This window comes from Rhodobacteraceae bacterium S2214, from assembly GCA_025141675.1.
Classification (GTDB): Bacteria; Pseudomonadota; Alphaproteobacteria; order Rhodobacterales; family Rhodobacteraceae; genus Yoonia.
The window spans coordinates 895344-1356716 of sequence record CP081161.1; the positions used below are offsets into that span (position 1 = coordinate 895344).

At 55.2% G+C, this 461373-nt stretch carries 465 protein-coding genes, 2 tRNA genes and 2 pseudogenes (2 of these 469 running past the window's edge); 275 read left to right on the top strand and 194 right to left on the bottom strand.

All coding sequences use genetic code 11. The annotated features are described in order from the left end of the window. The 3 genes in view from K3729_04365 to selD are tightly spaced (at most 25 nt apart) and all read left to right on the top strand, a layout consistent with a single transcriptional unit that may run on beyond the window. Window positions 1–270, top strand: the end of a protein-coding gene (locus K3729_04365) for an iron ABC transporter permease (protein UWR00020.1). Its footprint begins 765 nt before the window's first position; only the last 270 of its 1035 coding nucleotides appear in the window; its start codon lies beyond the left edge, outside the window; the stop codon is at window positions 268–270. Continuing rightward, window positions 263–808 carry a pyridoxamine 5'-phosphate oxidase family protein gene (locus K3729_04370; GenBank protein UWR00021.1) on the top strand — a complete coding sequence of 182 codons (546 nt, stop codon included), beginning with the start codon at window positions 263–265 and terminating at the stop codon, window positions 806–808. Before K3729_04365 ends, K3729_04370 begins: the two co-directional genes overlap by 8 nt. Window positions 809–833: 25 nt before the next feature. Next, window positions 834–3002 (top strand): selenide, water dikinase SelD, encoded by a 2169-nt coding sequence (gene selD, locus K3729_04375; GenBank protein ID UWR00022.1) that lies wholly within the window; start codon window positions 834–836, stop codon window positions 3000–3002. On the opposite strand, the gene mnmH is transcribed toward selD, so the two are convergent. The 4 genes from mnmH to K3729_04395 form a co-directional block, all read right to left on the bottom strand. Beyond that, on the bottom strand, window positions 2986–4041 hold the full coding sequence (gene mnmH, locus K3729_04380) for a tRNA 2-selenouridine(34) synthase MnmH (protein ID UWR00023.1): 1056 nt from the start codon (window positions 4039–4041) through the stop codon (window positions 2986–2988). The two genes, selD and mnmH, sit on opposite strands and share 17 nt — an antisense overlap. 7 nt (window positions 4042–4048) lie before the next feature. Continuing rightward, complete coding sequence (locus tag K3729_04385) at window positions 4049–4837, bottom strand: serine/threonine protein phosphatase (GenBank protein UWR00024.1); 789 nt, start codon at window positions 4835–4837, stop codon at window positions 4049–4051. Between the two features lie 117 nt (window positions 4838–4954). Then, window positions 4955–6550 carry a phosphoglycerate dehydrogenase gene (serA, locus tag K3729_04390; GenBank protein UWR00025.1) on the bottom strand — a complete coding sequence of 532 codons (1596 nt, stop codon included), beginning with the start codon at window positions 6548–6550 and terminating at the stop codon, window positions 4955–4957. A 75-nt stretch (window positions 6551–6625) separates the two neighbouring features. Further along, the gene (locus tag K3729_04395) at window positions 6626–7765 is read right to left on the bottom strand and encodes a phosphoserine transaminase (protein UWR00026.1); all 1140 of its coding nucleotides are present in this window, start codon (window positions 7763–7765) and stop codon (window positions 6626–6628) included. A gap of 247 nt (window positions 7766–8012) precedes the next feature. Between K3729_04395 and serB the strand changes: the two genes are divergently transcribed. From serB to K3729_04410, 3 genes are read left to right on the top strand one after another with little or no spacing between them, the layout of a single operon-like run. Continuing rightward, window positions 8013–8888: a phosphoserine phosphatase SerB gene (serB, locus tag K3729_04400; protein ID UWR00027.1), complete on the top strand. Its 876-nt coding sequence runs from the start codon at window positions 8013–8015 to the stop codon at window positions 8886–8888. Then, window positions 8885–10021 carry a PLP-dependent transferase gene (locus K3729_04405; GenBank protein UWR00028.1) on the top strand — a complete coding sequence of 379 codons (1137 nt, stop codon included), beginning with the start codon at window positions 8885–8887 and terminating at the stop codon, window positions 10019–10021. Before serB ends, K3729_04405 begins: the two co-directional genes overlap by 4 nt. After that, entirely contained in the window at window positions 10022–10777 is a 756-nt protein-coding gene (locus tag K3729_04410) for a TSUP family transporter (GenBank protein UWR00029.1), read from the top strand. It begins immediately after the preceding gene. Between the two features lie 123 nt (window positions 10778–10900). Here the strand turns inward: K3729_04410 and K3729_04415 are convergent, their stop codons facing one another. After that, the gene (locus K3729_04415) at window positions 10901–11587 is read right to left on the bottom strand and encodes a response regulator transcription factor (protein UWR00030.1); all 687 of its coding nucleotides are present in this window, start codon (window positions 11585–11587) and stop codon (window positions 10901–10903) included. 216 nt (window positions 11588–11803) lie between these two features. On the opposite strand from K3729_04415, the gene ribA reads away from it, so the two are divergent. The 4 genes from ribA (at window position 11804) to K3729_04435 (ending at window position 14850) form a co-directional block, all read left to right on the top strand. Continuing rightward, entirely contained in the window at window positions 11804–12832 is a 1029-nt protein-coding gene (ribA, locus tag K3729_04420) for a GTP cyclohydrolase II (GenBank protein ID UWR00943.1), read from the top strand. Window positions 12833–12886: 54 nt separating this feature from the next. Next, on the top strand, window positions 12887–13381 hold the full coding sequence (locus K3729_04425; GenBank protein UWR00031.1) for a L,D-transpeptidase family protein: 495 nt from the start codon (window positions 12887–12889) through the stop codon (window positions 13379–13381). Between the two features lie 72 nt (window positions 13382–13453). After that, window positions 13454–13936, top strand: coding sequence for an RNA pyrophosphohydrolase (locus tag K3729_04430; GenBank protein UWR00944.1), 483 nt, complete (start codon window positions 13454–13456; stop codon window positions 13934–13936). A gap of 53 nt (window positions 13937–13989) precedes the next feature. Beyond that, window positions 13990–14850 (top strand): class I SAM-dependent methyltransferase, encoded by an 861-nt coding sequence (locus tag K3729_04435; GenBank protein UWR00032.1) that lies wholly within the window; start codon window positions 13990–13992, stop codon window positions 14848–14850. On the opposite strand, the gene K3729_04440 is transcribed toward K3729_04435, so the two are convergent. After that, a complete protein-coding gene (locus K3729_04440; protein UWR00033.1) occupies window positions 14825–15544 on the bottom strand; it encodes a YafY family transcriptional regulator in 720 nt (239 codons plus the stop codon). The genes K3729_04435 and K3729_04440 overlap by 26 nt on opposite strands. Window positions 15545–15623: 79 nt before the next feature. Here K3729_04440 and K3729_04445 point away from each other — a divergent pair, with 79 nt between their 5' ends. Continuing rightward, entirely contained in the window at window positions 15624–16316 is a 693-nt protein-coding gene (locus K3729_04445; GenBank protein ID UWR00034.1) for a glutathione S-transferase family protein, read from the top strand. Window positions 16317–16357: 41 nt separating this feature from the next. Then, the gene (locus tag K3729_04450) at window positions 16358–16711 is read left to right on the top strand and encodes a DUF1801 domain-containing protein (GenBank protein UWR00945.1); all 354 of its coding nucleotides are present in this window, start codon (window positions 16358–16360) and stop codon (window positions 16709–16711) included. Here K3729_04450 and rnr read toward each other — a convergent pair whose 3' ends face one another. The 4 genes from rnr to K3729_04470 all read right to left on the bottom strand — a co-directional run bounded on the left by rnr (window position 16712) and on the right by K3729_04470 (window position 21018). Further along, window positions 16712–18958: a ribonuclease R gene (gene rnr / locus K3729_04455; GenBank protein UWR00035.1), complete on the bottom strand. Its 2247-nt coding sequence runs from the start codon at window positions 18956–18958 to the stop codon at window positions 16712–16714. Window positions 18959–19119: 161 nt separating this feature from the next. Further along, the gene (locus K3729_04460; protein ID UWR00036.1) at window positions 19120–19533 is read right to left on the bottom strand and encodes a GNAT family N-acetyltransferase; all 414 of its coding nucleotides are present in this window, start codon (window positions 19531–19533) and stop codon (window positions 19120–19122) included. Then, window positions 19530–20672 (bottom strand): succinyl-diaminopimelate desuccinylase, encoded by a 1143-nt coding sequence (gene dapE, locus K3729_04465; GenBank protein ID UWR00037.1) that lies wholly within the window; start codon window positions 20670–20672, stop codon window positions 19530–19532. Before dapE ends, K3729_04460 begins: the two co-directional genes overlap by 4 nt. Further along, window positions 20662–21018: a hypothetical protein gene (locus tag K3729_04470; GenBank protein ID UWR00038.1), complete on the bottom strand. Its 357-nt coding sequence runs from the start codon at window positions 21016–21018 to the stop codon at window positions 20662–20664. Before K3729_04470 ends, dapE begins: the two co-directional genes overlap by 11 nt. Window positions 21019–21178: 160 nt before the next feature. Here K3729_04470 and K3729_04475 point away from each other — a divergent pair, with 160 nt between their 5' ends. Continuing rightward, window positions 21179–22222, top strand: coding sequence for a transporter substrate-binding domain-containing protein (locus tag K3729_04475; protein UWR00039.1), 1044 nt, complete (start codon window positions 21179–21181; stop codon window positions 22220–22222). A 76-nt stretch (window positions 22223–22298) separates the two neighbouring features. Here K3729_04475 and dapD read toward each other — a convergent pair whose 3' ends face one another. The 3 genes from dapD to K3729_04490 all read right to left on the bottom strand — a co-directional run bounded on the left by dapD (window position 22299) and on the right by K3729_04490 (window position 24262). Then, the gene (gene dapD, locus K3729_04480) at window positions 22299–23126 is read right to left on the bottom strand and encodes a 2,3,4,5-tetrahydropyridine-2,6-dicarboxylate N-succinyltransferase (GenBank protein UWR00040.1); all 828 of its coding nucleotides are present in this window, start codon (window positions 23124–23126) and stop codon (window positions 22299–22301) included. 66 nt (window positions 23127–23192) lie between these two features. Beyond that, the gene (locus tag K3729_04485; protein UWR00041.1) at window positions 23193–23645 is read right to left on the bottom strand and encodes a hypothetical protein; all 453 of its coding nucleotides are present in this window, start codon (window positions 23643–23645) and stop codon (window positions 23193–23195) included. A 68-nt stretch (window positions 23646–23713) separates the two neighbouring features. After that, window positions 23714–24262: a thioredoxin family protein gene (locus K3729_04490; protein ID UWR00946.1), complete on the bottom strand. Its 549-nt coding sequence runs from the start codon at window positions 24260–24262 to the stop codon at window positions 23714–23716. 120 nt (window positions 24263–24382) lie between these two features. Here K3729_04490 and K3729_04495 point away from each other — a divergent pair, with 120 nt between their 5' ends. Together K3729_04495 and K3729_04500 are read left to right on the top strand one after the other, a co-directional pair. Beyond that, window positions 24383–25225, top strand: a complete 843-nt coding sequence (locus K3729_04495) for an LOG family protein (protein ID UWR00042.1) — start codon at window positions 24383–24385, stop codon at window positions 25223–25225. Window positions 25226–25311: 86 nt separating this feature from the next. Continuing rightward, complete coding sequence (locus K3729_04500; protein UWR00043.1) at window positions 25312–26031, top strand: hypothetical protein; 720 nt, start codon at window positions 25312–25314, stop codon at window positions 26029–26031. On the opposite strand, the gene K3729_04505 is transcribed toward K3729_04500, so the two are convergent. Both K3729_04505 and K3729_04510 read right to left on the bottom strand, forming a co-directional pair. Then, on the bottom strand, window positions 26028–26939 hold the full coding sequence (locus K3729_04505; GenBank protein UWR00044.1) for a nucleoside hydrolase: 912 nt from the start codon (window positions 26937–26939) through the stop codon (window positions 26028–26030). The genes K3729_04500 and K3729_04505 overlap by 4 nt on opposite strands. Before the next feature lie 72 nt (window positions 26940–27011). Further along, window positions 27012–28019, bottom strand: coding sequence for a LacI family transcriptional regulator (locus tag K3729_04510; protein UWR00947.1), 1008 nt, complete (start codon window positions 28017–28019; stop codon window positions 27012–27014). A gap of 224 nt (window positions 28020–28243) precedes the next feature. Here K3729_04510 and K3729_04515 point away from each other — a divergent pair, with 224 nt between their 5' ends. The 7 genes from K3729_04515 to K3729_04545 all read left to right on the top strand — a co-directional run bounded on the left by K3729_04515 (window position 28244) and on the right by K3729_04545 (window position 36726). Beyond that, window positions 28244–29470, top strand: coding sequence for an ABC transporter substrate-binding protein (locus K3729_04515; protein UWR00045.1), 1227 nt, complete (start codon window positions 28244–28246; stop codon window positions 29468–29470). Window positions 29471–29564: 94 nt separating this feature from the next. Continuing rightward, complete coding sequence (locus K3729_04520; protein ID UWR00046.1) at window positions 29565–30482, top strand: sugar ABC transporter permease; 918 nt, start codon at window positions 29565–29567, stop codon at window positions 30480–30482. Window position 30483: 1 nt separating this feature from the next. Beyond that, window positions 30484–31380, top strand: a complete 897-nt coding sequence (locus K3729_04525; protein UWR00948.1) for a carbohydrate ABC transporter permease — start codon at window positions 30484–30486, stop codon at window positions 31378–31380. 4 nt (window positions 31381–31384) lie between these two features. Further along, complete coding sequence (locus tag K3729_04530; protein UWR00047.1) at window positions 31385–32464, top strand: ABC transporter ATP-binding protein; 1080 nt, start codon at window positions 31385–31387, stop codon at window positions 32462–32464. 1 nt (window position 32465) lies between these two features. Beyond that, window positions 32466–34832, top strand: a complete 2367-nt coding sequence (locus K3729_04535) for a glycoside hydrolase family 2 protein (GenBank protein UWR00048.1) — start codon at window positions 32466–32468, stop codon at window positions 34830–34832. Between the two features lie 10 nt (window positions 34833–34842). Next, window positions 34843–35589 (top strand): sugar phosphate isomerase/epimerase, encoded by a 747-nt coding sequence (locus tag K3729_04540; GenBank protein UWR00049.1) that lies wholly within the window; start codon window positions 34843–34845, stop codon window positions 35587–35589. A 12-nt stretch (window positions 35590–35601) separates the two neighbouring features. Beyond that, window positions 35602–36726, top strand: coding sequence for a Gfo/Idh/MocA family oxidoreductase (locus K3729_04545; GenBank protein ID UWR00050.1), 1125 nt, complete (start codon window positions 35602–35604; stop codon window positions 36724–36726). On the opposite strand, the gene K3729_04550 is transcribed toward K3729_04545, so the two are convergent. The 3 genes from K3729_04550 to K3729_04560 form a co-directional block, all read right to left on the bottom strand. Next, window positions 36723–36941: a DUF2945 domain-containing protein gene (locus K3729_04550; protein UWR00051.1), complete on the bottom strand. Its 219-nt coding sequence runs from the start codon at window positions 36939–36941 to the stop codon at window positions 36723–36725. The genes K3729_04545 and K3729_04550 overlap by 4 nt on opposite strands. Before the next feature lie 40 nt (window positions 36942–36981). Beyond that, window positions 36982–38166, bottom strand: coding sequence for a 23S rRNA (adenine(2503)-C(2))-methyltransferase RlmN (gene rlmN, locus K3729_04555; GenBank protein ID UWR00052.1), 1185 nt, complete (start codon window positions 38164–38166; stop codon window positions 36982–36984). A gap of 139 nt (window positions 38167–38305) precedes the next feature. Next, window positions 38306–38830 carry a hypothetical protein gene (locus tag K3729_04560; GenBank protein UWR00949.1) on the bottom strand — a complete coding sequence of 175 codons (525 nt, stop codon included), beginning with the start codon at window positions 38828–38830 and terminating at the stop codon, window positions 38306–38308. 185 nt (window positions 38831–39015) lie between these two features. On the opposite strand from K3729_04560, the gene K3729_04565 reads away from it, so the two are divergent. Both K3729_04565 and K3729_04570 read left to right on the top strand, forming a co-directional pair. After that, window positions 39016–40011 carry an asparaginase gene (locus tag K3729_04565; GenBank protein UWR00053.1) on the top strand — a complete coding sequence of 332 codons (996 nt, stop codon included), beginning with the start codon at window positions 39016–39018 and terminating at the stop codon, window positions 40009–40011. Window positions 40012–40021: 10 nt separating this feature from the next. Next, window positions 40022–40810, top strand: coding sequence for an exodeoxyribonuclease III (locus K3729_04570; protein ID UWR00054.1), 789 nt, complete (start codon window positions 40022–40024; stop codon window positions 40808–40810). Here the strand turns inward: K3729_04570 and K3729_04575 are convergent. After that, entirely contained in the window at window positions 40805–41446 is a 642-nt protein-coding gene (locus K3729_04575; protein ID UWR00055.1) for a lipolytic enzyme, G-D-S-L, read from the bottom strand. The two genes, K3729_04570 and K3729_04575, sit on opposite strands and share 6 nt — an antisense overlap. Window positions 41447–41550: 104 nt before the next feature. On the opposite strand from K3729_04575, the gene K3729_04580 reads away from it, so the two are divergent. The 4 genes from K3729_04580 to K3729_04595 all read left to right on the top strand — a co-directional run bounded on the left by K3729_04580 (window position 41551) and on the right by K3729_04595 (window position 43700). Beyond that, window positions 41551–42465: a co-chaperone YbbN gene (locus tag K3729_04580; protein UWR00056.1), complete on the top strand. Its 915-nt coding sequence runs from the start codon at window positions 41551–41553 to the stop codon at window positions 42463–42465. Between the two features lie 24 nt (window positions 42466–42489). Next, window positions 42490–43131 (top strand): LON peptidase substrate-binding domain-containing protein, encoded by a 642-nt coding sequence (locus K3729_04585; GenBank protein ID UWR00950.1) that lies wholly within the window; start codon window positions 42490–42492, stop codon window positions 43129–43131. Next, complete coding sequence (locus tag K3729_04590; protein UWR00057.1) at window positions 43128–43307, top strand: Trm112 family protein; 180 nt, start codon at window positions 43128–43130, stop codon at window positions 43305–43307. Before K3729_04585 ends, K3729_04590 begins: the two co-directional genes overlap by 4 nt. 69 nt (window positions 43308–43376) lie before the next feature. Continuing rightward, window positions 43377–43700, top strand: coding sequence for a hypothetical protein (locus K3729_04595; protein UWR00058.1), 324 nt, complete (start codon window positions 43377–43379; stop codon window positions 43698–43700). On the opposite strand, the gene K3729_04600 is transcribed toward K3729_04595, so the two are convergent. Continuing rightward, window positions 43697–44944 carry a UbiH/UbiF/VisC/COQ6 family ubiquinone biosynthesis hydroxylase gene (locus K3729_04600; GenBank protein ID UWR00059.1) on the bottom strand — a complete coding sequence of 416 codons (1248 nt, stop codon included), beginning with the start codon at window positions 44942–44944 and terminating at the stop codon, window positions 43697–43699. The two genes, K3729_04595 and K3729_04600, sit on opposite strands and share 4 nt — an antisense overlap. Before the next feature lie 46 nt (window positions 44945–44990). Here K3729_04600 and K3729_04605 point away from each other — a divergent pair, with 46 nt between their 5' ends. The 4 genes from K3729_04605 to K3729_04620 all read left to right on the top strand — a co-directional run bounded on the left by K3729_04605 (window position 44991) and on the right by K3729_04620 (window position 51459). Next, window positions 44991–46349, top strand: a complete 1359-nt coding sequence (locus tag K3729_04605) for an amidase (GenBank protein ID UWR00060.1) — start codon at window positions 44991–44993, stop codon at window positions 46347–46349. Between the two features lie 100 nt (window positions 46350–46449). After that, on the top strand, window positions 46450–47628 hold the full coding sequence (locus K3729_04610) for an aminotransferase class I/II-fold pyridoxal phosphate-dependent enzyme (GenBank protein UWR00061.1): 1179 nt from the start codon (window positions 46450–46452) through the stop codon (window positions 47626–47628). Between the two features lie 10 nt (window positions 47629–47638). After that, window positions 47639–50665, top strand: coding sequence for a DNA translocase FtsK 4TM domain-containing protein (locus K3729_04615; GenBank protein UWR00062.1), 3027 nt, complete (start codon window positions 47639–47641; stop codon window positions 50663–50665). 179 nt (window positions 50666–50844) lie between these two features. Beyond that, window positions 50845–51459 (top strand): outer membrane lipoprotein carrier protein LolA, encoded by a 615-nt coding sequence (locus tag K3729_04620; protein UWR00063.1) that lies wholly within the window; start codon window positions 50845–50847, stop codon window positions 51457–51459. Between the two features lie 50 nt (window positions 51460–51509). Here K3729_04620 and K3729_04625 read toward each other — a convergent pair whose 3' ends face one another. Then, window positions 51510–52094, bottom strand: a complete 585-nt coding sequence (locus tag K3729_04625) for a lytic transglycosylase (GenBank protein ID UWR00064.1) — start codon at window positions 52092–52094, stop codon at window positions 51510–51512. 75 nt (window positions 52095–52169) lie between these two features. After that, complete coding sequence (locus K3729_04630) at window positions 52170–53051, bottom strand: AEC family transporter (GenBank protein UWR00065.1); 882 nt, start codon at window positions 53049–53051, stop codon at window positions 52170–52172. Between the two features lie 82 nt (window positions 53052–53133). On the opposite strand from K3729_04630, the gene hspQ reads away from it, so the two are divergent. Together hspQ and K3729_04640 are read left to right on the top strand one after the other, a co-directional pair. Further along, window positions 53134–53460 (top strand): heat shock protein HspQ, encoded by a 327-nt coding sequence (hspQ, locus tag K3729_04635; GenBank protein ID UWR00066.1) that lies wholly within the window; start codon window positions 53134–53136, stop codon window positions 53458–53460. A gap of 330 nt (window positions 53461–53790) precedes the next feature. Further along, window positions 53791–54315: a hypothetical protein gene (locus K3729_04640; GenBank protein UWR00067.1), complete on the top strand. Its 525-nt coding sequence runs from the start codon at window positions 53791–53793 to the stop codon at window positions 54313–54315. On the opposite strand, the gene K3729_04645 is transcribed toward K3729_04640, so the two are convergent. Then, window positions 54316–55893 (bottom strand): gamma-glutamyltransferase family protein, encoded by a 1578-nt coding sequence (locus tag K3729_04645; GenBank protein UWR00951.1) that lies wholly within the window; start codon window positions 55891–55893, stop codon window positions 54316–54318. Between the two features lie 123 nt (window positions 55894–56016). Here K3729_04645 and K3729_04650 point away from each other — a divergent pair, with 123 nt between their 5' ends. The 8 genes from K3729_04650 to K3729_04685 all read left to right on the top strand — a co-directional run bounded on the left by K3729_04650 (window position 56017) and on the right by K3729_04685 (window position 65753). Beyond that, window positions 56017–57177, top strand: coding sequence for an acetyl-CoA C-acyltransferase (locus K3729_04650; GenBank protein UWR00068.1), 1161 nt, complete (start codon window positions 56017–56019; stop codon window positions 57175–57177). Between the two features lie 100 nt (window positions 57178–57277). Then, window positions 57278–57730 (top strand): GAF domain-containing protein, encoded by a 453-nt coding sequence (locus tag K3729_04655; protein UWR00069.1) that lies wholly within the window; start codon window positions 57278–57280, stop codon window positions 57728–57730. Between the two features lie 102 nt (window positions 57731–57832). Next, entirely contained in the window at window positions 57833–58402 is a 570-nt protein-coding gene (locus tag K3729_04660; GenBank protein UWR00070.1) for a helix-turn-helix domain-containing protein, read from the top strand. Between the two features lie 12 nt (window positions 58403–58414). Further along, window positions 58415–58798, top strand: a complete 384-nt coding sequence (locus tag K3729_04665) for a GFA family protein (protein ID UWR00071.1) — start codon at window positions 58415–58417, stop codon at window positions 58796–58798. Window positions 58799–58807: 9 nt separating this feature from the next. After that, on the top strand, window positions 58808–61258 hold the full coding sequence (locus K3729_04670; GenBank protein UWR00072.1) for an FAD-dependent oxidoreductase: 2451 nt from the start codon (window positions 58808–58810) through the stop codon (window positions 61256–61258). A 71-nt stretch (window positions 61259–61329) separates the two neighbouring features. After that, the gene (locus K3729_04675; GenBank protein UWR00073.1) at window positions 61330–62217 is read left to right on the top strand and encodes a homocysteine S-methyltransferase family protein; all 888 of its coding nucleotides are present in this window, start codon (window positions 61330–61332) and stop codon (window positions 62215–62217) included. Between the two features lie 3 nt (window positions 62218–62220). Then, a complete protein-coding gene (locus tag K3729_04680) occupies window positions 62221–63192 on the top strand; it encodes a helix-turn-helix domain-containing protein (protein ID UWR00074.1) in 972 nt (323 codons plus the stop codon). A gap of 110 nt (window positions 63193–63302) precedes the next feature. Further along, window positions 63303–65753, top strand: a complete 2451-nt coding sequence (locus tag K3729_04685; GenBank protein UWR00075.1) for an FAD-dependent oxidoreductase — start codon at window positions 63303–63305, stop codon at window positions 65751–65753. A 12-nt stretch (window positions 65754–65765) separates the two neighbouring features. Here K3729_04685 and K3729_04690 read toward each other — a convergent pair whose 3' ends face one another. The 7 genes from K3729_04690 to K3729_04720 all read right to left on the bottom strand — a co-directional run bounded on the left by K3729_04690 (window position 65766) and on the right by K3729_04720 (window position 72819). Continuing rightward, on the bottom strand, window positions 65766–66845 hold the full coding sequence (locus K3729_04690; protein ID UWR00076.1) for a hypothetical protein: 1080 nt from the start codon (window positions 66843–66845) through the stop codon (window positions 65766–65768). Between the two features lie 312 nt (window positions 66846–67157). Then, window positions 67158–68498, bottom strand: a complete 1341-nt coding sequence (locus tag K3729_04695) for a S41 family peptidase (protein UWR00077.1) — start codon at window positions 68496–68498, stop codon at window positions 67158–67160. Between the two features lie 20 nt (window positions 68499–68518). After that, window positions 68519–69631 carry a peptidoglycan DD-metalloendopeptidase family protein gene (locus K3729_04700; protein ID UWR00078.1) on the bottom strand — a complete coding sequence of 371 codons (1113 nt, stop codon included), beginning with the start codon at window positions 69629–69631 and terminating at the stop codon, window positions 68519–68521. Continuing rightward, window positions 69628–71145, bottom strand: a complete 1518-nt coding sequence (gene gpmI / locus K3729_04705; GenBank protein ID UWR00079.1) for a 2,3-bisphosphoglycerate-independent phosphoglycerate mutase — start codon at window positions 71143–71145, stop codon at window positions 69628–69630. The genes K3729_04700 and gpmI overlap by 4 nt, the downstream gene beginning before the upstream one ends. A 102-nt stretch (window positions 71146–71247) precedes the next feature. Further along, the gene (gene rlmH / locus K3729_04710) at window positions 71248–71718 is read right to left on the bottom strand and encodes a 23S rRNA (pseudouridine(1915)-N(3))-methyltransferase RlmH (GenBank protein ID UWR00080.1); all 471 of its coding nucleotides are present in this window, start codon (window positions 71716–71718) and stop codon (window positions 71248–71250) included. Next, the gene (gene rsfS, locus K3729_04715) at window positions 71718–72092 is read right to left on the bottom strand and encodes a ribosome silencing factor (GenBank protein UWR00081.1); all 375 of its coding nucleotides are present in this window, start codon (window positions 72090–72092) and stop codon (window positions 71718–71720) included. The genes rlmH and rsfS overlap by 1 nt, the downstream gene beginning before the upstream one ends. 160 nt (window positions 72093–72252) lie before the next feature. Continuing rightward, the gene (locus tag K3729_04720; protein ID UWR00082.1) at window positions 72253–72819 is read right to left on the bottom strand and encodes a hypothetical protein; all 567 of its coding nucleotides are present in this window, start codon (window positions 72817–72819) and stop codon (window positions 72253–72255) included. Window positions 72820–72889: 70 nt separating this feature from the next. Here K3729_04720 and K3729_04725 point away from each other — a divergent pair, with 70 nt between their 5' ends. Beyond that, window positions 72890–73423 (top strand): hypothetical protein, encoded by a 534-nt coding sequence (locus tag K3729_04725; protein ID UWR00083.1) that lies wholly within the window; start codon window positions 72890–72892, stop codon window positions 73421–73423. After that, on the top strand, window positions 73423–73641 hold the full coding sequence (locus K3729_04730) for a helix-turn-helix transcriptional regulator (protein ID UWR00084.1): 219 nt from the start codon (window positions 73423–73425) through the stop codon (window positions 73639–73641). The genes K3729_04725 and K3729_04730 overlap by 1 nt, the downstream gene beginning before the upstream one ends. Here K3729_04730 and K3729_04735 read toward each other — a convergent pair. Continuing rightward, a complete protein-coding gene (locus K3729_04735) occupies window positions 73638–75023 on the bottom strand; it encodes a mechanosensitive ion channel (protein UWR00085.1) in 1386 nt (461 codons plus the stop codon). The genes K3729_04730 and K3729_04735 overlap by 4 nt on opposite strands. Window positions 75024–75159: 136 nt before the next feature. Between K3729_04735 and K3729_04740 the strand changes: the two genes are divergently transcribed. The 8 genes from K3729_04740 to K3729_04775 all read left to right on the top strand — a co-directional run bounded on the left by K3729_04740 (window position 75160) and on the right by K3729_04775 (window position 82735). Beyond that, window positions 75160–76536, top strand: a complete 1377-nt coding sequence (locus tag K3729_04740) for a hypothetical protein (GenBank protein ID UWR00086.1) — start codon at window positions 75160–75162, stop codon at window positions 76534–76536. Between the two features lie 251 nt (window positions 76537–76787). Continuing rightward, window positions 76788–78194, top strand: a complete 1407-nt coding sequence (leuC, locus tag K3729_04745) for a 3-isopropylmalate dehydratase large subunit (protein UWR00087.1) — start codon at window positions 76788–76790, stop codon at window positions 78192–78194. 9 nt (window positions 78195–78203) lie between these two features. Continuing rightward, window positions 78204–78716, top strand: coding sequence for a hypothetical protein (locus K3729_04750; GenBank protein UWR00088.1), 513 nt, complete (start codon window positions 78204–78206; stop codon window positions 78714–78716). Then, entirely contained in the window at window positions 78703–79173 is a 471-nt protein-coding gene (locus K3729_04755; protein UWR00089.1) for a hypothetical protein, read from the top strand. The genes K3729_04750 and K3729_04755 overlap by 14 nt, the downstream gene beginning before the upstream one ends. Further along, a complete protein-coding gene (locus K3729_04760; protein UWR00090.1) occupies window positions 79170–79634 on the top strand; it encodes a hypothetical protein in 465 nt (154 codons plus the stop codon). Before K3729_04755 ends, K3729_04760 begins: the two co-directional genes overlap by 4 nt. 48 nt (window positions 79635–79682) lie before the next feature. Further along, window positions 79683–80288, top strand: a complete 606-nt coding sequence (gene leuD, locus K3729_04765; GenBank protein UWR00091.1) for a 3-isopropylmalate dehydratase small subunit — start codon at window positions 79683–79685, stop codon at window positions 80286–80288. Between the two features lie 603 nt (window positions 80289–80891). Then, window positions 80892–81737 carry a hypothetical protein gene (locus tag K3729_04770; protein ID UWR00952.1) on the top strand — a complete coding sequence of 282 codons (846 nt, stop codon included), beginning with the start codon at window positions 80892–80894 and terminating at the stop codon, window positions 81735–81737. A gap of 92 nt (window positions 81738–81829) precedes the next feature. Beyond that, window positions 81830–82735, top strand: coding sequence for an endonuclease/exonuclease/phosphatase family protein (locus tag K3729_04775; GenBank protein ID UWR01121.1), 906 nt, complete (start codon window positions 81830–81832; stop codon window positions 82733–82735). Here K3729_04775 and K3729_04780 read toward each other — a convergent pair. After that, a complete protein-coding gene (locus K3729_04780; protein UWR00092.1) occupies window positions 82658–83566 on the bottom strand; it encodes an epimerase in 909 nt (302 codons plus the stop codon). The two genes, K3729_04775 and K3729_04780, sit on opposite strands and share 78 nt — an antisense overlap. A 99-nt stretch (window positions 83567–83665) precedes the next feature. Here K3729_04780 and K3729_04785 point away from each other — a divergent pair, with 99 nt between their 5' ends. The 3 genes from K3729_04785 to K3729_04795 all read left to right on the top strand — a co-directional run bounded on the left by K3729_04785 (window position 83666) and on the right by K3729_04795 (window position 86805). After that, window positions 83666–84562 (top strand): LysR family transcriptional regulator, encoded by an 897-nt coding sequence (locus K3729_04785; protein ID UWR00093.1) that lies wholly within the window; start codon window positions 83666–83668, stop codon window positions 84560–84562. A gap of 59 nt (window positions 84563–84621) precedes the next feature. Continuing rightward, window positions 84622–85725 carry a 3-isopropylmalate dehydrogenase gene (gene leuB / locus K3729_04790; GenBank protein UWR00094.1) on the top strand — a complete coding sequence of 368 codons (1104 nt, stop codon included), beginning with the start codon at window positions 84622–84624 and terminating at the stop codon, window positions 85723–85725. 120 nt (window positions 85726–85845) lie between these two features. Further along, window positions 85846–86805 carry a DMT family transporter gene (locus K3729_04795; GenBank protein UWR00095.1) on the top strand — a complete coding sequence of 320 codons (960 nt, stop codon included), beginning with the start codon at window positions 85846–85848 and terminating at the stop codon, window positions 86803–86805. A gap of 31 nt (window positions 86806–86836) precedes the next feature. Here the strand turns inward: K3729_04795 and K3729_04800 are convergent, their stop codons facing one another. Both K3729_04800 and K3729_04805 read right to left on the bottom strand, forming a co-directional pair. Next, on the bottom strand, window positions 86837–87829 hold the full coding sequence (locus K3729_04800) for an NAD(P)H-quinone oxidoreductase (GenBank protein ID UWR00096.1): 993 nt from the start codon (window positions 87827–87829) through the stop codon (window positions 86837–86839). 12 nt (window positions 87830–87841) lie between these two features. Beyond that, the gene (locus tag K3729_04805; GenBank protein UWR00097.1) at window positions 87842–88543 is read right to left on the bottom strand and encodes a COQ9 family protein; all 702 of its coding nucleotides are present in this window, start codon (window positions 88541–88543) and stop codon (window positions 87842–87844) included. Between the two features lie 103 nt (window positions 88544–88646). Between K3729_04805 and rpsU the strand changes: the two genes are divergently transcribed. Together rpsU and K3729_04815 are read left to right on the top strand one after the other, a co-directional pair. After that, complete coding sequence (rpsU, locus tag K3729_04810; protein ID UWR00098.1) at window positions 88647–88853, top strand: 30S ribosomal protein S21; 207 nt, start codon at window positions 88647–88649, stop codon at window positions 88851–88853. Window positions 88854–88939: 86 nt separating this feature from the next. Further along, on the top strand, window positions 88940–89818 hold the full coding sequence (locus K3729_04815) for an alpha/beta hydrolase (protein ID UWR00099.1): 879 nt from the start codon (window positions 88940–88942) through the stop codon (window positions 89816–89818). Window positions 89819–89899: 81 nt separating this feature from the next. On the opposite strand, the gene rnhA is transcribed toward K3729_04815, so the two are convergent. From rnhA to K3729_04840, 5 genes are all read right to left on the bottom strand, one after another. Then, window positions 89900–90352 (bottom strand): ribonuclease HI, encoded by a 453-nt coding sequence (rnhA, locus tag K3729_04820; protein UWR00100.1) that lies wholly within the window; start codon window positions 90350–90352, stop codon window positions 89900–89902. A gap of 1 nt (window position 90353) precedes the next feature. Beyond that, window positions 90354–90947: a class I SAM-dependent methyltransferase gene (locus K3729_04825; GenBank protein UWR00101.1), complete on the bottom strand. Its 594-nt coding sequence runs from the start codon at window positions 90945–90947 to the stop codon at window positions 90354–90356. After that, window positions 90947–91405: a DUF3429 domain-containing protein gene (locus K3729_04830; protein ID UWR00102.1), complete on the bottom strand. Its 459-nt coding sequence runs from the start codon at window positions 91403–91405 to the stop codon at window positions 90947–90949. The genes K3729_04825 and K3729_04830 overlap by 1 nt, the downstream gene beginning before the upstream one ends. Window positions 91406–91519: 114 nt before the next feature. Further along, window positions 91520–92470 carry a 4-hydroxy-3-methylbut-2-enyl diphosphate reductase gene (gene ispH / locus K3729_04835; GenBank protein UWR00103.1) on the bottom strand — a complete coding sequence of 317 codons (951 nt, stop codon included), beginning with the start codon at window positions 92468–92470 and terminating at the stop codon, window positions 91520–91522. 191 nt (window positions 92471–92661) lie between these two features. After that, window positions 92662–93234: an NYN domain-containing protein gene (locus tag K3729_04840; protein UWR00104.1), complete on the bottom strand. Its 573-nt coding sequence runs from the start codon at window positions 93232–93234 to the stop codon at window positions 92662–92664. A 92-nt stretch (window positions 93235–93326) separates the two neighbouring features. On the opposite strand from K3729_04840, the gene folK reads away from it, so the two are divergent. From folK to recO, 13 genes are all read left to right on the top strand, one after another. Beyond that, complete coding sequence (gene folK / locus K3729_04845) at window positions 93327–93926, top strand: 2-amino-4-hydroxy-6-hydroxymethyldihydropteridine diphosphokinase (GenBank protein UWR00105.1); 600 nt, start codon at window positions 93327–93329, stop codon at window positions 93924–93926. A gap of 77 nt (window positions 93927–94003) precedes the next feature. Then, window positions 94004–94357: a DNA-directed RNA polymerase subunit omega gene (gene rpoZ, locus K3729_04850; GenBank protein ID UWR00106.1), complete on the top strand. Its 354-nt coding sequence runs from the start codon at window positions 94004–94006 to the stop codon at window positions 94355–94357. Window positions 94358–94390: 33 nt separating this feature from the next. Beyond that, window positions 94391–96529 carry a bifunctional (p)ppGpp synthetase/guanosine-3',5'-bis(diphosphate) 3'-pyrophosphohydrolase gene (locus K3729_04855; protein UWR00107.1) on the top strand — a complete coding sequence of 713 codons (2139 nt, stop codon included), beginning with the start codon at window positions 94391–94393 and terminating at the stop codon, window positions 96527–96529. Window positions 96530–96541: 12 nt separating this feature from the next. After that, on the top strand, window positions 96542–97198 hold the full coding sequence (locus K3729_04860) for a DUF2062 domain-containing protein (GenBank protein ID UWR00108.1): 657 nt from the start codon (window positions 96542–96544) through the stop codon (window positions 97196–97198). Window positions 97199–97231: 33 nt separating this feature from the next. Next, entirely contained in the window at window positions 97232–97984 is a 753-nt protein-coding gene (locus tag K3729_04865) for a pyridoxine 5'-phosphate synthase (protein ID UWR00109.1), read from the top strand. Next, entirely contained in the window at window positions 97981–98289 is a 309-nt protein-coding gene (locus tag K3729_04870) for a Dabb family protein (protein UWR00110.1), read from the top strand. Before K3729_04865 ends, K3729_04870 begins: the two co-directional genes overlap by 4 nt. Before the next feature lie 32 nt (window positions 98290–98321). After that, window positions 98322–98780, top strand: a complete 459-nt coding sequence (locus K3729_04875) for a hypothetical protein (GenBank protein ID UWR00111.1) — start codon at window positions 98322–98324, stop codon at window positions 98778–98780. Then, window positions 98777–99175, top strand: coding sequence for a holo-ACP synthase (gene acpS, locus K3729_04880; GenBank protein ID UWR00112.1), 399 nt, complete (start codon window positions 98777–98779; stop codon window positions 99173–99175). Before K3729_04875 ends, acpS begins: the two co-directional genes overlap by 4 nt. A gap of 96 nt (window positions 99176–99271) precedes the next feature. Next, window positions 99272–100108, top strand: a complete 837-nt coding sequence (lepB, locus tag K3729_04885) for a signal peptidase I (GenBank protein ID UWR00113.1) — start codon at window positions 99272–99274, stop codon at window positions 100106–100108. Continuing rightward, window positions 100105–100785, top strand: coding sequence for a ribonuclease III (rnc, locus tag K3729_04890; protein ID UWR00114.1), 681 nt, complete (start codon window positions 100105–100107; stop codon window positions 100783–100785). The genes lepB and rnc overlap by 4 nt, the downstream gene beginning before the upstream one ends. Then, the gene (era, locus tag K3729_04895; GenBank protein ID UWR00115.1) at window positions 100782–101705 is read left to right on the top strand and encodes a GTPase Era; all 924 of its coding nucleotides are present in this window, start codon (window positions 100782–100784) and stop codon (window positions 101703–101705) included. The genes rnc and era overlap by 4 nt, the downstream gene beginning before the upstream one ends. Further along, window positions 101702–102028: a DUF1491 family protein gene (locus K3729_04900; GenBank protein ID UWR00116.1), complete on the top strand. Its 327-nt coding sequence runs from the start codon at window positions 101702–101704 to the stop codon at window positions 102026–102028. The genes era and K3729_04900 overlap by 4 nt, the downstream gene beginning before the upstream one ends. Window positions 102029–102097: 69 nt before the next feature. Further along, window positions 102098–102829, top strand: coding sequence for a DNA repair protein RecO (recO, locus tag K3729_04905; GenBank protein ID UWR00117.1), 732 nt, complete (start codon window positions 102098–102100; stop codon window positions 102827–102829). On the opposite strand, the gene K3729_04910 is transcribed toward recO, so the two are convergent. The 5 genes from K3729_04910 to K3729_04930 form a co-directional block, all read right to left on the bottom strand. Then, a complete protein-coding gene (locus K3729_04910) occupies window positions 102817–103200 on the bottom strand; it encodes an META domain-containing protein (protein UWR00118.1) in 384 nt (127 codons plus the stop codon). The two genes, recO and K3729_04910, sit on opposite strands and share 13 nt — an antisense overlap. A 52-nt stretch (window positions 103201–103252) precedes the next feature. Further along, window positions 103253–104941 (bottom strand): acyl-CoA dehydrogenase family protein, encoded by a 1689-nt coding sequence (locus tag K3729_04915; protein ID UWR00119.1) that lies wholly within the window; start codon window positions 104939–104941, stop codon window positions 103253–103255. Between the two features lie 127 nt (window positions 104942–105068). Then, window positions 105069–105608: a DUF3859 domain-containing protein gene (locus tag K3729_04920; GenBank protein ID UWR00120.1), complete on the bottom strand. Its 540-nt coding sequence runs from the start codon at window positions 105606–105608 to the stop codon at window positions 105069–105071. A 48-nt stretch (window positions 105609–105656) separates the two neighbouring features. After that, window positions 105657–106442 carry an aminoglycoside phosphotransferase family protein gene (locus K3729_04925; GenBank protein UWR00121.1) on the bottom strand — a complete coding sequence of 262 codons (786 nt, stop codon included), beginning with the start codon at window positions 106440–106442 and terminating at the stop codon, window positions 105657–105659. Window positions 106443–106535: 93 nt separating this feature from the next. Continuing rightward, a complete protein-coding gene (locus tag K3729_04930; GenBank protein ID UWR00122.1) occupies window positions 106536–108134 on the bottom strand; it encodes a phosphoenolpyruvate carboxykinase in 1599 nt (532 codons plus the stop codon). A gap of 311 nt (window positions 108135–108445) precedes the next feature. Here K3729_04930 and K3729_04935 point away from each other — a divergent pair, with 311 nt between their 5' ends. The 7 genes from K3729_04935 (at window position 108446) to K3729_04965 (ending at window position 113825) form a co-directional block, all read left to right on the top strand. Beyond that, the gene (locus tag K3729_04935; GenBank protein UWR00123.1) at window positions 108446–109147 is read left to right on the top strand and encodes a response regulator transcription factor; all 702 of its coding nucleotides are present in this window, start codon (window positions 108446–108448) and stop codon (window positions 109145–109147) included. Between the two features lie 11 nt (window positions 109148–109158). Next, a complete protein-coding gene (locus K3729_04940; GenBank protein ID UWR00124.1) occupies window positions 109159–110901 on the top strand; it encodes a sensor histidine kinase in 1743 nt (580 codons plus the stop codon). A gap of 14 nt (window positions 110902–110915) precedes the next feature. Continuing rightward, window positions 110916–111335, top strand: a complete 420-nt coding sequence (locus K3729_04945) for an HPr kinase/phosphatase C-terminal domain-containing protein (protein UWR00125.1) — start codon at window positions 110916–110918, stop codon at window positions 111333–111335. Then, window positions 111332–112255, top strand: coding sequence for an RNase adapter RapZ (gene rapZ / locus K3729_04950; GenBank protein UWR00126.1), 924 nt, complete (start codon window positions 111332–111334; stop codon window positions 112253–112255). The genes K3729_04945 and rapZ overlap by 4 nt, the downstream gene beginning before the upstream one ends. Next, a complete protein-coding gene (locus tag K3729_04955) occupies window positions 112252–112644 on the top strand; it encodes a PTS fructose transporter subunit IIA (GenBank protein ID UWR00127.1) in 393 nt (130 codons plus the stop codon). The genes rapZ and K3729_04955 overlap by 4 nt, the downstream gene beginning before the upstream one ends. Before the next feature lie 2 nt (window positions 112645–112646). Then, a complete protein-coding gene (locus K3729_04960; protein ID UWR00128.1) occupies window positions 112647–112916 on the top strand; it encodes an HPr family phosphocarrier protein in 270 nt (89 codons plus the stop codon). A gap of 168 nt (window positions 112917–113084) precedes the next feature. After that, window positions 113085–113825, top strand: a complete 741-nt coding sequence (locus K3729_04965) for a lysophospholipid acyltransferase family protein (GenBank protein ID UWR00953.1) — start codon at window positions 113085–113087, stop codon at window positions 113823–113825. 5 nt (window positions 113826–113830) lie between these two features. Here K3729_04965 and K3729_04970 read toward each other — a convergent pair whose 3' ends face one another. After that, complete coding sequence (locus K3729_04970; protein ID UWR00129.1) at window positions 113831–114706, bottom strand: 3-hydroxybutyryl-CoA dehydrogenase; 876 nt, start codon at window positions 114704–114706, stop codon at window positions 113831–113833. Between the two features lie 160 nt (window positions 114707–114866). Between K3729_04970 and K3729_04975 the strand changes: the two genes are divergently transcribed. After that, window positions 114867–115721, top strand: a complete 855-nt coding sequence (locus tag K3729_04975) for a DUF6473 family protein (protein UWR00130.1) — start codon at window positions 114867–114869, stop codon at window positions 115719–115721. Window positions 115722–115775: 54 nt separating this feature from the next. Here K3729_04975 and K3729_04980 read toward each other — a convergent pair whose 3' ends face one another. From K3729_04980 to K3729_05005, 6 genes are all read right to left on the bottom strand, one after another. Continuing rightward, window positions 115776–116705, bottom strand: coding sequence for an FAD-binding protein (locus K3729_04980; GenBank protein ID UWR00131.1), 930 nt, complete (start codon window positions 116703–116705; stop codon window positions 115776–115778). A gap of 1 nt (window position 116706) precedes the next feature. Further along, window positions 116707–117465: an electron transfer flavoprotein subunit beta/FixA family protein gene (locus K3729_04985; GenBank protein UWR00132.1), complete on the bottom strand. Its 759-nt coding sequence runs from the start codon at window positions 117463–117465 to the stop codon at window positions 116707–116709. A 192-nt stretch (window positions 117466–117657) separates the two neighbouring features. Further along, window positions 117658–118230 carry a cob(I)yrinic acid a,c-diamide adenosyltransferase gene (locus K3729_04990; GenBank protein ID UWR00133.1) on the bottom strand — a complete coding sequence of 191 codons (573 nt, stop codon included), beginning with the start codon at window positions 118228–118230 and terminating at the stop codon, window positions 117658–117660. Between the two features lie 3 nt (window positions 118231–118233). Then, window positions 118234–118440, bottom strand: a complete 207-nt coding sequence (locus tag K3729_04995) for a twin transmembrane helix small protein (protein UWR00134.1) — start codon at window positions 118438–118440, stop codon at window positions 118234–118236. A gap of 71 nt (window positions 118441–118511) precedes the next feature. Continuing rightward, on the bottom strand, window positions 118512–119339 hold the full coding sequence (locus K3729_05000; protein ID UWR00135.1) for an SDR family NAD(P)-dependent oxidoreductase: 828 nt from the start codon (window positions 119337–119339) through the stop codon (window positions 118512–118514). Window positions 119340–119384: 45 nt separating this feature from the next. Then, on the bottom strand, window positions 119385–119909 hold the full coding sequence (locus K3729_05005; GenBank protein ID UWR00136.1) for an SH3 domain-containing protein: 525 nt from the start codon (window positions 119907–119909) through the stop codon (window positions 119385–119387). Between the two features lie 139 nt (window positions 119910–120048). Between K3729_05005 and K3729_05010 the strand changes: the two genes are divergently transcribed. Further along, window positions 120049–122367 carry a DNA topoisomerase IV subunit A gene (locus tag K3729_05010; GenBank protein ID UWR00137.1) on the top strand — a complete coding sequence of 773 codons (2319 nt, stop codon included), beginning with the start codon at window positions 120049–120051 and terminating at the stop codon, window positions 122365–122367. Window positions 122368–122468: 101 nt separating this feature from the next. Beyond that, entirely contained in the window at window positions 122469–124364 is a 1896-nt protein-coding gene (locus K3729_05015) for a PhoX family phosphatase (protein UWR00138.1), read from the top strand. Window positions 124365–124402: 38 nt separating this feature from the next. On the opposite strand, the gene K3729_05020 is transcribed toward K3729_05015, so the two are convergent. From K3729_05020 to K3729_05030, 3 genes are read right to left on the bottom strand one after another with little or no spacing between them, the layout of a single operon-like run. Continuing rightward, window positions 124403–124774 carry a VOC family protein gene (locus K3729_05020; protein UWR00139.1) on the bottom strand — a complete coding sequence of 124 codons (372 nt, stop codon included), beginning with the start codon at window positions 124772–124774 and terminating at the stop codon, window positions 124403–124405. A gap of 50 nt (window positions 124775–124824) precedes the next feature. After that, complete coding sequence (locus K3729_05025; GenBank protein ID UWR00140.1) at window positions 124825–126057, bottom strand: sigma-70 family RNA polymerase sigma factor; 1233 nt, start codon at window positions 126055–126057, stop codon at window positions 124825–124827. A 6-nt stretch (window positions 126058–126063) separates the two neighbouring features. After that, window positions 126064–126414 carry a YciI family protein gene (locus K3729_05030; GenBank protein UWR00141.1) on the bottom strand — a complete coding sequence of 117 codons (351 nt, stop codon included), beginning with the start codon at window positions 126412–126414 and terminating at the stop codon, window positions 126064–126066. A gap of 210 nt (window positions 126415–126624) precedes the next feature. Between K3729_05030 and tuf (K3729_05035) the strand changes: the two genes are divergently transcribed. The 4 genes from tuf (K3729_05035) (at window position 126625) to K3729_05050 (ending at window position 129847) form a co-directional block, all read left to right on the top strand. Then, window positions 126625–127800, top strand: coding sequence for an elongation factor Tu (tuf, locus tag K3729_05035; GenBank protein ID UWR00142.1), 1176 nt, complete (start codon window positions 126625–126627; stop codon window positions 127798–127800). Between the two features lie 123 nt (window positions 127801–127923). Beyond that, the gene (locus K3729_05040; protein UWR00143.1) at window positions 127924–128172 is read left to right on the top strand and encodes a hypothetical protein; all 249 of its coding nucleotides are present in this window, start codon (window positions 127924–127926) and stop codon (window positions 128170–128172) included. Window positions 128173–128288: 116 nt separating this feature from the next. Further along, the gene (locus tag K3729_05045) at window positions 128289–128945 is read left to right on the top strand and encodes a DUF1007 family protein (protein UWR00144.1); all 657 of its coding nucleotides are present in this window, start codon (window positions 128289–128291) and stop codon (window positions 128943–128945) included. Continuing rightward, complete coding sequence (locus tag K3729_05050) at window positions 128927–129847, top strand: hypothetical protein (protein ID UWR00145.1); 921 nt, start codon at window positions 128927–128929, stop codon at window positions 129845–129847. Before K3729_05045 ends, K3729_05050 begins: the two co-directional genes overlap by 19 nt. 75 nt (window positions 129848–129922) lie before the next feature. Here K3729_05050 and K3729_05055 read toward each other — a convergent pair whose 3' ends face one another. Then, on the bottom strand, window positions 129923–130417 hold the full coding sequence (locus tag K3729_05055; GenBank protein UWR00146.1) for a ferritin-like domain-containing protein: 495 nt from the start codon (window positions 130415–130417) through the stop codon (window positions 129923–129925). A gap of 117 nt (window positions 130418–130534) precedes the next feature. Between K3729_05055 and K3729_05060 the strand changes: the two genes are divergently transcribed. Continuing rightward, on the top strand, window positions 130535–131173 hold the full coding sequence (locus tag K3729_05060; GenBank protein UWR00147.1) for a CatB-related O-acetyltransferase: 639 nt from the start codon (window positions 130535–130537) through the stop codon (window positions 131171–131173). Here K3729_05060 and K3729_05065 read toward each other — a convergent pair. Next, complete coding sequence (locus K3729_05065) at window positions 131150–131842, bottom strand: DUF374 domain-containing protein (protein ID UWR00148.1); 693 nt, start codon at window positions 131840–131842, stop codon at window positions 131150–131152. The two genes, K3729_05060 and K3729_05065, sit on opposite strands and share 24 nt — an antisense overlap. A gap of 112 nt (window positions 131843–131954) precedes the next feature. Here K3729_05065 and K3729_05070 point away from each other — a divergent pair. From K3729_05070 to nusG, 4 genes are all read left to right on the top strand, one after another. After that, window positions 131955–132030, top strand: a tRNA-Trp gene (locus K3729_05070). 42 nt (window positions 132031–132072) lie between these two features. Continuing rightward, window positions 132073–132960, top strand: a complete 888-nt coding sequence (locus K3729_05075) for a hypothetical protein (GenBank protein UWR00149.1) — start codon at window positions 132073–132075, stop codon at window positions 132958–132960. 89 nt (window positions 132961–133049) lie between these two features. After that, a complete protein-coding gene (gene secE / locus K3729_05080; GenBank protein UWR00150.1) occupies window positions 133050–133244 on the top strand; it encodes a preprotein translocase subunit SecE in 195 nt (64 codons plus the stop codon). A 284-nt stretch (window positions 133245–133528) separates the two neighbouring features. Next, window positions 133529–134062, top strand: coding sequence for a transcription termination/antitermination protein NusG (nusG, locus tag K3729_05085; GenBank protein UWR00151.1), 534 nt, complete (start codon window positions 133529–133531; stop codon window positions 134060–134062). Between the two features lie 21 nt (window positions 134063–134083). Here nusG and K3729_05090 read toward each other — a convergent pair whose 3' ends face one another. Further along, a complete protein-coding gene (locus tag K3729_05090) occupies window positions 134084–134650 on the bottom strand; it encodes a hypothetical protein (GenBank protein ID UWR00152.1) in 567 nt (188 codons plus the stop codon). 10 nt (window positions 134651–134660) lie between these two features. Continuing rightward, entirely contained in the window at window positions 134661–135161 is a 501-nt protein-coding gene (locus tag K3729_05095) for a cytochrome b/b6 domain-containing protein (protein UWR00153.1), read from the bottom strand. Between the two features lie 296 nt (window positions 135162–135457). Here K3729_05095 and rplK point away from each other — a divergent pair, with 296 nt between their 5' ends. The 11 genes from rplK to K3729_05150 all read left to right on the top strand — a co-directional run bounded on the left by rplK (window position 135458) and on the right by K3729_05150 (window position 152076). Next, window positions 135458–135883, top strand: a complete 426-nt coding sequence (gene rplK, locus K3729_05100; GenBank protein ID UWR00154.1) for a 50S ribosomal protein L11 — start codon at window positions 135458–135460, stop codon at window positions 135881–135883. Beyond that, entirely contained in the window at window positions 135883–136581 is a 699-nt protein-coding gene (gene rplA / locus K3729_05105) for a 50S ribosomal protein L1 (protein ID UWR00155.1), read from the top strand. Before rplK ends, rplA begins: the two co-directional genes overlap by 1 nt. Window positions 136582–136812: 231 nt before the next feature. Beyond that, window positions 136813–138144, top strand: coding sequence for a hypothetical protein (locus K3729_05110; GenBank protein UWR00156.1), 1332 nt, complete (start codon window positions 136813–136815; stop codon window positions 138142–138144). Window positions 138145–138255: 111 nt separating this feature from the next. Next, window positions 138256–138642, top strand: a complete 387-nt coding sequence (locus K3729_05115) for a hypothetical protein (protein UWR00157.1) — start codon at window positions 138256–138258, stop codon at window positions 138640–138642. A gap of 309 nt (window positions 138643–138951) precedes the next feature. Next, on the top strand, window positions 138952–139464 hold the full coding sequence (gene rplJ, locus K3729_05120; protein ID UWR00158.1) for a 50S ribosomal protein L10: 513 nt from the start codon (window positions 138952–138954) through the stop codon (window positions 139462–139464). A 69-nt stretch (window positions 139465–139533) separates the two neighbouring features. Further along, window positions 139534–139908 (top strand): 50S ribosomal protein L7/L12, encoded by a 375-nt coding sequence (rplL, locus tag K3729_05125; GenBank protein ID UWR00159.1) that lies wholly within the window; start codon window positions 139534–139536, stop codon window positions 139906–139908. Between the two features lie 201 nt (window positions 139909–140109). Continuing rightward, entirely contained in the window at window positions 140110–140964 is an 855-nt protein-coding gene (locus tag K3729_05130) for a DUF4394 domain-containing protein (GenBank protein UWR00160.1), read from the top strand. A gap of 486 nt (window positions 140965–141450) precedes the next feature. Continuing rightward, complete coding sequence (gene rpoB / locus K3729_05135) at window positions 141451–145590, top strand: DNA-directed RNA polymerase subunit beta (protein UWR00161.1); 4140 nt, start codon at window positions 141451–141453, stop codon at window positions 145588–145590. Window positions 145591–145643: 53 nt separating this feature from the next. Next, window positions 145644–149900: a DNA-directed RNA polymerase subunit beta' gene (gene rpoC / locus K3729_05140; GenBank protein UWR00162.1), complete on the top strand. Its 4257-nt coding sequence runs from the start codon at window positions 145644–145646 to the stop codon at window positions 149898–149900. Window positions 149901–150146: 246 nt separating this feature from the next. After that, window positions 150147–151133, top strand: coding sequence for a fatty acid desaturase (locus tag K3729_05145; protein UWR00163.1), 987 nt, complete (start codon window positions 150147–150149; stop codon window positions 151131–151133). 37 nt (window positions 151134–151170) lie between these two features. Further along, window positions 151171–152076 carry a DMT family transporter gene (locus K3729_05150; GenBank protein UWR00164.1) on the top strand — a complete coding sequence of 302 codons (906 nt, stop codon included), beginning with the start codon at window positions 151171–151173 and terminating at the stop codon, window positions 152074–152076. 1 nt (window position 152077) lies between these two features. On the opposite strand, the gene K3729_05155 is transcribed toward K3729_05150, so the two are convergent. Both K3729_05155 and K3729_05160 read right to left on the bottom strand, forming a co-directional pair. Further along, entirely contained in the window at window positions 152078–152704 is a 627-nt protein-coding gene (locus tag K3729_05155; GenBank protein UWR00165.1) for a hypothetical protein, read from the bottom strand. 127 nt (window positions 152705–152831) lie between these two features. Further along, entirely contained in the window at window positions 152832–153509 is a 678-nt protein-coding gene (locus K3729_05160; GenBank protein UWR00166.1) for a hypothetical protein, read from the bottom strand. 392 nt (window positions 153510–153901) lie between these two features. Here K3729_05160 and rpsL point away from each other — a divergent pair, with 392 nt between their 5' ends. From rpsL to tuf (K3729_05180), 4 genes are all read left to right on the top strand, one after another. Continuing rightward, a complete protein-coding gene (rpsL, locus tag K3729_05165) occupies window positions 153902–154273 on the top strand; it encodes a 30S ribosomal protein S12 (GenBank protein ID UWR00167.1) in 372 nt (123 codons plus the stop codon). Between the two features lie 96 nt (window positions 154274–154369). Next, a complete protein-coding gene (gene rpsG / locus K3729_05170) occupies window positions 154370–154840 on the top strand; it encodes a 30S ribosomal protein S7 (GenBank protein UWR00168.1) in 471 nt (156 codons plus the stop codon). Between the two features lie 15 nt (window positions 154841–154855). Then, window positions 154856–156973 (top strand): elongation factor G, encoded by a 2118-nt coding sequence (gene fusA / locus K3729_05175; GenBank protein ID UWR00169.1) that lies wholly within the window; start codon window positions 154856–154858, stop codon window positions 156971–156973. A gap of 80 nt (window positions 156974–157053) precedes the next feature. Continuing rightward, entirely contained in the window at window positions 157054–158229 is a 1176-nt protein-coding gene (gene tuf, locus K3729_05180) for an elongation factor Tu (protein UWR00170.1), read from the top strand. Between the two features lie 150 nt (window positions 158230–158379). Here the strand turns inward: tuf (K3729_05180) and K3729_05185 are convergent, their stop codons facing one another. Continuing rightward, a complete protein-coding gene (locus K3729_05185; protein UWR00171.1) occupies window positions 158380–160614 on the bottom strand; it encodes a HAMP domain-containing protein in 2235 nt (744 codons plus the stop codon). A gap of 241 nt (window positions 160615–160855) precedes the next feature. On the opposite strand from K3729_05185, the gene rpsJ reads away from it, so the two are divergent. Genes rpsJ through K3729_05205 form a run of 4 tightly spaced genes read left to right on the top strand, consistent with a single transcriptional unit; the run spans window position 160856 to window position 162815 of the window. Continuing rightward, window positions 160856–161170 carry a 30S ribosomal protein S10 gene (gene rpsJ / locus K3729_05190; GenBank protein UWR00172.1) on the top strand — a complete coding sequence of 105 codons (315 nt, stop codon included), beginning with the start codon at window positions 160856–160858 and terminating at the stop codon, window positions 161168–161170. Window positions 161171–161183: 13 nt separating this feature from the next. Beyond that, on the top strand, window positions 161184–161912 hold the full coding sequence (gene rplC, locus K3729_05195; GenBank protein ID UWR00173.1) for a 50S ribosomal protein L3: 729 nt from the start codon (window positions 161184–161186) through the stop codon (window positions 161910–161912). After that, window positions 161902–162522: a 50S ribosomal protein L4 gene (gene rplD, locus K3729_05200; GenBank protein ID UWR00174.1), complete on the top strand. Its 621-nt coding sequence runs from the start codon at window positions 161902–161904 to the stop codon at window positions 162520–162522. Before rplC ends, rplD begins: the two co-directional genes overlap by 11 nt. Beyond that, window positions 162519–162815 carry a 50S ribosomal protein L23 gene (locus tag K3729_05205; GenBank protein UWR00175.1) on the top strand — a complete coding sequence of 99 codons (297 nt, stop codon included), beginning with the start codon at window positions 162519–162521 and terminating at the stop codon, window positions 162813–162815. The genes rplD and K3729_05205 overlap by 4 nt, the downstream gene beginning before the upstream one ends. A 479-nt stretch (window positions 162816–163294) precedes the next feature. Here K3729_05205 and K3729_05210 read toward each other — a convergent pair whose 3' ends face one another. Together K3729_05210 and K3729_05215 are read right to left on the bottom strand one after the other, a co-directional pair. Further along, window positions 163295–163498, bottom strand: a complete 204-nt coding sequence (locus tag K3729_05210) for a hypothetical protein (protein ID UWR00176.1) — start codon at window positions 163496–163498, stop codon at window positions 163295–163297. Between the two features lie 236 nt (window positions 163499–163734). After that, entirely contained in the window at window positions 163735–164457 is a 723-nt protein-coding gene (locus K3729_05215; GenBank protein ID UWR00177.1) for a sel1 repeat family protein, read from the bottom strand. 204 nt (window positions 164458–164661) lie between these two features. Between K3729_05215 and rplB the strand changes: the two genes are divergently transcribed. The 9 genes from rplB (at window position 164662) to K3729_05260 (ending at window position 171036) form a co-directional block, all read left to right on the top strand. Then, the gene (rplB, locus tag K3729_05220) at window positions 164662–165504 is read left to right on the top strand and encodes a 50S ribosomal protein L2 (protein ID UWR00178.1); all 843 of its coding nucleotides are present in this window, start codon (window positions 164662–164664) and stop codon (window positions 165502–165504) included. 2 nt (window positions 165505–165506) lie between these two features. Continuing rightward, window positions 165507–165785 (top strand): 30S ribosomal protein S19, encoded by a 279-nt coding sequence (gene rpsS / locus K3729_05225; protein ID UWR00179.1) that lies wholly within the window; start codon window positions 165507–165509, stop codon window positions 165783–165785. Window positions 165786–165788: 3 nt separating this feature from the next. Then, window positions 165789–166169 (top strand): 50S ribosomal protein L22, encoded by a 381-nt coding sequence (rplV, locus tag K3729_05230; protein ID UWR00180.1) that lies wholly within the window; start codon window positions 165789–165791, stop codon window positions 166167–166169. Then, window positions 166169–166873 (top strand): 30S ribosomal protein S3, encoded by a 705-nt coding sequence (gene rpsC / locus K3729_05235; protein UWR00181.1) that lies wholly within the window; start codon window positions 166169–166171, stop codon window positions 166871–166873. Before rplV ends, rpsC begins: the two co-directional genes overlap by 1 nt. A 13-nt stretch (window positions 166874–166886) precedes the next feature. Then, window positions 166887–167300: a 50S ribosomal protein L16 gene (rplP, locus tag K3729_05240; protein UWR00182.1), complete on the top strand. Its 414-nt coding sequence runs from the start codon at window positions 166887–166889 to the stop codon at window positions 167298–167300. Window positions 167301–167949: 649 nt separating this feature from the next. After that, a complete protein-coding gene (locus tag K3729_05245; GenBank protein UWR00183.1) occupies window positions 167950–169362 on the top strand; it encodes a glycosyltransferase family 61 protein in 1413 nt (470 codons plus the stop codon). A 142-nt stretch (window positions 169363–169504) separates the two neighbouring features. After that, entirely contained in the window at window positions 169505–170281 is a 777-nt protein-coding gene (locus K3729_05250; GenBank protein UWR00184.1) for a hypothetical protein, read from the top strand. 78 nt (window positions 170282–170359) lie between these two features. Beyond that, window positions 170360–170536, top strand: coding sequence for a hypothetical protein (locus K3729_05255; GenBank protein ID UWR00185.1), 177 nt, complete (start codon window positions 170360–170362; stop codon window positions 170534–170536). Between the two features lie 89 nt (window positions 170537–170625). Beyond that, on the top strand, window positions 170626–171036 hold the full coding sequence (locus K3729_05260) for a hypothetical protein (protein ID UWR00186.1): 411 nt from the start codon (window positions 170626–170628) through the stop codon (window positions 171034–171036). On the opposite strand, the gene K3729_05265 is transcribed toward K3729_05260, so the two are convergent. After that, complete coding sequence (locus tag K3729_05265) at window positions 171017–171634, bottom strand: hypothetical protein (protein ID UWR00187.1); 618 nt, start codon at window positions 171632–171634, stop codon at window positions 171017–171019. The two genes, K3729_05260 and K3729_05265, sit on opposite strands and share 20 nt — an antisense overlap. Window positions 171635–171895: 261 nt before the next feature. On the opposite strand from K3729_05265, the gene rpmC reads away from it, so the two are divergent. The 13 genes from rpmC (at window position 171896) to K3729_05330 (ending at window position 177969) form a co-directional block, all read left to right on the top strand. Further along, complete coding sequence (gene rpmC, locus K3729_05270; protein ID UWR00188.1) at window positions 171896–172102, top strand: 50S ribosomal protein L29; 207 nt, start codon at window positions 171896–171898, stop codon at window positions 172100–172102. A gap of 3 nt (window positions 172103–172105) precedes the next feature. Next, entirely contained in the window at window positions 172106–172336 is a 231-nt protein-coding gene (gene rpsQ, locus K3729_05275) for a 30S ribosomal protein S17 (protein ID UWR00189.1), read from the top strand. 80 nt (window positions 172337–172416) lie between these two features. Further along, window positions 172417–172785, top strand: coding sequence for a 50S ribosomal protein L14 (gene rplN / locus K3729_05280; protein UWR00190.1), 369 nt, complete (start codon window positions 172417–172419; stop codon window positions 172783–172785). Window positions 172786–172787: 2 nt separating this feature from the next. Continuing rightward, complete coding sequence (gene rplX / locus K3729_05285; protein UWR00191.1) at window positions 172788–173093, top strand: 50S ribosomal protein L24; 306 nt, start codon at window positions 172788–172790, stop codon at window positions 173091–173093. Further along, window positions 173093–173656, top strand: a complete 564-nt coding sequence (rplE, locus tag K3729_05290; GenBank protein UWR00192.1) for a 50S ribosomal protein L5 — start codon at window positions 173093–173095, stop codon at window positions 173654–173656. Before rplX ends, rplE begins: the two co-directional genes overlap by 1 nt. 20 nt (window positions 173657–173676) lie before the next feature. Further along, the gene (gene rpsN / locus K3729_05295) at window positions 173677–173982 is read left to right on the top strand and encodes a 30S ribosomal protein S14 (GenBank protein ID UWR00193.1); all 306 of its coding nucleotides are present in this window, start codon (window positions 173677–173679) and stop codon (window positions 173980–173982) included. A gap of 13 nt (window positions 173983–173995) precedes the next feature. Next, window positions 173996–174388 carry a 30S ribosomal protein S8 gene (gene rpsH / locus K3729_05300; protein ID UWR00194.1) on the top strand — a complete coding sequence of 131 codons (393 nt, stop codon included), beginning with the start codon at window positions 173996–173998 and terminating at the stop codon, window positions 174386–174388. A 10-nt stretch (window positions 174389–174398) separates the two neighbouring features. Then, window positions 174399–174932 (top strand): 50S ribosomal protein L6, encoded by a 534-nt coding sequence (gene rplF, locus K3729_05305; GenBank protein UWR00195.1) that lies wholly within the window; start codon window positions 174399–174401, stop codon window positions 174930–174932. An 11-nt stretch (window positions 174933–174943) separates the two neighbouring features. Further along, complete coding sequence (gene rplR / locus K3729_05310; GenBank protein ID UWR00196.1) at window positions 174944–175309, top strand: 50S ribosomal protein L18; 366 nt, start codon at window positions 174944–174946, stop codon at window positions 175307–175309. A 119-nt stretch (window positions 175310–175428) separates the two neighbouring features. Beyond that, window positions 175429–176013 carry a 30S ribosomal protein S5 gene (rpsE, locus tag K3729_05315; GenBank protein ID UWR00197.1) on the top strand — a complete coding sequence of 195 codons (585 nt, stop codon included), beginning with the start codon at window positions 175429–175431 and terminating at the stop codon, window positions 176011–176013. A 3-nt stretch (window positions 176014–176016) separates the two neighbouring features. Further along, window positions 176017–176205, top strand: coding sequence for a 50S ribosomal protein L30 (gene rpmD, locus K3729_05320; protein UWR00198.1), 189 nt, complete (start codon window positions 176017–176019; stop codon window positions 176203–176205). 304 nt (window positions 176206–176509) lie between these two features. Beyond that, window positions 176510–176857, top strand: coding sequence for a Dabb family protein (locus tag K3729_05325; GenBank protein ID UWR00199.1), 348 nt, complete (start codon window positions 176510–176512; stop codon window positions 176855–176857). Then, window positions 176854–177969, top strand: coding sequence for an aminodeoxychorismate synthase component I (locus K3729_05330; protein ID UWR00200.1), 1116 nt, complete (start codon window positions 176854–176856; stop codon window positions 177967–177969). The genes K3729_05325 and K3729_05330 overlap by 4 nt, the downstream gene beginning before the upstream one ends. Window positions 177970–178182: 213 nt before the next feature. On the opposite strand, the gene K3729_05335 is transcribed toward K3729_05330, so the two are convergent. After that, window positions 178183–178806: a PEP-CTERM sorting domain-containing protein gene (locus K3729_05335; GenBank protein ID UWR00201.1), complete on the bottom strand. Its 624-nt coding sequence runs from the start codon at window positions 178804–178806 to the stop codon at window positions 178183–178185. 218 nt (window positions 178807–179024) lie between these two features. After that, complete coding sequence (locus K3729_05340; GenBank protein ID UWR00202.1) at window positions 179025–179999, bottom strand: YHYH protein; 975 nt, start codon at window positions 179997–179999, stop codon at window positions 179025–179027. Window positions 180000–180297: 298 nt separating this feature from the next. Between K3729_05340 and rplO the strand changes: the two genes are divergently transcribed. The 17 genes from rplO to K3729_05425 all read left to right on the top strand — a co-directional run bounded on the left by rplO (window position 180298) and on the right by K3729_05425 (window position 194687). Then, entirely contained in the window at window positions 180298–180780 is a 483-nt protein-coding gene (gene rplO / locus K3729_05345) for a 50S ribosomal protein L15 (protein UWR00203.1), read from the top strand. 104 nt (window positions 180781–180884) lie between these two features. Further along, window positions 180885–182246, top strand: a complete 1362-nt coding sequence (gene secY, locus K3729_05350) for a preprotein translocase subunit SecY (protein ID UWR00204.1) — start codon at window positions 180885–180887, stop codon at window positions 182244–182246. Next, window positions 182243–182821: an adenylate kinase gene (locus K3729_05355; protein ID UWR00205.1), complete on the top strand. Its 579-nt coding sequence runs from the start codon at window positions 182243–182245 to the stop codon at window positions 182819–182821. Before secY ends, K3729_05355 begins: the two co-directional genes overlap by 4 nt. Next, on the top strand, window positions 182822–183064 hold the full coding sequence (locus tag K3729_05360; protein UWR00206.1) for a hypothetical protein: 243 nt from the start codon (window positions 182822–182824) through the stop codon (window positions 183062–183064). Window positions 183065–183269: 205 nt separating this feature from the next. After that, window positions 183270–183638: a 30S ribosomal protein S13 gene (gene rpsM / locus K3729_05365; protein UWR00207.1), complete on the top strand. Its 369-nt coding sequence runs from the start codon at window positions 183270–183272 to the stop codon at window positions 183636–183638. A gap of 15 nt (window positions 183639–183653) precedes the next feature. Further along, window positions 183654–184043 carry a 30S ribosomal protein S11 gene (gene rpsK / locus K3729_05370; protein UWR00208.1) on the top strand — a complete coding sequence of 130 codons (390 nt, stop codon included), beginning with the start codon at window positions 183654–183656 and terminating at the stop codon, window positions 184041–184043. Between the two features lie 109 nt (window positions 184044–184152). Next, a complete protein-coding gene (locus tag K3729_05375; GenBank protein UWR00209.1) occupies window positions 184153–185169 on the top strand; it encodes a DNA-directed RNA polymerase subunit alpha in 1017 nt (338 codons plus the stop codon). A 139-nt stretch (window positions 185170–185308) separates the two neighbouring features. Beyond that, complete coding sequence (rplQ, locus tag K3729_05380; GenBank protein ID UWR00210.1) at window positions 185309–185722, top strand: 50S ribosomal protein L17; 414 nt, start codon at window positions 185309–185311, stop codon at window positions 185720–185722. A 90-nt stretch (window positions 185723–185812) separates the two neighbouring features. Further along, window positions 185813–187123, top strand: coding sequence for a replication-associated recombination protein A (locus K3729_05385; protein UWR00211.1), 1311 nt, complete (start codon window positions 185813–185815; stop codon window positions 187121–187123). After that, the gene (gene crcB, locus K3729_05390) at window positions 187120–187470 is read left to right on the top strand and encodes a fluoride efflux transporter CrcB (GenBank protein ID UWR00212.1); all 351 of its coding nucleotides are present in this window, start codon (window positions 187120–187122) and stop codon (window positions 187468–187470) included. Before K3729_05385 ends, crcB begins: the two co-directional genes overlap by 4 nt. After that, complete coding sequence (locus K3729_05395) at window positions 187467–188519, top strand: RluA family pseudouridine synthase (protein UWR00213.1); 1053 nt, start codon at window positions 187467–187469, stop codon at window positions 188517–188519. The genes crcB and K3729_05395 overlap by 4 nt, the downstream gene beginning before the upstream one ends. Further along, a complete protein-coding gene (locus K3729_05400) occupies window positions 188512–189189 on the top strand; it encodes an HAD-IA family hydrolase (protein ID UWR00214.1) in 678 nt (225 codons plus the stop codon). Before K3729_05395 ends, K3729_05400 begins: the two co-directional genes overlap by 8 nt. Further along, window positions 189186–189896: an ATPase gene (locus K3729_05405; GenBank protein UWR00215.1), complete on the top strand. Its 711-nt coding sequence runs from the start codon at window positions 189186–189188 to the stop codon at window positions 189894–189896. The genes K3729_05400 and K3729_05405 overlap by 4 nt, the downstream gene beginning before the upstream one ends. 223 nt (window positions 189897–190119) lie before the next feature. Further along, on the top strand, window positions 190120–191139 hold the full coding sequence (locus K3729_05410; protein UWR00216.1) for an amino acid ABC transporter substrate-binding protein: 1020 nt from the start codon (window positions 190120–190122) through the stop codon (window positions 191137–191139). Window positions 191140–191287: 148 nt separating this feature from the next. Then, complete coding sequence (locus tag K3729_05415) at window positions 191288–192565, top strand: ABC transporter permease subunit (protein ID UWR00217.1); 1278 nt, start codon at window positions 191288–191290, stop codon at window positions 192563–192565. 1 nt (window position 192566) lies between these two features. Next, window positions 192567–193883 carry an amino acid ABC transporter permease gene (locus K3729_05420; GenBank protein UWR00218.1) on the top strand — a complete coding sequence of 439 codons (1317 nt, stop codon included), beginning with the start codon at window positions 192567–192569 and terminating at the stop codon, window positions 193881–193883. 54 nt (window positions 193884–193937) lie between these two features. Next, the gene (locus K3729_05425; protein ID UWR00954.1) at window positions 193938–194687 is read left to right on the top strand and encodes an amino acid ABC transporter ATP-binding protein; all 750 of its coding nucleotides are present in this window, start codon (window positions 193938–193940) and stop codon (window positions 194685–194687) included. A gap of 66 nt (window positions 194688–194753) precedes the next feature. On the opposite strand, the gene K3729_05430 is transcribed toward K3729_05425, so the two are convergent. From K3729_05430 to ttcA, 8 genes are all read right to left on the bottom strand, one after another. Continuing rightward, window positions 194754–195248 carry a histidine phosphatase family protein gene (locus tag K3729_05430; protein ID UWR00219.1) on the bottom strand — a complete coding sequence of 165 codons (495 nt, stop codon included), beginning with the start codon at window positions 195246–195248 and terminating at the stop codon, window positions 194754–194756. Next, the gene (locus tag K3729_05435) at window positions 195245–195889 is read right to left on the bottom strand and encodes a ferredoxin (GenBank protein ID UWR00220.1); all 645 of its coding nucleotides are present in this window, start codon (window positions 195887–195889) and stop codon (window positions 195245–195247) included. Before K3729_05435 ends, K3729_05430 begins: the two co-directional genes overlap by 4 nt. 46 nt (window positions 195890–195935) lie before the next feature. Continuing rightward, window positions 195936–196439, bottom strand: a complete 504-nt coding sequence (locus K3729_05440) for a hypothetical protein (GenBank protein UWR00221.1) — start codon at window positions 196437–196439, stop codon at window positions 195936–195938. A 63-nt stretch (window positions 196440–196502) separates the two neighbouring features. Then, window positions 196503–197369, bottom strand: coding sequence for an acetylglutamate kinase (gene argB, locus K3729_05445; GenBank protein UWR00222.1), 867 nt, complete (start codon window positions 197367–197369; stop codon window positions 196503–196505). A gap of 1 nt (window position 197370) precedes the next feature. Further along, window positions 197371–198018: a ribosome biogenesis GTP-binding protein YihA/YsxC gene (yihA, locus tag K3729_05450; protein UWR00223.1), complete on the bottom strand. Its 648-nt coding sequence runs from the start codon at window positions 198016–198018 to the stop codon at window positions 197371–197373. A 64-nt stretch (window positions 198019–198082) separates the two neighbouring features. Then, complete coding sequence (gene yidC / locus K3729_05455; GenBank protein ID UWR00224.1) at window positions 198083–199909, bottom strand: membrane protein insertase YidC; 1827 nt, start codon at window positions 199907–199909, stop codon at window positions 198083–198085. Window positions 199910–200064: 155 nt separating this feature from the next. Next, complete coding sequence (locus K3729_05460; GenBank protein UWR00225.1) at window positions 200065–201441, bottom strand: GGDEF domain-containing phosphodiesterase; 1377 nt, start codon at window positions 201439–201441, stop codon at window positions 200065–200067. Window positions 201442–201513: 72 nt separating this feature from the next. Then, window positions 201514–202368, bottom strand: a complete 855-nt coding sequence (gene ttcA, locus K3729_05465; GenBank protein ID UWR00226.1) for a tRNA 2-thiocytidine(32) synthetase TtcA — start codon at window positions 202366–202368, stop codon at window positions 201514–201516. Between the two features lie 99 nt (window positions 202369–202467). On the opposite strand from ttcA, the gene K3729_05470 reads away from it, so the two are divergent. Beyond that, window positions 202468–203007: a DUF3833 domain-containing protein gene (locus K3729_05470; protein UWR00227.1), complete on the top strand. Its 540-nt coding sequence runs from the start codon at window positions 202468–202470 to the stop codon at window positions 203005–203007. Here K3729_05470 and yidD read toward each other — a convergent pair. The 3 genes from yidD to rpmH are packed head-to-tail and all read right to left on the bottom strand — an operon-like array spanning window position 203004 to window position 203796. Continuing rightward, window positions 203004–203225: a membrane protein insertion efficiency factor YidD gene (gene yidD / locus K3729_05475; protein UWR00228.1), complete on the bottom strand. Its 222-nt coding sequence runs from the start codon at window positions 203223–203225 to the stop codon at window positions 203004–203006. The genes K3729_05470 and yidD overlap by 4 nt on opposite strands. After that, entirely contained in the window at window positions 203222–203617 is a 396-nt protein-coding gene (gene rnpA / locus K3729_05480) for a ribonuclease P protein component (protein ID UWR00229.1), read from the bottom strand. Before rnpA ends, yidD begins: the two co-directional genes overlap by 4 nt. Window positions 203618–203661: 44 nt before the next feature. Further along, window positions 203662–203796 carry a 50S ribosomal protein L34 gene (gene rpmH / locus K3729_05485; GenBank protein ID UWR00230.1) on the bottom strand — a complete coding sequence of 45 codons (135 nt, stop codon included), beginning with the start codon at window positions 203794–203796 and terminating at the stop codon, window positions 203662–203664. A gap of 336 nt (window positions 203797–204132) precedes the next feature. Here rpmH and K3729_05490 point away from each other — a divergent pair, with 336 nt between their 5' ends. The 4 genes from K3729_05490 to K3729_05505 all read left to right on the top strand — a co-directional run bounded on the left by K3729_05490 (window position 204133) and on the right by K3729_05505 (window position 207863). Then, complete coding sequence (locus K3729_05490) at window positions 204133–204858, top strand: TVP38/TMEM64 family protein (GenBank protein ID UWR00955.1); 726 nt, start codon at window positions 204133–204135, stop codon at window positions 204856–204858. Window positions 204859–204861: 3 nt separating this feature from the next. Further along, a complete protein-coding gene (locus K3729_05495; GenBank protein ID UWR00231.1) occupies window positions 204862–206280 on the top strand; it encodes an FAD-dependent oxidoreductase in 1419 nt (472 codons plus the stop codon). 21 nt (window positions 206281–206301) lie between these two features. After that, entirely contained in the window at window positions 206302–207726 is a 1425-nt protein-coding gene (locus K3729_05500; GenBank protein ID UWR00232.1) for a HAMP domain-containing histidine kinase, read from the top strand. A gap of 60 nt (window positions 207727–207786) precedes the next feature. Further along, window positions 207787–207863 (top strand) — tRNA-Arg (locus tag K3729_05505). Window positions 207864–208561: 698 nt separating this feature from the next. Here K3729_05505 and K3729_05510 read toward each other — a convergent pair. After that, window positions 208562–209011, bottom strand: coding sequence for a helix-turn-helix domain-containing protein (locus tag K3729_05510; GenBank protein UWR00233.1), 450 nt, complete (start codon window positions 209009–209011; stop codon window positions 208562–208564). Between the two features lie 136 nt (window positions 209012–209147). Between K3729_05510 and K3729_05515 the strand changes: the two genes are divergently transcribed. The 9 genes from K3729_05515 (at window position 209148) to K3729_05555 (ending at window position 221932) form a co-directional block, all read left to right on the top strand. After that, window positions 209148–209834 (top strand): YqiJ family protein, encoded by a 687-nt coding sequence (locus K3729_05515; GenBank protein UWR00234.1) that lies wholly within the window; start codon window positions 209148–209150, stop codon window positions 209832–209834. A gap of 42 nt (window positions 209835–209876) precedes the next feature. Next, window positions 209877–211535, top strand: a complete 1659-nt coding sequence (locus tag K3729_05520; protein ID UWR00235.1) for a flotillin — start codon at window positions 209877–209879, stop codon at window positions 211533–211535. Between the two features lie 289 nt (window positions 211536–211824). After that, window positions 211825–212490, top strand: a complete 666-nt coding sequence (locus K3729_05525; GenBank protein UWR00956.1) for a TrkA family potassium uptake protein — start codon at window positions 211825–211827, stop codon at window positions 212488–212490. Window positions 212491–212540: 50 nt separating this feature from the next. After that, complete coding sequence (locus K3729_05530; GenBank protein UWR00957.1) at window positions 212541–213836, top strand: Ktr system potassium transporter B; 1296 nt, start codon at window positions 212541–212543, stop codon at window positions 213834–213836. A 392-nt stretch (window positions 213837–214228) separates the two neighbouring features. Then, complete coding sequence (locus K3729_05535) at window positions 214229–214450, top strand: helix-turn-helix domain-containing protein (GenBank protein UWR00236.1); 222 nt, start codon at window positions 214229–214231, stop codon at window positions 214448–214450. Between the two features lie 213 nt (window positions 214451–214663). Next, a complete protein-coding gene (locus tag K3729_05540) occupies window positions 214664–215350 on the top strand; it encodes a hypothetical protein (GenBank protein UWR00237.1) in 687 nt (228 codons plus the stop codon). Beyond that, entirely contained in the window at window positions 215347–217566 is a 2220-nt protein-coding gene (locus K3729_05545) for a transposase family protein (GenBank protein ID UWR00238.1), read from the top strand. The genes K3729_05540 and K3729_05545 overlap by 4 nt, the downstream gene beginning before the upstream one ends. A gap of 935 nt (window positions 217567–218501) precedes the next feature. Continuing rightward, window positions 218502–220409: a TniQ family protein gene (locus tag K3729_05550; GenBank protein ID UWR00239.1), complete on the top strand. Its 1908-nt coding sequence runs from the start codon at window positions 218502–218504 to the stop codon at window positions 220407–220409. Window positions 220410–221446: 1037 nt separating this feature from the next. Continuing rightward, on the top strand, window positions 221447–221932 hold the full coding sequence (locus K3729_05555) for a cold shock domain-containing protein (GenBank protein ID UWR00240.1): 486 nt from the start codon (window positions 221447–221449) through the stop codon (window positions 221930–221932). 536 nt (window positions 221933–222468) lie between these two features. Here K3729_05555 and K3729_05560 read toward each other — a convergent pair. Further along, window positions 222469–222882 (bottom strand): helix-turn-helix domain-containing protein, encoded by a 414-nt coding sequence (locus tag K3729_05560; GenBank protein UWR00241.1) that lies wholly within the window; start codon window positions 222880–222882, stop codon window positions 222469–222471. 425 nt (window positions 222883–223307) lie between these two features. Between K3729_05560 and merF (K3729_05565) the strand changes: the two genes are divergently transcribed. Further along, on the top strand, window positions 223308–223517 hold the full coding sequence (gene merF / locus K3729_05565; protein UWR00958.1) for a mercury resistance system transport protein MerF: 210 nt from the start codon (window positions 223308–223310) through the stop codon (window positions 223515–223517). A 215-nt stretch (window positions 223518–223732) separates the two neighbouring features. Here the strand turns inward: merF (K3729_05565) and K3729_05570 are convergent, their stop codons facing one another. Then, window positions 223733–224134 (bottom strand): hypothetical protein, encoded by a 402-nt coding sequence (locus tag K3729_05570; GenBank protein UWR00242.1) that lies wholly within the window; start codon window positions 224132–224134, stop codon window positions 223733–223735. Between the two features lie 106 nt (window positions 224135–224240). Next, complete coding sequence (locus K3729_05575) at window positions 224241–224657, bottom strand: helix-turn-helix domain-containing protein (GenBank protein ID UWR00243.1); 417 nt, start codon at window positions 224655–224657, stop codon at window positions 224241–224243. A gap of 74 nt (window positions 224658–224731) precedes the next feature. Between K3729_05575 and K3729_05580 the strand changes: the two genes are divergently transcribed. Beyond that, window positions 224732–225367, top strand: a complete 636-nt coding sequence (locus K3729_05580) for a cation diffusion facilitator family transporter (GenBank protein UWR00244.1) — start codon at window positions 224732–224734, stop codon at window positions 225365–225367. Between the two features lie 8 nt (window positions 225368–225375). Then, the gene (locus K3729_05585; protein ID UWR00245.1) at window positions 225376–225915 is read left to right on the top strand and encodes an isoprenylcysteine carboxylmethyltransferase family protein; all 540 of its coding nucleotides are present in this window, start codon (window positions 225376–225378) and stop codon (window positions 225913–225915) included. Window positions 225916–225975: 60 nt separating this feature from the next. Here K3729_05585 and K3729_05590 read toward each other — a convergent pair whose 3' ends face one another. Then, window positions 225976–226392: a GFA family protein gene (locus K3729_05590; protein ID UWR00246.1), complete on the bottom strand. Its 417-nt coding sequence runs from the start codon at window positions 226390–226392 to the stop codon at window positions 225976–225978. 126 nt (window positions 226393–226518) lie between these two features. Further along, window positions 226519–227061 (bottom strand): Crp/Fnr family transcriptional regulator, encoded by a 543-nt coding sequence (locus tag K3729_05595; protein UWR00247.1) that lies wholly within the window; start codon window positions 227059–227061, stop codon window positions 226519–226521. Between the two features lie 77 nt (window positions 227062–227138). On the opposite strand from K3729_05595, the gene K3729_05600 reads away from it, so the two are divergent. The 6 genes from K3729_05600 (at window position 227139) to K3729_05625 (ending at window position 230357) form a co-directional block, all read left to right on the top strand. After that, entirely contained in the window at window positions 227139–227735 is a 597-nt protein-coding gene (locus tag K3729_05600; GenBank protein ID UWR00248.1) for a hypothetical protein, read from the top strand. Window positions 227736–227799: 64 nt separating this feature from the next. After that, window positions 227800–228135, top strand: coding sequence for a hypothetical protein (locus K3729_05605; GenBank protein UWR00249.1), 336 nt, complete (start codon window positions 227800–227802; stop codon window positions 228133–228135). Between the two features lie 58 nt (window positions 228136–228193). Further along, the gene (locus tag K3729_05610; GenBank protein UWR00250.1) at window positions 228194–228661 is read left to right on the top strand and encodes a CopG family transcriptional regulator; all 468 of its coding nucleotides are present in this window, start codon (window positions 228194–228196) and stop codon (window positions 228659–228661) included. Then, window positions 228661–229125: a cytochrome c gene (locus K3729_05615; GenBank protein UWR00251.1), complete on the top strand. Its 465-nt coding sequence runs from the start codon at window positions 228661–228663 to the stop codon at window positions 229123–229125. Before K3729_05610 ends, K3729_05615 begins: the two co-directional genes overlap by 1 nt. A gap of 12 nt (window positions 229126–229137) precedes the next feature. Continuing rightward, window positions 229138–229482 (top strand): copper resistance protein CopC, encoded by a 345-nt coding sequence (locus K3729_05620; GenBank protein UWR00252.1) that lies wholly within the window; start codon window positions 229138–229140, stop codon window positions 229480–229482. After that, a complete protein-coding gene (locus tag K3729_05625) occupies window positions 229479–230357 on the top strand; it encodes a CopD family protein (GenBank protein ID UWR00253.1) in 879 nt (292 codons plus the stop codon). Before K3729_05620 ends, K3729_05625 begins: the two co-directional genes overlap by 4 nt. 4 nt (window positions 230358–230361) lie before the next feature. Here the strand turns inward: K3729_05625 and K3729_05630 are convergent, their stop codons facing one another. Further along, window positions 230362–230634, bottom strand: a complete 273-nt coding sequence (locus K3729_05630) for a metal-sensitive transcriptional regulator (GenBank protein UWR00254.1) — start codon at window positions 230632–230634, stop codon at window positions 230362–230364. A gap of 216 nt (window positions 230635–230850) precedes the next feature. Between K3729_05630 and K3729_05635 the strand changes: the two genes are divergently transcribed. Further along, window positions 230851–231552, top strand: coding sequence for a glutaredoxin (locus K3729_05635; GenBank protein ID UWR00959.1), 702 nt, complete (start codon window positions 230851–230853; stop codon window positions 231550–231552). Window positions 231553–233551: 1999 nt separating this feature from the next. On the opposite strand, the gene K3729_05640 is transcribed toward K3729_05635, so the two are convergent. Beyond that, window positions 233552–234586, bottom strand: a complete 1035-nt coding sequence (locus K3729_05640) for an alpha/beta hydrolase (protein ID UWR00255.1) — start codon at window positions 234584–234586, stop codon at window positions 233552–233554. 118 nt (window positions 234587–234704) lie between these two features. Then, complete coding sequence (locus K3729_05645) at window positions 234705–235910, bottom strand: AraC family transcriptional regulator (protein ID UWR00256.1); 1206 nt, start codon at window positions 235908–235910, stop codon at window positions 234705–234707. 145 nt (window positions 235911–236055) lie between these two features. On the opposite strand from K3729_05645, the gene K3729_05650 reads away from it, so the two are divergent. Beyond that, entirely contained in the window at window positions 236056–236778 is a 723-nt protein-coding gene (locus K3729_05650; protein UWR00257.1) for a MipA/OmpV family protein, read from the top strand. A 103-nt stretch (window positions 236779–236881) separates the two neighbouring features. On the opposite strand, the gene K3729_05655 is transcribed toward K3729_05650, so the two are convergent. Together K3729_05655 and K3729_05660 are read right to left on the bottom strand one after the other, a co-directional pair. Continuing rightward, window positions 236882–238120 (bottom strand): L-rhamnose isomerase, encoded by a 1239-nt coding sequence (locus K3729_05655; protein UWR00258.1) that lies wholly within the window; start codon window positions 238118–238120, stop codon window positions 236882–236884. A 26-nt stretch (window positions 238121–238146) separates the two neighbouring features. Further along, window positions 238147–240249, bottom strand: coding sequence for a bifunctional rhamnulose-1-phosphate aldolase/short-chain dehydrogenase (locus K3729_05660; GenBank protein UWR00259.1), 2103 nt, complete (start codon window positions 240247–240249; stop codon window positions 238147–238149). A 186-nt stretch (window positions 240250–240435) separates the two neighbouring features. On the opposite strand from K3729_05660, the gene K3729_05665 reads away from it, so the two are divergent. The 8 genes from K3729_05665 to K3729_05700 all read left to right on the top strand — a co-directional run bounded on the left by K3729_05665 (window position 240436) and on the right by K3729_05700 (window position 248134). Then, on the top strand, window positions 240436–241239 hold the full coding sequence (locus K3729_05665) for a DeoR/GlpR family DNA-binding transcription regulator (GenBank protein UWR00260.1): 804 nt from the start codon (window positions 240436–240438) through the stop codon (window positions 241237–241239). A gap of 34 nt (window positions 241240–241273) precedes the next feature. Beyond that, on the top strand, window positions 241274–242269 hold the full coding sequence (rhaS, locus tag K3729_05670) for a rhamnose ABC transporter substrate-binding protein (protein ID UWR00261.1): 996 nt from the start codon (window positions 241274–241276) through the stop codon (window positions 242267–242269). 73 nt (window positions 242270–242342) lie between these two features. Continuing rightward, entirely contained in the window at window positions 242343–243881 is a 1539-nt protein-coding gene (locus K3729_05675) for a sugar ABC transporter ATP-binding protein (GenBank protein ID UWR00262.1), read from the top strand. Beyond that, window positions 243878–244858: an ABC transporter permease gene (locus K3729_05680; GenBank protein ID UWR00263.1), complete on the top strand. Its 981-nt coding sequence runs from the start codon at window positions 243878–243880 to the stop codon at window positions 244856–244858. The genes K3729_05675 and K3729_05680 overlap by 4 nt, the downstream gene beginning before the upstream one ends. After that, window positions 244855–245856 (top strand): ABC transporter permease, encoded by a 1002-nt coding sequence (locus K3729_05685; GenBank protein UWR00264.1) that lies wholly within the window; start codon window positions 244855–244857, stop codon window positions 245854–245856. The genes K3729_05680 and K3729_05685 overlap by 4 nt, the downstream gene beginning before the upstream one ends. Continuing rightward, the gene (locus tag K3729_05690) at window positions 245853–246170 is read left to right on the top strand and encodes an L-rhamnose mutarotase (protein ID UWR00265.1); all 318 of its coding nucleotides are present in this window, start codon (window positions 245853–245855) and stop codon (window positions 246168–246170) included. Before K3729_05685 ends, K3729_05690 begins: the two co-directional genes overlap by 4 nt. After that, complete coding sequence (locus K3729_05695) at window positions 246167–247558, top strand: FGGY-family carbohydrate kinase (protein ID UWR00266.1); 1392 nt, start codon at window positions 246167–246169, stop codon at window positions 247556–247558. Before K3729_05690 ends, K3729_05695 begins: the two co-directional genes overlap by 4 nt. 357 nt (window positions 247559–247915) lie before the next feature. Continuing rightward, complete coding sequence (locus tag K3729_05700; protein UWR00267.1) at window positions 247916–248134, top strand: hypothetical protein; 219 nt, start codon at window positions 247916–247918, stop codon at window positions 248132–248134. A 326-nt stretch (window positions 248135–248460) separates the two neighbouring features. Here the strand turns inward: K3729_05700 and K3729_05705 are convergent, their stop codons facing one another. Further along, window positions 248461–249642 carry an MFS transporter gene (locus K3729_05705; GenBank protein ID UWR00268.1) on the bottom strand — a complete coding sequence of 394 codons (1182 nt, stop codon included), beginning with the start codon at window positions 249640–249642 and terminating at the stop codon, window positions 248461–248463. Between the two features lie 84 nt (window positions 249643–249726). Between K3729_05705 and K3729_05710 the strand changes: the two genes are divergently transcribed. Next, the gene (locus K3729_05710) at window positions 249727–250623 is read left to right on the top strand and encodes a LysR family transcriptional regulator (protein ID UWR00269.1); all 897 of its coding nucleotides are present in this window, start codon (window positions 249727–249729) and stop codon (window positions 250621–250623) included. A 270-nt stretch (window positions 250624–250893) separates the two neighbouring features. Here the strand turns inward: K3729_05710 and K3729_05715 are convergent, their stop codons facing one another. After that, the gene (locus K3729_05715; GenBank protein ID UWR00270.1) at window positions 250894–251424 is read right to left on the bottom strand and encodes a hypothetical protein; all 531 of its coding nucleotides are present in this window, start codon (window positions 251422–251424) and stop codon (window positions 250894–250896) included. 350 nt (window positions 251425–251774) lie between these two features. On the opposite strand from K3729_05715, the gene K3729_05720 reads away from it, so the two are divergent. From K3729_05720 to K3729_05745, 6 genes are all read left to right on the top strand, one after another. Further along, window positions 251775–252074 carry a helix-turn-helix domain-containing protein gene (locus tag K3729_05720; protein UWR00271.1) on the top strand — a complete coding sequence of 100 codons (300 nt, stop codon included), beginning with the start codon at window positions 251775–251777 and terminating at the stop codon, window positions 252072–252074. Between the two features lie 194 nt (window positions 252075–252268). Continuing rightward, complete coding sequence (locus tag K3729_05725; protein ID UWR00272.1) at window positions 252269–252784, top strand: Tn7 transposase TnsA N-terminal domain-containing protein; 516 nt, start codon at window positions 252269–252271, stop codon at window positions 252782–252784. 7 nt (window positions 252785–252791) lie between these two features. Continuing rightward, on the top strand, window positions 252792–253070 hold the full coding sequence (locus K3729_05730) for a hypothetical protein (protein ID UWR00273.1): 279 nt from the start codon (window positions 252792–252794) through the stop codon (window positions 253068–253070). After that, entirely contained in the window at window positions 253067–255220 is a 2154-nt protein-coding gene (locus K3729_05735) for a Mu transposase C-terminal domain-containing protein (protein ID UWR00274.1), read from the top strand. Before K3729_05730 ends, K3729_05735 begins: the two co-directional genes overlap by 4 nt. Beyond that, complete coding sequence (locus K3729_05740) at window positions 255183–256178, top strand: ATP-binding protein (protein ID UWR00275.1); 996 nt, start codon at window positions 255183–255185, stop codon at window positions 256176–256178. Before K3729_05735 ends, K3729_05740 begins: the two co-directional genes overlap by 38 nt. 56 nt (window positions 256179–256234) lie before the next feature. Then, window positions 256235–258049 carry a TniQ family protein gene (locus K3729_05745; protein UWR00276.1) on the top strand — a complete coding sequence of 605 codons (1815 nt, stop codon included), beginning with the start codon at window positions 256235–256237 and terminating at the stop codon, window positions 258047–258049. Window positions 258050–258483: 434 nt separating this feature from the next. Here K3729_05745 and K3729_05750 read toward each other — a convergent pair whose 3' ends face one another. The 9 genes from K3729_05750 to merF (K3729_05790) form a co-directional block, all read right to left on the bottom strand. After that, on the bottom strand, window positions 258484–258765 hold the full coding sequence (locus K3729_05750) for a hypothetical protein (GenBank protein ID UWR00277.1): 282 nt from the start codon (window positions 258763–258765) through the stop codon (window positions 258484–258486). 50 nt (window positions 258766–258815) lie between these two features. Next, window positions 258816–259022, bottom strand: coding sequence for a hypothetical protein (locus K3729_05755; GenBank protein UWR00278.1), 207 nt, complete (start codon window positions 259020–259022; stop codon window positions 258816–258818). 50 nt (window positions 259023–259072) lie between these two features. Then, window positions 259073–260194, bottom strand: coding sequence for an alanine racemase (locus tag K3729_05760; GenBank protein UWR00279.1), 1122 nt, complete (start codon window positions 260192–260194; stop codon window positions 259073–259075). After that, the gene (locus K3729_05765) at window positions 260191–261390 is read right to left on the bottom strand and encodes a DUF1611 domain-containing protein (protein UWR00280.1); all 1200 of its coding nucleotides are present in this window, start codon (window positions 261388–261390) and stop codon (window positions 260191–260193) included. Before K3729_05765 ends, K3729_05760 begins: the two co-directional genes overlap by 4 nt. Window positions 261391–261472: 82 nt before the next feature. Continuing rightward, entirely contained in the window at window positions 261473–261727 is a 255-nt protein-coding gene (locus K3729_05770) for a hypothetical protein (protein ID UWR00281.1), read from the bottom strand. Next, on the bottom strand, window positions 261717–262070 hold the full coding sequence (locus K3729_05775) for a hypothetical protein (GenBank protein UWR00282.1): 354 nt from the start codon (window positions 262068–262070) through the stop codon (window positions 261717–261719). Before K3729_05775 ends, K3729_05770 begins: the two co-directional genes overlap by 11 nt. A gap of 2 nt (window positions 262071–262072) precedes the next feature. Then, window positions 262073–262378, bottom strand: coding sequence for a hypothetical protein (locus K3729_05780; GenBank protein UWR00283.1), 306 nt, complete (start codon window positions 262376–262378; stop codon window positions 262073–262075). Window positions 262379–262652: 274 nt separating this feature from the next. After that, a complete protein-coding gene (locus K3729_05785) occupies window positions 262653–263285 on the bottom strand; it encodes a tyrosine-type recombinase/integrase (protein UWR00284.1) in 633 nt (210 codons plus the stop codon). Window positions 263286–263660: 375 nt separating this feature from the next. Next, on the bottom strand, window positions 263661–263870 hold the full coding sequence (merF, locus tag K3729_05790; GenBank protein UWR00285.1) for a mercury resistance system transport protein MerF: 210 nt from the start codon (window positions 263868–263870) through the stop codon (window positions 263661–263663). Window positions 263871–264169: 299 nt separating this feature from the next. On the opposite strand from merF (K3729_05790), the gene K3729_05795 reads away from it, so the two are divergent. Together K3729_05795 and K3729_05800 are read left to right on the top strand one after the other, a co-directional pair. Next, entirely contained in the window at window positions 264170–264469 is a 300-nt protein-coding gene (locus K3729_05795; GenBank protein UWR00286.1) for a metalloregulator ArsR/SmtB family transcription factor, read from the top strand. Between the two features lie 2 nt (window positions 264470–264471). Beyond that, window positions 264472–265692 (top strand): NADH:flavin oxidoreductase/NADH oxidase family protein, encoded by a 1221-nt coding sequence (locus tag K3729_05800; protein ID UWR00287.1) that lies wholly within the window; start codon window positions 264472–264474, stop codon window positions 265690–265692. On the opposite strand, the gene K3729_05805 is transcribed toward K3729_05800, so the two are convergent. Next, window positions 265679–265933 carry a hypothetical protein gene (locus K3729_05805; protein ID UWR00288.1) on the bottom strand — a complete coding sequence of 85 codons (255 nt, stop codon included), beginning with the start codon at window positions 265931–265933 and terminating at the stop codon, window positions 265679–265681. The two genes, K3729_05800 and K3729_05805, sit on opposite strands and share 14 nt — an antisense overlap. A gap of 617 nt (window positions 265934–266550) precedes the next feature. Between K3729_05805 and K3729_05810 the strand changes: the two genes are divergently transcribed. Then, window positions 266551–266745 carry a hypothetical protein gene (locus K3729_05810; GenBank protein UWR00289.1) on the top strand — a complete coding sequence of 65 codons (195 nt, stop codon included), beginning with the start codon at window positions 266551–266553 and terminating at the stop codon, window positions 266743–266745. Window positions 266746–266878: 133 nt separating this feature from the next. On the opposite strand, the gene K3729_05815 is transcribed toward K3729_05810, so the two are convergent. The 3 genes from K3729_05815 to K3729_05825 all read right to left on the bottom strand — a co-directional run bounded on the left by K3729_05815 (window position 266879) and on the right by K3729_05825 (window position 270095). After that, window positions 266879–267610 (bottom strand): proteasome-type protease, encoded by a 732-nt coding sequence (locus K3729_05815; GenBank protein UWR00290.1) that lies wholly within the window; start codon window positions 267608–267610, stop codon window positions 266879–266881. A 102-nt stretch (window positions 267611–267712) separates the two neighbouring features. Next, on the bottom strand, window positions 267713–268684 hold the full coding sequence (locus tag K3729_05820; GenBank protein UWR00291.1) for an alpha-E domain-containing protein: 972 nt from the start codon (window positions 268682–268684) through the stop codon (window positions 267713–267715). Continuing rightward, entirely contained in the window at window positions 268677–270095 is a 1419-nt protein-coding gene (locus K3729_05825) for a circularly permuted type 2 ATP-grasp protein (GenBank protein ID UWR00292.1), read from the bottom strand. The genes K3729_05820 and K3729_05825 overlap by 8 nt, the downstream gene beginning before the upstream one ends. Before the next feature lie 136 nt (window positions 270096–270231). Here K3729_05825 and K3729_05830 point away from each other — a divergent pair, with 136 nt between their 5' ends. Further along, window positions 270232–273603 carry a transglutaminase family protein gene (locus K3729_05830; GenBank protein ID UWR00293.1) on the top strand — a complete coding sequence of 1124 codons (3372 nt, stop codon included), beginning with the start codon at window positions 270232–270234 and terminating at the stop codon, window positions 273601–273603. A gap of 237 nt (window positions 273604–273840) precedes the next feature. Here K3729_05830 and K3729_05835 read toward each other — a convergent pair. After that, a pseudogene (locus tag K3729_05835) lies at window positions 273841–274110 on the bottom strand (isocitrate lyase/phosphoenolpyruvate mutase family protein). Continuing rightward, a complete protein-coding gene (locus K3729_05840) occupies window positions 274107–275180 on the bottom strand; it encodes a trifunctional transcriptional activator/DNA repair protein Ada/methylated-DNA--[protein]-cysteine S-methyltransferase (GenBank protein UWR00294.1) in 1074 nt (357 codons plus the stop codon). The pseudogene K3729_05835 and the gene K3729_05840 overlap by 4 nt, the downstream one beginning before the upstream one ends. A gap of 278 nt (window positions 275181–275458) precedes the next feature. Here K3729_05840 and K3729_05845 point away from each other — a divergent pair, with 278 nt between their 5' ends. Beyond that, window positions 275459–275662, top strand: a complete 204-nt coding sequence (locus K3729_05845) for a dodecin family protein (GenBank protein UWR00295.1) — start codon at window positions 275459–275461, stop codon at window positions 275660–275662. A 208-nt stretch (window positions 275663–275870) separates the two neighbouring features. Here K3729_05845 and K3729_05850 read toward each other — a convergent pair whose 3' ends face one another. The 8 genes from K3729_05850 to pcaC form a co-directional block, all read right to left on the bottom strand. Continuing rightward, window positions 275871–277286 (bottom strand): type IV pili methyl-accepting chemotaxis transducer N-terminal domain-containing protein, encoded by a 1416-nt coding sequence (locus K3729_05850; protein UWR00296.1) that lies wholly within the window; start codon window positions 277284–277286, stop codon window positions 275871–275873. Window positions 277287–277412: 126 nt separating this feature from the next. Continuing rightward, window positions 277413–279002, bottom strand: coding sequence for a phosphate ABC transporter substrate-binding/OmpA family protein (locus tag K3729_05855; GenBank protein ID UWR00297.1), 1590 nt, complete (start codon window positions 279000–279002; stop codon window positions 277413–277415). Window positions 279003–279701: 699 nt separating this feature from the next. Continuing rightward, window positions 279702–280760 carry a 3-carboxy-cis,cis-muconate cycloisomerase gene (locus tag K3729_05860; protein ID UWR00298.1) on the bottom strand — a complete coding sequence of 353 codons (1059 nt, stop codon included), beginning with the start codon at window positions 280758–280760 and terminating at the stop codon, window positions 279702–279704. Further along, on the bottom strand, window positions 280757–281542 hold the full coding sequence (gene pcaD, locus K3729_05865; GenBank protein ID UWR00299.1) for a 3-oxoadipate enol-lactonase: 786 nt from the start codon (window positions 281540–281542) through the stop codon (window positions 280757–280759). The genes K3729_05860 and pcaD overlap by 4 nt, the downstream gene beginning before the upstream one ends. After that, complete coding sequence (locus tag K3729_05870; protein UWR00300.1) at window positions 281542–282390, bottom strand: 3-keto-5-aminohexanoate cleavage protein; 849 nt, start codon at window positions 282388–282390, stop codon at window positions 281542–281544. The genes pcaD and K3729_05870 overlap by 1 nt, the downstream gene beginning before the upstream one ends. Before the next feature lie 10 nt (window positions 282391–282400). Further along, window positions 282401–283021 carry a protocatechuate 3,4-dioxygenase subunit alpha gene (pcaG, locus tag K3729_05875; protein UWR00301.1) on the bottom strand — a complete coding sequence of 207 codons (621 nt, stop codon included), beginning with the start codon at window positions 283019–283021 and terminating at the stop codon, window positions 282401–282403. A 1-nt stretch (window position 283022) separates the two neighbouring features. Next, window positions 283023–283751, bottom strand: a complete 729-nt coding sequence (pcaH, locus tag K3729_05880) for a protocatechuate 3,4-dioxygenase subunit beta (protein ID UWR00302.1) — start codon at window positions 283749–283751, stop codon at window positions 283023–283025. Continuing rightward, the gene (gene pcaC / locus K3729_05885) at window positions 283748–284134 is read right to left on the bottom strand and encodes a 4-carboxymuconolactone decarboxylase (GenBank protein ID UWR00303.1); all 387 of its coding nucleotides are present in this window, start codon (window positions 284132–284134) and stop codon (window positions 283748–283750) included. Before pcaC ends, pcaH begins: the two co-directional genes overlap by 4 nt. 71 nt (window positions 284135–284205) lie before the next feature. On the opposite strand from pcaC, the gene K3729_05890 reads away from it, so the two are divergent. Then, on the top strand, window positions 284206–285153 hold the full coding sequence (locus tag K3729_05890) for a LysR family transcriptional regulator (GenBank protein ID UWR00304.1): 948 nt from the start codon (window positions 284206–284208) through the stop codon (window positions 285151–285153). Here the strand turns inward: K3729_05890 and K3729_05895 are convergent. Next, complete coding sequence (locus K3729_05895; GenBank protein UWR00305.1) at window positions 285147–286034, bottom strand: LysR family transcriptional regulator; 888 nt, start codon at window positions 286032–286034, stop codon at window positions 285147–285149. The two genes, K3729_05890 and K3729_05895, sit on opposite strands and share 7 nt — an antisense overlap. Before the next feature lie 260 nt (window positions 286035–286294). Here K3729_05895 and K3729_05900 point away from each other — a divergent pair, with 260 nt between their 5' ends. The 3 genes and pseudogenes from K3729_05900 to K3729_05910 all read left to right on the top strand — a co-directional run bounded on the left by K3729_05900 (window position 286295) and on the right by K3729_05910 (window position 289583). Further along, complete coding sequence (locus K3729_05900) at window positions 286295–287062, top strand: nuclear transport factor 2 family protein (GenBank protein ID UWR00306.1); 768 nt, start codon at window positions 286295–286297, stop codon at window positions 287060–287062. A gap of 87 nt (window positions 287063–287149) precedes the next feature. Continuing rightward, window positions 287150–288689 (top strand): annotated as a pseudogene (locus K3729_05905) (CDGSH iron-sulfur domain-containing protein). Between the two features lie 81 nt (window positions 288690–288770). Then, window positions 288771–289583, top strand: a complete 813-nt coding sequence (locus K3729_05910; GenBank protein ID UWR00307.1) for a siderophore-interacting protein — start codon at window positions 288771–288773, stop codon at window positions 289581–289583. 130 nt (window positions 289584–289713) lie between these two features. On the opposite strand, the gene K3729_05915 is transcribed toward K3729_05910, so the two are convergent. From K3729_05915 to K3729_05955, 9 genes are read right to left on the bottom strand one after another with little or no spacing between them, the layout of a single operon-like run. Further along, window positions 289714–289872: a hypothetical protein gene (locus K3729_05915; protein ID UWR00308.1), complete on the bottom strand. Its 159-nt coding sequence runs from the start codon at window positions 289870–289872 to the stop codon at window positions 289714–289716. A gap of 17 nt (window positions 289873–289889) precedes the next feature. Then, window positions 289890–291071 (bottom strand): OsmC family protein, encoded by a 1182-nt coding sequence (locus K3729_05920; protein UWR00309.1) that lies wholly within the window; start codon window positions 291069–291071, stop codon window positions 289890–289892. A gap of 26 nt (window positions 291072–291097) precedes the next feature. Then, on the bottom strand, window positions 291098–291850 hold the full coding sequence (locus K3729_05925) for an SDR family oxidoreductase (protein ID UWR00310.1): 753 nt from the start codon (window positions 291848–291850) through the stop codon (window positions 291098–291100). A 15-nt stretch (window positions 291851–291865) separates the two neighbouring features. Beyond that, on the bottom strand, window positions 291866–292702 hold the full coding sequence (locus tag K3729_05930; protein ID UWR00311.1) for a glutathione S-transferase family protein: 837 nt from the start codon (window positions 292700–292702) through the stop codon (window positions 291866–291868). Further along, complete coding sequence (locus K3729_05935) at window positions 292681–294120, bottom strand: aldehyde dehydrogenase family protein (protein ID UWR00312.1); 1440 nt, start codon at window positions 294118–294120, stop codon at window positions 292681–292683. The genes K3729_05930 and K3729_05935 overlap by 22 nt, the downstream gene beginning before the upstream one ends. Window positions 294121–294135: 15 nt before the next feature. After that, a complete protein-coding gene (locus tag K3729_05940) occupies window positions 294136–295497 on the bottom strand; it encodes a TRAP transporter large permease (GenBank protein ID UWR00313.1) in 1362 nt (453 codons plus the stop codon). Continuing rightward, window positions 295494–296033 (bottom strand): TRAP transporter small permease, encoded by a 540-nt coding sequence (locus K3729_05945; GenBank protein ID UWR00314.1) that lies wholly within the window; start codon window positions 296031–296033, stop codon window positions 295494–295496. The genes K3729_05940 and K3729_05945 overlap by 4 nt, the downstream gene beginning before the upstream one ends. A 54-nt stretch (window positions 296034–296087) precedes the next feature. Next, the gene (locus K3729_05950) at window positions 296088–297107 is read right to left on the bottom strand and encodes a TRAP transporter substrate-binding protein (protein ID UWR00315.1); all 1020 of its coding nucleotides are present in this window, start codon (window positions 297105–297107) and stop codon (window positions 296088–296090) included. An 11-nt stretch (window positions 297108–297118) separates the two neighbouring features. Beyond that, window positions 297119–298129 carry a TRAP transporter substrate-binding protein gene (locus K3729_05955; protein ID UWR00316.1) on the bottom strand — a complete coding sequence of 337 codons (1011 nt, stop codon included), beginning with the start codon at window positions 298127–298129 and terminating at the stop codon, window positions 297119–297121. Between the two features lie 205 nt (window positions 298130–298334). On the opposite strand from K3729_05955, the gene K3729_05960 reads away from it, so the two are divergent. Next, window positions 298335–299093 (top strand): GntR family transcriptional regulator, encoded by a 759-nt coding sequence (locus tag K3729_05960; protein ID UWR00317.1) that lies wholly within the window; start codon window positions 298335–298337, stop codon window positions 299091–299093. A 38-nt stretch (window positions 299094–299131) separates the two neighbouring features. On the opposite strand, the gene K3729_05965 is transcribed toward K3729_05960, so the two are convergent. From K3729_05965 to K3729_05980, 4 genes are all read right to left on the bottom strand, one after another. Further along, complete coding sequence (locus tag K3729_05965) at window positions 299132–300013, bottom strand: MBL fold metallo-hydrolase (GenBank protein UWR00318.1); 882 nt, start codon at window positions 300011–300013, stop codon at window positions 299132–299134. 262 nt (window positions 300014–300275) lie between these two features. Further along, on the bottom strand, window positions 300276–302249 hold the full coding sequence (locus K3729_05970; GenBank protein UWR00319.1) for a pyridoxamine 5'-phosphate oxidase family protein: 1974 nt from the start codon (window positions 302247–302249) through the stop codon (window positions 300276–300278). A 69-nt stretch (window positions 302250–302318) separates the two neighbouring features. Then, window positions 302319–302795, bottom strand: coding sequence for a nuclear transport factor 2 family protein (locus K3729_05975; protein ID UWR00320.1), 477 nt, complete (start codon window positions 302793–302795; stop codon window positions 302319–302321). 2 nt (window positions 302796–302797) lie between these two features. Beyond that, on the bottom strand, window positions 302798–303430 hold the full coding sequence (locus K3729_05980) for a glutathione S-transferase (GenBank protein UWR00321.1): 633 nt from the start codon (window positions 303428–303430) through the stop codon (window positions 302798–302800). Between the two features lie 107 nt (window positions 303431–303537). Here K3729_05980 and K3729_05985 point away from each other — a divergent pair, with 107 nt between their 5' ends. Continuing rightward, entirely contained in the window at window positions 303538–304437 is a 900-nt protein-coding gene (locus K3729_05985) for a LysR family transcriptional regulator (GenBank protein ID UWR00322.1), read from the top strand. A gap of 87 nt (window positions 304438–304524) precedes the next feature. On the opposite strand, the gene K3729_05990 is transcribed toward K3729_05985, so the two are convergent. From K3729_05990 to K3729_06000, 3 genes are all read right to left on the bottom strand, one after another. Continuing rightward, the gene (locus K3729_05990; protein UWR00323.1) at window positions 304525–306528 is read right to left on the bottom strand and encodes a Hint domain-containing protein; all 2004 of its coding nucleotides are present in this window, start codon (window positions 306526–306528) and stop codon (window positions 304525–304527) included. Between the two features lie 386 nt (window positions 306529–306914). Then, window positions 306915–307745 (bottom strand): MipA/OmpV family protein, encoded by an 831-nt coding sequence (locus tag K3729_05995; GenBank protein UWR00324.1) that lies wholly within the window; start codon window positions 307743–307745, stop codon window positions 306915–306917. Between the two features lie 92 nt (window positions 307746–307837). After that, window positions 307838–308533, bottom strand: a complete 696-nt coding sequence (locus tag K3729_06000) for a hypothetical protein (protein ID UWR00325.1) — start codon at window positions 308531–308533, stop codon at window positions 307838–307840. Window positions 308534–308705: 172 nt separating this feature from the next. Between K3729_06000 and K3729_06005 the strand changes: the two genes are divergently transcribed. Continuing rightward, complete coding sequence (locus tag K3729_06005) at window positions 308706–309857, top strand: AraC family transcriptional regulator (GenBank protein ID UWR00326.1); 1152 nt, start codon at window positions 308706–308708, stop codon at window positions 309855–309857. Window positions 309858–309935: 78 nt separating this feature from the next. Here the strand turns inward: K3729_06005 and K3729_06010 are convergent, their stop codons facing one another. Next, on the bottom strand, window positions 309936–310373 hold the full coding sequence (locus K3729_06010; GenBank protein UWR00327.1) for a MarR family winged helix-turn-helix transcriptional regulator: 438 nt from the start codon (window positions 310371–310373) through the stop codon (window positions 309936–309938). A 73-nt stretch (window positions 310374–310446) separates the two neighbouring features. Here K3729_06010 and hmgA point away from each other — a divergent pair, with 73 nt between their 5' ends. From hmgA to K3729_06040, 6 genes are read left to right on the top strand one after another with little or no spacing between them, the layout of a single operon-like run. Then, on the top strand, window positions 310447–311808 hold the full coding sequence (gene hmgA / locus K3729_06015) for a homogentisate 1,2-dioxygenase (GenBank protein UWR00328.1): 1362 nt from the start codon (window positions 310447–310449) through the stop codon (window positions 311806–311808). Next, window positions 311805–312446, top strand: coding sequence for a maleylacetoacetate isomerase (maiA, locus tag K3729_06020; protein ID UWR00329.1), 642 nt, complete (start codon window positions 311805–311807; stop codon window positions 312444–312446). Before hmgA ends, maiA begins: the two co-directional genes overlap by 4 nt. Continuing rightward, entirely contained in the window at window positions 312443–313690 is a 1248-nt protein-coding gene (gene fahA / locus K3729_06025; GenBank protein UWR00330.1) for a fumarylacetoacetase, read from the top strand. The genes maiA and fahA overlap by 4 nt, the downstream gene beginning before the upstream one ends. 11 nt (window positions 313691–313701) lie before the next feature. Next, the gene (locus tag K3729_06030) at window positions 313702–314652 is read left to right on the top strand and encodes an MBL fold metallo-hydrolase (GenBank protein ID UWR00331.1); all 951 of its coding nucleotides are present in this window, start codon (window positions 313702–313704) and stop codon (window positions 314650–314652) included. A gap of 5 nt (window positions 314653–314657) precedes the next feature. After that, window positions 314658–316286 (top strand): FAD-dependent oxidoreductase, encoded by a 1629-nt coding sequence (locus K3729_06035; protein ID UWR00332.1) that lies wholly within the window; start codon window positions 314658–314660, stop codon window positions 316284–316286. Continuing rightward, window positions 316283–316477 (top strand): DUF2783 domain-containing protein, encoded by a 195-nt coding sequence (locus K3729_06040; protein ID UWR00333.1) that lies wholly within the window; start codon window positions 316283–316285, stop codon window positions 316475–316477. The genes K3729_06035 and K3729_06040 overlap by 4 nt, the downstream gene beginning before the upstream one ends. A gap of 81 nt (window positions 316478–316558) precedes the next feature. On the opposite strand, the gene K3729_06045 is transcribed toward K3729_06040, so the two are convergent. Then, window positions 316559–319606: an efflux RND transporter permease subunit gene (locus K3729_06045; GenBank protein UWR00334.1), complete on the bottom strand. Its 3048-nt coding sequence runs from the start codon at window positions 319604–319606 to the stop codon at window positions 316559–316561. A gap of 9 nt (window positions 319607–319615) precedes the next feature. Then, window positions 319616–320653 carry an efflux RND transporter periplasmic adaptor subunit gene (locus tag K3729_06050; GenBank protein UWR00960.1) on the bottom strand — a complete coding sequence of 346 codons (1038 nt, stop codon included), beginning with the start codon at window positions 320651–320653 and terminating at the stop codon, window positions 319616–319618. 140 nt (window positions 320654–320793) lie between these two features. On the opposite strand from K3729_06050, the gene K3729_06055 reads away from it, so the two are divergent. Both K3729_06055 and K3729_06060 read left to right on the top strand, forming a co-directional pair. Beyond that, window positions 320794–321813: an AraC family transcriptional regulator gene (locus tag K3729_06055; GenBank protein ID UWR00335.1), complete on the top strand. Its 1020-nt coding sequence runs from the start codon at window positions 320794–320796 to the stop codon at window positions 321811–321813. 196 nt (window positions 321814–322009) lie between these two features. Beyond that, window positions 322010–322654 (top strand): DsbA family oxidoreductase, encoded by a 645-nt coding sequence (locus K3729_06060; GenBank protein ID UWR00336.1) that lies wholly within the window; start codon window positions 322010–322012, stop codon window positions 322652–322654. Window positions 322655–322720: 66 nt separating this feature from the next. On the opposite strand, the gene K3729_06065 is transcribed toward K3729_06060, so the two are convergent. Then, a complete protein-coding gene (locus tag K3729_06065) occupies window positions 322721–323734 on the bottom strand; it encodes a zinc-binding alcohol dehydrogenase family protein (GenBank protein UWR00337.1) in 1014 nt (337 codons plus the stop codon). 106 nt (window positions 323735–323840) lie between these two features. Beyond that, window positions 323841–324131 (bottom strand): antibiotic biosynthesis monooxygenase, encoded by a 291-nt coding sequence (locus K3729_06070; GenBank protein UWR00338.1) that lies wholly within the window; start codon window positions 324129–324131, stop codon window positions 323841–323843. A gap of 104 nt (window positions 324132–324235) precedes the next feature. Between K3729_06070 and K3729_06075 the strand changes: the two genes are divergently transcribed. After that, window positions 324236–325126: a LysR family transcriptional regulator gene (locus tag K3729_06075; GenBank protein UWR00339.1), complete on the top strand. Its 891-nt coding sequence runs from the start codon at window positions 324236–324238 to the stop codon at window positions 325124–325126. 93 nt (window positions 325127–325219) lie between these two features. Here the strand turns inward: K3729_06075 and K3729_06080 are convergent, their stop codons facing one another. The 4 genes from K3729_06080 to K3729_06095 all read right to left on the bottom strand — a co-directional run bounded on the left by K3729_06080 (window position 325220) and on the right by K3729_06095 (window position 332421). Then, window positions 325220–328345, bottom strand: a complete 3126-nt coding sequence (locus tag K3729_06080) for an efflux RND transporter permease subunit (GenBank protein UWR00340.1) — start codon at window positions 328343–328345, stop codon at window positions 325220–325222. Next, on the bottom strand, window positions 328342–329586 hold the full coding sequence (locus K3729_06085; protein UWR00341.1) for an efflux RND transporter periplasmic adaptor subunit: 1245 nt from the start codon (window positions 329584–329586) through the stop codon (window positions 328342–328344). Before K3729_06085 ends, K3729_06080 begins: the two co-directional genes overlap by 4 nt. Before the next feature lie 240 nt (window positions 329587–329826). Further along, on the bottom strand, window positions 329827–330636 hold the full coding sequence (gene dmdD, locus K3729_06090) for a methylthioacryloyl-CoA hydratase (protein UWR00342.1): 810 nt from the start codon (window positions 330634–330636) through the stop codon (window positions 329827–329829). Between the two features lie 21 nt (window positions 330637–330657). After that, complete coding sequence (locus K3729_06095; GenBank protein UWR00343.1) at window positions 330658–332421, bottom strand: acyl-CoA dehydrogenase; 1764 nt, start codon at window positions 332419–332421, stop codon at window positions 330658–330660. A 111-nt stretch (window positions 332422–332532) separates the two neighbouring features. Here K3729_06095 and K3729_06100 point away from each other — a divergent pair, with 111 nt between their 5' ends. Further along, the gene (locus tag K3729_06100; protein ID UWR00344.1) at window positions 332533–333546 is read left to right on the top strand and encodes an AraC family transcriptional regulator; all 1014 of its coding nucleotides are present in this window, start codon (window positions 332533–332535) and stop codon (window positions 333544–333546) included. Window positions 333547–333575: 29 nt separating this feature from the next. On the opposite strand, the gene ugpC is transcribed toward K3729_06100, so the two are convergent. From ugpC to K3729_06135, 7 genes are all read right to left on the bottom strand, one after another. Next, window positions 333576–334628, bottom strand: coding sequence for a sn-glycerol-3-phosphate ABC transporter ATP-binding protein UgpC (ugpC, locus tag K3729_06105; GenBank protein ID UWR00345.1), 1053 nt, complete (start codon window positions 334626–334628; stop codon window positions 333576–333578). 25 nt (window positions 334629–334653) lie between these two features. Beyond that, window positions 334654–335931, bottom strand: coding sequence for a hypothetical protein (locus K3729_06110; GenBank protein UWR00346.1), 1278 nt, complete (start codon window positions 335929–335931; stop codon window positions 334654–334656). Between the two features lie 3 nt (window positions 335932–335934). Continuing rightward, window positions 335935–337167 (bottom strand): carbohydrate ABC transporter permease, encoded by a 1233-nt coding sequence (locus K3729_06115; protein UWR00347.1) that lies wholly within the window; start codon window positions 337165–337167, stop codon window positions 335935–335937. Next, window positions 337164–338447 (bottom strand): sugar ABC transporter permease, encoded by a 1284-nt coding sequence (locus K3729_06120; protein ID UWR00961.1) that lies wholly within the window; start codon window positions 338445–338447, stop codon window positions 337164–337166. Before K3729_06120 ends, K3729_06115 begins: the two co-directional genes overlap by 4 nt. 76 nt (window positions 338448–338523) lie before the next feature. Next, window positions 338524–339873, bottom strand: coding sequence for an extracellular solute-binding protein (locus K3729_06125; protein ID UWR00348.1), 1350 nt, complete (start codon window positions 339871–339873; stop codon window positions 338524–338526). Next, on the bottom strand, window positions 339870–340940 hold the full coding sequence (locus tag K3729_06130) for a LacI family DNA-binding transcriptional regulator (GenBank protein UWR00349.1): 1071 nt from the start codon (window positions 340938–340940) through the stop codon (window positions 339870–339872). The genes K3729_06125 and K3729_06130 overlap by 4 nt, the downstream gene beginning before the upstream one ends. Before the next feature lie 115 nt (window positions 340941–341055). Further along, on the bottom strand, window positions 341056–341889 hold the full coding sequence (locus K3729_06135) for a LysR family transcriptional regulator (protein ID UWR00350.1): 834 nt from the start codon (window positions 341887–341889) through the stop codon (window positions 341056–341058). A gap of 90 nt (window positions 341890–341979) precedes the next feature. Between K3729_06135 and K3729_06140 the strand changes: the two genes are divergently transcribed. The 5 genes from K3729_06140 (at window position 341980) to K3729_06160 (ending at window position 346047) form a co-directional block, all read left to right on the top strand. Then, window positions 341980–342393, top strand: a complete 414-nt coding sequence (locus K3729_06140) for a VOC family protein (GenBank protein ID UWR00351.1) — start codon at window positions 341980–341982, stop codon at window positions 342391–342393. Next, on the top strand, window positions 342390–343331 hold the full coding sequence (locus K3729_06145) for a glyoxylate/hydroxypyruvate reductase A (GenBank protein UWR00352.1): 942 nt from the start codon (window positions 342390–342392) through the stop codon (window positions 343329–343331). Before K3729_06140 ends, K3729_06145 begins: the two co-directional genes overlap by 4 nt. A 108-nt stretch (window positions 343332–343439) precedes the next feature. Next, window positions 343440–344816, top strand: coding sequence for an NAD-dependent succinate-semialdehyde dehydrogenase (locus K3729_06150; GenBank protein UWR00353.1), 1377 nt, complete (start codon window positions 343440–343442; stop codon window positions 344814–344816). Next, window positions 344813–345427, top strand: a complete 615-nt coding sequence (locus K3729_06155; GenBank protein UWR00354.1) for a glutathione S-transferase — start codon at window positions 344813–344815, stop codon at window positions 345425–345427. The genes K3729_06150 and K3729_06155 overlap by 4 nt, the downstream gene beginning before the upstream one ends. 17 nt (window positions 345428–345444) lie before the next feature. Then, a complete protein-coding gene (locus tag K3729_06160) occupies window positions 345445–346047 on the top strand; it encodes an SDR family oxidoreductase (protein ID UWR00355.1) in 603 nt (200 codons plus the stop codon). A gap of 219 nt (window positions 346048–346266) precedes the next feature. On the opposite strand, the gene pobA is transcribed toward K3729_06160, so the two are convergent. Beyond that, window positions 346267–347436, bottom strand: coding sequence for a 4-hydroxybenzoate 3-monooxygenase (pobA, locus tag K3729_06165; protein ID UWR00356.1), 1170 nt, complete (start codon window positions 347434–347436; stop codon window positions 346267–346269). Window positions 347437–347522: 86 nt separating this feature from the next. Here pobA and pcaQ point away from each other — a divergent pair, with 86 nt between their 5' ends. The 3 genes from pcaQ to K3729_06180 all read left to right on the top strand — a co-directional run bounded on the left by pcaQ (window position 347523) and on the right by K3729_06180 (window position 350259). Next, the gene (gene pcaQ, locus K3729_06170; GenBank protein UWR00357.1) at window positions 347523–348470 is read left to right on the top strand and encodes a pca operon transcription factor PcaQ; all 948 of its coding nucleotides are present in this window, start codon (window positions 347523–347525) and stop codon (window positions 348468–348470) included. Window positions 348471–348640: 170 nt separating this feature from the next. Next, window positions 348641–349282, top strand: a complete 642-nt coding sequence (locus K3729_06175; GenBank protein ID UWR00358.1) for a PEBP family protein — start codon at window positions 348641–348643, stop codon at window positions 349280–349282. Between the two features lie 23 nt (window positions 349283–349305). Continuing rightward, window positions 349306–350259, top strand: coding sequence for a YHYH protein (locus K3729_06180; protein ID UWR00359.1), 954 nt, complete (start codon window positions 349306–349308; stop codon window positions 350257–350259). A gap of 30 nt (window positions 350260–350289) precedes the next feature. On the opposite strand, the gene K3729_06185 is transcribed toward K3729_06180, so the two are convergent. The 3 genes from K3729_06185 to K3729_06195 all read right to left on the bottom strand — a co-directional run bounded on the left by K3729_06185 (window position 350290) and on the right by K3729_06195 (window position 353533). After that, window positions 350290–351645 (bottom strand): DUF3179 domain-containing protein, encoded by a 1356-nt coding sequence (locus K3729_06185; protein UWR00360.1) that lies wholly within the window; start codon window positions 351643–351645, stop codon window positions 350290–350292. A gap of 163 nt (window positions 351646–351808) precedes the next feature. Continuing rightward, window positions 351809–352810, bottom strand: a complete 1002-nt coding sequence (locus K3729_06190) for an NAD(P)-dependent alcohol dehydrogenase (protein ID UWR00361.1) — start codon at window positions 352808–352810, stop codon at window positions 351809–351811. A gap of 12 nt (window positions 352811–352822) precedes the next feature. Continuing rightward, complete coding sequence (locus K3729_06195; protein ID UWR00362.1) at window positions 352823–353533, bottom strand: DUF4386 domain-containing protein; 711 nt, start codon at window positions 353531–353533, stop codon at window positions 352823–352825. A gap of 110 nt (window positions 353534–353643) precedes the next feature. Here K3729_06195 and K3729_06200 point away from each other — a divergent pair, with 110 nt between their 5' ends. Both K3729_06200 and K3729_06205 read left to right on the top strand, forming a co-directional pair. Next, window positions 353644–354543 (top strand): LysR family transcriptional regulator, encoded by a 900-nt coding sequence (locus K3729_06200; GenBank protein UWR00363.1) that lies wholly within the window; start codon window positions 353644–353646, stop codon window positions 354541–354543. Window positions 354544–354752: 209 nt separating this feature from the next. Beyond that, window positions 354753–355712, top strand: a complete 960-nt coding sequence (locus K3729_06205) for a DNA topoisomerase IB (protein ID UWR00364.1) — start codon at window positions 354753–354755, stop codon at window positions 355710–355712. A 15-nt stretch (window positions 355713–355727) separates the two neighbouring features. Here K3729_06205 and K3729_06210 read toward each other — a convergent pair whose 3' ends face one another. Genes K3729_06210 through K3729_06240 form a run of 7 tightly spaced genes read right to left on the bottom strand, consistent with a single transcriptional unit; the run spans window position 355728 to window position 361635 of the window. Further along, on the bottom strand, window positions 355728–356594 hold the full coding sequence (locus K3729_06210) for a hydroxyquinol 1,2-dioxygenase (protein UWR00365.1): 867 nt from the start codon (window positions 356592–356594) through the stop codon (window positions 355728–355730). Window positions 356595–356606: 12 nt separating this feature from the next. Next, entirely contained in the window at window positions 356607–357911 is a 1305-nt protein-coding gene (locus tag K3729_06215) for a TRAP transporter large permease subunit (GenBank protein UWR00366.1), read from the bottom strand. Then, window positions 357908–358477, bottom strand: a complete 570-nt coding sequence (locus tag K3729_06220; GenBank protein ID UWR00367.1) for a TRAP transporter small permease — start codon at window positions 358475–358477, stop codon at window positions 357908–357910. The genes K3729_06215 and K3729_06220 overlap by 4 nt, the downstream gene beginning before the upstream one ends. Window positions 358478–358507: 30 nt before the next feature. Beyond that, window positions 358508–359581, bottom strand: coding sequence for a C4-dicarboxylate TRAP transporter substrate-binding protein (locus K3729_06225; protein UWR00368.1), 1074 nt, complete (start codon window positions 359579–359581; stop codon window positions 358508–358510). Between the two features lie 41 nt (window positions 359582–359622). Next, on the bottom strand, window positions 359623–360081 hold the full coding sequence (locus K3729_06230) for an OsmC family protein (protein UWR00369.1): 459 nt from the start codon (window positions 360079–360081) through the stop codon (window positions 359623–359625). Window positions 360082–360091: 10 nt separating this feature from the next. Next, on the bottom strand, window positions 360092–360757 hold the full coding sequence (locus K3729_06235) for a malonic semialdehyde reductase (protein ID UWR00370.1): 666 nt from the start codon (window positions 360755–360757) through the stop codon (window positions 360092–360094). Next, window positions 360754–361635: a fumarylacetoacetate hydrolase family protein gene (locus K3729_06240; protein ID UWR00371.1), complete on the bottom strand. Its 882-nt coding sequence runs from the start codon at window positions 361633–361635 to the stop codon at window positions 360754–360756. The genes K3729_06235 and K3729_06240 overlap by 4 nt, the downstream gene beginning before the upstream one ends. An 88-nt stretch (window positions 361636–361723) precedes the next feature. Between K3729_06240 and K3729_06245 the strand changes: the two genes are divergently transcribed. The 4 genes from K3729_06245 to K3729_06260 all read left to right on the top strand — a co-directional run bounded on the left by K3729_06245 (window position 361724) and on the right by K3729_06260 (window position 365646). Next, complete coding sequence (locus K3729_06245; protein ID UWR00372.1) at window positions 361724–362110, top strand: YciI family protein; 387 nt, start codon at window positions 361724–361726, stop codon at window positions 362108–362110. 12 nt (window positions 362111–362122) lie between these two features. Next, the gene (locus tag K3729_06250) at window positions 362123–362785 is read left to right on the top strand and encodes a GntR family transcriptional regulator (GenBank protein ID UWR00373.1); all 663 of its coding nucleotides are present in this window, start codon (window positions 362123–362125) and stop codon (window positions 362783–362785) included. A 75-nt stretch (window positions 362786–362860) separates the two neighbouring features. After that, window positions 362861–364159, top strand: coding sequence for a malonyl-CoA decarboxylase (locus K3729_06255; protein ID UWR00374.1), 1299 nt, complete (start codon window positions 362861–362863; stop codon window positions 364157–364159). Next, complete coding sequence (locus K3729_06260) at window positions 364156–365646, top strand: malonyl-CoA synthase (protein ID UWR00375.1); 1491 nt, start codon at window positions 364156–364158, stop codon at window positions 365644–365646. The genes K3729_06255 and K3729_06260 overlap by 4 nt, the downstream gene beginning before the upstream one ends. Before the next feature lie 30 nt (window positions 365647–365676). On the opposite strand, the gene K3729_06265 is transcribed toward K3729_06260, so the two are convergent. Next, complete coding sequence (locus tag K3729_06265) at window positions 365677–366591, bottom strand: endonuclease/exonuclease/phosphatase family protein (GenBank protein UWR00376.1); 915 nt, start codon at window positions 366589–366591, stop codon at window positions 365677–365679. 156 nt (window positions 366592–366747) lie between these two features. Here K3729_06265 and K3729_06270 point away from each other — a divergent pair, with 156 nt between their 5' ends. The 5 genes from K3729_06270 (at window position 366748) to K3729_06290 (ending at window position 371013) form a co-directional block, all read left to right on the top strand. Continuing rightward, window positions 366748–368109 (top strand): ferric reductase-like transmembrane domain-containing protein, encoded by a 1362-nt coding sequence (locus tag K3729_06270; GenBank protein UWR00377.1) that lies wholly within the window; start codon window positions 366748–366750, stop codon window positions 368107–368109. Window positions 368110–368138: 29 nt separating this feature from the next. Next, a complete protein-coding gene (locus K3729_06275) occupies window positions 368139–368822 on the top strand; it encodes a response regulator transcription factor (GenBank protein ID UWR00378.1) in 684 nt (227 codons plus the stop codon). Then, window positions 368791–370116: a HAMP domain-containing histidine kinase gene (locus K3729_06280; protein ID UWR00379.1), complete on the top strand. Its 1326-nt coding sequence runs from the start codon at window positions 368791–368793 to the stop codon at window positions 370114–370116. Before K3729_06275 ends, K3729_06280 begins: the two co-directional genes overlap by 32 nt. A gap of 89 nt (window positions 370117–370205) precedes the next feature. Next, a complete protein-coding gene (locus K3729_06285; protein UWR00380.1) occupies window positions 370206–370445 on the top strand; it encodes a hypothetical protein in 240 nt (79 codons plus the stop codon). Between the two features lie 28 nt (window positions 370446–370473). After that, on the top strand, window positions 370474–371013 hold the full coding sequence (locus tag K3729_06290) for a hypothetical protein (protein UWR00381.1): 540 nt from the start codon (window positions 370474–370476) through the stop codon (window positions 371011–371013). 270 nt (window positions 371014–371283) lie between these two features. On the opposite strand, the gene K3729_06295 is transcribed toward K3729_06290, so the two are convergent. After that, window positions 371284–371496 carry a hypothetical protein gene (locus K3729_06295; protein ID UWR00382.1) on the bottom strand — a complete coding sequence of 71 codons (213 nt, stop codon included), beginning with the start codon at window positions 371494–371496 and terminating at the stop codon, window positions 371284–371286. 284 nt (window positions 371497–371780) lie between these two features. On the opposite strand from K3729_06295, the gene K3729_06300 reads away from it, so the two are divergent. Next, window positions 371781–374348 (top strand): GAF domain-containing protein, encoded by a 2568-nt coding sequence (locus tag K3729_06300; GenBank protein UWR00383.1) that lies wholly within the window; start codon window positions 371781–371783, stop codon window positions 374346–374348. Window positions 374349–374374: 26 nt separating this feature from the next. Here the strand turns inward: K3729_06300 and K3729_06305 are convergent, their stop codons facing one another. The 12 genes from K3729_06305 to K3729_06360 form a co-directional block, all read right to left on the bottom strand. Then, complete coding sequence (locus K3729_06305) at window positions 374375–375508, bottom strand: MFS transporter (GenBank protein UWR00384.1); 1134 nt, start codon at window positions 375506–375508, stop codon at window positions 374375–374377. Window positions 375509–375540: 32 nt separating this feature from the next. Then, window positions 375541–376296, bottom strand: a complete 756-nt coding sequence (locus K3729_06310; GenBank protein UWR00385.1) for a DeoR/GlpR family DNA-binding transcription regulator — start codon at window positions 376294–376296, stop codon at window positions 375541–375543. A 41-nt stretch (window positions 376297–376337) separates the two neighbouring features. Further along, window positions 376338–377744: a siroheme synthase CysG gene (gene cysG, locus K3729_06315; GenBank protein UWR00386.1), complete on the bottom strand. Its 1407-nt coding sequence runs from the start codon at window positions 377742–377744 to the stop codon at window positions 376338–376340. Then, the gene (locus K3729_06320; GenBank protein UWR00387.1) at window positions 377741–378664 is read right to left on the bottom strand and encodes a glycosyl transferase family 3; all 924 of its coding nucleotides are present in this window, start codon (window positions 378662–378664) and stop codon (window positions 377741–377743) included. The genes cysG and K3729_06320 overlap by 4 nt, the downstream gene beginning before the upstream one ends. Then, the gene (locus K3729_06325; protein UWR00388.1) at window positions 378661–381237 is read right to left on the bottom strand and encodes a nitrate reductase; all 2577 of its coding nucleotides are present in this window, start codon (window positions 381235–381237) and stop codon (window positions 378661–378663) included. The genes K3729_06320 and K3729_06325 overlap by 4 nt, the downstream gene beginning before the upstream one ends. After that, complete coding sequence (gene nirD / locus K3729_06330; GenBank protein ID UWR00389.1) at window positions 381234–381575, bottom strand: nitrite reductase small subunit NirD; 342 nt, start codon at window positions 381573–381575, stop codon at window positions 381234–381236. The genes K3729_06325 and nirD overlap by 4 nt, the downstream gene beginning before the upstream one ends. Further along, window positions 381572–384004 (bottom strand): nitrite reductase large subunit NirB, encoded by a 2433-nt coding sequence (gene nirB / locus K3729_06335; GenBank protein ID UWR00390.1) that lies wholly within the window; start codon window positions 384002–384004, stop codon window positions 381572–381574. Before nirB ends, nirD begins: the two co-directional genes overlap by 4 nt. 5 nt (window positions 384005–384009) lie before the next feature. Then, window positions 384010–385686, bottom strand: coding sequence for a nitrate ABC transporter ATP-binding protein (locus K3729_06340; protein ID UWR00391.1), 1677 nt, complete (start codon window positions 385684–385686; stop codon window positions 384010–384012). A gap of 5 nt (window positions 385687–385691) precedes the next feature. Then, window positions 385692–386765, bottom strand: a complete 1074-nt coding sequence (locus K3729_06345) for an ABC transporter permease (GenBank protein ID UWR00392.1) — start codon at window positions 386763–386765, stop codon at window positions 385692–385694. A gap of 107 nt (window positions 386766–386872) precedes the next feature. Further along, a complete protein-coding gene (locus K3729_06350) occupies window positions 386873–388246 on the bottom strand; it encodes an ABC transporter substrate-binding protein (GenBank protein UWR00393.1) in 1374 nt (457 codons plus the stop codon). A 260-nt stretch (window positions 388247–388506) separates the two neighbouring features. Next, complete coding sequence (locus tag K3729_06355; protein ID UWR00394.1) at window positions 388507–389640, bottom strand: ABC transporter substrate-binding protein; 1134 nt, start codon at window positions 389638–389640, stop codon at window positions 388507–388509. Continuing rightward, the gene (locus tag K3729_06360) at window positions 389637–390221 is read right to left on the bottom strand and encodes an ANTAR domain-containing protein (protein ID UWR00395.1); all 585 of its coding nucleotides are present in this window, start codon (window positions 390219–390221) and stop codon (window positions 389637–389639) included. The genes K3729_06355 and K3729_06360 overlap by 4 nt, the downstream gene beginning before the upstream one ends. A 222-nt stretch (window positions 390222–390443) precedes the next feature. On the opposite strand from K3729_06360, the gene K3729_06365 reads away from it, so the two are divergent. Then, window positions 390444–391208: an SDR family oxidoreductase gene (locus K3729_06365; GenBank protein UWR00396.1), complete on the top strand. Its 765-nt coding sequence runs from the start codon at window positions 390444–390446 to the stop codon at window positions 391206–391208. Here the strand turns inward: K3729_06365 and K3729_06370 are convergent. The 3 genes from K3729_06370 to K3729_06380 form a co-directional block, all read right to left on the bottom strand. Beyond that, a complete protein-coding gene (locus tag K3729_06370) occupies window positions 391186–394095 on the bottom strand; it encodes an AMP-binding protein (GenBank protein UWR00397.1) in 2910 nt (969 codons plus the stop codon). The genes K3729_06365 and K3729_06370 overlap by 23 nt on opposite strands. Window positions 394096–394163: 68 nt before the next feature. Beyond that, the gene (cueR, locus tag K3729_06375; protein ID UWR00398.1) at window positions 394164–394556 is read right to left on the bottom strand and encodes a Cu(I)-responsive transcriptional regulator; all 393 of its coding nucleotides are present in this window, start codon (window positions 394554–394556) and stop codon (window positions 394164–394166) included. Then, the gene (locus K3729_06380; GenBank protein UWR00399.1) at window positions 394553–397003 is read right to left on the bottom strand and encodes a heavy metal translocating P-type ATPase; all 2451 of its coding nucleotides are present in this window, start codon (window positions 397001–397003) and stop codon (window positions 394553–394555) included. Before K3729_06380 ends, cueR begins: the two co-directional genes overlap by 4 nt. Window positions 397004–397245: 242 nt before the next feature. Between K3729_06380 and K3729_06385 the strand changes: the two genes are divergently transcribed. Beyond that, entirely contained in the window at window positions 397246–398385 is a 1140-nt protein-coding gene (locus K3729_06385) for a Gfo/Idh/MocA family oxidoreductase (protein ID UWR00400.1), read from the top strand. An 11-nt stretch (window positions 398386–398396) separates the two neighbouring features. Continuing rightward, window positions 398397–399623 carry a D-galactonate dehydratase family protein gene (locus tag K3729_06390; GenBank protein UWR00401.1) on the top strand — a complete coding sequence of 409 codons (1227 nt, stop codon included), beginning with the start codon at window positions 398397–398399 and terminating at the stop codon, window positions 399621–399623. 7 nt (window positions 399624–399630) lie between these two features. Here K3729_06390 and K3729_06395 read toward each other — a convergent pair whose 3' ends face one another. Then, entirely contained in the window at window positions 399631–400266 is a 636-nt protein-coding gene (locus tag K3729_06395) for a FadR family transcriptional regulator (GenBank protein UWR00962.1), read from the bottom strand. 312 nt (window positions 400267–400578) lie between these two features. Between K3729_06395 and K3729_06400 the strand changes: the two genes are divergently transcribed. The 4 genes from K3729_06400 (at window position 400579) to K3729_06415 (ending at window position 404609) form a co-directional block, all read left to right on the top strand. Then, window positions 400579–401550 carry a TRAP transporter substrate-binding protein gene (locus K3729_06400; GenBank protein UWR00963.1) on the top strand — a complete coding sequence of 324 codons (972 nt, stop codon included), beginning with the start codon at window positions 400579–400581 and terminating at the stop codon, window positions 401548–401550. Window positions 401551–401623: 73 nt separating this feature from the next. Beyond that, window positions 401624–402118 (top strand): TRAP transporter small permease, encoded by a 495-nt coding sequence (locus tag K3729_06405; protein UWR00402.1) that lies wholly within the window; start codon window positions 401624–401626, stop codon window positions 402116–402118. Beyond that, complete coding sequence (locus K3729_06410) at window positions 402115–403425, top strand: TRAP transporter large permease (protein ID UWR00403.1); 1311 nt, start codon at window positions 402115–402117, stop codon at window positions 403423–403425. Before K3729_06405 ends, K3729_06410 begins: the two co-directional genes overlap by 4 nt. Window positions 403426–403433: 8 nt before the next feature. Next, on the top strand, window positions 403434–404609 hold the full coding sequence (locus tag K3729_06415; protein UWR00404.1) for an AGE family epimerase/isomerase: 1176 nt from the start codon (window positions 403434–403436) through the stop codon (window positions 404607–404609). A 45-nt stretch (window positions 404610–404654) separates the two neighbouring features. Here the strand turns inward: K3729_06415 and K3729_06420 are convergent, their stop codons facing one another. After that, window positions 404655–405260, bottom strand: a complete 606-nt coding sequence (locus tag K3729_06420) for a response regulator transcription factor (GenBank protein ID UWR00405.1) — start codon at window positions 405258–405260, stop codon at window positions 404655–404657. Between the two features lie 308 nt (window positions 405261–405568). On the opposite strand from K3729_06420, the gene K3729_06425 reads away from it, so the two are divergent. Next, a complete protein-coding gene (locus K3729_06425; GenBank protein ID UWR00406.1) occupies window positions 405569–406048 on the top strand; it encodes a molybdopterin-dependent oxidoreductase in 480 nt (159 codons plus the stop codon). A gap of 107 nt (window positions 406049–406155) precedes the next feature. Further along, window positions 406156–408642 carry a response regulator gene (locus K3729_06430; protein UWR00407.1) on the top strand — a complete coding sequence of 829 codons (2487 nt, stop codon included), beginning with the start codon at window positions 406156–406158 and terminating at the stop codon, window positions 408640–408642. Here the strand turns inward: K3729_06430 and K3729_06435 are convergent. After that, window positions 408639–409670 (bottom strand): L-idonate 5-dehydrogenase, encoded by a 1032-nt coding sequence (locus tag K3729_06435; GenBank protein UWR00408.1) that lies wholly within the window; start codon window positions 409668–409670, stop codon window positions 408639–408641. The genes K3729_06430 and K3729_06435 overlap by 4 nt on opposite strands. 103 nt (window positions 409671–409773) lie before the next feature. Between K3729_06435 and K3729_06440 the strand changes: the two genes are divergently transcribed. From K3729_06440 to K3729_06455, 4 genes are read left to right on the top strand one after another with little or no spacing between them, the layout of a single operon-like run. Beyond that, on the top strand, window positions 409774–410541 hold the full coding sequence (locus K3729_06440; GenBank protein ID UWR00409.1) for an SDR family oxidoreductase: 768 nt from the start codon (window positions 409774–409776) through the stop codon (window positions 410539–410541). Continuing rightward, on the top strand, window positions 410541–411038 hold the full coding sequence (locus K3729_06445) for a gluconokinase (protein UWR00410.1): 498 nt from the start codon (window positions 410541–410543) through the stop codon (window positions 411036–411038). Before K3729_06440 ends, K3729_06445 begins: the two co-directional genes overlap by 1 nt. Beyond that, on the top strand, window positions 411035–411919 hold the full coding sequence (locus K3729_06450) for an NAD(P)-dependent oxidoreductase (GenBank protein UWR00411.1): 885 nt from the start codon (window positions 411035–411037) through the stop codon (window positions 411917–411919). The genes K3729_06445 and K3729_06450 overlap by 4 nt, the downstream gene beginning before the upstream one ends. A 5-nt stretch (window positions 411920–411924) precedes the next feature. Continuing rightward, a complete protein-coding gene (locus K3729_06455; GenBank protein ID UWR00412.1) occupies window positions 411925–412938 on the top strand; it encodes a LacI family DNA-binding transcriptional regulator in 1014 nt (337 codons plus the stop codon). A 62-nt stretch (window positions 412939–413000) separates the two neighbouring features. Here the strand turns inward: K3729_06455 and K3729_06460 are convergent, their stop codons facing one another. Then, a complete protein-coding gene (locus K3729_06460; GenBank protein ID UWR00413.1) occupies window positions 413001–413738 on the bottom strand; it encodes a Bax inhibitor-1/YccA family protein in 738 nt (245 codons plus the stop codon). 189 nt (window positions 413739–413927) lie between these two features. Then, the gene (locus tag K3729_06465) at window positions 413928–414887 is read right to left on the bottom strand and encodes an NADPH:quinone oxidoreductase family protein (GenBank protein UWR00414.1); all 960 of its coding nucleotides are present in this window, start codon (window positions 414885–414887) and stop codon (window positions 413928–413930) included. A gap of 285 nt (window positions 414888–415172) precedes the next feature. Here K3729_06465 and K3729_06470 point away from each other — a divergent pair, with 285 nt between their 5' ends. From K3729_06470 to K3729_06485, 4 genes are all read left to right on the top strand, one after another. Beyond that, entirely contained in the window at window positions 415173–415547 is a 375-nt protein-coding gene (locus K3729_06470; protein ID UWR00415.1) for a helix-turn-helix transcriptional regulator, read from the top strand. Window positions 415548–415620: 73 nt separating this feature from the next. After that, the gene (hisN, locus tag K3729_06475; protein UWR00964.1) at window positions 415621–416424 is read left to right on the top strand and encodes a histidinol-phosphatase; all 804 of its coding nucleotides are present in this window, start codon (window positions 415621–415623) and stop codon (window positions 416422–416424) included. Then, a complete protein-coding gene (locus tag K3729_06480; GenBank protein UWR00416.1) occupies window positions 416417–417757 on the top strand; it encodes an 8-oxoguanine deaminase in 1341 nt (446 codons plus the stop codon). Before hisN ends, K3729_06480 begins: the two co-directional genes overlap by 8 nt. A 16-nt stretch (window positions 417758–417773) precedes the next feature. Beyond that, window positions 417774–418265, top strand: a complete 492-nt coding sequence (locus tag K3729_06485) for a CAP domain-containing protein (protein ID UWR00417.1) — start codon at window positions 417774–417776, stop codon at window positions 418263–418265. On the opposite strand, the gene guaD is transcribed toward K3729_06485, so the two are convergent. Continuing rightward, on the bottom strand, window positions 418262–419551 hold the full coding sequence (guaD, locus tag K3729_06490; GenBank protein UWR00418.1) for a guanine deaminase: 1290 nt from the start codon (window positions 419549–419551) through the stop codon (window positions 418262–418264). The genes K3729_06485 and guaD overlap by 4 nt on opposite strands. A gap of 99 nt (window positions 419552–419650) precedes the next feature. Between guaD and mgtE the strand changes: the two genes are divergently transcribed. The 10 genes from mgtE to betA all read left to right on the top strand — a co-directional run bounded on the left by mgtE (window position 419651) and on the right by betA (window position 431534). Further along, window positions 419651–421036 (top strand): magnesium transporter, encoded by a 1386-nt coding sequence (gene mgtE, locus K3729_06495; protein UWR00419.1) that lies wholly within the window; start codon window positions 419651–419653, stop codon window positions 421034–421036. Next, complete coding sequence (locus K3729_06500; GenBank protein UWR00420.1) at window positions 421036–421587, top strand: 5-formyltetrahydrofolate cyclo-ligase; 552 nt, start codon at window positions 421036–421038, stop codon at window positions 421585–421587. The genes mgtE and K3729_06500 overlap by 1 nt, the downstream gene beginning before the upstream one ends. Before the next feature lie 76 nt (window positions 421588–421663). Then, window positions 421664–422479 (top strand): TIGR00282 family metallophosphoesterase, encoded by an 816-nt coding sequence (locus K3729_06505; protein ID UWR00421.1) that lies wholly within the window; start codon window positions 421664–421666, stop codon window positions 422477–422479. A 59-nt stretch (window positions 422480–422538) separates the two neighbouring features. After that, a complete protein-coding gene (locus K3729_06510) occupies window positions 422539–424320 on the top strand; it encodes an SLC13 family permease (GenBank protein ID UWR00422.1) in 1782 nt (593 codons plus the stop codon). 145 nt (window positions 424321–424465) lie between these two features. After that, a complete protein-coding gene (locus K3729_06515) occupies window positions 424466–425215 on the top strand; it encodes a YebC/PmpR family DNA-binding transcriptional regulator (GenBank protein UWR00423.1) in 750 nt (249 codons plus the stop codon). A 126-nt stretch (window positions 425216–425341) separates the two neighbouring features. Beyond that, window positions 425342–426199, top strand: coding sequence for a DMT family transporter (locus K3729_06520; GenBank protein ID UWR00965.1), 858 nt, complete (start codon window positions 425342–425344; stop codon window positions 426197–426199). A 105-nt stretch (window positions 426200–426304) separates the two neighbouring features. After that, window positions 426305–426874, top strand: a complete 570-nt coding sequence (betI, locus tag K3729_06525; protein UWR00424.1) for a transcriptional regulator BetI — start codon at window positions 426305–426307, stop codon at window positions 426872–426874. Next, a complete protein-coding gene (betC, locus tag K3729_06530) occupies window positions 426871–428379 on the top strand; it encodes a choline-sulfatase (protein ID UWR00425.1) in 1509 nt (502 codons plus the stop codon). The genes betI and betC overlap by 4 nt, the downstream gene beginning before the upstream one ends. 45 nt (window positions 428380–428424) lie before the next feature. Next, the gene (betB, locus tag K3729_06535) at window positions 428425–429876 is read left to right on the top strand and encodes a betaine-aldehyde dehydrogenase (GenBank protein ID UWR00426.1); all 1452 of its coding nucleotides are present in this window, start codon (window positions 428425–428427) and stop codon (window positions 429874–429876) included. Beyond that, window positions 429876–431534, top strand: coding sequence for a choline dehydrogenase (gene betA, locus K3729_06540; protein ID UWR00427.1), 1659 nt, complete (start codon window positions 429876–429878; stop codon window positions 431532–431534). Before betB ends, betA begins: the two co-directional genes overlap by 1 nt. Here the strand turns inward: betA and K3729_06545 are convergent. Together K3729_06545 and K3729_06550 are read right to left on the bottom strand one after the other, a co-directional pair. Beyond that, window positions 431531–432931, bottom strand: a complete 1401-nt coding sequence (locus tag K3729_06545) for a short-chain fatty acyl-CoA regulator family protein (GenBank protein ID UWR00428.1) — start codon at window positions 432929–432931, stop codon at window positions 431531–431533. The genes betA and K3729_06545 overlap by 4 nt on opposite strands. A 57-nt stretch (window positions 432932–432988) precedes the next feature. Beyond that, window positions 432989–434203, bottom strand: coding sequence for a multidrug effflux MFS transporter (locus tag K3729_06550; protein UWR00429.1), 1215 nt, complete (start codon window positions 434201–434203; stop codon window positions 432989–432991). A 200-nt stretch (window positions 434204–434403) separates the two neighbouring features. On the opposite strand from K3729_06550, the gene K3729_06555 reads away from it, so the two are divergent. The 5 genes from K3729_06555 to K3729_06575 all read left to right on the top strand — a co-directional run bounded on the left by K3729_06555 (window position 434404) and on the right by K3729_06575 (window position 439693). Further along, window positions 434404–435933 carry an acyl-CoA carboxylase subunit beta gene (locus tag K3729_06555; GenBank protein UWR00430.1) on the top strand — a complete coding sequence of 510 codons (1530 nt, stop codon included), beginning with the start codon at window positions 434404–434406 and terminating at the stop codon, window positions 435931–435933. Window positions 435934–436005: 72 nt separating this feature from the next. Continuing rightward, a complete protein-coding gene (locus tag K3729_06560) occupies window positions 436006–436392 on the top strand; it encodes an acetolactate synthase (protein ID UWR00431.1) in 387 nt (128 codons plus the stop codon). A gap of 325 nt (window positions 436393–436717) precedes the next feature. Next, entirely contained in the window at window positions 436718–437068 is a 351-nt protein-coding gene (locus tag K3729_06565; GenBank protein ID UWR00432.1) for a hypothetical protein, read from the top strand. 325 nt (window positions 437069–437393) lie between these two features. Next, window positions 437394–437603, top strand: a complete 210-nt coding sequence (locus K3729_06570; protein UWR00433.1) for a hypothetical protein — start codon at window positions 437394–437396, stop codon at window positions 437601–437603. Window positions 437604–437695: 92 nt separating this feature from the next. Then, complete coding sequence (locus tag K3729_06575) at window positions 437696–439693, top strand: acetyl/propionyl/methylcrotonyl-CoA carboxylase subunit alpha (GenBank protein ID UWR00434.1); 1998 nt, start codon at window positions 437696–437698, stop codon at window positions 439691–439693. Window positions 439694–439706: 13 nt separating this feature from the next. On the opposite strand, the gene K3729_06580 is transcribed toward K3729_06575, so the two are convergent. Then, window positions 439707–440168 (bottom strand): DUF4174 domain-containing protein, encoded by a 462-nt coding sequence (locus tag K3729_06580; GenBank protein UWR00435.1) that lies wholly within the window; start codon window positions 440166–440168, stop codon window positions 439707–439709. A 74-nt stretch (window positions 440169–440242) separates the two neighbouring features. Between K3729_06580 and scpA the strand changes: the two genes are divergently transcribed. The 6 genes from scpA to K3729_06610 are packed head-to-tail and all read left to right on the top strand — an operon-like array spanning window position 440243 to window position 445605. Next, the gene (scpA, locus tag K3729_06585; GenBank protein ID UWR00436.1) at window positions 440243–442369 is read left to right on the top strand and encodes a methylmalonyl-CoA mutase; all 2127 of its coding nucleotides are present in this window, start codon (window positions 440243–440245) and stop codon (window positions 442367–442369) included. After that, a complete protein-coding gene (locus K3729_06590; GenBank protein UWR00437.1) occupies window positions 442370–442966 on the top strand; it encodes a VOC family protein in 597 nt (198 codons plus the stop codon). It begins immediately after the preceding gene. Next, window positions 442963–443439 (top strand): GNAT family N-acetyltransferase, encoded by a 477-nt coding sequence (locus K3729_06595; GenBank protein UWR00438.1) that lies wholly within the window; start codon window positions 442963–442965, stop codon window positions 443437–443439. The genes K3729_06590 and K3729_06595 overlap by 4 nt, the downstream gene beginning before the upstream one ends. 31 nt (window positions 443440–443470) lie before the next feature. After that, on the top strand, window positions 443471–444175 hold the full coding sequence (locus K3729_06600; protein ID UWR00439.1) for a molecular chaperone DjiA: 705 nt from the start codon (window positions 443471–443473) through the stop codon (window positions 444173–444175). 8 nt (window positions 444176–444183) lie between these two features. Then, a complete protein-coding gene (locus tag K3729_06605) occupies window positions 444184–445194 on the top strand; it encodes an endonuclease (GenBank protein ID UWR00966.1) in 1011 nt (336 codons plus the stop codon). Between the two features lie 36 nt (window positions 445195–445230). After that, complete coding sequence (locus K3729_06610; protein UWR00440.1) at window positions 445231–445605, top strand: hypothetical protein; 375 nt, start codon at window positions 445231–445233, stop codon at window positions 445603–445605. 4 nt (window positions 445606–445609) lie between these two features. Here the strand turns inward: K3729_06610 and K3729_06615 are convergent, their stop codons facing one another. The 5 genes from K3729_06615 to K3729_06635 all read right to left on the bottom strand — a co-directional run bounded on the left by K3729_06615 (window position 445610) and on the right by K3729_06635 (window position 451835). After that, window positions 445610–447160 (bottom strand): Ppx/GppA family phosphatase, encoded by a 1551-nt coding sequence (locus K3729_06615; protein UWR00441.1) that lies wholly within the window; start codon window positions 447158–447160, stop codon window positions 445610–445612. 68 nt (window positions 447161–447228) lie between these two features. Continuing rightward, complete coding sequence (locus K3729_06620) at window positions 447229–449406, bottom strand: RNA degradosome polyphosphate kinase (GenBank protein ID UWR00442.1); 2178 nt, start codon at window positions 449404–449406, stop codon at window positions 447229–447231. Window positions 449407–449467: 61 nt separating this feature from the next. Then, window positions 449468–450136, bottom strand: coding sequence for a chromosomal replication initiator DnaA (locus K3729_06625; protein UWR00443.1), 669 nt, complete (start codon window positions 450134–450136; stop codon window positions 449468–449470). Between the two features lie 3 nt (window positions 450137–450139). Further along, a complete protein-coding gene (locus K3729_06630) occupies window positions 450140–451198 on the bottom strand; it encodes an AI-2E family transporter (protein UWR00444.1) in 1059 nt (352 codons plus the stop codon). A 121-nt stretch (window positions 451199–451319) separates the two neighbouring features. After that, window positions 451320–451835 carry a fasciclin domain-containing protein gene (locus tag K3729_06635; GenBank protein UWR00445.1) on the bottom strand — a complete coding sequence of 172 codons (516 nt, stop codon included), beginning with the start codon at window positions 451833–451835 and terminating at the stop codon, window positions 451320–451322. Between the two features lie 214 nt (window positions 451836–452049). On the opposite strand from K3729_06635, the gene K3729_06640 reads away from it, so the two are divergent. Further along, window positions 452050–453387, top strand: coding sequence for a proline--tRNA ligase (locus K3729_06640; GenBank protein UWR00446.1), 1338 nt, complete (start codon window positions 452050–452052; stop codon window positions 453385–453387). On the opposite strand, the gene K3729_06645 is transcribed toward K3729_06640, so the two are convergent. The 4 genes from K3729_06645 to K3729_06660 are packed head-to-tail and all read right to left on the bottom strand — an operon-like array spanning window position 453384 to window position 455327. Then, a complete protein-coding gene (locus K3729_06645; protein ID UWR00447.1) occupies window positions 453384–453998 on the bottom strand; it encodes a class I SAM-dependent methyltransferase in 615 nt (204 codons plus the stop codon). The two genes, K3729_06640 and K3729_06645, sit on opposite strands and share 4 nt — an antisense overlap. Continuing rightward, the gene (locus K3729_06650) at window positions 453995–454639 is read right to left on the bottom strand and encodes a DUF2306 domain-containing protein (protein ID UWR00448.1); all 645 of its coding nucleotides are present in this window, start codon (window positions 454637–454639) and stop codon (window positions 453995–453997) included. Before K3729_06650 ends, K3729_06645 begins: the two co-directional genes overlap by 4 nt. A gap of 22 nt (window positions 454640–454661) precedes the next feature. Beyond that, window positions 454662–454874: a helix-turn-helix transcriptional regulator gene (locus tag K3729_06655; protein ID UWR00449.1), complete on the bottom strand. Its 213-nt coding sequence runs from the start codon at window positions 454872–454874 to the stop codon at window positions 454662–454664. Between the two features lie 3 nt (window positions 454875–454877). Beyond that, window positions 454878–455327 carry a hypothetical protein gene (locus tag K3729_06660; protein ID UWR00450.1) on the bottom strand — a complete coding sequence of 150 codons (450 nt, stop codon included), beginning with the start codon at window positions 455325–455327 and terminating at the stop codon, window positions 454878–454880. 173 nt (window positions 455328–455500) lie between these two features. Here K3729_06660 and K3729_06665 point away from each other — a divergent pair, with 173 nt between their 5' ends. Beyond that, window positions 455501–456094: a DUF2937 family protein gene (locus tag K3729_06665; protein ID UWR00451.1), complete on the top strand. Its 594-nt coding sequence runs from the start codon at window positions 455501–455503 to the stop codon at window positions 456092–456094. Continuing rightward, a complete protein-coding gene (locus K3729_06670; protein UWR00452.1) occupies window positions 456091–456798 on the top strand; it encodes a ThuA domain-containing protein in 708 nt (235 codons plus the stop codon). Before K3729_06665 ends, K3729_06670 begins: the two co-directional genes overlap by 4 nt. A gap of 36 nt (window positions 456799–456834) precedes the next feature. On the opposite strand, the gene K3729_06675 is transcribed toward K3729_06670, so the two are convergent. Further along, window positions 456835–457233: a hypothetical protein gene (locus K3729_06675; GenBank protein UWR00453.1), complete on the bottom strand. Its 399-nt coding sequence runs from the start codon at window positions 457231–457233 to the stop codon at window positions 456835–456837. Window positions 457234–457307: 74 nt separating this feature from the next. Between K3729_06675 and K3729_06680 the strand changes: the two genes are divergently transcribed. Genes K3729_06680 through K3729_06695 form a run of 4 tightly spaced genes read left to right on the top strand, consistent with a single transcriptional unit; the run spans window position 457308 to window position 460683 of the window. Further along, window positions 457308–457670 (top strand): MerR family transcriptional regulator, encoded by a 363-nt coding sequence (locus K3729_06680; protein ID UWR00454.1) that lies wholly within the window; start codon window positions 457308–457310, stop codon window positions 457668–457670. A 51-nt stretch (window positions 457671–457721) separates the two neighbouring features. Further along, on the top strand, window positions 457722–459011 hold the full coding sequence (locus K3729_06685; protein ID UWR00455.1) for an ABC transporter permease: 1290 nt from the start codon (window positions 457722–457724) through the stop codon (window positions 459009–459011). Next, window positions 459004–459684 (top strand): ABC transporter ATP-binding protein, encoded by a 681-nt coding sequence (locus tag K3729_06690; protein UWR00456.1) that lies wholly within the window; start codon window positions 459004–459006, stop codon window positions 459682–459684. The genes K3729_06685 and K3729_06690 overlap by 8 nt, the downstream gene beginning before the upstream one ends. A gap of 24 nt (window positions 459685–459708) precedes the next feature. Beyond that, the gene (locus K3729_06695) at window positions 459709–460683 is read left to right on the top strand and encodes an Ldh family oxidoreductase (protein UWR00457.1); all 975 of its coding nucleotides are present in this window, start codon (window positions 459709–459711) and stop codon (window positions 460681–460683) included. Here the strand turns inward: K3729_06695 and K3729_06700 are convergent. Then, entirely contained in the window at window positions 460680–461114 is a 435-nt protein-coding gene (locus K3729_06700) for a DMT family transporter (protein ID UWR00458.1), read from the bottom strand. The genes K3729_06695 and K3729_06700 overlap by 4 nt on opposite strands. A gap of 108 nt (window positions 461115–461222) precedes the next feature. Between K3729_06700 and K3729_06705 the strand changes: the two genes are divergently transcribed. Next, a protein-coding gene (locus K3729_06705; GenBank protein UWR00459.1) for a cytochrome c crosses the window boundary here: on the top strand, window positions 461223–461373 show its 5' end (the start). It continues 245 nt past the right edge of the window; the window shows 151 of its 396 coding nt (coding positions 1–151); the start codon lies at window positions 461223–461225; the stop codon falls past the right edge of the window.

Sequence of the window (461373 nt, forward strand, 5' to 3'; positions counted from 1 at the left end):
TCGGCCACTTGGATCGACAGCGATGGGACGACAACCGCCTACCCAGACGGTGCGTTTCAGGCCGAACCGCTGGCTATGTCCGATACCAGCGGCGCAACTGTTCCGACGACATGGCGGGTCCAATTGGCCGACAAGGGCGTCGATGCAACGGTGACGGCCATCAACACAGACGCATGGATGACAACATCAGTGCCCTATTGGGAAGGACCGGTGCGGATCACAGGTAGCCACACAGGTCGCGGATATTTGGAGATGACAGGCTATGAATAACTGGTGGGAAACGCTCGACGGGACACAGGCGCAGGTATGGGATCGGCTGACGCAAGGGGCGGCTGAGCGGGCGCATGTGGCATTAGGGACCGTCAGCATCGACGGCCAGCCAGAGGTGCGGACCGTGGTGCTGCGTGACGTCGATCCGAAAACACGCAACTTGGAACTCTACACCGATCTGCAGTCCGACAAAATCACCAGCCTGCGTAACAATCCAAAGGCGGCGATCCACCTTTGGGATGCTGACCTCGCGCTGCAAATCCGCGTGCAAGCTGACGTCGCGATATTAACCGGTGATGCGGTCATGGACCGTTGGAACGCCGTGCCGGATCATTCCAAAAACAGCTATGGGATCACGCCGGCACCCGGCCAGCCAATCCCCGAAAGCACCGCCTACACAAAGAAACCCGATCCCGCCGTCTTTGCCGTCCTATCCTGTCAGGCGACCCATATTGACACGGTATATCTCGGTGACATCCATCGGCGTGCGGCTTTCTCACAGGTCGGTGACTGGACCGGAAAGTGGCTAGCGCCGTAACAATCGCGCCGCTATCAAACGAGGCATGAATACACAGCTCCCCCAAACCCGTGATCTTGTTCTTGTTGGCGGTGGTCACACCCATGCGCTTGTGCTGCGATCATGGGCGATGAAACCGCTACCCGGCGTGCGCCTGACGGTCATCAATCCGGGACCAACGGCACCCTATTCGGGCATGCTGCCGGGGTTCGTTGCAGGGCATTACACGCGGGACGAACTGGACATCGATCTGGTGCAGCTTGGCCGCTTTGCGAGCGCACGGGTCATTCTTGGGGCGGTTGATCATATCGACGTGGCAGCCAAAACCATCAGCGTGCCGGGGCGTCCACCGATTGCCTATGACGTGACCGCCGTTGATGTGGGGATCACATCGACAATGCCGTCGCTGAAAGGCTTCACGGAAAATGCCATTCCAGCCAAGCCTTTGGGCAAATTCGCAAGCCGCTGGGACGCCTTCCGTGCAACGGCAAAGAACCCGCATATCGCGATCATCGGTGGCGGCGTTGCAGGAGCAGAGCTTGCCATGGCGATGGCGCATGCCCTACGCCGCGACGGGTCCGATGCCGCCGTGGTCCAGCTTGTGGATCGGGGCCGCGTCCTGAAAGATCTAGGGTCCGTGGCCAAAGGTAAAGTGCTCGCCGCGCTGGAAACTCAAGGCGTCACGCTCATTGAAAACGCAGACGTTGCTGAAATCGCGGCGCACGGCGTGATCCTGACGGACGGCACGCTGATCAAATCCGACTTCACCACCGGTGCGGCGGGCGCAAAACCGCATGACTGGGTGGCGGGGCTTGATCTGGACATCCACGAAGGCTTCATCACCGTCAACGACAAGCTGCAATCTAGCAATCCGGATGTTTTTGCGGTCGGCGATTGTGCGCACCTTAGCTTCGATCCGCGTCCAAAGGCGGGCGTCTATGCTGTCCGCGAAGCGCCGGTTTTATTCGATAACCTTCAGGCCCATTTGTCTGGGCGTGATCTGCGGGCGTATAAGCCGCAAAAGGATTACCTAAAACTGATCTCGCTTGGCGGGAAATCAGCGCTCGCTGAAAAGTTCGGAACGGCACGGCAGGGGCCGTTGTTGTGGAAGCTCAAGAACCACATCGACCGAACCTTTATGAACCAGTTCGACGGGCTCAGCCCGATGGCCTTGCCTGATCTGCCGGAAACGATCGCGCTGGGCGTGCGTGAAACGCTTGGTGACAAACCCATGTGTGGCGGATGCGGGTCAAAGGTCGGGCGCGGGGCGTTGCGGAACGTGCTGTCTCACCTGCCACACACGCAAAGGAACGACATCCAATCCGTCGCGGGTGATGATGCTGCAATCGTGCAAACGGGTGGCGCGACCCAAGTCATATCGACGGACCACCTGCGTGCCATGATCGACGATCCGGTCATGATGACGCGTATCGCAGCCGTTCACGCGCTGGGCGATATCTGGGCGATGGGGGCGCAGCCACAAGCCGCGACCGCAACGATCATCCTACCGCGCACGTCAGAGATATTGCAGGAACGCGCCTTGGCCGAAATCATGGCCACAGCGCATGATGTTTTCGCCGATGCAGGTGCCGCTATCGTCGGCGGACACACGTCGCAAGGTGACGCGCTGACTATTGGTTTCACGGTCACGGGGCTGGTGGACGGACAGCCGATCACGCTGAAAGGTGCCAAAAAGGGCGACGCGCTGATCATAACAAAACCCATCGGGTCCGGCGTGATCATGGCGGCAGAAATGCAATGCAAAGCGGCAGGCGCAGACGTCGCAGCCGCATTGCACCAGATGGTGCAAGGGCAGGCGGACGCGGCGGCGGTGTTAAAAGACGCGCATGCGATGACCGACGTCACAGGCTTCGGGCTTGCGGGGCATTTGGCGGGTATCTGCGAGGCGTCTGGCGTCGGTGCAGAAGTCACCTTAACGGACGTGCCGTTGATGCAGGGCGCGCGCACATTGGCAGAAGCTGGGCAGCAGTCCTCATTGTTCGATTCCAACAAGGCGGGTGTGGCAGGCGTTGAATGCACGAACTCCGCGCTGTCAGACCTGATGTTCGACCCGCAAACCGCAGGTGGATTGCTCGCCGCTGTTGACCCGTCACAAGCCGCTGATGTCATCGCAAAGTTGAAACAGGCCGGATATCCAGCCGCGCAGATCGGGACGATCACGGATCAGGTCGGGCGGATCATTCTGCGCGATTAATCAACGCGGAGATTTGATCTGCGGTGCGCCGCAACCCGTCGGAATCAAGCGTTTCGGCGGTGATCTGCCCCAGCAATTGGTGCTCTTGCAATCCACGTGCCTTGTCATAGGCGGGGTCGTAATGCGTTTCCATCAGCGACGCCGCGAAGTTTTGGAGATCACCAGACACCAGTGCCGCCTGCCAAGCATCCACAACAGCGTGGCCCCGAATATAGCGCATCGGTTGCAGGCGCTCAGACAGCGCAGTCAGATCCGTCGATACATCCGCGTATGCCTTGGCCAAGTAGGCAGCACGCGTCGCAACTGAGGCTGCGATCATCACACGCGGGGCGGCGCACATGGCTGACCAAACCGACGGGGGCAGGTTAATCCGACCAATCTTGCTGCTTTCTGCCTCGATCACGACGGGCATTGATGGATCACAGGCGATAAACGCCTGCGCAAGTGCCGTTTCAAACGCTTTCTGGGCTGGTTGCGGGGCGTCAGTACCCCCCAATAGCGACCCGCGATGGGCGGCAAGGGATTCCAGATCAATCGTCTGGATACCGCGGTCCCTAAGATGCCCGAGCACAGCCGTTTTGCCGGTGCCGGTGTTCCCGTCCATCAGAACAATCCGGTGCGGCAACGGCGCCTCATACAGATAGTCATGCACCAACCGGCGGTAGCTTTGATAACCACCTGCAATCGTTTCAGCGCGCCACCCGATTTGCTGTAAGATCGACGCAAACGACCCTGACCGTTGACCGCCCCGCCAGCAATAGACCAACGGCTGCCAACCACCGTCGTGATCGCGCAAAGGTCCGTCCAAATGATCGGCAACATTACGGGCCACCATCGCAGCCCCACGTTTGCGGGCGCGAAAGGCACTGTCACGGACATACATCGTGCCAATTTCGGCACGTTGATCGTTGCTGAGGGCGGGCAGATTGATCGCACCGGGGACGCGATCTTGCGCAAATTCCGCAGGTGAACGGACATCAATAATCGTGTCCGCGTTATGGTCTGCAATATCGTGAAGGGTCGCGAATTTGACGGGCATGGTGGCCTTAATCGGCTGGGATCAATGGCACCCTGCCAGTCTCGGTCAAGATATAACAGTCCCGACCGACAAACACGGCGGGGATCAACGGGCGGCCATAACCGGCACCTGCGTCCAGATCGACGCGATTGCCGAAATGGGTCGGTGCCTCTAGCGCTGTGTGGCCGTGCACGACAAGTTTGCCGTGATCGGTTTTATCGTCCAAGAACCCTTCGCGTATCCAAAGCAGATCTTCGGGGTCTTGGTCGGCTAGTGCGACGCCCGGCATGATGCCTGCGTGCACGAAAAGCAGATCGTCCGTTTCAATGGTCAGCGGCAACGCATTGATGAAATCAATATGGGCCTGCGGAACAGCCTTTGCTGCGGCCTGCTGTACCTGATCAGGTGTCAACGCACCAGCATCGGTTTGATAGTGCAGCAGTATTTCCTGTTCGCCACGGGTATGCGCCGCGAAAATGGCTTCGCCTTTAACGCCGTAGGACGCGATCGTATTGGTCCCGCCCAGACGTGGGTTCAGCCAGTTGATGCCTGAGGCGACACGCGGATCGTGCTGTTTGCCCATCGTGACGAAGTTGGCGAAGAATCGGTCGTGATTGCCCATGATGAAGCGCCAGTTTTTACCAGCCTTCTGACCCGCAATCAGACGGTCAATCACTGCGCAAGAATTCAGGCCACGATCGGTATAATCACCCAAGAACACGATTTCCGCGTCCGGACCGCCATCCTGTTCAATAAGGTCAAGCGCATGGTCGAGCATTTCGATCTGACCGTGAATGTCACCAATTGCGTAGATCATAAGGTGTGTCCTGAAATTGTAAGTTACACGCGCGGATAGTGCGGGAGCCTCCGGCGGGGATTTGGAAGACGTCAAAGAAGCAAAAGGGCCGCTCAATCAATGAGCGGCCCGCTTGGCTTACACCTCGAATTTGAGGGTTTTGATTTTCTGGAACAGGCCGGTATCTGCTAACGCCTTCAGCGCATCGGCTGGCACAGGTTCATCGACGTAAAGCATCGCAATGGCCTGCTCTTTCGCGGCGGACCGGCCAAGAGTAAAGTTCGCGATGTTGACGTCATGCGCACCAAGCGTTTGACCCAAGGACCCGATGATGCCCGGTACGTCTTTGTTGGTCGTGTAGAGCATATGTTCACCGATCTCGGCGTCGATGTTGATGCCTTTGATCTGGATAAAGCGTGGCTTACCGTCGCTAAACACTGTGCCCGCGATGGACCGTTCCATTTCGTCAGTCACAACGGTCACTTTCACGTAGCCGTCGAATGTGCCGGACTGGTCCTGCTTTGTTGTGGACACCTGAATGCCGCGTTCTTTTGCAATCACAGGAGCGGAGACCATGTTCGTATCCGGGTTCACCTTTTTCATGATGCCTGCGATGACAGCTGCTGTCAGCGCTTTGAGGTTCATGTCGGATGCTTCGCCGTCGAACAAGATGTTGATCGCTTTGATCGGCTCGTCAGTCACCTGACCGGCAAAGTTACCAAGGTGGCCGGACAGTTTGATCCATGGGCCCATGATCTTCGCTTCTTCTGCCGTGACGGACGGCATGTTCAGCGCGTTGGACACCGCACCTGTCAGCAGGTAGTCGGACATCTGTTCTGCGACCTGAAGGGCCACGTTTTCTTGGGCTTCGGTTGTTGCAGCACCAAGGTGCGGTGTGCAGACGACGTTCGGCAGGTTGAACAGCGGGCTGTCAGTTGCGGGTTCAACCGCGAAGACGTCAAACGCAGCACCAGCCACGTGGCCGGATTTCAATGCCTCAGCCAGTGCTTCCTCATCGACCAGACCACCACGGGCGCAGTTGACGATACGCACGCCTTTTTTAGTTTTCGCGATGTTTTCTTTCGACAGAATGTTGGCTGTCTGATCCGTGAACGGCACGTGCAGCGTGATGAAATCAGCGTTTGCCAGCAGTTCGTCGAGTTCGACCTTCTTCACGCCCATCTCGTTGGCTTTGTCTTCGCCAAGGAACGGATCGTAGGCCATGACTTTCATGGACAGGCCTTTTGCACGGTCACACACGATCCCGCCGATGTTGCCTGCGCCGATCACGCCAAGCGTTTTGCCCGTCAGTTCAACACCCATGAACTTGGACTTTTCCCATTTACCCGCGTGGGTAGATGCGGATGCCTCCGGGATTTGACGCGCAACAGCGAACATCATTGCAATAGCATGTTCAGCCGTGGTGATCATGTTGCCGAATGGCGTGTTCATGACAATGATACCGGCTTTGGATGCCGCTTCTTTGTCGATGTTGTCGGTGCCGATACCGGCGCGGCCGATGACCTTCAGGTTCGTGGCGGCCTCGATGATTTTCTGGGTCGCTTTAGTCGCAGAGCGGATCGCAAGACCGTCGTAATGCGGGATCGCGGCCAGCAGCAGGTCCTTGTCTTTGCCAAGGTCAGGCTGGAAATCAACGTCGATGCCTCGGTCTTTGAAAATCTGGACTGCGGCAGCAGAGAGTTTGTCGGAAATCAGTACTTTAGGAGCGGCCATTGGAATGGTCCTTCAACTTGTGTGATATGTGCCACCCCATCAGCGGGGTGGCGAATTTTCTGGAAAGGTCGGGCGTTAGGCCGCGATTTCAACTTCGAACGCCCACGCGAGCCATGGCAGCATGGCCGCGATGTCGGATGTTTCCACAGTCGCACCACACCAGATCCGCAGACCGGCAGGGGCATCGCGATACGCACCGATGTCCAAAGCGACGTCTTCGTCAGCCAGACGTTTTGCAACGGCTTTGGCGAATGCTGCACCGTCTGTGATCCGGTCGTCTGTGAACTTCAGGCAAACAGATGTGTTCGACCGTGTCGCGTCATCTTCGGCGAGGTTCGCGATCCAGTCGTTCGCATCGCAGAAATCAAAGATCGCTTGCGCGTTGGCATTGGCGCGGTCTTGCAGGGCTTTCAGACCACCGATGTCTTGCGCCCACTTCAGCGCAACAAGGTAATCTTCAACAGCCAGCATGGATGGCGTGTTGATGGTTTCGCCGCGGAAGATGCCTTCGATCAATTTGCCACCCTTTGTCAGGCGGAAAATCTTTGGCAGTGGCCACGCAGGTGTGTAGTTTTCCAAACGCTCAACAGCGCGTGGGGACAGGATCAGCATGCCGTGTGCAGCCTCGCCGCCCATGACTTTCTGCCAAGAGAACGTCGTCACATCCAGCTTGTCCCATGGCAGGTCTTGGGCAAACGCAGCGGATGTCGCGTCGCACAATGTCAGACCCGCACGGTCCGCAGGGATCGCATCGCCATTTGGCATCCGCACACCGGATGTTGTGCCGTTCCATGTAAAGCAGACGTCGTTGTCATAGTTCAACGCAGCCATATCAACGATGTGACCGTAGTCTGCGGTATGTGTTTTGGCTTCGATCTTCAGCTGCTTGACCACGTCAGTGACCCAGCCAGCGCCGAACGATTCCCATGCGACCATTTCCGCAGGACGTTCGCCCAGCATAGACCACATCGCCATTTCAAAAGCGCCAGTGTCAGATGCAGGCACGATCCCGATGCGGTAATCAGCGGGGATGCCGAGGATGTCGCGTGTCAGGTCAATGGCTTCTGCCAGTTTGGATTTGCCAATAGCGGCACGGTGCGAGCGGCCCAAAGGCGCGTCAGCAAGCTTGTCCAATGAAAAAACAGGGGGTTTGGCACATGGGCCAGAAGAAAAACGTGCGTTCGCCGGGCGCACAGCCGGTGGTGTCGTGACCATTACTGGTATCCTCACAGATATATGCCCTTCGTTGGGGAAGGGTGTCCCGCTGATCGGAATAGGGGCAAGGCGTCGCGGCGACAACAGTGAAAATGACGCGGTTGCCGATTCTTTTGTCGGTTTTGGTCGATACATGGTGCGGATCGGAAACTTGGTGCTTGGCGTTGCTGGTCGTGCTGTTTGCGTTTATTTGGCGAAGGGAAGCAGGCAGACCGCACTGTAGAATAGACGGCGTAAGGACTTTGAAATGTTTGTAGCAACCTTTTTGTGCAACCCGGCGCGCCCGACATTAGACCCCGCATTGGTCGAAAGCCTGCGGAACGCTTGGGGCGGCGGTGATGTAGTCTGGTTGGCCGCTGATGAAGCTGCTGAATTTTCGCTGCAAACGATGCCGGAAAACGCAGATGAGGTCTGGCAGGTGTGTCAGGATCAATCCGTTGATCTGATCATCCAGCTCGCTGAAGGGCGTCGCAAAAAGATGCTGATCGCGGACATGGACAGCACGATGATCCAGCAGGAATGTATCGACGAATTGGCGGCAGAGGCTGGTGTCGGCGACCGTGTTGCGGGGATTACCGCGCGCGCGATGAATGGCGAGTTGGATTTTGAAGAAGCGATCGATGAACGCGTCGGACTACTGGCTGATCTGCCCGAAACGATCATTGACCACGTCCTGAACACCCGCATCACTTACATGCCCGGTGGTGCGACACTGCTGAAAACGATGCGCGGGCAGGGGGCCTATGCGGCGCTGGTCTCCGGCGGGTTCACAGCGTTTACGGCGCGCGTTGCGTCTGAACTAGGCTTTAACGAAAACCGTGCCAACACGCTCGAAATCGCGGATGGTAAGCTGACTGGTAAAGTCGTGCGACCGATCCTTGGGCAAGACGCCAAGCTAGAGGCGCTGAACGGGATCACCGCCACGCTCGGGATCACGCCTGCTGATGCAATTGCTGTGGGCGACGGGATGAACGACCTGCTGATGCTTGAAAACGCGGGCACAGGTGTCGCGCTACATGGCAAACCTGCGCTGCAGGAAAAGGTGTCGGTCCGCGTGAACCACGGTGACCTGACGGCCCTTCTTTACATGCAAGGCTACGCCAAATCGGAATTCGTCACATGAAACGTGATGCGAAACCCGCGACCATTGCCGCCCATGCCGCAGGCGCGGTTGATCTGCAAAGCGCAGGCGTCGTGCCACCGATCCAGCCTGCTACGACCTTCATGCGCGATGAAAGCTATGCGCTGATCCGTCCAGACAACATCTATTCCCGCGATGACAGCGATACGGTCAGAACTGCAGAGCATGTGATCACGAAGCTGGAACAGGCCGAAGACACGCTTTTGTTCCCCGCAGGGATGGCCGCGATTGCGGGTGTCTTTCGGACACTTTTGGCAGGCGACACAGCGCTTGTGCAATCCGGTATCTACTGGGGCACAACAAAGTGGATCCGCGATTTTTGCGCCCGTCGCGACGTGACATTGCACGAAGTCGAGGCAAGCGATGCCGCGGCTCTGAAAGCAGCCTGTCAGGCGCATCGCCCGACGTTGGTGTTCATTGAAACGCCATCTAACCCGTGGCTGCGGACCGTTGATGTCGCGGCTGCGGCACAGGCAACACATGCCGTTGGCGGGACGTTGGTTGTGGATGCGACAGCTGCGACACCCATCTTGATGAAGCCGCTCGCGTTGGGTGCGGACATCGTGATGCATTCCGCGACAAAGGCAATCAACGGACATTCGGATGTCTTGGCGGGTGTTCTATCCACGAACGCCCCAACTGATCCGATCTGGGAAGCGATCAAAATGGATCGCCATGATGCGGGCGCGGTTTTCGGACCGTTCGAAGCATGGCTCTTGATCCGCGCAATGCGGACGCTGCCGCTGCGGGTTGAGCGCATGACCGAAAACGCGGTGACGCTGGCGCAGTATCTGCACAACCACCCACAGGTCGAAGACGTCTTCTACCCCGGTCTGCCCCATCATCCGGGACATGAGGTCGCGAAGCAGCAGATGAGCGGCTATGGCAGCCTGCTATCAGTTCTCGTCAAAGGTGGACGGGCAGAGGCGCTAAAGGTGGTCGGCAAGCTGCAGCTGTTCCTGCGGGCGACATCCTTGGGCGGGGTCGAAAGTCTTGTGGAACATCGCCACACAATCGAACCGCACACAGGCATCCCCGAAAACCTGATCCGTGTTTCTGTGGGGATCGAACATATCGACGACCTGAAAGACGACTGGGAACAGGCGCTGTCATAAATGGAAGTTGCCGTTGAACTGGTCATCTTGCTGGTGGCCGCGGCCTTTGCTGCGGGCATTGTGGATGCGATTGCGGGGGGCGGCGGGCTGATCACGCTTCCTGCGCTCGTCTTGGCAGGGGCGCCTCCGGTAACAGCAATCGCAACAAACAAAGTGCAGGGCGTATTCGGCGCTGGCATGGCCGCATGGACCTACGGGCGGGCAGGGCATGTCGATCTGCGCGCGCAATTGGGGCCGGCGGTCATCGCCTTTGTGGCGGCGATCATCGGTGCGTTTCTGACAGCGCAATTGCCGACAGACGTGATCCGCTACGGCCTACCCGTGCTTCTGATCGCCATCGCGTTGTTCTTTGCGCTGAAACCCGGACTGGACGATCTGGACCGGACCCGCAAAATCAGCGCAGGCGTGTTTGTTGTAACCATCGTGCCGCTTGTGGCGTTCTACGACGGGCTGATCGGGCCGGGGGCCGGGGCGTTCTACATGATCGGCTTTGTGGCCTTCGCGGGCTTCGGCGTCTTGAAAGCAACGGCGCATACGAAACTGCTGAACTTCGCGTCAAACGCAGGCGGCATCGCGGCTTATGCGCTTGTGGCGGAACCATGGTGGATGGTCGGGCTGGCAATGGCTGTGGCGCAAATTGCGGGTGCGGCTGTAGGGGCGCGACTGGCGATGCGTGTGGGGGCCAAACTGATCAAACCCGTTGTGGTGATCGCGGCAACGGCGCTGGCGCTGCGTCTGCTCTGGGACATGATCTAGAAAAAAGCCCGGACCAAAAGGCCCGGGCAAGTCCAACAGGGAGGTGGTGATATAACCCGATCACCGGCGGGCTTCGGTATAGGAACCAGTGAACGTCACAATGGTTCCCACATTTTTCAAAATTTACGCAACGAGGCGATAACCACCTGATTCCGTAACCAAAAGACGGGCATTGGATGGATCAGGTTCGATCTTCTGACGCAAGCGGTAGATGTGCGTTTCCAGCGTATGCGTGGTCACACCGGCGTTGTAACCCCAGACTTCGTGCAGCAGCACGTCGCGGGCAACCACGCCTTCGGTGGCACGGTACAGGAACTTCAGGATGTTGGTTTCTTTCTCGGTCAGACGGACTTTCTTGTCGTCTTCCGTGACCAACAGTTTCTGCGCAGGCTGGAACGTATATGGCCCAAGCTGGAAAACAGCATCTTCGGATTGTTCGTGTGTGCGCAACTGGGACCGGATACGGGCCAGCAGAACAGGGAACTTGAACGGCTTGGATACATAGTCATTCGCGCCAGCATCCAGACCGTAGATCGTGTCAGCATCGCTGTCTTGGGCGGTCAGCATCACAATCGGGCACTTCACGCCTTGCTTGCGCATCAAGCGGCACAATTCGCGACCATCTGTGTCTGGCAGGCCAACATCAAGGATCACAAGATCGTAGATGCTTTCCTTCGCCTTCACCATCGCGCTTGCGCCGTCGTCGGCTTCAAACACGTCGAAATCTTCAGTCATAATCAACTGCTCACCCAGCGCTTCGCGCAGGTCGTCGTCATCGTCGACAAGCAGGATTTTCTTCAATTGAGCCATCGGGACTTTCCTTCGTTGTTACGCTAGAAGTGATCGCAAATTGATCATCAGGCAAGAACGAGAGGGTGCGCCTCACACGGACGTGTGCTTTGATACAGCTAATGTTTCACTTTCGCCCTAAAACGGCTATCGGCTGAAACAATTGAAAGGGATTTCGGCGTGAGCTTCATACCAACTATTACAGAACGACTGGCGCGCGCGCGGGCGGATTTGCGCATGGGTGTGCCTGTTGTGGTGACAGATGGCGGCGAATCCGGCGGGCTTTTGGTGCTGGCCGCGGAAACGTTGGACAAGGCACGGCTGGACGATTTGCGGGGTTTGGGCGGCACGCCTGTGATCGCGGTGACGGGACGACGGGCCGAAACGCTGAAAGCGCGCGCTTATGATGGCGACATCGCGCGTGTGGTCTTGCCCGCAGACGCAACACTGAAATGGGTGCAATCCATCGCTGATCCTGCAGACGACATGCGATCGCCAATGAAAGGACCGCTTGCGACTGCCAGAGAAGGTGACGCAGATGCGCACCGCGCGGCAATTACATTGATCAAAGCGGCACGACTGTTGCCAGCCGGTGTGTGTCTTGCGGTCGATAGCGCATTTGCCAAACAAAACGACCTGACCGCTATTCCTGCAAGCGCGATCATGGACACGCGGCTATCGCCGTCATTACCTATCGTCGCAGCACGCCTGCCGATGGAAGCATCAGAGGCAGGGCGCCTACACATTTTCCGGCCCGATGACGGGGCCGAAGAACATTACGCCATTGAAATCGGCAAACCCGACCGGTCAAAACCCGTGCTCGCGCGGCTGCATTCGGCGTGTTTCACCGGCGACGTGCTGGGATCGCTGAAATGCGACTGCGGACCACAGCTTCACGGGGCACTGGCGGCTATGGGTGAAAATGGTCAGGGGGTTCTGCTGTATCTGAACCAAGAAGGACGCGGGATCGGGCTGGCGAATAAAATGCGGGCCTATTCGCTGCAGGATCAGGGGTTCGATACGGTCGAGGCGAACCACCGCCTTGGGTTTGAAGACGACGAACGGGATTTCCGGATCGGGGCTGACATCCTCAAAAAGATGGGCTTCAGCGCTGTGCGGCTTATGACCAACAACCCCAACAAAATCGCGCGGATGGAAGGCGAAGGTATAGCCGTGACGGAACGCGTGCCGCTGAAGATTGGCGAAAACAGATTCAACACGGCTTACCTTGCGACCAAAGCCGCAAAGTCTGGGCATTTGTTGTGAGGGCGGGACCCTCGGGCGGAAACATAGAAGACGTCAAAGAAGCAGGTGCTGCGCGTGAAACCCTCTGATCTTGTTGTGACGCCGTCTGGTGTACGGTTTATGGGGCGACGGTTCCCGCGCACAATCGGGCGTGGCGGGCTGACCGACCGCAAGGCAGAAGGCGATATGGCGACACCGCGCGGCGTGCACCGGATCGTGGGGATGCTGTACAGACCTGACCGGATCGCAAAACCTGCGGATTGGGCGCTGCCGATCGGACCGCGTGATCTTTGGTCTGATGATGTGCGCGACGAAGACTACAACATGATGGTGCGTGCGCCACACGCGTTTAGCCACGAACACCTACGCCGCGCCGACCCGATGTACGACCTGATCCTGATCACCGATTGGAATTGGCCCTATGCGGTCAAAGGCCGCGGATCGGCCATCTTTATCCATCAATGGCGCGGTAAAGGACGGCCCACAGCAGGCTGCGTTGCCTTCCGGCGGGACCATTTACACTGGATTGCACCCCGTATTCGGCCAGATAGCCGACTTGTTATCGCATAACCACTGGACCTTGACCCATATTCCGGTCCAAACGGACAAGGAATTTGAGATATGAAACACCAAGGCCTTTTTATGACCCCCGACCAGATCGCCCAGCTTCCGTATCGCCCATGTGTTGGCATCATGCTTGCCAACCCGCGCGGCCATATCTTTGTGGGGCAGCGCATGGATCGAGACCAAGATGCTTGGCAGATGCCGCAGGGTGGCGTCGACAAAGGTGAAACCACACGCGATGCCGCAATTCGCGAATTGTGGGAAGAAACAGGTGTGCCGGAAAAGCTGGTAACGATCGAAGCGGAAAGCGCCGGTTTGATCCCCTACGATCTGCCGCACGCGATTGTCCCGAACATTTGGAAGGGCAAATATCGCGGGCAGGAACAGAAATGGTTTTTGATGCGGTATCATGGCACGGACGCCGATATTAACATCGCAACCGAACATCCGGAATTTTCCGAATGGAAATGGATGCCGAAGGATCAGCTTGTCGCAAACATCGTGCCATTCAAGCGTAAAGTTTACGAAAAAGTTCTGGCTGAATTTTCCGCAAAACTTTGACCTAACGTCAAAAAACAGTTTCCCTTTGGTGTGGACCAACTAAGGTCCGCCGCATGGGGAATACAAAATTTGATAGTCGGTCCGTTGGCCTCGATATTGGCCTGTCTTTTTCGCGCTGGCTGACGGGTCGTGAAAATCTGCATTATGGTATCTGGGACGGATTGGACGTTTGCGCGGGCAATGTCGGTGCCGCCCAAGAAGCATATACCGCAAAACTGTTCGAACTGCTGCCAGACGGGCCACTGCGTATTTTGGATATCGGTGGTGGCGCTGGCGAGACGGCGAAAAAACTGGTTGCCCTTGGGCACGACGTCGAAATTGTAGTGCCTAGCGCATTTCTGGCCGAAAGGTGCCGCGCCAATGCGCCCACTGCCGTCGTACATGAAGCGATGTTTGAGGATGCCGAACTCAGCGGCCTGTTCGATCTTTGCCTGTTTTCGGAAAGCTATCAATATATCCCGCTTGATCAGGGCATACCCAAATGCCTGACGCTGCTGAAGCCGGACGGCCATATCCTGATCGCGGATTGTTTTCGCAGCGAAGGCTTTTCGCCCGACAAAGTCCAAGCCACAGTTGGTGGCGGTCATCCCATTCAGAAATTCCATGCCTTTCTGGCCGACCAGCCGCTAGACCTTTTGTCATCCGAAGACATCACGCAAAGCGTTGCTCCGTCGATTGATGTCGAACAGGGGCTGTTTAATGTCGTGGGCTACGGAATGGGGCGCGTGGACGAACAGATGGCGGTCCAACGACCAAAGACGCGGTCTGTCGTACATTGGATGATCCGGCGTCTGCTTAGCCCGCGCAAACGCGCCCGTCTTGATCAACGGTTGAACCAGCAAACACGGACCGCCGCGCATTTTTCGGCGAACAACACCTATCTTCTACTTAAGCTACAGGTCCGTGCCGCTTAACCTTTTCCGCGACGTCCGCGCGGATTTTGGCAAGCGCATCTTGCAGCATCGGGATGCGTCGTGGTCGGAAACTGTCGCCTGTCACAACCAGATCACGCATCCGGTCTAGCCTGAACACGCGGCTATCGCTGCGCAAATGGCACCAACCGATCACGCAATGCTTGTCCTGCAAAAACACGATCCCAAGCGGATCAATCGTCCGTTCCGTCTGTGCGCCTTGACCGTCCTCGTATCCAAACGCGACTGAATATTCGTCCCATGTCGCCCGTCGCAATGCGGCAACGTCGATGCTGGGCTTGGGCGGGGGTACGATCCGGTTCACCGCCAGCACGGCATGTTTCAACCGATGCGCTTGGGCGCTGGGCAGGCGGGCCTGCAATTTTGTCAGCGCATTTCCTGCGGCTTTTGCCAATGCCGGATCAGCAATGGCTTGAACATCGCGCAAACCCAGAACCAAGGCTTCAATCTCTTCGTCGTTGAACATCATTGGCGGCAACGCCGGGTCTTCGGTCAGCGCATAGCCATATCCAGCGGTGCCATCGATCACAGCGCCCAACCCCCGCAACGCTTCAATATCGCGGTACAGCGTCCGTTCGGACACCCCCGTTTCCTGCGCGAGCAGGGCGGCGGTCACGGGCGGGCGATGGTTGCGCAGGGCTTGCATCAGTTGGAACAGGCGATTTGTGCGGGTCATGACCCATCATATCACACATCCTGACAAAAATTGACAGGAGGGCGCGCTATCACTCGTGCAACCCCATCAGGAGCACCCCATGTACGATCTCATCACCTATCAGGCCGGTTTCGGTAACGTCAGCTATAGCCCTTTCTGCGTCAAAGCCGTGTGGATGCTGAACCACGCAGGCGTGGATTGGCAGCGCGAAGACTGCCTTGACCCGCGAAAATTTGCGCACGGCAAGCTGCCCGTGCTGCGTGCGCATGGAAACCTCATTCACGACAGTGACGACATCCGCTTGTTTCTGGAACGTGAAGGGGCGGATTTTTGGGGCGAGACACCGATGCGCGATCAGGCGATGGGCCGTGCATTAATCCGCATGGCCGAGGATCATCTCTATTTCCATGTCGTCATGGACCGTTGGATGAACGATGATGTTTGGCCGCATATCAAAGCGGCCTATTTCACCGGTATCCCGAGATTGATCCGTAGACCTGTGACCAACGGGTTGCGCAAAGCGTTGCGGAAAGGGCTGCATGCCCAAGGTATCCTGCGCCTGTCAGACGACGAACGCCTGCGCCGTCTGGATCAGGACCTTGACGCCATCCGCACGCTTTTGGGCCAACACGCTTTCATACTGTCAGACACACCAACATTGCCGGACTTTTCGGTCGCAGCCGTCTTGTCGAACATCGCGGCCAGTCCGGTCGCCACGCCCACATCCTTGCGCGTGGCCGGTGATCCGGTTTTGATGGGCTACATCGCCCGTATGAAGGAGATGTTCGATTGACCCCGTTTCAAGATGACGCCGTGAAGGCCGCCTTCGATGCAATGCCGCAAGGGCCGCGTGACGGTCTGCTGCAATTGCGCGAACTTGTCTTTGCAATCGCGGATGACCTACCAGAGGTGCCGAACGTGACAGAAGATCTGCGCTGGGGCCAACCCGCGTACCTGACACCATCACGCATCGGGTCCACCATCAGGCTCGGCCTACCGAAATCCGGCGGCTTCGCGATCTATGCCAATTGCAATTCCAGCATCATCAGCGATTTTGCCGCGGCCTATCCAAATTGGGATGTGATCGAAGGAAACCGTGCCGTGATATTCACGAAAGCCAAACAGATCGACCCTGTGCGGCACGGGGCGTTGATCAAATCAGCACTGACCTATCACCTGCGCAAATAACTACTTGCGGGTGCGCTTGACCTTACGTTTCGTCTTTGCGGCTTTCTTCTTGGCCGATCCCGCACGACGGCGCACAGGCGCACCCCGTCTGCCACCACGCGATCCACGGGGTAGGGCTTTGCCTTCGATCTCGAGCAATTCAACGATCAGACCGCCCGTTACAGGCGTGGCCTCTGCCAAGGTGACTTTCACCTTCTGGCCAAGTCCGATCACCAGCCCTGAATCCGACCCCATCAAGGTCTGGCTATCTTGGTCGTAATGGAAGAATTCATTGCCCAAGCTGCGCATCGGAACCATGCCATCGGCACCAGTTTCATCCAGCTTCACAAACACGCCAAACTTCGCGATCCCGCTAATACGACCGGGCATTTCCGCGCCAATCCGTTCGGACAGGAAGGCGGCAAGATAGCGATCCGTTGTATCGCGTTCCGCAATCATCGAACGGCGTTCGGTGTCCGAAATCGACTTTGCGGTTTCTTCCAAACGGTCTACATCCGTCGGCGACAAACCATCATCGCCCCAGCCATGCGACGACACCAATGCACGGTGTACGATCAAATCAGCATAGCGACGGATAGGCGACGTAAAGTGGGCATAGGCCTTCAACGCCAGCCCAAAATGGCCAAAATTTTCGGCATTATAATAGGCCTGTGTCATCGACCGCAGGGTCGCGATGTTCACCAGTTCAGCGTCGTCGGTGCCACGCGCTTGGTTCAACAGACGGTTCAGATGGGCGGTCTGCAAAACCTGCCCCTTCGCCAGCGTCAGGCCAGACGCGTGAACAACCTCGCGCAGCGCATCCAACTTATCAGGGTTCGGTTCTTCGTGGACACGGAACAACAGCGGGGATTGTTTGGCGATCAAGGTCTCGGCGGCGGCCACATTGGCCAGCACCATGAATTCCTCAATCAGCTTATGGGCATCAAGACGGTCCTTGAAATTGACTGACGTCACCTCGCCCTCATCGCTCAGCTCAATCCGGCGTTCGGGCAGGTCCAGCTCCAACGGCTGACGGCGTTCGCGCGCCTTCAACAGGGCAGCATACGCAGCATAAAGCGGCTTCAGCACATCATCCATCATAGGCGCTGTGCGCTCATTCGGATTGCCGTCGATGGCATCCTGCACTTCTTCGTAATGCAACGACGCGGCGGAACGCATCAAGGCGCGGTGGAATGTCTGGCCGGTTTTGTTGCCCTCGGCGTCAATGGTCATCGCAACAGCAAGACACGCGCGATCAACACCTTCGTGCAAAGAACACAAATCGCCCGATAAAACGTCCGGCAACATCGGAACAACACGATCAGGGAAATACGTCGAATTGCCACGCTTGCGGGCCTCGCGGTCCAGTTCTGACCCCGGCGTGACGTAGTAAGCCACATCAGCAATAGCGACCCAGATCGTAAATGTGCCGTTGTCATGCGCTTCGACATAACAGGCATCATCGTGATCACGGGCATCGGACGGGTCGATCGTGACAAGCGGCAAGTCACGCAAATCTTTGCGTTTGCCAAGCGGCGCGCCCGTTTTGGCGTCAGCTTCAGCAATCACAGCGTCTGGAAAATGATCGGGAATACCGTGCTGCTGAATGGCAATCAACGACACAGCACGCGGGGCAGTCGGATCACCAAGGCGGGCAATCACGCGGGCCTTCGGCAAACCCATACGGCCTTTCGGGCCTGCCTGTTCGGCTTCAATCAATTCACCGTCTTGGGCGTCACCGGTCAGACCAGCGGGAATGATCCATTCCTTGGTTGATCCTTTATCAACGGGGATCAAACGACCCCCTTCCGCACCTTGACGGAACACACCCAACAGACGGATCGGGTTTTCGCCGATCAAACGAATGATGCGGGCGGTGTGGGTGTAATCCTCGCCCGGTACTTCGGTCAGACGACCCAGAAAACGATTGCCCTTGCCCATTGCAGGGTCGCTGTCGCGCAGCGTCATCAGAATACGGGGCACATCGCCATCGCCTGTCCATTCCAGCGGACGCGCATAAAGATCGCCATCGGCGTCTGGTCCAGTGACTTCACACACAGTCACAGGCGGCAACACATTGGCGTCGCGATAGGAACTGCGGCGCTTGGATAGCTTTCCTTCCGCCTCAAGCTCTTTGAGAAGGCGCTTAAGATCAATACGGGCGGCACCCTTGATCCCAAAGGCCTTCGCGATGTCGCGTTTAGCGGCTTTGGTCGGGTGATCAGAAATCCATGCAAGAATTTCGGCTTTTGAAGGAATGCGTGTCATAGAATGGCCCTACCACGCGACCCTGCGTGGGGGCCAGCCCCCACACCCCCGAGGTATTTAAGACCAAAAGAAATGGGCCAGCCTGCTTGGCTTCTTTGACGTCTTCCAAATCCCCGCCGGAGGCTCCCGCAGTCGTTCCGTCAGCTAACACTTGTTTTGGATCACAGGTCGCGGATCATATCCTGATGCGGAATACCCGCGTCGTCGTAGAATGGTCCGTAACCCACAAACCCGAGTTTTTCGTAGAACCCAATCGCGTGGTCCTGCGATCCAAGCTTGGCCCGCTTGATGTTCGGCAACGTGCGTAGATGATCCATCGCCGCCTCTACGATCCGCGCGCCCAGACCCGTGCCGCGATAGTCGGACAAAACACAGATACGGCCAATTTTGCCAATGTCATCTTGTAGCAATAAACGCGCAGTTCCTGCGGGTTGCCCGTCCACAGTTGCAAGCATGTGGATCGCACTTTCGTCCAGATCGTCCATCTCTTCGGCTTCGGAAATACCTTGTTCTTCGATGAACACCGCGCGGCGCAAAGCAATGCAAGGCGCGTAGTCGTCAACGACAGTAATCATGCGAAATAGTCCTTCAAAATCCGCCCATAGATGGCTTTGAGCTTGATCACTTCATCCACCAACACCCGTTCGTCGACTTGGTGCATGGTTTTGCCCGCAAGGCCAAATTCCACAACGGGGCAATGGCTTTTCACGAAGCGGGCATCAGATGTGCCACCAGACGTGGACAGTTCCGGATCACGGCCGATTTCGGCTTTTACCGCAGCGCCCACCAAATCGGACAAAGGACCAGGTGGTGTGATGAAGCTTTCGCCGGATATTTTGATCTTCATGTCGATGTTCAGATCAAAAGCAGCGGCGACCTTATCTGCCTCTGCTTGTATCCATGCGGTCAAACCTGCTCCGGTATGGGTGTCGTTGAACCGGATGTTGACCGTTGCCGTGCATTGACCGGGGATCACGTTGGTCGTGCCATTTCCGGTGTCGATACTGACGACTTGTAGGCTGGACGCATCGAAATGCTCGGTCCCTTGATCCAATTCGTGCGAGGCCAGCACATCCATCAACCGCGCCGTGCCGTGTACCGGATTTTTGGCACGGTGCGGGTAGGCCGCGTGGCCTTGCACACCTGTCACCGTAAACCACACCGTCATCGACCCGCGCCGTCCGATTTTCATCGCGTCGCCAATTGCATCGGGGCAGGTGGGTTCCCCGACAAGACAGACCGACATGGTCTCGTTCTGCGCATCCATCCAGTCAAGCAGGGCGACAGTGCCGTGTTCAGCGACATCTTCTTCGTCGCCCGTAATCGCAAGAACCACAGCACCGTCAGGTGGCGTATCAGCCACAAAATCAATCGCAGCGGCAGCAAATGCAGCGACGCCAGATTTCATGTCAGTCGCACCGCGCCCATACAGATAGCCGTCCTTGATTTCAGCGCCGAACGGATCAACCGTCCATGCATCCGGATCGCCCAATGGGACAACATCCGTATGGCCATTAAATCCGAACGTCCGGTTCGCACCCTTGCGGCCCCAGCGGGCGTAAAGATTGCAAATGCCGCCGCGATCCACGCGGGTGCAGTCAAACCCACCGTCAGTCAGCAGCTTTTCCAGCAGCACAAGCGCGCCGCCCTCAGCAGGGGTAATCGAATTACAGCGGACCAGATCAGCAGTCAGGGCGACGGGATCAATCGGCATTTTTGTCATCCCCTTCGAAGAACGGTGTCATCTGGGCGATGATCACAGAATTCTCGTCCAAGGCCCGCTGCATCAATGCGCGTTCCTTGTCGTTGATGTCGTGCCCTTCGGCCAGACGTTCGTCCAAGGTGCCGTAGCCGGACACATCCAACGGGGCCAGATCGGCCTGTTTCAGAATCGCAACGGTTTCGCGCACAGCTTCGGCTTCGTCCACGCCGGACGCGTAACACATCAACGCGCCACCAGTGGCACCTTCGGGTAATCCGTCGTCGGCATTGCGGCCAACCTCAACCAGAAGGGTATACACCTGCTGTCTGGACACCTTTTTAGCTTTTTGCTTGGTCATGAGCGTGGCCTTTGCGCAATGGTTTTGTGTTACTGACGTCTCAAACTCTGACCGGAAGGGCAAGAGGCTTGTCATCATCAGTCCAGCGGCTAAGGGTATATGCTTGGGACATGGGGACTGCCGCGGAATGCGTATCGTAATATTTTTGACTGGGATTTGGATGTCCCTTTTGACAGGCGTGGCCACTGCGCAAACGCCAAATCAGGCGATCACAATCGCCACGGTGACGCGGGCACCGTTTTCGTTCGAAATTGACGGGGCACATGCGGGCTTCAGCATTGATCTGTTGAATGCGGCAAGCGAAGAAATCGGGCTACCGATCCAATATCAGCGGTTTGACAGCTTCGGCGGGATGTTGGCCGCTGTCCAAAACGGTGAAGCAGACGCTGCAATCGCCAACATTACAATCACCGCTGAACGCGAACGTCTGATGGACTTTACGCAGCCGATTTTTGACGGCGGCGTTCAGGTTATGCTCAAGGCCGAAGCGGGGGCAGGGCAAAGCATTCTGTCCGTCATTTTCACACGCGACGTCGGGCTCTTGGTCCTTGGGGCGGTGCTGTTGCTGCTGGCGGGCGGTATGATCATGTACGTGTTTGAACGACGCCATCAGCCGTATTTTGACCACGCACCCAAAGACGCGGTGTTTCCTGCCTTTTGGTGGGCATTGAACCTTGTTGTGAATGGCGGGTTCGAAGAACGGATGCCACAATCCCGCTTTGGTCGGGCGTTTGGCGTGTTCTTGGTCATCGGCAGCTTGTTCTTTGTGTCGATCTTTGTGGCGCAGATCACCGCAGCACTGACCGTGAACGCGATTCAGGACAACATTGATTCACTGGCCGACTTGGACGGGCGCAAAGTAGGTACCATCGAAGCGTCCACCACTGCAGCTTTCTTGGATAACCGCGGTTTGTCGCATGCAACCTTTGCAGGGCTTGATGACCTGCTGACCGCGTTTGAAACAGACGAAATCGAAGCCGTAGTGTTCGATGGTCCGATCCTTGCCTATTACGTCGAGAACCAAGCGCAGGGCGAAGCACGTCTGCTCGACCGCGTTTACCGGTCCGAAAAGTACGGGATGGTTTTCAGCAACGAAAGCCTCTACCGCGAAGCCGTCGATCAGGCATTCCTGCGTCTGCGCGAAGACGGGACTTACGATAGCCTGATGACCAAATGGTTCGGGGCGCGATACGGCAATCGTTAAACGCGACAGCCGACCAACAAAAAGGGCCGCATCTGATCCAGATGCGGCCCTATTGTATTCTGACGATGGCGCGGATTTAGTCGCGCAGTAGATCGTTGATGCCCGTCTTGGACCGTGTCTTTTCATCAACGCGTTTCACGATGACCGCACAGTACAGGCTGACGTTGTTCTTGGATGGCATCGTACCGGCAACAACCACGGAATAAGGTGGAACCTCACCATAAGTGACTTCACCAGTTTCGCGATCAACGATCTTTGTGGACTGACCGATAAACACGCCCATGCCCAGAACAGACCCTTCGCGGATGATGCAGCCTTCGACAACTTCAGAACGGGCGCCGATAAAGCAGTTGTCTTCGATGATCGTCGGGCCAGCCTGCATTGGTTCCAGAACACCGCCGATGCCAACGCCACCCGACAGGTGCACGTTTTTACCGATTTGGGCGCATGACCCAACCGTGGCCCAGCCGTCAACCATCGTACCTTCGTCGACATAAGCGCCGAGGTTCACAAACGATGGCATCAGCACTACGCCCGGAGCGATATAAGCAGAACGACGGACAATAGAACCGGGAACAGCACGGAAACCCGCGTCTTTCCACTGGTCTTCGCCCCAACCTGCGAACTTCGACGGCACCTTGTCCCACCATGTTGTGTCGCCGTTACCACCGTTAATCGCTTCCATGTCGTTCAGACGGAATGACAACAGAACGGCCTTCTTGGCCCACTGATTCACGAACCAGTTGCCGTCGTCTTGCTTTTCAGCAACGCGCAACTTGCCGCTGTCCAAAGCGTTCATCGTATCTTCGATAGCTTCGCGTGTTTCGCCTTTGGTAGCGGCTGTGATCGTGTCACGGGCCTCCCATGCGGCTTCGATTGCGGTCTCAAGGGCAGCGTTCGACATATGTCCGGTCCTTTGGTCTGAAAAAGAGTCTCAGGGGCTATAAAGCGGGCGGGCTTTGGGTGCAATCTATGCGAGGTCAGTGGATTGTTGCTTTGCCAATGCTTTTTGTGTGCGCACCTGCTGGATGGCGAGATGTGCCAAAAATATCGATAAGGCGACACACAGGACGCCGGGCAGACCAAAAAGCACACGCGCGCTCTGGCCGGATTCCATGAGAATATCGTTAGCACCCATAGGGATGAGGATAAACGCGGGAATAAGAAATAGACCGGAGAGAATGAACAGTGCAGCCGCCCGTGGTGATCGTGGCGCTTTATTTTGCATGATCCGGTTCAGATACCGCGCGGCCCAGAACGGCAGAACAGTTAGGCCAAGCAAAAAGATATATGCGGCCAACAGGGCCACAGGGTGTGCGGCATCCCAACTGACGATGACAGGAAGCAAAAACACCGAAACAAAGAGGAAAAGCATCAGTGCGATGGATGCCACAACGATGCACAACACAAATGCGATGCGCATCCTTCCCGACGTTTGTAGCGCGGTGTCAAAGGGTATCTGCTTGGACGCGGTGGGTTGATTTGGCAGTGTCACGACCACTTAATTGAACAACCCGTCGATGGTGTCTGCTTTTCAGGACCAAAACCGGTCTCGGCAATCTGTGTCATGCCTTCGACCAATTCAGGGATACGCCCCTTGGCATCGCCGCGCATGGGGACGTTATCCAGCCGGCCGCGATATTGCAGGCCATTCTCGGGATGATAGCCAAAGAAATCGGGGGTGCAGACGGCACCATATGCCTTGGCGACACTTTGATCTTCGTCCACCAGATAGGGGGCAGTCAGGCCGTAAACTTGGCCAAATTCGACCATACGTTCGGGACTATCGGCAGGATAATCGTCGTAATCATTCGACATGATACAGGCGATCCCGATTCCGGCGGCGCGCAGCGCGATCATATCCCCGACCAGCCGCGGCATCATGTCGATGACATAGGGGCAATGGTTGCAAATGAACGCAAGCAACAGCCCGTTTTCCCCCATCAAATCGTCCCGACTGTAGGCCGTGCCATCGGGGGTCATCAACGTAAACTCAGGGGCAGGCATCCCAAATTCGCAAACGGCGGTTTTCAACAACATCATGGTCTTCCTTTGTTCGTGATCAACTTAAAGTCACTGTGCGAAAAAACAAAGGGGTCAACGATTGCATCCGCGGGCACTTCCAGCAACTCTGGCGCAAACAAAAGAAAGAGACGACCAATGGACCACCGCAAACACACATTCCGCGACAGCGGCCAAGACCGTGAAGCCGTATCGCACACGCCAGTGACGCCGCAAACGCAGGCTCCGTCCTACAAATTGGCCTTCGCAGACGACGACTTCCTGTGCCGCGAAGATTTGCGGCCCGTGCGGTTGCAGTTGGAACTGCTGAAACCTGAATTGCTGATGGACGAAGCAGGCATCGAATCCACAATCGTTCTGTTCGGTGGTGCGCGTATTCCAGAGCCATCCAAAAAGGACACGGCGCGGACCAAAACGCTGGCTGATTTGTCGAAATACTACGAAGAAGCCCGCCGTTTTTCCGAACTGATGACGCGTAAGTCCTTGGAAACAGGCGGCCATGAGAACGTCATCGTCACAGGCGGCGGACCGGGCGTGATGGAAGCAGGCAACCGCGGCGCGCTTGATGCGGGCGGTAAATCAATTGGCCTGAACATCGTGCTGCCGTTCGAACAGGCGCCAAACGAATACGTGACGCCTGAATTGTGCTTTAACTTCCACTACTTCGCGATCCGCAAAATGCATTTCTTGATGCGGGCTGCTGCGATCACCGTTTTCCCGGGCGGGTTCGGAACGCTGGATGAGACGTTCGAGGCACTGACGCTGATCCAGACCGGTCGCATGGCACGGGTTCCATTCCTGTTGTTCGGAAAAGATTTCTGGGAAGGCATTATCAATTGGGACGCTCTGGCCGACGCCGGGACGATTTCCGCAGATGACCTTGAACTTTTCCGCTTCGTGGAAACTGCTGAAGAAGCAGTCGAAGCGTTGGAAAACTGGGAAGGCAAAGGCGAAAAGCGCGGCGAAATTCCGGGGCGGTAAGACCTGTTCACAGGTTTCTTTGCGAACTGAAACGAATTTTCAACAAATCACTGTCAAAAGGGCCTCATGAACTTGGGGCCCTTTGTATGAACATTAGACGCTGTGTCGTGACGTTGATTGTGTTGCTCGTGATGGCGGTGAACGCGCGGGCAGAGGTGACGCCGTTAATCGGCGGGCTCAACACAGGGCCGCTTGTGCAGGTCAACCGCGCATCAGGGCCGTCGTCTGGTGGGTCTAGTCTTTTCATCGGACAAAGCGGCAGCAGTCTTTTCGCGCCATACCCACAACGTCAAAAAGCACCGATCAGAGGGATACTCACGTCACAAACACCGCCAGAAGCCCGGTTATTGACTCTCATCGCGTCTGCAGAGGCGGGACCGGATGGCTACGATGCCGTGCAGCATGGTGCATCCCGCCGCCCGTCAAAACGCCCGACAGACATGACGATTGGTGAAATCTATGACTGGATCACGGCAACGCCGGGCCAACCGCATGCGATTGGACGGTATCAGTTCATCCCACCCACATTGCGAACACTTACGCGGCAGGCCGGATTCAATCGTCAAACGCCGTTCACACCTGCGGTGCAGGACGAACTGGCCGGAATCCTGTTGCAGGACGCAGGTCTCGCGCAATTCCAAGCAGGCGGAATCAGCCGCCACGCGTTCATGAACAACCTCGCCAAAATATGGGCAGGGCTGCCAACATCGTCCGGACGGTCATATTATCATGGCTACGCAGGCAATAGCGCGACCATGACCTGGGCACGCTATGACGCTGAAATGACGCGGATCTATCCCGGTTAATCCAGTGTCGCGACCTGCGCCATTGCGTAGTCGACGGCCCATTTCGCATCAATGCCGACAGCGACATCTACCTCTGGGCGGCTTGCATCTGCGACCGTATCGCCAACGTCATCACCGGACAGCACGACTTTGATGCCGGATTTCTCAAACGTGAACTTTTCCGGAAACAGACAGGCCAGCAGGGCGGTCGAATCGTGCATGGGACAGCCGTCAAACACGCCAACTGACCGGTAGAAGCCCAGATAAAAATTCGAAATATCGCGGACAAATCCACCAACTTTCGGCGATGTCACAGCCATCGCTTCAAAATCTTCAGGGGTCAGTAACGTTTGCATCGTCGCATCAAGGCCGACCATGACAATTGGCATCTCGGTCGCAAAAACAACGTCGGCGGCAGCGGCGTCGTGGTAAATATTGGCCTCTGCGTGTGGTGTGATGTTTCCGGGGACGGCATACGCGCCGCCCATAATCACGAGGCTTTTGACATTGGTGGCAAACGCCGGATCAAGCGCCAAGGCGTCCGCGATATTGGTCAGCGGCCCGATAGCACAAACCACCAATTCGCCCGCGTTTTCGGCAGCCATGCGCACCAAAAATGCGGCAGCGGTTTCGTCGATATTCTTGCCGATCTCCGGCACAGTTGTCAGCGCGCCCAGCCCTTCGTCACCATGCACATTCGCTGACGGGGTGTAGTCCGATGCGCCATATGGCAACGCGGCCCCTTCGGCCACGGGGCAGTCATAGCCCAGAAAATCCAACAAATACCGCGCATTGCGGCTGGATTGTTTTACAAACGTATTGCCGAAAATGGCAGTCAGACCCAGCAGCTCGACCTCTGGGATTGCAACAGCCAGTGCAATCGCGAGTGTGTCATCAACGCCGGGGTCTGTATCAATAATGAGTTTCATAAATCGTGCCTTGCCTCAGAAGCGAATTCGGCAGGGTAGATCACAGAGAATGGCGCGCTTCAAATCACAAAGTTAGCGACCTTGCGGCACTTCAAGATATTGCATCGGCGGGGCTGCCGGATCCTGAATTGCCTTGATGGCGGCCCTCGCGAGAAATTCGCCCGCCGTACCAACAGCTTCTGACAGCGTTATGATCTCCGAACGGAACAATTTCAGGAACGGAATCGCCTCTTTCGCGATGACATCAATGTCGGTTCCCAGCACCCGTTGCTTCTGTTCCAATGCAGAAACTGCCGCCATCGCCGCCGTCGTTGACGCAGTTGCAATGGCGTCGATTGTCGGGTCGCCGACAAGGGCTGCGTGAACGGCCGCAACGATCTTGGGAATGTCGTTATCGCTCGTCGCGCCTTCCACAACCGTCAGCTTGATGTCGAACCTTTCAGCGCAAGATCGCAAACCTGTCACCAGATGCTGGGCATAGCTCTGGGCCAACGGGGGGGCGACGACGATCACGTTCCGGCGCCCGCGAGCATGCAACGCTTCCATCGCCTGATACCCGAATGCGTGGTTATCGAAATCATAGTACGCGTGTTTATCGGCCCATTTACTGCGTCCATGCGTGGCAAACGGGAACCGTTTTTCCATCAAATAGGCCACGCGCGGGTCGTTTGGTTCGATCTGGTTCAGAATTACCGCGTCGGCAGAAGCGGTTTCAACGATATAGCGCACAGGCTTCATGAAATCGTCTTGGGGAAAGTACGGCATCACGTTCAAATGATACCGCGTGCCCTGCAATCCACCGGCCACAGACGAAATCAAACGCGCCGTGTGATTGTCATGTTCAGTCGACATAACAAGGCTGATTACGTTGGTTCGGCCCGTCCGCAGGCGCACGCCGGCACGGTTCGGAACATAACCGATTTCGGCTGCGATTTTACGGACTAACACCTTCGTATCGCTACCAATATCGGGGGCGTCGTTCAGCGCACGCGACACAGTTGGGACGGCTAGACCGCTCATCTGTGCAATAGTCTTCAACGTCGGCTTGCCGCCTGCAGGTAATGCGGCCTCAAGTGTCATTGGCGATTTGGTGCGTGCCATCGTGTTTCCTCCCCGTATCGCAACAGAATCCGGTGATTCTGTTTTATTCTCCGCGACCCTACTAGCCGCTTTTTTGTGCAATTCTAAGGTCTTGGTGAATAATTGCGTTGAACGTACCTACAATGAATTTTTATGTCTTGCTAGAACTATCTAAATCGATATAGAATTTTCTACAACGATTTAGAACCAGGGAGGAGAGAATCGTGAAGCTAACAACTAAACTCTTGGCGGCGACTGCAATGGTCAGCGCATCCGCAGCATCTGCGGTAGAACTTGAAGTGACGCATTGGTGGACATCTGGTGGCGAAGCTGCCGCTGTGTCCGAGTTTGCGAAAGCATTCAACGAAACAGAGCACACATGGGTCGACGGCGCGATCGCCGGATCCGGCGGTACTGCACGTCCAATCATTATTTCCCGTATCCTCGGCGGCGACCCAATGGGTGCGACACAGCTGAACCACGGTCGTCAGGCGGAAGAACTGATCGAAGCTGGTTTGCTGCTAGACCTGACAGACGTTGCTGAAGCTGGCGGTTGGACTGACATTGTTAACCCAACATCGCTTCTCGATTCCTGCACACTAGACGGTAAAATCTACTGTGTGCCAGTAAACATCCACTCTTGGCAGTGGCTGTGGTTGTCCCACGCTGCGTTTGAAAAAGCTGGCGTAGACGTCCCAACCGACTGGAACGAATACATCGCAGCTGCTGACGCACTGAAAGCCGCTGACGTGATCCCACTGGCGATGGGTAAGCAGGGTTGGCAGCAATCCGGTGCATTCGGCGTTATGGCCGTTGGTATCGCTGGTCAGGACGCATGGCTTGCTGTGAACCGTGACCACGACGAAAGCGTTGCGGCTGGTCCTGAGTACGCAAAAGTATTCGAAGCTGCTGCTGCTGCACGTGAACTGGCTGCTGACAGCAACGTTCAAGACTGGAACCAAGCGACAAACCTCGTGATCACTGGCCAAGCTGGCGCACAGATCATGGGCGACTGGGCACAGGGTGAATTCTCTGTTGCTGAAGCTGTTGCTGGCGAAGACTACTCCTGCTTGCCAGGTCTGGGTCTGAACGAAGTTCTGGATACAGGCGGCGACGCATTCTACTTCCCAGTGAACGACGATCCTGAAATCACAGCGGCCCAGAAAGAACTGGCTGCATTGTTGATCTCTCCTGAAGTTCAGGTGTCTTTCAACCTCGCCAAAGGCTCTTTGCCAGTGCGCGGTGACATCGATCTGTCTGCAGCCAACGACTGCATGCAGAAGGGTCTGGAAATCTTGGCATCTGGCGGCATCTTGCCATCCGGTGACATGAACAACTCTGCTGATACATCAACACAGATCGAAGATCTGATGGCTCAGTTCTGGTCTTCTGACATGTCCGCAGCCGATGCGCAGGCGAAATACGCCGACATCATCGCAGACGCTGACTAAGTCTTTCGATCAACCTCCCCGGTTCGGCGCGTCTGACGCGCCGGGCCGACCCGAAGACCCCACCCGACAACCTTTCCTAGATGGAGCCGACACGATGACCGTGGCCTCGGACCCCCCTGCACGTCCAGCAAAGCGACCAAGTCGCTTATTCCGCAACCCGATGGCCAAGATCGCGTCCATCCCAATGATCCTGACCGCCCTTGTGGTATTTGTCGGGGCGACGACGTGGACAGTCGTTTATTCTTTCACCGGCTCGCGCATGTTGCCCAAAACCAAATGGGTTGGCTTTGACCAGTATGAACGGCTGTGGGACACAGATCGGTGGTGGATTTCGATCACCAACCTCGGGATTTACGGCATCTGTTCGATGATCTTTACGTTGGTCGTAGGCTTTACGCTGGCGGCACTGCTAGACCGCAAAATCCGGTTCGAAAATGTGTTCCGGTCCATTTTCCTTTACCCTTTCGCGCTGTCATTCGTTGTGACGGGTCTTGCATGGCAGTGGATTTTGAACCCCGAATTCGGCATCCAATCTGTTGTGCGCGGCTGGGGCTGGGAAACGTTTACGTTCAACCCGCTCAATGACCCCAACACCGTGATGTTCGGTCTGCTGATCGCCGGTTTGTGGCAGGGCACAGGTCTTATCATGTGCATCATGCTCGCTGGTTTGCGCGGCATCGACGAAGACATCTGGAAAGCCTGCCGCGTTGACGGCATCGGCACCGTAAAGACTTACATCAAGGTCATCATCCCAATGATGCGCCCTGTGTTCATCACATCCTTGGTGTTGATCGCATCAGGTATCATCAAACTTTACGATCTTGTGGTCGCCCAAACGGGCGGTGGACCGGGCCTTAGTTCCGAAGTCCCCGCAAAATACGTGATCGAATATATGTTCCGCGCGCAGAACCTTGGACAGGGGTTTGCAGCCTCAACCATGATGCTGTGTTCCGTGATCATCATTCTTATCCCTTGGGCATACCTCGAATTCGGAGGGAAGAAACGTGGCTGATATGACAACCAACACAATGACCGGTCCACGCGGACCAAAACCGAAAAAAGCGTTCAGCCGGGGCAATATCTTCCTCTATGGCACGTTGATCATGGTCTCCATGTATTACCTGTTGCCGCTCTACGTGATGATCGTGACATCGCTGAAAGGCATGCCGGAAATCCGCCTTGGCAACGTGTTCGGGCCACCGATGGAAGTCACATTCCAGCCGTGGGTCAAAGCATGGGCCGAAGCCTGCACAGGCATCAATTGCGACGGTCTTTCGCGCGGATTTGGCAATTCGGTCCGCATCCTGATCCCTTCTGTTCTGCTGTCCATCACGATTGCGTCCATCAACGGCTACGCGCTGTCGAACTGGAAATTCAAAGGGTCAGAGGCGTTCTTTACCATCCTAATCATCGGGGCCTTCATCCCATACCAAACAATGCTGTATCCGATCGTGATCCTGCTGCGTGAAATCGGGCTGATGGGGTCCATCGGCGGACTTGTCCTTGTGCACACCATCTTCGGGATGCCCATTCTGACGCTGCTGTTCCGGAACTATTTTGCCTCGATCCCCGAGGAATTGTTCAAAGCGGCCCGCGTCGACGGTGCTGGGTTCTGGCGGATTTACTTCCAGATCATGTTGCCAATGGCGCTGCCGATCTTCGTGGTTGCGATCATTCTGCAGGTGACTGGTATCTGGAACGACTTCCTGTTTGGGGTCATCTACACCAAACCCGCGACGTATCCGATGACGGTCCAGCTCAATAACATCGTGAACTCGGTGCAGGGCATCAAGGAATACAACGTCAACATGGCGGCGACATTGCTCACCGGTATGGTTCCTCTCATCATCTATTTTGCCTCGGGCAAACTCTTCGTGCGCGGCATTGCCGCCGGCGCAGTCAAAGGCTGAAACCATGACAAATTCTGTAGAAATCAAAAACCTCGACCTCAGCTTTGGTGCTGTGAAAGTCTTGAAGAACCTCAACCTCGATATTCGTGACGGCGAATTCATCGTTCTGCTCGGGTCATCCGGCTGCGGCAAGTCAACGCTGTTGAACTGCATCGCGGGCCTGCTCGAAGTTACCGACGGCCAGATCTTCATCAAAGGCCAGAACGTCACTTGGGCGGAACCATCTGAACGCGGCATCGGCATGGTGTTCCAATCCTACGCGCTTTACCCGCAGATGACCGTGAAGGGGAACTTGTCCTTCGGTCTGAAAAACGCGCGCCTGCCAAAAGCCGAGATCGAAGAACGGGTGGCACGTGCCGCGTCTATACTTCAAATCGAGGCGTTGCTGGACCGTAAACCGGGCGCTTTGTCTGGTGGCCAACGTCAACGGGTCGCCATCGGTCGCGCTTTGGTGCGTGATGTGGATGTGTTCCTTTTCGACGAACCGCTGTCCAACCTCGACGCGAAATTGCGTGTTGATCTGCGTGTCGAATTGAAACGCCTGCACAATCAGCTGCAAAACACGATGATCTACGTGACCCACGATCAGGTCGAAGCGATGACATTGGCTGACCGGATTGCTGTCATGAAAGGCGGCAAGATCATGCAGCTTGGCACACCGGATGAAATCTACAACCAACCCAAGAACCTGTATGTGGCTGACTTTATCGGGTCACCGTCAATGAACTTCATCGAAGGGCACCTTGAAGACGGCGTGTTCAAAAAGGGTGAATTGACGCTGCCCATGACCGGTTACGCCTTTGCAAGCCCACAAGTCACGGATCGTCCAGTGACGATCGGTATCCGGCCCGAACATATCGTGACCGGCGAACTTGCCGCCAAAGCACCTGTGCAAATGGCTGTATCTGTCGATCTGGTGGAATCCATGGGGTCCGATACGTTGGTCTACGCAACGATGAACGGCGAACCCTTCCGCATCCGGATGGACGGGCAGGCAGTAATCAAATCAGGTGAAACGCTTGGCATCGGTATCGATCCGTCACGCGCATCCCTGTTCGACAATAAAGACGAGGCACGTCTGTAATATGGCTACACATCTCAACACCGACTGGATCCTTACGGACGGGTCCAGTGCCTACACTTGTCCAATTACGTTCCCTAACGATGGCATTTCGGCGTTGTACGACGCGGGACTGATTCCTGATCCTTACTTCGGCAAGAACGAACTTGATCTGCGGTGGATTTGCGAACGCGATTGGACTGCGACGCGGACGTTTGATTTGATCGATACCGACGTTGATCTGGTTTTGTCGCGCATGGATACAGTCGTGACCGTGCGGGTCAACGATGTGGTCGTGTTGGAAGCCCAGAACGCGTTCCGCGACTACCGCGTTGCACTTGGCGATGTAGCCAAATCTGGCGAAAACACCATCGCGATCACATTCCACAGTCCGGTGGACGCGGGCCGTGCATTGCAAGACGCACATGATTTCGAACTGCCAATTTCCAAAAACTGCCCGATCCCGTTCGGGAATTTCCTGCGCAAACCCGCCTGTGATTTCGGCTGGGATTGGAACATCGCGCTGGCTCCGTTTGGCATCTACGGCGACATCGCGTTGGAACCATCCAAAGCCGCCCGCATCGACACGTTGAATATCCATCAGGATCACAGCGGCGACGGCGTGCTTGTGACGGTTCAGGTGGCGACAACAAACCACGATGGCGCGGTGACGCTCGACTTTGACGGCCAGACCATCACGGGTACGGCGGTGCACGGGTTGTGCACGCTTAGTGCACGCGTATCACAACCGAAATTATGGTGGCCAGCAGGGCAGGGCGATCAACCGCTCTACGACCTGAAAATCACCGCAGGTGACGCGACAGCGACCCGCCGTCTTGGCCTACGCCAGATGGAATTGGTCACGGAAGAAGACGACGCAGGGCTTGGTTTCAAGTTCCGCGTGAACGGGCGCGATGTGTTCTGCAAAGGGGCCAACTGGATCCCCGCAGACGCGCTTGCTGGTCGCATCACGGACGACAAAACGCATGCGCTTCTGGTCTCCGCGAAAGAGGCCAACATGAACATGATCCGCGTTTGGGGCGGTGGCCGGTACGAACCAACATCGTTCTACGATAGCTGCGATGAACTCGGGCTTATGGTTTGGCAGGACTTCATGTTCGCCTGCAACCTCTACCCGTCTGATCGCGCTTACATCTCTGAAGTTAAAGCGGAAATTCGCGACAACGTCGCACGGATGCACCACCACGCCTGCCTTGCGGTCTGGTGTGGCGACAACGAACTCATCGGGGCGTTGGGCTGGTACGACTGTTCTATCAACGACCGCGACCGGTACTTGGTGAACTACGACCGTCTGAACCGCGCCATCGAAGATACGCTACTTGAAACCGACCCCCACGCGATCTGGTGGCCGTCATCACCATCACCCGGTCCGCTGAACTTTGGCGATGCGTGGCACGATGATGGATCAGGCGACATGCACTTCTGGTCGGTCTGGCACGAAGGCCGCGATTTTGACCACTACCGCGACGTAAGTCCTCGTTTTTGTTCGGAATTCGGGTTCCAGTCCTATCCCGGCATGAACGCCGTGCGTGACTTTACCGGCGAAGCGGACCGCAACATCGCGGCACCCGTTCTGGAAAGCCACCAGAAGAACGACGGCGGGAACGCGCGGATCGCAGAAACGATGTTCCGCTATTTCCGCTGGCCTGAGAAGTTCGAAGATTTCGTCTATCTCAGCCAAATCCAACAGGGCGTCGCGATCAAAACGGCCGTCACCCATTGGCGCACGCAAAAGCCGCGCTGCATGGGCACGATCATCTGGCAGCTGAACGATACGTGGCCCGTCTGTTCATGGGCGTCGCTGGACTACGGCGGGGACTGGAAACTGATGCACCACATGGCGCAAGCGTTCTACGCGGATGTCATGGTCACAGCCGTGCCCACGGGCGACACAATCACACTGCGCGGAACCAACGACGCACCTGCGTCAGTCGATGTTGCGGTGACGGCACAAGCTGTTGATATGGCTGGTGATCTGCGCCCGTTGGCGAAAGCAACTTCTACGATCTGGGATACATCCATTGATATGCTCAGCATGCCAGTAACCGATTTGAACGACGGCGAAATGCTGGTCGTATCGTGGAAAAGCGATCAGGGCGAAGGGCGCGAAATCTATACGCCGAAGCCGTACAAAACCTTCGATCTGCTCCCTGCGAACGTCGCCATGGACATCACGGGGAACACGATCACATTGACTGCACAGGGCCTGTCTTTGTTCACCTCGCTCGAGGCAGACACACAGGGACGTTTCTCTGACAACGCGTTTGACATGCTGCCCGGCGAAAGCCGGACCATCACATTCACGCCAAGCGACGCGTCTCAAACTCCAACCTTTACACTGCGCGATTTGCACAGTGCCACGACTGCCTAGAGGACATCGAATGACTCATATTTCTTACCAGCTTTATTGTTCGCGGAACTTCCCGCCGCTGTCTGAAACGTTGAAAATGCTGTCTGCAGCGGGCTTCAAAGAGGTCGAAGGATACGGCGCGCTTTTCGACGATGTGGATGCGGTGAAAGCGGCCTTCGAAGGCACAGACCTGAAGATGACAAGCAGCCACATCGGCCTTGATCTGATGGAAGGCGATCCTGCCAAAGCGATTGAAATCATTCGCGATTTCGGAATGCGGGCGGCGTTTGTACCGTATCTGCAAGAAGACGAACGGCCGACAGATACGGCTGGCTGGACTGCCTTTGGCGAACGGCTTGCCAAGATCAGCGAACCTTTCGTGGCGGCTGGGATCAAGTTCGGCTGGCACAACCACGACTTTGAATTGGTCGCGACCGAAACAGGTGAAATGCCGCTCGATCTGATGATGGCGGCGGCACCCGACATGATGCTGGAACTCGACCTTGGTTGGGTGAAGCGGGCGGGCGAAGATCCTGTCGCATGGATCAACAAATACGCAGGCCGTATCGCAGCGGTCCACATCAAAGACGTCGCACCTGCCGGCGAAAACGCGGATGAAGATGGTTGGGCTGACGTAGGTCATGGCACCATGGATTGGGCGGCGATCCACGCGGCTTTGCAAGCTGCGGGCGTGGATCACTACGTCGTTGAACACGACAATCCGTCTGACCACCAGCGCATGGCGACACGTAGCCTTGCCAGTGCGTCTAACTTCTAAGGAATTGATAATATGGCACAACTTGGTGTTGGCATCATCGGATGCGGGAATATCTCAAAGGCGTATTTGACACTAGCGCCGATCTTTAAATCGCTGAAACTGGTCGCGGTTGCGGACCTCAACATGGACAACGCAAACGCGCGTGCGGCTGAATTTGACGTGCGGGCGGACACGGTTGATGACATCCTAAAGGCGTCCGACGTCGATGTGATCGTAAACCTGACGATCCCGGATGCGCACTTCGCCGTGACCAAATCCGTTTTGGAAGCAGGCAAGCACGCCTACTCCGAAAAGCCATTGGTCTTGACATTGGAAGAAGGTCAAATCCTGCGCGATCTGGCAGCGTCGAAAAACCTGCGGGTCGGCTCTGCGCCTGACACGTTCCTTGGTGGTGCGCATCAGCAGGCACGCGCTGCAATCGATGGCGGCCAAACCGGCAAAATCATCGGCGGCACATGTCACGTCATGGGGCATGGGATGGAGGCATGGCATCCAAACCCTGATTTCTTTTTCAAACCTGGCGGTGGTCCGGTACTCGACATGGGGCCGTATTATGTCACCAACCTGATCCAATTGATCGGGCCCGTGAAATCGGTAGCCGCTTTGGCGAACAAAACCTTCCCGACACGCACAATCGGCAACGGCCCGCGCGATGGAGAAGTCATTCCGGTGGACGTCGCAACAAACATCCACGCGCTGCTGGAATTTGAAAACGGGGCCGCCGTGACGATGGGGGCCAGCTGGGACGTTTGGACCAATAAGCACACGAATATGGAGCTTTACGGCGAAGACGCATCAATCTTCGTGCCTGATCCGAACTTCTTTGGCGGTGACGTCGAAATCGGCGGGCAGGACCGTGACATCAAGGTGCTTGATGCGTGGGATCATCCGTTTGGTGTGAACAACTTCGAAGACAGCAGCAAAGCCAACTATCGCTGTGCGGGGCTAGCGGATATGGCCGCGGCCATCGCTGAAGGGCGTGACCACCGCTGTAATGTCGATGTCGCGGTGCATGCGACGGACGTCATGACAAGCATCCTGAAATCCGGCGAAGAACGCCGGTTCATCACGCTATCCACAACATGCGAACGCCCCGCAGCACTGTCACCGGATGAGGCGCGTGCGCTGTTGGCCTAAGACGCCTTCGACAGCTCAGATTCAGATTTCAGGACGGCGTCACCGTCGTCCTGTTTGATGTAGTAAGCGGGATTATCGCTATCCGCATCACGGGTGACCTCGGTGCCGCTGATCTTGCGCGTTACCTTTTCGGTGTAGGATTTTTCAACCTGACCAGTGCCGGTCCCGTTGCCCCAGTTCCATTCAACCTTGTCGCCTTTGTTATACTTGGTCATGCTGATCTCCTTTTCAGAAGGCACAACAGGATAAAGGGCGTCAGGTTCCGGTTTCAGCCGCGATTTGCGCTTTGGACTTACGGCCACGTTCGGTTTCAGACTTCAATTGACCACAGGCGGCCATGATATCTTCACCGCGTGGTCGGCGAACTGGGGACGAATAGCCCGCGTTATGAACAATATCAGCGAACTTGCGAATGCGGTTGTTTGATGACCGTTTGTACGGCGCACCGGGCCATTCGTTGAATGGGATCAGGTTGATCTTTGCGGGGATGCCGTCGATCAGTTTGACCAAGCGGTGCGCATCTTCGTCGCTGTCGTTCACACCGTCGAGCATGACATATTCGAACGTGATCCGCTCTGAATTGGATACCTTGGGGTAGCTGCGCAATGCGTCCAGCAGATCGGCCAAAGGCCAGCGTTTGTTGATCGGAACCAACTTATTGCGGACCTCATCGGTGGTGGCGTGGAACGAAATGGCCAACTGACAGCCGATTTCTTCGGCAGTGCGGGCAATCTCTGGAACCACACCAGACGTCGACAGCGTAATACGGCGGCGCGATAGCTGGATGCCATGCGGGTCCATCGCGATTTTCATCGCATCACGGACGCTTTCAAAGTTGTACAGCGGCTCGCCCATCCCCATCAAAACAATGTTCGACAAAAGGCGGGTGCGGTCGGCTTCGGTGCGGGTGCCGGGTTCCGGCCATTCGCCCAAATCGTCGCGGGCCACCATGACCTGTCCGATGATCTCGGCAGCAGTCAGATTGCGCACCAGTTTCTGTGTGCCCGTATGACAGAACGAACAGGTCAGCGTGCACCCGACCTGCGACGACACACATAGCGTGCCGCGATCCGTTTCGGGAATATAAACGATCTCAACCTCGTGGCCGCCAGCAATACGGACCAGATATTTGCGGGTACCATCTTCGGACACCTGACGGGTCACAACCTCTGGTACAGCCACAACAAATGTCTCGGCCAACATCGCGCGGTAATCTTTCGCGAGGTTCGTCATCTGTTCAAAGTCGCGAAAGCCCCAGTGGTAAATCCACTGCCAAATCTGGCCGACCCGCATCTTCGCCTGCTTCTCAGGCGTACCGGCAGCGATCAACGCATCACGCATCGCTTCACGTGTCATGCCGACAAGATTCGGCAAGCCACCGCCCGTATCTTTACGGGGGATCGTCAGCATATCAGGTGTAACAGGGGCCGTGGCGGTCATAGCAGAATCTCCAACATCTGGGCCTCATATAAACAACAAGCGCCGGTTTCCAATGAAAACCGACGCCTTATTTCTTTTGGTCGTAAATACCTCGGGGGTATGGGGGCTGGCCCCCATCCGGTTTTTCGCGAAAAATCGACTACCCCGCGCAGCGTCGTGCGGCTTCTTCAACTGCAGCGGTGAAGCCAAGCAGTGAAAACGTATCTTTTGTGACCGTGCCGCGACCAGACCGCGCTGTCATGCTGGCACCAGACCCGCGTTTCATCGCAGCAACGATTTTCGCGTCGTCTTCAGGTGTCGCAGGCCAAGCCCATTCGCCTTCGGTGAACAATTCAAACGTTGTGCCGCCGATATCCAGCGTTGCAGTTGATCCGCTCGCAAATGGATAACCGCCAGTAAAGGCGACTTGGCCTTGAACAGACGCACCCGGACGGTAGAAAACGAACAGCAGGATATCGCCACGGCGCACCTGCACGACGTTCCCGTCACGGCTGTTTACGGTTTCTTTTGGGGCCGATACACCCCAGCATTCGGTCGGGTTATCTTCGACAAACACGCTCCAATCGGTGTTTGCTGCGACCCGGTTTGACGATTCCTGTGCGCTGACGCTGCTGCTCGCGGCGATCAGGGCCGTTGCCGTCAGGATCCGTGCAAAATTCTTCATCATAGTGACAGCCTCCACGCTGTGATTGCCTCTGGATGCCCAACTCAGCCATCCGTGCATCTGGTGTGCACCTTTTCGGCTAGCGGGTCGTGTTTCAACTCGATAGGCATAGGGTTAGCAAAAAACTGCCCAGTTGGGAAAGCCCTAAAGGCCAACCACCTGGCGTTGTGACATGAGGGACGCAGATGACACACCCAGTAGACCTGATCGAAATTTGGCGGGGCGACATGATTGAATGCATGCACCAAGGCCATGCAGTCGTCTGCGATGCGTCCGGTCAGATCATTGACGCATGGGGTGATCCGGAAACTGTGATCTTCCCACGGTCGTCTTGTAAGATGCTGCAGGCGTTGCCGTTGGTCGAAAGTGGTGCTGCGGACTCCTTTGGGTTGACTGAAAAACAATTGGCTTTGTCCTGCGCGTCCCATGACGGGTCCTACATTCACACAGAAGCCGTTTCTGCATGGATCAAGGACCTTGGGCTGGCGGAACCGGATTTCCGCTGTGGCCCGCAGGTGCCCGGCGACAAGGACGTGCGCGATGATCTGATCCGCGCGGGCGACCAGCCTTGCCGCATCCACAATAATTGCTCGGGCAAACATTCCGGGTTCCTGACGCTGAACAAACATCTCGGCGCAGGGACCGAGTATACGCAGATCGACCATCCCGTGCAGCAAGCCTGCAAAGCGGTGTTCGAAGAGGTGACCCAAGAAACATCGCCCACGTACGGCATCGATGGTTGTTCCGCCCCGAATTTCGCCAGCACCCTGCACGGATTGGCGCGGTCTATGGCCTTCTTTGCATCGGCCCACACCCGCAGCGATACACGCTCATCTGCCGCCGCCCGCCTTGCGCAAGCGATGATGGCCTATCCCGAAATGGTCGCGGGCGAGACGCGTGCTTGTACCAATCTGATGCGGGCCATGGATGGCAAGGTTGCCGTGAAAACGGGCGCAGAAGGCGTGTTCATCGCGATTATTCCTGAAAAGCAGCTCGGCGTGGCACTGAAAATCACGGACGGCGCGACCCGCGCCAGCGAAGCCGCGATTGCGGCGATCCTTGTGAAGCTCGGCGTGCTGGATGCCAGCCACCCGACCGCCAAATCCCTGATGACACCTGATATTCGCAACTGGGACGGCCTTGTGACGGGCCGGATTTCCCCTGTTTCTGCACTGATTTAAGGACTGCCCGATGCCGTTTACACTTGCCACTTGGAACATCAACTCTGTCCGCTTGCGCGAAGACATCGTGCTGCGCTTGATGCGTGAAGAAGCACCCGATGTCCTGTGCCTGCAGGAATGCAAAAGCCCGGTCGAGAAAATCCCGATGGAAGGCTTTCGCGACCTTGGTTACGAACACGTCGTGGCGCGCGGGCAAAAGGGGTACAACGGCGTGGCGATCCTGTCGAAAATCCCGATGGAAGAGGCGGGTGCATACGACTACGCCGATCTCGGTCATGCCCGTCATATCGCGGGCAAGCTGGAAAACGGGGTGACGGTCCACAACTTTTACGTGCCTGCAGGCGGCGACAAGCCGAACCGCGAAATCAACGAAAAATTTGGTCAGAAACTGGATTATTTGCGCGATATGCAAGCCGGATTTACTGCGGAAAAACCGGAAAAAGCTATTCTTGTCGGCGACTTGAACATTGCGCCGCGCGAAGATGATGTTTGGGACCACAAGAAACTGTTGAAAGTGGTCAGCCACACGCCGGTTGAAGTTGAAGCCTTGGCAGCCGTGCAAGCCGCAGGCGATTGGGTGGACGTCACCCGCGCGGATGTGCCTGAAGGCAAACTGTACAGCTGGTGGTCGTATCGGTCGCCTGATTGGGACACCGCCGACAAAGGCCGCCGCTTGGACCACGTTTGGGCCACTCCCGATATCGCTGGGTCAGCGTCCGGCAGTCGGGTCATCCGCGACGTGCGCGGTTGGGAAAAACCAAGCGATCATGCGCCTGTCTTCGCGACCTTCGATCTATAGCGACGCGATCTTGGCTGCGACCAACTGTCCAAGGGTTTGATGCGCGATCTCATCAAAATGAACGCCGTCTTCGGCGCAGGTTGTGACATGCGGGCTCGCATCAAGGAATGCGATCCCAGTATGGGCGGCGAGGTCTGCGTAAAGGGCTGGTAGGGCCGCTGATTTCCCTGCTGCCTGCCAAAGCTCTGCCACGAAGGCACCACGCTCTTGGACCACTGGCGGGGCGATCAGCAGAATTTCAAAACCACCGTGTTTGGCCTGTACGTCCGGGTCCTTTGCAATCGCAATCAGCCCCGCTATCGCGCTTGCGATACCTTGCGCTGTCAGGCCGAAGTAGGGTTTGCAGTCATTCGTCCCTAACATGATCGTCAGCAGATCAATGGGCTTGTGGCTACCAAGCGCAATCTGTAGTCCGATCTGCCCGTTCATATGCGCGCCCATAATGGGATCGCAGGCCGCCGTCGCTGTCCGCCCCGGTAGGCCTTCCTCTATCAGCCGCCACGACGATCCGAGTGCCTGGGCGGTCACGCTTGGCCAACGTTGACCGACGCCATAACGAAAATTGTCGGATGCCGCAGTCATCGGCATCGTGCCATGGGTGTTGCTATCGCCGAATGTAAGCAGTGTTTTTTGCATCTTTTTGGTTTAAGGCCAGCGCTCTCGCCAGTAAACCTTGAAATGGCCCTTGGCCTTTTGGTGCGCGTCTCCATATATAGTCCAACTGATTTGAGGAGAGCCCGATGTTAGAGCTTGGCACGACACCATCCGCACCCGCCGCCGCTGATATGATTGTAGATGGCACCGACGCGACCTTTATGCAGGACGTGATTGAAGCTTCGCAAACGGTTCCCGTGATTGTGGATTTTTGGGCCCCATGGTGTGGACCATGCAAAACTTTGGGACCAGCGATTGAAGCGGCTGTGACTGCCGCGGGCGGTCGCGTGAAACTGGTCAAGATCGATGTTGATGCCAACCCTGGCTATGCGGGCCAGTTGCGGGTTCAATCGATCCCGACGGTGTTCGCGTTTCATCAAGGCCAACCTGTTGACGGTTTTCAGGGGGCGTTGCCGCCGTCCGAAATTCAGGCCTTTGTCGATAAGATTGCGGCGATGGGGCCCGAAGCTGACAATGGTTTGGCCGACGCGATTGAAGCTGCAGAGCAAATGCTGACGGACGGTGAAGCCGCTGATGCCGCAGAAACATTTGCCGCAATCCTGCAAGAAGACCCTGCGAATGCTGCTGCTTATGCGGGCCTTGTCCGGTCATATCTCGCGCTTGATGACGTTGATCAGGCAGAGGCCGTGTTGAACGGTGCGCCTGCGGAAATCTCAACGGATGCGTTGCTGGAAGCGGCCCATGCCCAAGTCACATTGGCGCGTGAAGCGCAAAACGCGGGCCCGCTTGCTGAATTGGCGGCATCAGTTGACGCGAACCCAGACGACCACCAAGCGCGATTTGATCTGGCCGTCGCGCAGCATGCGGGCGGCGACGCCGAAACCGCCGTGGCAACGTTGCTTGAACTGTTCCGTCGTGATCGCGAATGGAATGATGGTGCGGCGCGGGCCCAATTGTTCAAGATCTTTGACGCGCTTGCAGCGAATGATCCAATCGTTTTGAACGGGCGTCGTAAATTGTCGTCTTTGATATTTGCCTGATCTGGGAAACACCCTACCTTGTTCATTATGAACAAACACGAATTGCCCGACACGATCCCAGTGTTTCCATTGCCCGGCGCTTTATTGCTGCCGCGGTCCCGCTTGCCGCTTCATTTGTTTGAACCGCGGTATCTGGCGATGATGGATGACGTCTTGAAAACAGACCACCGGTTGATCGGGATGGTCCAGCCCTTTGATGGTCCGGGAAAGCCGGATCAACTGCACAAAATCGGCTGCGCGGGGCGGCTGACTGCGTTCTCTGAAACCGAAGATGGTCGCTATATGGTGACGTTGTCGGGCATGTCGCGCTTCCGCATTATCGAGGAAACAGAAGGGTTTACGCCCTACCGCAAGTGCAAAGTCGACTGGGGCGGTTTTGGACGCGATCTAGGTCCGACCGAAATGGATGACGATTTTGATCGCTCTGCATTCCTGAAAACTTTGGGACGCTTTTTTGAAGACCAAGGTCTGAATACGGATTGGGAATCGCTGTCCGAGGCAGAAGACGAATTGTTGATCAATTCACTGTCGATGTTGTGTCCGTTTGAACCCGAAGATAAGCAGGCATTGCTTGAGGCGCCGTCCTTGACGACACGACGCGAAACACTGGTCACACTGATTGAATTCGCACTGCGGGGCGGGTCAGCAGAGGAAACAATGCAATGAACGCCGACACTTTTGACCCGAAAATGCTTGAAGCGCTGGTTTGTCCCGAAACCCGCAATGCGTTGAAATACGACGCGGAAAAGCAGGAACTGGTGTCCGAGAACGCGGGCCTCGCGTTCCCGATCCGTGGCGGCATTCCCGTAATGCTTGTCGATGAGGCGCGTGTGCTCGGCTAAATTGCCGAAGTTTACTTTTTATTTCGAATTTTACGGTCTCCTGAGCGAAGTTGCTAAAGGGGATTCTGAATGAGAAATATGCATCCGGCTGACGAATTGGCCATGATCCGAACTGATATTCGTCGGCTGCGTGAACGCGAAGATTATCTGCGGAAAGGGTTTTTGTCGCTGCGGCTGCCGACCCACGGCGTCGACGCTGTCGCGACGGTCAAAATAGTGAAAAACCGCCGGTTATGTCAGCATAAACTGCCCGCACATCTGCTGGATGATCCTGATCTTTGGGAAACGCAGGTTATCCGTCACGTGCATATCGACGAAGTGGGCCACCCGGCTGCGCAAATCCCAATGTGGGCAAATCAAGCGGGCAACTGCGATCTGATCGAACCGATCTAACGTTTCATGAGGTCGGGAAGATCACCGGTCAGGCCTGCCGCTTCGCGCATAAATGATCGGCGCAGGTTCGGCGCCTTGTTGACCAGACCCATCCCCAAATCGCGCGCTGCTCGCAGTAGGGGGTTATCGTTGGAAAACAAACGGTTGAATGTGTCTGTCGCAACCGCAAGCGTCGCCGTATCGAACCGACGCCATTGTTGGTAACGCGACAGCGTTTGTGCGCCACCGATGTCCTCGCCCCGCGCGCGGGCTTCCTTCAGCACTTGTGCTAGGGCCGCGACGTCACGCAATCCTGCATTCAGGCCTTGGCCCGCAATCGGGTGGACACCGTGTGCCGCATCGCCGACCAGCGCAACGCGGTCTGCGATAAAACTGTCAGCAAGCGATAGACCAAGCGGATAGGTGAACCTTTGCCCGACCAATGAAATCTCGCCAAGGAAACTGCCAAAGGCGGGCCGTAGCGCATCCAAGAAACCCGCATCATCAAGCCCCGCAATCATGTTCGCGCGACTGGTTACTTCTGACCAAACAATAGATGACCGGTTTTCGGTCAGTGGCAGAATTGCGAGCGGCCCATTGGGCATAAAGAATTGGTGCGCGATGCCGCCGTGCGGTTTTTCATGAGCGACGGCGCAAACAATCGCAGTTTGGTCATACCCCCACGCCGTTCGCCCGATACCAGAACGTTCAGCAGTGCCGCTACGGCGTCCATCGGATCCGATCAGAACCTTGCCGGACATCGTGCCGCCGGACGCCAGCGTCACCTCTACCCCGTTCGGTTTAACCGTTTGACTTACAACGGTTTCGCCCGACATTTGCGTAATCAATGGCTGCGCGGCTATGGCATCCAAAAACGCCCGCCGCAGGTGCCGATCTTCGACAAGATACCCCATCGGCCCTTCTTCAATTTCAGCATGGTCAAAGTGCATCATCCAAGGCGACGGACCTTCACCTGCGCGGCCATCGGTCACTTTAATCTCGAGCATGGGTTCCGCATGATCAGCGACCTGTTCCCAGACGCCAATCTGCCGCAACAGTCGCATCGACGTCAGCGCCAGCGCATAGGATCGCCCGTCAAAATCACGGTCTTTGCGTGTATCTTCGGGCAGGGCGTCAATAATCGTGACCGAAAACCCTGCTTTCGCTGCTGCCAACGCCAAGGCCGGACCGTTCAGGCCGCCACCTACGATAATCAAATCATTGCTCATGGGCCTAGATATGGGGGTCTGCACGGGATTGTCCATGCGCCGCGTCGCCGCTACCTTCGTCGTGAAGAAATAGGAGACCGCGATGCAAGACTGGCTATGGATGACCGCCGCTGATTTGGGGCGCGGGATTGCGGATGGGATGATTGATCCCGTTGCGTTGACCGAAACCTATCTGACCGCCATCGACGGGCATCCGTTACGCGACCGCATTTACGCGCGGGTCAGCCACGATCGGGCGCGGGCAGAGGCGCGGGCAGCTGCAACACGTGCCGCCAGTGGGTTGCGCAGATCGCCATTGGACGGTGTGCCTGTGTCGTGGAAAGATTTGTTCGACACCGCGGGCTTAGGAACTGAAGCTGGGACCAAGCTAATGGCGGGCAGGGTCCCTGATGCCGACGCTGAAGTCTTGCAAAACGCTACTGCCGCTGGCCTCGTTTGCCTCGGCAAGACCCACATGTCTGAAATCGCATTTTCCGGCTTGGGCCTGAACCCGATGACCGCAACACCGCCCTGCAAAAACGATGCAGAGGCGGTGCCGGGCGGGTCGTCTAGCGGGGCTGCCGCGTCGGTCGCATTTGGGCTGGCAGCGGCTGGCATTGGATCGGATACGGGCGGGTCGGTGCGCATCCCGTCGGCATGGAACGATTTGGTCGGGTTGAAGACAAGCCACGGATTGCTAAGCCTTAAAGGCGTCGTGCCGCTGTGTCAGACTTTTGATACGGTCGGGCCATTGTGCCGGTCTGTTGAAGACGCGAACCTTCTGTTTGGTCTGCTCGGCGGTACCAAGTCCGCTGATCTTGGCGCGGCATCTTTGGCGGGCCTGAATGTCGCGATCTTGGATACCATCGCGATGGACGGCGTACGTGATGCCCCGCTACAGGCTTTTGAAAACGCTGTCGCCCTATTGGAAGCACAGGGTGTAAACGTCACCCACGCAAATTTCCCACAACTGGCACAAGCCTTTGATGTCGCTGGAAACCTGTACGCGGGTGACAGTTACGGCTGGTGGCGTGACAAAGTCGAAGCAGCACCAGAAAAAATGTTCCCGCAAATCCTTGAACGGGTACGTGGGGGGCAGCACGTTTCTGCGGCTGATTACGTCAGCGGATGGAATTTGCTGCGACAGGTGCGCGACACCTTCACCGCCGCGTTCGCAGGGTTCGACGCCGTGATCATGCCAACGGCCCCGATATTGCCGCCAAATGCGGATCGGCTTTTGACCGATGACGCCTACTACAAAACCGAAAACCTGCTGGCATTGCGCAATACACGCATCGCGAACTTGTTAGACCTCACGTCGTTGACCCTGCCGACAGGGACACCGTCCTGCGGGATCATGTTCAACACACCAAAACACGCCGAAGCGCGCCTATTGCGTATCGGTGCTGCAGCAGAGGCGGCATTACGCGCAGGACAGGACACAAAAGACACAATCGCCTAACGGCTTGCCACAATCTGCCCACGCTATTCTGGACAGACGCCTAAACCAGCGGCTACGTTGGACAAAAGCGGGGCGAAATGATCCCGCACATGAGGCAGTTATGGTATACCCTGAGCGGTTTTCTTCCCTTCCGGAAGCGACGTGGCCCCGTTTGCGTGGGCTACTCGATCATCGGACACCCGGTGGCGAGGTCATTAATATGACCATCGGCGAACCACAGCACGCGTTCCCTGATTTCGTTGGCCCATTGCTGGCAAAGCATATGGGCGATTTTCGTAAGTATCCGAATAATAACGGAACTGTGGCCCTGTTGGACGCGATCACACTGTGGTTGGACAAGCGATACAATGTATCTGTGACGCCAGACAATATCCTGAACCTGAACGGCACCCGTGAAGGATTGTTCAACGCGGCCATCGCCCTTGGGCCAGAGACGAAGAACGGCAAACGGCCTGTGGTTTTGTCGCCGAACCCGTTTTATCCGGCCTATTCTGCTGCTGCGAATGCGATTGGGGCCGAAGCGATTTTTGTGCCTGCGACGGATGAAACTGGGCATTTGCCGGATTACACGGCCATGCCAGAGGACGTGTTGGAACGCACAACGCTTGCCTACATTTGCTCGCCAGCGAACCCGCAGGGCGCTGTAGCTGACGAAGCGTATTGGACAAAACTGATCGCCTTGGCGGAAAAGTATGATTTCAAAATCTTCGCAGATGAATGCTATTCCGAAATCTACCGTGACACGCCGCCTGTCGGTGCGTTGGAAATGGCGCAGCGTTTGGGGTGCGACCCTGACCGCGTGATGATCTTCCATTCGCTGTCGAAACGGTCGAACCTTGCTGGTTTGCGGTCAGGTTTCTGCGCAGGTGGTCTTGAGAGCATTCGCCGTGTGCGCCAATTGCGCGCCTATGCGGGCACGCCGTCGCCTGAACCGTTGCAGGCCGTGGCAGCTGCCGCGTGGCTGGACGAAAACCACGTGATCGAAAACCGCGCCCTTTACCAACAAAAATACAAAGCCGCCGACCAAATCATGGGCGATGTGCCGGGCTACAAATCACCAGACGCCGGTTTTTTCCTGTGGTTGCCCGTTGAGAACGGCGAAGCCGCAGCGGTGAAGCTGTGGGAAGAAACAGGTGTGCGCACGTTGCCGGGGGCCTATTTGGCCCGCGATTTCAACGGCGTGAACCCAGCAGACAAATTTTTACGGGTCGCCATGGTGGCCCCAACACAAGAAATGCAGCGCGGTCTGACGATCCTCCGCGACTGTCTCTACGACTGAGGGAATAACGATGGCATCTTATCAGGCACGCAAGCGCGATCCACTTTTGGACAGCAATACACAGGCGGTGATCGAAAAACGCAGCAAGGAATTGCTGGGTTTTGCGTTGATCGGCGTTGGTTTGTTGTTCGCGGCGATGATCTACAGCTTTTCGCCAAACGATCCATCATGGATTTCCGCAACTGACGCACCTGTGCAGAACTGGTTGGGTCAATCCGGCGCGTCCGCCGCTGCAACCTTGATGATGATCGTGGGCAAGGGCGCATGGATGATCCCGCTCGCGTTGGTCGCGTGGGGCCTGCGTTTTGCGCTGCACTACGGCCATGAACGCGCGATGAGCCGCGCGATTTTCGCGCCCATCGCTGTTGTGGTTGCGTCCCTTTATGCCGCGACATTGGTGCCAAGCGTGAACTGGCCACCGAACTTTGGCCTTGGTGGCCTGTTCGGTGACACTGTTCTTGGCGTGACGCTGCAAATCCTGATCCCTCTGGGTGCGCCGTTTGCGTTGAAATTGCTGTCACTTATTTTGGCGGTCTGCATGATTGTGGTGACGTTGTTCACCTTGGGTTTCACCAAAGAAGAAATTCGCACAGGCATCCGCTTTATGTTCTTGGGAGTAGTAATGGCCTACGCGCTGTTGCTACGCGTGCTTGGCAGAGGTGCCGCCGCCTCTGCCAATGCCGCAAATGGCTTGGGCCAAACGATTGCTGCAAAGCGCGAACAATCGCGTTTGAACCGTGAAGCAGCAGCGCTAGCCGCAGCCGAAGAAGCCGAAGCCGCTGCCTTGATCCCCGATCCGATCATGCCGGTTCCAGCCGCTGAAATGAAGAAACGTGCAACAGCCGTCGTGCGCGCAAACCCAGCGATGCCTGTGGAAACAGCGCGCAAAATGCCGCCGATGCCGGGGTCCCAGGTCGAAGAACCCGCTGTTGCGGCGCCTGTCGAAGAACCTGTTCTCACGGCGCCAACACGCGAACCAGCCCCGCAATCGACCGGTTTCTTGGCTGGTTTGCTCAAGCGCAACGCGCCTGAACCCGTTGTTGAAGAAGCACCAGCAGCGCCTGAAGATCGTGTATCCGCACGGATCGCTGACGCTGTTCGGTCCCGCAAAGGTCCAGCACCCGTCACCGATTTAGGTGCACGGATTGAACCATCACTGACCAAAGGGCGCGGCCCACAGCCGATGATTTTGGACACTACGCCACGCGGTCTGCCGCCATTGCCGGAAGACGTGCCAATGGTCGAGGCGGGCTTTATGGACGCGCCTGTCGATGATCCCGTGATCGAAGAGATCGCAGAAATCGAAGCACCGATGGAGGTCGCGGCACCCGTCCGGCCCGTTTTGCAGCGCAATTTTGCACCCGTGCAAGAACCAGTCGCTGAACCAGAGGTCCAGCGTGTCGAAATTCCGGAACAGGCCCCGAAGAAGGTCGTGCAGCACCCGTTGAAACGCGAAACACTACCGTCCAAGCAAGCCTTGCGCGAAAGCCAGCCTGCGCTGCCGCTGGAAGAAAACAAATACGCTGATTTCGAAATGCCGCCGCTGAACCTGCTGCGCGGGCCAGAGACGATCGAACGCTATGTTCTGTCCGACGAAGCGCTGGAAGAAAACGCGCGGATGCTGGAATCCGTGCTCGACGACTACGGCGTCAAAGGCGAAATCGTGTCTGTGCGTCCGGGCCCGGTTGTGACGATGTACGAACTCGAACCAGCACCCGGTTTGAAAGCATCCCGCGTGATCGGCCTCGCCGACGATATCGCACGGTCCATGTCCGCGCTGTCCGCACGTGTGTCCACAGTGCCGGGCCGGTCTGTGATCGGGATCGAATTGCCGAACGAAAAACGCGAAATGGTTGTGCTGCGCGAAATGCTGTCAGCGCGTGATTTTGGCGATAGCAGCATGAAACTGCCGCTGGCGCTCGGTAAGGACATCGGTGGTGAGCCAATCATCGCAAACCTTGCGAAGATGCCGCACCTTTTGATCGCGGGGACAACCGGTTCCGGTAAATCCGTGGCGATCAACACGATGATCCTGTCGTTGCTGTATAAGCTCAGCCCCGAAGATTGCCGGATGATCATGATCGATCCGAAAATGCTCGAACTGTCGGTTTACGACGGCATTCCGCATCTGCTGTCCCCAGTTGTGACTGACCCGAAAAAGGCCGTTGTTGCGCTGAAATGGGTCGTGGGCGAGATGGAAGAACGGTACCGCAAAATGTCCAAAATGGGCGTGCGGAACATCGACGGCTATAACGGGCGTGTGCGCGAAGCACTTGGTAAGGACGAAATGTTCAGCCGCACCGTGCAAACTGGTTTCGACGATGAAACCGGCGATCCGGTCTTCGAGACAGAAGAGTTCAAGCCAGAGGTGCTGCCATACATCGTCGTCGTTGTGGACGAGATGGCCGACCTGATGATGGTCGCCGGCAAAGAAATCGAAGCCTGCATTCAGCGTCTGGCGCAGATGGCGCGTGCATCGGGTATTCACCTGATCATGGCGACACAGCGTCCGTCCGTTGACGTCATCACCGGTACGATCAAGGCCAACTTCCCGACGCGGATTTCCTTCCAGGTCACGTCGAAAATCGACAGCCGCACCATCCTTGGTGAAATGGGTGCCGAACAACTGCTGGGCATGGGTGACATGCTTTATATGGCGGGTGGCGGTAAAATTTCCCGTATCCACGGGCCGTTCTGTTCGGACGAGGAAGTCGAAGAAATCGTGAACCACCTGAAAGGCTTCGGTCCACCAGAATATATGTCTGGTGTTGTTGAAGGCCCAGAAGACGGCAAGAGCAGTGACATCGATCTGGTGCTTGGCCTTGGCGACGGGTCCGATACGGAAAACGCGCTTTACGACACGGCTGTCGCCATCGTCATCAAGGACCGGAAATGCTCAACGTCCTACATCCAGCGTAAGCTCGCGATTGGGTACAACAAAGCAGCTAGGCTTGTGGAACAGATGGAAGACGAAGGCGTCGTTTCATCAGCAAACCACGTCGGCAAACGCGAAATTTTGGTGCCTGAACAACACTAGGATCGCATTGTGAGCGACAGTTGAAATAGGGGCGGGCCGCGTAAAGCGTCCCGCCTTTCCTTATTTTAAAGGGTGATAACCCGTGACGGCGGCATGTTATCGCTTATCATGTGGCACAACGGCCATGTTGGGCTTATGTCCTTGGGTGAAACATTGCCCGGTAACTGATAGGTAGCTTTATGAAACGACGTGATTTTCTGTCCATTGGTGTTGCAGCACTTGCGACCCCCGCCTTAGTGACCTCTGCCTCTGCGCAGCAATTGTCATTGGGTGAAGTGTCCGGATATCTGAACCGTCTTGTGACTGCTCAGGGTGGTTTTACCCAGATCAATGGCGATGGTACGCTGTCCACGGGCCAGATTTTTATCAAACGGCCGGGTCGTATCCGGTTCGAATACAACGCGCCGGACAATTCTTTGATGATTGCTGGCGGTGGTCAGGTGGCGATCTTTGATCCGCGGTCGAACACGGCACCGGATCGGTATCCGCTGAACCAGACACCGCTCAGCATTATTCTGGAACAGAACGTTGATCTTGGTCGCCGCCGCATGGTGACGGGCCATACGTCCGACGGCACATCCACGACCGTGACCGCGCAAGACCCCGATCATCCGGAATACGGCAACATCCAGCTGGTGTTTACGGCGAACCCTGTTGAGCTGCGTCAGTGGGTTGTGACCGATGATACCGGTGGTCAGACGACAGTGATCCTGAACGACGTGGTGCCGGGTGCGGGTATCGCTGAATCAAAGTTCAACATTGTCAGCGAAATGCGCCGTCGCGGTTTTGAATAAAACCCGCGCATAGAACAAAAAGCCCGCGTCACTGACGCGGGCTTTTTTGTTTAAATCTTGCCGCAGGATCGCAGCTGGGCCTCATAGGTCGTGGCGCGTCGTGCCACTTCGCCCGCGATCCGGATCAGCCACGGTTTGCGCCGCCATGTGCCGCGCAGATACCCGGACCGCCCATCGTGGTAGGCCAGATACTGATTGCGCGTGTCACCCAATGGCACGCCAGTTTCGCGGACCGTTGCGGTCATATACCAGCCCATAAAATCGGTCGCATCACGGATGCTTTCACGGTCAGCGCCGCGCCCTCCTTCTTGGTCTTGGTATTCTTCCCACGTGCCATCAAGCGCTTGGGAATAACCCAGTGCAGAAGACTGCCGTCCAATCGGGATCACACCCAACGCATATTGATGCGGCGGACGGTTGTTCGAAATGAACTTACTCTCTTGGTAGATCATCGCCATGATCGTCGGAACAGGCACACCCCATTTGCGTTGGGTTGCCTTAAATGCCCGCAGGTATTCGGGTCGTTCGTTCACAATAGCACATGCATTATCAAGATCACGCGGGGCCGTGCCGTATCCAGAGGAACAGCTGCCTAGCAGAACTAAAAGTACCATTGCGCGGAAGAAACTGCTCATCGCCTCACGCCTATCATTTGTTTTTTTCCAGCCTAGCCCAATGCGGCTTGGCTGTGAACGGTGAATTCGCCGCAGTTAGATCACAAATGCAAGGATGAGCGGTAAACTGATCACAGAAAGCACCGTTGATGCGACGACCAATCCCGCGACAGGCTGGGCATCGGCCCCGTATTTTTCGGCCAGCATGTAGGATGTAACCGCAACAGGGGTAGAGACCTGCACGATCAGAACGGCTGCCGCCACGGGGGACAGCCCGAACCACGTCGCAGCCCACCATGCAGCACCCGCACAAACGCCGACCTTCACGACGGACAAGATTACGGCCTGCGTCATCGCCTTCGTCTCTAGCCGCGCAACGGCAACCCCAAGCGTAATCAGCATGATCGGAATCGCCATTTGGCCAATCAGTTCCAGCGCGTTTGTTAAGAATTCTGGGGTCTCCCAACCGTTCCACAGGAACAACGCGCCAAGTAACGTGGCGGCAACGAGCGGTTCTTTTACAACCTTGGTTAACGACCCGCCGCCAGACACCAACCAAATGCCGACCGTGAACGACAGGATCGCCATGACGGCGAAAACCACCACCGCGTAACCCAACCCGACCTCACCAAAAGCGAACAAGGCAAGCGGTAAGCCAAGGTTGCCGGTGTTCCCGAATATCAACGGGGCAAGGAAGGTCTGCATGTCCAGCTTGCAAACCTTCACGACGATTAAAAAGGCAATAGCAACAAGCGTGTAGGCGACAAGGCTGGCCAATGTCAGCGTGGCCAATGCCTCTGGGTCGATCTCGGTCTTCATTAACGCCACAAAGATCAAACAAGGTACCGAAAGTGTCATCGCAAGGCGGGTTACAAACTCTACGCGGTATTCAAACCCCATCTTGACCCATGCAAAGCCGACAGCGGCAAGAAGAAAGACGGGGGCAGTGATGTTCAGGACTGTCAGTGCAAGGTTCACAGACTGTTTCCTTTTTTTGAAGGTGTTTACCGTGGACTTTGGCAGGCTTCCGCGGCTAGTAAAAGGGTAGGGGACTATTGTTATGTTTAAGACGCGTGCAAAATATCATTTGGGACAAGTTGTCCGTCATCGCAAACATCCGTTTCGCGGTGTTGTTTTTGATGTCGATGCAATGTTTTCAAACACCGACGCTTGGTACGAAGCGATCCCAGAAGACAGTCGTCCGGAAAAAGGGCAACCGTTCTACCATCTTTTGGCTGAGAACGATCAAAGCTACTACGTGGCTTATGTGTCCGAACAAAACCTTGTCGCCGACTACTCTGGCCAACCGGTAGAACACCCTGATCTCGACGATCTGTTTGGTCCCTTCGAAGATGGGCACTACCCGCTTCAGGTGCAAATGAACTAAGCCATAGGCTTGGATGCGACGCATCGCGGTGCGTGATCCCAATCATCTTAAGATGATCATTTCAAAGACTATTTGATCAATGTTTGGGCTGTTGTTCGGGCATTTCTGTTTCGACGGCAAGTTTCGAAACGAATACCAATACTGATGGGTAGGTTGCGGAAAGAATTCTCGACACAATCGTAACGATAGCGTTAGCATAAGGTTAAGATCAGCGCTTTGCTCGCTCCTGATCGCTCAATAGCTGCCTAACGAGAGAGATTTGTTTTGGAGATCTTCGAGACGTACTTAGATATTTTGCGCGCCACCCATCTATTCTGCTTCGCTATGGGAATGGGCACGGCGCTTTATTTTGACTACCGGTCTTTTCAATCGCTTTCCGATCCAATCGGTAAAGTTGACATCGAAGACCTCGAACGCATCCACGTTTGGATCACCGCCGCATTTGTCGGGCTTTGGATCACTGGAATTACATTGATCTACATCCGAACAGGTTTCCAGCTTGAAGCATTTTCGCCAAAGCTCTGGACGAAGATATCCATCATGGTTCTGATGACCCTGAATTCGTTCATGGTCGGGGCGTTTATCCGGCCGATGATGCGTAACAACATGATGCGCCCGATGATTTCATTGCCGCCGATGCAATTTGCCGTCGCGACCCAAGTTGCTGTCGTGTCATTGTTCTGCTGGTCGTCCGGTCTGTTGCTGGGGTCCAGTGCCGCACTCAAAACCGCCCCATGGGACGTGTTGTTGGTCATTTTCCCGATCTGGTTTGCCATGCTGACCATCGGTGGCCATTTGACCATCATGTTCGTGCGCCGGCGTGCCCTTGGGCACTTCGCGGCGCCCGCCGAATAATCAATATCCTAAGGCGATCCCATCTTTTCTGGGGTCGCTTGCCCCTTCCAAAACACCGCTGTCGTGGATCGCGATGGCTTGCGATCCGCCCATCGGACCCGGTGGCGTGACGACAACGTGGCCCATATCGGTCAATTCCTGCCTGACCGCATCGCCATAGGTGCTTTCCATCCGCAATTCGCCAGCTTCGGCAAAACAACGCGGCGCGTCCATCGCGGCCTGCATATCCATCCCGTAATCGCGCATGTTGCTAATAAAACGCGCATGACCCGTAGGCTGATAGGCCCCACCCATCACGCCAAACGGCATGTATGGTTTGCCATTGCGACACAGCAGCCCCGGAATGATCGTATGCATCGGACGTTTGCCGCCCAACGCTTCGTTCGGATGCCCTTCGTCCAATGTGAACCCCGCACCGCGGTTCTGGAACAAGATCCCGAACTTGTCGGACGCAAGCCCCGATCCAAACCCGTGGAAGATCGAATAGATCAACGACACAGACATCCGGTCCTTATCGACGACGGTGATGTAAACGGTATCTTTGTGGACGGCCTCGGCGCCGGGCAATGACGCGGGCAGGGCACGCTTGGGATCAATCAGCGAGGCCAGTTTTGCTGCTGTATCCGGCGACAACATGTGCGCCAATCGCGCGGTGTGATCCGGATCGGCAATCACGCGGTTGCGTGTGTCATAGGCCAATTTTGTGGCTTCCGCTTCGATATGGGCCCGTAGCGCACCCAGCGGTTCCATCGCTTTCAGATCGAAATGCTTGAGGATGTTCAGGATCAGGATCGCAGTCGCGCCTTGGCCGTTGGGTGGATGCTCATACAGATCAAGCCCGCCATAGCCGCCCCCAATCGGATCAGTGTAATCGCTTGAAACAGCGGCGAAATCGTCCAGCGTATGCGTGCCACCCAAAGCGTTCAGCGATGCGACCATATCTTCGGCCACTTCGCCTTCGTAGAACCCTTCACGACCGTCCATCGCGATACGGCGCAACACCTCTGCTTGCTGTGGCGATCGGAACATCTGTCCAGCGACAGGGGCTTTATCGTCAATCAGGTACTGGTCACGCGCAACGCCCTGCAGATCGCCTTGCAGCAGGTTCCAGTCAAAGGCAACGCGCGGTGCAACTGGCACACCAGCCTCCGCATAGTGAATCGCAGGGGCGAGCGATGCCTTCAGGCCGATCTTGCCAAAATCCCGTGACAACGTGCAAAACGCATCAATTGCACCCGGTACTGTGACGGCTTCTGGCCCACGCAATGGCACGGTCGAATGCCCCTGATCACGCAGTTTCGCGGCGTCCAGTCCGGCAGGCGCACGACCCGATCCATTCAGCGCAATCACGCGGTCTTCACCCGGTGGGGTCAACAGCACGAAACAATCGCCACCGATCCCCGTCATCTGCGGTTCGCAAATCCCGAGTAGAACAGCGCCAGCAATCGCGGCATCAACGGCGTTTCCGCCCGCCTCTAGAATCTGCACAGCAACCTTCGCGGCCAGCGGATGCGACGTGGCGCACATACCGTTGCTTGCAAATACGGCCGACCGGCCCGGTGTCGAAAAATCGCGCATCATATTCCCCCGAGGTTTGCACGCGACCTTACGAAAATGCAGCCGCATCGCAATCGAAAACCGGACCTTTTGCTTCACAGATTTCCGGTCTAGCCTGCGCGCAATTGGTCAGGGAGGACTAAAATGGAAAACGTGGTCATCACAGGGGCGGCACGTACTGCCATGGGCGGATTTCAGGGGGATTTCGCAGATGTCGATGCAGCCACATTGGGTGGTGCGGCGATCAAGGCGGCGGTTGCGCAGTCAGGCGCAGTCATTGACGAGGTCCTGATGGGCTGTGTGCTACCGGCTGGACAAGGGCAAGCGCCTGCACGTCAGGCGGCGTACAAGGGCGGTTTGACGGATAACGTCCCCGCGACGACGCTGAACAAAATGTGCGGGTCCGGCATGAAAGCGGCGATGATGGCCTTTGATCAGATCGCACTTGGCGGCGCCGATCACGTGGTCGCAGGGGGCATGGAAAGCATGACCAACGCGCCGTATTTGCTTCCGAAAATGCGGGCAGGGGCGCGGATCGGCCACCAAGGCGTGATCGACAGCATGTTCCTCGATGGTCTCGAAGACGCCTACGATAAAGGACGCCTGATGGGCACTTTCGCCGAGGATTGCGCCGATAAATTCAAATTCTCGCGGGCCGACCAGGATGATTACGCCCTGCAATCGCTCGCCAACGCAATCAAAGCGCAGCAAAGCGGGGCCTTCGCGGACGAAATCACACCTGTCACGTTTGAAACGCGGCGTGGCAGTGTGATGATTGGCGAAGACGAACAACCAGCCAAAGCGCGGCCCGAAAAGATCCCGACGCTCAAGCCTGCATTCCGTAAAGACGGCAGTGTCACAGCAGCCAACGCATCGTCCATTTCGGACGGCGCTGCTGCCCTCGTGCTGTCCGCGCAAAGCAAAGCTGCGGGTCCGGTGCGTGCCATCATCAAAGGCCATGCCAGCCACGGCCAAGCCCCCGGTTGGTTCACGACCGCTCCCATTCCGGCCGCGCAAAAACTGATGCACCGGATCGGTTGGACGACAGACGACGTCGATCTGTGGGAAGTTAACGAAGCCTTTGCGGTTGTGCCCATGGCCTTCATGCATGACCTCGGTATTCCGCGCGACAAAATCAACGTAAACGGCGGGGCCTGCGCATTGGGGCACCCGATTGGGGCGTCTGGGGCGCGGATCATCGTCACGCTTCTCAACGCGCTCGAAAAACGGAACCTCAAACGCGGGATCGCTGCGATATGCATCGGTGGCGGCGAAGGCACAGCAATCGCAATCGAACGTCCCTAACTTCTTTTGGTCAAAAATATCTCGGGGAGGTCTGGAGGGGCTGGCCCCTCCAGTGTAGCGGCGCGGAACGCGTCGCAAATCCATTCAAACAGGCAGCACCATGCAAGCAGACTACGACACTCTTTCCAAAACCATCGCATCCTTGACCGAAGGCGAAACCGACACCGTGGCCCTCATGGCAACGATTGCCTGCGAACTGCATCACAGCGACGACCGTTTCGACTGGACCGGATTTTACCGCGTCACAGCGCCCGAAATGCTCAAGATCGGACCGTACCAAGGTGGGCACGGCTGTTTGCAGATCCCGTTTTCACGGGGCGTTTGTGGGGCTGCGGCGCGGACAGGTGAAACCCAATTGGTCGACGATGTTGACGCCTTTCCAGGGCACATCGCCTGCGCGTCGGCCACGCGGTCAGAAGTCGTTCTTCCCGTTAAAAACAAAGCGGGCGATGTGATTGCGGTTCTGGATATCGACAGCAATCAACCGGCGGCTTTCACAGCCGCTGATGCGACCGCGCTACAGGCGATACTGGACGCCACTTTCGCGCGCTAAACAGAGAAATTTCACCAAGAATTGCCGCTTGGTGAAATTTTTCTTTGAAATTTCACGGGCCTGTGTCACGTTGCTGGAAATGAAACCAGCGATGCGATTCCGATGAAGCACGACATCCCCCCTGATGCACAAACACTTGGTGCCGACCTGCGTGCATTGCGCAAGGCGCGCGGGATGACGTTGATCGCCTTGGCTGACGCTCTGTCCAAGTCTGTTGGCTGGCTTAGTCAGGTCGAACGCGACCTGTCCGAACCGACCGTTGCCGATCTACGTGCAATGGCAAAGGTGCTGGACGTGTCGGTCTCAAGTCTATTCCGCACAGCATCTGCGCCCGGCGAAGAAGGGCTGATCGTCCGTGCCGATGCGCGTAGACCCATTGGATCGCGCGTCGCCGGATCGACCGAACAACTACTCTCGCCCGACCTGACCGATGATTTCGAAATGATCCATTCGGTCTTTGAACCCCACGCCGCCCTGCTTGAGCCCGCGACACGCCCAACCCAAGAGGTCGGTTATATCGTGTCGGGCAACTTCGACCTCTGGCTCGACGACACGCTTTTTCACCTGACCGCTGGCGATAGTTTTCGCATTCGCGGTCATCAGTACCGCTGGGCAAACCCGCATGACGAACCTTGTGTCGTCATCTGGGTCATCGCTCCGCCAATCTATTAAGGGATAGGACAGATGGTAACAGGTCAGTGCGAATGTGGTGCGGTGAAGTTTGAAACTGCGACCGTGCGTCCGGAAGTGACATTTTGCCATTGCAGCCAATGTCGCCGGATGTCCGGCCACCTTTGGGCATCAACCCATGTGCCGTTCAGCGCCGTTACCTTCACGAATGACGCGGGCCTTGCATGGTACGCGTCATCTGATTGGGCCGAACGTGGCTTCTGCAACACCTGCGGGTCCACCTTGTTTTACCGCCTGACCGGCAAAGACGATCTCGGGATCGCGGCAGGCTGTTTGGACGATGATGCAGGGCTAAAGCCCGGCAAACACATCTTTGTCGCTGACAAAGGCAATTATTATGAAATCGCGGGCGATGCGCCCCAACTGGATACACACTAGGGAGGTATCATGTCAGATTTTCCAACAACGGCGCGTGTCGTAATCATTGGCGGCGGTGTCGTTGGCGTATCGACGCTGTACCATTTGGCGAAAGAAGGCTGGACCGATTGCGTTCTGCTCGAAAAGAACGAATTGACGGCGGGCTCCACATGGCACGCGGCGGGCAACTGCCCGAACTTCGCGCCGAACTGGGCCGTGATGAACATGCAGCGGTATTCGCTGGATATGTACCGGACGCTGGCGGACGACGTTGATTATCCGATGAACTACCACGTCACGGGCGCGCTGCGTTTGGGGCACACCAAAGAACGTAAACAGGAATTCGAACAGGTCTGTGCACAGGCCCGCGCCATGGGTCTGCCGCTCGAGATGATCGGCATCGAAGACATGAAGAACTTCAACCCGTTCATTGAAACACACGATCTGTCGGCTGTGTTGTGGGATCCATTGGACGGTGACATTGATCCGGCCCAGTTGACCCAAGCGCTGGCGAAAGGCGCCCGCGATCTGGGCGCACGGATCGAACGGTTCTGCCCCGCGACTGGTGTGACGCAAAAGCCGTCTGGCGAATGGATCGTGCATACCGAAAAAGGCGACATTACCTGTGACAAAGTCGTCAACGCCGCTGGTTACTATGCCGCCCGCGTTGGTGAATGGTTCAAGCCGTACGGCGGTCGCAATGTGCCGCTGACGGTCATGTCCCACCAGTATTTCCTGACCGAAGAGATCGATGAAATCGCTGCGTGGACCAAAGAAAACGGTAAGAAAACACCAATGATCCGCGACGTTGATAGCAGCTATTATCTGCGTCAGGACAAGAACGGTCTGAACCTCGGGCCATACGAGCGGAACTGCAAGGCGCATTGGACAACCAAAGACGATCCGATGCCGCATGACTTTAGCTTCCAGCTGTACCCAGATGATCTGGAACGTCTGGAATGGTATATCGAAGACGCGATGGAACGCGTTCCAGTCCTTGGTACTGCTGGCGTTGGCCGCAATATCAACGGCCCGATCCCATACGCGCCTGACGGTCTGCCGATGATCGGCCCAATGCCGGGTGTGACGAACGCATTTGAAGCGCATTCCTTCACCTTCGGCATCGTGCAGGGCGGAGGCGCTGGTAAAGTGATGGCCGAATGGCTGATCCACGGCGAAACCGAAATCGACATGTGGGCCGTCGACCCGCGGCGTTACACCGATTACGCCGATGCGGACTATTGCGAAGCCAAAGCGCTGGAAACCTACGGCCACGAATACGGCATGCATTTCCCGCACAAAATGTGGCCAGCGGGTCGCGACAAAAAGCATTCACCGAACCACGACGCGTTGATCGCGGCTGGTGCGCAAATGGGGGCTTATAACGGCTGGGAACGGGCGACTTGGTTTGCTGAAGAAGGCGAAGACACATCAGTAGAATCGACCGAAACATGGGAACGCGAAGGCCCATGGAAAGCAGGCGTAGCCCGTGAAGTGGACGCTGCGACTAACGACGTCGCTGTCCTCGATATGCCTGGTTTCTCGCGCTACACGCTGACGGGTGAAGGTGCAGCCGAATGGCTGCGTACCCAAATCGCGGGGGCCTTGCCAAAAGCGGGCCGCATGAACCTTGGGTACTTCACCGATACACGCGGGCGGATCGTCACAGAGGTCACGATCATCCGTTGGGGCGAAGATGATTTCTGGCTGATGACGGCCGCCGTGGCGCAATGGCATGACTTTGAATTCCTCAAAGGTCGCCTTGCACCGGGTCTGACGATGACGGACATCACCAAAGAATGGTCAACGCATCTTGTGTCAGGCGAAAAGTCACGCGACCTGATGGCAAAGATCAGCGATGGTGATCTGTCGCTCGGATGGCTGACAATTCAGGACGCGGTTGTCGCAGGCAAGGACTGCAAACTGTTCCGGATCAACTTTGGCGGCGAACTCGGTTGGGAAGTCCACACGAAGTTCGACGATGCAGCCCCCGTCTACACCGCAATCCGTGATGCAGGCGCCAAGCCATTTGGCATGTTCGCGCTCAACGCCATGCGGATCGAAAAAGGGTACCGGACGTGGAAGGGCGATTTGTCCACCGACTACACCCTGCTCGAAGGTGGTATGGAACGGTTCATTCGGTTCAACAAAGAACAGGATTTCCCGGGCAAAGCCGCATTGTTGGCCGAAAAGCAGCAGGGCAGCAAAAAGATGTTCTGCACACTGACCTTTGACGACGTGCCACCAGCAGACGCCCCTTACATGTCGCCCATCATGCATGGTGACGACGTCGTTGGCGAAACAACGTCAGGTGATTGGGGCTTCCGTGTGGGTAAATCCATCGCGCTGGGCATGTTGCGGACCGACCTGAACACAGCCGGCACGCAGGTCGAAGTTGCGATCTACGGCAAACGCTACACGGTCACCGTGCATGAAGACGCACCGCTGTGGGATGCCGATAATACCCGCATTCGGGCGTGATGATTGACGTCCCATGAAAAAGCTATAAGGGGCGGCAATCTTCGCCCCTTATCTACGAAAGCGACCCTGATATGACTCGCGATATCATCCTTCTTGACGGCGGCATGGGCCAAGAATTGGTTCACCGCACGGACGACAAACCAACCCCGCTTTGGTCCACACATGTGATGTCCAAATATCCCGGATTGGTGGGTCAGGTGCACACCGACTACTTTGATGCCGGTGCCACGATCGCGACCACAAACACCTATGCTATTCATCGTGACAGGCTTGTTGGCACGGAACTGGAAAACGATTTCGAGGCGCTTATCGAAACAGCCCTGAAAGAAGCGACAGATGTCGCGCGTGAAGGCACGCAGATCGCGGGCGCAATTGGTCCACTGGTCGCATCTTACCGCCCCGACATTCACCCTGACCATGATACAGCAGTTCCGTTGTATGCAGAGGTCGCCGAACTGCTGAAAGCATCGGTCGACCTGATCATCTGCGAAACAGTCGCATCGGTCAGCCACGCACAGTCCGTTCTGGCAGGGGCTTTGACTGCTGGAAAACCTGTCTGGATGGCGTTCACGCTCAACGATCAAGACGGCACGAAACTGCGGTCGGGTGAACCTTTGATTGATGCGATTGCCGTATGTGGCGATGCCGCGGCGCTTTTGGCGAACTGTTCCGCCCCCGAAGCATTAGACGCGGCGATGCCTATTCTGGCGCAATCGGGTAAACCTTTTGGCGGTTATGCAAACGCGTTCACAATGATTACCAAGGACTTCCTTGGGGCAAAGCCAACCGTTGATGCGCTCGAAGAACGCAAGGATATGGGCCCAGACGCATATGCCGCGCATGTTATGAATTGGGTCGCGCAAGGGGCAACAATCGTTGGCGGATGCTGCGAAGTTGGGCCGAAACATATCCAAACCATCGCCGACAAGCTGCGCGAAGCAGGACATAGGATCATCTGACACATGGCACCAACCACACCTTCGGCCGCCGCCCAACAGCCCATCGCTTGCGACATTATCGTCGCGGGCGGGTTTGTGTTGACGGAATTGGCCGGAGTTGTGGATGTGTTGCGCTTGGCGAACCGCATCAGCAACCGCGAGGTGTTCCAATGGACCTACCGGTCGGCGTCCGGCGGCCCTATCAGCAGCAGCAGCGACGCGGTTGTTGACACGGTGTCGCTCCACCAACGCTCGGTGGCGGACTATGCGTTTGTTTTGGGGAACGCAGATGCCAACCATCCGGCGTTATCCTTAGGGGCGGTTCTATCTAGCTACACAACCCGCCAAGCACGGGTCATTTTGCTGTCCGAAGCGGCAAGTCGCTATATCGCTGACAAACGTGAAGACGGGGCAAAGCACACCACGCATTGGGAAAATCGGGCGGTTTTGCTGGAACGGCTCGGCTTGTTTGACACCAAGTCCGCGCTCGCCGTCGATGCGGGCGCGATTGTGACCTGTGCTGGAATGGGGGCGACCGTGGATGTGACGCTGTCCATCGCGGCGCAGCATCTGTCGTCGGCCACGATGATGACCGTCGCCGACATCCTGCTGCATGAACGCATCCGTCACTACAACACGTTGCAGCCCTTCGCGGGTCGTGCAGCATTGGCAACGGGGGATGCTGATCTGGATACCTGCGTCAGCCTGATGCAGGCCAATGTCGAATTTCCTTTACCAATCGCTGAAATCGCGGATCAAACCGGCGTTTCCAAACGATCGCTCGAACGGAAATTTCATTCGGTTCTGCGGACCACGCCCAACGGCTATTACCGTGAACTGCGGCTTGGGAAAGCGAATAACCTGCTGCTCAACACCGATATGTCGATCAATGAAATTGGTCTGGCCTGCGGTTTCCCGTCCGGTTTCTCGGCAATCTACAAAGCGACATTCGGAATGACGCCAAACGCGGCGCGGCGCAAAGGGCGCACAAAGTAGTTTGCGTTGAAATGGGTATTTTGCGCCATCTTTGACGCATTTTGATGGATCGAATCCGGCCCGTCGTGCCACCTTTTGCACAGACATATTTGCGGAAGGATTCTGTCGCCATGGCCACCCCACCTAGCAAAGCCCGCGTCGTCATTATTGGCGGCGGCGTGATCGGTTGCTCTGTTGCCTATCACCTTGCAAAACTTGGCTGGAAGGACGTTGTGCTGCTGGAACGCAAACAGCTGACGTCGGGGACAACGTGGCACGCGGCAGGCTTGATTGCGCAGCTGCGGGCGACGGCAAACATGACCAAGCTCGCGAAATATTCGCAAGAACTCTACGGTAATCTCGAAGCGGAAACAGGCGTCGCAACAGGTTTCAAACGCAACGGATCAATTACCGTAGCGCTGACCGAAGAACGCAAAGAAGAAATCTACCGCCAAGCAGGCATGGCCCGTGCGTTCGGCGTCGATGTCGAAGAAATTAGCCCGACAGAGGTCAAAAACCGCTACGAACACCTCAACATCGACGGTGTGACTGCTGGCGTTTATCTGCCGCTGGACGGGCAGGGTGATCCTGCCAACATCGCGTTGGCATTGGCAAAAGGTGCACGGCAAAACGGGGCGCAGGTCATCGAACGGACATTGGTCACGGGCGTCAAAAAAGAAGGCCGCCGGATCACTGGTGTTGATTGGGAACAAGACGGCGAAGCGGGGCATATCGCCTGCGATATGGTCGTGAACTGTGGCGGGATGTGGGGCCATCAGGTCGGCAAAATGCTGGGCACGAACGTGCCTTTGCACGCCTGCGAACACTTCTACATCGTCACCGAAAACATCCCGAATCTGACGCAAATGCCAGTGCTACGGGTGCCGGACGAATGTGCCTATTATAAAGAAGATGCAGGTAAAATCCTGCTCGGGGCGTTCGAACCCAACGCGAAACCATGGGCGATGGATGGCATCCCGAAAGATTTCGAATTCGACCAGCTGCCCGAAGATTTCGATCACTTCGAACCGATCCTAGAACAGGCCGTCGAACGCCTGCCAATGCTGGCAGAGGCCGGCATCCACACCTTCTTCAACGGTCCTGAATCTTTCACGCCCGACGACGCGTACCATCTTGGTCTCGCGCCAGAAATGGACAACGTGTGGGTCGCAGCAGGCTTCAATTCCATCGGTATCCAATCGGCTGGTGGGGCTGGAATGGCGCTGTCGCAATGGATGGACAGCGGCGAAAAACCGTTCGATCTGGGCGATGTGGACATCAGTCGGATGCAGCCGTTCCAAGGCAACAAAACCTATCTGTTCGAACGGTCCAAGGAATCCCTTGGCCTGCTTTACGCCGACCATTTTCCGTTCCGCCAAAAAGCAACCGCGCGCGGAGTGCGTCGGACACCGTTCCATCACCACCTGCTCGAACGCGGCGCGGTGATGGGTGAACTTGCTGGCTGGGAACGCGCGAATTGGTTCGCGCGCGAAGCTCAGGAAGCGCAGTACGAATATTCTTGGTCGCGCCAGAACTTCTTTGACAACGTGCGCGAAGAACATATGGCCGTCCGCCAGAATGTGGGCATGTACGACATGTCATCGTTCGGCAAAATTCGGGTCGAAGGACCTGATGCGATCGCCTTCATGAACTACATCGGTGGTGGCAATTACAACGTCCCCGTTGGCAAAATCGTTTACACGCAGTTTCTAAATTCCACTGCCGGAATCGAAGCCGACGTGACGGTCACGCGGATCGAACCGGACTGTTTCCTCGTGGTGACGCCTGCGGCCACACGGATTGCCGACCAGACGTGGATGCGCCGCAACAAGGGCAATTTCAACGTTGTCATCACCGACGTGACAGCGGGCGAAGGTATTTTGGCCATCATGGGGCCGCGATCACGCGAATTGCTTCAGGCCGTGTCTCCGAACGATTTCTCAAACGAAAACAACCCATTCGGAACGGCACAGGATATCGAAATCGGCATGGGCACCGCCCGTGTGCATCGGGTCACCTACGTCGGGGAACTCGGCTGGGAGGTATACGTACCTGCCGATCAATGCGGTCACGTATTCGAAGTGATCGCAGCAGCGGGCCACGATTTCGGTATGCGTTTGTGTGGGATGCACATGATGGACACCTGCCGTATGGAAAAAGGGTTCCGTCATTTCGGCCACGACATTACATCCGAAGATCACGTGTTAGAGGCCGGTTTGGGCTTTGCGGTGAAGACGGACAAGCCGGATTTCATTGGACGCGATGCAGTGTTGCGCAAACGCGAAACGGGTCTAACCCAGCGTCTTGTGCAGTTCAAACTGACCGATCCTGAGCCGCTTCTTTACCATAACGAACCGATCCTGCGGGACGGGAAGGTCTGCGGTTACCTGTCATCCGGTGGCTATGGGCACCACGTCGGTGCGGCGATTGGGATGGGCTACGTGCCATGTACCGAAGCCGGTGAAAAGGTGGCCGATATGCTGGCCAGTTCATATGAAATTGATGTCATGGGCACGCGGGTCAAGGCCGAAGCGCAGCTTAAGCCGTTCTATGATCCAAAAGGTGAGCGCGCCAAAGTCTAGATTTTTCGCCGCTTATCCAGCGACGTTCATCAACAACTCGAGGTGAAGCCCCTGCGGCTTCATCTCTTTTGTAACTGTGCCGCCAAGGTTGATGGCGCAGTTTTCTAACAAAACTGTGCCGAAGCCGCTTTGCGCTTCAGGTTGCGCATCTCGCGTGTCCGATGTTTCAGACCACACAAGCCGGACCATGTCGTCGGCCATCGGCGTCACCGCAATGTGGATTTCGCCGACCGGAGTGGAAAGCGGGCCGTACTTGGTCGCATTCGTCGATATTTCGTAAAGAACCATGGCTAAGGGCGACACTTTGCGCGGGTGAATCATCAGCGCGGGGTCACAATCAATATGGACACGGGCAGGGGCGTCCTGCTTATCCGTTAACCACGGTTTCAACGACGATACGATAATATCATGAATGCCCAACAGTGAATCCGCATCCGCCGTCGTACGCGCCATGCGCGCCGAAACAGCATGGGCCATTGCCATCGCTTCGACCTGAGATCGCAGCGTCGTGACGAATTCGTCTTTGCTGTCTGTGGTGCGATCGCCAAGATTGATCAAAGCACGGATAACCGCAAAGGCGTTCTTGACCCTGTGGTCCATTTCGGCAGCCATGACAGCTAGTTTTTCTTCGCCAACCTTTTGCTCCGTCGCATCCCAACTGACGCCGACAGCACGCAAAGCCGTGCCATCTTCGGCCCATTCGGTGATTTGCGCCCGCGCACCCAGCCATTGAACCGGCATGCTCGGGTCAGTGCGACGCCTGCGATATTCAACATCGTAGGTTGGGGTTTCACCACTTATGGCCTTGGCGACGATCGCCTGAACACGGTCCAGATCAATAGGATCGATTAGGTCAAACCCATCTGCAAGCGACCACGGCTGCGCATCGTAATCGAGACCCAGAAGATTCGCGATGAAACGGTCGCCCAATACCTGTTCGGTCACTAGGTTCACTGACCAGCAGCCCATTCTGCCTGCATCCAAGGCCAGCAAAGCGCGTGTCGACGCATTGAAATTGTCGAACGGGTCCAACCTGTCCCTCATGCGGGTAACCGGCGCGGCTGTAATATCCGATTTGATTATAGAACTCATGAGGTGATCATTCCGTCGGTCAAGGCAGTCGTAACATTGGTCGTCAAACACCACTTTAGGTTGCAGTCGCGCGGTGATTGTACAGCTGCACAACACTGTCATGGATCGCCAAATTTGTCGAACTCACCCCGTATGTTTCGGCCGCACCATCGTAAAAATACAAACTGTCTACCACGGCTCACCGTGAACATAGCGCGTTGCTATGAATTTTCAGTTAATTGATTGCATGTGGGTGCGTGCCTGAAAATTACGCGGCACCAATGAAAAAAGGCGCAACCGCGGTTGCGCCTTCTTCACATTGGTTAACCGATCTTAGTCCGCGACGGGACCAAGGGCGTTGAGACCTTTGAGGATGTCGATGGCATAGGCCAGTTGATAATCGTCTTCGCGCAACTGTGCAGCGGTTTCGGCGCGTGCCCGATCCGCTTCGATTTGATCGATCTCATCTTCTGTCAGGCTGTCGTTATCCAGCGATCCGCGCAGATCTGCCTCTGACCGGAACTGACGCGATGTTTCTTCTTCCGCATCCGGATCAACAGGCGCAGGGCGCGGCTGTTCGACGATGATGTCAGGCGAAATGCCCAAAGCTTGGATCGAACGCCCTGACGGGGTGTAATAACGTGCCGTCGTCAGACGCATCGCCCCTTCGCCTTGTAATGGCACAACGGTCTGAACGGACCCCTTACCAAAGGATTTCGTTCCAACCACAATCGCCCGACGATGATCTTGCAACGCACCCGCCACGATTTCGGACGCAGAAGCAGAACCGCCGTTGATCAGCACAACAATCGGTTTGCCTTCGGCCAGATCACCCGGCTGCGCATTGTACCGATCCCCGTCTTCAGGGTCACGACCACGGGTCGATACGATTTCGCCAGCTTCAAGGAACGCGTCGGACACGTAAATCGCTTGGTTCAACAAACCACCGGGGTTGTTGCGCAGATCAAGGATCACGCCATCGATGTTGTCGATGCCGCCTGCTTCTTCAACCTGCTCGCGCAGGCCTTCTTGCAGGTTCGGGAATGTCTGATCGTTAAACGTGGTCACACGCAGAACAACGGCATTGCCTTCGGTCCGGTGACGCACAGCAGTCAATTTGATTGTGTCGCGAACGATAGAAACCTCGAAAGGTTCAATCTCGCCTTCGCGAACCACAGTGATGATAATCTCGGACCCAACAGGACCGCGCATCAAATCAACGGCGTCGTCCAAGGTCAGACCCAGAACGCTTTCGCCATCCACTGCCGTAATGAAATCACCCGCTAGAATGCCAGCAGCATCCGCAGGGGTGCCGTCCATCGGGGACACGACTTTGACGAAACCTTCTTCTTGGGTCACTTCGATCCCAAGACCGCCAAATTCACCACGCGTCTGAACCCGCATCGCAGCCGCATCTTCTGCGGACAAATAGGACGAATGCGGATCAAGCGACGTCAGCATGCCGTTAATGGCCGCTTCAATCAGGTCCTTTTCTTCGACGTCTTCAACGTAACCCGCACGGATACGTTCAAAGATGTCACCAAACAGGTCCAACTGTTCGTAAACAGACGCGTTATTCTGCGCTTCCTGCGCGATCAACGGGCCTGCGATCTGCGTCGTTGCGATCAGTCCCAAAAGGCTTCCGCCCACTGCGGCGGTCATCAGCTGTTTCATACGTCTTCCCGTTTTTTGTCTTATTCTATCGCGAACCACGTCGCTGGATTGACCGGAGTTTGCCCGTCTCTGACTTCAAGATAAAGCGTTTGTGACTGTGTTCCATCTAATGATCGCGCAATTTCGGTCAATTCCGCGTCAGATTGCGGCGATGATCCGCCCAAAAGACCCAAAGGGTCGCCCGCATTGATGATTTCACCGACCTCGCCGAAGACCTCTGCGAGACCCGCAAAGATGAACATCACGTCAGCAGTTGGTTCAATAATCACAACATTTCCGTAGTCCAGCAGGGGACCACGAAACAAGATCGTCGCAGGTGTCGGGCTGGTGACAAGGGCGCGGGGGCGGGCGGCTACGATAACGCCGGGTCGCGTCACACCGGCGGCATCAGGGCTATTGTACCCGCGCAGAATTTGGCCCTGCACAGGAAGGGACAGATCCCCCTTCGCGGCCAATGCATCTGTATTCTCTGGGCCGGTCAGTGTGGCATCGCTAATACCAGCCGCAAAACTATCCAGCGTATCGGTACTGGCCAACAGCAACGCGGTTTGCACCTGATCTTCGACAAACCGCTTCGGCAGATCAGTGCGCTCTTGGATCGCAAGGCTTAATGCGGCCCGCGCAGACTGGGCACCTTGCAGACCAAGGGTCAGCGTTTCCTCTGCGGTCTCTTGCAGCAAACGCAACACGGCCAATTCTTCCAGCTGCGTCTTCAAAGCGTCCGCTTCGGCATGCAACGCAGGCGTGACGTCGGCGACGATCATACCGGACCGCGCTGTGCCCGTCGGGCCATTGGGATGCAACATCAGCAACGGGGCAGGGGCACGACTGATCGACTGCAATACGCCCAACAGTTCGCCGATTTCGGCGGATTTTAACGCAAGCGATGTTTCCAGCGTCTGCTGCCTGATCGCGGCACGGCGCAACCCATCCCGCATGGCGATCAACCCTTCTTCGTAGCCTTTGACGGCTTCGGTCAGTGCCGCAACACGGTTACGTCCGCCGGATGCCTCGGACATCGCAATGCCTGCACGGGTCAACTGTTCGGCAGCCGCGCGGGCCGCCGTGGCAGGATTGTCTTGCGCGAAAACAGGCCCCGCAAGAGCCAGCAAAAGAAGGGTTGCGCGTATCATCTCACGATCAGGGTCTGACCCGTCATTTCTTCCGGCTGTGGCAGTTCCATCAGGTCCAGCACAGTCGGGGCAAGATCTGCAAGCCGCCCATCGCGCAACGTGACACCATCAGGACCGCCCACCAATGCGACGGGGACAGGGTTCGTTGTGTGGGCCGTGTGCGCGCCGCCGGTTTCCGGATCAATCATCGTTTCGCAATTGCCGTGGTCTGCGGTGACGATCATCGCGCCGCCAGCTGCTTCCAACGCGGCCAGCACTTTGCCCAACCCACGATCAACGGCCTCACAGGCGGCAACAGCAGCATCAATATCACCGGTATGGCCGACCATGTCAGGGTTCGCGAAATTCGTGACGATCATGTCGTAGCCATTGTTGATCGCGCCGACAAAAGCATCGGTGACTTCACCAGACGACATCTCTGGCTGCATGTCATAGGTAGCCACTTTCGGGGATTTCGGCATGAAACGGTCTTCGCCTTCCGCTGGCACCTCGATGCCGCCGTTCAGGAAGAACGTCACATGCGGGTACTTTTCAGTTTCGGCCAAACGGAACTGGGTTTTGCCCTGCTTGGACACCCATTCGCCCAATGTGTTCGGGATCACGCGTTTGGGGAATACGGTTTCGAACCATGCGGTGTGCTTGTCGGAATACTCGACCATGCCAAGTTTCGCGCTCAGGTCAGGCATGTCGCGTGCAAACCCGTCAAAGTCTGGATCAGCAATCGCGGCAAGGATTTCACGCGCACGATCCGACCGGAAATTCAGGCAGAACAACCCGTCACCCTTTGCAAACCCTGCGTAGCCGTCAACGACAGTCGCCGGAATAAATTCATCCGTCTTGTCCGCATCATAGGCCTGTTCAATCGCCACTTCGGGATCTTCCGCCGTGGCTTCGCCCTGACCCAGAACCATCGCGTTGTAAGCCGTTTCGATGCGGTCCCACCGATTATCGCGATCCATCGCAAAGTAACGGCCAATCACCGTGACGATTTCAACCGCCTCTGGCAGTTCAGCCCGCAAAACAGACAGGAAATCGAGCGCCGAAGACGGGGCAACATCACGCCCGTCCGTGATCGCATGCAGCACAGTCGGAATACCCGCGTCGTCCAGTGCTTCGGCGGCCGCGATAATATGGGCGACGTGGCCATGCACACCACCATCCGACATCACGCCCATCAAATGGGCCGTGCCACCTGTGTCTTTCATCTTGGCAATAAACGCGACGATGGCGTCTTGGCTCGCAAAACTGCCGTCTTCAATCGACAGGTCAATCTGGCCCAAATCCATCGCAACAACGCGTCCCGCGCCGATGTTCGTGTGACCAACTTCGGAATTACCCATCTGGCCGCTCGGCAAACCAGCATCAGGGCCATGCGTCAAAAGCTGGGCGTTCGGGCCCTGCATAATGCGGTCAAAATGCGGGGTATGCGCCAGCAACGGGGCGTTGCCCTCGGGATCGTCACGCAATCCCCAACCATCCAAAATACACAGTACAACAGGTTTCGGCGCAGTCATCTCAAACTCCTTCTGGGCTTACATCGCGTCTATCCGATCCATCACAAAAGGAAAACCGACGCGGGCTTCTTTTGGCTGCAAATATCCCCGCCGGGGGCTCCCTCAGGCGCGGTGATACGGGCCATTCGATAGGATCGATGCGGCACGATACAATTGTTCGGCCAACATCACGCGGACCAGCATGTGGGGCCAGACCATTTTGCCAAAACTCAAGGACGCATCAGCACGGGCACGTAGGCTTGGATCAATCCCATCGGCCCCGCCAATCACAAACGTCAGATCGCTGCGGCCCTGATCACGCCATTGCCCCAAACGTTTCGCAAAAGCAGGGGATGACATGACATCGCCGCGTTCATCCATTGTGCAGATCAATGATCCGGTCGGAATGGCACGTTCGAGCAAAGCAGCCTCTGCAGGCATCCCGCCGCCTTTCTTATCCTCGACCTCGATCAGTTTCGCAGGGCCAAGCGCGAGGGCGCGACCCGTGCGGTCAAACCGGGTCAGGTAATCGTCGTAAAGGTCGCGCTCGGGCCCCTTTCGCAAGCGGCCCACAGCGCAGATATGAACGCGCATCAGTCGATTGCCGCAGGCGCCTCAACAGGGCCGGAACCCGGTGTCCACATTTTTTCCAACTGATAGAACTCGCGGACTTCAGGGCGGAAAATATGAACGATGACGTCGCCTGTATCGATCAAGACCCAGTCGCCTGTGTCTTTGCCTTCGATCTTCGACAGAACGCCAAATTCGGCCTTCAGTTTGTCCGCCAGCTTTTCGGACATGGCAGACACCTGACGGGTGGACCGACCTGATGCGATGACCATGTAGTCACCCATCTCGGATTTGCCGCGCAGGTTGATCTGCACAACATCTTCACCTTTGTCGTCATCAAGTGATTTCAGGATCGCCGCGAGAAGCGTTTCGCTGTCAGCGGTTTGGACGCCGGTCATTGTGACCGCTCCACGAATGGCTGCATCTGCAACCGATGGGGATAAAGACAGAACATTGTCCTCCGTCGCGCGCCGTCAAAAGGGAAGAATGGGAGGCTCGGCGCGGTTGCCTAACTCCCATTTATCAACCCAATCAGCCTTTTTCAACCAACCCATTCGGTTATTCGCAACGGGCCGCCGTCGGGTTTTGTGCATCATCATCAAGACCTTCGACGGCCTCAATGGCGTCCATGACACGTGCATTGCGTATTAAAGGCATGAAACCGCCATCGACCTGCGTGCGAATCGATACAGAAAACGTGGCGTCGTCGGCAGGACCATCGCCCACGGAACAGGCAACAACAGAAACACCGAAACCGCCCGATGATGCGTCAGGATCATTGGCTTCCCATGTGCGCGCCTTGGCTTGAAAGGCCCGAACCATGTCCAGATCACGCGGATTGATGCGGAATAGAATGCGTCCATCGGCAGACTGGCGGCGCTGCAAAACATAGGTTTCATTAACGTCTTCACCAAGCACCGTATGGGACATGAACAGATTGATCGTCGCGCCATCCGGCGCGATATCACCGCCTTCAGGCATATCAACGGCGACTTCAAAACCGGCAGGATCGGCGGTGAGAGGGGACGTGGCGTTCAGCGCTGCAACTGTGGACAAAACCACGGTCCCACAGCCTTGCAGTGCAAAACCAAACGCAATGAATAGGGTGAGTATGATCGACTTCATGAGAATCTCCTTTGACAGATATATTTTATTGTTTTACGATAAATTATAGAAATGAAAAGAGGATTCTGAAATGCAAGTTGATCGTGTGCGACGCCTCGCGGGACCGCTCTATATCGCGACAATCGTCGTGATGGCGTTTGTCGTCATTGGAACCATCGCAGGACTGATCCTGACCTTTCCGACCGCTGAAACCTTGCAGCAAAAGTTTCCGGCATTTGCGGTCACCCCCGACATCCCCAATCATCTGATCTGGCTGTCGATGCTCGCGGGGCTGTTGTCGCTGGCGGTTTGGGTCTGGACGCTCGATCAAATGCGACGCCTGTTCGGGTGCTACAAAAGGGGGGCTGTGCTGACGGATCAATCCGCAGGCTTTATCCAGCGGATTGGCGTTGGTTTTATGGGGGTCGCATTGATTGAAATGATATTGATCCCCGTGCAATCGGTCATTCTTACATGGGCAAATCCGGCCGGAGAACGCGCAATTTCTGTTGGGCTCAACAGCGACATGCTTGGTTTTTTGATTGCAGCAGGCTTGATGACCGTCATCGGTTGGGCCATGCGCGAAGCCGCAAGTGCAGCAGCTGAAAACAAGGCATTCGTCTAATGGAAATCATCGTCCGTCTTGATGTGATGCTGGCCATGCGCAAAATGAAATCGCGCGATCTGGCCGCGGAAATTGGGATCACCGAACAGAACCTGAGCCTTCTAAAATCTGGCAAAGTCAAAGGGATCAGGTTCGAAACGCTGGCAAAGATTTGCGCAGCACTTGATTGCCAACCGGGTGATTTGTTGGAGGCCGCGCCGTCCGACGGTGATGCTTAATCCAATGCAACGCTTGGCGGTTTTATCGGACCGCCTTCCAACACTTTAACCTCACGCTGCGGGAATGGGATCGAGATGCCGTTTTCCTCGAACGCGTCCCAAAGGGCGAGGTACACATTCCCCCGAATGTTGGTCAGGCCGCCCGTCGGGTCGGAAATCCAGAACCGCAGGATGTAGTCTACCGAACTGTCACCAAAACCGACGATGTGGCACACGGCAGGGCGAGTGGTCAGGACGCGATCGACACTTTTTGCAGCCTCAATCGCGATACGGCGTACTTCGCGCGGGTTGTCGTGGTAGGCGGTCCCGAAATAGATATCGAGCCGGACAAAATCGTTTGAATGGGACCAGTTGACCACTTGGCCCGTGATCAAATCCTCGTTCGGGATCAAATACTCCTTCCCGTCGCGGGTGACCACGGACACGTAGCGCGCGCCCAATGAATTGATCCAGCCGAACGTCGTGCCAAGGCTGATCACATCCCCCGGTTTCACCGATTTATCGAGCAGAATAATCACGCCGGACACAAGGTTCGACACCACCTTTTGCAAACCAAAACCAAGACCCACACCAATCGCACCGGACAGGACCGCGAGGCCGGTCAGGTCGATGCCAATCGCTTTGACGCCTGCGTAAAACGCGATGCCATAAAAACCGATCTGCAGCATCTTCACGATCAGAACTTGCATCGACGGGCTGATGTCTTCGTTCTGGCGAATTTTGTTTGATGTGGACGTGGTCAGTAGCCGCGCGACTGCGATCAACACGCTCAGGATGACGATCGCTTGGACGAGCAATAGCAGGGAAAACCGAACCGACCCCACGCTAAAGCCCGCGCTGTCCAAAAGCGTTTCGGCTTCACCAACGAGGTCCAAAATCTCTAAGGTCGCGTAAATCCACGCGCCGTAACGGACAAATTTGCGCAGAAACGGGCTTTTGATCAGGCGGGTCACAAAAACGATGAAGAGCCAGGCAAATGCCAGCGTCGCAACAATGCTCAGCAGGTAACTGCGGCTTGGCCATGTCCATTCACGCAACGCAAATACGGTCAGCCACAAAAGCGCGACGTAGAAGATCGGGCGCAGCCGTTGATGGATGACAACAAGGATACGAATACGCCATTTCGGCCAGTTTTCGCGGTTCGCCATCCATGTTCGGATATGCGGACCTAGAACGGCCCTAAGAACATGCGCAACCGCAAACAGGCCAATCGCAATGGCGATCTGGTAAAGGTTCCAGGTGCGGAAAAGACTTTCGAAAAGCACCTCGGCGCGGACCAGCAAACTTTGCCCGACATCAATGATCTGATCGACCTCAAGATCGCGCGGTTCAGGGGACGCGCTTATGCCGTCAGATGGTCCGGTGTCTGTGTGGTCTGTCATTGAACTTTCAAACTAAAACTTCGTGGAAGACTTGCACAGGTAGTCAGGTTGAGTAAACAGGTGCCCGCGCAACTTAACAATCTGTTGCAATTGCATTTTGAAATAATGCCAGCGTTTTCTGGCCGAGGGTAATCTAATGGGTATTGAACTTCTTGTAGCGATGTTAGTGGGCGTCATGGCTTTGGTCGGTGTGGCTAGCGGAGGCGATGATAGCGATGACAGTGGCACGGCTGCGCCACTCACCGACGAAGAAAACACAGATGAATTGATCGAAAGCAACGACGACGTCGTGAGCGATGATGGCGGCGATCGTATTAGCGATGACGATATCGCTGAGGATGGTGTGGACGACGCTCCCCGCGACACCCTGGAAGGCACCGATGACGCGGATGAACTTTGGGGCGATGATCTGATTGGCGATATTTCGGGCGCAGACGGCGATGATCTGATCGTCAGTTTTGGGGCGAACGGTGTGTTGTATGGCGGTGATGGGGACGATGTGGTTGCGCTTACATCTGGGGTAGGCACCTTGACTGGTGGTACGGGCGCAGACGTATTCGTAGTGATGGGCGACGAAAACGACGACAATGATACGCAGGGCGTTATCACAGATTTCGACCCCGACGAAGATAAGCTACTGTTCACGTTCCAACAATCTACAGTGGCAAGTGGTGATGTGCAGGGCAACCCAACTACAGTCGTGTTGGAGCGTGAAGAGATCGAGACAGACAGTGGGATTGCAACGAAACTGACGTTCGGTCCCGCGGCCGGTTTTGACGACAGCACGCAAGGCATCGGCTTTGCGTCGGTGACTTTAGAGGGGGTCACGCTCGATGCATTCTCTGAAACGAACGTCATTGTGGGGCGCGACAGCACACCTGACGACGATGGCGCGCAAGTCAACTTTATCGATGATTTGGCGACGGCCATGACAGATTACGATGACTTTGAAATCGGTACGGTTGAAGCTGATACGATTACCTCGTCATTTGGCGAAGACAGCACAGTTGAGGCCGCCGCCGTGTTCGGGCTTGGTGGCGACGACAGGCTAATTGGCGAAGCCTACGACGATGTCGATCTTTTCGGTGGTGATGGTGACGACTCGCTGTACGGCGGCCTTGGCACGGGTGATCTGTTTGGCGGTGACGGTGACGATCTTCTGTCGACTGAGACCACCGCGACGTTGACCGGTGGCGAAGGTGCAGATAGGTTCTCTGTCAGCCGCGATGAAGTAGAGACGGACACCCCCACAGTTATTACAGACTTTGATGTGAGCGAAGATACACTGTCGCTCAGCGCGGTTTTGTTTGGTCTTGTGAATGACCCTGAAGGCGGCATTGGCAGCGTTAGCTTGGAAGATGCTGTTCACGAAGGCGTATCGGGGGCATTGGTAAAGACCTTCGTCGAAGATCCCGAAGGTACAATTGGATACGGGCCGACTGTGTTCCTTGAGGGGGTAACCGCCGCTGATATTCCAGACGGAACATTTCGGTTTGACGCAATAGTTATCTAGTCGATCGTTGCGCTAAAATCCTGATTGGAAGCCTCGGTTGCGTAAGCGACCGCGGCTTCTTCCCCTTGCGAGCAAGGCCAATGCGGTATATCTGCTACTGCATGAAACAGAATTTCGACATGGATGATCGCGCACGACTGCCTTGGCGGTTCTATAGCGCTGCATGCACATTGCTATCCATGGGCTGACCAGCCCTTCGTTTCCGCTCGCCCACCTACATCATCACCACCAAACCACGGGAGAGGACCAACATGTCCCCCAAAACGCTTTATGATAAAATCTGGGATGCGCACGTCGCGCATGAAGCAGAGGACGGCACTTGTCTGCTGTATATCGACCGTCACCTCGTCCACGAAGTGACATCACCGCAAGCCTTTGAAGGCCTGCGCATGGCGGGCCGCAAGGTACGTCGTCCGGATCAGACAATTGCTGTGCCGGATCACAACGTACCAACAACGCTGGACCGCGCGAACGCGGCCACAATGACCGAAGACAGCCGTATTCAGGTAGAGGCTTTGGACAAAAACGCCAAAGACTTTGGCCTGCACTACTACCCCGTGTCCGACGTCCGTCAGGGTGTTGTGCACATCGTTGGCCCTGAACAGGGGTGGACGCTGCCGGGCATGACCGTTGTCTGCGGCGACAGCCACACGGCGACACACGGCGCGTTCGGTTCATTGGCGCACGGCATCGGGACATCCGAGGTTGAGCACGTTCTGGCGACGCAAACGCTGATCCAGAAGAAATCCAAGAACATGAAGGTCGAAATCACTGGCAAACTTGCGCCGGGTGTGACCGCGAAAGACGTAACCATGGCCGTGATCGGCCAAACGGGTACGGCTGGTGGCACCGGCTACGTAATCGAATATTGCGGCTCTGCGATTGAAAGCCTGTCCATGGAAGGTCGCATGACCGTCTGTAACATGGCGATCGAAGGCGGCGCACGCGCGGGCCTGATCGCACCGGACCAGACAACATTCGACTACTGCATGGGCCGTCCACACGCACCCAAAGGTGCGGAATGGGAAGCGGCGCTGGCTTATTGGAAAACGCTCTTCACCGACGAAGGTGCCCATTTCGACAAGGTTCTGACGATCAAAGGTGAAGACATCGCACCGCTCGTCACTTGGGGCACATCACCAGAAGACGTCCTGCCGATCACATCTGTCGTGCCATCGCCCGACAGCTTTGAAGGCGGCAAAGTTGGCGCGGCTCAGCGGTCCATCGACTATATGGGTCTTGAGGCTGGCCAGAAATTGTCCGACATCGAAATCGACACTGTGTTCATCGGGTCTTGCACCAACGGGCGGATCGAAGATTTCCGCGCTGCGGCTGAAATCCTGAAGGGCAAAAAGATCAAAGACGGAATGCGCGCCATGGTCGTGCCTGGTTCCGGTCTGGTCCGTGCGCAAGCCGAGGAAGAAGGCATCGCGCAAATCTTCAAGGACGCCGGTTTCGAATGGCGCCTTGCGGGCTGTTCCATGTGTCTTGCGATGAACCCTGATCAGTTGAAGCCGGGCGAACGCTGTGCGGCGACATCCAACCGTAACTTCGAAGGCCGTCAGGGCCGGGGCGGTCGGACGCATTTGATGTCACCAGCAATGGCGGCAGCAGCAGCGATCACAGGCAAGCTGACTGATGTTCGGGACTTGATGTAAGCCATGCAAATGAAAAGACGGGGCTTTCTGACAATGTTTGGTGCTGCAATCGCAGCGCCCGCATTGCCTATGGCCGCACCTGCACCGGCAGCGGCGGCGTATAGCCGTTACATGTATGGGCTGGCCGTCTTTCATGCGCGGACTCGTGCACATGTCAGTGCGCGGGGGCTTGCCTCAGGATTGAAGGTATCGACAGCGCAGGCTGAAGCGATGATTGCTGAAATGACGACCAACGGATTGGTGAAATCGGTTGGCTTCTCGGGCGGAAACGTGCGGGCGGTTAGCAATATCTTAAAGCCGGATGCGTGGGGGCTGGACAAGGCAGCACGTACAGCGCGGTCCACGGCACGCAAAGCCAAACAGGCGGCGCGTGCGATGGAACTGGAACCCGACCTATCGCCATTGACGGTGCATCTGCACAAGATCTGTCGCAAAGCGGGTTACGCAGTGCACGGGTTGTGCACGCCTTGTGCACGCAATTCACAGGCCGATTTCGGGAGGATCACCTATGCAACGACGTAGCTTTCTGCGGATGATTGGGGCGGCTGTTGCGGCCCCCATGATACCGACTGTCGGGGCTGCTGGTGGTGTTTCCCGTTCGGCTTATGACCTCGCGATATTGCATGCGAAAAAGTTCCCGTTGGTCAGTGTGGGTGGTTTGTCCAAACGCATCGGGATCGGCAAACCACAGGCTGAAGCGATCATCGAAAAGATGTCGTCTGAAGGTCTGCTTGGTGCGCTGAACCCAACACGGCCCGGTACTGTCAAAGCGTCGAGCAGGATTTTCGTGAACCCCAACGCGGGTCTCGCGAAAGCCTATGAACGACGTCAGGCCAGATCGGCAAAAGCAAAGTATGATCAGCAGACGACGCGGCCATCGCAGCCTCGGGTCTCTGACATGTTTTCGCATTTGCACCAGCTGTGTAAGGCCAACGGCATGGACCTCTCGCCCCGTTGTTTCAGTGGGGTGCACGCATGAAACGGCGTGGTTTCCTGCAAGCATTGGGGGCGGCGGTAACGGCGCCGTTCGTGCCGCTACCTGCGCTTGCGCGGACCGCAACTGCGGCGCCTTACAGTGCTGCGGCTGTTCATGCTGCGATCTATCACGCGAAATCGCGGTCGGTGTTCAGTGTCTGGGGACTTGCGAAAGCAACGAACATGACGCCGGACCAAGCGGTGGCTGTGATGGAACATCTGGCGGAACGGGGCGTCTTGGGACCGTTGCAAGGCACCACACATGGCGGGCGCTGGGCATCCAGTAACATCATGCAAAGCCAAACACTTGCCAAGGCGCGGGCGGCACGCGTTGCCCGTGAACTGCAAGTGAAAGCAAGCCAAACGCGCAAACTGCATTTCGACATCGACCTGACAAAGCTCACCGCACGATTGCGGACAATTCAAGCACGCTATGAAAGCCAGCAACCGCTGGACATGGCGTAATTACAAAGATCAAAGTCGCCCAATCAGGGCGCAAGAAGGACACGACACATGGAAAAGTTTAACCAACTCAGCGGTATCGCGGCCCCAATGGATCTGGTCAATATCGATACCGATATGATCATCCCAAAGCAGTTCTTGAAAACCATCAAGCGCTCTGGCCTCGGCGTGAACCTGTTCGACGAAATGCGTTACAATCTCGACGGTACTGAGATCGAAGATTTTGTTCTGAACCAGCCTGCCTATCGCGAGGCGTCAATCCTGGTGGCGGGCGACAACTTCGGTTGCGGGTCATCACGTGAACACGCGCCTTGGGCCATCGCCGACTTTGGCATCCGCTGCGTGATCTCGACCAGCTTCGCCGACATCTTTTACAACAACTGCTTCAAGAACGGCATCTTGCCAATCGTGCTGCCAGAAGATCAGCGCGACGCGTTGATGAAAGATGCAGAGAAGGGCGCAAACGCGCGGATCGAAGTCGATCTGGAAGCACAGACAGTGACAGCGTCAGATGGCACAACATTCAGCTTTGAAGTTGACGCCTTTAAAAAGCACTGTCTGCAGAACGGTCTGGATGACATCGGTCTGACAATGGAAAAGGCAGCGGCGATCGACACGTTTGAGGCCAGCGCAGGCCAAGCCCGTCCTTGGGTCTAAGCAAACCCCCTAAAGATCGAAAAAGCCCGGCACAATGTGTCGGGCTTTTTTGTGGTTGGATGCCACATTCGCGGTTTAAACAACGCGAATTCGCCGTTTTGTGTCGAAATTGGACGGCCTCCCGCTAAAGAGAATCGGGATAGGGGCCCGCACGTACAGCGTTCAAATGCGCCGAAACCCCTGATTCAATTGTGGTCATTCGAAGGCAAGGTCTTAGAAAAAACATATTTCCCGTCAGCTTCCCGACACCAAAACACCTGCAAATGGCGCGAAGCATGAATCGCCGAAAAGGCCCATTAATCAATTATTAACCGCTGAATAGACGGTCGATTGCCCTAAATTTCATGTGGCAGACTGGATCAAAACAGCTGACGCTTCGTGAAATATCGCGCCGTTGTCTGGTTTTCCCGATGCATTGCTGCACCACTTGTGTCGCAAAACCGCCGCAGTTTTATCGTCTAAAATTTTCAAGGATTGATGACAAAAACAAAGTTAGGCAGAAACGTGGCAACAATGAGGCAACTCGCGCTCAAGTCGCGGGACATAAACGGAACAGGCGAACGGCAAAGTATCGTTCCCGGCCGGAACGAGGGTAAATTCGCAGTGTATCAACGACTGCCAGGAGCGATTGCGCGCGGGCTATTTGTGATCCTATTGATCATTTTGCCGTCTGCCTTTTTGCCGTCTTCATCGGGTGATGCACGCGTAGTCGTGATGCTTGTCGCTCTTTTTGCTGCTATCTTTACAATTGCAGAATATTCGTCCCAAAGCCCCAGCTTGATCGAATTTCGCGATGCGCCACCATACAACCGCGTGCGTTTCATTGCGCTGTTTGTTGCGATTTTTGCGATGTCTGTCATTCTCAGCGGGGACGCTTCGCACACGCCATCGACCTTCGTGATGTTCTTTGATGTCATTGGCGAACGGATTGGGGCATCGATCGATTTCCCGTATTCGCCGGTACGGTTGATGTTGGTGATGATGCCGAACGACACATCGCCCGAAATCATGAGCTCATTGCGGACCGCTGCTGGGCTTAGCTACCTTGCGTCTTTGGTATCGCTGCTGGTTTTTATCGTACTGCTGCGGATGCGCGCATGGCCACGTCGCAGCAAGACCTTTAACGTTTGGGTCAACCTGCCAACTTTTGACCCTGCTGCTGGTGGTGACGTCGTCGATCGGTTGAACCGCGATAGCCTTGTTAACCTTATGTTAGGTTTTTTGCTGCCATTCATTATTCCAGCGATGTTGAAGGTCGCGTGGACCTTTACGAACCCGCTGAGCTTTGAAGATCCGCAAACTTTGATCTGGGTTGTGGCAATATGGGCGTTCCTTCCTGCAAGTCTTTTGATGCGTGGCGTCGCGCTTTCGCGGGTGGCAGGGATGATCCATGTGCAGCGCAAAAAGGCCTACGCCGCCGCCGCTGCGGAAGGTATGCTGCCAATCTAATCTGCCTGCTTTGGACGTGCAGTGGTGCGGTTGCCGAGAACCTGCGCATTGCGACCTATGCAGCCCCATTCAGTCGCAATGGTCCCGGTCTTTTGTTGCGTGACCTGCAGAAGGGGGAAGATGCAGAACTGGCCGCGGCCCAAGCTGTGATCGCACATATTGATCCCGACATCCTGCTTCTGACCGATTTCGATTTCGACTATGACAGCATGGCGTTGCAGACGCTTGCGATGCTGCTGGACTATCCTCACCATTTTGCAGCGCGCCCGAACACGGGTGTACAGACAGCGCTCGACCTTGATGGGAACGGGTGGTTCGGGGAAGCCCGCGACGCCCAAGGCTACGGTAGGTTCTCGGGGGATGGGGGTATGGCTGTCCTGTCGCGCTTTCCAATCGACGCGGCGCAGGTGACGGATCATTCGCACCTGCTGTGGCGCGACGTGCCGGATGCAGTTCTACCAGCGACGATGACGGACGACGTGGCGGCTGTGCAGCGGCTTTCTACCAGCGGTCACTGGATCGTTCCGATCAAGACTGATGAAAGCACCGTCAACTTGCTGGCTTTTGCCGCAACACCGCCCGTCTTTGATGGTCCAGAGGACCGCAATGGCCTGCGCAATCGTGACGAATTGCGGTTGTGGAAACACGTGTTGAACAGGGTGTACGGCGATGCGCCTCAGGATTTTATTGTCATCGGAAATGCGAACCTTGATCCGGATAAAGGGGACGGAATTAAAGACGCGATGGTTGAATTCCTGTCCGACGACCGCTTACAGGACCCGCACGTTGGTTTGAACACTGCCGATTGGGATGACGATGGTCCCGGAAATCTGCGGGTGAGTTACGTTTTGCCCGCAACAACGTGGATTGTGACCGACGCGGGTGTTTTCTGGCCCGCGCCGGATGACGAACATGCAGCGTTACTGGGCGACGATGGCTTGGCCGCTGGCGTGCACCACCTTGTCTGGGTGGACGTCAGACGGGACGCCGGACAATAGAGCAGTGCGCAGGTCCGTCGGTTTGAAATCCGGCAGCAATCGGTCGAATTTTTCATGGCCAAGCTGATGGGACGTGTTCGGCAGATACCGCATCTTGCGAAACTCGCGGATCATTTCGTTGAACGGGGCCACGAAGGCCATCAACCACCATGGAAAATAGGATAGCTTCATCGGTTTGCCCAATGCATCCGCCATTTCGTCGCGCAATTGGTTCATCGTAAAGCTGTGACCGGGGAAGGGGATGTCTTCGAACCGTGCAAGATCGTTCCGCATGGCGGCAAGCTTCACTGCCGCCCGCGCCCAATCGGGCAGGTAGGCATGCGCCTGCATCGCGTCAGGGTCACCCAGCGTGGTCACAACCCCTTTGCCGACTTTGGCCACGTGCACCATTGAATAGGCGTCGCCGTCTTGACCCGGATCAATGAAATGCCCCGCACGGAGTATGATCGCTTGCACGCCTGCATCACGATATGCGGCCTCCATCGCGACCCTGATGTGCCCCTTTTCGGTGACAGGTGCTTGCGGTGTTGCTTCGTCCCAGATGCCACCCTTGTCGCCAAAGTTATATACGTTGCCGGGTACGATGACGGTTGCGCCGCTGGATTGCGCTGCCGCAATAACTTGGGACGTGATCGCAGGGATGTTCTTGGCCCAATCGTTGTATTTCGGCGGGTTCAGCCCGTTCACAATCACATTCACGCCTTGCGCCTGCGCTGTCATATCAGTGCCGCGCTTGTAATGGCGGACCGTCCAACCTGCATTCCAGAATGCTTCTGCTGCGTGTTTGCCGATTTTGCCGCTGCCACCAAGGATCAATACTGTCTGTGTCATAGTTTGTTTCCTATTGAATTGTATCTGTTGCGGCTAAATTGACCCATGCGTTTGCGTATTTAAATTGCCTGAATTTGCAGGTGTCCTATACATAAACGTATGGATAACACGCTGCAGCCTCTTGATTGGTCACTCGCCCAAGCGTTTCTTGCTGTGGCGGAAACGGGAAGCCTATCGGCTGCTGCCCGCAAACTTGGCACGACGCAGCCGACCATTGGCCGCCAGATCAAAGCGATGGAACAGCAATTGGGTGCGGAGTTGTTTCATCGTGCGCCGCGTGGTCTGTCGTTAACCCACACGGGCACGCAACTGGTCGAACCAGCCCAAGCGATGCGCGATGCGGTGAATCAGATGACGCTGACGGCTGCTGGTCAGTCGGCCAGTCTCAAGGGCACGGTGAGGATCACGGCCAGCGTGGCGACGTCTGTCTACCACTTGCCGCAGATCATCAGCGATATCAGAGCGGCGGAACCTGATATCGAGATTGAACTGGTCGCATCTGACGAAAGCCGCAATCTGCTGTTTCGCGAGGCCGATATTGCGGTCCGCATGTATCGGCCAACGCAGGAAGATCTGATCACCCAGCATATCGGAGAAATCGCTTTGGGCGTTTTTGCGTCGCGCAGCTACCTGAAGCGGAAAGGCGGATTGGATAATCCGGCACAGATCGCAGAACACGATGTCGTTGGCTATGACGCGGACAAGAGCATCATTGACGGGATGCGCGATGCGGGTGTCCCCGTTGATCGGCACTTTTTCAAAGTCCGTTGCGACGATAACATCGCCTATTGGAACCTCGTCCGGGCAGGCTGTGGCGTTGGGTTTGCGCAAAGGACGCTGGGGTTGGATGACCCCGAGATTGTCGAAATTGATCTCGGGTTCCCGTTGCCAACGCTACCGGTTTGGTTAACCGCCCACGAAGCGATGCGGCGCACCCCGCGGATCAGACGTGTCTGGGATATGTTGGCAGCAGGCTTGGCACCCTTGGTATCTTGAACAAATGGCCTAAGCGGGGTACGCCGCGTCCAACAGAATTTCAGCCAAGGACGCAGCATATGTCGAACCCATCCCTTTTGATTCTTGCCGGTGACGGCATCGGCCCTGAAGTCATGAACGAGGTGAAGCGCGTCATCACGTGGTTCGGCGACAAACGTGACATGAAGTTTGATGTGTCCGAAGATCTGGTCGGTGGTGCCGCATACGACAAACACGGCGTGCCTTTGGCGGACGAAACAATGGCCAAGGCGCAAGAAGTTGACGCTGTTCTGCTCGGCGCTGTGGGCGGTCCCGCCTATGATGATCTGGACTTTTCGGTAAAGCCAGAGCGCGGATTGTTGCGCCTGCGTAAAGAAATGGACCTATTCGCTAACCTGCGTCCGGCGCAGTGCTTTGACGCATTGTCCGACTTTTCTTCCCTCAAGCCTGAACTGGTCGCGGGTCTGGACATCATGATTGTCCGCGAACTGACATCCGGCGTCTATTTTGGTGAACCACGCGGTATCCACATCGAAGACAACATGCGCGTCGGTGTGAACACACAGCGCTACACCGAAGCTGAAATCGAACGCGGCGCACGTGCGGCGTTTGAACTGGCCATGAAGCGGGACAAGAAACTGTGTTCCATGGAAAAAGCCAACGTGATGGAATCTGGCATCCTGTGGCGCGACGTTGTGACAGAAGTCAGCGCCGACTACCCTGAGGTCGAATTGTCCCACATGTACGCTGACAACGGCGCGATGCAGCTGGTGCGCGCGCCAAAACAGTTCGACGTGATCTACACCGACAACCTGTTCGGCGACATCCTGTCCGATTGTGCGGCGATGCTGACTGGATCGCTTGGCATGTTGCCGTCCGCGTCCCTTGGTCTGCCAATGGAGAACGGGCGTCCAAAAGCGATGTACGAACCGGTACACGGCTCTGCGCCTGACATCACTGGCCAAGCCAAGGCGAACCCGATCGCGTGCATCCTGTCGTTCGCAATGGCGCTGCGTTATTCATTCGATCAAGGCGCGGAAGCGGATCGTCTGGAAGCTGCGATTGAAAAAGTGTTGGCCGACGGCGCGCGGACTGGCGACCTGATGGGTCCAGAAGGTGGCACTCCGCTGTCCACAACCGAAATGGGCGACGTTATTTTGGCGGCGCTCGACGCGTCGCTCTAATCACAGCGCCATGCGTTTTGCGAAGGGCTGCCAATCTTGGCGGCCCTTTTTGCTTGGTGCCCTTGACCAAGCGTGAACCTTTTTGCACTAAACACTGGTAGCGGTAACGAGGACCTTATCATGACGCCCAATGCAAAAGGTGCGCTGTTTGCGCTTGGCGCGTTTGCGGTCTTTTCGACCCATGACGTCTTCATCAAGGTATTGGGTGGATCATATTCCCCGATCCAGATCGTTTTCTTTTCGGTCTTGTTGTCGTTCCCCTTGGCCACTGTGATGCTGATGCGGGATGCAACCGCTGGGACGCTGATCCCAAAACACCCTTGGTGGTTGGCCTTGCGGACGGCGGGTGCGGTCGTCACCGGTATTTCAGCGTTTTATGCATTCTCGGTTCTGCCGTTGGCGCAAGTCTACGCCATCATCTTTGCGTCCCCGCTGATGATTACGGTTCTTGCTATTCCGGTTTTGGGTGAAAAGGTCCGGCTACGTCGGTGGATTGCAGTGCTGGTAGGCCTTGCCGGGGTGTTGGTCGTATTGCGCCCCGGTGCAACTGATCTGACCTTGGGCCATGCGGCCGCGCTGATGACTGCGATTGGGGGGGCGGTTACGGCGATTGTTGTTCGCAAAATCGGGTCAGAAGAACGGCCTGTTGTGATGCTGCTTTATCCGATGGTCGTGAACTTCATCGTGATGGCGATGCTGTTGCCGTTGGTTTACGTGCCGATGCCGATCAATCATTTGGGCATGCTCGGGATCGTCGCGATTTTTGCTTGGATTGCGCAACGGATGATCATCACGGCCTATCAAAATGGTGAGGCGGCGATCATTGCACCGATGCAATATTCGCAAATCCTCTGGGCGAGCGTTTACGGCTTTTTCTTCTTCGACGAACTGATCGACATGAACACGGCGATTGGGGCGGCGATCATTATTGCGTCTGGTCTCTACATTGTTTTGCGCGAAAGCGGCGCAGGCAATTCCGCCAACACGCCAGTTCTGCGCAGCCGATCACGGGTAGAAACAGGGACGACCCCGCGGGCGTCACTGATCATCCGGATGACAGGACGGACACCGCCGCGGTAAGAAACTGATTTTGGGCAGAATCGCGCGCGGTTTAACCGCCGACGCGCAAAACGATCTTTCCGATATGCGCAGAGCTTTCCATGCGGGCGTGTGCCGCCGCCGCATCATCCAGCGCAAATTCCTGATCCATCACAGGCGCGACTTTGCCAGCGGCAAGTAGTGGCCAAACTTTTTCACGAAGGTCCGCTGCAATCCGCGCCTTTGCCAAATCTGATTGTGGTCGCAAGGTCGATCCAGTCATCGTAAGCCGCCGCGTCATGAGCTGAACCATATTCAGTTCAGCCTTCATGCCCTGCAAAAATGCGATTTGCACCAGACGGCCATCATCCGCGAGCGCTTTCAAGTTTCGCTCCATGTAAGACCCGCCAACCATGTCGAGTATCACATCCGCCCCGCCTGCGGCGCGCATCACTTCCACAAAATCCGCGTCACGGTAATTGATGGCCTGCTCGGCCCCTAGATCCACGCAAGCCGCGCATTTGTCGTCGGATCCGGCAGTCGTGAAAACCCGCGCGCCGAATGCTTTCGCCAGTTGGATTGCTGTTGTCCCGATACCCGAGGATCCACCATGGACCAAGAAACGTTCACCTGCTTGCAGGCCCCCGCGCTGGAACACGTTGGACCAAACGGTAAAGAACGTTTCGGGCAGGCACGCGGCCTGTTTCAACGTCATACTATCCGGCACAGGCAGGCAGTGGGCGGCAGGTGTGACAACGTATTCAGCATAACCGCCACCTGGCAACAGGGCGCAGACCTGATCGCCCACGGCCCAATCGGTCACACCTGCGCCAAGCGCAACGACCTCGCCGGCACATTCCAAACCGGGCAGGGGGCTTGCGCCCGCTGGGGGATTATACAGCCCCGCGCGTTGCAGCGCGTCGGGCCTGTTCACGCCCGCATAAGCGACCTTGATCAGCACTTCGCCGTGGGCAGGCGTAGGTGTTTCAGCCATGTCAGGTGTCAAAACCTCTGGCCCGCCATGCTGTGCTATTTTTACGACGCGGCTTTGCTTGGGAAGGGTCATCAGAGGTCTTTCTTAGGAAGATTTGTGCGTGCGCCACATGCCCGGCAGGTCATCGCGGGTTGTGGTTTGCGGTGCTTTGATCCCAGCGGTCAGCCGTTCCATCAAGGTGGTCAGCGGACGCAACGCCGGATTGTCGCGGGTTGCGGATTTCACCCGTTCGAACTGCATCACGTTGTCGATACGGCGGTCGATGAATGCGTCGGTGGCGTCATGCCCGTCCGTTTCATCCCCAAGCCAGAACAGAACGACAGACCCGTAGACTGCCGACAGGGTCGCGCGTTTTGTGTACCAGTTCACGTCTTCAGACGTGTCGCCAAGGGCGGTCCAGATCGCATCGGCGGTACCCCAAATCAGTTTGGCACCTTCTGGCGCCATATGCGGCAGGGCAAACAGCGTCGATCCACGGCGCACCACTTCTTTGTCGTCAATTACTGACAGGCGCAGGCGCACGGCCTCTGCGACCTTGTCGCGAAACCGCATGCCTGCAAGATCAGCCTCTGCCAAGGCTTCGGCCATCGCCGCGTCACCCATCTGATGATAGGCAATCGCCAGATCTGTGGCACCACGCGGGCAGGCGGCGCGGGCTGCGTCCAAACCGATTCCCGCGTCGCTTGCGGCTGCTTTGAACGTCTCAACACCCCAGCCATCAAAGGGGACATGGGGCACAGCGGCGGCGACAAGATGCTGGGTCACTTGGTCAACAGATACGGTCATCACGGGTCTCCTTATGGACCTTTGACAAGTTAGGGCGTCGTTGCTATATGCCCACTTCCTGCAACTTATTGCAAATCCAACTTAGAGAGGTGGTGAAAACCACATGCAGGTTAGTGTTCGTGATAACAACGTCGATCAGGCGCTCCGTGCTCTGAAGAAAAAACTTCAGCGTGAAGGTGTGTTTCGTGAGATGAAGCTCAAGCAACATTTCGAAAAGCCATCCGTGCGTAAAGCACGCGAAAAGGCCGAAGCAATCCGCCGTCAGCGTAAGCTGGCTCGGAAAAAGCTCCAGCGCGAAGGTATGCTCTAAGCACCCCTTTTCGATGTACGATCAAAGAACCCCCGTGGCTTGCGCTGCGGGGGTTTTTCTTTGCAAAACAGCTGTTAAGCTGCGGCATGTTTCCAGATTTCCAGACCTTTGATATCACAACGAACAGCACGACCATCCACGGTGTTATCGGTGGCAGCGGTCCGCCGTTGTTGTTGCTGCATGGTTATCCGCAAACCCATGTGATGTGGCACAAGGTGGCGCCTGATCTGGCGCAACGCTACACGCTGGTGATCCCTGATCTGCGCGGCTACGGCGCATCCGGCAAACCACCAACGGACGCGGACCACAGCCCCTATTCGAAACGTGAAATGGCCCGCGATATGGCGGGCGTTATGTCGCACTTCGGACATACGCGATTCGCCGTCCTTGCCCATGATCGGGGCGCGCGCGTGGCCCACAGGCTTGCTGTCGATCACGCAGACCGGGTTTCGGCGATGATCCTGCTCGACATCGCGCCCACGCGCGAAATGTACGCCAACACAACGGCGGCCTTTGCAACGGTCTATTGGCACTGGTTCTGGCTGATCCAAGACGCGCCATTCCCCGAAACGCAAATCGCGGCTGACCCATTATTCTACCTGAATAAAAAGCTGCGATCATGGGGGAATAAGCCGAAACCGTTCAGCGATGCGGCCTTCGCGGCCTATGCGGAGGCGATCAAAGATCCGGCCACGATCCATGCCATGTGCGAAGACTACCGTGCCGCTGCGACAATCGACATCACACACGACAATGAAGGTGGCGTGATCACCTGCCCGTTGCATGTCTTGTGGGGGGCTGACGGAGCGATCGAGGCGCATTTCGATTGCCTCGATCTTTGGAAACAACGGGCGACAACGGTGACCGGGCATAATTTGCCGGGTGGACATTATCTGGCGGAAGAACTGCCAGACATGGTCGCGCAAGAGGCGCTTCAGTTCTTCGCAGCCCAGCCGCGTTGGTAACGCTTTTCTTTTGGTCTCAAATATCTCGGGGGTGTGGGGGCTGGCCCCCACGCGTGGCGACGCTGAAAGCGGCGCAAAACCTCAGGGTTTAAACGGTGCCATCCCCGCACGCGCCAATTCATCAGCGCGTTCGTTTTCTGGATGTCCCGCGTGTCCTTTGACCCATTCCCATGTCACCTGATGGCGCGCTTGCGCCGCATCCAATCGCTTCCAGAGTTCCACGTTTTTCACCGGCTTCTTTGCGGCATTTACCCAGCCACGTTTCTTCCAGCCATGAATCCAAGACGTGATCCCGTCTTTGACGTAGGAACTGTCGGTCACAACGGTCACGACGCTGGACCGCTCCAAGGCTTCAAGTGCCGAAATCGCGGCCATCAGCTCCATCTGGTTGTTGGTGGTCTTGGCCTGTCCGCCGTTTAACTCGCGTTCTTTCAGGACATTTTCGCCATCCTTCGCAATCAGAATAGCGCCCCAGCCGCCGGGGCCGGGATTGCCTGAACAGGCCCCGTCAGTATAGGCAAAAAGATCAGGCATTTCAGTCCTTTCGAGCGCGAATAGTCACCCATGGTGAGACATCACCGGCTAAACCGGGCCCCATGCCTTCGTCAACGGCAAGAATGGAAAAACTGGCGTTCGTCAGTAATTCCGACAGCTCCGGAATGGTCACAAATGTGTACATGCGCCCCAAACGATCGCGTGTCGCGTCCGTTCCGGTCTTCATCGCAACGCTGAACACGCCTTGATCGCGCAACGCGATGGCAATTGCGTTCAAATGACGGGGAAGGTCGTCCCTGCTGGCGTGCAGCAAGGAAAAATTCGCCCAGACGCCATCGTAGTCCGCGATCATGTCCAGTTCGTCAAATGTCAGTTTGCGCGCACCCAGATCGTGAAGGTTATTGGCGATCTTGATCATCCCGTCCGATGCATCGACTGGATCACAATCAAATCCGGCGTTGCGCATATGGGCAGAGGCGGTGGCAGGTCCGCACCCCAGATCAAGCACCCGCCCACCATTTGGCAGCAGGTCCATAAATGCGGTCAGTTGCGCATCGGGACGCGACTTTGCGAATTTTGCGGCGTAATCGCCAGCGGCGGTGTCGTAGAAAGCAATGGTTTCGTCATCGATCATCACAGCACTCCGGTCAGAAGGCAAAGTACGACAATAGCGGTCAGGAAAATGCGCAATTTCATCCACCACGCTGGTGCCAGCCCTTGCCGCCAGAACTGCCAGTCGAGCAACAGTAGGCCGACAAATCCTGCGATCAGGTTCATGCTGGCAGCAACTGCGCCGCCACCGGTCATAAAGAACGCCCATAAAGCAGGGAGCACTGACAAAATATAGCCGCCCGTGGCCCTTGCGCCGTCGGCCTTCGTAGCAAAGCCCCACAACACGCCCGACATGAACGACAGGATCACAGCGCCGTAGTAAAGCTGCACGTAAGGCCCAACAAAACGGCTCCCAATTATACCCGAGGCCTGCAAGCCAAGTGTTGGCACCAGTGTGGTCAACGCACCCCAAACAAAAGGTACAAGCCCTGCCAACCCCAACAGAAGAGCGGATCGCGGGATGTTTTGCGGTGATGTCATGTGACCCTCATGTCTTGGTGCGCCTTCGATCAAGCACACGACTGTCGCTTCTTTGACGTTTCCCAAATCCCCGCCGGAGGCTCCCGTCGCTTAGAAAAAGCCCCGACTGCCCATTTAAGCGGGTTCGCGCAAAACACGCGGCACTTTGAATTCAACGTTTTCGACTGCAGTTTCAACCATCTCGACTGTCACATCAAAGCGGTCTTTGAAGGCGTCGATGACTTCGTTGATCAGTACTTCTGGGGCGGATGCACCGGCGGTGATCCCCATGGATGTGATGCCTTCAAGTGCCCGCCAGTCAATGTCGGTGGCTCGCTGCACAAGTTGCGCGTATGCGCAGCCAGCGCGTGCGCCGACCTCTACCAAGCGTTTCGAGTTGGACGAATTGGGCGCCCCCACGACGAGCATCGCATCGCATCTTGGCGCCATTGCTTTGACCGCTTCTTGGCGGTTTGTGGTGGCGTAACAGATGTCTTCTTTATGCGGGCCGATAATCGCGGGGAACCGGTCGTGCAGGGCAGCGACGATGTCTTTGGTGTCGTCCACCGACAGGGTGGTTTGTGTCACAAAGGCCAGTTTGTCAGGGTTGCGTGGTGTGACAGTCGCCACGTCAGCGACGGTTTCGACCAGCAGCACTTCGCCGTCTGGCAGCTGCCCCATGGTGCCGACGGTTTCAGGATGACCTTCGTGGCCGATCATGATCATTTGCAGGCCGTTGTCGGCATGACGTTGCGCTTCGATGTGTACCTTGGACACAAGGGGGCAGGTGGCATCGACGTAGACCATTTCGCGTTTTGCAGCGGCCGCGGGGACCGCTTTTGGCACACCATGCGCGGAAAAGATCACAGGTCGGTCGTCGGGGCATTCATGCAGTTCTTCAACGAATACGGCGCCTTTGTCGCGCAACCCGTCGACCACAAATTTATTGTGGACGATTTCGTGGCGGACGTAGACAGGTGCCCCCCATTTTTCCAACGCCATTTCGACAATCTTGATGGCCCGATCCACGCCCGCGCAAAAGCCGCGCGGCGCTGCAAGGTATAGCGTTAGAGGGGGCTTGGTCATGACTGTCTCCGGCTTGGCTTGTGGTAGAGGTAAGCCTTCGTAGCGGCGGCGTCCAGAGGGCCAGGTTTGATCCAAAGGGGCGCCTGCGGCGCAAGCCATGTTTGGCGGTCAGTCGATGTGGCCAACATGGGCGTTGCGCAGCCGAACGAACAGGTGCGCAACGCGTTTGTCATGAACAGAAGCAGGCCGCCTTATGCGTCCGTGGTTTCTGCCGCTGTTTCTTCAACGCGCGGTTCGCGTGTCGGGCGACCGATCACGTCGCGCAATTCATCCAGTTCGATGAAGTTGTCGCACTGACGGCGGAGCTCGTCTGCGATCATTGGTGGTTGGCTGCGGATTGTGGACACCACAGAAACCCGTACGCCTTTGCGCTGCAGTGCTTCAACAAGTGGCCGGAAATCACCGTCGCCCGAGAACAGCACAACGTGATCGACATGTGGCGCAAGTTCCATAGCATCGACAGTCAATTCGATGTCCATGTTACCTTTGACTTTACGCCGTCCCATAGAGTCAGTGTATTCTTTGGCCGGTTTGGTCACCATGGTGAAACCGTTGTAATGCAGCCAATCCACGAGTGGACGGATTGGCGAATACTCATCGTTTTCCAGAAGTGCTGTGTAGTAGAAGGCCCGTAGCATTTTGCCGCGGCGCATAAACTCTGCGCGAAGCAATTTGTAATCGATGTCAAAACCAAGCGATTTCGCTGCTGCATAAAGGTTCGAGCCATCAATGAAGAGCGCGAGACGCTCGTCACGATAAAACATGGAAAAATTCCTTTCAAAATACAAAGCTTGCACAAACCGTGAGTGTGAGTGGTAGATGCCGTGCAAGCTTCAATACAAATAAGGATATTCCGTTGACCTCGCAAGTCCAGCCAAAGCCACGTAAGCATCACGACGTTGTGGTTGCTTTAGGGGCTAACCAGCGGTCAAACCTCGGAAAACCTGAGGAAACTATCAATTTGGCCTGCGGAATCCTATCCGAACGGGTAGGTTTTTCTATACGTAAAAGCCACCTGTATCAAACGCCCGCTTTTCCGGCAGGCGCGGGGCCGGATTTTGTGAATGCGGCGGCGGTTTTCAAGACGCATTTGTCACCTGATGCGATTTTGCAGATTTGTCACGAGATTGAAGTAATGGCAGATCGTACCCGCGAAATCCGGTGGGGTCAGCGGACCTTAGACATTGATTTAATTGCATTTGATGATGTCGTGCTGCCTGATCATACCACCCACGAAAAGTGGCGAATGCTGCCGTTGGAAGACCAGGTTAGCCTGTCGCCCGATCAATTGATTGTGCCGCACCCCCGCCTGCAAGATCGCAGTTTCGTGCTGGTCCCGATGGCGGATGTGGCCCCCGACTGGGTTCATCCAATTTTGGGCCAGACGACACGGCAGATGCTCGATGCGCGACCCGCCGCCGAAAAAGACACGGTTTGTCCGCTGGATGCGGCGTGAATCTGCTTGTCAATTTCTATTTCTGCGCCTAAAGACGGGGCTTCCTAGGAATCCACCCGCTGAATTGGAGTGCGCTCATGGCTCGCGTCACCGTAGAAGATTGTGTCGATAAAGTCCCTAACCGGTTTGAACTGGTCATGTTGGCCGCACATCGTGCCCGCGAAATCGCTTCCGGTTCTCCGATCACTGTTGGCCGCGACAACGACAAGAACCCTGTTGTGTCACTGCGTGAAATCGCGGACGAAACACAGACCGCTGACGATCTGCGCGAGCGCATGATCGAAGCAAACCAGACGCAGATCGAAGTCGACGAGCCAGAAGAGGACAGCATGTCCTTGCTGATGGGCGCAGAAGCTGACAAGCCTGCAGAGGACGACATGTCCGAAGAGAAACTGCTGCGTGCCCTGATGGAAGCGCAAGGTCAACGCTAAGGCGCGACCACACGAATAAAGGCGCAGGACGAGATGACGACTGCTGACGATCTGATCGCTCTGGTCCGCGCCTACAACCCTCGTACAAATGAAAAGATGTTGCGCGACGCATATGCGTTTGGCGACGAAATGCACGACGGTCAATTCCGCCATTCAGGCGAGAAATACTTTACCCATCCTGTTGCTGTGACGGTCATCCTTGCTGAACAGCAAATGGATGACGCGACCCTTGTCACCGCTTTGCTGCACGACACGATTGAAGACACGAAGGCGTCTTTTGCCGAAGTCGAAAAACGGTTTACCCGCGAAATCGCTGAATTGGTGGATGGCGTCACGAAGCTGACGAATTTGCAGTTGAATTCGCGCGAAACGAAACAGGCTGAAAATTTTCGCAAACTGTTCATGGCCACATCCCGCGATTTGCGGGTGACGTTGGTTAAACTGGCCGACCGTCTGCACAACATGCGCACGATCAAATCCATGCGCCCCGATAAGCAGGCCCAGAAGGCCCGCGAGACGATGGAAATCTTTGCCCCGCTCGCCGGACGCATGGGTATGCAGTGGATGCGTGAAGAGCTGGAGGATTTGGCGTTCCGCGTTCTCAATCCCGAAGGCCGCAATTCCATCATCCGCCGTTTCATCACGTTGCAGCGTGAAACTGGTGATGTGGTCCAAAAGATCACCGCCGACATGCGGGTCGAACTGGAGAAAGCTGGGATCAGCGCAGAGGTCGTCGGCCGCGCCAAGAAACCCTATTCGATCTGGCGCAAAATGCAGGAAAAAGACCTGAGCTTTTCGCGGCTGTCCGACATCTACGGGTTTCGCGTCCTGACGGCGACAGAGGCAGATTGTTACCGCGTTCTTGGGGTGATCCACCAGCGTTGGAAATCTGTGCCAGGTCGGTTCAAAGACTATATCAGTCAGCCCAAAACAAACGGCTATCGGTCGATCCATACAACTGTGTCAGGCCGTGATGGTAAACGCGTAGAGGTCCAGATCAGGACCCGTGAAATGCACGAAGTCGCCGAAACTGGGGTCGCCGCGCATTGGTCCTACAAGAACGGTGAACGTGTCGAAAACCGCTTTGCCGTTGATCCTGTCGAATGGATAAACAAGCTGACAGAACGGCTGGATCAGGAACAGGGTCACGAGGAATTTCTCGAGGCTGTGAAGCTTGAGATGTATCAAGACCAAGTGTTCTGCTTCACACCCAAGGGCGACGTGATCAAACTGCCGCGCGGCGCCACGCCTATCGATTTTGCCTATGCGATCCACACGCGGATCGGGTCTGCCATTGTGGGGGCTAAAGTCGACGGATTGCGGGTGCCGTTGTGGACGCGTTTGAAGAACGGTCAATCGGTCGAAGCGATCACCGCCGAAGGCCAGACCCCGCAAGCGACTTGGATTGATATTGCCGTGACAGGCCGCGCCAAGACGGCGATCCGCCGGTCGCTGAAGGAAGAAGATCGGGATCGGTTTATCAAACTAGGCAGCGAACTTGCGCGGGTTGCGTTTGAAAACGTTGGTAAGAAATCAACCGACAAGGCGCTTCAAACGGCAGCCAAAGCATTGGCGATTGAAAGTGTCGATGAATTGCTGTGCCAACTTGGCAGCGCAGAAATCACGGGCCGCTATGTCGTTGCTGCGATCTATCCGAAACTTGTCGAAAAAGAAGGCGAACAGATTGCGGCGAACCGTGCGGTGGTGGGCCTGTCCCCGAACCAGCAGCATCGCCGCGCGCGGTGTTGCCAGCCTGTACCGGGCGAACGGATCATGGGGATTACGTATCGCGGCGAAGGCGTGGTCGTGCACACTATTGATTGTGACGCGCTGGCCGATTTTGAAGACCAACCAGAACGTTGGATTGATTTGCAATGGCAGGATGGCGTGCACGGTGCAGTCAACGCTGTGACGCTTGATTTGACAATCACGAACGACGCGGGCGTTTTGGGCCGGATTTGTACCTTGATCGGGGAACAGACGGCCAATATCTCGGACTTGAAGTTCATCGAACGCAAGCCAGATTATTACAGGTTGATGATGGATGTCGACGTCAGTGACGTTGAACATTTCCATCGGGTGCAAACAGCCCTTGAAGCCGACAGCAATGTGTCATCCATTGGCAGGCATCGCGACCCCGGGTTGGCGAATGTCGAACGAAGCGGCACCTAAGAGGACGTAAACTTGGTTTTTAAGCGCAGGGATAGACGCCCGGTCTGGCAAGTGGTTGCCGACTTTATCTATCCGCGCGGTGGGTGGTCGCGTGCGGCCCAATACGTCAAACACCGGGTGCGCAGGCTTCCTGATACCCCTGAAAAGATTTCGCGCGGGGTGTGGGCCGGTGTTTTTACTGCATTCACCCCGTTCTACAGCATGCACTTTGTCGTGGCGTTCCTGTTGGCGCGTCTCATGCGTGGGAACGTGTTGGCCGCGCTTATGGGCACGTTTTTTGGCAACCCGCTGACCTATGTTCCGATCGCGGTCGCCTCGCTCGGGACCGGACACTGGTTGTTGGGAACCCGTCCGGTTGACGACGTTGATGCGTCGATCGGGGCAAAGTTTGGCGGCGCATTCCATGATCTTTGGCACAATTTTCTGGCCATTTTCACGCCAGCGCGTGCCGATTGGCATGGTCTGGCGATTTTCTATGACGAAGTGTTCTATCCCTACATGATCGGCGGGATCATCCCTGGCATTATCTGCGCGACGTTTTGTTACTACCTGTCTGTGCCGCTGATCAGCGCCTACCAGAAGCGCCGTCAGAAGGTGCTCCGCGCAAAATTGGCATCGTTACAAAAGAATACTGGGCAAAACGATGACGGCGGTCCAACGTCGGGCTAGATGCTGCGTTAATCGATTGCAAAGGACACTGCGATGACCTCTTCAAAACTACGGCTTGGCGTGAACATCGACCATGTGGCGACTGTGCGGAATGCGCGAGGCGGGGCGACCCCCGATCCGGTGCGTGCGGCGCTGCTGGCGCAAGAGGCGGGCGCTGATGGGATCACTGCCCACCTGCGCGAAGATCGGCGTCATATTCGTGATGCTGACATGGCCGCAATTTCCGAAGCGATTGATATCCCGTTAAATTTCGAAATGGGCGCCACGGAAGAGATGCAAAAGATCGCGCTCGCCACAAAGCCGCATGCTGTCTGTCTGGTGCCAGAACGCCGCGAAGAACGCACCACCGAAGGTGGGCTTGATGTGGCTGGTGATGATAACCGCCTTGCCGCGTACATTGCCCCATTTAAAGACGCAGGCACCCGCGTGTCGATGTTCATTGGGCCAGAGATCGCGCAGGTCGAAGCATCGGCGCGGATTGGCGCGGACATTATCGAACTGCACTGTGGTTTGTACTGCGATCTGCACGATGAAGGTCGGTTTGATGAACGCGATGCCGAACTTGCGCGCCTGACGGCCATGGCGACTCATGCACATGGTTTGGGTCTTGAAGTTCACGCAGGCCATGGTCTGTCGTTTGAAAATGTGACGCCCGTGGCGGTGTTGCCTGAGGTGGTCGAATTGAACATCGGACACTTCATCATCGGCGAAGCGATCTTTACGGGCCTTGGTCCAGCAATCAAAGAAATGCGCCGTATCATGGACGCGGCGCGGGGCCTTTCATGATCCAACATATTGTGATGCTTGGCCTGCCTGAAGGCTACGACGCGGATGAACTTGATGCCGTGATGCAAGGGCTCGCCGCGCTTGATCTGCCAGGGTTCACTGGTTTCACCCATGGTCCAAACCGCGATCTTGAACACAAGACGCCTGATTATCCCTACGGCTTTATCTGCACGTTCACCGACACCGACGCGTTGCGGATTTACGCGGCACATCCGGGTCACAAGGCGCTTGGCGGACGGTTGGTGGCACTCTGCGGTAGTGGTGATGCAATCATGGTGATCGACCTTGAAGTGCCGACCACCTAAGCGCATCCTTGGGCGATAGACCGGAGATGATTATGAAATCGATTTTATCCATTCCGCTGGTGGCGCTGTTTGCAGCCCCGCTGGCCGCACAAACCGTCAGTGATTGTGACTGGGAATCCAGCGCTCGTAATTTGATCGAACCATGGGAAGACCACACAAAGGTCTTTGCCGAAGGGGCTGTGCGCCTTGCCATGTTGGACACGGTCGAACCGGCTGTCGCGGCGATGCATCTGTTGGTTTTATCCCCGCCCTATGACGAAGTCGGCGACAGGCAGTGCAAGACGATTGGGTCCGGCGACCGGATCGGGTTCAGTGGGATCAGGTGGGACGCCTTAACGGCCGGATATGATCCGGCGGTTGGGTTGATCTTTGAAGTCCCCGTTAGCCGATACGATCCCGAAAGCGACGGGTTCCCGACCAGCCTATTGTCGTTCACGCTGAACCAATCCACAGGTGAAATCGACGCGGTCATTTTGGCGGATACCGAATGATCCTGGGCATCGGGACCGATCTGGCAAACATCGAACGGATTGCGGGAACGCTGGAACGGTTCGGGGATCGTTTCAAAAATCGCGTGTTTACGGATGTCGAACAAGCCAAAGCCGAACGCCGCCGCGACGTGGCTGGCACCTATGCAAAACGTTGGGCCGCGAAAGAGGCCTGTTCAAAAGCGCTGGGCACGGGGCTTTCCATGGGAATCGCGTGGAAAGATATGTCGGTCACCAACCTGCGCACCGGCCAACCGGTGATGCATGTCACAGGTTGGGCAAAGGACCGTTTGGACCAAATGACGCCCGCCGGACACGAAGCCACAATTCACGTCACATTGACCGATGATCACCCGTGGGCGCAGGCCTTTGTCGTGATTGAGGCCAATCCCCTATAAATCAGTGGCGTTTTCCAGCTTTGCCGTTGTGGCATCGCTTGACACAGCGCAGTGTCGCCCGCATGTAGCCTTGCAACTCATCAAAGGAATTTGCCCATGTCCGAAGAGCCCGGATTTTTCGCAAGCGTCAAAGAAACCGTTAAGACGGTTGTCTACGCCTTGCTGATTGCAGGCCTGTTTCGGACGATCTTTTTCCAGCCGTTCTGGATCCCATCGGGGTCCATGAAAGACACGCTGCTGATCGGGGATTTTCTGTTCGTGAATAAGATGGCGTATGGCTATTCCTACGCGTCATGCCCGTCGATCCGTATCCCGGCTGTTGGCATTGATATCGGTGCTGATGATTTCTGCGGTGTGTTCGAAGGATCAAACGAACGTTTCTTGGGCTCTGAACCAGAGCGCGGCGATGTTGTCGTGTTCCGCCATCCTGTGACGGGGCGTGATTTCATCAAACGTCTGATTGGGATGCCGGGTGACCGCATCCAAATGATCGACGGTGTTTTGCAGATCAACGACGAAGCTGTGGTCCTCGAAGATGGCGGCGTGTTCGAAGAAGTGATGGAATACCAAGGCCCGCAAGGTCTGCGCCCGCGTTGTGAAAACGGCGCTGTGGGGCAGGGCGCGATTTGTGAAAAGTCGCGTCAGTATGAAACACTGCCCGGTGGCACACGTCATTCGATCCTGAACATCGGCGATCAGTTCTCTGACAATACTGGCGTTTTTACTGTACCAGAAGATCATTTCTTCTTCATGGGCGATAACCGCGACAATTCCACTGACAGCCGTGTCGCACAAGAAGCCCGCGGCGTTGGTTTTGTCCCGCGCGAAGATATCGTCGGTCGTGCAGACCGCGTGATGTTCTCGTCCGCTGGTCGGTCCATGCTGGCGTTCTGGACATGGCGCAGCGACCGTTTCTTTAAGGCGATTGAATGAAGCTGTCGGCGGAACTTGCTGCTTTTGCAAAACGGATCGGCCATGATTTTGCCGATCCGTCCCTATTGATCCGCGCCGTCACGCATTCGTCGATGATGTCGGCGCATCGCGATGACAATCAGCGGCTCGAATTCTTGGGCGACCGTGTGCTGGGTCTGGTGATGTCCGACGCCTTGCTGAAGGCTGATACGGATGCGTCCGAAGGCCTGCTTGCGCCGCGTTACAACGCGCTTGTGCGCCGTGAAGCTTGCGCAGATGTTGCCCGCCAGATTGATATCGGTGCTGTCCTGAAACTCGGTCGGTCCGAGATGAAATCAGGTGGGCGGCGCAAAGAGGCGTTGCTGGCTGATGCCATGGAAGCTGTGATCGCTGCTGTGTTCTTGGACGCAGGGTTCGAGACCGCCCAAAAGATGGTCGTGACCCTGTGGGGCAAGCGCATCTATAATGTGGCTGACGACGCGCGCGACGCTAAAACGGCCCTGCAAGAATGGGCACAAGCCCGTGGCGAACCGCCGCCCGCCTATGTCGAAGTGGCCCGCTCTGGCCCAGACCATCAGCCTGTATTTACGATTGAGGCGCGCCTGTCCTCCGGTCCTGCTGAAAAAGCGACCGCCGGATCAAAACGCCAAGCCGAACAAGCCGCCGCAACCGCCCTTTTGAAGAAAGTCGACCCATGACAGACACAACACGCGCCGGATTTGTGGCCCTGATCGGCGAACCAAACGCCGGTAAATCAACGCTTTTGAACCGGATGGTTGGCGCGAAGGTGTCCATCGTGACCCACAAGGTGCAAACCACACGGGCGCGTATTCGCGGCATCGCGATTGGCGGTGAATCCGGCGAAGCGCAGCTGGTTTTCATCGACACACCGGGCTTGTTCAAACCGCGCCGCCGTCTTGACCGCGCGATGGTTGCAGCCGCGTGGACCGGGGCAGGGGACGCGGATATCGTCGTTCTGATGATCGAAGCGCACCGCGGGATTAGCGAAGGCGTGAAGGCCATCCTTGCGTCGCTGGAAGAACGCACAGGCGGAGGCAAAGTGGCCTTGGCGATCAACAAGATCGACAAGGTGAAGACCGAAGCGCTGCTTGCACTGACGTCCGAGATGAACGAACGCTACCCATTCGCGGAAACCTTCATGATCTCCGCTGAACGCGGGCATGGTGTGAAGGCACTGAAAACATGGCTTGCTGGTGAAGTGCCTGCCGGCCCGTGGTTGTATCCCGAAGATCAGATCGCCGACTTGCCGATGCGCAATATCGCAGCCGAAATTACGCGCGAAAAACTGACGCTGCGCCTGCATCAGGAATTACCGTACGAGCTGACGGTTGAAACTGAAAATTGGGAAGAACGCCCCGACGGGTCGTGCCGTATTGATCAGGTCGTTTACGTTGCTCGCGATGGGCACAAAGGTATCGTTCTGGGCAAAAAAGGCGAAACCGCGAAGGCAGTGAATACCGCCGCACGGCTGGAGCTCGAAGAATTCCTTGGGCGCCGCGTCCACCTGTTTGTGCAGATCAAAGTGCGCAAAAACTGGTTGGAAGAAAAAGAACGTTACTCAGAAATGGGTCTCGAATTCAAAGACGGTAACGCTTGAAACTGACGGCTGACATCTGGGTGTCGGCCTATTTGACGCGCCTGCGCCTGTCCGAAATCCCCGCATTTGTCGTGCAAAAAGGGGATGCGACAGCGGGGGCGGTACTGATCAAGTTGAATACGCTTGATGGAAAGGCCTGCTGTTATCAACGCAGTTTCGATCTGATGACGGGCGACCGGAAATGGGTCGTGCTGTCGGACGGGGCGGAACCGGATGTTGACGGGTCCATCGCAAAACAACGCGGCTTTGATCCTGATCTTTGGGTGATCGAGGTCGAAGATAAACAGGGTCGTCACCTGTTGGATGAACCTGGATTGGACTGAGTTGTCGGGGGCGGAAGAAACAGGTCGCCCGCCCTTTTCAACGCGTCTGTTTCCCCCCACATTAGCGCCATGATCAGTTGGACCGATGACGCAGCCCTTTTGGCCACTCGCCCGTTTGGGGAAACCTCGGTCATTATCGAAGTGTTTTCCGAAGAACACGGGCGTCATGCAGGCGTCGTGCGTGGCGGCACCAGCCGTAAGGTTGCACCGTTGTTGCAGCCTGGCGCGCAGCTATCGGTGACATGGAAAGCGCGGCTTGATCAGCACCTTGGGTCGTTCACGGTTGAACCCATCCGTAGTCGCGCCGCTGCCGCAATGGGCGACAGGTTATCACTGGCGGGCTTAAATGCGGTTTGTGGTTTGCTGACGATGGTGCTGCCCGAACGCGAAGCCCACGCGCCGTTGTATGACCGCACAATGGGACTGCTTGATTTGCTGGGGCAGACGGATATCTGGCCGCTCGCCTATTTGCGGTGGGAACAGGCGTTGCTCGAGGAAATGGGTTTCGGCATGGATCTGTCCGCTTGCGCTGTGCGCGGCGTGAACGAAGATTTGGCGTTCGTATCGCCCAAGTCGGGCAAAGCCGTCAGTCGGGATGCGGCAGGTGAATGGGCGGATCGTCTGCTGGCCCTTCCGCCTGTGCTTGCGGGCAAAGGCGACGCGACGCCGGGCGAAATTGTGAAAGCATTGGCTACAACGGGCTATTTCATTGAAAACCGCCTGATCAAAAGCCTTGGTGATCGCCCAATGCCCGCTGCACGCGCCAGATTGTTGGATGCGATCGGCCGTTATTCGACCTGAAACACCATTTCGCGGTCATCTGTGTTGGACAGGATCAGCACATTCTCAAATGATTCCGCCAACGTCATGTCTGCGAGCGCGGCGAAATATATCTGCTCTGCCGCGAGATCGGGGCAGGCCACGCGCGTGCTCGCGATGGGATCAAGGTTGAACCACGGATAGGGGAGGGTTTGCGTGCTATGAAAGCTGTTGCAAGGGCCGCGTCCTGTCACGCTGCCATTGTCGCCGAAGCTGATCGTCGCGCGCGCCGCAAAATCAGTGCCATCGATGTCTATCAGTCTATAGGTCGCGTCGCGCACGGCGTAGCCTGATATGGTTTCATCAGGGCCGCAAGCGGTGAGCAAAAGCACGATGGGTAGAAAGCGAAGCATGGTGTTGCGTCGCATTGCAGGCCTGCGAAGGCAAGCCTGCTACACGTATGTTTTACCCAAGTAGCCGCCGCGCGATGACTTGCGCTTGGATTTCTGCGGCCCCTTCAAAGATGTTCAGGATGCGCGCATCACACAAGATACGGCTGACTTTATATTCCAACGCAAAGCCATTACCGCCGTGGATTTGCAGCGCGTTGTCGGCACAGGCCCAGGCCACGCGTGCGCCTAGCAATTTCGCCATACCCGCTTCCAGATCGCAGCGGCGGTCAGCGTCTTTTTCCGCAGCAGAGAAGTAGGTCAACTGGCGTGCCACCATGATTTCAACGGCCATCATCGCCAGTTTGCCCGATACACGCGGGAAGTTGATCAGCGATTTGCCGAATTGTTTGCGGTCCTGCGCATACTGCATCCCGACATCAAGCGCGGATTGCGCCACACCGATGGCGCGGGCTGCCGTCTGGATGCGCGCAGATTCAAAGGTCTGCATCAATTGCTTGAAACCTTTGCCAGTCTCGCCGCCCAACAGATTTTCGCCTTTTACAGCAAACCCGTCAAAGGCCAGTTCGTATTCTTTCATGCCGCGATAACCGAGAACCTCGATCTCGCCACCGGTCATGCCGTCGGTTGGGAACGGGTCTTCATCCGTGCCTGGGGTCTTTTCGGCAAGGAACATCGATAGACCTTTGTAGTCGGTCGTGTCGGGATCGGTCCGTGCGAGCAATGTCATCACTTGGGTGCGGGCGGCGTGGGTGATCCACGTTTTGTTACCGGTCACTTCCCAATCGTCGCCCTTCTTCACCGCACGCGTACGCAGCGCGCCAAGGTCGGATCCAGTGTTGGGTTCGGTGAAGACGGCCGTTGGCAGGGTTTCGGCGCTGGCCAATTGCGGCAACCACTTTTGTTTCTGCTCTTCGGTACCGCCGCACAAGATCAGTTCTGCCGCGATTTCGGACCGCGTGCCGAGCGACCCAACACCGATGTAGCCGCGCGATAATTCTTCAGACACCACACACATCGATGATTTCGACAGGCCAAAACCGCCGTATTCTTCGGGGATCGTCAGGCCGAACACGCCCATTTCGGCAAGCTCGTCGATGACTTCCATCGGGATCAATTCGTCGTTCAGGTGCCAATCATGGGCAAATGGTTCGACCTTTTCGACCGCGTAGCGGCGGAATTGGTCGCGGATCATTTCCAGTTCTTCATCCAGACCGGACGCGCCCACGGTCACATTTGCGGATTGTTCCTGCATCAGTTCGACAAGACGGGTGCGGGCGGCCTGCGTGTTGGCGTTGTCAATCAATGCTGCGACTGCACTGTCCGCTGCGAAAGCGGCCTGATCCGCCGCTGACACGCCCATGTCGCGCAAACGGATCATTTCGCCTTGGTTCATCTGGATGCCACCAGCGATCTGCGCAAGGTATTCGCCAAACGCGATCTGGTGGATCAATTGTTCGGTTTCGCCAAACTTACCGTCAGCCGTCAAACGATCAGCCCACGCCTGCATTTGCTGCAAGGATTGGTCGTATGTGGCCAACCAAGCATAGCCATGCGCCGCAGTTTGGTTTTCTTCAATTAGCGCGCCGGAGATGCGCCCGCCGTCTGTGGTCAGCGCTGCGACGCTGGTTTTTGCGGCTTGCACGATGGTCGCCACGGCGGGCAACGACGCGGCGGTCTGGGCCAATAGATCAGGCATTCCTGCGGTTGCGATCAGTGTCATGTCTTGTCCGTCATGGGCCATGGGGCGACTCTCCTGCTTGTGCAGGTGCAGAGATAAAGTGTTTGCATTCGCAGCGCAACAATCATTCGCCTGATAATGCGCATTTGAACAAAAGTGTCGCAGCGACTTGCCTGATTGCGAGCCCGCCCTAAGAAAACAGGTCTACATAACCGCAGATATCGGCCAGTTCGGGTATTTGTTCTGCAGGCAGTACTTCGAATGTTGTCCGGTAAAGGGTTTCGCCGGCATAGGACGCTTCGATCTGCCAAAAGCCGGGCAAGAGTTCATAATCAAAGTCGAACTGATAAAACGTCAGGGAAGGGTCAGTGCCGCGAATAGTTGATGCGAACGTTTGCACTGTTTGGCCCGTCGCGCCCATAGGCGGGTGGGTGACCGTCATCTGCACGCCGTTGATGCCATCGATATCAAGCGCTTGCGACTTGATCCCGAACCCGATCCCAAGCACCGCAGGCACACGCCGCGTCGCTGCGACAAACGCAGGCTCTTCTTCAATAACATGGGTCGTGCCCGCGATCGTACCCGGGGCTTCGCGAACGCCAAGCGTATCTGGTGCGCAAATGACCCCGACTTCCATACTCGCAATCGCCGGCGCCTTTACATCGGGCTGCGGGGCTTGGGCAAAAGCCACAACGGGCATACAAATAAGCAAAGCGAGAACATGTTTCATAGCGTGTTCGTAACCCAATTCGGGTAAATGCGCCAAGCTTTGTTCACCTTAAACGTCAAGGTTGGCTGCGATCTGCCCCTTGATTTGGGCGAAATCGGCTAAAGATTGGGCCCATTGGTCAAGATGGCCGCCTGCGATCAAGGCCTGCGTGGCGGCCTCGCCAATCATGCGGGATGTGGCATCAGGGTCGCTCATTTGGGTTAGGACTTCGGTGATCATGTCCAAAAGGGCGCGGTTGGCTGGTACCCCATATGTCTTGCAAAGCAGTTTGAGCCGACGGCTTTGGACATCCAAGTCGGCCTGCGTGGCAGCATCCATCGCGGCGTCCTGCTGACCAAGCGGGACGATCCACCACGCCAGATAGGCCAGATCCCTGATCCGTGGCGCAGGCCCTGCTAGATCAAAATCGAAGACGCCGATCACCGCACCGTTCGTGTCGAACGTCATGTTGTAGGGGGCAAAATCGTTGTGGCAGATGACCTCGTGCTGCAATGGGTCAGGGTGGCTGTAAGCCCAAGGCACCGTCGCATCCGTCAAGGACAGGGTGGCGTTATGAATGCGGCGTAGCAGGCGGGCTGCTGATAAAAGTGCTGTGTCTTCGGTCCATAAGTTTGTTGGAAAATCGGTATCGCCCGACACAAAGCGCAGCATCTGGCGGTTGTTGTCGTCGATCCCCAAAAACTGCGGAATGCCGTTCACACCCGCCGCCGCGAGTTTTGTCAGCAGCGCCTGTGTCGCGGGCGTATTTGCCGTGACGGGTTTGCGGATCGTGTCGCCAACGCGCGTGACACCAGCGGCGACGTTGCCACCGGTCAGGGGAATTTCATCATCCATGGCGGGCAGGTTTTCTAATGGGTGGTGTACAAAGAAAAAGGGTCAGGCGCATCGCCCGACCCTAATTGATCGTCTTCTAGGTGCAAGCAGGGCTTACCCGATTGACGCAGCTTTCACGTCCGCGTCGATGAACGGCACGTACTTTTCAAAGTTGTCGCTGAACATGCCGACCAGCTTTGCGGCCTGCGCATCGTACGCGTCTTTGTCAGCCCATGTGGCGCGTGGATCGAGCAAAGTTGCGTCCACACCGTCGCATGTCATCGGGACTTCGAAGCCAAAGTTCTCGTCTTTGCGGAACTCGTTTTCGACTAGTGATCCGTCGAGCGCTGCGGACAGCAATGCGCGGGTCGCTTTGATCGGCATCCGTGATCCGGTACCATAAGCACCGCCGGTCCAGCCTGTGTTTACCAACCAGCATGTCGCACCATGTGTCGCGATCTTTTGCTGGAGCAACTTGCCGTAGGCCTCTGGGCGGCGTGGCATGAAAGGTGCGCCGAAACAGGTCGAGAATGTTGGCTCTGGTTCGGTCACGCCGCGTTCCGTGCCAGCAACCTTTGAGGTGAAGCCGGACAAGAAGTGGTACATCGCTTGCGCAGGTGTCAGGCGGCTGATGGGGGGCAGAACGCCGAACGCATCACATGTCAGCATGATGATATTCTTCGGATGGCCACCCAAGGCGCTTTCAGACGCGTTGCCGATGTAGTTCAACGGGTAAGCGCAGCGCATGTTGGCGGTCAGGCTATCGTCGTTGAAGTCCAATTCCTTGGTTTCTTCGTCGAACACCATGTTTTCGATAACCGTGTGTGGCATCGAACATGTGGCGTAGATTTCAGGTTCAGCTTCTGGGTCCAAGCCGATCGTCTTGGCGTAGCAACCGCCTTCGAAGTTGAACGTGCCGCGATCTGACCAACCGTGTTCGTCGTCGCCGATTAAAACGCGGGATGGGTCAGCGGACAGTGTTGTCTTGCCAGTACCGGACAGGCCAAAGAACACAGCCGTATCAACCGGATTGTTTGGCGCGTGGTTGGCAGAGCAGTGCATCGGCATGATGCCTTTTTCTGGCAACAGGTAGTTCAACAGTGTGAAGACGGACTTCTTGTTTTCGCCAGCGTATTCTGTGCCGCCGATCAGGATGACCTTCTTTTCGAAGTTCAGCGCAATGACCGTTTCAGACCGGCAGCCGTGCTTTGCTGGGTCTGCTTTGAACGACGGGCAGTTGATGATGGTGAAGTCCGGCGTGAATGTCTCGAGCTCGGACGCCTCAGGGCGACGCAGCAGGTGACGAATGAACAGCGAATGCCATGTCAGTTCCGTGATCACGCGCACATCAAGACGGTGCGCTGGGTCAGCGCCGCCGAACAAATCTTGCACGTCAACGCGGCCACCTTGCATGTGTGACAGCATATCGGCGTAGAGAATGTCGAATTTGTCCATATCCATCGGCGGGTTGTTTTCCCACCAGATCGTGTCTTCAACAGACGGTGTGCGAACAACGAATTTGTCCTTCGGGGACCGACCCGTGTGCTTGCCAGTGGTGACAAGGAATGTGCCGCCTTGGCCTTCAACACCTTCGCCTGCTGCAATTGCAGCGGCCTGTAATTCGGGTTCAGAGCGGTTATAATACACATAACCCAGCCCTTTGATGCCTTGATCTTCAAGCTTCATCTGCGGGTTGACCGTTCCTTGGTCCATGGGTTCGCTCCTTTTGGCGTTTGGGGTCTGTTTGACCTAAAACTGTCATATCAGTGGATTATGATCCGCCTAGCCCCCTTGCGCTAACGTTAGCGCTACCAATTTTATGTTAGCGCAAGCACGAAAAAGTTAGCGCTACCATCAATGGGCTGGCGTGCACGTTAAGGTGGCCGTAACGTTAATAGAGGCAAATAAGGCACGAATTTGGCACTGATTCGCTGAACGGCTTGATTCGCTACACCAAAAAGGTGAATGATTCCGCTCAGAAGTGGGCAGAAACCAACAAACAGAGCAATAAGGGGCAAATCCCAATGTCAAAAATCGCCTTGGTCGATGATGATCGCAACATCCTGACCTCCGTTTCCATGACGCTTGAAGCTGAAGGCTTCGAGGTGGAAACATATAATGACGGCCAATCCGCGCTGGAAGCGTTTAACAAACGTATGCCAGATATGGCTGTTCTCGATATTAAGATGCCGCGGATGGACGGGATGGACCTGCTCCAGCGTCTGCGCCAGAAAACATCAATGCCGGTTATTTTCCTGACCTCCAAAGATGATGAAATCGACGAAGTCCTTGGTCTGCGCATGGGCGCGGACGATTATGTCAAAAAGCCATTTTCGCAGCGTTTGTTGGTTGAGCGTATTCGCGCTTTGCTGCGTCGGCAGGATGCAATCTCAGGCGAAGAGATTGAAGAGACAGAAGACACCAAGGTTATGGTGCGGGGCGAATTGTCGATGGACCCACTGCGTCACGCTGTGACGTGGAAAGGTCAGGACGTATCTCTGACTGTCACAGAATTTCTGTTGCTGCAGGCATTGGCACAACGCCCCGGTTTCGTGAAATCACGTGATCAGTTGATGGACGTGGCCTACGACGATCAGGTGTATGTGGACGACCGGACAATCGACAGTCACATCAAACGCCTGCGCAAGAAGATGCGCAATACAGACGACACATTCTCGGCGATTGAGACGCTGTATGGTATCGGATACCGTTACAACGAAGAGTAAAGTTGTAAGTTATGACTGTGACCACCCAAGAGATTGATGTCAGAGACCTCGAGTCCGTGCGCAAAGCCGCGCGGGCCCCTGATCTTGTGATTGGTGATGATTGGGTGGCGCCACAAGCGCTCGGCGAAAACGAACAGGGCGAACGGCGTCGGCCGCGCGGCCTGCTGTCGTTGCTGCGCAGTTCGCCGATTGCCCGAAAGATCATTACGATCAATCTAATCGCTGTCATGCTTTTGATCGCGGGCGTTCTGTATCTCAGTTCGTCACGCGACAGTCTTGTATTCCAACGCGTAAACAGCCTCGTCAAAGAGGCAGAGCTGGTCGCGGATGTCCTAGAAGCGAATTTACCCGAAACCGAAGCGGTCGATCTTGCGACGTCCGCAGGTATCGACGTGATTGCTGGTCTGGCCAAAATCACGTTGCGTGACCGTATTCAGGTGATGATCTTTGATCCCAATGCGAAATTTATTGGTGCGGCAGAAGGCACCGGCAAAATTTCAGACGTTTCCGGACTAGATGAAATCGCTGGAAATACGCTGATTTTGGACATTTTATCCGGTGTATGGGATCGCATGTCCGGCGTTTTCGGCGGGTCTGAACCGCAAACCAGCAGCAATATTGAACTGGTCCAATTCACCAGCGCCCAAGTTGCAAGTGCGATGGAAACGGGAACCCAGTTTCATGCGTTCGGTGACGAGGGGAACACAACGTTCATCGTGACAACGCCGCTGAAACAGAACGGCCAAACCATCGGTGTCGCCGCACTGGCATCTGCAGCGGGTGAAATTGATCAGTTGGTCGCGCAGGAACGTGAACAGGTCCTGCGGTTGTTTATCGTGGGTATCGTCATTTCCATCGGTTTGAGCCTTGTTTTGGCGTCGACTATTGCGAATCCGCTCGCGGATCTGGCGGCAGCCGCTGAACTTGGACGCGATAAAAACGCGCGCAAAATGTCACCGACGAAAATTCGTATTCCTGATTTGACAGCCCGTCCCGATGAAATCGGCCGTTTGTCCGGTGCATTGCGTGGCATGGTGCAGGCCCTGTACGAACGTATTGAAGGCAATGAACAATTTGCCGCTGACGTCGCGCATGAAATCAAAAACCCGCTCGCATCGTTACGGTCTGCCGTCGGGACCATGCGGGTCGCGAAACGCGATGATCAGCGCGAAAAGCTGTTGGAAGTGATCGAACATGACGTGCGGCGTTTGGATCGCCTTGTCAGTGACATTTCGAACGCGTCGCGTCTTGATAGTGAATTGGTCAAGGAAGAAGAAGAAACCTTTGACCTGCTGAAAATGCTGAGTAATTTGAACGAATTCTTGGGCAAAGAAGCGGAAGACAAGGGGATCGATTATATCGACGATCTGCCTGATCAAGCCATCATGGTGCAGGGGCTGGAAGGCCGTCTCGCTCAGGTTTTTGTCAACTTGATCACCAACGCGATTTCGTTCTGTGAAGACGGTGATGCGATCCGTGTGTGGGCCAGACGCCGTGAAAATCGTATTCTGGTGGTTGTCGAAGATACCGGACCTGGCATCCCGAATGAAGCGATCCATAAAGTGTTCCAGCGGTTCTATTCGGAACGTCCTGAAGGTCAGTTCGGGAACAACTCTGGTCTTGGGCTCGCGATTTCCAAACAAATCGTCGAAGCGCACGGTGGCGTGATCTGGGCTGAAAATATCCGCCCGACAGAGGCTGATCTGACGTCGGAACCGCTTGGTGCGCGCTTTGTTGTAGGTCTGCCGGTTTAAGGTAAAGTTGGCGTATGACCCTTACGCTTCATGCCACTGCTGTAGCCGTTGATGAAAAGGCGCTTGTGATTACCGGCCCATCTGGGTCCGGAAAATCCAGCCTTGCTTTGCAACTCATGGCATATGGCGCGGCGCTTATTGCGGATGACCGCGTGACGTTAATCACCGACCAACAGAATTTGGTTGCCACATGTCCCGCAACTATCGCCGGATTGATTGAAGCCCGACAAATTGGTGTTCTCAACGCTGAACCGGCGCCCCCGTCACCTGTTGTTCTTGCCGTCGATCTAGGGCAAACCGAAACAGAGCGGGTCCCGGAACACCGAACCGTGACTTGGCTTAATCACAAAATCCCCTTGCTTTGGGGCGCAAAAAACCCACATTTTCCTGCATCACTGCTGCAAATGCTGAAAGCAGGCCGGAGCCTTCGATGACCACCACCGATGCACCTACCGCCCAATCACCTATTCCGGTCGTAATCGTCACCGGCCCGTCCGGTGCTGGCCGATCCACGGCTGTGCGGGCGTTAGAAGACCTCGGGTTTGAGGTGATTGATAACCTGCCGCTATCGCTGTTGCCCCGACTACTGGATGGCCCACAGGCCGGACGCCCGCTGGCGCTAGGCGTTGACGTGCGGAACCGTGATTTCGGGCCAAGGGTTCTGAAAGACATCATCGAAGACCTGCGCAGCCGAGATGACGTGAACGGACAGGTCTTGTACCTTGATGCGTCGCAGGATGTTTTGGTGCGCCGGTATTCGGAAACCCGCCGCAGGCACCCATTGTCACCCGACGGGACGCCGCTGAACGGGATCGAAGAAGAAATCGAAAAACTGAAAGGGATCCGTGATCTGGCGGATATCCTGATCGAAACAACGGATCTGTCCCCGCACGATCTGAAGGCGGACATCGAACGACAGTTTGCGGTGAATGGCGGGCCTTTCCTTGGTGTGACCTTGCATTCGTTCTCGTACAAACGGGGACTGCCACGCGGGTTGGATATCGTGATGGACTGCCGGTTCTTACGCAATCCGCACTGGGATCCAGCGTTACGTGCCAAAGACGGGCGCGACGCTGACGTGGACGCCTATGTGGCCGAAGACAAGAGATTTGATGACTTCTTTGCAAAGATGCAAGATTTGGTTGCTATGCTGCTGCCAGCCTACAAAGAAGAAGGTAAATCGCACCTTTCCATCGGCTTTGGGTGTACCGGCGGGCAACACCGTTCGGTCGCCGTTACGGAAAAGCTAGCCGCAGCACTTGAAATGGGTGGCTGGCCTGTATCTATACGTCACAGGGAATTGGAGCGGCGCGAAGGTGCGGCGCAAACTTTAACGTCAAGGCAGATTGCGTGATCGGAATTGTCATCGTAGCACATGGACGTCTGGCCGAAGAATATCGGTCTGCGATGGAACATGTCGTTGGCCATCAGGACGGTGTCCGCACGATTGCAATTGGCGCCGAAGATGACCGCAGCACGAAACAAACCGAAATTTGCGACGCGGCCGATGCTGTCGATTCCGGCAGCGGCGTTGTCGTTGTGGTGGACATGTTTGGCGGATCGCCGTCCAACCTTTCGATCAAAGCCTGCAATCCAGAGAATCGGCGCATCATGTATGGTGCAAATCTGCCGATGTTGATCAAATTGGCTAAGTCGCGCCATCGCCCAGTAGCCGATGCTGTTGACGCGTCCCTGACTGCCGCGCACAAGTATATCAATAGTATGAGCGTTGGGGCTTCCTAAATATGCCAACCCAGTCGATGGAAATTCTGAATATCAAAGGCTTACATGCGCGTGCATCTGCCAAGTTTGCCGAAGTGTGCGAAGCGCACGACGCCCAAGCGACCGTTAGAAAAGACGGCATGGACACCGGCGGCGATAGCATAATGGGCCTTTTAATGTTGGCAGCATCCATCGGAACCTTTATTGAGGTCGAGACCAGCGGATCGGACGCAGATGCCTTGATGGCAGCACTGCAGGATCTTGTTGCAGATAAGTTTGGCGAAGGCGATTAGTCTAGCCGAGGGTGATTGAAGGAACCCGCTTTGACCGAAACCACCCAAAAATTGGCGCAAGGCTCCGGCACGTCTCCTATCGTGAAGCCGCACTATGACCGGAGCGCGCTTAGCTATGCCGGGTCTTTTGATAGTCCTTGGCAGCGTGGTGTCATCCGGTCTATCGAAATGATGACAGGTAAGATCAAGATCGGTCGCCTTGTCCGCAAGTTTGAACAGCAGGGCGCCCCACGCGGTCAGGAAGTGTTCACACGCGTTCTGGAAACGATGGGCATCGATCTGCAAACACCCGCGGAAGAACTGGCCAATATTCCAAAGACCGGTCCTGTGATCCTTGTCGCGAACCATCCCCATGGTTTGGTCGATGGCATCGTATTTGCTGAACTGGTCGGTCGTGTCCGTCCGGATTACCGTATTTTGACGCGGTCGTTGCTGACAGGGCTGGATGAAGAAGCCACGAATTACCTTATTCCGGTACCGTTTCCCCATCAACCTGACGCGCAGGAACAGATGGTCGAGATGCGCAAGAAGGCGATGAAATACCTGTCCGAAGACGGACTGATCGCTTTGTTTCCATCAGGCGTCGTCGCATCGTCTGACACGATGTTCGGTCCCGCGATCGAAGCTCCATGGAACGCCTTTACTGCAAAAATGATCCGCAAATCCGGCGCGACCGTTGTGCCGATGCACTTCTTGGGCAGCAATTCGCGAGCATACCAGATCGCAAACCAGGTGTCGGCGACATTGCGTCAGGGTCTGTTGATCCACGAAATTGCCCGCGCGGTGAACAAGCCGATGGCGCCAGTTGTAGGTAAGCCGTTCTCACGCGAAGAAATCGACGCGCGCATCGGCGATACGCGCAGCTTTATGGCGTGGTTGCGTCAAGAGACTTTGTCGCTAAGCCGTTGATTTAATTAACGCGTCGGAACTGGGGTTTCGCCGTTATAGTCATAAAAACCGCGTTTTGTTTTGCGACCTAGCCAGCCTGCTTCGACGTATTTCGTCAAAAGCGGGCAGGGGCGGTATTTGGTATCCGCGAGGCCATCGTGCAGGACGTTCATGATGGCAAGGCACGTATCCAAACCAATAAAATCAGCCAATTCCAGTGGTCCCATCGGGTGATTTGCACCCAATTTTAGGGACGTATCGATGGATTTCACTGACCCGACACCTTCGTAAAGCGTGTAGATCGCTTCGTTGATCATCGGCATCAGAATGCGGTTCACGATAAAGGCGGGGAAATCTTCGGACGCCGTAGACGTTTTGCCGAGGCGTGCGACGACACCTTCGCAGGCCTTAAATGTCGCCTCATCGGTGGCGATTCCACGGATCAATTCGACCAACTGCATCACTGGAACAGGGTTCATAAAGTGGAAACCCATAAACTTTTCAGGCCGATCTGTGCGGGCTGCAAGGCGGGTAATCGAAATAGATGACGTATTCGACGTCAGAATCGTATCCGGTTTCAGATGCGGGACGAGGTCTTCGAAAATCGCGGATTTGATCGTTTCGCGTTCTGTCGCGGCCTCGATAATCAGATCGGTCTGGCCCAGATCGGTCAGCGTTGTTGTCGTGTCAATCAAACGCAGTGCTTCGGCCTTTGCATCGGCGGTGATCGCGTCGCGGCTGACCTGACGATCCATATTCTTATCAATACGTTGCACGGCAGCGGTCAACGCATCAGCGTTGATATCGTTCATGATAACTTCGTAGCCGGCAAGGGCAAAAACATGGGCAATCCCATTGCCCATTTGGCCTGCACCAATAATTCCAACGCGTTGAATCGTCATAGGATCGCCTCTCGCATGATTGTGGCCACCTTATGCTGCACTTGCACGCGGCTTCAAGCGGGGGCGGTACGTAAAAGGAATATCAATTTCTATCTTTAGCAATTTCCCAATGTTTTTCGGCGAATCTGTTCTTCTATCGAAGCTATGAAGTGTGGGAACCATGAAACATGACATCATCGAAGGCGGGGGCCTATCCTATGCGCCATGTCGCTATGGGATGTCGCGGATATTTTTCCGGGGCCCGAAACGTGATCTAGATTCGCCCTATTTGGCGTTTTTGGGCGGCACCGAAACTTTTGGGAAATTCATCGACCGGCCGTTTCCGGCGTTGGTTGAAAAAGAACTGCGACGTACCTGTGTGAACTTTGGCTGCGTGAACGGCGGCGTGGATGCTTTTGTGAATGATCCAACGATCATGGCGGCCTGCCACGATGCGGATGTAACCGTTGTGCAAGTGATGGGGGCCAACTACCTGTCGAACCGGTTCTATTCCGTGCATCCGCGACGCAACGACCGCTTTTTGCGCGCCTCAACTGTCTTGCAAGCGATCTACAACGAGGTCGATTTTTCCGAATTTACCTTTACCCGCCACATGCTGGGCGCATTGTATGATCGGTCGCCAGATCGTTTTGATATCGTGGTGTCGGAATTAAGAGCGGCTTGGTCTGCGCGTATGCGGAATATGTTGGGGCAAATCGGTAAGCGGACGATCCTTCTGTGGTTTTCGCGTGAAGAACTGACAGATCAGCCCTGGCAAGAACGTGAAAAACCGCTGTCCGCTGATCCGCTGTTTATCACGAAAAGCATGGTCGATGGGCTAAGCGATCTTGTTATGAATACAGTTATCGCACGGCCGTCTGACATTGCATTGTCGCAAGGCACCACGGGTATGTATTTCCCAACGATGCAGGCAAAAGCTGCAGCCGATATGCTGAGCGTAAATTCACATATCGAAGCAAGTGCAAAATTGATCCCGAAAATCAAAGAAGGGCTCACTGTCTCAGGTAAGATCTAAAACGAAAAAGGCCCGCTGAAAACAGCGGGCCTTTCCAAATTCTTGCGACAGGGCTTAGCCCAGTTTCGCAGTCAATTCAGGAACAGCGTCGAACAAGTCGGCAACCAGACCGTAGTCTGCAACTTGGAAGATCGGTGCTTCTTCGTCTTTGTTGATCGCGACGATGATCTTGGAATCTTTCATACCAGCAAGGTGCTGGATGGCCCCAGAGATACCGACAGCAACGTACAGATCAGGTGCAACCACCTTACCTGTCTGACCAACCTGCCAGTCGTTCGGCGCGTAGCCACTGTCCACAGCAGCACGGGATGCACCCACAGCCGCATTCAGCGTGTCAGCCAGTGTTTCGATCAGTTTGAAGTCTTCCTCAGACCCAACACCACGACCACCAGACACAACAACACCCGCAGATGTCAGTTCTGGACGATCGGACGCTGCAACCTTGTCTTCAACCCATTCGGACAGACCGGGATTACCAGCCGCGTCGATTTTCTCGACTGAGGCTGATCCACCGTCGGCAGCTGCATCAAAACCAGCAGTCCGGATCGTCATGACCTTTTTCGCATCCGCAGACTTTACAGTCTGGATGGCGTTACCGGCGTAGATTGGACGTTCAAACGTTTCAGCATCAACAACGGCGGTCACTTCGGAAATCACCATCGCATCCAAAAGCGCTGCAACGCGCGGCAGGATGTTTTTGGACGCCGCGGTGGACGGGGCTGCGAAGTGGTCATAGTCGCCAGCCAGCGATACGATCAGATCAGCAACTGGTTCCGCCAGATCGTGGCCATATGCGTCGTCAGAACAGCACAGAACCTTGGATACGCCAGCCAGTTTCGCGGCTTCGTCAGCAGCAGCTTCGCAGCCGGAAGACGCGCAAAGAACAGTCACGTCGCCAAGCGACGTCACAGCGGACAATGCTTTTGCAGTCGCGTCGGCGTTCAATGTGCCGCCATTAACTTCAGCAATCAGAAGTACAGCCATCTCACACAGCCCCCGCTTCTTTAAGTTTCTCGACGAGTTCGTCCACAGACCCAACCATGATACCCGCTTTACGCGCTTCTGGTTCAGTTGTGCCGACAACAGTCAGACGTGGTGTCACATCGACGCCGTAGTCCGCAGGTGTCTTTTCATCCAAAGGCTTTTTCTTGGCCTTCATGATGTTTGGCAGGGACGCGTAACGTGGTTCGTTCAGACGCAGATCAACAGTCACGATTGTTGGCATCTTCACTTTGATCGTTTGCAGACCACCGTCGACTTCGCGTGTCACGGTTGCTGTGTCGCCGTCGACGTCAACTTCAGACGCGAATGTCGCCTGTGACCAACCGAGCAGGGCAGACAACATCTGACCTGTCGCGTTCATGTCGTTGTCGATCGCTTGTTTACCAGCCAGAACCAAACCTGGTTCTTCTTCTTTCACGACTGCAGCAAGCAGTTTGGCAACGGCCAATGGTTCGATATCCGTATGAACATCGTCAGCCGCGTTGATCAAGATCGCACGGTCAGCACCCATTGCGAGGGCCGTGCGAAGTGTCTCTTGGGACTGCTTCACACCGATAGAAACGGCCACGACTTCAGTCGCTTTGCCAGCTTCACGCAGGCGGATCGCTTCTTCGACGGCAATTTCGTCGAACGGGTTCATGGACATTTTGACGTTGGCGAGATCGACACCTGAACCGTCCGCTTTGACACGAACCTTCACATTGTAATCAATCACGCGTTTGACGGGTACGAGGACCTTCATCAGCGGTTATCTCCCATTAGAATCAAGCGCAATAAAATTGCTCTATGGGGTGTTACCGCGAAGCGAAACGCGAAAACAGTGCAAAATCGACGCGGCAAAGCTTCGTGACGCCATGTCTTAAAATGCGCTTCAGCATTTCTGACGGTTCAGCGTTTCGTCCTTCCTGTTGCTAAAGATCCGTGTTCCCCGCCCTCAGCGGTTCGCGCCGGGAACCCACAACACGTCGTCCGCGCCGTTGTTATTCGCGATCCGGCCTGCTTGGAAAAACCAGTCAGACAAGCGGTTTAGGTATTTTACGGCGGCTGGGTTCACCGATTCCATGGTCGCCAATTCAACAGTCAAACGTTCGGCGCGGCGCGATACGGTCCGGCACAGGTGCAGATGTGCCGCAAGCGCCGATCCGCCCGGCAAGATAAAGCTTTTCAGTGGTTGCACAGATTTTGTCATGACGTCGATTTCAGCCTCAAGCCGTTCAACCTGCGCATTTGTGATGCGTAACGGCGCGTATTCCGCGTCGGCATCCTTTTCCATATCCGGTCGGCAAAGATCGGCCCCGAGATCGAACAGATCGTCCTGGATCATCGCTAATTGACCGTCGATGTCGCCAGTGGCGTGCAGGCGGGCCAAACCCACCGTCGCATTGGTTTCGTCAACCGTGCCATAGGACGTTACCCGCATCGAATGCTTCGCAACACGGCTGCCGTTACCCAGTGCTGTTTCGCCAGCGTCACCGGTTTTCGTGTAAATTTTGTTAAGTGTGACCATGGTTTAGCCCCCCTGTCTGCGCAGATAAACGTAAAGTAGGATCAGAAGGATCGCGACGAACTGTGCCCCGATGCGCCAACGCATGATCTTGTTCGCGTATTTACGATTAAAATCGCCACCCTTGCCGAAGCTGCCAACGCCCACCAACAAAATGGCAAGTACGATCAGCACGGCGATGACGACGATGATAAAGAGCGGGTCGTTCAGCATGGTCGGTCCTTTTTGTATTCACTCAGGACTTAGCAGGGCAGGGCCAGAAGGAAAGGGGCCCGATTGCCGCGTCATCCCTTTTGGATCACCCAATCAAGTGCACGTGTTGGCAGAACCCGCCGCAACGCCCCCATCAGATAGGTCGGGACTGTCACGTAGTAGCGCGGCTTGGGCCGTTTGCTTTCCAGCGCATGGATCAGCTTTTTGGTTGTGGCGGACGGCGGTAATTCGAATCTGTCGGGTCCGCTGTCTTTATACAGGCGTTCGCGTAATTCGACGTATTGCTCTGCACGGGCAGAATTTTCGTGGTCGATCCATTGTTCAAAATGGGGAATCGCGTTTTCGCGGATTTTCGATGTGATGGGACCGGGTTCGATCAGGATCACTTTGATCGGGGTGTCTGACATTTCGATCCGCAAGACGTCGGTCAGTCCTTCGAGTGCAAATTTTGTCGACACGTAAGCGCCGCGCCACTTCATCCCGACAAGCCCGAGGACAGAGGAACAATTCACAATCCGACCGTGCCCTTGGTTCCGCATGACCGGAATGACCGCTTGGGTCAGGTCGTGAACACCAAACACATTGGTTTCATAGATTTCACGCAATGCGCCGCGCGGCAGGTCTTCAACGGCCCCCGGACAGGCAAAAGCCCCGTTGTTATAAAGCGCATCAAGCGTTCCGCCTGTCGCCTCAAGCACTTCGGCAAGACCGTTGTAGATCGAATTTGCGTCGGCGTAATCGATCAGCGGGGCTTCGAACCCTTCGCTGATCAGTCGGTCGCAGTCATGTAGTTGGCGGCAAGACGCGAAAACGCGCCAACCGCGGGCGCGTAGTCCATGTGCTGCGTCATAGCCAAGACCGCTAGAGCAGCCTGTAATCAGAATGGTTTTTTGTGTCATGACACTTTGTGCTGTCATGTGAGGCAGGGCGCAAGGCCCGACCCATTAGCCGTCGGTCAAAAGCCGCTCGGCCATCCAGCCGATTTGGCCTGTGTTCAAAACTTCGATGCGCGCCCAACCGTCGGCGTTCACTTCCAGCACTTCGGTTTGTGTACCGCCATCAAGTGTGTCGAGCACGTTAAAGTTCGTGCCAGGACCCTGACGCATGTTCACACGTGATCCAGCGACGGCGCGAATATCAATAGGGTCCGCTTCAACGGCAGGTGCTGTTTCTTCAACTACGGCTTCGGTGACCGTCTCTGACACAGCGGGTGTGACCGCGACTGCGGGTTCTGCCACAAGTGTTGTGGTTTCCAGCGAAACGGTCGTTACAGCCGGGTTCAATGCGATCAGGGACGCTGCATTGTTACGTGAAACGGCAACATCGGTTGTTTGTCCCACACGGGTGTCTGACGCGATGGGGGCTTTTGCAACGACAATGCGTTCTTGCGGTACAAAGTCTGAACCACCCGACATTTCATAGAATGCGAGGCCAAGTGCCAGAAAAGAAACAATGATAAACTTGCCCATAGGGTCCCCCGAAGAATCGTTACGCGTCCATACCCCCTCAACATACACAAGTCGGTGTCGTTTTCGCAGGGGGAAAACTTTCGATTGAGAGACCTAACCGTTCTTTACGCCAAAAGTTCCGCCAGCTAAACCAACGGGCATGAGTAATGATACATCCGACAACGATATTGATCCGCAAATGCCCGAAGTCGCAGAACCGCTGCGCCGTGCGCTGGGTGATCGATATCTAACATACGCCCTTTCGACGATCATGAATCGGGCTTTGCCCGATGCGCGTGATGGTTTGAAACCTGTACACCGTCGGATTCTTTACGCGATGCGCGAACTGAAACTGAATTCCACTGGTGGTTTCCGGAAGTCCGCGAAAATCTCTGGCGACGTGATGGGGAACTACCACCCGCATGGTGACGCGGCGATCTACGATGCGATGGCACGCCTCGCGCAGGACTTTAACGTCCGTTATCCGCTGGTTGATGGTCAGGGTAACTTTGGCAACATCGACGGGGATAACCCGGCGGCTGCTCGGTACACAGAGGCGCGGATGACCGCCGCCGCTGAGGCCTTGATGGAGGGTCTGACCGAGAACGCCGTTGATTACCGCCCCAATTACGACGGCACGCTGGAAGAACCGGTTGTGTTTCCGGCGGCTTTCCCGAACTTGTTGGCCAACGGGTCGTCTGGGATCGCTGTGGGGATGGCGACGAATATTCCGCCACATAACCTGCACGAACTGATCGACGCCTGTTTGCATCTGATCAAAACGCCGGATGCCCGCGACGAAACCTTACTGAACTACATTCCCGGACCGGATTTCCCGACGGGTGGTGTGATCGTCGAGCCGAAAGAAAACATCGCCGAAGCGTATCGGACAGGTCGCGGATCTTTCCGCCTGCGGTCAAAATGGGAAATCGAAGACTTGGGTCGCGGTCAGTGGCAGATCGTCGTCACTGAAATTCCATATCAGGTGCAGAAATCTAAGCTGATCGAAAAGCTGGCCGAGATTATCCAGATCAAAAAGGTCCCGCTGCTGGCCGACGTCCGCGACGAATCTGCTGACGACATTCGCGTGGTGCTGGAACCGCGTGCGAAAACCGTTGATCCAGAGGTTCTGATGGGGATGCTGTTCCGCAATTCCGATCTGGAAACGCGGTTTAGCCTGAACATGAACGTGCTGATCGACGGTCTGGTGCCGAAGGTCTGTTCGATTAAAGAAGTGCTGCGCGCTTTCCTTGATCACCGTAAAGAAGTCTTGATCCGCCGCACGCAACACCGCGTCGAAAAAATCGATCACCGTTTGGAAGTCTTGGACGGCTTTATTATCGCCTTCCTGCATCTGGATCGCGTCATTGACATCATCCGCTACGACGACAGTCCAAAGCCTGCTTTGATCACCGAAGACTGGGCGCTGGACCATGTCCGTGCCACGTCTGATAAAGACTACGTGTCGCCGATTGGGGTGGTCACAGACCCTGAAATCGCGCTGACCGAAGTACAGGCCGAGGCGATCCTCAACATGCGCCTGCGGTCCTTGCGCCGCTTGGAAGAACTGGAATTGATTGCGGAACGCGACGCCTTGCGTGCAGAACGCGCTGGGCTGATCGAACTGCTTGGGTCTGTTGATCTGCAGTGGAGCACGATCGCGGACCAACTGCGCGAAACACGCAAACAATTCGGGCGCACTAGCCCGGGTGGCGCACGCCGTACGCAATTCGCCGAAGCTGCCGAAATTGTCGAAGTCCCGCTTGAGGCGATGATCGAAAAAGAACCGATCACCGTTGTCTGTTCCAAAATGGGATGGGTGCGGGCGATGACAGGTCATATCGACCTGACACGTGAGCTGAAATTCAAAGACGGTGACGAGGCGCGGTTCATCTTCCACGCGGAAACCACAGACCGTCTGCTGGTCTTTGGCGCGAACGGGCGATTCTACACCGTGTCTGCCGCGAACCTACCGGGTGGTCGTGGCATGGGCGAACCGCTGCGCCTGATGATCGACCTCCCCAACGACGTCGAAATCATCGACATCCTGATCCATAAGCCAGGGATGCGGCTGTTTGTGGCGTCGACCGAAGGCAACGGTTTCGTCGTGCCCGAAGACGACGTTCTGGCGCAAACACGAACCGGGAAACAGGTGCTCAACGTGGCCTCTGCGAAGGCGTTGATTTGTAAGCGCGTGAACGGTGATACGGTTGCTGTCGTTGGTGAGAACCGCAAGGTGCTTGTGTTCTCTCTTGATGAATTGCCTGAAATGGGTCGCGGTAAAGGTGTTCGTTTGCAGAAGTACAAGGATGGCGGTCTATCCGATGCGACGACATTCCAGCGTGCGGATGGTCTGACATGGCTTGATCCTGCGGGTCGCACACGGACCGAAACTGAACTTGATGAATGGACCGGCAAACGCGCAAGCGCAGGCCGCATGGCCCCGCGTGGTTTCCCGCGCGACAACAAATTTACCTAAGTCCGCCGGTGTCATAAAACTGAAATGCTAACGTCACAAATCTGAAAATTACCGCTCCTAGGGTCGCCCCAAAATTAGCCACCACTTGGGGAGCCACGGTGATGAAAGATAACACAACATACGACCTGTCATGGGACGAATGGGACGAACTGCAACGGCCCGCTGCTGCAACAACTGAATTCGATGCCGTCGTTGAAAAAGCAATTTCACGCCGCGGTTTCCTTAGCGGTATTGTGGCGTTCGGGTCCGGTGCGGCAGTGATGGGCGCGGGCACAATGCTGTGCACGACATCTGTTGAAGCACAGGCCGCTAGCCGTTTCGGTTTCACACCGATCCCGATCCAAACGGACAACACAGTGCATGTGCCGGACGGATATTCGTGGGCGCTGGTTGCGAAATGGGGCGAACCGCTTTTCTCTGATGCGGAAGAGCTAAGCCAAGATTTTGGCGTCGGTGTTGCCAGCTCTGATCGTGTGTTTGGCGAAAACACAGACGGCATGGAAGCTTTTGTGGTTGATGGCCGTCAGGTGATCGTTGTGAACCATGAATATGTGAACACAAAGATCAACTTGCCGCAAAACGCTGACGGCGCGGTTTTGAGCGCCGATGACGTGCTAACACTGCAAAACATGCAAGGTGTCACGGTCATGGAAGTGGCTGAAGGCACTGATGGTTGGGGCATTGTCGTGGACAGCGATCTGAACCGTCGCATCACGCAAAACACGCCAATGACCATCGCGGGTCCGGCTGCTGGCCATGACCTGATGAAGACAGAGGCGGATCCAATGGGTCGCGTCGTTCTGGGCACGATGAACAACTGCGGTGCAGGTAAAACGCCTTGGGGCACATATCTGACCTGCGAAGAGAACTTCAACGGTTACTTCGGTTCCACCGATGAAGGTTTTGAAGCACCCGAAGACTACGCGCGCTACGGCATCGGTGCTGAGGGCCGTTATTCATATGAGAAATACGATGCGCGTTTCGATACGTCTAAGAACCCGAACGAACCGCACCGCTTTGGTTATATCGTTGAAATCGATCCATCGGACCCGACATCTACACCGATCAAACACACAGCCCTTGGCCGTTTCAAACACGAAAATGCGGCTGCTGTAATTGCACCAGATGGCCGTGTTGTTGTCTATATGGGCGACGATGAGCGCGGCGAATTTATGTATAAATACGTCTCCAATGGCGTGTACACTCCGGGTGGTCCGACGTCAGAATTGCTCGATGACGGTGTGCTTTATGCCGCCAAATTCGACACCAACATGACCGGTGAGTGGATTGCGTTGACACCAGAAGCGACTGGTATGGACGCTGCTGAAATCGCGATCTTCACGCGGAAAGCGGCCTCTGCAGTGGGTGCGACCACGATGGACCGCCCTGAATGGGTCGCCGTGAACCCTGTTGCGGTTGAAGGCTACTGCGCCCTGACGAATAACTCGCGCCGTGGTCCTGAGTTCACAAACGCAGGCGGCGATCCTGCCTTTGCGGTCGAAAACTCACCAAACCCGCGTGATGCAAACCGTTACGGTCAGATCGTTCGCTGGCGCCCTGAAAACGACGATCACGCCGCCATTGATTTCACATGGGATCTCTATGTGATGGCGGGCAACCCGACTGTGCATGACGACCTGAACGCCGGGTCTGACAACATCAACGAAGGCAACCTGTTCAACTCGCCTGACGGGATGATGTTTGACAGCACAGGTCTGCTGTGGATCCAAACCGATGGTGACGACAGCAACGAAGAAGGTTTTGCCGGAATGGGCAACAATCAGATGTTGGCAGGTGATCCAGTGACGGGTCAGATCGAACGCTTCATGACGGGGCCAAACGGGTCCGAAGTCACTGGTCTGACATGGTCTGCCGACAAACGCACGATGTTCGTGGGCATCCAACACCCTGACGCGCCTTTCCCGGACGGTGAAGGTATGCTGGCACGTTCTTCTATCATCGCGATCAAACGCGACGATAACGCCCTTGTTGGTTAATGAGTGATTGGGCGGGTCAGCAATGGCCCGCCCACTTCTTATCTGTGTTGGTCGATCAGGATGGCGTTGTCGTCAGGGTCCATCACCATGATATGCGCAGGGCCACTGGTGTCCGGATCGCATGTCGCTTCTAACTTAATCCCCGCATCTTGCAGGCGCTTTTGAATGGCGCGGACGTCCTCGAACGGATCGACGTTCTGGGCGTTGTTGTCCCAACCGGGGTTAAACGTCAGCGTATTTGCAGGGATATGCCCCTGAAACAGCCCAAGTAAAGTTTCGCCATTCTTGAGGATGGCGTAGTTATGTTCGCTATTATCGTGGAACGTCTCGAACCCGAGCGTTTTGTAAAACGCAATTGATGCGGCAAGGTCTTTGACGTTGAGGCTCGTTGAAAATGCACCAAGTGACATGGTGGTCCTCCTTTTTGTGAATGACCTGACCCTAACGGGTGTTGCGGGCTTTACAAAATGCCGTCGCGCTTGGCCTGCAAAAACGCGCGCTCGGCTGCCTGTTCGGTCAGCGCTATAGCGGCATCATAGGCGGGCAGGGCGTCGGGATGCCCCGATCTATGCAGCAGGTCAGCCCGCGCCGTCAGAAACGGTTGGTACCGGTGCATGTCGGGATCTTCGGCAACCGATGACAGCATCTCTAGAGCCGCATCAATCGATGTCGCATAGGACACAGCCATCGCCTGATTGATCCGCACAACGGGGGACGGCTGGATACGGTACAGCAATGCATAAAGCGCCGCGATTTGAGACCAGTCAGTGTCATCCCATGCAGCGGATTGCGCGTGCAACGCGGAAATAGCGGCTTGCAACTGGTATGGCCCGACACGTCCCTTGGGCAGCGTGGCCTGCAAGATTGCATCGCCTTCGCTGATCTTGGCGCGATCCCAGCGGTTGCGGTTTTGCTTTTCCAGCGGGATCATTTCGCCCGCGTCGGATTTTCGCGCAATCCGCCGTGCATCATGCAACAGCATCAGCGCCAACAAACCAGCGACCTCGGTATCATCCGGCATCAGGGTGTGGATGATCCGCGCCAGCCTGATCGCTTCGTCACTGAGCCCCCATTTGCCTGCATTGGCGCCCGTGTAACCCGCGTTAAATATCAAATAGAGCACAGACATCACGGCAGCTGTCCGTGCGGGCAGCATATCAGCAGATGGGATTTCATAAGGAATTCCAGCAGCAGCAATCTTGCGTTTAGCGCGGACAAGGCGCTGGGCCATCGCGTCGGGTTGATCCAGAAAAGCACGTGCAATTTCGCCGGTCGTTAAGCCACCCAAGGTGCGCAAGGTCAGCGCCACTTGGGTCTTTTCCTCGAGCGCGGGGTGGCAGCAGGTAAAGATCATCTCAAGACGTTTGTCAGGGATCACGCTGTCGTCGCTTTCATCAGGTGTGTTTTCAAGGTCCGCCAGATACGACAGTTCGGGCACTTTGGCTTGAAAACGGGCGGTTCGACGCAGCCGGTCAATGGCCCGCCGGCGTGCCGTTGTAATCAGCCACGCGGCGGGTGCGCGCGGCAACCCGTCTCGGGCCCAGACCTCTATCGCCTTGGTAACGGCATCTTGCAGGCAGTCCTCTGCAAGCTGCATATCACCCAGCGATTTGGTCAATGCGGCAAGGATGCGACCCCATTCTTCACGCGCACAGCGGTCAATGGCTTGGCGCAACGAATGGGGTGGCAACATTTTGGGTTATTCCCAGACCATCACTGGGCGAATCTCGATCCGGCCATAGGTGGACGTCGGGATTTTCGCGGCCTGCGCGATGGCGTCGTCAAGATCATCGCATTCCAACAGGTAATACCCGCCAAGCTGCTCTTTCGTCTCGGCGAATGGCCCGTCTGTCGTGATGGTTTTCCCGTCACGGACAGTCACTGTTGTGGCTGTGGCAATCGGCTGCAACGCGTCGGCATGAACCATCTTTTTGCTGTTAGCCATTTCGTTCGTGAAATCGGTGTAGCCCTGCATAAAAGGGCCAAATTCGTCAGAACCGGGTTGTGGACCAGTGCCCTCGGCGGAATAGATCAAACACATATATTGCATGGGGTCATCTTTCATTCTCTACACAGGCGTCATTGCCTTTGTACCATCCAGACGCACAAGAAATGGCGAAATCGACACCTGCGACAAAATAATTTTGCGAAGACGTTCCGGCAGACAACCTGACGCTTGATTTCCGGCGCGATTCCCAATAGATCGCGTGCGAAGTTGAACCGGGCCAAATTGGCCCCTCGAATTTAAGGGCTTTGGCATATGGCTAAGGAAAAGTTTGAACGCACGAAACCGCACGTCAACATCGGTACAATCGGCCACGTTGACCACGGTAAAACGACGCTGACAGCGGCGATTACAAAGTACTTTGGCGACTTCCAAGACTACGACCAGATCGACGGCGCGCCAGAAGAAAAAGCACGTGGTATCACGATCTCTACAGCACACGTTGAGTACGAGACTGAAACACGTCACTACGCGCACGTTGACTGCCCAGGTCACGCCGACTACGTGAAAAACATGATCACTGGTGCTGCCCAAATGGACGGCGCGATCTTGGTTGTGAACGCAGCAGACGGCCCAATGCCACAGACACGCGAGCACATCCTGCTCGGCCGTCAGGTTGGCATCCCGTACATGGTTGTTTACATGAACAAAGTTGACCAGGTTGACGACGAAGAGTTGTTGGAACTGGTTGAAATGGAAATCCGTGAGTTGCTGTCTTCTTACGAATACCCAGGCGACGACATTCCAGTGGTTCCAGGCTCTGCTCTGGCAGCTATGGAAGAGCGTGACGACAACATCGGTAAAGACTCAATCGTTGCTCTGATGGCAGCTGTTGACGACTACATCCCGACACCTGCACGTGCGGTTGATATGCCGTTCCTGCTGCCAGTTGAGGACGTGTTCTCAATCTCTGGTCGTGGTACAGTTGTAACTGGCCGTGTTGAGCGTGGCGTTGTGAACGTTGGCGACGAACTGTCCATCGTTGGTATCCGTGAAACACAGAAAACGACATGTACTGGCGTTGAAATGTTCCGCAAGCTGCTTGATCGCGGTGAAGCAGGCGACAACGTTGGCGTTCTGCTGCGCGGCATCGACCGTGATGGCGTTGAGCGTGGTCAGGTTCTGTGTAAGCCAGGTTCCGTGAACCCGCACACAAAGTTCGAAGCAGAAGCCTACATTCTGACAAAAGAAGAAGGCGGTCGTCACACACCATTCTTCGCGAACTACCGTCCACAGTTCTACTTCCGTACAACTGACGTGACAGGCACTGTTGTTCTTCCAGAAGGCACAGAAATGGTCATGCCGGGCGACAACCTGAAGTTCAACGTTGAACTGATCGCTCCAATCGCCATGGAAGACGGCCTGCGCTTCGCGATCCGCGAAGGTGGCCGTACTGTTGGCGCCGGCGTTGTGTCTAAGATTGTTGAGTAATCAATGACGCCTCGCAAGAGGTAACGAGATTAGAAAAGGCCGCGCCAGAAATGACGCGGCCTTTTTGTTTGGGTGCCGACATGCTAGCCCGTTCTCACGTGTAAACCTTGTTGTGAGATAAAGATGACAAAGACCCTTCCCATTGTATTTCTTGTTCTTTTAACCTCTGCTTGTTCCGGTGGCAGCGACCCTGATCGGTTGACGTCGGACCGTGAAGGCAACGTTGTTAGCGGCGTTGCAGGGGCCAATTGGGCCGACAATGAATTGAACGTTGTTTGCAACACACCAGAAGAGACATTGACCAACGTCACAGTGCGGCGTGACGCAAGCGGCACCGGTACATATTCCGGCGTTTGCGTACCCGCGTTGTAATCGATATTGGGCCGTGCCGCCTGGCGCGGCCCTAGCTATCCCCATCGGCGGAATTCGCCACTACCTGTAGACGGGTGTGTGTTGCGCAGGTGCAGCCCGTCACATATGATTTCGATATGCGCCACCTTATCTTGCCCGCCCTGATCGCCGCGACTGTTCCGTCCACAATGGCGCAGGCCCATCCACATATTTTTGTGTCGACAGAGGTGACGGTCATTTTCGAAAATGGCGTGCCTGCGGCCGTCGATCTCGCATGGATTTACGACGATTACTTCTCGCTTTTGATCACCTCTGATCTTGGGCTGGATTTGGACGGGGACATGCAGCTGACGGCTGAAGAAGAACAAATTCTGGCGGCGTCTGTCACCGAATGGCCTGCGGATTTCCAAGGTGATCTGGAGGTTAGTCAAGGCGGTGACATCATCCAGCTTGCGCCGCGCACGAACCACACCATGGTATTCGAGGACGGGATCGTGCGTGAAATGCATCGCAGGCCGATCCCTGCTTTGAACGATCCCACGGCACCGATCACAATCCGCGCCTATGATCCGTTCTACTATGTCGCCTACGACCTTGTCGGGGCCGTACAGATCAAAGGGCGAGACGATTGCGAAACGTTGATTACCCCCGCCAATCTTGATGCGGCTTACACGTTGGTCGAAGAATTGCTTTATGGCCGCCCCGCTGCTGATGTCGGTGCAGACGAACAATTCCCCGAAGTCGGCGTCGCCTTTGCTGACACCATAGAGGTTACATGCGCACCATTGGGTTAATCTGCCTTATCGGGCTGATCGCGGTGATCATCGGCTTGTGGGGATATGGCGGCGCGGACGCGGTCAGCCGCTGGGCGACAGCAACGCAGCGCGATGTTCAAAACGCAATGGCGCGCAGTTTGCGTGCCTTGCAAGCCGGAGAAGCAGGCGCTTTGCTTGGCCTCTGGGGGCTTTGCCTGACCTACGGTTTTGTGCATGCCGCCGGACCCGGTCACGGCAAACTCGTCATCGGCGGTTACGGCATTGGGGCGCGTGTCGCTGCGGCGCGACTTGTCGGGTTGGCTGTTCTGTCGTCACTGGCCCAAGCACTCACGGCCGTCATTTTGGTCTACGGCGCGATTTGGGTGCTTGGTTGGGGGCGGACGCAGATGACCGACGCGGCTGATAAATTTTTTGCGCCGCTCAGTTACGCGCTGATTATCGGTGTCGGTCTCTGGCTGTTTCTGCGGGGCATTCGGCATTTTCTGCAAACGCGTCAGACTACCAAAGACCATCATCGTCACGACCACGATCATGACCATGACCATGACGGCGTGTGCAGCAGTTGCGGCCACGCGCACGGCCCGACACCTGATCAGGCCGCCAATGTTCGGTCTGTAAAAGATGCCGTTGCCGTCATTGCAGCGATTGCGATCAGACCCTGCACAGGTGCTGTCTTTCTGTTGATCCTGACGAATGCACTGGGTGTCGCTTGGGCTGGAATCGCGGGTGCCTTTGTGATGGGGATCGGCACGGCAGCATTTACAGGCGCGGTAGCGCTTGCATCTGTTGGATTGCGGGAAAGTACGCTGGCGCAAGTCGCTGGTGGTACCGCGACCGCACGTATGTTGGCCATCGTCGAAATATTGGCAGGGGCGATTATCGCGATCCTTGCTCTCCAGCTATTGCAGCGCGTCCTATAAAGGCAAAAGACCGCCGCAGGGAGGATGCGACGGCCTTTCGGTGCCTTGGGAAGGCAGGGAGGAATCGGGGCGGTATTACGCGGCTTTCGCGTTTACCTCACCAGTGGCGATATCGGTCATCGTCCGGTCGCCGTCGTATGTGTTATCCAAACATTCCTGCAAGATCGCGGCCTCGCCATCTTCGCCAATGCGGTTCGCAAAGGCGACCAAACAGCCGTAGCCGGCCAACGCGTAATGCACCATCCGCTGGTACTGCGTGATGATCATTGCATCACGCACGTCGTCGTCACCAAAATCAGCCTCGAGCACATGGGCCTTCGCTTCTTTCACAAGACCTTCCATGCCTTTGCAATGTTCGCCTGTTGGCTTGATGTCATGCTTGGCGCAAATCTCGGCTACTTTTTCGATACCGTCGCTAACACCGTTCGCACCAGCGATCAGGGCCTCGGACAAATGTTTGTTCTTCGCGGCACGGCCAAGTTCGGTAATAATCTCCAACGACTGCGTGTTCGCGCTCCAGATGTCCTGAAGTTGGTCGTGGTACACGTCATGTAGGGTATTCATTGACATGATATTTCCTTTCCGTTGCGTTTCGATTGTCTGCACAACATGATGGGATCAAATTCGTTCCGCTAAACTTTGAGACTTTTCAAATGATGGGCGGATCGACGGACCAGAAAGCACGCAATGCCCGATCCATTTCCAGCACCTGATACGCTTCATCCGGTCATCTTGCCTGACGGGACGCCGCATGCCGGAACGGTCTTTCTCGCACCTGCTGTGAAGGATCATACGAAGTTTCACGTGGGCGATTACACCTATGCCAGCGCGCATGTGCCGCCCGATGATTGGGCATTTCACCTCGCGCCATACCTTTACGATTTTTCGCCAGAGACGCTGCAGATCGGCAAATTCTGCCAGATTGCGGACGGCGTGACCTTTGTGACATCGTCGGCGAACCACCGGTATGACGGGTTTTCCAGTTTTCCGTTCATGATCTTTGGGGGTGGGCCAGCGTCGATGCCGGAACCGGGACCAGACACAGTGATCGGGAATGACGTCTGGATCGGGCAGGGGGCGACGATTCTACCAGGGGCTTCGATCGGCAATGGCGTGATCATTGGGGCGCAATCGGTCGTGCGGGGCCATGTCCCGGATTACGCCATCGTCGCAGGGAACCCCGCGACCGTGGTACGGCGGCGGTTTGACGATGCGACCATCGCAGAGCTTCTCGATATCGCGTGGTGGGATTGGCCCATTGAAAAAGTGCAAGACAATGAAGCGGCCATCGTCGGTGCGGATCTAGCCGCGCTGCGTGACGCCTGACATCTGATCTGCCGTTGCGGTCACGCGGTTCAACTCTGCCGTCATGACAGCGCGGCCCGCTTCAATTTCAGCATCGCTGGCCTTACGCGGAATCGCGACATCAAGCCGATCAAACACAATCGCGCCCCGCGTAAACGGCAATGGCACCATCATACTGTCCCACGTTTTCAGGATGCGATGACGTTTCGTAGAAAAGGCGTAGCCGTAAATCGGGCGTTGCATGATCCGCGCCCATTCCAGCGGGGCATCTTTCACGGCAAAACCCGGACCGGTTGGTCCGTCGGCTGTAATTCCGATGCTCACACCTTCCTTCGCCCGTTTCATCACAATGCGGGATTGCGCCACGTTAGACCGTTTCGCGGACATCTCTATCGGCTGAAGACCGAAATAGGCCTGCAAAGCACCCGCTGCCCGTCCAATCGGGGCGGTATCATGCAAGCAAGACAACGATCCTGCGGTACGCGGCCAATGCGGCGCGATCATCATCAATCGGCCGTGCCAAAGTGCGCAAAGAACCGGACCCTGTTCCAGATCGCGTCTCAGCGCATCCAGCCCCGATGTTTCCCACTTTGACGTCAGAATGCACAGCCGCAAGTACCATCCCACAAGCGTCGCGATAAAGCGGGCAAGAAAGGCAGAATTTTCCAAGCGGCGGCGAAACGGGGACATCTGAAGGCTCTGTCTGGATCGGTTTTTCTTTGATGCGCTTTTTTCTTGGACAATGACAAGGCGGGGCTTGAAAAAGAATTGGCATGGGGGTAGATCGACAGTCGGTCAGCGTAGGGGTGTAGCTCAGTTGGTAGAGCGCCGGTCTCCAAAACCGTAGGTCCACAGTTCGAGTCTGTGTACCCCTGCCAGACCTCTGATCCTTCCCGTGTGATAGAGGGGCCGCCAATCTCATGACATCGCAGGCTTTACCCAGCGCAATTGTGTTGCACCTTGGGGCGCATAAGACCGCAAGCACCCATTTGCAGCATGCAATCATGGCGGCTTTGCCGATTGAAGGCGTGGCATTTGCGGGGCCACAGACATTGCGCCAACCGGGGGCCAGTCTGCCGGAACGGTTTGGGTTTCCTTTCGATCCGGATAGCGCAGATGTATCGGCGTTGTCGCCGCACGATGCGCTCGCGGAATTGGCGGATGGTGCCGACCGGCTTGTGTTGTCCGAAGAAACCTTTGCCGGAAAACTCCAGCGGGGCTGGGGGCGCATCCCGACCCCGCTTTATTTCACGGCCCCAGACCGGGTCAGCCAGTTTGCCCGTATCATCGCAGAAGCAGGCGGTCCCGCCATTGATCTGTGTCTGGGTATCAGGAACCCCACTGACTACTTGGGGTCCGCCTATAGTCAAATTCTGAACGGCAACCGCGTCGTTGAGCCGGAAAAGTATCGCGAAAAGAACCCGTTCACCGTGGTCGATTGGGCCGATTACATTGGCCGGCTGCGGGCGACAGCAGGCGTAGGTGCGCTGACGGTTTGGCGGCAAGAAGATTACGCCGACGTGTTCCCGCAGGTTTGCGAGGCAATGGTCGGCACGCGCGATGTTGTGCCGCCGCCCGAACGGATCCATCAGCGGCTATCCGAACAGGCTGTTGATGCGATTCTGTTGGCGAAACGGTTCACCGGTCCGGATTTCAAACGGATCGCCGCCGATGCCTTACCCATCACAGCCGATAACCCGCCCTATGATCTATACGATACGACAATACATGCGGCGTCGCGCACCTTCTATGCCGATCAATGTGCGATGATTGCGGCCATGGCGGATGTGACGTTTTTGCAGGTCTGACGCGCAAACTGCGGACCTGCATCCTACCGCTTGAAAACCCAGTAAAGACTGCGTATGTGACGGTCTACAGATGTAAAGGACCGCGACCTATGGCTAACCCAGTCAGATTCATTAACGAAACCCGCGCAGAAGTTGCAAAGGTTGTCTGGCCGACCCGTCGGGAAGTTGTGATGACCACAATCATGGTCTTCATCATGGCCACATTGACCGCGATCTTCTTTTTCCTCGTCGATCTTCTGATCCGTACAGGTCTGCAGGGCGTGCTGAACTACTTCGGCGGCTAAACTACCTTATCTACTTTTGTTCTCATCAACGCTCGCCGGAAGCATCCGACGCCGCGATTTGGTGCCGTTTTCGCGGTGGGCGAACCACAGCGACTGGTGCGGAAATCTGCCCTCACCCCCTTGAAAACATTGGTTCAGAACGGTACGACGCCTCAACTTTCGGGGAAGGCGTGCGGCGAATCAAGTTGCGCGCCGCTTTTTATTGACCCGCGCAGATGATATAACTGTCTGTGATAATTGGAACTTTGCGGCGCAGTCCGCAATCGGCAAAGGTGCTCTTTGATATGGCCAAACGTTGGTATTCTGTAAGCGTCCTCTCGAACTTTGAGAAAAAGATCGCAGAGACCATTCGCCAAAAAGCGGAAGAGCAGGGTCTGGATGATCAGATCGAAGAAGTGCTGGTTCCGACCGAAGAAGTGATCGAAGTCCGCCGCAACAAAAAAGTGACAGCCGAACGTCGCTTTATGCCGGGTTACGTTCTGGTCCGCATGGACATGTCGGACGAAGGTTACCACCTGATCAACTCTATCAACCGCGTCACAGGTTTCTTGGGCCCGCAAGGTCGCCCAATGCCGATGCGCGATGCAGAGGTCAAAGCGATCCTTGGTCGTGTCGAAGAAGGTCAGGAAGCGCCACGTACGCTCATCAGCTTTGAAATTGGTGAGAAGGTTAAGGTTTCCGACGGTCCGTTCGAAGATTTCGACGGCATGGTGGAAGAAGTGGACGAAGAAAACCAGCGCCTGAAGGTGACTGTGTCTATCTTTGGTCGCGCGACCCCAGTCGAACTGGAGTACACGCAGGTTGTGAAACAGGGTTAATCCCTGCGACCGCCTGATCCGTTAGGCCAGTGTAAGAACAACGCTATCTCCGACGCTCAGTGTATAGTCGGGGATAGACAGGTATTCATCTTCGGATGCGCCAGACACCCCAAACCCCGATACATTGTAAACCGAACTGTGGCGGCTGCCGCGATCTGTGCAGGCAAATGGCGCCTCTGGATTGCCAGTGACCCCGATGGCTTTGCCTTTGTGGGTGCACAATAGGTTCACCACGAAATACGCAGGATCCTGAATTGTGCCGTCACGATCGTCGGCTGCTGCAACCTGATCCTCGGTGCGGCGATGAACGGCGATGTACTGGATCATGCCGGTTGCCGTATACTTTTCATCCGTTGTGGGGCGGGCGATTACGGCAACTTCGCCGGGTTCCAATGCGCTAATCTCAATCTCGCTGGTGCCCGCGTCGACACTGATGGTCTGGCTTTGCCCAATCGGGGTGTCGTCTGGGATGTCAGCCCAATCATCCAGTTCAAGTGTCGTCGTTTGCGCATTCAAGATCGCGGGACACAGTAAGACGGTACTGCTGGTCAATGTTGCGATCACATGGCGTCGGGTCAGCTGGTGCATAGGGAAATCCTTATCTGGCTTTAAGTGACATATCAGTGAGGGTGGAATCGCGGTTCCAGAAATGGTGCTTCAGCGCCGCGGCGATATGGCCGCCGGCCAAAACAAGAAGCACCCATTTCAAGAGGTAATGAATTTCAAGCAGCCGTTCACCGGTGTCGGACCTTGCAAAGCTCAGGCTGGCAGGGGCGACCAGCGCATTATCCAGCTCGGCAGACGCGCCGATGTAGCCGGTCACGACGAAAGCAATCAGGGTAAGATATAGTGCGATATGTATGGCGCTGGCCGCCAGCGTTGCAATGCTGCGATGCGGGTTCGGTGCGGGGCGCTTTGCAATCCGACTGATGATCCGTACAATCAGCAGAACAATCAAAACTTGGCCTGTCAGTTGATGGATCAACATTGCGCCATCGTCGGCCAGTTCCAACCGGTAGGCCATGCCTGTCACGGCCATGATCAAGATGAGCAAAACAGACGCCCAATGGTATCTGATTTGCGCTTTGGTGTATCTCATCTGAACATCCTTGATCGGTGGCATCGCTACACTGCTTACGGTATTTAACGCAGCGGACGCGCAAATTGGTCGGATGGTGTGTAAATTCTCGGATCACCTTGCCGTGAACGGGAATGGGGAAGGCAGACGAATTACCTCTTGCATAACGCTTAGGCGCGATCTAAACGCACGACCTGTTGCCTCTACATGGGGTGGCATCGCTGTGGGAGGTCTTGGCGCGCGCGCGTGACCAGCCGAACCACACAACGTAAAGCCGGATGATCGCGATTGTCGGGCGTTGGAAAAGGAGAGGCCACATGGCCAAGAAAGTAGTAGGGACACTTAAGCTGCAAGTCCCAGCGGGCGCAGCAAACCCATCCCCACCCGTAGGCCCAGCATTGGGTCAGCGCGGCATCAACATCATGGAATTCTGTAAAGCGTTTAACGCGAAAACACAGGAAATGGAAAACGGCGCGCCGTGCCCAACCGTGATCACATATTACGCGGACAAATCCTTCTCGATGGAAATCAAGACGCCACCTGCGTCCTACTACATCAAGAAAGCTGCGAAACTGAAGTCCGGCTCAACAGCGCCAGGCCGTACAGTTGCAGGCTCCATCACTGGTAAGCAGGTTCGTGAGATCGCTGAAGCCAAGATGAAAGATTTGAACGCGACTTCCATCGAAGGCGCAATGCTGATCATCGCGGGTTCTGCTCGCTCTATGGGCATCGAGGTGAAGTAATGGCTAAATTTGGTAAGCGTACAACTGCAGCTCGCGCAGCCTTCGAAGGCAAAGCAGACGTCACCGTTTCCGAAGCAGTTGCTTTGATGAAGGACAACGCGAAAGCGAAGTTCGACGAAACTATCGAAATCTCTCTCCAGTTGGGCGTTGACCCACGTCACGCAGACCAAATGGTTCGCGGGACAGTGGCACTGCCAAACGGCACAGGCAAAACAGTACGCGTTGCTGTGTTTGCACGTGGCGAAAAAGCTGAAGAAGCAAAAGCAGCTGGCGCAGACATCGTTGGTGCAGAAGACCTGATGGAAACTGTTCAGGGCGGCACAATCGAATTTGATCGCTGCATCGCGACACCTGACATGATGGGGGTTGTTGGTCGTCTGGGTAAAGTTTTGGGTCCACGTAACCTGATGCCAAACCCACGCGTTGGTACTGTGACTATGGACGTTAAAGCAGCTGTTGAAGCTGCTAAAGGCGGCGAAGTGCAGTTCAAAGCGGAAAAAGCTGGCGTTGTTCACGCTGGTATCGGCAAAGCATCCTTCACCAACGAACAGCTGGAACAGAACGTTCTGGCATTTGTTGATGCGGTTCAGAAAGCACGCCCAACTGGCGCAAAAGGCACATACATGAAGAAGATCGCTGTATCTTCCACAATGGGCCCAGGCGTTACATTGTCCATCGCAAACGCGACTGGCAACTAAGACTTAACACTTCTTATCGAAGTGACACGCGGCAGGCCTTCGGGTCTGCCGTTTGCGTTTGTGGGGCATTGTTTTTGCAATGGAAACAATGGAGTACCGGCCGCAAATGTGGCGGAAGTATGGCGATTTCCGCTTGTAGGTCTCACCTCATGATTGTTAACGTCGCCCCAATTATTAAGATCAGCCAATAGATTTGTTGGCTTTAATTATTTCTCTTGGGGGAGAGCGGCTATGCTGACAGGTGATTTTAACGGCGATGGCATTCAGGACGCGCTGAGCGATGATGCATTTCTCGGGGATATTTCGACCACGGGGGATAGTCTCGGGACAGATCTGTTTGGTAAAACAATCGACGGCGTGGCTTGGGACCTAAGAGAATTGCGGGTCATTTTCGGGAACGGCGAAACCGAACCCTATGATGTAGCGCTTGAAAATTGGCAAGTCGTTGGAGTGGTCGGTGAATTCTACCGTGAATTCTACGATACCAGCCAAGCCTTTGGATATTATCCGATCGCTGAAGACGCCTCATCCATCGACTACATTTTCGAAAACCTGTCCGCTTACGTCGAGGTCGTGACCGGCGCTTATGGTAACGACGGGATCAAGGTCGATTATCTGTTCTCGGGATTTGCGCAAAGCTCGACGGTTGTTGTCGAAACCTATTACGACGAAACTTATTACTACGACGAACCCGCGTACGAGAGCGAAGACGCTGATTTCGCGGTCTATTACTGGTTCGATGGCACGGGCTGGGTGGCAGGTGACGCGGACGGGATCGACTGGATGCCGGATGACGCCGGCTATGATTCACGCGGCGAATTTGGGACGCTTGGAGATGACGTTCTTGCGGGCACGGCCGTGGATAACGTGATCTATGCGCTTGCGGGTGATGATGTGATCGACGGGCGCGGCGGTGATGACTACATCGAGGGCGGTCTTGGTGATGATTATATCGACGGCAACGGCGGGTCTGACTCGATGCACGGCAACGAGGGAAACGACACGTTCAAAGGCGGAAAAGGCGCGTTCGAGCAGTATTACGGTGGCGAAGGTGTCGATCTTGTTGATTTCTCAGGATTGAGCAAAGGCTACGCGCTCAAGATTTCGCTCGCATCTGGTGACGGGCAGTTCTTTGACGGGTCCGGTGATATGGTGTTCAACAGTATCGAGCAGGTGATCGGCGGCCGCGGCGACGACCGTATTCAGGGGCAGGACGGTGTTGTGCAAACGCTTGATGGTCACGAAGGCGATGACCGCTTGTTCGGTGCGGATCAGGCTGACACGCTCATCGACGGTGCAGGGCGCGACAACATGCATGGTCGTGGTGGTGCGGATACGTTTGTGCTCGTCTCGGATGGCGACCGCGACACGATCAGCGATTTTGAGATTGGCGTTGACCAGATCGACATCACGGAGTGGGGCGTCAGCGATGGCGCGGATCTGATCTTTGATGCGCACACCAAAAAGTCGGGCCGCGTGACCGTTAGCTTCGAAGACGAAACGTTGCTGATCAAAACCCAAGACCTTGCTGCTGACATCAGCGTGGATGATTTCATCTTTTGATCCAATCAATCGAAACGGCCCCATAGTGGTTGTGGGCCGTTTCGTGTCGCATGTTTCAGTATAGGCTCGCTGCTAAGTCGCTGGTCAGAACGATTTGAATAAGGGTTTTCGATGAAACGTATTCTTCTTATAGCGATTGGCATTGGCGCCGTGATCGGTTTCTTGCTTTACGTCGTGCTATCAAAGGTCAGCGCAGGTGCGCGCGAAACGGTCCGCGAATTCACCATTGCGGTGTCGACAGAGGCCTACGATGACGCACTAGCATTGATGCATCCCGAATTTGCGAAAGAGGTCCCGGTCGAGAGACTGGAAGACATGTTTGTGCAGACCAAGCCATACACAACCGTCAAGATCACGAGTTTTGAGATCAACAACAGTCGCGCGACGTTAAGCGGGACCGCCGAAACGGACGATGGATGTGTCAGCGCGCTGGATTTCAATTTGCTCAGCGAACAGGTTGTCGGGTTTTCGATCACCCCGTTGTGCAGATTCGACTGACAGGCCATACCGCTTCACAAACTGGGGTAGGCGGGTTTTCTACCCCGCTACCCTTGGCAAAACCATCATCTCCCTTTAAAGCACCATCAAGGCCTGACGGTTTGATTCGTCCGGGCCTTTATTCGTCCGAGACGGTGGGTTGGCAGCAATGTCATTAATTCCTGCCTGAGACGGGATAGACCAGAATTTTCGAGGCTCTCCTCGGTCCTGATGGCGCTCCCCCGTAAAAATGGACTTAGACTGTTGGGCAGCATCGCTTCCCAGCAAAATTGAGCCGGAGGGGATACCCTCCAAACTTGGAGTGAAACTGTGGATAGAGCACAAAAAGAACAGCTGGTCGAAGAGCTCGGCCAAGTCTTTGAAAGCTCTGGCGTCGTAGTGGTTGCCCACTACGAAGGCATGACAGTTGCCGAAATGCAGGACCTGCGCGCAAAAATGCGTGACGCAGAAGGGTCCGTACGCGTTGCCAAGAACAAGCTCGCCAAAATCGCCTTGGAAGGTAAGCCTTGCGCAAGCATCGCTGATTACCTGACAGGCATGACTGTTCTCGCCTATTCCGAAGACCCTGTCGCTGCGGCGAAGGTCATGGATGGCTACGCTAAAGAAAACGACAAGCTCGTTATTCTTGGCGGTGCTATGGGTGAGACTGCTCTGGACGTAGCTGGTGTGAAAGCCGTTGCCGCGATGCCATCCCGCGAGGAGCTTATCGCTTCTATCGTTGGTTGCATCGGTGCACCTGCAAGCAACATCGCTGGGGCCATTGGCGCGCCTGCTTCGAACATCGCAAGCATTCTCTCAACCATCGAAGAGAAAGCTGCATAAAGCAACTTGGATTGACTTAGGGGCATCTGCCCTGACGTTGGAACACACTATTTAGAAATGGAAAAGCAAATGGCTGATCTGAAGAAACTTGCTGAAGAGATCGTTGGTCTGACCCTTCTCGAAGCACAAGAACTGAAAACCATCCTCAAAGACGAGTATGGCATCGAACCAGCTGCCGGTGGCGCAGTGATGATGGCTGGCGGCGGCGACGCTGGCGGTGCAGCAGCAGAAGAGAAGACTGACTTTGACGTCGTTCTCAAGAACGCTGGCGCGTCCAAAATCAACGTCATCAAAGAAGTTCGCGGCATCACAGGTCTTGGCCTGAAAGAAGCTAAAGACCTCGTCGAAGCTGGCGGCAAAATCAAAGAAGGCGCTCCGAAAGCGGAAGCCGAAGAGATCAAAGCGAAGCTGGAAGCAGCAGGCGCAGAGGTTGAACTGGCCTAAGCCATTTTCAACTGATCGAAAGAAGCCCGGCACGCAGCAATGCGTGTCGGGTTTTTCGTTTTTGGGGGTGCGGCAGGTCGGTGAAGTCCTGAATTTGGGGAAAGGTTCGTTTAATTTCCGTCAGCTGAAACTTGGGGGCGGCATTTTACGTGTCTTCAGTAATCCGGACGCTTCCGGTGACCTAACTCAAGGAACTTTACGATGTTTATGCGTACGACAGCACTTGCTACGATCACCATTCTTTCAGCAAGCACAGCCATTGCCGATGGCCACGCCGCTTTGTCAGGCTATGCGCTTGCTAATGACGGGCTGACGCTGGTGACAATGGACAGCATCGCTGATCCGGCCGCCGCTATGACTTACGAACTGTCTGCACGTCTTGATGCGATTGCCTACCGCCCCGTGACCGGTGATCTGGTCGGGTTCTCACGCGACGGCATGGTGTTCACAATTGATAAGATGTCTGGCGCACTGACTGATCTAGGCGCAACCTTTGCCGATGACGCGATGGTCACTGGTGCCGCCGTTGCGATGGACTTTAACAACGCGATTGATGCCGTGCGCATGGTGGGTGACGATGGTGCGAACCTTGTTTATTTCCCTGAAGGGTTCGGCGACAACGACGAACGCGCCAATTCCGTGCTGCGTTTCACCGACACGGCCTACGCCGAAGGTGATGCGAACGAAGGCAACGAACCGCTAATCTATGCAAACGCCTACACTAACGCGATTTCCGGCGTGAAAGCCGAAAGCACGTTCCAGTACGCGCTCGACGCCCGCACAAACGCATTGGTCAGCCTCGCGAACAACGCGGGCACATTGGAAACTGTAGGCACAGTCATGGTTGACGGCGAGGTCGCTGATCTTGTGACCGCGGGCGGTTTTGACATCGTGTCTCCGGAAGAGGGTGTCGATATGGGCTATGCGATCTTGCAGATGGACGGGGCGGACACGTCCGGTCTGTATGCGATCGACCTGACGACAGCCGAGGCGACGCTCTTATCTGATCTGGGCAGCACCGGTTTCTCTGGCTTTGCTGTCGCGATGGGCATGTAAATAATACAACCTCCGCCCGGTTCGAATTGGACCGGGCGGCGGTGCTTTGATGTGCGATTTTGTGGGTTTGATCTCGCGCACCGTGACACGGAACTTGACGCGGGCCGCAGTTTCCAACATGCTGGTGCGACAACGGCAGGGCACAAGAATGCCCTATTTGGTCTTGTGTTCTTTCCTCTCACATCATATCTGGGCGGTCTATGCGGGTTCGATTGATTCGAAGCCGCTTTTTCTGTCTTGCAATATGGAGCCTTCGAAACACCCTCTGATTGATTAAATCACAGCAGGGGAAGGCAAACTATTGTGCGGCGTCTGACTTGGAAAGCCCTTTTTTGTAAGGGTTTTCCAAGGCAGAGATATGGTCGAGTGCTGCGCAGTGGGTCGTGCGGCGAGAATGGACCATGTTTCACTGCTGTCTCGTATGGTTGCCCATGCTGTCGCCCAACTGCATGTGCCCCGTTGAGAATTTGAAAGGTGTCCAGACACATGGCGCAAAGTTTCCTCGGTCAGAAACGTCTCCGTAAGTATTACGGCAAAATTCGCGAAGTTCTTGAAATGCCGAACCTCATCGAGGTTCAGAAATCTTCCTACGACCTGTTCCTGCGTTCCGGCGACAGCGACACGCCGCTTGACGGCGAAGGCATCAAGGGTGTTTTCCAGTCGGTTTTCCCGATCAAGGATTTCAACGAAACTGCAGTTCTCGAGTTCGTGAAGTACGAACTGGAAAAGCCAAAGTACGACGTTGAAGAATGTCAGCAGCGCGACATGACCTATTCAGCACCGCTGAAGGTGACACTGCGCCTGATCGTATTTGATGTGGACGAAGACACAGGCGCGAAGTCTGTGAAAGACATCAAAGAACAAGACGTATTCATGGGCGACATGCCTTTGATGACGCCAAACGGCACCTTCGTTGTCAACGGCACAGAGCGTGTGATCGTTTCCCAGATGCACCGTTCACCGGGCGTATTCTTTGACCACGACAAGGGTAAAACCCATTCTTCTGGTAAGCTGTTGTTCGCATGCCGGATCATTCCTTACCGTGGTTCATGGCTCGACTTTGAATTCGACGCGAAGGACCTCGTGTTCTGCCGTATCGACCGTCGTCGTAAATTGCCTGTCACAACGCTGCTCTATGCGCTTGGTTACGACCAAGAAGGCATCATGGACGCGTACTATAACACCGTCGATTACAATCTCGACAAAAAGGGCCAGGCTTGGTCCACGAAGTTCTTCCCAGAGCGCGTGCGCGGCACCCGTCCTGCAGAAGATCTGGTCGATGCTGCAACTGGCGAAGTCATCGCAAAAGCGGGCGAAAAGGTTACGCCTCGTTCCGTGAAAAAGCTGATCGACGAAGGCAAAGTCACCGATCTGTTGGTCCCATTCAACAGCATCGTCGGCAAATTTGTAGCCCGCGACATCATCAACGAAGAAACTGGTGCGATCTACGTTGAAGCAGGTGACGAACTGACAGTTGAAGTCGACAAAGACGGCGACGTCATCGGCGGTACATTGAAAGACCTCGTCGATGCAGGGATCACATCCTTGCCGATCCTCGACATCGATAACGTCAACGTGGGCGCGTACATGCGCAACACAATGGCTGGCGATAAGAACATGAACCGCGAAACCGCGCTCATGGATATCTACCGCGTCATGCGTCCGGGTGAACCACCGACCGTTGATGCAGCATCCGCGCTGTTCGACACGTTGTTCTTCGATTCCGAACGCTATGACCTGTCAGCTGTTGGTCGTGTGAAAATGAACATGCGTCTTGATCTCGACGCAGAAGACACAATGCGCACGCTGCGCAAGGACGACATTGTTGCTTGTATCAAAGCGCTTGTTGAACTGCGTGACGGCAAAGGCGACGTGGACGACATCGACCACCTCGGCAACCGTCGTGTCCGTTCTGTTGGCGAATTGATGGAAAACCAGTACCGTGTTGGCCTGCTTCGTATGGAGCGCGCGATCAAGGAACGTATGTCTTCCGTCGAAATCGACACAGTCATGCCGCAAGATCTGATCAACGCAAAACCTGCTGCTGCAGCCGTGCGTGAATTCTTCGGCTCTTCCCAGCTGTCCCAGTTCATGGACCAAACAAACCCACTGTCGGAAGTCACGCACAAGCGTCGTCTGTCCGCGCTTGGGCCAGGTGGTTTGACACGTGAACGTGCCGGTTTTGAGGTACGTGACGTTCACGCCACGCACTACGGTCGTATGTGTCCGATTGAAACGCCGGAAGGGCCAAACATTGGTCTGATCAACTCACTCGCGACATTTGCGCGTGTGAACAAATACGGCTTCATCGAAACACCATACCGCAAGGTCATCGACGGCAAGGTCACAGACGATGTGTCCTACATGTCCGCGACTGAAGAAATGCGTCACACAGTGGCACAGGCCAACGCGGGTCTTTCCGAAGAAGGCGAGATCATCAATGAACTCGTGTCCACACGGAAAAACGGTGACTACACACTGTCCCCACGTGAAAACGTTGACCTGATCGACGTTTCGCCAAAGCAGTTGGTGTCCGTAGCGGCGTCCTTGATCCCATTCCTTGAAAACGACGATGCGAACCGGGCGCTGATGGGATCCAACATGCAACGTCAGGCGGTTCCACTGCTACAGGCAGAGGCACCACTTGTTGGTACGGGTATCGAAGAAGTTGTGGCACGGGATTCCGGCGCTGCGATCATGGCGAAACGTGCGGGTATCATCGACCAAGTTGATGCGCAGCGTATCGTTATCCGCGCGACTGAAGACCTCGGTCTGGGCGACGCGGGCGTAGACATCTACCGCATGCGTAAATTCCAACGCTCTAACCAAAACACCTGCATCAACCAGCGTCCGCTGGTGAAAGTGGGCGATAAGGTCACGAAGGGTCAGGTTGTTGCTGACGGTCCATCCACTGACATGGGTGAATTGGCTCTGGGTAAGAACGTGGTCGTCGCGTTTATGCCTTGGAACGGCTACAACTACGAAGACTCCATCCTGATTTCCGAGCGCGTGACACGCGACGACGTCTTCACTTCGATCCACATCGAAGAATTTGAAGTCGCCGCCCGTGATACAAAGCTTGGGCCTGAAGAAATCACCCGCGATATTCCAAACGTCGGTGAAGAAGCGCTGCGTAACCTCGATGAAGCCGGTATCGTTTATATCGGTGCGGAAGTTGGGCCTGCAGACATTCTGGTCGGTAAGATCACACCAAAAGGCGAAAGCCCGATGACACCGGAAGAAAAGCTTCTGCGCGCCATCTTTGGTGAAAAAGCATCCGATGTGCGTGACACGTCCTTGCGTCTGCCACCGGGTGACTTCGGGACAATCGTTGAGGTCCGTGTGTTTAACCGCCACGGTATCGAAAAAGACGAACGTGCCCTGCAGATCGAGCGTGAAGAAGTTGAACGTCTTGCACGTGACCGTGACGATGAATTGGTCATCCTTGACCGGAACATCTACGCGCGTCTGCACGACATGATCCTCGGCAAGAAAGCTGTCAAAGGTCCAAAAGGGTTCAAAGCGAATTCCGAAGTGACTGAAGAAGCAATGGCTGAATTCGGTCGTGGTGCATGGTGGCAGTTCGCTCTCGAAGACGAAGGTGACGCACAGATCGTTGAAGCGCTGAACGAGCAATACGAAGCGCAAAAGCGCATGATGGATGCCCGTTTTGAAGACAAGGTCGAAAAAGTCCGTCGTGGGGATGACCTGCCGCCGGGCGTAATGAAGATGGTTAAGGTCTTCGTTGCGGTGAAGCGTAAGCTGCAGCCGGGCGATAAGATGGCCGGTCGTCACGGGAACAAAGGTGTTATTTCCAAGGTCGTACCTATGGAAGACATGCCGTTCCTCGCAGATGGTACACCAGTCGATTTCTGTCTGAACCCGCTTGGCGTTCCTTCACGTATGAACGTTGGTCAGATCCTTGAAACACACATGGGTTGGGCCGCGCGCGGCCTGGGTATCCAAGTGGACGAAGCATTGGACGAATACCGCCGCTCTGGCGATATGACGCCTGTGCGCGACGCGATGAAGATCGTTTACGGTGACAACGTCTATGACGAAGGCATCGCTGATCTCGATCAGGACGATCTGCTCGAAATCGCCGGCAACGTCAAAAAGGGTGTGCCAATTGCGACGCCAGTCTTCGACGGTGCCAAAGAAGCAGACGTCAACGACGCCCTGACACGCGCTGGTTTCAGCACATCAGGTCAGTCGGTTCTGTTTGATGGCCGCACAGGTGAACAGTTTAGCCGTAAGGTCACAGTAGGCGTGAAATACCTGCTGAAACTGCACCACTTGGTCGACGACAAGATCCACGCACGGTCCACAGGGCCATACTCCTTGGTCACGCAACAGCCGCTGGGTGGTAAAGCCCAGTTCGGTGGTCAGCGTTTCGGGGAAATGGAAGTCTGGGCACTGGAAGCATACGGCGCGGCATACACGCTGCAGGAGATGCTCACAGTCAAGTCGGATGACGTTGCAGGCCGTACGAAGGTCTACGAAAGCATCGTCAAAGGCGAAGATAACTTCGAAGCCGGCGTGCCAGAGTCGTTCAACGTGCTCGTGAAAGAAGTCCGGGGCCTCGGCCTCAACATGGAACTCCTGGATGCGGAGGATGAGGAGTAAGGCCCCGGCCTTACTTCCCCTCACCCTAACGCGCCCTATTCAAGGAATTGAAAATGAACCAGGAACTGACAAATAACCCGTTTAACCCGCTCACACCGGCGAAAACGTTTGACGAAATCAAGGTCTCTTTGGCCTCACCAGAACGGATTCTGTCGTGGTCCTTTGGTGAGATCAAAAAGCCGGAAACCATCAACTACCGGACGTTCAAGCCCGAGCGTGACGGTCTGTTCTGTGCGCGTATCTTTGGCCCGATCAAGGATTACGAATGCCTGTGCGGTAAATATAAGCGCATGAAATATCGCGGCGTTGTCTGCGAGAAATGTGGTGTTGAAGTAACGCTTCAAAAAGTACGTCGCGAACGGATGGGCCACATCGAATTGGCAGCACCTGTTGCACACATCTGGTTCCTCAAGTCGCTTCCATCCCGGATCGGCCTGATGCTGGACATGACCCTGCGCGATCTGGAACGTATCCTGTACTTCGAAAACTACGTTGTGATCGAACCGGGCCTGACCGACCTCACTTACGGTCAGCTGATGACCGAAGAAGAGTTCAACGACGCGCAAGACGTCTACGGCATGGACGCGTTCCAAGCTAACATCGGCGCCGAAGCGATCCGCGAAATGCTGTCTCAGATCGACCTCGAAGGCGAAGCTGAACAGCTGCGTGCTGACCTGAAAGAAGCCACAGGCGAATTGAAGCCGAAGAAGATCATCAAGCGTTTGAAGATCGTCGAAAGCTTCATCGAATCCGGCAACCGCCCGGAATGGATGGTTCTGACCGTGATCCCTGTGATCCCGCCAGAATTGCGCCCACTGGTGCCACTGGATGGCGGCCGTTTCGCGACGTCCGACCTCAACGACCTGTACCGCCGTGTGATCAACCGGAACAACCGTTTGAAGCGTCTGATCGAACTGCGCGCGCCTGACATCATCGTCCGTAACGAAAAGCGGATGTTGCAGGAATCTGTTGATGCGTTGTTCGACAACGGTCGTCGCGGTCGTGTCATCACTGGTGCGAACAAGCGTCCATTGAAATCCCTCAGCGACATGCTGAAGGGGAAACAAGGTCGTTTCCGTCAAAACCTTTTGGGTAAGCGCGTCGACTTCTCTGGCCGTTCGGTCATTGTGACGGGTCCGGAACTGAAACTGCACCAGTGTGGTCTTCCTAAGAAGATGGCGCTCGAGCTGTTCAAACCGTTCATCTACTCGCGTCTTGAAGCCAAAGGCCTGTCTTCCACAGTGAAGCAAGCCAAGAAATTGGTCGAAAAAGAACGCCCAGAAGTGTGGGATATCCTCGACGAGGTCATCCGCGAACACCCTGTCATGCTGAACCGTGCGCCTACATTGCACCGTCTTGGTATTCAGGCGTTCGAACCGGTTCTGATCGAAGGTAAAGCGATCCAGCTGCACCCGCTCGTTTGTTCTGCGTTCAACGCTGACTTCGACGGCGACCAAATGGCGGTTCACGTTCCATTGTCATTGGAAGCACAGCTTGAAGCACGTGTTCTGATGATGTCCACGAACAACGTTCTGTCACCGTCCAACGGTGCACCGATCATCGTGCCATCACAGGATATGATCTTGGGCCTGTACTACACCACAATCATGCGTGAAGGCATGGTCGGTGAAGGCATGATCTTCTCGGACATCGAAGAAGTAGAGCACGCGTTGACGGCTGGTGAAGTTCACCTGCACGCCAAAATCCACGCACGTATGCCGCAGATCGACAACGAAGGTAACGAAGTCATGGAGCGGTTCGAAACCACTCCGGGTCGTCTGCGCCTTGGTGCCTTGCTGCCACTGAACGCGAAAGCACCTTTTGCTCTCGTGAACCGTCTTCTGCGGAAGAAAGAAGTGCAGCAGATCATTGATACGGTCTACCGCTACTGTGGTCAGAAAGAATCCGTGATCTTCTGTGACCACATCATGACGATGGGTTTCCGCGAAGCGTTTAAGGCTGGTATTTCGTTCGGTAAGGACGACATGGTTGTGCCTGACACGAAATGGGAACTGGTTGGCGAAACACGTGACCTCGTAAAAGACTTCGAACAGCAGTACATGGACGGCCTGATCACTCAGGGTGAAAAGTACAACAAAGTTGTCGATGCTTGGTCAAAAGCCAACGACAAAGTCACTGACGCGATGATGGACACGATTGGTACAACACCAATCATGGAAAATGGATCTGAAGGTGAACCAAACTCGGTTTACATGATGGCCCACTCCGGTGCCCGTGGTTCGGTTACACAGATGAAACAGCTGGGCGGGATGCGCGGCTTGATGGCTAAGCCAAATGGCGAAATCATCGAGACACCAATCATCTCGAACTTTAAAGAAGGTCTGACCGTTCTCGAGTACTTTAACTCGACACACGGTGCTCGTAAGGGTCTGTCAGATACGGCTTTGAAAACAGCGAACTCTGGTTACCTGACACGTCGTTTGGTCGACGTGGCGCAAGACTGTATCGTCCGTGAAATCGACTGTGGCACCGAAATGGCCATCACAGCCGAACCAGCGGTTAACGACGGTGAAGTGATTGCATCGCTTGCAGAACGCGTCCTTGGCCGTGTGTCTGCGGATGACGTGATCAAACCGGGCACTGACGAGGTGATCGTTGCTGCCGGTGAACTCATCGACGAACGTACATCTGACCTGATCGACGTGGCTGGCATTTCCAAAATGCGCATCCGTTCACCACTGACATGTGAGGCCGAAGACGGCGTCTGTGCCATGTGTTACGGACGTGACCTTGCCCGTGGTACACGCGTTAACATCGGTGAGGCCGTCGGCATCATCGCGGCGCAGTCCATTGGTGAACCTGGTACACAGCTGACGATGCGGACATTCCACATCGGCGGCGTTGCGCAAGGTGGTCAGCAGTCCTTCCAAGAGGCATCCCAGCCGGGTAAAATCCGTTTCGACAATGCAAGCTTGCTGGAAAACACAGCTGGTGAGATGGTCGTGATGGGCCGGAACATGGTTCTGTCGATTGAAGACAGCGAAGGTACTGAACTGTCCAAGCACAAGGTTGGCTACGGTTCCAAGGTCTTCGTCAAAGAAGGTCAGGACATTCTGCGCGGCGACAAGCTGTTTGAATGGGATCCGTTCACACTGCCAATCATCGCTGAGAAATCAGGTACTGCGCGTCACGTTGACCTCGTTAACGGTATCGCAGTGCGTGAAGAAACCGATGACGCGACAGGTATGACACAGAAGATCGTGACAGACTGGCGTGCGGCTCCGAAAGGTAATGAACTTGCACCTAAGATCATTGTTGTCGGTGCTGACGGTGAACCTGCTCTGAAAGACGACGGTAACCCAGTATCTTACGGCATGTCCGTTGATGCGGTTCTGTCTGTCGAAGACGGTCAGGAAATCTCTGCTGGTGACGTTCTTGCGCGTATTCCGCGTGAAGGTGCGAAGACCAAGGACATTACCGGTGGTCTGCCACGGGTTGCGGAATTGTTCGAAGCACGTCGTCCGAAAGATCACGCGATCATCGCCGAAATCGATGGTTATGTGCGCTTCGGGAAAGACTACAAGAACAAGCGCCGCATCGCGATTGAATCAGCCGATGATGCAGACGTGAAGGTCGAATACATGGTGCCGAAGGGTAAGCACATTCCAGTTGTGGAAGGTGACTTTGTCCAGAAGGGCGATTACATCATGGACGGTAACCCAGCGCCGCACGATATTCTTGCGGTTATGGGCGTCGAAGCCTTGGCTGACTACATGATCGACGAAGTTCAGGACGTTTACCGTCTGCAGGGCGTTAAGATCAACGATAAGCACATCGAAGTCATCGTGCGTCAGATGCTCCAGAAATGGGAAATCCAAGACAGCGGCGACACAGTTCTGCTCAAGGGCGAAACTGTCGATAAGGCTGAATTCGATGAAGCCAACGCCAAAGCGCTGAAGCGTGGCGACCGCGTTGCAACGGGCGAGCCGATCCTCTTGGGGATCACCAAAGCGTCCTTGCAGACACGTTCGTTCATCTCTGCGGCGTCGTTCCAAGAAACAACGCGGGTTCTGACAGAGTCTTCTGTTCAGGGTAAGCGCGACAAACTGGTCGGCCTCAAAGAGAACGTCATCGTGGGTCGTCTGATCCCAGCGGGTACAGGTGGGGCAACCCAGCGCGTCCGCAAGATCGCGACAGACCGTGATAACGTAGTGATCGAAGCGCGTCGTGACGAAGCTGAACAAGCCGCGGCATTGGCTGCACCGTCCGCAATGGACGTCGCTGACGATGTTGTTGGTGGTGATGTCTTCGATACGATCATCGAGGAAACACCGGATAGCCGCGATTAATCTGACCTGTCAGACGAAATGATTGAAAAGGCCCCCGCAGGACACTGCGGGGGCCTTTTTCTTTGATCGCAGCTTGCTGCACTGCATCTGGACGAGCTGGCTCTTTGGCGGCGTATCACACGCAACAGCCTAAAATTTAACCAGTTGGTCAGGTTCTCCCGACTTGATTGGTTAATGCACGTGTCCTAGCGTCAATCTCACGCGACATTATCGCAAAATTTGACACGCCGATTTGAAAGAAAACATATGTCCATTCGAAAAATGGCACACCCTTTTGCCGCTCCGCAGGACGGTGTTGCACTCATCCATTTGATCATCACAACCATTATGTATTTTGGTTCAATCGTTCTTGGGACCGTCTATTTTGGCAATTTCCCGATCATGGCGCTTGCAATCATCCTATTCACGGGCGGCGGCATCCGCTTCTTTGGCGCCCAACATGACTGTGGGCACGCGGCGCATTTCAGCAACCGTACTGTCAACACAGTTGTTGGTGTCATCCTTGGCGCGTTCACGGCGCATCCGTTTTTCGCGATGCGGCATAATCATAACCTCCACCACCGCCACATCGGCAACCTTGATGAACGCGACGCGCATGAGGTTCTGACGTGGACCGTGGCAGAATATCAGGCCGCCGGTTTTTGGGGAAAACTGTATTACCGGACGTACCGGTCCGCTCCAGTGATCTATTTCATCGGCCCCGTGTTCATTTTTTTCATCCGCTACCGCATTCCGAAGAACGTCACGAAAACGGGCTGGACCGATGTCGTGACCCAAAATGCCCTGATGTGTGGGCTGTGGGCCATCATCTACTTTGTCGGTGGCGAAACGGCGTTCTTGTTCTTCGTGATCGCGAACGTGTTTGCGTGCTGCTTCGGGACCTTCATGGTTTACGCAGGGCATAATTTCGAAGACGCTTATTGGGAACATGAAGGTGGTGTCGACTTTGAAGAAGCATCGCTCAAAGGATCAAGCGTGCTTGATTTTGGCCCGATCTTTCACTTTCTCACCTACAACTTTGCCTTCCACGACCTGCACCATCTGTACGTGAAAATTCCGGCCTATCGATTGAAGGCCTGCCACGAAGCATTGGTCGATGTCTTGCAGCCAACCCGTATGGGCTGGGGCGAAGCAATCGCCTGCGTAAAATGGAAATTGTGGGACGAAGACGCCAAACGCATGGTCCGCTTTTCGGACGTCAAAGAACCGGTCGCCCTGCAACCTGCTGAATAATCTGGCGCAGGGAAACGGACGCTGCTACGGCTGATCCATGGCCATTTTGACAGACAACATGCGCGGCGCACTTTTCATGATGGGGTCCATGACGGCCTTCACCGTGAACGATGCCTTTATGAAATCAGTTTCGACTGACTTGCCGCTGATGCAGTCTATTTTCCTGCGTGGGGTGATCGTCTTGCCGCTGCTGATCCTGCTGTGTAAATCCATGGGCCAGCTGCGTTTTGACCTAAGCCGCCGGGACTGGACCTTGGTTTTGATCCGCACCGTTGCGGAAATGGCCGGCGCGTTCTTGTTCATCAAAGCTTTGTTCAACATGCCTTTGGCGAACGTCAGCGCGATCCTGCAGGCCTTGCCGTTGACCGTTAGTTTGGCCGCGGCGCTGTTCTTTCAAGAACCGCTTGGGTGGCGTCGGATTACTGCGATTATTGTGGGATTCGCAGGTGTTCTCCTGATCGTCAGGCCGGGTGGGGCGGATTTCAACGTCTATTCGATCTATGCCATCGCAGCCGTTCTGATCGTAACCGTCCGCGATCTGGCTGCGCGACGCATGTCGCGCGACGTTCCTTCGACGCTTGCGGCTGTTGTGGCCGCGATCGGGGTGACTGTGATGGCCGCGATTGGTTTGCTGACGGAAACATGGGTGCCGGTCACGGTTCCACATGTCGGGTTCTTAACGGGTGCTGCGGTCTTCATCATCGGGGGCTACGTCTTTTCCGTCGCTGCCATGCGCGTCGGCGAAATCGGCTTCGTCGCGCCGTTCCGATACACGAGCCTTCTGGTCGCGTTGATCCTAGGATTTCTAGTGTTCGGGGAAATCCCTAAGGCGCTGACATTCCTTGGGGCAGGCATCGTCGTCGCGATGGGACTTTTCACATTGTATCGCGAACGACGCGTGAAACGGCGACTGGCCCGCCAAATGGCAAGCCAGTCTCAGTAATTTACTGGCGTTCGCCGAAGAATTTACCAGTTCCTGTCAGCGTCACGTCATAGTCATCGGATGCGGACCCTGTTGTGCCACCGGAAACATCGCCGACAATTGTGTCGCCGTCGTCAAAATCGGTGACAAAATCGCCGCGCAGATCAAGTGACCAGGTGCTTGTCTGTTCCACCAAAACATCGTCCAGAACAGCATCCAAGACGCCTGTCGCGGTTGCCTCGATCCGGCCGTCCCGTGCGTCGCCGCGTACCGTCAATTCGCCACCGAATTCTTGGTCTTCGAAACCGTCGTCATTATCGTCGAACAGGTTAATCTGGGAAATCGTGCCATCGATCCCACCACTGCCTTCGCGTCCTGCCGTTGCCGAAATATCGACGCCCATCTCAAGAAGGCCAAGGATACTGTAATCGTCTTCACCGTTGACGATTGCATCGCTGCGGACGTGCCCTTCGTATGTGGCGGACCCTGTGGGGATGTCCGTCGCTGCGGTGAAATCGAGCCTGCTTGCGCGAACATCATCGGCGCTTAGCGCGGTCAGGTCAGAACGGCTGAGCGTGTTTTCATTTGGTAGCTCGCAGGCGGCAAGCCCGGCGATGGCGAAAAACGGTAAGGCAAATTTATAAGTCATCTGTAATGGATCCTATGTTTGAAATGGCAGCAGCGGACACCCTGCAAAGTGATTGCAGGGCTTATGATATTCAATATCAACGGGTCGGGACAGGTCGGGAAATGCTGACCATGCGAAATCCCGCCTGTCATCGTTCGACCCCAACGAAACGACCGTTGCCGGTCAGGTCCACGTTGTAATCATCCCGCGATCCGCCCGATGTGCCGCCTGTCGCGGAACCGGCGATTGTGTCTGCGGTCGCGAAATCATCGCGGAACGACCCATCAAGATCAATCGACCATTCCGCTACTTCATCACGGGTGCCCGTGCGGGCGCGTCTCAGGTCGCCAACTGCGGTGGCTTCGATTTCGCCGGATACGCTGTCCCCGCGGATATCAAGCGTCCCAGACAGTGGAATAAGACGATCATTGGATTCGCGATCAATCACGGTGACGTCTGTGATCGTCCCAGTGATGGGATTACGTCCCACAAAACTGCTGCGGCTATTGATATCAACGTCCAGTTCAAGATCGCCAATCACGTCGTACCCACTTTGGTTTTCGATGACGGCACTGCTGCGCACATGACCGTCGTAGGTGGCGGTTCCGTATGGTACGCGTGTCGCCGACGTTTCGGGCAGGGTAGACCCGAACTTATCATCGGCGACCGCCGCGTTGAAATCTGACGCCGTGAACGCGGGTCTAATGACTGTTGGCGTGGTCGTTGGCGTGGGGGCCGATACAACAGGTTTGTTCGTGACCGTTTGCGCACCGCAGGCAGCGGTGGTTGCAGTTGCGATGATGAGCAGGGCAGGGCGGATAGACATGGCAGCTCCTTTTCTGGATGGCTTGCCTTGATCAACACGACCGGTGTGCAGATATTCAATATCGGTGGCTGTGATCCGGGCTGTTATGCGATATCGCCCCGCATAACGGCGTCTGAAATCCTACGATGCGGGCGCCCTGTTGACACCTTTCCCGACTCTGCCTATACGCCCGTTCATCCGGGTAGGGGGCATTGCGTCTTTTGACCTGATATCAAGATAAAAGTGGTCAAGAACCGGTCTAATGCTGACTTGTTCCTCTGTAGCCCGCCGCACCAAACCTCCGGTAAGGGTTTGACTGCGGATTTTTTGTGCTGGTCTTAGCTGATTGGCGTTTGCCGACCTTAATCGTGCCTTCGGGTGCATAATTTGTGAATAGATGGGAACATCAAACGATGCCAACGATTCAGCAGCTGATCCGCAAACCGCGCCAGCCAAAAGTCACTAAGTCCAAGTCTCAGCACTTGGAATCATGCCCGCAGAAACGCGGCGTATGTACACGTGTTTATACAACAACACCTAAGAAACCGAACTCCGCGATGCGGAAAGTTGCCAAGGTTCGCCTGACCAACGGTTTCGAAGTCATTTCTTACATCCCTGGTGAAAGCCACAACCTTCAGGAACACTCTGTGGTTCTGATCCGTGGCGGTCGTGTAAAAGACCTTCCGGGTGTCCGTTACCACATCCTGCGCGGTGTGTTGGATACCCAAGGTGTTAAAGATCGTAAGCAGCGCCGCTCCAAATACGGTGCGAAGCGTCCTAAGTAATCGCGGAACGGCGGACCCATATTGGTCCGCCCTACCCACCATCCGTAGGGCGGGGACATCCCCCGCCGTTGCCCGAAACGAGAGAGAGACCGACACATGTCACGTCGTCACGCCGCTGAAAAACGCGAAGTCCTACCTGACGCCAAATACGGCGATAAGGTTCTGACAAAATTCATGAACAACCTGATGATCGACGGCAAAAAAGCCGTTGCTGAGCGGATTGTTTACAACGCATTCGACCGCGTTGAAGATAAACTGAAGAAATCACCAGTGGAAGTGTTCCACGAGTGCCTCGACAACATCAAACCAAACCTCGAAGTGCGTTCGCGCCGCGTTGGTGGTGCTACGTACCAGGTTCCTGTTGAAGTACGCCCAGAGCGCCGTGAAGCGCTTGCTATTCGTTGGTTGATCGCTGCTGCTCAAAAGCGCAACGAAAACACAATGGAAGAACGCCTTGCTGGCGAGCTGATGGATGCGATCAACGGTCGCGGCACAGCCGTTAAGAAACGCGAAGACACCCACAAAATGGCCGATGCGAACAAAGCATTCAGCCACTACCGCTGGTAATAGGAAACATCTGATATGGCACGCGAGTATCCACTCGAACTGTACCGGAACTTTGGTATCATTGCGCACATCGATGCGGGTAAAACCACATGTTCCGAACGTATCCTGTACTATACAGGTAAGTCCCACAACATCGGCGAAGTGCACGATGGTGCTGCGACAATGGACTGGATGGAGCAGGAGCAGGAACGGGGTATTACAATTACTTCCGCTGCGACCACGACATTCTGGGAACGCACAGAGAACGGCACAGAAGCTGACTCTCCTAAGCACCGCATGAACATCATCGACACACCAGGCCACGTTGACTTCACAATCGAAGTTGAACGTTCCTTGGCTGTTCTCGATGGTGCTGTTTGTGTTCTTGACGCCAACGCTGGTGTTGAACCACAGACCGAAACTGTTTGGCGTCAGGCTGACCGCTACAAAGTTCCGCGTATGGTTTTTGTCAACAAAATGGACAAAATCGGCGCTGACTTCTTTAACTGCGTCAACATGATCGAAGACCGGACTGGCGCGCGCGCTATTCCTATCGCATTCCCGATTGGTGCGGAAACAGAGCTGGAAGGCCTTGTTGACCTCGTCACTATGGAAGAATGGTTGTGGCAGGGTGAAGACCTTGGTGCATCATGGATCAAAGCACCGATCCGTGCCGATCTTGCTGACAAAGCTGCGGAATTCCGTGAGCGTCTTGTCGAAGCTGCTGTTGAGCAGGACGACGATGCGATGGAAGCGTACCTCGAAGGTAACGAACCAGACGTGCCAACACTGCGCAAACTGGTCCGTAAGGGTTGTCTGAACCTGTCTTTCGTTCCTGTTCTGGGCGGTTCTGCGTTCAAGAACAAAGGTGTTCAGCCTCTGTTGAACGCTGTTGTCGACTACCTGCCGAGCCCGCTCGACGTTGTTGACTACATGGGCTTTAAGCCAGGCGACGAAGAAGAAGTTCGTAACATCGCACGTCGTGCGGATGACGATATGGCGTTCTCCGGCCTCGCATTCAAAATCATGAACGACCCATTTGTGGGCTCTTTGACATTTACACGGATTTACTCCGGTACATTGTCTAAGGGTGACACCATGCTCAACTCTACCAAGGGTAACAAAGAGCGTGTTGGCCGTATGATGATGATGCACTCTAACGACCGTGAAGAAATCAACGAAGCATTCGCTGGTGACATCATTGCGTTGGGTGGTCTGAAGAACACAACAACAGGTGACACCATCTGTGCGCCAAACGATCCAGTTGTTCTTGAAACAATGACGTTCCCAGATCCTGTGATCGAGATCGCCGTTGAGCCAAAAACAAAAGGCGACCAAGAAAAGATGGGCCTCGCCCTTCAGCGCTTGTCAGCCGAGGATCCATCCTTCCGCGTGGAAACTGATCTTGAATCCGGTCAGACCATCATGAAGGGTATGGGCGAACTTCACCTCGACATTCTTGTTGACCGCATGAAGCGTGAATTCAAGGTTGAGGCGAACATCGGTGCGCCACAGGTTGCTTATCGTGAAACCATTGGTCACGAAGTTGAACACACTTACACTCACAAGAAACAATCTGGTGGGTCTGGTCAGTTCGGCGAAGTGAAAATGATCATCACACCGACAGAGCCGGGCGAAGGCTATTCTTTCGAATCCCGCATCGTTGGTGGTTCCGTGCCAAAAGAATACATCCCAGGCGTCGAAAAAGGCATCCTGTCCGTTATGGACAACGGTCCTTTGGCTGGCTTCCCTGTGATCGACTTCAAAGTGGCGTTGATCGACGGTAAGTTCCACGACGTTGACTCTTCCATCATGGCGTTCGAAATCGCTGCGCGTATGTGTATGCGTGAAGGCATGCGCAAAGCGGGTGCGAAATTGCTCGAACCAATCATGAAGGTCGAAGTGATCACACCTGACGAATACACAGGTGGTATCATCGGCGATCTGACATCCCGTCGGGGTCAGGTTCAGGGTCAGGATACACGGGGTAACGCTATTGCAATCGACGCAATGGTGCCACTGGCGAACATGTTCGGCTACATCAACACATTGCGCTCCATGTCCTCCGGACGTGCGCAGTTCTCGATGCAGTTCGACCACTACGATCCAGTACCGTCGAACATCTCTGAAGAGATCCAAGCGAAATTTGCATAAACGGTTGGCGGGCCTAACAGCCCGCCGCCCAATCCAGACAATCGAATATCCCCAAGGTGGGATTATTTAAGGAGGCCATCATGGCTAAGGAAAAGTTTGAACGCACGAAACCGCACGTCAACATCGGTACAATCGGCCACGTTGACCACGGTAAAACGACGCTGACAGCGGCGATTACAAAGTACTTTGGCGACTTCCAAGACTACGACCAGATCGACGGCGCGCCAGAAGAAAAAGCACGTGGTATCACGATCTCTACAGCACACGTTGAGTACGAGACTGAAACACGTCACTACGCGCACGTTGACTGCCCAGGTCACGCCGACTACGTGAAAAACATGATCACTGGTGCTGCCCAAATGGACGGCGCGATCTTGGTTGTGAACGCAGCAGACGGCCCAATGCCACAGACACGCGAGCACATCCTGCTCGGCCGTCAGGTTGGCATCCCGTACATGGTTGTTTACATGAACAAAGTTGACCAGGTTGACGACGAAGAGTTGTTGGAACTGGTTGAAATGGAAATCCGTGAGTTGCTGTCTTCTTACGAATACCCAGGCGACGACATTCCAGTGGTTCCAGGCTCTGCTCTGGCAGCTATGGAAGAGCGTGACGACAACATCGGTAAAGACTCAATCGTTGCTCTGATGGCAGCTGTTGACGACTACATCCCGACACCTGCACGTGCGGTTGATATGCCGTTCCTGCTGCCAGTTGAGGACGTGTTCTCAATCTCTGGTCGTGGTACAGTTGTAACTGGCCGTGTTGAGCGTGGCGTTGTGAACGTTGGCGACGAACTGTCCATCGTTGGTATCCGTGAAACACAGAAAACGACATGTACTGGCGTTGAAATGTTCCGCAAGCTGCTTGATCGCGGTGAAGCAGGCGACAACGTTGGCGTTCTGCTGCGCGGCATCGACCGTGATGGCGTTGAGCGTGGTCAGGTTCTGTGTAAGCCAGGTTCCGTGAACCCGCACACAAAGTTCGAAGCAGAAGCCTACATTCTGACAAAAGAAGAAGGCGGTCGTCACACACCATTCTTCGCGAACTACCGTCCACAGTTCTACTTCCGTACAACTGACGTGACAGGCACTGTTGTTCTTCCAGAAGGCACAGAAATGGTCATGCCGGGCGACAACCTGAAGTTCAACGTTGAACTGATCGCTCCAATCGCCATGGAAGACGGCCTGCGCTTCGCGATCCGCGAAGGTGGCCGTACTGTTGGCGCCGGCGTTGTGTCTAAGATTGTTGAATAAACAAACTTAGAAGCGGGTGGCAGGGACTTTCCCCTTGAGGAAAGTGCCCGAGAACCCGCCTCGCTCAAGATTATCGAAAAGGCCGCGCCAGAAATGACGCGGCCTTTTTGTTTTGGGGAAGGTATTCAACCCTTCAACGAATTGAATAGGTCACGCTGCGTTGTTCTGCATAGCTTCTTGTTCAGGCTGGTTTCGTGAAACCTGAAAGTACTCTGAAATTTCCGACAGTTTCGAAGCACTCACATTAAGCGACTGCCCGCCACGCGTTACCGTATCGACCATTGCGGCATTTTGCTGCGTGACGCGATCCAAACTGGCAACCCCTACGTTGATTTCGGTAAGTGAGCCGGATTGTTCGGCAACACTGCCCGCGATCTTTGCGGTAACTTCGTTGATATGGGTCATACGGCCCACAATCCTTGTCAGAGCTTCACCTGCCTTATTTACCAGCGATACCCCTCGGGCGACTTCGGCGGTACTGCTATCAATCAACTGCTGCGTTTTCTGTGATGCCTCGGTCGACCGTTGGGCAAGTGCCCGTACTTCAGATGCAACGACTGCAAAGCCCCGCCCAGCGTCGCCCGCTCGGGCTGCTTCAACACCGGCATTTAGTGCCAAAAGGTTTGTTTGGAACGCGATTCCATTGATGACTTCAATGATTTCGGAAATGGACCCTGATGAGGTTTCAATTTGGGCCATCGCTTGCGCGGCTTGTGCCACAATTGGGCCGCTGCTTGTCGCGTCGGTTTCGGCCTCTGAAACGATATTCTTGACACTTTCTGCATCGTTGGCGGCTGCCTTCACACTTGATGTCAGTTCGTCCAATGCGGCGGCGGTTTCTTCAAGCGTCGCGGCTTGGTTTTCTGTGCGAAGTTGCAGGTCATTGGATGCCTTGAACATGTCATCAGCGTCGCTCTGAATGGCGGCGGAATTCGTGATAAGTGTGGTAACGACGCCTGATAGATGCCGGATGGAATTGTTATAATTATTCCGCAAAGGTTCGAATTCCGCCGCAAATGGAATGTCGATTGTCTTCGTCAAGTCCCCCTGAGCAAGGCCTGTCAGCGCCTCGTTCAGTTTTGCGACGACTTTGTCGCGTTCGCTTTGTTGGCGTTGGATGTTTCGCGCCGCTTCGTCGCTGGCGTCTAATTGGTCGCGGAAAGAGACAAGTGTATTTGCGATGTCACCGATTTCATCGGCGCGATGGGTGTCCTTGATCTTTGTATCAGCGTGCCGTCCAGCGACGTTTTCCATGGCGCTCCGAAGTCGCGACAGCGGTGTTGTCACGCTCGAAGCAAAGAGCAGTCCAATGCCACCCGAGACACAAACAGTCGCCAACCCGATTATCGTCATGATATTGCGCAGCTGGATCGCGGGTGCAATGACTTCTGCGGTGTCAATTTCGGCGACCAATAACCAGTCAAAATCAAAGACGCGAATTGGTCGCAATATGGATATCACGTTTTCACCACGGTACCCGGCAACATTGACGAGCGTGGAATCGTCTGTGTTTGCGAATGCTGCCAGACGTTGGGTGTCGACAAAGTTTCCCAGTACGCCTGGTCCGTTATCAAACCGGGATCCGGATCGCGCATTGCCGTTTTGTCCGACCGCAATAATGTCACCTGTTTTTTGCAGACCAGCTGGATTGCTCAGAATTTCTGTGGGGATGTCATCAGGCAGCTGCACGGCGAATACACCGATTGTGTCACCCCATTCACTGACAATCTTGGTTGCCAGAAATGCAGCTGGTGCCCCATGGCTTGGTTCGTATGCCGAATAATCGACTGACGACAGCGTATTGTCGTCCTGGTCCATCAATTGGCGAACCAGCGTTGCAAGGCCACTATCAGCATACGGCCCCGTCACGATGTTGGTCGCAAAGTCGGATTCTTTCTCGGTCGAATAGATCAGATCGCCGGCCAAATTGAACAGGAAGATGTCATAATATCCATCGCGTTCGGCGATGTCCGCAAAGAATGGGTGCAACCGTTCATGTTGCAGATGATAGCGATGCGGCGCATCTGGTTTCAGAAGGAGATCTCGATCGCCAAATGGGTGCGGGTTGTTTGTGATGTAGACCTCTTGCAAGGTCCCTGTCGGATCATCGCCCATCAGTCGAAACGTGTTCGTAAAACTCAGCGCTGCATCGCGAACGGTTGGGTCGGCACTATAACTTTCGACAAGGCTTTCGATATTCGCCGCCCATCTTTCGATCTGGGCCGCACGTTCGATCATGAGGACATCGATCGTGTCTTTTGCGAGTGCCTGTAGGGTTTGCCGAGATTGCAGGTAGGCAGAGACGGAAATGGAAGCACCAACAAGAAGGCATAGTGCGATGATGACAATGGGGAGTTTAACGGATATCTTGACCGAGTTGAGCACGCGCGCACCTTTGAACAATTTTCGACACCCTAGGCCGGAAATGTTGCTAATTGTTTTACGTTGCTCGGGTGATGTCAAAAACGGTCTTGCCACATCCTCCGACTCCCCCTATAGCACCCCAATCCAATGAGGGTACGCCATGCGTGCCCTCTTTCCGTTGGACTAAAAGACGCGATGAGGGCCTGCGATGGGCGTAAGTCTTCCTCTCCGTTCTAGACCCTAAATTTAGGGGTGATGTCACATGGCCGCACAAAGCCAAAACATCCGTATTCGCCTGAAGGCGTTTGATTACCGGGTGCTTGATGCAAGCACACAGGAAATCGTTTCCACAGCAAAACGTACAGGGGCGTCCGTTCGCGGTCCTATCCCGCTTCCGAACAAGATCGAGAAGTTCACCGTTCTGCGTGGCCCGCACATCGACAAGAAATCCCGCGATCAGTTTGAGATCCGTACGCACAAGCGTCTTCTCGACATCGTAGACCCAACACCACAGACAGTAGACGCGCTGATGAAGCTCGACCTGGCTGCGGGCGTTGACGTCCAGATTTCCGTATAAGGAGTAGAATATTATGCTCCGTTCCGGAATTATCGCAAAGAAACTGGGTATGACCCGGTTGTTTATGGAAGACGGCAAGCAGATCCCTGTGACTGTGCTTTCCCTCGAAAACCTGCAAGTTGTTGCACAGCGTACAACTGACAAAGACGGTTACGTCGCTGTTCAGTTGGGTGCCGGTGCTGCCAAAGCAAAGCGTACGTCTCAGGCGATGCGCGGTCACTTCGCTGCGGCGAAGGTTGAGCCTAAGCGCAAGCTGGCTGAATTCCGCGTTGCTGAAGAGAACATGATCGCTGTTGGCGAAGAAATCGCTGCAAACCATTACTTCGACGGCCAGTTCGTTGACGTATCCGGTACATCTATCGGTAAAGGTTTTGCCGGTGCGATGAAGCGTCACAACTTCGGCGGTTTGCGTGCGACACACGGTGTGTCCATCTCTCACCGTTCGCACGGTTCAACAGGTCAGTGTCAGGATCCAGGTCGCGTTTTCAAAGGTAAGAAAATGGCGGGCCACATGGGTGCTGCAAAAGTCACAACGCAGAACCTGCAAGTTGTGCGCACTGACGTTGAGCGTGGCTTGGTCATGATCAAAGGCGCTGTTCCCGGCTCCAAAGGTGGTTGGGTGACTGTTAAGGATGCGGTGAAAAAGCCAACTCCTGAAAACACAGTATACCCTGCTGGTTTGAAATCTGCGGCTGCTCCTGCGGCTGCTGCTGAAGTGGAGGCCGAGAACAATGAAGGCTGATGCAATCAATCTTGACGGTGGCAAAGCCGGGTCTGTTGACCTGAACGAAGCCATCTTCGGTCTGGAACCACGCAAGGACATCTTGCACCGTGTGGTTCGCTGGCAGCGTAACAAGGCAATGGCAGGCACACACGACGTGCTTGGTCGTTCCGAAGTGTCCTTCTCCACAAAGAAGATCTATCGCCAAAAAGGTACTGGTGGCGCACGTCACGGTTCCCGTGGTGCTCCGATCTTCCGCGGTGGTGGTACGTACAAAGGGCCAACACCACGGTCCCACGCACACGACCTGCCAAAGAAGTTCCGCAAGCTGGGTCTCAAGCACGCGCTGTCCGCTAAGGTCGCTGCTGGTGAACTCGTCGTTGTTGAAAACATCGACGTCAAAGACGCGAAAACATCCGCTGTAGCCAAGCAAGTTGGCGCATTGGGCTGGAAACGTGCCTTGATCATCGACGGTGCAACTGTGAACGCTGAGTTCGCACAAGCTGCGCGTAACATCGAAACACTGGACATCCTGCCGTCGCAGGGCGCAAACGTGTATGACATCCTGAAGTCTGATACTTTGGTCATCACAAAAGCGGGTCTGGAAGCACTGGAGGCTCGTTTGTCATGAGCGCTAAGGCAGAACATTACGACGTGATCCGCAAGCCGATCATCACAGAGAAAGCAACAACAGCGTCTGAAAACAACGCCGTGGTTTTCGAAGTGGCAATCGACAGCAACAAACCACAGATCAAAGAAGCTGTTGAAGCGCTCTTTGGTGTGAAGGTCAAAGCGGTCAACACAACGATCACTAAAGGTAAAGTAAAGCGTTTCCGTGGCCAGCTTGGCACACGTAAAGACGTGAAAAAAGCCTATGTGACGCTGGTTGAAGGCAACACAATCGACGTATCCACTGGTCTTTAAAGACTAGACGTCGTTGAAATTGAGGAGGCCCTCGCAGTGATGCGGGGGCCTCTTTCCGTTGAAAGGGCCACCATGCCCTTTCAACGCGTGCGCAAGGTCACATTGCCTACAATGTGACAGCGTCACTCAGTGGTTATTGCTCTTCCCAGCGTCGTAATACCTTTGCGTGGTCCAGTGAAATTGCGACCTACAAACAGAAGAGTAGGGGAAGACCGAGTGTAAAAAGCGTCAAGAAAAGGAATGCAATTTCAGAAAGCTGCAACGCCAAATAGTAAATTGGTGGTACGATTGCTAAGCCAACGAGCCATAACTTGCTGAGCGACAGGGCAAGAATAACTAAAATACCAGCTATGAGGAGCGAAATGCCGCCGGCGATAAAAGCTTCAAATAAAGCGCTACATTCTTGGTAAACTGCGGTCATCCGGTCAAATTATGGCTCATTGAAAAGTTAGGCAAGCATCTAGTCGACGGCACCGACTTCAGGTTTGATCGCTGCCAAGTACGTAGCCGTTTGCAACGCTCCGCGCGATACTTCCATGATCAAGCTGGCTTGGCGGCGTATTCGGGCGATGCTCTACCTTTTCATCCACCTTCTTCGCGCTTCGGTTTGCGATGATCAGCCAAACAACAAAAACAGCAAAGCCAATCAGGGCTATCGGGATAATGATTTGGTTGGCAGTCATAAAGGCGTTCTCCAATCGTTAGTCTCTCAAGCATAGCGACGATACAGTCATTCACAAGGACCAGCGACGGCCCGTAGGTTGGCAGCGGTGCCGCCTGTTACGGCTACTTTATCAGAGCCAAGCACGTTCAAACGAATGGGGCTGCATTACGCTCACAAAGGGCCAGTCCGCGGGACGGGCCGTCGCGGGCCCGGCGCCTACGGCGTGTTTCCGGGCTAGGGCTTGGTCTGTCCAGACTAGTACTCACAGCTAAAAGAGTCGCCCATTGAACATGCTGTATCCATGTGTTTTTGCCACTCTTCGCGCTCGACGCCTATCTGTTCAGCAATCAAGCCGAGGTTCCGACATCCGACTGGCTCAGTTAAATCACATGACTGTCTAGTAAACTGGGCACCTTTTAGGATGTCAGGCTCCACGCCTAAACCCTCAAGGTATATCTTTCCAAGTTGACTGCATGCACGGCCGTCCTCGCGTGCACATTCAGCGTCGAGAAGCTCACGTGCTTTTTGAAAGTCGACCTCTACACCCGCACCAAAAAGATAGCGGCTCCCTACTGCGGAGCATGCTGACCGATAATTCAATTCGCAGGCGCGTTCAAAGGCGATGAAGGCTTGTTGCTCATCCTGCGCAGTACCTTTTCCATCCTGAAATACCACTCCAAGATTGTTACACCCGCGTGCGTGACCTAACTCGCACGCTCTTTTGTAGTATTCAAGGGCCAGATCATCTGATTGAGGCACGCCATCGCCAATTTCATAGTGGTAGCCAAGTTGGGTGCATCCGACACCTGTTCCGTCAGCGCACATTTTCTCGAAGAGCGTGGGGCTGGAGAAGAATCTTGTCAAATTGGAACGGTTGTCATCTGCTTGGAGTGCAAGCGGAAAGCAGACTATGGCAGATGCTCCAAGCAGGTTACTCGCTATTGTGCGCAATGAAAATTTCCTCTCTGAACGCGTCAATTTACCTTAGAAAGTAGCATATTGTGTAAAGGTTTGCCACACCGGCACTCCCCACTTGCCACCCCCACCATCCCCTGCTACATCCCCGCTATTCAAAGGCCTCGGATTCGTTCCGGGGCCCTTGTGTTATGACTACTCTGGCACCTACGGGGGCCTTCACATCAGGTCTCGTAAGAGACCGCCAAGCAAACGGAAGAAGCTAACATGGCACTTAAGTCGTATAAGCCGACGACGCCGGGCCAGCGCGGGCTGGTGCTGATCGACCGTTCGGAGCTTTGGAAAGGACGTCCAGTTAAGGCCCTTACTCAGGGTTTGACTAAATCGGGCGGCCGGAACAACACCGGACGGATCACAATGCGTCGCATTGGTGGGGGTGCAAAGCGCCTTTACCGTATCGTAGATTTCAAGCGTAACAAGCTGGACATGTCCGCTGTTGTCGCACGGATCGAATATGACCCGAACCGGACAGCATTTATCGCTCTGATCCAGTACGAAGATGGCACACAGAACTACATTCTGGCCCCTCAGCGTCTGGCAGTTGGCGACAAGGTGATCGCGTCTGCAAAGGCCGACATCAAGCCGGGTAACGCAATGCCGTTCTCAGGCATGCCAATCGGTACAATCGTACACAACATCGAACTGAAGCCTGGTAAAGGTGGTCAGATCGCACGTGCAGCTGGTACATACGCCCAATTCGTTGGTCGTGATGGTGGCTACGCGCAGATCCGTCTGTCTTCCGGTGAATTGCGTCTCGTCCGTCAGGAATGCATGGCGACAATCGGTGCCGTGTCCAACCCAGACAACTCCAACCAGAACTACGGTAAAGCCGGTCGTATGCGCCACAAGGGCGTTCGTCCGTCGGTTCGTGGTGTTGCGATGAACCCGATCGATCACCCACACGGTGGTGGTGAAGGCCGTACATCTGGTGGTCGTCATCCGGTTACTCCATGGGGTAAGCCGACCAAGGGTGCGCGTACACGTAACAAAAACAAAGCGTCGCAAAAGCTTATTATCCGCTCGCGTCACGCCAAGAAGAAGGGTCGTTAAGTATGGCTCGTTCCGTCTGGAAAGGCCCATTTGTGGACGCATATGTCCTCAAGAAGGCCGAAGCGACCCGCGAAAGCGGCCGCAACGAAGTGATCAAAATCTGGTCCCGTCGTTCTACAATCCTGCCTCAGTTCGTTGGTCTCACTTTTGGTGTGTACAACGGCAAGAAGCACATCCCTGTTAACATCACAGAAGACATGATTGGTCAGAAGTTCGGTGAATATTCCCCGACTCGGACTTACTACGGTCACGCTGCTGATAAAAAAGCGAAGCGGAAATAAGCCATGAGCAAGGATAAGAATCCCCGCCGCGTGGCCGACAACGAAGCACGTGCAAAACTGCGCATGCTGAAGACGTCCCCGCAGAAACTGAACCTCGTTGCTGGCTTGATCCGCGGTAAGAAAGTTGAAAAGGCCCTGACGGACCTGACTTTCTCTAAAAAGCGCGTATCGGAAGACGTGAAGAAATGCCTTCAGTCTGCAATCGCCAACGCTGAGAACAACCACAACCTTGACGTTGATGAACTGGTTGTTGCCGAAGCTTACGTCGGCAAAAACCTGATCATGAAGCGCGGTCGTCCACGGGCACGTGGCCGTTTCGGCAAGATCATCAAGCCGTTCGCAGAAATCACCATCGTGGTGCGTCAAGTCGAGGAGCAAGCGTAATGGGTAACAAAGTAAACCCAATCGGCATGCGTCTTCAGGTCAACCGTACCTGGGACAGCCGTTGGTATGCAGATACCAAAGACTACGGTGACCTTCTTCTTGAAGACCTCGCCATCAAAGCGTTCATCAAGAAAGAATGCGCTCAGTCTGGCATCAGCCGCGTGATCATTGAACGTCCGCACAAAAAGTGCCGCGTTACAATCCACGCAGCGCGTCCAGGTGTGATCATTGGCAAGAAAGGTGCAGACATCGAAGGTCTGCGTCAGAAGCTGGCGAAACTCACTGCGTCTGAATTGCACCTCAACATTGTTGAAGTTCGCAAGCCAGAACTCGATGCAGCACTGGTTGCTGAAAACATCGGTCAGCAGCTCGAGCGTCGTGTGTCTTTCCGTCGTGCAATGAAACGTTCTGTTCAGAACTCCATGCGTATGGGCGCCCTCGGCATCCGTATCAACCTCGCCGGTCGTCTTGGCGGTGCTGAAATCGCGCGGACTGAATGGTACCGTGAGGGCCGCGTGCCGCTTCACACACTGCGCGCCGACATCGACTATGCTCACTACGAGGCGATGACGCCTTATGGGATCATCGGCATCAAGGTGTTCATCTACAAAGGTGACATCATGGAGCACGATCCATCTGCGCATGACCGTAAACACGCTGAGCTCCAAGAGGGTGCTATCCCTCGCGGCGCCGGCCGTCGCTAAGGAGATCTGAACAATGCTTCAGCCAAAGCGTACCAAACACCGCAAGCTTCACAAAGGCCGCATCCGCGGTGAAGCTAAGGGCGGCTCTGACATGAACTTTGGTTCATTTGGTCTTAAGGCCATCGAACCAGAGCGCATTACAGCCCGTCAAATCGAAGCTGCACGTCGTGCCATGACGCGTCACATGAAGCGTCAAGGTCGTGTGTGGATCCGTATCTTCCCAGACACTCCAGTGACGTCTAAGCCCGTCGAAGTGCGTATGGGTAAAGGTAAAGGTTCCATTGATTTTTGGGCATGTAAGGTCAAACCAGGCCGCGTCATGTTCGAAATTGACGGCGTATCTGAATCCGTTGCCCGCGAGGCCCTGCGCCTTGCAGCAATGAAATTGCCTATCAAAACACGTACAATCGTACGCGAAGATTGGTAATTTAAGCGGTCACGTCTGTGATCCTATAAATTTGCCCCTTGCTGTGTGAACAGCAGGGGGCTTTTTTGTGCCGATGCAGTGGGTTGGGCGGCATCGGAACGTGGTGAAAAGGCAGCGTGATAAATACTGCCCTAAGATCATTGCTGTTGACCTATTCGGCCCAAACGTGGCGCAATAGTTGTGTCCATCATTAAGTCGCCCTAAATCTGAACCGCGTCCTATTGCGAGATTTTTGTGTAATCGTTGATGCGTTCTCTGATGCGCACCCAACGTACCCAATACTAATGAGTGAGCCTAACGATGACAGGGGAAACCCCTCGGAAATCTAAAATTTCTGCGCAAGCTATTCGTCATGGAAATATATTTTGGCCGGGGCGGGATGACGGTATCCAACGGCTCGACGATCGACCACTTGCTCCTGAAATTCTTGATCACGGAGTTGATATTCTTTGCGCTTTCGTCGCAAAGTCACCGCCAGCATGCGACCAACATAATTAAGCGGTACAAACGATTTCGCGCCTTCAACGCTGGTGTCGCTTTCCCGAACACGCTTGCCGTTGCAACAGATGTGCGGATTAGCAAAACGATCACGACAATAGGCAACAAATATTTCTTTAGCGGGGCGTCTGGCGGCAGAATGCTGGTCAAAATGACCCGTACAGATACGCCGAGCAAACAGAAGCGGCTCGAAAAGATAATCCAATCGTTCGAAAAAAGACGGGCGAAAAACGACTTGGCGATCCCAATTGTAGACGGCGACGTGCGCAATTTGAACTTGGTCATTATGGCGAAGAACCTGTTCAACTTTTACCACTTCACGCTCGAAACGTTGCCAAGCCTGGCGTTGTACCGTGAATACAATTTGACCGGACTAATCATTATCCACACGGCAACGAAACGGCAGGGAGATTTCGTAAAGGACCAAGTGCTGTCACTTTTCCCGGAACTCGCGCCTCGTGTTGCGCTTCAATATGCAGATATCCGACTGTCAAAAGCACTCGTCGTTTTGGATTCAAAATTCTTGTATTTTCAAACCCACGACGACCAAATGCCGTCGATCGGGGACCTGTGTCGCAAAAGTTGGCTCTGGCGAGACCGGGACCTTGACCGACAAAGCCACAAGACGCTTACCATGAACAGCTATGCACAGCCGTTGCGGATGTTGCGGGACCGCGTGGTCGCGCGGGTGCAAGAAACTGCGGATGATCAGGCAGCACTCGCGAAGCCGCGGCGTTTATATGTCCGGCGTAAGCAGGCCGGACGCCTTCGCGGGATTGTAAACGAAGACCTCCTAATTGAAATGCTCCATGGGCTCGGCTTCGAAACCGTCTATTTCGAGGATCACAATGTATTGGAACAGGCGCGTTTGATGTCCCAAGCCGAGATCGTCGTCTCGGTTCATGGCGCAGGCATGACGAACATGCTTTATGTGCCAGAAGGGTGCTTGATAGTGGAATTATCAAGCTTGCAGATCATCATGCTCAGGTTCGGGGATTTTAACCCTTTGGCCTTGGCATCAAAGGCGAAGTATTTGCATTTCGTTGTTGATCATGACTGGCCGGATCAGGAAACAATACCAGACTTTAAAACGAATAGTATTGTTGGTCTCAAAGTAGATGAACTGGCCGTTCAGCAACTTCGGGCGCGCCTACTGGAACATGTCGAAGAAGTAGAATTTGAAACATTGATGGAAGAGGGGCGTTCTCTGAACGACGCGTCTGATTTTGACGCTTTGGGTGAGCTGCTTGACGATTACGCAGGCAGGTTGCTTCACAAAGCGGACATGCATGTTTGGGCCGCAAATTGTGCCGCGTCGGGTGGCGACTTTCACGGTGCGCTGGACCACTTGTTACGCGCGGTACGGTTGGCGCCCATGCGTCAATTGTTACTGGAACGCGAATTACTTTTGGCGCAACGCCTTGGTCAGCAAATTACGTTCGACGCGATTGCGTCCGACTACTTTTGCCATTCGGAATCGGCAGCAAGGTTTTTGTTCGCGGAAAACGGCTTGGGCCTGCCTGATGGTATTGAGCCAGATGTGCCTTCGGTAGCAGAGAAGTAGACCTATCTTCATGCGGTTGCTGATGTGACTGTTTGAAACAAGACTTGAACCCCCGCAGAGCAATCTGTGGGGGTTTCTCCTTGTGGAACAACCAGCATTCATCACACCTTTCTATTAAGTTTAGGAATACTGAGGGACTTTGATGTTAGGTTTGAAATGGTCTGCGATTGTCGCTTTATCTGCTGTCGTAACGCTTGGCGCATGCGAACAAATCAAGGATGCCAATCGGGCAGGGCTACAGCGCGATCGCGAAATCGTCAGAGAAAGACAAAGGATCTCTCGTGAAATTGACGCGTTGGCGCGTGGAAAGGCCACGCTGGCGGCGTGTATCGAAGCGCGATGCAGAGAGCTGAATCTAGATGGAATGCGACTTGATGACTTCAGTGTTATCAATGGCCTTACGCACGTGACGACTTTGATGATGAGCCGGACCAATTTTGATGATCTGAGCGACATCAAAGACTTGGGTCACCTGAAGGAACTGCACATCACATCGACAGATATCACTGACTTGGAAGGCTTGGTATATTTTCCGCAACTTGACGTGCTTCATGTCGAAGGAACCAGCCCAGCGGTGGACAAATCGCCAATTGCTCAATTAGCAGGTCTCTCAGATCTCGCGATGGGCAATGTGGGTAAAGGTTTCGATGTGTCATTTATTCAAGACATGTTGTTACTCGAAGACCTTTCCATTTCATGGCACGGCAGTGAGGCAGACATTTCAGTCTTGCGAGGTCACCCAACTTTGAAAAATGTCGATATCGGTGGCGAATTGCCTGATGATCAATCAGTGCTTTTGACCATGCCGAAATTAGAGGCAATCATGTTCTATCGTGCCGACATGCTGAATGATAATGTGCGTGATGCCCTGAATGCGCGCGGATTGTTGCAGTTATTGCCGGCCGTCATTGTTTGCTAACACGATATACCAATGGGCCTGTTCAATTTGACGATGAACCTCTAGCATATTTGGTATTGGCAACAGAGGCTCTGGCTCATGAAACACGTCCCCAAACCCACCACCGACGAAGATCTGATCAAGCAGTTTCTCGACAACGGCGGTAAGGTCACCAAAGGCAAGACAAAGCCAATGCCCGATGACCTTGGCCTGTCCAACAACGTCTGGGGCAATAAGCTGACCAAAGACGAAAAGGCCGCGAAGAAGGGCAAGTGACGCCTTCAATTCGTCGCACTCTCAAGACACTTTGCCCGTCAGGCTCCCGCATCGTGGGGCGTGGTTGATGGTCTAAGAGGTGCGTTGTGATGATACGGCAAGCGATGACAGCAGTTGTTCTGTTCTTCATGTCGACAGCGCCGGCCGCCGCAATTCCCTTGGGCATCGGGACGGGTTGGAATGAAACGCTTTCGCTTTGGCTTGGGTTCTTCTGTTTCATGGCAGTCACGTCGGGGCTCGCGCTGCACGCGGCAAAGCCACCCCAAATCGCATTTCACAAAGTGCATACAGCGCAAATCAGCAGGCTCGCAAAAGTCTACCGCGCCATTTTCGACGTCACGACAACAGGGTGTATGCTGATTGTCGTCTTCGGGCCCTATGCAATGGGCGAATGGAAAGTCGATCGGACGGAAGACATCGAAGCGGGCATTCTACAGATGCTTGAAGGCGGCCATGTAGCAGACGGGCACCCGCCAGCCGCTACCCCCAGCTATAATTGAACGACACGGTGATCCGTTCGTCTTCGGCCATGTTCATCGGCACCTCGTGGCGCAACCAGCTTTCCCAAAGCAACACGTCGCCCACATCGGGCTTCACGTATACAAATTGCTTCAACGCCTCTGGTGCGTTTTTCAAGCGCCCCGGTGCGGCCATCATCATCGCCAAACGCGGGTCTTCGAATTTAATCGCTGACGTGCCTTCGGGCATTGCCACATACGTCGTGCCAGATATAACCGAATGCGGGTGGATATGGGCGGTATGGATGCCGCCCTCAGGCAGGATGTTGATCCACAGGTCCTCTAATTTCAGCTCCTTATCGCCCAAATCAAAATGACATTCTTTAGCAAACGCGGCCACGTGCTGATCTAATGCTGCCACCAATTCCTTAAAGATCGGAAAACGCCACGGCAGATCGGTAAGCGAGGCGTAAGAGGTATACCCCGGAAACTCGTTCTCTTCACACCAATCCTGACCAGCTTCATCGTCATTCGCGATCACATCGCAAGACGTGGCCAGTTCATCCTGATCAATCTTGCCGTGGTCATTCAAAGGGGCGCGGTAGAGCGGGGTGGTGAAGAGGGGGGTTGTTTTGGTCATTGGAGGTCCTCGACGCGGCTGCGGGCGATCTAATTGGGATTTGTCCGTCTATATACAGGGCGCAAAGCTGATTGCGAGCAGGCATTGATCCGCTATGTTGCGTGGCATCGCACACTCCTGCCAAATCCTTAAAAACAAAGGGCCGTTAGGGGTTGCGAGACTCACAGAACCCCCCTATACGGCCAACTTCTACCCAATCCACTGGATTCGGGGTGACGCATATCGCGCGGCCTCCCAGTGTTTGAAACAAAGGAAAATGGCATGAAAGCCAATGAGTTGCGGGAAAAGACCCCCGACCAGCTTCGTGATGAGCTGGCAAATCTGAAAAAAGAATCATTCAACCTGCGCTTCCAGCAGGCCACTGGCCAAATGGAAAACACATCAGGTATCCGCGCTGCACGTCGCAACGCGGCTAAAGTCAAAACCATTCTGAACGAAAAAGCAGCAGCCGCTGCCAAGGAGGCTTAATCAATGCCTAAGCGTATCCTTACTGGGGTTGTTACAAGCAACCAGAACGCCCAAACAGTCACAGTTTCTGTTGAGCGCCGCTACAAGCACCCATTGCTTCAGAAAACAATTCGTAAGTCCAAAAAGTACCGGGCGCACGATGAGCAGAATACCTTTAACGTAGGTGATCAAGTTCGCATTCAAGAATGTGCGCCTAAGTCAAAAACGAAACGCTGGGAAGTTATCGCTTCTTAAGCGGTACCCAACAGTATTAACGAAACCCTGGGCCCCCGGACAGAAATCGGGACTATGCCCATAGGTCGGAGAGAATCTAAATGATCCAGATGCAAACCAACCTAGATGTGGCTGACAACAGCGGCGCCCGCCGTGTTCAGTGCATTAAGGTTCTGGGTGGTTCCCACCGTCGTTACGCGAGTGTCGGTGACATTATCGTCGTATCGGTGAAGGAAGCCATTCCACGTGGTCGTGTAAAGAAAGGTGACGTCCGTAAGGCCGTCGTCGTACGCACCGCAAAAGAAGTTCGTCGCGCAGACGGCACAGCAATTCGTTTTGATAAAAACGCTGCTGTGATCCTGAACAACAACAATGAACCAGTAGGTACACGTATCTTTGGGCCAGTTGTTCGCGAATTGCGTGCGAAAAACTTCATGAAAATCATCTCACTTGCTCCGGAGGTGCTGTAACTATGGCTGCTAAGCTCCGTAAAGGTGACAGTGTCATCGTTCTTGCTGGTAAAGACAAAGGTCAGAAGGGCACAATTTCGTCCATCGATCCTAAGTCCGGCAAAGCCATCGTTGATGGTGTGAACATGGCGATCCGTCACACAAAGCAAACCCAGACATCTCAGGGTGGCCGCACGCCAAAGGCGATGCCGATCGACCTGTCCAATCTGGCAATTGTTGATGCAAATGGCAAAGCAACACGCGTTGGCTTCCGTATGGATGGCGAAGCGAAAGTTCGTTTTGCGAAAACAACAGGGGATGCGATCTAATGCTTGATAACGCAAACTACACCCCGCGCTTGAAAACTGCTTACGTCGACACGATCCGTGCTGCGATGAAAGAAGAATTCGGCTACAAAAACGACATGCAGATCCCACGTTTGGACAAAATTGTTCTGAACATCGGCTGCGGTGCAGAAGCTGTCCGTGACAGCAAGAAAGCAAAGTCGGCTCAAGAAGATCTGTCTACAATCGCCGGTCAAAAAGCGATGACAACACGCGCTAAGAAATCCATCGCTGGTTTCCGCGTTCGTGAAGACATGCCTCTTGGTGCAAAAGTGACCCTTCGTGGTGACAAGATGTACGAATTCCTTGATCGTCTGATCACAGTTGCAATGCCACGTATCCGCGATTTCCGCGGCGTATCCGGCAAATCTTTCGACGGTCGCGGCAATTATGCCACTGGCCTGAAAGAGCACATCGTGTTCCCAGAAATCAACTTTGATAAAGTTGACGAAAACTGGGGCATGGACATCGTAATCTGCACCACCGCCGGTAACGACGCTGAAGCAAAAGCATTGTTGAAAGCTTTCAACATGCCTTTCAACAGCTAAGCGGTAGGGAGAATTTAGATATGGCTAAGAAATCCATGATCGCTCGCGAAGTGAAACGCGAGAAATTGGTCGCTAAGTACGCTGAAAAGCGTGCTGCGCTCAAAGCAATCATCAACGACAAAGAGAAGCCAGTAGAAGAGCGTTTCAAGGCAACACTTGAACTCGCAAAACTGCCACGCAACTCGTCTGCTGTTCGCCTGCACAACCGGTGCCAGCTGACAGGTCGTCCACACGCTTACTACCGTAAGCTCAAGATCAGCCGGATCGCGCTGCGGGACCTTGGTTCCAACGGCGAAATTCCCGGCATGGTCAAGTCAAGCTGGTAAGGGAGCATAGATAATGAACGATCCTATCGGTGATATGCTCACACGTATCCGCAACAGCCAACTTCGCGGTAAGTCCACGGTTGAATCACCTGCTTCTAAAGCACGTGTTTCTGTCCTGAACGTACTGGCAGACGAAGGCTACATTCGCGGCTATGAGCTGACGACTGGCAAAGATGGCCACCCGGCAATCGAGATCAGCCTCAAGTACTACGAAGGCGAAGCTGTAATTCGTGAAGTGAAACGGGTCTCAAAACCTGGTCGTCGCGTTTACATGAGCGTCAATGACATCCCACAAGTCCGTCAGGGCCTGGGTGTGTCGATTGTCTCCACCTCCAAAGGTGTGATGACGGATGCAAGCGCACGGGCGGCCAACGTTGGCGGCGAAGTGCTCTGCACCGTATTCTAAGGAGAACTCGATGTCTCGTATTGGTAAAAAAGCGGTTGAACTGGCATCCGGCGTTTCTGCGTCCGTGTCCGGCCAAACCATCGAAGTGAAAGGCCCGAAAGGGACCCGGACCTTTAAAGCAACAGACGACGTGACAATCACAGTAGACGGCCAGTCCGTTTCCGTTGAACCACGTGGTAAATCCAAGCGCGCGCGTCAGCAGTGGGGCATGACCCGCACAATGATCGCGAACTTGGCCACCGGCGTTACCGAAGGTTTCAAGAAAGAGCTTGAAATCAACGGTGTTGGTTACCGTGCACAGATGCAGGGCAAAACCCTGAAACTGGCGCTTGGTTACTCTCACGACGTCAACTTTGAAGTGCCCGAAGGGATCACAGTCACAGCTGCAAAGCCGACTGAGATCACTGTGGAAGGTATCGACCAACAGCTTGTAGGTCAGGTCGCGGCGAACATCCGCGCTTGGCGTAAGCCCGAGCCATATAAAGGCAAGGGTATCAAGTACAAGGACGAGTACATCTTCCGCAAAGAAGGCAAGAAGAAGTAAGGACGGTAACAATGGCAAATTCAAAAAGAACTCTGTTCTTGAAGCGCCGCTTGCGCGTTCGGAACAAGCTGCGGAAAGTTACTGCCAACCAGGGTCGCCCTCGGTTGTCTGTGCACCGCTCCAACAAAAACATCAGCGTCCAGCTGATCGACGATGTAAACGGCGTCACAATCGCGTCCGCTTCTTCGCTCGAAAAGGACCTGGGTTTTTACGGCAAGAACAACATCGAAGCAGCTCAAAAAGTGGGCGCGGCTATTGCCGAGCGTGCTAAAAAAGCTGGTGTTGAAGTTGCATTCTTCGACCGTGGTGGTTTCCTCTTCCACGGTAAGATCAAAGCACTGGCAGACGCTGCCCGTGAAGGCGGTCTGAAGATCTAAACGAACAGTAGGCGGCTTGGACAGCGTTCAGGCCGCCTCGATAATCGGGGACGCATCACGCGTCACTGCGATTGAGATTAATAGGCGCAAAGCGCGCCACCTGAATAAGGACTGCATTCATGGCAGAACGTGAAAACAACCGGGGCGGCAACCGTCGCAACCGTGAAGAACAAGCACCAGAGTTTGCTGACCGTCTGGTCGCAATCAACCGTGTTTCCAAAACTGTTAAGGGTGGTAAGCGCTTTGGCTTCGCCGCACTCGTGGTTGTTGGCGACCAAAAAGGCCGCGTCGGCTTTGGTAAGGGTAAAGCGAAGGAAGTTCCTGAAGCGATCCGTAAAGCCACTGAGCAAGCGAAGCGTCAGATGATCCGCGTCGCGCTCAAAGACGGCCGCACATTGCACCACGACACAAACGGTCGCCACGGCGCTGGTAAAGTTGTGATGCGGACAGCCCCAGTTGGTACTGGTATCATCGCCGGTGGTCCAATGCGTGCTGTGTTCGAAATGCTGGGTGTTCAGGACGTTGTGTCCAAGTCCATCGGCTCTGCGAACCCATACAACATGATCCGCGCTACAATTAACGGCCTGAAGTCCGAGCAATCCCCACGCAACGTCGCACAGCGTCGTGGCAAAAAGGTTGCCGACATCCTGCCAAAGCGTGATGACGCACCAGCGGCTGAAGCTGCTGCAACTGAGGAGGCCTAAACCATGGCTAAAACAATCGTTGTAAAACAGATTGGTTCTCCAATCCGTCGTCCCGCCAAACAGCGCGCAACGCTGATCGGCCTGGGCCTGAACAAAATGAACCGTACCAAAGAACTGGAAGATACACCTTCCGTACGCGGTATGGTAAACAAGATTTCTCACATGGTTGAGATCATCGAAGAAAAAGGCTGAGCCTGACTTCGAACGCAGGGGAAACCCTGCACCGACATTCAGAACGCCTCGCAGGAAACTGCGGGGCGTTTTGCGTGAAATAAGGGGGGGGACGCCAAGATATCTTCGCAATCAAACTAGGCGTAGCAATCGCAGTTTAGCGTTTATCGTACATTCTCGGCCTTAAGCCATTGATAAATGCTGCGACGAATGACGGCTGTAAGACCTTTTTAGTCTCTGCCGCAATGCAGCATTGAATTGCAGCGGATGCTGTGAAAATACCTAACGCAGGTCGGTTTTGATTGAGACAAGAACGGCCATCGGTATGGCTCAGCTTAGGATCATTCAAGTGGCAGACAAAGAACCCGCTCCTCAGATTATTCGTCATGTTGTGTTTTTCAGCAGCCGTGACGTCGATGATATTGATCGGATCGTGGATGGCCTGTCCATGCTATCCGCCATTCCGTCCCTCCGGCATTTTGAAGTATCCCGCAATCGGAGCGATGATCGGTTTTCCAACGACGTGGACGTGATTGTCTATGCAGAGTTTGATGATGAAGAATCCCTGAAGGCCTATCGCGCTCACCAAATTTATCAGGATTGCATTGATATCGTACGGCCCTTGCGCGAACTCCGTATTGCGGCTGATTTTTGGTCTCCCAGTCAGGCATGACCCGATCTGTTCAGTTTGACAGGGGGCCGTTGCTAAGCGGCTCTCTTTTTCATCAAGCAGATCACATCATCGCGGCGTGGCACCCCGAAGAAGTCGATAAAGCGCTGTGCGAGATGCAGGCGGCCCAAGCCGAAGGTAAATGGCTTGCGGGCACCGCATCTTACGAATTGGGCTACGTTCTAAATCCGAAATTGCGCCCTCGATTACCCGGAAACCGTCAGGATCCGCTGCTCTGTTTCGGTGTGTTCGATCAGGTTCACCCCGCCACTGATACGAAAACAGCCGGCATGGCCAACCTAGGACGTTTCGAACCCGAATGGGATTTTCAGACCTACCAGGAAGCCTTTGATGTCATTCATAGATACATCCGCAACGGCGATATTTATCAGGCTAATTTAACCTTCCCTATGGTCGCGCACTGCGAAGGCTCACCGCGCAGTCTTTACGAAGCGCTCAAGCGTAAGCAGCCTGTTCCGTTCGGTGCATTTGTGGATCTTTCTGAAACAAAATTATTGTGCCGGTCACCCGAGCTTTTCTTTTCCCTGTCGTCCGGAGGACAGCTGCGCGCGCGGCCCATGAAAGGGACAATCAAGCGTGGTCTGAATGCGGACGAAGATGCGAATTTAAAAGCCCAGCTTGCGAATTCCGAAAAAGACCAAGCCGAAAACCTGATGATAACCGACCTTCTGCGGAATGATTTTTCGCGGATTTCACAGATTGGTAGCGTACGCGTTCCTGCGCTTTTTCACGTTGAAAGCTACGCGACCGTTCACCAGATGATATCCGAAGTGACCGCAGAAATCCGGCCGGATTGTAAGCTCTCTGATATTCTTACAGCGATCTTTCCATGTGGTTCGATCACCGGGGCACCAAAGCTGCGGGCGATGGAAATTCTGTCAGATATCGAAAGCGATGCCCGCGACACATATTGCGGCGCTGTTGGGTGGATCGCACCGGATGGTGCGATGGAATTTAACGTCGCAATTCGAACACTGATTTGCCGGCCCTCCGGCAAGGTAAAGCTGAACGTCGGCGGCGGTATCGTTTATGATAGCACTGCCGAAAGCGAGTATAGCGAAGCTTTACTGAAGGCGCAGTTCGCAGAGCTTTAGGACGTAGTTGTGAAATAGGGCAACGTCAGCTTTGGGTCGCGGGCATCATATTACAAAATATGTAGGCGATTGAAAACTGCTCGAGCGGAGGGCGTTCCAGTGTTATGACGCGCCTGGTCATTTTAGGCGGTCACGCGACGACGTGGCGGTGCACGCATTGTGCACGGGTTGTGCACGTGAATCACATGCTGATTTTTGCGAATTTGAATGCGCCTAAGCGGCCAGCAGTATGCCGTCAGATTGCTTGCGGCGACGCCCGAATAACCCCAACCCAAACATGACCGACCCAAGCAAAAGCACAGATGCTGGCACCGGCACAGGCGCGGGGACTGCGTTGGATGTTGTGAATTCACCGATGGCTGTTTGGCCTACGATGTCGTTGGCGCTATCCGCAGGGAAGAACAAGGAACCAGCGCCGGGGGCGTTGACGAATTCGGCGTAAAGGCCGGGCGTCAGGTTCCATGTCGCGGACCCCGTAAACGCCTGTGTGCCATCAGTAAAACTTACGGTCCCGCCGTTCACGAACGACCAGATGTTCAGGCCGGTGTCGCCGCTATAGCTCCATAGATTGGCCGAACCGTCGGATGTCTGGTTGGTCGAACTAAAGTCGCCTGATGTGTTGTTGATCCCGAACCCCGTGTTGCCGTCTGCAAAGAAATTCGGAAGATAGATACCTACGCCGTCCGATCCGGACACAGTGGCGTTGGCAAGGCCCGGTTCGGCGACGACAGTGATCTGGTTTGCAATGCTCAGGTCGATGGACAGCAACGTTGCTGCAGCAGACACGCTCGGTGAAAGCACTAACGCCGCGATTACCGATGAAACCAGTTTTGCCATGACAGTCTCCAACAACAACAAGACACAACCGTCCCAAGATCACGTGACGGTTTACGTTGGGGTCAGTGTTAGAAGGCACCTACGACAATTGTTGGGCTGAAAAGTGTCAATACTGCCAAATTGCCGAAAAATATACGTTATTTCTTGTCATGTCCACGGACAGCGTTCCGCTGGGGGTAGGGGAACGCTGTCCGATCTATTGTGTTTGAGCCGCAGTATTACGGTCGCGGCCGCCGGGCGGATGCATCACAAACAGCATCGGGGTCTTCCGAAGCGCAGCCCACTTCAGCCGTGAGGCACGACAGGATCGCATTCGTCCCAGCAGCTCCTGCGTGGTAGTGATATGTGCCGTCTTCGTCCGAATGGCCGTTGCAGGCGTCGAGCCCCTCCGGCTCTGACCCGTCAGATAGCAAGTGCGTATAGATCGCATGGCCGTCCATCGCGATCCCGACCTGTGCTGCATCTTTTCCGTCGGCTGCAGGTTGATCAAGACAGTCCGTCACAGCGTGATAATGATAGCCTACATGGGTATTCACGTGCCCGCCGCAGTCGTCAAAGGGCGCAACTGTGTAGGCGGACAGAATGGCATCCACAGGGGCAGGGCCATCAAGACGCACACCATTGTGCGCAAGGCCCGAACCCGCTGTATTGGTCTGAACGGTTTGCGCGCTGAGCTGCGGTTCTAAAGGAATGACGTACGTCATGCTCGCGTCGTCATCCATGTATTCGGGCAGGCACTGAACGCAGAAATTGTTGTACTCTGGGTCAACATCTGGACGGGCGGCTGCTTCGCAAGAGGCTTGTGTGTCCGTGACGTTCACTTCGCCTGTTGTCTCATTGAAAAGTTGCCAGTTCTCGTCACCATAAAGCGTCGATAGTTCTGTGATGAATGTGCCGTCGACGTCCAACACCTCGCCTTCGTTCAGCCAGATGCCGCCTGCACTGGCATCGTCATTAATCGACGTGGGGCACCATGGGCCGGGCGTGTAATCCTGCGGCTCGGCCTTAACTGTGATCGAAAAGCAGCTTGTCTGGGTGCCGCCCGACAAGGTGCAATCCACGACCTTCGGCCCATTCAAGACCACAGCATTTTCGAAGAAATGTTCAATCTCATGCAAGCGATCATCGGTTGTGTCTGCCGAGGCTGAAGTCGCTATCAGCATTGCGGCGGCAAGGTAGGGGAGAGTTTTCATGAGAAATCCGATCATCACTTGGCTGGGTAAATCGTTTGGGCATATCCTGTTCTACGTTGGCGTTTCCCGTTTCCGTCGCCGTAATTTCAATATTGTGAAAAGATTTGAGCCGCGTTCATGTCGTGCGGGTTTCCTTCTGCTTTCACGTACTGAGAATTTTGATTTACCCGCCTACTTGATCCGTCCTGCACACCCGTCTATACGCCCCCAGTCGGGTTCCCGAATCCGATCTATTTGAAACGCCGTGTGCCCCATTTCCGTCGCTGGACGGGGTCCTCCGGCAAAAGGAGAAGCGACAATGTTTAAGTTGAACGAACTGTCCGACAACCCGGGCGCAACATCACGCAAAAAACGCATCGGCCGTGGTCCAGGTTCTGGCAAAGGTAAGATGGGTGGCCGTGGTATTAAAGGTCAGAAATCCCGTTCCGGTGTAGCCATCAAAGGCTTCGAAGGCGGTCAGATGCCGATCTACCAACGTCTTCCAAAGCGTGGCTTTAACAACATCAACGCCAAGACATACGCAGTTGTGAACCTTGGTCTGATCCAGAAATTCATCGACGCTGGCAAAATCGACGTCAAAGCGGACATCACCGAAGATGCGCTGATCGCATCCGGTCTGGTACGTCGCAAAAAGGATGGTATCCGCGTTCTGGCCAAAGGTGAATTCACCGCAAAAGCCAACATCGCTGTTCACGGCGCATCAAAAGGTGCGGTTGAAGCAGTTGAAAAGGCTGGCGGAAAGCTCACAACAACTGCCCCTGCGAAAGTAGCGGCTGAGTAAGACCTTGTGAGCGGCCAATTGGTCGCTTACATACCAAACTCAAGTTTTCCCAAACGCCGCCACTCGGGAAACCGTGGCGGCGTTTTTCATGAGAAGAGACCCATATGGCATCCGCAGCAGAGCAAATGGCATCCAACATGAGCTGGGGGGCGTTCGGCAAAGCAACTGAGTTGCGCCAGCGTATCCTGTTCACACTTGGCCTTTTGATCGTTTACCGTCTTGGCACATTCATTCCGGTTCCCGGTATTGATGGTGCTGCCCTTCGTTCCTTTATGGAGGACGCCCAAGCCGGTATCGGTGGCATCCTGTCGATGTTCACCGGTGGTGCGCTATCCCGCATGGGGATTTTTGCCCTTGGGATCATGCCGTATATCTCTGCATCCATTGTGATCCAGTTGCTGTCCACAATGTATGAGCCGCTGAAAAACCTAAAAAAAGAGGGTGAGCAGGGGCGTCGCAAGATTAACCAATACACCCGTTACCTGACCGTGATCGTGGCGACAGCACAGGCCTTTGGCCTTGCCGCATCGCTCGAGGCGGGTGGGCTTGCGTCCAATCCGGGACTGTTCTTCCAAGCGTCGTGCATCATTACGATTGTTGGCGGGACGATGTTCCTGATGTGGCTGGGTGAGCAAATCACCGCACGCGGCATCGGTAACGGTATTTCCTTGATCATCTTCGTCGGCATTATTGCCGAGGTTCCAGCGGCGCTTGCGCAGTTCCTGTCACAAGGCCGGTCCGGTGCGATCAGCCCTGTTGTGATCGTCGGTGTTATTCTGATGGTGATCGCGGTTCTGACGTTTGTTGTGTTCATGGAGCGCAGCCTGCGTAAGATCCACATCCAGTACCCACGTCAACAACGCGGTATGAAGGTCTACGATAGCTCGTCGTCCCACCTGCCGATCAAGGTGAACCCTGCAGGCGTTATGCCAGCGATCTTTGCATCCGCATTGCTGTTGCTGCCCACAACGATCAGCACGTTCTCTGGCGGGTCAACAAACCCTGTGATGTCGACCATTCTGGCCTACTTTGGCCCAGGTCAGCCGCTTTACCTGATCTTTTTCTCAGCGATGATTATCTTTTTTACGTATTTCTACACCAAAGAAGTTGCGTTCAAGACGGAAGAAGTCGCCGAGAACCTGAAGAACCAAAACGGTTTTGTGCCCGGTATTCGTCCCGGTAAAAAGACCGCTGATTATCTTGATTATGTTGTGAACCGTATTCTGGTTCTTGGTTCCGGCTACCTTGCTTTGGTTGCCCTGATGCCAGAGATCATTCGTTCACAGCTGTCCATCCCGTTCTACTTTGGCGGCACGTCGATCTTGATCATTGTGTCTGTTGGTATGGACACGATCCAGCAAATCCAGTCACACCTTCTTGCACATCAGTACGAAGGCCTGATTGAAAAATCGCAACTCCGTGGTAAACGCGGTGGAGCAAAACGTAAGGGACCGTCACGCCGATGAATATTATTCTGCTTGGACCGCCAGGAGCGGGCAAAGGAACACAAGCCTCCATCTTGGTCAAAGAGCGGAATATGGTTCAACTCAGCACCGGTGACATGCTGCGCGCAGCAAAGACATCGGGCACCGAGATGGGCAAAAAGGTTGCTGCCGTTATGGACGCTGGCAACCTTGTGACGGACGAGATCGTGATCGGTTTGATTCGCGAACAGCTAGAAGTTCAGAAAGACGCGAACGGTTTTATCTTTGACGGTTTCCCACGGACATTGGCGCAGGCCGACGCGCTGGGTGAACTGTTGGCAGAGATGGGCGAGACGCTGGATCACGTAATCGAGCTGGAAGTAAACGAAGATGTGCTTGTGCAGCGTATCCTTGGTCGTGCGGCAGAAGCCGTGGCTGCCGGTGGCACCGCCCGTGCTGACGACAATGAGGAAAGCCTGAAGATCCGCCTGATGGCCTACTACAAGCAAACTTCACCGCTGATCGGGTATTACTATGCCAAAGGTGATTTGAAGTCTGTCGATGGGTTGGCGTCAATGGAAGACGTGGCGGCTAGTATCAAAGCATCTTTGGCGTAAATGCAGGACTTTCTGGGGTTAGCGAATGAATGCGCATTAGAAGCCGGTGCGCTGCAGAGATGCTCCAAGCATCCTGACTTTTATATCACGGGAGAAAACAGCGACGCCGAAGCCGCTGCCTTCGTGTTGTTGGTTGATAAAGTTGCTGCGATGAATCTGAGTGTAAATGCAGATTTGGTACTGCAACCTGCTCTCATTTTTGCTCTGCAATTGGCCTATGATGAGTGTCCTGATTGTTGTTGAGGCCGGATTGCGATGTAGGTCTTGACCGCTCACGTAATCACTCCTAAACACCCCCATCCCTTAGGGGAATCATTTTGCGGTGAATGGGTCGCCCCCGACATCCGTAAGCTACCTCGATATGACGCAGCCCGGCGCCTTTAGGTCCGGGCTTCCGTTGTGAAAAAAGGGTCTGGAACCACGGACCCGCAACGTAAAGGAAATGCACGTGGCACGTATTGCTGGCGTAAACATCCCTACAGGAAAGCGCGTTCCAATCGCACTGACCTACATCACCGGAATCGGCTCTACCACAGCTGTTCAGATCTGCGACGCGATCGGTATCGATCACACACGTCGTGTCAACGAACTGTCTGACGCAGAAGTCTTGAAAGTCCGTGAATACATCGACGAAAATCTGACTGTTGAAGGCGACCTGCGCCGCGAAGTTCAGATGAACGTGAAGCGTTTGATGGACCTCGGTTGCTACCGTGGCCTGCGTCACCGTCGTAACCTTCCTGTGCGCGGTCAGCGTACATCCACAAACGCGCGTACTCGCAAAGGCCCTGCAAAGGCCATTGCTGGTAAGAAGAAATAAGGGAGGGCTGATATCATGGCACGCGAAGCTAAACGCACCAAGAAGAAGGTCTCCAAGAACATCGCCGCTGGCGTTGCTCACGTGAACTCTTCGTTCAACAACACAAAAATCCTGATCTCCGACGTACAGGGCAACGCCATTTCATGGTCGTCCGCTGGTACAATGGGCTTTAAAGGCTCACGGAAGTCCACACCTTACGCAGCTCAGATGGCTGCTGAAGATGCGGGCAAAAAAGCACAAGACCACGGTGTGAAAACACTGGAAGTCGAAGTGCAGGGTCCAGGTTCTGGCCGTGAGTCCGCATTGCGCGCTCTGGCTGCTATCGGTTTCAACATCACATCTATCCGTGACGTGACGCCAATGGCACACAACGGCTGCCGCCCACCAAAGCGCCGCCGCGTCTAAGCGAATTACCCGTGATGGGGCTGTGCATTTGCACGGCCCCATTCCGTCATTTTGAAACCTCGGGCGTTTGCCTTTTGATCATGAAAGGTAGACTGGAATGGAGGGACACATGATCCACAAGAACTGGGCTGAATTAATCAAGCCAACACAGCTGGAAGTGAAGCCGGGTAATGACCCAGCACGCCAAGCCACTGTAATTGCCGAACCGCTTGAGCGCGGCTTTGGTCTGACACTGGGCAACGCCCTGCGTCGTATTCTGATGTCATCCCTTCAAGGTGCTGCCATCACTGCCGTTCAGATCGACAACGTTCTGCACGAGTTTAGCTCTGTGTCCGGTGTACGTGAAGACGTAACTGACATCGTGCTTAACCTCAAAGGTGTGGCGATCCGTATGGATGTCGAAGGCCCTAAGCGTTTGTCAGTACAAGCCAAAGGTCCAGGTGTTGTCACTGCTGGTGACATCTCTGAAACCAACGGTATCGAAGTGCTGAACAAAGATCACATCATCTGTCACCTCGACGATGGCGCTGATCTGTACATGGAACTGACCGTGAATACCGGTAAGGGCTATGTTGCAGCTGAGAAGAACAAGCCAGAAGACGCGCCAATCGGCATGATCTCTATCGACGCGATCTATTCGCCGGTAAAGAAAGTGTCATATGACGTGCAGCCTACCCGTGAAGGTCAGGTTCTGGACTATGATAAACTGACGATGAAGGTTGAGACTGATGGGTCTTTGACACCTGACGATGCTGTCGCTTACGCGGCCCGCATTCTGCAGGACCAGCTGTCCATCTTCGTCAACTTCGACGAGCCTGAATCAGCACAAGCTGGCGCAGACGATGACGGTCTTGAGTTCAACCCGCTGCTTCTTAAGAAAGTGGACGAGTTGGAACTGTCTGTTCGTTCCGCGAACTGCCTGAAGAACGACAACATCGTTTACATCGGTGATCTGATCCAGAAAACCGAAGCTGAAATGCTGCGCACACCGAACTTCGGTCGGAAGTCTTTGAACGAGATCAAAGAAGTCCTGTCCGGCATGGGTCTGCACCTCGGCATGGACGTTGAGGACTGGCCACCAGACAACATCGAAGATCTTGCAAAGAAATTCGAAGATCAGTTCTAAGACATTGGGCGGGTTTTCGGACCCGCCCATGCACGACAATGCCGGCAATGACCGGGAAAATATGGGCAATCACGCCCCAACAGAGTGGGGGACACGCATCCCTTGCCGTACAAAGCATAAAGCACTTTAGGAGACTGACATGCGCCACGGACATGGTTACCGTAAACTGAACCGTACACACGAGCACCGCAAAGCGATGTTCGCAAACATGGCTGGTTCTTTGATCGAGCACGAGCAGATCAAAACAACACTGCCAAAAGCAAAAGAATTGAAGCGCGTGATCGAAAAGCTCGTCACGCTCGCAAAGCGCGGCGACTTGCACGCACGTCGTCAGGCAAACGCACAGCTGAAGCAAGAAATGCACACAGCACGTTTGTTCGAAATCCTCGGCCCACGCTACAAAGACCGCCAAGGTGGTTACGTGCGTGTGATGAAAGCGGGCTTCCGCTACGGTGACATGGCGCCAATGGCGATCATCGAATTCGTAGACCGCGACGTTGATGCAAAAGGCGCAGCTGACAAGGCACGTCTGGCAGAGTCCGACGCAGAGTAAGCCAATCGGCTAAGTATTCGGAAAAGCCCCGTGCATCCCGCGCGGGGCTTTTTCTTTGTCTCCTTTAGGTTTAGCGCATAGGTTCCCGTTATGGCTGATCTTTTTGAAACCTCTGCGGCGACACCCGCTGCTGGACCCCGCCCATTGGCAGATAGACTACGCCCACAGTCGTTGGGCGACGTCATTGGTCAGGAACAGGTCCTTGGGCCTGATGCGCCTTTGGGCATTATGTTGTCGTCGGGATCGTTATCATCCCTGATTTTCTGGGGCCCGCCTGGCGTCGGGAAAACGACGATCGCGCGTTTGCTCGCGAACGAATCCGATCTGCATTTTGTCCAGATTTCCGCGATCTTTACGGGTGTGCCTGAACTGCGCAAAGTCTTTGAGGCTGCGAAAATCAGACGCCAGAACGGGAAGGGGACGTTGTTGTTCGTGGACGAAATCCACCGTTTTAACAAGGCACAGCAGGACGGGTTTCTGCCGTACATGGAAGACGGCACTATCCTGTTGGTAGGGGCAACAACCGAGAATCCGTCGTTTGAATTGAACGCTGCGGTGCTGTCGCGCAGTCAGGTGCTAATCCTGTCGCGCTTGACCGAGGATGACCTTGAACGATTGGCGCAGCGTGCAGAACGCGAGCTGGATCGAAAGCTGCCGTTAGATGCACAGGCACGTGCCGCTTTGATCGAAATGGCCGATGGTGACGGGCGCGGGTTGTTGAACCTGATCGAACAGATCGCTGCATGGAAGGTTGATGCGCCGCTGACGGCCGATGATCTATCTAAGCGTTTGATGAAACGTGCGGCCAAATACGACAAAACGGGTGATGAGCATTACAACCTAATAAGCGCCTTGCACAAATCGGTGCGTGGCTCTGACCCTGATGCAGCGCTTTATTGGTTTGCACGGATGTTAGCGGGGGGCGAAGACCCGCGATATCTGGCCCGCCGTATCACGCGCATGGCTGTTGAAGATATCGCACTGGCCGATCCGCAAGCGCACCGCGTGTGTCTGGATGCATGGGAAACCTACGAACGGCTTGGGTCGCCTGAGGGGGAATTGGCTTTGGCGGGGGCTGTGACTTATGTCGCGCTCGCCCCGAAATCGAACGCGGTTTACGTCGCCTATAAGGCTGCAATGAATGCCGCGAAGAAACACGGGTCAGAACCGCCCCCCGCGCATATTCTGAATGCCCCAACGACGTTGATGAAAGAGCAGGGGTTCGGCGCGGGCTATGCCTATGATCACGACGCAGAAGACGGGTTCAGTGGCCAGAACTATTTCCCGGAAACGATGAAACGCGGCGAATACTACGCCCCCGTTGATCGTGGCTTTGAGCGTGATCTCAAGAAGCGCGTCGAATATTTTGCGGGACTGCGCGCCAAGAGGGCGAAGTCATGACTGTCGTGTCCGTCGCTCTAGGTGGCGCAATCGGGGCGGTGTTGCGGTATTGGGTGGGGCTGGCTGTCGCTTTCCCGCTCGGGACGCTGACCGTCAATGTCGTGGGATCACTGATTATTGGAATCGTCTGGGCCTACGTCAATGCAAAGGGCCTGCACGCGTGGTTGCCGTTCATTATGACCGGTTTATTGGGCGGTTTTACCACGTTTAGTGCGTTTTCCTTGGATACGGTGCGTCTGATCGAGGCGGGAAGGCTGGCGGCGGCTGGTGGATATGTTATGGCGTCCGTTCTGTTATCGCTGGCGGCCTGTGTCGTCGGCCATTGGATGATTAGGGGCACGCTATGAGCGGCGTACAAACACGGGTCGTGGGACCAGACGAAGGTGATCAACGCGTTGACCGTTATTTGCGGCGCTTGTTTCCGCATGTGACCCAAGGCCGGATCGAAAAGATGTGCCGCAAAGGCGAGGTCCGCGTTGACGGTGGCCGTGTGAAGTCGAATTCACGCGTTGAAGTTGGCCAGAAAGTTCGTATTCCCCCATTGCCGACCGAAGAAGAAGCTGCAGCAGCTGCGCGGCTGAACAAGCACGGCGTCACCAAGGCTGATGCGAAGCTGATCCAGTCCTGTGTGATTTACCGCGACGCCGATATGATCGTGATCAACAAACCTGCGGGCCTTGCCACGCAAGGTGGCACGAACACGACGCGCCACGTAGACGGGCTGTCGGAAGCGTTGATGTATGATTACGACGAAAAGCCGCGTTTGGTGCATCGTCTTGATAAGGATACGTCGGGCGTGCTGGTTTTGGCCCGCACCCGTATGGCTGCGCGTGCTTTGACCGAAAACATGAAGCACCGCGAAACCCGCAAGATTTACTGGGCGGCGATTGCCGGTGTGCCGCATCCACGTGCTGCGACCATCAAATACGGTCTGATGAAAGCTGGCGGCGGACGCGGCGGCGAAAACGAAAAGATGGTGTGCATTCACCCCGATGAAGTTGCCAAGACCGAAGGCGCGAAACGTGCCACGTCTGACTACGCCGTCATGGATACACTTGCATCGCGTGCGTCGTGGTGTGCGCTGGTGCCGATTACGGGCCGGACGCATCAGCTGCGCGCTCATATGGCCGAGATTGGTCACCCGATTGTCGGTGATGGCAAATACGGCGGGTCCGAGCAGGAAAACCTTGGCGATGGCTGGGGCGCGGGCATGGGCAGCGAAATCGGCCGCAAGATGCATTTGCATGCACGCAGCTTGAAGATTGAACATCCGACGACCGGTGCGGTCATGGATTTCATCGCACCACTTCCAGAGCATATGCAAAAGACGTGGGATTTTGTCGGGTGGAAAGTCAGCCACGCCCCCGCTGATCCGTTCAATATGCCAGATGCCTGAACCGCGGCTTGTCATCTTTGACGTGGACGGCACCTTGGTCGATAGCCAAGAGATGATCGTCGCGGCCTTCACGCATGCCTATGCTGGACTTGATCTTGCGCCACCGCCCCGCGATCAGATGTTGCGGTTCGTTGGGCGGTCCCTCGAGCTGATTTTTCCAGAATTGTCGCCTGAACTCGACGCGCCGCTGCACGACAAACTAACACAAGGCTACCGTGACGCGTATTTCCATCTGCGCAAGACACGCGGCAGCAACGCGACCTCGCCATTGTATCCAGGGGCGATGCAGGCACTTGAAACGCTACGGGCGCAGGATTGGACGTTGCTTGCGGTTGCGACAGGGAAATCCAAGCGCGGCCTTGATAAGCTGATCGAAGGATATGGGCTTGAGGGCTATTTTCTGAGCCAACAAGTGGCCGACTTTCATCCGTCAAAACCACATCCCGCGATGGTGCAGGCATGTCTGAACGAAACAGGCGTCGCCGCTGACCGCACCGTCATGATCGGTGACACGACATTTGATATCGACATGGGGCGTGCCGCCGGCGTGAAAACAATTGGTGTTTCTTGGGGGTATCATCCGGTTGAGACCTTGCAAGCCGACACAATCATCCACAGCTTTGATGCGCTTCATAGCGCGATAGACGATCTAATAGGACTTGAGACATGAGCGACTGGGCCGCGAAACGCTTTTGGAAAACGACAGCAGCCGTTGAATGTGACGGCGGCTATGCGATTGAACTGGACGGGCGTCCTGTCAAAACCCCTGCAAAGGTGGCGTTGGTTGTGCCAACCGCTGATATGGCGGCTGCGGTGGCGTCTGAATGGGACGCGCAGGTGGATTTGATTGATCCCACGACGATGCCTGTGACGCGCGGTGCGAACGCGGCAATCGATAAGGTGTCCGTACAAAAGGCCGAAGTGGTCGAAATGCTGGCCGCCTACGGTGACAGTGATTTGCTGTGTTACCGTGCGGCGGGCCCTGCGGAATTGATCGCGCGCCAAGCGGATCATTGGGATCCATTGTTGCAGTGGGCAAAGGGACGATTTGATGCCGGCCTGAAAAGCGCAGAGGGCGTTATGCATGTCCCACAGGACGGTGGTGCGCTGACGCGCCTGAAAGCTGAGCTGGATGCGATGACGCATTTCGAGATCGCGGCTGCCCACGATTTGATCAGCTTGTCGGGGTCGCTTGTCATCGCACTGGCGGTGATCGATGGTCATTTAAGCGAAGAAGACGGGTGGGCCGTGTCGCGCGTCGATGAAGAATGGCAGTTTGAACAATGGGGTGACGACGACGATGCGCGTGCGCTCGAATCTGTTAAACGCCAAGCTTTTTTTGATGCTGCTAATTTCTACAAAATGGCCCGGACCTAGCGTCACCTCTCGTTAGACGGGTGTGCGAAAGCCGTCGTTTGAGGCGTTTGCGTATTTTGATAGCAAATTTGTCTGAGAATCCCTTGACGATTCCCGATGATTCCTCCCACTCTAGGGCAGTTAAAGGCGGGGTGTCCCGTCTGGAGCTTCATAACTATCCCTGAAGGGATGGAACAAAACCGCCCGAACGGGAGTAAGGGCGGAAACTCAGGAAGAGGTAACAATGAAAAAAACCGTATTTCTCGGCGCACTCACGGTCGCTGGTCTGGCTGCAGCATCTGCATCCGCGGCAACACTGGATGACGTCAAAGAGCGCGGCAAACTGAACTGTGGTGTGACCACAGGTCTTGTCGGTTTTGCGGCACCTGATGCGAACGGCGAATGGGCTGGCTTTGACGTTGCAGTCTGCCGCGCAGTTGCAGCTGCAGTTCTTGGCGACCCAACTGCCGTTGAATTCGTTCCAACAACTGGTCAGACACGCTTCACAGCGCTGGCGTCCGGCGAAATCGACATGCTGGCACGTAACACCACATGGACATTCTCACGCGACACAGACCTCAAGTTTGATTTCGTAGGCGTGAACTACTACGACGGCCAAGGCTTCTTGATCCCGAAAGAGCTGGGCGTTGCCTCTGCTAAGGATCTGGACGGCGCGACTGTATGTATCCAAACTGGTACAACAACAGAGCTGAACCTTGCTGACTTCTTCCGCGTCAACAACATCTCTTACGAGCCTGTGCCGATTGAAACAAACGCAGAAGGCCAGCAGCAGTACCTTGCCGGTGCTTGCGACGTTTACACAACTGACGCATCCGGTCTTGCTTCGACACGTGCGACATTTGAAAATCCAGACGATCACGTTCTGATGCCAGAAATCATCTCCAAAGAGCCACTTGGCCCGCTGGTACGTCACGGTGATTCCGAATGGGGCGACATCGTACGCTGGACACTGAACGCACTGATCACAGCTGAAGAGCTGGGTGTGTCTTCATCCAACCTTGCTGAGCTGTCCGCAGCTGCAACTGACAACCCAGAAGTTAACCGTTTGCTCGGTACTGAAGGTGAGTTGGGCGCGATGATCGGTCTTGACGCTGGTTGGGCTGCTGCCGCTATCGGCGCAGAAGGCAACTACGGCGAGATCTTCGAGAAGAACATCGGTGAGAACACACCAATTGGTCTTGCTCGTGGTCTGAACGCACAGTGGACCGAAGGCGGCCTGCTGTATTCACCACCATTCCGCTAAATCCGGAATACGAAGGGCCCGGCATAACGTCCGGGCCCTTCGGCTTTAAGATTTAAGACGACATTACAAAAACAGCATCTCGCGCCTTGATAGATCCACATAAGTGGACATGAGGCGATAAAAATAACGAGACGCCCGGGAGATCATCATGTCCGTCATGACCGACCCGCCGAAACCTGCGTTTCGGCCCAGTCAGCTTATTTACGACACCCGCTACCGTTCCATCACGATCCAAGTTGTTGCCCTTGCGCTTATCGGCGCGGGTCTTTGGTGGTTGGTGAACAATACGATCAGTAACCTGAATGCCCTTGGCAAAGACTTTGACTTTGGCTTCTTAGGTCAATCAGCCGGTTACGACATTAACCAGATGCTGATCGAATACACCAACCAAGATACACATGGCCGCGCAGCGTTCGTGGGTATTCTGAACACGCTTTTGGTCGCCTTTTTGGGCTGTGTCACAGCGTTGGTTCTTGGGGTTCTGGCCGGTGTCGCCCGTCTATCGAAAAACTGGGTGATCAGTTTCTTGATGGCCGTCTACGTCGAAGGATTCCGCAACGTACCATTGCTGTTGTGGATCATTTTGATTTTCGCGGTTGTCACCGAAGCGACCCCGCAACCGCGTGACTTCCGTGGTGATACACCCGAAGCCAGCATGCTGTTGGGCGATAGTGTCGCGATCACGAACCGCGGCACCTATATCCCAGCAATTGGTTTCACACGGTCGCTGAGTGGTAACGAAGCTGTCGCGCCGCAAGAAGGTCTGGCCCCTGTGGCATCCGGCGGTATCGACTGGATCTTGGTTCTGGGCACATTGGCTGCAAGCATCATCGCAATTCGCTTTGTGAATGCCCGTGCCAACCGTATTCAAGAGCAGCATGGTGATCGGCCAAATACAACTTGGACCAACCTCGCTATCTTCTTTGTGCCAATCGGGATTGTTTTCCTCATCCTTGGTGCAACGATCGTGAAGCCGTACCTGAAAGGGTTCAACTTTACGGATGGTGTCCACCTGCGGAACTCTTTGATCGCGCTTTGGATTGCGTTGTCGCTGTATACGGGTGCGTTTATCGCTGAAACTGTACGTGCCGGTATTCTGTCTGTGTCCAAAGGTCAGTCCGAGGCCGCATTTGCGTTGGGTATGCAGCCCGGTCGCACGATGAGCCTTGTGATCTTGCCGCAGGCTTTGCGCGTGATCATTCCGCCGCTGATTTCGCAGTTCCTGAACCTGACCAAAAACTCGTCACTGGCGATTGCGGTGGGGTACATGGATGTGCGTGCAACCTTGGGCGGGATCACGATTTCCCAAACGGGGCGCGAATTGGAAGGCATGCTGATGCTGGGTGGGTTCTACCTGATCCTGTCGCTGCTGATTTCCACTGCGATGAACATCTACAACAACTCAACTAAACTGAAGGAGCGGTAGGATGTCTGATACACACGCACAAACCGTCTCTTATGTCCGTGATACGATGTTGCCAGAAACGTCGCCTCCTACGACCGAAGTGGGGGCCGTGAAGTGGCTGCGCGAGAACCTGTTCTCAAGCATCACCAACACGGTTCTGACGCTCCTGTCGATCTTTGTGATCTACTGGATCCTGTCCCATGTCGGGCCTTGGATGTTGGGTGGTATCTGGAATGCCGGATCCTTGTCCGAATGTCGCGAGATCCGCGACGCGACTGTGGGATCCGATCACGGCGTTGCCTGTTGGGCGGTGCTAAGTGATCGTTGGCACCAATTGCTGTTCGGCTATTACCCAAGCGAATTGTACTGGCGTCCGATCCTTGCCTTGATCCTTTTCTTGGGCGGACTGGCACCTGTTCTGTTCGACAAAGTGCCGCGCAAGATGTTCATCCTTTCAGCAGTCGCACCATTCTTGTGCTTCTGGCTGTTGTGGGGCGGGTCCATCTGGCTGCCGATCTCTATCGCTTTGGGTTTTGTCGTCGGCTACGTCGCTTACGGACCTCTCACCAAAACGTTCGGATCATTGGCTGGGATCATCGGAGCCATCGTATTGCCGTTGCTTTACTGGCTGTTCCTGTCAGGTCCGGTCTACGCTGGGCTTGACAGCGTTTTGCCAATTGGGATCGAATTTGTCGAATCTCGTGCGTTTGGTGGGTTCATGCTATCCGTGGTCATCGGCCTGTCAGCCATCGTGCTGTCGTTGCCGCTGGGCATTCTGTTGGCGCTTGGTCGTCAGTCAGACCTGTTCATTATCAAGACATCCGCTGTGGTGTTCATTGAAGTGATCCGGGGCGTTCCACTGATCGTGTGGTTGTTCACAGCCCAGTTGCTGTTGAACTACTTCCTGCCACCGGGGACAAATTTTGACCTGACGCTTCGGGTGATCATCATGGTGACCTTGTTCTCAGCCGCTTACATCGCGGAAGTTATACGGGGCGGTTTGGCGGCTTTGCCAAAAGGTCAGTACGAAGGTGCCGATAGTTTGGGTCTGTCTTACTGGCAGTCCATGCAGCTGATCGTCCTGCCGCAGGCCTTGAAAATCTCGATCCCGGGTATCGTGAACACCTTTATCGGGTTGTTCAAAGATACGACGCTTGTGGTCTTTATCGGCCTGTTTGACCCGCTTGGGATTGCCTCTGCGATCCGCGCCAGCACTGACTGGAACGGTATCTACTGGGAGCTCTTCATCTTTATTGGCGCTATGTTCTTCATCTTCTGCTTTAGCATGGGCCGTTACTCACTCTACCTGGAGAAAAAACTCCAGCGTGAAAACCGATAGGAGGGTTTGGATATGTCAGACCTCGCAACTGATCGCGCAATTGATCGTTCCAACATGCAGGTGTCCGATGAGGTCGCCATTGAAATCAACGGGATGAACAAGTGGTACGGCACATTTCACGTGCTGCGCGACATTAACCTGACCGTGAACCGTGGCGAACGGATCGTGATTTGTGGACCTTCCGGGTCCGGTAAATCCACATTGATCCGCTGTATCAACCGTCTGGAAGAGCACCAGAAGGGTCAGATCATCGTCGATGGGACAGAGTTGTCGTCAGACCTTAAGAACATCGACAAGATCCGGTCGGAAGTTGGTATGTGTTTCCAGCACTTCAACTTGTTCCCGCACCTGACGATCCTTGAGAACTGCACACTGGCCCCGATTTGGGTGCGCAAAACGCCCAAGAAGGAAGCCGAAGAAATCGCGATGCACTACCTTGAGAAGGTGAAAATTCCTGATCAGGCGCTGAAGTATCCGGGCCAGTTGTCCGGTGGTCAGCAGCAGCGTGTGGCGATTGCCCGTTCGCTTTGCATGAAGCCACGGATCATGTTGTTCGATGAACCGACATCCGCGCTTGACCCTGAGATGATCAAGGAAGTGCTCGATACGATGATCGAGCTAGCCGAAGAAGGCATGACCATGCTTTGCGTGACGCACGAGATGGGATTTGCCCGTCAGGTGGCCAACCGCGTGATTTTCATGGACCAAGGTCAAGTCGTTGAACAGAACGAACCAGAAGAGTTCTTTAACAACCCGCAATCCGAGCGGACACAGTTGTTCTTGAGCCAGATTTTGGGCCACTAAGCTTTCAGCTTAGGCCGTTCTACATGGATAAACGAAGGGGCCACGCGGTTGCGTGGCCCTTTTGCGTTACAGGTCCCGTGGAACAATAAAGTCCACTGCGTTGCCCTTACCGGGCTTCAGCCAATCTTCATCAGCAAATTCAATAACCGTGGTCGCGCAGGTCGGGTAATCGTCGAATCTGTAGTGATCGGGTGCGTAAGTCACAAAGCGCCGCGCCGCCATTCCGATCCCGGGATTGTGGCCGACGATTGCAATCGTCTGGGCATCTACCGCGCTTGCTACTTCTTGGATCGTCTCTGGTGCGGCGTGGTACAGCATGCCTATCTCTTTGGTCGCGATAGTCTCTGCTAGCTCGCGTTTCACCATGTTTGTTGTTTGCAGTGCCCGTGTCGCGTCAGAGGTCAAGATCAGGTCTGGCACATAGCCCTGCGCCTTAAGCCATCCACCAATAGCTTCTGCTGCCTTTTGCCCTCTGTCCGTGAGAGTACGCGCATGGTCGTCTGCATAGATGTTATCCCATCCTGATTTGGCGTGACGGATGAGGATAAGTCGTTTTGTCATAGGAATGCTTTCATATGGTGCGTTGCTTGGGCAGGCATGCGATTGCCGTGTCCGATAGGGCATGCACGCCGACTGCGACAGCCTTGTGACATACAATCAGCCCCTTGAGCCGTGCGAAGGTGTGATTTGCAACTGTCGACATCATACCCGTCATGAAACGCATTCACAGGGCATGCAGGGATGCATGGCTTTTGGGTACATGTGATGCAGGGGTTCTGTGCTTGGGATGGAGCGATAGCGTCATCCAGCAACAGAACACCGCGAAACGACACGAATAGCCCCGCAACATCATGCACTAGAAAGCCGATGGGCGAGGACCAGAAACGCCCGGTACGCAATGCCCACGTGAAAACGGGTTGAAAGGGTGGGCCACCAAAGGGGAACAGCGCAATTGCGCCGTGTTTTTCAGCAAGATCGCCAATAACCCGCAACGACCAGCGGTCCAGCGGGTCCTCCTGTTGATCGTGGTATTCGGCACTTTGCGAAAATATCGGCCAGAATGCGGGTTCTTGGGGCCCGGTCAGGACAAGCGTGCCGTCACGTTGCAGGTTGTCCGCTGGCGCCGTGGCGCAGTGCCCAAGCGCTTGCAAGCCGTGTGCGGACAGGTCGTCGATCAATTGTTCCGGATAGGTGGGCAGCATTGGGCCAGACTAGCGGCTCACCGACCTCGCGCAATCGTCTTTTGTATTAATCCAGCCGTTGCCAGTTCGGCGGTATTTTCGCGGGTGTACTGTTCGTCGTAAAGCTAAGCGAGTTGCCGGCACAGGTGTACGTTCCATCACCGTTGCCAAACATGCCTGTCGAGGAACTAAATGGAATCTCCATGCGGGTCCCCATGACGTCGGCTGCACCAACGAGGTTATAGTCCGTTGCGGTCGCAGCCCACGATCCACCTTCGGCCTGCATCCCGCCCGCGCTGTAACCGGACACACTGACGTCCATTTCGGGGGCGTTCGGGACTTTGACCCGCAATGTCATGTTCTGCACTTCGATGCGTACTGATCCGGGTGGGGCGACTTGCATCACGACCATGCCGCCAACAGGCGTCGCGGCACCTTGCATTTGGGACGCCATGATCTGTGCAAGCTCATCGAGGTCCGCCTGCCATGTGCCAACGACGCAAGGATCGATCGCAGCGTTAGCAAAGTTCGCGAAACAGGAAAAAGCGGTAGCAAGGCGTAATGTCGACATGTCAGACCTCTTGGCTAGGGTTGTGTTAGGTTACCACAACACGCCTCAATCGCGAAATCTGTTTTAGTCGTTGCGTATGATTGATCCGGCGCCATGTTCGGTAAACAGTTCGAGCAGGCTGGCGTTCGGCAATGTGCCATCAAGGATCACGACAGCGCGGACACCTTCATCAAGTGCTTTTAGGGCTGTTTCGGTCTTTGGGATCATGCCGCCCGCAATTGCGCCGCTTTTGATCATGTCGCGAACTTGGATCGCAGACAATTGGGTCATCACCTGACCGTTTTCGTCTTTCACACCGGGGACATTCGTTAGCAACAAAAGGCGGTCCGCCTTAAGTGCCGCCGCAATGGCGCCAGCGGCGGTGTCGCCATTGACGTTAAATGTTTCGGCGCGGCCTGTACCGGATGCGACAGGCGCAACAACCGGGATGATGCCCGCTGCGTTCAGATCGTGCAGGACCTGCACGTTCATTTTGGACGGTTTGCCAACAAAACCCAATTCAGGATCGTCCGCTTCGGCGACCATCAGGTCGTCGTCTTTGCCAGACAGGCCAACAGCGCGGCCACCTTCGTCCATAATGGCCTGTACGATCCGCTTGTTCACGAGACCAGTCAGGACCATTTCCACGACTTCGACAGTTTTCTGGTCAGTCACGCGTTTGCCGCGCACAAAGCTGGATTCGATGCCGAGTTTGTCGAGCATATCGTTGATCATCGGACCACCGCCATGCACCACAACAGGGTTCAACCCGACCTGCTTCATCAGCACGATATCGCGGGCGAATTCGGCCATCGCGTCTTGGTCGCCCATCGCATTGCCGCCGAATTTGACCACGACGATGGCCCCTGCGTAGCGCTGCAAATAGGGCAGGGCTTGGGATAGGGTTTGAGCGGTTCCGATCCAGTCGCGAGTCATGTCTTGGGCCTTCATATTAATCAATCCCGGCAATAATTGCGCGCAGTGTCTCGATGCCATCACCCTTCTCGGATGAGGTCAAGATCAGCTCGGGGTAAGCGGCAGGGTGTTTCACCAGTGCCGCGCGGGTTTTTGCAAGTGATTGTTCCAACGCATCGCCACGCAGCTTATCCACCTTCGTCATGACGACTTGAAAGGTGACAGCCGCACTGTCGAGCAAGGACATGATTTCGTCGTCAACGGCTTTGGCCCCGTGACGCGCGTCGATCAAAACAAACACACGGCGCAGGGTTTGACGCCCACGCAGGTAGCTTTTCAACAAGCGCTGCCATTTTTCGACGACGGGCAGGGGGGCGTTGGCAAAGCCGTAACCGGGCAAGTCAACAACATATAAATCACCAGCAGTGAAGTAGTTGATTTCTTGCGTCCGGCCTGGGGTGTTCGAGGCGCGCGCAAGACCTTTGCGGCCTGTGAGCGCGTTGATTAGGGACGATTTACCCACGTTGGAACGCCCAGCGAAACAGACTTCTAGGCGGTCCGCAGGCGGCAAGCCGTCCATGGCAACGACGCCTTTCACGAATTCGGTTTCCCCCGCGAACAGCAGGCGACCGGCTTCGCGTTCGGCGTCTTCGGGTGGCTGAACTTCGGGGAAGCGCATTTCCATTGTAAGGCTCGTTCGTTTGACTGTGATGAAGAAAAAACCGCCGCATCACTGCGGCGGCTTTGGTTTATTTGTTTTTCGGCTTTGCTGGCGCATCCTTGGCGGGCGGCGCTTTCTTGAAGCTTGAGGTGATGTTCCCGAACAGATCGGGTTTCGACCCGTGGCTCCGCATGATTGTGTATTGCTGGATAAACGTGATCACGTTGTTGGTGATCCAGTAGAGGACAAGACCGCTGGCGAAACCGCCCAGCATGAACATGAAGACCCAAGGCATATAGGCGAAGATCATTTTCTGTGTCGGATCTGTTGGGGCCGGGTTCAGTTTCTGCTGCAACCACATGGATACACCCAAAACAATCGGCATAATCCCAATCGCGATCAGTGCGATAAAGCTACCCGGTTCTGGCGCGCCCCATGGCAGAAGGCCGAACAGGTTGATGATTGACGACGGATCCGGAGCGGACAAATCTTTGATCCAACCAATCCAAGGCGCATGACGCAGTTCGATCGTCACGAAGATCACCTTGTAGAGCGAGAAGAAGATCGGGATTTGCAGCAGGATCGGCATACACCCAGCGGCTGGGTTAACCTTGTTATCCTTGTAAAGCTTCATCATGCCTTGCTGCAGCGCCTGTTTGTCTTCGCCTGACTTTTCTTTCAGGGCTTCCATTTCAGGCTGCAATTCCTTCATTTTCGCCATGGAAACGTAGGATTTGTAAGCCAAAGGCAGCACGAGAGCCTTTAGGATGAAGGTTAGCGCGATGATCGACCAACCCATGTTGCCAATGATGACATTCAGGTTGTGCAGCAGCCAGAAGATCGGCTTGGTCAGGAAAAAGAACCAGCCCCAGTCGATGCTGTCGAGAAAGCCGGTGACGCCTTCTTCGTTTTCGTAGTTGCGGATCGCGTCCCATTCTTTGGCACCAGCGTAAAGTCGCGTCGTGACTTCGGTTGTTTCACCTGGGGCGACCGTTTGCAGCGCCATGACTGCTTCAGCTTGGTACAAGTCGCGGCTGTCGAAATACTTGGACGTGGACCGGAAGGCCGTGCCTTGTTCCGGGATCAGCGTTGTCATCCAGTAGTGATCTGTGTAGCCGATCCAACCGTTTTCGGTTGCTTCCAAACGTTCTGCTTGGGTGCCTTCGCGCGGGTCCAAATCGTAGTCGACGATTTTCTTGTAGTCGGTTTCTTCCAATTCACCGTCAGTCATTCGCACGAGGCCTTCGTGCAGAATGAAGAAGTTCTTCAAGTCTGCCGGTGTGCCATGACGGCGCAGCAGGCCATATGGCCGCAAAGTAATGTTGGAAGTACCAGTGTTTTCAACGCTTTGAACGTAATCGAACATGAAGTCTTCGTCGACGCTAATTTCAGTGCGGAAGATGTGGCCAGCGCCATTATCCCAGACCAAGGTCACAGGTGTTTCAGGCGTCAGCGCATCACCGCTTTCGACTGACCAGATGGTGTCGGGGCCGGGGACCTGATCGGCAGCGATGCCTTCAGCAGAGGCCCAACCGAATGTAGCGAAATAAGCTTCGGCTTCGCCTACAGGCTTCAGGAGGTGAACGATAGGTGAACCGTCGACCAATTCCTCGCGGTATTGGGTCAGTGACAGATCATCGATACGGGCACCCTGAAGGGACAAAGAACCTTTGAATTCGGGTGTTTCGATCGCGATACGTGCGGCTTCTGCGACGGTTTCTGACGCGGCGGGCGTTGTTGTCGGTGCCGACGTGGTTTCCGCGGCAACGCTTGGCGTTGTGACGTCTGCTGCTTCTGCGACTGGTGGCAGATCAGTCAGCGCGGGTTCTTCAGGCGGGAAAAGCCAAAACCACACCATCACAACGAGGAAACTTAGCACCGTTGCGAGTATCAGATTCTTGTTTTGGTCGTCCATGCGAATGCCGCCTGTGTCGAAGAAAAGGTCCCGCTGGTTCAACCCCTCAGAACCCCAAAGGTCAAGCGGTTTTGCCTTGTTTTGATGAGAATTCGACGTGATTGATTGCGGATAATTGCCATTTCACGTCGCGCATCTGTGCGACCGTCTGGCAATTATTGAAGATAGCGCGGTCTCTGCGCGAAAACCTGCGGCAAACTGTAGTCGCGCAACCATGTCAGTGTTTCGGCGGGGGGAAGAGGGCGGGCGATGGCAAACCCTTGTGCATGACCGCAGCCGTTCTTCGCCATGTGTTGGATTTCGCTCGTCGTCTCAACACCTTCGGCGAGCGTTTCTATTGATAGGCCCTTAGCGACCATCAAGATCGTGTTAACCATTTGCTGTTGGCTTTCATCGACATCAACGTGGGAGACGAAGGAACGGTCAATTTTGATCCTATTAACGCTAAAATTCTGAATGGTTGTGAAGGCCGCGTGGCCGGTACCAAAATCGTCAAGGTCAATGTTGCAGCCCACGTCGGAAATTGCATGCAGGTTCCGAATGATCGGATCGTCAGCGCCCCTTGCAACGACGGTTTCCAAAATTTCGATGACTAACCTGTCAGGTGTCAGGTCAAAGGCATCCAATTCTAACCGAATTATGTCGACAAGATTCGGATCGCGCAGTTCAAATGCCGACATGTTGACGGATACGCGTGGCACGTGGACGTTCGCGTCATCCCATTTCCGCAGCGCACGAAGGGAATCTCGTAACATTACCAAACCAAGTTGGCGCATCATCCCAGCTTCTTCCAAGATGGGGAGGAATTCCGCAGGTGAAATCACACCTCGTATCTTGTGATTCCATCGTGCCAGCGCTTCGACTCCTGAGACTTCATTGGTCGACAGGCACAGCTGAGGTTGGAAATATGCATGAATTTCGCCAGTTTTAATTGCGCGCAATGCCTCCGCCAAGAGAGAGCGGCGGGCATCGATGCGTTCTTTCATTTCGGTCGAATACACCCGGATCATCGAAACGCCTTGGCTCGCAGCCTCAATTTGCGCGACGCGGGCGGCTTCTAACAGTTCCTCACCGTCTTCCTGCTGTTCCGGGGAGGATATTGCGCAGCCTAAAGAGAGGCTAATTTGCAGTTCTTCGTCACCAAGTGGAATGGGTTCCGCCGCCTTGTCCTGGATCATCATCGCAAGGTCTAATAGCCCCGCGCGGACCAATCCCCTTAAGGGGCTGACAACGCATACAAATTGATCCCCGTCCAATCGGCGCACAACATCCCGAATGAGAAGAACGCCCTTTAGACGGTCTTCCAAAACCCGCAAAACATGACGGATATCTTTACCATTTCGGGTACGTCGCAGATCGTGAAAATTGTCGATTTCAGCCACGATCACAATCGCATTGTAGCAATCGTAATAGCGGCGTTTAAGCGTATCGTCCAAGGCGTCGATGATCTGTTCACGCGGGTCGGTCGGCCCTACGAAGACGTTTAAGACGGCAGTGATCCGTGTCCATAAATGGTGGAGGAAACTGCGCAAATCTGTGCCTCGCTTGGTAACGGGCACCATGCCCTAACGCGCAATGGATAAGACAGATTAGATAAACTTTGATTAATCCTGTTCAGGATTCGTCATCAACCCAACGAAATCGAACAGCTTTGGGTCGAGTAGATGCGACGGCCTTGCATTTGTTAACGCGCGGAACATCTTTTGGCGGCGACCGGGGTGGTTCTTTTCCCAGCCGTCCAGCATTTGTTTGATCTGCTGACGTTGTAGTCCGTCCTGTGATCCGCACAGATCACATGGAATAATCGGATAGTTCATTGCCGTTGAAAAAGCTTCGCAATCGGCTTCCGCCACATGCGCCAGCGGGCGATACAAGAACAGATCGCCTTCTTCGTTAACGAGCTTCGGTGGCATCGTCGCCAGACGGCCGCCATGGAACAGGTTCATCATAAACGTTTCGAGAATATCATCGCGATGGTGGCCCAAAACGACGGCGGAACATCCTTCCTCGCGCGCAATACGGTAGAGATTTCCGCGTCTTAGCCGCGAACATAATGCGCAAAAAGTGCGGCCAGCGGGGACTTTGTCCATGACGATGGAATAGGTGTCTTGGTACTCAATCCGGTGCGGTACGCCCATCTTTTCCAAGAAAGCAGGCAGAACGGTCGCTGGGAAATTGGGCTGTCCCTGATCCAGATTGCAAGCAACCAGATCGACTGGCAACAGCCCGCGCCATTTCAGTTCGTACAAGACTGCCAGCAATGTGTAGCTGTCTTTGCCCCCAGATAAACAGACCAGCCATTTCGGCGGCTTCCCATCGCGTGCTTCGGGCGCGATCATGCCATATTGTTCAATCGCTTCACGCGTATTGCGCACAATCCGTTTGCGGAGTTTCTTGAACTCTGTCGTGGAGGGGGCGCCATTAAAGAGCGGATGAATATCTGTGTTTTCGTCTAGCATGATCCCGCATTATAGCGCGGTCGCGATCCCGCCAAGGGGTTTCGTGACTTGCCGCTGCAGCTTTGCGAATTAAGTCATCGGAGGAAAAGAGGAACAAATATGCGTTTATTGATTGCTGCCGCCTTGATCGTATTGTCCGCTTGCACCGGGAAGCCGTCCTTTGACGACGAAAGCCTAAGCCGCGAAAAACTAAACCTTGAAGAATTCTTTGACGGTGAATTGGTCGCATATGGCCAGTTCCAAGACGTTTTGGGCACCGTTCGGCGCAGTTTTGTGGTCGAGTTGAAAGGCGATTGGGACGGGGAACGCCTGCGCTTGGAAGAAGATTTCATTTACGAAGATGGATCGACCGAGAAACGCATCTGGACGCTGACGAAGACCGGACCTGATAGTTGGACGGGGACAGCCCCGGGTGTGATCGGTGTCGCGACTGGTGAAGAACAGGATAATCGTTTTAATTGGCGCTATGAAATTGATTTGCCAATTCCGGCGGCGGACGGGTCTGTTGAAACCATGCGGGTCACGTTTGACGATTGGATGTGGTTGCTGTCTGAGGACCGTTTGTTCAATCGCGCCTACGTGCAGCGGTATGGCTTCGACATCGGTGACGTCAGCATTTCGTTTGAAAAGCTAAACTAGTCTGGGACGTTGTCGATGCCCGAGCCGCCCCAAGGGTGGCATCGCCCGATGCGGCGAATCGTCAGGATGCTACCTTTGACGCCGCCATGCTTTTCCAACGCTTCAAGGGCGTAGGCGGAACAGGTTGGTTGAAAACGGCACCCGTGTCCCACCCAAGGACTAAGCAGAAGGCGATATGCCTTGACGGGGATTGCAAAGACGTGGGCAAGCGGGCTCATGTGTGCACCTTATCCAATGCGCGGATCAGGTCACTTTGCAATTGGGTGAAGGGCAGGGCGGCTGTCGTTTCGAACCGTCCGACAAGAACGTAATCCCAGCCGTCGCGGCCGTGATCCTTAAGAACAAGACGCGCAACTTCGCGCAACCGGCGTTTGGCGCGATTGCGGGCGACGGCATTGCCGACTTTCTTGGAGCAGGTGAAACCGACACGGATACCATCGGCCGTTTCATCGGCGTGGCGTTTGCGTGCCTGCAGATGAATCCCCTTAGTTCCAAAGCGTTGCGCTTTGGAGCACCGGACGAAATCAGCCCGCTTGGTCAGTACAGTGATCGCTGGACAAGCGAAAACCGCCGGTGGACCGTCCATGTGATCGACCGTTTGGTCAGACATGGGTGCCACCGGCGGCTTCAATTCGAATAACCGAAAGTTGGCGCTTACGCGCTCAGCTTCGCGCGGCCTTTTGCGCGACGGTTGTTCAGGATCTTGCGGCCAGCTTTAGTCGCCATGCGCGCGCGGAACCCGTGACGGTTCTTACGAACCCGGTTAGATGGCTGGAACGTACGCTTCATCGCGTGTCCTCCGGTTAATGGGCCAAACCCTGTCAGGGATTCGAAGCCGATTGGAATTCAGACTTGTCCTTTAGAGGGGGTACCGTGTCCTGTCAACGCAGGTCAGACCAGAAAACTGCAACAATTTCACATAGCGTGGCAGGTCAAATGTTTCAGTCGACGGCCTGATAGGCCCCGAAGTATCGCAAACCGCTAACGACTGATCAAGCGCCCGTGATCGGGGTATCACCAACAGACGTTTCAAGTCATCTACAGTCCCAACGAAAGCGCGTCCGTCAACCGTGATTGCGCCGCGCAATATGATAGGATGACCCGATGATTGATGCCCCGACCGAAATGGCCCCTGATAAGCAAAGCAATGCCTTTGTCCGCAGATTGCCCCTTATAGTCATAGCGGTTGTCGCTGTGTTGGGTGCGATTTTCTTGCGTGATTTCCTGACATTCGATGCGTTGAGTGAAAATCGTGAAACGCTCCTGGCCTTCCGCGATGCCAATTACCTGCTGACAGCGTTGTTGTTCATTGCAGCCTACGTCGTGATCGTGGCCTTTTCATTGCCGGGTGCAACAATTGCTACGCTAACAGGCGGCTTTTTGTTCGCTACGTTCCCCGGTGCGTTATTTAATGTGACTGGTGCGACGTTAGGGGCGACTGCAATTTTCCTCGCGGCCCGTTGGGGATTCGGGGAAAAGCTGGGTGCCAAGCTGGAAGGATCCGAAGGGATCGTCAAAAAGATCAAAGATGGAATCGATGAAAACCAATGGTCGATGCTGTTCTTGATCCGTCTGGTGCCCGCGGTGCCGTTCTTCATGGCGAACCTGATTCCGTCGTTCCTGGAGGTCCCGACACGCCGCTTCATCATTTCAACATTCTTTGGCATCATTCCGGGTGCTGTGGTCTACACGTCCGTTGGTGCGGGTCTTGGTGAAGTGTTCGAGCGTGGCGAAACCCCGAACCTTGGCATCATCTTTGAGCCATTCATCATTGGCCCAATCATCGGCCTTTGCGTGCTTGCCGCACTTCCTATTTTGATCAAGGCCGTGCGCGGCAAGAAAGGTCTTTAAGCCATGAAACGTATTAAAACTGATATCTGTATCATTGGTGGTGGCTCGGGCGGTCTGTCTGTCGCAGCTGGTGCTGTTCAAATGGGCGCAAAAGTTGTCCTGCTCGAAGGCCACAAAATGGGCGGTGATTGCCTGAATTATGGCTGTGTTCCATCAAAGGCGCTGATCGCGTCCGCGAAACAGGCCTATGCGATGTCCCATGGGTCCGCGCTGGGCATTGCAGACGAACAGGCGCAGGTGGACTACGCGGCGGCCAAAGATCACGTCGCCGACGTCATCGCGACGATTGCACCAGTCGATTCGGTCGAGCGTTTCGAGGGTCTGGGCGTTCAGGTCATTCAGGAATTTGGCGCGTTCATCTCTGAAAACGAAGTGCAAGCCGGTGATACGATCATCGAAGCGCGTCGGTTTGTTGTGGCCACAGGGTCTGGCCCGTTTGTGCCGCCAATCGATGGCATTAGCGACGTTACATACTATACAAATGAAAACATCTTCGATCTGCGCGAAAAACCAAAGCATCTTCTCATCATCGGTGGCGGGCCCATCGGTATGGAAATGGCGCAAGCACATCGTCGCCTTGGTTGCGATGTCACCGTGATTGAAGGGGCCAAGGCATTTGGCAACGATGATCCGGAAATGGCCGAAATCGTGCTGAACAAGATGCGCGACGAAGGCATCCAGATCATCGAAGGTGCGCAGGCGGAAAAGATCAGCGGCACGGACGATACGGTTACGGTTCACACGCCAAAGGGTGATTTCACTGGGTCCCATTTGCTTATGGCCGTTGGGCGTAAAGTAAACATCGACAAGCTTGATCTGGATAAGGGCAACATCGCCCATGATCGGCGTGGTTTGAAAGTTGGGGATGACCTGCGGTCCGAGACAAACAAAAAGGTTTATGCCGCTGGTGATGTCGCTGGTGGTCTACAGTTCACCCATGTCGCAGGCTATCACGCAGGTGTTCTGATCCGGTCACTTCTGTTCGGTCTGCCGTCCAAGCAAAAGACGTCTCATATTCCCTGGGCGACTTACACAGATCCAGAATTGTCCCAAGTCGGCCTGACTGAAGCGCAAGCCCGCGAAAAACATGGCGACAAGTTAGAAGTGGTGCGTTTCGAATATCACCACAACGACCGTGCCATCGCAGAACGGAAAACCACGGGCCTTATCAAGGTGATGGTGGTCAAGGGACGGCCAGTGGGCGCGTCCATCGCAGGCCATCTTGCGGGCGAATTGATCTCGATGTGGGCCATGGCGATTGCAAATAATATGAAAATGTCTGCCATCGCCAATACCGTTTTGCCTTACCCGACCATAAGTGAGGTCAACAAGCGGGCGGCTGGGGCCTATTTCAGCCCGCGCTTGTTTGATAGTGCAATGGTTAAGCGGGTTGTTGGGTTCGTTCAGCGCTGGATCCCGTAACGCAGGCAAGAAGGCGTCATTATGTTCAATACCCTCTCTGGGCGGTTCTTGGTTCTTACTATCATCTTTGTGATGTTGGCCGAAGTTTTTATCTTTGTGCCGTCGATTGCGCGGTTCCGCGAAGATTACTTGCTCGAACGCCTTGAGAGGGCGCAAATCGCGTCTTTGGCGCTCGAGGCGGATCCGTTCATATCGCCAGAGCTGCAATCAGAGCTTTTGAAAAACGCTGACGTCTATAACGTTGTTCTACGGCGCAACGAAGTCCGGCAATTGGCGTTGTCATCACCGATCCCGTTTCCCGTGATGGCGACCTACGACATGCGCGATCCGTCGTCGTGGGAATTGATCAGGGACGCGATGTCGACGCTTGTCACCCAGGACGAACAGGTCATCCGTGTGATGGGGACACCTGTGCAGGGCGGCGGAACGCTGATTGAAATCACGACACCGCAAATGCCGCTGCGCGATGCAATGATGGCGTATGGACGGAACGTCTTGATCCTGTCGTTGGTGATTTCGGTTATCACGGCGGCGATGTTGTTTGTTGCGGTTCGCTACCTGCTTGTTCGGCCTATCAAAGGGTTGGTCGATCAGATGGAACGGTATGCCGCGGCACCAGAAGACGCGCGTAAGATCATTGAACCAACGGCCACCGTGCGCGAATTGCATGCGGCTGAACTGGCGTTGCAGTCTATGGAAAACCAACTGACCGGCGCATTACGGCAAAAAGATCGTCTCGCGCAGCTTGGCGGTGCCGTTGCCAAGGTCAGCCATGACCTGCGCAACATCCTCACGTCAGCGCAATTGTTCACGGACCGGATCGAAAGTTCGGAAGATCCACTGGTCAAACGCATGGCACCCAAGTTGGTCGGATCGATCACGCGCGCGGTCAATCTGTGCGAAACGACCTTGGCCTTCGGGCGCGTGGAAGAACCGCAGCCAACGCTAACCCGCATTGTTCTGGTCGGATTGGTCGACGAATTGTTGGAAGGCGAACGGCTTGCGGCAGGCGACGCACCAATCACGTTTGAAGCGGATGTGCCGACTGCGATGACCGTACGCGCGGACGGAGAACAAATTTTCCGGGTCCTGTCCAATTTGCTGCGCAATGCCCGTCAAGCGATTGAAGCGACGCGGGCCCCTGGCACGATTACGATCCGCGGTTTCGAAGACGATGCAGCGTGGTGGATCGAAGTATGCGATACGGGGCCAGGGTTGCCGAAGCGAGCACGGGACAATCTGTTCAAACCGTTTGAAGGCGGGGCGCGTAAAGGCGGGACGGGACTGGGGCTCGTCATCGCAGGCGATTTGATCAGAGGCCACGGTGGCCGGTTGGAGCTCGGTAACACGGATGAAAACGGTACTGTGTTCGTGATCCAGCTGCCAAAAGCTGACTTGGCACTAGAGCCTTCGGCGTTAGAAATGGCCTCAATTGAACAAGATTAAAAATACTTACAATTTGGGCCTTGCATACCCCGGCAGGCACAGCTAAATCCCACCACACGCGGATTGGTAGCTCAGTTGGATAGAGTACTTGACTACGAATCAAGGGGTCGGGGGTTCGAATCCTCCCCAGTCCGCCATTTACCACTTTTGTCGAAAACCGAGATAACTTGCCTTTTTGCGCGGTAAGTTGCCTTTTTCGGCGTGCATTGCGGACCTTTCTTTTCAATTTGATTGCCATGGCTTGTTTCTCGCGTCTTTCAATCGTTGCAGGTTTTCAAGACAACGCACGTAGTGCGCTTGCTCTGAAACCTTGCCACGTGGCGAACGCGGGAGGGGGCGAGGCAGGTCTATTCGACGGCAGTGGTGCGGCCCGCAGGCGCTAGCCGAGGACACGGTGCTGTCTAATGGGCTTGCCCGAGGGGGAGGGCCGCGCCCTCACCCTGACGCTGTGCAGCGGCGTTCGGCTTGCCCGAACCCCCAACAGCCATAGAAAGCGCAGGATCGCAGATCCGTTGCCCCAGCGACCGTCACCCGTAGGGCAGATCGGCGCGGCCCATAGACAGCATGAGACAAAGGAAAGGCACCGGCTCTGAAGGAGACGTTGCCCGACTATTGTATCAGGTGGCGATGGGTTGCGCTGTTCTGGGTGAAAGCTGCTCCTTGCAGCTGGAAGCTAGGGCGCGGTGACACATCCAAAGGATGGGGCGGGGGCCATGCTGCAATTGCAGCCAAACGCAGCATTGGCGGAAAGCGGAAGTTCGCGGCAACCGCGAAATTTAATAAAACTCTCGCAGGGCTGGGTGCATTGAAAACAGTATCTTGGTCGCGCGTTTTGTTAGCTTACATCTTCCCAGAAGTGACTTGGCATGTCGTGCATCAGTTCCGCAGCTTTATCGTCTATCCAATCTTGTTTTTCGTCGATGGACCAATTTGATGCGATTTCGTCAGTACTCAACAGCTGGCGCGCTTTGGATTTTGCCTGACGGTACTTCATCTCATCAATACGATCGTCTGGAACGATCGCGTACACAAATTTCCCGCCCATAGCCGCGGCTAATTGGTCCATTTGCTTGAGGGAAACGGCACCGTCTTTTTCACTGCGTTCCGCCTGATAAACAGCATTGCGGCTGACGCCTTTGCGCTGCGCCACATATTCCGCTGACATACCGAGTGCGGCCCGCATTGCGGCAATCCACCCCTTGGGTGGCACCTCAACGTCACCAAGTTGCTTTGCTGCACGATCAAGCAGCCGCGTCAGGCGTCTTTGTTCCATGAAATCGGGCATAAGGTATGCTCTGCAATCAATATCAGTATAATATTACATTATAAATAGAATTTAAAAGTAAGCAAATTATTATTTTTGCACATATATACTTCAAATACACTCAGGGTTGTGTTATGTATGTTTTGAAAGGAATACTATGCACGCACTTTTTACGTCCGCGGGGACCGTCCCGTTTTCAATCGCACTTGCTGTTGTTGCCGGTCTGTTTGTGCTCGAAATCATCACGGCGCTTTTGGGCGGCTCAATCCTTGGGGTTGGGACGGATGCGCCTGACGTTGACGTTGATCTCGACTTTGACTTTTCAGCAGATATCGATGCGGGCATCGAAGTTGCAGACGGGCTCGATGGTGTGGATATCCCCGACCCACATGCATCGTCTGGCGGCGTGTTCACGTGGATCGGCGCACGCGATGTGCCAGTCCTTATCTGGTTGGTTTCGTTTCTGACGATGTTCGGTTTGGCCGGACTGATCCTGCAATCGGTCAGTGGTGGCGTGATTGGCAAACAACTACCACCGTTCATCGCTGCTATCATCGTTTTTATGCCAGCTCTTGCTGTGACCCGCCTGATTGCAAATTGGGTCGCTCTACTTATGCCTAAAACCGAAACGACAGCGCTGCGCGCACGTCATTTGGGGGGCTATCATGGCACGATAACGCAAGGCACCGCGTCACGCGGTAAGCCTGCCGAGGTCAAGATCAAAGACCGCCATGGTAACATTCACTATCTGCGGGTTGAACCGCTGCATGATGACGACAGGTTTGCCCAAGGCACCGACGTCACGCTTATCCGGAAACGCGGCGACAAATTCTTCGTCATCTAAACCCCGCTTCCGTTCATTTTCAAAAATCTAAGGAGTTATTCAATGGATCTTATTTCCATCGCAACCGTTGCTGGCATCATTGTCGGTCTACTTATTTTTATCGGCCTGATTATGGCCCGTCTTTACAAACGTGCCACGCGCGAAACGAGCCTCGTGAAAACAGGGTCGGGGGGACGCAAGGTCATCATGGATGGCGGTACTATTGTCGTGCCCTTCCTGCATGAGATTTCAAAAGTGAACATGAAAACCCTGCGCCTCGAAGTGGCTCGCGTGAATGAACAATCTTTGATTACGAAGGACCGCATGCGTGTTGACGTAGGTGTTGAATTCTACGTGTCGGTAAATGCAACCGAAGACGGTATTTCGCGCGCCGCACAGACGCTTGGTGACCGTACCTTCCATGTGGATCAACTGCGGGAAATGATCGAAGGTAAGTTGGTCGATGGTCTGCGGGCTGTGGCCGCACAGATGACCATGGACGAGCTGCACGAAAATCGCGCAAGTTTTGTTCAAGAGGTGCAGAATGCGATCTCAGAGGATCTGTTGAAGAACGGTTTGGAACTCGAGGCCGTATCGCTGACCGCTTTGGACCAAACGCCTTTTGAATCGCTCGACGAGAACAACGCGTTTAACGCTGTGGGTATGCAAAAGTTGGCGGCTGTGATTGCCACATCTCGCAAGCAACGTGCTGAAATTACAGCTGAAGCGGATGTATCTGTGGCGCAATCAGAGATGGAAGCCGAAAAGCGCAAGTACGAAATTGAGCGCGATCAAAAGCATGCCGAGATCAAGCAGATCGAGGAAATCCAGACGTTGCAGGCAGAGCAAGAAGCGCAGATTGCACGCAATCAGGAAGCCTCCGACCGTGCGAAGGATGAAGCGCGGATTGGACGCGAGAAAGCCGTCCGAGAAGCAGAGATCGCCCGCGAGCGTGCCATCCGTGAAGCCGAAATCAACAAAGAGCGCGAGCTTGAAGTCGCAGATCAGGAGCGTCAGATCATTGTCGCGCGTAAGTCCGAGGAAGAAAGTCAGGCAAGCGCATCTGCGGACAATGCCCGCGCTGAGGCCAAAAAGGCATCTGAGGCGATTGAAACAGCCCGCGCGGTTGCTGAAGCCGAGCGTGCCAAGCAGATTGCTTTGATTGAAGCCCAAAAAGAAGCGGAACGTCAAGCAACGGCCATTCGTCTCTCTGCTCAGGCAGAAAAGGAAGCGGCAAGCGACCGTGCTGCGGCTAAGCTGGAAGAGGCCCAGGCCGATGCCAATGCGTTGACGGTGCGCGCCGAGGCGAAAAAGGCTGACTTGCTTGCGACCGCTGAGGGTCAGACGGCGATTGCGAATTCCGAGAACGAATTGAGCGCTGAAATTATCGCCATGAAGGTCCGCTTAGCACAACTCGAAGCAATGCCTGCGATCATTGCTGAAATGGTGAAGCCGGCTGAGAAGATCGATTCCATCAAGATCCATCAGGTAACTGGTATGAGTGGTATTGGCGGGGCTGATACGGTCAACGCAGGTGGTACCCCAGTTAATCAGGCGCTGGACTCGGTGCTCGGAATGGCTTTGCAAATGCCCGCTATGCAAGCGCTCGGTAAGGAGTTGGGTGTAAGCTTGGAGAATGGGCTGAGTGGTGTGGTCAATGATGTGATGGACGTTCCTCCGGCAACTGATGAAGCCGTCAAAGAGGATAGCGCCGCCACATAAGCAATCTCGATATCGCCCCTTCGGGGGCGATATTCATTTGGGAGAGCGTTCTGGGAATCGGTTTTGGTATGACGCAGCGGGTTCCAAATTTGCTTTACGATGCGAAGATGCTGCAACGCGGCGCCGCTTCTTTTGTCTGATGTCTGCTTTGGGCCGTGCGTGTCGATTAAATCGAGACCGTTCGGCCGGATCGCGGCGACGCGGCTAACGGCAGGTGTGAGCCCATGTTGACAAATTGCTGCGCCGCGGCAAGGTTCCCCATCTATGATCAAAGATCGTGAGTTCAGACATGAAAAATACTGCTAACCGAACTTTTGGTGTCGTCGGGCTCGGCAATTTTGGCAGCACCGTCGCAAAGGAGTTGCAGCGATTCGGCAATCACGTCGTCGGGGTCGACATATCCGAAGCACGCGTCATAACCCTTGCCGATACACTCTCTCAGGCCATGATTGTGGATGCACGCGATGATGCGGCTTTGCGGGAAGCGGGCTTTGGTGATTGTGATGTGGCCGTAGTTGCCATGGGCGACGATCTGGAGGCCAGTATCCTTGCGGCGATCAACCTCAAACTTGTCGGGGTTCCGGTTGTTTGGGCCAAAGCCACGACCAAAACGCATCACCGAATTCTGAGCAAACTTGGTGTCGACAGGATCATTCATCCGGAAGTTGAGGTCGGTCAACACATCGCGCAGGTTTTGCATAACCCGCTGGTGCGTGACTATGTCAGCCTGGGCAACGGCTACCACGTTGTCAATTTTCGTATCCCTGAAAGCCTTGAAGGCAAGAGCCTGAAAGACCTGCCGCATGGCGATAAATTCAATCTGCGTTGCATCGGGGTCATGCGGGGAACCGATTACGTAGGGCAAGATGCGACAGGATGCCAACTGGAGCGGCACGACCTTCTACTATTGCTCGGCCAACGAAAAGATCTGCGCAACTTCGCAGCTAGCCTCTAACCATGGTATTTCGGCCCTCGAAACTGGTGAAGCGGTTCGCGACCCTGCGGATGCCCCCCCCCGCGGTTCTGGTGCTCTTTTACCTCGCCTTCATCATCGTGGGTGCGCTGCTGCTCTGGCTGCCGATCTCACATCACGGTGAAATCGGACTGGGCGAAGCACTGTTTACATCAACCTCTGCCGTGACCGTAACAGGGCTTGTGCTTGCTGACACGGGTGCTGCTTTTACGGGCTTTGGGCAGGCTGTCATTGCCGCGCTCATTCAGCTCGGCGGGTTAGGCTTGATGACTTTTGCGGTGCTCTTGCTCGGGGCGCTCGGCATTCCGGTAGGTATGCCACAACGCCTGATCCTGCGCGAAGACCTGAACCAGACATCGCTGTCAAACCTGACCTATCTTGCGCGCATCATCTTTATCATCGCCCTGGTCTGCGAGGTGATCGGGGCCGCCTTGCTTGCCCTGGTCTTTGTTCCTGAGTTCGGCTGGCATGGCATATGGCAGGCGGTTTTTCATTCTATTTCGGCCTTCAATAACGCGGGTTTTGCGCTTTATCCCGACAGCCTCTCTCAATGGGTAGGCCACCCGATCGTCAACATTGTGATCCCTGTCACCTTCATTCTGGGAGGCCTCGGGTTCATTGTCGTGGGGGATATCTATCAGAAACGCCAGTGGCGCAAACTTACGCTGCATTCCAAACTGATGCTGCTCGGAACCGGCATTCTGATTGCCTGGGGGAGCATCATGTTCGGGCTTCTTGAATGGACGAACCCCAACACCTTGGGCCCGTTGAGCACTGGCGAAAAACTATGGGCAAGTTGGTTTCAGGGGGTCACGCCGCGCACGGCCGGGTTCAATACGATCGACACCGGCGGAATGCATGACAGCACGACCATGTTGACGATGACTCTCATGTTGGTTGGCGGTGGCAGCACCTCGACTGCAGGAGGGATCAAAGTGACGACACTCTGCGTGTTGTTGCTCGCCACTGTCGCTTTCTTCAGGCGTCAAACAACATTGCACGCCTTTGGGCGATCTTTGGGTGTCGACGAAGTCATGAAAGTCCTCGCTCTCACGACCATTTCAATGCTTCTGGTACTAACGGGCATTTTTGTCACGTTGATCAATCACGACGGTGAATTCATCGACCTCGCGTTCGAGGTCACATCGGCATTCGGCACAGTGGGTCTGTCGCGCGGGACGACCGGAGAGCTTGATGGTATCGGCAGGGCAATCATTATGGCGATGATGTTCATCGGTCGGGTTGGCCCTCTGGCCATCGGTTTTTTCCTCGCGACCCGCAGCGCGCCGCGGGTAAAGTACCCCGCAGGGCAAATATATCTTGGGTAGCCAAGCGACATAGGTCGAAGGACCGCTTCGTCCCGTACTGCCGCCAGTTCGCCACCTCCGAGTCTTTGCGCTCGCGGCGAAGGTCCGCAATGCGGGCTGCGGATGCAGCATCTCGACTGATCGATGAACGGCAGGTTTGGGCCGCGTCTGACTATGTGATCAATTCCACTTTTCAGATTGACATGCTCCCCAGAGACAAGCGCTCATTAATGGTTGTCGTGCAATTTGTGGAGCCTTGAGACATTTGTTCACAAATTTGAATTTGTTCCTCTTTTTGAAATTTGTGAACATTTTTCGTTTTGTATCAATTACTTGAGGGAATCGAATCGATTGTGTTTCGTGAATTAATCACGCTACATTGTAAGGCAGACGTAATCGGGGGATTGTCTGCAATGATTGATCTTGAACGGCATGACGCAATTCGCAGAAGGCTGCGCGCGCTTGGCGTTAATTTCACTGATATCGCAAATTCTGTCGGTTGTGTTCCAAGTCTTGTGACCATGGTTTGCCAGGGTCACAGGTCAAATGTTGCTATTGAAACGGAAATAGCGGCTCGATTGAACGATGTTCCATCAAACCTATGGCCTCATAGATACGAGGAGGAAACCAAATGAAGATTTAACCCCAAAAACGAGAAACGGCCAAGGCCGGTTTCCCAGTCAAGGCCGCTTCGTATCATTTGGATCTGATACGTAAGCTTCTCCTTTCGACTGTTCAATGTCAAGTCAGAACGCCCTTTGGGGCGCTCAATTCCTTTGTCTCAATAAATGGAGAAGCGCCCTTGGGCGATCGGTGAAGTTATGCCGGTCGTCAGGGCCAACACAAACATGAATTATTCATCTAACCGTACGTTTCGCAGGGCTCTTGCGAGCCGTTCCAATCGCCGGATCAACCCACGTGGCCGCAGTGGTCGTGGCGCAATTGTCTGCAGGTTGCCGAACTGGCAGTTTGATCGCCGTGTCATATTCGAGAGCATTCTAGAAATGCACGTGCTGCTTTTATTGCTCGCACGGCGCGACACCATAGACCTTTGGGAGCAGCGCGGGCCCATCAGATATACTGATGCGCATGACGCGACGCGCCACACCTACTTTGACTTTGTGGTCAAACTGGCATGCGGCAAAATGCTCGCCATTGCTGTGAAGCCTGCAGCGATTGTTGAAGAACATGGCTTTCGGCAGGAGCTGGAGCTGATCAAGGCGGCAACTCCTTTGAGCTTTGCCGATGACGTCGTGTTGGTGACAGATCGCTCGTTCACACCTGCAGAGGCCAGAAACGCGCAACGGTTGCACGAGTTTCGTAGGTATCCAGATGTCGAGGCCGACGCGGCAATTGCGTCTTTGTTGGCTGATCTCGATACACCTACGACGATTGCTGATCTGGTGCAGAAGTCAGGACTTGATGGGCGAGGCTTTCGAGCTGCGTTTCGCGCTCTGTTCACCGGACAAGCCAAGGTCTTGAACGTAGGCGATATCACCCCGCAGACGATGATCACCGCGGAGGTGGCGTCATGAGAGTACGCTTTGATCCGAGTGACGCGTTTGAGTTGGCGGCTGTGCTCTATATGATCACGTTACAGTCCAAAGATGGGATTGTCCTGCAGCAGGTCGATAACGCGGACATCACGCTGTCCTTTAGCCATGACGAGGTCACGGCTCTCCTAAAGGATCCGACGACGCGACTGCGACGGGGATTCTTTTCCAAGCATCGCGCAGTGTCGCGTCTGCATACTAGTCAAAAGTACCTTGCGACAGCAAAGCCGAAAGCGCGCTCAGACGCTTTGTGGCGCGAGGTTTGGGTTCAGGTTACTTCAGCTTCGGTACATGCCAAGGAAATCAATCGGACTGAGACATCGATTACCCAGTTCATGCCGGTGCTGCGCCAACGGGTGAATGCCATTTGCGTTGATGCGCAGTACCTGGGGTCATCAGGGCAAGCTGGTAGGAAAGCAACCATCCGCAAAGCGCCATGTGCGAAAACATTATTGAATTGGCTACGTCGCTATGAACGCGCGGGCGGATGTCCGTTATCGCTGATGAACAAGCAGCGCTGCGAGACGACCTACGTTAGGCGATTTGGCACGGAGGTCATGAAGGTCCTCAACGCGTGCCTGTGGGAGTTTCTATCGCTGGGCAAGCCGACACCCGCAAAGATCGTCCGCGATACCCAAGATCACTTCAAGGAGCTGAATGCGGAACGCGCAACCGACGGCCTGCCTGATCTCGTCATTCCATCGGCCTCGGACATCAAGCGCCGCGCGTCTCAACTCAAAAAGTTCCAGTGTAAAGTCGGGCGTTACGGCAAAAGTGCCGCTGTGCGTGACATGAGCATCTATCAAGAGGGCTTGAAGATCTTTCATCCTTTGCAATGGGTGGAAATGGATGAATGGAAGATCGATGTCTATTCGCTGCTGGATGAAGCGGGATGCCTTGATGGCCTGAGTGAGCAACAAAAAGCGACCTACAAAGTTGGCCGCAGATGGCTGTGTCTCGCGATTGATGTGGCGACACGGTGCGTCGTTGGTATGCGGCTTGCGCAGAGGCCGACGCCGGCTGACGCGATCAGCACGCTTTCTTTGATCACAATGGATAAGACTCCGCTTGCGCAGGCAGCAGGGTGTGAGTCTGGTTGGGGATTTTTTGGTGGTTGCGGCACCGTTTCTACGGACATGGGGCCCGCGTTCATCGCCGATGAGTACCGTGTTGCAGTCGCGGACTTGCGTTTTACGCAGTCGGCTCCGGCTGCAGGCGTCCCCAAACTTCGCGGGCATGTCGAGCGCATTTTTGGGACCTTCGCATCACAGTTGATGGTAGAACTCACAGGGCGCAGTTTTTCGAACTCTAAGGAACGCGGGGACTACCCGGGTGAAGACTTGGCTGCTGTGACAGACGATGATCTCGTTCGGCTGTTCACACGGTTTGTCGTCGATATCTATCATAACGTGCCACATGCGGGATTGGATGATGAAACACCTGCCAATGCATGGAAGCGGCTTGCCAAGGAGCAAGGCGTGACAGCGACGCCAGATGCGACAACACTGTGTTCCGTGTTCGGGATTGCATTGCAGCGCAAGATTGATCGCCACGGTGTGCTAGCGCATGGCATTCACTACCTGTCCCCCGAGATCGAGCAGGCCTATTCCGACGGCGCCCGATCCAAAGTGGAGATCCGCGTCGACCCGCACGACCTGACCTTTATTACCGTGTATTTGGATGGGGAATGGTATCCAGCTCACGCGGTATCAGACAGTGTCTGGGGGCTTTCGCTTGTCGAGTGGACCGAGATTTGCCGCAATTTACGTCTCAAACATAAGAAGGAGGCGCAGCTATCTGAAGATGTCGTGCGGCGTGCGCGCAAAGCCATTCGCGCAATCAACGCCGATGCGATGGCGCTGCGGCGCCTGAAACCAATGACATTGACGACGGAAGAGTTGGAGCGTGCAGAGCGTGAGTTGTTCATGTCGCTCTCGATCAAGCCTTCCAAGCATGTGCCGCCGGTCAAAGATGCGCCCGAAGGGCTTGGGCTGTTGGGCGATGTGATTGATCCATCAGGGTCTGACAGTGTGGATCAGGGTCACGATGATCAAACAGATTTGCCCGTCGACGCGCCTGATCCGGGATCGGAGCGGGAGCCGCAATCGGACAATAATCCGCAAGAAACCAAGCCAAGCGACGATGAAAACGAGCCCCAGAAGGGTCGCTCAGGCGGATTTGGGTTCCGCCATGACTGATGATCGCATTGCTGACCAAATTGTCAGGCTCGGTATGATCTTTGCCGAGCACCCTGCCTACGCGCCCCTGGAGAAGAAGTTCTTTGACCTTGTGTCCTTGCGGCGCGCGCAGCTGGCGGCGGGGATCGCACCCGAAGTCGAAGGTATCGTTGTCACCGGCCCCCCTGGGGCCGGCAAATCGATGGCGGTGCAAGAATTGCTGCGGTCGTTCCGAGAAGGAGATGATGGCGGCGATGATGGTAACATCTGCGAGGCGCTGAGTTGTTTGGTGCCATCTCCTGCCACCGAGAAGTCGGTTGGTATCACCTGTTTGAGGTCCCTTGGATACAAACTTGAGCGGGACCGCCCGGCCCATATTATCTGGGACATGGTGCGCGATAATCTGCGAGATCGCCAAACGCTCTTTGTGCACTTTGATGAGGCGCAGCATCTTTGCGAAAAACAAACCCCGCGTGAAATCCAATCGGTGATCAGCACCCTGAAATCCTTGTTGCAGAACCCCGGATGGCCTGTTGGTCTCATCTTGTCGGGCACGCCGCTGCTGAAGGACATGATCAATCAAGACGCGCAATTGACGCGGCGATTGTATCCGATCGAGTTGAAAGCGCTGAACGCACTGCAGGACATTGATGCCATTATCGGAACCCTTCGCTTTTATGTGGGCAAGGCCGGTTTAGACGTGTGCCCTGATAGTCTTTCGGCTGAATTTGTGGCGCGCTTGGTCCACGCGGCCTGCGGTGAATTTGGCCTTCTGATCAAGTTCATCATCTTGGCAATTGAACAGGCACTGAGGCAGGGGAAGACCGCGGTTGGGCCTGCGCAGTTCCAATCAGCCTATGCGGACAAGTCAGGCTGCATGGACGGCATGAACCCGTTTATCGCGGTGGACTTCGAGCGGATTGATTGCAGCAAGCTTTATGGGGAGGGCGACACCTATGGCATTTGAACCTCGTATCAGTTTCCCGCTCAAACGGTTCGAAACAGCGACGTCTTATGTGTCGCGCCTAGCGCGGTTTTTCCACGTGGAGACGCCGCACGACTTTTGTCTCGATCATGGTTTCCGGTGGCAAGACGTTGTGCGGGGCGATGATGTTCTCCTTGAACGCGTCGCGCGCATCGGCGGGGCCTGTTCCGCTGATCTGAAACATTGGGCTGTTCGCAGTACTGCGTCTCATCGGTTTGTGGTGGCAGGGCAGGAGGGCACTAAGAGCTCGCTCATTCGCACGCGGCTGCGAGTGTGCCCGCAATGCCTTGTTGCGGATCGGATCGCTGATTGGCGGCATGGTGCATACCGTCGGCACTTTTGGCAGTTCGCAGCAATGCGGGCTTGCGATAAGCATCATTGCCCGATCATCACTTTGCCGCACGAGCGCTATACGATCCACAACTATGACTTTGCAGGTCAAGTCGAAAGGCATTGGGATCTCATTGCGGGTGCAGCAAGCGATTGCGCACACCAGTCTGCAACTGACCTTGAGGCCTATGTGATGTCCCGCCTGATGGGGAAGCCGTGCAATCCGTTTTTGGACGCTATGCCGATGCACATCGCCACGCGATTGTCTGAGGTATTGGGCTTTGTGCTGTTGTTCGGGTCGAAACGTTTGATCTCGAGTGCGTCGGAGGCTGAACTGGCAGAAGCGGGGCAGGCGGGTTTTGACGCACTGCAGACGGGCGAGGAGGGGCTTTGCAAGGCTTTGGAAAGTCTGGTGGCGCCAGAGGCTTTGCGCACGGTGCACCACAAATCCGATCTGGGAGCATTATTTGAATGGCTCAGGACGTCCGCGCTGGGGGAAGCGTTTGAGCCCCTGAAAAACATCGTGCGCGACTTCATTTTCCGCAGCTATCCGATCCAAGAAGGTCAAACTGTTTTGGGGAAGGCTTGCACATCCCGCGAGAAATACACGGTACACACTGCCTGGCAGACACTGGGCATGCAGCGCAATCGCATGAACAGGGTCCTTCTGTCAGGCGGGCAGGCCCAGCTTGATGATGAGGACAAATCCATAAGGCTTCATGCCGCCCTGGATGTCACAGACGTCGCCCGTATTGCGGCGCAAATGGAGGGGCGTCTGACGGCGCAACAAGCGAGCGCGCGTTTAGCTGTCAGCACCGAGGTTCTGCAGCAGTTCAGGGAACGATCAATTTTGACGCCAATCATCGACGCGTTGGATCTCATTCCAAAGTACGAACAAGCGGACATCGACCGGCTGCTCGCGCGGCTGTCACATCGCGTGACTGTGCGAGGTGCGTCTCATGCAAAGCTTGTCCCGATCACGGAGGCATCGCAGCGCGTCCGGTGTCCCAGCGCTGATATCGTCTCGTTCATTCTGGACGGACACCTGCAGACCATCGGGCACGATAGCGCAAAAGATGGGCTGTCAGGCTTCCGTATTTGCATTGGGGAATTGCGGTCACTGCTGCCAGTGCCTGAGCTGCCGGGACTGCCCAAGGGGGATGCCGCACGCGCGCTGCGTGTAACATATCCCACGATCAAACATCTCGTCGATCACGGACTGCTGAGTGAGGAGCGCGCGATGAACCCAAAGTCGCGTCAGCCCATCACGGTCATCACGTTTGAAAGCATCACAGCATTCAGCGCGAAATACGTCACGCTCGGCGAATTGGCCAAAGAGTACCGCCGCACAGCCGGGCCTTTAGGGTGTCATCTCGAAGCCAAAGGCATTTGCCCCATCGAGACGCCGCTGAAGATCAGTTGGTACTATGAACGTCATGGATTACGTGCGCGGTTGGCCGCGATTGGGTTGAAGGCTCCGGTTGATCGGCGCCAAAGGCGACAGAACACTGATCGCCAGACCCAAGAACATCGGGAGGCAAGGCTTTGATTGTGAAAACTACGCAATTGCAACCGGATCCGAGATGATGGCACTCTGCGATCTCCAGCAAAACATGTCGTAGTCCGACTTTACGACGACGGAGATCTCGTCACACAGCTACTAAAAACGAAAACCCGCGAGGACCTTACGGCTGTCGCGGGCATCTAAGAAATTGGAAGACTCAAAGTTGCCTTCTACTGCGCTCCGGATAGGGTCCGCTGTACCAGTTGTCAACAAAACAGACTATGACTATTTGGTAGGACTTTGTGCTGGTGTCCGCCATGGGGATGGTTGCAGTTCGTCTGGTAACTTTTGTACTTCCTGCAGCGCTGTCTTAATCAAATGATCGGTTAAGTTGCATTATCGTTCTTGGTATATGCCCAGTCAGTCTCGAAAAAGAATGAGATACTATGGAAGGATCAGGTCGCCATGTGCGCCGCTTTTTCCTGCTCCTAAACTGGTAATACGCATCTGAAAGAACTTGGAGCTAAGCAACCATATTCTTCTGTAGGTGTGCTTTAACTTAAAAGTGGTCGGTCCTTCTGAAAGAACCAGACCACTTTTATATCACTGATTTACAACCCAATGACGGGATACTCATAACTTCGAGAAACAAGGCAACAGAACTGGTAACCGAAAACCATTCACTCAAGACAGACTAATACCGAACTCGGTACGACCGCTCGTATACATGCGCCGATCAACCGTGAGGAGATGTCCTTTAGTACAGGCACAGATAAGTTGCACAAATCGGCACGATACAGTGAGGTTGCGATCGGACTATTGAGGATAGGCACTGTTAAATAGCTGGGAACGTTAAGGGAAACAGCTGGTGAATGAATTCGGCTGGAGTCTTAAACACTGGGAATCCTCAAAAGTGGCTAAAAAGAGTTAATGCTGAAAGCTCTCCGAGCGGAACCCTAGCAGTACTCAACTGAATATTCGGTCCGATATGCTTTGATTTGCTATGGTTCGCCCTATATGTGCCCAATCCCCGGCTCCACTTATGGTTGAGCGGGAGCCTTACCAAAGAGAAGGAGTGCTCAGTGAATACGATAGTAAACGATATTGAGGTTGCAGACGGTGGGCGGGTCGAAGGCACAGTTAAGTGGTTCGATTGTATAAAGGGTTACGGATTCATCTGCGTGCCCGGCGTGCAAGGAGATATCTTACTGCATTTGAATGTTCTTCTTCAGGTCAATAGATCATCGATCAGTGAAGGGGCAACCGTACTATGCAAGGTATCAGGTGAAGCGGGGCGTCTTCGGGCAACCGAGGTTTATGGGGTCCACCCAGTGGAACAGTTTGAACAATCCACTTTGACGTTTCAACCGGCGCGCGTGAGATGGTTCTCGAAGTCCAAAGGTTACGGTTTCGCAGTCGTTTTTGGAACGACCGAAGATATCTTCGTAGGGCAAGAGTCCATGAAGTCGTCAGGTTTCGGATCACTGGAGGCGGGTGAAGCGATCTCAATTGTTGTGGAACGAAGAAAAGACGGTTTGGCAGCAGTCAAAGTCGCAGCATGGCAATAAAAATTGTCCCAAACCGCTGTTCGCGCTAGCGCCGCGATTTAGCAACTTGACAACTAATTGATGTTTTACTTTCGCTGTGGCGACAGTGGTATCTCGAATAAGACTGAGGCGGGGTCCACGAACGACGTGATTGGGGAAAAGTAGTCGCACCACAACAAGAACCATGATGCGAATTCAAATTAAAGCTGCGTCAGTGAAGTAACAAACTCCAGGGCCATCTTTGTCCTCTACCTATGGGTCGCTCTATTAAGCCTCCCAGCACGACGTTCAAACGGTCCTTACGGGCATTAGCTGCGCGATGCACCGAGGTCTGCTTTGCGGACAAACCGGACTTATGCAGGCGCGGCTGTTGCTGACGCAGCATTAGTTCGCACGCGCGGCGCGTTCATCGCTGTGTCGCAGCTGATGTCGCCAGACCGGTCGATCAGAGGCCCCGATTGTGCCCGAACCAAGACCGAACTTTCGCCGTACGCTTCGCAAATGTGAAAGATGGTGGGACAGGGATACCGTTCGCGAAACTCAAACTAAAGGCTGCCTTACTCTTGCAGGCCATCTCCAAAGCCATCCTTCATCAAAGCGTCCAACATGGGGCAAGCCGCAGTGCCATCTTCGCAGTTCTTTGAAAGGCTCAAGAGCGCGTCTCGGAGGCGCACTAAGTTCTCAATCTTGGCGGTGATCTCACCCAGATGGTTCTCAGCCATTGCTTTCACCTCGCCACAGGATCGGTCGCTCTGCTCGGTCAGAGATAGAAAGGTCTGAATAATCGAGATCGGGAAGCCCAAATCGCGACACCGGCGCACGAACCTGAGTTTGGCGATTTCATCGGATGAGTATAGCCGACGTCCACCTGCGGAACGCCCCGGCTTCGGAACAACACCTTCTCGTTCATAGTATCGGATCGTTTCGATGTTGACGCCGCTTTGTTCCGACGCTTTGCCGATGGTGAACATTTCGCTTGCTCCTGTAGTGGCTACAGAAAGTAGAAAGGCAAAATGGACATGAATGCAAATCAACAACCCGTGGCAGACACCGGCATCGCTGCCCGCCTGGTGATGCCCTTCGCAGCCCTTTTGGCGCTGTTGTCGGCGTCATGTTGTGTTTTGCCTATTGGCCTTTCGATATTAGGCCTTGGCGGCGCATGGCTCACCATGCTTGGCCCATTCATCGCTTACCGAGGGTTCATTCTTGTCGCTGTCGCGATTGCCCTCGTTTGGGCTTGGTATCGGGTGCTGCGGCGCAAGCCATGCTCAACGCGCAGGCGGTCTGCAATTATCTGGACGTCGCTTGCATCCATCGCCTTTTTGATCGCGCTGTCTTCGCCGCTCTGGGAGGCGTCAGCGCAACGTTTTATGTGGGATTTGTGGAGATCGACTCGATGAAGAACAAACTCCTGGTGCTCGGGGTAGGTGGCACGATTTTGGCCGCGCTATGTTGCTTCACACCGTTGCTGCCGGTCGCGCTGACAGCGCTTGGTCTGACGGGCTTACTTGGTGTCGTCTACAACGATGCTGTTTTGCTGCCGATTTTGGCGGGATTTCTTTTACTGACGGGGTACGCGATATGGCGACAGAAAACGCAAAAGTAGTTTTGGAATCTACGCTCACCTGTCCAACTTGCGGACACGTCGAAACCGAGACTATGCCGACGGATGCTTGCCAGTGGTTTTATGAATGCAAGTCATGTCAGACTGTCTTGAAACCGCTTGAGGGGGATTGCTGCGTCTATTGTTCTTACGCAACAGTTCCTTGCCCACCGATCCAGGAAGGCAAATCCTGCTGCGGAGTTTAGGTATGGACGCGTCTAATCTGCCGGGGCACCGGCTATCTCACCGAAGACGATTTCTCGGCCACCCGGTGCCATTGCTACAATCTCTCGGCAACCGTATGGCTTGTCGGTTATCGGGCCTTTGAGCTTTGCGCCTCGGCGCTCGAATTCGTCATGCAGCTCTTCTATGTTTTCTACCCAGAAATAGGCCGCCCAACCATGTTTTCGGAGTCCAAATGTTCGATGGCAAGCAAGCATGATTGTCTGACCATCTCTGTCCAAAGTCACAAATTTTGGACCAGCCCCAATCTCCGTACCAAGTTCAAATCCGAGCCGCTCAACAAAAAAGTCCCGCATCGGTCTTACTGAGCGGCTGTTCACCTGGAGCACTGCGGCGGTTCGGTGGAAGAATGGGGAAGGGATTTCTTCAGTGTTCATCTTACGACTATTGCCATAACCAACTACCAAGACCAGTCAGTCAAGTGATTGGCTTAGCAGGTTGGCTAACACCCTTTTTCCGCAATTGTAATTTTGGTTATCGATATCAGTGCTCCCTCTCACAAAGTTCATGATCAGCCAAAGACGCCAAGACATAGCAGTCTTCAGAAACGCCGTGCCCATCACATCCCTTCGAAATTCGCGTGAGTTCCTTTTCCAAAAGCTTGAGCCGTTTGATTTTCGCGCGAACATCTGCAAGCTGCGAAACAGCAATGTCTGTTGCGGCCTTGCACGATCTGTCTGGATGATCCTGTAACTCGATGAGCGATGATATCGCCTCAATCGAAAATCCCAGATCACGAGCGTGACGAATGAAACTCAGTCGTTCCAATCCTTCCTTATCGTAGCGTCTTTGGTTGCCACTCGTGCGCTCGGCTTCTGCCAAAAGTCCCATTTCTTCATAGTAACGAATGGTTGGAACCTTGACCTTTGTGCGTTTTGAAAGCTCGCCGATAGAAAACATGAAGAAACCTCTTGAACCTCTAGTCACTAGAGACATTACACTATCATCAACGTAAGATGAAAGAGGATTCACCCATGTCAGGTTGCTGCGGACACGACACCAAATTTGACGGCGTATCAGACGATTACAAGCGAAGGCTTTGGATCGTCATTGCATTGAACGCGACGATGTTCGCAGTTGAAATGACGGCTGGCCATTTGGCGCAGTCACAGGCTTTGCAAGCCGATGCGCTCGACTTTGCGGGGGATGCAATGACCTACGGCATTTCTCTGGCAGTCATTGGTGCCTCACTTCGCGCCCGTACCAATGCCGCGCTGTTCAAGGGTTTCAGCCTCTTGTTGATGGGGCTTTGGGTTTTTGGATCGACTGTCTACCGCGTATTTTATGTCGGGGTTCCCACAGCCGAGATCATGGGTGCTGTTGGCTTTCTGGCATTGCTCACCAACCTTGCCAGTGTGTTCTTACTGGTGCGCTACAAGGACGGTGACGCCAACGTGCGCTCAGTCTGGCTATGCTCCCGCAATGACGCCATCGGCAACGTCGCAGTTATGTTCGCCGCCTTGGGCGTCTGGGGCACTGCAACGGGCTGGCCTGACCTGATCGTGGCAACAATCATGGCGGGACTGTTTCTGTCGTCAGCATTCCAGATAGTGCGCCAAGCCCTCGCGGAACGGCGGGAAGTGATCGACCACGGCCACGTAGACGTATGATGCATAGCATGCTTGTTGCTCTAGGTCTGGGCATTGCGGCTATGACCTTGGCCGCGATCCTTTGGTCAATCGCCTTTCCTGCGCGGCGGATATGGCCGCCCAAACGCTATACGGCACTTACACCTTTCCTTGTCTGGGTGCCGACATTCACGCTGTTCGGTGTTCTCATCTTGCTTGGTGTCTTGGGTTGGGCTGATCTGGCCATTCCAAGTTGGGTGCGGTTTGGCGTTGGCCTGCCTCTCATCCTCCTTGGCAACATTGTGGTATGGATGGAAGTCTCGCACTTTGGGGTGCCGCAGACTGGTGGAGCCAAAGGCACCCTGCGCACTGAGGGCATGTATCGTTACTCTCGGAACCCGCAGTACATCGCTGATATTGGCATCGTAAGTGGCTGGATGATCTTGTCAGCAGCGCCTTGGGCAATGGTCGTCGGGTTAGCGGGAATAGCAGTGCTTATCGCCGCACCATTTTCTGAGGAACCTTGGCTCAAGGATAAATACGGAAGCACGTTTGAACAGTACGCGACACGTGTGGGGAGGTTCTTCTGAGGTACGCAACGAGCCAAAGTCGGATTGCGACTGACACCAAAATGTAACAACGCTAAAAAGCTAGGTAGGCATTCCATCAGCTTTCGGGAGACTGGGGTCCATTTGATCCCAAGGCTGTGCGCTCTTCACGTAAATGTCACGGCTTGGCTGGTACCAACTCGGATCATCCAAACTACCCGCGAACAGGATCATTGCTCCTTCGCTTGCCTTGTTGATCAGAAACAGCGGTGATCCACACTCAGCGCAGAAACCGCGAAGCATTGCATGGCCGCGATCAGCTTGGCGCTCGAACCACTTTGGTTCACCTTTCTCAAGCCTGAAATCAGTCTGTTTCACTAGCACAGCTGGAAAATAGGCACTTCCAGTGGCCTGCTGGCAATCGCGGCAATGGCAGTTACCCATGTAGCGGGCAACACCTTCGGATTTGTATCGGACTGCTCCACACGCGCACCCACCGGAAAACTGCTCAGGCAACATGATCTTTCCTCTCCAGTTCATTTTAGGAAGGAGAACCAACTTCGCAACAACTTATAGTCTGAACCTATCTGGTTGCTGCAAGGCCCAGAAAGTCCGATATCTCAAGAAGGGTATTTGTGTCTGGGTTCATGCCTGATCGTCCCGGCGACGCTTCGCAAGTTCGCGATAAAGAGCGGGTGGCGTCACCCCAATCCAATCGGCGACGTGCACCCACCCACCTTCTTTTGGAGGTCCATTAAGTTCGAGATAGGCATCCAGCCGATCTGTTACCTTTCGCAACCGCATGATCTCAATGCGCGTCCGCAGTGCCTGAAGTTCTCTGGTCGTTCGCTCCAATGCTCTTACCGAAAGATTTCCCCCCCAAGAACCGTTCTCAAAGTCCTTCAGAAGCTGCGCCTTAGGTATGGCCGAAACCTTTGTGGTCCGATCCGTGACCGCATCGCAGTGGTACTGATCTGCAAACAAGGACGCTTCGGCGACCAAATCGCCCGCATTGGCGATGTGCAATGTGAGAAGCCCGCCATCTTTCAGAGCACGGCGAAGGAGCACATGGCCTTCTCTTACGAGGAAGGCCATTTCAACTTTGTCGTTACGCCGAAAAAGATACTCGCCTGCGTCTAGTGTTCGAACAGATGCGCCTTCGAATGATGTGAGCCAATGATCTGACATGATTTCTATCATGTTTCATGTTGCTCATCATATGCAATGTCTTTGCGCAAATACCGGATCAAACAAGGATATCAAACATGACAACCAAGCGCTTCGCATTCCTCATGCTGTTCTTGCCCACCTTTGCCTTTGCTCAAAACCACTCTGGAAACTACGGCTCAGTCCCATCGGACTATGCAGGGCAAGAAACGCGCCTTATCAAATCCCTTTCCGAGGACGACTTGGAAGAGATCGCACGTGGCGGCGGTTGGGGTCTTGCACGCGCCGCCGAGCTAAATGGCGTTCCCGGGCCAACGCATCTCCTTGAGCTTGCCGATGAAATCGGTCTGACCGAACAGCAGCGCGCCGACATCGAGGTGGTCCGGGCGCAGATGCTATCAGACGCCATAACTGCTGGGGAGCGGTTCGTCGCGGCGGAACAATCGCTGGACGCAGCGTTTCAACAAGGCGCACCAGATGCCGATATGCTTGAACGTCTAGTCGCAGAAGCAGGTCAAGCGCGCTCAGCTCTTCGCCTTGTCCATTTGAATGCCCATCTGTTGACTTTACCATTGCTGACTGATGCCCAAGTCAGCCAGTACTCGGTCTTGCGCGGTTATTCAGATGATCCCTGTGCCACCGTTCCAGACGGGCATAATCCGGACATGTGGCGTAGCCATAATGGTTGCAACTAGGCAGGCTCGCGGCGACACATCCTCGTGACTTGTCAAAGCCAAATACCCCCAGTAGGTATTGGTTATGCTTCGTTTGGTTCTGTCGATCATTCTTGTTTTTGCATTCACTGGTGCATCCACCGCATCTGTGATGCATGGCTTGAACCATGGATCGGATCACGCCGACCACCACGCCCAAACATCAGAAAGCGACCCCTTGGCTGATGCTGAGAAGGCACTTGCGGACTGCTGCGACGCCTCAAGCGGCATGGGGTCAATGCCCTGTTTTGGCGATCTCGCGGCCGCTTCTGCTATTTTGCAGGTCATTCCCGCGAGCAGATCGGTTGTTAGTGTTCTGAACGCTGACTTCGACTTTGCAAACCTGACGCTAGCTGTCCCAACCGGTCCTCCGAAAGTCTAAGCGGCAACGGGCGCTAGCCCGCAGTCCATTCAACTTTCAAATCAAAGGACCGACAGACATGATCACACGTCGTCACTTCACCACCCTAACTGCAACAGCTCTTGCCATGGCTGCCCTGCCTGCTCGTGCTGGCACACCTATGCGCGTTCTCGCTTCGCCAGGCTGCGGGTGCTGTCACGCTTGGGCTGACCTAGCTCGCGCACGCGGCTACGCCGTCACGGTCGAGGAACTGACCGACCCCGAGGCGCAGAAGTCAGAACGCGGCATACCGCTTGAACTGGCATCCTGTCATACCATTGAAGCGGATGGATATGTCTTCGAAGGGCATGTGCCGTTCGAAGCATTGGAAACTGTTTTGCACGATCGCCCAGACATCACCGGTCTTGCTGTTCCGGGCATGCCTATGGGTTCCCCCGGCATGGGAGATGACCCGTCTGCCCGTTACGACGTCATCGCATTTGGTGGAGAGGCGGGCACCGGAATGGTTTACTACCGCGCTGGTACAGCACAGCCCTTCGACACCTGATGGCAAGTCGCAAAGCAGTTCTTATGACCGGCGGGCTCGCGCTCGCCGGTTTCGCCGCCGCCTTTGTCATGGCCCAACCCTCCGATGCGGTCGGTCTTTTGTCACCTGACGACGCCGAAGTAGTTGCCAACGGCCAAGGCATCTACGCGGACCAATGTGCTGCGTGCCATGGTGCGCGCCTAGAAGGGCAAGCGAACTGGCGGATGCGGGGCGAAGATGGTTTGCTACCAGCACCGCCGCATGACGCGACCGGGCACACGTGGCACCACGACGATGAAACGCTCTTCACCCTGACCAAATATGGGCTTGCCGGACTGATGGAGAATGCACCCCCATCCGGTATGCCTGTCTATGAAGAAGTGCTCAGCGATGAAGAGATCATTGCCGTGTTATCCTTCATCAAATCAACCTGGCCCAGTGATATTCGAGAGCATCACGACGCACTCAATGCCCAGTCCGAATAGAGGAAAACTCAGATGATTAGACAAGCCCTTCTCGGTTTGGCCATCGCAGTCGCTCCGGTGGTTGCTGCGGCGCATTCCAAGTCCGAAGCAACGACACCTGCTGATGGTGCGACTGTCACAGAAGTGCCAGAGCTTTCAATGCGGTTCGATGATCCGATGCGCATCATTTCCGTCATGCTGACTGCAACCGATGATGACATCGAAATCGAACGCGAGACCGGTATGGAACCAACAACGGAATTCCGGGCAGTGCCATTGGAAGCGCTTGCGCCTGGAAGCTACCGTTTCGACTGGCGCGGCATGGCCTCAGACGGTCACCCGATGCAGGGTAGCTTCTCCTTCACGGTCGCGGAGTGACCGGACTGGCTCCAATCGACGGTCTTGCCGTCTTGGCCATTGTAGCCAAAGCGATTGGCTATAGCGCGGCTCTTCTCGCGATTGGGGGCGTCTTGTTTTCCTTCATCTTTGCGAAGCGCGCCGAGGCGTCTGTCCTGCGCCTTGCCAGGCGGCTTGCCGTCGTTGCGGTACTGGTTGGCCTGACTGTGTTGGCTATACGTATTGGCATTCGTGCGGCCCGCATATCTGGGATGGGCTTTGAGGGCGCAACGGACCCGATGATGCTCGGGTTTGTTTGGGAAAGCCCGCTTGGCACCGCCGCGATTTGGCGTGGATTTGGCGAACTTGCGATACTGGCGGTTTTGGTGCCTCGTATTGGGCAATGGATTGCTTTGTTGGGCAGCCTTGCCGTGGCCATATCTTTTGCTCAGGTGGGCCACGCTCTGGGTGATCCCAGGATGATTCTCGTTGTCTTGCTTGCTCTTCACCTTCTGACCGCAGCTTTTTGGGTTGGTGCGCTTGTGCCTTTGCGCCGCGCGGCGCTTACTCCCTCGGGCGTTGACGTGTTGCACCACTTTGGCAATGTCGCTGCTCTTGGAGTGGCTTTCCTGATCTTTGCAGGTACAGCGCTCGCCTGGCTCCTTTCAGGCTCCGTCACTGCCTTATTTGGAACAGCCTATGGCCTGGGGCTTTTGCTCAAAGTCGCGATTGTTGCGGTACTTCTGGGCTTTGCGGCTTTCAATAAGGTGAGGCTCGTTCCTGCGTTGCGCGCCGAGAAAGCCGGTGCAGCCCATGCCCTGCGGCGGTCTATTTTGATGGAAATGCTGGCCGTCGTGATGATCCTGTTGGCAACGGCAACGATCACAAGCGTGACGACACCGCCGATCAATCTTTGACGGCTTAGCCGCGCGCTTTGTCGAGCAATTCAAGGAGTTCGGTGAACTTCGCCCGCTGGTCCTCACGATCACCCGAGGCGAGCGCATCTTCGATGCAGTGGGATGCGTGATCGTCGATCACGAGCTTTTCGACGCCTTTCAGCGCCGCGCGGACTGCCGCGATTTGCGTCAAGACGTCAACGCAATAGCGGTCCTCTTCGACCATCCGGGCGATCCCGCGGACCTGACCCTCAAGGCGTTTCAGACGTTTCAAAGTGGCTTCGCGGTTTTCGTGCATAGTCCCTTTTCGCATGGTGGCAGATAAAAAGTCGAGTGAGTGCGGAACCAAAGGTCGAACTCTTGATTATATACCCTATGGGGGTATATAGAAATGAGAGATACACACGCAAATAGATCGTCGGAGAAGCCAATGCCCAAAGACACACGCGACGTTGCAGACATAGACACAAACCCCGCCGAAGTGGCGGTGGGCAAGACAGCTGTGCTTTACCGAATGGCCTTGCCAGACCATCTGTGCCCATCCGGGCAAAAGGCGCGCTGGCTTCTTGAACGTCAGGGATATGATATCGATGACAGGCTTTTCCGAACACGCGCCGAAGTTGACAGCTTCAAGGCCGAGCATGACGTCAAGACGACGCCCCAAGCATGGATCGAAGGCGAACGCGTTGGCGGCTATACGGACCTGCGCGAAAAGCTGACCGGCTGGGACCCAAAGGCAACCACCTACCGGCCAGTGCTTTATCTCTTTGCCGTGGCAGCTCTGACCGCAATCGCGCTCTCCATCGGGTTTCTTGGCGCCATCACATGGCAGACGCTTGGCTGGTTCATCTCGGTCTCGATGATCCTTCTCGGCATGCAGAAACTGCGCGATATCGAGGGCTTCTCCACGATGTTCCTCAACTACGACCTTCTTGCTCGGAGGTGGGTGCCCTACTCCTATATCTATCCATTCGTAGAAACAGGTGCAGGCATCCTCATGACCGGCATGATCCTGACCTGGGTATCCGCTCCCGCAGCACTCCTGGTTGCGAGCATCGGAGCCATCAGCGTCTTCAAAGCCGTCTACATCGACAAACGCGAGCTGAAATGCGCGTGCGTTGGAGGAAACTCCAACGTCCCGCTAGGGTTTGTCAGCCTCACAGAAAACCTCATGATGGTGGGAATGGCCGTCGTGATGCTTTGGTTGATGATTTGAAACTAGCGATCAGCAATCAAAGCGGGCCTTAGGATACAGATCTGGAACGGCATCAATATTCCGCGACCTGCACTTTCGAATCCAAAACCATGCTGCGGCATCCTCGAATGGCGGTTTCTCCCGCCGCGCGACAGCATGAGGTTTTTCGCTCATGCCGCATTTTCCTCGCTGCGAGCGCACGCAGCACAAAATCATAATGGCCGAGTCGGGCTCTTGGCGGTCGTTAGCTGCACTCTCCATGAAATTCCGCTTGTGTCGCTAGAAGCAATTTACCTTGGTCGAAAAGGCAATATTGCTCAACGGAAATCCTGTAACCCTTTGTTTTTATGTGTCTGAAAAGGCAACTTTGGAGTGTTTTCGACAACTTTTGTCGAAAGCCGAGATAACTTGCCTTTTTCGACGTGCATTGCTGACCTTTCTTTTCAATTTGATTGCCATCGCTTGTTTCTCGCGTCCTTCAATCGTTGCAGGTTTTAAGACAACGCACGCAGTGCGCTTGCTCTGAAACCTTGCCACGTGGCGAACGCGGGAGGGGGCGAGGCAGGTCTATTCGATAGCAGTGGTGCGGCCCGCAGGCGATAGCCGAGGACGCGGTGCTGTCTAATGGACTTGCCCGAGGGGGAGGGCCGCGCCCTCACCCTAACGCTGTGCAGCGGCGTTCGGCTTGGCCGAACCCCAAACAGCCATAGAATGATCAGGGTCGCAGATCCGTCGCCCCAGCGACCGTCACCCGGAGGGCAGATCGACGCGGCCGATGGACAGCATGAGGCAAAGGTAAGGCACCGGCTCTGAAAGAGACGATGCCTGACTATTGGATCAGCTGGCGATTGGTTGTGCCGTTCTGGGTGAAAGCTGCTCTAGGCAGCTGGAAGCTAACGCGCGGTGACACATCCAAAGGATGGGGCAGGGGCCATGCAACAATCGCAGCGAAACGCAGCATTGGCGGGAAGCGGACGTTTGCTGCATCCGCATGCGGTGCAATTAAAGCGAGGGTAAGCGGACATTGCCGTATCCAGTATTTAGCTGACCCATTATGGCTCTTAAAAAGACATTCGTCATAACAGCCGGAGCATCTTGTTCTCGCAGAACTTTTGCCTCGATTGCCAAGATTAGCCATCCGAAGTTAACTGCAAGACAGTGTATGTGTGTCAAGACGGACCCCTGAGTGATTAATTAAAATTGCTACCCATTCACTGAGCGTCTGAGGTGCATTTCCTTCGTCGAAACGTCATATGACACAATACGGCGAAAAGGACCGATATCGATCCCATTCGAATGATTTGAAACTTCATAAGGCCGCAGACGCCCATGCGCAAAGATTGTTGCGGTTACGGTTCCCCAGAGAAGATTCCTTCGACGCCATCCGAAAATCCATCGATAAGCAGCACACTGAGAAAAATGGTTCCCAGCGCCAATCCGGCTAGACCGAATGTGATGCGCCCCTCTACTGGAGGATGCGGGTCTATTATCGGGCCGTGCGGCCTTTCACATGCTGTCAGGAGCGTCATCCCGATCAAGAGGGTGAGGCGCATGATATAGTTTGGCATTTATGGCATCCAATTGGGTTTAGGGGTGCGACAGGCCATGTGGTGACCCGTCACGTGCTTGCGTGAGTGGTAGGACGTTGGTTTCAGCTGCATCCATTTTGGCGAAAGGCGCGATTGAGCGCGTCAAGCTCTTGCGTGGCCGCGACATGTGTCAAATCACCTGCAAGCGATTCAAGACCGCTTGTAATCTCATCTGCGGTGGATTCGGCTGCCAACATGTCAACTGTACCTGCAATACTATCAACCGTGGCGGTGGCCCTGATTTGGGTGCTTTACCGATGTTGCGGGCCAATTCTGTGCAACTCATTTTGGCCACAGGTACTGTTTCTGATGCGCAGGCTGTAAGCAAAAAGGCTGTGGCGGTGAGGACGAAAAGTTTCATAAGGTTTCCATGTTTAGGGTCTGTGGCGCATAGCCGAAGTGATTGGTGTGTGTCGTAGATGGGGGGGACGCTAGTTTGCCGCGATCCATGCGCTGATTTTGGCCATGACGCTGACTGATATGGTTGTGTCGATTTTCGCGTACTCCGACGGCAATCCCGTTGCGGAGGGTTGAAACAGATGGTTCACCCCTGGGACCACATGCACTTCCGAGCGCGGGTGGCGTAAGGCCGCGCGCATTAGGGGGGCCTCTGTTTCGGCGGAGACTTGCAGATCGTTTTCGCCGAACAATGCCAACACCGGATTGGTCAACGCGCGGAGCGCCGCCACAGGGTCATGCCGCGCATAGCTGACGCCCCACCGCGTTGCGAATTGGTCCAGAAAATCGTTGCGGGCTGCACGCCGCAGACCTTGGCCTTTCAGATAATCATCGAGATCGCCGCGTATTTTTGCCAACGGTGCGTCTTGCGCCAAGATGGCGGAGCCTTCTCTGTATTGCCGTGCGGCAAGCGCGATCAGATCCGGGTCCGCGCCCTCTGCGCGTAACAGGTCAGTTGTTTGTGTGACCAAGACTTCGGGCAATAGAGGCCGCGCAGCACCGGCCAAAAATACCATGAATGCTGGATCGGTCTGCTGAGCAGCAACAGGCGCGATATAGCCGCCTTCAGAACTGCCGATATAGCCAATAGCATTGGTGTCGATCTCAGCGCGCGCAGCTAAGTAGCGGAACGCACTTGCCGCGTCATCGGCAAAATCATTCAGGTCGGCGGTGTCGTAATCACCCGGGCTTTCCCCAAATCCACGGTCATCATAACGTAACACCGCAAAACCTGCCCGCGTCAGATGATCGGACAACACCAAAAACGGCTTGTGTCCGGCCAATGCTTCGTTGCGATCTTGCGGCCCGGACCCCGATATCAACACAACGGCCTTAAACGGTCCACCAACGTGCGGCATCGTCAGTTCGCCTGCCAAGGTCGCACCAGACCCGCCCGCAAATTGTACAGTTTCGATCTTATAGCGTCTGTCATCCGGATCTTGTGGGCGTTTCGATAAGCCGGCAAGCCCCGTACAAGCCGACAGCACCAAGGCGAACCCGAGGGTCAATTTGCTCGTCCGCAGACGGGGCGCAGAAATTTGGGGCGGCAGCGCAGTTAGCCTATGCCAGAATATTGTGAAGGATCGGCGGGCGTTCATCTGTGTTCTCCTGATCATCGTAATGAGATCAGGTGTGACGCACCACACTGTCTACGTCGTCCATCCCCTCACGGACGGACATTGTTTTCCGATATTGAGACGGTGTTTGCCCCGTCACGCGTTTGAAGGCGTTGTAAAATGACGACCGGGCATTAAAGCCAACGTCGTAGGTGATGGACAACACGGTTTGATCCGTTGTCGCGAGTAACTTCATCGCCTCAGCAACGCGGTAGCCGTTGACGAAATCAAAGAAGCTTTCACCGATGATTTCATTCAAGGTTTGGGAGATGTAATTGGGTGAGCCACCGGTATGACGGGCCAATGCCCAGAGCGACAGGTTGGGATCGCGGTGCAGATGGTCGACTTCCATTGCGGCGCGCAATTTGCGCGCGATACGGGCTGAAGCTTCCGTACTCAGAGCTGAATTTTCGTATTTGGGTGAACTGGTGGATGCCGGGCCGACAGCGTCTTCACCAACGTCCGGCACCAAGGGCGGGCGTTGCCGTAGCCCCCATAGCGTTGTGGCCGCAAACAATGCTAACCCAAATAAACTGAGCATCGCCATTGGGACAAACGCCCAATTGGGGTTAATGGCAGCAGCCAAAATCAGCGATTGCGCGACCCAGAACAAGCCCCCGAGTCCACCAATCACATAAATCCAACGCAGTTCATGTTGTTCAGTACTCGCATAGACATCCCGCAGCTTGCGTTTGTACTGCACAAGGCGCCGCACGATCAGATAGAGATAGAACGCCAACTGCGGATAAAGCGCGACTTGAAGGACCGCAATCGATGCGAGGACTGCCAATGCCCATCCTTCGGTCGGTAGACTAGTCTCGGAGAAGAAAGATGCGCGTGTCTCGTCAGGACTGATTATTAGCGCGGCACCTACTACAGCGCCGAGCACCGGAAGGATTAAGTGGCGTCCGAGTGATTTAGGCCACCTTTGCGCATTGGACGTCAGGGTATAGACATAAATCCACAGCGTAGGTGCCAAGCACAATGCGCTACATAGCCAAAGTGCCAGGCTGACGGATTGCACAAAACTGCCCTGCATCATGTCCAACATCCGCGATAGGGCGTCTGGTACGTTGTTGCAGGCCACACAAGCCAGGAAAGCCGCAAAACTACGGTTCACATGACGGTAGTGCGTTTGCATCAAGCTAAATGCGACACCAAAAAGGGCAATTGCAATCGTAGCGGTACTAATCAGTTCGACAAGAATTTGGTTCATTCCGCAACCTGTCCCAAACAATGCTCAGATGCCAGACTGCTCAGGCTCAAAATCCCTGCCAAACTGTCCGCCCCTGTTGATATGGACGACGTGGAACACGGTTTTGCCGATTGAAAGACATCACATTTCAATCAAGGAAAACTTCATGTGTAAAAGACTTCTCGCGTTGGCATTCATGTGTGCGGGCACAAGCGCATCGGCGGACGGGCCGTGGACAATCGGCGTTTTCGCTATGGGTGCGACAGATGTTTATCTAGGTGATGATCAGGAAGTCGGCTTTGCCCCGATCATTAGCTACGATACTGACAGGCTGCATATCGGCGTCGACGGTCTGTCCTATCAGGTCTACGACTACGGGCTTGGGCAATTGGATGTCGTTCTTGGATATCGTGGCGCGCCCGCCTTTCCCGACAAAAATCCGCGTTTCGTCGGGCTCAAAAGAGACGATGCAGTCGAGGCCGGGATCAGCACGCAGCTCGCGTTTGGAAACGCCTACGTCGGTCTGAGCACATTGACAGATATCACTGACGCCCATGGCGGGACTGAGGCCGATGTGACCCTCGGTTACACGACGTTAGTTGGCGATGTGCAATTTGATGCGTCTGTCGGAGCGAGATACCGCACAGCCAAACTGAACCAATTTCTTTATGGTGTAAGTGACGCAGAAGCGACCACAAACCGGCGTGCATATAAGGCCAACGATACCACCACTGCTTTCGTCGACATTACAATCGGCTACGCAGTCACCGACGCTATCACAGCGGTCGCCCAAATCGGATATGAAGATATCGGGGAGAATATCGATAGCCCGTTAACTAGTAAATCATCCGCATTGGGTGTGGGCTTAGGACTGGTGTGGAGTTTCTAGATTAAAAGCAGGTTGTGCCTGAATAAGGGCACAACCACACTTGGTTTTGTCCGCACAAGATAGGTTTGAATACCACCTATTTTCGCGGTTGCGGCGCGATTTGTTAACCGCGACTTTCTACGCTCGATTGATACTGAGCGAGGGCCGAGATGAGCGTTTTGCCCTCTGCGACGCCCATCCGATCACAGAACTCCGCCCAAACCGCGCCGAATGGCAGGTCTTTGACTTCTTCAGTCACCACGAGACGAGAAGTATAATCCAGGGCGTTCTCGGCTGTTTTCAACTGCTCCCACGGTGCTAATAGCGCGCGCAGCAATGCCTTTTGCATGTTACGTGTGCCAATCACCCAAGCTGCCGTCCGGCTAATGGTCGCGTCAAAGAAATCGAGACCGATGTGTGTGCGATCCAAAAGATCGGCACTCACCAGCTCCTGCGCCATTTGTATGATCGAGTCGTCCAGCAGGATTACATGGTCACTGTCCCAACGCATCGGGCGGCTGACGTGCAGTAGGATTTCATCCACCGACAGGGCAACAGAGCTGAGCTTGTCAGCAACGTTTTCAGTCGGGTGGAAATGCCCCATGTCGAGGCACAACAGGGTTTCGTTACGGATCGCGTAACCCATGTAAAATTCATGGCTACCGACTGTGCAGGCCTCAACGCCGATGCCGAATAGCTTGCTTTCCACCGCATCCAGCATCTGCGCCTTGTCGTGCGGCGTGGCCATCATCGCGTTCAGTGACTGGTCCAACCGTTTGCGTGGTGCATAGCGATCTACGGGCGTGTCTTTATATCCATCCGGAACCCAGACGTTATTGACGACAGGCGACCCAAGCGCCGCGCCCATCTGAGCCGCGATATCGCGGGACCGTTTGCCATGCTCGATCCAGAAATCGCGGATTCCTTGATCCGGATGGCTGAGTGTTAAATTATCATCAGCCTTGGCGTGGCCAAAGAATGTCGGGTTGAAGTCAAGGCCGAGGCCCTGATCTTTAGCCCAGTCTACCCATGGCGCAAAGTGACTGAATTCAATCTCGTCGCGATCAGGGTTCTGGTCTGTGTCCAGATAGCATGCGTGCAAATTCAGCCGGTGGTTGCCGGGTATCATGCTGTATGAAAATTCCAGATCGGCCCGCAGTTCGTCTGGGGTGCGGGCGCGTCCGGGGTGGTTGCCCGTTGCCTGAATGCCGCCTCCCGAACTGCCGGTCTTCTTTTCAAAGCCAACGACATCATCGCCTTGCCAGCAATGCATCGAAATCGGAATCTCTGCGAGTTTTGCAAGGGCTGCTTCTGTGTCGACGCCCCAATCGGCAAAGGCGGCTTTCGCGCTTTCATAGTTCATGGTGATCCTCCCTGAACCGTCCACGCTTAGCGCGTGAACGCCTCTTTGTTGCCGGCATCAACGTTGATGATGTTGCCTGTGGATTTTGCCGATAAATCAGAGGCAAGGAAATAAGCGGCCTCTGCAATGTCTTCGGGCAGCACAGACCGTTTCAGCATGGACCGCTCGCGGTACATTTCCTCAAGTCCGTCTTTATCGGTACCGTATGTGCCCGCACGTTGATCCAGCCATTCACCTTGCCAGATTTTGGAGCCTTTCAGCACGGCATCAGGGTTCACGACATTGACGCGTACACCCAATGGTGCGCCTTCGAGCGCGAGACAACGGGCTAGGTGAATTTCGCTCGCCTTGGCAGTGCAATAGGCAGAAGCGTTTGGCGATGCGGCGAGGCCGTTCTTAGAGGCCACAAAGACGACCGACCCGCCCATGTCCTGCACTTTGAACAGTTTGAACGCTTCGCGGCTCACAAGGAAATAACCGGTCGACAGAATCGCCATGTTCTTGTTCCACAGGTCAAGAGAGGTGTCTTCGATCGGGGCAGAGCTCGCGATGCCGGCGTTTGACACGAGGATATCAACGCCACCAAATTCAGCGGCGATGGCGTTGTAGGCGTTGGCAACTGCTGCTTCGTCGGTCACGTTCATGTTCACGGTACGCACCACGTCCGCTGAGTATTTCCCGCTCAGCCCAACAAAGGTTTCAGTCAAGGCTGCGTCGTCGATGTCCGCCAGCATCACGCAAGCGCCCTCGCGTAGATACCGTTCGGCGGTCGCAGCTCCAATGCCGCCTGCACCACCAGTGACCAGTGCCACACGGCCAGCCATTGATTTCGGCGCTGGCATGCGCTGCAACTTAGCCTCTTCCAGAAGCCAGTATTCGATATCAAATGCCTCCTGTTCAGGCAGCCCTTGATATTCGGAAACAGCATCCGCACCGCGCATCACGTTGATTGCGTTAACGTAGAATTCGCCAGAGATCCGCGCTGTCGCCTTATCCTTGGCGAATGTGATCATGCCGACGCCCGGGATCAGATAGACCACCGCGTTAGGGTCGCGGATTGCAGGGCTGTCGTCCCTTTTGCAGCGGTCATAATAGGCCTGATAGCCAACGCGGTATTCGGCGATTGCGGCCTCAAGTCCGGCAATCGTGGCGTCAACATCCGGCTTGGCGGGGTCGAAATCCACAACGAGCGGGCAGATTTTTGTGCGCAGGAAATGGTCGGGGCAGGACGTGCCTAAGGCGGCCAAACGTTCCATATCCTTGGCATTGACGAATTCAAGCACCGCATCGCTGTCAGTGAAATGCCCGACCATATGCTGTTGACCGGACACGTACCCGCGAATGGCAGGCATCAGCCGTGCGGCTGCAGTTCGGCGTTCATCTGCGGACAGGCTTTTATGCACAGCACCGCCAAAAGCGTCCTTGCCTGCGGTTTCGGTAGCGAACCAATCCATCGCTTTCTGAATGATCTCAAGCGTCAGCTCGTAGCAGTCTTTCGCGTCATCTGCCCATGTGAACAGGCCGTGGCTTTCCAGTACAACACCTTTGGCATCGGGGTTCTTTTCGCAGAAATCCGAAAGCCAAAGACCCAATTCATATCCCGGCTTTTTCCACGGCAACCAACCGATTGTGTCGCCAAAAATCTGTTGCGTTAGGGCCTTGCTGTCTTTGGCTGCCGCAATCGCAATGATTGCGTCAGGGTGCATGTGGTCAACGTGTTTATTTGGAACATAAGCGTGCAGCGGCGTATCAATAGATGCGGCGCGCGGGTTCAGGTTAAAGGTGCAATGGGGCAGGTAGCCAACCATCTCGTCTTCGAATTCGACGCCACGATAAATGCCGCGCAGTGCGTTCAGTTTGTCCATATAAAGGGTCGAAAACCCGTCCATCTTGATCGATCCGACATCGCCACCGGACCCTTTGACCCACAAGACCTCTACCATATCGCCGGACAGCGGATCCTTTTGCATGACCTTTGCAGATGTATTGCCACCACCATAATTGGTGATTCGTTTGTCTGACCCCAACAAGTTTGAACGATAAAGGAGCTTCTCTGGTTCGCTCATGCTTTCGGCGTTGGCCGCATCCCATTTGTTTTCAAGGCGTTGATTCGGTTTCGAAGCGGTCATGTGTCTCTCCGTGGAGGGCAGGTTAAGGTCAATTTGTTAGCAGCAAGCTGACGGGCGGCAAATATAAAGTCAATCACTTTCAATCACATTCAATCATGCTGCGGCGCAGAATGATTGAAGTTGAAAATAAATGATTGACATAACGCCGCAATGTAATCCAGTTTGGCCCAACGAAAGGACCACCCAATGCACGAGAACGACCGCCACCGCGTTATCCTCTCCGCCGTTCAAGACCGCTCACTTGTTACAGTGATCGACCTGTGTTCGCTGACCGGCGCATCCGAGGCAACGATACGCCGCGATATCAATACGCTGGACGAACAAAAACGTCTGCGTCGTGTGCGGGGTGGGGCCGAGGCCTTAACATCAAAACCATTTGTCGGATTGGCCGGTCGCCCTTTTTCGGTAAACGAAACGCTGAACATCGCCGAAAAACAGGCAATTGCAGCCGCGGCTGTCGAACTGTGCGATGACGGTGAACCCATTATCATCAACGGCGGGACAACGACCTTTCAAATGGTGCATCCGCTGGCGTCGCGTCGCATGCAGGTTTTTACCAACTCTTTTCCCATCGCCGAACATTTGCTTAAGAACACAACAAATACGGTGATGCTGTCTGGCGGAATCATTTACCGCGAACAAAACATCATTCTGTCCCCTTTCGATAACGACGTGACCCGTAATTTTTATGCGAAACGCATGTTCATGGGCGCGCAGGGCATCGGCCCACTGGGACTGATGGAACAAGATCCGCTCCTTATTCAGGCGGAACACAAGCTGATCGGGCAAGCCGAAGAACTGATCGTTCTGGTGGACAGCTCCAAATTCGAAAACCGCTCAAGCCTCGTGCTTTGCCCGCTTGAACGTATCGACACAATCATCACCGACGAAGGCATCGATGACCGCACCGCGGCCATGCTTGAGGCGGCAGATGTAACGCTGATCGTGGTGCCCATTGGTGCCGCGCAGAAAGACGGGATGGCATCCTAGCCAGCTCAATCACAACCACTCCAGGGAGGAAACCATGAGTGTACTCAAGAAATTAGCAACATCTGTTGCATTGGCCGGCGCGATGTTCGGCTCACCTGCATTGGCACAGGATGATGTGCGCATTGCATTGGTCGTCAAAGCGCTCGGCATTGGGTTCTTTGAAGCCGCCAATGAGGGTGCACAAGAAGCTGCTGAAGAACTGGGCAACGTCGAGATCATCTACACAGGTCCGACAGACACCACCGCTGAAGGCCAGATCGAAGTTATCAACGCACTGATTGCGCAAAATGTTGACGCAATTGCGATCTCTTCGAACGATACAGATGCATTGGTACCCGCCCTGAAACGCGCCATGCAGCGCGGCATCACCGTGATCAGCTGGGATTCCGGTGTGGCACCAGAGGGTCGCCAACTGCACCTGAACCCGTCGTCTAACCCGCTGATCGGGAACATGATCATCAAACTGGCCGCGGATCACCTTCCTGATGGCGGCGAGGTCGCTCTGCTGTCTGCCACAACGACCTCCACCAACCAGAACATCTGGATGGAAGAGATGAACAAGGTGATGGGCGACTATCCGGGCATCGAAGTTGTTGCCACCGTTTACGGCGACGATCTCGCTGATAAATCCTACCGCGAGGCTACAGGCCTGATGCAGTCCTATCCGGATCTGGATGCGATCATTGCGCCAACATCCGTAGGTATCGTGGCCGCTGCTCAGGCGGTCGTGGACGCGGGCAAAGTCGGTGAAGTCAACGTAACGGGCCTTGGACTACCATCCGAGATGGCGGGTGCGATCGAATCCGGTGCATCCCAATCATTCGCAATCTGGAACCCGATCGATTTGGGCTACTCCGCGACGATGCTCGCTTATGAACTGAGCCAGAACGGTGCTGAAGCTGCCCCCGGTGCGGAAATCCCGATGGGTCGCATGGGGTCGTTGACGCTGGACGAAAACAACGAAGGCGCGATGGCTGATCCGTTTGTTTACGACGCCAGCAACATCGACGATTTCAAGTCGATCTTCTAAACACCCATATTGTTCCGGCGCAGGATTTGCGCCGGAACAGACACCTATCCCCCCGACAAAACGAGGCCACCCAATGACGACGCAGACCGCGCCCGCCAACTCGTCCGCTGTTGTTTCGATGGACATGATCACAAAGACTTTTCCTGGCGTGAAGGCACTCGATCAGGTCAAGCTGGATCTTTATCCTGGGCAAGTGACTGCGTTGGTTGGGGAAAACGGTGCCGGCAAATCGACGACCGTCAAGATTCTGACGGGCATTTATCGCACTGACGGTGGTACGATCCGCATTGATGGCGACCCCGTTACCTTCGCTTCGCCCAATGACGCGGCCAAGGCAGGGATCACCGCGATCCACCAAGAAACGGTACTATTCGATGAATTGTCCGTGGCCGAAAATATCTACATCGGCCACGCCCCGCGTAACCGTTTCGGGTTAATCGACACGGCGCGGATGCATCGCAATGCGGCTGACCTATTGGCTGAAATCGGTGCGCCGTTCAGTAGTCACACCCAACTTCGCGACCTTGGAATTGCCAACAAACACTTGGTGGCAATTGCCCGCGCACTTTCCGTAGATGCCCGTGTCGTGATCATGGACGAACCAACAGCAGCGCTATCCCACAAAGAGATCGAAGAACTTTACGAACTGGTCGAAACCCTCAAGGCGCAGGGTAAAGCGATCTTGTTCATCAGCCACAAGTTTGACGAGATATTCCGTATCGCCGACCGATATACCGTGTTTCGCGATGGAGGATTCGTAGGTGACGGATTAATTGCCGACATCACTGAGGGTGATCTTGTGACCATGATGGTCGGACGGTCTGTGGATCAGATTTTTCCGGACCGCGACCACGATGTGGGCGACGAAGTCCTCAAAGTCGTTGGATATTCCCATCCGACCGAATTTGCCGATATCAATTTCGACCTGAAACGTGGGGAAATCCTCGGGTTTTACGGCTTAGTTGGCGCGGGCAGGTCCGAATTTATGCAAGCACTGTTCGGGATCACAAAACCGTCCAAAGGTGCGTGCCGCGTGAATGGCGATATCAAGGTGATCCGTTCCCCCGCGGAGGCCGTTGAAAATGGGATCGTCTATGTGCCCGAAGATCGCGGCAAACAGGGCGCGGTGATCGGGTTGCCTATTTTCCAGAATATAACACTGCCGTCTCTTGGGCGTACGTCTCGGAATGGTTTTCTGCAACTTGCCGAAGAATTCAAACTGGCCCGTGAATACGCCGAGCGGCTAGACCTGCGCGCAGCGTCATTAGACCAAGACATTGGTAACCTTTCGGGCGGTAACCAGCAGAAGGTCGTGATCGCCAAATGGCTGGCGACGCAACCGCAGGTCATTATTCTGGATGAGCCCACCAAAGGCATCGACATCGGATCAAAGGCTGCGGTGCATGAATTTATGGCCGAGCTGGCCGCTCAAGGCCTGTCCGTCATCATGGTCAGTTCCGAAATCCCTGAGGTGATCGGCATGTCCGACCGGGTCATTGTCATGCGTGACGGGTTGATCGCGTCGGAATTGACCGGTGACGAGGTGACACCTGAAACATTGGTGCGCCACGCGGCGGGCATTACAACACAAACAGAAAGCGTTGCACCATGATGCGTTTCATTCCTGTGCGCGAAGCCATCCTTGGCAGCGCGATCCTGATCTTGATTGTCCTCGTGGCATCCCGTTTCGCGGGCTTCGTCGCGCCGGCCAATCTGGCAAATGTCTTCAACGATACCGCACCGTTAATCATCCTAGCACTAGGACAAATGGTGGTGATCCTGACCCGCTGTATTGATCTGTCAGTGGCCGCGAACCTCGCCCTGACGGGCATGGCCGTCGCGATGATTAACGTCGTTATGCCCGGCCTTCCGATCCCCGTTATCATTGCAATCGCGGTTCTTATGGGTGCGGTCATGGGGGCGGTGAACGGTGTGCTTGTATGGAAACTGTCGATCCCGCCAATCGTTGTGACGCTTGGCACCATGACGATATTCCGTGGGATTATCTTTCTGATTTCCGACGGCAAGTGGGTCAATTCCCATGAAATGAGCCCCGATTTTACAGGCTTCCCGCGCGCTGTTCTGTTGGGCCTGCCGGTTTTGTCGTGGATCGCAATTATGACTGTCATTGTCTTTGGCATCATGATGGCGCGCACCCAATTCGGGCGGTCCGTCTTCGCTGTGGGCGGCAACCCCCACGCAGCTGTCTACACAGGGATCGATGTCGGCAAGACGCAGTTTTGGGCCTTCGTCGTCTCAGGCGCGCTGGCAGGTTTGACTGGGTATTTGTGGGTCGCGAGATATGCGGTGGCCTATGTGGATATCGCTGGCGGTTTCGAGCTCGAAGTCGTGGCGGCCTGTGTGATTGGCGGGATTTCCATCGCCGGTGGCATCGGGTCCGTCGGCGGGGCCGTGCTGGGCGCGATCTTCCTTGGGGTGGTCAAGAATGCCTTGCCTGTCGTCAACATTTCACCGTTCTGGCAGCTTGCCATATCCGGCTCGGCGATCCTGATTGCAGTCGCATTCAATGCGCGGTCTGGCCGCACCAAAGGCCGCATTATCCTTAAATCCGCAGAGGTCACCCAATGACGGACACAACCATCACCCGCCATATCCCGGATCGGCTAAACGGCCGTGCCGTGCGTGTTTTCAAAAGCTGGGAAGCGCTTTTGCTCGCCGTTGCTATCGCGATCTTTGTGGTGAACAGCTTTGCGTCGCCGTATTTTCTCAGCGCATGGAACCTCAGCGACGCAACCTTTAACTTCACCGAAAAGGCGATGATCGCCTTCGCAATGGCGTTGCTGATCATCTCTGGTGAGATCGACCTGTCGGTCGCGTCGATTATTGCGCTGGCAAGTACCGCTATGGGGTTGGCTATGCAATACGGCGCAGGAACACCCGAACTGGTTGCAATCGGTCTGGCGGTCGGGCTGCTGTGCGGCGCGTTCAACGGGTTTTTCGTGACCATACTCGGCTTGCCGTCCATCGTTGTGACTATCGGCACGATGAGCCTGTTTCGGGGCATCAGTTTTATCATCCTCGGGGACGGGTCATTCAGTGGCTATCCGTCCAGCTTTTCGTGGTTCGGGCAGGGGTATATCTACTGGGTCTTCACGGTGGAAATGTTGCTGTTCGTCATCATCGCCGCGATTTATGCCGTGCTGCTGCACAAAACAAATTTTGGCCGCGCTGTCTATGCGATCGGCAACAACCCGACCGGTGCATTGTTTAGCGGCATCCGTGTGCAACGGGTCAAATTTATCCTGTTCCTGCTAACGGGGCTTATGTCGGGGATCGCGGCGGTCTGCTTGACGTCCCGACTTGGGTCGACGCGGCCCAGCATTGCAACGGGAATGGAGCTTGAGGTCGTGACAATGGTTGTCCTCGGCGGCGTCAATATTCTTGGTGGGTCCGGCACGATCCCGGGCGTGGTCATCGCAGCCTTCGTGATGGGACTGGTCACCTTCGGGTTGGGCCTGTTGAATGTGCCTGGCATCGTGATGTCGATCTTCATCGGCTTGTTGCTGATCGGGGTCATTGCCTTGCCGCGTCTCTGGGCGATGGCTGCCGCACGGCGCAAATCATGACCGCGCGTTACGTTTTTCGCATGCGTCTGAACGATGGCATGGCCGATGAATACAAACGTCGTCATGATGCGATCTGGCCCGAGCTTGTCGATTTGCTACACGGTGCTGGCGTCAGCGATTATTCGATCCATCTGGACGAGAGCACCAACCATCTGATCGGTGTTCTCACCCGCACCGCCGATCACGGCATGGACGATTTGCCAAATCACCCCGTGATGCAAAAATGGTGGGCCTATATGGGGGACATCATGGAAACGAACGCGGATCGCTCGCCAAGTGCCGTAGCGCTTACACCGCTGTTTCATATGCCATGAAAAGACCGCAACACATCGCCGTCATTGATATCGGCAAAACAAACGCAAAGCTCGCCTTGGTCGATCTAGGTTCATTGACCGAGATTGCCGTGGTCACGCGTCCCAATGTCGTGCTGGCAGGTCCGCCTTGGCCCCATTACGATGTCGATGGACATTGGGCATTCTTGCTGGATGCTCTGGCGACGTTCCATCACGATCACCGCGTGGACGCAATTTCCATCACCACCCACGGTGCCTGTGCTGCATTGCTATCGGCTGACGGAACGCTCGCTGCTCCGATCCTTGACTATGAACATGAATACCCTGCGGAAGTAGTCGCAGCCTATAAGATCATTAAACCCGATTTTGCAGAGACCGGATCGCCAGACATGATCGGTGGCCTGAACATCGGTGCGCAGTTGCACTATCAGTTCACAACCGATCCGACCCTCAAGAATCGGACGGAGCAGATCGTCACCTATCCGCAATTTTGGGGTCACCGCCTGACTGGTGTTGGCGCGACAGATGTCACCTCTCTCGGCTGTCATACGGACCTGTGGAATCCCCATACGGCCACATTTTCCGACCTCCCTGCGACCCTTGGAATCCGCGATAAGATCGCGCCGGTACGTTACCCTAGCGATATACTCGGCCCAATACTGCCGCACATTGCAAAGGCCACGGGGCTTAATCCAAACACACCAGTTTGCGTCGGCATCCACGATTCCAATGCATCGCTATACCCCCATATCATTTCGCGCGATGAACCAGCGTCAGTTATTTCGACGGGGACGTGGGTGATCGCGATGTCGTTGACAGGCGACGCTGCGTCGGCAATTCCGCCACTTGATCCGGCCCGGGATACCCTGGTTAACGTCAACGCACGCGGGCAAGCCGTTCCGAGTGCGCGGTTCATGGGGGGACGCGAATATGAGATCATTCAGAATGGTCACGCATACGCGGTAACTGAGCAAGACGTCGCAAATGTTCTCGACCGATCTTTGATGCTTTTGCCATCAATCGAATCCGGTACAGGTCCGTTCCAAGGCATTGCAATGCAGTGGCAAGGTCAGGAACCCGCCTTTGGATCGGGAGAACGCGCCGTTGCCGTGTCGTTTTACCTCGCCCTGATGGCAGGGACTTGTCTGGACTTGATCAATGGGGCAGGCCCTACGGTCGTCGAAGGGCCCTTCGCACGCAATGCAGAATTTGTAGCGATGCTGGGAAGCATCACAGGCAGGCCCGTCGTCGCAAGCGAAACTGCAACGGGCACAAGTATCGGCGCGGCCTTGCTCTTCAATCAGGATAAATCATGGCCGATGCCTGTCGATGCGGGAATTTCTAACGTTGGAGAGAGGTTTTCGACGTACATAGATCGCTGGAAGACGTCGGTTCGATCTCGAAATTAACTTCCTACGACGACATGGAATAACGGTTGTGTTGCGATCCCGTCCTCTCGGTACTTCACCATTTGCGTTCTGAAGTGGTCATCATTGCTGAATATAGAGTTCAAGTAAGTCGGCAAAGCAAACAAGTGGCGGCCACTCCGCTTCTATTAACTATGAGGCTTGGCAAAATGTGTCCGATCAGCCCCTAGGTTGGCGTTTGATGGCAACGTCGACAATACGGGGGGCAACCGAAGCATTTTAGCACCATGGTGGGCGGCAAGAGTAGGCGCGAACCACACAAATACCCCAAGTTGTAGTCCAAGGGTGTTCGTCTTATGTTCTATCCGAGTGCCCGTCGCCGGAGAGGTTGAAAACAGCATGAGAGCAAGCTTAAGAAATAAGGCCGTTGCAGTCTGCAATGAAAAGATCGCCAAAAAGGGAGAGGCGGTAGGTCTCTCTTTCTATGCGTTTTTTGCCAACAAGAATGATGACCCGGCCTTACTAATGGAAGCCGCCGAATGGTGGATCAAAACGCACGAACTGGACCACTTTGAAAAAGCGGTAAAAATTCGAGATCTAATCATCTCAGATATTTGATCTGACGCGACTTTGACCGCGAACTGTGAATGCGCCACCCTCTTGTTGCCGCGAGTTGCTCGTTCCAAGGATCGCACCGCAGAATAGGGATCCTTGGGGCAATGTCTGATGAGGGCTGTTCGCAAGGCTCTAATAATTCGGGCGGTCAGCGGCAACTCTTTACATGTGAAACCATGCGCAGCCCTTAAAGCGAAAGATGCCATGGCAGGGTGGTCCCGAAAACAAAGCGCAGTGGCCGATAGTATGAATTAATCCACTCCAATGCGAGTGTTTCCGCTTTCACTTCCTGCCCCGCCGCATCGAAGACACGGCGGGGCAGTCGATGGTTATTCGGCAGCGACGGTTTGAGGCGCTGCCCCGTTCAGGCGGCCAGAAAGGCGCACCAAAACGATCCCGACAACCACCACTCCGGCGGCGATGTAGGGCGCTGCGGCAAGGCCGATCCCCTCGACCACGAGACCACCGGCCCATGCACCCCCGGCGATGCCGAGGTTGAACGCACCGATGTTCAGGCCAGATGCTACGTCAACAGCACCGGGCGAAACTTCGCGCGCAATTTGCACGACGTAAGACTGCAGCGGCGGCACGTTAGCGAAGGCAAAGCCGCCCCAGAATGCCGCGACCGCGATGGCTGCAATAGGGCTGGTAAGGAACGCACCAAGTGCAACCAGTGATATCGCAAGGCCCGCAAAGATCACGGTCAGGGAAGGCACTGCACCGATACGGTCAGCCAGTTTGCCTCCCGCTATGTTCCCTACGGCAACAGATGCACCGTAAAGCAGCAACACCAGACTAACCGCGCCTGCGGACAGGCCTGTGACTTCGTTCAGCATCGGCGCAAGGAAGGTAAAGGCGATGAAGTTACCGCCATAGCCGACAGCCGTGATCAGATAGACCAGCAACAGACGCGGTGAGGTCAGCACCTGCAGCTGCGCCTTGATCCCTGCCGACGCGTTTTTGGTCAGATTGGCGGGCACCAGAATGGCAGACGCGACAAAACCAATCAGACCAAGTGCTACAACGCCAAGGAAGGTCGACTGCCAGCCGAAGTTCTGGCCGATGAACGTCCCCAATGGCACACCCGTTACCAATGCGACGGTCAAACCAAGGAACACGAGCGCAATGGCCGAGCTTTCCTTTTCAGGTTCCACAAGATCCGTGGCGATGGTCGAGGCAATGGCAAAGAATACGCCGTGCGCCAGACCGGTTATAAAGCGGGCCGCGACAAGGCTGCCGTAATCCGGCGCAAAGGCGGCATAGCCATTGCCGAGGATGAACAGCGCCAACAGGAGCAGTAACAGTGTCTTGCGCGGCACACGGTCGGCCATGGCGGTTAGCACGGGCGCGCCGATGGTCACGCCAAGGGCATAGAGGCTGACCAGCAGACCGGCAGAAGGAATAGAAACGCCAAGATCGGCGGCGATGGTGGGAAGCAGGCCGACGATAACGAACTCTGTCGTTCCGACGGCGAAAGCGCTGATGGTCAGCGCCCAAAGGGCAAGGGGCATCGGTTATCTCCAATAAATTTGATGTCGACGCCACATATGCCTGTCGCTATCTGTTGCGAGAACAGACAAGTTTGGAATAGATCATTGCAGAAACTGCATGAATTGCTGCGCATGGGGGATTTGGCTGCCTTTGTCGGGATCGTGGATGACGGCGGCTTTGCTGAATCCGCGCGGCGCAGGGGCGTGTCTGCCTCGACCCTCAGCCGATCAATCACGCGACTGGAAGAGCAATTGAAGGTTACGTTGCTCAGGCGCACGACGCGGTCTATCGAGATCACCCCCGAAGGGGCAGCCGTTCTGGCCCAGGCGCGCGAGATTTTGGACCGCAGCGAAGCCCTGCAAGAAATCGCGACCAGCGGGCAGGCTCCCGCCGGCCCTCTGCGTGTAAATGCGCCGGTTCCTTATGTCCTGCATATTCTTGCCCCGCGACTGGCCGAGTTCCACGCAAAATACCCGGACATTCAGCTGTCGATCGATATGACGGATACGCTGGTGGATCTGATCGGAAGCCACGCAGATGTTGCCATCAGACTGGGTCAGCTGCCGGACAGCGACATGTTGCACCGGCCTTTGGGGCGCACCGCTTGGAAATTGGTGGCTGCGCCGGAGTATCTCGATTGCAAAGGCTGGCCTGAAACACCCGCTGACCTCGCACGGCTGGAACAAGTGCGCTTCGCGGCACCCGATCATATCAACACATTGCGTTTTACAGGACTAGCCGAGCCAGTAACGGTGCCTACCGCCCTGACTTCGGGCAACGGAGAGGCCGTCCGCCAGTTGGTATTAGGCGGTCTGGGCATCGCCCGCTTCTCCGATTTTATGATCGCAGACGATATACGCGCAGGGCGCTTGGTTGAGCTGTTCGCCGGACAGCTTTCAGCGGACCCGCTGAATATCTCAGCGCTCTACCTCACCCGCGTCTCGGGCCTGCGCCGGTTGGGTGTTTTTCTGGATTGGTTGGGGACCGTTGCTCGATGTTAAGTCAAGCGTGCGCCTTTCATCACGTATAACGCGTCCGAGCAAAGCGTGGCCTCCAAAAGGAGGCCCTACCAAGCATATATGGACATATTTTTGGATGTCGGCTTTCTGGAAGCTGCACTGCAGCAGCGCGCCGCCATGTGAACGGCTTGTAAGGGCCGAAAAGACCCTTTTTTCCGTCTGGTGTCGCGTTGCGCCACTGTAGGTGTTGCTGATTAGGTCGGGAAAGTAAGTTGGAATTGGTCACATGTAATACTTACGACATTTCTCTTTTCAAAGGTCTCTCTTGTTGTCGCTAAGCCCTTCTAAACTGGCTGGCAAATGTCGTCGCACTGTCTTGGTACTAACACCGAGCCGATCTGCCGTTTTTCCCAAGTCGGATCCTTCTTCACGATAGACCTCGAGCAAGGCGGTTTGTGTAAGGCATAACTTGCCGTTACGATCAACGATCTCGACGCCAGATTGCCGTAGCCATTTCCTTATCTTTTCGTGCCCCACTCCGTGCAGGGCGGCCAATTTGTTTGTACTTGGAATTGCTTCATATTGATCGCTTAACATTTTTCCGAAATCAAAACCTGCAAGCATGCAGTGTTTGATTACGCGAGACCCTGTCATCCCACCCAAAAGCCCACCAACAAATACCGCAGAGCGCTCGATCTCCATATTATAAGCAATAATGATAGACGGCCATGCTACATCGTGCACCTGAGTTTCTACCCCGCTGAGGTAATCTGGTTCCCTTCCGAAAAACTCGTGAAACATTCTAATCGAACAGCCCAACATCAATTCATCAGGGATGGTCAAGGATGCCCGTCCACGGCGCGTCCGATTCCCCATCCTGAAGATCATGACGTCTCGAAGGTCGGGTCGTTTCACCATGTAGATTCGTTCCTTCAGAGACAGGGTAAGAAGCCATCTCCGAATTTCACAAATATATGTGACAAAAATCCAGTACTTTCGAGTGCGAACCGGAGAACAGGGACATATGCGCTCAAAATTCAATTCGAACGTACCCGATCGGGTAACGATTTTTCAGATTCAAGCGCAAATGTCCTTAATGCATTGAATTATATTAATTTATTGACCTTCGTTTCACTCAGTCTTACGAATTGACCCCATTGTATCGCCAAAGCCATTGAGGAGCTCAGAGTTAGTTGGACTTGCTTACCGAACTTAAACAGCAATTCGACGCTACCAAGCACCTGGATCAGCTTCGATTGGAGCGCCACGAATTTATCAAAGCCCAACTTCGCATTAGGCAAACCAGCCTTGCCGAGACGGGGCGTTTGTTGGGCATAAAGACCGGAACGATGTCCGCTATCTCGCAAGGCATTGGTAAATCCGAGCGCGTTCAGCGAAAGCTTGCGGAAATCTTGGATATCCCGCCGTCTACATTGTGGCCTGAACGCTTCGAAAAACAAAACGAGGAGAAAACCAATGACCTAGAAAAGTAAAAACCTCCGAAAGCGCGTGCGCTTTAGAAGGTCTTTGGGTGTAGTAGATTGGACTCCCTACACCTCTTTCATTCCACAGAATCCGGAACCGGTCAAGCGCGCAGATGCTTTCTGCGTGGCGGTTCCGTTCATCCAATTTTTGAAGGAGAGCCATGACGTGGTCAGGGGTGAGCCCGGCTGCGCATGCAAATGCTATGACAGACAACACAGAACCTCTTGAACCAAATTCATCCTTGAGCGGAGCAACCACGCCGCCACCACATTCGAAGCCAACGGACCTCCAGGCCGCGATACTGAACGATAACTTGGCCGTCTTGGATGACATCAGAGACCTGCCGCCGCTGCCCAGCCAAGCAACGCGCCGGATTGGGAAGCGTAAAAAAATCAGTTCCCGAGGCGGCGTCCTCGTACAATTGTCCAGTTGGAAAAGGCCGAGAGTTGTCTACTTTGAAAGCAAGCTGGAACAGCGTGTTCTGTTTGTGCTTCTGGCGCGGGGCGATGTCATCGATCTTTGGGAACAACCTCCTTTGGTCCGGTACTTTGATGACGAGGGGCAGCCAAAACACCACTTCATCGATTTTTACATCGTTCTTGAGTCCGGCAGGCGGATCGCGATCGTCGTCAAACCCGCCAAAATCGCGGCGCGCGCAAAGTTCATGCGGGAGTTGCAGAACATTCGCACGGCAATCCGAAAGAGTTTTTGCCGATGATCTGGTGTTGATCACAGACCAAGATTTTACGCGGGATGAGGCGCTGAATGCAGAGCGGTACCATGATTTTTCACGCCATCGTTGTCCTGCGACGTTCGATCAACTGCGCGCACTTGTTTCGACAACTTCGTTCCCGACGACAATGGGGGATTTAGTGCGAGCTTTGGATGCCGGCGGCGGCGGTTTCGGAGCGATCTTCATCGCAATCTACGAGGGCCTACTGACCGCAGACCGCACGTCAAAAATTGATGCAGATACATCGATCCTCAAGGGGGCTGCACAATGAGCCAATTGACGCACTACACAACATTTGATCGCTTGACGGTTGAGCCGCGGAAGTACCAATGCGTGGCGGTCACAGGCATCGGTGCCACGTATGAGAGCACGGATACGCCGGTTGCGACGCTGTTCCTCACCTTCGAGGAGCTGCGTCAAAAGCTCAAGCAGCCTGATGTGTTGCTCGAACGGGACTATTTTCTTACCGGAGCCAGTGAGACCCGCGAACTTGCCAACACCGACATTATTGGCGCACTACCTCTGAAGGTGCAGACAGAAGTAGTTTGGCGCTACGCATATGTCAGCCCGCTTTTGCAGTTCTTTGCACTCGGGCGCGCGAAACGCACGGAATTCCATGTCAACGCGGTCCTTGAGGAGATTGAAAGGCTTGTAAACAAGCAAGCCAAAGCGGTGCAAGGCGGCTGGACATCAAAGCGGGCAGGCAAAGAGAAGGTGTACCGAGATGCGCCTTGTGCCAGTACGGTTTTAGAGTGGGTGCGCCGCTTTGAGGCTGCAGGCAATTCACCTCTTTGCCTTGTTCCGCGAACGCATCTCTCTGGCAATCGTAATCCGCGCTTCAGCCTTGTCGAATTGCGCATGCTGGGAGAAGCCATCGGTAGTTATTTAACACGCAAGCGGAGGTCAAAACGTCAGGTCGCAGCCGATTGTAAAGCCAGCTTTGATGCGAAGAATAAGCAGTTTGAGCAAGATGGCCTGCCGTTGCTTCAAGTCCCCTCGAAACCAATGGTTGAGCGGGAAATCGCGAAGCTTGATCCCTACACAACCTACGCTGCGCGACATGGAATTGAAGCTGCCAATCGAAAGTTCCTTTTGTATGAGGAAGGCATCGACGCTGCTTATCCGATGGAACGAGTGGAAATCGACGAGTGGCAGGTTGATCTGATATCAATCTTGGCACAGCGCGGGGCCTTGGCAGGGCTTTCTCCGCAACAGCTTGCCGCGCTGCCACGGGGGCGACGGTGGCTGTACCTTGCGATCGATTGCGCAACGCGCTGCGTGGTGGGCATGAGATTGGCGGTCACGCCTAACTCGGAAGATGCCATTGCGCTTTTAGCCGATGCAACCCGCGATAAGAGCGATTTGGCTGCTGCAGCCGGATGTAGGTCGGAATGGGGACACTACGGCGGGCTTAAAACTGTTCCGTCAGACCTCGGATCAGCTTTTGTCGATGACCGTTTTCGTACTGCGATCTTCGATGCATCTGGCCTTCCGGAAACTCCACCTGGTGGGTTACCGCATCTGCGGTCGCGTGTTGAGCGGATATTCGGGACGTTCGGTACGAACCTGATGCCCGGCCTCGCGGGGCCGACATTTTTTAATCCAAAAGAAAGGGGTGACTATCCGTCTGTGGAAACGGCCGCGATTACAGATGATACCTTAATACAGATGCTGATCCTGTACGTGGTGGACGTCTATCATAACCGGCCCCATCGGGGTCTCAAGGGAGAAACACCCAATAACTGCTGGAAGAGGCTGGCCGCAGAAAAAGGCGTCGTTCCTGATCTCCCAGAACGGATCCGGCGTCGCGCTTTCGGCAAGAGTCTCACGCGTAAAGTGAGCGGCAAAGGGGTGGAGGTCTTCGATATCCACTACACTTGTGCGGCCCTGCGGCGTTTTCACCTTCATAGCCATGAAGAAGACGTCGAGATCAAAGTTGATCTCAACGACATCGGCTGGATCATGGTGCGTGTTGATGACGCTTGGTACCCGGCAAGGGCAATTCAGAAGTGCTTCGACGGTGTTTCCTACGATGACTGGAAAGAAACGTCACGCCAGCTTGCGATGAAGTATCGCGATCAGGCGACCATCCACGAAAGCACGGTTGCTGAGGCGCTTGCCAAGATCGTCGCGTTGAATGCGGCAGACGAGCACACCTTCGGCGCGCAGCTACGCGCGGTGACACCTTACGGCCTGCGGCGCGGCATGGATGATTTGCATCTTGGTTTGGCCATCGAGCCAGATGATCCGGAGCGTTTTGATCTCCCGCCCGATGACGACCTTTTTGGGCACGTGGTCCCATTGCCGCAGTCAGACAGCGGTGGGGGAGGTGCGACTTTTGAAGCCGAAGACACCCGCAACTTAGAAACTGATATGAGCGACATTGACCGCGCTTCCACATGGAGCTTTGACAATGACTGATCTTAACAACATTCACTTCAAGATCGCAAAACTGCGGGCAGAATTCATCAAGAGTGAGCCTTATGATCGGCTTTGGGACCAATTTGATCGCCAAATTCAGCGCAGGAGGGCAAATCTATCCCTTGGTCTGTATGGTGAAGCGCGGGGGCTGGCGGTCGTCGGCGCCCCCGGTAGCGGCAAGTCGACCTTGGTGAACCGGCTTTTAACCCAGTATCCCGATTTGTCACAACCCCAACCTGAACAGATGAAGGCTGAACTTATCAGTCTTCTGGTGCCATCACCCGCGACATTGAAATATGTTGGCTCCGCCATGTTGGGAGGGCTTGGGTATCCCCTGACGCGGGACAAGCCCGCAGGGTTTATCTGGGATCAAGTGCGGGATCTTTTGCACAAGCGGGAGACATTGTTTGTTCATCTTGACGAGGCCCAAGACCTCTTTTCGACCAAAAATCTGAACACGCGAGGCGATGTCGTCAATACGCTCAAATCTCTGATGAACAACCGCGTCTGGCCTGTTGGACTGATCCTATCCGGTACCCCCAAGATGCTGGAAATGATCAATTCCGATGATCAACTGAAGCGACGCATCGATATGATCAATCTTGATACGGTCTCTTGGAGCACGCATGGCACAGAAGTCCGAGAGACATTCTTGGCGTATGCCGCCAAGGCGGGGTTGAGCATTTGCCCAAAGCTGCAGCTCAACGACTTTTTATCACGACTGGTCCACGCAGGTTGTAATGAGCTGGGGCTGATCATCGAAATGATCCTCAGCGGCATCGAAAACGCGCTACTTGCCCAGAGTGATGCGCTTCGCATTGATCACTTTGTGGATGCGTTCCAGCGCAAATCAGGGTGCAGCAGAGGTCTAAATATCTTTGTTGTCTCAGATTATCTGGCAATCGACCCTCGCGCGGTGATGCGCAAAGCTAACCATCCGGGAGGGGGCGACCGATGAGCATTCAGCACACGTTATCGTTCCCCATTCAACAGTTTGAGACCGCGACATCTTATGTGTCGCGGCTCGCGCTCTGGTGCGGTTTGGGCAGCCCGTCTGATCTGTGTCTCGACTGGGGGTTTCGATGGCAGGATGTTGTTCGCGGCGACGATTTTGTTTTTGAGAGAATTGCGGTCACTGGCGGTGCACACGTTGGGGATCTCAAAAATTGGGCTGTATGTACGATTGCTCCGCATCATTTTAGGGTCGCGGGGCAGGAGGGTACCAAAACTTCACTCATTAGGACCCGTTTGCGCGTGTGCCCGCGTTGTCTTGTTGAGGATCGCGACGCGGATTGGCGGCACGGAGCGTACCGCAGGCACTATTGGCAGTTCAGGGCGATGCGTGCATGTCACATCCACCAGTGCCCGATCATCACGTTGCCGCATGAACGTTACACGATCCAAAACTATGACTTTGCGGGATTGATTGAACGGCACTGGCCACATGTTTTGCAAGCGGCTGACGCGGACACACAACGCAAATCGACTGAGTTGGAAGCTTACGTGATGTCACGTCTGCTGGGGCAGGTTGGTACGCCATTCCTCGACGCAATGCCAATGTATATAGCCACGCGGCTTTGCGAGGTTTTAGGCTTTGTGGTGTTGTTCGGGCCCAAACGTTTGATCTCAAGTGCAACTGAGGCCCAACTGGCATTAGCGGGGCAGGCGGGTTTTGACGCTCTAAAAACGGGAGAGCAGGGGCTCAACGCTGCTCTGCAGGGTTTGGTTGCTCCTGCTGCACTGCGCACGATACATCATCAAGCTGACTTGGGTGCATTGTTTGAGTGGCTTCGTACGTCGAACTTAGGTGCACCGTTTGAGCCGCTCAAGGATATGGTGCGCGACTTCATCTTTAGAACCTATCCCATCCAAGAGGGCCACACCGTGTTGGGTAAGGCGTGTACGGCGCCTGCGCGTTATACCATCCACAGCGCCTGGCAATCACTTGGCATACAGCGCAAACGCATGAATCGTATCTTGATCGATGAAGGGTTGGCGTCACTCAACGCAGATGAAAATGCCGTCCGATTGGAAGGCGCCCTTGGGGTCGCGGATATTGCTCAAATTGCTGCGCGCATGCACGATCGACTCGTTCTTCAAGAGGTCTGTGATCTCTTGGCGATTGGTCCTGATATTGTGCACCAGCTACGAGACCGTGCGATTTTGACGCCGGTTACTGATGCGCTGGATCAGGTTCCAAAATATGAACGCACTGACGTGACCAAGGTTTTGGACCGCTTGTTGCTGCGTGTTACCGTGAAAGGAACCTCACATCGGCGTCTTGTGCCGATCTTTGATGCCGCAAGGCGGGTGAGATGCCCGAGTGCAGATATCATTCACCTGATCTTGGAAGGCAGACTTGCAAAGATCAGTCGGGATGAAAGCATTAGGGGCCTTGCTGGACTCGCGATTTGTCTGCGGGAGTTGCGACAAGTTTTGCCGCCGTTAGAAATGGCGGCCATCCCGAAAGGCGAGGCGTCGCGCTTATTGCGTGTCACGTATCCTACGATCAACTATCTGATCGATGAAGGCCATTTGACGTCACAGCGTGTCAGAAATCCAAAATCACGGCAGTTTATTGATGCGGTTTGCCAGGACAGCATCGCAGATTTTAGCAAGACCTACGAGACCCTTGGTGAATTGGCGCATCGATACAAACGCGCCTCTGGTCCTCTGGGCTGTCATCTCGAAGCGAAGGGCATTTGCCCCATTGAGACCCCGCCGAAAATCAGCTGGTACTATGAGCGAAAGGGCTTGGAACTGGGCATTCAAAAGGCCGGTGTTACGCTCGCCGCGGAGACAAAGCGAGAAAGGCGTCAACATGCGTAGTGCAGGGGGGGCTCAACTTGCGGGTGCTTCACATAACACCCGTTAGGCGACGTTCGCGTTTCGTTTTCGCGCCTCGCTTCAGTTTTAAGTTGTGTGTTGGTACTTCCTTGAGCGGACGATGCACATCTTTCAAGATGATCGTCTGCTTTGCGGGACGGAGCCGACATTCGTTTTTTGGTCTTCGCTGACGCAGCATCGCTTCGCGCTTGCGGCATGTTTATCGCTGCGTTGCAGATCGCGTCGCCGATGCGGCCATTTAACCTGGCTCTATCACGTCAAATTCAGACCGCGCTTTCGCTGCGCGGCGTCAGAAATATCGACGCGCGGGAGGACATGTGAATTCTCTGTATTCACGACAATCACCGCTTGTCTGGTTTAAACTATCTGGATCGTGGGACACGGCTTTCGGGTAAGCCTTAGCTATTCTAACACTTCTAGAAATCGTCAAATTCCGGAACGTTGCCGAGCCTTATGAGGAAGCTTGGCGTTCCGACTTCTCCGCTGTTTGGGTCCTCAATGACCATGTAAGCGTCGGCACCCGCACAATCTTCAGATAGAGCTTCTCGTTCGGCTCTGTTTTGTGCCTCCGACGCTGTGGAATATTCGTATTGCTTGGCAATTTTTACGCTAGCCTGTCCATCGCGCCCAGCCTTCGTTTCAACATATGTCTGGCAGATATAGTGAATTTTCTCTGCGGTTTGCTCTGAACTTGTCATGGATTTATTCTTAGAGGGAGCGGGGGGCGATTGGGAGTTTTGGGAGCGGCCTAGGATCGCCGAGTTTTGGCTGTGGTTTCTGGTGGCCTGTTCGCTTCTCTTTCGAGGCGAGCATTGCGAAGCCGGGTAATTTTAGCTTGTCGTTTTTCCGCGTCTTCGTCGACCATTTTTCTGACAACACGGGTCGTCTTGTCCATCGGAGTTTCCGGTTTTGAGTCATACGCTTTAAACACATCTGTTTTTGTGAGCTTCGCCATTTATCGGTCTCCTTCTTTGGTTTCAGGTCGGTTCGTCCAAGCGAGGTTATTCAAACCAGAGTCAGGCGTTCGGACTTGCCTTGGGTATGTCGCGGTTGTCTTGCGGGCCGATCATCGAGCAGTTTTATTTCGATGTCGGGCGCGGCCATTGCATGCATTAGTGCCGAGTAGTTCATCTGTAATCTCACTTCGGTGCCCAACTTTAGCGGGGATCGGATCGACTCAATGACGAGATGATCGCTGGTTGCTCCGATCAATGTGCTTCCCACAGGCAACGAAAGCCCAGAAATGTCCGTGTCCTGATGCCCTATCGCGAGGATAAGATGCTTGGCGGCACCACTGGTTGGTACAATGCGAAGTCTTGCCAAGCTTGGATCGACCAAGGCAATGGGGAAAGGCGAAGGTTTTTCACCCGTCTCTATAATTTCGGCGACAAGCGTGAAGGCATCCGTGTGCATCCCGCCGATCTGGTCGCCGGAAATTGGGTCAACGCCCAGAAGTATGGCCTCCCCCAGTCTTAGGTCGTTGATGCGGCCAGTGGTTCGTTCTCCAAGCGCCCATGGCAAGTTTGCTGAGTTGCCACCGGACACGGTTTTCAAGAATGGGCCACAGACCCCCTCAATTTCGTTTGAAAGGTCACAAAGAGAGACCATTTGAGACGCAGTGGGAGCGATCCCGCTTAGACAGGCAAAGTTTGCGCCGATGCCTTCCAACGTCACCCCAGGCAGTTTTATCAAATGGCGCGCAATTTCATCCACGTTCTCGGGGGCAATACCTTCGCGTCCATCGCCCATCTCGACCATCAGTATGATGCCGTGAACCTTATCTTTGCGTATGGCGGCAGACGCCAAAGCCGCAATGACAGCAAGCTCTGTGTTGTAGCTCGCTTCACAATGCTGAACGACCTGATCGGTTTGGCTCAACATCGGCGTCCGGATCAGAGTGATTGGGCTTGTGATACCTGCTTGGCGTAGCCTCTGCACATTTCTGATACGTGCATCCGCAAGGCCCTCTGCGCCGCCATCCAGCATGGCTTGGGCGATGGCAGGATGCCCGCAAACAGCCTTGGTCACGCCTGTGACGCCAATCCCACGTGGGCCCAAACGCCCAACAATTGTCTGCGTGTTGCGCCGTATCTTGCCCAGATCCACTTCGATGCGTGGGCAGCTCATATCGCGGCCATGATTGGCCTTTGCGTCAAACCGGGATATGCGGCCACCACCATCGCAAGCAAATGTGCAGATGGTCGGGCCAACGCATCGGTTACAGGCAACCCGAGCTTCTGAGATTGTGCCGTGATGGTTTCGGAAATTTCGGCGTCAGACATTCCCTCGTGATTGAGCGTGACACCGATGACCTTTGTATCGGCAAAGGCTTCGATCAGGGCGATCTCACTTGACGCCGTGGGCATCGGCATGTTGGGAAAATCGCAGCGATGTGCGCGTTTGGGCGCGTGCTGGAGGATAACAGCATCCGGCTGGCTACCGCGCAGGATAAAGGCCGATGTACAAAACGCGGGATGGCTGAGTGCGCCCTGACCTTCGATCAAAATGACATCGGGTTGTTCCGCTTCAGACGCCGCAACAATCGCGCCTTCAAGCTCGCCACAGCAGAACTGGGGCGGCACGGCATCCATTGCGATACCGTACTTTGCGCCCTGCATCAGGCCGGTCTGGCCTGTGCCGACAAGCACTGTCTTGATGCCCTTCGCATTCAGGGCGCGCGCCAAAACGGTCGCTGTTGTCCGCTTTCCAATGGCGCAATCGGTGCCAAGAACTGCAATGCGCAGCGCTTTAACACCAGCGACACTGCCATCAAACAGGCGCATGTCCTTGCTGGGTTTCGGCTTGCGGATGTCGCGGATCGTGACCTTCCGTTCCGAGGCGGCTTTAGCTATTTCTTCGTCATCGCTTAGGTATTCATGCAGCCCGCTCACGATGTTCATGCCAAGCCCGATCGCTTGCAGAACAACGCCCCGATCGCCAGGTGAAAGCCGCCCTGTTGAAGGGGCCATCCCATAGATCAGCGTATCGGGAACGGTGGCTTCATGGGCAACTGCGCCATGCAGATCGCCGAAGATCGGTATGTGGTTGATTGTATCGTCAAGAGCTGATCCGCTGTCTTGCCCGCTATAGGTGCTGTCGATGACAGAAAGGATGCGATACGCTTGTGAATGGCGTACAAGGCCATTCGCAGTCTTGCCATCAATTTGCGCGAAGTTGCCCTCGCAATAGACGACTGCCGATGGTGGCGCTGTGACCTGCGTGATTGAAGTCGCTTGTTTGGGTTCGCTGTGGGTCATTGGTGGCGCTTGCGCGCCTCTGACGGGACAACGGATGGTGTCGACAGTTTCAGATTTGATTTCCATTGTAGTTCCTTTTTGGGTCGGCACGAAGGACAGAACTGTCCTCACCTGCGCATTTTGAAGTCCGTGTTGCCGTGCCTTGCGCCTAGTTGTTAAGCACGCACAGCCCCTTTGATTTTTGGAAGTTCCTGTCGCATTCCCAGCCATCGCCGTAACTTTTGGCACTGGCGTTCTCAGGGATTGGCAGGGCTGCACTTTGGGCAAATGCTGGCAATGCAAACAGCAGGACCGCAATAATCGAACCCATAAATAGGGCCATGAATGTCGGTGTGTCAGTTGGGATATGGGCAATGTTAGTTTGCGCAGGTCGCGGCTCCGTTAACTTTGATTTACGATCCATCTAATTCAAGCCCCGCAAGGCACGCGTCTGCTAGATCTCTGCTTGGAGCATCAGTACCCGGCAGCGTGGCCCAGCCTGTTTCCATCATTGCATTGCGCCGCTGAAAGCTTGAAGCTTCTTGAAGTGTCACTAGTTTTGCGGCGCGTTCTGTATCAGCTTCTGACAGATCTAGGCAAACTGGCACCATCGCCAATGTGACTTCCTCTGCAGCACGATTTTGGGCCATTTCGTCCGCACTGCCTGCAGTTGTCCAACCGCCCCAGGTGAAGCCAAGAATAGAGACAGCAACTGCGCCAACCAAAGCACCGTAAACACCGGGTTTAGTCCATTCGGGAAATGTCATTTTTAATCCTTTGACGGAGAAAGCGCCGCCGCACTATTTTTGATTTCGTTAGTGTTTGGGTTGGCCTGATCCTGCGCCAGAGCCAACTCAAGGTCTCGGTGATCCACTGCGCGCAGCTCTGACTTTCCTGCGTGCAAATTGATCAATAGAAACGTCGCGGTCCGTCGGTATGCCGCAAAGCTGTTGCTCAGCATGACTTCGTCATCTGCCAACACTTCGTATTCACCTGCGGGCAGTTCATCGGTATACCCCGCGACCACAAACGGATGAAGAAATGTCACGAATGATGTGGTCGTGCGCGATGACATCGGCAACCTTCCCAAACATCAGATCCCTGCTAAAGGACACGACAGCTGAATTTTCATGATGGAGGGTTGTGATCTGCTCTGGCAGGCTGATGCGCCTATGCCGCAAAGAACCACAACTTTCGTATCTTTCATATAGTCTCTTGGCGTCGGAAATACAACGTTGGTGACTCTGGCTACATTTCTGAGACCACCCATGCCCCAAAAGAGGTTAGGGTTGGCAAGCGCAAAGGCACGTTCTGGATTGGCGAACGGCTGGTGGCGTCCGCCAACAGGTTCAGATGTCGACTCGTTCAGCAATGCTTAACGCATCTTCCAGCTCAACGCCCAAGTAGCGCACGGTGCTATCCACCTTAGTGTGGCCGAGTAGAAGTTGTACGGCGCGAAGGTTGCCCGTCTTGCGGTAAATCTCCGCAGCTTTGGTTCGACGCATCGAGTGTGTACCGTATCCGCTGGGTTCCAGACCTATCGCCGTCACCCAGTCACGAACCAACCGGCCATATTGACGTGTTGAGATATGCGGGCGGTCATGGAAACGGCTCGGGAACATGAAGCGGCCCCCGATCATCTCAGGCGATCTCACCCACGCAATGACAGTATCACGTGTGTTTTCAGTGAGCTCGAACTGCACGGGTTTCTTGGTTTTACTCTGGATTATTGAAACTCGTTCACGCATGCGCCCGTCTTTGACCAAATCGGCCACGGCGAGTTTCACCAGATCACAGCCGCGCAGTTTGCTATCAATCGCAACGTTAAACAGCGCAAGGTCACGAAGGTAACCCGCAATTTCAAGCCGCGCGCGGATGGCCCATACCTGTTTGGGAAGCAGCGGTCGCTTCTGGCCGATGATCCGGCCCTTGTTCCATGCTTTGTGTTTTGGGGTGACTGCGGGAAGCTGGACTCTTGGCATAATTTGCCCTCCAATCCTCCCTCCTGACCCAAACATCAGCACAGCGCTGACGAGGAGAACATAGCATCAGTTCGAATGGCAGTTGTCCGAAGTCATTGGGATCCAGTTTGTCTGCCAATGCATTCGTCGGCACAGAGCCCACTTCGACCGCCGCAGCGCGACATCTGAACTGCTGCTACGCGCAGCAGGACTTGCCTTCTTGGATTGGTGGGCATGGAACTGTTGCGTATTAACAATATACACAACAATCCCCCTCAAGCGGCCTCAGGACGGTATGACATGACATGCATTCATAGAACCACTGACACGCATCCGTAGGCATAGTTTCGGTTGCGATATGTCCGCAGGATGGGCAAGTGAGGGCGGATTTTAGAACTACTTTTGCTTCTTCTGTCGCCATATCGCGTATCCTGTGATCATGAGAAACCAAGCCAAAGCTGGAAGCAAGACAGCATCATTGTAAAGGACATCCAACAATCCGGTGAGGCCAATGCTAGTCAGCAAGATCGGCAGCAACGGCGTAAAACAGCACAGAGCAGCGGCAACTGCACCACCAATTCCCAGAGCAAGAAGTTTGTCTTTCATGTTTGCAGCTTGCCCCATCAACCTCGCCTCCCGATAAAGAATTAGCAGATACACGCAGTCGTGAAGACAGCGGATATTTTATCCTCTACGGCGGACGGCAGACAAGTTCGCATCTTGTCAGTTGATGCACGGCGCGGAGAAAAGCCGTTCGGCCAGACCCGCCGTTCACCGACAATGCGGCAAAGGCCACCGAAGAGCCCACTCCTACCACGTTGCTGCATGGTGGCTAACGGCTGTTTTCTCAAAAACTCAAGTCAGATCACTTGACTCTTAAGCTGTATATCGCGATATGCCGATATATGGATATTGATAAAACACTATCGGCCCTCAACAACCCGGTTCGCCGCCAGATATTGGCATGGCTCAAGGATCGCTCCAATTTTCCACCAGCTCTGCCGGAACACGCTGACCTTAGCGGGGTCTGCGTTGGCTACATTCAGGAGAGGGCAAACCTCTCACAATCGACAATCTCGACCTACATGCGCCTGCTCAAAGACGCTGGGCTTGTTAGGTCAGAACGGCATGGGCAATGGACGTTTTACAGACGGGACGAAGACGCAATCGCAGCAGCACTGAAAATACTGGCGGAGGAACTGTAGTTATGAACATCGGTCAACAACTGAAACTGCCAAACGGTGTCACGCTAAAAAATCGCATCGTGAAATCCGCAATGTCGGAAGCGCTTGCGGACGAATGCAACAATCCGACGCAAGCCCAGATTGACCTCTTTGCGCAATGGAGCAAAGGTGGTGCCGCGCTTTTGATAACAGGGAACACACCCGTTGATCGGATGCATCTCGAACATGCTGGCAACTTTGTACTAGACCCAAGTTCGGACATGAAACGCGTTTCAGCGCTTGCCGCAGCAGGCAAAAGTGGTGGTGCGAAAATCCTTGCTCAACTTGCGCACGCCGGACGGCAAACCCCTGAGGCAATCAATGCCCACCCAACGTCGATATCAGACGTCCAGTTGGATTTACCCGGTTATGGAAAGCCGACCCCAGCAGGCGAGCCGGAATTCGAAGAGATCATCGCAAAATTTGTGCGGTCTGCGAGGCTTGCAGAGGAAGCCGGGTTTGATGGCGTCGAGATTCATGCCGCTCATGGGTACTTGCTTAGTTCTGCCCTATCGCCTCGGATAAACACCCGTACCGACCGTTGGGGTGGTGCATTGGAAAACAGGGCCCGGCTGTCAATCGAGGTGGTCAAAGCGGTTCGGCAAGCAGTTGATCCGGGCTTCATCGTTGCCGTCAAACTAAACTCATCCGATTTCCAGAAAGGCGGGTTCGACCACGCGGATTCAGTTCAAGTGGCTGTCATGCTGGAAGCAGAGGGCGTGGATTTCATCGAAATCTCGGGCGGCAACTTCGAAGAGCCGACAGCGTATCAACATGCGTCGAAAAGCGGATCAACTCAGATACGCGAAGCCTATTTTCTGGATTACGCCGCTGCGATCAAAGATGCCTTGACTATTCCCCTAATGGTCACCGGTGGTTTTCGATCCGCTGGTGTAATGAATGACGCCATTGCTAGCGGCAAGACCGACCTGATCGGGATGGGTCGTCCCTTTATTGCCGATCCGAGTTTCGCCGCCAAGCTGTTGGCTGGTGAGATCGAGAAAGCACCCGCAGTTGAACAGGATTTTCCACCAGCCGACACCCTGCCACGCGGTGCAGTTCTAAATTGGTTCTGCGCCCAAATTGCACTTGCGGGACGGACAGGGGCACCGGATTTAGATATGTCAGTTGTGGATGGGCATGAAAGCTACTTGAAGCAAATCAAGTTGGCCACCGACCAGCTGCTCACAGCTAGATGCGAATGACAACGGTGTAACGGTTGTTTCTCGATTTCTGGCAAAGCGGCCATTGAATCATTTGCGGTGAAAGGTAGCAAAGTCCCGCGACTTTAAAATTCGCCGTTTTGTTCCATGCTGCGAGCTGCACCAATGACCGTTTCTCTCGCTGCGCGATGGCATGGCGGCTTTCGCCCACGCCGCATTTTTTCTCGCTGCGTGCGCGCGCAGCGAGAAAATCAAATTCACAGTATGGGCTCTTCGATGCCATTCGCTGCTATATAAACGAACGACGGCTCTCAGATTGTCTGTCTTGAGAGGCAAAGTTATGAGTCGCAAAAGGTAAGGCTCGTGCGTTGATAGAAATGCGGCCTTCGTAAAATCAATGACTTAGCCCATCGAAAAAGGTAAAACTATGTGTCGCCCCACACACTTTTGTCGAAAACCGAGATAACTTGCCTTTTTGCGCGGTAAGTTGCCTTTTCGACGTGCATTGCTGACCTTTCCGTTCAATTTGATCTCCATCGCTCGTTTCTCGCGTCCTTCAATCGTTGCAGGTTTTCAAGACAACGCACGCAGTGCGCTTGCTCTGAAACCTTGCCACGTGGCGAACGCGGGAGGGGGCGAGGCAGGTCTATTCGACGGCAGTGGTGCGGCCCGCAGGCGTTAGCCGAGGACGCGGTGCGGTCTAATGGACTTGTCCGAGGGGGAGGGCCGCGCCCTCACCCTGACGCTGTGCAGCGGCGTTCGGCTTGTCCGAACCCCAAGCAGCCATAGAAAGCTCAGGATCGCAGATCCGTCGCCCCAGCGACCGTCACCCGGAGGGCAGATCGACGCGGCCGATGGACAGCATGAGACAAAGGAAAGGCACCGGCTCTAAAAGAGACGATGCCCGACTATTTTGTCAGCTGCCGATTGGTTGTGACGTTCTGGGTGAAAGCTGCTCTTGGCAGCTGGAAGCTAGGGCGCGGTGACACATCCAAAGGACGGGGCAGGGGCCATGCTGCAATCACAGCGAAACGCAGCATTGGCGGGAAGCGGGCGTTTGCCGCAATTGCAGAACCGCAGCCACAAAAAGAATAAGCAGCCACTCAATGCAACTTTCCGCAATGATGGCGCGGCACACTTAAGGCGATTGGGCGTCAGGCATAATGAATTGATTCTACGCAAGTACGCATCATCATTATTGTTCCAATAGCGCGAATTTGTTTTTTGTTTAAATACTCAGGTGAAGCATTTCGTCAAATGCTTTCCGAAGTGCGGCAGACCAGCCGTCCGAGAGTTTTTGGAAGTCCGGATCGAGGTCCTCGATGCGACGGTTTTGCGAAAATACAAATTTGTCGGTCTCAATGACGCTCAGATCAAGCGGCATGCCAACCGACAGGTTTGAACGCAGCGTTGAATCCATCGACAAAAGGGCTGCTGTGACTGACACGTCAAGTGGTGTCTGCGGTGTGATCACGCGATCCAGGATTGGCTTGCCGTACTTGTGTTCGCCAATCTGGAAATATGGCGTCTCGTCTGTCGCCTCGATGAAGTTACCAGCGGAGTAAACGTGGAACAACCGCTGGGCACCGCCGATGCGCTGGCCCCCAACAATAATTGAACTAAGGGTGCTTTCGCCAGATTGCGCCATGCCCTGTGCGTAACGCGCTTGCACAACCTGCATCGCATCCCCAACCAGTTCTGCGATCTTGAACATGGATGGCGCGGTCAGGATGGTCTCGAGCCCATTTTCAGGGTGATCGATGTTTTCCTGCAGCAGCGATATGACCGCCTGCGTGATGGACAGGTTGCCTGAGGTCATCATGGTGATACAGCGTTCGCCGGGCACCTCCCAAGAAAACATCTTTTTGTATTTTGCGATGTTGTCCATACCCGCGTTTGTGCGCGTGTCGGACAAGAAAACCAAACCTGTTTCCAGCTTGATTGCCACACAATAGGTCATCTCTCGGTCCATCCTCTGGGGTTCCTGGTCGGTGATCTATGAGGCAAGCCGCGTGTCGCTGCAAGTTGCTCAGGATGCCGATATCCAGAATTTTTGAATAATCTATGAATTGGCCGTCACGTCATCTGTTCCGAATCCAAACGCGTTCGCTGTTTCCACCGCTCTGTTGTTTGTGTCCATAATGAATTGCGTGAGCCATTCGTGCAGCCCTTTAGCGAAAACGTCACCGGTCGTTAGGTCCATAAGCGCTGTGTAATCGGATCGGACCCGTTGCAGTAGTGCTGTTTGCTGTGGATTTTGATCCGACGTCAACGCAACCAGTTCACCGTAGATATGCGACAGTGCCGTGCGCAATGATCGAGGGCTATCGCTGTTGAGCACCAATAGATCGACCACACCTTCTGCATCAAGATTGCGACCGTAAGTCTGACGGAATGCACCTGCGGAATTGGCGGCACGTAAGATCTGCAGCCATTGCAGGTAATCCAAACCACCGCCGACGTCAGAAACACGGGGCAGCAACACGTGGTATTTGACGTCTAGCAGCCGTGCCGTCGAATCCGCACGCTCGAACCATTTTCCAAGCTGTACAAATCCGTGCCGATCATTGCGTAGCATTGTTTCGGCCACAGCCCCGCCAATCAGGATCGATCGTGCCCGCACTTTATCAAGGAAGGCGCTCAGGTTTGTGCGGTCTAATTCAAGTGCGAGGTCGAGTTTCAATTCGGCATGGGTTTGGTTGATCGCCTCCCATACTTCTGACGTCAGTGCCGTGCGGACAGACTTGGCATTGTAGCGCGCGGCCTCAATGCAGGCGATAATAGACGAAGGGTTTGTTTCATCTCGGATCAGGTATTCGCTAACGGTTTTGGCCACAGCGGCCTCTGGATCGGTTGGGAATGTTCCAGAAGACCCCGATGCAATCACGACAGACGTCCATTCGCTTAGCGGCGCGCCCTCTTGTCTAGGCAAAGCATCCAATCGTCTGCCCGCGTCCAGCAGGCGTGCGATAAAATCCATCCGTTCGACATAGCGTGACATCCAGAAAAGGCCTGCGGCGGTACGACTAAGCATTGGACGGCTCCTCACAAAGAACCCAAGTATCTTTCACGCCGCCACCCTGACTGGAATTCACCACCAGCGATCCTTCCTTCAATGCGACCCGCGAAAGGCCGCTGGGAATCAAAGATGTGGTTCTTCCAGAGATGACATAAGGCCTGAGATCAACGTGTCGCGGGGACATGCCATTGGGCGTCAAAATCGGAGACGTCGACAGATCAAGTGTTGGCTGCGCGATATAATTGGCAGGGTTCGCGGCAAGCTTTTCACCAAATGCTGTGATTTCTTCTTGGGTAGAGGTTGGACCAACAAGCATCCCGTATCCGCCGGACCCATGTACCTCTTTGACCACAAGTTCGGCGAGATGGGCCTGCACATAGGCCAAATCATCAGCCCTCTCACAGCAGTAGGTGGGCACGTTGGGAATGATCGGGTCTTCGCCAAGATAAAATTTGATCATGTCAGGGACGTAAGTATAGATCGCCTTGTCATCTGCGATGCCAGTGCCTGGCGCATTCACCACCGTCACATTGCCCGCCTTCATTGCTCGAATAAGACCGGACACACCCAGCAGGCTATCCGGATTGAAGACCTCGGGGTCGATGTATTCGTCATCAATCCGGCGATAAAGGACATCAATTTGTTTGGGGCCGCGCGTGGTCCGCATATAGACGCGGTCGTTTTCAACAAAAAGATCAGACCCTTCGACGAGTTCGATCCCCATCAGATCGGCCAAAAAGTAGTGTTCGTAGTAGGCTGAATTGAATTGGCCCGGCGTCATCAAAGCAAGCGTTGGTGTGCCCATGCAGTTGGGCGGCGCGCACTCCTGCATCGCAGTCGCTAGATGTTCACCGTAGCCGTCGACTGCGCGGACAAGCCCACCTTCGAAAAGTTCGGGGAACATGCGCGTCATCACTTCGCGGTTTTGTAGAACATAGGATATTCCGGACGGCGTGCGGCAATTATCCTCGAGCACATAAAATGTGTCCTGATCTGTGCGTACGATATCCACACCGATGATATGCGACCAAATATCGTTTGGCGGACGGTAGCCATTCATCTGTTCAAGGTATGCTGGATTGCCATCAAGGATCGTGGACGGCACCACCCCGGCTTTGAAGATTTCGCGGGGTCCATAGATGTCGGCGATAAACGCGTTCAGCGCATTGGCCCTTTGGATTGATCCGCGTTCCACGATTGACCACTCCGATGCATTGAACACACGTGGGACCATATCAAATGGGATCAACCGGTCGGTATTGTTACCTTCGTTGTAGACGGCGAAAGTAATGCCGATGCGGCGAAATAGGGCTTCGGCTTCGGCTTGTCGTTCTAAAAGTGCCTCAGGACCGTGCTTTTTCATCCATGCGTCGATGACAGAATACTCTTTGCGCAAATCGGCGTCGCGAAACATCTCATTATACATGCATTGTCCTGTTTATATTTCGGTAACCTCTTGTGCGATTGCACAAAAAGATGATCATCTCTGATTAATAACAGCGTCTACACGCGACACGTCTTGCCAAGCCGCGTTATCAAAAGCTTAAGGAACAAATGTACTTATGTCGATAAAAGTGGCACTTTCGCACAAAACGACTTATTCTTACGACAGATTGGTAACGCTCGCGCCGCATGTCGTACGGCTTCGCCCGGCACCACATACGCGCACGCCGGTTCAAAGCTACAGCCTGAAAATTGAACCCAAAAACCACTATCTGAATTGGCAGCAAGACGCCTATTCCAATTGGCAAGCCCGACTGGTTTTCCCCGAAGCGACGCGCGAATTATCCGTCACCGTGGATTTGGTGGTCGATTTGGTCGCCATCAATCCGTTCGATTTTTTCCTTGATGCCGCGGCTGAAAATGTTCCGTTCGCCTATGATAAAGCCTTGGCAAAAGATCTGCGCCCGTATCTGCGCAAGGTCGCGCGCGGTGACGCGTTTATGGATTTTGTGGCCAAGGCTCCTGTGCAAGAGGGCACGACCAACGACTGGCTTGTGGCCCTGAACCAATATGTGGCCAACGCCATCGACTACACGATCCGCATGGAACCGGGAGTGCAGCGCCCGTCCGAGACGATTAACAAAGCGCTCGGGTCGTGCCGTGACAGCGCGTGGCTGATGGTCGCCATGTTCCGCCAATTGGGATACGCCGCGCGGTTCGTGTCGGGTTATTTGATCCAGCTGACCTCTGACCAGAAACCGCTGCATGGTCCCGAAGGCCCGACAGAAGACTTTACCGATCTGCACGCTTGGACCGAGGTATATCTGCCCGGCGCGGGCTGGGTCGGAATGGACCCGACATCTGGCTTATTCGCAGGCGAAGGCCATGTTCCGCTGGCAGCAACGCCAGAACCGAGTTCAGCTGCTGCAATCTCTGGGGCGCATGACGAAGCCGAGGTCACATTTGGCTTTGAAATGTCAGTGACCCGCATCGCTGAACCACCGCGTGTGACACGTCCACTATCGCCAGAACAATGGGCCGAAATCGACCGCGCCGGACAGTCCATCGAAAACAAGCTGCAAGCCCAAGACATGCGCCTGACCATGGGCGGGGAACCTACATTTATTTCGGCCAATGATCGCGACGGTGCCGAATGGACAACCGACGCCGTTGGCCCCACCAAACGCGATTATGCGGATGATCTGCTGCGGCGGCTTCACGAGCGCTTCGCGCCGCATGGTGTGCTGCACCACGGGCAAGGCAAGTGGTATCCGGGAGAACCGCTACCACGTTGGGCCTATTCGATCATCTGGCGTGGCGACGGTCTGCCGCTCTGGTCAGATGTTGGTCGCATTGCCAAGGAAGGCACCGGTACTGCGGACGCGGAAACAGCAGGCGCATTTGCGACAAAGCTGGCCGAGAACCTTGGGCTGGATGATGAATTCGTCCACGATATCTACGAAGACCCTATGCACTTTATGGGCACAGAGGCGCTGTTGCCCGAAGATGTCACGCCTGAAGACAGCGAACTCGAAGATCCACAAGAACGCGCGCGTCTAATTCGCATGATGAATAACGGCCTTTCGGCGCCTTCAAGCTACGCTATCCCGCTGCAATTGGCGCAGGCCAAGGCATCCGGTGCCCGCCGTTTCAAATGGGCGTCCGAACGATGGACGACGCGACGTGGCAAATTGTTCCTGACTCCGGGTGATAGCCCTGCAGGTTTACGGCTTCCGCTGGGAACTTTGCGCAAAGGCGAAAAGGACAAACGCGGCAAACGCAAACGCATCGACAAACCCTTTGTGCGCGATCCAATGGCGCGCCGCGCCCCACCGCCGCCATCGCAACGTGTGATGCAAAACGCGATGGGCGGGGCCGCTGGTCCGGCACAAGAACATCAGGCCGACTACTGGTTGCGCGACATTGGTGCCTCTGACGATTGGATCGCGGGCGAGCAGCAGTTCTGGGAAGAGGGCATGCCCATCCGCACTGCGCTCACGGTCGAAGCGCGCGATGGTATCCTACATGTCTTTATGCCACCCACGGGGTCGGCGGATGAATACCTTGATCTGATCGAAGCTGCCGAAGAGGCCGCACAGGACATGGACCTTGCTGTACGCATCGAAGGGTATGAACCGCCGCGTGACCCATCGTTGAACGTGATCCGCGTGACCCCCGATCCCGGTGTGATCGAGGTCAACATTCATCCTGCCGGCGACTGGTCTGCTTTGCGTCAAATCACCGAAGCGCTGTATGAAGAGGCACGGCAATGCGGTCTTGATAGCTTTACTTTCATGGTCGATGGACGGCTGACAGGATCAGGTGGCGGCAACCATATCGTCGTGGGTGGCCAAACACCCGCCGATAGCCCGTTCCTGCGGCGACCCGATTTGGCGGCATCAGTCGTGCGCTATTGGCAGCGCCACCCTTCGCTGTCCTACCTGTTCTCAGGCACATTTATTGGCCCCACATCACAAGCGCCGCGGTTTGACGAAGGACGGTCAGGCAACGTCTATGAGATGGAAATCGCGTTGACCGAACTTGCGCGTATGCAGGAAACCGGCCAATCTGCCCCCTGGCTGGCGGATCGCATTTTGCGTCATTTGCTTACAGATTTGACCGGCAATACGCACCGTGCCGAGATTTGTATCGACAAGATGTTCTCGCCCGATAGCCCCACTGGCAGGCTTGGTCTTGTCGAATTTCGCGGCTTTGAAATGCCACCCCATTGGCAGATGTCGATGGCACAGGCCTTGGTGATCCGCGCATTGCTTTCTTGGTTCTGGGAGAAACCCTACACTGAACCGCTGATCCCGTGGGGCGACACGCTGCACGACAAATATCTATTGCCACATCATGTGATGACAGATTTCAGAGAGGTGCTGTCGGATCTGTCCGCCGCACATGGCTTTCCTTTCCGTGATGACTGGTATGACGCCCAGTACGAATTCCGCTTTCCAGAGGTCGGTTCGGTACAGGTCGAAGGCATGACCCTGCGGTTGCGCAACGCCATTGAGCCTTGGCTGGTTTTGGGCGAAGAAAGCACCGGCGGCGGCACGTCACGTTATGTCGACAGTTCGCTGGAACGGGTCGAGGCCACGATCGAGGGGCCTTGGTCGGACCGCTACATCCTGACCTGTAACCAAGTCGAAGTTCCCCTGCGCGACTACGGCCCGAACTTGCGCGGTGCGGGCGTCCGGTTCCGTAGTTGGCAACCGTGGTCATCGCTGCACCCGACAATACCGTCACATGCCCCACTGGTTTTTGACATTTATGACAAAACAGTGGGCCGATCGGTTGGCGGTTTGACGTATTCGGTGTCGCACGTCGGAGGCAGATCGCATGAAACCCGTCCGGTCAATGATCTGGAAGCCGAAGGTCGCCGCCGTGTCAGATTTGTGCCCGGCCAGCATACGCCAATGGGATTCAACCCCATCTCACCTCGCAAGAACCAACATCAATATTGGACGATTGATTTGCGTTTCGTTTGAACCGTGGCATGCCGAGACGTCGGAAATAGTTTAGAAGTTTGGTGAAAAGCTGAACTTCCAAACCGCAATACATGCATCAAGAAGGACACTTTGCATGCATGGTTCGCCATACGTTTCCAAAGACGTACCATGTCAATTCCACCAAAATACAAAGCCGGGTGTGGCCTACACGACCGCGGGAAACCGTGCTTGCACTGTCTTGGATGCATTCGCCTGCGTTGTCCGCAGGCTATGTACCTAACCGCGTTCAATGGCCAAAGTGAGAGGCAGTTCAACGGACGACGCGATACGCTCGACAATTTGCACGACCAAATCAAGCAGAATGTCTTCTCCATCTTCAATTCCATGCGCAGCCGCCATCTACCAGCTTCCGGTTGCCGATGCCTTTGCGCCAACGTCCGCCAAAGTTTTCGCGCCGCCCGCATCCCATATATTGTAGAGAACGAGCGGGTCACCCTTAACGTGAAGCGCCTTGAATTGCGCGGCTTTGGTTGCTTGGTCTGTCATTGTGCATTTTTCTTAGATGTCGTCCGGTAGTGTTTCTCGATTTCGAGCAGCTTTTGTTTGCGCCAAAGGCCGCCGCCATACCCTGTTAGCGACCCGTCCGCGCCGATCACCCTGTGACAGGGCACAACGAGCGCGATCTGATTGGCACCATTCGCGCGCGCGACAGCGCGTGTGGCAGGCGGACGTCCAATGCGTTTGGCGATTTCCGAATAACTGCGTGTCTGTCCGGGCGGGATCAGTCGCAGTTCGTCCCAAACACTTTGTGCAAAAGCCGACCCACCGTAAGCCAACGGCGTTGAAAAATTTGTAAAATCCCCGTCAAAGAATTGGGCCAACTCACTTTTGATCTGTTCTCCGGCTTGCGTCTTCCCGATCCCGATCCTGCCCTTTACAAGCGTGTCCAGCTTGCCAAGCTCGGCTTTCAGAGCCTTCCGATCCAAGAACTCCAGTAGATGCATCTGCGACTTGCTGCAAACGGCGATCATTGACCCAAGCGGCGTTTCAATCCAGTCGTCAAATAACATGGGGGTGCTATCCAGCCTGCCTGGCGCACGCCCCAAGAGTTTAGAAAATGACCCGCAGAACGCGCTGGCAGACTCAAATCCGGCGTCCAGTTGGGCATCAATGACTTTGCCCCCATCAGATATAGTTTCAAAACCGTCACGAAGTCGACGTTGCCGTGCCATCTCAAGGAATGTCATCCCAAAGTGCCGTTTGAAACTTCGCCTGACGGTCGATAGGTCAAAGCCCAAGCGATTAATGTCGTTCTCTGACCAACGGTACTCAGGGCGTTCATCCAGTGCTGCCAAAAGTGCTGCAATTGATGGGTCGGCGGACGCCATTGGTTGTAATGGATGGCAACGTTTGCAAGCGCGAAAACCTGCCTCAATACACTCTCCCACCGAAGCATAGAAAGTACAGTTTTCCGTCTTGGGTTTGCGCGCAGGACAGGTCAGACGGCAGAAAACGCCCGTTGTCGAAACGCCAACATAGGCCGGCCCATCATAGGCCGCGTTGCGGTCTAATAGAGCTTGGTAGAGCGTTTCGTGATCTGGAAGGTCAAATAGCATGACTGAACCATAGCAGTTGCCCCAACATCATGCCGCCGGAAATCAGGCGTCTATTTTTCTTTTTGCGGGCATTCGCGTTGCCGCAGCGAAAGCACGCAAAGTCCAAGGGCGGATTCATTCTGCGTGGACAATGCGTATATTGGCCGGGGTTGGATCAATGGTCGCATTAACTAGGCGCCGCTTTTCCTATCGTCATATCAAGGGTGGTAAAAAGGATCGTTTGCAAACTACAGTTTAAGCATCTGGCTCTTTATTGAGCCCAATCAAAGGAGACCGTTATGTCTATTGCGAAAGTTACAGAAGTTATTTCATCCTCCACGAAATCGTTTGATGACGCCGTTGAGAATGGCGTTGCGCGTGCGGCCAAGACACTTAAGGGCATCACGAGCGCTTGGGTTGCAGACCAAAAGGTCATCGTGACAGACGGTAAAATCACCGAATACCGGGTAGCCTTAAAAATTACATTCGTTTTGGATGATTGATCGATTTTAGCAGCGGCGATTCTGTTAATCGATGCTTGTAGGTTGGACCGAAGACGTTGGCTGAATTCTACCTATCGGTGCCGTTCGGTTCAATTGGTTGGTAATTTTCTCTTAATTAAATCCGTCCAACGAATTTTGACGTCCGGCACAACAAAACAAGGCCGCACGTTTTACCTGCGGCCTTGCTCTTTAATGAAATTAGGCGGGTTTACATCAAGCTTTGCACATTAATCCCGAATGTGATCGCGCCAATTTTTTCATTTGTAGCAGGATCAAAAATCGGCATTGAGGCCTGTGTTTGATAGTAGCCGGTGCTGTCGTCGAATTCGATTTCGGCGATGTGCATCTCTGCGTCGTCTTCAGCAAAAGTTTGTTGCCATTTGGCTTCGTCGCCTTGCCAATAGTCTGACGTCTTTACGCTTTGTGCGACGTTTAGGCCGCGGTTGTCCATGATAAAGACTTCCGTCACCAAGCCTGCTGTACCGGCTTGTTGATCACGCAACCATGCTGACACATCGTGGTCGAGCAGCTTGGAAATCAATTCACCGCCTGCATCTGCCTGCGCACGCCAGTCTTGGTCGAGCGCGATGATATCGGCTTCTGTCAAATCAGCATGTGCGGCGTTCTGCGCGTTGATCGCAGCGATCATGTCAGCGTCGTCCAACCATCCAGACAATTCACCAGTCGCATAGGTATTGACCGGCAAGCGGTAAACGCCTTCTTGGCCGGGCGTTGCGATCAAATACAGAGTCATGGTGTTGTAAACGTCCTTCAAAAGGACCCGTGTAAAGGCAGCGACTTCCACAACGCTTTCGGCAGTTCCACCGTTTACAACGATATCTTCCAGAATGGCCTTTTCTTCGATCCAATGCTTGTGCACTTCTTCAAGGCTTTGTGCGACCGCGTCATTCGGCGGTGGTGCGATGCCAGCGTCGCTGTAACCGTTGCGCAGTGCATTCAAGGACAGCTCAAACAGTTCAATGGAGGCCGTCAGGTCTTCGGCGGTTCCGAAGGCCGCGTTGCCGGTTGCCATGCCGCAGACGATACGATCCATTTGATCCAACAACGTGGTCTGACGACCGACGAAGTTCAGTGTAATTGCGTCACCCTGCAGCAACTCCAGCGGATCGGAATGCGCGCCGGAAATGTCAGATGCCAGAACTGATGTGCGTTCGGACAATTCGGCGAATGACGTTGCCACCAAATTCAAACTTTCAGTGTCACCGTGGTTATCAGTGATCTTTGCGGCTGCTGCGTCGATTTGCGTCCAGATTTCGTTGACAGCAGCGATTGATTTGATGCCGCTGCTGGATGTTTCCCCGGAAGGGATGCCCAGTGCCGGATCACCGTCGCGTAGGCCCGCCAGGATAGCTGTTACGTTGGACCGAATACGCGTCAGGTCTTCGGAGGCCGCTTCAGGGTCAAGGTCATTTGCGACGCGGCAGGTGGCGGCAGCAACTTCTTCGCTGTACGTCCGCAGCTTTGCGGATTGGTTTACGCGGGCTTTGCTGCCTGAATAAGAGTCTTCTGAGATTGATTGTGCATGTGCTGTTGGCACGAACGCCGCGCTGGCAAGTAACGCTAGCGACAATCCACGCGTGCCTTTGGAAAGCTTGTTCAACATGAGATGTCCTTCATGGGGATGTAGGGCACCCCCAAGATTAAAGTGAAAGATCAAGGTCGCTACGACCTGCAAAGCAGGCCGTAGCAAGTGGTTCAGGCTGCGATGGCTTCGCAACCTGACCTATCCTTAGGCGTCGTTGCTGGCTTCGATCCATACTTCCACGCGGCGGTTGATCGCACGGCCGTCTTCCGCAGTGTTACACGCCGTCGGCGCGATTTCACCGTAACCAGCGGCAGCGAAATCGATCCCGGTCAGGCGACCGTCGGCTTGCGCTACCAGTTCCTGCATCACTTGTTCTGCACGGCCAACGGACAAAGTCCGGTTGCTTTCAAACGCGCCAAGTGAATCTGTGAAACCTACGATCATCACTTTCGTGCCTTCCGGTTTCGCTTCGAGGTAATCCGTCAGACGGGCCATATCGACGCGGCTCCGTTCGTCCAGTCGGGATGACCCTGTACCGAAGCGGAACGTGGTGGACAGACGATCATAGTCGACCATCTGACCGAGCATTTCGCGCATAACGCCGCCTTCGAAAGCATCAACAGACGGGTCAAGCAATGAACGGGCACGGTCGCCATCAAGGCTTTGTGCGCGGGCTTGCACGCCAAGATCAATAAAGCCGGACTTTGCAATAACGCCGTCGGCGTCGCTTGAAATCGCGTAGTTGATCAGGTTCAGTGCTGTATCATCGACGGCATCGCCACGGTTGTAGAGGTACAGGCGACGTTGCAGCGCGTATTCTTCGGTCTTCGCTGAGAACGCGTCAGGCGTCATGCTGATCCCGCACTCGTTCACCAGTGTCACTGCCTTAGCACCACGCTGGAATGCGTAACCGACATAGCCAATAGCATTTTCGTCGTTATTCACAGCTGCGGCCATTTCGTTGCTGCCATCAACAGCGATCGCTGAAGCAGCGACAGCGCCGTTTGTTTCACCGAAGATGCGTTCATCAAAAGTGGAACGTGTGCCGGACCCGTCAGTGTGGCTCATCAGTGTGATCGGCGCGTCGTTACCGCCCAATTCAGACCAGTTCGTGATGTTACCTGCATAGATGTCAGCCAATTGCGCTGTAGTGATTTCCTGAACAGGGTTGTTTGGGTGCAGGATGACAACGAGGCTATCAACCGCAAGAATGTGTTCTTGGCCGGGGCTCACCATGTTGCCTGCGCCGCTGTCGCGCAATGCGCGTGCTTCTGGCGGTGTGATGCGGCGCGACGACATGCCAATCTGGGATGTGCCGTCCAAAAGCGTTGCAAAGGCATCGTTCGAACCAGTTGCGGACACCAAATATGACCCGATCTCGTCACCGAAACCGCCATCTGAGACGAAGTTTGCCAAGATATCTTGATCGTTACCGGTCGCAACAACTGTCGCTTCGGCGTCAAGGTGTGCCGCATAGCCCGACAGAAGCAGTGGCATCATGCCAAGACCGACTGTATCGGAACCTGCAATGTGGATGTCCGCAGTTGCTGTCTCGAAAGACGGGCAAGCATCGCCTTCACAGCGGACGCGGGACGCAGCAATCCGCAGATCACCAAGACCTGTGCGGATGACGTAGTTGTTGTCTGTAAATTCGACGAATTCGCCAACGAGGTTAACCGTACCATCCGCAGATTTTAGCGTAATTTCATCCGCAAGAACGGACATTGGTACTGCACCGGCAGCAAACGTGATGAGCGCGAGAGCCGCGCCATTTTTTGTGAGATTTAAAGCCATTAGATCTTCTCCTGAAACCACTCAAACGCAGTGATTGGCGACAGAAATTCTTCCAACAACCGACAACCATTTCACCATACGCTACCCTCAAAAACTGCTCGGAGGGTTCGGCGTATTAACCAACGCTTTGTGATCGGAATGAGGCGGATGTTTGGCTTGACGTAAGGGATCGCTGTCATCTTTCGGATATGCTGCCCAAAGGAAACGAGTGGTGCGCAGATGAAAGCACCGAACGGACTTGATCGCATTGAAACGCTCGACAAATCGACGGACAAACACATCACGCAACGGCATGTTCGCGCCTGTTTGCCATCAAATGAAACAGAAGATTTAGGATGCAGCTGCAGCGGGGACATCTAGGAAAGTTCAGGGCCATTTTGACGAGGCATCAGAGCTTCGCTTGTAGCAATTATTTCCTGGTGTTGATGTGGTCAGACTGCGCTGGCGTGGTGCAATAACCTTCACGCTGCGAATGCGTGCAGCGGGGGATAAAAAGCTCCGCTGTCGGCTGTTTGCAATGCCGTCCTCGCCGCGCAGGCTATCAAGCACGATCCTGATCTTAACTTGAGATGAATAATGCTTGCCTCCTTTTCGGGACATTGCTCCGCGTAATACCACTGGCGAGAAAACACTGCAGTAATGAGAACTAAAAAGGCCACGTGCTGAAGGTTCAAAAAATTCGCGAAACTATCGCGCGCGCTAGCTCTCTCGACAGCCAATATCTTCAATTTTCTCGCACAACTCATTAGCCGCCGACAAACCGCGCGCTGTCGCCGCGGTTATGTTTGGAAGGATCATCCATTCAAGTGCCCATGCAGCACCTGAGCGTTCTTGTTCATGAACCAGAGCGTGATGCATGCCCGAAATTTGGGTTGCGTTGTAGCGTGCAAGTGTGACCAGAAGTTCGGCCAAGACAGGATTGGATTTGTGGGGCATGGCGGACGACCCGCCGCCACCGGACAGGCGCACCTCGTCGATGCCTTGCTGTGCCATTAGGGCAATGTCTTGACCGAATTTGCCCAGTGTTCCTGAAATCAGAGACAGTCGATTGGCGTAATCTGCGATAGCTGTGCGGTCTGTGTGCCAATTGTTAGCGTCGGTCAGGTCGAGAGAGTGGGCCATGTGGGTTGCAACGTCATCCCGTTGTCCTGCGAAGGCTGCTCCGTCTCCGACAGCGCCGCCCAGTTGCAGGCATTCTACCTGCGGGCGCAGGGTGCTGAGCGCTTGAATGTGACCATTGATCGGGCGCAACCACGCATCAATCCGATGGGCCGTCTTGATTGGCATGGCGGCCTGCATGCGTGTGCGCCCCATCATGTCGTGGGACCCCTGAGTTCGTTTCAGTTCGGACAACGCGTCGTGAAGCGCGGTCAGGCGTCCAGTCAGCAGATCGGACGTTTTGCGCAAGGTCAGCGCCAAAGCCGTGTCCATCACGTCTTGCGACGTGGCACCTGTATGGACAGCCGCCGCTGCATCGCCCGCAGCCGCGCGAAGTTGTTTCACAAAATTTGGCACCGGCACGCCATCGCGGGTTGTGCCTTGGGCCAACGCATTCATGTCGATCATAGTGATGTCGATGGCGTGTGCGGCTAATTCGCCTTGTCCGGCAGGGACCTTGCCGCACGCCTCGAGTGCTTTCGCCAGAGCAGCTTCGAAGGCACGCATGTGGGAAAGTTGTGCGTCGCCAGACCAGATTGCGGCGATATCATCGTCGCGAAACAGGCCGCCGAGCCACGGATGATCAAATACAGACGTCATGGCAGATGCGCATAATGCGCTACGATGTCGGCTGCCAGACGGGAGGGCGCTTCGATGCAGGGCAAATGGCCTATGCCTTTATAGCAAGTGCTTTGCGCATCCGGAATGAGTGCGGCAAGGGCTTCGACGACATCAGGTGGGGTCGCAAGATCATCACCGCCCGCAACGCACAGCGCTGGGCAGGTCAACTGACTGGTGCCGTTACTTAAATCGGCGTCCCTGATTGCACCACAAACAGCTGCATAGCCTTCCTGCGGTGTACGGGTCAGCATCAGGCGGTAACCCGCTATTGCTTCCGGGTGGCTCCGGCGAAAGTCAGCGGAAAACCAACGTTCGATAATGCCTTCCGCCATTGCGTCTAGACCGTCTTGTTTCAGTGTCGCGATCCGTGTGGCCCAAAGATCCGCCGTGCCAATCTTGTAACCGGTGTTGCAAAGCACCAGACCTGCCACGAGGTCGGGGCGCGCAAATGCCAGCGCCTGTGCGATTTGCCCGCCAACAGACACGCCGCATATTAGCGCGTCGCGCAGGTTTAACTGATCCATAAGAGCCGCAAGGTCTTGCGCGAGGGCGGCGATTGAACCAGCCCCACCTTGGGTCAAGCCATGTCCGGATTTGTCATAGGTCAACGTGGGTATTTCCGGCGGCAGATTGGCGCAAACTTGGCTCCAAATGCGCATGTCCGTGCCTAGCGAATTGGCGAACACTACTGCGCGCGCGCCAGCACCTTTGTGGTGGGCGTAATGGTGTAATCGCTCATTGACGGTCACGAAATGGGGCATCAGGCGGTCTCGCTGCCGATTGGTCGTAATCCTAGGATGCTGCGGGCTTGCGCCGGTGTCGCCACGGGGCGTCCGTATTTTTCGCAAATGCTAGCAGTGCGTTCCACGAGCGCTGCATTTGATGGGGCAAGGGTGTCACGATCAAGCCGCACGTTGTCTTCAAGGCCAGTGCGCGCGTGTCCACCTGACGAGATGGACCATTCGTTCAGCGTGGCTTGATGTGACCCGATGCCAGCGGCGCACCACGCAGCGTCAGGTCCGAAAAGGCGGTGAACAGTCTGGATGTAGTAGTCAAAAACGTTGCGATCGACAGGCATCGCGTTTTTGACGCCCATCACGAACTGTACGTAAGGAATGTCCACGATTTCGCCGCGTGCGTGCATTGCAGCAGCCTGAAGAATATGGCTCAGATCAAACGCTTCGACCTCAGGTTTGATGTCGTAGGTCCGCATTTCTGACGCGAGCCAATCCACGAGGTCAGGTGCATTTTCATAGACCCGCGTTGGAAAGTTACAGGATCCGACGGAGATTGAAGCCATGTCAGGGCCCAGCGACAGCATACCGCCGCGTGATTTGCCTGCTCCTGAACGACCGCCGGTCGAAAACTGGGTGATCATGCCCGGACAGTGCTTTTCAACGCCCTCTTTCAAGGCTACGAATTTCTCGGGGTCGGATGACGGCGTTTGATCGTCGTTGCGCACATGGGCATGCACGATTGAAGCGCCTGCTTCGAACGCGGCATGGGTCGATTCAATCTGTTCACTGACCGTAATCGGTACGGCAGGGTTGTTGGCCTTGGTCGGCAACGACCCTGTGATCGCAACACAAATGATGCAGGGAGATGTCATTTCGCGTTCCTTAGACATCGAAAAACACGGTTTCGTTTTCGCCCTGAAGCCGGATATCGAAACGGTAGACTGTCGTTCCGTCTGTTTCAGTGCGGGCAGCAATCAAGGTTTTGCGGCGATCGACCCATTCGATCAGGTTCAACACCGGATCGGCTGCGTTTGCGGCATCCTCGTCGCTGAAATACATGCGTGTGTTTAGTCCGATGTTGATGCCGCGCGCCACGATCCACAGGTTGAGGTGTGGGGCCTGTTTAGACTTGTCGCGGCCCGAAGTGCTGCCAGGTTTGACCGTCTCAAACGACCATTCGCCGGTGTCGAAATCAGAGATAACGCGGCCCCAACCGCGAAAACCGTCTTCGACTTCGCCGCCGCCTTCTGGATGGGCGTAGAACCCGTCTGCATTGGCTTGCCAAACTTCGATCAAGACGTCTTTAACTGCGGCACCTGTTCCATCAGTTACAACTCCTTCGACGCGGATCCGGTCGCCCTTGGCGTTCGGACCGACGATATCGTGCCCAAGTTCATTGTCGTAGATGTCAAAGCCCGCGGCACCTGGCGCAAGTCCGATATGAACATAGGGACCAGCAGTTTGCGACGCTGTTTCTTTCAAGTAATCAAGGGTTTGCGACATCTTAATTCCCCTCCATTCTGTTTTCGAACAGGGTGCTGCGTCGTCCGCGCAACACGATGTCGAATTTGTAGGCGATACTGTCGAGCGGAATGGTCGCGTTCATATCCAGCCGTGCGACAAGCTGATCGATTGCGTCCTGATCGGGGATCGTTTGCACGATAGGGCACTTGGGGATCAACGGATCGCCTTCAAAGTAGCACTGCGTGATCAATCGTTGACAAAAGCCAGACCCGAAAACTGACAAGTGGATATGCGCTGGCCGCCAGCTGTTGACGTAGTTGCGCCAAGGGTAGGCGCCCGGTTTGACAGTACGAAAAAAATAATAGCCGTTCTCGTCGGTTATGGTTCGTCCGCAGCCGCCGAAATTGGGATCAATCGGAGCAAGGTAGGTGTCTTTCTTGTGCCGATACCGTCCACCTGCGTTGGCCTGCCAAGCTTCGACAAGTGTGTTGGGAACAGGTCGCGCGTTTTCATCAAGCACACGCCCGTGCATGATGATGCGTTCACCAATCGCGCTTTCGCCGTCAGCCGCGTAGTTAAAGATCATGTCGTTGTCGATTGGGTCGATATCATTGTGGCCAAAGACAGGCCCTGTGATTTCCGACACCGAATTTTGCAACGATATCATTGCATAGCCGGGACTGCGGGCCACGCTCGTCTTATAGCCTGAGGTGTAAGCTGGAGGCTGCAGGTTGCGGTCGCGTTGGTAGAATTCTCCGGGTTTGGTCATGTGGTGCCCGCCTCCATCTCTGCGTAGGTTTGTTTCGCCAGTTTGATGGCATGGTTGGCCTTCGGTACGCCCGCGTAAATGGCGACGTGCAGGAATGCCTGCATCACATCATCCTTGCTCGCACCGGTTTTCGCAGTTGCGCGAATATGCATCGGGATTTCATCAAAGTTACCGGTCGCCGCAAGCAAGGCAAGTGTCAGCATTGATCTGTCACGCAGATCAATTGCATCGCTTGCCCAAACGGTACCCCACGCGCCTTCGGTGATGAGCGTTTGAAAAGGTTCATCAAAGTCGGTCTTTGCGGCATCGGCGCGGTCGACGTGAGCGTCGCCCAAGACGGAACGACGTACCTCCATTCCCGAAGAAAATCGTGTCTTGTCCATCAATTGCCCCCACTTTGATCAATGCCTGTATTTTACATTACCGATTTGCGATTAGTATTGATTATTTCGCCTTGATTCATAATATTTCTGGTATGTATTGGGATCATCATCTTCGCCTGCGTCATGTCCGCGTGTTCCTTGAAGTCGCGCGCGCGGAAAGTGTTTCGGTGGCATCTGCGCGCTTGAATGTAACCCAGCCTGCCGTGTCGCGTAGCCTTAAGGAACTGGAAGACATGCTGGATACGCGGTTGTTTGATCGCGTTGGTCGCGGGTTGCGCCTAAATGAGGCGGGCCGCGTTTTTCAAAGTCACGCAAGCGCGTCGATGCTGGAACTGATGCGGGGGCGCGATCGGCTGACAAAGACAGGCGATGTGATGTCGCAGCTCAAGGTTGGTGTTTTGCCTACGGCCGCGACTGAACTTGTGCCACGTGCCGCTTTGACGTTTCGTGCAGAGATGCCTCAGGTGAGGTTGCATATTCTGACAGGACCTAACTGGTTGTTGTTTAACCAGCTACGCGACGGTCAATTGGACATTGTGGTGGGACGCATGCCCGAAAGTTCTGCTGGAGCAGGGGTGAATTTTCAACAGCTTTATATCGAAGACGTCGTGCTGGTTTGCCGTCCGGGTCACCCTATTCTTGGCATAGAAAACCCAGAAAGTGCGGTATCCGCGTATCCATTGGTCCTGCCCCCGTCGGGTGCCGTGATTTCCCAGACCGTTGAACGGTATCTCGCGAGCATTGGGTTGCCAGAAATGCGAGGCGACATTGAAACGGTCGCTTTGCCGGTAGGCCGCAAGATCGTGGCAATGTCGGATGCGATTTGGTTCATCTCTCGCGGGGTCGTCGCCGATGAATTAGCGGCAGGCAGTCTTGTTGCTGTGGCCCTTGCGTCGCCGTTGTTGTCCGGACCCGTTGGGGTCAGCGTGTCGCGATCCGCACCTGTCAGCGTTGAACGAAGCAGCCTTGAATCTGTTCTGCAGGATACCGCCCGCGCGATGCGCGAGAAACACTATTGATCGGGAGAGTGATGCGCCAGAAACCGTACAAATGTCATCGTCAGATTGTTGCGCCGCGATTGATCTGGCCAAACAACATGTAGGCCCAAAGGCTTTAGTGTCCATTCAGGAAGGACATGAAAAAGTTCGCCGCGCCCAAGGCCACGGCATGCAAGGTTTTCCGGTATAGCCGTAACACCAAGACCGCGCGTTGCGAATTCGAATAGCGCGTCGGCCGTGTTCACGAGGATCTTGGATCGCCCTAAAACCGTGACCGTTTCGCCATCCTTATCCGTTAGATCAGTCTGGTTGGGACGCATGGAAAAGCGGATCCATTCCCAATCTTCCAAATCCTTAGGGTGTTCTGGCAAGCCCATCCGCTCAACATAGGCGGGGCTGGCCACAAGGAGACGGTCGGTAATACCGACTTTGCGGTTCATCAATTGACTGTCTTCCAACCAACCCGCCCTGATCGCGATATCATAGTTATCCTTGATGACATCGCGTTGGCGATCCGAAAAATCCAGCGAAAGAAAGATCCGAGGATAAGCCGCGCAGAAGTCCGCGAAACGATCCATCATTTCGGTTTGCGTGATAAATGCGGGTGCTGTTACCCGCAGCTCCCCTTGTGGATCAGATGATTGGGGGTTGATCGCGTCTAGCCCAAGTTCAGCCGCGATCAGCATTTCTTGTGCCTTCTCGTAAAGCAGCCTGCCTTCTTGCGTCAGGGACAAAGACCGCGTCGAACGGTAAAGCAACGTCACGCCAAGGCTTTTTTCCAGTTCGGAAACTGTCTCACTTATGCGCGACGGTGCCAAACCAAGGTGGAGCGCCGCTGCCCTAAACGTGCCTTGCTCAATGACTGTCGCGAAGATCGCGATGCTACGCAGCTTATCAATCATTGTTCGCCTCAGCCGAATGGTGTGATCCAAATTGACATACTTATAACCTTGCCCCTGCGTCAATACCGTTGAGGCGTGGGCGTTCGCGCGCAACGTCATCGCAGAAAGCGGGGTCACAAGACATGGCCGAAATTTCGCAAGCTTCATTCGACACGGTCATGGCACTGCTCAACAAAACCACGCAGCCTGATGGCCGAAAGCGGGCGCCTTTCGGCGAACTTCACACAGACGAATGAAACCATAACAAGGGACGGATCATCATGGGCAAAGGACTGGACAACGTACGCGACATCTATCTGGATGGCATCGCAGGTGGCAACGCCCGCGAGGCGGTTCTGCGCAACACTGGGCATCGTTACACACAGCATTCCACCGGCGTGGGCGATGGTGCTGAAGGCTTCCTTGAATTTTTCGAACCTTTCGTTGCACGTAATCCAAAGCGCGAGATCGAAATTAGACGCATCTTGGAAGACGGTCGTTGGGTTTGGTGCAGCGCCTATCAGTCGCTCAACGATGGGGCGGCGCAGTGGGTCACAATGGATTTGTTCTACACCGACAAAGACGGTCTGATCCTCGAACATTGGGACACAATTGCACCCTACGTTGCCAAGACAGAATCCGGCGAAGACATGGTCGGCGGCGTCACCGATGTTGATATCAATGGGGACACTGAAGAGAACAAAGCGCTCGTGCTCGAATATACCAAACAGGTCCGCCAAGAGGGTAACGTGTCAAAGCTAAGCAACTTTGTTTCCGCTGGCGTAGTCCAACATGCTGCCCCTATCGGTGCGGGCCTAGATGGTTTGGCGACGTGGTTGGAATCAGACGACGCAGGTCGGTACGAAATGCTGTTCCAACTGGTTGGTCAGGGCGATTTCGTTGTCACTTACGGCAAACGCTACGCTGCGAGTAAAGAAGTCGCCGTGTTTGACCTTTATCGTATTGCAGGCGGCAAGATCGTCGAAATGTGGATGAACGAAGAAGAAATTAGCCCGCGCGATGCATGGGGCAATTCTGGAAAGTTTTAAGCTGAGCGATGGCGCGTTTCTGGCGACCCGTACCACTGGGAAGGCCGGCGGTCGCCTAAATATCACATACAAAAAAGGACATGTCAGATGGTCACGAAAACTGTACCCATCATCGCCGCTAAAGCCCCCGCAATGGCCGATCTGGAAGAGGGCAAAGACTATTTCTGGTGCGCGTGTGGTATGTCCAAGAACCAACCATTCTGTGATGGTTCGCATGCGGGGACCGATGTGACCCCTGTGAAATTCACCTCAGAGAAAACGGGCAAGGCTGCGCTATGCCAGTGTAAAGCAACGGCGAACCAGCCGTTTTGCGATGGCACCCATGCGCAGCTTAAAGACCTCGCGGTCGGTGATCCTTCGCCTGAACCGAAATCTGATGTTCCAAACGCAACAGCGACCCTCGAAGAGCCGACGGTTGCGCGCATCCACGAACTGGCGCGTGACGGGTTAAGCAAGTTGGGTCATCACGGCGAAATGGGCGCGATGGGTGTTCCACGCAAAGACCTGCCTCATTGGGACGACATTCAGATTCTGGCCGCCCAAATGGCGCGAAAACCATTGCAGGATGATGTTGAAGTGGCGACAGGCGTGACGATCGGGCCACGTGCGGCGAAGCCGCTGCATCTTGATATCCCGCTGTTCGTCTCTGACATGAGTTTTGGAGCCCTATCGCTTGAAGCGAAGACCGCGCTTGCGCGGGGCGCAGAAATGGCAGGCACAGGCATTTGTTCCGGTGAAGGCGGTATGCTGTCCGAAGAACATGCCGAAAACATGCGCTATTTCTATGAATTAGCATCGGCAAAGTTCGGGTGGGACATCGCCAAGGTCAAAGGTGTTCAGGCGTTTCATTTCAAAGGCGGTCAGGGGGCCAAGACGGGTACGGGCGGACATCTACCCGGTGACAAGGTAGACGCCAAGATCGCGGCAGTGCGCGGATTGAACGTCGGCGAGGCGGCAATTTCGCCCTCAACCTTCATCGATCTACACACGCCAGCCGATTTCAAAAAGCTGGCTGATCAGGTGCGCGAAGAATCTGGCGGTATCCCGATCGGGTTTAAATTGTCAGCCAACCACATCGAAGACGATATCGATTTTGCGCTGGAAGCAAGCGCCGATTATATCATTTTGGATGGTCGCGGTGGTGGCACAGGTGCTGCGCCGTTAATCTTCCGCAACAACATTTCGGTACCAACGATCCCCGCGCTAGCGCGTGCGAGCGCGCATTTGGACAAAAAAAACGGGCCGTGAAGTCACCTTGGTGATAACCGGAGGTCTACGTATGCCCGAGGACTTCGTTAAGGCAATGGCGATGGGGGCGGACGCGATTGCCCTGTCCAATTCAGCCATGCAAGCGGTCGGCTGTATCGCGGCGCGTATGTGCAATTCCAACAACTGCCCTGTCGGTGTTGCCACGCAGAAACCTGAACTGCGCAAACGGCTTGATGTGCAGGTCGGCGCAGAAAGGCTGGAACGGTATTTCAGTGCCTCAGTCGAATTGATGAGCGTGCTCGCGCGGGCCTGTGGCCATGCCTCTCTTTCTGATTTTTCGCCACACGACATCACAACGTGGAAGAAAGAAATGTCCGAGCTGAGCGGGATTTCATACGCGGGCTTTGGTGTTCGTTAATATTGCCCTTGGTTCTTGTAAATTGCTGTCCAATCGTTAAGTCTGACAAAATAAGTCAGGTATTTAGAAAAGGCATCTGAAATGGCTCTTACAAAAATCAAAGACGCAGTACGTCAGGCTGGCGGGCGTCCTGCACCTCGCGTTTTGCGCGTCAAAGAAGCGTTTCATCTGACGCCGCATATGATCCGCGTGATCTTTGCTGGTCCTGAATTGGAAGGCTTTCCCGAAGGTCGTGACGGGGGTAATTGCAAGCTTTTGTTGCCCGACCCAAATGAAACCCTATCGGTGTTCAAGGTGCGTCTGTCTGCCGGGCCAGCTCCTGTCAAACGGACCTATACAGTGCGCAGCTATGATGCGGAAAAGGGTGAACTGGCCATTGATTTTGTCGATCATGGTGACACAGGCCCAGCATCAAGATGGGCGCGTGCGACCAAGACGGGATCGTTTCTGGGGTTCGCAGGTCCAAGCACGTCGAAGGTAACCAATTTTGATGCCGACTGGTACCTTGTAGCAGCGGACCCATCCGCCATTCCCGTGGCCGCCGCTGCGTTGGAGGCAATGCCGCGTGACGCCAAGGGTGTCGCGATCTTTGAGGTCCCATCAATTGAAGACAAGCAAGACATCGACATGCCAAGTGGCATAGAAACGCATTGGTTGATACACCCCGATCCGAGCATCGCATCGTCAGCGCAAGAGAAATTGATCCGGGGGCTGGATTGGAACCAAGGTCGCGTGCAGACCTGCATCGCGGGAGAATCTGGCGTGATCAAAAGCCTGAGGGCGTTTCTTGCACAGGAAAAAGAAGTGCCGCGCGCGGACACCTATATTTCCGGTTATTGGAAGATTGGACTTGTTGAAGACGAACATCAGCAGATGAAACGCGCCGAAGGTTAAATCGCAAGCCAAGGCAAGAGGACGATCACCATGACTACCGCAGTTTCCGTCGCAACCGGCCGACGTGGCGATTGAAGGTGCCGAGGCGCGGGTATTGCGGCTACACGGCCCGCGACGAATTGGCTGCCGCCTATGCTGAAATGCTGATCGTGTCGGGGAACTGGATGACGTGCTGGGCCCCATCATGGTGCGCATCTGTGAATGAATCCGCGGCGGTGCGTTCGCCAAAAACGGTGATTTCGAAGTAGCCGCTGGGCGCCCCCACGTGGGTCGGGACGCCTATTTTCATCGCTCAAGACCTAAACCCTAAACCCGCACGACCTTTAGCTTTGTCTTAATGTCGGTGCGGCAGAAGGCATGCAAGAAGCAGGTTTGCTCAGAGATGTCGAGCATCTCTTGCGCCGTCTCGTCGGACTCGGTTGTTTCAAGATAGACGTGCGTTTCGATGGACTCGGCCTCGCCTGCTTTGCCGGTGCTGCCCGATGCGCCACCCAGACTGAAATGCGTGTCTTGCACGATCCGGTAGTCTGGAAGGTCCAGTTTCAGCATCGACACAAAGCGCCCGAACTGCGTCATGAAGCAAAACCCGATGCCCGCCGAAATCAACGAATTGGCGTCCGGCGCCCGCCCATCTTCTGAACTTAGGAACCGGAACGACGTCCCGTAGGGCGAATATTGCATTTGTTGAATTTCTTTGATGCCGTCTTCGCGCATCACAGCGACTGCACCGATGTTCAACCGACGATCCTGTTCTGAGGCCATGCTGCCGCCCGCCGCCGATGTCCCAAGAACGACATCCTTCTTTGGTGTCGGACCGACTGGTTCCATTAGGTCCAAGTCACTTGCTTCGGCTTCGGATTTGGCAAAATGATTGCCCGGATCTGGGAACAATGCGCCGTCAAGCTCTGCGACTTTTGCAGTTGGCAACTCGGTCCCGTTCTTGCCTAATTTGAACAAGCTTTCCAACTGCCCTCGCATCAACCCGTTGAGGGGGGACGCGTAGGTCGCATTGATCAGGAATTCATTCAGAGCCGCGTCGTTCAGATCGCAATCTATTTCAACCTGAAGGTCAATGTTTTCGGCCCCGCCTACCATTGTGCGCTTCGGCATAGAGCCTTTCATCGTGTAGTAATTGTCCTGAATAAGCTTCAACTTGCGAATTTCGATGCCCTTGATTTTGGCCAGCGCAAGAATTTCATTCATGAAACTCGCCGCCATACCGCAGGACAAAAAGGCCAGCGGGCAGGGGGCCGCGTCATGGCCGTTCAGGTAGGGGCCTTCGTCAGACACGAGACGCCAAGTTTCACCGGTTTTGGCGGACCGGACTAACGCCTCTTTTTGGAAACCGGACAGTGACCGCACCCATGTGCGCAGCGCATCGCCCTTTCGGTTTTCCGGCGCGTCAATCGAAACCGCGTCCGCATTCGTAACCTTGTAGAACGGCGCAACGCCGCTGCTACCGATGATGTCATCACCAAGTGCTGCCATGGTATTTTTCCTAAGTTGAAATGTCGCTAGAGGTTAACCTTGCCGCCATCCACGTTGAGCGTTTGCCCAGTGACAAAGTTGCTATCGGGTGACGCAAGATAAAGCAGCGTGCCCAACAGATCCTCGGGTAGCATTTCCCGCTTGATCGAACGCGACGCCACTGTGGGGCCGCGCGCCATATCAAATCCGGAATTAGCTGCGATGCCTTCGCTTTCCGTCAGGCCGGGGGCGATAGCGTTCACCTGAATGTTCTTGTCGCCAAGTTCGCGACCGTGGCAGCGTGTCAGCGCGATAATCGCCCCTTTGGACGCGGTGTAGTGCGATAGGCCGGGTGGGCCGTAATAGAACGTGCCGGATGCGATGTTGATGACTTTGCCACCACCCGCCTTGATCATTGTCGGTGCGATTGCGCGCATCACTTGGTGAACGCCGCGGGCGTTGACCCTCATGATCAGATCAAACTCATCATCGGATATCTCAAAGAAAGGCTTGGGCGTCAGCGTCGCGAAAATCGAGGCGTTGTTAACCATGATATCAAGGCCGCCCATGCTTGTGGCCGCTTCGACCATCGCTTTGAGGTCGTCGTTGTTTGTCACATCGACCTTCATGCCCTGCGCAGCGCCACCCACATCGGTAATTGCCTTGACGGCTTTGTCTGTATCCTGAACATCCGTTACAAGAACCTTTGCGCCCTCGTTGGCCATCGCTTTCGCCATAAGCGCGCCAATGCCCTGTGCGGCGCCCGTGATTACCGCGACTTTTCCTTTAAGACGATCCATTGTGTCCTCCCGCTGTTAGATTTCTATTTCAAGAATTTTCGCGACTTCGGGCCAGCTCATGGCCCCGTTCTCGCGCAGATCATGTGTCAGATCCTCGGGAACCCAGTCGATCAAGCACTTTTTGAAGTTTGGTCGCGCCGCGATCCTCGCGAACCATTTTTCGACGTTTGGCAAACGTCCGTTTTCCCACATGCCGCGCATCGACATCATTGCAAGCCGGTTGACGTAAGGCGTCATGGCGATGTCGGCGATAGAGAACTTGTTGCCGACCAGCCAATCCTGCCCGTTCAGGGCTGTCTCCATTTTTTGCAGGTAGCTGTCGTACAATTTGACCTTATCTGCAGCCCCCGGCGCATCAAATCCGAAACGCGTGTAGCTGTCCTTGAGGTCTTTCCAGTTAGACGTGACCGACATGGTCGGTGTGGACGCAAGGAATTTCTTTACGCCGTCTTCCCCAAGGTTTTTCAACACCGTGTGGCGGTGCGAGCAAACAAAGGTGACGGCCCCACATGCCGGATGCAGATCTTCATCCACCGCTTTGGTCCAATAACGTGCTTGCGCGCGTTCCCATGGGTCAGTCGGGTGCACGCTATTTTCAGGTGAAATCTGGTCCAGGTATTCAATGATGACGGTGCTGTCGGGAACAACCGTGTCGTCATGTACCAATGTCGGGACAACGCCCTTGGGGTTCAGCTTGAGATAGTCAGGTTCGAACTGCTCGCCCTTGAGAATGTCGATATAGACGCCGTCCCAAGGCAGCCCTTTTTCATCCATCGCAAAGCGCACTTTGGCGGCACAAACTGATGATCCGTGGTGATAGAGCGTGAAAGTCATAGCTGCACGGTAACCCATTTCAGTTCCGTCATCGCTTCCATGTCCGCATCCGTGCCTTCACGGCCCACGCCGCTTTCGCCGTTGCCGCCAAAGGGCACGTGCGCTTCGTCATGGATGGTCGGGCCATTGATGTGGCACATGCCGGCGTCGATGTTGCGGGCAAAATGGAATGCGCGATCGATGTTTTTGGTGAAGATAGCAGAGGACAGTCCGTACACTGTATCGTTGGCTTTTTCCAAAGCTTCTTCGTAGCTGTCGACGGGGTAGATCGCGGTGACAGGCCCAAAGGTTTCGGTTTTGCAAACGGTCATCTTTTCGGTCACCCCAGTCAGCAGGGTGGGCTGGCAGCGGTTGCCTTCGAATTCGCCACCTGCTGCGACAGTTGCGCCGTTGGCGACGGCATCTGCGATGTGATCTTTGACACGTTGACGCTGGCGGTCTGAAATGATGGGCGCGATGACAGTGTCTGGATCACGCAGATCGCCCATGCCTACCTTGCCAGCAATTGCCGAAAACCGTTTGACGAATTCATCAAAAATCGGGCGTTCCACATAAAAGCGGCTGGACCCGATGCAGGCCTGCCCACCGAACATGAAAATGGATCGCGCAACCAGCGGCATAGCTTTGTCCAGATCCGCATCCGCCAGAACAACCGTCGGGCTTTTACCGCCCAGTTCCAGTGTACTGGGCGTTTTGTTTTTGGCGCAGATTTCGTTGATGTGCTGACCCACATCTGTGGAGCCTGTGAAGGTGACGAAATCGACGTCTGTGTGCCCTGTCAAATCATCCCCGATCTCAACGCCAAGGCCTGTGACAACGTTGTAAGCGCCCGCTGGAATGCCAGCGTCGGCAATGATTTCAGCAAAGATAATCGTAAGGTGCGGTGCCATTTCAGATGGCAAATGCACAACCGTGTTTCCAAGGGCCAACGCATTGGCAACCAGTCGGGTGGTCTTGATCAGTGGCACGTTGAACGGTGTGATCACAGCAACGACCCCAAGAGGTTCGCGGAACGACATCGACATTGTGCCGGGACGATCTGACGGAATGGTTTCACCGCGTACCTGACGGCATAGCCCGGCCGCCGCGCGGATCATCGTCAGGCCCTTGTTGAATTCAAACATCGCCTTTTGGACGGGCGATCCGATTTCATCAATCAGGCAGTCGACCAGCTCTTTTTGACGGTCTTCCATCAGTTCGGCGACCCGCAGCAACCAACGTTCGCGCTGTGTTGGCGTGGTGTCGCGGAACGTGGCGCACGCGGACTTCGCAGCACTTACAGCCTTGCGCATGTCATTTCCGGTGCCCTTGGCCGCGTGGCAATACAGGCTGTCGTCAAGCGGGTTCAGAACCTCAAAGGTGCCTCCGTCGTCTGCGTTCACCCAGTCCCCACCAATAAAGTGCTGTAGGGTTTTGATATCTGTTTTAGCGTCCATTGTGGGTCTCCTAGGCTATCCGCCGACTAAGGTTTCGGGGAGAAATAATGCGATAGATGGAAAGATGATCAGCAGTACGATCATGAAGGCCATGGCGAACCAGAACGGCCAGATGCCGCGGAAAATTGTGGCCATAGGCACATCGGGTGCGATTGATTTCACGATGAAGACGTTGATCCCGACAGGGGGCGATATCATCCCCATTTCAAGCACAATCACGACGATGATGCCGAACCAAATCAGATCCCAATCCAGTCCAATTGCAATCGGGATTACGACAGGGATCGTGAGCACCAGCATGGCGATAGATTCCAGGAACATGCCAAGGAAGATGTAGACCAAGATAATGATCATCAGGACGCCCAATTCGCCGATGGGTAAGGACGTAAGCAATGTTACAAGGTTGGCGGGAACTTCTGTCAGTGAAATGAATGGGATGAAGACGAACGCACCGATAATGATCAGGAACACCGTCGCAGTGGCGTTCATGGTTTGCAGGATAACGGCCTTGATTGCGGGAAACGTCAGGGATCGCCGTGCGGCTGCAACTATGAAGGTGAAAAAGGCACCTACGCTGGACGCTTCAACCGGTGTGAAGAACCCCGTGTACATCCCGCCAATGGTCAAGAACACGACTGCAAGGATCGGGGACGCGTTGATCAGCGATACCTTGCGTTCTGGCCATGCAGAGCGTGGACCGGGAGGACCAGCAGTCGGATTGCGCATCACCACCAGATAGATCGCGCCAATGAACAGCATTGTCAGGATGATGCCGGGAAAGACACCGGCCATGAACAAGCGGCCAATGGATTGTTCCGTTAGCACCGCATAGATGATCATTCCGCCTGATGGAGGGATCAAAAAGCCAAGCGTGCCCCCTGCCGCGACCGAACCGGTGGCAAGACCGTCGTGGTATTTATACTTCTTCATTTCCGGCAGGGCGACGCGGCCCATTGTGACCGCAGACGCAAGCGACGACCCTGACAAAGCTGCAAAGCCTGCACAGGCCGCAATCGTAGCCGATGCAAGGCCGCCCTTCATGTGACCCATCCAGCGATAGGCTGCTGCATAAAGATCGTTGGACATGCCTGACACACCGGCAAGCGTGCCCATGAGCACGAACATCGGGATCACCAGCAAGTTGAAGTTAGAGGCCGCTTCAAAGGTTTCGCCGGCAAGGTTGGAATAGGCGATGCGCACACCACGCGCCCATGCTTGATCCGATGCCATGCCCACAGCGATGAACTGGTTCGCATTGGCGACCACCGTGCCCACAAGACCAACGCCCAGCATGGACAGCGCCACAGGCATGCGCAGGGCGAGCAAGATGAAAAGAGTTAGAAGGCCAAGAATGCCTAGAAGTGTCATGCTAATCATAGGTCTTCACCATCGACTTTCAGTGTGATGACCTTGCCGCCGCGCAGGACCTGCCAGATGTCGAGGATAATCACGACGGCATAGATCAGCGCAGAGATGGCCAACAAATAATAGAAGGGTCCGTAGGGGATAAGGAGCTGTTGGGTGGTTTCCCCGAACTTCGCGGCTGTGCCGCCAGCATGCCAAAGACGCCATCCCATGATAGCCAGCAGAAAGAAGGCCAGAACCTTCATTGCAAGCAAAGACCATTTGGCGAAGCGGGCCGACATGCTGCTTTCCAAAACCTCGATTTCGATATGCGCGCCTGTCCGTGCTCCGAGAGGAATAGAGAGGGCGACAATGACGACCAAAGACAGGATCAGCAGATCCTCTGCGCCGATGATCGGCGAGTTTAGCGCTTTGCGCATGATCAACACGTTCCAGACCGAAAAGACCGTCATGAAAATCAGCGTGGTCCCTCCCAAAACGAGTGCAAGCCATGTAAGCGTCTTGTCTAAAAGCCGGATAATGCCTGGTAGCTGAGTGTCCTCAGACATTTCGAAATCCCCCCATTGTTGATGGTGTGGCGGAAACCGCCCCACCAAGCTGATTTACTGGTTGAGCGCTTCGTAGATTTCTTGCGCGTTATCGATGCCGCGTGCTGCATAATCGTCGTAGATCTGCTGCATGCCTTCGGCGGCTGCGACTTCCATCTTGGCGCGTTCTTCGTCCGAAACAGTGATCCACTCGACGTTCAGCTCACCCGTAGCGCGCTGTTCTTCGACCCATTCCAGCGCAACCTCGTCTGCGTGATGGAATGCCCGTGCGAGTTCCATCGAGAACGGCAGGCCTGCAATGTCGTCGATGACCGCGCGATGTTCGTTGCTCAGGCTTTCGTAGCGTTCCTTGTTCATCACGTAGAACACTGGGTTGAACGTCGCAGGTGTGTTGAGGATTGCGTAATCTGCAACCTCATCAAGGTTCCACGGCGGCATGATGTTGTTGATGGTCGAAATTGCGCCGTCGATCGTCCCTGTAGAAAGGCCGGTGTAATGTTCGGTAGGATCTAGCTGCACTGGTACCGCGCCCATACCCTGCAGCACTGGCGTGGTCATCGCGGCAAATGGAACGATTTTTGCGCCTTGCATGCCTTCAATCGTAGACACATCCCGCGTGGAAATGATCATACCACCTGCAACAGGTGCCACACCAAGAACCTTCACGTCGCTCCATTCGTCAGCCATGTATTCATCGAAAACGGTCCAGAGCCGTTGCGTGGAATCCAGAGCATCAACTGCCGCGCCGGGTGGAATTGCCAGCATGGTGCGCTGGAACAATGTCGGGGTAGAGGCTGCGATGCCAAAGGTGATATCAGCCACACCTTCAACAGCTCGTTTGTATTGTTGTGTCGGACCCGCGCCCAACTGACCGGCAGCATAGACTTTCAGGGTCAGCGTGCCGCCAGAACGTTCTGTGAGCTCGTTTTCAAACCATGCCAGCGCGCCAGTGACCGACTCATGATTTGGTGGCACAAATGTTGCGACGGACAGTTCTTCCGCGATTGCCGACTGGGCCGACATTGCAAAAATAGCAGATAGCGCGGTGGTACGAAGGGTATTCAAAATAGTCATGTCTACTCTCCTTATTGGTTGATTGCGTTGTAGATTTCTTCGGCATTTTCGATTCCGCGTCCTGCGTAGTCGGCGAAGATCGCCTGCATGCCTTCGGCAACTGCGGCGTCCATCTTGGCGCGTTCTTCGTCAGTGACAGCGACAAGTTCATAACTCTTGTCTGTGTTCGCCATCATCATTTCGAGTGAACGTTCGTCTGCTCCATCAAAACCTTCCGCGAGTTTCATGGATGCGGCTTCGCCTGCCAATTCATCAATAATCGCGCGGTGTTCGTCGCTTAGCCCTTCGTAGCGTTCACGGTTCATGACCACGAAAATGACTGCGTGTTGGACCGGTACGTTCGTTACAAAGTGCGTTGCTACGTCCCAAAAGTTCCAAGGGGGCGTCATGTTGTTGTAGGTCGCATAGGCGCCATCAATCGTACCCGTCGACAGGCCCGTGTACATTTCGGACACTGGCATCTGCACAGGAACTGCGCCCATTGCCTCGATGATAGGCGTTGTCATGGCGGCATATGGCACAATCTTCGCGCCCTGCATGCCTTCAAAAGTGGACACGTCTTGTGTTGCTGCGATCCCAAGACCCGCGGCCGTGCTCAAGGCAATAACCTTCACGTCGGCATATTCCTCAGCGAGGTGTTCATCAAACGCGGACCATATCCGGACGGTGGCTTCGGCTGATGAATTGGATGCACCTGGTGGGATAGCGAGCATAGTGCGTGGGAACAGGGCTGGAGTGTAGGCGGTTACGCCGAAAGTAATGTCCGCAACGCCTTCAACGGCGCGCTTGTATTGCTGCACAGGGCCCGCACCCAGTTGACCGGCAGGGAACAACTGCATGGTCATCGTGCCGCCAGAGCGTGCTTCAAGTTCTTCTGCGAACCACGCAAACAAAACTGTATTGGAATGGTGTTGCGGTGGCACGAATGTCGCCACTGTCAGTTCTTCGGCCGACGCCGAAAACGCAGTGCTCGCAAGCACCGAAGCAAGCGCGAATGCGCGGGTGAAGCGTGAAAAAGCCATGATATCCTCCCAGAAGTGGCTGAACCGTCGACCCCTTTTGGGATCCCAAGTTCTATTTTCCGACTCGGGTTTTGCCGAATCTGTGCTGTTGTTCTTCAAGGTAAGTCGATAATGGGATCCCAAATCAAGCAAAAAGTTTGATTTTGCGCCAGGCTATTGGATAATGCGCTTGACTTTGGGATCCCAAATCGGTGCAAGTAGTGACATGCAATCAATTGACACAGAGCTCGCGGCACGAATCCGCAACGATATCATTCATGGGGTTTACGAAGAGGGTGCGCGCCTGTCTGAGGCGCACCTGTGCGAGGCGCACAAGGTTTCGCGCACGCCTGTGCGGCTGGCGCTGCGGCTTTTGGAACGAGAAGGCGTAATCCGTCGCGGTGACGGGCGGGGCTACATGATCCAAAGCCCGACGATCACCGATGTGAAGCAAGCGGTGCAAGTGCGCGGGCATTTGGAAAGTCTGGCGGCGCGACTTATGGCGCAAGCGGAGGACAGACATGAACGATTGCCGGCAATGGCAGGCGCCATTGATGAGATTGAAGCGACGGTAGATGCTGGGCGTCTGGACGTTGATGCGATAAAAAGGATGCAATCGGCGAACCGCGTGTTTCACTCCACCATGTTGGACAGCTGCGGCAACGACTATGTCGGGTTTACCTGCCAGCAGATCAGCCACTTGCCCATGCTTGCAGCGGGTTCCATGGTTTTTGACAGATCGGTTGGCGATACGCCCGAACATCTGGAACGCGGGCTGTTTCGTTTGCGATTGGGTAATGCGCAACACCGCGTCATCTATGATGCTATTGCGGCCGGGGATGCCGTACGCGCGGAAGGTATGATGCGCGAGCATGCCAACACTATGATCGAATACATCGAGACCTTTGAAAAGCGCGATGGCACCCTGACGGTGGCCGATCTTGTCGCCTATTCGGCGGCCGATATTGTTCTGGAAGACGGGTAAGGGAGGGGCCGGTGCGTTCACCGGCCCTTCGTTCAGGATCATTTGTCCCAGTACGCGTCGACAAGACCAAGTAGGAATTCGCCGTCGTAGCTAGGATAAGCCTCTGCAATCGCAGCCTTCACTTCGTCTGGTGTTGTTCCAGCTTCCCATGCTGCATCCAGTACCTTCAGGTAACCGATTGCAACGTCGAGTTCGCCGCGCGTGGTTGGAAGACCGTGACCGACGAGCAGTGTTTCAAATGACGGATCATCGCGCATGCCTTCCAAGATCGCGATCCAGTTTTTGCGATCAACGCCGGGGGCAAAATACACGCCGTTATAGACGAGGTCTTGAACCACAGCGACTTTCTGTTCGGGGAAGACCGCGACAATAATTTTGGGGGCCTCAGCATTGTCGTAAGACCGGAACTCAACTGCCACACCGCCAATTTCTGTCATGCCAAGCGCGAGGTCAGGACCGTTCAACAATGCTGTTGGTTCAGGATTTTCGCCATTGGTTGCTTCGGCGCGCAAACCTTCGCGGATTTCCGGCAAGGTCGAGAACGTGATGCCTTCCATTGTGGAAACACCGCCCCAGTGGTCTGGGTGCTCGTGGCTGATATATGCGGTGTGCACAGGCTTGCCAGTGCTTTCGATCAGCGCCGTGACTTCCGTGGCGGTCGGTGGGATGAATGTTGAATCGACCAGCAGCAACTGATCGCCCATCTCGATGACATGGGCCGTTACGTTTACGGCCTCTGCAGGGGAGACATACGTGTGGAACGTGACGCCACCCTTGGCAAAGGAATGGATGGTGCCAGCAGCCATTTCGCCCTGCGCAGCGGCAGACGTTGGCGCAAAACCAGCGCGTAGTAGTGTGAGAGCGCCGGCGGAAAGTGCAGCGCTTTTAAAGAAATCGCGGCGGTTCAATGAAGTCGACATTTGATGTCCTTTCGAATGAAGAATAACCAGCGCGTTACGGAATGCACCGCGCAGCTGGCGGAACTGTACGGCGCGCGCCGCATTCGAATTAGACGGTATCGTCAGACTAGATCGTTCGGGTGAGCCGAATAATGTGGTATTAATTGTGTCGCGCATGATTTTGGCGAGGCAGAGCGAATGTCAGTGCCATGGCATCCGGTTTCTGATCGCGACTTTTGTGCCGAGCGAGAAATACAAGCCGCTTCTTTCTGGTGCGTCCAAATCAGAAAACAAATGTCTCGCGATGGCGTCGTGCTTCTTCGATGCCCAGTTCGGTTAACGTGGTTTCGCTCCAATTCATCATCGCATCGGGTCCACACATGAACACTTCACGATCCTTAAGGTTCGCGACGGATTGAATGTCGTCGATCCCCATGCGCCGTTCTTCGACTCTTAACGCGTTATCAAACTGCGCTGGGCGTAGACCGTCCCGTGCCGTCTGTGCGGCGCAGGCGTTTCCCTTGATGCTTTGGAACGCCATGACGCTTAATTTCACGTTTTTCGGACGCGAACCGTGCTGCGCAGCGAAATGCTTCAGGACATTGATATCGTCATCACGCCCAGCAAACAGAAGCACAATGTCGGTCGCACCAAGTCCCGGATTTGCCTTCGCAACCTGAAGGATACCGTCCCACATCGCCATAAATGGCGTGATGCCCACGCCGCCTGCAATCCAAAGCATTTGGGGCGGAACATGCGGCGGGTGCCCCTTTGGGGGCGTAGAAAAACACGAAAAGCCAGCGCCGGTGCCCTTAAAGACGACCGGTAATTTTTGATCGATAAGCCTGTCGTTATTGTCGTGTAAGACATTCGACATCAAACCGCCCGGTTTGCGTTTGACGGTGACACTGACGCGATCGGTGCCGATGAACGCGTTGGTATTCGGGTCAAAATCGGACGCACTGGAAATCGTCCATGTGCGGACAAAATCGTCGTTCACCAATTGCGGGTTTGCGTCGTTCATATGGGTGTAACCGACGTCCAAGATGTCCGAGAAGTCGAAGACGCCAAAGCCACCCGGCAAAGGCGCATCGGTTGGCGTCGAGAGGCGGAAGTTGAATGTCTTGATGCTGTCGGAAACAGCTTGCGTTGAAACGAGAGTGGCAGAAATAGCGGCAGCGCCGTCATTTGGCACACACGCATGCCCCATTTGTTCCAATTCCTGACGCAAGAGCCGCACAGGCGGATTGTAGGGCGAGAACTGTTCGGCGGACGTCAGTTTTAGATTAAGCCCATTTTTTACCAATACCGCACCAGTCACCTTGATGCGCGTTAGCAAGTTCACGCGTGGCATAAGCGCCTCTGCGTCCTGATCCAGCAGGTTTTCCGCGTCACCAGTGACGTAAAGGACATCGCCTGTCGCGAAATCTGGAAACACGAGGCCGACTTGCGGGTCCGTTTCGATATTGCCCAAAGACTGATAAAAGCGGTTGCCGGAATGGTCAGGCAAAACCAGATATGTTGTGACCTGATCGCCATCACATTCTTCATAAATGCGTGTAAAACCGGGGGCACCGCCGCGATGATTGACGCCCATGTCAGTTTGGATGTCCGACGCATTGTCTGTAGTCGTATGCTTTGTTGCTAGAAAGACTGTGCTTGCACGATGAACCACTGCTTTGGCGTCGGCGGGCAGGGCGGAGGTGTCAATGTCAAAGCTATCATGAGAAAGGCCTGCCGTGCGCTGCACATGCGTCAATGAACGAACGGTGATGTATTTCGGGCAGTTCCCAAGATGCTGGTCGGAGAGGAGGCGAAGCCGGACTTTCCCCATACGATCAACGGCGGCATCTTCGATTGATCCGGCGATCTTATTGCGTCGACGGTTCGTGAAATCGATCCCAACTCCTGCAAAGAGCCGACGGTCATCAGCCGATGCCGGTTCTTGCTGCATCGCGCGCGCAAAAGGATCAAAGGGATTTGTTTCAGCAACGAGGTCCGTTGTGTTTCCACCTGAAACCTTAATACCAAGGGTAGGGTCGTCGCTCGACGTTGTGACCAAAAGGCTGACCCATGGACGCCCCTTTTGGTCGAGCGTTGCTAGAGGCAGATAGGACAGGCCAGCAAAAAAATCTGCGTGCTGCTGCGGCATGTCACTGCTGATGTATTGCGGAATGGCGTCGGTAAGTTCTTTGGGCGTATTGCGCTGCGCTTGCAGCAGCAATTCGCCTTTGTGCGACCTATGTATCTGCGTCATTGCCTGATCCTTCCGCCCCTGTCGTCGGGTTACGCTTTGTTGGATATTTCGATGCTATCGATTGATGGCCTAGAGGCCCAAGTCGCTCAGACTGGGGTGATCGTCGGGACGACGTCCGAGCGGCCAGTGGAACTTCCGGTCCGTTTCTGCGATAGGATGTTCGTTGATGCTGGCAAACCGCCGTTCCATGTAACCGTTTTCGTCGAACTCCCAGTTTTCGTTGCCATAGGCACGGAACCAGTTGCCGCTGTCATCGTGATATTCATAGGCATAGCGCACCGCGATGCGATTTCCATCATGGACCCATAGTTCCTTGATCAGACGGTAATCCAATTCCTTGGCCCACTTGCGTGTGAGGAACTCTTCGATTTGGTCGCGACCTTCGGGGAACTCGGCCCGATTGCGCCATTTGCTGTCAGGCGTGTAGGCGAGCGCGACCTTGGCGGGGTCGCGACCGTTCCAGCCGTCTTCGGCAAGGCGGACTTTTTCGATTGCGGTTTGGTGTGTGAAGGGCGGCAACGGGTGACGCGGGGCTTCGGATGTCATTCTCACTCTCCCTTTTCAGCTAGAAGACCAACGGCGGTCGTGGGCATTGCTTGAAATCCGGGCAATGCTTCGAAACGGGCAAGCCAGGAACGCACATTCGGATAGGGATCAAGCGATACGTTCCCCTCAGGCGCATGAGCTGTATAGGAATACGTCGCAACATCCGCGATTGTCGGGCGATCACCGACAAGCCAATCACGGCCTACCAGACCTTGTTCCAGCTTTTGCATTGCTTTCGCGGCCACTGCGGCGGCGAATTCTGGCTCTAACGGTGCGCCAAAAACGGTGATCAGCCGCGCGGCACAAGATCCAAACGCAATTTCACCAGCAGCAAGTGTAAGCCAACGTTGCACATTAGCTTCGCCGATTGCCGTGCTTGGAATCCAGTCGGGAGCGTATGTCCGTGCGAGGTAGACTAAGATCGCGTTCGAATCCGAAACGATCACGTCGCCGTCCTCAAGAACCGGCACTTGGCCATTCGGGTTCATCGCGAGAAATTCAGGCGATTTATGGGCACCGGCGCCAAGATCGACAGGGACGGCTTCATGCGCAATCCCTGCAAGTTTTGCGAATACCAAAGCACGATGCGCGTGACCTGATTTGGCGAAATGGTGAATGCGGACCGCGTTCGACATGAGCGTCTCCAGTTAGTTTTGAATGTTAGTGGACGATTAGCAGTTGCAGTCATGGGGGATAATTGTCACTTTTGGTGTAACTTTAGGCCCTGAAAGGGCGCAATATCATGGACAAGATTGACCGCATGCGCGCATTTGCGTTGGTTGCAAACAACGCTTCATTCACCATCGCTGCTCAGCGTATGGGGCGGTCTGCGCGTTTGGTTAGCAAATACGTTGCTGATCTGGAAAATGCGCTGGGTGTACAATTGCTCAACCGCACGACGCGCAGCGTCTCATTGACGGATGCGGGGGCGACTTACTTGGCACTATGCGCGCCGCTGCTCGATGGGTTTGATGAGCTTGAAGACAGAGTGAGAAATGAACAGGCATCGTTGCGCGGCGTGATCCACATTTCCGCACCCACCGGGTTTGGTGCTTTGCGACTTGTCCCATCGCTTGCGCGATTTGCAGAGAAACATCCGAACGTGGAACTTGATTTGAAGTTCTCTGACCGCAGGGTTTCGATTGTCGAAGAAGGCCTTGATCTAGCTGTCAGGATTGGCCCGATGCGCGATAGTTCCCTAAAGGTTCGCCAACTTGGCCGCATGCCTTTGGTTGTCTGCGCATCGCCGGCCTATTTGATCCGTCACGGTCAGCCGGACCACCCGAAGGCGCTTGCCACGCATGAATGCATTCTCGACGGCAACATGACTGAACCGACAGTGTGGCGATTTTCGGTCAACGGCCAAGATGAAGCTGTGCAAGTCAACGGGCGATTTCGGATGAATGCTCCAGCGGGGTCGGCCCGTCTTGCCATATCAGGGGCGGCGATCGCACGATGTCCTGCCTATACGGTTGCCGATGCTTTGCGGTCGGGTGAGTTGGCCGAGCTTTTCGCCGAGAACCGTGTTTCGCCTTATGTTGTGGCCGCACTATTCCCGCAAAACCGGCGGCTGACGACAAGAGTGCGCGCACTGATTGATCATCTCGCAAACGACTCGGCATTGTGCCCAGACGGCGCATGATGAACACAATTTTTACGCGCCCGTATCAGTGATTTTTGCCCGCAGTATAAACGGTTGTGATCAGGTAATATCATTGGGCATCGCTCATCACGAACGTTGGTTGACTAGAACCCGTGCTTCATATTCTTTCACGCAGCGCCGTGCGGTTTGGTTGTGTGGGCTGCCCATTGTCCGTAGCTCGGGGAACAAATCAAATAGCTCTTCGCGTGAGGAATCTTCAATCGCATTCAGTCCAATTTCGCCCGCGTAGAAGCTTTCTGTCGGTAGGTCGTTTGAATAAACGATCTCGTGTTGGTCGAACATGATGTGAATGTAAGTCACCTCATCACATGGTTTTTCGAACGCAGCACCGGTCCCGACGAGGTGTTTCGCAGTAACCAACACCTCGTTTGTTCCGAAGTAGAGCTCTGCTTGATAGCCCACGATCAGAACGCGGTGGTTCGGGGAAACGAGGATGGAATGCTGCGTGTCACCTTGTTTTGCGCCTAAGAACTTCACGGGGGCAAATCGGCCCCGCCCAACAACCGTTCGGCTTCCGATCCAGCGGATTGGACGAAGACCATGGTCTCGGGTCAGCACCAGATCGCCCGGCTGCAAGGTTTCGACTAACCTTTCCCCCATAGGTGTCTTGATCAAGGTGCCTTTCGTGAAACAGGGAACGTCACGGTAGTCTAGGTCATTAACAAGCGGTGTAGCCCCGCTTCCATTTGCTGGGGTGTCGTTGTCCGAATCCGACAACGCAAAATTTCCAGCCACATCAATATCAGCGTCGTTGGCGTCGTATCCAACAACATTATCCACGACGTCCTTCAGTCCGTCGCCATCGCTATCGGCGGATGCGTCAATTGCCGCTTGGCTGAAACCGTGACCTGCTTCAATGACATCATTGACGCCATCGTTATCCGAGTCCGTATCGAGAAAATCAGCAGTTCCGTCGGTATCTGTGTCAACCGGTGTGACACCGCCAGCCTCGTACGCATCGTCAAGCCCATCCCCGTCGCTATCGTTGCCCGTAGGCGCGATGTAATTGGCTGTGCTTTGGGCTTCGACGTTGTCGGTGATCCCGTCGTTGTCGCTATCAAGATCAAGGTGATCAGCGACGCCATCACCGTCGCTATCCGTTGTGCTAGCGATACCGCTGACATTGAAGACTTCTGTGGTTGTTCCGCCAAAATTCGGATTTGCACCTGAATCGATAACGACAACGCCATCAAGCGACACCGTATAGCGCGCCGGGTCCGCACCACTTATGCCATCGCCAAAATCATCGATAACCGTGAAGGAGTAGTCACCCAAGCCTGCAACGCTGACATTCGTGACTTCGACAACGTTGTCATTAATTGTTGTGTCGCTGGCGATAAGATTGCCGTCAGGATCACGTAGTTCCCACCGCGTATTGTCCATCTGAGTGAACTCATCGGCGTCGAATGCGATCGTGATCGTGCTTGGCGTGGTGACAGAGTACCCTTCGTCAGTATCCAAGATTCCGTCGCCATCATCGTCGATATCTTGGTCATCTGTAATGCCGTCGCCATCCGTGTCCAAGGCTGGCACATCAAAACGCAAGTCGCTGATACCCGACCCACCCGTGCTCGTCCCGTTGGGTCCGGGTGCAAAGGTCAAATCGATCTGCGATATAGGCCCCGGTAGATTAACGGTTACATCGTTCGCGATCGTGCCTGCGGATTCAATGGTCACCGAACCGTCAGGGTTCGCGAATACGTTTTCGTCCTGAACGCCGCTTAAGCTGGAAATGACCGTTGCAGGATCGAGAAGTACGCCGTTCTCGTCATACGCGTAGATGATCCACAGGTCATCGAACGTCGATGCGCCGTCGTCGTTGACGTGGATGAAGTCAAAATTCAGATTTTCAATTGGCGTCGAAAAATCGTAGCTCGCCGTGATCGGGGACGTTACCCCAAACGCGCCAAATTCAGAAACCGTATTACCACCTTGTGATGCGTCCCAGGCATTGGCTGTAAAGCTGGCCGTAACGACTGTGCTGTTGCCGCCTTCAGATACGGTTGTCGTACCGTTCTCTGCCGTCCCATTGGGACCGGTCAGCCACAGAGCATTATCAATAAAAGCCATCTTGCAGGTCTCCTTCGCTTCAGGCCCCATGAACACAGGCTTCGCAAAGTCGGTAGCATCCGAAATTCTACATCAAAGATGCGAACCCTTTGAACCTCAACCTTCCGGTTGATCGACAGGTAGATACTATTGCGTGGTCGTTGGACGGGACTTGCTGAAAAGATAGACGGTCCTGCTAAGGAATCCCTAAGCAGTAAACGGGTAGGGTGGCAGCTAAAGATATATCCAGAGGCGGGAATTGACCGAGCACCTACCAGAAAGGTTAGTCGGCTACCCGAATTGGCGATTTTTCTGCCAATAGCTTCGGTGCTGGCCGTTTGCGTATAACATCAAGGTTGGCAGCAACCGACGCAGGGAAGGTGCTGCCAACCTCAACAAGTAGATTACTAGAAGGTATAGTTGATCATGAGGCCAGCAGTCGCTTGTTCCTCTGATCCGCGTTCTTGCACAATTGAAGAGTCACGCACGTCACCGCTGAGGCGATCAAATTCGGCAAACCCAACAAGCGATACATTCTGATTAAGCGGCACAAATGCCGATGCGTGCAGACCGTATGACATGATGCCGCCGTTTGCGTCATATTCACTGATACCAGACGCCACGGATTGGGCCGCCGAGACATCAAAATAGGTGCTCGCATAGCTATCGTCAGAAAAACTGGCCGTTGGACCAAATGAAATGACGGACTGCTTTCCTAGAATTTCGACGGGTGCGTTGTAAGTGATATCAACGTCTCCAACGATCCCATCATGGCCGCCATCGACGCCCTTGCGGATCGCAAGATTGGCCTGCAGATTTCCATATGTATAGGCGAGATAGCCGCCGACTTCGGCGGTCTCTTCAATATCCCCCAATCCCGCGATTTCCGATTTAGCGACGCTAGACAACAGCAGATCGTGTTTGGATGGGGTATCTTCGCGGCCAAAATCATATGTCAGTGCGACGCCTGCGGTCAGGTTGTCGTCTTTGTAGACGTCATACGACACCCCATCGAGCAAAGAGATATTGAGACGATCTCCGATAGCGACAGACACGTTAGGAATCGCGTAGGTCGACGTCTCATTGCTGCCGAGGAACGATGGCATGGAAACCACCCCACCTGTGATGGTGAAGAAGATGTCGTGTCCGGCAAAAGTGTCTTCGGGGGCGTTTTGCGCGAAGGCATTGGCAGGGAGGATGGCCAACATGGTCGCGGCTAGTGTTGTGGTAGGTTTCATAGTCTTCTCTTTCTAGATGCGCGGTATTGCGCGTTTGTGGAAATGGTGAGGGATTTGTTGATCTAAGGACGGCGTAAACTGGTTGGTGCGGATCAAGCCTGCTTCACTTGCAAGCGACGTCCTTTGCCGAACAGAATTCGGAAAAGCCAAAACAGCATCAGCACAATGATCGTCAGCTCAGGCAGCGATAGGATCCCGCTGTCGCGCACTGCCTGAGGGAAAATGCTGGCGCCGGGCCCAGTGAATGCAGAACCGGCAGCGATGAAAAAACCGAGACACATACGCCAGATGTGCTGCGCGATCCGGTGACGATCCGTCAGGGTTTTGCGCAGGAGCACGACAAGATCGTTGATCACGCCAACACCGGCCATCCCCGCGAGGAAGAAGTAGTCGGCGGCCGCAAAACCGCGCAGCGCCTGATCTGGGAACGTCAGCGCGCAAAACGCGGCTGCTAACAGCCCCCCGGTGTTGAGAAAGTTCATACCTGCAACCGCACCGAACGATGCAACGCGACGCTTGTTTCGCATACGGGCGAGTAACCACCCGCTGATGACCAAAGTCATGCCCAACACACCTGCATGAAATGTGATGTAGAATGTGTCGAACTTGATCAGCCCGAGGATCGCACCGAGGCATGAAGAAAGCCCCATTGTAATCGTAAACACGCGCCCTGCGTTGACGTGGTGTGGTCCACCTTTTCGGACGGCGAATGTGATGGCGCCCATCACAACGGCAATGGTTCCAGTGGCGATATGAGCGATAGTGGTGATCGTCAGAAATATGAACATTTGAGGTCTCTTCGGCTGTGGCCAAACATCTGCTGGCCGTGAAATTTGAACCCTCATTGCCCGTCAAATTTGTGCCTGTCGTCCGCGCGGGACGGCGCGTACACTTTTCGTGTATTTCAGTTGGTCCGTTTTGAACGTTGATGCCGGTAGAGAATTTCGCCTATCAATCGGCATGCTTACCGATGGAATCATTGCCCTATCAGCGGCGTGCTTGGGCATCGCGCTCGCCGGTGCGATGTCTGCGATACGCGGCCCGCAAGACGGGCCCGCACGGTTTTATCTCATGCTTGTCTTTGGCGTGTCTGGCGGCATCGTTGCGACGCCACTCGTCTTTGCGTTCGCCCCGTCAATGTACGGCTTTTTTTTGCCGGCCATCTTGGTCCTGTTGCTGATCCAGCCGCCTGCCGTTTTCTATTATGTCTCCGCAAAGACGACAGAACTGACATCTTCGTCTATGCGGCGACGTGACATCGTTCTACCGATTGCGGCCGGATTGGTGATGGTTGGCTACTGGTTGCAGCCCGCGCAGGCCAAAACGGCGATGTTCATTTTAGGTGAACTGCCTGCGGGCATCGTTCCGTCAACGCTTGTCTTGACGACGTTTATCCTGATCTTCTGCTGGGTCGTGTCATCGTTTGTTTATCTCATCGCCACGTTGCAAAGATTGCGTGAATATCGATCAAAACTTCGGACACTTTATTCCAATCTCGATGACCGTGAATTGCGGTGGCTTGACTGGTTTGTGGTTTCTATTGTCATCGTTTGGGGTGTGGTCGCTGTTACGTTTGTCGCCGAAAATACAGGCTTCGATCAGGTAGTGGTCGAAGAATTGGTCTACGGACTGACCGCGTGCCTTCTGTTATTTGTCATGGCCTTTGCATCGATATCCCCACCCGACCCGATGATCGAAGACGCTGCGACGCCAGAAGATCCGCCGGAGGCAAAATATGCGCGGTCAGCGTTGAGCGATGATCACGCGCAACAACTTGCCGCGCGCATCAAGTCTGCCATGAGCCAAGATGCGTTGTATCTTGATCCGAATCTGTCGTTACAGAAACTATCGCGTCATGTCGGCGCTTTGCCCAACCAGATTTCTCAAACGTTGAATGAACGCATTGGGCTGACGTTCTTCGACTTTATTGCGCATCACCGGATTGAAGCTGCCAAACCGCTCATCATTGAGAATAAGGAATCCTCTTTGACGATTTCATTGGACGTTGGTTTCAATTCGCGTTCGACATTTTACAAAGCGTTCAAACGGGAAACCGGCATGACGCCCAAGGCCTATCGGGACGCGATGGCGGCTGAGCTTGAAGGTGCATGAGTGTCTCGCAATCCAAGGTCAGTTTCCAATGGAGGCGAACCGCCGCAAGAACGACAACTAGCCATTACGTTTTCATGATTAGCGTGGCGCAATCAGCTTTTCCAAACATTGACGAAGCACCTTTTGTTCCTCGGCCGAAAAAGAAGCCATCAGGTTTTCGTTGAAGTCCAACGCCTCTTTTTGAAGATCGACAAAGGCGCTTTGCCCTTGGCTGGTCAATGAAAGGGTTTCATGCCTGCGGTCCGTCGGAACGGTTGATCGTGTCAAAAAGCGACGGTTTTCTAACGCTGATACTGCGCGGCTGACCTTTGTTTTATGCAGGTCCGACATTTCACAGATCTGTTTCGCGGTTAAGTCACCGTATCGACCGAGGTGAAACAAAACGCGCCACTCAGTCCGCAGCATACCGTAGCGGTCTTTGTAGGCCCTTTGAAAATCGAGGCTCGTCACTTCAGCCGCGCGGTTCAGCAGGTAGGGCATGAAGTCGGATAGTTGGAATTGGGATTCTTTTGACATCTTGTGAAAATAACCCGTTGATAGTTACAAATGCAACAAATACTTAAGTGTAAATCATGTTGAAGGAAGCCCCATGAATAAAACTGTTACACCACATGGCCTACAGCAAGCACCGACAGCGGTAGGCACTGTCGAAGGATATATGCCTGGTTGGGGCAACGACTTTGAAACCGAGGCATTGCCGGACGCATTGCCGCAAGGCATGAATTCTCCGCAAAAATGCAACTACGGCCTTTACGGCGAACAGTTGTCGGGCACCGCATTTACTGCGCCAAGCCATCAAAACGAACGAACGTGGTGTTACCGGATTCGCCCGTCCGTGAAGCATTCGCATCGCTATGAGAAAATCGATCTGCCATACTGGAAATCGGCGCCCAATGTGGTCGCAGATGTAACATCGCTTGGTCAGTATCGTTGGGACCCTGTGCCGCATACGGACGCACCTTTGACGTGGCTCACGGGCATGCGCACAATGACAACGGCGGGTGATGTGAACACACAGGTCGGCATGGCGACGCATGTCTATCTGGTGACTGAAAGCATGGTCGACACTTACTTTTATTCTGCGGATTCAGAAATGTTGGTCGTCCCGCAAGAGGGCCGTCTGCGGTTTTGTACTGAACTTGGTGTCATTGACATTGAACCGCAGGAAATAGCGATCTTGCCGCGTGGTCTTGTGTACCGTGTCGAGGTTCTAGAAGGCCCGTGCCGCGGTTTCGTTTGTGAAAACTATGGCCAAAAATTTGAATTGCCGGGCAGGGGGCCGATTGGGGCAAACTGCATGGCCAACCCGCGTGATTTCAAGACGCCTGTCGCCGCCTTCGAAGATCGCGAAGTGCCGTCAACGGTCACCATCAAATGGTGCGGCCAATTCCATGAAACGAAGATCAACCAAAGTCCGTTGGACGTGGTTGCGTGGCATGGCAATTATGCGCCGTGTAAATACGATCTGAAAACCTATTGCCCTGTCGGCGCGGTCTTGTTTGATCATCCCGATCCGTCGATCTTTACTGTTCTGACCGCGCCATCTGGGCAAGAAGGCACGGCGAACATAGATTTCGTCCTGTTCCGCGAACGTTGGATGGTTGCCGAAGATACGTTCCGCCCGCCTTGGTATCACAAAAACATCATGTCCGAACTGATGGGTAATATTTACGGTCAGTATGACGCCAAACCCAAAGGGTTCATTCCAGGTGGGATCAGTCTGCACAATATGATGCTGCCGCACGGGCCTGACAGGAACGCGTTTGAAGGTGCTTCAAATGCCGACCTTCAGCCGCAAAAACTCGATAATACCATGTCATTCATGTTCGAAACCCGCTTCCCGCAGCACTTGACGACGTTCGCAGGAACCGAAGCACCTTTGCAGGACGACTACATTGATTGCTGGGCGGACATGGAGAAGAAATTTGACGGGACACCCGGTAAAAAATGAAGCTTTACGGCTATTGGCGTTCAACCACATCGTTCCGGGTAAGGGCCGCGCTGAACCTAAAGGGGGTCGCTTATGAAACGGTGTCCGTGGATTTGGGCGCGGGCGGCCACCATGCAGCCAGTTATATGGCGCTGAACCCAAGTCGGGGTGTTCCGACCTTCGTTCTGTGTGATGGGACGATCCTGACTCAGTCGATGGCTATTTTGGATTACATCGATGCGACATGGCCTGACCCGAAGCTTATCCCGGCTGATCCGATAGCGCGCGCAAAGGTTCTGGCAGTCGCACATGGCGTCGCGTCGGATATTCATCCGGTTAATAACTTGCGTGTCATGAAAGTCCTTGATGGTGAATTTGGTGCAACAGCGGATCAAAAGAAAGCTTGGATGCAGCATTGGATGGCAGAAGGTCTGGCTGTGATAGAAGCGCAGCTTTCCAGCAATACGCCTTTCGCCTTTGGTGACGCACCAGACCTCGCTGACCTCTGTATCGTTTCGCAAATGTATAATGCCGATCGCTGGGATCTTCCTTTGGACCGCTTTCCGAAACTTACAAAGATCACTGCAAACTGCCTTGCTGTGCCCGCCATCATGGCTGCTCACCCCGACAACCAACCCGACGCGAAAGATGACACATGACATTGCTTAAATCTTGGGTGGAAAGCGCGAATAACGCCGACACGCCTTTCCCGCTCAACAACCTTCCTTACGGTGTTTTTGCACCTGATGCAGAAACGATGCCACGGTGTGGGGTCGCCATTGGCGATATGATTTTTGATCTGTGCAAGGCCGAAGGCGATGGCCTGATTGATCTGGGCGTTGCTGTTTTCGACGTACCTTACTGGAACGAAGTCATGGAACTCGGTCCTGAGGGATGGGTCGATTTGCGTGCGCGCTTGGTCGCGTTGTTGGCGGAAGGTGCGGAAGCATTGCCAGACTATCTTGTCGCGCAATCGGATGTGACGATGCAGATGCCGTTCAAGGTCGCTGAATTCACCGATTTTTACGCAGGCAAGCATCACGCGATGAACGTCGGCACAATGTTCCGAGGACCAGAAAACGCATTGCCGCCGAACTGGCTGCACATCCCGATCGGGTATAACGGACGTGCTTCAACTGTCGTGGTGTCGGGCACTGACATCGTGCGCCCGAACGGGCAGACCAAAGCGCCGGACGCCGAGGTGCCATCCTTTGGTCCTTGCAAGCGTTTGGATATCGAACTGGAAATGGGGGCCATTGTTGGTGGCTCAAATACCATGGGTGATCCGGTAACGGTTCAGCAGGCCGACGACATGATCTTTGGGTATGTGCTGCTGAACGATTGGTCCGCGCGCGACATTCAAGCGTGGGAATACCAGCCGCTTGGACCGTTCCAAGCGAAAGCGTTCGCTACGTCGATCAGTCCATGGATTGTGACCAAAGAAGCGTTGGAACCGTTCCGCACCAGCACACCTGCCCGCGAAAAGGATCTGTTGCCTCATTTGGCCGAACCGGGGCCGATGCTTTATGACATTGATCTGTCTGTCACCATGGCTCCAGCGGGCAAGGGTGCGACAACCATTGCTCGGACGAACTACAACCAGATGTATTATTCCGCAGCCCAGCAACTGGCGCACCACGCGACGTCCGGCTGCGCCATGAACATCGGAGATCTGATCGGATCGGGGACCATCTCTGGCCTTGAAAAAACCGAACGCGGATCACTGCTGGAACTGACGTGGGGCGGCAAAGAGCCGATGACCCTTGAGACTGGCGAAACCCGCACGTTTATCGAAGATGGCGATACCCTGACGCTGAATGGCGCGGCTAAAGGTGACGGTTATCAAATCGGTTTTGGAACCTGCTCCGGTACCATTCTTCCTGCAAAATCATTCCCTGTATAAGGACCACAACAATGGCAAAAGCGTTCGCATCCCAAGGGGATATGTCTGAAAAGAAGATCACATTCGACGAGATCGGCGAAGGGCTATACGCCTTTACCGCTGAAGGGGACCCGAATTCCGGAGTGATCATCGGCGACGATAGCGTGATGATCGTTGAAGCGCAGGCAACCCCGCGTCTCGCAAACAAAGTCATCGAAAAGGTCCGCGAAGTCACAGACAAACCGATCAGTCATGTTGTTCTGACGCATTATCACGCGGTCCGCGTTTTGGGGGCATCGGCCTTTGGGGCCAGTCAGATCATCATGTCGGATGCAGCAAGATCAATGGTGATCGAACGTGGTCAAGAAGACTGGGACAGCGAATTCCAACGCTTCCCACGTTTGTTCGAAGGCCATGAAAGCATCCCGGGCCTGACCTATCCAACGACAACCTTCAGCGACAGCATGACCGTCTATCTCGGCAATCGCCGCGTTGATATCAAACAGATTGGCCGGGCGCATACGGCCGGGGATGCTGTCATTCAGGTGCCGGACCAAAACGTTATGTTCACGGGCGACATCGTTGAAGATCACTCTGCCTGTTATTGCGGCGATGGCCATTTTGCGGATTGGGGCAATACGCTCGATGCGATCAAGGCCTATGATGTTGACGCTATTGCGCCGGGTCGTGGCGGTGCATTGATCGGAAAAGATGCCGTTGAGCGTGCGATCGAAAGTACCCGTGATTTTGTGAATTCAACCTATGCACCTGCCGCGCGTGTCGCTGTGAAAGGCGGTTCGCTCAAGGATGCATGGGACGCTGTGCGCGCTGAATGTGATCCAAAATTCTCCGATTATGCGATCTACGAGCATTGCCTGCCGTTCAACGTAGCGCGCGCCTACGACGAAGCCCGCGGCATCGCGCACCCCCGCATTTGGACTGACAAACGTGACATCGAAATGTGGGAAGCATTGCAGGGGTAATCGTCATGGTCGCCGTCAGATATCAAACCGCGTTTCAGCTATACCCGTATGAAAAGGTTGCGGCGCAAGATGCGGACAGGCCGCATCGCCATCCCGTCGTGATCGTTGGGGGCGGACCTGTTGGCATGGGGCTTGCGCTTGATCTAGGGCGCAAGGGCACGCCCTGTGTTGTGCTGGATGATCATGACGGCGTCGGTCAAGGTAGCCGCGCAATTTGCTTTGCGAAACGGACGTTGGAAATTTGCGACCGTTTGGGCTGCGGCGATCCGATGGTTGACAAAGGCGTCGTGTGGAATGTTGGACGCGTTTATCGGGATGAAAAAGAGGTCTATGACTTCAACCTTCTTCCCGAAGACGGCCACAAACGCCCCGCCTTTATCAATCTACAACAACCGTATTTTGAACAGTATTTGGTCGACGAAATTCGTCGCCAACAGGCCATGGGTGCGCCTATCGAAATACGGGGACGCAACTGTGTTACAGCGCTTGATCAAAAGTCGGATCATGTTGTTCTGACAGTTGATACGCCCGATGGACCTTACCAGCTTGAAGCTGACTATGTGGTCGCCTGTGATGGGGCGAATTCCCCTATTCGTGGGATGATGGGGCTCGATTTTGATGGGCGGGTGTTTGAGGATAACTTTCTGATCGCTGACATCAAAATGCGGGCAGATTTCCCGACGGAACGCCGGTTTTGGTTCAATCCACCTTTCAATCGGGGTGAAACGGCGCTTTTGCACAAGCAACCTGATGATGTGTGGCGGCTGGATTTCCAGCTTGGCTGGGACATTGATCGCGAAGCAGAACTAAAACCGGAACGGATCAGCGAACGGGTCTCTGCCATGATCGGCGAGGGCATCGATTTTGAATTGGTTTGGACATCAATTTACACGTTCCGTTGCTGCACGATGGAGGAATACCGCCATGGCAACGTATTTTTCGCAGGTGACGCTGCCCATCAGGTCAGCCCGTTTGGGGCGCGTGGTGCCAACGGTGGTATGCAGGATGTAGACAACCTTGGTTGGAAACTGGCGGCTGTCGTCAATGGCGAAGCGGGCGATGCCTTGCTGGACAGCTACCATCACGAACGCAAATATGGAGCAGTGGAAAACATCAAGAACTCTAGCCGCACGGCCGATTTCCTGACGCCGCGCAATCCCGCCCATACGTTGTTTCGTGACGCGGTCCTTGACCTTGTCGAACATCAGGCGTTCGCACGTCCGTTGGTTAATTCCGGCCGCTTGTCGCTGCCTTGTACTTACGATCAGTCCAAATTGAACGGCCCTGATGAGCTGCCGGGTGCGCCTACGCGAACTCGTCCAGGTAGCGCGTGCTCTGATGCCACGCTCGCGCAGGGGCACTTGCTGGACCGGCTTGGTGATGTCTTCATGTTGCTGGCGATAAAGATAAATATCCCCGAGACCTTTCACGTTGCAGGGCTTGATATTGATGTTGTTGAACTGGCCGAGGACGACGACCCGACGGGTGCGCTAGCAGATCGTTATCTTGGCGCGAACAGCGCCGGAGTTTACCTCATTCGGCCAGATCAACACGTCGCGGCACGTTGGGAACGATTTGATCGCGAGGCTATTGAGAAAGCTGTGCGCGTGGCGCTTGGGGGCACAGAACAATGACCAAGTTGAACCTTTCGCCCAACCTAGAAAACCCCGATGATTTCTATGCCGCATTGCTCGCGGCTCATGATGGGCTCACCTTAGAAGAGACGAGCGCATTCAACGCGCGCCTCATTCTGGTTCTCGCTAATCATGTCGGGGATCAAAATATACTGGAGCAGTCGATCAAGATCGCGTCCCAAACCGGTTAGCAGTTCAGTTTCATTGGGTAGCAGACCGTTGCCGCGAGTGTTCGATTGAGCGTTGGCAACGGCTGCCTGCAATGTCAAAACTTACCCCGCCGACGCGACTTCAGCGCGCTCAACGACGCGCTTGAAGAAAAGGTAATACAACACCGGTGCCGCGATCATCGTCAGAACGGACGCGAACGCCAATCCGCCCATGATCGTTGCCGCCATGGATTGGAAAAAAGCGTCCCATAGCAATGGCAACATCCCCAAGATTGTCGTCGCAGCCGCGAGGAATACGGGCCGCAGTCGGGATGTCGATGCCGTAACGATAGCCTGTTCCAGAGGCATGGTGGGGTCTGCCGCGCGTGTCAGGTCAATTTCTTCGACAAGCACGATGCCGTTCTTGATCAGCATACCGGACAGGGACAACAATCCCAGAAGTGCGGTGAAGGTGAACGGTAAACCTGCACCCAGCAACGCAAGGCTGACGCCGTTGACAGACATGGGAACCAATAGCCAGATGATGATCGGTTGACGCAATGCGTTAAACAGCAGGACGGTGATTAGCACCATGATGATCATGCTCATCGGAAGCTGTGAACCGAGCGACGCCTGCGCATCAGTCGAGCTTTCGTATTCGCCGCCCCATTCCATGATGTAACCGTCTGGAATGTCCATATCTTCGATGGAAGCGCGCACTTCGGACAAGACTTCGGTTGCAGTCATATCGCGTGGGATATCCGCACCCACGGTGATGACATTTGTGCGGTCACGGCGGAATACCAACGTATCCTGCGGTTCGAACTGGAAACCGTCGATTACCTGTTCCAAGGGCACCAATGCCGCGTTGCTATCCGAATAGATCACGTGATCAATCAACGATATATCCGCATCCGGCGCGGTACGCAGGATGATCGGGATTTGACGATCACCTTCGCGGAAGACGCCAGCGGCACTTCCTTCCGTGGCGAATTGCAAGGTGCGGGTGATATCGGATCGCGAAATGCCGGATTCTTGGGCGCGGTCTTCGGCGTAAATCGGGCGCAACACCAATTCCTGTTCACGCCAGTCATAACGCGGAGATATGATATTGGGTGATGCCGCGCGCAGACGTGCGACAGCTTCGTCAGACAAATCGCGTAGGACTTTTGGATCAGCACCGGAAAAGCGGACTTCGATCGGCGCCCCACCGCCCGGACCAAAGGCCAGACGTTTCGCGCGGAATTCACCTTGTGGCACGGCCTCGACCGCGAATGCCTCAAGCGCGTTCATCTCATCTTCGATCACATCAAGCGACGTGACACGCACGATCAGGTGGCCGTAGCTGGGGTTCGGATCTTCGCTGTCGTAGGTCAACATGAAACGCGACGCACCCATGCCAGAATAGGACGTGACAGCGACCACGTCATCGCGTTCGATCAGCCAGTCTTCCAGCGTCTGCATGTCGCCCGACGTCTGATTGATACCTGCGCCCTGAGGCAGTTTGTAGTTCACAAAATAGAGCGGCGTGTTGCTGTCTGGAAAGAACTGTTGCTTGATTTGCCCAAACATCGCGTAGCAAACAACCGTCGTGCCGATTAGCGCGGCCAGCACAAGCCAACGCAGCTTCAGGCTGGCCCGCAAGACGCTGGCATAGCCGCGGAAAATCAGACCGTCGTAGCCACCAGTGCCGCCCGCCTCGCCTTGACGGAAAAAGTAGTGGCCCAACAACGGCGTGACAGTAATCGCCAGCACCCAAGATAACAGCAACGAAATTGCGATAACCGCAAATAACGAGAACAGAAATTCACCTGTCGCATCGGGGCTTAGGCCAATTCCGGCAAAGGCCATGATCCCGATCACAGTGGCACCGAGCAGCGGGATTTGTGTTTTGCTTGCCGCCTCTGTGGATGCTTCGCGCGAGTTTTGCCCGCGCTGCATGTTGATTTGCATGCCTTCGGCCACAACGATGGCGTTATCCACCAGCATCCCCATGGCGATGATCAACGCACCCAGCGAAATGCGTTCCATTTCAATTGATCCAAGCGCCATGAAGAACAGCGTGCCAACAACCGTCAGCAACAGCGTGGCACCAACCACAACAGCGGCCCGCCACCCCATAAAGACCGCAAGCACGATGATCACAATTGCCACCGACATCGCGAGGTTCACCAGAAATGTGTTGGACGCTTCTTCAACGACAACGTGCTGCTGGTAGATCGGTTCAATCGAAACGCCCAAGGGGATGGATGCCTTAAGCTGTTCCAATCGTGCGTCAACGGCGTGGCCGACTTCGACAATGTTTTCTGTTGAAAGCCCCGCGACGCCCAGACTGAACGCTTCGACACCGTTGTGCCGTAGGATCAGGTTCGGGGTATCTTCGCGGCCGCGATAGACATTGGCGAAATCGGATAGATTGACGACCTGACCGCCGACACCAACATCAAGTGCCGCAATCGCGGACACGCTGTCGGACCCTTCGGGGCGTTGCAACAATGTGCGTCCTTCGTCGCTCTGGATCGACCCGCCATCGACAACTTCGTCTGCGTTCGCGAGGGCGGCTTGCATCATCGCGGGCGGAATACCCAAAGACGTCGACAGGGCCAGATCAGGTTCGACGTAGATGCGTTCGTTTGGATTGCCCGAAACCACAGCATCCGCCACACCATCAACGGATAGCACTTCGAGCCGCAGGAAATCCGCAAGGTCATTGATTTCGCGGTCGCTAAATCCGGGCGCGGTCACCGCGTAGTATAACCCGTACACATCGCCGAAACTGTCGTTGATAAACGGCGTTGTCGCACCACTTGGCAGCGCTGCCTCACCGACGCGGTTACGCAGTTTTGTCCAGATGCCGGGTAATTCGCTGCCGTCGTAGTGATCCTGCATTTCCACAGTGATCCACGAAAGACCGGGCTGGTTCATCGTTTCGATCAGGCGGACTTCACCCATCTTTTGGATCGCGGATTCAATCGGTTCGGATACCTCATCGGCGACTTCTTCCGCCGTGGCACCGGGGTATTGCGTGACCACAACCGCCACCTTGATGGTGAATGCAGGGTCCTCAAGCCGTCCCAGCGACGAAAACCCCCAGATGCCCCCGAACAGGCAGGTCAGAATGACGATCCATGTGTAGATCGCGTTGTTGATCGAAAAGCGTGCGATATCCATTGTGCGTTCTTAGCCCCCGAAACCGGTGAACCGGCGAACGTCTTGGCCGTCTGTCAATGCGGATGCCCCGACGGTCACGATCTCTTGCCCGGCCTCAAGGCCCGATGTGATTTCGACTTCACCGCGCTCTGTTGCCGCGACTTCGACGGCTGTTAACGTGACTTGCCCTTCGCGTTCGCCGGTTGGCGTAAACACCATAACGTGGGTCGATCCGTCGTTCGCAATCACCACGGCGGAGGAGGGGATCATCACAACAGTATCGTCCGTCGCCAAAGTGGTTGTGACCTTGACTGACGAACCGGGCCACACGGTCAATCCGTCCGTAGGTGTCATCCCAAGTGTGATGGAATAGGTCTGACCCACAGTCGCCGTTTCCGCATTCACTTCTCGAATCCCAAGCGGATAGCGGTTTGCGTCGCCCGTAAATTCGGCGTAAATTTCGACATCCGGATTGCGGCCTGCTTGCCGGAACAAGATTTCGGGAACTTCGATTTCGATCCGAAGGTCTGACATATCGTGCAAGCGCACGACCGGTGTCCCCGCAGCCGTCGTTGAAAAGTTGGGCACAAGGCGTGACGCTACCAATGCATCAAATGGCGCAACAAGGGTGGCCTGACTTAATGCGCGTTCGGCGTTGCTGACCGCGATGCCCGACAATTCGACCTGCGTTTCGGCGTCCTGCACGGTGGTCGGGCTGACGACGTTACCTTCAAGTTGACGGTAGCGATCTAATGTGCGCTGGGCCTGTTGATTGTTCACCAACGCCTGTTCCAAGGCCAGTTCAAACGGCACAAGATCAAGGCTCGCGACCAAACCGCCCTTGGGCACATCAGCGCCCTCATCCAGTGGGAATTCAACGATTTGACCAGACACTTGAAACGCCAAATCAACAGTTTCGCGCGCCACAACGTGACCAAAGAATACACGGCTAAGGCCGGACCCCGTTGCATCAACGGTCTCGATCTTAACGATAGGGGTCTGCGCCAGACTGATCGTTGGGAATGCCAAGATTGTAGCGATGGCAATTGTCCGTATTGCGAGATGTATCCGGTTCACGTTGAACTCTCCTTGCTGCGATAGATTCGTGGACCTATCACAAAGACTCTTATCTAAACTGAACCGTTCACTTAAGCCCCCGTATGTAGTCTGTCTTGACATTTAAGGACAAAAAATTGTCATTTAAGGACATGACATATGTAATCCGCGCCGCTGCCCTTCGGGGCTATACTAAGGTCATGCAGGAACTGGGCGTTTCGCATGCCAAATTGCTGGAACAATTCGCAATCAGCGATGCAACTTTGCGCGATGAAGACGCGTTGTTGCCCATCGGCGCTGTGTGCGGCCTCCTCGAAGCCAGCAGTCTGGCCACAAAATGTCCAGACCTCGGGCTGCGCATTGCCAAACACCAGGATCACGAGGTTCTAGGCATCCTTGGGCTTGTCATGATGAACGCGAGCACCCCAGCCGAAGCGGCGAGCATCGTTTCGCGCTTCATATTCCTGCAAGGCACGGCGCTGCGGATCGATGTTCAAGACCCTGGAACGCTTATCCCCAACACGGTCGCCATCAACTTTTTCATCGACGGCGTTTCGGCAGAGGCGCAGCGACAGGCCCTTCAACTCACGCTCGGCATGAGCTTCCAAGCCGGACAAATGCGCGATCCGCTCCGCAAGACGATCAAAGCGATTTCCCTGCCGCATAGCGCGGGCGGATCAATAGGCCGGTATCAGAAGTTTTTCGGTCTTCCGGTGTACGAAAACCAACCGCACGCTGCGTTTCATTGTGACGCAGCCGCATGGAATATGCCGATCGGGGATGTCGTCCCGAAGGTTGGGCAAATCGTCAAGGAACATCTGGAACGGAATTTTCCGGTTCCGGGCCAAAGCCTCGCAGATCGCGTTCGGATTGTTCTACGCCCGATGATCGGAACACCTCAAGCTAACCGCGAGGATGTCGCGCGCATCCTTGCCATTCACCCGCGAACCCTGCACCGACAGCTCCTTGATGAAAAGACCAGCTTTCAAGATATTAAAGACACCCTGCGCAAAGAGCTGGCCTTGAAATACCTCACAGAAACAAATGCGACGCTGGCGCAACTGTCTGCGTTGCTCGGCTTCCCTGAACAATCCGCATTGTCGCGCGCCTGCCGCAAATGGTTCGACATGCCGCCCATCGCCATTCGCAAGAGCCGCAAAAAGATCGGCTAACGGTCCGATTTCTTGCGGAGATGCCGTAAGGTTTACCGCGGATCGTTGCGGGCCCTGTGGCAAATGGCGTTCCCGCCCCCTATCTAGACACTCTGTCGGTGAAGACGGCCCTGATCAGGGTTTTCGACATCAATGATTTTAGGCTTTGGTTAGGCGGCGACCGCCGTACCTTTGATCCCAAACGGAGCGTATGAAAATGTCCAAAACTCTACAAATCGATATTGTATCTGATGTCATGTGCCCGTGGTGCATCATCGGGTATCGCCAGCTGTCAAAGGCGTTGGACGCCACTGGCACTGAGCACGAAATTCAGTGGCATCCGTTCGAACTGAACCCGCAAATGCCGCCCGAAGGTCAGAACACCCGCGAGCATATCGCGGAAAAGTACGGCAGCACGCCTGAACAATCCGAGCAGTCCCGCCAACAGATGACAGCACTGGCGGCCGATCTGGGGTTTGATTTCGAATGGACCGAACATTCACGCATGCACAACACGTTCAACACGCATCAATTGTTGCACTGGGCGAACACCCAAGGCCGTATGCATGATTTGAAGATGGCGCTGTTTACCGCCCACTTCACAGACCAACGCAACCTGTCTGATAATGCCGTCTTAGCCGATGTTGCCGCCGAAATCGGGTTGGACCGTGCAGAGGCTGTGGCGGTGCTTGACGATCAGCGCTTTGCCAAAGACGTGCGCGGCGCCGAACAGTTCTGGCAACAACAGGGTATCTCCGGTGTGCCAGCGGTTGTGTTTAACCGCAAACACCTTGTGACAGGGGCGCAAGGTGTCGAAAACTACACCAGCATTCTGACACAACTTGCCGAAATGGACGCATAACCTGCATCATTTGTTTGTTGGCTTGGTCCAGCGGCACTCACGAAGAGGCCGCTGGACCAAAGTGATTTATTCGAAACCTTCGACGACAACTTTGCCTTTTGCGGTGCCCGTTTCAATCAAGCGGTGCGCCTCGCTCATGTTGTCTGCGTTAATAGGGGACAGCACAGTATCAAGCGTTGTGCGGATGCGGCCCGCGTCAATTTCATCCGCTACATAGGTCAGCAGGTTGTGCTGCTCGATCATGTCATCGGTCTGGTGCATGGCACGGGCGAACATGAATTCCCAATGCAGGCTGGCCGCCTTGGTCTTCATGCCAGCCATTTCCATAGGTAGGTGGGTGTCGTCGATTGACACAATGCCGCCTTGCGGACGGATCAACTCGACAGCCGTATCCCAATGGCGCATGTCGTTGAAAATTGCGATGTGATCGACATGTTGCATGCCAAGCGCGCGGGTTTGTGCGACCATATCTTCGCGGTGATTGATGACGTGGTCCGCGCCAAGTTCCCTGACCCAAGCTTCGGTTTCTGGCCGTGATGCGGTCGCGATAACCGTCAGTCCAGCAGCTTTGGCCAACTGGATACCGATGGATCCAACGCCGCCGCCAGCCCCGATGATGAGGATGCTATCGCCTTTGTTCGCGCCGTCGCGATCAATGCCAAGCCGGTCGAAAAATGCTTCATAGGCCGTGATGGTTGTCAGCGGCAAGGCAGCTGCTTCTGCAAAGCTTAGGGATTTTGGCTTTGCGCCAACGATCCGTTCGTCCACAAGTTGGAATTCCGAATTTGATCCAGGGCGTGTGATGTCGCCCGCATAATACACTTCGTCGCCAACCTGAAAGAGCGTCACGTCCGGGCCAACGGCCTCGACAACGCCGCTCGCGTCCCAACCAAGGATCACTGGCGCGTCAGGCGTCGCGTCGCGGTTTTGGCGGACTTTGGTGTCGACTGGGTTGATAGACACGGCAGCGACCTTGACCAGTATGTCATGGCCGGTTGCTATTGGTTTATCGACCTCCAGATCGAGAAAGGCGTCGGCGCGATCAATTGCGCCTTTTGTGGTGTAGCCGATGGCTTTCATGTTCATTCTCCGAATGTGATGGGGGCTGCGCGGCAGCTGCGATAGGTACCGCACGATGTTCGGTCGGGGGGAGGAAAAATACGATGTCAGTTTATGGTCGCGCGGTTCAGTCGATGTGGGTCATCTCGTTCAGGATGAATTCAGCAACAGCGCCATCTGTGGCCGCCATGTAGGCTGCAAGGTGTGGCGCGTTCATATGCGTCTGCCACCGTTCGCGGCTTTCCCAGTTTTCGTAAAAGGTGAAATGCGCTGGGTCTTCGTTGTCCTGATGCAGGTCGTAGTTGATGCAACCTTCTTCGGCGCGGGTGATCGGGATCAGCTTCAAAAGCGCGGCTTTCAACAAATCGATTTTGTCTGCGTTTGCTGTGATGTTGGCGACGATTGTAAGCTTGGACATTGTAATGTTTCTTTGGGTGTCTGTTCTGATGAGCTACATATACATCGTTGGCATATACGGATAAGCAATCGTCATTCGAAATGATAATCCGGAAAATCCGTTTAATGCTGATCGACAATATCCGCCTGTTTTTGACCATCGCCGAAAAGGGTAGTCTCGTCGCGGCAGGGCGTGAGGCGGGTCTGTCCGCGACCACAGTATCCGAACGTTTGGCAGCTCTTGAGGCGCATTACGGCGTGGTTCTATTCAACCGCACGACACGGTCGTTAAGCCTGACGGACGAAGGGCGCATGTTACTGAGTGGCGCTAAGGTGGTGTTGGGCGAAGTCGAAGACCTTGAAACACGTATACGGCACGGCGCAGATACATTATCCGGTCCAATCCGTGTCAGCGCGCCAATCGACATTGGCCGCAGTTTCGTATCGCGGGTCATATCGACATTCACGGCAGAGCATCCAGCTATTTCAATCGAACTGCTCTTGTCAGACGGCTATGTCGACATCGTCGGGCAGGGCTTCGATCTGGCCATACGATTTGGCACTGTCACAGACAGCACCTTGCGTACGCGCAACATGGGCCAATTCCACCGTATCGTTTGCGCCGCGCCGTCCTACATCGCAAAGCACGGCGCGCCCCAGACACCCACCGATTTGGCGCATCATAACTGCCTGATCATGCGTTTCGGGACGACCTTGGATAATGTCTGGCGTTTTGGTGCTGAAAAGAAACAGCAAACAGTCACGGTGCGCGGCAATATGATCGTGAATGATGGCTCACTTGTGCGAAAATGGGCGCTCGAAGGGCATGGGATCATTCTGAAATCAGAACTCGATGTGGCAACGGATCTTGAGGATGGGAAACTTGTCGCATTGCTGGAAGACTATGCGTCACCGCCAAACCCGCTCCAGATGATGTTCCCGCCGGGACGGGCACAGCCACGCCGGGTCCGTGCACTGGCAGAGGCGCTGAAGACTGCGATGGCCGAAGAGCTGTAGGATGATAAATACGGACGTCGGTATCATCCCCGACTATCATGCGCCATTGCAAAACACCTTGGTGCTCCGCAACGACGATTAGCTACGCCCCCATTAGGTGACAGGGATACCTTCAGTGGGGACATTTCGCTTGGCCCGTTTTTCGCCCAACATCAGCATGGCGGGGGTTACGACTAGTGTGAGGATCGTCGCGATGACCAAACCGCCTGCGATCGCCGAAGACAGTTCTGTCCACCACTGCGTTGACGGTGCGCCATAGACGATTTCACGGGTAAAGAAGTTCAGGTTGACCCCAATGACCATTGGCATCAGCCCGAGCGCCGTCGTGACTGACGTCAGAATGACAGGACGCAAACGTTGCGCGCCTGTGCGCAAGGCCGCTTCCATAGGTGATTGGCCGGAAGCCTTTAGATCGTTGTATGTGTCGATCAGGACGATGTTGTTGTTCACTACGATCCCCGCCAATGCGATGACGCCGATCCCGCCCATCACGATGCCGAAAGGACGGCCGGTCACGATCAAGCCCAGCAGCACACCTGCGATGGAAAAGACGATTGCCGACATGACGACAAAGGCTTGGTAGAAGTTGTTGAACTGCAACACCAAGATGACAAACATCAGGAAGATGGCCGTGATGAAAGCCCCGACAAGAAAGATCATGCTTTCGGCCTGATCTTCCGCTTCACCCGCAAAACTGAAATCCACGCCTTCGGGCAAATCAGCCGCGTTTAGCGCAGCCGTCAGTGCGATGACCTGATCGTTGACCAACAGATCAGGTGCGACGTTGGCTTCAATCGTGGCGACCCGTTTTTCGTCAATGCGGCGGATGACGCCTGTACGTTCGGATGGAGCAAACGTCACAAAGTTCGAGATAGGAACCAACCCCGATGTTGTCGGGACGCGCAGTCCGCCAAGTTCGGCCAAAGTCCGTTCTTCGCGTGGGAACCGTACGCGAATGTCCAAACTGCCGTCCACGTCATCGGGGCGGTAGTCCGCCACGGTGATACCTTGGGTTAGCAGTTGCACCGCTTGCCCTAAAAGACTGACATCGGCCCCGAACCTTGCCGCTTCTGCACGGTTCACAAGAATAGAGACTTCAACGCCCGGTACAGGTCGCGTGTCGGTCACATCCGTAAAGCCACCAACGCCATCCATGATGTCGCGGACCTGCTGGACGGCCTGCGCCTGCACATCCGGATTACGGGCTGTGATTTGCAAATTCACTGGCTTGCCTGCCGTTGGGCCACCGCTTTCAGTTTGCACCTGCACGTCAATGCCCGCGATGTCGGCTACGCTTTCGCGGATATCAACGCCAATTTCCGCGGCCGTACGACGGGTGTCCCAAGGCATCAGCTCCAATTGTAGGGTGCCGATTGTTTCTTCATCTCCTTGTCCTGCCGACATGACGGACCGCGCATAAATGCTGGCAATCTCATCATAGGGCAGGATGCGGTCTTCGACCGCGCGGACCAACGCGTCACGTTCGAAAATCGAAAAGTTGTCACGCGCCCGCACCTGCACCTGCATGAAGTCGGGTTCGACGGCTGGGAAAAAAGTGACGCCTTTGCCGAACTGGCCATAGGCGCTGAACCCACCAAGCAGCAAAGCCACGGCGAGCAGCAGCGTTGCCGCAGGACGTGTGATCGCCCATTCCAACAGCCGCACATATCCGCCGGTGAAGCCGCCCATTTCACGCGGATCACCGATTTCAGCGGCATGCAGCGCAGCCTTCGCTTTGGCCGATTGCGGTGGGCGTTTGCCGATCAAGCCGCCCATGACTGGAATGAAAACCAACGCCATGAACAGCGATGCCGAAAGGGTCAGGATCACTGTGATCGGCAGATATTTCATGAATTCGCCGACCATACCTGACCAGAACAGCAGCGGAAAGAACACGGACAATGTGGTGGCTGTCGATGCGATGATCGGCCATGCCATCCGCTTTGCGGCCTCTGCATACGCCTGTTTTGCAGGTTGGCCTTCTTGCAGTTTTCGATCTGCCAATTCGGTGGTCACAATCGCACCATCCACAAGCATGCCAACCACAAGGATCAGAGCAAACAAAACGATGATGTTCATCGAGAAATCCATCGCCCATAGCGCCACAACCCCTGCCAAAAACGCACCGGGGATGGATAGGCCAACCAAAAGGGCGGACCGCGTGCCCAATGCAAAGACAATGACAATCATCACAAGGATCACGGCTGCAATCACGTTGGCCTCTAGGTCAGACAACATGTCTTTGACCTGAACCGATTGGTCTTGCAGATAAGTGACATCAACGCTTTCGGGCCAATCAACCGCCAAGGTTTCGACCAGTGCTTTGACCTCATCCACAGTGTCGATGATATTGGCACCAGATCGTTTCGTGATCTCCAACGCCAAGGCGGGCTGGCCATTGATGCGGGCAAACGATGTCGGATCTTCAAACGTACGGCGGACCGTCGCTACATCGCCAAATGTCACAACCGCATCCCCGCGCACCTTCACGGGCATCGCCATCACGTCTTCAAGGTCTTCGATCAAGCCCGGCACCTTGAGAACAATGCGCCCTGCACCCGTCTCAATCGCACCGGCTGCAATCAGGCGGTTGTTCCGTTGGATTTGGCCGATGAGTTCATCGAAGGACAGGTTGTAGGTCTCGAAAACCGTGGGGTCGATCAGAACCTCCAGAAATTCGAACCGCTGGCCGCCAATGTCGACCTCTAACACGCCGCTAAGCCCCTCAATTTCTTCCTGCATTTCGTTTGCAAGATCGTTCAGGGTCCGTTCGGGGACAGGGCCGGACAGGATTGCTGTGATGATCGGAAAAAGGGCGGTATTGATTTCGGTAATCGTGATGTCACGGGCGTCTTCGGGCAAATCCCCCTGCGCACGATCTGCGGCTTCACGGACCTTGTCCAAGGCTTCTTGGTTGTCGCCGCCAGGGGAAAATTCGAGTTGAATGGATGCGAACCCTTCGGTCGCATCAGAATTCATCGACATAAGGCCAGAGATTGACCCGAATTCGGTTTCCATTGGTTCCAACAGCAGGCGCTCTGCATCTGTGGGGCTGATGCCGTCTAGACCTGTGGATACGTAGAACAAGGGCAGGGGGACTTCAGGGTTGGCTTCCTTCGGGATCGACCCATACGCGTAAGCCCCCACAGATAGGATCATGATCAGGGCCATGACCACAACGCGAGACCGCGAAAACGCAAAATCAATGATGGCGTTCATTCGCTTTGCTCCCCAGCCATCGGCGCGACGGTTTCGGTTTCGTTTACAAAACCTTGGCCGACGGTGATGATATCAACGCTTTCTGGCAGGCCAGTGACCCAAATCCCGTCGATCTGTGCTTTCACTACTTCGATTTCGTAGAATTCCACGACATTGCCGGCATTAACCGTTTTGATGCCTAATGCGCCTTCGCTATCCAGCGAAACAATAGACGGCGACAGGAAATGCGCGGTGACTTCGCCCGTCGGGATGACGACCTCAGCAGATACGCCGGCAGGAATTGCGCCGTCTTCGTTCGCGACCTCGATCTCGGCCAAGAATGTACGGGTTTCGGATGCAGCGGATGTGCCCACGAACGTCAGCACACCTTCGCGTTCTTCACCCGTGATAAAACGAACAGTCGCGGGTTGCCCGACCGACAACCCTGTTAGTGATTGTTGCGGCACCTGAATGGCAACCGTCAACGGTGTGATATCCACCAGACGACCGACCTCTGTGCCTGCTGAAACGAATTCACCTTCATCGAGGTTCAATGTCTCGATGCGCCCGTCAAAAGCGGCGGTGATTGTCAGTGCTTCTGCAGCTTGTTCCACTGCCGTGACCTGTGCCTGCGCGGACGCCAACGCGGAACGTGCCTGTACCACACGGTCAGTCGTCGCTACACCACGGTCCAGCAATTGTTGAGCATTGTCGAATTCGCGCTGTGCTTGGATCAACGCTTCGGATGCGCGATTGGCGTCGGCATCATTATTCGTTGGATCAAAGCGAGCAATGATATCGCCAGCCGAAACATCCTGTCCTTTGCTCACCAAAACTTCGGCAATATCGCCAGACGTTTCAGCCCGCATCGTTGTGTCGCGATCCGGTAAGGCTTGGCCTTCTGCCTGATAAAACTGTGTGACCGTTTCAGCCATTGACGTGGTGACGGCGACGGCAACTGGTTTTGGGTCCTCTCGGGCAACCACTGGATCTGTGTCGTCGGATGGAATGACGAACCCGCTCCCCATCCAACCGACGATCAAAAGCACCAATAGGGCCGCGACCCAAGTTGATCGTGATGCCCCCTTGTCAGACGTAAACTCCAAACGCTGGGGGCGGTCATCAGGCGCTGCTGATGTATCAATCGCCGCGTGTTTTTCTGTCGATGTCTCGGTCGGTACAGGTTCGACAACGTCTGCCGCCGCCGCGCCAGACGATGCATCTTCGGTCGGCGCTTCAGCGACATTTTTCTTGCTGGTCATCAAACTTGTCCTTTGGGGCTACGGGCGGCTGCCCCTGATATTTATTCTTTGCAGAATTAAGCCCGATGATAGCCGATTCCAATGCCGCATCCAAAGAAGCATAGAAATCGACGTTAGAGATCATGCCCCAGCGGATGGCGGGGCATTACAATGATGCAGTTATTTCTATGTGTATCACCTGATTGGCAGGCATCTGGTCGCGCACGTCTTTCATGGCAGTTCGCAACCAGTGCCACCTGCCTAACTGTTGGGGCGCACGCGGTCCGCGGTCTTGTTTGCAAAGGCTTCTAGACGTTCGCGGGCGGCCGGTTGAGTGTTGACGATTCCGCCCACAAACGCTTCAGCATATGCCGCATCCATGCCTGACATGTTGTTCATGTGGCTGACTGCGGAACAGATGGCAAAGTTCGTCAACGGCAAATTCTGCGCGACCTTGTCGGCAATTTCCATCGCTTTGGCAAAGCTGCCACCGTCTTCGGTGATGTATTGCGCAAGGCCCAGATCGACGGCTTCCTGACCTTGGTAGACGCGTCCGGTGAGAATCATGTCGATCATGCGGTATTTGCCGATCATCTCGGACACACGAATTGTCGCGCCGCCGCCCGTGAAAATACCACGTTGGCCTTCGGGAAGCGCGAAGTAAGTACCGGGTTCTGCCACACGTACATGTGCCGCACTTGCCAGTTCCAAGCCGCCTCCGACAACGGCGCCTTGTAGTGCGGCAATGATCGGCACGCCGCCATATTCCATCTTATTGAATGCCTCATGCCAGCGCAGACAAACATGCATGAAATCATCGGGGCTTCGGTCTGCTTTCCAGTGTTCAATCAAATCAAGCCCTGCGCAGAAATGATCGCCTTCACCCGCCAGTAGAACCGCTTTGACACCTGCGATGCGCGCACCGGAAAAGAAACGGATCAGTTCTTCGATTGTCGTCACGTCCAAGGCATTGCGTTTGGACGGGCGGTTCAACGTCAGAACGTAGACGCCGTTATCGCGCGGCGAAATCGAAAGTCTTTCGTAGGTGTCTGGGTTCACAACGTCGTTCATGGGAAGGGGTCCTTTCTGGGATTATTCAGGGAATGCCGCGTCCAACAGGCTGCGGGACCCCTGTAGAATGCGGGTTTGTTCGACTGTACATTCCGGCAAAACATGTTGGGCAAAGAATAGCGCGGTCGCGACTTTCTGGGTCATGAAATCTGTGTCCTGTCCGGTGTCAATTGCGGCTTGCGCCGCGCGAGCACCATCTGCGAGCTTCCACCCCGCCGCCAATGTACCTGCGAGCATCAAGAACGGAACAGACCCTGCAAAGGCCGCGTCGATATCTTTGCGGCTGTTTGTTTGCAGCCAGTCCAAACTGCTTTCGAACGCAGTCCGTGCCAACCCGAGATTTTCGCCGATTGCCTGCATGCTCGTATTGCCCTGCGCCAGTTCTGTTTCGGTCTCAGCAATGCTCGCTGCGAAAAGACGGGCGGTTTTACCGCCGTCCCGCATCACTTTGCGGCCCAAAAGATCGTTGGCTTGAATGGCTGTGGTGCCTTCATAGATCGGCAAGATCCGGGCGTCGCGATAATGCTGTGCTGCACCTGTTTCTTCGATAAAACCCATACCGCCGTGAATCTGCACACCAAGCGACGCCACTTCGACGGCTCGTTCTGAACAATAACCTTTCACCAACGGAACCATGAATTCAGCGAGTGCCGCTATTTCAGAGTCGCCCAGACGGTGAGCGATATCGAGCAGCCCCGCGGTTGCCGCAGCCATGGCGCGACCTGCTTCGGTCAGACTGCGCATTCGCAAAAGCATACGGCGCACGTCCGGATGCGAGATGATGGGGACAGCATCCACGTTTTGGCCATTAACGGGTCGGCTTTGGACACGGTCACGCGCGTAGGTCAGCGCACGCTGATAGGCTCTTTCAGACGTCGCGACACCTTGAACGCCTACGGAAAAGCGCGCGGCGTTCATCATGATGAACATATACTCCAACCCGCAGTTTTCTTTCCCGATCAGAAAGCCAGTGGCGTCGTCATAGTTCAGCATCGCTGTTGGGCTCGCACGCACGCCCAGCTTATGTTCGATGCTGACGCAGTTGACCGCGTTCCCGGTGCCGAGCGTACCGTCTGGGTTCACCATTTTCTGGGGCACGATAAATAGGCTAAGTCCCTTTGGCCCCGCGGGCGCGTCAGATGTGCGTGCTAAAACAAGATGGATGATGTTTTCAGTGAGATCATGGGCGCCGTAAGTGATGAAGATCTTAGTGCCGGAAATCCCGTAGCTGCCCTCGCTGCGCAGTGATGCTTTTGTAGCGACTCGCCCCAGATCGCTGCCCGCCTGCGGTTCGGTCAGGTTCATCGTACCTGACCAACGTCCTGCAATAAGCGGCTTCAGGTACGTGGCTTTTTGGTCGTCTGACCCCGTCAGCAAGAGCGCTTCGATTGCGCCATCGGTGAGTAGGGGGCACAGGCCAAAGCTCATATCGGCCGCATTCAGCATTTCGACTGCCGCCGCGCCGACCGCACGCGGTAGACCCATACCGCCATGCTCAATCGGATGTGTCAGCGCCTGCCATCCCATTTCGACAAACTGCGAATATGCTTGAACATCCCCTTCAGGCATTGTCACGCGCCCTTGGTCGAACCGCGCGCCCAGCGTATCACCAATGTGGGACAGCGGAGCGATCTGTTCGCTGCAAAACCGTGCGTATGCGTCTAGCGCGGCGTGGATATCAGGCAGGTCATAGTCCGCATAGGTATCCAGTGCGGACACCTTATCCCAGTGGGACAAATGTTCGATGCAAAACATCAAATCTTGTACGGGCGGCTGAAATGGCATGCCTGACGTCCTCGTGCAAACTATGGCTTCACGTCGCCTATTCGCAGTATGGCTTGTCGAAAAGCTCATCTTTCGCCAAAGTCTTATCCGATCACGACAGAAGGTGCACGCATGCCAGATAACGATCCTATTGCTCTGACCACAGTATCGGCGGGCTTCATTCAGGACTGGCTGGACGCATTAAGGGTGCGCTGCACACCCGATGAATTGGCTGCATTGCTGACCCGCTCGGGCCTGCAAGCGGGACCAATGGCGCCTGCGCAACGTGTTACGCTGAATGAATTCGTGAAGCTGTATCAACTGGCCGCACCTGAAACGCAGGATGAAATGATGGGGTTATGGAGCCGACCAATTCGCCCACGCGCGTTGCAGCATCTTGTCACGGTGCAGCGCGAGGCTGGCAGCCTGACGTCTGCTTTATACCGTTTTTCGACGTTCTGGAATTTGATGCTAGATGATTTCCGACTGGATTTGCGTACCGATCCTGACCAAGTGGAACTCACCCTTGTTCCCTATGTCCCCGACACACTGCCGCAACGGTTTGGTCATATGCTTTTGTTGAAGTTGGCGCATGGGCTTTTGTCTTGGCTTGGCGGTGCTGAAACGCCCGTGAAAGCAGTTCACTTTGCATTTGCGCGTCCGGATTTTGCTGCCGACTACGCCGTTGTGTTCCCGTGTCCCGTGATATTCGGGGCCAAAGAAACAAGCATCCGGTTTGATCCACGCCAATTCGCGCGCCCGATCAACCGTAGCACTGAAGAGGCGTCTGATTTTCTTGAACGCGCACCGATTGATTGGATATTCACCAGCTCACGCGCCCATACTTACAGCCTGCAGGTGCGCGCTTTTCTTTACGGGGCGAAATGGCATACCGGTCAGCTGTCTGACGCGGCGAATGATCTGAAAATGACTCCCCGCACGTTGAACCGACGCCTGAAAGATGAAGCCACATCGTTTCAGGACATCAAGGATGCGTTGCGCCGCGACATCGCGATCCGTGCGCTTCAGGAAGGTGCCGTCAGTATCGAACAAATCGCCTATGAAACCGGTTTTTCAGCGCCTGCAAATTTCCATCGCGCCTTTCGGAAATGGACTAACAGAACGCCGGGGTCTTATCGTGCCTGATCCCCAATTACTTGGCAAAAAGCCCCGATCTAGACCCGTTGGTCCGCGCTGTCAAAGAAATGCAAGCGGCTCGTATCAAATTGAAGCCCCACGGTCTGTCCTTCAAGCGCTTCAGTCGAACCGGCGGTCCGCACTGTCATGAGGCCAAGATCACCACAATCAACGTAGTGAAAATAATCCGCGCCCAGATATTCGCTCACCTGCACAACGCCATCACAATGACCCGCACCCGATGCCACGACATTGATGTGTTCAGGGCGTGTTCCTAGCTGGACAGCGGCACTTTGGGTATTGTTTTGAAGCGGGCCACGTCCGCCGCCCCTGAGCGTGAACTGATCACCGTCAGTTCCGCAAGGCATAAGGTTCATTTTCGGGCTGCCAATAAATTGCGCTACAAATACGTTTTGCGGGTTTTCGTACAATTCGCGCGGTGTGCCGACTTGCATGATTTGACCGTCTTTCAGGACAACGATCCTGTCGGCAAGCGTCATCGCTTCGACCTGGTCGTGCGTCACGTATACCATCGTGCTTTGCAGGCTCTTGTGAAGCCGCGCAATTTCGAACCGCATATCTACACGCAGTGATGCGTCGAGGTTGGACAGGGGTTCGTCGAACAGGAACCCTTTGGGTTTGCGTACAATCGCACGCCCAATGGCGACGCGCTGGCGTTGTCCGCCTGATAGGTCTTTGGGACGGCGATCCAGATAATCGGTCAGCTTCAGCGTGTCCGCTGCATGGTTCACCTTTTCGGCAATTTCGGCTTTCGACGCGCCAGCCGTTTGCAACGCAAACCCCATGTTGTCGCCAACCGAAAGATGCGGGTAGAGTGCGTAGGATTGGAACACCATCGACAATTCCCGTTCCGACGGAACCTTATGCGTCACGTCATCCCCGTCGAGCACGATTTGCCCGCGACTGGTTTCCTCCAGACCTGCAATCATCCGCAACAATGTGGACTTCCCGCAGCCGGAAGGGCCAACAAAGATGATTAATTCGCCATCGTGAATGTCCAGATCGACGCCCTTGATAACTTGTACATTGCCGAACCATTTTTCGACCGATTTCAGGCTGATTGACCCCATGTTCTTCCCTCGCTTCAGGCAGGCCCTAGGCCACGCCTTCCAATTTTTTATCATGCTGCCAAGACAGCCAAACCGCGGCAGTCCAGGAAAAGTTATTGCCGACGCAGCCTTCGCCCGTCAGGGGATTAAAGCATTCCCAAAAGCCGCTTTTATCGATGACACGGCACAGGTCGTTTTGAACGCGGGCAGCCATGTCGGTGTGTCCTTGTTCTGCAAGGCCAAGGGCTGTCATGTAATTCATTTGTGGCCACAACGGCCCGCACCAATACCGCTGCGCTTCAAAGTCGGGCGCTTCTGGATCCCAGCTTGGCAGCATGTAATCGACCTGTGCCGCGATCCGGGTCATATGATCAATCGTCTTGCCCCATTGTTCAGCGGAACCGCTGTCGGCGTAGAAACACAAAGGGCTGCAATTGCTGAAGCCGTTGCAGAACGTGCCAGAGTGCATATCGCGGGCTGTGAAGGCCCCAAGTTCATCGTTCCAAATTGTGTCTGTTGCAGCCTCGCCTTTGGCAATCCATGCATCAATCTGGTCGCGGACCGATTGCGGTTTGCCAAGCTCCGCTGCCAAGGCGCCCAGATCTTTGTCGGCGCGTAGCAGGACGAAGTGCAGGTTGGGGTCAGCCATCAGGAACGGCCCTTCGTCAGTCAACCGACGTTGATCCCAATCCACGCTATCGCCAAACTGCACGATGGTCAGGTACTTGTCGTATTGCTCTTGGCTAGGGCGGAAGCTTGCGTCGACGTGTTTGTTGTCCCTGCGTGTATATGGCGCCAGATCCGGGGCAACGGTCATTGCATCAAGCCCAAGGTTCCATTCAGGGCAATTATCGCGACCCGTTTCCCAAGGGTGCACAGTTGTGACGATACCATCAACTGTGCGGGCATCATGCCACCAAGCGTGCCAGCGATAGATTGCGTCGAACACGTCGGCGAGACGCGCTTTGTCTTGCATGCTGCCGCCTTCGGTCAGCTTGCGAACAATCGTCGCCAAAACAGGAGGTTGGGAAATGCCAGTTGACGGGATCGGTCCCTTTGTACTGCCCCACCGTGATGGCCCGGGAAAATAGTCCGGGTCATCGCTGCGGAAAATGATGGATGGGATCATACCATCGGGCCATTGCCCTTCGATCAGCGATGTAATTTCGCCCCATGCACGATCCATATCATAGGTCGCGATGCCAAGCGCGACAAAGGCGCTGTCCCAGTTCCACTGGTAGGGATAAAGCCCCTTGGTCGGGATTGTGAAGCCACCCCTGTCGTTGCGAGACAGGATATCGATGGCGCTTTGGGTTAAGGTCATGTGTTATCCTTTCACACTGCCAGCAGTCAGTCCGGCTACCAAAAAGCGTTCGAACCAAAGGAAAAGGGCAAGAACGGGAACGGTCGCAATCACGGCACCCGCCATAAGATGTTGGCGCGGGACCTCTGACGAATTCAGTTCCGCTATGCCGCGTGACAAAGTGAACAGATCGACATTGTCGAGGAACATGAAGGCGAACAAAAATTCGTTCCAAGCGATCATGAAGACGTAGAGCGCGACCGATGCCAGCGCGGGCAGAGCCAGCGGCAGCGTAATCTTGCGAATGACATTCAGCCGGGTAAGGCCGTCCATCAGACCCGCTTCTTCCAGTTCGGCGGGAATACCGCGGAAATACCCTTGCAGCATGTATAGCGCGACAGGGATCGTTGTGGCGGGGTAGACGAACAGAAGCCCCCATAACGTATTGCGCATTCCCAGTTGGCTAAAGATTGCATAAAGCGGAATGACCAGCACGATCATCGGCACCATATAGATCAGCAGGATCGACCGGCTGAGAAAGTTCTGACCGGGAAACCGCAATCTTGCGACGGCGTAAGCGCCTGGCACTGCGAAAAACAGTGTGATGACCACCGTCGCGACAGACACCAACGCCGAATTGAACAAGTAGGTCCCAAAATGGTATTGGGTGAACAGTTCGATGTAGCTGCGGAACAATGCGGTAAAGCCTTGGCCAAAGTCGATTGAGAAATCAAGCGGGTTGGACAACAGCAATTGCTGGTTCTTGAGGCTCATCATCACCATGACAAAGAACGGCAAGGCCACAGCGATGGTGAAGGTCACCAGACCAAACCCTTTCACGAACCGCAGGCACAAGACTTCGACATTGTACCGCTTTTCGTGCCCCGGACCCAGATTGGCGCAGGTCAGATGAATTGACTGCATTACAACAACGGCCATCAAAACGGTGAAGATCAATTGGCCAATTGAATAGGTATCGAGCGAAAGCCCAAGTGGCTGCGCACCGGATGCCACGACAAGCACCACGATAAATGCAAATCCCGCGATCAGGCGTATGCCAATGGTTCGATCGCGCGGTGCATGAAACGCGAGTGCTGCCGCCGCAACCAATCCACCGAGTGCACCTGCGGTCACTTGAGGCTGGAACGTCAGGCCGGAAATGAACAATGCCAACAAGGTGACAATGATCGACCAAATCGCTCCCCAAAGTGCCCCGAACAGGACCGAGAGATAGAAGATGTTTCCAAGACGGCTCATGCGTCATCCTCCGGCGAGAATTTGAAGAAAATGACCGAGAAGCACAGCAACACCAAGAACACGACCACAGCGACCGCCGCACCAGCACCAAGGTTGGACACAGCAAAGGCTTGTTCATAGACGTTGACGGTTAGTGTGCGGGTGCCAGCGGCCCCACCGGTCAGCAAGAAGATGTCGTCGAACTTGTTGAACGTCCAAATGAAGCGCAGCAGGAACAGGACCGCCATGATACCCATCAGTTGCGGCAACGATATGAAGCGGAACTGCTGCAATGGGGTGGCCCCGTCGATCTCGGCGGCTTCATAAATGTCGGTCGACATGGATTGCATCCGCGCAAGGATGAACAACATCGCAAGCGGGAAATAGCGCCAGATTTCGAAGATGATCACGACTGTCAAGGCGACTGGGAAGTCGAAAGTCAAACCAAGGAAACGGATTTCGACAGCGCGTTGTCCTAAGAAACTGATCGGCGTTTCGATCACGCCAAGTTGGATCAAAAGCGCGTTTAACGTGCCGCCCGGTCCGGGATCCAGCAGCAGCACCCATGCCAATGCAACGGCAATCACGGGGGCCACGTAGGGGGACAGGAATAAACCGCGCAGGAAGGCCCGACCGCCAAATGTGATGTTCATCAATTGGGCGGCAAACAGCCCCATAACCAACGCACCAACTGTGCCGGCAATGGTGTAGTACATCGATGCCCACAGGACGGTCCAAAAGTCAGACGCGTTGAAAACACGGCGGAAGTTATCGAGCGTGAAATCGCCATTCGTCAGGATGTTTTCAGGCACAAAGGTGAAGACGGGGTCGCTGTCTTTGATATTGTCCGGCGCGTCGATAAACGCCTGCGTCGCGGCAACTCTGACAATAATGTCTTCGCGTTGTCCGGGTTCATAATCACCCAGATCACACATTAGGTCCTGACCCGTACGTTCACACCGATCATCAACCGTGACGATCTCAAGGGTCGGGGGCACTGTGTCCGTGAAAACGACATCTGCAATCGCGCTTTTGCGCGATGAATTGCGGGCGCGGTAGCGAATATCGGCTTCATCGCCTGCAACCGCAAGATCACCCATCAGGCGTTCATTCATCAAAATCGCAGGCGCACGAAGATCGCCAAGCGTGACTGGTTTGAAACTGATCCAAACGTTTGCAATCAACGGGAACAGCACAACGGACAGCACGATCAGAAAGGTCGGCAGCAGCAAAAGGTAGGCAAACCGCATCTCGCGTTTGGCGAGTGGGCCAAGACCTTTCGGCGGACCTTGATTGGGGATGTCGGGGATGGGCATATTGAAATTCTCGGTTCAAATGAATGGTCGGGGCAACGCGAGGCCGCCCCGATCGTTTGGCTTAGTTGGCCATCAGCGCCATGTGCTCTGCGACGATTTTGTCGGCGGCTTCATCGACGGACAGATCGCCGTCTGTCATTTCGCGAATGACCTTGCTCATGATCTGGCTGTTGATGATGGTGGATGCGGCGGCCAACTGGCCTGATTCCACGCCCCAACGGTCGCCCACGGACAGACCCGCAACGATATCGTCGATGACTTGCTGCGGGTAGATGTCACCTAAGGGGGCCTTGCGATCCACACCAACATCAAGTCCGGCCCATGTGGCTTCATATTCCGAAGAACCGGCTTCAGGACCCGTGCGAACAGGGAACTTGCCTTCAGGCGCTTGGCTGAGCCAGTCACCGTATCCGTCGGATAGCAAGAATTTCACAAATTCCTGTGCCACTTCGGTGTTCGCATCGGCGGTGATGCCCATGTAACGTACGTCAGACCATGCCGCACCGTCCGCATTACCCGGACCGGAAACCATCGTGGCAAAACCAGTGTTGCCAGCCAGTTCTTTTGTTGTCGGATCGTCGTTGATTGTAACAGGTGCGCTGTCACGCAGGCCGCCCAGTTCGTCCAAAATGGACGGGGACCAGATGATCATCGCGGCCTTACCGTCAAGGTACAGCTCACGAGATTGGGACCAGTACAGGTCGCCCTCTGGTGATGCAGCAACAAGTTCCTGATACATTTCAAGAAGTTGCTTGAGGTTCGTTGTGTCCTCGTTCACGGAACCGTCTGCATTGACCGGTGTATAGCCCGTTGCCAATGACAGATGCTCGATCAACTGCATCATGTAGCCTTCGTCGATCTTGGTCGCGGCTACAAAACCGTACATCTCTGGCGGATTGTGCAGTGCTTCAAGTCCAGCGCGGATCGCGTCGTAGGATGTCGGTGCTGCAAGACCTGCTTCCTCAAACAGGTCGTTGCGATAAACAACCATCTGTGTCCAACCGTCGGTTGGTACCGAAACGATTTCTCCGTCGCTCGAAGCCATGCGAATTGGGCCCGCTGCGAATGTGTCGACACCAAGATCATTAACGACTTCATCAGCAGCTGCGGTATCCAACAGACCGGCTTCTGCGTATGGCAAAAGGTGCTGGACTGTGTGGTTCAGCACATCAGGCAGATCACCGGCCGCAAATGCAGCGGTAGCGCGGGTCTGAATGTCGGATTCCTCAACGGGGATTAGTTCAACAACGTGACCTGTTGATGCTTCAAACGCATCGGCCATCTGCTGCTGAATTTCCATCCGTTCCGGCTGAACCTCCATCGTCCAAACGCGGATCGTATCAGCAGACGCAGCCCCGGCCAGAGCGGTCGATAGCATGAGCCCTGTTAATATAGTTGTCTTCCGTTTCATTGTAGTTCCTCCCTAATTGAAACTTCAGTTTGGCCTGCATTTTGATGCGCAGGTCCATCCGTCATGCGCTGCACCAAATGCGCGCGCTGTAGTTCTTGAAACTTGGTCGGGTCCCCACCGTCGATGATGGACAACAGCATATCGCCCAGACGCCGCCCCGCATGTGCCTGTGGCTGTGCCATCGTGCTCAGTGGTGGATTGGCGTGTTTGCCAAAGTGTAATCCGTCGTACCCAATAACAGACACGTCTTGACCCGGAACAAGATCACGGGTCCGCAACGCATCTAAGGCACCCAGTGCCATCATGTCCGTGACACAGACCATTGCAGTTGGAGGAACGTCCAGATCCATCAACAAACTGGCCGCCGCAGTGCCGCCATCGTCGTTAAATTCGGCGATCTGCACGAGATCAGGATCTTCGACCAAGCCATTATGCTTGAGACCACGCAAATATCCGTCAAGACGTTCCTGTGCGAACTGATACTGTAGTGGCGCCCCTATAAATCCGATCCGGCGATGACCCAGCCGCGCAAGGTGGTTGACGGCTGTTACAAACGCATCCTCGCCGTCCACATCATACCATGCATAATCGTCGCTGTTTTGGGTGCGGCCATGGACCACAAACGGACAACCGAGGCTTTGCATCAGCTTGACGCGTGGATCGTTCTTTAAAGGACGTGATATAACCAAACCGGAAATACGACCTGACTTGACCAACCGTTCGATGCTGGCAAGATCACCGACGGATGCATCCGCCTGACTAACGAGAAGATCCCAGTTGCGTTCGTTCAATGCTTCCCCCAACCCGGCAAGCAATTGCGCGACGAAAGGCTGGGCAATCGCACCAATTTGGCGTGGCATTAGGTAGCAAATCGTTTCGGGCGTTCCGATCGACAAGCGCCGCGCGTTTTGGTTCGGGCGATACCCCAATTGATCCGCAGCCTGCTTGACCCGTTCACGAGTCGCAGGGCTGATATCAGCGTAATTGTTCAGCGCGCGGCTAACGGTGCTGACAGTTAGCCCCAAATGCGCGGCCAGAACTTTTAGATTAACTGATTTGTCCGCCATCGATTCTCCCCCTACGTAAACGCTAACCGAAACCGGTTTCGTAAATCAACCGAAATCGGTTTCGGTGATTTTTGGACGATGGAAGTTAGGGCGGATTGCGTTGCAGAATTTGGCCCTAAAGGGCGAATTTTCGTTTGAAAAATGCCTGACAAGCTTCATCAATAGGCGATGCAGAATGTGCAAACACGACAGATCGCTTCGGCAGTTCTGGGATGATTTCAATGTCGATCCCTGCCGTGTTCGACAGGCCCGCCCAGATCGGTAAAATGGCGCGACCTGCGCTGCCCGCGACCAAACTCGCGACGGTTTCGGGCGCATCCATCTCGCAGAGTACGTTCTGTGATCTCAGATTCTGCGCGATCCAGCGCCACGCGATTTCGCCACCCCACGACGTTTTGTCGTATACGATGAGTGGTAGATCCGATGACGCGGCTTTAGTTGGGGTGACCCATGCAAACGATTGCTGCTCCAGCACTTTACACCTCACGCTCTTGGGAAGCGCAAAATGCGGTGCAACCAGAATGGCCGCGTCTAATTCTGCACGCGACAGCAGGTCAAACAGATGGGCCGATGATCCCGGTGTAATGGTCAGATCAACATCCGGTGCGACCGCCTGAAGGTGCTTGATCAGCGATGGCACATGGTCGGCCAACGCGGTTGAAATCACGCCGAGCCGATAAGGCCCGGCCAAACCGTCCGCTGCGATATCGCTTGGCAAAAGGGCGGTTTCCGCGATGATCATTTTGATGCGCGGGATGATCCGCGTACACGCTGGGGTCGCGCGCACGGTTGGCCCTGACCTGCGGACAAGAACCACGCCAAGTTCGTTTTCTAGCGCCTTCAAACGTTGACCGACGGCAGCCGCGGTCAGGTTTTGACGGCGCGCCGCTTCCGCGAGTGACCCGCCCTCGACGACGTCTAGTAAGGTCTGCAGGTAACGAATGTCCAAACTATCTCTTTCGATTGACCGTCGAGATACTCATTATTCGTTTTGTTGCCTGCGCGCTACTCTGTCTCCGAAAATACTACGGAGACCACGATGCAAAGCACCTTTCATCTCGCCTATAACGTCCGCGACCTTGATGCGGCCCGCCAGTTCTACGGCGAAACGCTCGGGTGCGTTGAGGGACGGTCGACGCAAACATGGGTCGATTACAATTTCTTTGGGCATCAGATTTCGCTGCATCTTGGCGAACCCTTCAAAACCGAACCAACGGGTCATGTCGGCGATCATTTGGTCCCAATGCCACATCTTGGTGTCGTCCTTCGGATGGATGACTGGAACGCCTTGGCCGCGCACCTTGAAAGCCAAGGCGTCGCATTCATCATTCCACCAAGTTTACGGTTTGCGGGCGAACCGGGCGAACAAGCGACGATGTTCTTCCGCGACCCATCAGGCAATCCGATTGAAGTGAAAGGCTTCAAGGACCAAACAAATGTGTTCGCCACATGACAGACCGACCTATCATCCCTTTTGTCAGCAATATCAGCGCTGCGTCGCGCAACGCGTGGTCGGTCCAGCTGCAGGCTGCGCTGCCAGATTTCCGTATAGTGCCATTTGACCCGAACGTCGATTTCGCAAACGCAGAGTTCGCGCTAGTCGCAAATCCTGACCCTGACCACCTGTCGCAGCTTCCAAACTTGAAATGGGTGCAAAGCCTTTGGGCTGGTGTGGAAAAGCTGGTGCATAGCTTACCGAATGACGTTGCAATCGTGCGGATGGCTGATCCGCAGTTGGCGAAAACAATGGCCGAAGCCGTTCTAACAATGACGTTGTACCTGCACCGCGATTTGCCAAAATACGCCTCCCAACAGGCGTCCGGCATTTGGGAACAACACGACGTTGTCCTCCCCGAGGATCGCAAAGTCGGCGTTCTGGGGCTTGGCGCATTGGGCCGTTCCGCCTGCGCCGCATTATCACGGCACGGATTTGATGTGTTGGGGTGGAGCAGGTCGCCCAAATCCATACCAAACGTTCGGTGCTTTTCCGGCGAAGACGGCCTGACCGATTTGTTACACGTCAGCGATATCGTCGTTGTTTTGCTACCGCTTACCACAACAACGCGCGGATTGCTGGACCACACCCGTTTGTCACGTATGAAAAGCGGTGCATCGGTCATCAACTTCGCCCGTGCGCAGATCATCGAAACGGATGCGCTGCTCAATATGCTTGCGGCGCGGCATCTCAATCACGCCGTATTGGATGTTTTTGCAGTCGAACCGCTGCCGCGGATGGATCGTTTGTGGCGCACTGATAATCTGACAATTCTGCCTCATGTATCAGCGCCGACAAACATGAAAACCGCATCTGTAGTCGCAGCAAAAAACATCGCAACCTATTTTCGAACGGGTCAGGTGCCGGACAGTGTTGACCGCCAGCGAGGGTATTGAAGGTGCGATAACGTTTCGGTGATGCGCCCGCATGGCAAGTTATCGGCAGGAACCAAATCCTGACCTCGATGTTGTCCCCCCAACGCTTAGACGCTTGAAGGAGACACCATGTCGACGATCACTACGACCAATCCCGCCACAGGCGAGACGATTGAAGCCTACGACTTGATGACCAAAGAAACAGCCGTGCAAAAGCTGGAAGCAGCACACGCGGCCTTTCTTGATTGGCGGACAAAAACACATGCGGAACGCGCCCCATATTTGTCGCGGATTGCCGAAGTTCTGCGTGCGCATTCGGATGAATTGGCAGAGCTGATGACCCGTGAGACGGGCAAGCTGATCAAAGATGGCAAAACCGAAGTCGAAATCTGTGCCGCAATCTTTGACTACACTGCGGAAAACGGGCCGGACGTTCTGGCCGACGAGGAACGCGTGCATGGTCAAAACGAATCCCGTGGCGTGGTCACCCACCAACCCATCGGTGTGATTTATTCAATTCAGCCGTGGAATTTCCCACTATATCAGCCGGTCCGCGTTTTGGCGGCGAACCTAATGGCGGGCAACGGTTGTGTGCTCAAACACGCAAGTATCTGCACAGGATCGGGCCTTCGTCTGCGCGAACTGTGTATTGGAGCGGGTTTGCCTGAGGATTTGTTTCAGGTCATTCTGATCGACCATGAAACAAGCGATGATCTTATCGAACATCCGCTTGTGCGCGGTGTGACCATGACGGGTAGCGACGGGGCAGGGCGCCATATTGGTGCAACGGCTGCTAAGGCGCTTAAAAAGACAGTGCTCGAACTGGGGTCAAACGACGCCTACCTCGTGTTGGAAGATGCTGACATCGAGACGGCCGTCAAATATTCCGTGATGGGCCGATTGTATAACAATGGCGAAACCTGTGTTTCCGCCAAACGTTTCGTGGTGACGGACAAGGTCTATGACGCATTCATGTCCGCATTTGTTGAACAGATGCAGGCGATCACCTTGGGCGATCCAACTGACGACGACACCCAGCTTGGGCCGTTGTCCAGCGAAGATCAGTTCAACACGGTGAAAGAACAAGTCGAGAAAAGCGTCGCAAACGGTGCAAAAATTCTCTGCGGCGGCGAAGCACCTGACTGCACAGGGGCCTATTATCCTGCGACTGTTCTCGCGGATGTGGCGCCGGGTATGCCCGCTTACGATGATGAAATTTTCGGACCAGTCGCTGCAGTCATCCGCGCTAAAGACGACGAAGATGCGATGCGCATCGCCAACGATAGCCGGTACGGTCTTGGCGGCGGGATTTTCAGCAAAGACGAAGAACGTGCGCTAAGACTCGCCCGTGATCATTTCGATACGGGGATGGTCCGGATCAACACCTTTGGTGCTGCTGATCCAAACATGCCCTTCGGTGGTGTGAAGGATTCAGGCTACGGGCGCGAACACGGCGGTTTCGGCATGAAGGAATTCACAAACGCAAAGGCGATCTTTTTCTCATGATTACACTACATGCATTGAAATATTCCCGCGCCACCCGCGTGTTGTGGTTGCTGGCCGATCTTGGCCAACCCTGCAACCGTGTGGATTATGACCGCACAGACAGCTTTCGCGCTCCAGACGCGTTGAAGCAGGTGCATCCGTTGGGGAAATCCCCAGTGATCGAAGATGACGGTGAAATGGTCGCGGAATCGGCCACAATCCTGCGCTACCTCGCGGCGAAATATGGTGACGACAGTCACACACCGCCGCAGGACACGGTGGCCTATTGGCAACACGAAGCGGTGCTCGACTATGTCGAGGCATCCTTCGCCGAAGCCGCGTTGCCAGCCATTCTGCCTGCTTTTGACGGCAAACCCGTGCCGGACAAGGCGCGCGCGGCGCTGTATCAACATCTCGACTACATCACCCAGCTGATTGGTGACGGCCCACTTCTGTTTGGCAAGCGCGCGATGCTGGCCGACATCCAGATGTCCTACATCATCGCACTTTTGGCACAGCTTGACCTGTTGGGCGACCATCCTGCGATCGCGACCTACTGGGACGTTTTGCAAGAACAACCGGGCTACATCGCAGCACTAAAAGCCGCGGGTCCAATGGCCCCGAGCATTTAACCAAGAAAGGACACGACATGACCAAGAATATTCTTATCGCCGGTGCGACCGGCAAAACCGGCCGTATCCTGACCCAAGAGATTTTGGACCAAGGGCACAGTGTCACAGCATTGGTGCGAGATGGTTCCAACACGAGCCAATTGCCCGAGGCCACGAAGCTACGGCAAGCAGACCTCACTGATCTGCAAGCAGGCGTTTGCGACGGCGCAGACGTTGTGATCTTTGCCGCAGGATCCGGCGGCTCAACCGGCCCCGAGATGACCGATAAAGTTGACCGTGACGGCGCGATGCGACTGGTGGATCTGGCAAAGGATGCCGGGGCTGAACGTTTTGTCATGCTCAGCTCTGTCGGTGCGGATCAGTCGGATCCATCCGGTGATTTAGCGCATTACCTGAAAGCCAAGCACGACGCGGACGAGCATCTGAAAGCATCGGGAATGACTTATGCAATCTTGCGACCTGTCGCCCTCACGGATGATGGGCGAAGCAGCGATGTGATCGTTGGCAGTGAAGTCGACAAATCCGCCAAGGCGAGCCGTGCGGATGTCGCCCATGTGTTGGCTATGGCAGCCACGACCGGGCAATACGATGGGGCAGCGGTTGATATGCAATCCGCCTGATATATCATCTGGTCAGCGCAGTACTGCGCTGACCGAAAAGCTCTTGGATGTTCTTGTTTTACGTTTCAGGACTGGCCTCGATAAAGATCGGCGGATCACATCCAGAATGCTTGCGAATGAAATCGTAAAAAAGCCTGAATTGTTACAGGTGGACGTGCGGAATCCAAATGATCTGCTCCATCAACCCTACATTGGTTAGTCCCAATGGGACCACTCTCATCAGTAAGGCAAACCGACATAGTTTTCGGCCATTGATCTTTGGGCGGTTTCGCTTGTGCGCAGAAATTCGATTTCAGCCACCTGCATTTTCAGATCGAATTCGGATTGATCCGGATATTTGTGCATCAACGACGAGAACCACCAACTAAAGCGTTCCGCCTTCCAAACGCGCGAAAGCGCTTTTTGTGAATAGGCATCAATCCCGTCGCTACTATCGTTTTCATAGTAATCGCGTAGGCCATTATACAGGTAATGCACGTCTGATGCGGCCGTATTCAACCCTTTGGCGCCTGTCGGTGGCACAATATGGGCGGCGTCACCGCATAGGAAAAGCCGGCCCCAGCTCATCGGTTCTGTCACGAAAGACCGCAGCGGCGCGATCGATTTTTCGATGCTGGGGCCCGTGATAAGTTTCCGCGACTGATCCGCAGGGATGCGCCGCTTCAGCTCTGCCCAAAACGCGTCATCTGTCCAATCTTCTGGCTTATCGGTCAGGTCGCATTGAATGTAATAGCGACTTAGGTTTTCGTTGCGCATCGAACATAATGCAAAGCCGCGCGGTGAATTCGCGTAGATCAGTTCGTGATTGACCGGCGGCGTTTCAGACAGGATGCCAAGCCAGCCGAACGGGTAAACCTTTTCGTATTCGCGGCGAACATCGCGCGGAATGGTTTGGCGGCTGATCCCGTGGAAACCGTCACAGCCTGCGATGAAATCACAGTCTAGTTGGCGTGCGTCACCGTTGACGGCATAGGTGATATGCGACGTGTCCGTATCAGCCCCATGGATCACAACATCTTGGGCATTAAATTCGATCTTTCCACCTGCCGCTTCACGCGCATCGTATAAATCGCGCGTCACTTCGGTTTGACCGTAAACCACAACCGGCGTGCCTGTGTGTTCCTTGAAATCGACGCGGAACATGTCATCGCCATAAGAAATCAGGGTCCCATCGTGCAATATGCCTTCGGCATGTAAACGATCCGCGCACCCCGCTTCTTCCATCAACGCAACAAGGCCTTGTTCCAAAACACCGGCACGAATTCGGCCCAAGACATAGTCTTTCGTCTTACGTTCAAGAACAACGCTGTCGATGCCACGCGTGTGCAATAGCTGCGACAGCAACAGACCCGATGGCCCGCCACCGATGATTGCGACTTGCGTTCTCACATGGTCCTCCCGTCCTTTACGATTTTTCCCATACTTGGAACGATATTTAAAATGAGTTATTGTGTGTTTTTCATGCTTATATTGGAATGAATGTGGATCGACGTATCAAATTCAGGCACCTCGATGCATTTAGCGCGATTGCGCGGGCACGTAGTTTCACGGTGGCAGCGGATCAGTTGAACCTGACCCAACCCGCGATCTCCAAAACCCTGAAAGAGCTCGAGGACATTCTTGACACGAAAGTCCTCGAACGAAGCCGTTCGGGCGTGTCTTTGACACCGCAAGGCGAAGTTTTCCTGCAGTTTGCCGAACAAAGCACAGCGGCTTTGCGCCACGGTCTTCGCAGCATCCAAGCGTCCGCAGGTACGGCGGGGCGGTTGAGCATTGGGGCGTTACCAAGCGTTGCGTCGTCGCTTCTGCCGCAGGCTGTTTTGACCTTTTCAGCGCAAAGCCCGAATACGCAGGTGGAAATCCACGAAGGGGCTCATCTTGATCTGACGACGCGTCTGCGCAGTGGCACTATGGATATTGTGGTGGGGCGTCTAGGCAAACCCGATACGATGATCGGTTTAATCTTTCAGCAGCTTTATTCTGAACAGGTCGTCATCGTTGCCCGACCAGATAGCCCCGCGTTGGCTGTGCGCGATCCTGCGGAACTTGAAGCTTACCGTGTCTTATACCCTCCAAAAGATGCAGCCATCCGTCCACTTGTTGCGCGTATGCTTATTTCGAAAGGCGTGCCGCTTTTCCGCAATAGGATTGAAACCGCATCGCCCGTTTTTGGGCGTGCTGTGACCCTAGCGGACCCTAACGCCGTTTGGATCATCAGTGAGGGTGTGGTCGCCGACGACATCGCAAAAGGCCGCTTAAAGATGATTGCGGTGGATACTGGAGCAACCGAAGGCGCAGTCGGCATCATGAGCAGGGCGGAAGAAATCCCGTCGGTTGCTACGCGCACTTTCACGACAGTGTTGCAAGACATATGCGCAATTGATGACCCGCAGGGGGCGCGAATGGATGAATATCAAGAATAGTAACTGGCTCAGATTGTACCGGTTTCATCACCAAATGCGTTACCCATAGTGTGAACGTAATCTTGGATCGTTGGAATTGCCGCGTGTGCTGAAAATGATCGAAAAGAATGCGACGGAACTGTCTGCCTTGCACGTTAAATGTTCAAAGACATCCAGACAGGAGCAATCCCATGCGCACGACAATTCCAACCCTCATCTTTCTAGGCCTTGCTGCGGGCAGCGCGCACGCAGAGACTTTTTCAGCTGACGTCTGGGCAGATAATTGGTTCGAAATGCGCATAGACGGCGAACAGGTGGCCGAAGATAGCGTGTCGATTACGACCGAACGCTCTTTCAATGCGGAAAGCTTTACGTTTGCAGCCGAACGTCCGTTTGTGATTGGTCTGGTGGCCAAAGATTTCAAAGAAAATGACACCGGATTAGAATACATCGGGACAGGCCGGCAACAAATGGGCGACGGCGGCGTCATCGTGCAGATTTCAGATGAGTCCGGCGACATCGTGGCCGTCAGTGACAGTGAATGGCAATGCCACGTCATCCATACAGCCCCGCTCGATAAATCTTGCGAAAGTGCATCCGATCCCGTGGCTGGTGCTGGTGCATGCGCGTTTGAAATTGAAGACGAACCGGCAGGGTGGGACACCGCAGCGTTCGACGCTACAGATTGGCCCGCGGCGGATGTCTATACTAAACAGCAGGTGGACCCAAAAGACGGCTATGACCGGATCAACTGGGCTGACGATGCGGAATTGATCTGGGGCCCTGATCTTGAACAAAGCAACACAGTTCTGTGTCGTTTAACGGTCGAATGACCCTCTTGCAAAGGACACCAAACATGACACGTCCCGCTTATATCGCTTCGGTTCTGTGCCTTTTCGCAGCCCCCGCCGCGGCACACGAAGATCACTGTGCTGCGGTTGCAGATTCTGTCGCGGACGCAGGGTTTAGCGACAGTGTCACAGTGACCTGTTCGGATAGCCACGCGACCCTGACATCCGATACCTATCCGGATCATGACATGATGACCGGGATTGTTGCGACAAACGAACAGGTTCCAGTTCCCGCAGATTACAGCGCGCCGATCCTGTTGGCTCCGGTTTTCAGCGGCACCCCGTTGACCCGTGACGCCGCACTCGGTGTCGCGGTGAATGGCGTGCCGATCTACGATTATACAGGCGGCGGCGAAATGACCGAAGCCGATTTGGCGCATCATCAAGCACAGCACGATACATTGCAGACTGGTCAACTTGATGTCTGCGGTGGCCATGCGGGTCGCGGGGATGACTACCATTACCATGTGGCCCCAACCTGCATGATCGCGCAGATGGAAAATGCAGGACCTGACGCCATTATCGGTTGGGCGTTTGATGGCTACCCTATCTACGGCGATAGCAACCCCGATGGATCTGCAATTATCGCAGGATCATTGGACGTCTGTAATGGCCAAACGGATGATACGTTTGGGTATCGTTATCATACGTCAGCGGACGCGCCCTATATCGTGCAATGCTTGATGGGCGTTGTGGCCGACTTTGATCAGTTGCCGCGCGTTCGTCCGTTAACGGCGACCACCGGAGGTGGGGCAGAGCCGGGTCGTCCCCCAAGAGGCGGCGTAGAAGACCTCGTTTTCACGCAAAACGATGATGGTAGCCGGAGCATGGACTACACATATGAAGGACAGGACTATTACATACGGTACGCCCCTTCGGATCAGGCGAATTGCTATGACTACACTACTGAGACGGTGACAAATGCAGGTCAGGTCATGCAGGGCGAATTCTGTCGATAGCTTTGCTTAAAGGAAGGCGCGCCTTGCTGCTTACCCTTCCCAAAGCGCTGTGTTGGGATAGAACTGGGACCATGCAAACCAGAACGCTTGGTGGCTTCCTAGATCCTGACCGTCAGGCCCAACGGCCCGAAGCCCGCCTGCAAAGAGTTCCAGTTTCACGTCGTTAAACGTCACCGATTGTCCTGCCCTGAGGGCCGCGACCGCGAGCGATCGGGGAAAGGCAACTGGCATCCCATTCGCGGTGATCGCCCCAATGACGTCTTCATGGACGCCCAACCGTGGATCAACATCTCCAACCGGAAAAATCGGACCATTTGCATCGCGTGTTTCGCGCAGATTAAAATCGCGGCCCAATGCCAATTCTTCCTTCAATACGGTTGTGTCAGGAAAGGTGGTCCGCCATGTACCCCAATCGGCTGTAATGACGGTTGCTTGGTCTAATTGCAGTCCTGTTTCTGCTAGCGGTCCAGCGACGGCTTTACCAGTAAAGGTATCAAAAACGGATTGGGTTTCGATATCGTACATTACCTTGTTCGACCGGATCAGTAGGCCTGACGTCCGCAAGATCGGCCGCTGCACACCTGCGGGCAGTTGATCGGTGAAATAAGCCTGTGCTGCGCCACACAGGGTGCAATATGGGATGCCAAGATCGCGGCCGCCTAATGTATCATTCACCATTTCACGCACTTCCATGATGCGACGGGGATAGGCGCGGGCTTCACCATTGATGGCGATCCCGAATATGATGTCGTCATCTTTCAACCATATGGCGTCTTCGGCTTTGTCGACCTCTGGGTTGTCGACAGCGGGGATGCAGTGGCAGATTTCATCTGTCGTGTCATAGGGGCGTGCATCAATATTCACGCCGCCCCAGTCGACCAGATGCCAATCAATGTCGCCTTCGACAAATAGGGTCTCCCATCCCGGTACGTAGTTCGTGAAAACGCGGGCCTTATGGCTGAGGTAATCCGGATATGCGGGCATATCCCATGCCATCATTTTGTTAATGATTTCGGTGCGCTGGCGACCGCTTTCGAAAGATGTATCGAGTATGTCTGCGGCCGTGCGGGTCAGCGCCGCACGAAACTCTGGACGCCACGCGAAACGCTGCATGTCCGTCAAAAGCCAAACAAGGCGCGGATCGCGTGTTTGCGCAATGATATCTAACGCGTCTGTATCTGTCGGTGTCCAGTCTGACTGGTTTACGGCAATGGCGAGAACGTCATCCACTGCGGCGATGGTATCTGCGGTAAGCGGCCCTTCAGGGATCGCCGGAGGTTCGCCAAATGCAGCGATAACGTAGTCAGGCAGCGGCGTCGTCTGCGCCGACACAGGGACGGAGGACAGACAAACGGCGATTACTGTGGCGATGGCTTGGCGAAACATGACGGTTCCTATGCGCTGGGGCTTCTCGGGATAAACTACCTCGAAAAGAGCAACGCGAGCTTCACGTTTCCATCAGGTTTTCGTTAGATCGGTTTCGTGGCGCAAACCCTCTGGAAAAGGAGCGGGCGATCATTGTCCGCCGCCTTCAATCCTGCCACGCCATTCAAGCGACAATTTCGATGTTGGACGGTTGCGCTACGGTTATCAGAACATTGCCGCGTTTGCGTCCAGTATCGACATGGGCATGCGCGGCTTGCATATCGTCGAATGCAAAGACACGATCAATCACAGGCCGATAGTTCCCCTGTGCCGCAAGTTGAACAACCGCCGCAAGAATATCCGGTGCTTCGCTTGCCACACCGCCAATCATTGTCTTGCCCGCCAGTTTCGCTTTGATCCCCCCAAAAATCATGTCGGACGTTTTGCCCGCGATCAGGACCATTTTGCCCCCGACTTTGATACCGTGTTGGGCCTGCGCCCATGACAGCGTGCCGACTGTGTCGACAACGACGTCATAGGTATCGGTCGGTGATATGACTGATTGCTCGCGGTAGTTAATGACCTTGTCCGCCCCTATTTCTTTGACCAATGCGACGTTTCTTCCGCTGCAGACCGCAGTGACATGTGCGCCGATGTGCTTCGCAATTTGTACGCAGGCCGACCCCACCGCACCCGATGCTCCGTTAATCAAAACGGTTTGCCCTTTTCGCAGCTTTGTCTTGTTCACAAGGAAATCGAAGGCCGTCGTTGCCCCAAACGGGATTGCGGTGGCGTTTTCAAATGACAGGTTGTCGGGTTTGCGGACGACTTTGCCATTGGCCGGCATCGTGATGAATTCGGCATGGGCACCAAAGGATGCGCCGGGAAACCCGATAACTGCGTCGCCAATTTCAAAATTGGTGACATCTGCACCCTTCGCGACAACAACGCCCGAAAACTCTGTTCCAAGGATTTGCTTGCGTGGCCCTGTGATGCCGAACACCAAACGGCCAACCAGTCCAAGCCCCTTTGGCATCGTCAGGCTGCGCGCCCGCCAATCCCCCGCGCTTACGGTGGTCGCGACGATTTGCACGAGGATATCGTTGGACTTTGGCGTGGGCGTCGGCAATTCGATCAGCTCTAGAACGTCGGGTGATCCGTATCGGGAATATGAAGAGGCAAACATTTTGGTTGTCCTTTAGGCAAATGAAAGTGCGGTTGTGGATGGCTTGTGTGCGCCACGGATCAGCAACCAAAGACCGAAGCTAATTTCTGACACTGTGACGATGATCAGAAGCAAGATGATGAGAGCGTTAATGATCGGTAGGTCGATAAACATTAGCTCGACGACACCTTGGATCAGGTAACCAAAGGCCCCAATGAACAGGCCTCGTCCCAAGATGGTCGGCACGATTGACGATCGTACAGTTAGCCAGCCAAGCGCGAGCAAATGTACCCCAAAGAAAAGCTGCCAGACGAAAACACCAAGGTCGTGGGCTCGGAAGCTGAGTTGAACCATTTCTGGCGATACGTGCGGGCCTGATGCCGATTGCAATAATGCGTAAGGCAACACCCAGATCAGCAGGTTTAGGCCCATGACGACGATCATGCCTGCGCGGGAAATCAGCGCGATGGTCGACATCAACGGACTGATAGAACGGAACAATTGATACAAAACAGCAGTGATGGCCAATTCGAACAAGATGACAGCGCAATCGGCAAACACGCCAAGCAAGAAAAGCCCTTCGTTGGCTTTCAGGTTCGCAAGAGAGGCCGCGCCGTCAGGGCCAACGATTTGCATCGGCACATACCCAATACTGAAACCGCCACACACGGCGATAGCGAGGTAAAGCGCACCAGCATAACGTGCAGCGATAGCGTCCCATTGGTGATGAACTGTTCGGGTCATGGTCATTCCTTTCCTTGCCAATTCAATGTTTGGCGGTAACTGCGTTTCTGTTGGGAAAGGTGTACGGCAGACCAGCATTCATGCGAATTGACCAAATTTCTTAGTTTGATATGCATATGTGCATGGATTGGCGTGCGGTAACATTTGATTGGAATAAGGCACGGGCGTTTTTGGTGACGGCCGAAGAAGGATCTTTGTCGGCCGCCGCACGCGCGCTGGGCATGGCGCAGCCGACACTGGGACGGCAAGTGGACGGCTTGGAACAGGAACTGGGCGTGGTTCTGTTTGAAAGGGTCGGGCGGGGCCTGACGCTGACGCCAAGCGGGTTGGAACTGCTCGAACATGTGCGCGACATGGGGGCGGCTGCTGGACGTGTTTCGCTTGCCGCTCTTGGCCAATCGCAAGCGCTGGAGGGGACGATTAGCATCTCTGCCAGCGAAACTTACGCTGCTGTCCTCTTGCCGCCGATCATCGCGAAACTGCGCAAAGAAGAACCCGGCATTCACGTCGAAATTGTCGTCACCAATCAGGCCAGTGATCTGTTGCGGCGCGAAGCGGATATCGCGTTGCGGAACTTCCGCCCGACCGAACCCGATCTCGTCGCGAAAAAGATCGGTATGGCCGATGCGATCCTGTACGCGACGCCAGCCTATATCGATCAGTTGGGGTCGCCCAAGACGCCATACGACTTGCGGCATGCGGATTTTGTGAATCTGGACAGGGCCGGGATGATGTTGAAAGGACTCAACACGCTTGGGCTGGGGCTGACAGAGGCGAACTTTCCGCTTTTGACAGAAAGCTATTTGGTAATGTGGGAACTCGTGAAGCAGGGCACTGCAATCGGAATCCTCGATTCCCTGATTGGCGATGCAGAACCCGCCGTCGTGCGTGTCTTGCCTGATCTCGAACCGCTGACTTTCCCGATATGGCTTGTCGCACATCGCGAATTGACGACGAGCAGACGGATCCGAAGGGTCTACGATTTCCTTGTCGAAGAACTGAAACGTTAGAATTTCTAAACGGGCCTTTGGCGGTGTCGCAGTAATGCCGTGGAACTCTTTCCGCTTCACCCAGTTCCTTGAACATCGACGCGCCAACAATCGTGCGCATCAATTTATCAAGGAACCTAAGCTATGAACCGCATTATTTATATTATCGGCCTTATCGTCGTCATCCTGTTTGTCCTTTCGTTCCTCGGCTTGCGCTAAAGGGCACGCCCATGGTTTCGCACCTTGTTTACGTGTCTGACAAAGATCCGGGTATTGCGCGGCGCAGGTGCGGCCGTGGGTTTTCCTACGTCGGCCCCGACGGCACGACGATTGCGCGGGGTCCAGAACGTAAACGGATCGAGGCATTAGGCATCCCGCCCGCCTACGAAGATGTATGGATCTGTACGCAGATTAACGGACATCTTCAGGCGACGGGGCGCGATGCGCGCAGCCGCAAACAATATCGCTACCACCCCGATTGGTCCGCCGCACAATCCCAAACCAAATTCGATCACCTCGCCGATTTTGGTGAGGTATTGCCGAAGATCAGACGCCGGATCGCCCGTGATGTCGAAACTGATCCCGGTGACGTCGAATTTGCGCTCGCCGCTGCGGTTATGCTGATTGATCGCGCATCGCTCCGCGTCGGGAACCCTGACTATACCGCGCAAAACGGTAGCTACGGCGCTCTCACGCTGCGTCGCAGGCATGTGTCGTTTGACGGGGAACAGATCGGGCTGAACTTTACGGCCAAGGGTGGCAAGAAAGTGCGCAAAACCGTTACGGACAAGAAGTTGCAACGACTTCTACATGATATGAACGATGTGCCGGGCGGCGCGTTATTAAGCTGGGTCGACGCAGATGGCACACCGCAAACACTGTCGTCGCATCAGTTGAACGCCTATCTGGCCGACGCGGCAGGCGACGATGCGGTTACAGCGAAAACATTTCGGACTTGGGCAGGCACGGTTGCCGGATTTGCCTGCGCAGAAAAAGGCAGCGCGACTATCAAAGACATCGCGCAAGCCGCCGCCACGCGGTTGCACAATACGCCAACAGTCGCGCGAAACAGCTACATCCATCCGGCAGTAATCGACCTAGCCGGACAGGACTATATCGACGTCGCATCGGCTAACCGTCACGGTCTATATGCGACCGAAAATCGTCTGCTTGGGCTGCTGACTAGTTGATCAGGGCGCTGCTGTTCAGTCGCGCGCCAGAACAACATCGAAATTCACCGACAGATATGGGGCGTCCACATTTCCGGACAGCGCCATCCCTTCAGGGAATGATGCCGCAGGTTGCTCAAGATACGTCATCACCAAATCATCGCGCACTCCAAACACTGTGTCTTGATCAAGGTACGGATCGTCATCGGGGAAGACTTCGGTCACCAGCGTCCGGTAACCGGGCGCTTTCACAATGAAGTGCAGGTGTGATGGCCGCCAAGGATGACGCCCACATGCCCGTAGAATACCGCCGACCGGTCCATCTGAAGGCACGGTGTATTCAACGGGTTTGACCGTCGTGAACGCATAGCGACCATCGTCGCCGACGGTCATTAACCCGTGAAACGAAAATGTGTCTTGGTCTTCGTCTTGGCTGGCATAAAGCCCGTTTGGGGCAGTCTGCCAAATGTCGATTTCAGCACCTGGAATTGGTGTGCCATCCGTGTTTCTGATAACGCCTTCTGCCAGCAAAACAGGGCCGCCAAAGCTGCGTTTCATATCGCCGCCAACCTCTAACGGCGGCGCGCCGGAAACGTGGAATGGCCCCAATACGGACGATGATGTCGCTTCATCACTGGAATGCAGCATGTCGATCAGCGACGACATTCCCAACACGTCAGAAGCCAGCACAAATTCGTGACGGTCTTCGGTTTCGATCGCGGCGCAGCCTTCCAGAAACGCGATCCCTTCCCGCCATTCGTCGTGCGTCAGCTTCGTTTCGCGGGCAAAGTCGTGCATGTGCTGCACCAGTGCCGACATGATTTCGCGGGTGCGCGGTGCCATGTCGTCGGCCATGTAGCTTTTGAAAACGTCGGTGATATTGTCTTTGGTCACGTTACGCATGGCGATAGGTCCTTAAAGTAGTGCAAGGCTGAGAATTGGGAATTCGATCAGAATCAACAAAATGATCAGCATCACGAAGGCGAAGGGCAGGGCACCCATGAACACGTCCTTGAGCGTAATGTTGTCATCGTTCAGCGTTGATTTGATTACAAAGCAGGATATGCCCAGCGGCGGCGTGAGCAGCCCGATTTCGGCCCCAACCACTGTGATGATGCCGAACCAGATCAACGACATGTCCATCGCTTCGACCAGCGGCAGGAACAGTGGCACGACGATCAGGATGATGGATGCAGTGTCCAAAATTGTGCCAAGGAAAATCATCAGCAAGACGTAAAGCAGCATTACGGTCCAGAACGACGCGGCATTGCCCGCCAGTAGATCTTGCAGTTGGTTCGGCAGACCGGCGAGGCCCAACATCCGGCTATAGATCGAAGCGGCTGTGATCAAAAACAGGATGGCGGCTGTGATGTGACCTGTTTCCAGCAACGCCTCCCAGAAGCCTTTCAATGTCATCGACCGACGCACCAACGCAATAATCAGCGCGACAAGCGATCCCGTCGCACCTGCTTCGACGGCAGTCATCCAACCTGTGTAAATGCCGCCCAGCACGATGGTGATCAGACCGACAGTGGGCAGGGTCTTGGATGCGATTTCGCGTGCGGACATCCATTCGCTGTCAGCAACCGTGCGACCGCCGACAAATTCGGGGGTGAAACGCCCCATGAACCAAATCGCGGCGACATATGCGATCGCCAGCATGATGCCGGGAATGACGCCTGCCAAGAACATGTCGCCGACGGATTGCTCTGCGACAAAGCTATAGATAATCAACATCGCAGATGGTGGGATGATCATCCCAAGAACCGATGATCCTGCGACGACACCAACCGCAAAACGTGGGTTGTAATCTTGGGCGATCATCTGGGGCACAGATACTTTGGTAAAGACCGAAGCGGATGCAATTGAAGACCCTGTAACAGCAGCAAAAACAGCGTTTGCGCCGACTGTGGCCATGCCGATGCCGCCTTTAACGCGGCGAAACCGCATGGTCATCACTTCATAGATGTCCCTGCCTAATCCGGCTTTCGACACGATTAATCCCATGAAGGTAAATAACGGAATGGTCGCGAAACTGTAGACCATCGCACTGTCGCCGACGGCAATTTTCAGCAGGTTCAGCGACAAAGTGAAATTGTCGCGCATCAACCAAATCGAGATCAAGGACACCATGCCCAAGGCAACTGGAATGTAGACGCCCGAATAGATCAGAAAAACGATGGCAGCGACCGAAATGAGGCCGATTTCGATTGGTGTCATGGTTTGGTGCCGCCTGTTTTGGCATTGTCGTCATGTTCTGGGGCGCGGATCAATTGTGGGCGATCCTGCGCGGTGATGACTTTGATGGTAAAGATGAGGCAGGCCAACGCGCTGCCGCTTGCGATGACAAATTTGATCGGCCACCACGGCACGGTAAATACGCCGGGGATGCCGAAAAAATCCTGCGTGCCCCACATTTTGATGAACTCTGGGAACATGATGTAGGCAATCAGGAACATAAAGATTGCAGAGACGGCATTGATCATCCGCCGGATATTCGATGTCAGGCGTGGCTTGCTTTGATGCAGCAGGTTGAGAAACCCGTCAGAGCGGGTCAATCGGTCCACGCGGACAACGTCTGCAAGCTGCAAGAAAACGATAAAGACGACTGAAAGCTGGACAATTTCGTATGTCCCTTTCAGCGGGGAATTGAACAGCCCTCGCGCGACCACGTCGACGTTCAGGATGATGACAAGGGCGAGAACCATCAAGGTTCCAGCGATATTTGCGGCCATGGCTAAGGCATTGGCGACCCGAGAAAGACCGCCGATTGCTGACTTGAGCATGTTGTGCTCCCTTCTCGGGTCGACAAGTGATTATTGGGCGGACCAGTCACGAACGCCGGTGAAACCAGCCGCTTCAAGCTTGGCAAGATATGCTTCAAGCATCTCTGTGCCCGGTTCGCCGTTATCGTTCAGTGTCGCTGCCCATTCTTGCGCAATGTTCGGAATGGCGGCGGCCCAAGCGGCACGGTCTTCTTCGGACACATCAACGATAGTCCCACCTGCTGCGACATAAGTCTCTTCGGCGGCTGCAGCGCGATCCATTGCGATGCCTGCAAGGTGATCGCGGTAATCAATTGCGACGGCTTGCAGGACCTCTTTCACTTCATCCGGCAGATTGTTCCAGTAGTCTTGGTTCACCGTGACAGTCTTAGAGTTCACAGCCCCCAGATCGGCGCGCAGCATGTACGGCGCTACTTCGGAAATCTTGAAGGTCGCGGCAGCTTCTGGCCACAGCATGCCCGCATCGGCCAAACCGGTCTGCATCATGTTGTAGAAATCGGTCAGGCCACCACGGACGCCGGCCGCGTCATTAATACCTTCGAGATACCGCAAGTTCATACCGGCGCCGGCAACCTTGAAACCTTCAAGATCAGAAACGCCTGCGACTTCTTGGGTCGAAAAGACCTGATAGCTGTTCAGCACAACGCCCGTCGCCAGATACACTTGGTTCTGTGCTGCGAATTCGTTTTGCATCGCCGGAAATTCGCGGGCAATTTCATCAACGGCTTGGGCCACGGCGCGGGCATCAGATGACACAAACGGTGTGACTGCGGACAGGCCTTGGCTTGGCAATTTGGATGAATGGAAGATCGTGGTGACGATCCCGATGTCGCCCAAACCCAACTGGATGCCTTCAAGAACGCCTTTCGGTTTGACGATTGAGCCGCCATAGTTTTCCTGCCAGTCCATGACGTAATTGCCGTTCTCGGCGAGGCGGCGGTCAACTTCTGGAATGAAGAAGTTCGTGAATTCTTTTACCCAAAGGGCGCGATCCGGATAACCGTCGATCACAACTGCTGAAATCGTCTCTTGTGCGGCGACGGGCAGGGCCGTCATCGTCGCAAGCGCAGCACCCATCACGGTGCGTCTTGTCCAAGTCATCATTTGTCATTCCTCCCAGAATACGGGCGTTCGCCCAATTGATTTTAGTTTGCTTTCACCCAATTCACGGTCAAATCCGTGCCCGCTGCTTCGAACAGCTTGGCAATGGCACAGTACTTTGCAGTCTCCACCCCAACCAAATCCAACTCCTCTTGGCTGGCCGGGGTGGTGCAATTCACCGTGAGTGTGATTTCGGGAAACGGCACGTCGATCTCTTCCTCCATGAGAACGCCGCGCCGGTCGAATTTGCAGTTGGCGTCGATGTCGATCTCTCCCAGATCAACGCCGAGCCGCTTTGCATTTTTATGTCCAATGACGTTGGTACAAGCGATTAAGGCTGTCATTGCAGCTTCCGTCGGGGTCGGGCCAAGGTTTGTGCCGCCCCGTTCCGCAGGTTCATCAATAACGACATTCAAATCGCGCACCGGAATTTCGGTGCGGGCATGCGTCGGACAGGCCGCTTTGGCGCGGTACGTCACGACAGTTTTCATTTTGACAGCCATCTTTGTACCCTCAGATTACGCTACAGACTTTGTCGAATGAAAAGCGTGGTAGCTTTTGAAACAGCGCCGTTTCATCGGCATAGCCAATGTTGCATAGAAAATTTGATTTCAGACGCGTGCCTTTGAAGAATTCTTCATCAACAATTGCGTTTGAAAAACCGGACATCGCACCAACGTCCAAACCAACAGCACGTGCCGCGATCATGAAATAAGCGCCCTGTAACGTCGCATTGCGGTCTGCGGTGTCTTCGCAATAGGCATCGTTCCCATCAAACAAATGGCGGCGGTCTTCATGCGGGAAAAGGAACGGCAGTTCGTGCCAAAAATCCATGTCCTGCGCGATAATCGCAGTGACCGGCGCGCCCATCATCTTTGCGACATTCTGCGGCTTTAGCGATTTGGCCAGCCGTTCTTTACCTTCTTTGGACTTCACGAATATGAAACGCGCAGGCAGTGTGTTCATCGACGTGGCACCATTGATGGTGATGTCGAAGATTTCCTCAAGCATGCCATCCGGTATCGGGCGATCCGTCCACGCATAATGCGACCTTGCCTCACGCAGGATCAGATCAATGGCATCGTCGGACAGACGACTGATGCGAGCACGCAGAGTGCGGTGGTCTTCCTGCGCTTTGGCACGCAAAGCGTCCAGTTCTGAACCGGTTGGCGCGTTCATTCTGCCGCTACCCCTTGGCTATCGTTTTCATCAACGATTGGGTTCGAACAAATGCCGATGCCTTCGATTTCGATATCAACAGTTTCCCCGGGGACCAGCCAGCGCGGGTTCGGTTTCTTGGCGTGGCCAACACCCGGTGGTGTGCCCATTGCGATCAAATCTCCGGGTTCAAGCGTTGTGTATTCCGAAATGGTTGCAATGGTTTGCGCGACCGACCAGATCATGTTGCCGGTATTGGATGATTGCAAAATCTCGGACCCGACGCGGCTTTCGATCTTCAGGCCCGCAGCCCCAGCAGGGACTTCATCTGGCGTTACAACAAATGGGCCGATTGCGCCTGTGTTGTCGAAGTTTTTGCCGGGGGTCCACTGGTGGGTTTTGCGTTGATAGTCACGCACCGACCCGTCGTTAAAGACGGTATAACCAAACACATGATCCAGCGCGTCCGCCTCTGAAATATGACGACCACCTTTGCCGATGATCATCATCAGCTCTGCTTCGTAGTCGAGTTTGTCGGAACACGTCGGGCGAACCAAAGGTGCGCCAGCTGCCATGATCGAATTCTTCCCACGCATGAACAGGGCAGGGTAGTCGGGGATGTCGTAGCCACCCTCTTTGATGTGATCAGTGTAGTTCAAACCAAGACAAATGATCGTTCCGGGCTTGGCGACAGGCAAGGCAGGCGTGATGTCACCGACAGGAACACGAGTAGCGCCGTCAATCTTGGCCGCGACCGATTCTGCCAGCGCGGGATCCGCAATCAGGGCCATCAAGTCAGAGCCGACAGCAGCGTCCAAAGCCGTCAAATTAACGGCCTCGTCACCCTTAACAGCAAACACCGCTGCGCCGTTCGCCGTCTCGCCCACCAAATATTTCATAAGTACAATCCTTGTCAGTTTGGATAATTTCTGCCTACAATTGTGTGGTAAGTCAATAAATATCGATATTTTTGCGAGGGAGTGCAAAATGGTTGCATGGGCAGACTATAAGGCGGAAGCAAAGTCGCGCGGCGCTTTGGCGTTGGAATTATACGTCGCAATGTCGACACCAGCCAAAGAACCGCAGGACGTCAAAGCCGCCTTGCCGGATCACCTCGCGTATCAGGCAAAACTGGAACAAGCAGGCGCATTGGCTTTCGCAGGTCCGATGTCCGATGAAACCGGCGAGCACATGCAAGGCGTCGGGTTGGTCATCTACCGGGCCGAAAGCCTTGAAGCGGCGCGTGCTTTGGCAGAGGCCGACCCGATGCACCAAAGTGGCGCGCGGGCATTCACCTTGCGACGTTGGATGATCAACGAGGGATCATTGAATTTGTCGGTCGGTCTATCTACGAACGCCGTGACGCTGACTTAAGGGGATTTCCGCATGAACATGATGGACGACACTAGCGGCAGAGAAACATCTGCCACCCGCGCGGCCTATCTGTCTTTGCGGGATATGATCCTGACCGGCGAATTGCCGGCGGGTAAAAAGCTGAAGATCGAACAATTGCGCAAATTGTTGGACACTGGCGCATCGCCAGTGCGCGAGGCGTTAAGCCTGCTGACCTCTGACATGCTGGTCGAACGGATCGATCAGCGCGGATTTCGTGCGGCCCCTGCGAGCCTTGCCAACTTTGATGAAATTCTCAGGCTGCGATGTGTTCTGGAAGATATGGCATTGCGCCAGTCTATTGGGCAAGGCACGCCAGAATGGGAAGAACAGCTTGTTCTGTCGCATCACCGCATGAAGCGCATGACCAACACCGATGTCTTTGAGGATGCGCATAAGACATTTCACATGACGCTGCTGAGCAGTGCGAAATCGCCCATGTTGGAACGCTATTGCAGTCAGCTCTATGATCTGAACATTCGGTATCGTTATCTGGCCGCATCTGGGGATAACTATCAAACGCGGGATATCGCAGCCGAGCATGACACCATCTTTGAAGCAGCCGTGCAGCGCGACGCAGATGCCGCGTCTGATGCATTGCTCAGCCATTATCGGCTCACAGGCGAATACCTCATGTCTCAGCTGACCGATCTATGAATATACCGATTTAAAGTATATGATTGCAATAATATCGATATTCTGACAGCATCGCTCTGAAAGACGGAGAGACACGTGCAGCGCAATCGATTCCTTGGCGACCTATTGTCCACATTGTTTGATCGTAACAGCACGTTGCGCAGCACGGATGACACGCGCGATATCTACGCCTTATGTCGCGCGCTTCTGTCGGCAGAAGGAAATGTTTCCGGACAGACATTGGCTGGAACGGTTCTAAGACGCTACCAATCACTGGACGATGCGGAAAAAGCTTCATTTTTCACGTTTCTGAATGATGAGCTTGATGTCGATACGGGCGCACTTTCCAGCTTGGTCCAGTCCTACGCGGATGACCCCACGCCCAAGAATTTCGAAGCCATGTCATTTGCCGCTGAACCCAAACGGCAGGAATTACTGCGACGGTTGAACCAGCCGGTTGGCGCGACGCAGATCATCGTCGGGATGCGGGTCGATCTGCTGCGCATCTTGAAATCGCGCCCCGAACTGCAACGCACCAACCACGACTTTATCCATTTGTTCAGCAGCTGGTTTAATCGCGGGTTCTTGGTGTTGAAGGCCATCGATTGGGATACACCCGCTCGGTTGCTCGACAAAATTGTGGCTTATGAAGCGGTACATCAGATCAACGATTGGGATGATTTGCGTCGCAGGCTTTACCCTTCGGATCGCCGTTGCTTTGCGTTCTTCCATCCTGCAATGCCGGATGAACCGTTGATTTTTGTGGAGGTCGCGCTGACCGAAACGGTGCCGGGGTCCGTGACGAAACTACTGTCCGAAGTGCGTACGCCACTTGCCGCTGAAGATGCGAAAGTTGCGGTGTTTTATTCAATATCCAACTGCCAACGCGGGTTAACGGGGATTAGCTTTGGCAACCTTCTGATCAAACAGGTCGTCGCGGAATTGTCCCACGCATTTCCGCAATTGGAAGACTTCGTCACCCTGTCCCCCATACCCGGCCTGAACCGCTGGTTGTCCACCCAAACGTCTAATCCCGATCATGGGCACATTGCGACAGCCATTCTGGACCAAAGTGCCGAACCGCAAGACATTCGCGCAATGGCGGCCCGATATCTTTTACATGCCAAACGTGACGACGGGATGCCCGTAGATCCCGTCACGCGGTTTCATTTGGGTAATGGCGCAGAGGTTTTTGATGTGCATGCGGATGCGGACACGTCTGCCAATGGCCTTGCCCAATCCAGCGGCGCTATGGTCAATTACAAATACGATTTGTCGCTCACCCAGCGGCACCACGAAGATTTTGCCTTAAACGCAATCGTGACAGCTGCGAAGCCTGCGGTGGCACTGTCAAATTCAACGCTCTCAGCGAAGCCCAAGGAAGTCGCAACGTGACCAATACCCTCTATGACGCGCTGATTGCGCCGCATGCTAAAAGTGATGCAACTTTCCTGACGCTCGATGATGGTCGCACCCTTAGTTTTGCCGATTTCACCTGTCGGGTCGCGCAATTGGCGCATGTTTTGCATGATGCTGGCGTATCGGCTGGCGATCGGGTCTTGGTGCAGGCGCCGAAACTTCTGGATACCATCGCGCTTTATGGTGCGGCTGTTCAGACAGGTGCGGTCTATTTGCCGCTAAATACTGCCTACACGCAGTCTGAACTGGCTTATTTCATCGAAGACGCAGGACCCAAAGTGGTGGTCTGTGACGCAAGCAGCCAAGCAGAGGTAGCGTCGATTTGCGCGGATGGCACGACAATCCTAACGCTTGATGCAAAAGGGCAAGGAACGTTGTCTAAACAGGCGGATGCGAAATCAAAGACCTTTGAAACTGTGCCACGGGGGCCAGAAGATCTAGCTGCATTGCTTTACACGTCTGGCACCACGGGGCGGTCGAAAGGCGCAATGCTGTCGCATAAGAACCTGCTGTCGAACGCGCAAAGCCTGACAGATCTGTGGCAGATTAGCGCTGACGACCGCTTGATCCATGCCTTACCTATTTTCCATACACATGGGCTTTTTGTGGCGATGAACACGTCGTTGCTGGCGGGGGCACAGGTCCGGTTTATGACAGCTTTCGAAATTGATACGATTATCGCTGAATTGCCCCAGTCGACGATGTTGATGGGTGTGCCGACGTTCTACACACGGCTACTTGGCGATGCGCGGCTGACGCGTGATCTGGTCGCCAACATGCGTCTTTTTGTTTCGGGATCCGCACCACTGCTCGCTGAAACGCACACGGCTTTTGAAGACCGCACAGGACACCGTATTCTTGAACGATATGGGATGACCGAAACCAACATGATCACGTCAAACCCCTTTGATGGGGATCGGATCGCAGGTACCGTCGGCTACGCGTTGCCGGGCACAGAGGTCGAAGTCACCGATAACGGCACACCCGTTGCGGCGGGCGAAATCGGCATGATCGAAGTGCGCGGCGACAACGTGTTTCAAGGCTACTGGAAAATGCCGGAGAAAACGGCAGAAGAACTGCGCGACACTGGGTTCTTCATCACTGGTGATCTGGGTGTGAAGTCAGAGGATGGGCGCATTTCGATTGTCGGGCGCGAAAAAGATCTGATCATTTCGGGTGGCTACAACATTTACCCCAAAGAGATTGAAGATGTCATCAACGACATTGACGGCGTGCTTGAAAGCGCTGTGTTCGGCGTCCCGCATCCTGATTTTGGCGAAAGCGTTTTGGCGTCGGTGGTGCTCGAAAATACGGACGTGACCGCCGATGCGATTGCAGCGCAGGTTGAACCGAAACTGGCGCGTTTCAAACACCCGCGTCGCTACATGATCACCGACGCTTTGCCGCGCAATACAATGGGCAAGGTGCAAAAGAATGTGTTGCGTGCTGAAAATACGGACTGAATTAAGCGTCACGTAGACACGCGCGAATGATTACCTGCCAAACATGTAATCCGCAGCGACCGGATAGTGATCCGTCGGCCATTCGCCGTCAAACTTGCGTCGAAGAACAACGGGTTCGCCAACCAGTTCAACCGCTCCCACACTGCCAATATGATCGATGGCGCCAAACAGGTTGATGCCTCTGTTCATGTGATAGGTCGCACCACGTACGGGCGCAAAATCGACACCGGCATCTGCAATGATGTTTGCGGTCTTGTCGCCTATGCGTGCGTTCAAATCACCCACGACAAAAAGCGTTTCACCCGCTGCGATCCAAGGGGCAACGCGATCAGCAACCAACTGCGCTGATTGAAGGCGGTTTGATCGGCTGGCGTAGTCCGTATGGATATTCACAACGCGGAAATGATCGTTGGTTCTTTTGTCCTGAAAGATGGCCCATGATGCAAAAGCGGGAAATGATCCGTTAAAGGTGCGTGAATAGATGACATCCGGCGTGTCCGAGAAAAAGAACCAGCCTTGGTCGACCAAGTCCAACTGTGTTGCGCGGTACAAGATGGGCTGTGTTGACGGAAATTCATTGGGATCGCCAACGGCCGCCGCGGCATAATCGGGATTGTTTTCAAGCAACCAGTCGAGCGTCAGGTTCGTATCCCCGTTACTGCCACGCGCAAAGCTTTCCATTTCCTGAAACGCAATGACGTCAGCGCCAATTTCCTTAAAGGCAAGGTCTAACGGGCGCTTCCGGCGTTCCCAATCGGCGACCGACCACGGGCCGGTTTCTTTGCTCAGGATGATGTAATGCACATTGTAAGTCGCGATGCGCAGCGTTTCATCCGTTGCGGGAGGCAGCGCGGTTTCGCCGGAATTGCGCGCAATCTGGCAGCCGACAACGGTCAAGCATGTCAAAACAAGGCTGACGATAATCTTGGCAATTCGTTTGATCATGGGGCGGCTTCTTTCGTGTTTGTCTTGCCCCGTTTATCGCGTCGATAGCCTTGCGCACAGGCAAATTCGCTTTGCTTACAAAAATGTAATGTTGCGGCAAGCCCGAGGCAAAGATCAACGCCTAGGTCATTCCAATCCAATCAGAAGGGACATGGAATGGGCTTGGGATTATCGTCAGCGAAAAAGAGACTGAAACAAACAGGTTCGCTGGTCTGGCTATGTGTCATCGTGCTTGCACAAGTCGCAATCGTCGCGCCGTTTGTGCCTATTAGCAATATATTGCCTGCAAGTTTTGGTGCGTTAACGCTGACCGCGTTGGCGGCGGCGTTGGTGCTTGCCGCGAGATGGCGGGTTGTCGACACGATCCTTGGTGGTCCGGACAAAAGTTATGAAGCGCACCGCGCAGCAGGTATCTTGTCGATGATTGGTTTGTCGGGGCACTGGGCTCTGGCGTCATCCGTGGGGCGGGGGATTTTCCCGCCGCTTGCCGAAACTGGCGAAGCCGCCGGCGTCGTTGCAGCCTACGCCATGCTCATCTTGGCGGCGGTGTCTGCGTTGAAGATGATCCCCTATCATATCTGGAAAGCCAGCCATTGGCTGATGGGTCCGATGTTCCTAATCGCCGTCTATCACACATTTCTAGCCGCCACGCCGCTTGCGACATTCAGCGCCCCTTGGATTTACCTTGCCGCTGTTAGCGTTCTGGGTCTGATCGCATGGGGCCGAACATTATCGCGGCGCAAACGTGGCGTGACCACAGTGTCCGTCGTAGATGTGAACACGGTGGGGCATGCCATCGAATTGACTGTCGCCGCTGACCATCCTTTGCAGGACTACCGTCCGGGACAATTTGCGACATTACGCGATCCGTCTCTTGGGGAAGAACGCCATCCATTCACAATCGCAGGTGGCACCGGTCGGCAACGTAAGTTCGGGATTGCGGCTGGTGGGGATTGGACGCGAAATTTGGTGGACCACATCCGTGCAGGCGACACATTGGAATTAGGATCACCAGAAGGGCGCTTCTATCCAAAAATCGCCGACAACCGCCCTGCGCAAATGTGGGTTGCGGGCGGTATCGGCGTGACGCCTTTTCTGGCGGCTCTTGAGGCGATGAAACCTGATGACGGCGCAGGTGTGACAATGATCTATTGCTACCGTGGGCAAAACACGGCTGTGGGGTTGGCTGCCTTGCGTCTCCACGCGGATAGACTGCCGCAACTCACCCTAATCGAAGCGGACAGCAGCGCGGCGGGGCGCCTAACACTGGATCAAGTCCAGTCTGTGATTGGCCAGATGCCCAAAGGGGCAGCTTTGTTCATGTGTGGATCAGAGCAATTGAAGGCAATGATTGCAACGGTTTGGTGCGACGTGGGGCAGACGGGGCGTATCCATACCGAGGCCTTCGATTTCAGGAACGCGTGGCATGTTTCTGACCTTTGGACGTCAGCACGTAGCGTGCTGAGGATGCTTTCGACTACTTTCGTGCCACTGGTCCCGCGTGGATTTAGGCGTTAAGCCTGATCCGTGAACCCGGAGAAAACACTGTGAAAATCCTGCTTTTGGAAGATGATCAAGAGATTGGTAGTTGGGTCCGTGATGGCCTTTCAAAGGCGGGTCACGTCGTCGATTGGGTGACCGACGGCAAAGATGCGTTGGTCATGGCCACCACGCAGGATTTTGACGTGATGGTGTTGGACCGGATGACGCCGGGTCTGGACGGTATGTCTGTTCTGAAGGCTGTGCGCGCATCCAAGAATACGACGCCCGCGCTGTTTCTCACGGCATTGTCCGACATTGATGATCGTGTCGAAGGATTACAGGCTGGTGCTGACGACTACCTTCCCAAACCCTTCGCGCTGACCGAATTGGAAGCGCGTGTCGCCGCACTTGGCCGTCGGGCACAACCAGCCCAAACGGCTGAAGCGACGTCTTTGAATGTTGGCGACATTGCACTGGATTTGTTGAAGCAAAGCTGTACGCGACAGGGCCAGCATATTGATTTGAACACCAAGGAATTCAGACTTCTCGAAGCATTCATGCGGGCAAAGGGTCGCGTTTTGACGCGCAACATGTTGTTGGAAAAGGTCTGGGACATGAATTTTGACCCGACCACAAGCGTCGTAGAAACCCACGTCAGCCGCTTGCGTGGTAAGATTGAAAAGCCGTTTGGCGATACCGTGATAAGGACGATCCGAGGTGCTGGATATATTTTCGACCCTCAAGGCTAGCGCAGCCCGCATCTGGCGGATGACAGCGCTGCGGCAAACGGTGCTTTTGACTGGCGTGTTCATAATCGTGCTGGTCGGGGCTGGGATCATCGCGGCAATCGAAGTCCGCGAAGAAATGTCTAGACGGGCCGATGATCGTATCGAACGCCGCCATATCCAGATCGTGCGCGACGTGGCCGCTGGTGAATTCGATCTCAAAGACCTGCGCAATACCGGACTGGAACGGTTTCTCTTCACGCCAGAAACGGCATCGCAAGACCGAAGTCTCAGGCGGCAAGGGTTCTTTACCGATCAGCGGCTTTTGCCACGCAGGCGCGATGATGACAGCGTTTGGATGTTTTATGGTGGGGCAGTGTCGGGCGGTTGGCTAGTTGTTGGGCAGAACATTGGTGAATTCGCAATCTTTGATGAAGTTTTAGCCCAAGCATTCCTCTGGGTCGGGACGTTGGCCGCGATTGTCGCGTTGGTGTTTGGGCTGCTGTTTGGCTGGCGCAGCCAACGGCGGATCACGGCCATCTCAGCGGTGCTTGATCAAGCGGCGCAAGGCGATTTATCCGCGCGGGTGCATGCCAAGGGCCAAGAAGACGACCTGAAAGTGCTTGGTGATCAGGTGGACGATGCCATTGCTCGGATTGATGTGCTGCTGGTGCAGGCGCGCAGCTTTTCGGCCAATATCGCGCATGATCTCAAGACGCCGCTGACACGGTTACGCATACGACTTGAAACCGCGCTGACAGGTGATGGCGATCCGATTGATGGGATCGGCGCGGCGTTGGAACAAACCGACCGTGTCATGTCGATATTTGATGCAATTCTGCAGCTCGGGAAACTGGATTCCGGTGCCATGAAACAGACCTTCGCTCCTGTCGACCTTGCGGCCGTTGCGACCGAACTGGCCGAAACCTATGCACCGGTGGTCGAGGATAGCGGACGACATTTTTCAACCCAGATTTCCACAGTTGAGATTAACGGCGACCGTGTGTTGTTGACGCAATTCTTGGCTAATCTGATCGAAAACGCATTGCGGCACACGCCCGAAGGATCATCTATGGTTCTTGTCGCCAATACGCACGAACTTGGCCTCATGGATGACGGTCCAGGCATACCCGCAGCAGAACGGGATCGCGCGTTGGAACCATTGTACAGGTTGGAAAAAAGCCGCACGACCGAAGGGGCAGGGCTCGGGCTTGCCTTGGCCGCAAAGATCGCAGATTTGCATGATGCCCGTATCGATCTGTCCGATAATCCTGCAGGGCAGGGGTTGTTTGCCCGCATGATTTTTAACAAAAAATGAACCTGACAAAAATGTAAGGTTCGCGCCAAGCAACCGTCATCTCCACCCTCCAAATGTCTTTCATCGCAACAACAGATGGAAAGACAAAAATGGAAAAGTTCAAAACATACGCAGCAACTGCAGGGGCCGCACTGGTCGCAGTGCTCATCGCGCCTTTTGTCGCCGTATTTGGGCTGACCATGCTGGGCCTCGCCTTTGGCATGTCGATCCTGATGACCGTTGCGATGATCGCCATTGCTTGGCGCAATCAACCTCAGTGCAACACTGATCAACCTCGGGCGGCTTCGCCCGATACACAGGCCGACGCATCTGATGCGCAGCCTGCCTAACTCCCAACCCAACCTTAAGGAAATCAAAATGAAAACCGAAAAAATGATCCCCGCTACGTTTCTTGCCGTTGCTTTGACACTGACAGGTATCGGTATGGCAGGCGCACAAACCGCTGACACAAACGTTGTTACTGAACAGGCGGAAACATCTGTTGATGGTCAAGTGACGCGTGCTGATCATCGGGGCGACCGCGATCATGGTCGTGACCGTGGCGAACGTCGCGGCGGCGGCATGGCATTCGGCGCGCTGCTGAACGATGCAAATGATGACGGTGCGATCACGCAAGACGAAATCGATTTGTTCCGCACCGCACTGGTTGCTGGTGCAGATGCATCCGGTGAAGGCGATATCTCAATCGACGAATTCCAGTCTATCTATCTGGAACTGATGCAAGAACGGGTCGCTCATAGTTTCGAACGCCTTGATGCGGATGACGATGGTCAAATCACCCAAGCCGAAATGGACGAGAAATTCGGCGACATTGTCGAACGGATGGACCGCAATGATGACGGTGCGTTGACAGAAGATGATCGCGGACACCGTAAAAATGGTCGCGATCGTTCGTAAGACATCCATCAATACGGGGAAGGGCTGCCAAATTGGCGGCCCTTTTCACATGTGTGGCTTGCAATCTAAGACACTTGTGCAGCGGTGCCCCATGGACGCATTTAGTGTAAATTGCTATGTCATAGATTAATGACAACTGCACGGCGTCATGAAAGTTGTCTCCTCTCATCGAAGCGACACCCCGCGCGACTTCGCTTCCATATGGTTTCTACTTTGCCTCAAGACTTCCGAAATATTCTACGTCAAGAAACGCGTGTTGCGCATGATCAGCTAGATCATCATTTCACTCAAATCGATATCGCTAGCCGGGATGGCCTTAAGGCTTTCGTTGACGTTCATTTGGCTTGTTTTCAGATGATGCAAGCGCGACTGCGGTCCCCGAATTTGTCTGCTGCGACGTTGCAGGACATGATCAATGGTCTTGCTTTGGATGCAGTGGTGCTTGGCCTTGATCACCCCGTCGATGCACCCGCGCTTGAGCACCAGATCGACCCTTTGGCGATCGACTATTTGGTCGCTGGATCAAGATTGGGGTCAAAGGTTTTGTCGCGGCGCTGGGCCCAATCGCAAGATCCGTTGGTTCAGAATGCTAAGACGTATTTCAGCCAGCCCAGCGACCCGACTTTGTGGCCGGCTACATGTCGCGCCCTGTCTGACATCCCTGTTGCGCATGCGCGTGCTGCGTATATTGTAAAAGACGCGAGAACGCTTTTTCAGTTATTTATCTCGGAATCCGAAAACGTTGCTTCAAGAAAGGATGCAACCCTTTGACTGACGAAAGCCTCCGGTTGGACCCAAATGAAACTGTCGATCTGACCAACTGTGACCGTGAACCTATCCAGTTTTTAGGCAATGTGCAGTCTTATGGCTGCCTGATTGCGACCTCGTCCGACTTTATGGTTAATCATGTGTCGGCGAACGTCCAAGAACTATTGAATATCGACCCAGATGCCGCGATCGGTGGCCGTCTGAATGATCTGTTGTCCCAACGCATGGTCCATGACCTGCGGACGAAGTTGCAGATGTTGAATGCGACAATGCCGACGGCCCGCGTCTTTGGTTATGACGTGCTTGAAAATGGCACTTACTTCGATATCTCTATCAGCTCTGTCGACCAGTCCTATGTATTTGAATTTGAACCGAAGGTTGCGCTGGAAACGCGCGACGAAATGAGCCTCGTGCAGCCGCTTGTTGCGCGTGTCACCCGTGCGCCAGACGTCATGAAGGCGTGCGAACAAGCCGCGGTCGCTGTGCAAGCCTTGTCGGGCTTTGACCGCGTGATGGTCTATAAGTTCGATGACGATGGTGCAGGCGAAGTGATCGCAGAAAAACGCCGCGCCCATATGAAACCGTTTCTTGGGCTGCGTTACCCCGCAAGCGATATTCCGAAACAGGCCCGTGCGTTGTATCTGCGTAGTCCGCTGCGCTTGATCTCGGATGTGGACGGGGCCGTTTCGCCTATCCTGCCTGCGACAAACGTCCATGGTAAACCGCTTGATCTGTCGCTTTGCGTGACCCGTGCTGTGTCCCCGATCCACTTGGAATACCTGCGGAACATGGACGTTGGCGCGTCGATGTCCATTTCAATCATCAAAGACGGAAAACTCTGGGGCCTGTTTGCGTGTCACCACGAAACGGCGCGTTACGTCGATTTTGAACGGCGCACAGCCATTGAGTTGTTCACGCAGTTCTTCACTTACGAACTGATCCAAAAGATGGAGCTTGAAACGCGGCTCAAGACCCAAGAAACCCGCCAGATGCATGACAATCTGATGGTGCAGATATCGGGCGGGGCCGACTTGATCGAAGGTTTCGATTCCATCGTTGGCGAATTGAGCGGTCTGATCGCAAACGATGGCATTGCGGTCTACACCGATGGCCGTTTTGCGTCGCACGGTGATACGCCAGATGAAGCAAGCTTTCGCAAGTTGGTGCGCTTTTTGAATACTGCGCCGTCCGGTCAGGTATTTTCGACGCATGCGTTGCCCGCGGTTTACCCTGCTATTGAGGACCAAGATGCCGATGTCGCCGGAGTTTTGGCTGTGCCCATCTCGCGCACGCCGCGCGACTATATCGTGTTTTTCCGCCGTGAAATCGTCAAATCGGTCAAATGGGCGGGTGATCCGAACAAGCCGGTCACAGTCGGACCAAACGGCACCCGTCTGACGCCGCGCAAAAGTTTCGACACTTGGAGCGAAATGGTCCGGAACACGTCCGCGCGTTGGTCCGAGGGTGAACAGATGGTCGCCGAAGGGTTACGGATTTCGTTGACCGAAATCGTCTTGAAACTGACGGATGAAGCAAACGAAACCCGCAGGAAAGCGGCCGACAAACAAGAACTTCTTGTCGCAGAGTTGAACCACCGCGTGCGCAATATCCTGAACTTGATCCAAGGGTTGGTCGCGCAAAGCCGTAGTGGCGCCTCTGATGTTGCGACCTATACAAAGGTTCTGGATGGACGGGTTCACGCGCTTGCCCGCGCGCATGACCAATTGACCAATCAGGAATGGTCACCAAGTTCTTTGCGTCAGTTGATTAACGTTGAAGGTCAGGCCTTTCTGCTGAATGGAAACGACCGTGTTAAGATCACGGGTGACGCCCCGATGCTGATGCCCGAAGCGTTTTCGACCCTCGCGCTTGTGATACACGAGATGATGACCAACTCTGCGAAATACGGCGCTTTGACGGATCGATCAGGGGCCGTGTCGATTGACCTGAAGGTCCAAGCGGATGGCGCATTGATCATTCAATGGCGCGACGTTGGTGGCCCGCCTGTGCAGGCCCCCCTGCGCCGTGGATTTGGGTCAACGATTATCGAAAAGACCATTCCTTACGAACTCAAAGGTAAGGTCGAAACACGATTTTTACTGACAGGTTTCGAGGCAGACATCACGATCCCGTCTCGCTTTATTTCCAGCGAAAAAGAACCGGTCGTGCCAAAAACACAATCGAACGATGCGAAACCGGTTACCCCGGATGTTCTTCTGTCCGGTGAAGTTTTGGTCGTCGAAGACAATATGGTCATCGCGCTGGATGCATCTGATATCATAAGTGATTGCGGGGCTGACCACGTGCATATGGCCGGATCCGTCGATGATGCGCTGGCAATTTTGGAAAAGGCTGACGTTTCCTTCGCTTTGCTCGATGTGAACTTGGGTGATCAGACGTCTCTTCCGGTCGCCGTTGTGCTTGCAGAACGCGGCATCCCGTTTGTGTTGGCGACTGGGTATGGCGACGCGCAAAGCATCACCGCAAATTACCCGCCAACGCACGTCGTGAAAAAGCCGTTCACTGCTGAAAAGCTAAAGGATGCCGTGTTCCGCGCGATGAACTGATCCGACTGCCTCGCTATTTCAAGACATCATTTGCGTACGACAATTTGGGCTGTCAGTGGCACCGCGGCCATCAACGCCGCGACCAACCAGAAGGCGCTGGGTAGGCTCGTCGCATCCGCCGTGAACCCGATCAGCGCGGGCCCAAGCAGCACCCCGGCGTAACCTGTCGTTGTCACCGATGCGATTGCCAGTCCGGCTGGCATGATCGTTTGACGCCCAGCGGCACTAAAGAAGATCGGCACGAGGTTTGCGGCCCCCAGTCCAATCAGGACAAATCCTGTAAATGCAGCGACCTGCGCGTCTGCCAGTAGGATCAACGCGACGCCGCATATCGTGATCATCCCGCCCGCGATCAGCACCCGAAATTCGCCCAATCGGCGGATGATCCGGTCACCGCCAAGCCGTGCGACAACCATGGCCACTGAAAACAGAATATATCCGATGCCTGCGTTCTTTGCTGTGCTCAGGTCCCGTTCGATGACCAGCAGGGCACCCCAGTCCAGCACAGCGCCTTCCACCAAGAATGTAATCGCTGCGAGCACGGCCAGCAGTAGGACGACGCCGCGCGGTGCAGCAAATGGTTCGGGGTCATTTCCGCTGACGGACAGCAACCGTGTACGGGTGTGCAGCATCGCGCCGCCCGCCAGAACCGCGCCGATCAGGGCAGTCAACGGGATCGGCACACCGACAGACAGCAATACCGTCACCATCGCGGCCCCAGCAAGACTGCCAATACTGAATTGTGCGTGGAAATTAGACATCAGCGGGCGCCCCTCGCGCCCTTCGACTTCGGCCCCGTGAACATTCATCGCAACATCCAAGGTGCCAATTGATGCTCCGAAAACAAACAACGTAACCCCCAATCCTATGGGCGTATTGACCAGTGCTAAAAGCGGCAGCATCCCAACAAGGCCGAAACCTCCGCACAGGATCATCAACCGTGCTCCTCGTCTCGCCGCAATCACACCTGTGACGGGCATCGCGACAATCGACCCAAGACCCAAGCAAAGCAGCAGTAAGCCAAATTGACCTTCATCCGCGCCAACATTGGCTTTGATAAACGGGAAAAGCGGGGCGCAGCAGGCCATCGCAAACCCCGCAACCAAGAACGCCAATCGCGTCGCAAGGCGTGCAGGCGCAGTTTCTGTGTAATCGGTCATGGCGGTCCTTCGGAGAATGAAATGTCTTGTGATTATGCGGTGATGACGCGCGCGCCCGCACGTGAAAGCGGCAGTGCCATCTCAGACAGGGCGTCGGTGACGATGTCGTCGATCTGGTCTAACGCCAGCGTGTGATGTCGGGCGCGGCGGCCAATCTTCGCGGCATCTGTCACAACCAGCGTTCGGGACGCGGCGGTTGCCATCGCGGCCTTCACCATTGCTTCGGCGTGATCATCGGAACTGAGGCCAAAGTCGCAGTCCAACCCACATGCGCCCAGCACCGCGATGTCCGCAGATAGCGTCGCGATCTTTGCATGTGTCACGTCGCCCGTCGCGATCCCGCCCGACGCGCTTAATGTGCCGCCTAACAAAAACACAGGGATGCTGCGTTCTTGGCAGGCGACCGCGATCCATGGTGACGGTGTCACCACAAGCCGTCCGGGGATGATCGGCAGACGCGCGGCAATTGCGAGCGTCGTCGTTCCACCGTCAAACAGGACCGTTGGGGCGTCTGCGATGCAGGCGATTGCTGCGTCAATCAGTGCCGTGTTGACGGGCGGTTGCTTCGCCAAGCGTGAATGTAACGGGGATGAAGGTGCTGCGATCGGCACTGCGCCACCGCGCACGCGTTGGGCTTTCCCGTCCGCTTCCAGCGCGAGAATATCGCGTCTGATCGTATCGAGAGAAACATAAAATTCGACAGCGACGTCTTGCGCAATGATCTGCCGTCCGTCCGCAAGACGTTCGGCCAAAACCTGTTGGCGCGTATCTGGGATATTTAGATTCATGCAAAATCCTGCAAAAAGCTGCAGAATCATGCATGCTCAATTTACGAGACCATCGTCAACTTCGGTGCCGCGGGAACAACAGGCTGTTCGATCTGTTTCGTGTCAGGCCACCGCAGGAACACAATCGCCGTATCCGTAATGCCTGCCGACTCCAGATCATCGGAAAGCTGGCGCACGCAGCTTTTGACGACCTTCTGCGAACTGCGTTGTGCGTGGGCCACTGCCGTGATTTCGATTTGGTCGACACCGTACAGGGCCTCGATCTGGGCACCGATATCTGCCGCAGCGCCAACTGCCATATAAAGCGCCACGCAGGTGCCCGGACGCATGTTCATCACGGCCTCGGGGACAACGTAGCCGTCTTGCAGGTGTCCCGTCGTCAGCACCAGCGTATTCACTTCGTCGCGGTCTGTCAGACTTTCGCCAATCGCAGCTGCTGCTGCGCAAGCAGCTGTAACGCCCGGTACAATTTCGACGTCGATGTCATGGGCTTTCAACGCGCGCGCCTCTTCGCCGCCGCGTCCAAAGACACCGGGATCGCCGCACTTCAACCGTACCACGCGCTGCCCGCGTTTTGCGGCAGAAATCAACGTTTGCGTGATCTTTTCCTGCGGCCAGCTATGGCATCCGGGGGCCTTGCCCACGTAAACGCGTTCGGCATCGCGGCGGGCCAGTTCCAAGATTTCAGGCTCCAGCAGGCGGTCGTAAAAGATCACGTCGGCTTCTTGCAAGCGTTGCACTCCGCGTAATGTGATGAGGTCCTTTGATCCCGGACCGGCTCCGACCAGCGACACGCTGCCCGCACCTTTTGCGTCAATCTCGCCTGTGGCGATCGCGTTCTTGATCAGGCTGGCCGCTTCGCGTTCTGCGCCGCGTGCGTGGGCTTCGCGCGGGGCTGCGTTAAAGACCCAGCGCCACAAATCACGCCGTGCGCGTGGGGCAAGACGGGCGGCGGCTGCGTCGCGCAACCGTCCCGCAAGTGCGGCAAGATCCCCAAGCCGCGGTTCCAACGCTTGTTCCATTTGCGTTTTGATCTGGCGGGCAAGAACGGGCGCTGTGCCTTCGGTGCCAATCGCCACGACAACAGGGTCACGGTCCACGATCGACGGGGTAATTGCGTCGCACAACGCAGGTTGGTCGACGACATTGACGGTCGCACCTGCATCCTTGGCAATCGCGTGGATCGCGGCATCGATGCCCGGGCAACCAGAGGCGACAAAGACCAAAGCGGTATCTTCAAAATGTGCGGCGGTAATCGGTGATGTGTCATGGCGCAATTTACCAGCGGCGGCGAGCGCTGACAGCTCTTCGTCCAAGGCAGGGGCCATCACAACGATTTCGGCTTCGGTTTTCAGGATCAACCGTGACTTTTGTGCGGCTTGTTCGCCGCCACCCACGATAACAACGCGACGGCCCGCCATTGTCAGAAACATCGGGAAGGTTTTCATGCGCTTAGTCCTTCTGTCTGATGGCGGCGATCCCAAAGATCATCAGCCATCGTTTGTGCGTCGGGTAAGGTTGGTGCGGCGCGCAGGGTCCACAAAGCCAGCGCAGCCGTTCCGGTGACCGTTGCTGTGGCGAAGCGATCCGTGCGGTGGCCTTGCCAGATTTGGCCAAGGTCCAGCGCGTCATCCGCTTCGTGCAAACGGCGGGTAACGGGCAAAAGCGCGGGCGCATCTTCGGCAATATGATCGCCACCGCGCAGACCAAACAGCGTGACGCCTTTGGACGGATGCCGTTCGAATTCGCCACCGCCGCCTTTGATAATCGTCAAATCGGTCTGGCCCAACAGATGCGCGGCTTCAGCCTGCAGACTGCGATATGACGGATGAAACACACCCTGTACGGTCGCGGCTGAACCCGACGGATTCCACATCCGTAGCACCGTGTTGATGCAGGATCGCAGGCCAAAAGTATCGCGCAATTTCAACAGGCGAAACGCGGCGGGCGCGACATCTTCGAGCGGGCTGTACGTGATGCTTGGCCCTGCCAAATGCAGGTGGTCACGAAGCGCCGCAGGGGCGTTCCAGCCATGCATCGAAACTTTATAGCCGGCCTGCGCAACCAACCTTGCCGACAGCAAAAACAGCGGCACACCGCGTGTCCGGCCCGCCGCATAAACGGGCCAATCCAGATCAGCCGCTGGGACGGTGCCATGCACATGATCTCGCAACGCGGCAGTAAACCCTGCGATTTCAGCGGGAACTTCGCCGCGTAAACGCAACACCATCAGCAATGCGCCGACGGCTTCGGGTTCCGCATCGCCCGACAGCATCAGCGTCATGGCAGCGCGGGCCTCATTCAGCGTCATAGGCCGTGCGCGCCCTTGGCCGCGGGCGACGATCTGGACATAGGGCGCGAGGCTCATTCGGCTGCCATCGGGATTGTTGCGCTTGCGATTAGTGCTGCCAATTCGGGTTTGCACGATCCGCAGTTGGTTCCGGCACCGGTGCAATCGCCTAAAGCTGGGACAGTTGCCGCGCCGCCCGCGATCGCGTTCAACAATGTGTTCCGGCCCACATTCAGACAGGCGCATACGGTCACACCGGGATCAGGACGATCAGCCGCAGGACGCCCGCTGAGCGCTGAAAGTGGCGCGTCGGTCGTGCCAATCGCGTTGATAGCCGTGTTGCGTGACAACGCGATGGGGGATTTGCCAAAGAAGCCAAGCGCCTGAACGACGCCATCTTGGGAAATCGCAATCCGCGTTGTGCCTGACGCGGGATCAGTCACAAGGGCGACATCGGCGTCAGCTAATCCAGTGAGCATGATCGTGAAATCAGCCCAGTCGTCGGGCATCGTCTGACCCGCCAATTCCATCTGCCAGCCTGTCTGCGTACGGGCGAGCGCTGCGTAATCGGCCGTCGGTTCCATCGCATTGGCACAGGCCACAAACCCGAACCAAGCGGCGTCGAATTTTGCAAGTGCTACATCGCCGCCTTTCAGGGCAGGTTGACCCGAAAACGGATCAGTCACGGGCGCGAGCGTCGCGTTCACTGTCCCGTTGCGGCTGCGCTGTTTCGTCCAATGCATCGGGGCAAAGGGTTGGCCAACGGCCACACGGTCAGTCACCAGAACACGCAGCACGGCTTGTCCGAAATCATTGCTGACTGTGACCAGATCACCGTCTGTAATACCTTTGGCATTCGCATCTTCGGGGTGTAGTTCCAAATAAGGTTCTGCCAGATGTGCCCCGAGTCGCGCAGTCTTACCGGTGCGCGTCATTGTGTGCCATTGATCGCGGTTACGGCCCGTATTCAAACGGAAATCTGTCTTGCTCAGGGTCGGGGCGGTTATTGGCAGCATCTTGGCTTTGCCGTCCGCGTGGTAGAATTTCCCGTCTGCAAAGAAGCGACGGTCGTTCGCGGGCCATTGTGTCGGGATCAGGTTCGCGTAGTCGGCATCTGCAAAAACGCTCAGATCCAAATCGCGGCCAAAGCCTGACACATCGGCGGACAGGGCGACGTATTCGGCGAAAACATCAGCTGGCGTCTCAAACGCGAATGCATCTCCAAATCCCATCTTCACAGCGACATCGCAGATGATTTTCCAATCCGCGCGCGTCTCACTCGGCATTGGCAGAAACGACCGTTGTCGCGATATTCGGCGTTCGGAATTTGTGACTGTGCCGTCCTTTTCGCCCCAACCAGCGGCGGGCAGCAATACGTCGGCCAGATCGCCCGTATCGGTGCGTTCCATGATGTCAGACACGACAACGAAAGGCACCGCTTTGATCGCATCAGCGACCGCATCGGCATTCGGCATCGACACGGCAGGGTTGGTTGACATGACCCACAAGGCTTTGATTTTGCCGGATGCACAGGCGTCGAACAGATCGACGGCTTTCAGACCCGCTTGCGTACAGATCGTGGGGCTTTCCCAGAAAGATTGCACCGCGTCACGGTGGTCCGCATTTTCGATATCGAGGTGATTAGCGAGCATATTGGCCAGACCACCAACTTCGCGACCACCCATTGCGTTAGGTTGTCCGGTCAGGGAAAACGGACCTTCGCCGACCTTGCCGATACGACCCGTCGCGAGGTGGCAATTTAGGATCGCGTTGACTTTGTCACTACCGCTGGCGGATTGGTTCACGCCTTGGGAATAAAGGGTCATGACCTTCTTGGTCCCCGTCCAAAGCGCGTAAAAGTCCTGCAACTCGATATCGGACAGACCCGTATCAGCGACGTCCGTGTCGCGGGCTGCGGCAATGGCTGCATCGAACCCATTGACGTGCGCATCAACGTAGTCTTGATCGACAGCGCCAGTGGCGACGATATGGCTCAGCAAACCGTTGAATAGTGCGACGTCACCGTCAGGTGCAATCCGGAGGTGCGTATCAGCCAGATCGCTTGTCGCAGTTTTGCGTGGATCAATATTGATCACCCGCATCTCTGGACGGGCCTCTTTCGCGGCGGCGATGCGTTGGTGCAGCACAGGGTGGCACCACGCAAGGTTCGATCCGACCAACACGATCACATCGGCCTGTTCCAAATCCTGATAGGTGCCAGGAACGGTGTCAGTGCCAAAAGCGCGTTTGTGCCCGACAACAGATGACGCCATGCAAAGCCGTGAATTCGTGTCGATATTGGCCGCCCCGAAATAGCCCTTCATCAGCTTGTTCGCGACGTAGTAATCTTCGGTCAGCAACTGGCCCGACACATAAAAGGCCACACTATCAGGACCGTGTTCGGCAATTGCAGCGCTGAATTTGTCGGCGACCAGTGACAGCGTGCTGTCCCAATCCGCGCGTTTGCCGTCGACCACCGGATGCAACAGGCGACCATCAAGATCGATGGTTTCGCCCAATGCCGTCCCTTTGGAACACAACCGCCCAAAGTTGGCAGGATGATCCGGATCGCCCTTCAACGTACCATCAGCCCCAGCAAGCACGCCGCAGCCAACACCACAATAAGGGCAGGTGGTCTTCGTCAGGGTCATTCCGCAGCCACCGCACGTCCGGTCAGCTGGGCCGCGTCGATCAGGATACGACCTGCGTCAACACGGGCGGGGTATGTGGCGACTTGGCCCACGTCTTGTCCCTGTGCCATACCCGTTTCCAAGCTGAACACCCAGTTGTGCAACGGGCAGGTAACGGATTTGCCATGCACGATCCCTTCGGCCAATGGCCCCTGTTTGTGCGGGCATGTGTTATCAAGCGCGAAGACTTCGTCATCCGCTGTCCGGAACACAGCGACACAGCCATGTGCGGTTTTCAACATCCGTGCGCCACGCGCGGGTACGTCGTCCAACGGTGCAACATCAATCCACTGGGTCATTCTGCGGCCTCCAACGATAGGTTTGCAAGCGGTTGATATGTTTCCGCTTTCTTCACGTGTTCCGCCCATGGATCATGGCGGTAGATAGTCTGAGACAGCTCGAAACGATCCACCAAAGCAGCGCGGTTATCCAGATCATCAACGATCTGTTCCTTGATCCAATCAAGCCCGACTTTGGCCATCCATTTGTAGATACGGTCAAGATATTTGGCCTGTTCGCGGTACAACTGCGATACGGCTTTGATAACTAGGATCGCTTCATCCTCGGTCGGGACCTGCACCAGCAGTTCGGTTTCTTTGACGTCCATGCCTGCCGCACCACCGATGCTGATCTGGTAACCACTGTCGACGCAGATCACGCCAATGTCTTTACAAGTTGCTTCGGCGCAGTTGCGCGGGCAACCGGACACGCCCAGCTTCAGCTTGTGCGGCGTCCAAGCACCGTGCAGCGTCTTTTCCAGCTTGATACCAAGACCCGTGCTGTCCTGCGTGCCAAAACGGCAATGATCCGTACCCACACAGGTCTTCACGGTGCGCAGGCCTTTGGAATAGGCGTAGCCGGACACCATGCCAGCGTCGTTTAGATCCTTCCAGATGCCCGGCAGATCCTCGCCCTTCACACCCAGCAAATCGATCCGTTGACCGCCAGTCACCTTTACGGTTGGCACCATGTATTTGTCGGCGGCGTCGGCAATAGCGCGCAGTTCGTCCGGCGTGGTGATCCCGCCCCACATCCGTGGCACGACACTAAACGTGCCATCTTTCTGGATGTTCGCGTGCTTACGTTCGTTGATAAAACGGGACTGCGGGTCGTCTTTGTATTCCAGCGGCCAGTCAGCCAGCAGGTAAAAGTTCAGCGCAGGGCGGCAGGTCGGGCATCCGTCCACCGTTTTCCATCCACATTCCTGCCAAACCGCGTTCATTGACGTCAGTTTCTGGGATTTGATCATGCGCCGCACGTCTTCGTGGGTCATGTCGGTGCAACCACACACGGTCGCCGCCGCTGGGATCACAAAGTCATCGCCAAGCGTGACGGCCAGAACCTGTTCAACAAGACCCGTACATGTCCCGCAAGACGCAGACGCCTTGGTTGTCGCCTTGATGCCAACAAGGTCCGTGGACCCCGCCGCAATCGCATCTTCGATTTCGCCCTTACAAATGCCGTTGCACCCACAGATTTCCGCATCACGCGGTAAGGCTGCAACGGCTGAGAGCGGGTCCACAGCGGCACCCCCCTGAAAGGCAGGGCCAAAGATCACCGTTTCACGCATATCGGCGATATCGGTTTTGTCTTTGATCAGGCCGAAGAACCAGTTGCTGTCGGCCGTGTCGCCGTACATCACCGCACCGACGATCACGTTGTTTTCGATGACCAAACGACGGTAGACGCCGCGCGCAGGGTCGCGGAACACGATGTCTTCGCGGCCTTCGCCTTCGGCAAAATCACCGGCACTGAACAGATCGCAACCCGTGACTTTCAGCTTGGTAGACAGCTCTTTCTGAACAAACGTCGCGTCTTCACCCAGCAGAGTTTTCGCGGCAACCTTGGCTTGATCGTAAAGCGGGGCAACCAAACCAAAGATCGCACCGTTATGTTCGACACATTCGCCAACGGCCAGAATATCGGGGTCAGACGTGACCATCTGGTCATCGACATGGATGCCTTTTCCAACAGCCAGACCCGCATCTTGGGCCAGTTTCACGTTTGGACGGATGCCCACGGCCATAACCAACAGATCACAGGGCAATTCAGTCCCGTCGTCAAGCAACAGGGCGCGCACCTTGCCGTTCTCACCAAGAATTTCTTTGGAGTTGGCAGAGCATTTAACCGTAATGCCTTTATCAACCAATGCTTTACGCAGCAGGTAACCAGCCGCTTCATCCAACTGACGTTCCATCAGGTGGCCCATGATATGGATCACGGTGACATCGACACCGCGTGCGGCCATGCCTGCCGCGGCTTCCAGACCTAACAGACCACCACCGATCACAACACATTTGTTGTCAGGACCAAGGTCCATCATTTTTTGCGTATCTTCCAGATCGCGGTAGGCAATCACGCCGTCCAGATCGTGACCGGGCAGGGGGATCATAAACGGGTTCGACCCAGTGCCAAACATCAGTTTGTCATAGGACAGCACATCGCCGTTTGCCGCGGTGATCGTCTTTGCTTCGCGGTCAATCGCATCAACTTTTTCGCCGAAACGGCAGGTTACATCATGTTCTGCATACCAAGCGTCGTCGTGCGTGACGATTTCTTCGTAGGTTTTGTCGCCCGCAAGAACAGGGGACAGCATGATGCGGTTGTAGTTCCCGCGCGGTTCCGCGTTGAACAGGGTGATTTTGATATCGGACCCTGCGCTACGTAAGTCTTCAATCGCGCGGCCAGTCGCCATGCCAGCGCCGATAATGATTAGATGGTCACTCATGTGATTTACTCCGCCGCAATTGCTGTGGCTTTGGGTTTCGGCTTTGCGCCGTGTTCGTATTCTTCAAGGAAATCGAGGACTTCCTGACGGTACGTGTAGTAATCGGGATGTTCGAGCAGAGCCTTGCGGGTGCGTGGACGTGGCAGTTTGACATCCGTAATTTTCCCGATTGTCGCCTGTGGGCCGTTGGTCATCATCACAACGCGGTCTGCCAACAAGATGGCTTCGTCCACGTCATGCGTCACACAGATCGCGGTTACTTTCGTGCGCGACCACACTTCCATCAGCACCTCTTGCAGTTCCCACCGTGTGAGACTGTCGAGCATGCCGAACGGTTCATCCAAAAGCAGCAGCTTCGGGGACAAAGCAAAGGCGCGGGCGATGCCCACACGTTGCTTCATCCCGTTGGAAAGCGACGCGGCGCCCTTATCCATACTGTCAGCGAGACCGACGCGCTCAAGGTAATATTCAATGACATCTTGGCGTTCCGCTTGGCTGGCTTTTGGGTAAACTTTGTCAACGCCAATCGCGACGTTTTCCTTGGCAGTCAGCCAAGGGAACAGGTTCGGCGATTGAAACACAACGGCGCGTTCCGGATCGGCACCTTCGACGTTCCAGCCATCCAATTTGATCGCACCTTTCGAGATGTCGTTCAGGCCAGCGGCCATCGTCAGGACAGTGGATTTGCCGCAACCAGAATGGCCGATCAGGCTGATGAATTCGCCCTTTTCCACCTTTAGATCGAAGTTTTCGACAACGGTCAGCGGACCTTTAGGCGTAGGGTATACTTTGTCCAACTGACTGAAGTTGAGGTACTTTTCCTCGATCCCGCCTTCTTGGGCCTTGAGAACAGCGGCAGGGACAGAATGGATCGGCGTGACGTTTGGCAACAGCTTCGTGTCAGCCGTTTTTGCCGCAATGCCGATATCCATCAGGTAAGTCGTCACATCCGCGCGCAAGCGTTTGAACGTGTCGTTGTTGTTCATTTCCATGCGGTCGCGGGGGCGCTGAAGATCAACTTTGAACTCTTCGCCCAAGGTCCCGTCGGGGTTCAGCGCGATGATCCGGTCGGCCAGCAAAATGGCTTCGTCCACGTCGTTTGTGATCAAGACGCAGGTCTTTTTATCTTCGGACCAGATGCCTTCGATTTCGTCCGCCAGATTGGCGCGTGTCAGCGCGTCAAGCGCGGACAGCGGTTCGTCGAGCAACAGCATTTCAGGGTCCATCGCAAGCGCGCGCGCCACGTTCACACGCTGGCGCATACCACCCGACAATTCAGAGGGGCGGCGCGTCGCAGCGTGGCTGAGGCCAACCATTTTGACGTAATGATCAACCTTTGCCTGACGTTCGTCTTTAGACAGGTTCGGGAACATCGTGTCGACGGCCAGCATGACGTTGCCGTTCACGGTCAGCCACGGCATCAGTGAATAGCTTTGGAAGATCACGCCGCGTTCACGACCCGGTTCTTTGATCTGCTTGCCTTTGAAGGTCACTTCACCCGATGTCGGGGTTTCTAACCCCGCCATTAGATTGATCAGTGTCGTTTTGCCTGTGCCGGAAAAACCAAGCAAAACAAGGAATTCACCTTCTTCGACAGTCAGATCAATGTTCTTCAAAACGTGGCTGGCGTGAGTGCCTGTACCAAAGCTTTTTGAGACGTTCTTGAATTCGAGAATGCTCATATCAATCACCGGTTATTCGAGAATGTGAACATGGATTGCAGCGCGAACATCACACGGTCGAGAAGGAAGCCGATGATCCCGATGGTGAACACTGCAACCATGATTTTGGCGAGAGACTGGGAAGATCCGTTCTGGAATTCGTCCCAGACGAATTTGCCAAGACCGGGGTTCTGGGCCAGCATTTCAGCGGCGATCAGAACCATCCAGCCCACACCCAAGGACAGGCGCAAACCGGTGAAAATAAGGGGCAAAGCGGATGGCAGAACCAGTTTTGTGATCTTGGTCCAAGTGTTCATTTTCAGTACGCGGGACACGCTGACGAGGTCTTTGTCGATCGATGCCACACCTAGGGACGTGTTGATCAACGTTGGCCACAGCGAACAGAGCGTCACGGTAATCGCTGAGATCAGGAAGGATTTTGAGAACATGCCGTCGTTGCTGGCATAAACCGCCGACACAATCATGGTCACGATGGGCAACCATGCGAGCGGTGAGACGGGTTTGAAGATTTGGATCAGCGGGTTCAGTGCGGCATTGGCTGTGGCCGACAAACCAGCGGCGATCCCGAGCGGAATGGCAAAAGCGGATGCGATCAGGAAGCCGAAGAAGACGGTTTTGATCGACGTCCAGATTTGGTCATAATATGTTGGTTTACCAGTATAAGTCCGTTCTTTCACACGGTCAGCTTGGCCGTTTGCGACGAGGTCTGCGTTGCGCTGTTCTTGGCGTTCGTAGAAGGCGACTTCTTTTTCGCCTTCGCGTACCGCGTCTGCGTGCAAGTTACCGACTTGTTCCCAAACCTGTGCAGGTCCTGGTACCGCGCCCAGTGATGTTTGAACCTTTGGTGCAAGGGCTGCCCACGCGCCTAAGAACAGGAAAATCGCCAGCAATGGCACGCCCAACAGACGCCAGATTTCGCCAAGCTGTGCTTTGGGGTTGTCGCCTGCTGCTGCTTTGAGGATCGGTGTGACCCATGCCAGACCCAGCACCTGAAACCACTTGTCGGCGGTGTTGATCCGGGTGAATAGCCGCGCGCGGCGGGCTTCGGAGGAAAGTGTTTCGGGATCGATGGCGGTCATGTCAAAGCCTCATTGGGGCGAAAAATGTGATGTCACAATGCGTGCACAACACGTGCACAATGCGTGCACCGCGCCGTCGTGACAGCGCGGTGCAGATTTAGGGGCGATTAGCCTTGGATTTCGGAGCCGACCACGATCTGGTCGCCCTTCAGGCCGATTGGCAGGCTGTCGATGTATGCGTTTGGTGTGCGACCGTCGAAGCCGATGCCGTCGATGATGTCAGCGGCTGGTGTTGGGGCTTTGAAACCGTCGCTGTCCCATGGGAAGTCAGCTTCGTTCGCCATGCCGTCGTCGACCAGCGCGCGGGCCGCATCAAGGTAGATGTCGGAACGGTAGACAGATTCAGCTGTTTCGATGAACCATTCGTCGGACTTTGGTTCAGCAATCTGACCCCAGCGGCGCATCTGTGTCAGGTACCAGATCGCATCGGATTTGAACGGGTATGTCGCGTTGTAGCGGAAGAACACGTTGAAGTCCGGAGCAGGGCGCACGTCGCCTTTTTCGAACTCGAAGAAACCAGTCATAGAGTTTGCGATCACTTCGGCGTCTGCACCGACGTATTCAGAGCGTGACAGGATTTCCACGGCTTCTTCGCGGTTAGCGTTGTCGTTTTCGTCCAACCACATCGCGGCGCGGATCAAAGCTTTGGTCAGCGCGATTGTTGTGTTCGGGTTTTCTTCGGCGAATTCGTCTGTGATGCCGAAGACCTTTTCAGGGTTGTTCTTCCACATGTCGTAGTCGGTGATGACCGGAACGCCGATGCCTTTGAACACAGCTTGCTGGTTCCATGGCTCGCCCACTGCGTAGCCGTAGATTGTACCGGCTTCCATTGTTGCGGGCATTTGTGGTGGAGGTGTCACAGACAACAGAACATCTGCGCCGATCTGACCAGAGATGTCTTCAGGGGAATAATAACCCGGCTCAAGACCACCAGCTGCCAACCAGTAGCGGATTTCGTAGTTGTGTGTGGAGACAGGGAAAACCATGCCCATGTTGAACGGGATACCTTGGTCTTTGTAGTCTTCGACGACAGGTGCCAAAGCTTCGGCGCTGATCGGGTGCTGTGGCAGGCCGTTGTCCATCATTGGAACGTTCGGCTTCATTTCTTCCCAGATTTCGTTGGAGACGGTGATCGCGTTACCGTTCAAGTCCATGGAAAATGGTGTGATGATGTGGGCCTCAGTCCCGTAGCCGATTGTCGCTGCCAATGGCTGACCAGCCAACATGTGCGCGCCGTCCAACTGACCGCCGATCACACCATCAAGCAATACTTTCCAGTTTGCTTGGGCTTCCAGCGTCACAAACAGCCCTTCGTCTTCGAAGAAGCCAAGTTCATAAGCGATGGCAAGCGGGGCCATATCTGTCAGTTTGATAAAGCCGAACGTCAGTTCGTCCTTTTCCAGTTCAAGCAATTGGGCCGTCGCGGTGGACCCCATAAGACTGGCCACCGTGGCAAGTGTGAAAGCAAAAGAAGTCTTCATTTATCTGTCCTTGTTGGCGGCCCTGTTAGACCTTTGGAAACGAAAAAAGCCGCACGTAGGGACACGGGGGAGGAGATCCGTAGTCCATACGAGCGGCTTTGCTCTGAATGCTGCACCACCATCGTTGGTCTGTGCGCGTAACGGGCTTCGATGCCCCTTGAAGATAATTTGCGGGCTGGGTGTCGGAACTTCAACGTGGATTCTGCAATGCAGCGGTTGAATCTGCTGCGGTGCAGAGATTGCTTAAAAACTGTGCGGTTTTAGCCGTGAAAATCGAAAGTTTTGCCATCGAAAAAGGCATCAGGCCCGAGAATCATGTTTCCACGGGTTGATGCGACCGCGGTCTCGTGGGCGAGCGCCCCTTCGACTTTTTCGGACGCACCGGGAAGATCGACACCAAGGCTGCCTAGGTTTTCGCGGTACAGATCGCTGCGGAAGCACCGTTTCGCTTCTGCGATGCTGTTATCGTCGGCCCCAAGCTGGGTTGCGATCCACGCGGCTTGACTGCGCCACGGGAACTGCGACGCATTTCGGAAGAACAGTAAGAAGTTGTCGATGTGGCGGGGGCCTATGGTCGGATCAAGTGTCACTTCACCGCTGATGCCCGGATCAATCAGGTCGTCGGTCAAATCGAGGTGTTCGCTGCGTGCGAGGATATCGACGGCCAAGGCCGCGTTGCTGCGTTGGCCGAGCCATTGGCCTGCTTTGTAGGTCGCCCGCATTAATGCACGTGTCGGTTCGGGGTTGTCGGTCACCCAGTTGGACCGCGCTGCCAGCACTTTTTCCGGCGCGAATGACCAGATTTGCGATCCTGTCAGGACGATGGCCGCTGCATTGTTTTTGACAGCAACGCTGCCCCACGGTTCGCCGACCCAAAACGCATCAACCTGCCCGTCAGCGATGGCTGCGGCCATGCGCGGCGGCGGGACAGTGATGACATCGGTTTTAATGTCAGGGCAACGCGCGAGCAGGTAAGACAGTAGTAGCCGATGCGTCGATGCGTGAAATGGCACGCCGATCCGCAGCGTTTTGCCGTGCTGTGCCAGTTTGGCAAGGATTGCGTCAGGATCGCCGTAGGGGACGGGGGCAAGTGCCGAGATCAACGCTTGGCTCAGCCCGAAGACCGTGCCGTTGACGGAAAGCACTGACAGCACATCGACGTCGGCGCGCACGCCACCGATGCCGAGGCGCAGTGCGATTGGCATCGGTGCCAGCATTTGGGCCGCATCCAACTGCCCAAGGATCAGGTTATCGCGCAGTGCCGACCAAGAGGGTTGCTTGATCAGCCGCAGATCAAGCCCTTCTTCAGCGGCAAAGCCCAATTCCTTTGCAATGAGCAGCGGAGCGCAGTCAACAAGTGGCAGGTAGCCGCAATTTAGAACGTGACCCTTCATGATAGCAGGTCCGCCGCAGTCACGAGCGCCGATGCAACGTCGATCACTTTACGGTTTTGGTCCATCGCGGTTTTGCGCAGCAGGGCGTAAGCCGCGTCTTCGTCGAGTTTGCGCTGCCGCATCAAGATGCCCTTGGCGCGGTCGATGGTCTTACGGTCCTCCAGCGCTTGTTTCGCTGCAGACAGTTCAGACTGCATTTTGCGCATGATCTGAAAGCGGGCAATGGCCGTTTCCAACACGGGTTTGATCCGGTTCTTTTGCAGACCGTCCACGACATAGGCGCTGACGCCAGCGTTCAAGGCCGCTTGGGTCAACCCTTCGTCAGTTTGGTCGACGAACATGGCGACGGCGCGGGCCTTTGTATCGGAGATCAGGCTGAGATGTTCCAGCGTGTCGCGGTCAGGATTGGCGATATCGATTAGCACGATGTCGGGGGATGATGTGCGGACGGCTTCGGCCAGTCCGGTGGTTTGGCCTATGACGGTCACGTCGGGCCAGCCGCCATCAACAAGCGCGTCGATAATTTCGCGTGCTTTTTCGGGGTCGGGTTCGACGACAAGAATACGGGTGGCCATTTGCATGGCGCAAGATGTGTCCCACAGGGGCGGCAAACACGAGAGGCAGAGCTGTGTTTCAGGCCTTCGATTTTGCGTGCGCGACGGGACGCTAGGATTTTGGGCGAAACGCACATTTTTTGGTCGTATGCGGGATCAGGCGACAGTGAACCATTGGTTGTACTTTGAAAGCGTTCTGCGCATACCGAACCCATAATTATCCCCAATCAGTACATGGATGGATCAGCAATGACGAAAGTGGCAATTATCACGGGCGGCCTGTCCGGTATGGGACTTGCGATTGCAAAGCGGCTTCATGCTGCGGGCACAACTGTCTGCATCGGGGCGCGGCGCGGCAATGATCCCGCAGCTGTGGCCAAGCTACATGAACAGATCGGCGCACCTATTGCGGTCGCTGGACTAGATGTGCGTGACAGTGCGAGCGTGGCAGCCTTTGTTGAAAAGGTCGTAGTAGATCACGGGCGTGTCGATATTTTGGTGAACACTGCCGGAGTGTATGAAGAAGCCCCCGTTATTGGCCATTCTGACCAGATTTGGGATGACACCATTGATACAAACCTGACTGGTACGTTCAAAATGATCCGTGCCGTGATGCCGGGGATGGTTGCGCAGAAATTTGGCCGGATCATCAATCTGGCGTCCGTTGCCGCCCACAACGGGATGCCTGACAACGCCGCTTATTGCACGTCAAAAGCGGGCCTTTTGGGGCTTGGCCGGTGTGTTAGTCTGGAAGGTGCAGCGCATGGTGTGACCTGCACAAGCATCAGCCCGACGTGGGTCGAAACCGAGATGCTGAAGCAATTCGTCGATCAGGAAATTGCAGATACGGGGGCGACCCGTGCAGAGGTGCAGGCGAAATACGAGGCGTCCAATCCGCAAGGCGCGTTGGTCCAGCCGTCCGAAATCGCTGATCTCGTTGCGTTCTTGGTCAGCGACGCTGGTCGCGCCATCACGATGGAAGATATTCAGGTCAACGCGGGATCGCTGTGGTAGGTACCGCGTCGCGGCCAAACCTTGCGTTTAGCAATGCGGTGGGGTCACTGATGTGATCAAAAGGCAGGTCAGATATGGCCTGCCATGCCGCCTGCGCCTTTTCGTGGGAAAGGGTCGCGTCGGCGTGCAAGACGGATAGATCGGCGACAATTAGCGCTTTCTGTGCGTCGCTGAGCGGTGCTTTGTCCAACCACGTTTGCACTGGTAGTTTTGTATAATCAGTGTCTTCACCAGTGGCCCAAATGTTGGGTGTCAGGTTGTAGGTTTGGGTCCCGTGGGGCTGCCCGACCTCTGCTAAGAATTGCGCGGCGTGGTGCACATCGATCATCCGGAACATTAGACCATCGGGCACCGCATGGATCGCGCGGCAGGCTGTCATGATAGTCTCGTAAATGTCGTTCGGGTTAGGCTGCGTGATGCTGTAAAGCGACGGGAGCCGCACGATAGTTGCCGGAATACCGGAGGCCGCGATCATCGCTTCGGCTGCGATTTTTGCAGCACCGTAGCCGCCGCAATTGTGGTAGACGGTCGTTGCTGTTTCCGGATGCCGCTCGCCTGTGTCGGGGAACACCGCAGAGGTGGACGAGAACCGCAGATCGGCCTGCGCGTCCTTGCAGAACTGCAGGATGTTTTCCATGCCGTCCTTTGACCAATCTTCCATCGTGTCGCGATCCACGGCGAGGTTCACCATCGCGGCGCAATGTACCACGCTTTGTGTGGCATCGCAGAGCGATTGATACTGGGTTGCGGGCAGCCCAAATTGCGGGTCTTCCAGCGCTGCGGTGATGATCCTGACGCGGTTCATCGGCACGCCGCTGTCGGTCGCGATGTCGCGCATCCGGTCCGTCGCGTCCCGTCGTTTGGGGCGGACGAGGCAATAGATGACGTGGTCGTCCGGCAATGATTTGGCTGCTGCTGTGAGCACGTGACGCCCTAGAAATCCGGTCGCCCCTGTCAGCAATATGCCCGGGGTGTCGAAGGTGCTGTCCGGCTTTGGCGCGATCATCGGTTCGGTCAGGATTTTGTGCAAACGGTCGAGCGGGACGTTCAACGCAAAATCGAAATCGACCCGACGCCCATAGGCGGTTTCAAGCGCGAGAACGAGCGTCACGGCCATCAGTGAATCCCCGCCAAGGTCATGAAAGGATAGGCTCGGGTCGATCATGTCAGCTGCGCACCCAAGCGCCTTGGCCGCTTCGGACACGGTCGCGCGCGTGTCTGTTTCAGTGGTTTGCGCCTGTGCGCCCGCGACCTTGGGCAGTGCCTTGAAATCGCATTTTCCAGACACCGTATTGATCGGGATTTCAGGCAGGGCGACCAGATAGCTGGGGATGCAATAGGCGGGCAGGGCTTTGCGCAACGCCTTTGCCAAGGCGGGTGGGATGCGGTTTTCGCCCGCGTTGAGGCCCCATTTCGTGGCGTTATCAGTCGTTTGCGCGGCGGTAGCTGCGTAATAGAACACCAAGGCGTTGCCTTGGCCCGCGACGTCCTGGATCCATGGGACTGCCTGTTGAAAGCCGATAAAGCTTGCCAAGGATGCCGTCAGGTCTTGGGTCTGGATACTGTGCCCGCGCAGTTTCAGCATATGCGCCACGCGACCCAAAACGTGGATCATGCCGTCTTCGCCGACGAAGCCTTGATCGCCGGTGTCGTAGAGCCGTGTGTTTTGGTCATCAAGTGTCAGGTTGCGGAACCGCAGTGCTGTTTCTTGCGGGCGGTTGACGTAGCCGGGCCCCAACATGCGCGGTCCTTCGAAATGTAGCAAACCGGGGGTGCCTGTGGGGCACGGGTCGTCATTATCGTCCAAAATGACTGGGCGCAGATAGGGCATTGCGACGCCAACGGCGCCTGCGCTGCGGTCGGTTGCCGAGACGTTAGTCATCGCGATGTCGTGGGTTTCGCAGATGCTGTAGAGGTTCCAGAGCGTGGCATTCGGCAGCTTTTCCTGCGCGGCTGCGATCAGGGCGTCGGTGACGACTTCGCCGTTGAGGATGATCCGTTTGAGCGGCACGTTTTGCATCATTTCTGTGGTCGATGCCTGCAACGTTTTGTCCAAGGCGGACGGCGTGAACAGCATCTCGGAAATGTTGTGTTCGATCAGGAATGCCGCCAATTCGCGTGGGTTCAGCAGTTGTTCGAAGGTTGGAAAGCAGACACGTGCGCCATCGCGCAAAGGGCGGAACATTTCCCAGATCGCAAAGATATAGGCCCCGATGGATTGGCCTGGCGCGTAGGGCGTGTAGGCGTCGCGCCATGCGTAGGACAAGAATGCGGCTTCTTGCGTGACGGGGATGCACTTTGGTTTGCCTGTCGTGCCGGAGGTCGCGACGATGTAGATCGCATCGTCCGATTTTACCTGTCCGGCTTCGATTGCGCCTTCAGGTGCGGGGGCGCGTTCAGAAATGATTTGTGGGATGTCGACCAAGTCGCAACCCGTCGGCAATTGCCCATCTTTGGCGGGTTGGCACTGCAGAACAGTTTTCGTTTCCAGTTCGGCAAGGATATTGGCCAGAACGTCTGTGGGCATTGCCGGATCGAGGTGCACAAAGGGGCGGCCCATCACGATGCAGGCCGTCGTTGCGGCCCCAAATACTGATGAAGGCTTGCCAAAAACAGCCACGGGACCGAGGGCTGGAAGATGTGTCTTCAAGGCGTGAGCGAGCCGAGAGATGTCGTTATATGTCAGGCAAAGATCGGCGTCAGAAAACGCTGTGGCGTCTGCGTATTCTGCAATGGCTTTGGCAATTTGATCTGGGATGGTGTGGTGGCCGGGTAGGAATTGGGTCAAAAATGCAGGCTCCGAAAGCGTCACTTTGTCCGCGATTTGCGACATCGTGCGAATGTGTGAAGACTGCATCGCGAAAAACGTTGGGATTGGCAATATCAAAGCGGCACCTCTCGACCGAATGGACGAGGTGAGCGAAAATTTGCACAGATGTTAAGCGGAGTGGCGGGTTATCGCGGCAGGGTTTCGAGCGTTTCCAAGATCGGGCAATCGGGGCGATCATCGCCAGCGCACTTGGTCACTAAAGTCGACAGTGTATCGTGGATGGATTGCAAATCCGCGATCTTGTTTTCGATCTGAGCGAGGTGTTGTTTGGCTATGGCGCGCACGTCGCCGCTAGCCCTGTCTTTGTCATCCCAAAGCGCCAATAGATTGCGGCAGTCGTCGATCGTGAACCCCAAGGCGCGGGATCGTCCGATGAAAGCCAGCTTGTGAATATCGGCGTCCTGAAAACTGCGATACCCGTTGGCGTCGCGTTGCGGTTTGATCAACCCGATGTCTTCGTAATATCGGATCGTTTTCGGCGGTAGATCGGTGCGTTTTGCGACGTCTCCGATGTTCATGAGCGTGCGTCCTCTGCCATGGGGGCGTTGACCCAGCGAAGTCGCAACGCGTTGGTGACGACAAAAACGCTGGAAAGTGCCATCGCGCCGGCCGCGAGCGCGGGGGACAACAACAGATTGAAAAGCGGGTAAAAAACGCCTGCCGCGACTGGGATCAGAAGCGCGTTGTAGCCGAACGCCCAGAACAGGTTTTGCTTAATATTACGCATGGTTTTCTGGCTGAGGTGTAGCGCGTTGACGACGCCCCGCAGATCGCCTGACATGAGTACGACGTCGGCGGCTTCAATCGCGATGTCGGTGCCTGTGCCGATGGCGATGCCGACGTCTGATGCGGCCAAAGCGGGCGCGTCGTTGATGCCATCCCCGACAAATGCGGTCTGTGTGCCGTTTTGCTGCAAGGTTTGGATCGCGGCGACTTTGCCATCAGGCAGGACCTCTGCCACGACTGTATCGATGTTCAATTGGGTCGCGATGGCCTGTGCGGTGGCCGCGTTATCGCCCGTGATCATGGCGACGGATAGGCCAAGGTCATGCAGGGCTGCAATCGCCGTTTTACTGTTTGGCTTGATCGGATCAGCGACCGCGATGATAGCGGCAAGTTTGCCGTCGATTGCCGCATAGAGCGGTGATTTGCCTTGTTCGCCGAACTTTGTGTGCGGGACGTCAATTGCGATCTGTTCGCGCGCCATTAGGCGGTCCGCGCCGACGAGTATTTCGTGGCCGTCGACTGTTGCTTTGGCACCGTACCCTGTGATCGCTGTGAAATTGTCGGGAGGCGTCAGGGTCAGGTATTGCGCCTTTGCTGCACGCACAATGGCGGCGGCGATGGGATGTTCAGATTGCGCTTCGACAGAGGCTACAAGTCGCAGCACGTCGTCATGCCTAAAGCCATTCAGTGTTTCAAAATCAGTCAGTTCAGGGCGGCCTTTGGTCAATGTGCCCGTCTTATCAAAGGCGACCGTCTGCACTTGGCTAAGCGTTTGCAGCGCGGTGCCTCGGCGGAAAAGAACGCCCAGCTCTGCCGCCCGTCCGGTGCCGACCATGATTGAGGTTGGTGTCGCCAACCCCATAGCGCAAGGGCAGGCGATGATCAGGACCGCGACGCCAGCCACTAGGGCAAAGCTGAATGATGGGCCAAAGACCAGCCATGCAATGATCGTCAGGCAGGCAATCGCCATGACTGCGGGAACGAACCATAGGGTGATGCGGTTGACCAGATCTTGGATCGGCAGTTTGGCACCTTGTGCGTCGGACACCATGCGGATGATCTGCGCCAAAGTGGTGTCTGCGCCCACCTTTGTCGCCGTGTAGGTTAACGCGCCGTTGCCATTGATCGTGCCGCCGACAAGTGCGGCCCCTACGGTTTTTTCAACCGGCACAGGTTCGCCCGTGATCATGCTTTCGTCCACGTAGGATGTGCCTGCGGTCACTGTGCCATCGACCGCGATCCGTTCGCCGGGGCGGGTTTGGATGATGTCGCCGGTGATGATGCTGTCGACATCTGTGGGGGTGAAGGTGCCATCGCGTTCAACAAGGGCGGTTTGGGGGCTGAGTTTGACCAGTTTGCGAATGGCGTCGCCAGTGCGGCCTTTTGCGCGTGCCTCTAGATATCGTCCGAGCAGGATGAGCGTGACGATGACTGCTGCTGCCTCAAAATACACGGTTTGTGTGCCGTCCGGCAAAATAGCGGGCGCGAAAAGCGCGACGGTGGAAAAGCTCCATGCAGCCCCGGACCCAAGTGCGACGAGGCTGTTCATATCGGGCGCAGCTTTGGCAAGGGCAGGGATGCCTTTGGTGAAGAACTGCCGTCCGGGCCACGCCAGCACGATGGTGGTCAGCACAAATTGCACGGTCCAACTTGTACCCATTCCGATGGTGGACATCACCCAATGATGGAAGGCGGGGATCATGTGACCGCCCATTTCGAGGATAAAGACAGGCAGGGTGAGCATCGCAGCAATGAAGGTTATCTGCTTCAGGGTCGCGGCCTCTGAGGCTTTGGTGTCATCGGGGGCGGGGTGATCGTCTGCGATCAGTGTGACGGGGTATCCGGCTTTGGCGGCGGCGGCTGTGACTGAAGGTGTGATATGTGCGTCGACAGAAACCACGGTCAGTTCATCATTCGCGAGGTTCGCGGCGGCGGACACGACACCCGGCAGATCCATGACGGCGCGTTCGACGCGGCCGACACAGGATGCGCAGCTTAGGTTTTCGACCGTGAAACGTGTGGTGTTTAAGGCTGCGGGGTAGCCAGCCGTGTCGAGGGCGGAGACAGCATCTGTGGCTGAGAAATCTGGTGAGACCTGCAGTTTCGCGGTTTCCGTAGCGAAATTGACGTCTGCCACCACAACGCCTGAAACCGCACGCAAAGCCGTTTCGGCCCGCCCGACGCAGGATGCACAGCTAAGCTGTGTGACGCCAAGGGTCAGAGTTTGCGGGTCATTCATTGTGATTGCTTTCGTGTGATCATCACAAGGGGATATAGGGCTTCCAGTGACTGGAAGGTCAAGGGCGATAGGTGATCTTTTGCGACGAAATGAAAGTCTGGTGACAAATTGCCCGCCAATCTGGTATACTAGAATCCATAAGCCCAAGCGCGGGGGAGCGTTGGGCCGATCAACACCGAATTGGGAGGTCAGTGTGTCTAAACGTTCACTGCAGTCACTTTGTCTATGTATTGCGTCAACTTATGGAGCGTAATTTGAAAGTCCTGATCGCAGGCACGGGGTTCGCGGGACAAGGTCACGCAGAAGCATTTCGCGGGACGGGGGCCGAGGTTGTCGGCATGGTGGGTCGCACGGAAAGCGTCGTCAAAGATGTCGCCGCGAAAATGGATATTCCGTTTGCGGGGACCGATTGGCAGGCAGCGTTGGAGACCTGTAAACCGGATATCGTATCAATCGCCACACCGGGTGGTGCGCATGTGGAACCGATTAAACAGGCGATCGCGGCTGGTTGTCATGTGTTCTGCGACAAACCGATGACCCATAGCGGGGAGACTGCGGTGGAGCTGCGCGATCTGGCTGAGAAGGCAGGCGTTAAAACCGCCTATGCTGCCAGTTTCCGCTACACGCCGAGCGTGCTGCACGCGAAACGGCTCGTGGCCGAAGGCGCGATTGGCGAGCCGACTGAGGTCGAGAGCATTTCGCACTTCAATCTTGATCGCAACATTCCGTTTGGGTGGTCCCATAGCAAGGACGCTGGGGGCGGGCGGCTGAATAACAACTTTACCCATTCGCTTGCGATTGTGACGTCCGTTGTGGGGGATCAAATCCTGCAAATCATGGGCGATGTCCGCGATGATCTGGGGCGTGCGCCAATTGTGGACGGTGTACATAACTTCATGACGCGGCGCGATTTTATTCCCAAGGACCTGAACGATCCGACGCTCAAATGGGGCGATAGCGATGTGGAATGGTCCTATACGGTTCTTGCTAAGCTAAAAGGACCGCATGCCGCCAAACCTGTGTCGGTTCTGTTCAAACACGGCGGGCTTGTGCCGCGGTTCCAAGACGATCACATCATCTTTTACGGCACAAAGGGCGCGATCTATCTAAAGGGTCATTACGGCACTGGTCAGCTGTCGCACTACGGCCGCGACGGCAAATGGACGGACCTGCCGCTACCGCAGGATATCGTGGATGCGAACCCCGATGTGGCAGGCGAGACTGAGCAATGCTGGCACTATCTTGCCCGCGAATTGGTGCGCGATATCAAGGGCGAACAGGTCGATCCTTACCCGACATTTGTCCAAGGCGCGCAATTTCAGCAGATCATTGATATCATCCGGAAATCGGATGGTTGGACCGATGTGACAGGCTTGGCATAAGGAAGACCACCATGAAAATCACAGGCGCAAAGATCTTCATTGGCGGGCCGGGTAAGAATTACGTCACCGTCAAGATTATGACTGATGCGGGGGTTTACGGCCTCGGTGATGGGACGCTGAATAACCGCGAAACGTTGCCCGCTGCGTACCTGCAAGACTACCTGATCCCCGCGATCATCGGGATGGACCCGCGCAATAGCGAAGACATCTGGCAGTTCATGTATCGCGGTGCCTATTTCCGCAAAGGTCCGATTGCGATGGCCGCGTTTGGCGCGATTGATATGGCGCTGTGGGACATCAAAGGTAAGCTGGCGAATATGCCAGTGTATCAGTTGTTTGGCGGGAAAAGTCGTACCGCTGCAATGGTTTACGCCCATGCGACGGGGGCTGATCTGGATGATCTGATGACCTCTGTCCAGCATTATGTCGACCAAGGGTACAAAGCCGTGCGCGTGCAATGCGGCATTCCGGGGATGCCGACGGCGGGTTACGGCGTGTCTGAAAACAAGGGCGACGTTGCGAATTACATCACGGATTTCAGCGGCATTCAGCCCAAGGTCGAAGTCTGGGATACGGGGCGTTATATGCGCTATATGCCGGATGCTTTGATGCAGATCCGCGAACGTTTCGGGCCTGAGTTAAAGATTTTGCACGACGTCCATCATCGGCTGACCCCGCGCGAGGCGGCTGCTTTTGCGAAGGCGGTTGAACCGGCCGATCTGTTCTGGCTCGAAGACCCGACCCCTGCCGAGGATCAAGACGCGCTGAAGCTGCTGCGTCAGCATTCCACGGTGCCTGTTGCGATCGGCGAGGTCTTCAATTCGATATGGGAATGTAACAAGCTGATCGAGCAAAACCTGATTGATTTTATCCGTGTCAGCGTAACCTATGCAGGCGGCATTACCCATGCAAAGCGGATCGTTGATCTGGCTGGGCTGCATAATGTGCGCACAGGTTTTCACGGTGCACCAAGCCATTCGCCGATTTCAATGGCGGCGCAGGCCCATCTGAACGTCTGGGCCCCGAATTTTGGCATTCAGGAATATCTGGTGCTTGGCACGCCGGAATGTGACGCCCTTTTCCCGTCTGATCATTACCTTGAGAACGGGATGTTCTACGTCAGTGATGCGCCCGGTCTTGGGGTTGAATTCAACGAAGATGAGGCCGCGCAATACAGTTACAAAGCGGGTAGTCACCCGATTGTGCGACTGGAAGATGGTACGATGTGGGACTACTAGCGGGGCGTTAGGTCCCTTCAAAAACCCGTTGGCGGGCATTGTTGACGTGGTCGCGCATCGCGTCCCGTGCTGCGTCCGCGTCGCCCGCGACAAGGGCGTCATAGATCGCGTGATGTTCCGCTTGCACCAGTTCGAGGCGCGCTTGCGTTTTGGTCAGCGACAAACTGCGGGTCAGGTTCATGCCTGTCAGGATGTTGGATTGCATCGAACTGCGCGCGGCGAGGAAATATTTGTTGTCGGAAGCGGCACAAACAGCGACGTGAAACCGTTCGTCGTCGTCCACGCCCAGCTTGCCTGACACCACACAGCGATCAAGCTGATCGAGCGCCTGTTTGAGCCGCACGAGATCATCTTCGGTCCGGCGCTGGGCGGCAATATAGGCGGCTTCACCTTCGATGGCGGCACGAAATTCGAACGTCCGTTGGATGTCGGCGATGGACCCTACAGGCGCAAAATCCAGCATGACACCTTCGGGGCGTCGCTGCACAAATGACCCCGATCCTTGGCGGGATACGATCACGCCGTCTTCGCGTAACTGTTTCAAAGCACGGCGTAAAATGGGGCGCGACACCTTAAGCTGATCGCTCAGTGTGTGTTCTGTTGGCAGCTTTTGCCCAGCGGGAAAATCACCCGCAACAATCATCGCTAGCACGCTTTCATAGGCCTGATCTGAAAGGGACCTGTCGTTCGTCGCAGGCGGTGCTTCTGACACGGGGGGCAGGGTCGAATGGGGTATGACGTAGGTCTCCTTGTGCCGTGACGCGATGTGGTGGCGCTGTGTTTCATAGCGGATTCTTTCCAAACATGCTGCAATTTTTGGCAGTATGTTTACAAGTGTTTACAAATTTTACCGAATCTGAACAACTGCGCGAACCACATGATTGTACTGCTGGGGCGCGTTGCCACTAGCGGGCGATGAAGTTCTGGGAGGAAACCTGTGTTTAACTTTAAATCTATGAAAGCCCTTTTGATCGGTGCTGTCTCTGTTGCGGCCATGGCCGCCACGTCTGCTGCCGCTGAAACTGCGTTGCGTGGTGCCAGCATGTTCGACGAAGAACACGCCTACACTAAGACATTGCGCGAATTCGAACGTCTGGTTGGTGAAAAAGCCGAAGACGTCACATTTGATCTAAGCCTGAACGGTGAACTTGGCGACGAAAGCGATTTTGTCACGTTCCTGCAGCAAGGCGTTGCGATCGATTTCGCGATCATGGCTCCGTCCAACATGGCGACTTTTGCCCCGTCCATTCCGTTGATGGACATGCCGTTCCTGTTCCGCGATCTGGACCACTGGAACACTGCACTGTCCAGCGGCGTGATGGCCCCGCTTGAAGCTGAACTGCTGGAAAAAGCGAACATCCGCGTGATCGGCTATGCGGGTGGCGGTGTGCGTAACCTTGCCTCTGCTGAGCCAATCACGAACCTTGAAGAGCTTGCTGGTCACAAGATGCGTGTGATGGGTGCCCCTATTCAGGCGCAAATCTTTAACGCGCTGACGGCCGCACCTTCTGCGATTGCCTACAACGAAGTTTACAACGCGATCCAGACGGGCGTGATTGCCGGTTTCGAAAACGAAGCGGCGTCGATCCAGAACCTGAAGTTCTACGAAGTGGCCCCAAATATCACGCTGACAAAGCACGCGATCACAGTGCGTCCTTTGGTGATGTCCGAAAGCACATTCAGCGCATTGTCTGACGATCTGAAGGCCGCTGTTCTGGAAGCAGGTGCCGAAGCGGGCGCATTCGGTCGTGCGTTGGAAAGCGGCCAAGATGGCGAAAAGATGCAAGAAATGATCGACGCTGGTCAGGTTGTTGTTGCTGAATTCGAAGGCCGTGATGCGCTGCTGGAAATGGTGATCCCTGTGCAGGACGCCTATGCCGCTGAGCTGGGTGCGACTGATTTGCTTGCTGCGATCCGCGATCAATAAACTTTCCCCAATCTCCCTACTGCCGGCGTCTTTCGGGGCGCCGGTGGTTCTTTTTCTAGAACGGACCCCCAATATGATTGGACGTTTCTTGGACCGCCTTTGCGATGGCCTGCGGGTGTTGCTGGGCCTTCTGATTGCAGCGCTTGCGATCCCCGTCGGGATGCAGGTTTTGGCCCGCTATACCGGTGTGATCCCTGTCTTTTTATGGACCGAAGAACTGGCGACGTTCATCTTCGTTTGGGCCGTGATGATCGGTGCCATGATTGCCGTGTGGGACGGGACGCATTTTGATGTGCGTGTGATCCCTGATGCGAAACGTCCATTCCTGAAGTTACTTCAGGATGGGTTTGTTCTGCTTATGATCCTTGGCTTTGCTTTGATTTTTGCGTGGTACGGCGTGGAATATGCTGAATTTGGCTACATCCAGAATTCGACGATGATGCGGGCCAATATGATGATCACCTATATTTCGGTGCCCATTGCGGGCGTATTGTGGACCGTTTTCACGGGCTACCGACTGTTTGAAGCAGTCCAGACTTACAAAAATACGAAGAAGGCAGCGGCATGATTATTTCAACAGGTCTTGCCTGCGCCATTTTGGTTGGCGGTTTTATTCTTCTGGTCGCATTGCGGGTGCCTGTCGCTTTTGCGCTGGCGATTTCCACGGTCCCGATTGTGGTAATGGAGCTGCGTCTGACCCCGTTCATTGTGCTTGACCGGATGTTCCAGTCTTACAATTCGTTCATTCTGCTGGCTGTGCCGTTCTTTTTATTGGCTGCGAACCTGATGAATTCAGGGAAGGTGACAGACAAGTTGATCGATTTGGCCCGCGTCTTGACAGGCTGGATGCCCGGCGGATTGGGACATGTGAACGTCGCCGTGTCGATGTTGTTCGCGGGCATTTCCGGATCATCCACCGCGGACGCTGCCGGTTGCGGTAAAATCCTGATCCCTGCGATGATCAAAGAAGGTTACGACCGCCGTTTTGCCATCGCGATCACCGCCTGTTCGTCCGTGATGGGCGTTATTATCCCGCCGTCGATCCTGATGATCGTCTGGGGCGGTGTGATGCAAACCTCTGTTGGGGCGTTGTTTTTGGCGGGTGCCGTGCCCGGCATTATGATCGGTCTGGCCTTGATGGCGACGGTTTATGGCTACGCAAAGGTTTACAACTACCCGATCATCGGGAAACCAAGTGTCAGCGATATCGTGACTGCCTTTAAGGGCGCTTTCCTGGCGATGCTGACCCCGATCCTCGTGATCGGCGGCATCGTGGGCGGGGTCGTCACCCCGACGGAAAGCGCGATTATTGCGGCGGGCTATTCGTTGATTTTGGGCATGTTTGTCTACCGGACCGTGACCATCAAAGACCTTGGTCACATCTTTTACGACACGGGCCGTTTTGCGTCGATTTCACTGTTCGCGATTGGGTCGGCGTCGGCGTTTGGCTGGTTGCTCGCGTTTTATCACGTGCCGCAATTGGTCGTGGATACGATGACGGCTTGGCAGTTTGGCGCGTTTGGCACGGCTTTGGTAATCGCAGGTTTGTTCCTGTTCTTTGGTCTGTTCATTGATGCGATCCCCACGATCATCATTTTGGGCACAGTATTGTTGCCCGTCGCGACCGCGGCGGACATCCATCCGGTTGTATTTGCGATTATCGGGATTGTGTCGTTGGCTTTTGGTTTGGTGACCCCGCCTTACGGGCTGTGTTTGTTGATCTCGGCCTCGATTGGCGGCATGAATGTTGTGCAGGTGATGCGCGAAGTGGTGGTTATCCTACTGCCGATGTTGGCGATTTTGTTGCTGATCATTCTGTTCCCTGAAATCGCGCTTTGGCTGCCGCGCCAATTGATGCCCGACACAATTAACTAGGCTTTGATATGACGACGGATACGTGCCGCAAGGATGCGCAGGTTTGGGCAAAGTGGTTCTGGACCGACTATTTTGGTGACTGGTTAGCGAAAGTCCGCGATGGCGATGCCGGTGTCTTTGACAAGCTCGACGCGCAGGGACGGCCTGATCCGGCGGCAACAAAATCGGTGCTGACGCAGGCGCGGACTGTGTTTACCGTGGCCCATGCCGCGATGCAGTCGGGTGATCCTGCGTTGATCGCAGCGGCTGTTTCGCAGGCGGCGTTCTTGGACCGCTATCGTAAGGCACCGGGGCTATATCGTTGTGCAATTAGCGCGGATGGGACGCCCACGGGGGATGCGCTGGATGAAGCGGCGCGCAGTTATGACCAGACCTTTGTGATTTTGGCGTTGGTGACGCTGAATAAACTGGCCCCTGATCCTAGCTACGATGCGTTGATCGAGGACTGCTGGGCTGCTTTGCAGAGCACGTTGACGGATGCGGCGACTGGTTTGTTGTTGAATGACGACATCGGGGCTGAACCTAATCCCGCGCAGAACCCGCATATGCACCTTTACGAGGCGTGTTTGCAGGGGTTTCGTATGACGGGTAAGCCGCTTTGGTTGGATCGGGCCGCTGGGGTACGGCGGATCGGGGTGCAGCATTTCATGGATCAGGACAGCGGCAGTATTGTGGAGTTTCTGTCACCTGATCTCGACCCGCTACCGGGCAATGATGGGCTGCGCCGTGAAGCCGGGCACCAATGCGAATGGGCTTGGTTGTTGCTGGAAGAAGCAGAGTTGGCGAACGATCCGAGTTTGCATGACACTACGATGAAACTGTTGGCTTTTGCCGATCAGCATGGATTTGCGCGCGATGGTCTGGCGTTTGATGCGGTGTTGGCTGATGGGGCGATATTGGAAGAAACGTTCCTTTTGTGGCCCCAGACCGAAGCGATCAAAGCCTACGCATTACGGCACGTGGCGGGGGACAAAACGGCCGGTGATAAAGCCTGCACCCTGATGTGTTTGATGTTTGAACGGTGGTTCAAAGATCGCCCCGTTTACATCAATCAGATTGATGCGGCGGGCGACACGATCTGGCCGGAGGCGCTAACGCGGTTGATGTATCACGTGGTGATCGCAATGACCGAAGGCGCGCGGGCAGGTTTGTGGGGTGCGGCACCACGTTCACTGGCCAATTAGACCAGTGTTTTTAATGTGATCCGGAACACCGCAGGCTGCCCATCATCAAATGAGGTTACGTTCCTTAGCGATCATCGCTGCGTGGGTGCGGTTGCGGGCTTCCAATTTGCGGCTGAGCGTTTTCACGTGCAGCTTGATTGTCACTTCTTGCAGATCCAAGTCCCGCGCAATTTCTTTGTTGGATTTGCCTTCACAAATGCCCATCAGAACGGACGTTTCGCGTTCGGACAGGTTACCAACGGCTTTTTCCTGCACCTGTTTCATGAAATCAAAGGGCGCGTAAACTTCGTCCATGATCATGAATTTAACGGCGCTGACCATTGATTTGGACCCGAGCGTCTTGGGGACGAACCCCACTGCGCCGTCCGCAATTGCGTCTTGGGCGATTTGGGGTGATGCAGTCCCGGACAACAGCGCGACACGACCGTCGTTCGTCGCGGCCTTCATACGTTTGAGGCCTGCGAGGCCATTCATGCCGGGCATGTTGTAATCCAAAAGGACCAAATCAAACGCGACGCTGTCTTCAACTATGGCGAGTGCTTCATCAAGCGTGCCCGCAGTTTCGACGACATTGATACCGTCAGACGCCAACAGAAACGAAGCGATCGTTTCACGAACAAGATCATGATCATCAGCAACTAGAATACGCATACTATACTTTCTATCTACCTCTTTTGGTAGACTACAATAAAAACGATTGGGGACCTAACCGAATTGGTATGATGGACCTCTTACAACCTAGATACCACGCATTTGTGGCAAATTTCTGCTAAAGTAGATAACTTTTAAGGTTCTTTGTACCAACATTGCCTGATGCATAAGTCTGCGATTCTTTGGACGCTGGAATCTATCCTTTCGGATAGTTTGTTATGCTTATGAACATAATGAAGTTACGATGAGTCGTGCTAGGACGGGGACGCGCCCGCGTATCTGGGCCTTATAAGAGGTAAAGACTGCCAATGACCAAAGCTTATCAGTTGTTAGCCAAAACGTTTCTGAGTTTCTCCTTGTTGACGAGCATCGCACATGCTGAGGGTGAAGTGCTTTTGACCGTGACACACGGCGAAAGCGTTATTGAATACGACCAAGACGGCCTTGACCGTTTGGGCACCGTCACTGTTGAAACATCAACAATCTGGACCGACGGTGTGTCATCCTTTACCGGTGTTCCGCTGCGCAATTTGGCAGAAACGCTTGAAGTCACCGAAGGCGTTTTTCTGGCATCCGCGATCAATGACTACACGGTCGAAATCCCGATGTCTGATGCCGTCGAAGGCGGCGCAGTGATTGCGTTCCTTAAGGACGGTGAACCGATGTCGGTACGCGACAAAGGCCCGCTTTGGGTGGTTTACCCGTATGACGACAACCCTGATTACCAGTCGGAAGTGACATATTCGCGCAGCATTTGGCAGCTGGATCGCATTGAGACGAGCGAATAATGCTATTTTGCCGACCGCAGGAAGGCCTGCCGGAGAATCGCAAAAAATCACTTGGACGAAACAGGTGGGTTAGCGCCGCGTTGATATGCGGCGTTGTGCTGGCGTGCATGGTTGGGATTTACGTTCTCAGTTCCGACGCACGGCGCGAAATCAACGCATTGGCCACTGCAAATGGGGATAGCACGCAATGGTCGCTGGCGCAGTCCGAAGTCGAACTATTGGCACTTTTGTCTGAAGCACAACGGACCGACCTGCCGGAAGAAGAGAAGTTGCGCAATGTCCGGCGGCGGTTCGATATCTACTATTCGCGTGTAAACACGATGCGTGAAAGCCAGGCATTGGCTGGGCTACGGACCGAACAAGCGGCTGTCGACAATCTGGATGCCATGTCTGTTTTCGTGGATGATCTAGTCCCATTCATCGACGGGCCCGACGATGCGTTGGCGGCTATGCTGCCAGAATTAGTTACAAGGATTGAAGCGGTCCGACCGTTGGCGCGTGCGACGTCCATCTTGGGAATCGAACATTTTGCAGAGCTCTCTGGTGAGCAGCGCGAAAACGTTGCCAATGCGTTGACGCGTCTTGGTATTCTCGTTTTCGTACTTGTAGCCGCGCTTTTCGTTGTCGTCTTTGCGCTGATGCGGTCCATGTGTCGCGCTGATCGCGATGCTGCCGAAAAGTTGATGACCCAACGTCGGATGGGCGTCATTGTGCAGACGTCGCTAGATGCGATTGTTGTGGTCAATTTGGACGGCAAAGTCATTGAGTTTAATGAGGCCGCTGAGGAAGTATTCGGATACACGCGCGACGAAATCGTCGGGACAAAAATGTCCGATTCGATTGTGCCCCCGAAGTATCGTGAAGGCCATGAAGCTGGGATGGCGCGCTATATCCGATCCAAGGAAGCCCATGTTGTCGGTAAAGGGCGTATCCAGTTGGAAGGGATGCACAAAAGCGGGCGTATTTTTCCTGTCGAATTTTCGGTTTCTTCGGCTGAAGGGCCAGAGGGCGAAATTTTCGTGTCTTACATGCGCGATATTTCTGAACAGGTCGCAAAAGAAGAAGAATTGGTGCGCGCCCGTGATGAAGCGGTCGCTGGCGAACGGGCGAAGGCGGATCTGGTCGCCGTGATGAGCCATGAAATGCGGACGCCGCTTAATGGCATCGTCGGGGCGCTTGAATTATTGCGGTCCACTGATTTGGACAAAACCCAGTCGAGCATGGCTGATGTGATGGGCACGTCGTCTGACATGTTGCTGCAACACGTCAATGACGTGCTGGATATGTCGCGTCTTGAAGCAGGCGCTGAAGAAAAGATTCAACGGCCCTACGATCCGGTCGCTGTCACACATGAGTTGTTGGAAAGCTTACAGGTCGCGGCTGAGAAATCGAAAAATAAGCTGGAATTGAAAGTTCTTGATCCGCAGTTTGACCGTGTGATGGGCGATGCGACGAAGTTACGCCAAATTCTGACGAACCTTGTGGGCAACGCGATCAAATTTACCAAGCATGGTAAGATTGATGTTGAAATTGAACGCGATGCGGATGGTAGTTTTTGGGAATTGCGGGTGTCTGACGAAGGTGTCGGTATTTCCGAAGAAGACCAGCGTCGCATTTTTGATGACTTTGTGACGCTTGATCCATCCTACACGCGCGCGCAACAGGGCACGGGATTGGGGCTTGGTATTGTCCGTCGACTGGTCGAACATCTTGATGGTGAAATTGGCGTCGAAAGCACTTTGGGCGAAGGCACTGTATTTTGGGTCCGGCTTCCGACAAATCTGGCTATGGACAGCCAGACCGCACCCAAGGCGAAAAGTGAAACCCACAACGCTGACGAGCAGTCAGAGATCGCAGACGGCATGAATATCCTGCTGGTCGAAGATAACGCGATCAACCGTATCGTGGCCGATGCGATGCTTAAGAAAATGGGCCACACCATTATCGAGGCTCACAACGGCGTCGAAGGTGTCGAAATCGCTAGTCGCCGACGGTTCGATGTTGTTTTAATGGATGTCAGCATGCCCGTGATGGACGGGGTGGAAGCAACCAAACGTATCCGTGCGGGCGCGGGCCCCAATGCCGATACACCTATTTTTGCGGTGACGGCCCACGCGATGCCAGCGGACATTGAACGGTTTGTTGCGGCAGGCATGAACGATGTTCTTGTGAAACCGCTGAGTATTGCGCGTCTGAATGAACTGTTGAACGGTGTGACTGTAGATCGTCCGGTGCAGGGTGATGACCTGCTGGATCATGAATTGATCGGTGATTTGGCGGATGCCGTTGGGTCGGAAAAGCATCACGCATTGGTAGGCGAATTCATCGCGGAAGTTGATGACGCGACGGGCCGTTTCGGGCCTGAGGATCACCACCTGCAGGGGGACGCGTTGCGATCAGAAATCCACCGTCTTGCGGGATCTGCGTCGGTTATTGGCGCACCTGCCTTGCGTGATCGGTTGCATCATGTCGAAAGTCTTCTGGTTGCAGAAGAATTGGCAGATGCGACTGATGCCTTGAAGGACGTGACCGAGATCTGGTCTGTAACCAAAGACGCTTTGCGGGACATGCTGGATTTGGACGGTGTCAGCTAGGTAAAGGCGATTTGCGTCTTCATGGCTTGGCTGCGATCTGATGCAATTTCAAAGCCTTTTACGGCGTCATCAAGCGATACTGTGTGGGTGATCAGTGGTTTCACGTCGATTAATCCTTTTTGCATCAGCCTGACCCCCGCGTGGAATTCTTCGTGAAAGCGGAAAGACCCTTTTAACATCAGTTCCTTGGCCGTGATCGCCATCATCGGCAGGGTCATATCGCCACTGAGACCAAGCTGCATAATGGTCCCGCCAGGTCGCATTGCGTAGATACCCGCCGCCAAGGCAGGGGCCGCGCCAGAGCATTCGTAAAGCACATCGAATGTGCCCTTGTCCGCGCTGAACCGATCCAGACCATTGGGCGTGGTGCCTGTATTGATGACTTCATCAGCACCAGCCTGTTGGGCCATTTGCAGTGTGAAATCGGACAGGTCTGTTGCGACGATGTGGTCGGCGCCGGCCCGTCTGGCACAAAGGATCGACAGGATACCAATCGGGCCGCATCCCGTTACCAGAACAGATTTGCCGACCATGCCGCCAGCGCGGCGCGTGGCGTGCAAACAGACGGCGAGCGGTTCAGCCATTGCCGCCTCTGCGGGCGTCAAACCGTCTGCGACGGCGCATTGTGCGGGATCGACGTTCAACACCTGCCGGAATGCGCCTTGGATATGCGGGAATGGCATCGCGGAGCCGTAAAACCGCATATTCAGGCATTGGTTTTGACTGCCTTCCAGACAGAATTTGCATGATTGGCACGGACGGGACGGGGACACGGCCACCAGTTGACCAATGTCCAGACCTGTGACGCCAGCGCCCAATGCTGTGACGTGACCGGAGACTTCGTGCCCCAGAACCATGGGTTCGCGTAGCTTGATCGTGCCAAACCCACCGTGGTGATAGTAATGCAAATCGGACCCGCAAATGCCGCCAGCCGCCATGGTAATCTGCACTTCGCCCGCTGCGGGTGGGGTGATTTCAGCTTCGTGTATCCGCAAATCTTTGGGCGCGTGGATGACAATGGATTTCATATCTGCGGAGCCTTTTGGGGTGGTGGCCAGCATTGCTTGACACCAATTGTTAACGATAACATAAATATCGCCAAACCACTTGTCGAGAGTAAAGGAAACGCGGATGAGCACGGCATTATTTGATCTGACAGGCAAGCGCGCCTTGATTACCGGTTCATCCCAAGGGATCGGTTTCGCCTTGGCAAAAGGAATGGCGGCCGCAGGGGCAAGTATCGTTCTGAATGGGCGCGATACTGGGAAACTGGATGCTGCCGCTGCCGCGTTGCGCGAGACGGGTGCGACTGTTGATGTCTTGTCCTTTGATGCGACGGACCACGATGCGGTAAAGGCGGCTGTGGATGGTTTTGAGGCTGAAACCAGCGCGATTGATATCCTTGTCAACAATGCAGGGATGCAGCACCGGACCGCGCTGGAAGATTTTCCGGCTGATGCGTTCGAGCGCCTTCTGCAGACGAATATCGCGTCGGTTTTCCACGTTGGCCAAGCCTGCGCGAACCATATGATCAAACGCAAGGCTGGTAAGATCGTGAATATCGCGTCGGTTCAAACGGCACTCGCGCGTCCCGGTATCGCGCCTTACACAGCCACAAAGGGCGCGGTTGCGAACCTGACAAAGGGTATGGCGACCGACTGGGCCCAATATGGTCTGACCTGCAACGCATTGGCGCCCGGGTATTTCGATACGCCGTTGAACGCGGCCCTTGTTGCTGATCCGGAATTCAGCGCGTGGTTGGCCAAGCGCACGCCAGCGGGGCGGTGGGGCAACGTCGAAGAACTGGTTGGCGCGTGCATTTTCTTGAGCTCAGATGCGTCTACTTTTGTGAACGGTCATTGCCTCTTTGTCGACGGCGGCATCACGGCGTCGCTGTAATGTTTTACGTTGTGATGGGCGTGTCCGGCTGCGGAAAGTCGTCGATTGGTGCCGCTTTTGCAGATGCAATTGGTGGCGTTTTTGTTGATGGCGACGACCTGCATCCTGCAACAAATGTCGCGAAAATGGCGGCTGGTACGCCGCTGAATGACGCGGATCGTGCGCCGTGGTTGCGCGATGTCGGGGCTGCGTTTCGTGAACATGACGGTGACGTGGTGATTGGCTGTTCCGCCTTGAAACGCGCGTACCGTGATATCATCCGTGACGCGGCGGGTGGGCCTGTGACGTTCCTGCATTTGCATGGTTCTCAAGCGGTTATCGCGGAACGTATGGCCGCGCGGGCCGATCATTTTATGCCGACAGCGTTGCTCGACAGTCAGTTTGCGGCGCTTGAGATACCGGACGCGGACGAAACGGCCGTGACGGTCGATATTGATCAACCGCCCGCTGCGATTGTTGCGGCTTTCGTGGCGAACACAGGGAAGGATTTCGCATGACGCTAAAAATTGCATTGATCGGGGCAGGGGCCATGGGCGGCGCAATTGGAGCGCGTTTGGTCGAGACGGGGCAATCTGTTGTGGTCTTTGATCTCGACGCTGACAAAGCGAATGCGTTGATCGCAAAGGGGGCCGTCGGCGCAAATTCAGCGGCAGAGGCTGCGGCCGATGCCGACTACGTCATCACAAGTTTGAACGCCCCGCATATCGTGGAAGCTGCTGTGTTTGGTGAGAACGGTGTCGCCGATGGTGCAAAGCCCGGCACGTTGATCATCGATATGTCGTCGATCGATCCCGATGCCACAAAATCATTTGCGGAACGTGCTGCTGGTCTGGGCCTGCGGTGGGTCGATAGCCCGTTGTCGGGTGGTGCGCCAAAGGTGGCCACTGGTGAACTGACATTGATGGTTGGCGGGGCGGACGACGATTTTGCTGACGCCCGCGAGGTTCTGCAGCATCTGGCGAGCAATATCACGCATATGGGGCCTGCTGGGGCGGGGCAGACGACAAAGCTGATCAATCAGGTTCTGTGTGGTCTGAATTTTCTTGCGGTGGCTGAAGCCACGCAATTGGCGCTTGATGCGGGCGTCGATGCTGCGAAAATCCCGACCGCGTTGAAAGGCGGGCGGGCGGATAGCGCGATCCTGCAGGAATATATGCCGCGCTTTGTCGCGAAGGATTACCGCCGGACGGGTCGGATCGACAATATGGTGAAAGACCTGAACGGGGCGCAGGACCTTGCGCGTCGCACTAATACTGCGATGCCGATGACGGCGACCTGCGCCGAAGTGCACAGGCTTTTGACGGCTGCGGGATTGGGCGGTGAAGATCAGGCGGCGTTGATGGAATATTTCACGGGCCCGCCAAAGCTGGCGGATTAATCGGGATGAAACGCAGCCCCACGATGAAGGACGTCGCGAAAGCGGCGGGCGTTTCGGTCATGACCGTGAGCCGCGCGTTCAAGCTGGATGCTTCGGTCGGGGCGGGGACGCGCGCGCGCATTCAGGAAACGGCAGACGCATTGGGCTATGTGTTCGATAGCACTGCCGCGACGTTGCGGGCGCAGCGCAGCAACTTTGTCGCCGTGACGATCCCGTCGCTAAACAATGCGAACTTTGCAACCATGGTCGAGGCGCTGACGGGTGTTTTGTCGGCGGCAGGTTATCAAGTGCTGCTGGGGCACACGAACTATGACATGCACCGCGAAGAAGAACTGATCGCGGATTTTCTGCAACGCAGGCCGGAGGCGATTGTGGTCACAGGTGGGCGGCACACGGCGCGGGCACGCAAGCTGCTTGCCGCTGCTGGCGTGCCTGTGTTCGAGACGTGGGATTTGCCGGATGATCCAATTGGACATGTGGTGGGGTTTTCGAACCGCGCTGTGATCGCGCCGCTTGTGGATCATCTTGTGGGGCTTGGTCACAGCAAGATCGGGTTTATCGGCGGGGACACTGACAGTGATACACGGGGCATTGATCGGCGGGTGGGTTTTGTTGCGGCGATGGCTGGGCATGGGCTTGATCCGGCGCGGTTGATCGGTTCGGGTGCGCCGCAGAACCCTATGCAGAACGGGGCCAAAGCGATGGCCGCATTGCACGACGACTGGCCCGATACCACTGCCGTGATTTGTGTGTCTGATCTGGTGGCCTTTGGTGCCCTGTCAGAATGCCAGCGGCGCGGGATTGCGGTACCGGACGATATGGCTGTGGTCGGATTCGGGGCCTACGATATTGCAGGCGCTTGTGTCCCAACGCTGACGACGATTGATCCGCGACCAAATGCGATAGGGCAAACGACGGCGCAGCATGTGATCGCGATGATGAATGGGCCGCAGGATAAAGTGATGGTTGGGATGGACCCCGTGCTGCGGGTCGGTGGATCAACGTTGGTGCAGGCCTAGAACGAAAAAGCCCCGCCAAACGCAGGGTTTGACGGGGCTTCGTATTGTTGTGTTCGTATCGCTTATTCGCGGTTGCCGAGCAACTGCAGAAGGAACATGAACATATTGATGAAGTCGAGATACAGGTTCAAAGCACCCATGATCGCAGACTTTGCCAACCATTCTTTGTCGCCGTGTGCGGCATGCGCGATGTAGTCGGTTTTGATCTTCTGTGTGTCATAAGCAGTCAAGCCTGCAAAGATCAGCACACCCAAGATGGACACAGCAAACGCAATCGCGCCGGACTGGAACCACAGGTTCGCGATGGACGCGACGATCAGGCCGATCACACCCATGATGAGGAAGCTACCCCATGCAGAGATGTCTTTCTTCGTGGTGTAGCCCCAAAGGGACAGACCCGCGAATGAGATCGATGTGATCAGGAACACCTGTGCCACCGACATGCCTGTGAAGGCTGCGAAGATCCAAGAAATCGACAGGCCCATTACGGCTGCGAATGCGTAGAAGAACAATTGCGCGCCAGCAGCGGACAATTTGTTGATCGCGGCACCGAAGGCAAAAACCATGCCAAGCGGTGCGAACATTGCGATCCAGCCAAGAATGTTTGGCTGCAATGTGTTTGGGTCGCGGAAGATGCTGAACAACGCGTCGCTAGTGCCTACGGCCCATGCCACTGCGAATGTGACCAGCATACCTACAGACATTGTGCTGTAGACTTTGTTCATGTGGGCGCGAAGCCCTTCATCAATCGCCGCCGAGCGGACCCCGCCCGCCGTCTGGATTGTTTGATATTCAGCCATGGATACCTCCAAAAAAGAACTGCGGACGCCAAGGGCGACGTCTTGGGGTAGATATTGGCAGGGAAGGCCGGGTTTTCAAGGGGGTAAGGTGATGCAAATGCGTTATTCTGACCGAAATACGCAGGAAAGCCTCACCTTGGTAAATGCGGCACTAAAAACGGACCATTCTGCGACCGAAGTTTGGTCAATTTATGGGGTGACGACGACTTTGCCTGTAGATTGGCGGCTGCGCAAAAGTTCCAATGCGTCCGGTGCTTGATCAAGCGGAAGGACATGGCTGACGTGGGGTTTCAATTTCCCGTCCACGTACATCTGGAACAATTCTGCCATGCTTTCGGTCAAAGCATCCGGGCAAAAGCTTAAATACCCGCCCCAGTAGAACCCTATGACGGTGATATTTTTCACCAAAATAATATTTGCCGGAATTTGTGGCACTTTGCCGCTTGCGAAACCGATCGTGATGACGCGCGCTTCACGGTTGCAAGCGCGTAACGCTGCGTCAAATAGGTCGCCGCCCACTGGATCGTAGACGACATCGGCACCGCCGAGCGCTTTGACGGCTTCTTTGACATCTTCAACTTTGCTGTCGATGAGGTGGTCCGCGCCCGCCGCTTGCGCATGAGCCAGCTTGTCAGCGCCGCGCGCGACGGCGATCACAGTCGCGCCAAGCGCTTTGCCAATTTCAACGGCAGTCAAGCCGACGCCGCCCGCAGCCCCCAAAACCAACAGCGTTTCGCCTGCCTGTAAGTTGGCCCGCCGCGTCAGCGCCAAATGCGATGTGCCATAGGCGACCATGAAACCGGCGGCGATGGAAGATGGCATGTTATCAGGGACTTCGCGGCAAAGATCAGCCTTAAAGACGCCCTTGTCAGCCAACCCGCCCGATCCGCCGAAAACGACAACACGCGTGCCGATGGCCGGCGATGTGACGCCTTCACCAAGTGCTGTGACTGTGCCGCAGACTTCCATACCGAGGGTGAAAGGTACGTTAGGTGTTTCCTGATATGTCCCCTTCGCCATCAAAAGATCGGCGAAGTTCAAACCGCACGCCGCAATGTCTAACTGGACCTGTCCTGATGCAGGTTTCGGGGCCTCGATATCGGCGAATGACGGTGGATATTCGTGATCGGTAACAAGGTATGCGCGCATAAAGGGGGATTCCGTCATCGTTTTTTGTTCAGTTCATATTAACCTATATCGGGTAAGACTGAAGGTGAAGCATCCTATCTAGAGCATGTAAAACGACCAGAATGCTGCCGATGAACGATTATACCTGTCCTTAAGGTAAGGTCAGGCGCTGCAACCGTTGCGTGTTTTGTGCTATAAGGTGATTGCACGTTTGTACAAGACGATCCGGGACGGGATGGTCGAGACAAAACAACCTAGTCGTAGCGCTAAACGCCGCGCATGGGACGTGACAGTTAGGAAAATGAAATGAGTCACCCAGTAGACGTACATGTCGGGAAACGCATTCGCCACCGCCGGTGGATGAACGGGACAACACAACAACAGCTTGCCGAAAAAGTCGGCATTAAATTCCAACAGATTCAAAAGTATGAGACCGGAATGAACCGCGTCAGCGCATCCCGCCTTTGGGATATCGCAAACGTGTTGGGCGTACCTGTGTCATTTTTCTTTGAAGGCATCGAAGATGCTGGCAACCCAGTGGAAACTGGCGCCGCAGATATGCCTTCTGATATTTTGACCGACAAAGAAGCGCTCGAATTGCTGCGGTCATACTACGCGATCCCAGAGAATCAGCGCCGTCGCTTGTTTGATCTTGCGCGCGTACTCAGCGAAGCAGCTTAAACGATTGTTGACCTGACGCGGTCTGGCGGGATACCGCTAGATTGACCGCGTCAGGGAGATTTACGTGCAACCGATTGATACCAAAACTCAAAACGATCTTGTACGTGTCGCGCACCTGTTGGCAGACGCCGCCAGACCAGAAACGCTAAAGCATTTTAGACGGACCGACCTTTCGACTGACAACAAAGACGTCGATGGATACGATCCGGTCACAATCGCCGATAAAGCCGCCGAACAGGTCATGCGCGCAGTACTCGCGGAGGAACGGCCGGACGACGGTATTCTAGGCGAAGAATTCGGCACAAAACCCGGCACATCCGGTTTCACGTGGGTTCTTGACCCGATTGACGGGACGCGCGGCTACGTCAGTGGCACCCCGACTTGGGGCATTCTGATTTCAGTTGCCGACGCGACTGGCCCATTGTTTGGAGTGATTGATCAACCTTACATTAATGAGCGTTTTGTCGGTGGATTTGGTCAGTCGTCGATGACTGGACCACTTGGGGAACGTCCGCTTGGAACACGGAAATCGGTTGCGATTGACGAAGCGCGTTTGCTGACGACATTCCCTGAAGTCGGGACAGCAGCGGACGAAAAAGCATTTCGCAAAGTCGCGGAGCAGGTCCAGCTGACACGTTACGGGATGGATTGTTACGGCTACGCATTGCTGGCGGCGGGTCAGGTCGATCTTGTGATCGAAGCGGGTCTTCATCCGTATGATATCCACGCGCCAATCGCTGTGATCAAAGCTGCGGGCGGTGTTGTTTCGAATTGGCAGGGCGGTGCTGCGCATAATGGCGGGCGCGTTGTTGCGGCTGCAAATAGCGAAATTCATGCATTGGCGCTATCCATTCTTCAGGACAGTATTGATGGCTAACACGCTGATAAGGAACGCCCAGATTGTTCTGACGATGAACGATGACAGGGCGGAAATTTCAGAGTGCGACATTCATATCAACGATGGCGTTATTGCGGCGGTCGGCCCGAATCTGTCTGTGGCGGACGCCGAGATTGTAAATGCCGCAGGCTGCGTTGTGACGCCGGGGTTGGTGAACACGCATCATCATTTGTACCAGACGCTGACCCGTGCGGTGCCCGGTGGGCAAGATGCGTTGCTGTTTGGGTGGCTGCAAACGCTCTATCCGATTTGGTCTAAGTTTGGACCTGAAGAGATGTTCGTTTCCGCCCAGATCGGGTTGGCTGAATTGGCCTTGTCCGGTTGTACGATGACGTCGGATCACCTGTACCTTTATCCCAACGGGTCCCGATTGGACGACACGATTGCCGCTGCCGCAGAGGTCGGCATGCGGTTTCACCCGACGCGTGGCGCGATGAGCATCGGGGAAAGCGACGGTGGCCTGCCGCCTGACCATCTGGTGGAAAATGAAGCTGCGATTCTGAACGACAGTATTCGTGTGATTGATGCGTTTCACGACCCAAATCCGGGGGCGATGGTGCGCGTCGGTGTGGCGCCCTGTTCCCCGTTTTCGGTAAGCCGCGAATTGATGCGCGACGCTGCTATTCTGGCGCGGGACAAGGGCGTGATGATGCACACGCATCTGGCTGAAAACGATGAAGATATCGCTTATTCGCTGTCTCAATTCGGGTGCCGCCCGGGGCAATATGCCGAAGATTTAGGTTGGACCGGCGATGATGTTTGGCATGCGCATTGTGTTAAATTGGATGACCGCGAGATTGATTTGTTTGCGCGTAGCCGGACCGGCGTCGCGCATTGCCCATGTTCGAATTGCCGCCTTGGGTCCGGGATCGCACCTGTGCGTGCGATGCGGGATGCAGGCGTGCCTGTTGGGCTGGGTGTCGATGGATCGGCGAGCAACGATGTCGGCAATCTGATGTCAGAGGCCCGTCAGACGATGTTGCTGCAACGCGTCGCAAACGGCGCTGATGCGATGAGCGCGCGTGAAGCGCTTGAAATTGCCACACGTGGTGGTGCGCAGGTTTTGGGGCGCGATGATTGCGGTCAGGTTGCAGTTGGCAAACGCGCGGACATTGCGATTTGGGACGTGAGCGGCGTCGAAAGTGCGGGTAGCTGGGACCCTGCAGCGCTGATTTTGGCCGGACCAGCGAAAGTTCGCGATCTTTTTGTCGAAGGTCGGCAAATCGTGGCTGACACAAGAATGGTTTCATTCGGTCTTAATGAAGCCATCGTAAGACAGAATAAGTTAGCGCGAAAGCTGGCTGAACTCTGACTGACGGACCAAACTTATGCGAATTTTGATGATGATGGGCCTGTGTGCCTCTTTGATGGGCTGCATTATTGTGCCTGTTCCCGTGACCGTATCCTCGGGGTCGTATCGCCCGAGCGAGGCACCATTGGCCGCAACCGCCCCCGCGATTGCCGCGTTTGATCGTCAATTTGCAGCTTTGCGTGCCCAAAATGGATTGCCGCCGTTGCGGTCTAATGCGGGGCTTGATGCGTCTGCATTGGCGCATAGTGTCGACATGCGGGCGTATAACTACGTTTCCCATGAAGATCGCAGTGGTCTACGGGCGCAGGGCCGCGTGCATCGTGCGGGTGTCACGCGGTGTGGGATCGGCGAAAACATCGCGCAGGGCCAGAAATCTGTCGAAGAAGCGATCGCTGCTTGGATGAATTCGCCAGGCCATCGCCGCAACATGTTGAACCGCAACTACGCCAGCTATGGTATTGGTCGGGCAGGGGATTACTGGACGCTTGTGTTCGCGCTGCCTTGTTAAGTCACGCGGGAACCTGCCACCCATACATCTTTGATGGACCGGTCGTCCCCCATCATGATGGTCGGAAATAGCTGATCCCAAACGTTTTCCGCTGATTTGACCCGTTGGGCGATCAGCGGGGTCGCGGCAAGGTCAAGTACGGTGATATCGGCCATGGCACCTGTCCCGAGGTGCCCGATCTCACCTGATTGATGCAGCGTCGCCGCCGATCCTTCGGTCGCGAGCCACATCAATTGGGCAGCATGCAAGACGTCGCCGCGCAATTGGCCGATTTCGTAGGCCGCGGCCATCGTGCGGAGCATCGAAAATGATGACCCACCCCCTGTGTCCGTTGCCAGCCCCATCGCCACGCCCGCGCGGGCCAAGCCAAGCACATCGCATAGGCCCGATCCGATGAAGGTATTTGATGTCGGGCAGTGGACGACGGCTGCGCCAAACTCTGCCAAGCGATCAATTTCTCGCGGTTCAAGGTAGATCGAATGGCCGTAAAGCCCCTTTGCCCCCAACAGACCGTGTGTTTCGTAGGTATCAAGGTAGTCGCGTGACGATGGATACAGATCCTTGACCCACGCGATTTCAGGCAGTTGTTCGCTGAGATGTGTTTGCATCAGGCAGTCAGGGTTTTCAGCCCACAGATCGCCCAATGCCTGCAATTGGTCGGGCGTGGATGTCGGTGAAAAGCGCGGGGTGATCGCGTACGTCGCGCGACCTGTGCCGTGCCACTTTTCCAGCAGCGCTTTGCTGTCGTCATAGGCTGACTGCACCGTGTCGACCAAAGTGTCAGGCGCGTTGCGATCCATGCAGGTTTTACCTGCGACCACAGCCATACTACGTTGGGCGGCAGCCCCGAAGAATGCGTCGACGCTTTCAGGATGAATGGTGCAGAAACTGGTCAGCGTTGTCGTGCCGTGCGCCAGCGCCAGATCAAGCGTGTCGGCGGCCACGGCATCGGCATAAGCGCGATCACCAAAGCGGGATTCTTCTGGAAACGTGTAGGTGTTGAGCCAATCGATCAGCTGTTTGCCCCAGCTCGCGATCATCCGCGTTTGCGGATAATGCATGTGCGCATCGACAAATCCAGCGTGGATCAACGCGTCGCCATAATCAACAATTGTAGCGTCGGGATGGGCGCGTTTCAGCGTGTCGGCATTGTCCACTGCCGTAATCCGGTCACCAGTGATCAGCACACCGCCTGCGCTATTGTGATGCGTCACATTTTCCCATGGCGTCAGCAATGGATTGCCCGAGAACGATAGTGTTTGTCCAAGAAGAAGATATTGTTTCATGCCTCTGACCTACGACTGAAATCAGCGGACGTAAATCGGTGAAACCCATTGTGAACGTTTGGCGTTCGACTATGTTGCGAACATATGCAGGAGGCGGGCATGACAGACTCAGACCAATTCACGCCAGACGCCGAAGACGAAGCATTCGGTATCAACGACTTATTCGTCGACGAAGTTCTTGAAGCGATTGAAAACCACGATTCCGTCGCCTTGGACGGGATGTTGGAAGACGTCCACCCTGCCGACATCGCGCATTTGATCGAAGTGATCGACGGCCGTCGCCGGACCGAATTGCTGACGCTTTGGAAAGGCGGGCTCGACGGTGAAGTGCTGTCAGAACTGGACGAAAACCTACGCGAAGAGGTGATCGACAGCCTGGCACCCGCCGAATTGGTCGAAGCGGTGCGCGAGTTGGACAGCGATGACGTTGTTGATCTGGTCGAAGATCTGGGGTCAGAGCAACAAGAAGCCGTTCTGGGTGCGCTGGACGCCCCTGATCGTGTCGCGGTCGAAAAGGCGTTGGCCTATCCCGAAGAATCCGCTGGTCGTCACATGCAGGTGGAATTGGTGCGTGCGCCGACCCATTGGAATGTGGGCGAGGCGATTGATTACCTGCGATCCGACGACAACACTTTGCCGGACCAGTTTTATCATTTGATCCTTGTTGACCCACGGATGAAGGCGGTAGGTTATGTGACACTTGGCCGGATTTTGTCGACCCGCCGCGACGTGAAACTGCTTGATATCGCAGAGGATAGTTTCCGCACCTTCAACGTGAACCAAGACGTGGAAGAGGTCGCGAATGCGATCAACCACTACCACATGATCACGGCCCCAGTGGTGGATGATGACGACCGGATCGTCGGTGTGATCACGATTGATGACGCGATGGCGTTTATCGAAGAAGAGGCCGAAGAAGATTTGATGCGCTTGGCTGGCGTTGGCGAAGGCAGCTTGTCTGACAGGGTGATCGACACCACGAAACAGCGGTTTCCGTGGCTGGCTGTTAACCTTGTTACCGCGATTTTTGCGTCGCTGGTGATTTCGTTGTTCGAAGGCACGTTGCAGCAATCTGTGGCGCTGGCTGTCCTAATGCCCATCGTGGCGTCGATGGGCGGGAACGCTGGTACGCAATCGTTGACGGTGGCGGTGCGCGCACTTGCGACGCGTGATTTGACCAGTTCAAACGTGTGGCGGGTTATCCGCCGCGAAGCGTTGGTCGGCCTGATCAACGGCGCAATTTTTGCGGTTGTGATGGGCGTAATTGGCGCGGTTTGGTTTGGCACGCCGATGTTGGGTGTCGTGATCGCAGCGGCGATGGTGATTAACTTAATCGTGGCAGGCTTAGCCGGCACGATGGTCCCCGTGGTGTTGGAAAAAGTAGGGGTCGATCCCGCGCTGGCGTCCGGTGCCTTTGTGACGACGGTGACGGATGTTGTTGGTTTCTTTGCCTTTTTGGGGCTGGCTGCGATGTGGTTGTTGTAATGGATCTGTCGGACGTAAAAGTAAAAGCACGCAAAGCCGCCTTTGCCCGTCGTAAGATCGCACATGATCTGGGGCAGGGTACTGCTGGATATCTGTCAGAGGTTTTGGCGGGCTACCGCGGCGTGCCTGTCGCCGGTTATATGGCGATGCGGACTGAAATTGACCCAAGTGCTGCGATGGAAGAAGCCGCCGCACATGGACCCGTTGGCGTTCCGGTGATTATCGGCGCGGGGGAACCGCTGAAGTTCCGGCAATGGACGCCGGACAGTATCATGGTGCCGGGCACATATGGTGCGGCAATTCCTGAAACGGGTGACTGGATCACCCCCGAAATCGTGATTGTCCCTTTGGTGGCTTTCGATAGGGCCGGCGGGCGTTTGGGATACGGCGGCGGTTTTTATGACCGGACGCTGGAACAATTGCGGGCAAAACAGCCGACGCTTGCGATCGGTTTTGCCTACGCGGATCAAGAGGCGGATAATTTGCCGTTGGAAGCCACGGACCAGCCGCTGGATTTGATTGTGACTGAACGTGGTGTGATCCAACCCTAGTCACGCACGCTGATTTTTCGCGGAAAAGGGTACGAATTTCCTAGAAAATTCGATCCCTAGCCCATAAGGCAGTGCTATGAAAATACTGTTTCTTGGCGACGTTATGGGTCGCGCGGGCCGTGCGGCCATCACTGAACATCTGCCACGTTTGCGGGCGGAATGGGCGCTCGATTTTGTTGTTGTGAACGGCGAAAATGCGACTTCTGGCATGGGCCTGTCCGGCGCGCATGCCGAACTGATTTTTGCGGCTGGTGCAGATGTTGTGACCTTGGGCGATCATGCCTTCGATCAAAAGGACATGCTGACTTATATCGAGAAAGAAACGCGGATCATCCGTCCGATGAATTTCTCGAAAAAGGCACCGGGCATTGGCGCGCGCGTGTTCGAAGCTACCCGTGGGCGCAAAGTGTTGGTCACGCAGGTACTGGGCCAAGTTTTCATGAAACGCCCCTTTGATGACCCGTTTTCTGCCCTTGATGCGACGCTGCGCCAGTATCCGATTGGCGGTCAGGTTCAAGCCAGCCTTGTTGATATCCACTGCGAAGCGACATCGGAAAAGATGGCCGTTGGTCATTTCTGCGATGGGCGTGCCAGCATCGTTGTAGGTACGCATACACATGTGCCGACAGCTGACGCGATGATCTTGCCGCGTGGGACTGCGTATTTGTCGGATGCGGGCATGTGTGGCGATTATGATTCCGTGATCGGCATGGAAAAAGAAGAACCGCTTCGTCGCTTTATCACAGGCATGCCCAAGGCGCGGTTCACCCCTGCGGCGGACGAGGCCACGCTGAGCGGTCTATATGTCGAAACCGATGATCTGACAGGCAAGGCCACGCGCGTTGAAATGGTGCGCCAAGGTGGACGGCTTGCCCAAGCGGGACCTGCCTGACGGCGCTTGCAAGCCTGTGCGCAAAGCGTAACACTGTGAAGCGACCATAGGGCAGCATCATGACCGACTTTTCCTTCCTATCCGATACGCAGGCCGCCCTTTTGACGTTGGCTGTCGTCGTCGGCATGTTCGGGATGTTCCTGAAAGAGGTGTATCCGACCGAAGTCGTTGCCATGATCGGTGTGTCGATCCTATTGGTTGCCGGAGTTTTGTCCTACGACGATGCGGTGAACGCCTTGGCCAATCCGGCGCCTTGGACGATCGCCGCGATGTTCATCATCGTGGGTGCCTTGGTCCGCACAGGGGCGCTGAATGCCCTGACCGAAATTGTGGAACGGCAAGCCAAGATCAATCCGGCCCGCGCGATTGCGGGATCGCTGGTTTTTGTGGCCTTTGCGAGCGCGATTATGAACAACACGCCGCTCGTTGTTGTTATGATCCCCGTGTTCATCCAGCTTGCGCGCACTTTGGGGACAACGGCGTCTAAGCTTCTGATCCCGCTGAGTTATGCCGCGATTGTGGGCGGGACCATGACGTTGCTTGGGACATCGACCAACCTGCTTGTCGATGGTGTTGCACGTGCGTCTGGGCTGGAGCCGTTCAGCATCCTCGAAATCACGCCAATCGGATTGGTCGTCGTGACATGGACGTTCATCTATCTTTATTTTGCGGGGCCGCGTTTGTTGCCAGAACGTGCGTCGATGGGGCAAATGCTGTCCGACCGGTCGAAGATGCGGTTCTTTACGGAAGCCATTATTCCGCCCGATAGTAACCTGATCGGCCGTCAAGCCACCGACGTGAAGCTGTTCCAGCGAGACGGTGTGCGGCTGATCGATATCGTCCGTGGCGACGCGTCGTTGCGGCGTAATATGGACGATGTGGAACTTCAAATCGGGGATCGTGTGATCCTTCGTACCGCGATGACAGAACTTTTGTCATTGCAGGCCACGAAGGATCTGCGCCGTGTCGACCAATTGTCTGCGGTAGAAACCACGACTGTTGAAGTGTTGATCACACCAAACTGCCGGATGGTCGGGCGCACCTTGGCATCCCTACGGCTGCGGCGTCGCTATGCGGTCTATACGCTGGCGGTCCATCGTCGTGACGCGAACATCAATCGCCAAATTGATGATATCGTTGTTAAAGTTGGCGACACACTTTTGCTTGAAGGATCGCCAGAGGATATCCAGCGCCTGTCTGACGACATGAATCTTGGTGACGTTTCCAAACCTTCGGCGCGGGCTTTCCGGCGTGAAAAATCATGGATCGCGATGGCTGTGCTTGCGGGTGTTGTTGTGCTTGCCGCAATGAATGTGGCGCCGATTTTGATGCTGGCGATGATCGGCGTGACGATTGTTTTGATGACGGGCTGCATTGATGCCGAAGAAGCGTTTTCTTACATAGATGGTCGCCTGCTTGCGTTGATCTTCGCGATGCTTGGGGTTGGTGCCGCACTGCAATCGTCCGGGGCGGTCGAACTTGTCGCGGATTCGCTGTCGCCTGTCATGCTGGCCTTGCCGCCGTTCTTTGTGGTGCTGGCCGTTTACCTGTTGTCCAGTCTGCTGACTGAATTGGTCAGCAATAATGCCGTTGCAGTTGTCATGACACCCATCGCTATCGGTCTGGCATCCGCGCTTGGCGTTGACGCGCGCCCGCTTGTGGTCGCCGTTATGGTCGCGGCGTCCGCTAGTTTTGCGACGCCCATCGGGTATCAAACCAACACGCTGGTCTACGGGCCTGGCGGCTACAAATTCAGCGACTTTCTTAAATTCGGGGTGCCGCTGAACCTGTCGCTTGCGCCCATCGTGTCCTTTGTGATCCCGTTCATCTGGCCGCTCTGATCTTCTTTTGGCCTGAAATATCCTTGGGGAGCACGCAAGTGCGGGGGCAAAGCCCCCATTGACGTTGCAACACACCCCTTCGGTGCCCTATAGAGGCGCAGATTTATGACAGTACAGCCGACAGGTAAGACAAAGGGGATTTCCCATGGCAGGCCATTCCAAATGGGCGAATATTCAGCACCGTAAAGGGCGTCAGGACAAAATCCGCGCCAAGGTGTTCTCGAAAATGAGTAAAGAAATCACTGTCGCCGCCAAAATGGGCGACCCTGATCCGGATAAAAACCCGCGCTTGCGGATGGCGGTAAAAGAAGCGAAATCTGTTTCTGTGCCAAAGGACGTGATTGATCGCGCGATCAACAAAGCCACTGGTGGTGATGCGGAAAACTACGATGAAATCCGCTACGAAGGCTACGGTCCAAACGGAGTGGCCGTGATTGTCGAGGCGATGACCGACAACCGCAACCGGACCGCGTCAACGGTACGGTCGACGTTCACGAAAAACGGCGGCAACTTGGGCGAAACGGGGTCTGTTGGCTTTATGTTCGACCGTAAGGGCATGGTCACATATCCGGCGTCAGTTGGTGATGCGGACACTGTGATGATGGCCGCACTGGAAGCTGGCGCTGAAGACGTCGAAAGCGATGAAGAAGGCCACGTGATCTACACAGGTGACACCGATTTGCACGAAGTGTCGAACGCGTTGGAAGCTGATTTGGGCGAAAGCGAAAGTTCAAAACTGATCTGGAAGCCGAATATCCAGACTGATCTGGATCTTGAAAGCCTGACCAAGCTGATGAAGCTGGTAGAAGCGCTCGAAGATGATGACGATGTGCAAACCGTCACAACCAACTTTGAAGCGTCTGACGAAGTCATGGCCGCCTACGCTGAAAGCTAAGTGCGACCACGATCTATCGCGAAAATTTTGGGGCGGACCGTTATCGGTTCGCCTCTTGTCATTTGGTGGGGCAGGTGTCACCGCTAGGCCATGACAAACCCGCGTCCCGCACTTGGCATTTTTTGGATGGTGATGACCGGCCTCAACTTTGTGGCCGTGACGGCGCTGGTGAAGCACGTCGGGTCGGACGTGCCTGCCGCCCAAGGCGCGTTTCTGCGTTATGTACTTGGTCTTGTCTTCCTCATTCCGATGATCCGGCCCATTCTGGCGGCCCGTTTGACCGGTCGTCAGCTGAAGCTGTTCGCGATGCGCGGCGTGGCGCATACGCTTGCCGTCATTCTGTGGTTCTTTGCCATGGCGCGCATTCCGATCGCCGAAGTGACCGCGATGAATTACCTTTCCCCAATCTATGTCACGATCGGGGCTGCCCTGTTTTTGAAAGAGAAATTGCCGCCCCGTCGTTTAGCGGCCGTGATTGTCGCCTTGATCGGTGCCATGATTATTCTGCGTCCGGGCATCAAAGCGGTCGAAGAAGGGCACATTGCCATGATCGGCACAGCGCTTTTGTTTGCGGTCGGATACCTTGTTGCGAAGCAATTGTCGGGCGAGGTTTCTCCGGCTGTTGTCGTCGGGATGCTGTCGGTGACCGTGACAATCGGTCTGGCACCTTTTGCGATTGCGGTTTGGGTCACGCCGACGCTTGCGCAACTGGGCTGGCTGTTTTTGGTCGCCTGCTTTGCGACCGCTGGTCATTACACGATGACATTGGCCTTTGCGGCAGCCCCATTGACGGTCACGCAACCTGTCACGTTCCTACAGTTGATCTGGGCGGTTTTGCTTGGGTTTCTGGTCTTTGACGAAGCCGTCGATGGCTGGGTTGTAGTGGGTGGTTTGGTCATCATGGCGTCCGTCAGCTTTATCACATGGCGTGAAGCCGTCGCCCGCCGTTCAGTGACGCCGTCAGTCCCCGCGACAAAACTCTGATCCAATGAAAGCCTGCGATGTGGGCCTCGGGCTCATTTCGGTCAGATTTTTTATTGATTGACGAGTCAATTAAAATAATGCGAGAGGTCGGGAAAGGAGCCTTCAATGCCTAAAATCGGAATGGAACCCATCAGACGCGCGGCTTTGGTCGAAGCGACGATTGCTGAAATCGGCGCGGCGGGATCGCTTGATGTGACGGTTAGCAAGATTGCTAAGCGTGCTGGCATGTCGTCCGCGTTGGCCCACCATTACTTTGGTGGCAAGGATCAGATTTTCGTCGCTGCCATGCGCCATATCCTGACGGAATACGGGGCAGAGGTGCGTGCTGAGCTGGCAAAGGCCAAGACGCCTGCGGGGCGGGCACAGGCGATCATTCGTGCCAGCTTCGCGCCATCCTGTTTTGCGCCAGCCACGGTCAGCGCGTGGATGACGTTTTACGCGCAGGCCCAGACAAATCCTGACGCTTTGCATTTGCTGCGGATTTATCAGCGCCGTTTGCGGTCGAACCTGACCGATGCCCTGCGTCCGATGTCCGAAGATCCGCAAGCGGCGGCCGACATGTTGGCCGCGCTGATCGACGGATTGTATATCCGCGCGACCCTAACGGGGCCGGACGCGAACCCTGAAGGCCAAGCTTTGGCGCTACTTTCCTCTTTAACTAAAGGTGCTGCATGACCAAGCCAAATATCCTGATAATCATGGTGGACCAACTGAACGGGACATTGTTCCCCGACGGTCCTGCGGACTGGTTGCATGCGCCGAACATGAAGAAACTGGCCGCAAAATCCACACGGTTCCAGCAATGCTACACCGCGTCCCCGCTGTGTGCGCCGGGGCGTGCGTCGTTCATGACAGGTCAGTTGCCATCGCGGACGGGTGTGTACGATAACGCCGCCGAATTTGCGTCCAGTTTGCCAACCTATGCCCATCACCTGCGCCGTGCTGGTTATCAGACATGTCTGTCTGGTAAGATGCACTTTGTTGGTCCCGATCAGTTGCATGGTTTTGAAGAACGCCTGACGACTGACATCTACCCACCCGATTTTGGTTGGACCCCAGATTACCGCAAACCGGGTGAGCGGATTGACTGGTGGTATCACAACATGGGGTCTGTGACGGGGGCTGGGGTTGCCGAAATCAGCAACCAGATGGAATACGACGACGAGGTGGCGTATCACGCGACCCGCAAGTTGTATGACCTGTCCCGTGGGCATGACGACCGCCCGTGGTGTCTGACCGTCAGCTTCACACATCCGCATGATCCGTACGTGACCCGCAAGAAATACTGGGACCTTTACGAGGATTGCGACCACCTGATGCCAGAGATCGGGCCGATCCCGTACGAAGATCAGGACGCCCATTCCCAGCGTATTCTTGACGCGAACGACCGTGATAATTTCAACATCACGGAAGACATGATCAAACGCGCGCGGCGGGCCTATTTTGCGAATATTTCCTACCTTGATGATAAGGTTGGTGAATTGCTGCAAACGCTAGAAGACACGCGGCAAGAAGCAACGATCCTGTTTGTGTCCGACCATGGCGATATGCTTGGCGAACGCGGGCTTTGGTTCAAAATGTCTTTCTACGACGGGTCCGCCCGTGTGCCGATGATGATCAGCAGCCCTGATATGGAGCCGGGTCTTGTTACTACGCCGGTGTCCAACATCGACGTCTGTCCGACGCTGTGTGATTTGGCCAATATTGACATGTCCGAGGTGATGCCGTGGACGCAGGGCGAGAGCATCAAGCCGCTTGGCCAAGGTGCCACGCGCGACACACCTGTCGCGATGGAATACGCGGCAGAGGCATCTTATGCGCCTGTCGTATCCCTGCGGTATGGCAAGTGGAAGTTCAACATGTGCAGCCTTGATCCCGATCAGCTGTTTGATATGGAAAACGACCCGCATGAGTTGACGAACCTTGCAGATCATCCTGATCACCAAGGCACGTTAACCACGATCAAAGCCAAAGCTGAGAAGCGTTGGGATATTGCCGCGTTTGACGCGGACGTCCGGCATTCCCAAGCGGGCCGCTGGGTTGTCTACGAATCCTTGCGCAATGGCGCCTATTTCCCGTGGGATTTCCAGCCGCTGCAAAAAGCGTCCGAACGGTACATGCGCAATCACATGGACCTGAATGTTCTCGAAGAAAATCAACGGTTTCCAAGGGGTGAATGACCGCATTCACCTGTCCTGACATCTCTTTCCGAAGGTATCCGACCTATGCACCAACAACCTAAAGCCAGCCATTTCGTTGATGGCCAGTATATCGAAGACACGGCGGGCGAAGCCTTTGATGTGATCTACCCTGCAACGGGCGAAGTGATCGCAAAGCTGCACGCAGCGACCCCTGCGATCATTAACAAAGCCTTGGACGCTGCGAAGCGTGCGCAAAAAGATTGGGCCGCGATGACCGGCACCGAACGTGGCCGTGTGCTGCGCCGTGCTGCGGATATCATGCGTGAACGTAATCACGATCTGTCCGTGCTGGAAACCTATGACACTGGCAAGCCCTATCAAGAAACATCCGTTGCGGATGCCACATCGGGCGCTGATGCGTTGGAATACTTCGGTGGTTTGGCGGGCAGCCTGACGGGCGAACACATCCAATTGGGCGAAGATTTCGTGTATTCCCGCCGCGAAGCGCTTGGCGTTTGCGTTGGCATCGGTGCGTGGAACTACCCAACGCAAATCGCATGCTGGAAAGGCGCACCAGCGCTGGCCTGCGGTAATGCGATGGTATTCAAGCCATCTGAGACCACGCCATTGTCTGCGTTGAAAGTCGCTGAAATCCTGATGGAAGCAGGCGCACCTGCAGGGATTTACAATGTGGTGCAAGGGCTTGGCGCTGTAGGGGCATCGCTTGTGACCGATCCGCGTGTCGATAAAGTGTCCCTGACGGGTTCGGTCCCGACGGGCAAAAAGGTCTACGCCGCTGCGGCCGCGGGCATGAAGCACGTCACGATGGAACTGGGCGGAAAATCCCCGTTGGTGATCTTTGACGACGCCGATTTGGAAAACGCGGTGTCTGGCGCGATCCTTGGCAACTTTTATTCAACGGGGCAGGTCTGTTCCAACGGCACCCGCGTGTTTGTTCAAAAAGGCATCAAGGACGCGTTTTTGAAACGGATGTCTGAACGGCTTGGTGGTGTTGTGATGGGGGATCCGCAGGACCCAGATACGAATTTCGGACCTATGGTGTCGGAGAACCAGCGAGACATTGTGGAAGGCTATATCGCAAAGGGTGTTGAAGAAGGCGCGCGGATCACGTTCGGTGGCAAACGCGTTGATCGTGATGGGTTTTTCATTGAACCGACGGTCTTTGCCGACGTCACTGATGACATGACCATCGCGCGCGAAGAAATCTTTGGACCCGTTCTGTCCGTCCTTGATTTCGACACCGAGGAAGAAGTGCTGCGCCGCGCCAATAACACCGAATTTGGTCTGGCCGCTGGCGTTTTTACCGCAGATCTGACGCGTGCGCATCGGATGGTCGCAGGGTTTGAAGCAGGCACTTGCTACATCAACACCTATAACCTCGCGCCGGTCGAAGCGCCGTTTGGCGGCATGAAAATGTCCGGTGTTGGGCGGGAGAACTCGAAGGCAGCGATCGACCATTATTCGCAGGTAAAGGGCGTTTATGTGGCGATGACAGACGTCGAGGCACCATTCTGATGCAAGCGGACTATGTAATCATCGGGGCGGGGTCTGCTGGCTGCGCGATGGCGTACCGATTGGCCGAAGCGGGCAAAGATGTGCTTGTGATCGAACACGGCGGTTGGGACGGTGGTCCGTTCATCCAGATGCCTGCCGCCTTGTCCTATCCGATGAATATGTCGATGTATGACTGGGGCTTACAGACCGAACCTGAACCACATTTGGATGGTCGGACCCTTGTCACCCCACGCGGTAAAGTCATCGGTGGATCATCGTCGATCAACGGTATGATCTACGTGCGCGGTCACGCGATGGACTACGATCATTGGGCTGAAAGCGGCGCGCATGGGTGGTCCTATGCGGATGTGCTGCCCTACTTTAAGCGTATGGAAAACTGGCATTCCGGCGGTCACGGCGGCGATCCGGCGTGGCGCGGAAAAGACGGCCCGTTGCATGTGACGCGCGGGCCGCGGAAGAACCCGCTGACGCTCGCTTTTGTGGAGGCGGGCAAGCAAGCTGGCTATGAGACGACCGACGATTACAACGGTGAACAGCAAGAAGGCTTTGGCCCTTTCGATGCGACGATCTGGAAGGGGCGGCGTTGGTCTGCTGCAAACGCCTATCTGCGGCCTGCGTTGAAAAAAGACAATTGCAACCTCGTGCGCGCCTTCGCACGGCGGGTTGTGATTGAAAATGGGAAAGCGGTTGGGGTTGAAGTCGACATCAATGGGCAGACGCAAATTATCAAGGCTAATGTCGAAGTCATTGTGGCGGCGTCTTCGTTGAACTCTCCAAAGCTGTTGATGTTGTCTGGCGTTGGGCCAGCGGCGCATTTGGCTGAGCACGGCATCGATGTGGTCGCAGATCGCCCCGGTGTGGGTCAAAACCTGCAGGACCATCTTGAACTTTACATCCAGCAGGCCGCGATCCGTCCTGTGTCTTTGTTCAAATATTGGACGCTGCTGTGGAAAAGCCGGATTGGTCTTGAATGGTTGATCCGCAAAACTGGTCTTGGCACATCGAACCAGTTCGAAAGTGCCGCGTTTATTCGGTCAAAAGCGGGCGTGAAGTATCCGGATATTCAGTATCATTTCCTACCAATTGCAGTGCGTTACGACGGAAAAGTTGCGGCCGAAGGGCACGGATATCAGGCCCATGTTGGCCCAATGCGATCCGTATCGCGCGGACATGTTTCGCTGCGGTCGGCTGATCCGAAGGACAATCCGAAAATTCTGTTCAACTACATGTCTGACCCGTCAGATTGGGTTGATTTCCGGAATTGTATCCGCCTGACGCGCGAAATTTTCGGACAGGATGCATTTGCGCCTTATCGCGGTAAGGAAATCCAACCGGGTGAAGATGCACAAAGCGACGAAGCGCTTGACGCTTTCATCAAAGAGCACGTCGAAAGCGCGTATCATCCTTGTGGCACGTGTAAAATGGGCGCGGCTGATGACCCGAACGCGGTTGTCGATCCCGAAGGACGTGTCATTGGCGTTGACGGTTTGCGGGTCGCTGATAGTTCGATTTTCCCACGGATTACAAACGGGAATTTGAACGGACCGTCGATCATGGTGGGTGAAAAGATCGCTGACTTTGTGCTTGGAAAACAGCCGCTTGCGCCTGCAAATGACCAGCCGTGGATTCATCCGCGGTGGGCAACCGAACAGCGTTAATCGACCTGATACGGCAGCATTCCGCGATGGTTTGGATCAACGTGCAGTTCTCGTTCTAATGGCGGGACTGCGCGTTGGTGGCAGGTTTTACGTTCGCAAATGCGGCAAGAAATTCCGATGGGTTCGTAGGCTTCTGGCGCGCTGGTGTTCATGTGATCGGCGTAGACGACGGCATCTGCGTGTTTGACTTCGCAGCCTAGACCGATGGCATAGCGGCGGACGGGGGCCGTGTAGGACCCACCTGATTTACTAACGTCGCGGGCGAGGCAAAAATAGCGTGCCCCGTCAGGCGTTTCAGCCAATTGACGTAGAAACTGACCTTGGGTTTCAAACGCGCGGTGCACGTTCCACAGTGGGCATGCGCCGCCGTAGCGTGCGAATTGCAATGTCGTGGCTGAATGCCGTTTTGTGATTGTGCCTGCCTGATCAACGCGCACAAAGAAGAACGGGATGCCTTTGGCGTTGGGTCGTTGCAGCGTGGACAATCGATGTGCGATTTGTTCAAGCGATGCGCCAAACCGTGCAGACAGGATTTCCAGATCGTGTCGGGTGTTTTGCGCTGCTTCCAAGAAAGCAGTGTAGGGCATCAACGCAGCCCCGGCAAAATAGTTGGCCAAGCCGACCTTGGCGATGTTGCGCGCTGCGTCAGATTGGAAACGTGCAAGATCGAGCGTTGCTTCGAGCAGGTCGCTGCGGGTGAGCAGCGCCAGTTGCAGCAAAAGCTGAAAGCTTTGTGTTGCGGCGGGCGCGAACTGCGATAGCGTCAGGGTTTTTGTGCTGGCATCATAGGACCTTATCGTATCAACGGGTTCGATCCTGACCCGCACACCTGCCTTTGACAATGCGGATGTCGTGGCTTGCATCAGCGTTTCGTCAGGCGGAATTGTCCGCGTAAAACGTTCAGCGGCACGGTCGACCGGATCAATGTAATTATCGCAATAGTGAAAGAAGTCGCGCACCTCTTCCCAAGGGCTTGGGGTGGGTCTGGCGTCTTCACGACCCAATGCTTCGTCAAGCGAAGCGAGGCGTTCTTGGCTTTGACGGTAGCCCGTGTGCAAATCCAAAAACGCGCGGACCAATGCGGGAGCGTTCGCTGCTGCAAGTCGCAAATCCACAAGTGGCGGGGTAGGGCCCGTGAACACAGGATCGGCCAAAGCTTCGCGCATATCGCTGACAAGGCGGGCTTCGTCGCCGGCCTGCAGTTCGGTCACGTCGAACCCGAATTCCTGCGCAAGACCAAGAACAACCGCGGTACTGACCGGCCGGTTGTTGTTTTCCATTTGGTTCAGATACGGCAGGGACACCCCCAACCTGTCGGCAAACGCTTTTTGCGTCAGGGATACGCGACCACGTAGCTCGCGCAGCTTCGCGCCCGCGTATAGTTTCTGAACCGCCATGATGCCGCCCTTTGCAATTTAGCTAGGCACCGTCATAGCGCCTGCAAATATTGCAAATCAAGCGTTGATCTGTCGTGTCCGTTGCATGACCAGCAACAGCGACACCATTGCCAGTGCAGAGACGATGAACATCAGCCATTGCAGTGGGATCGTGCCGCTTTCTACGGTTAACAGGCCGCCTGCGAATTGCGACAATGCTGCGCCGCCGCCAACCATGATGGCCCCGCCCAACCCGCTTGCGGTGCCCGCGAGGCGCGGACGGACGGACAGTAAGCCTGCCGTTGCGTTGGGCATCGACATACCGTTGCCGAGGCCCAAGAATGTACAAAAGCCAAAGAAAGCAAGGGGATGATTGAAACCAGCTAGTGACAGACCCAGTGATGCGCCCATGCCGACCAAGGTGACGATTGTGCCGATCAACGCCATTTTGTTGATGCCGAGCTGCACGGAATAGCGGCCTGACAAGAAGTTACCCGCAGCGTAGCCGATGGCGGGGGCGCCAAGACCGACGCCGCTCCAGAATGGAGATAGGTTGAAGACGCTGCTGGCGATAAAAGATGCGCCACCTAGGAGGGCGAAGAATGCGCCGCTGGCGAATGCCGCGCACAGTGCATAGCCCCAGAACCGTGGTGACGCGAACAGGGCGGGGTAGCTTTTGATCTGTTCGCCAAAGCCCATGCCGCCGTCTTGCACGGTTTCGCCAAGATCGAAGTAGGCCAATGCAAAAACGCCGATTCCGGCAAGTGCTAGAAACGCAAAGGTCGCGTGCCAGTCGAAAAGTTCCTGCAGGACGCCGCCAATCATCGGGCCGAACATAGGCACCAATGCCATCCCCATTGTCACATAGCCAATCATGGAGGCCGCTTGGTCCTGTGGGACCATGTCGCGCACGATTGTGCGGCTTAGGACGAGCGAAGTCGCGACCGAGGCTTGCAAGAGCCGGAAAGCCAGGAAAACCTCAACGGATTTTGCAAACATAGCGCCGATTGTGGCGAGGATAAAAATGCCGATCGCGACCAAAACAACTTTGCGCCGCCCAACTTTATCCGAGATTGGTCCAATAAATATCTGCAGCGCCGCCGTTGCCGCCAGATATCCCGACAGGGAAATCTGCATCACGGCATAGGTCGTGTCGAAGTAATCCGTCATGGCGTTGAGCGACGGCAAAAAGATCGACATGTTCAACGCGCCGATGCCGGCGAGTAAAACAAGAGTCACGATGTGAGGCGGTGTGGTGCGAGATAAGAAGCGCACATTCGGAAGCGTTGTCATGCCTAAGACCTATGCCTGTCGTATTGGCCTGTCCATGGCTGGCGCTGCGACAGCTATGTGCAAAAATGCAGAGATAAAGTTTGCAATTATTCAAATCGTGGATTTGGTAACTCGGTTTATTTGCAAATCTGCTCATTCGTTCTTTAGAAATTTACCGATTAGACCTAGGGTCTGCAGAACCGCAGCAAAAGAGACACGCCATGGATATTCTGCAAGAGCTTCAAGATCGCCGCGACACGGCCCGTTTGGGTGGTGGTGAAAAACGAATTGCGGCGCAGCACGCCAAGGGCAAGCTGACCGCGCGCGAGCGGATCGATCTTTTGCTGGATGACGGATCGTTTGAAGAATTCGATATGTTTGTCGCACATCGCTGCACCGATTTTGGCATGGAAGAACAACGGCCTGCGGGTGATGGTGTTGTGACCGGTTGGGGCACGATCAATGGCCGTATGGTTTATGTGTTCTCTCAGGATTTCACTGTCTTTGGTGGATCGCTGTCAGAAACACATGCGCAAAAGATTTGTAAGATCATGGATATGGCCGTGCAAAACGGTGCGCCTGTGATTGGTCTGAACGATTCTGGTGGCGCACGTATCCAAGAAGGTGTGGCGTCACTTGCCGGTTACGCTGAGGTTTTCCAACGCAACATTATGGCGTCCGGCGTTGTCCCGCAGATCAGTGTGATCATGGGGCCTTGTGCAGGTGGTGCGGTTTATTCGCCTGCGATGACCGATTTCATCTTTATGGTGAAAGACACGTCTTACATGTTCGTCACCGGCCCTGATGTTGTGAAAACGGTCACAAATGAAGTGGTTACGGCGGAAGAATTAGGTGGTGCATCGACCCACACGAAGAAGTCTTCGGTTGCGGATGGCGCGTTTGAAAACGATGTCGAGGCGTTGATCGAAGTGCGCCGTTTGGTCGATTTCCTTCCACTCAATAACCGCCAGAAGGCACCTGTGCGTCCGTTCTTTGATGACGTGAACCGATTGGAGGACAGTCTTGATACGCTGATCCCTGACAACGCGAACACGCCTTACGACATGAAAGAGCTGATCACCAAGCTGGGTGACGAGGGTGATTTCTACGAAATTCAGGAAGATTATGCGAAGAACATCCTGACCGGCTTTATCCGTCTGGAAGGCCAGACGGTTGGTGTCGTCGCGAACCAGCCGATGGTTTTGGCCGGTTGTTTGGATATTGATAGTTCGCGTAAGGCGGCGCGTTTTGTGCGTTTCTGCGATGCGTTTGAAATTCCTATTCTGACGCTTGTCGATGTGCCGGGCTTCTTGCCGGGAACGTCACAGGAATATGGCGGCGTGATTAAGCACGGCGCGAAGCTGCTGTTCGCGTATGGTGAGGCGACTGTGCCGAAGGTAACTGTCATCACCCGTAAAGCCTACGGTGGGGCCTATGACGTGATGGCGTCCAAACACCTGCGTGGCGATTTCAACTACGCGTGGCCAACAGCCGAAATCGCGGTGATGGGTGCGAAGGGCGCGACCGAGATTATCCATCGCGCCGATTTGGCAGATGCCGAAAAGATCGCCCAGCATACCAAGGATTACGAAGATCGGTTCGCGAACCCGTTTGTCGCCGCTGAAAAGGGCTTCATCGACGAAGTGATCATGCCGCATTCCACACGCAAGCGCGTCTGCCGGGCCTTTGCATCACTGCGCGGCAAGCAAGCTAAGAACCCGTGGAAAAAGCACGATAACATTCCGCTGTAGAAGAGGGCGCTGCCCTCGGCCTGCGGCCTCACCCGGGATGTTTGCAGCCAAAAGAATAGAAAGGAGCCAGTGATGATGAAAAGATGTTTTGCCGCAATCGCGCTGGTTCTGACCGCGTCCATTGGGGTCGCCCAGCAGGTGTCTGTCCCGTCAGGTTTGGATATTGCGCTGTACGATGTGATCTTGGAGCCCGCTAATCAAACCGCGCGGTTCCGGTTTTTGGCACCGCAAATTGGTATCGAAAATGGGGCCACCTTCACGGACGTTGTGCCTGACCTGCAGTACCTGTGTGACAAGATCGTCGTGCCGGGTCTGGCCGAAAACGGTTGGACGGATGGGGACGTGGTGATTTCACTTTCTGCGTCCGAGGTCGAGTTTGGCGTGGCCAGCCCTGAGGTTGTCCAGTATTTCCAGCCTTTCAGTATTCAGGCAGGTGCCTGCATGTGGGAGGATTTCTGAGAATGAAACAGACACACCAATGGGGGAATTCCGCTGATGCACCCCAAACACAGATCAACGAATTCGGAATGGCCCTCTTTGGGGGTCAACAGTGTTCTGCTATTGCTATGCCATCGACAGGCAGGTGGATGAGATCGAACGATCCGGCACCAACAGAGCAGAGCAGGACAACCCAATGGCATTTGGCACCAAGACCTTCATGGTCGCGGCGTTCATGGCAGTCGCCGCATTCTTCGGAAGCATCGGCGCGTCAAACGCAGACACGTTGCACAGCGCACCGGTCAGCACGCCCATCAACTAGCGCATCCGCGCGGGCAGGTCTGTGATGGAAAAACATCGCGGCTTCCCTGGCAGATTACCTGGTACTGATTTTCAGTTTACCATTCGCCGTGGCACCAAAGACGGTGTCGCGACTGAAATCACGGAACGCACACGGCATCCCGACCGCAAACCAGCGGACCGGCGGGCTGATGCGGGTTTCATGCAGGCGCTTTGGGAACAGTTTGGCGACGAACCGTTCGTGCGCGGAAATCTGGATGCAGGACGGCTAAGTTGGTTGTTCGGGCGCGAGGTTATTCCGGCCGAAGATCCGTTTGATCCGCAAAGTTATGAAGCACTGCTTCAAATCGATACCGCACGTGCGCGGATCAGTTTCCCCGAAGTGCCGGGGCTGTAGTTATGGCACGTTTCGGCATGAATTCGCGTAGTGACCTGCAATTTCAGCAAGACTTAGCGCATCCGCGTTTCGGTTTTGCAGAAACCTTTGCAGGTTCGCGGGCGGCATGTCACCGATTGGGCACGCATAGTTGGACCCCACGTCTAATAGCCTACTGTCTCGTGCGTGACCCTCACTCCTACCGGTCTGCCCCTGCAAAGGGTCAGCCGGTTTCTTTTTTTGACGTATGCGCAAAAAAATGCCGGAACCTTTTGGTTGCTCTTGTTGTTACGTCCGATACAGTCACATTATTGGCTATTGAAATTTCAGACAAAGGCAAAAAAACATGCTTAAGAAAACTTGGATCATCGCAGCAGCTGCTTCATTCGCTCTCGCGGGTTGCTTGGAAACAGATTTGCAGCGTGGCGCTGTTGGCGCAGCCGCTGGTGCGGTTGCTGCAGATGCGCTTGGCACAGACCAAACAGCGACAGCACTTGCAGGCGCAGCTGCTGGCCTTCTGTGCGACGACGCAGGCATCTGCCGCGCGTCACGCTAAGACATTTCGCGCCGCTCTGGCGCGTCACACTATCATGAACAGCCGTCAGGGTCCGTCCTTGGCGGCTGTTTTGCGTTCAAAGGACACCGCATATGTTTAAGAAAATCCTCATCGCGAACCGTGGCGAAATTGCTTGCCGCGTCATTAAGACCGCTAAAAAGATGGGTATCCAAACGGTCGCCATCTATTCGGACGCGGATCGCAATGCGTTGCATGTGAAAATGGCGGATGAGGCGGTGCATATCGGACCGGCCCCTGCGAACCAATCCTACATCGTGATCGACAAGGTCATGGACGCGATCAAGCAAACTGGTGCTGAAGCCGTGCATCCGGGGTACGGGTTCCTTTCCGAGAACTCCAAGTTTGCAGAAGCATTAGAGGCCGCTGGCGTTGCCTTTATCGGGCCGCCAAAAGGCGCGATCGAAGCGATGGGCGACAAGATTACGTCCAAGAAGCTGGCGAAAGAAGCGAACGTATCAACTGTGCCCGGTTTCATGGGCTTGATTGACGACGCGGAACACGCGGTGAAAATCTCCAACGAGGTTGGCTATCCCGTGATGATTAAGGCCTCTGCCGGTGGCGGTGGTAAGGGTATGCGTATCGCGTGGAATGATGAGGAAGCCCGTGAAGGGTTTCAGTCGTCCAAGAACGAAGCCGCCAATTCATTCGGCGATGACCGTATTTTCATCGAGAAATTCGTGACACAGCCGCGTCACATCGAAATTCAGGTGCTTTGCGACAAACACGGCAACGGCGTTTACCTGCATGAACGCGAATGTTCGATCCAGCGTCGGAACCAGAAAGTCATTGAAGAGGCACCAAGCCCGTTCCTTGATGAAGAAACCCGTGCGGCGATGGGCAAGCAATCTGTCGCGTTGGCGCAGGCCGTTGATTATTCCTCTGCTGGTACTGTGGAATTCATCGTTGATGGTGACCGTAACTTCTATTTCCTTGAAATGAATACACGTTTGCAGGTGGAACACCCTGTCACCGAACTGATCACAGGCGTTGATCTGGTCGAACAGATGATCCGTGTCGCTTACGGTGAAACGCTGCCGATGAAGCAGGAAGATCTGAAAATTAACGGCTGGGCGATGGAAAGCCGCCTGTATGCGGAAGACCCGTATCGTGGGTTCCTGCCGTCGATTGGCCGTTTGACCCGTTATCGTCCGCCTGCCGAAGAGGCCACGCCGACGCGCGCCGTGCGCAACGACACTGGCGTTTTTGAGGGCGGCGAAATCAGCATGTATTACGATCCAATGATCGCGAAACTGTGCACTTGGGCGCCGAACCGCGCGGATGCGATTGAGGAAATGCGCCTTGCGCTGGATGCGTTCGAGGTTGAGGGCATCGGGCACAACTTGCCGTTCCTTGCCGCCGTGTACGACCATCCGAAATTTACGTCCGGCAACATGACCACCGCGTTCATCGAGGAAGAATACCCCGAAGGGTTCGAAGGTGTGACGCTGCCGGATGAGGACATCAGCCGTATCGCCGCTGCCGCCGCTGCCATGCACCGTGTCGCTGAAATCCGGCGGTCACGTATTTCGGGCCGGATGGATAACCACGAACGTGTGGTTGGCGGTGACTGGGTTGTTCGCTTGCAAGATCAATCGCTTGAAGCGACTGTCGCTGCTGACAAAGATGGTGCGACCATCGGCATTGGCGACGATGTGTTCCGCGTGGAAAGCGACTGGACACCGGGCCAGCCGCTGGCCAAGCTGATGGTCGACGGAAAGCCGTTGGTATTGAAAATCAGCAAATTGCCGGGTGGTTTCCGCATTCGGTATCGCGGCGCAGATATGCCAGTGAACGTCTACACACCGCGTCAGGCCGAACTGGCGGCGTTGATGCCGGAAAAGGTTGCGGCGGATACATCCAAATTGTTGCTGTGCCCAATGCCGGGTCTGATCGTCACTGTGAACGTCGAAGTTGGTGACGAAATCCAAGAAGGTCAGGCGCTGTGCACCGTGGAAGCCATGAAAATGGAAAACATCCTGCGGGCCGAAAAGAAATGCGTCGTGTCCAAGATCAATGCGGCGGCGGGTGACAACCTTGCCGTTGATGACGTGATCATGGAGTTTGAGTGATCCGCGTCACCACCTATAGCGGGGGCAATGCCCCCGTGCGCCGGTCGCTGATTTCCTGCTGGCGTAACGGCATCTTGTCGATGGAGCGTGACAATTCACGCACGTCCCAAGGGGCCGGTTTGCGCAATTCGACTTGGCCCGCTTTGTCCATCAACACCATCATGAACGCACGTGGCCGCAGTTTGCGCCGCAAATCGCTTAGCGTGCTGGTGTCGGTGTCGGCAATGACGATCACGTCACGTTCGACCAGTTCGTCCATCCGCGCGGTGATCAATTCCATTTGTTCGCGGAACAACGGGTCGTTTTCGCCTTGGCCAAACACAACAAGTGCGCGCAATTGCCACTGCAGATCGTCGAGATCAACCTCTTCCGGCGCGAACACTTTTGCGGGGTCTGCCTGCCACGCTTCAAACGTATCAGCGCTGGCGGCAAAAGGGGCCGCGATCAGCGCTGCAATCATCAAAATTCTCTTCATACCACAAGATATAGGTGCATTTGTGCGGATTGCTAACCCTGCATCCAACTTATCGCCCAACACCGGAGCCTGACATGACAGATAAAGCCAAATGGTCCGAAATCGCCGCGAAAGAACTGCGCGGCAAACCACTGGACGACCTGACGTGGAACACGTTGGAAGGCATTCCTGTGCAGCCGCTTTATACGGCTGATGATACCGCCGATCTGCCACATATGGGCGGGATTCCGGGGCAGGCGCCCTATACGCGTGGCGTGAAGGCCACGATGTATGCGGGCCGGCCTTGGACGATCCGGCAGTACGCGGGTTTTTCGACAGCCGAAGAATCCAACGCGTTCTACCGCAAGGCGTTGGAGGCTGGTCAGCAAGGTGTGTCGGTGGCGTTCGATCTGGCGACGCACCGTGGTTATGACAGTGACCACGAACGGGTTGAGGGTGACGTTGGTAAGGCTGGCGTGGCGATTGATAGCGTCGAGGATATGAAGATCCTGTTTGATGGTATCCCGCTGGATAAAGTCAGCGTTTCCATGACGATGAACGGTGCTGTTATTCCCATTCTGGCGAATTTCATCGTGACCGGCGAAGAACAAGGGCACGATAAATCCCTACTCGCGGGCACCATTCAGAACGACATTCTGAAGGAATTCATGGTCCGCAATACCTACGTCTATCCGCCTGAAGCATCGATGCGGATCATCGCGGATATTATTGAATATACGGCCAACGAGATGCCGAAGTTTAACTCGATCTCTATCTCTGGCTACCACATGCAAGAGGCGGGCGCGAACCTTGTGCAGGAACTCGCGTTCACGATCGCTGATGGGCGTGAATACGTCCGCACGGCGATTGCGGCGGGGATGGACGTGGACAAATTTGCGCCGCGTCTGTCGTTCTTCTTTGCTATCGGCATGAACTTTTTCATGGAAGCCGCGAAACTGCGGGCGGCGCGTTTGCTCTGGTCCCGCGTCATGGCTGAATTCGAGCCAAAGAACGAAAAGTCATCCATGCTGCGCACCCATTGCCAAACCTCGGGCGTATCGTTGCAGGAACAAGACCCTTACAATAACGTCATCCGCACAGCCTACGAGGCGATGTCTGCAGTATTGGGCGGCACGCAATCGTTGCACACGAACGCGTTGGACGAAGCCATTGCTTTGCCGACCGATTTTTCAAGCCGGATCGCGCGGAACACGCAGTTGATTTTGCAAGAAGAAACCGGCGTGACCAATGTCGTCGATCCTTTGGCGGGGTCCTACTATGTCGAAAACCTGACGCACGAATTGGCTGAACAGGCATGGGCGCTGATCGAAGAAGTCGAAGAAATGGGCGGCATGACGAAAGCCGTCGCATCGGGCATGCCGAAGCTACGGATCGAAGAAACCGCTGCCAAACGCCAAGCGATGATCGACCGTGGCACCGAAGTGATCGTCGGGGTGAACAAATACCGCAAAGACAACGAAGACCCGATTGATATCCGCGATATCGACAATGCCGCCGTACGCGATGCGCAAATCGCGCGAATCGAACGGACGAAGGCCGGGCGTGATCAGGTGGCATGTGATGCTGCATTAGCCGAACTGAGCCGTCGTGCGGAAGAAGGCGGCAATCTGTTGGAGGCAGCGGTCGCGGCATCCCGCGCACGCGCAACTGTTGGAGAAATCTCAATGGCGATGGAAAAAGTATTCGGGCGTCACCGCGCCGAAGTGAAGACATTGGCAGGCGTTTATGGTGCGGCCTACGAAGGTGACGCAGGTTTTGCCGCGATTCAGAAATCAGTTGATGATTTTGCGGAAGAAGAAGGTCGTCGCCCGCGTATGCTGGTCGTGAAAATGGGCCAAGACGGGCATGATCGAGGTGCGAAGGTCATCGCGACTGCCTTTGCCGACATTGGTTTTGACGTGGACGTCGGCCCATTGTTCCAGACGCCTGCGGAAGCCGCCCAAGACGCTATCGACAACGACGTGCATGTGATCGGCATCAGTTCGCAGGCGGCAGGGCACAAAACGCTGGCCCCGAAATTGGTTGAGGCGCTGAAAGAAGCCGGTGCCGAGGATATCATCGTGATTTGCGGTGGCGTGATTCCGCAGCAAGACTATCAATTCTTGTACGACAGCGGCGTTAAAGCGATCTTCGGTCCGGGCACGAACATCCCGAAAGCCGCCGAAGATATTCTTGGCATTATCCGCGAAACACGGGGCTAAATGACATACCAGCTTGATCATATCGCGATTGGCTGCACTGACCTTGCACAGGGCGTCGCGTGGGCCGAAGAACGGCTAGGCGTTAAGATGCAAGCGGGCGGACAGCACGCGCATTTCGGGACGCACAACCGGCTGCTGGGATTGGCCGACGGGCTGTACCTTGAGGTGATTGCGAAGAACCCAGACGCGCCTGTTGATCGCCCGACTTGGTTCGATTTGGACAATTTCACCGGACCGCCGCGCCTTGCGAATTGGATTTGTCGCAGCGATGACGTTGAAAATGCACAAGCGATCACAGGACCGCCTGTGTCGCTGACGCGGGATGATTTGCACTGGCAACTGACGGTTCCGGATGATGGTTCGCTGCCGATGCAAGGCGGGTATCCGTCGCTGTTGAAATGGGGGGCAGGGATTACGCCGCCGTCCGGATCATTGCCTGCCAGCGGTGTACGCCTGACCAAATGGGAGGTGTGGCACCCGCAAGCCGATTGGCTGCGCGAGGTGATCACCCTTGATACCGACGTTGTTTGTTTCCAGTCTGGTCCGGTCGGTTTCAAAGCTACCTTCGAGACGCCCAACGGGACCGTTGTGCTGTGATCATTCGCCCCGCTACCCGCGCTGATGCGCCCAAGGTGGCGGAGATCATGAACCAGATCATTACCGATACGACTGCGACCTTTACGACCGTGACAAAGACCGTAGATCAGGTCGCGACAGAAATTTCGCCGCCGCAACCCTGTCTGGTTGTTGATTTTGACGGTGAGGTTGCGGGCTACGCGCGTTATTTCAGTTTCCGCACTGGCCCCGGCTATGCGCATGTCGCCGAATATTCGATTGCTTTATCAGAAGCGGCGCAAGGGCACGGTACGGGGCGGGCATTGCTGAATGGACTATGTGATCTGGCGCGTTCTAATACGATAAAGCAGATCATCGGTGCCGTAAGCAGCGACAATGATGCCGCAATCAAGTTTCATCTTTCCAACGGGTTTGCGCAGGTCGGGCGACTGCCTGACGCGGGGCAAAAGTGGGGCAAATCGCTTGATCTCATTTTTATGCAAAAACGGCTCTGACATCCGGGGCACAAACCGCTAAACTTGGGTCATGTCGATTTGGTCCCGCATTGCTGACGCGCTTTCTGCCCTTACCTCTGGTGAAGGGTTGTCTGCTGTGTTTGATCGGTTGCGGACGTCGCCGGACAAATCGGTGGCGTTTACCATCGCCGTCATCGCTTTGGGCGCAAAAATGGCCAAAGCGGACGGCCACGTGACCCGTGATGAGGTCACGGCCTTTCGCGAAGTGTTCCACATCGCGCCCGAAGATGAACACAAAGCTGCCCGCGTTTTCAACCTCGCGCGGCAGGATGTGACCGGTTTCGACGACTACGCACGGCGAATCAAAGCGATGTACGCGCAGGACGACGCGCCGTTGTGTGATTTGATGGAAGGGTTGTTCCACATTGCGTTGGCGGACGGTGAATACCATCCGAACGAAAACATCTTCCTTGAAGAAGTCGCTGGTATTTTCGGGTTCAGCCACCAAAGATTTACACGCATTCGGTCGCAATTCGTACCTGATGCTGATCGCGATCCTTATGACGTCTTGGGGGTGCCTACAGGCGCAGACATGGCAGCCGTGCGCAAGGCGTGGCGCCGATTGGTGCGCGAAAGCCACCCAGACCAGCTGCGCGCACGCGGGGTGCCGGAAGAGGCCGTGAAACTAGCTGAGGCACGCCTGATTGCCGTGAATAAAGCATGGGAACAGATCAACGCGGCGCGATCCAATCATGACGATTTCACACCCGCATGACGAAGCAACTGCGCATCGCCACCTATAACGTGGAATGGTTCAACACCTTGTTCGATGATGCGGGTGCTTTGCATAATTCCGACGAATGGTCGGGGCGGTGGGATGTGACGCGCGCCCAACAAACAGCGGCGCTGGGGCTGGTTTTTCAGGCGATGGATGCAGACGGCATCATGATCATCGAAGCGCCCGACAGTAGCCGTAACCGCGACGGTGTCACCGCGCTGGAAACATTTGCTGCGCATTTTGGGTTGCGGGCACGCAAAGCGGTCATCGGGTTTACGAATGATACGCAGCAGGAAATTGCGTTTCTCTACGATCCTGATGTGATTACGGCGGTGCATGATCCGATCGGCGATCTGGACGTCGAAAGTCCTGCGCCGCGTTTTGATGCCGAATTGCGTGTCGACCTTGATTCTGACGCGGCGCTTGATGTGGTCAGGTGGTCAAAACCGCCGTTGGAAATTGCAGCGAAGGTCGAAGAAAAAGCGTTTCGTTTCATAGGGGTGCACGCGAAATCAAAGGCCCCGCATGGTGCGCGCAATGATGCGGAAGCTGCACGGATTTCCATTCAGAACCGCCGCAAACAACTCGCGCAATGTATCTGGCTGCGGCAGCGGGTGAACCAACACCTTGATGCGGGCGACGACCTGATCGTGATGGGCGACTTCAATGATGGTCCGGGGCTGGATGAATTCGAAAAGCTGTTTGGCCGTTCAAGTATCGAAATTGTGCTGGGCGAAGAAAACGCAGCCCCGCTGTATGATCCGCACGCGGCGCTTGTTCTTGGACGCCGGATCGGCGTGGCCCCTGCGACGTCACGATTCAAGCAGCGCAACGGGACTTATCTGAACGCGCTTTTGGATTACGTTATGGTGTCACCGGACCTGCGCAAAATGGATCCAAACTGGCAGATTTGGCACCCTTTTGATCACCCCGCCTGTTATGACAATTTGCCTTTGCGCGAAGCACTGCTTGCCGCGTCTGATCATTTTCCTGTCACGCTTGACCTGACGCTCTGATTTGGAAAACCTGCATCGTGTCCCTATATTATGGGTATGAAACAGATATTGATCCCCGTTTTCGCCCTGTCACTTGCTGCAAGCCCGCTTGCTGCGCAAACCGATGCCCCCGCACCCGAAGATGATGGTGTGAGCCTGATGGAAGAGGGGGCCAAGCTGTTGTTGCGCGGGCTTTTGACGGAAATGGAACCCGCATTGGATGATCTGCAGGGCCTCGCCGAAGAGATGGGGCCGCGGATGCAAATGCTGACGGATCAAATGGGGCCTGCCTTTGCCGATCTGTTGGATCAGATCGACGATATCGCCCAGTATCAGGCACCAGAGTTTCTGCCGAACGGGGACATTATCATTCGCAGACGCGATGACGCGCCGGAATTTACGCCTGAACTGCCTGAGGACATCGAACTTTAGCGGGCTATTTCGCGAACTTGACCTTGCCCGTGCCGTTTAGCGCTGTTGCGAGCGCATTAAATCGGGCCTCGGCGACTTCACCGAACAAAGGTTCGGCGTCTTTGGTCAGCCGTAGATGCAATTCGGCCGATTTTGGCTTCCACTTCAGCGTGCCGGGGTCCTGTTTTCCATCGACCCACAGCATGGCCCCCAAACGCATGGCCCGCCCAAGGATTTCAGCGTCTTTGATTTGCCGATCATCCAGCATGTCGATCAGATCACTAAACCGCCCGCCGCCGGGTTTCGACGTGTAGCGATACATCAAAGCCAAGCCCATGAAGACCCGTTCGTAGTGCTTCAACCCACCAAGATTGGCGCGGGTCGCGTTGTCGAACGTCACCTCTGCGCGATAATCCGGGTGCGCACGCCAACTGACATCATGCAGCAAGCAGGCAGCCTTAATGATCCTTTTGCGTTGCCAATTTGCACGTGGAAACAATGGCTTGACGAAATCGTACAGGATGCGGCCAAAGCCGGGCAGGCGCGCATCTTTGCTTTCGGCAAAACGGCAAGCTTCGATCAACGGATCACGTTCGCGCAGTTCGCGCGGCATTTGTTCGTACAGCATTCCTTCGCGGATGCCGTAGGATGAAATGGCGATGTCTTTGGGTTTGAATTTGCGGACCAGTGATTTCAAAACAAGAATGGCCAACGGCACCAGCGACATCCGGCTGTCAGAGATATGGCATTTCGCCCGCAATTCCTGCAGGTCGGATTTGGCGATGTAATCCGCTGTTTTCGACACCTGACGCGCTGTCATCCGATATTCATGAAGAACGGTCAGCGGATGACCGCGCCGTTCCATATCGATCCGTGCAATGGCCCGCCATGATCCACCGACCAGAAAGAGACGCATCGCTTTGGGCGTGCCCATTTCGGCGTGCAATTGGGTCATGACATCGTTGATGTGAGCCTTTTTCGCTTTCTTGCCGCCTTTGATATCTCGCAGTTTAAGCGGGCCAAGCGGCGATGTCACACGTCGGCCAACGCGCCCTTCGGCAAGATCGGCTAGTTCTAGGGAAGACCCGCCAATGTCACAAACCAGACCGTAGGATCCGGGCCAGCCGAGCAAGACACCTTGGGCTGACAAACGTGCCTCTTCACGCCCATCAATGATCCAGATTTTGATGCCTGTTTTGCGTTCAACTTCATCGCGGAAGTCGCGGCCATCGGATGCTTCGCGCACCGCTGCTGTAGCGACGGCTGTGAGCGGGGTAATGCCCATGCCTTCGGCTAATGCGGCGAAGCGGCGGATGGCGGATAGGGCGCGAACGCGGCCTTCGGGGTTCAGACGTCCGGATTCCGACAGGCCAGCGCCCAAGCCGCACATGATTTTTTCGTTGTAAAAATAGGCGGGCGACCGCGCTGCGCCATCAAACACAACCATCCGGACAGAGTTGGACCCAACGTCGATCACACCAACGCGGCCAAGTCCCATGGCGGCTGCATCTTCGAACAAAGGTCTGCCAAATCCGCCCCAGTCGATGGCGTCGTCAGAGCTGTCAGGTCCCAGCATGGTGTCTCCCCTTATTCGTAGAACGACCTTGTGACAGGCATGCCCCGCATGTCAATTCACAGCGAAGGTTAAGCTGGGTCTTCTTCGGTATGCGTCAACTGTGGCACGTCGGATGCACCCGCTGATCCGCGCCCTGACAGCGACGGGTTTTCCATGAAGAAGCGGTGGCAGTTAAACGCAAATTCGCCATCGGGGATGATCGGACGGGCGAAATCGCCTTCCGGCCCCATGACCCAGCTTTGCGCCACATCATGAAGGTTTGCAGCCATAATCTGACTGACGATCTGGGCTTTAACGGTGTTGTTCTTGATTTCGACCAGCGTTTCGACACGGCGGTTCAGGTTCCGGCTCATCCAATCCGCAGAGGAAATGAACACGGCGGCCTTTTTCGACGGCAGCTTGTGACCGTTTCCGAAACAAACAATCCGGGAATGTTCCAGAAAACGCCCGACAATTGATTTCACACGGATATTTTCGGACAATCCAATCACGCCGGGCCGCAGGCCACAGATGCCGCGGATCACCAGATCGATCTTCACGCCCGCCTGTGATGCTTCGTACAAGGCGTCAATCACGTCGCGTTCGATCAGCGAATTCATCTTGGCCCAAATTACGCCTGGTTTGCCGTTTTTGACGTTCTCGATTTCGCCTTTGATCCGTTCAATCAATGTCTTTTTGAGATCAATCGGTGAAATGGCGAGATTTTCCAGACCTTCGGGTTGGGCGTAACCAGATAGGTAATTGAACACTTTTGTGGCGTCGCGTCCAAGTTTAGCGTCACATGTGAAAAGACTAAGGTCGGTGTAAATCCGCGCGGTGATCGGGTGGTAATTGCCGGTACCAAAGTGCGTGTAGGTGACCAATTTGCTGCCTTCGCGGCGCACAACGGTGCTGATCTTGGCGTGGGTTTTGTAGTTCAGGAAGCCGTACACGACATGCGCGCCGGCCCGTTCCAGACGCCGCGACTGGCGGATGTTGGCGGCTTCGTCAAAGCGGGCCTTGAGTTCGACGAGCGCTGTGACCGATTTGCCGTCTTCGGCGGCTTCGCATAGTGCCTCGACAATCGGGGACTTGCGCGATGTCCGGTACAGCGTCTGCTTAATCGCGACGACGTTAGGGTCGCGAGCAGCTTGGCGCAGAAACCGCACGACCATGTCGAAGGTTTCGTAGGGATGGTGCAGCAGCATGTCTTTTTTGCGGATGGCTGCGAACATGTCGCCGTCGTGGTCTTGCACTCGTTCAGGCACGCGTGGCGTGAACGCGGGCCAAAGCAGGTCTGCGCGGTCGTCGATGACCAGTTCCTTGAGGTCAGCGATGCCGATGAGCCCGTTTACCTCGACCATTTCATCTGCCGTCAGGTGCATTTCGGCCATGATAAACGCCTTGAGCGTATCGGGCGCACGCGCCGCCATTTTCAGCCGCACGACTTCACCACGACGCCGGCGTTTCAGGGCGGTTTCAAATTCGCGGACCAGATCTTCGGCTTCGTCCTCGACCTCCAGGTCGCTGTCACGCAGCACACGGAACGCGCCGTGGCCCTTTAGTTTGTAGCCTGGGAAAAGCTGTCCCACATGCATCAACAGCAGTTCTTCGAGCGGCAGGAACCGGTGGCCTTTTTCGGTTGGCAGCGAAATGAAGCGGTCAATCTGCGCGGGCACAGGTAGCAGGGCGCGCAACGGGCGTTTGTCGCTTGCGCGTTCCAGATCGAGCGCCAGCGCGTACCCTTCATTCGGCAAGAACGGGAACGGGTGCGCCGGATCAATTGCCAAGGGCGATAGGACCGGAAACACCTGATCCAAGAACATTTCGCTTAGGAAGGGTTTGTCGTCTTCGGTGATCGTGGCGCGGCTGAGCAGATGCATGTCTTGCTCGGCCATCTCGGCAATCAGGGTCCGGAACACGTCCTGCTGACGGTGCAACAGCGCGCGCGCATCGACGTCGATCAGTTTCAGCTGTTCGGCTGGCGTGCGACCGTCCAAACCTGGGGTCACGTTGCCAGCAAGGGCCAATTCACGCAGGCCTGCCACGCGCACCGTATAGAATTCATCAAGGTTGGTCGCCGAAATCGATAGGAAACGTAGGCGTTCTAACAATGGCACGCGCGGGTTTTCGGCTTCTTCGAGCACGCGGTTGTTGAAGCTAAGCCAGCTTAATTCGCGGTTCACGAACCGCGCGTCAGAGGTCATATCGAGATCAAGCGATTGCGGCGTGGCCGTATCGCTTTCTAGGAAGTCTGCGTTAATCATGGGCCCTGCTTAAAGCTGAAAAGCGATGGTTTTATGACGGTTTAGCGGTGATCTTTGCAGGTTAGACTTCGGCCTCTACTTGCGCAAGGACCTGACCTGCCAGCTTTTCGTTCACGTCCCGTTTGTGGGTCAATGCCGCGGCATCCATCGCTTCGACAATTTCAGCAGCGGCGCGGAAAGATCGTTCAATCCGCAGTGTCAGATAAGACGGCAGTTTCGGCGACGGCATGATTTGCCGGTCGGCGAACAATTTCATGATGATCGCCGTCAGCAGGTCATCGTCAGGATCACCGATCACAGTCGGGGTCGCAGCCTGCATACGGCTTGCCAGATCGGGCAGCGCGATGTTCCAACGCGTTGGTGCGCTGCGGGCGGTGATCAGCAGCGGCAAACCAACGTCGCGCATATGGTTATGCAGATGGAACAGGGCCGTTTCGCCCGATGCGGTCAGGGTTTCGATATCTTCGATCACGACGGGTTTCTTCGGGCGTGTCATTTCACCGGTCAGGGTCGCCGCGGGAATGATGATGGCGTCTTCGTTGGTCGCAAAAACACGGGCCAGATGGCTTTTGCCGGACCCTTCGGGACCTGTCAGAACCAGTTTACGTTCAGGCCAGCTGTCGACATGGGTGACCAGCACGTAGGCCGCAGCATTTGCTTCGGACACGAAGAAATCCCCAGCCGTCAACGCGACCCCAGCCGGAAGGTCGAATGTAAGTTGCTCTGCCATCTATTAGGTGCCTGACTTGCCGCGATACAGCAGGCTTTCTTTGTATTTTGTGATCCCGAAGCGGATCAGTACGCCGATCATCGCCGCCACGGGCACTGCAACCAGCATCCCAACGAATCCGAACAATGCGCCAAAAACCGACAATGCGAAGATCAACCAGACAGGATGAAGGCCCACAGAATTACCAACAAGGCGCGGCGTGATGATGTTGCCTTCTAGGAATTGGCCCAACGCAAAGATCGCAGCGACGGCGGCCATCCAGCCCCATTCGCCCCAGAACTGGAAGATGGCCAGACCAATCGCCAATGCGCCGCCAACCAACGCACCGACGTATGGGATGAACGTGATCAAACCCGCAAAAGACCCGACGACCAGCCCGAAGTTCAGCCCAACGGCCATCAGCCCAACGGCATAGAATGTGCCCATCACGAGGCACACGGTGCCCTGACCCCGGATGAACGACGCCAGCGTGCTGTCAATTTCGCGGGCCAAATGGCGCAGTGTGTCTGCGTGATCCAGCGGGATCAGGTCGTCAATGCGCGCAACCATGTTGTCCCAGTCAAGCAGAAGGTAGAATGCGACAACAGGCACAACGACCAACAAAACAAGGACGTTCAGAAGCCCTGCGGCAGAGCTTAGCAAGCCGCTGATCAGTTCGCCGCCTTTGGCTTGGATCGTTTCACCAATCGCGAGCAGCTGTTTATAGATCGTGCTTTCCTCGTCCAGCAAGGCGGGGAAGTTTGTCGTCAGGAATTCGCGTAGACGTGCGGGCGCGTCTGGAGCCGCTTCGATCAACGCGGTAGCTTGGGTGACAAGCGTCGGGATGACCAAGAGCACCAATAGAATGAAGATCAGGAATGCGGCGAGGGTGATCAGCGTGACGGATAATACACGACTAAGACCCATTTTTTCAAGCCGGTCCGCTACCGGATCAAGGCAATATGCAATCGCCCCGCCAAGGATGAACGGCATGATTACGTCGCCCAAGACCCACAACACACCGCAGAACACCGCTGTCGCGACGCCCCAATAGACCGTTTGTTGTTGCACGCTCAGCGCCATGTGTCTTCATCCCCTGCCAATTCCCTAACAAATGGGACAAAGGGGCCGGAGGCGCAAGTCTGGACGTGTATTCAAGTCTCGGACTGACCATCCCGAAATACGGCCAGCCCGATCGTTCGGCTTAGTGGCAAGCAGGGCGCGTGCCTGGCAGCAGTACTTTGTCGATGACGTGGATCACGCCGTTGCTGGCTTGGATATTTGCGACGACAACGTTGGCCGTGTCGCCTGTCCCGTCAGCGATTGAAACGCCACCGTGGCTGGTGATGCAAAGACGTTCGGATGCCAAAACGGGTTTGTAGTAGTTCGAACCGGCTGCGAAATCGGACGCCTGCAGTTCACGGTCATCTACGTGGTACAGCAAGACGTTGGTCAATTGGTCTTTGTTTTCAGGCTGAAGCAATGTGGTGACGGTGCCCGCTGGCAGTGCGTCAAACGCATCGTTCAATGGCGCGTAAACTGTGAATGGACCCGGACCGGACAGCGTTTCGGCAAGGCCTGCGGCACCGACGGCTGCGACGAGTGTTGAGAACCGGTCGTCCGCGGCAGCGATGTCGACGATTGTGTTGGCTTTGGCTGATCCTGCGAACATGGTCAGCGCGGCTGCTGCGGCGATTGCGAAGGTTTTGGTCACGGTCATTTGTCTTCCCCTAAAAATTTCCCGTCATGCGTTGTTGCATGTGATAAGGGTTACGCGGGTTCAGTGGGGCTGGTTCACTTGGCTGACAACAATGTCAGGCCTGTGAAATCTTTGATCCAAAACCACGCTAGATACGTCGCGCGACCTTGCCACGCTGGCGTGCGGCCCTTAAACCCGTTCGCTGAAACATCCCTCGTGATAAAGGTCGCCTCCCATGCGCATGAGCCGCTACTTCTTGCCCGTCCTCAAAGAAACCCCGCGCGAGGCGCAGGTCGTGTCGCACCGCTACATGCTGCAAGCAGGCATGATCAAACAGGCCAGTGCTGGTATCTATTCTTGGCTGCCATTGGGCTACAAAGTCCTGAAAAAGATCGAAAACATCGTGCACGAAGAACAGGCCAAGGCCGGTCATCACGCGATGCTGATGCCAACGATCCAGTCGGCTGATCTGTGGCGCGAAAGCGGGCGCTATGATGCCTACGGCGATGAAATGCTGCGGATCAAAGACCGTCACGACCGCGATATGTTGTTCACGCCAACGGCTGAAGAACTGATCACCGATATCTTCCGTGCCAACGTAACGTCTTACAAAGATCTGCCGCTGACGATGTACCAAATCCAGTGGAAGTTCCGCGACGAAGTCCGCCCGCGTTTTGGCGTGATGCGCGGCCGTGAATTTTACATGAAGGACGGCTACAACTTTGATCTGACAAAAGAAGATGCGCTGCACGCGTATAACCGCCACCTCGTGTCGTACCTGCGGACATACGAACGCATGGGCCTGAAGGCGATCCCGATGCGGGCTGATTCCGGTCCGATTGGTGGCGAAGATACGCATGAATTCCTCGTGCTAGCGGAGACCGGTGAATCCGAAGTGTTCTATGATAGCGCCGTTACTGACCTGACCTTCGGCGACCGCGAGATCGATTTTGATGACAAAGCGGCCTGCGCGGCAGTGATGGAAGAATTCACCACGAAGTATGCCCGTACCGACGAAACGCATGACGAGGCGTTGTTCAACGAGGTGCCGGAAGAGCGTCGCAAGACGGCCCGAGGCATTGAAGTTGGTCAAATCTTCTACTTCGGGACCAAGTATTCTGACGCACTGAACGCTGCTGTCGATGACGGTCAGGGTGGTAAGGTGAACGTTCACATGGGGTCGCACGGTATCGGCGTGTCCCGTCTGCTTGGCGCGATCATCGAAGCGTCACACGACGACAAAGGTATCATCTGGCCAGAAGGCGTGACACCGTTCGACGTTGGTATTCTGAACATGCGTGCGGGCGATGAAGCTTGCGACGCGGCGTGTGAAGATCTGTACAAGCAGTTCATCGCGGCTGGTCTCGATCCGCTTTACGATGACCGTGATGAACGTGCAGGGGCCAAGTTTGGCACCATGGATATGATCGGCCTGCCATGGCGGATCACTATTGGCCCGCGCGGCATCAAAAACGGCGTTGTCGAAGTTACATCGCGCCGCACCGGCGAAAGCGAAGAGATGCCTGCCGCCGATGCAATCGCGAAGATCAAAGCGATCTACGCGGCGCTTTAAACCGCCTTTGCGATGACAAAAGCTGAGCGGCCCGGTTCGGGCCGCCAGTTTTCGACGATTTCGAAACCGGCGTCGCGGATATCCTGAGCCAACGTGTCCGACGCGATCGGCACCACCTTTGGGATGAGCCTTGTGGCTGAAAGTAGCGGCAACAGCCGTGGCAAGACACCGGACATTTCACCCAGACAAACTGTGGTGCTGACGAAATAGCCTCCCGTTTTGATCAGGCGTCGGACATCGGCCAAAGCCGCGTGATGATCAGGTAGCAGGTGCAGAATGTTCATGCCTAGAATGATGTCGTAGCTGGCATTACTTGCCGGCCAATTGCCCAATTCGGACACTTCAAACTGCAGGTTTTGCACCGTCTCCGCCTTGGCCCGCGCGATTTCGATCATGTTTCGTGAATAGTCGATACCGGTCATCTGTTTCACAAATGGTGCATGGATCACGGCGGTTGATCCCGTGCCACAGCCGAATTCTAGCGCGTCCATGTCAGGGTGCATGACCGCTTGCGTCATTGCCAGTTTCCGTTCGTAGGCGGCGACATCCGCGATGTCGGACTTTGCATAACGTTTGGCCATCAGGTTCCAAAATGTAACGTCGCGGCTCATGCTATTGCTCCTGCTGCTGTGCGGGGCTGCGCCCTGCGAATGATCCATTCTGCGAACACAATGCACGCGGCCCAAGATCCGATAAAGATAACGTCAGACATCAAACCTGACGGAGGCGTTCCCGTGATCAGAAAGATCGGTAGGAAGGCGACAGACACCAATGTAGCGCCCATTCCAATCGCATAGGCGCGGATCATCCAGTCGCGGTGACGCGGGATATTGCGGGCGCGGATGGCCTGTATGGCGATGCCTAATGCAATTGCCAATGTGATCCCGAATACCAAACGACCTGTGTTCACGAGGTCGCCTGCAGCGTTGGGAAACGCCCACAATAGGCTCAGCGAACTGAGTGCCAGACATGCGCCTGCCAAGACGAAAACGCGGCCCATGATGCGGTGAAGCCTGCCGAATTTGCGGGCCAAAACGCGGCCAAATTGAATTGGGCCCAATACACCGAAGACGATCCCGCCGATTACATGGGCGAAGTGACTGATTGGGGCGGTGGAGATCCGTGCGTTTTCCGCGGGCAGGGTGCCTGTTGGGATTTGAACGGCTTGGACTGACGCGAAAAGAATTGTCATGCCGCTGATCAGAAACAGTACCAACGGCACCACAATAGGGCGCACAAAAATGCGTTTCATAGGAATAACCTTTGTTGGTTGACTAAGGGTCGTACTTAAAAATTTCGTCTAGGTTTTTGCCAAAGACAGCCGCGATCTGGAAAGCGAGTTCTAACGTCGGGGAATATTTTGCGTTCTCGATAGCCATGATGGTTTGGCGGGTGACGCCGACCTTTTCGGCCAAGGCTTTTTGGGTCATTTCATCCGCGTCAAAGCGGCATTTGCGGATCGTATTGGTGATATGCGACTTGGCCATGCTTTAGATGCCAAACCGGTAGGCTGCGACCTTGGTAACGTTCCCGACCAGATCAGCCACCGCGAAGCTGACCAAGATCATGTTGAGACCACCCAGCGCCGTCCAGCCCATCGCCATACCGATCAGTGCTGCGATAAATCCCATGCTGGCGACGATCATCGTCGCAATGGACCCCCGCCGCCCGATCATAGTGTCGCGTTCGTCAGTGAGAGAGCTGGGGTTCGGCGTGTTCGTGATGATCGCGTGCAGGATATTGAACGCGATTGTCAGGGCAATCATCAGAACGATGCAGACGGGGATCATCCACAAAACATCTTGCGCCCAAACGCTTGCGCCATTCGGCCCATCGTAAAGACCGGCACCCCAGTTACTGCGGATTTTGCTGCCGAAATAAAGGATGACAATCAGGCTGGTGATGATGCCTGCAAAGGTATTGCGTTCTTCGTGGGACATGGCGGCCTCGGGTTAATGATTCTGTACTCAAGGTATAAAATCTTTTACACGGAGTCAATAATATCAAACACGGTGCCCCAAAATCGATCTCCCCGAATCTGATTTTCATGGTAAAGTTTTCAAAAATACAGGCAGGCAAACATGACACTTTCCCATACCCGTTGGGCGGATCGATGATCCGCGTCCTTTCATTATGTGCAGGGCTTTGCGGGGCAGGTGTTTTGTCCCAATATCCTGAATTTGCACAGCAATATGTCCAGCGTTTGGCCGGACAAGTTGATGCGTTGGATGTGATCGTCGCGGATTTTGACCAGTCTGCGTTGGACGCTGGGCTGACGCGGTCGCAGGCTTTGGCGCAATTGTCCGGCACTGCATTTCTGGATGCCCGCCAAGCGGATATGCAAACGACATTTGCGCGGCATACAGCGTTGACGACGGCGCTGAGCCAGCTGCGCAGTGCGACAGAAATGGAGCGTTTGGCCCTGTTCCATCGGATGAACGATGCGGAAATTCTGCGTAATACGTGGTCTGATTTCGCGCCTGCAGTGCCCATGACGACAGCGGGGCTGGCGTCTGCCGCTGCTGGCTTTCTGGGTGGTTGGGCTGGCTTGGGGGTCATCCTGTCAGTGTTCGCGCGGCCCTTCCGCCGTCGCCGGACAAAACCCGCAAAATCTGATCAAGATTCAATTCGCCGCGATCCGCCGATCCGGCGACCACATCAAAACGTAAGTCAGGCTCCGCGCCTGATGGGGGAGACAAGACCATGAAAGCATTGATCACATGGGGCGGCTGGGATGGCCATGAGCCCGACAAAGTTGCCGAGATTTTCCGGTCCATCATTGCGGATGCTGGCGGCACGCCGGACGTTACTGACAGCCTCGATTGCTTCGACGATGCGGACAAGTTGAAGACTTACGACCTGATCATTCCGGTCTGGACCATGAGCGATATTAGTCGTGATGCCGCCACCAACGTGTCCGAAGCCGTTGCACATGGCACAGGTCTGGCAGGCTGTCATGGCGGGATGTGTGACGCTTTTCGTGGGGTGCCGTTGTGGCAGTTCATCACGGGGGCCAATTGGGTGGCGCATCCGGGCGGTGACGGGGTGAAACATCGGGTGCAAATCACATCTGACGATCCGCTTGTTGCGGGTATCGGCGATTTTGACGTCGAGACAGAGCAATATTACCTGCACGTCGATCCGGCGAACACCGTGCTTGCGACCACTCGTACCGATGTCGTCGACTGGTATCACACGCCGAACGGCGCTGTTGATATGCCGGTGGCTTGGACGCGGACTTGGGGGCTTGGCCGCGTTTACTACAACGCGCTGGGCCATCAGGCGAATGTTGTGGCCACTGGACCCGCGTTTGAAATGATCAAACGCGGTGTGCTTTGGGCGGCTGGTAGTAAAGAGGCCGCGAAGGGGCGTGATCTTAGCCCGCTGCAAACGGCTGGCAATCACTGGTAATGTAGCGCCCCGACTTTGTGGTCGGGGCGTCGTTTTTTAAGTGTCGCGGCGATACGGCAATGCCTGTAGAACGCCGAACGTCACTTCGAATGCCAGAAACCCGTACAGAATTGGGCTGCCCCCGTTGCTAAGTGCCACGATCATCCACGTTGAAAACGCGAAACGCCCGACAGCATCGTAACGCGCTAGCCGCAAGTCGTCCCACCTGATCCGCAGCACGGTCCAGATCAGGACAACCGTGCCAGCCATGTTGGCGAAAAGGACCGCGTAGGTGTCCAATGTGGGTAAGGGCGCGAGCCCGAATTGGCTGTGAATGCCGCCCATAGTGGCCCACAGCATGGCCAAGGTGAACGGCGTGGCGAGCGGCCATGTGACGATCAAATCGTACCACGATCCTATCCGGTAAATCCGCCGGAATGTTGTCTCCGATAGCATCTGCAATTTCCTTTCTTGCAATTGACCGGATAGCCCTACACCTTGGAGTATGATCCAAGGTCAAGAGGTTTATCATGCGTATCGGGGAACTTGCAGATTCACTGGGTGTCAGCACGGACACGATCCGGTTCTACGAAAAACGCGGATTGATCGCGGCAGACAGGCGGGCCAATGGGTACCGCGATTTCAGCCCTGCGACGGTGCAATTGCTTAAAATGATCCGGCTCGCGCAGCAGCTTGGATTTACACTGCGCGAAATCGCGGATCTGACGTCAGCATTGCAAGATGCACAGATGTCGGCGGACGATGTGGGCGGATTGCTGCAAGCCAAGATCACTGAACTCGAAGCGAAAGCTGCGAACATCCTGTCTTTGCGTGATATTCTGCAAACGCGGCTGAATGACGTTTGTCCGCTTGGGCTGCATCCCAGCGCTTGACCTTGCACCCCGCAAGCCCCAGTTTGCAATCCGAGCAGTAGGAGGCCGAAAATGGCAGGCAAAACAGCCCCATTTGCGAAATTTGAGTGGATGATCGCGTGGCGTTACATTCGGGCGAAACGGGCCGAAGGTGGTGTCAGCGTCATGACGTGGATCAGCCTGATCGGCGTGACGCTTGCTGTGTTTGCGTTGATTGCGACTTTGGCCGTGCGGTCCGGGTTTCGGGCGGAATTTGTCGACACGATCCTTGGCTCGAACGCCCATGTCGCCGTTTACCGCCAGTCCGAGGTGGTACCGGATTCGGGCCGCTACACGCAGCTGATTAAGGGCTACGACGAATTGGCGACTGACCTTGCCGCTATCCCGGGTGTCACGCGGACAGCACCGTTGGTGCGCGGTCAGGTGATGGGCAACTACGGTGATAACAACGCGGCTGTGGATGTTTACGGCATTTCTTTTGACAATCTTCTAACGATCCCACGTATCGCAAATCCTGAGGATTCGTCCGGCGATATCAACAACTTCGAAGACGGTATCGCGATTGGATCGGCGTTAGCCAAAGACCTTGGCGTTGGGGTTGGCGACCGGATCAAGATTATTTCGCCCAACGGGGCACGCACTGCACTTGGCACCACGCCACGGGTGAACGTCTATGACGTGGTCTATATCTTCACGGCTGGCCGCTACGACATCGACAAAATCCGCGCTTATCTGCCGATCGCAGAGGCGCAGTTGTTCTTTAACCGCGATGGCGTCGCAACCGAGATCGAAGTCATGGTCGAAGACCCCGACGAGATTGAAAAGTACCTGCCACAGGTCATGGCGACCATCGGTGAAGGCGGCTACGTCTGGACATGGCGCGACAGCGCTGGCGCATTTTTGCGCGCGCTTGAAGTCGAGGACAACGTGATGTTCGTCATTCTGTCGATCCTCGTCCTGATCGCGTCGATGAACATCATTTCCGGCTTGATCATGCTCGTTAAAAACAAGGGCCGCGACGTCGGTATTCTGCGCACAATGGGCCTGACCGAAGGGTCGATCCTGCGGATTTTCTTCATCTGCGGGGCAGGGATCGGAACGGCGGGCACGTTGTTTGGTGTGATCTTGGGCTGTTTTTTTGCTCTTTATATCGACCAAATCTTTGGCTTCGTGAATTCCATCGGCAACGGCGGCGTTTGGGACCCGTCCATCCGGGGCATTTACCGATTGCCTGCGGAACTGCAGTTGAAAGACGTGATCTCTGCTGTGACCTTGTCGCTGTCGTTGTCGTGGATCATCACCATTTTCCCTGCGCGTCGTGCGGCACGGATGAACCCCGTTGAGGCGCTGCGCTATGAATAACGTGTTGAATGTGGCTGGGATCACAAAGACCTATAACAAAGGCAAACCCAACGCGGTGACCGTGCTTCAAGGCGCCGATTTGGCTGTTGCATCGGGCGAAGTTGTGGCGTTGGTGGCCCCGTCCGGTGCCGGTAAATCGACGCTTTTGCACATCGCGGGCCTGCTCGATAGTCCGGACGACGGCACGGTGACGATCAATGGCACCGATATGACGAAACTGTCGGATCGCAAACGGACGGCGGTGCGACGGTCGGAGGTCGGTTTCATTTATCAATTCCACCACTTGCTGCCGGAATTCACAGCGCTGGAAAACATCGTGCTGCCGCAACTGGCGAATGGCGTTGCGGAAGGTCTTGCGACAGAACACGCGATGGACCTGCTTGGCAGGGTTGGTGTTGATACGCGGGCCAAACACCGCCCCGCTGCTTTGTCGGGCGGTGAACAGCAACGGGTCGCGTTTTGCCGCGCATTGGCGAACAATCCGTCGCTTTTGTTGGCGGATGAACCGACAGGCAATCTTGACCCTGACACATCGGATCGGGTGTTTGACGCGCTGATGGAATTGGTGCGTGGGACTGGTCTGTCTGCTGTGATCGCGACACATAACCTCGAATTGGCCGCACGGATGGACCGGACGGTACGGATGACCGCAGGCACGTTGGCACCTGTCTGACGAAACCGCAAAGGAAGAGACGACATGCAAGTGACTGTGCCTGAAATCTATGACGCCTCGTACGCCGCATTGATCCATCACGGCGCGGGCACAGAACAGGCGGCCCATGTTGCCAAGGCCGTCGCGCGGGCCGAAGAAACAGGCAATGTCATCTGCGGTCTGTATTACCTTGAAAGCTACTGCACGCAGCTGAAGTCGGGACGGGTCGATGGCCAAGTCACGCCGGTTGTGTCAGCGCCGCGCCCCGCGTCCATCATGGCAGATGCGAAATTCGGTTTTGCGCAACCCGCCTTTGCCGCAGGGCTGCCCCGCGCGATAGAGGCCGCGCGCGAAATGGGTGTTGCGACTTTGTCGGTCGCGCATGCGCATACGTGTACATCGCTGGGCTTCTTTACCGAACAAATCGCGGCGGCGGGTTTGATTGGGATCGGGATGACCAACGCGTCACCCGTGGTCGCACCACCTGGTGGGAACAAGGCCGTGATCGGCACAAACCCGATTGCGATGACGGTGCCGGGCGATCCCGCGCCTGCAATGCATTTCGACTTTTCAACCTCTGCCGTGGCATTGGGCAAGATCACGATGGCGAAAGCCGCCGGCGAGACTATCCCGCTTGGCTGGGCCGTTGATCAAGATGGGCAACCGACCACCGACCCAGAGGCGGCTTTGAAAGGCGCATTGGTTTCTGCTGGGGGGTACAAAGGCTGGGGTTTTGGCCTGATGGTGGAACTGTTGGCCGCTGGCCTGACGGCAAGCGTCAATTCGCTTGACGTAAGTGGGTTAAAACTGCCGGACGGCGCGCCCCACGGGCTTGGTCAGTTCTACATTCTGATTGATCCGGCAACCCACGGGGACCATTTCGCGGATCGGTTTGCCCGTGTGGCGGACGCGATTGCAGAACAAGACGGCGGACGCATTCCCGGCGCGAACCGCAAGGTTCTGGTCGATGTTGAAGTACCCGACGCGCTTTGGGCGTCTGTGAAGGGCCTGTCTGCTTAGGCTTTTTGTGTAATGAAAACGCCTGCCGCCATGACGCAAATGCCTGCGGCACGTGTTGCGTTTAGCGGTGCGACGTTAGCACCAAATAAACCAAAGTGATCAATCGTCGCCGCAGCAATCATTTGTCCAATCAGGACGAGAAACACCGCGTTACCAACACCGATAACCGGTGCGATCCAAGTGATAGACAGGACGTAAAACGCGATTAGCACGCCGCCAAGCAGCAGATGTTTGGGGGCTGTCGCGATTTTTGCAGCGGCCTGCGGAGCGGTCAAAAGCGCCACTATGGCCGCCGATGCAAAGGCGACCAAGAACAACGTGGCTGCTGCAACAGCAGGTGACCCAATCGTCCGGCCAAGCGCCGCGTTCAATGCGGCCAGCACGGGCACGCCGATACCAGCGGCGAGCATGATAAGATAGGAATTGTGCATCTGGGCTCCTCATATATGACTAGCTTAGAAGCAGTCTGATCCATATCAAAGTAACAACTGCCAATTTCGGCGACGCTCGGAAAAACGAACAAAAACAGGGAGGCCAAGATGCGATTATCGGCACTTTTCATTCCACTCATGCTGGCGGCATGTGTTGAAGAACTTGAAATTCCAGATGGACGTGCATCGTTCATGGAAAATTGCGCAGGTTGTCATGGTGTTGACGGCAAAGGGTCGGGTCCGCTTGTCACAGGCGTTG

Bases quoted from the DNA above. Each gene is read 5' to 3' on its own strand.
- betB (UWR00426.1), top strand. From the start codon at position 428,425: ATGCACCAACAACCTAAAGCCAGCCATTTCGTTGATGGCCAGTATATC.
- K3729_06155 (UWR00354.1), top strand. From the start codon at position 344,813: ATGATTACACTACATGCATTGAAATATTCCCGCGCCACCCGCGTGTTG.
- ttcA (UWR00226.1), bottom strand. From the start codon at position 202,368: ATGCTAGACGAAAACACAGATATTCATCCGCTCTTTAATGGCGCCCCC.
- K3729_05725 (UWR00272.1), top strand. From the start codon at position 252,269: ATGACAGACAACACAGAACCTCTTGAACCAAATTCATCCTTGAGCGGA.
- rnpA (UWR00229.1), bottom strand. From the start codon at position 203,617: ATGTCTGACCAAACGGTCGATCACATGGACGGTCCACCGGCGGTTTTC.
- K3729_04840 (UWR00104.1), bottom strand. From the start codon at position 93,234: ATGTTTTATCGTGACGAGCGTCTCGCGCTCTTCATTGATGGCTCGAAC.
- betC (UWR00425.1), top strand. From the start codon at position 426,871: ATGACCAAGCCAAATATCCTGATAATCATGGTGGACCAACTGAACGGG.
- selD (UWR00022.1), top strand. From the start codon at position 834: ATGAATACACAGCTCCCCCAAACCCGTGATCTTGTTCTTGTTGGCGGT.
- K3729_06480 (UWR00416.1), top strand. From the start codon at position 416,417: ATGGCTAACACGCTGATAAGGAACGCCCAGATTGTTCTGACGATGAAC.
- K3729_05990 (UWR00323.1), bottom strand. From the start codon at position 306,528: ATGGCTTTTATTGATAATGCTCTGTGGCTGACCGGTCCCAATGGGACG.
- K3729_06400 (UWR00963.1), top strand. From the start codon at position 400,579: ATGAAAGCCCTTTTGATCGGTGCTGTCTCTGTTGCGGCCATGGCCGCC.
- K3729_05755 (UWR00278.1), bottom strand. From the start codon at position 259,022: ATGGCGAAGCTCACAAAAACAGATGTGTTTAAAGCGTATGACTCAAAA.
- K3729_04500 (UWR00043.1), top strand. From the start codon at position 25,312: ATGAACATTAGACGCTGTGTCGTGACGTTGATTGTGTTGCTCGTGATG.
- K3729_06080 (UWR00340.1), bottom strand. From the start codon at position 328,345: ATGAACGCCATCATTGATTTTGCGTTTTCGCGGTCTCGCGTTGTGGTC.
- K3729_06440 (UWR00409.1), top strand. From the start codon at position 409,774: ATGAGCACGGCATTATTTGATCTGACAGGCAAGCGCGCCTTGATTACC.
- rpsU (UWR00098.1), top strand. From the start codon at position 88,647: ATGCAGGTTAGTGTTCGTGATAACAACGTCGATCAGGCGCTCCGTGCT.
- K3729_05550 (UWR00239.1), top strand. From the start codon at position 218,502: ATGGCATTTGAACCTCGTATCAGTTTCCCGCTCAAACGGTTCGAAACA.
- K3729_06355 (UWR00394.1), bottom strand. From the start codon at position 389,640: ATGAAGGGTCACGTTCTAAATTGCGGCTACCTGCCACTTGTTGACTGC.
- K3729_05545 (UWR00238.1), top strand. From the start codon at position 215,347: ATGAGAGTACGCTTTGATCCGAGTGACGCGTTTGAGTTGGCGGCTGTG.
- K3729_05525 (UWR00956.1), top strand. From the start codon at position 211,825: ATGAAAAATACTGCTAACCGAACTTTTGGTGTCGTCGGGCTCGGCAAT.
- pcaC (UWR00303.1), bottom strand. From the start codon at position 284,134: ATGGACAAGACACGATTTTCTTCGGGAATGGAGGTACGTCGTTCCGTC.
- K3729_05250 (UWR00184.1), top strand. From the start codon at position 169,505: ATGTTAGGTTTGAAATGGTCTGCGATTGTCGCTTTATCTGCTGTCGTA.
- K3729_06320 (UWR00387.1), bottom strand. From the start codon at position 378,664: ATGAGCCTCGCGCCCTATGTCCAGATCGTCGCCCGCGGCCAAGGGCGC.
- K3729_06550 (UWR00429.1), bottom strand. From the start codon at position 434,203: ATGACAACGCTTCCGAATGTGCGCTTCTTATCTCGCACCACACCGCCT.
- K3729_04445 (UWR00034.1), top strand. From the start codon at position 15,624: ATGTACGATCTCATCACCTATCAGGCCGGTTTCGGTAACGTCAGCTAT.
- K3729_05845 (UWR00295.1), top strand. From the start codon at position 275,459: ATGTCTATTGCGAAAGTTACAGAAGTTATTTCATCCTCCACGAAATCG.
- rplX (UWR00191.1), top strand. From the start codon at position 172,788: ATGGCTGCTAAGCTCCGTAAAGGTGACAGTGTCATCGTTCTTGCTGGT.
- rpmD (UWR00198.1), top strand. From the start codon at position 176,017: ATGGCTAAAACAATCGTTGTAAAACAGATTGGTTCTCCAATCCGTCGT.
- K3729_04615 (UWR00062.1), top strand. From the start codon at position 47,639: ATGGCATCTTATCAGGCACGCAAGCGCGATCCACTTTTGGACAGCAAT.
- ribA (UWR00943.1), top strand. From the start codon at position 11,804: ATGGGTGTGCCTGTTGTGGTGACAGATGGCGGCGAATCCGGCGGGCTT.
- dmdD (UWR00342.1), bottom strand. From the start codon at position 330,636: ATGAACGACGTTGTGAACCCAGACACCTACGAAAGACTTTCGATTTCG.
- K3729_06560 (UWR00431.1), top strand. From the start codon at position 436,006: ATGATGAAAAGATGTTTTGCCGCAATCGCGCTGGTTCTGACCGCGTCC.
- K3729_06655 (UWR00449.1), bottom strand. From the start codon at position 454,874: ATGGCCAAGTCGCATATCACCAATACGATCCGCAAATGCCGCTTTGAC.
- K3729_06670 (UWR00452.1), top strand. From the start codon at position 456,091: ATGAAAGCATTGATCACATGGGGCGGCTGGGATGGCCATGAGCCCGAC.
- K3729_04915 (UWR00119.1), bottom strand. From the start codon at position 104,941: ATGGCCCATGACGGACAAGACATGACACTGATCGCAACCGCAGGAATG.
- K3729_05965 (UWR00318.1), bottom strand. From the start codon at position 300,013: ATGTCGACTTCATTGAACCGCCGCGATTTCTTTAAAAGCGCTGCACTT.
- K3729_05000 (UWR00135.1), bottom strand. From the start codon at position 119,339: ATGACACAAAAAACCATTCTGATTACAGGCTGCTCTAGCGGTCTTGGC.
- rplN (UWR00190.1), top strand. From the start codon at position 172,417: ATGATCCAGATGCAAACCAACCTAGATGTGGCTGACAACAGCGGCGCC.
- K3729_05340 (UWR00202.1), bottom strand. From the start codon at position 179,999: ATGAAAACTCTCCCCTACCTTGCCGCCGCAATGCTGATAGCGACTTCA.
- K3729_05995 (UWR00324.1), bottom strand. From the start codon at position 307,745: ATGAAACCTACCACAACACTAGCCGCGACCATGTTGGCCATCCTCCCT.
- K3729_06545 (UWR00428.1), bottom strand. From the start codon at position 432,931: ATGGCGGTTCAGAAACTATACGCGGGCGCGAAGCTGCGCGAGCTACGT.
- K3729_05435 (UWR00220.1), bottom strand. From the start codon at position 195,889: ATGCTGCCCACCTATCCGGAACAATTGATCGACGACCTGTCCGCACAC.
- pcaG (UWR00301.1), bottom strand. From the start codon at position 283,021: ATGTCGCAAACCCTTGATTACTTGAAAGAAACAGCGTCGCAAACTGCT.
- K3729_05685 (UWR00264.1), top strand. From the start codon at position 244,855: ATGACGGACACAACCATCACCCGCCATATCCCGGATCGGCTAAACGGC.
- K3729_06555 (UWR00430.1), top strand. From the start codon at position 434,404: ATGGATATTCTGCAAGAGCTTCAAGATCGCCGCGACACGGCCCGTTTG.
- K3729_06115 (UWR00347.1), bottom strand. From the start codon at position 337,167: ATGAGCCGTCTTGGAAACATCTTCTATCTCTCGGTCCTGTTCGGGGCA.
- pcaH (UWR00302.1), bottom strand. From the start codon at position 283,751: ATGACCAAACCCGGAGAATTCTACCAACGCGACCGCAACCTGCAGCCT.
- K3729_05840 (UWR00294.1), bottom strand. From the start codon at position 275,180: ATGCTATTTGACCTTCCAGATCACGAAACGCTCTACCAAGCTCTATTA.
- rpsK (UWR00208.1), top strand. From the start codon at position 183,654: ATGGCACGCGAAGCTAAACGCACCAAGAAGAAGGTCTCCAAGAACATC.
- rnr (UWR00035.1), bottom strand. From the start codon at position 18,958: ATGACACGCATTCCTTCAAAAGCCGAAATTCTTGCATGGATTTCTGAT.
- K3729_06500 (UWR00420.1), top strand. From the start codon at position 421,036: ATGGATCTGTCGGACGTAAAAGTAAAAGCACGCAAAGCCGCCTTTGCC.
- K3729_04370 (UWR00021.1), top strand. From the start codon at position 263: ATGAATAACTGGTGGGAAACGCTCGACGGGACACAGGCGCAGGTATGG.
- K3729_05765 (UWR00280.1), bottom strand. From the start codon at position 261,390: ATGGAAATCAAATCTGAAACTGTCGACACCATCCGTTGTCCCGTCAGA.
- pcaD (UWR00299.1), bottom strand. From the start codon at position 281,542: ATGCCCCATTTCGTGACCGTCAATGAGCGATTACACCATTACGCCCAC.
- K3729_05915 (UWR00308.1), bottom strand. From the start codon at position 289,872: ATGAAAATAGGCGTCCCGACCCACGTGGGGGCGCCCAGCGGCTACTTC.
- K3729_06095 (UWR00343.1), bottom strand. From the start codon at position 332,421: ATGCCATTTCAGCCGCCCGTACAAGATTTGATGTTTTGCATCGAACAT.
- K3729_05150 (UWR00164.1), top strand. From the start codon at position 151,171: ATGGCCATTTTGACAGACAACATGCGCGGCGCACTTTTCATGATGGGG.
- K3729_04660 (UWR00070.1), top strand. From the start codon at position 57,833: ATGAAGCACGACATCCCCCCTGATGCACAAACACTTGGTGCCGACCTG.
- K3729_04870 (UWR00110.1), top strand. From the start codon at position 97,981: ATGATCCAACATATTGTGATGCTTGGCCTGCCTGAAGGCTACGACGCG.
- K3729_05820 (UWR00291.1), bottom strand. From the start codon at position 268,684: ATGCTTAGTCGTACCGCCGCAGGCCTTTTCTGGATGTCACGCTATGTC.
- acpS (UWR00112.1), top strand. From the start codon at position 98,777: ATGATCCTGGGCATCGGGACCGATCTGGCAAACATCGAACGGATTGCG.
- K3729_04570 (UWR00054.1), top strand. From the start codon at position 40,022: ATGCCGTTTACACTTGCCACTTGGAACATCAACTCTGTCCGCTTGCGC.
- K3729_05495 (UWR00231.1), top strand. From the start codon at position 204,862: ATGAAACGTATTAAAACTGATATCTGTATCATTGGTGGTGGCTCGGGC.
- rhaS (UWR00261.1), top strand. From the start codon at position 241,274: ATGAGTGTACTCAAGAAATTAGCAACATCTGTTGCATTGGCCGGCGCG.
- K3729_06215 (UWR00366.1), bottom strand. From the start codon at position 357,911: ATGACACCAATCGAAATCGGCCTCATTTCGGTCGCTGCCATCGTTTTT.
- fahA (UWR00330.1), top strand. From the start codon at position 312,443: ATGACATTGCTTAAATCTTGGGTGGAAAGCGCGAATAACGCCGACACG.
- K3729_05530 (UWR00957.1), top strand. From the start codon at position 212,541: ATGCCCCCCCCCGCGGTTCTGGTGCTCTTTTACCTCGCCTTCATCATC.
- K3729_06505 (UWR00421.1), top strand. From the start codon at position 421,664: ATGAAAATACTGTTTCTTGGCGACGTTATGGGTCGCGCGGGCCGTGCG.
- K3729_06700 (UWR00458.1), bottom strand. From the start codon at position 461,114: ATGCACAATTCCTATCTTATCATGCTCGCCGCTGGTATCGGCGTGCCC.
- K3729_06665 (UWR00451.1), top strand. From the start codon at position 455,501: ATGATCCGCGTCCTTTCATTATGTGCAGGGCTTTGCGGGGCAGGTGTT.
- K3729_06445 (UWR00410.1), top strand. From the start codon at position 410,541: ATGTTTTACGTTGTGATGGGCGTGTCCGGCTGCGGAAAGTCGTCGATT.
- K3729_04855 (UWR00107.1), top strand. From the start codon at position 94,391: ATGACGACTGCTGACGATCTGATCGCTCTGGTCCGCGCCTACAACCCT.
- era (UWR00115.1), top strand. From the start codon at position 100,782: ATGACAGACACAACACGCGCCGGATTTGTGGCCCTGATCGGCGAACCA.
- K3729_05920 (UWR00309.1), bottom strand. From the start codon at position 291,071: ATGGCAGCACTTGGTGATGACATCATCGGTAGCAGCGGCGTTGCGCCG.
- K3729_06045 (UWR00334.1), bottom strand. From the start codon at position 319,606: ATGGATATCGCACGCTTTTCGATCAACAACGCGATCTACACATGGATC.
- K3729_05515 (UWR00234.1), top strand. From the start codon at position 209,148: ATGCACGCACTTTTTACGTCCGCGGGGACCGTCCCGTTTTCAATCGCA.
- cueR (UWR00398.1), bottom strand. From the start codon at position 394,556: ATGAACATCGGAGACGTCGCAAAACGCACCGATCTACCGCCGAAAACG.
- rplQ (UWR00210.1), top strand. From the start codon at position 185,309: ATGCGCCACGGACATGGTTACCGTAAACTGAACCGTACACACGAGCAC.
- betA (UWR00427.1), top strand. From the start codon at position 429,876: ATGCAAGCGGACTATGTAATCATCGGGGCGGGGTCTGCTGGCTGCGCG.
- K3729_06085 (UWR00341.1), bottom strand. From the start codon at position 329,586: ATGACCAGCAAGAAAAATGTCGCTGAAGCGCCGACCGAAGATGCATCG.
- leuC (UWR00087.1), top strand. From the start codon at position 76,788: ATGTCCCCCAAAACGCTTTATGATAAAATCTGGGATGCGCACGTCGCG.
- K3729_05680 (UWR00263.1), top strand. From the start codon at position 243,878: ATGATGCGTTTCATTCCTGTGCGCGAAGCCATCCTTGGCAGCGCGATC.
- secY (UWR00204.1), top strand. From the start codon at position 180,885: ATGGCATCCGCAGCAGAGCAAATGGCATCCAACATGAGCTGGGGGGCG.
- K3729_06000 (UWR00325.1), bottom strand. From the start codon at position 308,533: ATGTTCATATTTCTGACGATCACCACTATCGCTCATATCGCCACTGGA.
- K3729_05690 (UWR00265.1), top strand. From the start codon at position 245,853: ATGACCGCGCGTTACGTTTTTCGCATGCGTCTGAACGATGGCATGGCC.
- K3729_05005 (UWR00136.1), bottom strand. From the start codon at position 119,909: ATGGGCAAGTTTATCATTGTTTCTTTTCTGGCACTTGGCCTCGCATTC.
- K3729_05265 (UWR00187.1), bottom strand. From the start codon at position 171,634: ATGACCAAAACAACCCCCCTCTTCACCACCCCGCTCTACCGCGCCCCT.
- K3729_05760 (UWR00279.1), bottom strand. From the start codon at position 260,194: ATGAGCTGCCCACGCATCGAAGTGGATCTGGGCAAGATACGGCGCAAC.
- K3729_04925 (UWR00121.1), bottom strand. From the start codon at position 106,442: ATGGATGATGAAATTCCCCTGACCGGTGGCAACGTCGCCGCTGGTGTC.
- K3729_06690 (UWR00456.1), top strand. From the start codon at position 459,004: ATGAATAACGTGTTGAATGTGGCTGGGATCACAAAGACCTATAACAAA.
- K3729_05815 (UWR00290.1), bottom strand. From the start codon at position 267,610: ATGACCTATTGTGTGGCAATCAAGCTGGAAACAGGTTTGGTTTTCTTG.
- K3729_04750 (UWR00088.1), top strand. From the start codon at position 78,204: ATGAAAAGACGGGGCTTTCTGACAATGTTTGGTGCTGCAATCGCAGCG.
- K3729_06640 (UWR00446.1), top strand. From the start codon at position 452,050: ATGCGCATGAGCCGCTACTTCTTGCCCGTCCTCAAAGAAACCCCGCGC.
- K3729_05695 (UWR00266.1), top strand. From the start codon at position 246,167: ATGAAAAGACCGCAACACATCGCCGTCATTGATATCGGCAAAACAAAC.
- rpsH (UWR00194.1), top strand. From the start codon at position 173,996: ATGAACGATCCTATCGGTGATATGCTCACACGTATCCGCAACAGCCAA.
- K3729_05155 (UWR00165.1), bottom strand. From the start codon at position 152,704: ATGACTTATAAATTTGCCTTACCGTTTTTCGCCATCGCCGGGCTTGCC.
- K3729_06175 (UWR00358.1), top strand. From the start codon at position 348,641: ATGCGCACGACAATTCCAACCCTCATCTTTCTAGGCCTTGCTGCGGGC.
- rnhA (UWR00100.1), bottom strand. From the start codon at position 90,352: ATGCCTGATCTTTTTGCCTATACTGACGGGGCCTGTTCAGGCAATCCC.
- K3729_04410 (UWR00029.1), top strand. From the start codon at position 10,022: ATGGAAGTTGCCGTTGAACTGGTCATCTTGCTGGTGGCCGCGGCCTTT.
- K3729_04640 (UWR00067.1), top strand. From the start codon at position 53,791: ATGGGCACGGCGCTTTATTTTGACTACCGGTCTTTTCAATCGCTTTCC.
- K3729_06340 (UWR00391.1), bottom strand. From the start codon at position 385,686: ATGAGCATTCTCGAATTCAAGAACGTCTCAAAAAGCTTTGGTACAGGC.
- K3729_04430 (UWR00944.1), top strand. From the start codon at position 13,454: ATGACCCCCGACCAGATCGCCCAGCTTCCGTATCGCCCATGTGTTGGC.
- rplC (UWR00173.1), top strand. From the start codon at position 161,184: ATGCTCCGTTCCGGAATTATCGCAAAGAAACTGGGTATGACCCGGTTG.
- K3729_05595 (UWR00247.1), bottom strand. From the start codon at position 227,061: ATGTCAGATCATTGGCTCACATCATTCGAAGGCGCATCTGTTCGAACA.
- K3729_05040 (UWR00143.1), top strand. From the start codon at position 127,924: ATGACAAAGACCCTTCCCATTGTATTTCTTGTTCTTTTAACCTCTGCT.
- K3729_06160 (UWR00355.1), top strand. From the start codon at position 345,445: ATGACCAAGAATATTCTTATCGCCGGTGCGACCGGCAAAACCGGCCGT.
- K3729_04540 (UWR00049.1), top strand. From the start codon at position 34,843: ATGACTCATATTTCTTACCAGCTTTATTGTTCGCGGAACTTCCCGCCG.
- K3729_06100 (UWR00344.1), top strand. From the start codon at position 332,533: ATGCCAGATAACGATCCTATTGCTCTGACCACAGTATCGGCGGGCTTC.
- K3729_04935 (UWR00123.1), top strand. From the start codon at position 108,446: ATGTCAAAAATCGCCTTGGTCGATGATGATCGCAACATCCTGACCTCC.
- K3729_05405 (UWR00215.1), top strand. From the start codon at position 189,186: ATGAGCGACTGGGCCGCGAAACGCTTTTGGAAAACGACAGCAGCCGTT.
- K3729_06325 (UWR00388.1), bottom strand. From the start codon at position 381,237: ATGACCCTGACGAAGACCACCTGCCCTTATTGTGGTGTTGGCTGCGGC.
- K3729_06625 (UWR00443.1), bottom strand. From the start codon at position 450,136: ATGGCAGAGCAACTTACATTCGACCTTCCGGCTGGGGTCGCGTTGACG.
- recO (UWR00117.1), top strand. From the start codon at position 102,098: ATGATCAGTTGGACCGATGACGCAGCCCTTTTGGCCACTCGCCCGTTT.
- K3729_06225 (UWR00368.1), bottom strand. From the start codon at position 359,581: ATGATGACTTGGACAAGACGCACCGTGATGGGTGCTGCGCTTGCGACG.
- K3729_06205 (UWR00364.1), top strand. From the start codon at position 354,753: ATGGTTTCGCACCTTGTTTACGTGTCTGACAAAGATCCGGGTATTGCG.
- K3729_04675 (UWR00073.1), top strand. From the start codon at position 61,330: ATGACTCGCGATATCATCCTTCTTGACGGCGGCATGGGCCAAGAATTG.
- K3729_05850 (UWR00296.1), bottom strand. From the start codon at position 277,286: ATGTTGAACAAGCTTTCCAAAGGCACGCGTGGATTGTCGCTAGCGTTA.
- K3729_05330 (UWR00200.1), top strand. From the start codon at position 176,854: ATGACCCGATCTGTTCAGTTTGACAGGGGGCCGTTGCTAAGCGGCTCT.
- K3729_04395 (UWR00026.1), bottom strand. From the start codon at position 7,765: ATGGTCACGACACCACCGGCTGTGCGCCCGGCGAACGCACGTTTTTCT.
- K3729_06435 (UWR00408.1), bottom strand. From the start codon at position 409,670: ATGAAATCCATTGTCATCCACGCGCCCAAAGATTTGCGGATACACGAA.
- K3729_04460 (UWR00036.1), bottom strand. From the start codon at position 19,533: ATGATTACTGTCGTTGACGACTACGCGCCTTGCATTGCTTTGCGCCGC.
- K3729_04930 (UWR00122.1), bottom strand. From the start codon at position 108,134: ATGGACCAAGGAACGGTCAACCCGCAGATGAAGCTTGAAGATCAAGGC.
- K3729_06150 (UWR00353.1), top strand. From the start codon at position 343,440: ATGTCGACGATCACTACGACCAATCCCGCCACAGGCGAGACGATTGAA.
- K3729_05630 (UWR00254.1), bottom strand. From the start codon at position 230,634: ATGCACGAAAACCGCGAAGCCACTTTGAAACGTCTGAAACGCCTTGAG.
- K3729_06515 (UWR00423.1), top strand. From the start codon at position 424,466: ATGGCAGGCCATTCCAAATGGGCGAATATTCAGCACCGTAAAGGGCGT.
- K3729_05660 (UWR00259.1), bottom strand. From the start codon at position 240,249: ATGACCGCTTCGAAACCGAATCAACGCCTTGAAAACAAATGGGATGCG.
- rlmH (UWR00080.1), bottom strand. From the start codon at position 71,718: ATGCGCGTTCATATCTGCGCTGTGGGCCGCTTGCGAAAGGGGCCCGAG.
- rpsG (UWR00168.1), top strand. From the start codon at position 154,370: ATGTCACGTCGTCACGCCGCTGAAAAACGCGAAGTCCTACCTGACGCC.
- K3729_05425 (UWR00954.1), top strand. From the start codon at position 193,938: ATGCAGGTGTCCGATGAGGTCGCCATTGAAATCAACGGGATGAACAAG.
- K3729_05470 (UWR00227.1), top strand. From the start codon at position 202,468: ATGCGTTTATTGATTGCTGCCGCCTTGATCGTATTGTCCGCTTGCACC.
- rplB (UWR00178.1), top strand. From the start codon at position 164,662: ATGGCACTTAAGTCGTATAAGCCGACGACGCCGGGCCAGCGCGGGCTG.
- K3729_06470 (UWR00415.1), top strand. From the start codon at position 415,173: ATGAGTCACCCAGTAGACGTACATGTCGGGAAACGCATTCGCCACCGC.
- K3729_06070 (UWR00338.1), bottom strand. From the start codon at position 324,131: ATGTCCAAGCTTACAATCGTCGCCAACATCACAGCAAACGCAGACAAA.
- K3729_06680 (UWR00454.1), top strand. From the start codon at position 457,308: ATGCGTATCGGGGAACTTGCAGATTCACTGGGTGTCAGCACGGACACG.
- K3729_05705 (UWR00268.1), bottom strand. From the start codon at position 249,642: ATGCCCCTTGCCCTTTGGGCGCTGACCATCAGCGCTTTCGCCGTCGGA.
- K3729_06140 (UWR00351.1), top strand. From the start codon at position 341,980: ATGCAAAGCACCTTTCATCTCGCCTATAACGTCCGCGACCTTGATGCG.
- K3729_06465 (UWR00414.1), bottom strand. From the start codon at position 414,887: ATGCGCGCATACCTTGTTACCGATCACGAATATCCACCGTCATTCGCC.
- K3729_04755 (UWR00089.1), top strand. From the start codon at position 78,703: ATGCAACGACGTAGCTTTCTGCGGATGATTGGGGCGGCTGTTGCGGCC.
- K3729_05335 (UWR00201.1), bottom strand. From the start codon at position 178,806: ATGGCAAAACTGGTTTCATCGGTAATCGCGGCGTTAGTGCTTTCACCG.
- K3729_06570 (UWR00433.1), top strand. From the start codon at position 437,394: ATGCTTAAGAAAACTTGGATCATCGCAGCAGCTGCTTCATTCGCTCTC.
- K3729_05570 (UWR00242.1), bottom strand. From the start codon at position 224,134: ATGAACACTGAAGAAATCCCTTCCCCATTCTTCCACCGAACCGCCGCA.
- K3729_04760 (UWR00090.1), top strand. From the start codon at position 79,170: ATGAAACGGCGTGGTTTCCTGCAAGCATTGGGGGCGGCGGTAACGGCG.
- K3729_05510 (UWR00233.1), bottom strand. From the start codon at position 209,011: ATGCCCGATTTCATGGAACAAAGACGCCTGACGCGGCTGCTTGATCGT.
- nirD (UWR00389.1), bottom strand. From the start codon at position 381,575: ATGACCCAGTGGATTGATGTTGCACCGTTGGACGACGTACCCGCGCGT.
- K3729_06635 (UWR00445.1), bottom strand. From the start codon at position 451,835: ATGACCGTGACCAAAACCTTCGCAATCGCCGCAGCAGCCGCGCTGACC.
- tuf (UWR00170.1), top strand. From the start codon at position 157,054: ATGGCTAAGGAAAAGTTTGAACGCACGAAACCGCACGTCAACATCGGT.
- K3729_04440 (UWR00033.1), bottom strand. From the start codon at position 15,544: ATGACCCGCACAAATCGCCTGTTCCAACTGATGCAAGCCCTGCGCAAC.
- K3729_06600 (UWR00439.1), top strand. From the start codon at position 443,471: ATGTCGATTTGGTCCCGCATTGCTGACGCGCTTTCTGCCCTTACCTCT.
- K3729_04780 (UWR00092.1), bottom strand. From the start codon at position 83,566: ATGACACAGACAGTATTGATCCTTGGTGGCAGCGGCAAAATCGGCAAA.
- K3729_06420 (UWR00405.1), bottom strand. From the start codon at position 405,260: ATGCGTATTCTAGTTGCTGATGATCATGATCTTGTTCGTGAAACGATC.
- K3729_04525 (UWR00948.1), top strand. From the start codon at position 30,484: ATGACAACCAACACAATGACCGGTCCACGCGGACCAAAACCGAAAAAA.
- K3729_05605 (UWR00249.1), top strand. From the start codon at position 227,800: ATGCTTCGTTTGGTTCTGTCGATCATTCTTGTTTTTGCATTCACTGGT.
- K3729_05775 (UWR00282.1), bottom strand. From the start codon at position 262,070: ATGACATTTCCCGAATGGACTAAACCCGGTGTTTACGGTGCTTTGGTT.
- tuf (UWR00142.1), top strand. From the start codon at position 126,625: ATGGCTAAGGAAAAGTTTGAACGCACGAAACCGCACGTCAACATCGGT.
- rpmC (UWR00188.1), top strand. From the start codon at position 171,896: ATGAAAGCCAATGAGTTGCGGGAAAAGACCCCCGACCAGCTTCGTGAT.
- K3729_06360 (UWR00395.1), bottom strand. From the start codon at position 390,221: ATGCAAATGGCCACCCGTATTCTTGTCGTCGAACCCGACCCCGAAAAA.
- K3729_04450 (UWR00945.1), top strand. From the start codon at position 16,358: ATGCCGCAAGGGCCGCGTGACGGTCTGCTGCAATTGCGCGAACTTGTC.
- K3729_06380 (UWR00399.1), bottom strand. From the start codon at position 397,003: ATGAATGACCCGCAAACTCTGACCCTTGGCGTCACACAGCTTAGCTGT.
- rplD (UWR00174.1), top strand. From the start codon at position 161,902: ATGAAGGCTGATGCAATCAATCTTGACGGTGGCAAAGCCGGGTCTGTT.
- K3729_04415 (UWR00030.1), bottom strand. From the start codon at position 11,587: ATGGCTCAATTGAAGAAAATCCTGCTTGTCGACGATGACGACGACCTG.
- leuB (UWR00094.1), top strand. From the start codon at position 84,622: ATGTCGAACCCATCCCTTTTGATTCTTGCCGGTGACGGCATCGGCCCT.
- K3729_04510 (UWR00947.1), bottom strand. From the start codon at position 28,019: ATGACACTTGAGGCCGCATTACCTGCAGGCGGCAAGCCGACGTTGAAG.
- K3729_04865 (UWR00109.1), top strand. From the start codon at position 97,232: ATGACCTCTTCAAAACTACGGCTTGGCGTGAACATCGACCATGTGGCG.
- yidD (UWR00228.1), bottom strand. From the start codon at position 203,225: ATGAGCCCGCTTGCCCACGTCTTTGCAATCCCCGTCAAGGCATATCGC.
- K3729_05520 (UWR00235.1), top strand. From the start codon at position 209,877: ATGGATCTTATTTCCATCGCAACCGTTGCTGGCATCATTGTCGGTCTA.
- K3729_04470 (UWR00038.1), bottom strand. From the start codon at position 21,018: ATGACCAAGCAAAAAGCTAAAAAGGTGTCCAGACAGCAGGTGTATACC.
- K3729_04620 (UWR00063.1), top strand. From the start codon at position 50,845: ATGAAACGACGTGATTTTCTGTCCATTGGTGTTGCAGCACTTGCGACC.
- scpA (UWR00436.1), top strand. From the start codon at position 440,243: ATGACAGATAAAGCCAAATGGTCCGAAATCGCCGCGAAAGAACTGCGC.
- K3729_04435 (UWR00032.1), top strand. From the start codon at position 13,990: ATGGGGAATACAAAATTTGATAGTCGGTCCGTTGGCCTCGATATTGGC.
- nirB (UWR00390.1), bottom strand. From the start codon at position 384,004: ATGAGTGACCATCTAATCATTATCGGCGCTGGCATGGCGACTGGCCGC.
- K3729_06200 (UWR00363.1), top strand. From the start codon at position 353,644: ATGCATATGTGCATGGATTGGCGTGCGGTAACATTTGATTGGAATAAG.
- rpsJ (UWR00172.1), top strand. From the start codon at position 160,856: ATGGCCGCACAAAGCCAAAACATCCGTATTCGCCTGAAGGCGTTTGAT.
- K3729_06645 (UWR00447.1), bottom strand. From the start codon at position 453,998: ATGAGCCGCGACGTTACATTTTGGAACCTGATGGCCAAACGTTATGCA.
- K3729_06270 (UWR00377.1), top strand. From the start codon at position 366,748: ATGGGCTTGGGATTATCGTCAGCGAAAAAGAGACTGAAACAAACAGGT.
- gpmI (UWR00079.1), bottom strand. From the start codon at position 71,145: ATGACTGCGCCGAAACCTGTTGTACTGTGTATTTTGGATGGTTGGGGA.
- maiA (UWR00329.1), top strand. From the start codon at position 311,805: ATGAAGCTTTACGGCTATTGGCGTTCAACCACATCGTTCCGGGTAAGG.
- K3729_06110 (UWR00346.1), bottom strand. From the start codon at position 335,931: ATGACCTTAACCCAAAGCGCCATCGATATCCTGTCTCGCAACGACAGG.
- K3729_05770 (UWR00281.1), bottom strand. From the start codon at position 261,727: ATGGATCGTAAATCAAAGTTAACGGAGCCGCGACCTGCGCAAACTAAC.
- K3729_04535 (UWR00048.1), top strand. From the start codon at position 32,466: ATGGCTACACATCTCAACACCGACTGGATCCTTACGGACGGGTCCAGT.
- K3729_04805 (UWR00097.1), bottom strand. From the start codon at position 88,543: ATGACCGTATCTGTTGACCAAGTGACCCAGCATCTTGTCGCCGCCGCT.
- K3729_05785 (UWR00284.1), bottom strand. From the start codon at position 263,285: ATGCCAAGAGTCCAGCTTCCCGCAGTCACCCCAAAACACAAAGCATGG.
- K3729_04795 (UWR00095.1), top strand. From the start codon at position 85,846: ATGACGCCCAATGCAAAAGGTGCGCTGTTTGCGCTTGGCGCGTTTGCG.
- mnmH (UWR00023.1), bottom strand. From the start codon at position 4,041: ATGCCCGTCAAATTCGCGACCCTTCACGATATTGCAGACCATAACGCG.
- K3729_06415 (UWR00404.1), top strand. From the start codon at position 403,434: ATGACGACGGATACGTGCCGCAAGGATGCGCAGGTTTGGGCAAAGTGG.
- K3729_06630 (UWR00444.1), bottom strand. From the start codon at position 451,198: ATGGCGCTGAGCGTGCAACAACAAACGGTCTATTGGGGCGTCGCGACA.
- K3729_05050 (UWR00145.1), top strand. From the start codon at position 128,927: ATGCGCACCATTGGGTTAATCTGCCTTATCGGGCTGATCGCGGTGATC.
- K3729_05955 (UWR00316.1), bottom strand. From the start codon at position 298,129: ATGGCTTTTTCACGCTTCACCCGCGCATTCGCGCTTGCTTCGGTGCTT.
- K3729_04530 (UWR00047.1), top strand. From the start codon at position 31,385: ATGACAAATTCTGTAGAAATCAAAAACCTCGACCTCAGCTTTGGTGCT.
- K3729_05095 (UWR00153.1), bottom strand. From the start codon at position 135,161: ATGAGATACACCAAAGCGCAAATCAGATACCATTGGGCGTCTGTTTTG.
- K3729_05590 (UWR00246.1), bottom strand. From the start codon at position 226,392: ATGTTGCCTGAGCAGTTTTCCGGTGGGTGCGCGTGTGGAGCAGTCCGA.
- K3729_05700 (UWR00267.1), top strand. From the start codon at position 247,916: ATGAGAGCAAGCTTAAGAAATAAGGCCGTTGCAGTCTGCAATGAAAAG.
- hspQ (UWR00066.1), top strand. From the start codon at position 53,134: ATGTTTAAGACGCGTGCAAAATATCATTTGGGACAAGTTGTCCGTCAT.
- K3729_04785 (UWR00093.1), top strand. From the start codon at position 83,666: ATGGATAACACGCTGCAGCCTCTTGATTGGTCACTCGCCCAAGCGTTT.
- rpoB (UWR00161.1), top strand. From the start codon at position 141,451: ATGGCGCAAAGTTTCCTCGGTCAGAAACGTCTCCGTAAGTATTACGGC.
- K3729_06390 (UWR00401.1), top strand. From the start codon at position 398,397: ATGAAAATCACAGGCGCAAAGATCTTCATTGGCGGGCCGGGTAAGAAT.
- K3729_05015 (UWR00138.1), top strand. From the start codon at position 122,469: ATGAAAGATAACACAACATACGACCTGTCATGGGACGAATGGGACGAA.
- K3729_05360 (UWR00206.1), top strand. From the start codon at position 182,822: ATGCAGGACTTTCTGGGGTTAGCGAATGAATGCGCATTAGAAGCCGGT.
- merF (UWR00958.1), top strand. From the start codon at position 223,308: ATGAAGAACAAACTCCTGGTGCTCGGGGTAGGTGGCACGATTTTGGCC.
- K3729_05025 (UWR00140.1), bottom strand. From the start codon at position 126,057: ATGTTGCCACCCCATTCGTTGCGCCAAGCCATTGACCGCTGTGCGCGT.
- ispH (UWR00103.1), bottom strand. From the start codon at position 92,470: ATGACCAAGCCCCCTCTAACGCTATACCTTGCAGCGCCGCGCGGCTTT.
- K3729_05400 (UWR00214.1), top strand. From the start codon at position 188,512: ATGCCTGAACCGCGGCTTGTCATCTTTGACGTGGACGGCACCTTGGTC.
- K3729_05420 (UWR00218.1), top strand. From the start codon at position 192,567: ATGTCTGATACACACGCACAAACCGTCTCTTATGTCCGTGATACGATG.
- K3729_06005 (UWR00326.1), top strand. From the start codon at position 308,706: ATGCTTACCGATGGAATCATTGCCCTATCAGCGGCGTGCTTGGGCATC.
- rpsN (UWR00193.1), top strand. From the start codon at position 173,677: ATGGCTAAGAAATCCATGATCGCTCGCGAAGTGAAACGCGAGAAATTG.
- K3729_04825 (UWR00101.1), bottom strand. From the start codon at position 90,947: ATGATCGATGACGAAACCATTGCTTTCTACGACACCGCCGCTGGCGAT.
- K3729_05895 (UWR00305.1), bottom strand. From the start codon at position 286,034: ATGATTGATAAGCTGCGTAGCATCGCGATCTTCGCGACAGTCATTGAG.
- K3729_06030 (UWR00331.1), top strand. From the start codon at position 313,702: ATGGCAAAAGCGTTCGCATCCCAAGGGGATATGTCTGAAAAGAAGATC.
- K3729_04910 (UWR00118.1), bottom strand. From the start codon at position 103,200: ATGCTTCGCTTTCTACCCATCGTGCTTTTGCTCACCGCTTGCGGCCCT.
- rsfS (UWR00081.1), bottom strand. From the start codon at position 72,092: ATGACCGGCGTCCAAACCGCTGACAGCGAAACGCTTCTCGCGGCGATC.
- K3729_05825 (UWR00292.1), bottom strand. From the start codon at position 270,095: ATGTATAATGAGATGTTTCGCGACGCCGATTTGCGCAAAGAGTATTCT.
- K3729_04505 (UWR00044.1), bottom strand. From the start codon at position 26,939: ATGAAACTCATTATTGATACAGACCCCGGCGTTGATGACACACTCGCG.
- K3729_05910 (UWR00307.1), top strand. From the start codon at position 288,771: ATGGCTCTTACAAAAATCAAAGACGCAGTACGTCAGGCTGGCGGGCGT.
- leuD (UWR00091.1), top strand. From the start codon at position 79,683: ATGGAAAAGTTTAACCAACTCAGCGGTATCGCGGCCCCAATGGATCTG.
- K3729_05325 (UWR00199.1), top strand. From the start codon at position 176,510: ATGGCTCAGCTTAGGATCATTCAAGTGGCAGACAAAGAACCCGCTCCT.
- rpsL (UWR00167.1), top strand. From the start codon at position 153,902: ATGCCAACGATTCAGCAGCTGATCCGCAAACCGCGCCAGCCAAAAGTC.
- rplV (UWR00180.1), top strand. From the start codon at position 165,789: ATGAGCAAGGATAAGAATCCCCGCCGCGTGGCCGACAACGAAGCACGT.
- serB (UWR00027.1), top strand. From the start codon at position 8,013: ATGTTTGTAGCAACCTTTTTGTGCAACCCGGCGCGCCCGACATTAGAC.
- K3729_04475 (UWR00039.1), top strand. From the start codon at position 21,179: ATGTCCCTTTTGACAGGCGTGGCCACTGCGCAAACGCCAAATCAGGCG.
- serA (UWR00025.1), bottom strand. From the start codon at position 6,550: ATGGCCGCTCCTAAAGTACTGATTTCCGACAAACTCTCTGCTGCCGCA.
- K3729_05260 (UWR00186.1), top strand. From the start codon at position 170,626: ATGATACGGCAAGCGATGACAGCAGTTGTTCTGTTCTTCATGTCGACA.
- K3729_05020 (UWR00139.1), bottom strand. From the start codon at position 124,774: ATGTCACTTGGTGCATTTTCAACGAGCCTCAACGTCAAAGACCTTGCC.
- K3729_04645 (UWR00951.1), bottom strand. From the start codon at position 55,893: ATGCGCGATTTTTCGACACCGGGCCGGTCGGCCGTATTTGCAAGCAAC.
- K3729_04920 (UWR00120.1), bottom strand. From the start codon at position 105,608: ATGAAACATGTTCTCGCTTTGCTTATTTGTATGCCCGTTGTGGCTTTT.
- yidC (UWR00224.1), bottom strand. From the start codon at position 199,909: ATGGACGACCAAAACAAGAATCTGATACTCGCAACGGTGCTAAGTTTC.
- K3729_06055 (UWR00335.1), top strand. From the start codon at position 320,794: ATGACATATGTAATCCGCGCCGCTGCCCTTCGGGGCTATACTAAGGTC.
- K3729_04700 (UWR00078.1), bottom strand. From the start codon at position 69,631: ATGATACGCGCAACCCTTCTTTTGCTGGCTCTTGCGGGGCCTGTTTTC.
- K3729_05375 (UWR00209.1), top strand. From the start codon at position 184,153: ATGATCCACAAGAACTGGGCTGAATTAATCAAGCCAACACAGCTGGAA.
- K3729_05940 (UWR00313.1), bottom strand. From the start codon at position 295,497: ATGATTAGCATGACACTTCTAGGCATTCTTGGCCTTCTAACTCTTTTC.
- K3729_05810 (UWR00289.1), top strand. From the start codon at position 266,551: ATGCCCGACTATTTTGTCAGCTGCCGATTGGTTGTGACGTTCTGGGTG.
- K3729_06130 (UWR00349.1), bottom strand. From the start codon at position 340,940: ATGGCGGACAAATCAGTTAATCTAAAAGTTCTGGCCGCGCATTTGGGG.
- K3729_06565 (UWR00432.1), top strand. From the start codon at position 436,718: ATGGAAAAACATCGCGGCTTCCCTGGCAGATTACCTGGTACTGATTTT.
- K3729_06460 (UWR00413.1), bottom strand. From the start codon at position 413,738: ATGGCTGAATATCAAACAATCCAGACGGCGGGCGGGGTCCGCTCGGCG.
- argB (UWR00222.1), bottom strand. From the start codon at position 197,369: ATGAAGGCCCAAGACATGACTCGCGACTGGATCGGAACCGCTCAAACC.
- K3729_04655 (UWR00069.1), top strand. From the start codon at position 57,278: ATGCAAGCAGACTACGACACTCTTTCCAAAACCATCGCATCCTTGACC.
- K3729_05870 (UWR00300.1), bottom strand. From the start codon at position 282,390: ATGACATCTCCCTGCATCATTTGTGTTGCGATCACAGGGTCGTTGCCG.
- K3729_04720 (UWR00082.1), bottom strand. From the start codon at position 72,819: ATGAAGTCGATCATACTCACCCTATTCATTGCGTTTGGTTTTGCACTG.
- K3729_05930 (UWR00311.1), bottom strand. From the start codon at position 292,702: ATGGGTTACCGTGCAGCTATGACTTTCACGCTCTATCACCACGGATCA.
- K3729_06220 (UWR00367.1), bottom strand. From the start codon at position 358,477: ATGCTCAAGTCAGCAATCGGCGGTCTTTCTCGGGTCGCCAATGCCTTA.
- K3729_05395 (UWR00213.1), top strand. From the start codon at position 187,467: ATGAGCGGCGTACAAACACGGGTCGTGGGACCAGACGAAGGTGATCAA.
- K3729_06430 (UWR00407.1), top strand. From the start codon at position 406,156: ATGGTTGGGATTTACGTTCTCAGTTCCGACGCACGGCGCGAAATCAAC.
- K3729_04490 (UWR00946.1), bottom strand. From the start codon at position 24,262: ATGTTGTTGAAAACCGCCGTTTGCGAATTTGGGATGCCTGCCCCTGAG.
- K3729_06345 (UWR00392.1), bottom strand. From the start codon at position 386,765: ATGACCGCCATCGATCCCGAAACACTTTCCTCCGAAGCCCGCCGCGCG.
- rplP (UWR00182.1), top strand. From the start codon at position 166,887: ATGCTTCAGCCAAAGCGTACCAAACACCGCAAGCTTCACAAAGGCCGC.
- K3729_05855 (UWR00297.1), bottom strand. From the start codon at position 279,002: ATGGCTTTAAATCTCACAAAAAATGGCGCGGCTCTCGCGCTCATCACG.
- K3729_04945 (UWR00125.1), top strand. From the start codon at position 110,916: ATGACCCTTACGCTTCATGCCACTGCTGTAGCCGTTGATGAAAAGGCG.
- K3729_05010 (UWR00137.1), top strand. From the start codon at position 120,049: ATGAGTAATGATACATCCGACAACGATATTGATCCGCAAATGCCCGAA.
- K3729_06575 (UWR00434.1), top strand. From the start codon at position 437,696: ATGTTTAAGAAAATCCTCATCGCGAACCGTGGCGAAATTGCTTGCCGC.
- K3729_06235 (UWR00370.1), bottom strand. From the start codon at position 360,757: ATGAACGCGCCAACCGGTTCAGAACTGGACGCTTTGCGTGCCAAAGCG.
- rplR (UWR00196.1), top strand. From the start codon at position 174,944: ATGGCAAATTCAAAAAGAACTCTGTTCTTGAAGCGCCGCTTGCGCGTT.
- K3729_06010 (UWR00327.1), bottom strand. From the start codon at position 310,373: ATGTCAAAAGAATCCCAATTCCAACTATCCGACTTCATGCCCTACCTG.
- K3729_04650 (UWR00068.1), top strand. From the start codon at position 56,017: ATGGAAAACGTGGTCATCACAGGGGCGGCACGTACTGCCATGGGCGGA.
- ugpC (UWR00345.1), bottom strand. From the start codon at position 334,628: ATGGGGTCAATCAGCCTGAAATCGGTCGAAAAATGGTTCGGCAATGTA.
- K3729_05795 (UWR00286.1), top strand. From the start codon at position 264,170: ATGGATATTGATAAAACACTATCGGCCCTCAACAACCCGGTTCGCCGC.
- K3729_05980 (UWR00321.1), bottom strand. From the start codon at position 303,430: ATGTCGAACGCGGTCCGCATTCACCATTTCGCCAAATCAGGTCACGCG.
- K3729_06410 (UWR00403.1), top strand. From the start codon at position 402,115: ATGATTATTTCAACAGGTCTTGCCTGCGCCATTTTGGTTGGCGGTTTT.
- K3729_05205 (UWR00175.1), top strand. From the start codon at position 162,519: ATGAGCGCTAAGGCAGAACATTACGACGTGATCCGCAAGCCGATCATC.
- K3729_05560 (UWR00241.1), bottom strand. From the start codon at position 222,882: ATGTTCACCATCGGCAAAGCGTCGGAACAAAGCGGCGTCAACATCGAA.
- K3729_05355 (UWR00205.1), top strand. From the start codon at position 182,243: ATGAATATTATTCTGCTTGGACCGCCAGGAGCGGGCAAAGGAACACAA.
- secE (UWR00150.1), top strand. From the start codon at position 133,050: ATGGCTAACCCAGTCAGATTCATTAACGAAACCCGCGCAGAAGTTGCA.
- mgtE (UWR00419.1), top strand. From the start codon at position 419,651: ATGACAGACTCAGACCAATTCACGCCAGACGCCGAAGACGAAGCATTC.
- K3729_04970 (UWR00129.1), bottom strand. From the start codon at position 114,706: ATGACGATTCAACGCGTTGGAATTATTGGTGCAGGCCAAATGGGCAAT.
- K3729_05255 (UWR00185.1), top strand. From the start codon at position 170,360: ATGAAACACGTCCCCAAACCCACCACCGACGAAGATCTGATCAAGCAG.
- K3729_04725 (UWR00083.1), top strand. From the start codon at position 72,890: ATGCAAGTTGATCGTGTGCGACGCCTCGCGGGACCGCTCTATATCGCG.
- K3729_06125 (UWR00348.1), bottom strand. From the start codon at position 339,873: ATGAAACGGAAGACAACTATATTAACAGGGCTCATGCTATCGACCGCT.
- K3729_05130 (UWR00160.1), top strand. From the start codon at position 140,110: ATGTTTATGCGTACGACAGCACTTGCTACGATCACCATTCTTTCAGCA.
- K3729_05210 (UWR00176.1), bottom strand. From the start codon at position 163,498: ATGACTGCCAACCAAATCATTATCCCGATAGCCCTGATTGGCTTTGCT.
- K3729_05960 (UWR00317.1), top strand. From the start codon at position 298,335: ATGCAATCAATTGACACAGAGCTCGCGGCACGAATCCGCAACGATATC.
- K3729_05800 (UWR00287.1), top strand. From the start codon at position 264,472: ATGAACATCGGTCAACAACTGAAACTGCCAAACGGTGTCACGCTAAAA.
- K3729_05160 (UWR00166.1), bottom strand. From the start codon at position 153,509: ATGTCTATCCGCCCTGCCCTGCTCATCATCGCAACTGCAACCACCGCT.
- K3729_05950 (UWR00315.1), bottom strand. From the start codon at position 297,107: ATGACTATTTTGAATACCCTTCGTACCACCGCGCTATCTGCTATTTTT.
- K3729_05055 (UWR00146.1), bottom strand. From the start codon at position 130,417: ATGTCAATGAATACCCTACATGACGTGTACCACGACCAACTTCAGGAC.
- K3729_05645 (UWR00256.1), bottom strand. From the start codon at position 235,910: ATGAACCAAATTCTTGTCGAACTGATTAGTACCGCTACGATTGCAATT.
- K3729_06285 (UWR00380.1), top strand. From the start codon at position 370,206: ATGGAAAAGTTCAAAACATACGCAGCAACTGCAGGGGCCGCACTGGTC.
- K3729_06365 (UWR00396.1), top strand. From the start codon at position 390,444: ATGACGAAAGTGGCAATTATCACGGGCGGCCTGTCCGGTATGGGACTT.
- K3729_06485 (UWR00417.1), top strand. From the start codon at position 417,774: ATGCGAATTTTGATGATGATGGGCCTGTGTGCCTCTTTGATGGGCTGC.
- rplE (UWR00192.1), top strand. From the start codon at position 173,093: ATGCTTGATAACGCAAACTACACCCCGCGCTTGAAAACTGCTTACGTC.
- K3729_04575 (UWR00055.1), bottom strand. From the start codon at position 41,446: ATGCAAAAAACACTGCTTACATTCGGCGATAGCAACACCCATGGCACG.
- K3729_06065 (UWR00337.1), bottom strand. From the start codon at position 323,734: ATGAAAGCCATCGGCTACACCACAAAAGGCGCAATTGATCGCGCCGAC.
- rpsC (UWR00181.1), top strand. From the start codon at position 166,169: ATGGGTAACAAAGTAAACCCAATCGGCATGCGTCTTCAGGTCAACCGT.
- pcaQ (UWR00357.1), top strand. From the start codon at position 347,523: ATGAATGTGGATCGACGTATCAAATTCAGGCACCTCGATGCATTTAGC.
- K3729_05615 (UWR00251.1), top strand. From the start codon at position 228,661: ATGGCAAGTCGCAAAGCAGTTCTTATGACCGGCGGGCTCGCGCTCGCC.
- K3729_05245 (UWR00183.1), top strand. From the start codon at position 167,950: ATGACCCGTACAGATACGCCGAGCAAACAGAAGCGGCTCGAAAAGATA.
- rplO (UWR00203.1), top strand. From the start codon at position 180,298: ATGTTTAAGTTGAACGAACTGTCCGACAACCCGGGCGCAACATCACGC.
- K3729_05620 (UWR00252.1), top strand. From the start codon at position 229,138: ATGATTAGACAAGCCCTTCTCGGTTTGGCCATCGCAGTCGCTCCGGTG.
- K3729_04695 (UWR00077.1), bottom strand. From the start codon at position 68,498: ATGAAACAGCTGATGACCGCCGCAGTGGGCGGAAGCCTTTTGGGACTG.
- K3729_06425 (UWR00406.1), top strand. From the start codon at position 405,569: ATGACCAAAGCTTATCAGTTGTTAGCCAAAACGTTTCTGAGTTTCTCC.
- K3729_04565 (UWR00053.1), top strand. From the start codon at position 39,016: ATGACACACCCAGTAGACCTGATCGAAATTTGGCGGGGCGACATGATT.
- K3729_04730 (UWR00084.1), top strand. From the start codon at position 73,423: ATGGAAATCATCGTCCGTCTTGATGTGATGCTGGCCATGCGCAAAATG.
- K3729_04995 (UWR00134.1), bottom strand. From the start codon at position 118,440: ATGCTGAACGACCCGCTCTTTATCATCGTCGTCATCGCCGTGCTGATC.
- K3729_06245 (UWR00372.1), top strand. From the start codon at position 361,724: ATGGTTGCATGGGCAGACTATAAGGCGGAAGCAAAGTCGCGCGGCGCT.
- crcB (UWR00212.1), top strand. From the start codon at position 187,120: ATGACTGTCGTGTCCGTCGCTCTAGGTGGCGCAATCGGGGCGGTGTTG.
- K3729_06615 (UWR00441.1), bottom strand. From the start codon at position 447,160: ATGCTGGGACCTGACAGCTCTGACGACGCCATCGACTGGGGCGGATTT.
- rpoC (UWR00162.1), top strand. From the start codon at position 145,644: ATGAACCAGGAACTGACAAATAACCCGTTTAACCCGCTCACACCGGCG.
- K3729_05735 (UWR00274.1), top strand. From the start codon at position 253,067: ATGAGCCAATTGACGCACTACACAACATTTGATCGCTTGACGGTTGAG.
- K3729_04875 (UWR00111.1), top strand. From the start codon at position 98,322: ATGAAATCGATTTTATCCATTCCGCTGGTGGCGCTGTTTGCAGCCCCG.
- K3729_06385 (UWR00400.1), top strand. From the start codon at position 397,246: ATGGAGCGTAATTTGAAAGTCCTGATCGCAGGCACGGGGTTCGCGGGA.
- K3729_06450 (UWR00411.1), top strand. From the start codon at position 411,035: ATGACGCTAAAAATTGCATTGATCGGGGCAGGGGCCATGGGCGGCGCA.
- K3729_05655 (UWR00258.1), bottom strand. From the start codon at position 238,120: ATGAACTATGAAAGCGCGAAAGCCGCCTTTGCCGATTGGGGCGTCGAC.
- nusG (UWR00151.1), top strand. From the start codon at position 133,529: ATGGCCAAACGTTGGTATTCTGTAAGCGTCCTCTCGAACTTTGAGAAA.
- K3729_06350 (UWR00393.1), bottom strand. From the start codon at position 388,246: ATGAAGACTTCTTTTGCTTTCACACTTGCCACGGTGGCCAGTCTTATG.
- K3729_05830 (UWR00293.1), top strand. From the start codon at position 270,232: ATGTCGATAAAAGTGGCACTTTCGCACAAAACGACTTATTCTTACGAC.
- K3729_04800 (UWR00096.1), bottom strand. From the start codon at position 87,829: ATGACCCTTCCCAAGCAAAGCCGCGTCGTAAAAATAGCACAGCATGGC.
- K3729_05410 (UWR00216.1), top strand. From the start codon at position 190,120: ATGAAAAAAACCGTATTTCTCGGCGCACTCACGGTCGCTGGTCTGGCT.
- K3729_05805 (UWR00288.1), bottom strand. From the start codon at position 265,933: ATGGCATCGAAGAGCCCATACTGTGAATTTGATTTTCTCGCTGCGCGC.
- K3729_04385 (UWR00024.1), bottom strand. From the start codon at position 4,837: ATGATCTACGCAATTGGTGACATTCACGGTCAGATCGAAATGCTCGAC.
- K3729_05065 (UWR00148.1), bottom strand. From the start codon at position 131,842: ATGTCCCCGTTTCGCCGCCGCTTGGAAAATTCTGCCTTTCTTGCCCGC.
- K3729_04550 (UWR00051.1), bottom strand. From the start codon at position 36,941: ATGACCAAGTATAACAAAGGCGACAAGGTTGAATGGAACTGGGGCAAC.
- K3729_04960 (UWR00128.1), top strand. From the start codon at position 112,647: ATGCCAACCCAGTCGATGGAAATTCTGAATATCAAAGGCTTACATGCG.
- K3729_05540 (UWR00237.1), top strand. From the start codon at position 214,664: ATGAATTATTCATCTAACCGTACGTTTCGCAGGGCTCTTGCGAGCCGT.
- guaD (UWR00418.1), bottom strand. From the start codon at position 419,551: ATGAAACAATATCTTCTTCTTGGACAAACACTATCGTTCTCGGGCAAT.
- K3729_06060 (UWR00336.1), top strand. From the start codon at position 322,010: ATGTCCAAAACTCTACAAATCGATATTGTATCTGATGTCATGTGCCCG.
- K3729_05675 (UWR00262.1), top strand. From the start codon at position 242,343: ATGACGACGCAGACCGCGCCCGCCAACTCGTCCGCTGTTGTTTCGATG.
- K3729_04665 (UWR00071.1), top strand. From the start codon at position 58,415: ATGGTAACAGGTCAGTGCGAATGTGGTGCGGTGAAGTTTGAAACTGCG.
- K3729_06250 (UWR00373.1), top strand. From the start codon at position 362,123: ATGAACATGATGGACGACACTAGCGGCAGAGAAACATCTGCCACCCGC.
- K3729_06685 (UWR00455.1), top strand. From the start codon at position 457,722: ATGGCAGGCAAAACAGCCCCATTTGCGAAATTTGAGTGGATGATCGCG.
- K3729_04560 (UWR00949.1), bottom strand. From the start codon at position 38,830: ATGAAGAATTTTGCACGGATCCTGACGGCAACGGCCCTGATCGCCGCG.
- K3729_05145 (UWR00163.1), top strand. From the start codon at position 150,147: ATGTCCATTCGAAAAATGGCACACCCTTTTGCCGCTCCGCAGGACGGT.
- K3729_05900 (UWR00306.1), top strand. From the start codon at position 286,295: ATGGGCAAAGGACTGGACAACGTACGCGACATCTATCTGGATGGCATC.
- rpsE (UWR00197.1), top strand. From the start codon at position 175,429: ATGGCAGAACGTGAAAACAACCGGGGCGGCAACCGTCGCAACCGTGAA.
- K3729_06310 (UWR00385.1), bottom strand. From the start codon at position 376,296: ATGAATCTAAATATCCCAGATACGCGCCAACAGGTTTTGGCCGAACGT.
- K3729_06290 (UWR00381.1), top strand. From the start codon at position 370,474: ATGAAAACCGAAAAAATGATCCCCGCTACGTTTCTTGCCGTTGCTTTG.
- K3729_05060 (UWR00147.1), top strand. From the start codon at position 130,535: ATGCCCGATCCATTTCCAGCACCTGATACGCTTCATCCGGTCATCTTG.
- K3729_04610 (UWR00061.1), top strand. From the start codon at position 46,450: ATGGTATACCCTGAGCGGTTTTCTTCCCTTCCGGAAGCGACGTGGCCC.
- K3729_05430 (UWR00219.1), bottom strand. From the start codon at position 195,248: ATGACAAAACGACTTATCCTCATCCGTCACGCCAAATCAGGATGGGAT.
- K3729_04580 (UWR00056.1), top strand. From the start codon at position 41,551: ATGTTAGAGCTTGGCACGACACCATCCGCACCCGCCGCCGCTGATATG.
- K3729_06075 (UWR00339.1), top strand. From the start codon at position 324,236: ATGCTGATCGACAATATCCGCCTGTTTTTGACCATCGCCGAAAAGGGT.
- cysG (UWR00386.1), bottom strand. From the start codon at position 377,744: ATGAAAACCTTCCCGATGTTTCTGACAATGGCGGGCCGTCGCGTTGTT.
- K3729_05045 (UWR00144.1), top strand. From the start codon at position 128,289: ATGCGCCACCTTATCTTGCCCGCCCTGATCGCCGCGACTGTTCCGTCC.
- K3729_06660 (UWR00450.1), bottom strand. From the start codon at position 455,327: ATGTCCCACGAAGAACGCAATACCTTTGCAGGCATCATCACCAGCCTG.
- K3729_04590 (UWR00057.1), top strand. From the start codon at position 43,128: ATGAACGCCGACACTTTTGACCCGAAAATGCTTGAAGCGCTGGTTTGT.
- K3729_06035 (UWR00332.1), top strand. From the start codon at position 314,658: ATGGTCGCCGTCAGATATCAAACCGCGTTTCAGCTATACCCGTATGAA.
- rapZ (UWR00126.1), top strand. From the start codon at position 111,332: ATGACCACCACCGATGCACCTACCGCCCAATCACCTATTCCGGTCGTA.
- K3729_06620 (UWR00442.1), bottom strand. From the start codon at position 449,406: ATGATTAACGCAGACTTCCTAGAAAGCGATACGGCCACGCCGCAATCG.
- K3729_04990 (UWR00133.1), bottom strand. From the start codon at position 118,230: ATGGTCACACTTAACAAAATTTACACGAAAACCGGTGACGCTGGCGAA.
- K3729_06395 (UWR00962.1), bottom strand. From the start codon at position 400,266: ATGATTGTTGCGGGTGATTTTCCCGCTGGGCAAAAGCTGCCAACAGAA.
- K3729_06230 (UWR00369.1), bottom strand. From the start codon at position 360,081: ATGGCTGTCAAAATGAAAACTGTCGTGACGTACCGCGCCAAAGCGGCC.
- K3729_05500 (UWR00232.1), top strand. From the start codon at position 206,302: ATGTTCAATACCCTCTCTGGGCGGTTCTTGGTTCTTACTATCATCTTT.
- K3729_05970 (UWR00319.1), bottom strand. From the start codon at position 302,249: ATGACGCAGATACATAGGTCGCACAAAGGCGAATTGCTGCTGCAAGCG.
- K3729_06520 (UWR00965.1), top strand. From the start codon at position 425,342: ATGGTGATGACCGGCCTCAACTTTGTGGCCGTGACGGCGCTGGTGAAG.
- merF (UWR00285.1), bottom strand. From the start codon at position 263,870: ATGAAAGACAAACTTCTTGCTCTGGGAATTGGTGGTGCAGTTGCCGCT.
- rpsS (UWR00179.1), top strand. From the start codon at position 165,507: ATGGCTCGTTCCGTCTGGAAAGGCCCATTTGTGGACGCATATGTCCTC.
- rnc (UWR00114.1), top strand. From the start codon at position 100,105: ATGAAGCTGTCGGCGGAACTTGCTGCTTTTGCAAAACGGATCGGCCAT.
- K3729_05090 (UWR00152.1), bottom strand. From the start codon at position 134,650: ATGCACCAGCTGACCCGACGCCATGTGATCGCAACATTGACCAGCAGT.
- K3729_06040 (UWR00333.1), top strand. From the start codon at position 316,283: ATGACCAAGTTGAACCTTTCGCCCAACCTAGAAAACCCCGATGATTTC.
- K3729_04670 (UWR00072.1), top strand. From the start codon at position 58,808: ATGTCAGATTTTCCAACAACGGCGCGTGTCGTAATCATTGGCGGCGGT.
- K3729_05385 (UWR00211.1), top strand. From the start codon at position 185,813: ATGGCTGATCTTTTTGAAACCTCTGCGGCGACACCCGCTGCTGGACCC.
- K3729_04940 (UWR00124.1), top strand. From the start codon at position 109,159: ATGACTGTGACCACCCAAGAGATTGATGTCAGAGACCTCGAGTCCGTG.
- K3729_06510 (UWR00422.1), top strand. From the start codon at position 422,539: ATGACCGACTTTTCCTTCCTATCCGATACGCAGGCCGCCCTTTTGACG.
- dapE (UWR00037.1), bottom strand. From the start codon at position 20,672: ATGCCGATTGATCCCGTCGCCCTGACTGCTGATCTGGTCCGCTGTAAT.
- K3729_05585 (UWR00245.1), top strand. From the start codon at position 225,376: ATGCTTGTTGCTCTAGGTCTGGGCATTGCGGCTATGACCTTGGCCGCG.
- K3729_05110 (UWR00156.1), top strand. From the start codon at position 136,813: ATGCTGACAGGTGATTTTAACGGCGATGGCATTCAGGACGCGCTGAGC.
- K3729_05945 (UWR00314.1), bottom strand. From the start codon at position 296,033: ATGTCTGAGGACACTCAGCTACCAGGCATTATCCGGCTTTTAGACAAG.
- rpoZ (UWR00106.1), top strand. From the start codon at position 94,004: ATGGCTCGCGTCACCGTAGAAGATTGTGTCGATAAAGTCCCTAACCGG.
- K3729_05860 (UWR00298.1), bottom strand. From the start codon at position 280,760: ATGACGTCTGTATTTGATCATCCGTGGCTCGGCGGCCTGTTTCGCGAC.
- K3729_06305 (UWR00384.1), bottom strand. From the start codon at position 375,508: ATGACCGATTACACAGAAACTGCGCCTGCACGCCTTGCGACGCGATTG.
- K3729_04405 (UWR00028.1), top strand. From the start codon at position 8,885: ATGAAACGTGATGCGAAACCCGCGACCATTGCCGCCCATGCCGCAGGC.
- K3729_06405 (UWR00402.1), top strand. From the start codon at position 401,624: ATGATTGGACGTTTCTTGGACCGCCTTTGCGATGGCCTGCGGGTGTTG.
- rplK (UWR00154.1), top strand. From the start codon at position 135,458: ATGGCCAAGAAAGTAGTAGGGACACTTAAGCTGCAAGTCCCAGCGGGC.
- K3729_05780 (UWR00283.1), bottom strand. From the start codon at position 262,378: ATGTCATCGCGCACGACCACATCATTCGTGACATTTCTTCATCCGTTT.
- K3729_04605 (UWR00060.1), top strand. From the start codon at position 44,991: ATGCAAGACTGGCTATGGATGACCGCCGCTGATTTGGGGCGCGGGATT.
- K3729_05610 (UWR00250.1), top strand. From the start codon at position 228,194: ATGATCACACGTCGTCACTTCACCACCCTAACTGCAACAGCTCTTGCC.
- K3729_05650 (UWR00257.1), top strand. From the start codon at position 236,056: ATGTGTAAAAGACTTCTCGCGTTGGCATTCATGTGTGCGGGCACAAGC.
- K3729_06650 (UWR00448.1), bottom strand. From the start codon at position 454,639: ATGAAACGCATTTTTGTGCGCCCTATTGTGGTGCCGTTGGTACTGTTT.
- K3729_04485 (UWR00041.1), bottom strand. From the start codon at position 23,645: ATGCGCATCGCATTTGTGTTGTGCATCGTTGTGGCATCCATCGCACTG.
- dapD (UWR00040.1), bottom strand. From the start codon at position 23,126: ATGTCGAACGCTGCCCTTGAGACCGCAATCGAAGCCGCATGGGAGGCC.
- K3729_05575 (UWR00243.1), bottom strand. From the start codon at position 224,657: ATGTTTTCTATCGGCGAGCTTTCAAAACGCACAAAGGTCAAGGTTCCA.
- K3729_06180 (UWR00359.1), top strand. From the start codon at position 349,306: ATGACACGTCCCGCTTATATCGCTTCGGTTCTGTGCCTTTTCGCAGCC.
- fusA (UWR00169.1), top strand. From the start codon at position 154,856: ATGGCACGCGAGTATCCACTCGAACTGTACCGGAACTTTGGTATCATT.
- K3729_04985 (UWR00132.1), bottom strand. From the start codon at position 117,465: ATGAAGGTCCTCGTACCCGTCAAACGCGTGATTGATTACAATGTGAAG.
- K3729_06590 (UWR00437.1), top strand. From the start codon at position 442,370: ATGACATACCAGCTTGATCATATCGCGATTGGCTGCACTGACCTTGCA.
- K3729_06580 (UWR00435.1), bottom strand. From the start codon at position 440,168: ATGAAGAGAATTTTGATGATTGCAGCGCTGATCGCGGCCCCTTTTGCC.
- K3729_05075 (UWR00149.1), top strand. From the start codon at position 132,073: ATGACATCGCAGGCTTTACCCAGCGCAATTGTGTTGCACCTTGGGGCG.
- K3729_05935 (UWR00312.1), bottom strand. From the start codon at position 294,120: ATGGACGCTAAAACAGATATCAAAACCCTACAGCACTTTATTGGTGGG.
- betI (UWR00424.1), top strand. From the start codon at position 426,305: ATGCCTAAAATCGGAATGGAACCCATCAGACGCGCGGCTTTGGTCGAA.
- K3729_06675 (UWR00453.1), bottom strand. From the start codon at position 457,233: ATGCTATCGGAGACAACATTCCGGCGGATTTACCGGATAGGATCGTGG.
- K3729_05030 (UWR00141.1), bottom strand. From the start codon at position 126,414: ATGCAATATATGTGTTTGATCTATTCCGCCGAGGGCACTGGTCCACAA.
- K3729_04815 (UWR00099.1), top strand. From the start codon at position 88,940: ATGTTTCCAGATTTCCAGACCTTTGATATCACAACGAACAGCACGACC.
- K3729_04740 (UWR00086.1), top strand. From the start codon at position 75,160: ATGGGTATTGAACTTCTTGTAGCGATGTTAGTGGGCGTCATGGCTTTG.
- K3729_04625 (UWR00064.1), bottom strand. From the start codon at position 52,094: ATGAGCAGTTTCTTCCGCGCAATGGTACTTTTAGTTCTGCTAGGCAGC.
- K3729_04685 (UWR00075.1), top strand. From the start codon at position 63,303: ATGGCCACCCCACCTAGCAAAGCCCGCGTCGTCATTATTGGCGGCGGC.
- hmgA (UWR00328.1), top strand. From the start codon at position 310,447: ATGAATAAAACTGTTACACCACATGGCCTACAGCAAGCACCGACAGCG.
- K3729_04980 (UWR00131.1), bottom strand. From the start codon at position 116,705: ATGGCTGTACTTCTGATTGCTGAAGTTAATGGCGGCACATTGAACGCC.
- rplL (UWR00159.1), top strand. From the start codon at position 139,534: ATGGCTGATCTGAAGAAACTTGCTGAAGAGATCGTTGGTCTGACCCTT.
- K3729_04830 (UWR00102.1), bottom strand. From the start codon at position 91,405: ATGACATCACCGCAAAACATCCCGCGATCCGCTCTTCTGTTGGGGTTG.
- K3729_06240 (UWR00371.1), bottom strand. From the start codon at position 361,635: ATGAAATATTTGGTGGGCGAGACGGCGAACGGCGCAGCGGTGTTTGCT.
- K3729_06185 (UWR00360.1), bottom strand. From the start codon at position 351,645: ATGTTTCGCCAAGCCATCGCCACAGTAATCGCCGTTTGTCTGTCCTCC.
- K3729_06265 (UWR00376.1), bottom strand. From the start codon at position 366,591: ATGATCAAACGAATTGCCAAGATTATCGTCAGCCTTGTTTTGACATGC.
- K3729_04600 (UWR00059.1), bottom strand. From the start codon at position 44,944: ATGGACAATCCCGTGCAGACCCCCATATCTAGGCCCATGAGCAATGAT.
- K3729_05600 (UWR00248.1), top strand. From the start codon at position 227,139: ATGACAACCAAGCGCTTCGCATTCCTCATGCTGTTCTTGCCCACCTTT.
- rpmH (UWR00230.1), bottom strand. From the start codon at position 203,796: ATGAAGCGTACGTTCCAGCCATCTAACCGGGTTCGTAAGAACCGTCAC.
- K3729_05925 (UWR00310.1), bottom strand. From the start codon at position 291,850: ATGGATCGTCTTAAAGGAAAAGTCGCGGTAATCACGGGCGCCGCACAG.
- yihA (UWR00223.1), bottom strand. From the start codon at position 198,018: ATGGAAATGCGCTTCCCCGAAGTTCAGCCACCCGAAGACGCCGAACGC.
- K3729_05665 (UWR00260.1), top strand. From the start codon at position 240,436: ATGCACGAGAACGACCGCCACCGCGTTATCCTCTCCGCCGTTCAAGAC.
- K3729_05975 (UWR00320.1), bottom strand. From the start codon at position 302,795: ATGACATCCGAAGCCCCGCGTCACCCGTTGCCGCCCTTCACACACCAA.
- K3729_06190 (UWR00361.1), bottom strand. From the start codon at position 352,810: ATGTTTGCCTCTTCATATTCCCGATACGGATCACCCGACGTTCTAGAG.
- K3729_04595 (UWR00058.1), top strand. From the start codon at position 43,377: ATGAGAAATATGCATCCGGCTGACGAATTGGCCATGATCCGAACTGAT.
- K3729_04975 (UWR00130.1), top strand. From the start codon at position 114,867: ATGAAACATGACATCATCGAAGGCGGGGGCCTATCCTATGCGCCATGT.
- rplF (UWR00195.1), top strand. From the start codon at position 174,399: ATGTCTCGTATTGGTAAAAAAGCGGTTGAACTGGCATCCGGCGTTTCT.
- rlmN (UWR00052.1), bottom strand. From the start codon at position 38,166: ATGACCGCCACGGCCCCTGTTACACCTGATATGCTGACGATCCCCCGT.
- K3729_05985 (UWR00322.1), top strand. From the start codon at position 303,538: ATGGACAAGATTGACCGCATGCGCGCATTTGCGTTGGTTGCAAACAAC.
- K3729_04965 (UWR00953.1), top strand. From the start codon at position 113,085: ATGATGACAGGTAAGATCAAGATCGGTCGCCTTGTCCGCAAGTTTGAA.
- rplA (UWR00155.1), top strand. From the start codon at position 135,883: ATGGCTAAATTTGGTAAGCGTACAACTGCAGCTCGCGCAGCCTTCGAA.
- K3729_05490 (UWR00955.1), top strand. From the start codon at position 204,133: ATGGCCCCTGATAAGCAAAGCAATGCCTTTGTCCGCAGATTGCCCCTT.
- K3729_06610 (UWR00440.1), top strand. From the start codon at position 445,231: ATGAAACAGATATTGATCCCCGTTTTCGCCCTGTCACTTGCTGCAAGC.
- K3729_05440 (UWR00221.1), bottom strand. From the start codon at position 196,439: ATGTCGACATTACGCCTTGCTACCGCTTTTTCCTGTTTCGCGAACTTT.
- K3729_05535 (UWR00236.1), top strand. From the start codon at position 214,229: ATGATTGATCTTGAACGGCATGACGCAATTCGCAGAAGGCTGCGCGCG.
- rpsQ (UWR00189.1), top strand. From the start codon at position 172,106: ATGCCTAAGCGTATCCTTACTGGGGTTGTTACAAGCAACCAGAACGCC.
- K3729_06210 (UWR00365.1), bottom strand. From the start codon at position 356,594: ATGCGTAACGTGACCAAAGACAATATCACCGACGTTTTCAAAAGCTAC.
- K3729_04690 (UWR00076.1), bottom strand. From the start codon at position 66,845: ATGAGTTCTATAATCAAATCGGATATTACAGCCGCGCCGGTTACCCGC.
- K3729_04735 (UWR00085.1), bottom strand. From the start codon at position 75,023: ATGACAGACCACACAGACACCGGACCATCTGACGGCATAAGCGCGTCC.
- K3729_05635 (UWR00959.1), top strand. From the start codon at position 230,851: ATGGCCTTGCCAGACCATCTGTGCCCATCCGGGCAAAAGGCGCGCTGG.
- lepB (UWR00113.1), top strand. From the start codon at position 99,272: ATGTCCGAAGAGCCCGGATTTTTCGCAAGCGTCAAAGAAACCGTTAAG.
- K3729_06695 (UWR00457.1), top strand. From the start codon at position 459,709: ATGCAAGTGACTGTGCCTGAAATCTATGACGCCTCGTACGCCGCATTG.
- K3729_05115 (UWR00157.1), top strand. From the start codon at position 138,256: ATGAAACGTATTCTTCTTATAGCGATTGGCATTGGCGCCGTGATCGGT.
- K3729_06195 (UWR00362.1), bottom strand. From the start codon at position 353,533: ATGACCCGAACAGTTCATCACCAATGGGACGCTATCGCTGCACGTTAT.
- K3729_06455 (UWR00412.1), top strand. From the start codon at position 411,925: ATGAAACGCAGCCCCACGATGAAGGACGTCGCGAAAGCGGCGGGCGTT.
- K3729_05580 (UWR00244.1), top strand. From the start codon at position 224,732: ATGTCAGGTTGCTGCGGACACGACACCAAATTTGACGGCGTATCAGAC.
- K3729_06145 (UWR00352.1), top strand. From the start codon at position 342,390: ATGACAGACCGACCTATCATCCCTTTTGTCAGCAATATCAGCGCTGCG.
- K3729_05415 (UWR00217.1), top strand. From the start codon at position 191,288: ATGTCCGTCATGACCGACCCGCCGAAACCTGCGTTTCGGCCCAGTCAG.
- K3729_04495 (UWR00042.1), top strand. From the start codon at position 24,383: ATGGACCACCGCAAACACACATTCCGCGACAGCGGCCAAGACCGTGAA.
- K3729_05750 (UWR00277.1), bottom strand. From the start codon at position 258,765: ATGACAAGTTCAGAGCAAACCGCAGAGAAAATTCACTATATCTGCCAG.
- K3729_04680 (UWR00074.1), top strand. From the start codon at position 62,221: ATGGCACCAACCACACCTTCGGCCGCCGCCCAACAGCCCATCGCTTGC.
- K3729_04520 (UWR00046.1), top strand. From the start codon at position 29,565: ATGACCGTGGCCTCGGACCCCCCTGCACGTCCAGCAAAGCGACCAAGT.
- K3729_04545 (UWR00050.1), top strand. From the start codon at position 35,602: ATGGCACAACTTGGTGTTGGCATCATCGGATGCGGGAATATCTCAAAG.